Source organism: Corynebacterium efficiens YS-314, assembly GCF_000011305.1.
In the GTDB taxonomy this organism is placed as follows: Bacteria; Actinomycetota; Actinomycetes; order Mycobacteriales; family Mycobacteriaceae; genus Corynebacterium; species Corynebacterium efficiens.
This window is the reverse complement of sequence record NC_004369.1, coordinates 2,816,709-3,147,090: the sequence shown is the minus strand read 5'-3', so window position 1 is coordinate 3,147,090 and position 330,382 is coordinate 2,816,709. Positions and strand designations below refer to the sequence as shown.

At 63.1% G+C, this 330,382-nt stretch carries 271 protein-coding genes, 1 tRNA gene, 6 rRNA genes and 4 pseudogenes (2 of these 282 only partly in view); 156 read left to right on the top strand and 126 right to left on the bottom strand.

Features of this window, described 5'->3' with window-relative positions; translation table 11 throughout:
* Window positions 1-888 precede the first annotated feature (888 nt).
* The 8 genes from rpmH (at window position 889) to CE_RS14455 (ending at window position 6,520) form a co-directional block, all read left to right on the top strand.
* A complete protein-coding gene (rpmH, locus tag CE_RS15085) occupies window positions 889-1,032 on the top strand; it encodes a 50S ribosomal protein L34 (RefSeq protein ID WP_006768697.1) in 144 nt (47 codons plus the stop codon).
* 28 nt (window positions 1,033-1,060) lie between these two features.
* Complete coding sequence (gene rnpA / locus CE_RS14480; protein ID WP_011076159.1) at window positions 1,061-1,462, top strand: ribonuclease P protein component; 402 nt, start codon at window positions 1,061-1,063, stop codon at window positions 1,460-1,462.
* Window positions 1,443-1,742: a membrane protein insertion efficiency factor YidD gene (gene yidD, locus CE_RS15080; protein ID WP_011076158.1), complete on the top strand. Its 300-nt coding sequence runs from the start codon at window positions 1,443-1,445 to the stop codon at window positions 1,740-1,742. Before rnpA ends, yidD begins: the two co-directional genes overlap by 20 nt.
* An 88-nt stretch (window positions 1,743-1,830) precedes the next feature.
* Window positions 1,831-2,781, top strand: a complete 951-nt coding sequence (gene yidC / locus CE_RS14475) for a membrane protein insertase YidC (protein WP_006768700.1) — start codon at window positions 1,831-1,833, stop codon at window positions 2,779-2,781.
* A 131-nt stretch (window positions 2,782-2,912) separates the two neighbouring features.
* On the top strand, window positions 2,913-3,542 hold the full coding sequence (gene rsmG, locus CE_RS14470; RefSeq protein WP_006768701.1) for a 16S rRNA (guanine(527)-N(7))-methyltransferase RsmG: 630 nt from the start codon (window positions 2,913-2,915) through the stop codon (window positions 3,540-3,542).
* Between the two features lie 116 nt (window positions 3,543-3,658).
* Window positions 3,659-4,591: a ParA family protein gene (locus CE_RS14465; RefSeq protein ID WP_006768702.1), complete on the top strand. Its 933-nt coding sequence runs from the start codon at window positions 3,659-3,661 to the stop codon at window positions 4,589-4,591.
* A 54-nt stretch (window positions 4,592-4,645) separates the two neighbouring features.
* Window positions 4,646-5,818 carry a ParB/RepB/Spo0J family partition protein gene (locus tag CE_RS14460; protein WP_011076157.1) on the top strand — a complete coding sequence of 391 codons (1,173 nt, stop codon included), beginning with the start codon at window positions 4,646-4,648 and terminating at the stop codon, window positions 5,816-5,818.
* Between the two features lie 33 nt (window positions 5,819-5,851).
* Window positions 5,852-6,520, top strand: a complete 669-nt coding sequence (locus tag CE_RS14455) for a hypothetical protein (RefSeq protein WP_006768705.1) — start codon at window positions 5,852-5,854, stop codon at window positions 6,518-6,520.
* A gap of 24 nt (window positions 6,521-6,544) precedes the next feature.
* On the opposite strand, the gene CE_RS14450 is transcribed toward CE_RS14455, so the two are convergent.
* A complete protein-coding gene (locus CE_RS14450) occupies window positions 6,545-7,063 on the bottom strand; it encodes a hypothetical protein (RefSeq protein WP_143758485.1) in 519 nt (172 codons plus the stop codon).
* A 151-nt stretch (window positions 7,064-7,214) separates the two neighbouring features.
* Here CE_RS14450 and CE_RS14445 point away from each other — a divergent pair, with 151 nt between their 5' ends.
* On the top strand, window positions 7,215-8,468 hold the full coding sequence (locus tag CE_RS14445; protein ID WP_011076155.1) for an IS256 family transposase: 1,254 nt from the start codon (window positions 7,215-7,217) through the stop codon (window positions 8,466-8,468).
* Between the two features lie 40 nt (window positions 8,469-8,508).
* On the opposite strand, the gene CE_RS15075 is transcribed toward CE_RS14445, so the two are convergent.
* The 8 genes from CE_RS15075 to CE_RS14405 form a co-directional block, all read right to left on the bottom strand.
* On the bottom strand, window positions 8,509-8,883 hold the full coding sequence (locus CE_RS15075) for a Fic family protein (protein ID WP_006768707.1): 375 nt from the start codon (window positions 8,881-8,883) through the stop codon (window positions 8,509-8,511).
* Window positions 8,884-9,525: 642 nt separating this feature from the next.
* Window positions 9,526-10,713 (bottom strand): N-acetylmuramoyl-L-alanine amidase, encoded by a 1,188-nt coding sequence (locus CE_RS14435; RefSeq protein WP_193763631.1) that lies wholly within the window; start codon window positions 10,711-10,713, stop codon window positions 9,526-9,528.
* 98 nt (window positions 10,714-10,811) lie between these two features.
* Window positions 10,812-11,135 (bottom strand): thioredoxin, encoded by a 324-nt coding sequence (trxA, locus tag CE_RS14430; protein ID WP_006768710.1) that lies wholly within the window; start codon window positions 11,133-11,135, stop codon window positions 10,812-10,814.
* Window positions 11,136-11,365: 230 nt separating this feature from the next.
* Entirely contained in the window at window positions 11,366-12,307 is a 942-nt protein-coding gene (gene trxB / locus CE_RS14425) for a thioredoxin-disulfide reductase (RefSeq protein ID WP_006768711.1), read from the bottom strand.
* A gap of 203 nt (window positions 12,308-12,510) precedes the next feature.
* Window positions 12,511-13,176 (bottom strand): sigma-70 family RNA polymerase sigma factor, encoded by a 666-nt coding sequence (locus tag CE_RS14420; protein ID WP_006768713.1) that lies wholly within the window; start codon window positions 13,174-13,176, stop codon window positions 12,511-12,513.
* 375 nt (window positions 13,177-13,551) lie between these two features.
* Window positions 13,552-16,701 carry a murein biosynthesis integral membrane protein MurJ gene (locus tag CE_RS14415; protein WP_081447234.1) on the bottom strand — a complete coding sequence of 1,050 codons (3,150 nt, stop codon included), beginning with the start codon at window positions 16,699-16,701 and terminating at the stop codon, window positions 13,552-13,554.
* Between the two features lie 675 nt (window positions 16,702-17,376).
* Window positions 17,377-20,094 (bottom strand): hypothetical protein, encoded by a 2,718-nt coding sequence (locus CE_RS14410; protein ID WP_231295073.1) that lies wholly within the window; start codon window positions 20,092-20,094, stop codon window positions 17,377-17,379.
* A 98-nt stretch (window positions 20,095-20,192) separates the two neighbouring features.
* Window positions 20,193-21,155 carry an NUDIX hydrolase gene (locus tag CE_RS14405; protein WP_006768717.1) on the bottom strand — a complete coding sequence of 321 codons (963 nt, stop codon included), beginning with the start codon at window positions 21,153-21,155 and terminating at the stop codon, window positions 20,193-20,195.
* A 182-nt stretch (window positions 21,156-21,337) separates the two neighbouring features.
* On the opposite strand from CE_RS14405, the gene CE_RS14400 reads away from it, so the two are divergent.
* Genes CE_RS14400 through CE_RS14385 form a run of 4 tightly spaced genes read left to right on the top strand, consistent with a single transcriptional unit; the run spans window position 21,338 to window position 24,444 of the window.
* Complete coding sequence (locus CE_RS14400; RefSeq protein WP_231295094.1) at window positions 21,338-22,747, top strand: CCA tRNA nucleotidyltransferase; 1,410 nt, start codon at window positions 21,338-21,340, stop codon at window positions 22,745-22,747.
* Window positions 22,740-23,345, top strand: coding sequence for a YqgE/AlgH family protein (locus CE_RS14395; protein ID WP_006768719.1), 606 nt, complete (start codon window positions 22,740-22,742; stop codon window positions 23,343-23,345). Before CE_RS14400 ends, CE_RS14395 begins: the two co-directional genes overlap by 8 nt.
* 39 nt (window positions 23,346-23,384) lie before the next feature.
* The gene (locus CE_RS14390) at window positions 23,385-24,101 is read left to right on the top strand and encodes an AzlC family ABC transporter permease (protein WP_006768720.1); all 717 of its coding nucleotides are present in this window, start codon (window positions 23,385-23,387) and stop codon (window positions 24,099-24,101) included.
* A complete protein-coding gene (locus tag CE_RS14385) occupies window positions 24,094-24,444 on the top strand; it encodes a branched-chain amino acid transporter permease (RefSeq protein WP_006768721.1) in 351 nt (116 codons plus the stop codon). The genes CE_RS14390 and CE_RS14385 overlap by 8 nt, the downstream gene beginning before the upstream one ends.
* Before the next feature lie 21 nt (window positions 24,445-24,465).
* On the opposite strand, the gene CE_RS14380 is transcribed toward CE_RS14385, so the two are convergent.
* Complete coding sequence (locus CE_RS14380; RefSeq protein WP_006768722.1) at window positions 24,466-26,196, bottom strand: GNAT family N-acetyltransferase; 1,731 nt, start codon at window positions 26,194-26,196, stop codon at window positions 24,466-24,468.
* 59 nt (window positions 26,197-26,255) lie between these two features.
* On the opposite strand from CE_RS14380, the gene CE_RS14375 reads away from it, so the two are divergent.
* From CE_RS14375 to CE_RS14365, 3 genes are all read left to right on the top strand, one after another.
* On the top strand, window positions 26,256-27,047 hold the full coding sequence (locus CE_RS14375; RefSeq protein WP_006768723.1) for an alpha/beta fold hydrolase: 792 nt from the start codon (window positions 26,256-26,258) through the stop codon (window positions 27,045-27,047).
* 38 nt (window positions 27,048-27,085) lie between these two features.
* Entirely contained in the window at window positions 27,086-27,550 is a 465-nt protein-coding gene (locus CE_RS14370) for a hypothetical protein (RefSeq protein ID WP_006768724.1), read from the top strand.
* Window positions 27,551-28,011: 461 nt separating this feature from the next.
* The gene (locus tag CE_RS14365) at window positions 28,012-28,704 is read left to right on the top strand and encodes a hypothetical protein (protein WP_006768726.1); all 693 of its coding nucleotides are present in this window, start codon (window positions 28,012-28,014) and stop codon (window positions 28,702-28,704) included.
* Window positions 28,705-28,711: 7 nt separating this feature from the next.
* Here CE_RS14365 and CE_RS14360 read toward each other — a convergent pair whose 3' ends face one another.
* Window positions 28,712-29,056, bottom strand: a complete 345-nt coding sequence (locus CE_RS14360) for a hypothetical protein (RefSeq protein WP_006768727.1) — start codon at window positions 29,054-29,056, stop codon at window positions 28,712-28,714.
* Window positions 29,057-29,135: 79 nt separating this feature from the next.
* On the opposite strand from CE_RS14360, the gene thiD reads away from it, so the two are divergent.
* The 5 genes from thiD to CE_RS15065 all read left to right on the top strand — a co-directional run bounded on the left by thiD (window position 29,136) and on the right by CE_RS15065 (window position 32,446).
* Window positions 29,136-29,936 carry a bifunctional hydroxymethylpyrimidine kinase/phosphomethylpyrimidine kinase gene (gene thiD / locus CE_RS14355; protein WP_006768728.1) on the top strand — a complete coding sequence of 267 codons (801 nt, stop codon included), beginning with the start codon at window positions 29,136-29,138 and terminating at the stop codon, window positions 29,934-29,936.
* 258 nt (window positions 29,937-30,194) lie between these two features.
* A complete protein-coding gene (locus CE_RS14350; RefSeq protein WP_193763630.1) occupies window positions 30,195-30,500 on the top strand; it encodes a DUF6941 family protein in 306 nt (101 codons plus the stop codon).
* A gap of 46 nt (window positions 30,501-30,546) precedes the next feature.
* Window positions 30,547-31,733, top strand: a protein-coding gene (locus CE_RS14340; RefSeq protein ID WP_143758376.1) for an IS3 family transposase whose coding sequence is annotated in 2 segments (ribosomal slippage) — window positions 30,547-30,820 and window positions 30,820-31,733 — 1,188 coding nt in all. Because the reading frame shifts where the segments join, the coding sequence is not laid out codon by codon here.
* Between the two features lie 151 nt (window positions 31,734-31,884).
* Window positions 31,885-32,103, top strand: a complete 219-nt coding sequence (locus tag CE_RS15070) for a DUF4258 domain-containing protein (protein WP_006768730.1) — start codon at window positions 31,885-31,887, stop codon at window positions 32,101-32,103.
* A 10-nt stretch (window positions 32,104-32,113) separates the two neighbouring features.
* Entirely contained in the window at window positions 32,114-32,446 is a 333-nt protein-coding gene (locus tag CE_RS15065; RefSeq protein WP_143758484.1) for a DUF2283 domain-containing protein, read from the top strand.
* Between the two features lie 193 nt (window positions 32,447-32,639).
* Here the strand turns inward: CE_RS15065 and CE_RS14335 are convergent, their stop codons facing one another.
* Window positions 32,640-37,196: a lamin tail domain-containing protein gene (locus CE_RS14335; RefSeq protein WP_006768731.1), complete on the bottom strand. Its 4,557-nt coding sequence runs from the start codon at window positions 37,194-37,196 to the stop codon at window positions 32,640-32,642.
* 313 nt (window positions 37,197-37,509) lie between these two features.
* Between CE_RS14335 and CE_RS14330 the strand changes: the two genes are divergently transcribed.
* Window positions 37,510-38,070 (top strand): TetR/AcrR family transcriptional regulator, encoded by a 561-nt coding sequence (locus CE_RS14330; protein WP_006768732.1) that lies wholly within the window; start codon window positions 37,510-37,512, stop codon window positions 38,068-38,070.
* Window positions 38,071-38,083: 13 nt separating this feature from the next.
* Here the strand turns inward: CE_RS14330 and CE_RS14325 are convergent, their stop codons facing one another.
* Window positions 38,084-38,524: a MarR family winged helix-turn-helix transcriptional regulator gene (locus tag CE_RS14325; protein WP_006768733.1), complete on the bottom strand. Its 441-nt coding sequence runs from the start codon at window positions 38,522-38,524 to the stop codon at window positions 38,084-38,086.
* A gap of 110 nt (window positions 38,525-38,634) precedes the next feature.
* Here CE_RS14325 and CE_RS14320 point away from each other — a divergent pair, with 110 nt between their 5' ends.
* Window positions 38,635-39,054, top strand: coding sequence for an organic hydroperoxide resistance protein (locus CE_RS14320; protein WP_006768734.1), 420 nt, complete (start codon window positions 38,635-38,637; stop codon window positions 39,052-39,054).
* Window positions 39,055-39,133: 79 nt separating this feature from the next.
* On the opposite strand, the gene CE_RS15325 is transcribed toward CE_RS14320, so the two are convergent.
* Window positions 39,134-39,277 carry an SDR family NAD(P)-dependent oxidoreductase gene (locus tag CE_RS15325; protein WP_231295076.1) on the bottom strand — a complete coding sequence of 48 codons (144 nt, stop codon included), beginning with the start codon at window positions 39,275-39,277 and terminating at the stop codon, window positions 39,134-39,136.
* Window positions 39,278-39,496: 219 nt separating this feature from the next.
* Window positions 39,497-40,999: a CitMHS family transporter gene (locus CE_RS14315; protein WP_006768736.1), complete on the bottom strand. Its 1,503-nt coding sequence runs from the start codon at window positions 40,997-40,999 to the stop codon at window positions 39,497-39,499.
* Between the two features lie 195 nt (window positions 41,000-41,194).
* Here CE_RS14315 and CE_RS14310 point away from each other — a divergent pair, with 195 nt between their 5' ends.
* The 3 genes from CE_RS14310 (at window position 41,195) to CE_RS14300 (ending at window position 45,459) form a co-directional block, all read left to right on the top strand.
* Window positions 41,195-42,865, top strand: coding sequence for a sensor histidine kinase (locus tag CE_RS14310; protein ID WP_006768737.1), 1,671 nt, complete (start codon window positions 41,195-41,197; stop codon window positions 42,863-42,865).
* Window positions 42,862-43,518 (top strand): response regulator, encoded by a 657-nt coding sequence (locus tag CE_RS14305; protein ID WP_006768738.1) that lies wholly within the window; start codon window positions 42,862-42,864, stop codon window positions 43,516-43,518. The genes CE_RS14310 and CE_RS14305 overlap by 4 nt, the downstream gene beginning before the upstream one ends.
* A gap of 414 nt (window positions 43,519-43,932) precedes the next feature.
* A complete protein-coding gene (locus CE_RS14300) occupies window positions 43,933-45,459 on the top strand; it encodes a peptide MFS transporter (RefSeq protein WP_006768739.1) in 1,527 nt (508 codons plus the stop codon).
* Window positions 45,460-45,519: 60 nt separating this feature from the next.
* Here the strand turns inward: CE_RS14300 and CE_RS14295 are convergent, their stop codons facing one another.
* Complete coding sequence (locus CE_RS14295) at window positions 45,520-46,284, bottom strand: SDR family oxidoreductase (RefSeq protein WP_006768740.1); 765 nt, start codon at window positions 46,282-46,284, stop codon at window positions 45,520-45,522.
* Between the two features lie 68 nt (window positions 46,285-46,352).
* Between CE_RS14295 and CE_RS14290 the strand changes: the two genes are divergently transcribed.
* From CE_RS14290 to CE_RS14275, 4 genes are all read left to right on the top strand, one after another.
* Window positions 46,353-49,178, top strand: a complete 2,826-nt coding sequence (locus tag CE_RS14290) for a DEAD/DEAH box helicase (RefSeq protein ID WP_006768741.1) — start codon at window positions 46,353-46,355, stop codon at window positions 49,176-49,178.
* Window positions 49,179-49,267: 89 nt separating this feature from the next.
* Window positions 49,268-50,563, top strand: coding sequence for an AAA family ATPase (locus CE_RS14285; protein WP_011076137.1), 1,296 nt, complete (start codon window positions 49,268-49,270; stop codon window positions 50,561-50,563).
* A gap of 24 nt (window positions 50,564-50,587) precedes the next feature.
* Window positions 50,588-51,205 (top strand): RloB family protein, encoded by a 618-nt coding sequence (locus CE_RS14280; RefSeq protein ID WP_011076136.1) that lies wholly within the window; start codon window positions 50,588-50,590, stop codon window positions 51,203-51,205.
* A 64-nt stretch (window positions 51,206-51,269) separates the two neighbouring features.
* The gene (locus tag CE_RS14275) at window positions 51,270-55,844 is read left to right on the top strand and encodes an Eco57I restriction-modification methylase domain-containing protein (protein ID WP_006768744.1); all 4,575 of its coding nucleotides are present in this window, start codon (window positions 51,270-51,272) and stop codon (window positions 55,842-55,844) included.
* A 28-nt stretch (window positions 55,845-55,872) separates the two neighbouring features.
* On the opposite strand, the gene CE_RS14270 is transcribed toward CE_RS14275, so the two are convergent.
* Window positions 55,873-57,408, bottom strand: coding sequence for a hypothetical protein (locus CE_RS14270; RefSeq protein WP_011076135.1), 1,536 nt, complete (start codon window positions 57,406-57,408; stop codon window positions 55,873-55,875).
* Between the two features lie 689 nt (window positions 57,409-58,097).
* Between CE_RS14270 and CE_RS14265 the strand changes: the two genes are divergently transcribed.
* Both CE_RS14265 and CE_RS14260 read left to right on the top strand, forming a co-directional pair.
* The gene (locus CE_RS14265; RefSeq protein ID WP_006768747.1) at window positions 58,098-64,400 is read left to right on the top strand and encodes a DEAD/DEAH box helicase; all 6,303 of its coding nucleotides are present in this window, start codon (window positions 58,098-58,100) and stop codon (window positions 64,398-64,400) included.
* Window positions 64,401-64,404: 4 nt separating this feature from the next.
* Window positions 64,405-66,738 carry a 3'-5' exonuclease gene (locus CE_RS14260; protein ID WP_006768748.1) on the top strand — a complete coding sequence of 778 codons (2,334 nt, stop codon included), beginning with the start codon at window positions 64,405-64,407 and terminating at the stop codon, window positions 66,736-66,738.
* A 56-nt stretch (window positions 66,739-66,794) separates the two neighbouring features.
* Here CE_RS14260 and CE_RS14255 read toward each other — a convergent pair whose 3' ends face one another.
* From CE_RS14255 to CE_RS14230, 6 genes are all read right to left on the bottom strand, one after another.
* On the bottom strand, window positions 66,795-67,730 hold the full coding sequence (locus CE_RS14255) for an SDR family oxidoreductase (RefSeq protein WP_006768749.1): 936 nt from the start codon (window positions 67,728-67,730) through the stop codon (window positions 66,795-66,797).
* 301 nt (window positions 67,731-68,031) lie between these two features.
* Window positions 68,032-69,108, bottom strand: a complete 1,077-nt coding sequence (locus CE_RS14250; RefSeq protein WP_006768750.1) for a maleylacetate reductase — start codon at window positions 69,106-69,108, stop codon at window positions 68,032-68,034.
* Window positions 69,109-69,188: 80 nt separating this feature from the next.
* Window positions 69,189-70,433 carry an MFS transporter gene (locus tag CE_RS14245; protein WP_006768751.1) on the bottom strand — a complete coding sequence of 415 codons (1,245 nt, stop codon included), beginning with the start codon at window positions 70,431-70,433 and terminating at the stop codon, window positions 69,189-69,191.
* 198 nt (window positions 70,434-70,631) lie between these two features.
* A complete protein-coding gene (locus CE_RS14240) occupies window positions 70,632-71,240 on the bottom strand; it encodes a DUF3618 domain-containing protein (protein ID WP_006768752.1) in 609 nt (202 codons plus the stop codon).
* Window positions 71,237-71,743 (bottom strand): phage holin family protein, encoded by a 507-nt coding sequence (locus tag CE_RS14235; RefSeq protein ID WP_006768753.1) that lies wholly within the window; start codon window positions 71,741-71,743, stop codon window positions 71,237-71,239. Before CE_RS14235 ends, CE_RS14240 begins: the two co-directional genes overlap by 4 nt.
* Complete coding sequence (locus tag CE_RS14230) at window positions 71,740-72,564, bottom strand: hypothetical protein (RefSeq protein WP_006768754.1); 825 nt, start codon at window positions 72,562-72,564, stop codon at window positions 71,740-71,742. Before CE_RS14230 ends, CE_RS14235 begins: the two co-directional genes overlap by 4 nt.
* A 391-nt stretch (window positions 72,565-72,955) precedes the next feature.
* Between CE_RS14230 and CE_RS14225 the strand changes: the two genes are divergently transcribed.
* Window positions 72,956-74,479: an FAD-dependent oxidoreductase gene (locus tag CE_RS14225; RefSeq protein ID WP_231295077.1), complete on the top strand. Its 1,524-nt coding sequence runs from the start codon at window positions 72,956-72,958 to the stop codon at window positions 74,477-74,479.
* Window positions 74,480-74,492: 13 nt separating this feature from the next.
* Here CE_RS14225 and CE_RS14220 read toward each other — a convergent pair whose 3' ends face one another.
* Window positions 74,493-75,602 carry a glutamate--cysteine ligase 2 gene (locus tag CE_RS14220; protein ID WP_006768756.1) on the bottom strand — a complete coding sequence of 370 codons (1,110 nt, stop codon included), beginning with the start codon at window positions 75,600-75,602 and terminating at the stop codon, window positions 74,493-74,495.
* Between the two features lie 169 nt (window positions 75,603-75,771).
* Between CE_RS14220 and CE_RS14215 the strand changes: the two genes are divergently transcribed.
* Window positions 75,772-76,764: an NAD(P)/FAD-dependent oxidoreductase gene (locus CE_RS14215; protein WP_006768757.1), complete on the top strand. Its 993-nt coding sequence runs from the start codon at window positions 75,772-75,774 to the stop codon at window positions 76,762-76,764.
* 79 nt (window positions 76,765-76,843) lie between these two features.
* Here CE_RS14215 and CE_RS14210 read toward each other — a convergent pair whose 3' ends face one another.
* The 5 genes from CE_RS14210 to CE_RS14190 form a co-directional block, all read right to left on the bottom strand.
* Entirely contained in the window at window positions 76,844-77,437 is a 594-nt protein-coding gene (locus tag CE_RS14210) for a hypothetical protein (RefSeq protein ID WP_143758482.1), read from the bottom strand.
* 221 nt (window positions 77,438-77,658) lie between these two features.
* Window positions 77,659-78,570, bottom strand: a complete 912-nt coding sequence (locus CE_RS14205) for a hypothetical protein (RefSeq protein ID WP_006768759.1) — start codon at window positions 78,568-78,570, stop codon at window positions 77,659-77,661.
* Window positions 78,567-79,295 (bottom strand): hypothetical protein, encoded by a 729-nt coding sequence (locus tag CE_RS14535; protein WP_143758481.1) that lies wholly within the window; start codon window positions 79,293-79,295, stop codon window positions 78,567-78,569. The genes CE_RS14205 and CE_RS14535 overlap by 4 nt, the downstream gene beginning before the upstream one ends.
* A gap of 648 nt (window positions 79,296-79,943) precedes the next feature.
* A complete protein-coding gene (trpB, locus tag CE_RS14195; protein WP_006768763.1) occupies window positions 79,944-81,263 on the bottom strand; it encodes a tryptophan synthase subunit beta in 1,320 nt (439 codons plus the stop codon).
* Between the two features lie 233 nt (window positions 81,264-81,496).
* Window positions 81,497-82,477, bottom strand: a complete 981-nt coding sequence (locus CE_RS14190) for a bile acid:sodium symporter family protein (RefSeq protein ID WP_006768764.1) — start codon at window positions 82,475-82,477, stop codon at window positions 81,497-81,499.
* 591 nt (window positions 82,478-83,068) lie between these two features.
* Between CE_RS14190 and CE_RS14185 the strand changes: the two genes are divergently transcribed.
* A complete protein-coding gene (locus CE_RS14185; RefSeq protein ID WP_173362586.1) occupies window positions 83,069-84,172 on the top strand; it encodes an NADH:flavin oxidoreductase/NADH oxidase in 1,104 nt (367 codons plus the stop codon).
* A 72-nt stretch (window positions 84,173-84,244) separates the two neighbouring features.
* Here CE_RS14185 and CE_RS14180 read toward each other — a convergent pair whose 3' ends face one another.
* The 10 genes from CE_RS14180 to trpL form a co-directional block, all read right to left on the bottom strand.
* Entirely contained in the window at window positions 84,245-84,628 is a 384-nt protein-coding gene (locus tag CE_RS14180; protein WP_006768767.1) for a Rieske (2Fe-2S) protein, read from the bottom strand.
* A gap of 105 nt (window positions 84,629-84,733) precedes the next feature.
* Window positions 84,734-86,332: a hypothetical protein gene (locus CE_RS14175; RefSeq protein ID WP_006768768.1), complete on the bottom strand. Its 1,599-nt coding sequence runs from the start codon at window positions 86,330-86,332 to the stop codon at window positions 84,734-84,736.
* The gene (locus CE_RS14170) at window positions 86,329-87,213 is read right to left on the bottom strand and encodes an ABC transporter ATP-binding protein (protein WP_173362585.1); all 885 of its coding nucleotides are present in this window, start codon (window positions 87,211-87,213) and stop codon (window positions 86,329-86,331) included. Before CE_RS14170 ends, CE_RS14175 begins: the two co-directional genes overlap by 4 nt.
* A 157-nt stretch (window positions 87,214-87,370) precedes the next feature.
* Window positions 87,371-88,213: a tryptophan synthase subunit alpha gene (trpA, locus tag CE_RS14165; protein ID WP_006768770.1), complete on the bottom strand. Its 843-nt coding sequence runs from the start codon at window positions 88,211-88,213 to the stop codon at window positions 87,371-87,373.
* Window positions 88,213-89,469, bottom strand: coding sequence for a tryptophan synthase subunit beta (trpB, locus tag CE_RS14160; RefSeq protein ID WP_006768771.1), 1,257 nt, complete (start codon window positions 89,467-89,469; stop codon window positions 88,213-88,215). Before trpB (CE_RS14160) ends, trpA begins: the two co-directional genes overlap by 1 nt.
* 27 nt (window positions 89,470-89,496) lie before the next feature.
* Window positions 89,497-90,921, bottom strand: a complete 1,425-nt coding sequence (gene trpCF, locus CE_RS14155; RefSeq protein WP_035109209.1) for a bifunctional indole-3-glycerol-phosphate synthase TrpC/phosphoribosylanthranilate isomerase TrpF — start codon at window positions 90,919-90,921, stop codon at window positions 89,497-89,499.
* Entirely contained in the window at window positions 90,908-91,936 is a 1,029-nt protein-coding gene (gene trpD / locus CE_RS14150) for an anthranilate phosphoribosyltransferase (protein ID WP_006768773.1), read from the bottom strand. The genes trpCF and trpD overlap by 14 nt, the downstream gene beginning before the upstream one ends.
* Before the next feature lie 18 nt (window positions 91,937-91,954).
* Window positions 91,955-92,590, bottom strand: a complete 636-nt coding sequence (locus tag CE_RS14145; protein WP_006768774.1) for an anthranilate synthase component II — start codon at window positions 92,588-92,590, stop codon at window positions 91,955-91,957.
* Window positions 92,587-94,167: an anthranilate synthase component 1 gene (locus CE_RS14140; RefSeq protein ID WP_006768775.1), complete on the bottom strand. Its 1,581-nt coding sequence runs from the start codon at window positions 94,165-94,167 to the stop codon at window positions 92,587-92,589. The genes CE_RS14145 and CE_RS14140 overlap by 4 nt, the downstream gene beginning before the upstream one ends.
* 249 nt (window positions 94,168-94,416) lie before the next feature.
* Window positions 94,417-94,470: a trp operon leader peptide gene (gene trpL, locus CE_RS15505; protein WP_193763637.1), complete on the bottom strand. Its 54-nt coding sequence runs from the start codon at window positions 94,468-94,470 to the stop codon at window positions 94,417-94,419.
* Window positions 94,471-94,601: 131 nt separating this feature from the next.
* Here trpL and CE_RS14135 point away from each other — a divergent pair, with 131 nt between their 5' ends.
* The gene (locus tag CE_RS14135) at window positions 94,602-95,009 is read left to right on the top strand and encodes a hypothetical protein (protein ID WP_006768776.1); all 408 of its coding nucleotides are present in this window, start codon (window positions 94,602-94,604) and stop codon (window positions 95,007-95,009) included.
* 128 nt (window positions 95,010-95,137) lie between these two features.
* On the opposite strand, the gene CE_RS14130 is transcribed toward CE_RS14135, so the two are convergent.
* Complete coding sequence (locus CE_RS14130; protein WP_006768777.1) at window positions 95,138-95,695, bottom strand: SdpI family protein; 558 nt, start codon at window positions 95,693-95,695, stop codon at window positions 95,138-95,140.
* 384 nt (window positions 95,696-96,079) lie between these two features.
* Between CE_RS14130 and CE_RS14125 the strand changes: the two genes are divergently transcribed.
* Window positions 96,080-97,333: a dicarboxylate/amino acid:cation symporter gene (locus CE_RS14125; RefSeq protein WP_173362584.1), complete on the top strand. Its 1,254-nt coding sequence runs from the start codon at window positions 96,080-96,082 to the stop codon at window positions 97,331-97,333.
* A 76-nt stretch (window positions 97,334-97,409) separates the two neighbouring features.
* On the opposite strand, the gene CE_RS14120 is transcribed toward CE_RS14125, so the two are convergent.
* Window positions 97,410-98,753, bottom strand: coding sequence for an FAD-dependent monooxygenase (locus CE_RS14120; RefSeq protein WP_006768780.1), 1,344 nt, complete (start codon window positions 98,751-98,753; stop codon window positions 97,410-97,412).
* Window positions 98,754-99,002: 249 nt separating this feature from the next.
* Window positions 99,003-100,343 carry an MFS transporter gene (locus tag CE_RS14115; RefSeq protein WP_006768781.1) on the bottom strand — a complete coding sequence of 447 codons (1,341 nt, stop codon included), beginning with the start codon at window positions 100,341-100,343 and terminating at the stop codon, window positions 99,003-99,005.
* A 64-nt stretch (window positions 100,344-100,407) separates the two neighbouring features.
* Here CE_RS14115 and CE_RS14110 point away from each other — a divergent pair, with 64 nt between their 5' ends.
* From CE_RS14110 to CE_RS14060, 10 genes and pseudogenes are all read left to right on the top strand, one after another.
* Window positions 100,408-101,175 carry an IclR family transcriptional regulator gene (locus CE_RS14110; protein WP_035109157.1) on the top strand — a complete coding sequence of 256 codons (768 nt, stop codon included), beginning with the start codon at window positions 100,408-100,410 and terminating at the stop codon, window positions 101,173-101,175.
* A 324-nt stretch (window positions 101,176-101,499) separates the two neighbouring features.
* A complete protein-coding gene (locus CE_RS14105; protein WP_006768784.1) occupies window positions 101,500-102,627 on the top strand; it encodes a cupin domain-containing protein in 1,128 nt (375 codons plus the stop codon).
* Window positions 102,628-102,634: 7 nt separating this feature from the next.
* On the top strand, window positions 102,635-103,474 hold the full coding sequence (locus tag CE_RS14100; protein ID WP_006768785.1) for a fumarylacetoacetate hydrolase family protein: 840 nt from the start codon (window positions 102,635-102,637) through the stop codon (window positions 103,472-103,474).
* Window positions 103,474-104,208, top strand: a complete 735-nt coding sequence (locus CE_RS14095; protein WP_011076115.1) for a maleylpyruvate isomerase family mycothiol-dependent enzyme — start codon at window positions 103,474-103,476, stop codon at window positions 104,206-104,208. The genes CE_RS14100 and CE_RS14095 overlap by 1 nt, the downstream gene beginning before the upstream one ends.
* A gap of 175 nt (window positions 104,209-104,383) precedes the next feature.
* Window positions 104,384-104,976 (top strand): annotated as a pseudogene (locus CE_RS14090) (IS1380 family transposase); the annotation flags it as partial.
* A gap of 518 nt (window positions 104,977-105,494) precedes the next feature.
* Window positions 105,495-109,340 (top strand): GTPase, encoded by a 3,846-nt coding sequence (locus CE_RS14085; protein WP_006768789.1) that lies wholly within the window; start codon window positions 105,495-105,497, stop codon window positions 109,338-109,340.
* Complete coding sequence (locus CE_RS14080) at window positions 109,337-110,962, top strand: GTPase domain-containing protein (protein WP_006768790.1); 1,626 nt, start codon at window positions 109,337-109,339, stop codon at window positions 110,960-110,962. The genes CE_RS14085 and CE_RS14080 overlap by 4 nt, the downstream gene beginning before the upstream one ends.
* 486 nt (window positions 110,963-111,448) lie before the next feature.
* Window positions 111,449-111,948, top strand: a pseudogene (locus tag CE_RS15055) (IS1380 family transposase); the annotation flags it as partial.
* Between the two features lie 235 nt (window positions 111,949-112,183).
* Window positions 112,184-112,537 (top strand): non-heme iron oxygenase ferredoxin subunit, encoded by a 354-nt coding sequence (locus CE_RS14065; RefSeq protein WP_006768793.1) that lies wholly within the window; start codon window positions 112,184-112,186, stop codon window positions 112,535-112,537.
* A gap of 128 nt (window positions 112,538-112,665) precedes the next feature.
* Window positions 112,666-113,001, top strand: coding sequence for a HigA family addiction module antitoxin (locus tag CE_RS14060; protein WP_011076112.1), 336 nt, complete (start codon window positions 112,666-112,668; stop codon window positions 112,999-113,001).
* 139 nt (window positions 113,002-113,140) lie between these two features.
* Here the strand turns inward: CE_RS14060 and CE_RS14055 are convergent, their stop codons facing one another.
* The 3 genes from CE_RS14055 to CE_RS14045 form a co-directional block, all read right to left on the bottom strand.
* Window positions 113,141-113,563, bottom strand: coding sequence for a YbaN family protein (locus CE_RS14055; RefSeq protein ID WP_006768795.1), 423 nt, complete (start codon window positions 113,561-113,563; stop codon window positions 113,141-113,143).
* 55 nt (window positions 113,564-113,618) lie between these two features.
* Window positions 113,619-115,121, bottom strand: a complete 1,503-nt coding sequence (locus tag CE_RS14050; protein WP_006768796.1) for an MFS transporter — start codon at window positions 115,119-115,121, stop codon at window positions 113,619-113,621.
* A 100-nt stretch (window positions 115,122-115,221) separates the two neighbouring features.
* Window positions 115,222-116,499 carry an amidohydrolase family protein gene (locus CE_RS14045; RefSeq protein WP_006768797.1) on the bottom strand — a complete coding sequence of 426 codons (1,278 nt, stop codon included), beginning with the start codon at window positions 116,497-116,499 and terminating at the stop codon, window positions 115,222-115,224.
* A 179-nt stretch (window positions 116,500-116,678) separates the two neighbouring features.
* Between CE_RS14045 and leuS the strand changes: the two genes are divergently transcribed.
* A complete protein-coding gene (leuS, locus tag CE_RS14040) occupies window positions 116,679-119,552 on the top strand; it encodes a leucine--tRNA ligase (protein ID WP_006768798.1) in 2,874 nt (957 codons plus the stop codon).
* Between the two features lie 83 nt (window positions 119,553-119,635).
* On the opposite strand, the gene CE_RS14035 is transcribed toward leuS, so the two are convergent.
* Complete coding sequence (locus CE_RS14035; RefSeq protein ID WP_006768799.1) at window positions 119,636-120,253, bottom strand: malonic semialdehyde reductase; 618 nt, start codon at window positions 120,251-120,253, stop codon at window positions 119,636-119,638.
* 299 nt (window positions 120,254-120,552) lie between these two features.
* Here CE_RS14035 and CE_RS14030 point away from each other — a divergent pair, with 299 nt between their 5' ends.
* The 3 genes from CE_RS14030 (at window position 120,553) to CE_RS14020 (ending at window position 122,963) form a co-directional block, all read left to right on the top strand.
* A complete protein-coding gene (locus tag CE_RS14030; protein WP_231295084.1) occupies window positions 120,553-120,882 on the top strand; it encodes a hypothetical protein in 330 nt (109 codons plus the stop codon).
* Window positions 120,883-121,044: 162 nt separating this feature from the next.
* Window positions 121,045-122,268: an NAD(P)/FAD-dependent oxidoreductase gene (locus tag CE_RS14025; protein ID WP_006768801.1), complete on the top strand. Its 1,224-nt coding sequence runs from the start codon at window positions 121,045-121,047 to the stop codon at window positions 122,266-122,268.
* A 116-nt stretch (window positions 122,269-122,384) separates the two neighbouring features.
* A complete protein-coding gene (locus CE_RS14020; RefSeq protein WP_231295086.1) occupies window positions 122,385-122,963 on the top strand; it encodes a VanZ family protein in 579 nt (192 codons plus the stop codon).
* Between the two features lie 44 nt (window positions 122,964-123,007).
* On the opposite strand, the gene CE_RS14015 is transcribed toward CE_RS14020, so the two are convergent.
* Complete coding sequence (locus tag CE_RS14015) at window positions 123,008-123,421, bottom strand: hypothetical protein (RefSeq protein WP_143758480.1); 414 nt, start codon at window positions 123,419-123,421, stop codon at window positions 123,008-123,010.
* 416 nt (window positions 123,422-123,837) lie between these two features.
* Between CE_RS14015 and CE_RS14010 the strand changes: the two genes are divergently transcribed.
* Entirely contained in the window at window positions 123,838-124,374 is a 537-nt protein-coding gene (locus CE_RS14010) for a VanZ family protein (RefSeq protein ID WP_049783660.1), read from the top strand.
* A gap of 113 nt (window positions 124,375-124,487) precedes the next feature.
* Window positions 124,488-126,029 (top strand): gluconokinase, encoded by a 1,542-nt coding sequence (locus CE_RS14005; protein ID WP_011076105.1) that lies wholly within the window; start codon window positions 124,488-124,490, stop codon window positions 126,027-126,029.
* Window positions 126,030-126,033: 4 nt separating this feature from the next.
* On the opposite strand, the gene CE_RS14000 is transcribed toward CE_RS14005, so the two are convergent.
* Window positions 126,034-127,212 (bottom strand): NAD(P)-dependent malic enzyme, encoded by a 1,179-nt coding sequence (locus CE_RS14000; RefSeq protein ID WP_006768806.1) that lies wholly within the window; start codon window positions 127,210-127,212, stop codon window positions 126,034-126,036.
* 151 nt (window positions 127,213-127,363) lie between these two features.
* Here CE_RS14000 and CE_RS13995 point away from each other — a divergent pair, with 151 nt between their 5' ends.
* From CE_RS13995 to CE_RS13985, 3 genes are all read left to right on the top strand, one after another.
* Window positions 127,364-128,365, top strand: coding sequence for a zinc-binding alcohol dehydrogenase family protein (locus tag CE_RS13995; protein WP_006768807.1), 1,002 nt, complete (start codon window positions 127,364-127,366; stop codon window positions 128,363-128,365).
* A 5-nt stretch (window positions 128,366-128,370) separates the two neighbouring features.
* Window positions 128,371-128,865: a methylated-DNA--[protein]-cysteine S-methyltransferase gene (locus tag CE_RS13990; protein ID WP_006768808.1), complete on the top strand. Its 495-nt coding sequence runs from the start codon at window positions 128,371-128,373 to the stop codon at window positions 128,863-128,865.
* A 496-nt stretch (window positions 128,866-129,361) separates the two neighbouring features.
* Window positions 129,362-130,165 carry a DeoR/GlpR family DNA-binding transcription regulator gene (locus tag CE_RS13985; RefSeq protein ID WP_006768809.1) on the top strand — a complete coding sequence of 268 codons (804 nt, stop codon included), beginning with the start codon at window positions 129,362-129,364 and terminating at the stop codon, window positions 130,163-130,165.
* 16 nt (window positions 130,166-130,181) lie between these two features.
* Here the strand turns inward: CE_RS13985 and CE_RS13980 are convergent, their stop codons facing one another.
* Both CE_RS13980 and CE_RS13975 read right to left on the bottom strand, forming a co-directional pair.
* Window positions 130,182-131,336, bottom strand: a complete 1,155-nt coding sequence (locus CE_RS13980; RefSeq protein WP_006768810.1) for an RtcB family protein — start codon at window positions 131,334-131,336, stop codon at window positions 130,182-130,184.
* Between the two features lie 319 nt (window positions 131,337-131,655).
* Entirely contained in the window at window positions 131,656-132,477 is an 822-nt protein-coding gene (locus CE_RS13975; protein WP_006768811.1) for an Fpg/Nei family DNA glycosylase, read from the bottom strand.
* 213 nt (window positions 132,478-132,690) lie between these two features.
* On the opposite strand from CE_RS13975, the gene dps reads away from it, so the two are divergent.
* Window positions 132,691-133,188 (top strand): DNA starvation/stationary phase protection protein Dps, encoded by a 498-nt coding sequence (dps, locus tag CE_RS13970; RefSeq protein ID WP_035109215.1) that lies wholly within the window; start codon window positions 132,691-132,693, stop codon window positions 133,186-133,188.
* A gap of 213 nt (window positions 133,189-133,401) precedes the next feature.
* Window positions 133,402-134,889: a DUF1846 domain-containing protein gene (locus tag CE_RS13965; protein ID WP_006768813.1), complete on the top strand. Its 1,488-nt coding sequence runs from the start codon at window positions 133,402-133,404 to the stop codon at window positions 134,887-134,889.
* 6 nt (window positions 134,890-134,895) lie between these two features.
* On the opposite strand, the gene CE_RS13960 is transcribed toward CE_RS13965, so the two are convergent.
* A complete protein-coding gene (locus tag CE_RS13960; RefSeq protein ID WP_006768814.1) occupies window positions 134,896-135,984 on the bottom strand; it encodes an inositol-3-phosphate synthase in 1,089 nt (362 codons plus the stop codon).
* Window positions 135,985-136,209: 225 nt separating this feature from the next.
* On the opposite strand from CE_RS13960, the gene CE_RS13955 reads away from it, so the two are divergent.
* Together CE_RS13955 and CE_RS13950 are read left to right on the top strand one after the other, a co-directional pair.
* Window positions 136,210-137,148 (top strand): rhodanese-related sulfurtransferase, encoded by a 939-nt coding sequence (locus CE_RS13955; protein ID WP_006768815.1) that lies wholly within the window; start codon window positions 136,210-136,212, stop codon window positions 137,146-137,148.
* A gap of 49 nt (window positions 137,149-137,197) precedes the next feature.
* Window positions 137,198-137,536: an antibiotic biosynthesis monooxygenase family protein gene (locus CE_RS13950; protein ID WP_006768816.1), complete on the top strand. Its 339-nt coding sequence runs from the start codon at window positions 137,198-137,200 to the stop codon at window positions 137,534-137,536.
* A gap of 91 nt (window positions 137,537-137,627) precedes the next feature.
* Here the strand turns inward: CE_RS13950 and CE_RS13945 are convergent, their stop codons facing one another.
* From CE_RS13945 to CE_RS13935, 3 genes are all read right to left on the bottom strand, one after another.
* The gene (locus tag CE_RS13945) at window positions 137,628-138,119 is read right to left on the bottom strand and encodes a hypothetical protein (protein WP_006768817.1); all 492 of its coding nucleotides are present in this window, start codon (window positions 138,117-138,119) and stop codon (window positions 137,628-137,630) included.
* Window positions 138,120-138,181: 62 nt separating this feature from the next.
* Window positions 138,182-139,126 carry a universal stress protein gene (locus CE_RS13940; RefSeq protein ID WP_006768818.1) on the bottom strand — a complete coding sequence of 315 codons (945 nt, stop codon included), beginning with the start codon at window positions 139,124-139,126 and terminating at the stop codon, window positions 138,182-138,184.
* Window positions 139,127-139,154: 28 nt separating this feature from the next.
* On the bottom strand, window positions 139,155-139,616 hold the full coding sequence (locus CE_RS13935; protein ID WP_006768819.1) for a MarR family winged helix-turn-helix transcriptional regulator: 462 nt from the start codon (window positions 139,614-139,616) through the stop codon (window positions 139,155-139,157).
* Window positions 139,617-139,792: 176 nt separating this feature from the next.
* On the opposite strand from CE_RS13935, the gene CE_RS13930 reads away from it, so the two are divergent.
* The 11 genes from CE_RS13930 to CE_RS15045 all read left to right on the top strand — a co-directional run bounded on the left by CE_RS13930 (window position 139,793) and on the right by CE_RS15045 (window position 149,660).
* Entirely contained in the window at window positions 139,793-140,155 is a 363-nt protein-coding gene (locus tag CE_RS13930) for a DUF5318 family protein (RefSeq protein ID WP_035109217.1), read from the top strand.
* Window positions 140,156-140,246: 91 nt separating this feature from the next.
* Complete coding sequence (locus CE_RS13925; protein WP_006768821.1) at window positions 140,247-142,445, top strand: transglycosylase domain-containing protein; 2,199 nt, start codon at window positions 140,247-140,249, stop codon at window positions 142,443-142,445.
* Between the two features lie 64 nt (window positions 142,446-142,509).
* Window positions 142,510-143,991, top strand: coding sequence for a glycosyltransferase family 87 protein (locus CE_RS13920; RefSeq protein WP_006768822.1), 1,482 nt, complete (start codon window positions 142,510-142,512; stop codon window positions 143,989-143,991).
* Window positions 143,991-144,182 (top strand): hypothetical protein, encoded by a 192-nt coding sequence (locus tag CE_RS13915; protein ID WP_006768823.1) that lies wholly within the window; start codon window positions 143,991-143,993, stop codon window positions 144,180-144,182. The genes CE_RS13920 and CE_RS13915 overlap by 1 nt, the downstream gene beginning before the upstream one ends.
* Before the next feature lie 549 nt (window positions 144,183-144,731).
* Window positions 144,732-145,019 carry a 30S ribosomal protein S6 gene (rpsF, locus tag CE_RS13910; RefSeq protein ID WP_011076098.1) on the top strand — a complete coding sequence of 96 codons (288 nt, stop codon included), beginning with the start codon at window positions 144,732-144,734 and terminating at the stop codon, window positions 145,017-145,019.
* Between the two features lie 37 nt (window positions 145,020-145,056).
* Window positions 145,057-145,755, top strand: a complete 699-nt coding sequence (locus tag CE_RS13905) for a single-stranded DNA-binding protein (RefSeq protein ID WP_006768825.1) — start codon at window positions 145,057-145,059, stop codon at window positions 145,753-145,755.
* 52 nt (window positions 145,756-145,807) lie between these two features.
* Window positions 145,808-146,260 (top strand): 50S ribosomal protein L9, encoded by a 453-nt coding sequence (rplI, locus tag CE_RS13900; RefSeq protein ID WP_006768826.1) that lies wholly within the window; start codon window positions 145,808-145,810, stop codon window positions 146,258-146,260.
* Between the two features lie 754 nt (window positions 146,261-147,014).
* Entirely contained in the window at window positions 147,015-148,598 is a 1,584-nt protein-coding gene (gene dnaB / locus CE_RS13895) for a replicative DNA helicase (RefSeq protein ID WP_006768828.1), read from the top strand.
* A 330-nt stretch (window positions 148,599-148,928) separates the two neighbouring features.
* Window positions 148,929-149,081, top strand: coding sequence for a hypothetical protein (locus tag CE_RS15700; protein ID WP_231295088.1), 153 nt, complete (start codon window positions 148,929-148,931; stop codon window positions 149,079-149,081).
* Window positions 149,078-149,467: a PadR family transcriptional regulator gene (locus CE_RS13890; RefSeq protein ID WP_231295090.1), complete on the top strand. Its 390-nt coding sequence runs from the start codon at window positions 149,078-149,080 to the stop codon at window positions 149,465-149,467. Before CE_RS15700 ends, CE_RS13890 begins: the two co-directional genes overlap by 4 nt.
* Window positions 149,442-149,660 carry a hypothetical protein gene (locus tag CE_RS15045; protein WP_006768831.1) on the top strand — a complete coding sequence of 73 codons (219 nt, stop codon included), beginning with the start codon at window positions 149,442-149,444 and terminating at the stop codon, window positions 149,658-149,660. The genes CE_RS13890 and CE_RS15045 overlap by 26 nt, the downstream gene beginning before the upstream one ends.
* Here the strand turns inward: CE_RS15045 and CE_RS13885 are convergent.
* Window positions 149,620-150,939 (bottom strand): MFS transporter, encoded by a 1,320-nt coding sequence (locus CE_RS13885; RefSeq protein ID WP_006768832.1) that lies wholly within the window; start codon window positions 150,937-150,939, stop codon window positions 149,620-149,622. The genes CE_RS15045 and CE_RS13885 overlap by 41 nt on opposite strands.
* Before the next feature lie 193 nt (window positions 150,940-151,132).
* Window positions 151,133-151,342, bottom strand: coding sequence for a heavy-metal-associated domain-containing protein (locus CE_RS13880; protein WP_011076094.1), 210 nt, complete (start codon window positions 151,340-151,342; stop codon window positions 151,133-151,135).
* Between the two features lie 197 nt (window positions 151,343-151,539).
* On the opposite strand from CE_RS13880, the gene CE_RS13875 reads away from it, so the two are divergent.
* Both CE_RS13875 and CE_RS13870 read left to right on the top strand, forming a co-directional pair.
* Window positions 151,540-151,917 carry a thioredoxin family protein gene (locus tag CE_RS13875; protein WP_035109174.1) on the top strand — a complete coding sequence of 126 codons (378 nt, stop codon included), beginning with the start codon at window positions 151,540-151,542 and terminating at the stop codon, window positions 151,915-151,917.
* Between the two features lie 222 nt (window positions 151,918-152,139).
* Entirely contained in the window at window positions 152,140-153,000 is an 861-nt protein-coding gene (locus CE_RS13870) for a PspA/IM30 family protein (protein ID WP_006768835.1), read from the top strand.
* Window positions 153,001-153,072: 72 nt separating this feature from the next.
* On the opposite strand, the gene CE_RS13865 is transcribed toward CE_RS13870, so the two are convergent.
* On the bottom strand, window positions 153,073-154,341 hold the full coding sequence (locus tag CE_RS13865; RefSeq protein WP_006768836.1) for an NYN domain-containing protein: 1,269 nt from the start codon (window positions 154,339-154,341) through the stop codon (window positions 153,073-153,075).
* 218 nt (window positions 154,342-154,559) lie between these two features.
* Between CE_RS13865 and CE_RS13860 the strand changes: the two genes are divergently transcribed.
* The 5 genes and pseudogenes from CE_RS13860 (at window position 154,560) to CE_RS13840 (ending at window position 162,423) form a co-directional block, all read left to right on the top strand.
* Entirely contained in the window at window positions 154,560-154,934 is a 375-nt protein-coding gene (locus CE_RS13860; RefSeq protein WP_006768837.1) for a GntR family transcriptional regulator, read from the top strand.
* A 664-nt stretch (window positions 154,935-155,598) separates the two neighbouring features.
* Window positions 155,599-157,120, top strand: a 16S ribosomal RNA gene (locus CE_RS13855).
* A 367-nt stretch (window positions 157,121-157,487) separates the two neighbouring features.
* Window positions 157,488-160,571: ribosomal RNA gene (locus tag CE_RS13850) — 23S ribosomal RNA — on the top strand.
* A 127-nt stretch (window positions 160,572-160,698) separates the two neighbouring features.
* Window positions 160,699-160,815 (top strand): 5S ribosomal RNA (rrf, locus tag CE_RS13845).
* Together the 16S, 23S and 5S rRNA genes form the textbook arrangement of a ribosomal RNA operon.
* Before the next feature lie 438 nt (window positions 160,816-161,253).
* Window positions 161,254-162,423 (top strand): annotated as a pseudogene (locus tag CE_RS13840) (IS256 family transposase).
* Window positions 162,424-162,436: 13 nt separating this feature from the next.
* Here CE_RS13840 and CE_RS13835 read toward each other — a convergent pair.
* Genes CE_RS13835 through CE_RS15695 form a run of 3 tightly spaced genes read right to left on the bottom strand, consistent with a single transcriptional unit; the run spans window position 162,437 to window position 163,630 of the window.
* Complete coding sequence (locus CE_RS13835; protein ID WP_006770543.1) at window positions 162,437-162,814, bottom strand: Gfo/Idh/MocA family protein; 378 nt, start codon at window positions 162,812-162,814, stop codon at window positions 162,437-162,439.
* Between the two features lie 11 nt (window positions 162,815-162,825).
* Window positions 162,826-163,398, bottom strand: coding sequence for a sugar phosphate isomerase/epimerase family protein (locus CE_RS13830; protein WP_006770542.1), 573 nt, complete (start codon window positions 163,396-163,398; stop codon window positions 162,826-162,828).
* A 34-nt stretch (window positions 163,399-163,432) separates the two neighbouring features.
* The gene (locus CE_RS15695) at window positions 163,433-163,630 is read right to left on the bottom strand and encodes a hypothetical protein (protein WP_006770541.1); all 198 of its coding nucleotides are present in this window, start codon (window positions 163,628-163,630) and stop codon (window positions 163,433-163,435) included.
* Window positions 163,631-164,475: 845 nt separating this feature from the next.
* On the opposite strand from CE_RS15695, the gene CE_RS13825 reads away from it, so the two are divergent.
* The 3 genes from CE_RS13825 to rrf (CE_RS13815) all read left to right on the top strand — a co-directional run bounded on the left by CE_RS13825 (window position 164,476) and on the right by rrf (CE_RS13815) (window position 169,690).
* A 16S ribosomal RNA gene (locus tag CE_RS13825) occupies window positions 164,476-165,996 on the top strand.
* A gap of 367 nt (window positions 165,997-166,363) precedes the next feature.
* Window positions 166,364-169,446 (top strand): 23S ribosomal RNA (locus tag CE_RS13820).
* Window positions 169,447-169,573: 127 nt separating this feature from the next.
* A 5S ribosomal RNA gene (rrf, locus tag CE_RS13815) occupies window positions 169,574-169,690 on the top strand.
* Window positions 169,691-169,869: 179 nt separating this feature from the next.
* Here rrf (CE_RS13815) and CE_RS13810 read toward each other — a convergent pair.
* Window positions 169,870-170,871: a pseudouridine synthase gene (locus tag CE_RS13810; RefSeq protein ID WP_049783624.1), complete on the bottom strand. Its 1,002-nt coding sequence runs from the start codon at window positions 170,869-170,871 to the stop codon at window positions 169,870-169,872.
* On the opposite strand from CE_RS13810, the gene CE_RS15490 reads away from it, so the two are divergent.
* The 5 genes from CE_RS15490 to CE_RS13790 all read left to right on the top strand — a co-directional run bounded on the left by CE_RS15490 (window position 170,870) and on the right by CE_RS13790 (window position 174,493).
* On the top strand, window positions 170,870-171,007 hold the full coding sequence (locus tag CE_RS15490; protein WP_173362583.1) for a hypothetical protein: 138 nt from the start codon (window positions 170,870-170,872) through the stop codon (window positions 171,005-171,007). The two genes, CE_RS13810 and CE_RS15490, sit on opposite strands and share 2 nt — an antisense overlap.
* 35 nt (window positions 171,008-171,042) lie before the next feature.
* A complete protein-coding gene (locus CE_RS13805; RefSeq protein ID WP_006768840.1) occupies window positions 171,043-172,008 on the top strand; it encodes an LLM class flavin-dependent oxidoreductase in 966 nt (321 codons plus the stop codon).
* A 158-nt stretch (window positions 172,009-172,166) separates the two neighbouring features.
* A complete protein-coding gene (locus CE_RS13800) occupies window positions 172,167-173,057 on the top strand; it encodes a universal stress protein (protein WP_006768841.1) in 891 nt (296 codons plus the stop codon).
* Window positions 173,058-173,286: 229 nt separating this feature from the next.
* Entirely contained in the window at window positions 173,287-173,544 is a 258-nt protein-coding gene (locus CE_RS13795; RefSeq protein WP_006768842.1) for a GlsB/YeaQ/YmgE family stress response membrane protein, read from the top strand.
* Between the two features lie 310 nt (window positions 173,545-173,854).
* Window positions 173,855-174,493 carry a TetR/AcrR family transcriptional regulator gene (locus CE_RS13790; protein ID WP_006768843.1) on the top strand — a complete coding sequence of 213 codons (639 nt, stop codon included), beginning with the start codon at window positions 173,855-173,857 and terminating at the stop codon, window positions 174,491-174,493.
* A gap of 48 nt (window positions 174,494-174,541) precedes the next feature.
* On the opposite strand, the gene yidC (CE_RS13785) is transcribed toward CE_RS13790, so the two are convergent.
* Window positions 174,542-175,735, bottom strand: a complete 1,194-nt coding sequence (yidC, locus tag CE_RS13785; RefSeq protein ID WP_006768844.1) for a membrane protein insertase YidC — start codon at window positions 175,733-175,735, stop codon at window positions 174,542-174,544.
* A gap of 208 nt (window positions 175,736-175,943) precedes the next feature.
* On the opposite strand from yidC (CE_RS13785), the gene CE_RS13780 reads away from it, so the two are divergent.
* Both CE_RS13780 and CE_RS15485 read left to right on the top strand, forming a co-directional pair.
* The gene (locus CE_RS13780; RefSeq protein ID WP_011076082.1) at window positions 175,944-176,816 is read left to right on the top strand and encodes a class E sortase; all 873 of its coding nucleotides are present in this window, start codon (window positions 175,944-175,946) and stop codon (window positions 176,814-176,816) included.
* A 3-nt stretch (window positions 176,817-176,819) separates the two neighbouring features.
* Window positions 176,820-176,972 (top strand): hypothetical protein, encoded by a 153-nt coding sequence (locus tag CE_RS15485; RefSeq protein ID WP_006768846.1) that lies wholly within the window; start codon window positions 176,820-176,822, stop codon window positions 176,970-176,972.
* Between the two features lies 1 nt (window position 176,973).
* Here the strand turns inward: CE_RS15485 and CE_RS13770 are convergent, their stop codons facing one another.
* Window positions 176,974-177,582, bottom strand: a complete 609-nt coding sequence (locus CE_RS13770; RefSeq protein WP_006768847.1) for a DUF2020 domain-containing protein — start codon at window positions 177,580-177,582, stop codon at window positions 176,974-176,976.
* On the opposite strand from CE_RS13770, the gene CE_RS13765 reads away from it, so the two are divergent.
* From CE_RS13765 to CE_RS13720, 10 genes are all read left to right on the top strand, one after another.
* The gene (locus tag CE_RS13765; protein ID WP_006768848.1) at window positions 177,581-178,840 is read left to right on the top strand and encodes a sensor histidine kinase; all 1,260 of its coding nucleotides are present in this window, start codon (window positions 177,581-177,583) and stop codon (window positions 178,838-178,840) included. The genes CE_RS13770 and CE_RS13765 overlap by 2 nt on opposite strands.
* A gap of 97 nt (window positions 178,841-178,937) precedes the next feature.
* Window positions 178,938-179,576, top strand: a complete 639-nt coding sequence (locus CE_RS13760) for a LuxR C-terminal-related transcriptional regulator (RefSeq protein WP_006768849.1) — start codon at window positions 178,938-178,940, stop codon at window positions 179,574-179,576.
* Window positions 179,577-179,813: 237 nt separating this feature from the next.
* Entirely contained in the window at window positions 179,814-180,482 is a 669-nt protein-coding gene (locus tag CE_RS13755) for a TetR/AcrR family transcriptional regulator (protein ID WP_006768850.1), read from the top strand.
* A 45-nt stretch (window positions 180,483-180,527) separates the two neighbouring features.
* Window positions 180,528-181,322: an enoyl-CoA hydratase-related protein gene (locus CE_RS13750; protein ID WP_173362622.1), complete on the top strand. Its 795-nt coding sequence runs from the start codon at window positions 180,528-180,530 to the stop codon at window positions 181,320-181,322.
* 5 nt (window positions 181,323-181,327) lie between these two features.
* Window positions 181,328-182,470 carry an acyl-CoA dehydrogenase family protein gene (locus CE_RS13745; RefSeq protein ID WP_006768852.1) on the top strand — a complete coding sequence of 381 codons (1,143 nt, stop codon included), beginning with the start codon at window positions 181,328-181,330 and terminating at the stop codon, window positions 182,468-182,470.
* Between the two features lie 50 nt (window positions 182,471-182,520).
* A complete protein-coding gene (locus CE_RS13740; protein ID WP_006768853.1) occupies window positions 182,521-183,270 on the top strand; it encodes an SDR family NAD(P)-dependent oxidoreductase in 750 nt (249 codons plus the stop codon).
* An 87-nt stretch (window positions 183,271-183,357) separates the two neighbouring features.
* Window positions 183,358-186,300, top strand: a complete 2,943-nt coding sequence (locus CE_RS15795) for an AMP-binding protein (protein WP_006768854.1) — start codon at window positions 183,358-183,360, stop codon at window positions 186,298-186,300.
* Window positions 186,300-187,118, top strand: a complete 819-nt coding sequence (locus CE_RS13730; protein WP_006768855.1) for an enoyl-CoA hydratase/isomerase family protein — start codon at window positions 186,300-186,302, stop codon at window positions 187,116-187,118. Before CE_RS15795 ends, CE_RS13730 begins: the two co-directional genes overlap by 1 nt.
* Before the next feature lie 2 nt (window positions 187,119-187,120).
* On the top strand, window positions 187,121-187,981 hold the full coding sequence (locus CE_RS13725; RefSeq protein WP_006768856.1) for a 3-hydroxyacyl-CoA dehydrogenase family protein: 861 nt from the start codon (window positions 187,121-187,123) through the stop codon (window positions 187,979-187,981).
* Window positions 187,974-188,684: an SDR family NAD(P)-dependent oxidoreductase gene (locus CE_RS13720; RefSeq protein WP_006768857.1), complete on the top strand. Its 711-nt coding sequence runs from the start codon at window positions 187,974-187,976 to the stop codon at window positions 188,682-188,684. Before CE_RS13725 ends, CE_RS13720 begins: the two co-directional genes overlap by 8 nt.
* Window positions 188,685-188,691: 7 nt before the next feature.
* Here the strand turns inward: CE_RS13720 and CE_RS13715 are convergent, their stop codons facing one another.
* Complete coding sequence (locus tag CE_RS13715) at window positions 188,692-189,330, bottom strand: DUF6474 family protein (protein ID WP_006768858.1); 639 nt, start codon at window positions 189,328-189,330, stop codon at window positions 188,692-188,694.
* Between the two features lie 106 nt (window positions 189,331-189,436).
* On the opposite strand from CE_RS13715, the gene CE_RS13710 reads away from it, so the two are divergent.
* Window positions 189,437-190,957 carry a TM0106 family RecB-like putative nuclease gene (locus CE_RS13710; RefSeq protein ID WP_006768859.1) on the top strand — a complete coding sequence of 507 codons (1,521 nt, stop codon included), beginning with the start codon at window positions 189,437-189,439 and terminating at the stop codon, window positions 190,955-190,957.
* Here the strand turns inward: CE_RS13710 and CE_RS13705 are convergent.
* From CE_RS13705 to CE_RS13695, 3 genes are all read right to left on the bottom strand, one after another.
* Window positions 190,954-191,229: a hypothetical protein gene (locus tag CE_RS13705; RefSeq protein WP_006768860.1), complete on the bottom strand. Its 276-nt coding sequence runs from the start codon at window positions 191,227-191,229 to the stop codon at window positions 190,954-190,956. The two genes, CE_RS13710 and CE_RS13705, sit on opposite strands and share 4 nt — an antisense overlap.
* A gap of 215 nt (window positions 191,230-191,444) precedes the next feature.
* On the bottom strand, window positions 191,445-193,022 hold the full coding sequence (locus CE_RS13700; RefSeq protein ID WP_173362621.1) for a cupredoxin domain-containing protein: 1,578 nt from the start codon (window positions 193,020-193,022) through the stop codon (window positions 191,445-191,447).
* Between the two features lie 275 nt (window positions 193,023-193,297).
* Entirely contained in the window at window positions 193,298-194,539 is a 1,242-nt protein-coding gene (locus tag CE_RS13695) for an MFS transporter (RefSeq protein WP_006768862.1), read from the bottom strand.
* A gap of 83 nt (window positions 194,540-194,622) precedes the next feature.
* On the opposite strand from CE_RS13695, the gene CE_RS13690 reads away from it, so the two are divergent.
* Both CE_RS13690 and CE_RS13685 read left to right on the top strand, forming a co-directional pair.
* A complete protein-coding gene (locus tag CE_RS13690) occupies window positions 194,623-195,519 on the top strand; it encodes a LysR family transcriptional regulator (protein WP_006768863.1) in 897 nt (298 codons plus the stop codon).
* Window positions 195,520-195,617: 98 nt separating this feature from the next.
* On the top strand, window positions 195,618-197,510 hold the full coding sequence (locus CE_RS13685) for a BCCT family transporter (protein WP_006768864.1): 1,893 nt from the start codon (window positions 195,618-195,620) through the stop codon (window positions 197,508-197,510).
* Window positions 197,511-197,595: 85 nt separating this feature from the next.
* Here the strand turns inward: CE_RS13685 and CE_RS13680 are convergent, their stop codons facing one another.
* The gene (locus tag CE_RS13680; RefSeq protein WP_006768865.1) at window positions 197,596-198,198 is read right to left on the bottom strand and encodes a superoxide dismutase; all 603 of its coding nucleotides are present in this window, start codon (window positions 198,196-198,198) and stop codon (window positions 197,596-197,598) included.
* Window positions 198,199-198,450: 252 nt separating this feature from the next.
* Between CE_RS13680 and msrA the strand changes: the two genes are divergently transcribed.
* Entirely contained in the window at window positions 198,451-199,104 is a 654-nt protein-coding gene (msrA, locus tag CE_RS13675; RefSeq protein ID WP_143758479.1) for a peptide-methionine (S)-S-oxide reductase MsrA, read from the top strand.
* A 25-nt stretch (window positions 199,105-199,129) separates the two neighbouring features.
* Entirely contained in the window at window positions 199,130-199,681 is a 552-nt protein-coding gene (locus CE_RS13670; protein ID WP_006768867.1) for an LURP-one-related/scramblase family protein, read from the top strand.
* A 56-nt stretch (window positions 199,682-199,737) separates the two neighbouring features.
* Here CE_RS13670 and CE_RS13665 read toward each other — a convergent pair whose 3' ends face one another.
* Entirely contained in the window at window positions 199,738-200,991 is a 1,254-nt protein-coding gene (locus tag CE_RS13665) for an alpha-hydroxy acid oxidase (protein ID WP_006768868.1), read from the bottom strand.
* A 96-nt stretch (window positions 200,992-201,087) separates the two neighbouring features.
* A complete protein-coding gene (locus tag CE_RS13660; RefSeq protein ID WP_006768869.1) occupies window positions 201,088-202,485 on the bottom strand; it encodes an MFS transporter in 1,398 nt (465 codons plus the stop codon).
* Window positions 202,486-202,758: 273 nt separating this feature from the next.
* On the opposite strand from CE_RS13660, the gene CE_RS13655 reads away from it, so the two are divergent.
* Together CE_RS13655 and CE_RS13650 are read left to right on the top strand one after the other, a co-directional pair.
* Window positions 202,759-203,331 carry a hemerythrin domain-containing protein gene (locus tag CE_RS13655; protein ID WP_041628389.1) on the top strand — a complete coding sequence of 191 codons (573 nt, stop codon included), beginning with the start codon at window positions 202,759-202,761 and terminating at the stop codon, window positions 203,329-203,331.
* Between the two features lie 72 nt (window positions 203,332-203,403).
* Window positions 203,404-204,309, top strand: coding sequence for an IS982-like element ISCef3 family transposase (locus CE_RS13650; protein ID WP_011074985.1), 906 nt, complete (start codon window positions 203,404-203,406; stop codon window positions 204,307-204,309).
* Window positions 204,310-204,330: 21 nt separating this feature from the next.
* On the opposite strand, the gene CE_RS13645 is transcribed toward CE_RS13650, so the two are convergent.
* The 5 genes from CE_RS13645 to CE_RS13625 form a co-directional block, all read right to left on the bottom strand.
* Window positions 204,331-205,119 (bottom strand): metallophosphoesterase family protein, encoded by a 789-nt coding sequence (locus CE_RS13645; RefSeq protein ID WP_041628388.1) that lies wholly within the window; start codon window positions 205,117-205,119, stop codon window positions 204,331-204,333.
* 7 nt (window positions 205,120-205,126) lie between these two features.
* Entirely contained in the window at window positions 205,127-205,810 is a 684-nt protein-coding gene (locus CE_RS13640) for a FadR/GntR family transcriptional regulator (RefSeq protein WP_006768872.1), read from the bottom strand.
* 47 nt (window positions 205,811-205,857) lie between these two features.
* A complete protein-coding gene (locus CE_RS13635; RefSeq protein WP_035109244.1) occupies window positions 205,858-206,403 on the bottom strand; it encodes an NADPH-dependent FMN reductase in 546 nt (181 codons plus the stop codon).
* Window positions 206,404-206,481: 78 nt separating this feature from the next.
* Window positions 206,482-207,126 carry an HAD family hydrolase gene (locus tag CE_RS13630; protein ID WP_006768874.1) on the bottom strand — a complete coding sequence of 215 codons (645 nt, stop codon included), beginning with the start codon at window positions 207,124-207,126 and terminating at the stop codon, window positions 206,482-206,484.
* Between the two features lie 280 nt (window positions 207,127-207,406).
* The gene (locus tag CE_RS13625) at window positions 207,407-209,221 is read right to left on the bottom strand and encodes an alpha/beta-hydrolase family protein (RefSeq protein ID WP_011076070.1); all 1,815 of its coding nucleotides are present in this window, start codon (window positions 209,219-209,221) and stop codon (window positions 207,407-207,409) included.
* 194 nt (window positions 209,222-209,415) lie between these two features.
* Between CE_RS13625 and CE_RS13620 the strand changes: the two genes are divergently transcribed.
* Together CE_RS13620 and CE_RS13615 are read left to right on the top strand one after the other, a co-directional pair.
* Window positions 209,416-210,369, top strand: coding sequence for an L-lactate dehydrogenase (locus CE_RS13620; protein WP_035109376.1), 954 nt, complete (start codon window positions 209,416-209,418; stop codon window positions 210,367-210,369).
* A 102-nt stretch (window positions 210,370-210,471) separates the two neighbouring features.
* Window positions 210,472-212,364 carry a pyruvate kinase gene (locus tag CE_RS13615; protein ID WP_006768879.1) on the top strand — a complete coding sequence of 631 codons (1,893 nt, stop codon included), beginning with the start codon at window positions 210,472-210,474 and terminating at the stop codon, window positions 212,362-212,364.
* A 21-nt stretch (window positions 212,365-212,385) separates the two neighbouring features.
* Here CE_RS13615 and CE_RS13610 read toward each other — a convergent pair whose 3' ends face one another.
* A complete protein-coding gene (locus CE_RS13610; protein WP_006768880.1) occupies window positions 212,386-213,090 on the bottom strand; it encodes a hypothetical protein in 705 nt (234 codons plus the stop codon).
* 471 nt (window positions 213,091-213,561) lie between these two features.
* On the opposite strand from CE_RS13610, the gene CE_RS13605 reads away from it, so the two are divergent.
* Window positions 213,562-214,335 (top strand): glycerophosphodiester phosphodiesterase, encoded by a 774-nt coding sequence (locus CE_RS13605; protein WP_006768881.1) that lies wholly within the window; start codon window positions 213,562-213,564, stop codon window positions 214,333-214,335.
* Window positions 214,319-215,233 carry a DUF5926 family protein gene (locus CE_RS13600; protein WP_006768882.1) on the top strand — a complete coding sequence of 305 codons (915 nt, stop codon included), beginning with the start codon at window positions 214,319-214,321 and terminating at the stop codon, window positions 215,231-215,233. The genes CE_RS13605 and CE_RS13600 overlap by 17 nt, the downstream gene beginning before the upstream one ends.
* A 98-nt stretch (window positions 215,234-215,331) precedes the next feature.
* Here the strand turns inward: CE_RS13600 and CE_RS13595 are convergent, their stop codons facing one another.
* From CE_RS13595 to CE_RS13580, 4 genes are all read right to left on the bottom strand, one after another.
* Complete coding sequence (locus CE_RS13595; RefSeq protein WP_006768883.1) at window positions 215,332-215,640, bottom strand: addiction module antidote protein; 309 nt, start codon at window positions 215,638-215,640, stop codon at window positions 215,332-215,334.
* Window positions 215,637-215,951 (bottom strand): type II toxin-antitoxin system RelE/ParE family toxin, encoded by a 315-nt coding sequence (locus CE_RS13590; protein ID WP_006768884.1) that lies wholly within the window; start codon window positions 215,949-215,951, stop codon window positions 215,637-215,639. The genes CE_RS13595 and CE_RS13590 overlap by 4 nt, the downstream gene beginning before the upstream one ends.
* A 141-nt stretch (window positions 215,952-216,092) precedes the next feature.
* Window positions 216,093-217,346 carry an LCP family protein gene (locus tag CE_RS13585; RefSeq protein ID WP_011076067.1) on the bottom strand — a complete coding sequence of 418 codons (1,254 nt, stop codon included), beginning with the start codon at window positions 217,344-217,346 and terminating at the stop codon, window positions 216,093-216,095.
* Window positions 217,347-217,404: 58 nt separating this feature from the next.
* Window positions 217,405-218,364, bottom strand: a complete 960-nt coding sequence (locus tag CE_RS13580) for an Lrp/AsnC family transcriptional regulator (protein ID WP_231295102.1) — start codon at window positions 218,362-218,364, stop codon at window positions 217,405-217,407.
* Window positions 218,365-218,638: 274 nt separating this feature from the next.
* Here CE_RS13580 and CE_RS13575 point away from each other — a divergent pair, with 274 nt between their 5' ends.
* From CE_RS13575 to CE_RS13565, 3 genes are read left to right on the top strand one after another with little or no spacing between them, the layout of a single operon-like run.
* Window positions 218,639-219,397, top strand: a complete 759-nt coding sequence (locus CE_RS13575; protein ID WP_006768888.1) for a DUF5058 family protein — start codon at window positions 218,639-218,641, stop codon at window positions 219,395-219,397.
* Between the two features lie 47 nt (window positions 219,398-219,444).
* Window positions 219,445-220,221, top strand: a complete 777-nt coding sequence (locus CE_RS13570; protein WP_006768889.1) for a hypothetical protein — start codon at window positions 219,445-219,447, stop codon at window positions 220,219-220,221.
* A gap of 49 nt (window positions 220,222-220,270) precedes the next feature.
* Window positions 220,271-221,476 (top strand): amidohydrolase, encoded by a 1,206-nt coding sequence (locus CE_RS13565; protein ID WP_006768890.1) that lies wholly within the window; start codon window positions 220,271-220,273, stop codon window positions 221,474-221,476.
* Here CE_RS13565 and CE_RS13560 read toward each other — a convergent pair.
* The 7 genes from CE_RS13560 to CE_RS13530 form a co-directional block, all read right to left on the bottom strand.
* Complete coding sequence (locus CE_RS13560) at window positions 221,461-222,372, bottom strand: class C sortase (RefSeq protein ID WP_006768891.1); 912 nt, start codon at window positions 222,370-222,372, stop codon at window positions 221,461-221,463. The genes CE_RS13565 and CE_RS13560 overlap by 16 nt on opposite strands.
* Window positions 222,373-225,318 carry a choice-of-anchor G family protein gene (locus CE_RS13555; protein ID WP_011076066.1) on the bottom strand — a complete coding sequence of 982 codons (2,946 nt, stop codon included), beginning with the start codon at window positions 225,316-225,318 and terminating at the stop codon, window positions 222,373-222,375.
* Window positions 225,311-226,447 (bottom strand): isopeptide-forming domain-containing fimbrial protein, encoded by a 1,137-nt coding sequence (locus CE_RS13550; protein ID WP_011076065.1) that lies wholly within the window; start codon window positions 226,445-226,447, stop codon window positions 225,311-225,313. The genes CE_RS13555 and CE_RS13550 overlap by 8 nt, the downstream gene beginning before the upstream one ends.
* Entirely contained in the window at window positions 226,414-227,298 is an 885-nt protein-coding gene (locus tag CE_RS13545; RefSeq protein ID WP_011076064.1) for a class C sortase, read from the bottom strand. The genes CE_RS13550 and CE_RS13545 overlap by 34 nt, the downstream gene beginning before the upstream one ends.
* Window positions 227,299-227,388: 90 nt before the next feature.
* Window positions 227,389-228,942: a SpaH/EbpB family LPXTG-anchored major pilin gene (locus CE_RS13540; protein WP_006768895.1), complete on the bottom strand. Its 1,554-nt coding sequence runs from the start codon at window positions 228,940-228,942 to the stop codon at window positions 227,389-227,391.
* Window positions 228,943-229,577: 635 nt separating this feature from the next.
* Window positions 229,578-230,306: a CPBP family intramembrane glutamic endopeptidase gene (locus CE_RS13535; RefSeq protein ID WP_006768897.1), complete on the bottom strand. Its 729-nt coding sequence runs from the start codon at window positions 230,304-230,306 to the stop codon at window positions 229,578-229,580.
* Window positions 230,303-231,442: an amidase family protein gene (locus CE_RS13530; protein ID WP_035109251.1), complete on the bottom strand. Its 1,140-nt coding sequence runs from the start codon at window positions 231,440-231,442 to the stop codon at window positions 230,303-230,305. The genes CE_RS13535 and CE_RS13530 overlap by 4 nt, the downstream gene beginning before the upstream one ends.
* A 40-nt stretch (window positions 231,443-231,482) precedes the next feature.
* Between CE_RS13530 and pheA the strand changes: the two genes are divergently transcribed.
* From pheA to CE_RS13515, 3 genes are all read left to right on the top strand, one after another.
* Window positions 231,483-232,439 carry a prephenate dehydratase gene (pheA, locus tag CE_RS13525; protein ID WP_006768899.1) on the top strand — a complete coding sequence of 319 codons (957 nt, stop codon included), beginning with the start codon at window positions 231,483-231,485 and terminating at the stop codon, window positions 232,437-232,439.
* A 4-nt stretch (window positions 232,440-232,443) separates the two neighbouring features.
* Entirely contained in the window at window positions 232,444-233,124 is a 681-nt protein-coding gene (locus CE_RS13520) for a histidine phosphatase family protein (RefSeq protein WP_006768900.1), read from the top strand.
* A gap of 97 nt (window positions 233,125-233,221) precedes the next feature.
* Window positions 233,222-233,779, top strand: coding sequence for an NADPH-dependent FMN reductase (locus CE_RS13515; protein WP_006768901.1), 558 nt, complete (start codon window positions 233,222-233,224; stop codon window positions 233,777-233,779).
* A 240-nt stretch (window positions 233,780-234,019) separates the two neighbouring features.
* Here CE_RS13515 and CE_RS13510 read toward each other — a convergent pair whose 3' ends face one another.
* On the bottom strand, window positions 234,020-234,223 hold the full coding sequence (locus CE_RS13510; protein WP_006768902.1) for a cold-shock protein: 204 nt from the start codon (window positions 234,221-234,223) through the stop codon (window positions 234,020-234,022).
* Between the two features lie 679 nt (window positions 234,224-234,902).
* Between CE_RS13510 and CE_RS13500 the strand changes: the two genes are divergently transcribed.
* Window positions 234,903-236,363: a YeeE/YedE thiosulfate transporter family protein gene (locus CE_RS13500; protein ID WP_006768904.1), complete on the top strand. Its 1,461-nt coding sequence runs from the start codon at window positions 234,903-234,905 to the stop codon at window positions 236,361-236,363.
* Between the two features lie 129 nt (window positions 236,364-236,492).
* Here the strand turns inward: CE_RS13500 and CE_RS13495 are convergent, their stop codons facing one another.
* The 3 genes from CE_RS13495 to CE_RS13485 are packed head-to-tail and all read right to left on the bottom strand — an operon-like array spanning window position 236,493 to window position 238,736.
* Window positions 236,493-236,837, bottom strand: a complete 345-nt coding sequence (locus CE_RS13495; RefSeq protein ID WP_006768905.1) for a metallopeptidase family protein — start codon at window positions 236,835-236,837, stop codon at window positions 236,493-236,495.
* Window positions 236,838-236,871: 34 nt separating this feature from the next.
* Window positions 236,872-237,945, bottom strand: coding sequence for a septum formation family protein (locus CE_RS13490; RefSeq protein ID WP_035109256.1), 1,074 nt, complete (start codon window positions 237,943-237,945; stop codon window positions 236,872-236,874).
* A 20-nt stretch (window positions 237,946-237,965) separates the two neighbouring features.
* On the bottom strand, window positions 237,966-238,736 hold the full coding sequence (locus CE_RS13485) for a GntR family transcriptional regulator (protein ID WP_006768907.1): 771 nt from the start codon (window positions 238,734-238,736) through the stop codon (window positions 237,966-237,968).
* 148 nt (window positions 238,737-238,884) lie between these two features.
* Here CE_RS13485 and serS point away from each other — a divergent pair, with 148 nt between their 5' ends.
* From serS to glpK, 4 genes are all read left to right on the top strand, one after another.
* Window positions 238,885-240,144, top strand: coding sequence for a serine--tRNA ligase (serS, locus tag CE_RS13480; RefSeq protein WP_006768908.1), 1,260 nt, complete (start codon window positions 238,885-238,887; stop codon window positions 240,142-240,144).
* A gap of 20 nt (window positions 240,145-240,164) precedes the next feature.
* The gene (locus CE_RS13475) at window positions 240,165-241,082 is read left to right on the top strand and encodes a lysophospholipid acyltransferase family protein (protein ID WP_081447237.1); all 918 of its coding nucleotides are present in this window, start codon (window positions 240,165-240,167) and stop codon (window positions 241,080-241,082) included.
* 5 nt (window positions 241,083-241,087) lie between these two features.
* Window positions 241,088-241,927: a Cof-type HAD-IIB family hydrolase gene (locus CE_RS13470; RefSeq protein WP_006768910.1), complete on the top strand. Its 840-nt coding sequence runs from the start codon at window positions 241,088-241,090 to the stop codon at window positions 241,925-241,927.
* A gap of 245 nt (window positions 241,928-242,172) precedes the next feature.
* Window positions 242,173-243,699 carry a glycerol kinase GlpK gene (gene glpK / locus CE_RS13465; RefSeq protein WP_035109268.1) on the top strand — a complete coding sequence of 509 codons (1,527 nt, stop codon included), beginning with the start codon at window positions 242,173-242,175 and terminating at the stop codon, window positions 243,697-243,699.
* A 79-nt stretch (window positions 243,700-243,778) separates the two neighbouring features.
* Here glpK and CE_RS13460 read toward each other — a convergent pair whose 3' ends face one another.
* Complete coding sequence (locus CE_RS13460; protein WP_006768912.1) at window positions 243,779-245,887, bottom strand: N-acetylmuramoyl-L-alanine amidase; 2,109 nt, start codon at window positions 245,885-245,887, stop codon at window positions 243,779-243,781.
* 371 nt (window positions 245,888-246,258) lie between these two features.
* Here CE_RS13460 and glf point away from each other — a divergent pair, with 371 nt between their 5' ends.
* From glf to CE_RS13445, 3 genes are all read left to right on the top strand, one after another.
* Complete coding sequence (glf, locus tag CE_RS13455) at window positions 246,259-247,464, top strand: UDP-galactopyranose mutase (protein ID WP_006768914.1); 1,206 nt, start codon at window positions 246,259-246,261, stop codon at window positions 247,462-247,464.
* A gap of 75 nt (window positions 247,465-247,539) precedes the next feature.
* A complete protein-coding gene (locus CE_RS13450; protein WP_006768915.1) occupies window positions 247,540-248,109 on the top strand; it encodes a hypothetical protein in 570 nt (189 codons plus the stop codon).
* A complete protein-coding gene (locus CE_RS13445; protein ID WP_006768916.1) occupies window positions 248,106-248,624 on the top strand; it encodes a phosphatase PAP2 family protein in 519 nt (172 codons plus the stop codon). The genes CE_RS13450 and CE_RS13445 overlap by 4 nt, the downstream gene beginning before the upstream one ends.
* Here CE_RS13445 and CE_RS13440 read toward each other — a convergent pair.
* A complete protein-coding gene (locus tag CE_RS13440; RefSeq protein WP_006768917.1) occupies window positions 248,581-249,966 on the bottom strand; it encodes a DUF5129 domain-containing protein in 1,386 nt (461 codons plus the stop codon). The genes CE_RS13445 and CE_RS13440 overlap by 44 nt on opposite strands.
* Before the next feature lie 54 nt (window positions 249,967-250,020).
* Window positions 250,021-251,349 carry an MFS transporter gene (locus tag CE_RS13435; protein WP_006768918.1) on the bottom strand — a complete coding sequence of 443 codons (1,329 nt, stop codon included), beginning with the start codon at window positions 251,347-251,349 and terminating at the stop codon, window positions 250,021-250,023.
* 350 nt (window positions 251,350-251,699) lie between these two features.
* Here CE_RS13435 and CE_RS13430 point away from each other — a divergent pair, with 350 nt between their 5' ends.
* The 13 genes from CE_RS13430 to CE_RS13370 all read left to right on the top strand — a co-directional run bounded on the left by CE_RS13430 (window position 251,700) and on the right by CE_RS13370 (window position 274,521).
* Complete coding sequence (locus CE_RS13430; protein ID WP_006768919.1) at window positions 251,700-253,670, top strand: glycosyltransferase; 1,971 nt, start codon at window positions 251,700-251,702, stop codon at window positions 253,668-253,670.
* Window positions 253,660-254,166, top strand: coding sequence for a phosphatase PAP2 family protein (locus CE_RS13425; protein ID WP_006768920.1), 507 nt, complete (start codon window positions 253,660-253,662; stop codon window positions 254,164-254,166). Before CE_RS13430 ends, CE_RS13425 begins: the two co-directional genes overlap by 11 nt.
* The gene (locus CE_RS13420; protein WP_006768921.1) at window positions 254,163-255,188 is read left to right on the top strand and encodes a decaprenyl-phosphate phosphoribosyltransferase; all 1,026 of its coding nucleotides are present in this window, start codon (window positions 254,163-254,165) and stop codon (window positions 255,186-255,188) included. Before CE_RS13425 ends, CE_RS13420 begins: the two co-directional genes overlap by 4 nt.
* A gap of 454 nt (window positions 255,189-255,642) precedes the next feature.
* Window positions 255,643-257,640, top strand: coding sequence for a flagellar motor control protein ZomB (gene zomB / locus CE_RS13415; protein ID WP_006768922.1), 1,998 nt, complete (start codon window positions 255,643-255,645; stop codon window positions 257,638-257,640).
* 140 nt (window positions 257,641-257,780) lie between these two features.
* On the top strand, window positions 257,781-258,806 hold the full coding sequence (locus CE_RS13410) for an alpha/beta hydrolase (RefSeq protein WP_035109272.1): 1,026 nt from the start codon (window positions 257,781-257,783) through the stop codon (window positions 258,804-258,806).
* Between the two features lie 525 nt (window positions 258,807-259,331).
* Complete coding sequence (locus CE_RS13405) at window positions 259,332-261,302, top strand: alpha/beta hydrolase-fold protein (RefSeq protein WP_035109385.1); 1,971 nt, start codon at window positions 259,332-259,334, stop codon at window positions 261,300-261,302.
* A 2-nt stretch (window positions 261,303-261,304) separates the two neighbouring features.
* A complete protein-coding gene (locus CE_RS13400; protein WP_006768925.1) occupies window positions 261,305-261,832 on the top strand; it encodes a DUF732 domain-containing protein in 528 nt (175 codons plus the stop codon).
* A 3-nt stretch (window positions 261,833-261,835) separates the two neighbouring features.
* On the top strand, window positions 261,836-262,756 hold the full coding sequence (locus CE_RS13395) for a cutinase family protein (RefSeq protein WP_006768926.1): 921 nt from the start codon (window positions 261,836-261,838) through the stop codon (window positions 262,754-262,756).
* Between the two features lie 207 nt (window positions 262,757-262,963).
* Complete coding sequence (locus CE_RS13390; RefSeq protein ID WP_006768928.1) at window positions 262,964-264,817, top strand: FadD32-like long-chain-fatty-acid--AMP ligase; 1,854 nt, start codon at window positions 262,964-262,966, stop codon at window positions 264,815-264,817.
* Window positions 264,818-265,156: 339 nt separating this feature from the next.
* Window positions 265,157-270,121, top strand: a complete 4,965-nt coding sequence (gene pks13 / locus CE_RS13385) for a polyketide synthase Pks13 (protein WP_006768929.1) — start codon at window positions 265,157-265,159, stop codon at window positions 270,119-270,121.
* Window positions 270,122-270,138: 17 nt separating this feature from the next.
* Window positions 270,139-271,692 (top strand): acyl-CoA carboxylase subunit beta, encoded by a 1,554-nt coding sequence (locus CE_RS13380; RefSeq protein WP_006768930.1) that lies wholly within the window; start codon window positions 270,139-270,141, stop codon window positions 271,690-271,692.
* 400 nt (window positions 271,693-272,092) lie between these two features.
* Window positions 272,093-273,742, top strand: coding sequence for an IS21 family transposase (istA, locus tag CE_RS13375; RefSeq protein ID WP_011074949.1), 1,650 nt, complete (start codon window positions 272,093-272,095; stop codon window positions 273,740-273,742).
* A complete protein-coding gene (locus CE_RS13370; protein WP_011074950.1) occupies window positions 273,739-274,521 on the top strand; it encodes an ATP-binding protein in 783 nt (260 codons plus the stop codon). The genes istA and CE_RS13370 overlap by 4 nt, the downstream gene beginning before the upstream one ends.
* A 323-nt stretch (window positions 274,522-274,844) precedes the next feature.
* Here the strand turns inward: CE_RS13370 and CE_RS13365 are convergent, their stop codons facing one another.
* From CE_RS13365 to CE_RS13340, 6 genes are all read right to left on the bottom strand, one after another.
* Window positions 274,845-275,210, bottom strand: coding sequence for a DUF3054 domain-containing protein (locus CE_RS13365; RefSeq protein WP_006768933.1), 366 nt, complete (start codon window positions 275,208-275,210; stop codon window positions 274,845-274,847).
* Between the two features lie 13 nt (window positions 275,211-275,223).
* Window positions 275,224-276,354 carry a TIGR00374 family protein gene (locus CE_RS13360; RefSeq protein WP_049783659.1) on the bottom strand — a complete coding sequence of 377 codons (1,131 nt, stop codon included), beginning with the start codon at window positions 276,352-276,354 and terminating at the stop codon, window positions 275,224-275,226.
* Between the two features lie 16 nt (window positions 276,355-276,370).
* Window positions 276,371-278,695 (bottom strand): MMPL family transporter, encoded by a 2,325-nt coding sequence (locus tag CE_RS13355; RefSeq protein WP_006768935.1) that lies wholly within the window; start codon window positions 278,693-278,695, stop codon window positions 276,371-276,373.
* Window positions 278,696-278,701: 6 nt separating this feature from the next.
* Window positions 278,702-279,388, bottom strand: coding sequence for an NYN domain-containing protein (locus tag CE_RS13350; RefSeq protein ID WP_006768936.1), 687 nt, complete (start codon window positions 279,386-279,388; stop codon window positions 278,702-278,704).
* Window positions 279,388-280,152, bottom strand: coding sequence for a tRNA (guanosine(46)-N7)-methyltransferase TrmB (trmB, locus tag CE_RS13345; protein WP_006768937.1), 765 nt, complete (start codon window positions 280,150-280,152; stop codon window positions 279,388-279,390). Before trmB ends, CE_RS13350 begins: the two co-directional genes overlap by 1 nt.
* Before the next feature lie 136 nt (window positions 280,153-280,288).
* Window positions 280,289-281,464, bottom strand: a complete 1,176-nt coding sequence (locus tag CE_RS13340; protein ID WP_231295104.1) for a TDT family transporter — start codon at window positions 281,462-281,464, stop codon at window positions 280,289-280,291.
* 188 nt (window positions 281,465-281,652) lie between these two features.
* Here CE_RS13340 and CE_RS13335 point away from each other — a divergent pair, with 188 nt between their 5' ends.
* The 4 genes from CE_RS13335 (at window position 281,653) to CE_RS13315 (ending at window position 288,570) form a co-directional block, all read left to right on the top strand.
* Window positions 281,653-282,828: a hypothetical protein gene (locus CE_RS13335; protein ID WP_006768939.1), complete on the top strand. Its 1,176-nt coding sequence runs from the start codon at window positions 281,653-281,655 to the stop codon at window positions 282,826-282,828.
* A gap of 514 nt (window positions 282,829-283,342) precedes the next feature.
* Entirely contained in the window at window positions 283,343-285,181 is a 1,839-nt protein-coding gene (locus tag CE_RS13325) for a phosphoenolpyruvate carboxykinase (GTP) (protein ID WP_035109279.1), read from the top strand.
* A 515-nt stretch (window positions 285,182-285,696) separates the two neighbouring features.
* The gene (locus CE_RS13320) at window positions 285,697-286,569 is read left to right on the top strand and encodes a DUF2382 domain-containing protein (RefSeq protein WP_006768943.1); all 873 of its coding nucleotides are present in this window, start codon (window positions 285,697-285,699) and stop codon (window positions 286,567-286,569) included.
* A gap of 495 nt (window positions 286,570-287,064) precedes the next feature.
* Window positions 287,065-288,570, top strand: coding sequence for an MFS transporter (locus CE_RS13315; protein WP_006768944.1), 1,506 nt, complete (start codon window positions 287,065-287,067; stop codon window positions 288,568-288,570).
* A gap of 49 nt (window positions 288,571-288,619) precedes the next feature.
* Here the strand turns inward: CE_RS13315 and CE_RS13310 are convergent, their stop codons facing one another.
* The 3 genes from CE_RS13310 to CE_RS13300 are packed head-to-tail and all read right to left on the bottom strand — an operon-like array spanning window position 288,620 to window position 290,592.
* Window positions 288,620-289,393, bottom strand: coding sequence for a class I SAM-dependent methyltransferase (locus CE_RS13310; RefSeq protein WP_231295106.1), 774 nt, complete (start codon window positions 289,391-289,393; stop codon window positions 288,620-288,622).
* Window positions 289,390-290,016, bottom strand: coding sequence for a hypothetical protein (locus tag CE_RS13305; RefSeq protein WP_006768946.1), 627 nt, complete (start codon window positions 290,014-290,016; stop codon window positions 289,390-289,392). Before CE_RS13305 ends, CE_RS13310 begins: the two co-directional genes overlap by 4 nt.
* Before the next feature lie 57 nt (window positions 290,017-290,073).
* Window positions 290,074-290,592 carry a DUF421 domain-containing protein gene (locus CE_RS13300; RefSeq protein WP_006768947.1) on the bottom strand — a complete coding sequence of 173 codons (519 nt, stop codon included), beginning with the start codon at window positions 290,590-290,592 and terminating at the stop codon, window positions 290,074-290,076.
* A gap of 325 nt (window positions 290,593-290,917) precedes the next feature.
* On the opposite strand from CE_RS13300, the gene CE_RS13295 reads away from it, so the two are divergent.
* On the top strand, window positions 290,918-292,510 hold the full coding sequence (locus CE_RS13295) for an ATP-binding protein (protein ID WP_162096724.1): 1,593 nt from the start codon (window positions 290,918-290,920) through the stop codon (window positions 292,508-292,510).
* 67 nt (window positions 292,511-292,577) lie between these two features.
* Complete coding sequence (locus CE_RS13290; RefSeq protein WP_006768949.1) at window positions 292,578-293,705, top strand: glycosyltransferase family 4 protein; 1,128 nt, start codon at window positions 292,578-292,580, stop codon at window positions 293,703-293,705.
* Here the strand turns inward: CE_RS13290 and CE_RS13285 are convergent.
* Both CE_RS13285 and CE_RS13280 read right to left on the bottom strand, forming a co-directional pair.
* Window positions 293,658-295,094 carry a hypothetical protein gene (locus CE_RS13285; protein ID WP_011076040.1) on the bottom strand — a complete coding sequence of 479 codons (1,437 nt, stop codon included), beginning with the start codon at window positions 295,092-295,094 and terminating at the stop codon, window positions 293,658-293,660. The two genes, CE_RS13290 and CE_RS13285, sit on opposite strands and share 48 nt — an antisense overlap.
* 2 nt (window positions 295,095-295,096) lie before the next feature.
* Window positions 295,097-295,885 (bottom strand): porin PorA family protein, encoded by a 789-nt coding sequence (locus tag CE_RS13280; RefSeq protein WP_006768952.1) that lies wholly within the window; start codon window positions 295,883-295,885, stop codon window positions 295,097-295,099.
* 62 nt (window positions 295,886-295,947) lie between these two features.
* Here CE_RS13280 and CE_RS13275 point away from each other — a divergent pair, with 62 nt between their 5' ends.
* Together CE_RS13275 and CE_RS13270 are read left to right on the top strand one after the other, a co-directional pair.
* Window positions 295,948-297,051: an acyltransferase family protein gene (locus tag CE_RS13275; RefSeq protein ID WP_006768953.1), complete on the top strand. Its 1,104-nt coding sequence runs from the start codon at window positions 295,948-295,950 to the stop codon at window positions 297,049-297,051.
* A 91-nt stretch (window positions 297,052-297,142) separates the two neighbouring features.
* Entirely contained in the window at window positions 297,143-297,634 is a 492-nt protein-coding gene (locus tag CE_RS13270; RefSeq protein ID WP_006768954.1) for a Gmad2 immunoglobulin-like domain-containing protein, read from the top strand.
* On the opposite strand, the gene CE_RS13265 is transcribed toward CE_RS13270, so the two are convergent.
* Window positions 297,635-298,012, bottom strand: coding sequence for an ArsR/SmtB family transcription factor (locus CE_RS13265; protein ID WP_006768955.1), 378 nt, complete (start codon window positions 298,010-298,012; stop codon window positions 297,635-297,637).
* A gap of 15 nt (window positions 298,013-298,027) precedes the next feature.
* Between CE_RS13265 and CE_RS13260 the strand changes: the two genes are divergently transcribed.
* The 3 genes from CE_RS13260 to CE_RS13250 are packed head-to-tail and all read left to right on the top strand — an operon-like array spanning window position 298,028 to window position 300,906.
* Window positions 298,028-299,119 (top strand): FecCD family ABC transporter permease, encoded by a 1,092-nt coding sequence (locus CE_RS13260; protein WP_006768956.1) that lies wholly within the window; start codon window positions 298,028-298,030, stop codon window positions 299,117-299,119.
* A gap of 21 nt (window positions 299,120-299,140) precedes the next feature.
* The gene (locus CE_RS13255; RefSeq protein WP_006768957.1) at window positions 299,141-300,133 is read left to right on the top strand and encodes an ABC transporter substrate-binding protein; all 993 of its coding nucleotides are present in this window, start codon (window positions 299,141-299,143) and stop codon (window positions 300,131-300,133) included.
* A complete protein-coding gene (locus CE_RS13250) occupies window positions 300,130-300,906 on the top strand; it encodes an ABC transporter ATP-binding protein (RefSeq protein WP_006768958.1) in 777 nt (258 codons plus the stop codon). Before CE_RS13255 ends, CE_RS13250 begins: the two co-directional genes overlap by 4 nt.
* 3 nt (window positions 300,907-300,909) lie before the next feature.
* Here CE_RS13250 and CE_RS13245 read toward each other — a convergent pair whose 3' ends face one another.
* From CE_RS13245 to CE_RS13230, 4 genes and pseudogenes are all read right to left on the bottom strand, one after another.
* Window positions 300,910-301,404 carry a GNAT family N-acetyltransferase gene (locus CE_RS13245; RefSeq protein ID WP_006768959.1) on the bottom strand — a complete coding sequence of 165 codons (495 nt, stop codon included), beginning with the start codon at window positions 301,402-301,404 and terminating at the stop codon, window positions 300,910-300,912.
* Window positions 301,405-301,494: 90 nt separating this feature from the next.
* Entirely contained in the window at window positions 301,495-304,506 is a 3,012-nt protein-coding gene (locus CE_RS13240) for an alpha-(1->3)-arabinofuranosyltransferase domain-containing protein (protein WP_006768960.1), read from the bottom strand.
* A gap of 83 nt (window positions 304,507-304,589) precedes the next feature.
* Window positions 304,590-304,787, bottom strand: a pseudogene (locus CE_RS13235) (DUF2613 domain-containing protein); the annotation flags it as partial.
* Window positions 304,788-304,808: 21 nt separating this feature from the next.
* Window positions 304,809-305,276, bottom strand: coding sequence for a universal stress protein (locus CE_RS13230; protein ID WP_006768962.1), 468 nt, complete (start codon window positions 305,274-305,276; stop codon window positions 304,809-304,811).
* A gap of 127 nt (window positions 305,277-305,403) precedes the next feature.
* On the opposite strand from CE_RS13230, the gene CE_RS13225 reads away from it, so the two are divergent.
* Complete coding sequence (locus CE_RS13225; RefSeq protein WP_006768963.1) at window positions 305,404-306,594, top strand: glycoside hydrolase family 3 N-terminal domain-containing protein; 1,191 nt, start codon at window positions 305,404-305,406, stop codon at window positions 306,592-306,594.
* A gap of 13 nt (window positions 306,595-306,607) precedes the next feature.
* On the opposite strand, the gene CE_RS13220 is transcribed toward CE_RS13225, so the two are convergent.
* A complete protein-coding gene (locus tag CE_RS13220; RefSeq protein ID WP_006768964.1) occupies window positions 306,608-307,492 on the bottom strand; it encodes a hypothetical protein in 885 nt (294 codons plus the stop codon).
* A gap of 348 nt (window positions 307,493-307,840) precedes the next feature.
* Here CE_RS13220 and CE_RS13215 point away from each other — a divergent pair, with 348 nt between their 5' ends.
* The gene (locus CE_RS13215) at window positions 307,841-309,541 is read left to right on the top strand and encodes a VanW family protein (RefSeq protein ID WP_011076035.1); all 1,701 of its coding nucleotides are present in this window, start codon (window positions 307,841-307,843) and stop codon (window positions 309,539-309,541) included.
* Window positions 309,542-309,548: 7 nt separating this feature from the next.
* Here CE_RS13215 and CE_RS13210 read toward each other — a convergent pair whose 3' ends face one another.
* The 4 genes from CE_RS13210 to CE_RS13195 form a co-directional block, all read right to left on the bottom strand.
* On the bottom strand, window positions 309,549-310,538 hold the full coding sequence (locus tag CE_RS13210; RefSeq protein ID WP_011076034.1) for a cation diffusion facilitator family transporter: 990 nt from the start codon (window positions 310,536-310,538) through the stop codon (window positions 309,549-309,551).
* Window positions 310,535-311,017, bottom strand: a complete 483-nt coding sequence (locus CE_RS13205) for a substrate-binding periplasmic protein (RefSeq protein WP_049783658.1) — start codon at window positions 311,015-311,017, stop codon at window positions 310,535-310,537. Before CE_RS13205 ends, CE_RS13210 begins: the two co-directional genes overlap by 4 nt.
* A 108-nt stretch (window positions 311,018-311,125) precedes the next feature.
* Window positions 311,126-312,934, bottom strand: a complete 1,809-nt coding sequence (locus tag CE_RS13200; RefSeq protein ID WP_006768969.1) for a BCCT family transporter — start codon at window positions 312,932-312,934, stop codon at window positions 311,126-311,128.
* A 212-nt stretch (window positions 312,935-313,146) separates the two neighbouring features.
* Window positions 313,147-313,220: transfer RNA gene (locus CE_RS13195), tRNA-Gly, on the bottom strand.
* A 64-nt stretch (window positions 313,221-313,284) separates the two neighbouring features.
* Between CE_RS13195 and dcd the strand changes: the two genes are divergently transcribed.
* Together dcd and CE_RS13185 are read left to right on the top strand one after the other, a co-directional pair.
* Window positions 313,285-313,866, top strand: coding sequence for a dCTP deaminase (dcd, locus tag CE_RS13190; protein WP_011076032.1), 582 nt, complete (start codon window positions 313,285-313,287; stop codon window positions 313,864-313,866).
* An 84-nt stretch (window positions 313,867-313,950) separates the two neighbouring features.
* Window positions 313,951-315,264, top strand: coding sequence for a UDP-glucose dehydrogenase family protein (locus CE_RS13185; RefSeq protein ID WP_035109398.1), 1,314 nt, complete (start codon window positions 313,951-313,953; stop codon window positions 315,262-315,264).
* Window positions 315,265-315,323: 59 nt separating this feature from the next.
* Here CE_RS13185 and CE_RS13180 read toward each other — a convergent pair whose 3' ends face one another.
* From CE_RS13180 to CE_RS13170, 3 genes are all read right to left on the bottom strand, one after another.
* Entirely contained in the window at window positions 315,324-316,637 is a 1,314-nt protein-coding gene (locus tag CE_RS13180; protein WP_006768972.1) for a pyridoxal phosphate-dependent aminotransferase, read from the bottom strand.
* A gap of 91 nt (window positions 316,638-316,728) precedes the next feature.
* Window positions 316,729-317,376, bottom strand: a complete 648-nt coding sequence (locus CE_RS13175) for an NADPH-dependent F420 reductase (protein WP_173362581.1) — start codon at window positions 317,374-317,376, stop codon at window positions 316,729-316,731.
* A 107-nt stretch (window positions 317,377-317,483) separates the two neighbouring features.
* Window positions 317,484-318,077 carry a DUF1707 SHOCT-like domain-containing protein gene (locus CE_RS13170; RefSeq protein WP_006768974.1) on the bottom strand — a complete coding sequence of 198 codons (594 nt, stop codon included), beginning with the start codon at window positions 318,075-318,077 and terminating at the stop codon, window positions 317,484-317,486.
* Window positions 318,078-318,459: 382 nt separating this feature from the next.
* On the opposite strand from CE_RS13170, the gene CE_RS13165 reads away from it, so the two are divergent.
* Entirely contained in the window at window positions 318,460-319,620 is a 1,161-nt protein-coding gene (locus CE_RS13165) for a globin domain-containing protein (protein WP_006768975.1), read from the top strand.
* Window positions 319,621-319,856: 236 nt separating this feature from the next.
* On the opposite strand, the gene CE_RS13160 is transcribed toward CE_RS13165, so the two are convergent.
* From CE_RS13160 to CE_RS13135, 6 genes are all read right to left on the bottom strand, one after another.
* Window positions 319,857-320,447, bottom strand: coding sequence for a DNA-3-methyladenine glycosylase I (locus tag CE_RS13160; RefSeq protein ID WP_006768976.1), 591 nt, complete (start codon window positions 320,445-320,447; stop codon window positions 319,857-319,859).
* The gene (locus CE_RS13155; protein WP_006768977.1) at window positions 320,444-320,638 is read right to left on the bottom strand and encodes a hypothetical protein; all 195 of its coding nucleotides are present in this window, start codon (window positions 320,636-320,638) and stop codon (window positions 320,444-320,446) included. Before CE_RS13155 ends, CE_RS13160 begins: the two co-directional genes overlap by 4 nt.
* Before the next feature lie 4 nt (window positions 320,639-320,642).
* The gene (locus tag CE_RS13150) at window positions 320,643-321,638 is read right to left on the bottom strand and encodes an SPFH domain-containing protein (RefSeq protein ID WP_006768978.1); all 996 of its coding nucleotides are present in this window, start codon (window positions 321,636-321,638) and stop codon (window positions 320,643-320,645) included.
* A gap of 106 nt (window positions 321,639-321,744) precedes the next feature.
* Window positions 321,745-322,461, bottom strand: coding sequence for a VIT1/CCC1 transporter family protein (locus CE_RS13145; RefSeq protein ID WP_231295108.1), 717 nt, complete (start codon window positions 322,459-322,461; stop codon window positions 321,745-321,747).
* A 194-nt stretch (window positions 322,462-322,655) separates the two neighbouring features.
* On the bottom strand, window positions 322,656-323,810 hold the full coding sequence (locus CE_RS15425) for a cytochrome b/b6 domain-containing protein (protein WP_231844057.1): 1,155 nt from the start codon (window positions 323,808-323,810) through the stop codon (window positions 322,656-322,658).
* Between the two features lie 1,025 nt (window positions 323,811-324,835).
* Window positions 324,836-325,927 carry a GmrSD restriction endonuclease domain-containing protein gene (locus CE_RS13135; RefSeq protein ID WP_006768982.1) on the bottom strand — a complete coding sequence of 364 codons (1,092 nt, stop codon included), beginning with the start codon at window positions 325,925-325,927 and terminating at the stop codon, window positions 324,836-324,838.
* Between the two features lie 229 nt (window positions 325,928-326,156).
* Between CE_RS13135 and CE_RS13130 the strand changes: the two genes are divergently transcribed.
* Window positions 326,157-326,822 carry a YczE/YyaS/YitT family protein gene (locus CE_RS13130; RefSeq protein WP_006768983.1) on the top strand — a complete coding sequence of 222 codons (666 nt, stop codon included), beginning with the start codon at window positions 326,157-326,159 and terminating at the stop codon, window positions 326,820-326,822.
* Here CE_RS13130 and CE_RS13125 read toward each other — a convergent pair.
* Window positions 326,819-328,027, bottom strand: a complete 1,209-nt coding sequence (locus tag CE_RS13125; protein ID WP_049783623.1) for an MFS transporter — start codon at window positions 328,025-328,027, stop codon at window positions 326,819-326,821. The genes CE_RS13130 and CE_RS13125 overlap by 4 nt on opposite strands.
* Window positions 328,028-328,086: 59 nt before the next feature.
* Between CE_RS13125 and CE_RS13120 the strand changes: the two genes are divergently transcribed.
* The 3 genes from CE_RS13120 to CE_RS13110 form a co-directional block, all read left to right on the top strand.
* Entirely contained in the window at window positions 328,087-328,815 is a 729-nt protein-coding gene (locus CE_RS13120) for an AAA family ATPase (RefSeq protein ID WP_006768985.1), read from the top strand.
* Window positions 328,812-329,531 (top strand): AAA family ATPase, encoded by a 720-nt coding sequence (locus CE_RS13115; RefSeq protein WP_006768986.1) that lies wholly within the window; start codon window positions 328,812-328,814, stop codon window positions 329,529-329,531. The genes CE_RS13120 and CE_RS13115 overlap by 4 nt, the downstream gene beginning before the upstream one ends.
* 69 nt (window positions 329,532-329,600) lie before the next feature.
* Window positions 329,601-330,382, top strand: the 5' portion of a protein-coding gene (locus tag CE_RS13110; RefSeq protein ID WP_006768987.1) for an NADPH-dependent oxidoreductase. 46 nt of this gene lie beyond the right edge of the window; 782 of the gene's 828 nt are visible here — the first part of the coding sequence; the start codon lies at window positions 329,601-329,603; the stop codon falls past the right edge of the window.
* Window positions 330,367-330,382, bottom strand: the 3' end of a protein-coding gene (locus tag CE_RS13105; RefSeq protein ID WP_041628386.1) for a hypothetical protein. 443 nt of this gene lie beyond the right edge of the window; the window shows 16 of its 459 coding nt (coding positions 444-459); its start codon lies beyond the right edge, outside the window — the gene reads right to left on this strand; its stop codon occupies window positions 330,367-330,369. The two genes, CE_RS13110 and CE_RS13105, sit on opposite strands and share 62 nt — an antisense overlap.

The window sequence follows — 330,382 nt, the reverse complement described above, 5'->3', positions numbered from 1 at the left end:
TATTCTGGGTATCTCCTTTTGACGAAACGTTCAGTATTCACATCTTTCCGCCGGGTGCGGAGAGATTAATTTCAGGTGTTTGTGGGATGGCGGGTAAATGACAAAAGTTCAAACGTTGTCCACTGGGTGGGGTGGAGAGTTTCTACAGTCTCCTCCACACCCAGAAAACGGCCCTCACCATTGTTTCCACAATGTTGTCCACAGCTGTGGATAACTTTTCTGAAAATCACTTATCCACAGGATACTTGAGAACCTGTGGAAATAGTTCATCGCCCCGTAAACTGTTTCTACCTGCATTTTTGTTATTCCATTCCCCTGGTTACAACGGGGATTGAAAAGTTATCCACAGGTGGAGCATTTCACAAGGTGTTGATTCCAACCGGTTTCACTCTGCTGTTTTCATTGTTACCCGCAGGTCAATCGCTGTGTCCAACCCCTGTGGAAACTCCGGTCGGGCCCGCCCACCGCGATGGGTTGGCAGGGGTGCGTCGAAAAGCTCCCAGGCGGGCAATACACCCTCTCACCAGTGGTTAATGCCATGTTTGTAATTTCAGGGGCACCCGCGTTTTGTGGGCTAGGTCAATTTGTTTTTGCATGTCAAGTTGCCGTAAGCTGGCATAGTCTGTCGCATCGTATGGATGAGGTTATTAATCCCTAATGACCCCGCCATGACGCATGTGCTTTGAGAGCAGCACTTTCCATGAAGTGCAGCGGTGGCTCCCACCACGGGGACCACACCTCAATTCGAATCATCCAAACTCTGTTGGGTGATCGTTCCCCGGAATCGGGCTGTTGCGGAAGTCGTCACCACGGCTGTGTCCGCAAGGGAGGTCCGTCGTACCGGTGTGTCCGGTGACCTGACAAATAAAATTTTAGGAGTGTTTTAACGTGGCAAAGGGCAAGCGGACGTTCCAGCCGAACAACCGTCGTCGTGCACGTGTTCACGGCTTCCGTACTCGCATGCGCACCCGCGCCGGCCGTGCGATTGTTGCGGCTCGTCGTCGCAAGGGTCGCGAGAAGCTGACCGCGTAGTAGCGTCACCAATCCAGGTGTCATAACGTTGCTCCCCGCGCAGAATAAACTGACCTCATCCGTGCAATTCCGCACGACGATGAGGAAAGGCCGACGCGCGGGAAGCTCCACCGTTGTGGTGCACCTGTGGGATAGTGCCGAATCGCTGGACGGCACCGGGGAAAAAGGCGAAGTTGCCTCCTTCGGTGGTCCACGGTTCGGCCTCATCGTTTCCAAAGCCGTCGGGAATGCGGTGATCCGTCACCGCACCTCCCGACGGCTTCGCCATGTGTGCGCCCGCATCGCGGCGGATTCACCGGAGCTGCTAACCCCGACCCACCATGTGGTGATCCGGGCGTTGGCGGGTTCGGGGCAGGCATCATCGCAGGACCTGGAGCGCGATATCCGCCATGGTCTGAGGAAGGCCGGTCGTGTGCGAACCGATAAGTGATGACCCACAGGTCATTCCACAACCGAAAGGGCCCGCGGCGAAGGCGCTCGCGGGTGCGGTGCGCTTCTACCAAAAGTACCTGTCCGGCCTTAAGATGGGTTCGACCTGTCGCTTTGATCCTGTCTGCAGTACCTACGCGTTGAAGTCAGTGTCTGTGCACGGGGCCGTCAAGGGCACCGTGCTGGCTGCTGTCAGGTTGGCCAAGTGTGGGCCGTGGCATCCCGGGGGTTTCGACCCGGTGCCCAATCCCGGCTACTGGTCCACGGAAACGGTCAGGTAGACGCCCTGGCCCGCTTATCCCACCAGTGAGCGCATGGCGTCCTACAAGTACATACGTCTTATAAACAACCGAGGAGTTTCGACTCACAGTGCTCAACTTCATCTATTGGCCGATTTCGGCCATCCTGTGGTTCTGGCACCAGGTGTTCAGTCTCGTACTGAGCCCTGATGAGGGAATCACGTGGGCCCTGTCGATCATGTTCCTGACCTTCACCGTTCGTGTGGTCCTGGTCAAGCCCATGGTCAACACCATGCGTTCGCAGCGCAAGATGCAGGACATGGCTCCGCGCATGCAGGAGATCCGCGAAAAGTACAAGAACGACCAGCAGAAGATGATGGCGGAATCCCGCAAACTCCAGAAGGAGGTGGGGGTCAATCCCATCGCGGGCTGTCTGCCCATGCTGGTGCAGATCCCGGTGTTCCTGGGTCTGTTCCACGTGCTGCGGTCCTTCAACCGCACCGGTGAGGGCATCGGCCAGCTGGGGATGTCCATCGAGGAGAACCGCAACACCCCCAACTACATCTTCGATGTGGAACATGTGCAGTCTTTCCTGGCCGCGGATCTCTTCGGAGCCCCGCTGTCGGCCTACATCACCATGCCGGAGGAGGCCTTCGCGGCCTTCGACTTCGATGTCTCCCGCCTGAACATCGCGCTGGTTGCCGCACCGATGATCCTCATCATCGTGGTGGCCACCCACATGAACGCCCGTCTGTCGGTCAACCGCCAGGAGGAGCGTAAGCGCTCCGGTAAGCAGGTCGCACCGGCCAATGACCAGATGGCCATGCAGATGCAGATGATGAACAAGATGATGCTGTGGTTCATGCCGCTGACCATCCTGTTCACCGGTTTCATCTGGACCATCGGTCTGCTCATCTACATGATGTCCAACAACGTGTGGACCTTCTTCCAGCAGCGTTACATCTTCGCCAAGATGGACGCCGAGGAAGCCGCCGAGGACGAGCTGAAGAAGGCCGCCAAGCGTTCCACCGCCCCGAAGCCGGGTGCGAAGCCGGTCAACGCGAAGAAACGCAAGAAATAACACCTGTTCACCACCACAACAGCCACCAACCACTGGGTTGGTGGCTGTTGTCGTTATAGTTGATGGTTGATACAGCCCTGCACCCCATCCCAGGCAGGCGCACACCCCCGCACCCAAGGAGCACCCTTCCATTGACCACGCCACCAGCAGCCGCTGAACTGTTCGGGGACAACCTCGACAAAGCCATCGCCTACCACGAGTCCCTGGCCACCGACGGGTCCGTCCGGGGTTTCATCGGGCCCCGTGAGATCCCGCGCCTGTGGGATCGCCACATCCTCAACTGCGGGGTCATCGGTGAGGCCATGGAGGAGGGTATCTCCGTGGCGGATGTCGGATCAGGGGCGGGTCTGCCGGGTATCCCCCTGGCGATTGCCCGGCCGGATCTCAAGATCATCCTCATCGAGCCGCTGCTCAAGCGTTCGGTGTATCTGGGTGAGGTGATCGAGCAGCTCGGACTGGACAATGTCTCGGTCATCCGTGGCCGCGCGGAGGAGAAGGCGGTGCGCAAACAGGTCGGTCATGTCGATGTGGTCACCTCCCGTGCGGTCGCTCCCCTGGGCCGTCTGGCCAGCTGGTCACTGCCCCTGGCAAAGGTCGGGGGCAGGATGATCGCCATGAAGGGCGCCAGCGTCGCCGAGGAGATCGAACGCGACGCCAAGGCCATCCGCAACGCCGGCGGCGGCGAGGTCAAGGTGTTCACGGTCGGCGGGGAGCTTCTCGACGAACCGACCACCCTCATCTCCATCAGGCGCGAGAAATAGGGCACCACCTTCTTTGGTGTCATCCACAGCCGGACCAGCTGTGGTGGAATGGTAACGGTCCAACGCACTAATGTGGATGTGATGCCACGTAAATAGATAAGGGATGGTAGACGTCGATGGATGACAATACGTTTTGGGAAGACACACCTATTGCCCAGGCGGCACGCCGGGCTGCCCAGGTGATGACCCCCAACTCCCTTAACCTGCCGAAACCCCCGCAGCCGAGGCTCATCACCATCGCCAACCAGAAGGGTGGCGTGGGTAAGACCACCAGCACGGTCAACCTGGCGTCCTCCCTGGCCATCTACGGGCAGAAGGTGCTTGTGGTGGATCTGGATCCGCAGGGTAATGCCTCCACCGCGCTCGGTGTGGAGCACCGCTCCGGCACCCTGTCCTCCTATGAGCTGCTCATCGGTGAGTGCACCGCCGAGGAGGCCATGCAGCCCACCACCGCGCATGAGAACCTGTTCTGCATCCCGGCCACCCTGGACCTCGCCGGCGCGGAGATCGAGCTGGTCAGCCTGGTGCGCCGTGAGTACCGCCTGGCCGATGCGCTGGGCCTGGAGTTCATCACCGAGCACGGTTTCGACTATGTGCTCATCGACTGCCCGCCGTCCCTGGGCCTGCTCACCATCAACGCGATGACCGCGGTGACCGAGGTGCTCATCCCGATCCAGTGCGAGTACTACGCCCTGGAGGGCGTGGGCCAGCTGCTCAACAACATCACCATGCTGCGCCAGCACCTCAACCGTGAGCTGCACATCTCCGCGATCCTGCTGACCATGCACGATGCCCGCACCAACCTGGCGGAGCAGGTGGCCACCGAGGTCAATGAGCACTTCGGTGCGGTGGTGCTGCAGACCAAGATCCCCCGGTCGGTGAAGGTGTCCGAGGCGCCGGGTTATGGCCAGACGGTGATCAACTACGATCCGGGTTCCCGCGGTGCCATGGCCTACCTGGATGCGGCGAAGGAGCTGGCCACCCGTGGTGATTTCCTCCCGTCGGAGGAATCCGGTCCGATAGGCGTAAAACCTGCTGGTTCGCAGTAAACTTCTATGAATACCTACTTTGTGTTGTGCTGTATGAAAGGTGCGTCGTAAACGATGGCCCAGAACAAGGGTTCCGACAAGTCCCCGGCGGAGAAGCGTAAGGGCGGTCTGGGCCGCGGTCTGGCCGCACTGATCCCATCCGGTCCAACCGATTCACCGGGTCTCGGTGGTGGCGCCGCCGACATCATCCTCGGTGGTGCCGTCGGTGAACGCGCACGTCGTCGCCCCGATGCCGCGCCACGCCCGGGGCTGCCACCGATCCCCAAGCCCGACACCCCCGCCCGGCCTGAGGGCGGTGCGCCCAAGCCCGGTCCGGTGCGCACCCCGGAGCAGCAGGGCCACACCCCGTCGCCCACCCCGGCCCCGCAGCCCACCGCACCGGTGGCGGCAGAGGGTGCGGAGGATGCGTCGATAAGCGAGTTCGGCGCCTCCTACCAGGAGATCCCGATCGATTCGATCGTGCCCAACCCGCACCAGCCCAGGAGTGTCTTCGACACCGAGGCGCTGGATGAACTGGTGCACTCCATCCGCGAATTCGGGCTCATGCAGCCGATCGTGGTGCGCCCGTCTGGTGACGGTTTTGAACTCATCATGGGTGAGCGTCGTCTGCGTGCCTCGAGGCGCGCCGGCCTGGAGTTCATTCCCGCGATTGTCCGTGAAACCGACGATTCCGCGATGCTGCGCGACGCCCTGCTGGAGAACATCCACAGGGTGCAGCTCAACCCGCTGGAGGAGGCGGCCGCGTACCAGCAGCTGCTGGAGGAGTTCGGGGTCACCCAGGCGGAACTGGCTGACAAGCTGGGCCGGTCCCGCCCGGTGATCACCAACATGATCCGCCTGCTCAACCTGCCCGTCAATGTGCAGACCAAGGTCGCCGCCGGTGTGCTGTCCGCAGGTCACGCCCGCGCGATCCTCGGCCTCAAGGGCGGCGAGGAGGCCCAGGACGCCCTGGCCAGCCGCATCATCGCCGAGGGGCTGTCGGTGCGTGCCACCGAGGAACTCGTGCTGCTGTCTAACCGCGGTGAGGACGAGGAGAAGAAACCCCCACGCGAGAAGGCCCCGACACCGGAGGTGTTCACCCGGGCGGCGGAATACCTCGCCGACAACCTCGACACCAAGGTGTCGGTGACCATGGGCAAACGCAAGGGCCGACTCGTGGTGGAGTTCGGCGACCAGGATGACTTCGAGCGCATCATGGGCCTGATCCAGGGGCAGAAGGACTCCTAAGGGACAGGCCACGAGTAGAGAGGAAATACTGGCATGCAGGCGTCATTGTTTCCCATCACCCCGGACCAGCTGTCCCTGCTGCATCCGCAGGCCCGCCGGTCGGTGTTCTGGGAGCTGGAACCCGAGACGGCACAGCAGGTGCAGGACTCCGGCTACCCCGAGTTCGAGAAGGAGGCGTGGCTGACCACCACCCTCTATGAGCAGGAAACCTGCGGGTATTCCATCGGGTACCTCAACCCGGACCCCACCCCCTCCGCCCCGGCGATCGCCACGGTGATCTACTGCCGGCGCGAATTCGCCCCCGGGGCCACCGTCCTGCCCACCGCCCCGGTGTCCCACGACGCCGCCCTGATCACCAGCCTGTTCATCGAGGAGGTGTTCCGCGGGGTGGGCATGGAGGCGGTGCTTCTCGACGCAGCCCTCGTCGACCTCATCAAGATGGAGGTGCCGGCCGTCGAGGCGTTCGGCATCCGGGACATGAAGATCAACGGCTCGGTGGGCCTGGACCCCGTGGTCCGGGAGGTCGCCGCCAAACGCACCGACATCGGCCTGATCGAGGTGTCCGTCCTGGAATCCGCCGGCTTCGAGGTCGTGGAGGACCACCCCGTGCTGCCCCGCCTACGCCTGGAGATGCCACCCCAGGACCCGCTCATGACCGCCATGGAGGCCCAGCTGCTGCTGGCCGACGTGGAGGCACAGTAGGTAGATCCGGCCCGTCTGCGGGCCCTATGTGTCCCCGGCTGGGGATCTGGTGGGCGGGGCCACCGAGGTATCAAAACGGGTGCTCGCCAGGCGTCGCTCCGCAATCGTGATCACATCAAAGACATCGTGGGCCAGATAACCGGTTACTCCCCTGTCGATCGATTTCCTGGTGAGAACCCCGGCTGCCGTGAGGTTGTCCAGTGCCTGGGCTGCCGATGTCGTAGTTCCACCGAAGATCTCAGTGGCTGTCTTGACGGTGAGCAGGGGGTGATCGGGAAGCTGCCTGAGGATGCGGTATTCGATGGAATCCGCCCGCAGGGCTCTTCTCTTCCCGGACACCTGCCTGTAGTGGCTGACCCGGTTCTGCCATTCCTGTTGCAATCCACGGAGTTCTTCTGCCAACCGTGTGGCCTGCAGGGTGGCCTCACCAGTGGCTTCGAAGAAGATCTCCAACCAGTCGAGGACCCCTGTCGAGTCGGGTTGATCATCCCGGAACCTGGTGAGGCCGTGCACGTATCTGTCCGACCATGTTCCCAGAACCATACTGACGGGCAGGATCGGTGACCGTACCAGGTCGTGTCCATTAGCGTGGTGTATCTGTAACTGCCGGTGAGGGACCCCATGAACACATGAGGCGACCACCGCAGGTACCTTTCGACTCAACTCCTACATATCCTCGAAAGGACAACCCACGATGGCCGCTGGACCCTATTCTATCGACCCCACCACCTACCTTGACGAATTGCTCGCCCAAGCATCCCCCGATCTCATGCGAGAAATGCTTCAAGGCTTCATCAACCAGATCCTCTCCACCCAAGCCGACCAGGTGTGCGGCGCCGACTACGCCACCGTGTCTCAGGACCGGGTTAACACCCGCAACGGATACCGCCACCGCAACTTCGACACACGCGTGGGCACCATCGACGTCGCCGTGCCCAAACTCAGAACCGGGTCGTTTTTCCCCGACTGGCTGTTGGAACGTCGCACCCGGGCCGAACGAGCCTTGACCACCGTGATCGCCACCTGCTACCTCAAGGGTGTGTCCACCAGGAGGATGAACGACCTGGTCGCCACCCTGGGTATCAACAACCTGTCGAAATCCCAGGTGTCAGACATGGCCAAAGACCTTGATCAGATGGTCGAAGAGTTCCGCACCCGCCCTCTTGATACCGGACCCTACCTCTATGTTTCCTGCGACGCCCTGACCATGAAGGTGCGTGAAGGCGGGCGAGTGGTCAAGACTTCTGTCCTGTTGGCCACCGGTGTCAACGCCGAAGGGTATCGGGAGTTGTTGGGCATGCAGGTCGCCACAGCCGAGTCCGTGGCATCGTGGACCGGGTTCTTCCGGGACCTCAAAGCCCGCGGGCTCAACGAGGTCTATTTGGTGACCAGTGATGCCCACCTGGGAATTCAGCACGCGATTGGTGAGGTGTTGCCGAATGCCTCTTGGCAACGGTGTCGCACGCACTTTTCCAAGAACCTGTACGGGATGGTGTCGAAAACGCAATGGCCAACATTGTCGGCGATGTTCCACACCATCTTCCAGCAGCCGGATGCACAATCGGTGTGGGGTCAGGCCCGTGAGGTCGTGGCCTTTTGTGAGCAGAAGTTCCCGGATGTGGCCGATTACCTGGAAGAAGCCCTGGATGAGCTGCTGGCGTTCACGCAGTGCCCGAAGGCGGTGTGGACCAAGGTGTGGTCGAATAACCCGACCGAGAGGCTCAATCGTGAGATCCGCCGGCGCACCGATGTCGTCGGCATCTTCCCCAACCGTGATGCTGTCGTGCGCCTGGTCGGGGCGGTGCTGGCGGAACAGCATGATGATTGGATTCAGCAGAAGCGGTACATGTCGTTGACCAGTTTGGAGCAGACCAGGGCGATGATGACTGCGAACATCATCGATTCGGACGATATTACTTCTGAGATCATCCGGAAGGATGTGGCATGAGCCAGGGTCAGTATTTAGCTCGTGATGGTCCGTGAGGTCGTTACGCTGCTTGTTTTATCGAAAGGGCAGATACACCACTCCCGCGGACTTGACCCCGTACCAATCCACGCCGTTGGAGAACCGCGTGGATCAGGGCACGCCCCACCCTGCCGTTCCCGTCGGGGAACGGATGAATCGTCTCAAACTGGGCGTGAACCAGCGCGGCCTGGATGAGGGATCCGTGGGTGGCGCCATTGAGATAATCAACGAGGTCATCCATCAGACCCGGAACGTGGCGTGGCGGGGGCGGCACGAATTCTGCTTCGAGCGGTGAATGGATCGTCCCACCAATCCAGTTCTGGGTGGTTCGGAAACCACTGGCTGCCGGGTTTCCCAGAAGGAGATACTGGGCGGCGATGTTATCCTGCGCAGTCATTTCCCCTGCAGAACGCGGACATTATTTGCTACCAATTGGGCTAGTTTCTTACCGGGGGCGTCAGGGTCCAACCTGGTCAATTCAGCAATGGCCACCTTATCGGGTTGGGGTGCAATGCCCCCGATACGCGATGAGGAGATGGCTTCCGAGCGGAGTAGGAATCGTGCGATTCCCTCCAAACCGGTCCCTGAATCTCCCTCATTACCCATGGATATCGCCAGAATCTGTTGCTCTACGGAACTGGCCTTCCGCGCCAGGTCACTGGGAATGTGGATATGGCGTTCTACCAGGGGGGCCGGCACGTAGGCGTGGTAGACTCCCCCTGCCCGTGCCCGCCTGCTTCTCCCCGGGCCATCACCGGGACTCCCCGGGCCATCATCGGCAGTCCGGAACTGCTCAATCCACTGAACCATGGTGCTTATCCTTGCATCGATGGGGCCTGCATCCAAGGATAACTCTTATCCTTGGATGCGCCAGCCGGGGATAACAGGATAACTCTTATTCCTGCCCCGCCAATGACCCCACCACCGATGCCGCCACAGACACCCGCCCACACAACATTGCCGGGGTGGGATACCGCACCATGCGGTATCCCACCCCGGCAGTGGCAGTCGGCCTTCCAGGAAACGTCCCCGGCCGGGCCTATTCAGCTTCGGATTTGAGCAGTTGGCTGAACTTGAAGGTGCCGGTCTTGGGCTGTTCGTCCTCATCCAGCAGGTAGAGACGCTTGACGGCGACGACGATGGCCTCGGCGATGCGGTCCCGCATGGTCGGATCGGTCATCACTGCGAGGTCCTCGGGGTTGGTGAGGTACCCGGTGACGATCTCCACGGTGGGCATCCGGGTCATGCGCAGCATGTCCCAGGTGCGGGCGTGACTGCCGCAGTTGTTCAGCGGTGTGCGGGCGGCGATCTCCTTGACGATGTAGGACGACAGCGTCTCCCCCACCATGGAGCTGGCACCGTTGACCGAACCGAAGTAGAAGGTGGCCACGCCGTTGGCTTTCTCATTCGGGTAGGCATCGCACTGTAGCGTGAGCGTGAGGTCGGCGTCGAAGGCGTTGGCGATGGATGCGCGGTCCGCCACCGAGGGGTCATCCATGTGGGGACGGGAGAGGATCGTCTCCATGCCGGCGGCGATCATGCGGCCCTCGAGGCGGGTCGCCAGATCCCAGAGGATCTCGGATTCACTGATCGTGCCATAGGGGCCATCGACGACCTGTCCCCTGTTGGCGCCACCGAGCCAGGGGTCGATGACCACGCGTTTGCCCGCGAGACGCGGACCGGCGCTGCGCACACGTTCGCGCTCTTGGATCGCGTGGGCGGAACCACCGGTGATGCGCAGGCCCAGGCGGGACAGTGCGCGGATGGTGTCCGGGCCGCAGATGCCGTCGACCTGCAGACCGTAGTTGAGCTGGTAGTCCATGACGGCACTGTGGGTGTATTCGCCGAAGCGGCCGTCGATACGCTCGCGGTAGAACCCGAGTTCCTGCAGGTGGGTCTGCATCTCCACCACGTCATCACCGACCAGGTTGTTGCCCGGCTGGTAGGACAGGACACGGGCGCCCAGGGTGTAGGAGGCCTCGCGTAGTACGCGGAGGGTGAGGTCGTCGATGAAGCCCGTGGGGATGATCCCGCGGGCCTGCTGGAAGGCCTTGAGGTGTTCGCTCAACCCATCGTCGAAGTACGTATCCTCTTCACGGAACTTGCGGGACTCTGACCGTGTGGCCATGTCCCGGTCGTATCCTTCGATCACACCGAGGCGCGCAAGCGTATTGCGTACCTCGGCTACACGGGGGCTGCGATCACCAACCCTCAAGACGTCTGACACCCTGGTCCTCTCGCTGTTCACACCGCACCCCATTGGTGCTTCCGGATGTTCACTGGTTCGTCGAATCTATTTCTGAATTCTTACTAATAGACTATCAGTTAGAGGTGCTGTTCCAGCTTTGCCACGATCTCGGTCTTGGGGCGCAGACCCACGAATTCGTCCACCTTCTGGCCACCCTTGAAGATCAGCACAGATGGGATGGACATGATCTGAAACATTGCACCCAGGGTGCGCTCAGCATCGACATCGACGCTGGCCACAACGATTTTGTCCCCGTATTCACCGGCGATCTCCTCAATGATGGGGCTCAGCTTCTTGCAGGGCCCACACCACTCCGCCCAGAAGTCGACGAGGACCGGCTTGTCGGACTCGACGACGGTGGATTTGAAGGTCTGTTCGGTTACTGCGATTACATTGCTCATGGTTGTTCCTTTTAACTGATGGTGGTGGCGAAAACACCCGGACAGGGGCGTGCCGACGCGGGGAGTATCACGACCATGGTGTGCCGTTCCCCGTGCTCAGACGGTGCTTTTCGACGCATTCACCAAGGCTAATTGTTCTGGGGTGCGGGGGCCGATCTGCTTGGCCACGAAACGACAACAACTCGGATACGTTTCGACCCACGTCTAAAACTGCTGGTATTAATAATATCTTATATCTGGTTGGCCAGGTAGTTCTCCGCGTCGATGGCGGCGCGGCAACCGGAACCGGCGGCGGTGATGGCCTGCTGGTAGTGGCTGTCCACCAGGTCACCTGCGGCGAAGACGCCGGGGACGTTGGTGCGGGTGGAGGGGTGCTCGGCCACCACGTAGTTGGAGGAGTCCAGCTCCACCTGGCCCACGAGCATCTCGGAGCGCGGATCGTGGCCGATGGCCACGAACATGGCGGTGACATCCAGATCGGACAGCTCACCGGTGACGGTGTCCTTCAGCTTCAGGCCGGCAACCTTGCCGTCGTTCTCGATGACTTCTTCGACGGTCTTGTTGGTGACAAACCGGATCTTCTCATTCTTCTGCGCGCGCTCCAGCATGATGGCGCTGGCGCGGAACTCCTCACGGCGGTGCACGATGGTGACCGAGCGGGCGAACTTGGTCAGGAAGGTGGCCTCCTCCATGGCGGAGTCGCCGCCACCGATGACGGCGATGTCCTGGTCACGGAAGAAGAAGCCGTCGCAGGTCGCGCAGGCGGAGACGCCACGGCCGAGCAGCTCCTTCTCACCCGGTATTCCCAGGTAGCGGGGTGCGGAACCCATGGAGAGGATGACGGCGCGTGCCTGGTACTCATCATCACCGACCCAGATCTTCTTGATGTCACCGGTGAGGTCAACGCGGTCCACGAGTTCCATGCGCAGATCGGTGCCGAAGCGTTCGGCCTGGGCGCGCATGTTCTCCATGAGCTCCGGGCCCATGATGCCGTCCTGGAAACCGGGGAAGTTCTCCACATCGGTGGTTGTCATGAGGGAACCGCCGTATTCATAACCCTCGAACATGATCGGCTTGAGATCGGCACGCGCGGCGTAGATGGCCGCGGTGTATCCGGCGGGGCCGGAGCCGATGATGGCGACGTCGTGGATCTTGGACTGTTCTTCAGACATGGACTTCCTGGTTTCCTTCTACGCGGTTGTTCTTCCCACGGTGGCGACCCCACCGGGTGTGTGCTGGGTGCGTTAGCACATCATCATGAAGTGTAGGTGCCCGGGAACGGTCTCCCTATTTGGACACTGCTTCTCATTCAACGCATCTGCCCCGGATAAAGGTTCCTGATTGTTCCAATATCACAGGATGACCGTGGTGTTCACTACTTCACAACGCCTGCACCGGTGGGGGAAATTCCCCCGCCCTCCTCTATGACCGGGTCTGTCGTCCCTCCGGCGAAGAAATCCGCCTGCAGCAGTCCCCGCAGCTGTCGTTTGGCCCGGGCCCGACGGGACTTGATCGTTCCGGGTTTCACCCCCTCGAGCCGCGCCACATCCTCGATGCCGTATCCGCCGAGGTCCACCAGGAGCAGGGCGTTGCGCTGGTCGACGTGGAGCTGGTCCATGGCCTGGCGGATGGTCAGGGCCACATCGAGGTAACCCAGGGGGTCGACGGTCAGGCGGGGATCCTCCGCGGGTGTGGTCTCGGTGTCGTCGAGGATGGCCAGTTCCCTGCGGGTGCGGTGTTTGGCCCAGTCGAAACCGGAGTTGAGAACGAGTTTGTGAAGCCAGGTCGACAGGGCTGCCTCCGCGCGGTAGAGGTGCATGTTGCGGCTGGCTTTGAGGAGTGCCTCCTGGAGGATGTCGTGGGCGTCGTCCTCGTTGCGGCTGTATCTGCGTGCCGCCCATTTCAGGTGTCGTTCATGGCGGGTGATGATGGTGGCAAACGCCCGGGCATCTCCCCCGATGTAGGTGGCCACCAGTTCCGCGTCGGTGGGGTCATCACCCGGTGGGTGGTTGATGGTGGTGGCCTCCGGTGTGACTGTCACTGCTTTCCCCCGCTCAGTGGAACACTCCCCGGTGCCCCCTCCGCCGCTATCTGGTGCCCCCAGTATGTGGGTCGCCCTGCCCCGTGGCACGCGGGATTCCCATTCCAGTGGGCAGTGATGTCAAATGTGATGCCGGTGGTGAGCTGACACTCTGTCAAAGGTGATATGGCATATAAGACCCTGCCCACCCCGGTGAGCATGTCTTCTATGTTGAATTGCAGGGAGGTAACTCAGCATCTACACAGTTGGGTTTCAGCTCTTTGGTAGGGGGTTGTCCACTGATGCGATCTCCCACCCGATCAAACGGACACCGCGGGCCACCCGTGGGCACATGCCCGGGGTGACCCGCGGTGACGGGAATCGCCTATGGAGGGGTTACCAGCCCACCATCTCCACCTCGGCGATCTGCATGACCGGATCATCCTCCGAGGTGTCGGTGGAGGTGACCTCCTCCACCCAGATCACCACGGATTCCACATTGGCGGGCAGGTTGTCGGGCTGCTCGATGGTGTGGGTGATGCTGCGGGAGGCGAAGATGATCTCCCCGATCTCAATGCCGCTGGACAGGGAGCGGGGCGCGTCGGTGGTGAAGGCGAACAGCTTCACGGTGGAGGTGACGCTTGAGTCGGCGCCGGTACCCGGGGTGAGGATCACATGCGCGAGCTGGGTGGGATCCTCCAGTGTGATCAGCAGCCCCTCGGAACCGGTGGAGGTCCAGGCGGTGGAGGTGTCCCCGTCGGTCACCGTATCCACCTCGTCGCGCCTGCCCTCATCCCACTCATGGGCGGAGGAGAGGGAGCGGTACAGCGGTGGGCCAACGGGTTCGGCGATGTCGGTGTCCTCGGTGTCACCCGACCCGGCCGGGGAGGTCACCACTGTGTCGGCGGAGGCGAGCGGGGATTCCTCATTGTCGGCACTGATCAGACTGGTGAGGAAGGCGGTCACCACGGCCACCATGGACACCAGCAGGAACACCACGAGGGCGATCAGGGCCATCATCTTCACCGAGTACTCCGGTGCACCGAAACCGGAGCGCCTGGTCGGGCGCGGGGTGCGTTCGGTGTCCACCTGCAGCTGTGCGGGTTCCTCATCCCCGGTGTGCAGCCCGCAGGCACGCAGGGCGTCGGCCAGGCCGTGCAGGGTCTCCGGATCGACGGTCTCATCGGAGGTGTCGTCGGTTTTGGCGTTGTAGGCGCGCGCCTCGGAACACAGCACCGTGACGTCGGCGGGTGCGGAGGAGGCGTCGATAAGCATATCGAGCGCGGCGGCGAGGGAGGCGACATCGCGTTCGCGGCTGGCCTCGGGCAGCACCGCCGGGAACGCCAGGACGGCATGCCCGTCGGTGTTGATGCGGATGCGGGACTTGTTGTCCAGGCCGAGGGGGATGCCGGCGGCATGGGCGTCGGCCATCGCGTCGGTGAGGTCCGCCATGGCGTAGGAGGCGGCGCGGGGGTCGGCGCCGTCCTCGGCGACCCGGGCCAGGGAGCTGCCCGGGATCCAGTCGGCGACGATTAGGCAGCCGTTGCGGTAGGCGCGGGTGCGGATATTCGGCGCGATCGCCGGGCTGTTCAGGGCGGCGAGTTTCTTAGTGCGACGCTGCACCTCATAGGCCACACCGGCGGCGGCCGCAGGTGTCAACGGTGCGTAGGGGGCGTTGCCGGAGGTGTCGACGAAGATCAGTGCCACCTCGCGGCCGGTCTCGGCCTCGCGGGCCTGCCAGAACCGGGCACCCGGCACACCACCGTGATCGGCCAGCAGACGGAAGGCACCATCGGACACCGGTGCGCCCGGCACCAGACGCGGGCCACGGACGATACCCGCGGACATCGGCGGCGGAACCGGGGTGGAGGCGAACTCATTGGCCACGATGATCTGGGTGGACAGCTCCTGCTCGGAGACCTCGCCGACATCGAGGGACAGTTCCTCATTCGGGCGGATGAAACGACCCATGCCGGGGATGCGGGCCAGTGCCTTGCCCAGGTTCTGCACCTCGGGCAGGCGGGACCGGGACAGCACCGCACCGGTACCGATGAGGAACACCACGCCGATGACACCGAGGTAGATCAGGTAGCCGAAGGACCCCAGGGTGCCGAAGAGGAAATCACCCATGACGGCCTCGATACCCATGCCCAACAACCAGGCCACGCCGGCACCGACCAGGGCGGATCCCAGTGCCCACAGGGAGGTCTTCAGCACCGAGCGCATGCCCAGCAGTCCCAGCTTGCGGCGCAGCAGGTAGGCACCGATCACCGCACCGGCGACGAAACCGAAACCGTTGGCCGCACCGAGCAGCACCACCACCCGCTCCGGGGAGTTGGACAGCACCGGGGCGGCCAGCGACAACACGATCTTGGTGACGGTGATGCCCGCGATGATGAAGGTGGGGGTCCACGCCTCCTCACGGGCGTAGAACACACGCAGATGCAGCAGCACCAGCGCATAGGGCAGCAGCGTGAACGCGGAGAAGCTCAGGGTCCAACCCAGGATGTTCGCCGAGGCGGCATCGAACTCACCCCACTGGAACAGGGCATTGGCGATCGGCACACCGAAGACGGTGAAGAACACCACGATCGGGATCAGGGCGATGAAGGTCAGTTTGGACCCCAGGCCGAGATCGGCGACCACGGCGCGGTCATCACCGTCGGCGGCGTTGCGCGACAGACGCGGCATGATGGCGGTCAGCAGGGTCACGCCGATGATGCCGTAGGGCACCTGCAGCAGCAGCCAGTGCTGCTGGTAGATAAACGGCGCGGCCGCATCCGCCAGGGAGGCGATGCGGGTGGTGATCACATATCCCAGCTGCGAGATGGCCACGTAGACAACAATGGCCATGGCCATGCCACCGAACTGCTTGAGGCGGTCATCCAATCCCCACAGGGGGCGCAGATCAATGCCCGCCCGACGCAGGTACGGCACCATGATCAGGGTCTGCACCACCACACCCAGGGTGGTGCCCACACCCAGGAACACGATCTGCGGGTCGAACAGACCCACCTGCGCATCCTGAGCCAGGCGCCACGGCATCACCATGTAGGTGCCCAGCACGACCAGGGAGATGACATTGTTGACCACCGGCGCCCACGCACCGGGTTTGAAGATCTCCCGGGTGTTGAGCACCGCCATGAACAGCGAGAACAGGCCGTAGAAGAAGATCTGCGGCAACAGCCAGTAGGCGAACGCCGTGGACATGCCGACGTTGACCTCACCGTCGACATCCAGCATCATCCGCGTCAGCAGTGGCGCACCGATCACCGACAGCAGGGTGACACCACCGAGCAGCGTCACCGACAGGGTGAGCAGCCGTCGGAAGAACCCGGACCCCCGGTCCGCGTCCTCGCGTTCTGCGCGGGTGAGCACCGGCACCACCAGGGAGGTGAGCACGGCACCGAGGACGATCTCGGTGATGAGGTTGGGTAGCGTGTTGGCGGTGTTGAACGCCGATGCAATCGCCGGGGACAGCGCCGCACCGATCATGACGGTGCGCAGGAACCCGGTGATACGGCTCAACAGGGTGGCCACCGCCATGGATCCGGTGGAGCGCACCACATCCGCATCGGAGGTCTCCCGGCGCGCCGGGGGGTCCTCGCGGTCGTCGGTGGCCAGCGCGGTGCCACCACCACGGTGGTCATCACCGCCGTCGGTGGTGTCACCACCCGCGGACCCCGAGGCGTCGCGGGAGTCGGACTGGGCCGCGGACCGGGAGGCGGTTCCGGGCACGGCCTCGTTGACCGTGGCGGTGTTCTCGGCGGCGGCCTCGGCGGGTACAACCCCGGCGGGTGCGGCCGTGGTGCCCGACGTGGTGCGCGCCGGGGTGGATGCCGGGGTGGATGCCGGGGCCACCGCCTTCGCGGATGCCGCAGGGGCCGCCGGGGTCGCAGGTGCCGTCGGTGTCGCCGGGGTCACGGGAGCTGGCTGCTCCTGACGGGTCTGTCCCGCCTCCTTCGGCGCGGGTCGGTAGACCGCCCCGGTGGGCGCGCTCTTCAGGCTGGACCGGTCCTCGCCGGAGGGTGCCGGGTTGCGGGGTGGTTGTTTCTTACGGGTCTCCGGCACGGGGGCCGGAGGGGTCGGAGTAACAATCCGGGAGCGTTGTCCCTTGGGTTGCCCCGGATTCATCGGAGTGGAACTCACTGGTGACCATTCTGTTCGTGTGCCCACCCGTGGTGGGTGGGCACGTCGATGTGGACTGATTGAACGGATACGTTAGTGGGCGCCGGGGGGTTTCGGCGATCCGGAGCCGTCATCGGCGCAACCCCGGCCGCGGGGCACGTACCGGGTTGCCTGACGACGCCCCTCCCCCACGCTTCCCGGTTTCGTCGGCCGCACCACGCCGTGCGGTGCGGGACGCTCCCCGGTCCGGTGGCCATCGCCCGGGGATGCCGGGGGGCCGGGGGGTCCACCGTGGGACGCCCTCCCCTTCCGTTTCCTCATGCGCAGCACCCGGAACACCAGCAGTGCCCCGAGCACCAGGATGCCGAGGGCGACGATGCCGACGGTGCTGAGCACACTGGGGCGTGGCAGCACGGAGATCTCCACCGGATCACTGATGGTGGCACCATCCGGGGAGGCCAGCCACACCGTGAGATCGGTGCGCTGGTTGTCATCGGGGAGATCGGCGGTCATCTGCAGGGTGATCGATCCACTGGCCGGGATGCGGACCACACCGGGGGTGTGCACCCGCGCATTGTCGGGGCTGGTGTAGAGGATCTGGGCGGCGGCCGGCAGTGGCAGGCCGTTCTGCGCCACGATGATCAGCGGTGAGGATGCGGAGGTGCGGGTGTAGACGTTGCCCGGTGGCAGCAGTGCCACGGAGCTGCGCAGCTGCTGCAGCATGTCACGGTTCTGGTTGAGCAGGGCTTCGGCTGCGGCGGTGGCCTCGGTGTGGTCGGTGTAGGAGCGGCGGTGGGTCACCGTCATGGCGCGCAGGAGATCCTGGCGCAGCGGGGCGGTGAACCCATAACGGGTCAGGGCGATGCCCTGGTCGTTGAACATTAACCCGGTGAGGTCATCGATGTAGGTGGCCTGCTGGGTGGCGCGGAGGATCTCGGTGTCGGCAACCTGGGAGGGATCGGCAAAGGGCGCCCCGAAGGAGGTCTCGTCCGGCATGCCGTTGCTGGTGACCGACTCGGCCAGTTCGGCCTGCTGGCCGGCATCGGCGGTGAGGTAATCAGGCAGGGTCATGGGGCGGGCCACACCGGAATCGATGAGGTCCGCGGTGGTGTCCAGGAGCATCTTTGCATCCCCGCCCTCCAGGACCGCGGGGGGCATGACCAGCACCGGACTCTCATCCTCGTTGTTGCCCACCGTGAGCCGGAGGGCGCTCTGACCGCTCAGGGTGCGGGCGGTGGCGGAATCCAGGGTGACATCGAACCGGGCATCTGGGTTGGAGAAACCAGCCGTCTCCGGGGAGGACCCCAGGGTGGCCAGCGTGGCTGCCAGGGACCCCTGGTAGCTCACCGCCGTCACACCGGGGGCCAGCTGGTGGAACCGGTCCGCGGACGGGGTGCGCCACACGGTGTTGTCCGCCACCAGCACGGACACCGGGATCTCCGGTGGGGGTGCCGTGGTGTCGGTGGCGGGTAGTTCGGGGTTGTCCAGGGAGGCCTGGCCCGACGGTCCGGTGGCGGGGATCGGGGTCACCGACTCCACCTCCCACATCTGCTCCAGGCTCATCTCCCTGCTCAGGGTGTCGGCCAACCCGAGGTTGCCCGCGGTGGCCGGGGTGACATAACCGGTGCCCGGGATCACCACATTGCCCACCGGGGTGACACCGAGGATGTCCTCGATGACGGCACCACCGCGCTGGACGGCCTCCCGCAGGAGCCACTGGTTGCCGGTGGAGTTCACGGCATTGAGATCGGTGTTGGACCACGGCATCGCCACCGTGCAGTTGGTGGCCACCGCCTGACGGAGCTTGTCCAGGAACACCGTGGCATCGGCGGCACCCGTACCCGGGGTGCCGGTGGCCGGTTCATTCGTGGCGGTCCACAGGTCACGCAGGCGCTGGTTCTGGCGCACGGCACTCACCCGCTGGTCCGTGACGGTGTAACCACCGGTCATGCGGTGCACCACGCTGATCAGGGCGGGGTCGAGAGCCAGGCAGGAGGCTTCCTGGACGGGTGTGGGGGCGGAGAGGAAGGCGTCGACAAGCTCGGTGAGGCGACCCCCCGGGGCGAGCTCCCCGGCGAGCTCGTCGGACTCCAACAACAGTGGCGGCGTCTCGGGTGCCTCACCTGTCTCCCCGCCGAGGACATGGGTCTCGGCGGTGAAGGGGTACACCACGGTGGTCGGGGTCGGCGCGGGAGGCTCCTCCTCCCCGGTCACGGGCGCGGGTTCGGGTGCGGGCGTCACCACCGGCAGCAGGAACCGCTGGGAATCCAGATGGCTGGCCGTCCCGTCGAGCTGACCCGACAGGGCGATGCGCACCGGGTACGCGCCGGGCCCGGTGATGGCGAGGGTGACGGATTCAGCAACGTCGGTGGGCACCCGCATGGTCGTGGTGGCGGACTCCCCCGGTGCGATCTGTTCATCGAGCACCAGCTGCGTGCCGTAATAGGGGTAGGACCCGGACCCGTCGGAGGCGAGGGCCATGCGGGCGGTGGCGTTATCGGTGGCGGCGTTCCCGCGCTGGGCCAGCAGGGTCACCTGATCAAGCTCATCGGAGGTGTTGTTGCTGATCTTGAGTTCCAGGACCAGGTCATCACCGGCAGTCAGGGCCCCGGTGAGGGGGATATCGGTGATCTCCAGCTCGACATCATGGATCTGATCATCCGCGCGGGCGAAGGGGTTGATCCACTGGTCGGCCACGACGGGATCATCAGGTTCCAGGGGCAGCGGCAGGGCGTGGGCCGCGGGGAGTACGGTCCCCGCAGGCCCCAGGCCGATGAAGGCCGAGGCCCCCAACAATGTGGTTGCCGTCACAGTGGCGATGAGGTTGCGGGGGGCGGATGACCTGCCCCCGGAAGTGGGATTCCCGGGTGTCCGAACCGGTCGCATGGACAGGCCCATCTCCTTCCCGGTCACCGCGGGGTGGCCCTTCCCTCCGCCTTCTCCCGGCGGGCGAATTCAGGCAGCATGTCATGGGCCTGACGCGCGAGCTTGCGCTCATCGGCGAACGCCAGATGCTCGATCAGCTCATCGGCCGGGATCCAGGACACCTCGGTGACCTCCGGATCCTCATCATTGAGATCACCATCGACATAACGCAGCAGATGGTGGTGCACGGTCTTGTGGATACGCCTGCCCTCAGAAACGAACCAGTAATCAATGACACCCAGCTCGGCGAACACCTTGCCGTGGATGCCGGTCTCCTCCCACACCTCACGTTCGGCGGTGGCGGCCTTGTCCTCGCCCGGTTCCACATGACCCTTCGGCATCGACCACAGCAGACGCCCACGGCGGTCGAGCCGACCGATCAGCGCCACATAGATCTTCGACAGATCCACCTCGCCGTTGTCCATGACAGCCTCAGCCAGCCCGGACACCACGAGCCCGCCGGCGGAGGTCTCATTCGAGGTCTCCATCCGGGACTGCTGGTGGGCCTGGTGGACCCGCTGGTTGCCGCGGTGCGGGCGGCGGCGCTGCTGGGATGCTTTACGACGCCCCCCTGACCTGCCCTCACCCTTCTTCTCGGGGGGTGCGGTGGTGCCGGTGGCAGTGGTGGCTGAGCCTGTGCCGGACCGGTTCTGCTCGCCTGCGGCACCGGCTCCGCCTGCACCGCCTGAACCACCGCGCCCGCGGCGACGCGAACGCTTCCGGCGGTTGGGGTTGGTGGAACGCTGCTGCCCCGACTCCCCCTGCTGGGAGGTCTTGTCCTGGGGACCGGCGGACTGTGGCCCGGCCTGGGATTTCTGGGCCGTGGACTGGTTCTGCTCCTGCTGGACGCGGGGATTCTGGTTCTGACCTGAAGGGCGGCGAGAACGGCGGCGGCGCCTGCGTTTAGGCGCCCCGCTGGTAGTCCCCTCTGGCTTCAAGTCACTCATTTGTGTAATGGTATCGTGCAGGACCGCCAATCGGTATTAATGAACCGCTCTTCCACGGGGAGGGTGGTGCCGGCCGGACAGTATTATGTTTCCCCCGCGGGGCACTGGGTAGACTCAGAGCCGTGAATTCCCAGGATGCCCCAAACCAGGAGACGGACGCCACCACGGACCGTCTCGCCCTCATGGCGCGCGCGCACCAGGCCGTCGGGGAGCTGTCCCCCATCCTCACACCCCTGGCCGCCGCCTTCACCGAACAGGGACACTCCCTCTACCTCGTGGGTGGTTCCGTGCGTGATGCCTTCCTGGGCACCCTGGGCAATGACCTCGATTTCACCACCTCCGCTCCCCCGGAGATCACCCGCGCCATCCTGGACGACTACGCCGAAGTGGTGTGGGACACCGGCATCGCATTCGGCACCCTGTCCGCCGAGAAACACGGTCAGCAGATCGAGATCACCACCTTCCGCTCCGATGTCTATGACGGCACCTCCCGCAACCCGGAGGTCACTTTCGGTGACACCCTCGACGGTGATCTCATCCGCCGCGACTTCAAGGTCAACGCCATGGCCGTGGAGATCGCCGGGGACGGCACCCTGTCCTTCCACGACCCGGTCGGGGGCCTGGACGATCTGCTGCACCGTCGCCTGGACACCCCCGCCGCCCCGGAACAGTCCTTCAATGATGATCCCCTGCGGATGCTGCGCGCCGCCCGGTTCGTCTCCCAGCTGGGGTTCACCGTCGCCGACTGCGTGGTGACCGCCATGACGGAGATGGCCGGACAGATCAGCCGGATCACCGCTGAACGGGTGCAGGTGGAGCTGGACAAACTCATGCTGGGTGCCCACCCCGAGGAGGGTATCGACCTCATGGTCGACACCGGCATCGCCGAGGTGATCTTCCCCGAGATCCCCGCCATGCAGATGACCCAGGATGAACACATGCAGCACAAGGACGTCTACCGTCACTCCCTGCAGGTCATGCGCCAGTCCATCGACCAGGAGACCGAACCGGACTTGGTGCTGCGCTGGGCGGCACTGCTCCACGACTGCGGCAAACCCGACACCCGTGAGTTCAATGAGGACGGACGCGTCAGCTTCCACCAGCACGAGGTGGTCGGGGCCAAACTGGTGCGCCGCCGCATGCGCAAACTCAAGTACTCCAAGCAGATGGTGAACGACGTCTCCCAGCTGGTGTTCCTGCACATGCGATTCCACGGCTTCGGTGAGGGACAGTGGACGGACTCCGCCGTGCGTCGCTACGTTGCCGACGCCGGCGAGCTGCTGCCCCGCCTGCACAAACTCGTGCGTGCCGACTGCACCACCAGGAATAAAAGGAAAGCACAGCGACTCCAGGCCACCTACGATCATCTGGAGGAACGGATCGCCGACATCGCCGCCCGTGAGGATCTGGCCCGCGTGCGCCCGGACCTGGACGGCAATGAGATCATGGAGATCCTCAACATCCCTGCGGGACCCCAGGTGGGTAAGGCCTGGAGTTTCCTCAAGGAACTACGCCTCGAACGCGGACCGCTCGAGCGTGATGACGCCATCGCCGAACTCAAGGCATGGTGGGAAGGAGAAAAAGATGAGTGACTTCTACGCAGACCGACTCTTCAACGCCCTGGAACGCAATGAGGTCGCCCCGGGCTCCCTGCTGGTCGCCGCACCCGATCTGGCCTCCCCCGAGTTCAGCCGCAGCGTCATCCTCGTCATCGAGCATTCCCACGCCACCACCTTCGGGGTGAACCTGGCCTCCCGCAGTGATCTGGCGGTGGCCAATGTCCTGCCCGAGTGGACCGAACTCACCGCCAAACCCCAGGCCCTCTACATTGGTGGCCCCCTGAGTCAGCAGGCCGTGGTGGGGCTCGGTGTGACCAAGCCCGGGGTGGACATCGAGTCCTCCACCAAGTTCAACAAACTGGCCAACCGCCTGGTCCACGTGGATCTGCGCGTGACCCCGGACGAGGTCAGGGACGACCTGGAGGGCATGCGCTTTTTCGCCGGTTACGCCGAATGGGCACCCGGACAGCTCAATGACGAGATCGAACAAGGCGACTGGTATGTCGCCCCCGCCCTGCCCTCGGATGTGCTCGCGCCGGGCCGGGTGGATGTGTGGGGTGATGTCATGCGGCGTCAGCCGATGCCTCTGCCCCTGTACTCCACCCACCCCTCGGACCCCTCCGACAACTAGTCTCTTTCTGATTGCCGGGTTGAAGAAAGGTCGATACAGGTGAGTTCGGAAACGCTTCGGGAGATCGGCGGCGGGATCAGGGAGACCAGCGCCGTGGGCCTGGGCCTGGTGCCCCTCGGTCTGGCCTTCGGTCTGCTCATGGTCCAATCCGGGTACGCGTGGTGGTGGACCCCGATTTTCTCCATCGTGATCTATGCCGGTTCCATGGAATACCTGGCCATCGGCCTGATCGCCGCCGGCGTGGGGCCGTTCTCCGCGCTGGTCACCGGCTTCATGGTGAATTTCCGCCACATCTTCTACGGACTCACCTTCCCCCGCAACGCCATCCGGTCGAAGGTGGGGCGGGCGTACTCCACCTACGCGCTTACCGACGAGGCCTATGCCATCGCCTCCGCCCGCCCACCCGGGGAGATCAGCGGCACCCGCCTCCTGACCCTCCAGATCGTGTGCCAATCCCTATGGGTGTTCCCCGGCATCATCGGGGCCGTGGCCGGCCAGGCGCTTCCCGACGGGCTCAAGGGCATGGAATTCGCCCTCACCGCCCTGTTCGTGGTGCTGGCCTGGGAGGCGTTCACCAACAATAAGGACTGGTCACTGCCCCTGACCGCCGTGGTGCTGGCCCTGCTGGCCGGGTTCCTCGCCCCGGGGCAGATGCTGGTGCTCGCCCTGACCGCCTACTTTGTCATCCTCCTGTTCCGGTTCCGCCTCCCCGGGCTGGATCGCAGGATGGAGATGAGGGTTCCCGACCATGGGTGACTACGGACTCCCCGTCGGTGTGAGCCTGGGCCAGGTGGCGGCGGTGTTGATCCCCGTCGCCATCATCACCGTGCTGCTCCGCCTCTTCCCCTTCGTGGCCATGCGGGGCGTGAAGAACAACCAGCTCATGGGCGTGCTCAGCCGGACCATGCCGGTGGGTGTCATGAGCGTGCTGGTCATCTACACCCTGTTTACCTCCACCGGTGAACCCGGTGGCATCTGGGCCTCCCTGATCGCCGTGGGCATCACCGCCCTGCTGCACTGGTGGCGACGCTCCGCAGGCCTGTCCATCGTGGGTGGGACCGTGGCGTACATGGTGCTGGTCAACGTGGTGTTTCCTTAATCCGGCAGGTTTCTCGGGGTGTCACTGGGATAGCAGGCGCTGTCTGCCCTCCGTGCCGTGGGTGTACCCGGCCCGGTCTGCCAAGGGGCCGACCCGCTGTCCCGGGGCGTGCAGCTCGGCCAGGCCCGCACCCCGAGCCCGTCCATGTTCATGGGCCCAGTCCAGCATGGTGTCCGCCAATCCGGTGTTGCGCAGGGGTTCGATGACACGCAGGAAATCGATTAGTAGCTTCATCGTCCCACCCCCGGCCAACTGCGGGATGAAGGTCAGTTGCATCGCACCCACCACCGTGTTCGAGTCATCTCGAACCACCGCCAGGTAGTGCGAGGATTCGTGGGTGAGTACATCAAAGGCGGCTTCCAACCGGGTGAGCGCTGAGGGATCCAGGGGTGTGCCGTCAAGCATCTCGGTGATGGCGGGGACATCCTCACGCCGGGCCGGGGTGATGATGAAGGACCTGTTGAGGATGTGCACCTGGGTTCCAGAGGAGTGGGTACGCATCCTGCTGACCACGGCATCGAGCCAGTGGCCGACGCTGATGCGGGCGGTTGGGGTGTCCGGGTATCGGCAGCGCAGGTGGGCGCCGGAACGGTCCAGGATGAACCACAGCATCACACCATCGGTGTGGATCGCGGCGCTGACGTACTGGGCGTCGAGGCCGATATCGTCGATATGCACGGGCAGACGGCGCAGGTCCAACCAGGATACGGCGAACATACCGGGGGTCTCGGGCAGGCCACCCCAGGGGATGAGGATCTCCTCCAGGGGGTGGCTGCCCAACAGCACGGCTTCGCGTACCGCGGTGGCTGCCCCCTTGATGTCGGATTCTGTGACCTCGATGACGGAGTTGGTGATGAACCAGCCGCAGGAATCATGCCAGCGCTCATCAAAACGACTGTGTACAGGAAATACCGCACGCAACGGGACATTGGCCTGTTCGCGGGTCACCTCCGCCATGATCGAGGTGGTCAGTGCCAGCGTGCTCACGCCGACGGACCGTGCGTGGGAGGAATAGATGGCCAGATCATTCACACCGAAGATATCGCGCACCTCCACCCGCTCCGGCTGGGCAAGGGCATCACCCAGTGGCAAGGGAAACCGCGGCATCTTCCCCTCCCCTGCCGCAATGATCTCCCGCCAGCGTCGGTGGATGGAATCTGGAGCCGGGGGTCGGGACCGCAGTTCGACGGTGTGCTCCTCGAAGGCAGGTACGGGATCACTGATGTCCCCGCCCTCCAGTGCCTCGAGTAGATCTCGGGCGAGGATGAGCATGGACCACATGTCCACATGGGAATGGTCACTGGCGAGGATGATGACGGGCCCAGCGGCGGCCTCAACCACGCAGAGTCGGTGGGATGGGCGGGCATAGGGCGAGCAATGCCGGTTGAGTACGAGGTTTAAAGCATCGTTCATCGTTTCCCCCGGTGCAATGGGATGTTGGATCCAAGCGCCGGGGTGGACCTCAATACGGTGTGCCTGAACCTGTCCGGCCGAATCTGTGCTGAAAGCGGTGCGCAGGGTGCCGTGGCGGTCCACCACCTGTAGCCATGCGTGGGAGAGCTCATCATGGTCGACCCTGTCGTCCAGGCGGATACTCAGCGCCATCCAGCTGCCGGTGCGCTCACCCGCACCGACGTGTCTGTTCTGGTCGAAGGAGATGGGTACTGCGTCGCCGGGTGCGGACACGGTGGCCTGGTAGCTGTGCAATGTGCCGAAGGGAAGGAGTAACTGGTCCACATGAGTCAGTCTCATAGCGGTAGTATAACCCACATACCTATCGGTTAATAGATAAATGGCTATGGAGACCCAGCATGCTTGAGCACAGCACCTTCGAGGTTCCCGGATCGACGTTGTCCGTCTCCTATAGTGATGAAGGTGGCCAACCTGTCGTACAGCTCCATGGGCTGAGTTCATCCCGGAAGCGCGACCGGCTCCTGGACCTCGACCTCGGCCGTGGACTTTCTGGCACCCGCTTGCTTCGCTACGATGCCCGGGGGCACGGATATTCCACCGGCCGGGCGGTGGCGGGAGACTACACGTGGGAGTGTCTCAGTGCCGACCTGCTGGCACTGCTGGATGCCTACTTTCCCGACGAGCAGGTCCACGGGGTCGGGCCGTCTATGGGATGTGCGACCCTTCTCCATGCCGCGGTGCGGGATCCGGGGCGCTTCTGCGGTTTCACTTTCATGTTGCCACCGACCGGTTGGGAGACACGGGCCGCGCAGGCTGCCCACTATCTCTCCAGGGCTGATTTTATTGAATTGAACGGTATGGATGCCCTGCTCATCGCGGAATCAATGGGTGCGCATCCCCCGGCAGAAACCGGTGTGCCGGATACGGTGCCCGATATCGCCACCGGGTTGCTTCCCTGGGCCTATCGTGGCGCCGCCGCCAGCGATCTTCCCCCACGTGATGCCATCAGGGGGATCGCGGTCCCGACAACAATCCTCAGTTGGGTGGATGATCCCGGGCACCCGACGTCCACCGCGATTGAACTGACCAGGCTCCTGCCCGACGCACAACTGCGTATCGCCACGACCCCGGCTGAGGTAAGGCAATGGCCACGTCATCTTTGTGATGATGTGGCCCGGTACGGGACCTAGATGATTGATTCCGGGGGTTTAGTGGTCATAAGCAATCAATGACCGCAGCACCGGTTGCCCAGGCTTATGAATTAACCGTGGAGGGCGACGTCTGCACCATCACCTACACCCCGGCGGACACCCTGTTATTAGAACAGGCCATAAATGAGTCGGATGAACAGATAGCCTCTTCACTGCTGGCGGACCTACCAGGGGTGTCGATGGATGATCTATCTCTCCTTGTCAACCACGTCGGACAGAATCTACTTTTCAGTGAGGATCTAACCGTTGCTTCCTTCGCGGATTCCCCTGCTGCGGAAACTGTAGCACGGGTGAACGCCGGAGCGGTGGCTGCAGGATTCCACGACAATGAGCTATTTACTTCCCTGCAACTGGTGGGAGGGGTTTCCTTTGCTCTGATATTCGTGTGGGTTTATATGCCCTCGGAGGACAGGGGCTATGCAGCTGAGACGGTTGTGTACACCCAGGGGGAGGCCCGTAAGGCACTGGGGAAACGGATGTGACAACGTCTGGACTGTTTGACGAAGCCATGTCGCAGGCCAGTGAACCGGGTAGCGGACACATCCAGTGGACCATGGGAATGTTTGAACGCGCCATGATGATCTTCAGAGCACCTTTGCTGGAATGCGTCGGGGAGGATCCAGCCACTCCGGTGGACCCAGGTCCAGGGGATGAAGTCCCCACCCCGGGTGGAGATAATCGGGGTGGCTCCCTGTCTTACTTTGGCAGCAGCTAACCCATCGCCACCAACCGGTAACAGGTTTCCCATCCTCCACTGACCGATAAGCCTCACACGTGCAGTGGAAAGTTGGGGCGCCCACCGCACGGTGGCGGTAGCACCCTTAAGGTACGATGGGATGAGTTTTAATCCCCTCCTGCGCCAGCCGGGTGCGATCATCGGTCCGCCCGGTTGATTGAGTATGTCGGCAGCAGGGCCCTGCGTTGTGATTCTAGGATCTTCCACATGACTGTTCGCCGTCCCGCCACCGTCCTCGCCCTGGCCACCGCCCTGCTGGTCACCTCTGTTCAGGTGCCCGGGGCCAGCGCGCATGAACTGGCCGTGGATGAGGACGGCTGCACCATCACCTACACCGGGCATGACGCGGATAGGGTGAACCGGGGGTTGGACCAGGCGATCCTGGCATCCTATGACCAGATCAGCCGGTCGATTCCCATGAGCAGTGCCTATGACATTTCCCAGCTCACCAACTATGTCTTCGACAACTGGGGCAAACGGGACTTCTCCACCGTGGAGGCGTTCCGTGGCACCCCGGTCAATGGTGTGGCCACCCGCCTCAACCGACACGCGATCAATGCGGGCTACCGGGACAATGAGATCTTCGAGATCATCGCATTCCAATACGAGATGTCCCTCCGTGTGGTCACGGAACGGGAAGCGGTCATGGGGCAGACGCAACCGGTGACCATGAGCCATCAGGAAGCCCTCATCACCGCCAACAGCATCCGCACCACCGATCTCACCCCGCGTGGCCAGTTCAGCCGGGCGGGACAACGCAGCGTCGACTTCCTGGCCAGGCAGGGACATGGCCTGCTGGAGCGGATCTATGAACCGGTGTTCCGCTGCGCTGACGGGGACTCCGGCAATGGGCTCCCCGATCTGCCCGGGATGGTGTTCGGATCATCCGGCAGCAGCTAGAGCGGGGCTAACCCACCTGCGGGAACTTGGTCACCGCCTCCATCCACAGTCCCTCGAACTCCTCGGCGGTGATCAGGCGGGCGGTGATGTCGGGGAAATCCGCGTAGGAATCCGGGTGTGGCACCGTCTCGTTCGGTGTGGCAGCCAGACCCTCCTGGTTACCGCCGATCACCCCGGCGCCGGTGACGGTTTCGCCGGCGGTGGTACCGGCCAGTTCGATGATCCGCACCATGGTGCACATGGCCGGGGAGGTGGGGGTTGCGTCGACAAGCTCCCTCATCTCCGCGACGTGGATGGCCGACGGGTGGCCGGGGATCTCGATCTCGGTGCGCACGTGGATAATTCTGCTCATGGCCCACGAGTCTACGGGTGACATAAATCAACGGGGGCAATTATTCCCATTACGGGTGAAACCTCGTAAGTTTGTATAGGTGGTCAATTACGCATATGTCATTGCAGGTTCCGAGGCAACCGGCGGCGCCGGTATCCAGGTAGACCTGAAAACGTTCCAACAACTGGATGTCTACGGGCTCGGTGCCATCACGTGCATCGTCGCCTTCGACCCGAAGGACAACTGGAATCACCGTTTCGTGCCGGTGGATCCGCAGATCATCTCCAACCAGATCGAGGCCGCCACCGCCGCCCATGATCTCGAGGTGGTCAAGATCGGCATGCTGGGCACCCCCGCGACCATCGACACCGTCGCAGGCGCCCTGGAAGCCAACTCCTTCCGGCACGTTGTCCTCGACCCCGTCCTGATCTGCAAGGGCCAGGAGCCGGGAGCGGCCCTGGACACCGACACCGCCCTGCGCGACAAGGTCCTCCCGCAGGCCACCGTCATCACCCCCAACAACTTCGAGGCCACCACCCTGTCCGGCGTGGAAAAGCTTGAGACCATTGATGATCTCAAGGAGGCCGCCCGCCTTATCCACGAACAGGGCCCCCAGTACGTGGTGGTCAAGGGGGGCATGGACTTCCCCGGTGAGGACGCCGTGGATGTGCTTTTCGACGGTTCCGAGTACCACGTGTTCTCCGAGCGCAAGATCGGTGAGGACCGCGTCTCCGGCGCCGGCTGCACCTTCGCCGCCGTGATCACCGCCGAGCTGGCCAAGAACGCCTCCGTGGTTGATGCTGTGGCCACCGCCAAGCGCGTGGTCACCCAGGCCGTCCGCGATGCCGTTGCCTCCAACGCGCCGTTCACCTCCGTCTGGCTGAGCGCCAACAACAAGTAAACCGGAACTCACCTAACGCCCCGCCGGTACCCTGCCGGTGGGGTTTGTCGTGGGTGCTTGTCGACGCCGCCCCCTGCAGGCGCATGGTTCCTGTTGCCAGGCGGGGCGCTGTTGCGTGAGGATGACGGCGAGTGTTATCCCGCTGGGTATCTCTTGTTATTGCGGTGCATCGTTGAAAACCGGGTTGGTAGAAGTGTTGGTTTTCCCTCATCAATTGAGTTCTAGTCGCCTCCAACTCCCTCTGCTTAGATGGGTAGCATGACTGCGGAACTTGATTATGCTTTTCTCGCCGAATATGCGAAAACGGAAGCGGGGACTATCACAGCCATCGGTGCCAGCTTCACGGAAGTGCGAGTGCGTACCTTTCCCGCTGTAATGGATATCACGGTAGCCGGTCGTATTCGTCGGAAGGTTGAGGATGAGCCCCCAACTCTAAAGATCGAATTCACGGGAGTTGATGGAGCGCACCTGATTGCTGTGGAAGATGTCCTTGAGGTTCCCGACGATTCAGTAGAGTATGCAGGAAAGACTGCCTCAGTCTTGGACCTGACCCCCGTTTGGTAGACACCTAACATCCCAACATTCTGGGACAGAAAGGTAATCTGCCACCATGCCAAGCAAGACCTACACAGAGGAGTTCAAGCGCGACGCCGTCGCCTTGTATGAGAACTCCCCGGGGGCTTCGATTCAGACCATCGCCACTGACCTTGGGATCAATCGCGCCACGTTAGCGAACTGGGTAAAAAAATACGGCACCGCAACTCCCAGCGAAACGCCTTCACCAGCCTCGGTGACTGAGGCTGAGCGGATCCGCCAGCTGGAACGGGAAGTTAGCCGACTGAGAGAAGAGCGCGATATCCTGCGGAAGGCCGCTAAATATTTCGCGGAAGAGACGAACTGGTGATCCGCTTCCGGTTCGTTGATGACGCCCAGAAAAACCATTCGGTTAAGCGGTTATGCGAGGTGCTGAAACTCAACAGGTCCTCCTATTACAAATGGAAAAACAGCAGCTCAGCCCGGAGAAAACGACTTATCTCTGACGCCCTCCTCGGTGCCCGGGTCAAGACGGTCTTCACCGCCGAAAAGGGTTGTTATGGGGCCAAACGGATCACGGCCGAACTCAAGGACCAGGCCGATCAAACCCCCGTGAACCACAAGCGAGTTGCGCGGGTCATGCGTGAACTCAAACTGTTTGGCTACACCAAGAAGCGCAAGGTCACCACCACCGTGTCAGATCAGAAGAAACCAGTGTTCCCTGATCTGGTGGGCCGGAAGTTCACCGCCGACAAGCCTAACCAGCTCTATGTCGGGGACATTACCTACCTGCCGATCGCGGACGGGTCGAATATGTACCTGGCTACGGTCATTGACTGTTATTCCCGCAGGTTGGTGGGCTTTTCCATCGCAGATCATATGCGCACCAGCTTGGTCCAGGATGCACTGACCATGGCTAAGGGCCAGCGTGGAGACTTGAAGGGGGCGATCTTTCATTCGGATCACGGGAGCGTGTATACCTCTCATGCATTCCAGGGCGCCTGTAAAGACCTGGGGATCAGGCAGTCGATGGGATCAATTGGAACCAGTGCGGATAATGCTTTGGCCGAGTCCTTCAATGCCGCGATGAAGCGGGAAGTTCTTCAGGATTCCAAGACATTCATAAACCAGTTGATCTGCCGACGGGATGTTTTCCGCTGGTGTACTCGTTACAACACGGTACGCAGACATTCCTGGTGTAAATATCTCGCGCCTGCGGTGTTTGAAGAGCGCGGTCCTGCTATCCTGAAATCTGCTTCCTGATTAAATCCTCCGTGTCCACCATCCGGGGGTCGGGCCCCTTCGTCTATCGGGGGCCTATCCCCCTAGACTCAGCAGGTCTATACTGGTGCAATATTTACCTGGATGGTGGTTTGGTCAGGCGGCTCGCGTTCACCGTTGAGGCTTAAAGCCGATGGAATTGAGTATTTCTCCGCACGCCCGCGCGAGAATGGAGCAACGTGGTGTTACTGAACAGGAGATAGTGGAGACGCTGTCGAATCCCGATTTGACCCGTCCGGGCAATAAACCTGACCGCACAATATATGAGCGCAATATTGGTAAAATTGTTTGTGTCGTAACCGTCGACCAAACAAATCCACTAGTAATCGTTAGCGCGTGGAAGAAGAATTAGGGTGTTGACTATGAGTGCTTCTATCTCTGTAGATGCTGCTTTGGGGGTGGCGTACGTTCAACTCTCCGAGGGGAGGGTTACGCGGTCTGTTGAATCTGAGAATGGAATTGTGCTCGACTTGAATGAATTTGACGTGATTATTGGCGTTGAAATCCCTGATCTTTCTGTTGCCTATTCCACGGCTGATGTTAAAAGTATCGCTCATCTGAATTCTGCAGATGAAGAGCGTCTTGCTGCTTGTTTACAGGCTCTCAACCGGACGAGGTTCACGAGTGGCTCGCTGACGGATGAATCGAAAGTGCAGGTTAGGTCCCAGGGGGGTCAGACCTTAGAGTCCTGCTGAATCTGATGTTCAGGGGGAGGCAGTGTCCGACAGTCTGAGGTGCCGGGTAGTTCGCCTCGGGGTTGAGGCTAGATCGCAAAGCTAGGACAGATTTGTACCTGCTTTTTAGAGATGTTTCACGTGAAACGTCAGAAAAACTCCCCTCAGTTCCGTCGTGGACCTGAGGGGAGTTTTTCTTAAGGGTAGTTGTTTTCTACTTCCTGAATGTGCTCATCACCTGTTCCCACAGGTTCGGAATGAAGGCGAAGGCTGCGCCCGCGAGTGCCGCAGCGCCGGCGAAGAATCCGCCGATCGCGCCCAGGAAGCCGGCGCGGCCGGTGTCGGAGCTGCCCACCGAGCTGCCGTTGTCGCCACCGTCAGCTCCAGTCCCCTCCCCCGCGATGAAGGACTGGACCGCGGAGATCTCCACGCCGCCGAAAGGATCCTCGGTGCGCACATACCAGCTGTGGCGCCCCTCGGGAACGTCCTTCCAGACCATGGATCCGGTATCGCCGGAGGCGACGGCGGAGACGGAACCGATCTCCTCGGAGCTGAGGAAATCCACGCTGAAGGCATCGCTGGTCAGGGTGCGTCCCTCCGGTTCGATGCCCAGCTGTGCGTAGGGCAGGTCGAAGGACTGGTACATCCACGGATCCTCGGCCGGTCCCATGAGGGAGGGTTCATCGGAGTTGTACTGCTCCAGGGATGGTGAGTAGGTGCGCACCATCATCTTCTGACCCACGTTGTCGAAGTGGAGCAGGCGCAGGAAGCCCTGGCCGCCCTCGGGCAGGCCCTGGTAGTCGAACAGCATGGAGGTCACGGTGCGCTCGGCGATACCGTCGCCGTCATCGTCGAAGGAGTCGGTGCGCTGGTAGGCGTCGTGGTAGTGGCCGGACATGATCATGCGCACGTTGGGGTTGGTGGCGGCCACCTCGTCGAGGATGCGCTGCGGGATCGGTCCGAGACCACCGGTGGTGAGCATGAACTCATGCAGGTTGATGATGGCCACCCGTTCCGGGTGCTTGGCCAGCACCTCGTTCATCCATGCGATGGCGTCATCGCCCGGGGCCCAGCCCATGGCCACGTTGATGAAGTCGATACCACCGGCGGAGAAGAGGTCATAGTGGCCGCGGTTGTCGCGGAAGCTCTCCATGTACCACGGGTTGTCCTTGAAGCGGTCCTCGCCGAAGCGGCTGCTGAACTCGCTGAAGTCATCGTTGACGTAGTCCACGTCGTGGTTGCCGGCGAGGATGGAATACGGCAGACCGACCTCGTCCAGGCGGTCGTACTGTGGGACGGCGTTGGCCCACTGCTCCGGCTGGTCGTAGTTGTCCACCACGTCACCGGTGTGGAACAGGAACTGGATGTTCTTGTTCTTGTATTCCTCCAGCAGGTAGGTGTGGATGTTCTCCTGGTGCTGGGTGTACTGCTCGTTGTAGTACTGGGTGTCGGATTCCCACGCGAGGGTGAAGTCGTACTCGGAGCGGGGCACATCATCCGGGTGGGCGGGTGTCACCTCGGAATCACGGGTGGTGTGGTGGGGGCCGGAGAAACCCTCGGAGTGCTGCACGAGCACGGTGATGGTGCCGTTGTCTGCGAACTCGGCGGCGTTGACCAGGCCCTCGAGGGTGAAGTCCTCGGCTTCCGCGCCGGTGAGGTGGCGGTCCAGTTCCACCCACTCTGATCCCTTCAGTGCGTACAGGATGACCTGGGCGCGTCCGTCGGCGGAGCCTGCCCAGTTGACGCGCATCTGGGTGTCCACGGCCAGGTCGTCGGCGGCATCCACCTCGAACAGCTGGTACGGGAAGGCGGTGTCCGAGGCGACCTCGGTGCCCAGGCCGTCCAGGCCGGCGAGCTTGTCGACGTCCTCCCGGCTCAGGTTGGTGGCCTCGGCGCGGTCGGTGGTGGCGGCGTCGGCAACGGTGCCGGTGGCCATGCGCACCCGCCCGCTGTCGAGTGCCGGGGTGTCGGCCTCGAGGAAGGTCAGGTCCAGATCATCCCCGCTGGGGTCATTGGCGCGGGCGGTGAGGGTGACATCACCGGCGGCCACGGTGGCCCCGTTGGTCGGTGCGTAGTCACCACTGATGGGGTTTTCCTCCGGGGTGGTGAAGGTGATGGTCCGCTCGGTGCGGTTACCCACCTTGTCCTCGGCGCGGACGGTGATGGTGTGTTCCCCGGCCGGAAGGTCGAGGGACCCGGTGGTGAAGGGCAGCTCCACGCGTTCGCCGTCCAGCAGGGTTTCGATGCTTTCCACACCGGCACCCGTGTCGGTGGCGGTGGCGTTGATCTCCACCGCACCGCGCAGCTCGGCACCGTCGGTGACACCGGTGACGGTGAGTTCCGGGCCGGTATTGTCCACGCGCACGGTGCGGCTGATGGTCTCGCCATCCGCGCGGGTGACGGTGGCGGTGTGTTCGCCATCGGTCACACCGGTGGTGTCCCAGGCGTGTGCCACACCGGTGTAGGCATCCTCCGGCAGGGTGAAGGTGGCGTCGAAGAAGTCGAGCTTGCCGGCGCTGTCGCCCATCTTCAGCCACTCCTGTTGGTCGGTGATGCCGGCCGGGGTCAGGGTGCGGCCGTCGGGCAGGATGAGGCGCAGGTTGCGAATCTGGAAGTCGTCGTTGTTCTCATTGGGGTCGATGACCGGGGCTGCCTTGGTGCCGGCGTACACGCTGACGGTGACGGTACCGTCATCATTGATGTGGTACAGCGGCACCGCGGTGGAGACGGATTCGATGCGCTCATAGGTGCCCTCATCGAAGATGAGGAGCTCCTCTCCCCCGGCGAGGATGCCGTTGCGGAAGAACACGTCGGTCTGGGTGATCTCCATCGCGAACGTCGGCGCTGCCGGGAGGCTGGGGGACGTGGTGACGGGGGAACCGTCGATAAGCAGCTCGACGTCCTCCCCGAAGGTGTCGGACGCGCCGATGATGTCGGTGGTGCCGTTGACCCACTGCTCGTCGGTGAGGTTGAGGCGCACCGGGTCGGTGTTGGCTCCGTCGACACCCAGGCGGACGGGGTCGGTGGTGGTGGTGTTGGTGCCGTCGCTGGCGGTGACGGTGTACTCGAACCAGACCTTGCCTGTGATGTCCGCGGCCGGCAGCTGCCAGGAGTAATCCCCATCGGTGTCGGCGGTGAGGTTGATCTCCTGCGCCCCGGTGGAGATGTTGGAGCGCAGGTTCAGGGTCAGGGTGCGCACCAGGTCATTGTCGGTGGCCTTGAAGGAGAAGGTGAAGGGCTCGTCCGGGGTGATGGTGCCGGAGGTGGTGTCGGTGACCACCGGGGCCTGGGTGTCCGCGGTGACGGGCAGCAGCGGGTTCGGCAGCTGGGTGGGGTGTGCGGTGCCCGGGGTGGGGCTGGCGTTGCCGAGCAGGGTCTGCTTGAGCAGATCCCCGGCGTCGACGGCGTAGTTGAGCGAGCGGTTGAGCTCCACATCGGAGGCGTCGGCCATGTTGTAGTACCCGCGGTTGATGATGTGGCCGGTGTTGGTCTGGATCTGGATGCCACGGGCCGAACCGTTGGCCATGCCACCGGAGTTGATCTCCACCAGGTCCACACCCGCGGTGAGGTTGGTGCCGTAGACGGCGTTGAAATCAGCGGCGGTCAGGTCATTGTTGGGGCCGTTCTTGATCCAGAACACCAGTGAGGCACCCGGGGCGATGATGACATCACCCGGCTGGGAGGCCCACACCGCGGCATTGGTGTTGGTGAACTCATCCTGCGGGTAGAGGTAGTTGAGGGTGTAGTCGGAGAAATCCACCGGCTCAGCGGTGGTGTTGGTGATCTCGATGAACTCATAGGCATCGGAACCGCCGACATTGTCGGAGTTGGCCAGCAGCTCGGTGAGCACCAGCGGGGCCGCCGTGGTGGGCGGGGTGAGGCCGTCGAAGATGGCCAGGTCCAGGTCCGGGATCACCGGGTCCTCCGGGTCTGCGGGGAGTTCACCGGTGGCACCTCCCGGCAGCAGCTGATCCGCGGTGATAACCCCCGGGGTCGGGCCGGTCTGGGTGCGCACCGGCACCGCGGCGTACTCCCCTGCCACCGGGAGGGCGAAGTCGATGCCCAGCTGCACACCGGCGCTGCCTGAGGGGTAGTGCGACCAGCTGGAGACCTCACCGTTGTGGAGGATGCGGATGCCACGGTCACCACCGTTGGCCATGCCGTTCTGCCCGGTGGCACGGAAGATGCGTGCGGAATCATCCATTCCGTAGAAATCCCGGAACTCCTGCTCGGAGCGGGCGAAGGAATCGATGTTGGTGGCGGTGTAGTTCAACCAGATGACCACGGTCTCCCCAGGTGCCACGGTGACAGTCTCGCCCAGGTCGAGGGCGACATCGCGGGTGGTGTCGGCGGAATCGGTGTAGCTGTAGGCGAAGGTGTACTCCCCCTCCCCGATCGTTGCGGGTGCCGTGCCGGTGTTGTGCACCTCGAAGAACTCGAACTCATCATGTCCGGTGGTGTTGGGCAGGATCTCGGTGATCACCAGATCAGATGGGGTGCTGGCGGTGACCGCGGCGAGATCGGCGACAGCGGCGGTGAGATCACCCACCGCGTTATCTTGGGCGACCGCGATATGGCCGGTGGTGACGGCACACGCGGCGGTGGCTGCGATAGCCAGACGTAGACCGTTTCTACGGAGTTTCAAGGTGGTGTCCTTCTCGGGGTTGCGTTGTTGAGTTCTTAAACCAGCGCGGAGGCTCAACCCCCGGGTGGATGCGCGCTCCCCTGCCTTGTGGAACATGGTTTTGTGAAACACGGCGTTGTGGAACATGAAAAACACCCCGGTGCACAGGGCGGGGGTGTCGGAGAGGGAGGGTGGCGGATCTCTACCACGGGGCTGTCCGGCTGCTGAGAAGAACCTTAAAGTCGCCCGTTGAATAAGGTATGAACTATGGAATAATTGATGGTGTCATTCGGGTATCTCAGATGTGATGCTATCTTTTTCTGATCTCAGTGGTAGCCGGCTCATGCCCGGATGGTTGCCATCTGACCACTCCGCACAGTTGCTATACCGGTGACGTACCCTGGATCTGATTAACCCAGACCCCGGCAGCACCCTACAAACACCCCAGCGAGGCCCCACGATGAATCTCAAGGACAAGAAGGCCGCAGACACCCGACAGCGGTTTATCACCGCCGCCCGGGAGCTCTTTTTGGAACAGGGATTCGGCCGGACCTCGATGAACCAGGTGGCCCAGCGTGCGGGGGGCAGTCGTGCCAACCTCTACCTGCATTTCCGGAACAAGCCGGATCTCATGCTGGCGCTCATGCAGGAGGTCGAACCCGGGATCCGGGCACCGATCCGGGAGGTGTTCGACCTGCCGGAGTACACGATGGAGTCCATCCTGGGCTGGTTGGCGGACATGGCGACGCTGTGGCGTGAGCATTCCGTGGAGTTCTCCTCCATCGAACAGGCCATGGCCGAGGATGCCGCCGTGGCCGATGAGTGGCTGCAGATGATGCGTCGTCTGAGCAGCTCCATCCCCGAGCTGGAGGACAATGAGGAGCGCCGCTACCAGTTCATCATCAGCCTGATGAGCCTGGACCGGAATTTCTACTTCCTCTATGTGCATAACCAGGACACCAATGAGGAACTGGTCCACCGCTCCCTGGCCCGGCAGTGGCTGACCGTGTTCGAACTTTAGGTGAGCTCTCGGTCTAGTCCCCCGCCAGCAGGGCGGAGAGGTTGTCCAGTTCACGTTTGAGCAGGACCGGATCGATGCCGGAATCCCGGTACATGCAGGCGATCTTCGTGGGGATCTCTGCAGCCTGTTCCCGGAGGGCGCTGCCCTTGTCGGTGAGGGTGATGATCAGCCTGCGTTCATCCGCGGTGTCGCGCTGCCGGGTGAGCAGGCCCGCCTGCTCCAGTCGGCGACACACGGGGGTCAGGGTTCCGCTGTCCAGTCCGAGATCCCGGACCAGTTCATGCATGCCCCGGGGTCGGTCGTGTTCCCAGAGTGCGAGCATGGTGATGTACTGCGGGTAGGTCAGTCCCAGTTCCTTGAGAAGTGGCTGGTAGGCGCGGGTTACCGCCCGGCTGGCCCGGTACAGGGAGAAACACAGCTGGTTGTCCAGGGAGAGTTCGGGATGGCTGTCCATAGGTGAAAACCCTACCGCATCCCCATAAAAAGGTTGTGCACAATTTAATTGTGGTGCATGATGGGCGGTGTTCCCCGATCACTCCCCCGAATCACAAGGAGCCACCCCTCATGGACGCGTTGTACAGCACAGAAGCACTCGCCACCGGTGCCGGCCGCAACGGCCACGCCGCCACCGCCGATGGATCCCTGGAATTCTCCATGGCCATCCCGAAGGAGATGGGTGGCAGCGGCGAGGGTGCCAACCCCGAGCAGCTGTTCGCCCTCGGTTACGCCGCCTGCTTCCACTCCGCCCTGCAATCAGTCGCTCGCGCCGAGAAGAAGGATCTGGGTGACTCCTCCGTGGGGGCCCGGGTATCCATCGGCAAGCAGGGTGAGGGCTTCGGTCTGGCTGTGGACCTCGAGGTGGTCATCCCCGCGCTTGAGCAGGAGGAGGCCCAGGCCCTGGCGGATGCAGCCCACCAGGTCTGCCCGTATTCCAACGCCACCCGCGGCAACATCCCCGTGACCGTCACCGTCTCCCGGGACTAACCACTCCCCCGGTAGCTGACAAATGGCCGCCGCCCCCTGGACAACAAATCAGGGGGTGGCGGCCATCGGCACTTGGGGCCTAGCTCTTATCCAGCTGCAAAATCTTGTCGCCGGCGACCAGGGCGTAGACGGTGGCACCCTCACGGATGAAGGCCCGCACGGTGGCCAGTCCCATGCCGGAGCCGGCTCCCGTGACCACTGCGATCTTCCCGTTGAGACTCATCTCAACCCTCCCTGTCATTGTGTGTCGCTGTGCGCTTAACCACTTTTGTGATTGCGCATACTATGCCGGAATCACTGGACACCTGTCTAGCCATCCGGGTGTGGGTGTCGCCCGTGCAGGCTTTTCGACGAAAAAACCACCCCTGAATGGGGTGGTTTCAACGTGATTGGGTGTGTGATCCCCCGGGTCCGGGGCCGGGGTTGGTTGTGTTTGTGGCTGTTATGCTCCCGCGCTCAGTGGCACGACACCCACCACCACGGAGACCACCAGCATGACGATGGACACCACGCACGCGCGCCACAGCACCTTCTTGTGGTGGTCGCCCAGGTTGACGTTGGCCAGCGACACCAGCAGCAGGATCGCGGGTACCAGGGGGCTCTGCATGTGCACGGGCTGGCCGGTGATGGAAGCCCGGGCCATCTCGACGGGCTCCACACCGAAGTGGGAGGCACTTTCCGCCAGCACCGGCAGGATGCCGAAGTAGAAGGCGTCATTGGACAGGAAGAAGGTCATGGGGATCGACAGGATGCCGGTGATCACAGCCAGGTGTGGGCCCAGGACATCGGGGATGACGGTGGTGATCCAGGTGGCCATCGCCTCCACCATGCCGGTGCCGTTGAGCACACCCACCAGAACGGCTGCGGCCAGGACCATGGACACCACGCCGACGATGCTGGAGGAATGCGCCAGCATCTCCTCCGCCTGGTCCTTCACCTTCGGGAAGTTCACGGCCAGGGCCAGACCGGCACCCACCATGAAGATGTAGGCCAGGGGGAAGATATCAGCGATGAGTAGCACCATGACGGTGACGGTGAGCAGCGCGTTGAACCAGAACAGGCGGGGACGCAGAGTGGCGCGGTGCGGATCCAGCAGGGTGTCGGTGAGGTTCTCGCTGAGGGTCGGTTCATCCAGGTCGATCTGCTCGGTGCGCTCCTTCACCAGCACGCCCCCGGTCGGGCCGGTGGGCTTGGGCGTGCCGGAGCCACGAGCCCCTGCCGGGGTGCCACCGCCCAGGCCGGGACCACCGAAGCGGGAGGAATCAATCCTGCCCAGGCGCTTGCGCTCCGCCAGGCCCAGGAACCAGGCGAAGGCGATACACACGGCCACACCCGCGATGAGCGACGGGATCATGGGGACGAACACCTCGGCCGGATCCAGACCGAGGGCGGTGGCGGCACGGACGGTGGGGCCACCCCAGGGCAGGATGTTCATGGTGCCGTTGATCAGGCCGGCGACACAGGTCAGCACCACCGGGCTCATGCCCAGGCGCAGGTAGATCGGCAACATCGCGGAGGTGGTGATGATGAAGGTGGTCGAACCGTCGCCGTCGAGGGACACCACGCCCGCGAGGATCGCGGTGCCCAGGACGACCTTGGCGGGATCGTCGTGAAGCACCCGGGTGATGCCGCGGATCAGCGGATCAAAGAGACCGACATCGATCATGATGCCGAAGAACATGATGGCGAACATCAACAGTGCCGCGGTGGGCGCCATGTCCTTGACGGCGTCGAGCACCATCTCCCCCATGCCCAGCCCGGCGCCCGCGATGAGGCCGAAGATGGTGGGGACCAGGAGCATGGCCACCATGGGGGTCAGGCGACCCAGCATGATCAGTGTCATGAAGGTGAGGATCATGGTGAAACCCAGGACGACCAGCACACCATCGGAGGGTGTGTGGCTGACCGCGTAATCCGCGGCGAGGGTGAAAATGGAGCTGCTCATCGCAAGCCCTTCCTGATTGGCCGTGAGTGGTCTACATTGCTGACGGCAGTCTAAGGTGGCCTGGGTCACTGCCGGAAGTGTTGCGCGCATTGCGGTCACTACTGCGCATTTAAAGAATTAAGTGCATTTAGTTCACGGCCGAAACACCAGGCCAGGGCCGTATTCTGGTCACCAGCAGCTCCCCCAACAAGAAAGATGGCCATCATGCGTTTTGCCACCCGCATCCTGGTGATCCAGGTGCTCACCGTCGCGGTGGTCGTCGCCGTGTGCTCCGCGGTGTTCACGTTCCTGACGGTGGAGCAGCTCAAGGCGGAGGCCGAACAGTCCGCGCTGTCGATCAGCCGGGTGGTCGCCGCCGATCCCCAGGTGCGCGACGAGGTGGCGCGCGATACCTTCACCGGTGCGGAACCCACCGCCGCCGAGCTGGCCCGGGGACCGCTCCAGGAGTTCGCACACTCGGCGCAGGTGAGCACGGGGGCGTTGTTCATCGTCATCACCGACGGCAACGGCATCCGCCTGGCACACCCCGATCAGCAGCGGCTGGGCCAGGTGGTCAGCACGGGTTTCGACGCTGCCCTGCGCGGGGAGGAGACCATCGCCTGGGAGACGGGCACCCTCGGTGAATCGGCGCGGGCGAAGGTGCCGGTGTTCGCGCCGGGCACCACCACCCCGGTGGGTGGGGTCAGTGTGGGTTTTGAACGCGCCAGCGTCTTCGACCGCCTGCCTCCCCTGCTCATGACGGTGGCGGCCGGCGCGGTGCTCGCCCTGATCCTCGGTGCGGGCGTGGCGGTGGTGATGCGTCGCCGGTGGGAGGAGATCACCTTGGGCCTGCAACCGGAGGAGCTGGTGGAACTGCTCAAGAACCACACCGCGGTGCTCAACGGTGTGGAGGAGGGGGTGCTGGCGCTGCGCCCCGACGGCACCATCGATGTGCACAACCAGCAGGCCCGGGAGATCACCGGGATCGAGGCACTGGCGGGCCGGACGCTGCCGGAGCTCGGGATGGATGAGGGGATCGTCGACAAGCTCCTGCGCGGTGACCGGCCCGGGGCGGTCAGCCTCAACAACCGCATCCTCTACCTGGATTCCCACCCGGTCACGCGCGGGGATCAGGAACTCGGCCACGTGATCACCATCCGCGACCGCACCGACATGGTGGAACTGACCGAACGCCTGGATTCCGTGCGCACCATGACCCAGGCGCTGCGTGCCCAGCGGCATGAGTTTTCCAACCGCATCCACACTGCCACCGGGCTTATCGACGCCGGCCGCCCCCACGACGCCGCCGCGTTCCTCCGGTCGATCGGTGGGCACGGGGGCCAGGTGCACCCCCTGCTCGGTGCGGAGCTGCTGGAGGAGGCGTTCCTCAGCTCCTTCATCACCACCGCGGCGATCACCGCCTCGGAACGCGGGGTGGGGCTGCGCATCACCGATGACACGCTGATTCTCGGGGAGGTGGACAACGCCGAGGATATCGCCACCGTCCTGGGCAACCTGCTCACCAATGCCATCGACGCCGCCGCCCGGGGCGATGAACCCCGCCGGGTGGATCTCACCCTTCTGGACGACGGTGACACCCTGGTGATGACCGTGGCGGACACCGGCCCGGGCATCACCGGGGACGTGGATGTCTTCGCCGCCCCCCCGGTGGTGGATGATTGGACAGATGCGATCCACGGCCATGGCCTCGGATTGAAACTGAGCCGCGCCCTCGCGCGCTCCCTGGGAGGGGATGTGTGGATCATCGACCGCGGTGGCCAGCAACCGGGATCCGGTGCGGTGTTCGGTGCCAGCCTGCCCGGGGTGATGCGCTCTGGACAACCCTCCCCCGCACCGCTGACCCCCGAAGGAAAGGATGACCGATGAGTAGAACGCTGCAGGTGCTGGTGGTCGACGATGATTTCCGGGTGGCGGACCTTCACGCCGCGGCAGTGGAGGCGGCACCGGGTTTCACCGTTGTGGGCACCGCCCGTACCGTGGCCGAGGCGCGTGTCTTCCTCGCGGAGCACCCCGTGGATCTGCTGCTCGCCGATATCTACCTCCCCGACGGTGACGGCATCACCCTGGCACGGGCGAGTGACGTTGATGCCTTCATCCTCAGCGCCGCCGATGATGTACCCACCGTGCGCCGGGCACTGCGCGCCGGGGCGCTGGCCTACCTGGTCAAGCCCTTCCCCCAGCGGGTCCTCATCGATAGGCTGGACCGCTATGCCCGCTACCGCCATGTGCTCTCCGGATCCCAGGGACTGTCGCAGGAGAAGGTGGATCAGGCACTTGCCATCCTCAACGGGGCGCAGGCCCCCACCCCGGTGTCGCGCTCGGCCACCGAACAGCTGCTGCTCGATGCCCTGGGCGACGGGGAGCTGTCCGCCTCGGAGGCCGCCGAACTCGCCGGGGTATCCCGGGCCACCGCCCAACGACGACTTGCCGCGATGGCCAGTAGTGGCCTGGTGCAGGTGAGGCTGCGTTACGGCCAGTCGGGCAGGCCGGAACACCTATATTCCCGACCGGGTAGGTAGGTGTTTGTCCGGTGTTGTGATACCCGCTCCGGGGTGGTGGAACGGATAGATCGCACCTGATGTGATTTATTTCAATCTGTGAATTCTGCTGGTGGGAGGTCACTTTTGTCCCAGATCTGAGGTCATCTGGCCGGGGTGGGGTGCAGGGTTGAATGTTCTGTTACCTAAGTAGTGATCTAGGAGTGTTTGCCTGGCTCGTAATGGGGTGGGTGGTGCGAGGTTCCTGGCGAGCAGGTCACATGTAGCTGATTGGCTGTGGAGCGCAGTGGGGGCATTGGCCCGTCCCGCCCTATGGGATGGGAGTGTTTCACGTGAAACATTGTTTGTTCCACGGTGGCGGTCCTGTATGGGAAAGTCTGTAAAAGAGGTGGTCAGGATTGGTTTTGCATCCCTGCGTGCGGAACGATATTCAGAATGAACACCGACATCACCAACGACGGTGTGCCACCAGAACCTGCTGGCTCCTCAACTGGAGTAGCGGTTGCTGACGCTCACCGTGAAAAGAAATTCTTCGGCCAGCCCTGGGGTCTGGCCAACCTCTTCGGCGTGGAAATGTGGGAGCGGTTCAGCTTCTACGGCATGCAGTCCATCCTCGCCTTCTATCTGTACTACTCCGTCACCGACGGCGGACTGGGCATGGATCAGGCCGCCGCACTGTCCATCGTGGGTGCCTACGGCGGCTTCGTCTACATGACCTCCCTGGTCGCCTCCTTCCTCGCTGACCGCGTCTTCGGATCCGAGCGCACCCTCTTCTACTCGGCCATCATCGTCATGGCCGGCCACGTCGCACTGGCACTCATTCCCGGCTATGTGGGTCTGGCCATCGGTCTGGTCCTCATCGGCTTGGGTTCCGGTGGCGTCAAGACCGCCGCCCAGGTGGTCCTCGGCCAGCTGTACTCCCGAACCGACACCCGTCGTGATGCCGGTTTCTCCATCTTCTACATGGGTGTCAACATCGGTGGCCTGTTCGGTCCGCTGATCACCAACGCCGTGTGGGGTTGGGGTGGCTTCCACTGGGGCTTCGGCATCGCTGCCATCGGCATGGCCGCCGGCCTCATTCAGTACGTGGCCATGCGCAAGACCACCATCGGCGCCGCAGGTCATGACATCCCGAACCCGCTGCCCAAGTCGGAGTACCCGAAGTGGATCGGCGGCACCCTCGCCGTCGTGGCCATCGTGGTCACCCTCATCGCCACCGGCGTGATCAGGCTGGAATGGCTGTCCAACATCACCGCCGCGATCGCCCTGATCGCCGCCGTGGGACTGCTGGTGCAGATGTACGCCTCCCCGCTGACCATCGCAGCGGAGAAGTCCCGCCTGCTCGGCTTCATCCCGATGTTCATCGGCGGTGTGCTGTTCTTCGCCATCTTCCAGACCCAGTTCACCGTCCTGGCCGTCTACTCCGACGCCCGTCTGGACCGTAACTTCCTCGGCATTGAACTGCCCCCCGGACTGATCAACTCCTTCAACCCGATCTTCATCATCATCTTCTCCGGCATCTTCGCCACCCTGTGGACCAAGCTGGGCTCCAGGCAGTGGTCCACGGCCGTGAAGTTCGGTGTGGCCAACATCGTCATCGGTTGCGCCCTGTTCTTCTTCCTGCCGTTCGCCGGCGGGGAGGCCAACTCCACCCCGATGCTGCTGATCATCTGGGTCTACTTCCTGTTCACCATCGCCGAGCTGCTGCTCTCCCCCGTCGGCAACTCCCTGGCCACCAAGGTCGCCCCGCAGGCGTTCCAGTCCCGCATGTTCGCGGTCTGGCTCATGGCCGTGTCCATGGGTACCTCCCTGTCGGGCACCCTCGGCGGTTACTACGACCCGACCAACGCCGATGCGGAGAAAACCTTCTTCATCACCGTCGGTGTGGTCACCATCCTCATCGGACTTGTCATCATCGCCTCCAAGAACTGGGTGGCAAAGAAGTTCATCGACGTGCGCTAACTGATGCGGTTGCAGTAGACGTCGTAAAGCAAAAAGGGGGCTCCTCGGAGCCCCCTTTTCCTATCCCGCGATCACCCGGGTGAGCAGACGCGCGAGGCGGTCCGGCGCCAGCGACCGACCCAGGTAGAGCACCTTGTCCAGCGTGGACACCCCGTGGTGCACCCTGCCCCGCGCCCACCGGTTTCGGGGATGGAGTGCCTGCCACACCGTCTCGGCCACCTGCTCCGGGGTCAGCCGTACCCCCAGGCGACGCGTGGAACTGGCCGTGACATCCGCCAGTGGCGTCTTCGCCCACAACGGCCAGATATCGAGCACGCGGATATCATCACGCCGCCATTCCAGGCTGAGCGCCTCCGTCAACCCGGCCACATAGAACTTGGTCGCCGAATACACCGCGATCTGGGGCTGCCCGTAGATCGCGGAGGCCGACGCCATGTTCACCAGCTGCGCACCCGCGGTGCGCCGGAGGTAGGGGTGGGCCGCCCGGGCGCCGAGGGTGACGCCGGTGCAGTTGACCTCGATGAGCTTTGCGACGCCCGCCCCATCCGCATCCCGCAGGGGTCCGTCCATGATGATCCCGGCGTTGTTGTCCAGCACATCCAGGGTCCCGCCGGTGTGGGAGGTGAAGTCCTTCAACGCTGCATCCCAGTCCCCCGCGCTGGTCACGTCGAGGTGACCGGTGATGAGGGTTCTGGGTGTGCCGTCGGCGGTGTAGGTCACCGGGGCTATGTCATAGGCACCCACGGTCCACCCCTCCGCGAGGAAACGCTCGGCCACCGCCCTACCGATGCCCTGCGCGGCACCACTGATGAAAATACTTGGCATGGTGAATATTTTAGGGGGTTCCGTGGTGGGACTCCGAAGAGCGGGAAAAATCCTTATATCGTGGATCTATGTCCACCGAAACTGTCGCCAACCTCGCCCCCGGCCTGACCATTGAGGCCAGAGACGAAGCGTGGCTTATCACGCATGTCGCCCGCTCCACGGACGGTTATCGCCTCAAGGTGCGTGGCCTGTCCGATTATGTACGCGATCAGCCAGCCACCTTCTACACCGCGCTCGATGAGATCACGGTGCTGGACCCGGCCGACGTGGAGGTGGTGGCGGATGACTCCCCCGCCTACCGGCGCACCCGCCTGTGGCTGGAGACCGCCATGCGGCAGACCCCGGTCCCGCTGTACCAGGAGGAGCTGAGCGTCTCTGAGCAGATGCTGGCGGACCCGCTCAACTACCAGCTCACCGCGGTGAAGAAGGCACTGTCCCCGGAGAACCTGCGTCCGCGTGTGCTCATCGCCGATGCTGTCGGTCTGGGTAAGACCCTGGAGATGGGCATGATCCTCGCCGAGCTCATCCGCCGGGGCCGTGGTGAGCGCATCCTTGTGGTCACGCCACGTCACATCATGGAGCAGTTCCAGCAGGAAATGTGGACACGTTTCGCCATCCCACTGGTACGCCTGGACTCCACCGGTATCCAGCAGGTACGCCAGAAACTGCCAGCCTCGCGCAATCCGTTCACCTATTTCCCCCGGGTCATCGTGTCCATGGACACCCTGAAATCCCCGAAGTACCGCGCGCAGCTGGAGAAGGTGCGCTGGGATGCCGTGATCATCGATGAGGTGCACAACGCCACCAACGTGGGCACGCAGAACAATGAACTGGCCCGCACGCTGGCACCCACCACGGAGGCGCTCATCCTGGCCTCGGCGACCCCACACAACGGTAACTCCGATTCCTTCAAGGAGATCCTCCGCCTGCTGGATCCCACCAGTGTGCGCCCTGACGGCACCATCGATGAGGAGGCCGCCAAACGCCTGATCATCCGCCGTCACCGCAACAGTGACGAGGTCGCCTCCTTCGTCGGTGAGAAATGGGCCCAGCGCGCGGAACCGCGCAACATCCCCGTGGACGCCTCCGACAAGGAGGATGCCGTCGCCCGCGAACTCAACGACACCTGGCGTGCCCAGGGCAAGGCGAACCCGGCCGGTGATCCCCTCTTCCCGTGGACCCTGATCAAGGCCTTCCTCTCCTCCCCCGCCGCGCTCGGCGAGTCGGTGGCGGGTCGCCTCAAGCGCATCGGCACCGCCGACACCGCCGAGCGCAGGGCCCTGGAACGCCTTGCCGATCTCAATGAGCAGATCACCCCGTACCACTCCAACAAGTACAACGCGCTGGTCAACTACCTCACCGAGATCGGGGTCAAGAAGGGCTCGCCCACCCGCGTGGTTGTCTTCTCCGAGCGTGTGGCCACCCTGCACTGGCTGCGGGAGAACCTCATCAAGAACCTCAAGCTGCCCGCCGCAGCCGTCGAGGTCATGCACGGCGGCCTGCCGGACGAAAAGCAGATGCAGCTTGTCGACGACTTCAAGCGCACCGATTCTCCCCTGCGCATCCTGGTCACCGGTGACGTCGCCTCCGAGGGTGTCAACCTGCACACCCTCTGCCACCACCTGGTGCATTACGACATCCCATGGTCGCTGATCCGCATCCAGCAGCGTAACGGACGCATCGACCGTTACGGGCAGCGCAATAATCCGCAGATCACCACCCTGCTGCTTGAACCCTCCGACTCCGAGGGGATCGGTGAGATCAAGGTGCTCACCCGCCTGATGGAGCGCGAATATGAAGCCAACAAACTGCTCGGAGACGCCTCCTCCCTCATGGGCAAACATTCCGCGGCTCTTGAGGAGGACGCCATTCGCGATGTCCTGCGTGGTGCCCGTGACTTCGAGGACACCGTCGCCGACCCGCAGAATCTGGTCGACGGCACCGCTGATGGCCTTGACGAGATCGACAGCCTGCTCGCGATGATCAGCGCGGCGAAGGCGGAGACCACCCAGGATCAGCAGCAGCCGAGTGCCGTCACCGCCGCATCCGGTGGTCTGTATTCGAAGGAGATCGATTACCTCACCGACGCCCTCTCGGAGGGGTTCCACTCGGTCGCTGAATCCTCCCCGTCACGTGGCGGTGTCGGACTGACGCTGCACAACAATGACATCGCTGAGCTCATCCCACCGGTGGATCTCCAGGCCAGGTTGAAGTTTCTGCCCCAGGATTACCTCGCCGACCGTAAGGTCCTGGAGAAGGTCACCCTGGCCACCTCCTTCGCCCGTGGCCAGGAGCGGCTCGACGCCGCCCGCACCGGTGGCGACGGTTCCACCTGGCCCACCGCCCACTTCCTCGGTCCCCTGCACCCGGTGACCGAATGGGCCTCCGACCGTGCGCTATCCACCATGAGCCGCCGGGAGATCCCGGCCGCCACCGGTGACGTGCCGGCCCCAACCGTCCTGATCCTCGCCACCTTGTCCAACCGCCGTGGGCAGGTGGTCTCCCGTGCTTTTGTCACCGCGTCCAGCCGATTCGAGGCCGAGGTCCTCGATGACCCGGTTCGATGGCTCCATCAGGTCGGCCTGGGTGAAAAGGCCGTGAACATGGGCGCCACTGAGACTCCTGCCTACAGCGACGAGTTGATCAGCGATGCCCTTGCAGCAGCCCATGGCGCCACCCGCCCAATGATGATGGCAGCCGCCTCCCACGCCGAGAACCGCATCACCGACTGGCGCGAGCGCGCCGAACAGTGGGATGCCGGTAGCCAGGGCGTGCTGTCCACAAATCAACTCACCCGCACCAAGAAGCTTCTCGACGAGCAACGCAACCTCACCTATTCACTGGAACCCGACCGTGAGCTGCTGCGTCCACTAGCTATCATTCTGCCCCATTAAATTTTTACAAATGATGCGAGAAACTCGCATCATTTGTATGCTTAAGGCCGGATCCGTTGGAAAACGGGGTGAAAGGGTGGTGATTCCACGTGATTGTTGAGTTCTCTGTGGAGAATTTCAAGTCGATCAACGAACGGCAAAGCTTCAATATGTCGGCTACACGAGAACAGAAGTTCGGTGAACGCATACCCAGATTTCGGCCGGTATATCGGATGAGGCTGTCACCAGTCGCTTCGATTTACGGAGCAAATGCGTCTGGCAAAACGAACTTCGTTCGCGCCCTTGCTCACATGAAATCGCTTGTCATGCCGCCAGCGCATCCTGACAAAGCAATACCGTTCCATCCTTTCAAGCTGGATGCGAATTCACGTAAGTCTGACAGTGGATTCGAGCTGTACTTCATGTGGGATGAGGTGATGTACCGCTATATCATCAGCCACAACCGTGAGCGCATTTCGAATGAGGGGCTCTGGAAGGTGACCAGCGGTAACGATCAACTTATCTTCAGCAGGAATGACGAAGCCCGCGAGGTTGGTGGTGAGTCATCGCTCGCCTCGACCCTGCTAGACGGAGTTGCGGACAATATCTCCTTCGTCCGATTCCTGCAGGATTGGACCGGGAAAGGTGACAGCATCATCGAAACCACCCGGATAGTCAGTTACTGGTTCTCAAACCTGACAGTTCTTGGGACTGACAGTGGAAACCACATGATCCAGAATTTCACTGATGCACTTGCAGGTGCCACTGATTGGCTGCCACGACTCGGCGCGGGCTTAGATGGGATTGAGGTCAAACCAGTCAACGATGATGTATCAGCGCTCTCTGCATTTACAGATCGACTTGCCGAGGGGGAATCAATGTTTGCCAGCCGTGATGGTCAGCTCATTGAATTCAAGAGAGTAGATGGTGAGATTAAGGCAACGGAAGTAGCGCTTACCCATACGACAGACACCGGTGAATCGGTTGCACTTGATTGGTCGGAGGAGTCCGATGGTACCCGTCACCTCGTCGGCCTTCTACTGCCTATGTTCAAGGAGCTGGGCAAACCAGGGAGCAATAGGGTCGTCGTCATTGACGAGTTCGACCGGAGCCTTCACACGCATTTAGCCATTAGTCTGATTAGTTCGTTCCTCAACAGCGTGACAGAAGAGTCCCGATCTCAGCTGATACTGACTACGCATGATCTCATGCTGATGGACTTCTCGATCTTCCGCAAGGATGAGATCTGGGTTGTTGAAAAAGATGAAACCGGACAGTCTGCCATTATCGCACTTAGTGAGTATGACGGTCTCCGAAACGACAAAGACGTGCGTAAGAGCTATATGGAAGGTCGATTCGGAGGGATCCCCATCATACAAGACGACGTTCTTGGATCTAGTATCTAAGGAGTCACTTGTAGAGGGGGATACATGGCAAAGCCGGAGAAAAAAGCATCAGTACGTCGCTATCGACGCTTGTACATCATTGGCGTAGAGGGTCAGACAGAAGAAGCCTATTTCCGTAGGTTTATGAACCAACGGGCATCCGTAAAGGTCATTCCTAAAAAGGGTCGGTCGTCAAACCCATTATCCGTTTTGAACACCGTGGAGGAGAAATTAATCGAGCAGAAACGGTTGGGCCAATTAAAGCCCGGAGACCAGGCATGGGTTGTTATTGACCGTGACCAATGGGAGAGTGAACATCTCAATCAACTCTTCACATGGGCCAACGAAAGGAAGGACCGGGGAGTGGGACTTTCTTCTCCCAATTTCGAATACTGGGTCCTCCTGCACGCAGATGACTGTCGTACCGTAAAGGATAAGAACACGCTCGACGCTGCCTTGAAAAGAGTGCTGCCTGGTTATCAAAAGAACAACGCGAATACGATTCCGATTACACCAGACAGTTTGCGGGAAGCGACAAGCCGAGCCCGTCGCAACCTAACGGATATGCCCAACTCGTTAGAGCAGGCGGAAGAAGGACGCTCGGCTTTCACCACCGTGCATTTCCTCGTTGATAACCTCCTGCGCGATCTCACCCGAGATTAAGTCCCAATAGGAGCTCCTGTACCCGAGTGTTGGAGACACTTCATCGAACTGCATACTAGAATGCATGGCCACCTACGATTCCATTATCAACGTCGAGGAGTGGATCAGCGATCACTTCCTGACCACCGACGAGACCAAGGGCGAGTCCTACGGCAAACGAGTCGCTCAACGGGTCAAGGAGTGGAAGGACGATGAGGCCGACAGTGGTCACACTTCCCCACTGACCAGGTTCACTTCCCTCCGCCGCGAGTTGCAGAACGCTCTGGCCACTCTTGATGAGAACACCGTCGATGAGACCACCACCCTCATCCGTCGGGCACTGGGTTATGGCCAACCCACCCGCAGGACCTTCACCCGCGCGGGCACCACCACCGAGTTCGATGCCTGGGCTGGTGTCGCGGGTTCCGCGTTGTTGTTGGTGGCCGAACCGATCGCCACACTCGAGGACTTCCCCACCACGACCGTGCGCGGTGAGGTGCTTGTCGACGCCAAACCCTCCTCCCCCACTGCCTCCGCCCTGGTGGGTGACATCTTCCTTGCTGATACCCCACCCGAGTTCATCGTTGTCATCGCCGGTGGTTGGGTCATCCTTGCCGAGCGTGAATCCTGGCCCCTGGGACGCTATCTGGCCATCGACCTGGCACTGGTGGTCGAACGCAATGACATCAAGGCCAAGGGTGAGATGCAGCGGGTGGCCGTGGCCCTCGCGCGCGAGAACGTTGAACGCGCCGCCGATGGCGTGACCTGGTGGAACGAGACCATTGAGCAGTCCCGCGAGCATGCAATCAAGGTCTCCGGTGAGCTTCGCAACGCGGTGCGTGAATCCATTGAGCTGATCGGTAACGATGTACTCAACCGCTACCGCGATCAGGGTCTCAGCATCGATGACATTGATGGCAACGAGCTGGCCAAACAATCTCTCCGGTACCTCTATCGCATCCTCTTCCTGCTCTTTGCCGAGGCCTCCCCCGAGCTGGAGATCCTGCCCACGGGTACCCCGGAATACGACGAGGGTTATGGTCTGTCCCGCCTGCGTGAGCTGATTCTCACCCCGCCGGTCACCCAGAATGCCCGCTCTGGAACGCATCTCTATGATTCGCTGCAGATCCTCTTCCACCTCGTCGACCAGGGGAACGATCCCCGGGATTCACGCAATCCAGACTTCGACCCGGATGCGGGTGAGGAGGGCCTGCAGTTTCGTAACCTCTCCGCGGATCTGTTCCAGCCGAAGGCCACGAACATCATTGACACGGTCAAACTCTCCAATGAAGCGCTCAACACCGTCCTGGAGAACCTGCTGCTGTCGAAGGAGCAGTCGGGCAAGGAGCGCGGTTTCATCTCCTATGCCACCCTCGGCGTCACTGAACTGGGCCAGGTCTATGAGGGCCTAATGTCCTATACAGGCTTCATAGCAGAGGAGGATTTATTTGAAGTAGCAAAGAACGGCAACCCCGAGAAGGGCTCGTGGGTCCTGCCCGTGGCAAAGGCGGACACCGTCCCACAGGACAGCTTTGTCATGCAGGAGGTCGAGGCCAACGGTGGTGGCGTGGAGCGCCAGCGGCGTCGTCATGCGCAGGGCTCCTTTGTCTTCCGCCAATCCGGCCGTGACCGTGAGCGTTCTGCATCCTTCTACACCCCGCAGGTACTCACCGAATTCACTGTCAGCCAGGCCATCGAGGTGCTCCAGGAAACCGGTCGCATCAAGAAGGCAGAAGATGTTCTTGACCTGACCGTCTGCGAACCCGCGATGGGTTCCGGGGCCTTCGCGGTGGAAGCCGTGCGCCAGCTCGCAGAACTCTACGTCACCCTGCGTCAGGAAGAGCTCGGCGAGCAGATCCCAGCCGAGGACCGCACGAGGGAACTGCAGAAGATCAAGGCGCATATCGCCCTGCACCAGGTCTACGGCGTGGACCTCAACGCCACCGCTGTCGAGCTTGCCGAGATCTCCCTATGGCTCGACACCATGACCGCCGACCTCAAGGCCCCGTGGTTTGGCCTACACCTGCGTCGCGGTAACTCCTTGATTGGGGCGACGCGAAGCGTCTACTCCCCTCGTTTACTGTCCAAGAAGGCATGGCTCAAGGAGGTGCCGACGCGTCTGCCGCTTGTCGACGTAGCCGAATCCGTCGATTCCGGTTCCCCGGAGTCGTCCCTCTCCCCGGGTATCCACCATTTCTTGCTGCCATCAGCAGGATGGGGCGCAACTGCTGACGCGAAGGACGTCAAGGACATCGCCAGTGAGGAACAAAAGGTTCTCAAGGCCTGGCGCAGGTCGATTCAGGTTGTGCCCGATAAGAATCAGAAGAAGCTGCTTGAGGGCTTGTCGCGCCGCGTCGAAAAGTTGTGGCGTCTGGCACTCATTCGCTTGCGCATTGCCGAGGATCAGGCCCGCCGTGACATCGATGTATGGGGGCATGAAACACAGTTGAGCGACAGGGTAATCACCCGGGAGCAGATTGAACGTGACCTTTTCGACAATCCCAACAACGCATATAATCGCCTGCGACTGGCCATGGATGCGTGGTGTGCGTTGTGGTTCTGGCCGCTAGACCAGGTTCGTACCGAGGAACATCCGGACCGGCCCGAACTGCCCGACTTTGATGAATGGCTAGCGACTCTCCGGGATATTCTTGGCATCGAAACCTCGGTGGCGCAAGGCCAGTATGTGCTCGGGGCCGCCACCACCTGGGAAGAACTCAATGAGTTCGAAGAACAAGACGCTAAACTCAGCGGTGCACGTGACATAAAGTTTGTTAACGGCGTGACCTGGCTCACCACCGCCCGCGACGTAGCCACCACCCAAGGTTATTTCCACTGGGACCTCGACTTCGCCGCTGTTTTCGCCCGAGGCGGCTTCGACCTCCAGGTCGGCAACCCACCCTGGGTACGACCCGATGTCAAGGTAGACGATCTCCTTGCTGAAGTGGATCCGTGGTTTTGTCTTGCTAGCAAGCCCACTCAAGCGGATAAGAAGCTGCGCACCACCGAGGTTATGAAAAACCCAGGAAGTGTTTCGTTGTTACTGCGGGGAACAGGTGAAACGGTCGCGACAGCAGCGGTTCTCGGTTCCGTTCCCGACTATCCACACCTTAAAGACCAACGTCCAGATCTCTACCGTGGATTCATGGAGACAACGTGGTCCAATGCCTCCTCCACTGGTGTTGTCTCACTCATCCACCCCGAATCCCACTTCACCGAGAAGAAGGCGGCACCGCTGCGACGCGAGGTCTACCTGCGGTTGCGCCGCCACTGGCAGTTCATCAACGCATTGATGCTCTTCGACATCGATGACCACGTGGTTTATGGCGTGCATCTGTATTCCTCTAAGCAGGACAGCCCGCAGTTCCACAACGCGACTAAGATGTACCACCCAGAAACTGCCGCACAATCCGTTCATCACAACGGAGATGGGCCTCTCCCCGGCATCAAAGACGAAGACTATAACTGGGATCGACGTCCGCATCGTGACCGCATCCAGCATGTTGACGAGTCAGTGCTCAAGACATGGAAATCAGTGCTCGAAGACGACGACATCCCGTGGTTAGACACCCGCATGGTCTACACCGTCAACACTGAAGCCGCAGCAGTACTTGAGAAGCTTGCCGCAGCACCTCGGATGAAAGACCTCGATCTGCAGTTTTCCAGCGGATGGAATGAGACCACAGATAAGAAGAAGGGGTATTTCGATGTGGGGTGGGGCCACCCTGATTCTTGGGACGATGTCATTCTGCAGGGACCCCACCTGGGTGTCTCCACACCGATGATCAAACAACCCAATCCGACAATGAAACATAACCAAGACTGGACCGAAATCGACCTGGAGGCACTACCCGCAGATTTCATCCCCGCCACGGCCTATCAACCAAACTATGAGATGGCCTATAACGAAGAATATGCCAAATGGAAGATCGGCGATCAAAACGTTTCCTCCGCCAGCGTATACCGCATTGCTTGGCGAAAAATGGCAGCGACCACGGGGTTCCGAACCTTATACCCAACCATTATTCCCCCAGGTGCTACTCATGTCGATGGAATTATTAGTGGTGCGAGCACGGACATTTGGAAAACTATTGCTGTTGGGGCTACAGCTTCCTCTTTTCTTTCTGACTTCCTTATTCGGGCGATGGGAGTTCAGAACATTCACGGTGCAAAATTCGCGCTTCTTCCTATTGCTATAACGAGTAAATACATGGATTTAGCAATCGACCGTTACCTCAGCTTGAATTGCCTTACTTCTGCGTATGCAACCCTCTGGCGAGACATTGAAGGCGAGGAATGGACCGTTAAGATCCCAATACACAATGCAAAAGAGCGCTTCCATGCTCAGAACGAGATCGATGCACTTGTCGCGCTGTCACTTGGGATTACGGCCGACGAATTATGCATGATCTACCGGACCCAGTTCCCGGTCATGCGGCGTTACGACCAGGAAAATCGTTTTGATTCTCTGGGGAGAAAAATCTCTAAGGAAGTTCTTAAAAATCATCTGAACGCAGGGAAAGAAGAATCATTAACCACAATTGAACGCACGTGGGAACATCCACAATCTGGCGTCAGTTACACCTTTGAATATCCCTTCTCGACCTTAAATCGCGAAGCAGACCTTCGACGAGCGTACGCGGAGTTTTCAGCCACCTAGGAAAATCCACCCCGTCAGCATAATTTTCTTACTTCTCTATCCCATCTGCATGACGAGCGTATGCTGCTCGCAAGTCTTTCTCACGGTCTAGTGGAGTAAACGGGTATTCGAAGTAGTAACTAACCTGGGACTGTGGATGCGTCCACGTGCGCTTTTCCTCTGGAAGTTCTTCCCCTTCTCTTAGCTTCTTCTCCAACTTCATAATCTCCGGGGCGACCCTTCGGCCGTTGGCATCAAACAAATTCTCTTGGTCGTAGCGCCGCATGACGGGGAACTGGGTCCGGTAGATCGTGCATAGCTCATCAACGGAGATGTTCAAGGATAGCGCCACGGCTGCATCGATCTCGTTCTGGGCATGGAACCGTTTCTTGGCATTGCGGATTGGAGTGTTAAACGTCCAATCCTCGTCGGTGATCGCCTTCCATAGGGGCGCATATGCGGACGTAAGGCAGTTGAGACGCAAGTAGGAAATAGTTGCGATTCGGGTGAGTCTCGAATCCATAATCACGGGTGTTTTTTCGATAAGTGATGGCCATAGGTGGGTGCCTGCGCTGCGAATAACGAAGTCGGAGAGCAGAGAAGAAAGAAATGCCCCGGCTGCTAACATTGAGGTCTGGTCTTGAAGAGAAGATGCCATGCCGGCAGTTATCACACCATTTACGTGGGTTGTTCCAGGAGGAATCAACGCAGGATACATTGTCCTAAACCCAGTGGTTGCCGCCATTTGACGCCAGGCAACCCGGTAGAATTTGCGCGCTGATATCCAGTCGCCGTTCAGATCCATCCATTTGGCATATTCTTCGTTATAGGGCATCTCGTGATTGGGTTGATAGGCCGTGGCAGGGATGAAGTCGGCCGGTAGGGCTTCCAGATCGATTTCGATCCAGTCTTTATTACTGGTCATGGTCGGGTTGGGTTGTTTGATCATCGGTGTGGAGACACCCAGGTGGGGTCCCTGCAGGATGACATCGTCCCAGGAGTCGGGGTGACCCCACCCCACATCGAAATACCCTTTCTTCTTATCGATCGACTCATCCCACCCGCGAGAGAACTGCAGGTCGAGGTCTTTCATCCGGGGTGCTGCGGCAAGCTTCTCAAGGACTGCTGCGGCGTCGGTGTTGACGGTGTACACCATGCGGGTATCCAACCAGGGGGTATCGTCATTTTCGAGGACTGATTTCCAGGTCTTGAGCACTGACTCTTCAACATGCTGGATGCGGTCACGGTGCGGGCGGCGATCCCACTGACCCTCGTCATCTTTCAAACCTGGCAGCGGTCCGGAACCGTCATGACCCAATGAGTCAGTCGCAGTTTGCGGGTGATAGAGGGATGCCGCGCTGGTGAAGCTCGGGACATCTTGTGGGTGCGAATAGACATGAACTCCATATTGAACCAGGTTATGGACATCAAAGAGTCGAAGTTCGTTGATAAACTGCCAGTGTCGGCGTAACCGTAAGTAGGCCTGGCGCCGTAGCGGGGCGGCCTTTTTCTCAGTGAAGTGAGATTCGGGGTGGATGATGGAAACCACACCGGTCGGCGAGGCACTGGACCACGTTGTCTCCATGAATCCGCGGTAGAGATCCGGTTGTTGTCCCTGCAGGTACGGGTAGGTGGAGAGATGGCTGATGAATTCTGCCGTGGCAACTGTTTCCCCGACACCATTGGTCAGAGTTGAGGCAGTTGCAGGGTTGACGGTGATCGACTGTTCACGGCGTTGGTTTTTCTGTGCCTGCGTTGGTTTGTGTGCCAGGGAAAACCACGGGTCGGATTCCGATAGCAGTGCGTCGACATCGGTGCGGGGTCGTACCCAGGGTGGGTTGCCGAGTTGGAGGTCGAAGCCGCCTCGGGCGAAAACAGCGGCGAAGTCGAGGTCCCAGTGGAAAAAACCTTGGGTGGTGGCTACCTCACGGGCGGTGGTGAGCCAGGGCAGTCCGTCAACAAACTAATTGTCATCTAAGTCACAGAATTGAACTTGTGGGAGGTGGTCAGATAGACGAGTTTGTCTATTATTTCCGCACTCTTCCTACCATGCTCAGTCCACTGATCCGCGGTACATCAGGGGACATTGTGCTGCCCTTCTTTTTACCACCAGGAAACAATGAAGGCGCATCTGTGGCAGGAAAAATGCTACCCAGTGGAACGTAGTCGCCACCTCCGAGTAGAACATAGGGTCGGCTATCCCGAGGTGGGGGCACATGCCCTGCCTATGATGTAGACAGTCCCTGATTTACTAATGACCATCTGGAGAAGCCGTTGTCCACCCTCATCCCCGCCCATGCGGCCGGCAACATCCGCGAAGGTCTGACGGAGTACCTGACCACCAGCTTCTCCCTGGCGGACGCGGAAACCTCCACTGAGCTGGAACGCTTCCTCACCGACGCTGACGGTGGCATGTTCCATGGACCTTACGTCCGTTCGCGGCTGCCGTATGCGCAGGCCACGGACTGGGAGAACGTGCTCGGGTGGTTGCCTGACTGGTTCGTGCCCTACCACCACCAGGACCAGGCGTTCCGCCGGCTGCGTTCGGTGAATGAGAACGGCCCACGCCGCCCTGAGCCCACGTTGGTGGTCACCGGTACCGGTTCGGGCAAGACCGAGGCGTTCCTCATGCCCATCCTCGATCACGCCCGGCGCATGCGTGCCCGTGGTCAGACGGGTGTGAAGGCGCTGCTGCTCTACCCCATGAATGCGCTGGCCAATGACCAGGCCGAACGCCTGGTCACGCTGCTCAATGAGGAATCGGCTCTGTCAGGTGTCACCGCGGGTATCTACACCGGTGAGGCCAAGGGCCAGGCGACCAAGGTGTCCCCGACCTCGTTGATCAACAATCAGGAGGTGATGCAGCAGGACCCGCCGGATATCCTGCTGACCAACTACAAGATGCTTGACCAGCTGCTGCTGCGGCCCAGGGACCGCGAGATCTGGGAGCGTTCTGCGGAGTCGCTGACCTACCTGGTTCTCGATGAGTTCCACAGCTACGACGGCGCGCAGGGCACCGATGTTGCGCTGCTGCTGCGCCGCCTGGGCCTCATGCTCAAGCGCCACCAGTCCCCCGGCTTCCTCGACGCGGCCGACGCCACCCGACCGCTCGGCCAGGTCACCCCGGTCGCCACATCAGCCACCCTCGGTTCCGGTCGTGACACCACAGAGATCCGCGACTTCGCCCGCACCATCTTCGGTGAGGAGTTCTCCCCCGAGGCGGTCGTCACCGAACACACCCTGGCTCTCGGCCACTGGCAGCGGGAGATCGCCGCTTCCTTCGGCCCACCGACCCTGTCAGACGACCAGCACACGATCCCCGATGTCGAGGACGTTGCTGAGCTGCTGGAGCATCTCGCCACCGCCCCCGCCGGCATCGATCACGCCGAGCATGTCTACACCGTCTTCTGTGAGCGGGTTTGGCACTGCCCCACCGACACCCGCCAGGCGGTGCGCAACTACGCTGCACACCCGCTGACGGAGCTCATCCTCGAACACGCCGCCACACCTGTGCCGTTGAACCGGCGGGTGCAGGATGAGGTAGATACCCTTCCTGAGCTGGTGCTCGGTGAGACGATGGTCCGACAGCTGGGTCAGGAACGGTCCGCCGAGCTGATCACCCACGCGTTGACCGCCATGGCCTATCTGCGCGCCAACCTCGATGTGGCATCCTGGGCCCGCAAGCGCCTGCCCGGCATCGAGACGCATCTGTGGGTCCGTGAGCTCTCCCGCATCGACCGCGCCGTCACCGACGTCGGCCCTGAGGCCGGGTCCATCTTCCGCTGGTCGGACGATGGCCAGTCCGATGATGTCGACGAGTCCGCCGTCGTGTGGTTGCCCGCCTGCTTCTGCCGGGCGTGCGGACGCTCCGGTTGGATGACTGCGCTGGAACCCGGCACGGAGACCCCCGAGACCGAACCCTCCGTCATCCGCCGCGCCTCCATCGAGAACAGGGGACGCCAGCGCCCGCTTCTCGACGCCACCGCCGAGCAGCGCGCCGCTCTGAGTGCCGGCCGCCCGGTCGCCGGTCCCCGTGGCGGTGATGCGGATTCCGCGGTGCTGTGGTTGCACACCGACACCCGCGAGCTGTCCGTCCGCGAACCCACCGAGGCGGAGGCAGCCTCCGGCTCGTCGATCCCGGTGCTGACCCACTACGGACTTGATGCCGATGACCTGGCTGATGAGCAGACCTGCCCCTCCTGTGGCACCACCGACTCCATCCGCTACATCGGGTCCTCCATCGCCACCCTGCTGTCGGTGTCGCTGTCCAACCTGTTTGGCATGTCGGACCTGGACACCTCGGAGAAGAAGACCCTGGTGTTCACCGACTCGGTGCAGGACGCCGCCCACCGCGCCGGTTTTGTGCAGTCACGGTCCCGTGCCTTCGCCCTGCGTACCCTCACCCGGCGCGCTGTCACTGAGGACGGGATGACCCTGGCGCGGGTGCCGGACCGGTTGATGGAACTGGCTGCCGGCAATGCCCGCTCGCGCTATGAACTGCTGCCACCTGATCTGACGGATTATCCGCAGTTCAGAGGCTACTGGGATAAGGATGCCAGTGATGGGGAGCGTCGACAAGCAGGACGTCACGTCCGGCGTCGACTGGGGCTGGACCTTGCGCTCGAGTTCGGCCAGCGCGCCGACTTGGCGCGGTCCCTGTCCTTGACCGGGTCCCTGACCGTTGAGGTGGAGGTGGGTGATGAGCTCGCCCGTTCCGCCGCCGATGATGCCCTCGGCGCTGTCACTGCTCCAAGCCTGGACTCCGGCGATGCCAGCCGACGGTTGGCCTGGGTTCGTGGTGTGCTGGAGATGACCCGGGAACGTGGCGGCATCTACCACCACTGGTTTGAGCCCTATCTCAAGGATGACGGCAACGCCTACCTGCTCAACCGCAGGCAGGCCCGTGCCCAGGGCATCCCGGGATTCCCCCCGGGTGGTTCGCCGGAGTTTCCCCGCCTGGGCCAGGCGCTCAGCAATGCCCGGCGCGATTCCGGCGTGACCCCGCTGGGCAGTCCCCGGGGCCGCTTCGCACGGTGGACGGCCCGTCAGCTGGGTCTGAGCACCCACGATGCAGCGACGGCCGTGGCGCAGCTGTTCCGCGAACTAGCCAAACGCGAGGTGTTGATGACGGTGGACACCAACTCCGGTGGCACCATCTTCGCGCTCTCTCCCGAACAGATCCGCGTCAGCTGTGAAGATGATCCCGCACTGCTCGAGTGCGATGTCTGCCGGGCCCGCACCGGTGTGGCCGCAGAGGTGCGCCAGGTGTTGTCCGACAGCCCCTGCTTCACCCCCAGCTGCGCCGGCACCCTGCGCTCCGAACCCATCGACGACAACTACTACCGCACGCTGTACTCATCCGAACAGCCACGTACCGTCGTCGCCCGCGAGCACACCAGCCTGCTGGACACCCCGACCCGCGTGCAGCGGGAGAACGCCTTCCGTTCCGGTGATGAGAGCGCCGACTCCCCCAACGTCCTGGTGGCCACACCCACCCTGGAGATGGGTATTGATATCGGTGACCTGTCCACCGTCATGCTCGCCTCCCTGCCGACCTCGGTGGCCAGTTATGTCCAGCGGGTCGGTCGCGCTGGTCGTCTGACCGGCAACTCCCTGATCCTCGCGCTGGTGAAAGGGCGGGGGGCCACCCTGCCCAAACTGAACAAACCCCTGTCGGTGATCTCCGGTGCGGTGTCACCCCCGGTGGCCTTCCTCGCCGCCGTAGAGATCCTCAACCGCCAGTTCACGGCGTACCTCGTTGATTCCATCGACCTGGCCATGGAGATCCCCGACCTGAGTGACGCCGTCAGCGTGTTCAACGACGTACCCGGTGAACCCGCCCTGGTTGATGTGATCACCCGCCGGGTCCGGGCGGGTATCGACGACCTGCTCACCGAATTCATCACCACCCTCACCGGGCAGATCACCGAGGACTCCGCCGCCGAGCTGCGCCGTTGGGCCACCACCGAGGAGGCGGGTGGACTCATCGCCCGACTCGCCCAGTCCCGGAACCTGTGGCGCTCCGAGCGGGCTGAACTCACCGCCCGGCGCGAGCGGCTCTACGACCGCCGCGATGAGCTGGATAAGCGCTCCGATGAGGGCGACTCCGAGCTGGCGGAGGAGAAGCGCGGGGTGCGGGCCTCGCTGCGCCACGTCAACCAGCAACTCAGCGAGACCGTCAACGGCCAGCACTGGGTCGCGGCCATGGAGCGCTTCGGACTGCTGCCCAACTTCACGCTCATCGATGACTCCGTCGAACTGTCGGTCGCGGTATCCCACCTGAACACCGAGACCATGGAGTTCGAGACCGTCCCCTTCGAATACTCCCGGGGTGTCTCCCTCGCCCTCTTCGAGCTGGCACCCGGCGCGACCTTCTACGCCCAGGGGATTGCCGCCACCATCGACTCCGTCGAGATCGGCCACCAGGGTGCGGCCATCGAGCAGTGGCGCCTGTGCCCCGACTGCTCCCACTCACAGATCCTCATCCCGGATGCACCGCAGTCCATCTCCTGCCCGCAGTGTGGGTCCCCCACCTGGGCGGACAAGGGGCAGGTGCTCGATGTGGTGCAGCTGCGCAAGGTCTCCGCCGAGGTGGAGAAGACCAGACACACCATCACCGACACCCGCGATGACCGGTATATCTCACGCTTCCACTCCGCGGTCAGCTACACCGTTCCGGAACACGGCCGGGGGCGTAGCTGGTACCTCTCCGAGGGTTTCGGTGTGGAGCACCTGCGCCAGGTGGAGCTACGCTGGCTCAACCTGGGCAAGGGCAACGGTGAAAAGCGCCTGATCTCCGGGCGTGAACTGACGTCCCCGTTGTTCTCCGTGTGCCGCCACTGTGGCCACCTCGATTCCGAGATCGGTGATAACAACCGCCGGGATCACCGCCCCTGGTGCACCCACCGCACCGCCCGCGAGGAGGACACTGTCTCCTTCGCCCTGGGCCGTACCCTGCGCACCGAGGGTGTGCTCATGCTGCTGCCGGAGCTGTTCACCTCCGAGGCGGACCGCCTGACCGTCACCAGCCTCATCGCCGCGATCAAACTCGGCTTCAAGGAGGTCCTCGGCGGCGATCCGGACCACCTCGACGTGCTCACCGTGCAGGTCCCCCGCAGTACCGGCGGTTCCGTCGATGCGTTGATGTTGCACGATACCGTCCCCGGTGGCACCGGTTACCTCACGCAGTTCACCGAACCGGAGCAGGTCCGCGCACTCCTGCTCGGCGCGTGGGAACGGGTTTCTGCCTGTTCCTGCGCCGACGATGACCGTCTGGCCTGCCCCGACTGCCTCCTGCCCTATGCACGCGGACGCGACATCGAGACCACCTCCCGGGCCGCCGCCGAACGCGCCCTGGCCGCGTTGCTGCTCAATGAGAACCACCCCGAACCCGATGCAGACCCGCGTCAGGCCGGGTGGGATGTGCAGACGCAACGGGCGGAACCGTCGGAAAGCTCCCAGCTGGAGCTGCGGTTCCGTATCCTCATCCGCAAGGCACTCAAGGACCGTAATGCCGAGATCACCGACAAGATCGTCGCCGGCAGGCCGGTCCTGGAATTCACCCTCCCCGGGGGTCGACGCTGGCGCCTGGAGGAGCAACGCGTCTTCCCACACACCACGCCGGATCTGTACCTCGAGCCGATCAACGGGCCACACCGTCCGGTGGCGATCTACCTCGACGGCGCCGCGTACCACATCTCCCCGGCGGCCTTCCGCGTCCACGGGGACGTGCGCAAACGCGCCGGGTTGGCTGCTGATTCCATCATCCCGTGGTCGTTGACCAGCGCTGATCTTGACCGCTATGAACAACGCGCCGACACAGCCCCGGCGTGGACAACGGAGGTGGGTAACCAGCTGGCCAGCGCCAATCCGGTGCTTGACCCACTCACACTGGAACTGCTGACCTCCCCGGTCCAGCTGCTGCTGGCCTATCTGACGGAGCCGGAGAAGAAGGCCTGGGAGGAACTGGCCCATGCGGCGGCCGCGCATGCCATCACCCATGAAACCTCCCGCGAGGGTGATCTGATCCTCGGCCGGATCTTCGGTCGGATCACGCTCACCGCGTCGATGTCAGTCGGGCAGGTCCGGGCCCGCCACCTCACCCTCGACGCCGCGGACGCCGATGACCTGTCCAGGGACACGTGGAACACCTTCCTCACCCTGACCAACCTCATGTGGCTCTCCCCCGATCAGCTGACGGTGACCTCAGGTACGGGAGTGCAGACAAGCGCCATTGTGGAATCGGTGGTGGAGAAGCAGGTGGCCGAGGACGCGGTCGGCACCGAGATTCCAGCCGGGTGGCAGGAGATCTTCGCCGAGTACGAGGACGAGTCCGATGTGGAACGCGCACTCAACCTGCTGGTCGACGCCGGCGCCCGCCCCACCGATGTCATCGGTGAGGAGTACGCGAACTCCGTGGGTGTTATCGCCTGGCCCGCCCAGCAGGTTGTGCTCCTCTTCGACTCGGAGGCAGATGCCGCCGCCACCGAAGAACTGCAGTCGCAGGGGTGGACCGTGCTCCACGCCGACACCCTGACCGCCGAGACCGTCCCCGCCGAACTGATAGAAGAAAGCTGATCCCATGGCACCCGTGACCATCAGTATGCACAGGCTCGACATTGACGGCAGCCTGCGCAAGCAGACGATGGATTTCCTGACCAAGCTTGCCGACGACCCGACCTCCCCCGGCCTGCACGTCGAGCCGATCGCTGCCGCGGTGGACCCGCGGGTGCGCACCGGCCGCGTCAACCAGCAGTACCGGGCGGTGATGTTCGAGCTGACCGGCAAGGACATGCACCACTTTGTCATCGAGGGTGTCTACAACCACGATGATGCCTACAACCGGGCCGTCAAGATCCGCCTGGAGGTCAACCCGGTCAACGGCATCACCCGCCTGATCGAGGAGACCGCGCCGGAGCTCCCGACGGGTCAGGAGAAGTCGGACCGTGCCAAGGCCACGGCAGCCGCCCGCGAGGCCGCGGAACTGGCCGCACAACAGGAAGCTGAAACGGCAGCTGACCCCGTGGCGGTACCGGTGGGCCCCATCACCCCACCACCCGGTGACATCCTGCAGGAGAACGGTTACACCGCCACCGTCCTGGAGCAGGAACTCGGCATTGATCCCGCGGTCATCGACAGGGTGCTGACGCTGGACAGTGAGGATGGGCTTGAGGATGCCCTGATGATGAGCCCCTCCTGGGAACGCGATGCGCTGCTCGGACTCATCGCCGGGCTCACCCTGGAGGAGGTCCGGGAAAGCCTCGGCATCCCAGCCAGAACCGAGGAACCCGCACAGGCTGAGACCAGGACCGAGGACGAGCGGCTCCTGGAGGGACTCAAGACCCCGGCCGCCCAGATGGACTTCGCCTACCTGGATGAGGTCAACACCGAGGAGCTGCGCAAGGTCATCGACGCCCAGGACTTCGATGCCTGGCGGGTGTTCCTCCACCCCGACCAGCAGCAGATCATCGACCGCGACTACTCCGGTTCCGCCCGCGTCTTCGGTGGCGCCGGTACCGGCAAGACCGTTGTCGCCGTACACCGGGCCAACCGTCTGGTCACCTCCAACGGCCGGACCCCGACCCTGTCGGACAACCCACCCGCGGTCCTGCTCACCACCTTCACCCGTGGGCTGGCGGACAGCCTGAAATCACTGATGAACGTGCTCAACCCGGCATTCCCGGAGGCCGGCACCCCGGGTGAACCCGGCCTGTGGATCAGTGGCATCGACGCATTGATCTACCAGCTGTTGAAGAAGGCGAACCCCGCCGAGATCGAGAAGGCCAGCGAGGCCGTCCTGGGACGTGCGACCCGGCGCATCAAGCCCTTCACCGGGGATGAGGAACGCCAGTACTGGTTGGATGCGCTGATGAATTTCCGTGACGCCGATCTGCCACCTGAGCTGGGCAACACCACATTCATGGAGCAGGAATTCGAATCGGTTGTCCTGGCCAACCAGATCACCACGCAGCTGGCCTACCTGCGTGTTGCCCGCCCGGGCAGGGGTACCCCGCTCAACCGTGCGCAACGCAAGAAGGTCTGGCCGGTGCTCGAGGCGTTCATGAACGCCAGCGCCCGCGACGGCAAGGTGTCCTGGCCGGCCCAGGCCGCGGTGGCCGCCCGGCTGCTGGACAACCGGGGCGACTCCCTCTTCGATCATGTGCTTATCGACGAAGCCCAGGACTTCCACGCCGGACACTGGCGCTTTCTGCGTGCCAGCGTCGCCGAGGGCCCCAATGACATCTTCCTCGCCGAGGACTCCCACCAGCGCATCTACGGCCAGCACCATGTGCTCAGCCACTTCGGCATCTCGACGCGGGGTCGGGCGTCGACAAGGCTCACCGTCAACTACCGCACCACCCGCGAGAACCTCGGTTACGCGCTGCAGATTCTCGACGGCGAACAGGCCTGGCTCGATGCCGAGGGTGAGCAGGACTCGGAGAAGGGCTACCGTTCCCTGCGCTCCGGTCCACGCCCACAGCGGATGTCCTTTGCCACCGAGAACGAGGAGTTCGACGCTGTCGCAGAACTCATCCGCCAGTGGCAGGACGGACGCGAGGATGTCCGCATCGGCATCCTCACCCGCACCCGCCCCCTGATCAACCGGGCGGTGAACGCGCTCGCCGACCATGGCATCACTGCCGTCAAGACGCAGAACGCGGAACTCGCCTCCCATGAGGCCGTCAGCGTCATGACCATGCATGGGGCCAAGGGCATGGAGTTCACCCATGTCATCCTGCTGGGTATGGGAGAGGATGTGCTGCCGCTACAGCACCAGCTGGCCGGGCTCGGTGAGGCCGAACGTCAGGACGCCCTCCAGCGGGAGCGCGCCCTGCTCTATGTGGCCGCGACCCGTGCCCGTGATGAGCTGGTGGTCACCACCCACGGTCAACCTTCGGCGTTGCTGCCCGGGTAGGACGCGGAGCGGTACGGCTGGCCGGGGCGGGTGCAGTCGGCGTCGACAAGCATCTGCTACCCCAGCGCGCCGTACCCCGCCTCGAAGGTGGGATAGCGCAGCGAACCGAGCAGGCTGAGCAGCAGCTCACCGCTGAGGACGGTGCCGCCGGGCATCTCGGGTTCCATCGCCGGCGGTGGTGCCACCCCGAGTTGATCGGCGATGAAGGTGACCACCTCCCCCATGGTCGCGGGACGCTGATCCACCGCATGGAGCACTGCGGGCGGATTCTCCAGGGTGAGCATCACCTCCAGCGCGCGGGCCAGATCCACCTCATGGATACGGTTGGTGCGTTGCGCGTACTGGACCGGGGTGTGGTTGACCACCTTCCGCACCATCATCTCCCGGTCCGGACCGTAGATCCCGGCGGGGCGCACAATGTGGGCGTCGAAGAGGTCGATGGCCAGCAGCTCCGCATCCCGCAGCAGCCTGCCACGTGGGGTGATCGGGGCTGGCTCGTCCTGCTCGGTGAGCACCTGCTCCCCCGCCTTCCCCTCAAATACCCTGGTGGACGACACGAACACCACCCGCGGTGGGACCGCGGGCAGCGCCTGCGCGAGGTGGGTCAGCGCGTCGAGATAACCCATGGGATGCCAGGGTGACTGGGCCTGCTCCTGGGCGGGGATCTGGGTGGAAGCCTCCCCCATGCTGGGGCTGAGGGTGATCACCATCGCGTCCACATCCGGCAGTCGTTGTTCCAGCGGCTCCACCAGATCCACCGACAGCGGCTGGAACGACCTGGGCAGATTGCCGGTGCTTCGCCGCAGCGCCACCACCTCCCCGCCCGCAGCCACCAGGCTCTCCCCCAGACGCGTGGCGGTCCTGCCACAACCGGCCAGCAGGGTGCGGTGTGGGACCTGGGGATGGCCATCCTGTGGGGCTCCGGCGGTCTCTGCGGTCTCTGTGGGATCGGCGGGGTTGTGTCTGTCGCTCTTGTGCTCCGGGGAGTTCATGTATGTTCTATCGCTTCCTCTGGGGGGCGGATCACCGTCCGTGGGTGTGCGGCTGGGTGACCCTGATGGGTAACACTGAGATGGGTGATGCTGATGAGCCGCGCGGTGCGCGTTGTGGTGATCCCAGGCTAGTAGACATCAGGTATGATCAATGGCCGGGGTGTGGTTTCCCCAGGCCATGGTCGCGTCGAGTTGGATTCAAGGCACCTGTCCATCTGGTTACCCTTCGTGGTTTATCTAGGAGATGTTACTTTCCGATCCGGGCACACGACGCCCGGCACACGGCCTCGCCCCGGTGTGGTCAGAGTGCCTGCATGAGCAGGCGGGTCATGGCGTCTTCGGTGACGGGCACCGGATTGTCCTTGGGTGCGGCGGCGACGATGTGTTCGGTGGCCTCCGGGATGTTGTCCTTGGTGAACCCGATCTCCCCCAGGTGGCGGGGTGCATTGATGCGTTCATACAGCTCCTCGAGTCCGTCGACGGCGTCCTCCACCCCGAACACCTCGGCCAGGCGCCCCACATGGGCCGCATCACCGGCGGCTGCGTTGAACCGGAGGACATGCGGCAGGACAATCGCGTGGGTTTCCGCATGCGGCAGGTTGAAGGTGCCTCCGAGCACATGGCAGATCTTGTGGTGGAGACCGGCCCCGGCGGAGGAGAAACTCAAGGCCGCGAGATAACACCCGGCGAGGGTGAGTTCCCGGGATGCCACCTCCTGGGCAGCACCGACCTCATCTGCAGCGCCGTGAGCCGCAGATAATCCCACGAGTCCATCCCGGAGCAGCCGGGCCCCCTCCAGGGCGTGGGCCCGGTTGATGGGATCGGCCTTGGGAGCCCAGAGGGAATCCACGCAGTGGGCCAGGGCGTTCAGCCCCGAGGCGACGGTCATCCCGGTGGGCAGCGTGGACAGCAGGTCGGAATCGTAGACCACGACTCTGGGAAGCACCGCGGTATCGGTGCCGGTGGTTTTGGTGCGGTTCTCGGTCATGCCCCACACCGCGGTGGCCTCCGATCCCGCATAGGTGGTGGGCACGGCGATGATCGGCAGGCCACTCGTCAGCGCGACCGCCTTGGCCAGGCCTATTGTGGAACCCCCGCCGATGGCGATCAGTGCGTCGACATCCGCGTCGGCCGCCACCCGGCGCGCCCGCTCGGCCACCTCCCTGGGCACGTGCATGACCACGTCGGTGAACACCGCAGCCACCCCGGTTCCGTCGGTGATCCGCCTGGCCTGCGACTCCTCCCGGGCGGAGGTGATGAGCATGGGCCGATTGGCTCCCAGTGAGGTGACGGCCTGGCCGACATTGACGGCGGCGAGGCCGGTGCCGAACCTGACCTCCTGCGTGAGGAGCCGGTGGTTGAAGGTGAGGGGTGTCATTTTTCTCTCCCGTTGCGTGCGTTGGGGGGTGCGTCCCCGGTCATCGGTGGGCACCAGCGTAGCGACGCGCTTTTCGACGCCTACTTCGCCCGCAGCGAAATCCCCAGCCGCTTCTCAGAAAACAGCATGATCAGCGCGATACCGAGAGCACCCGCGGTGGCGGTGAGCCACCAGGATGTGTGCCATCCGCCGGCCTGCGCGGCCAGCCAGGCCAGCACCACCGGCCCGAGGAAGTTGCCGGTGTTCTGCATCTGGTTCATCAGGCCCACCACCGCCGGTGGTGAACCCCCGGGTGGGGCCAGATCCACGGCGATCCGGAACATGGATGTCGGGATCAGCGCGCCGACCATCGAGAAGATGCAGACCAGGATGAACTGGGTGATGAAGGTGCCGGGCAGTGTGGACCAGTCCACCGCATATACACCGATGGCGGTGATGCCCATGACTATGAAGGCGGTGACCACCAGCGAGCGGACGGGCAATCCGCGTTGCAGCAGGAATCCCGCCAGCACCGCACCCACCGCATTGACCCCGCCTGCGACCGCCGACAGGGCGCCACCGAGCACGGACCCGACCCCGTATTCCTGGTAGACGGTGGGCAGGAACCCGATCACCGCGGTCCACTGGATGGTGTAACAGGAGAACACCGCACCGGCGACCCACGGTTTCCAGCTATGCATGGTGATCCACACCCGTCGGAAGGCAGCTCCCACCCCACCCTCCCGCGGTGGATCCTGGGCTGTGTACCTCAGCAGCAGCGGAATCCCGATCGCGGTGATCACCGCCATCATCCAGTACCACATGCGCCAGTCGGTGACCTGGAGGAGGAGGGCGCTGCCCAACACCGCGATGAAGGTCGCCGTGCCCTGGAACCCGGCCCACGCCCCCATCGCGATGGTCAGCCGGTGGGTTGGTGTCCCCCGGCGGATGAGGGCGGGAGCTGTGACCGTGACCGAGAGATAACCGATGCCCTCCAGTGCGCGGGCCGCCATCATCACCCCGGAGGTGGTGGCCAGGGCGCTGATCACCGTGCCCGCCACCAGCAGCCCCAGGCCGAGTGCCATGGTGCGGCGCAGGCCGACACGCTCACTCACGACGGAGGCCGGGATCCCACCCAGCATTCCGGCCAACTGCACCAATCCCAACAGCAGACCGGCCTGCACCAGACTGATGCTGAGATCCCCCTGGACCTCGGTGAGGGCACTGGGTAGTTTCCAGATGTGCATCGCTGCGATGACACCACAGACCACCACGACGATCCAGGTGGCGTTCCCCTCACGCTGCCGGGTGCGCGTGGGGGCGGTCGACTGGGAGACAGTGGACATGCTGTGGGGCTCCTATCCTCCGGAGTTGCTATAGATAGGTGACCCTAGCCCAGTCCCACGGCTTTGATTCACGGATTAACGATTTAGTTGCCCCGTGGGTGCGCCCCCTGCTGCTTTGCGACGAAAAAAGCCGCCCGAGGGGGCAGTTCACCGAACTGCCCCCTCGGGCGGCGATGATGCATCGGTGACTATACGCACCTAGGAGTTCTGCGCTTCGTCCTTCACGTGCTGCGCGGCCTGCTGGGTGTCGTCCTTGAGGGTGGAGGCATGGTGCTTTCCCTCCTCCTGGACGTTCTGCACACTGGAACGACCGGTGTCCTGCAGGGTCTGGGCTGCTTCCTGTGCCTGTGGCTTGAGGTGCTCACCCATCTCCTGGGCGGTGCTCTTGGCCTCCTCGACGAGGGGCTCGGCCTTGTCCTTCAGCGTAGCCGCGGCTTCCTGCTCCGGCTTGCTGGCGGGCATCATGGAGCCGATGAGCCAGCCGGCGCCGAGGGCGATGAGTCCCGCGGCGAGCGGGTTGCCCCGGGTGCGCTGCTTGACCTGTGCGGGAGCGTCATGGACCACCTCACCTGCCCGGTCCTTGGCATCCTGCGCATAGGCCTTGGCATCATCGAGGGTGCGGTGATCGTCATCGGGGCTGCCCATTATCGATTCCTGGAAACCGCGAACCTTGTCACGGATCTTGTCGGTCTGACGGTCAACAACCTTATGGGGGTCGACCTTCTCCGCCAGGGCATCAACATCGCGGCTGAGCTCGTGGCGGGTACGGTCGATGTCGGCTCGGATCTGATCAGGATTGTCGCTCATGGTGTCTCCTTGTTCGGGTTCAATGTCGGTGGGATTTCCTGCACACTCTCCTGGGTTTGGGGAAGGCCTTTCACCTGCTCCAGGCGCTTCTTCCCCACGGCGCCGAGCACCGCGGCGATAATCGCCCAGAGAATGGCCACGATCAGCGCGGCCCAGCCCAGGTTCATCACATTTCCGAGGGCCCACGTCAGGGCCAGGGACAAAAACATCAGGACAAAGAATCCGCCCACGGCTGCACCGGCGAGCATTCCCGCCCCGGCACCGGCCTCCTTGGCGGACTCGGTTGCCTCCGCCTTGGCCAGTTTGATCTCCTGACGGATCAGGGTGGAGAGCCGTTCCGCCAGTCCGGAGAACATCTCGCCGAGGGATTCATTGCGGGCGCGGACCTCTGCCTCGGTGTCCGGTGCCCGGGTGGAACCCGCGATGGGTTCAGTCAGGTGCGGGTCGGGGTACGATCTCGCCGTTGGGGTGGCTCTGGTTGGATCCACTGGGCTGGAACTCATAGTCGACCTCCCCGGGTGTTTGGATCGGTGAGATCGTCAGGCAGTCCCCCACCGAGTGGGTCGGGACGTCCGGCAAGTGGGTCCGGGTGTCCACCGAGTGGCAGGTCGGGGTTGGTGCCAGCAGCCCCCGGAGTGCCCGGGGTGGTTCCGGGAACCGTACCCGGAACCGTGCCCGCAGCCGCGCCGGGTGCGGTACCCGGGTAGTCGGCGGGGGCAACACCGGACACGGGATCGACCAGACCCGGCTCTACCGGAGGCACTACCGTCTGGGTTGGATGAAGGCCGGTGTTGGAGATACCGGACTTGGGCTGGGACGGTGTGGTGGTCGGGGTATCATCGTCGCGGTCGGAGAGGCCACGGGTGAAACGGCCGGCGACAATGCCGATACCAGCGGCGATGGCCAGGAAGGTGCCGGGGCGGCGGGCGGCGAAACGACGGACGTCGTTAAGCAGCTCCTTCGGCTCCTTGTTCTCCAGCTGGGTGGTGAACTGCTGGGCGCGGTCGGCGGCCATGGAGATGAATTGGTTGACCATGTCCGACTCTGCGCGCTCCCCACGGGCCAGACGGGACAGATCATCGGTGATGGTGCGGGACTGCTCCGCAATGCGCTTCTGCTGGGTGGAGGCCTGGGTATTAACTTCCTCCAGTGCCGAATCCGTCAGAGAGCGAGCCTGCTTCATGGCCTCGTCCTTGACGTTGGCAGCTTCCTCCTTGGCGGTGCCAGCTACCTGTCCGGCGGCGTCGAAAGCCTTGTCCTTGACATTGGCGGCTTCATCTTTGGCAGCGCCGGCTGTGCGAGTGTTATCCGGGTTCGTTGTCATCGGGTCATCCTTACGATCATCAATCCTGGAAATCTTCTTGCCTGGCCGAGCGTATAGAAACTTCCGGGTGTGTGACACGACACAAATCCTGCGCTAGCCTGTGGATCGTGGTAGCTAATTTGAGGGAAAGCTGAGAGGGGCCATCCCCCTTGCAGGGCTCTGACCAGGGCTTTTCTTCGGAAGTGGCGGGCGCAGGTTCCGTCCCCCTGACATGAAAAAAATTATTGATATTCCCCCCGCCCGCCCCACTTAGTCCTGCATCTAAATGGCGCCAGGGTCATCCGGGGTGCCGCTTTACGCCTTTCGGAGCGCGGTCCTGCGGGGCCCGGCTGACTGTCGTGCCCTCTCTCACCCCCAGCATGTGACGGCCATCATAGGTAGCATCGGGCCCATGACTGCTCAAGCACATCAGGCCAGGCATGCATCCCTGTGGCAGGAGGACGCTGTCTCGCAGGACTTCCCGGCACTTGAAGGTGACCGTTCATTCGATGTGGCTGTGGTGGGAGGTGGGATCACCGGGATGACCACCGCCCTGCTGCTCGCCCGTGAGGGCAGGTCGGTGTGTCTGATCGATCAGAACAAGGTGGGTACCGGTACCACCGGGTACACCACCGGCAAGGTGACCAGCCAGCATCATCTGACCTATGCGCGCATCACCAAGACCCACGGCCATGATGGCGCCCGGGTCTATGCCCAGGCGATGGAGGCCGCCAAGGAGCAGGTCGCGGGTTTTGTCGATGAGGGCATTGACTGCGATTTCCGGCGCCGGTCCTCGATCATCTACGCCACCAACTCCGGTGAGCGGAAACAGCTGGAGGAAGAGACCAAGGCCGCGCAGCAGGCCGGTCTGCCTGCGTTCTTCGATGAGTCGGTGGCGCTGCCCTTCCGCACCCGCGGTGGCATGCGTTTTGATAACCAGGCTGAATTCCATGCGGGGCGCTATATGGATGGCCTCACCCGACTGGCCACCGAGGCCGGGGTGGAGATCTTCGAGAACACCCGTGGCACCGATGTCGACGAGTCCGGGGGCGGGTGCGTTGTGCACACCCCGAACGGTCTGATCCGGGCCGACCATGTTGTGGTGGCCACCCTCATGCCCTTCCTCGATCGTTCCCTCATGTTCGCCCGGGCGTACGCCTCCCGGTCCTATGTGGTCACCGCGCGTATCCACAACCCCCTCCCCGATGCCAGCTTCATGGCGGCCGGGGCACCGCAGTACTCCATCAGGTCGGTGCCCCACGACGGTGGTGAACTGCTCATGGTCCTGGGTGAGAGCCACAGCACGGGTTCGCCGAAGGCGCAGCCGGAACGCTATGACAAGCTGGGCGATTTTGTGAACCGGCACTGGAATGTCGAGTCCTTCGAGCACCGGTGGTCCTCCCAGGACTACATGCCGGATGACCACGTCCCCTATATCGGCCCGGTCAACGCCCGTTCCAGCCGGGTGTTCGTGGCCACCGGCTTCAAGAAGTGGGGTCTGACCGCCGGCACCCTCGCCGGGATGCTGCTTACCGACGCCATCTCCGGCCGCCCCAACCCCTGGGCGGATCTGTTCACCACCACCCGGGTCAAGGCGCTGGCCGCCGCACCGAAATTCCTCACAGCCAACACCCGTGTGGCGGTCCGCATGGTGGGTGACCGGGTCCTCAGCCTGAAACAACCGGATATCACCGAGCTCCAGCCGGGTGAGGGTGGGATCGTCAACTCCTGTGGCAAGAAGGTCGCCGGCTACCGCGATGAGGCGGGAAACCTCCATGCGGTGTCCAGCACCTGCACCCACCTCGGATGCCAGGTCGCCTGGAACGGTGCCGAACGGACCTGGGACTGCCCCTGCCACGCCTCACGGTTCACCGTCGACGGTGAGGTGCTCAACGGTCCGGCCACCCGGACCCTGCCGCCGCGTCGCACGCCCTGATCAGGGGGTGCGGTTATCTCCGGTGGGTGATGTCGAGGGCGGTGGTGATGACGTCGACAAGCCTGCCCCGCGCCGCGTACGCCGCGCGCTGACGGCGGGCACCGGTCCCCTCACGCAGGATGTCCGCCACCGTCGCCTCGACCACTTCCAGCTCCCCGTACTCGCTGAGCACCGGACGGAGATAACTGAGGAAGCCGGCGAGCACCTCCGCGGCGGGTGCGGGTTGGCCGGTGGCCTGATCGATCAGCTCCTCCTCCGTTCCGTACCGGCTGGCCCGCCATGACCAGAGTTGCAGCACCGAGGCGGGCACGTCAGGTGCGGGCATACCCGCCGCCCACTCCCGCGCCACCGTCTCCACCAGGGCGCGCACCAGCGTGGCGATCACCGCGGTGTGCTCGGCCTCCAGGCACACATCCGCCACGCGGATCTCGACGGTGGGATGATGTTCGCACACCCGGGCATCGAAGTAGAGCATGCCGGGATCCAGCGGGACCCCGGCGCTCAGGAGCGCAGCCCGGTGCTGTTCATAGGCATCCGCCGAACCGAACACATCGGTCGGTCCGGCGGTGGGCCACCGGTTCCACGCCTGATAACGGTAGGAGGCGAAATCAGTATCAAACCCCTGCCAGAACGGGGAATTCGCACTCAGAGCCAACACCACCGGCAACCACACCCGGACCCGGTCCAGCACCGCCACCGCCTCCGCCGGAGACTCCACCTGAACATGGATGTGGAAACCGCAGGTGAGCTGTTCCTTCACCGTGAACCCGAAGCGTTCACTGATCCGTTGATAACGGGGATTGGGCACCAGATGCGGGGAGATCGGACCCGGTGAGGTGGGCAGGGCAACCACGCGGCCCCCCACCCGGGAGGCGGCCGTGTCCGCCAGCGCCCGCCCGGCCCGGATCGTCTCCAGCTGGTCGGCGAGCGTGGTCTGGGGTGGGTAGGCCACCTCGAACTGCTCCTGCTGGAATTCCCTGGTGATCTCATATCCACCGGGATCGGTGCCCGTCGCTTCGTGGGCCTCGGTGTGCAACTGGACGGCCCTGTCCCCGGCGGGCAGCGGAGAAAAGGTCACTGCGTCCACCAGCAGCAGTTCTTCCTCAACTCCGAAAGTGCGCATAGACCCATCTTGCCTGTTGGTGCCAACCCACGGCAATGGTTTCAATATCTTTCCCTCCCCCTCCGGCCCAGGGGTGGCGCGGCGACGGCAGCAGGTCCGTTTCCGGTTGTGCCGTACAGTGGGGCCCCACGCCGAACCGCGAACCCCACCACCGTCTGGAGACCCCGTCATGAGCATTGACCTTCCCCCTGATGTGGATGTCCTCGTGGTCGGGGGTGGGCCCGCCGGGTTATCCGCCGCCACCTGGCTCGGCCGCTACCAACGCTCCACCCTGGTTGTCGATGCCGGGAATCAGCGCAACCTGCCCGCCCAGTATGCCCACGGCCTGCTGGGGCGTGATCCCACCACCGCCCGGGAACTCCTCGCCGACGCCCGCGCCGGATTGGAACAGTATCCACATGTGCTGCTGCGTCAGGGTACGGTCACCGGCCTCAGTCGTAGTGGGGACGGATTATTCCGCGCGGTGATCGAGGGGATGGACGCTGATGGGATGGTCGAGGTCAGCGCTCAGCGAATCGTCCTGGCCAGCGGGGTGCGGGACCGTTTCCCCAAGGTCGCCGGGTTCCATGACCACTATGGCCGGGATGTCTTCCACTGTCTGGCCTGTGATGGTCTCACGGCCCGGGGGCAGACGGCGATCGTGCTGGGTTCCGGGCCGCATGTGCCCGCTTATGCCGCGGAGGTGCTCGAATGGGCGGGCGCGGTCCGCATCATCGCCGAGAATGCGGAGGCTTTCACACAGGGGCAGCGGTCAATGCTGGGTTCCCATGGAATTGAGGTGGTGGACGGCCCCGCCGAGGCGTTCATCGGCAAACCCGGTGCGCTGGAGGGGGTGCGCCTTGCCGGTGGTGAGGTGGTTGAGGGCAGCACGGTGTTCTTCTCCTACGCCCACCACCCCGCCAATGACCTCGCCCGGCAGCTGGGGTGCAATCTTGATCATGAGGGCCAGCCGGTGATCAACGGGTACCAGCTCACCAGCGTGGAGGGTGTCTACGCTGCTGGCGATATCATCGCCGGGTGGCAGCTCATCCCGATCGCGATGGGTACGGGCACCGCGGCGGGTCTGGCCTGCGCCACCTCTCTGCGCGGGCATGCCACCGCCGCGATGGCGCCTGACCCAGCCCCGCCGACGGGTCTGTTCAAAGCCCACGAGTCTGCTTGACGACGCTCCCCTCCCGCACCTCTCCAGGTTACGTGCGGGAGGTGGGGGCAATGTTTCACGTGAAACATTGGGGAAGCCTTTAGTACATCACCCACGCGGAGGGGAAACTCTTCTGGGCGATGACTGCCCCACCCTGGGTGACCTCCACTCCACCACCGACAACCTCGATGATGGACGGGGAGGCGTTGACATAGAATTCGCCCGTCGCCGGATTGGAGCGCGCCGGGTCCACTGTTGCAGTGAGGGTGCCTCCGAAGATGTTGGAACGGTAGGTCATCTGCCCTCCGCCCTCGCACACGGTGATCCACGCGTCGCTGTCGCGGCCGGCGTAGATGAGGTTCTCATTTCCGCGACACCGCGTGGCGGAATTGTCGATCCAACCGGTCGCGGTCAGGCCCGCCTGCTGCGCGGCCGGGGGAATCACCGCGACCGGAGGTTGTGGGGTGGTGCTCCTCTCGACGGAGCGGGCGGAGGACTGAGATGTGGTGGGGGCTGCCGTCTCCAGGGTGCTGGGCGTCGGGGCCACAGTGACAGTACTGCGCTCGGTGGCGCTGGGTGCCTCCGGCTGAGTTGTCACGACCACCGTGACCGTGTCCGGGCTGGCGGTCTCCGCGACCGTGGAATCCCCCGGGCGTCCACCGATGAACAACCATGCAAGAACGGCGATGACCACGAGACTGAGAAGTATGATCAACCCGATGAGGAGCCCGCTGGTTTGGTTTTTTCCAGGGGGTGTCGTGGGCTGCGGATGTGCATCCTGGGGATTGTCCCATGGGTTCTGCATCCCGGGGGTGTGATGTTCATGGCCGGGTTGGTCGGGTGAACTATCCCAGGGGTTGGTCATGGTGCTTCTCGATCTCTCAGATGTGCTGTGGGTGAAGTGATGCGGGGAATCTAGCAGGCGGTGGTGGGTGCCTGTGCCAGCGCTGGCTGCACAGTGGATATTAGCGTGTCGGCCATGGCCTGAGCATCTGCGAAGGAGCCCGATCCGGGCCTGGCGATTATGGCCAGCGCTGTGGTCTGGCCACTTGCCGGGTCGGTGCTCAGCCCGAACTGGCGGATGCTGTAGGCCCCGTCGGGTTGCGGACCCCACCCACCCTTGAATCGCGCACCGGGGAGTCGCCCTATCCCCCACGACTGACCCGGCTCCACCATCGCCATGTGCTCCAGCACCGGTTCGCTCCCGCTGATGCACCCGAGGGTGGCGGCAAAACGCGCCTGATCAGTAGGGCTCCACATGGCCTGACCGAAAGAACTGAAACCATCCCGTGTGACTGCCGTGTTGACAGTGACATCGTTCCTGCCCTCCCGCAGGATGTCGGTTGTCGCCTGGCCAGCCTGTTCCGGGGTGCCCAGTGATGCCCACAGTGCTTCGGCGGCGTTGTTATCTGACCACTGGATCGCTGCGGTGACATTTGCGGTCTGGGCCGGATCCTGGCGCAGCGCTGCGATAGCGATGGGCACCTTGATTGTGGACCATGCAGCGGCGGCGCTCATATCACCGGCCGTCACTTCCGTGGATCCATCGGAGACGGCGATGCCTGCCGTCCCGCCGTGCACCGCGATCGTCTGATCAACCGCACCCTGCAGTGCCTGTGCCAGGGACTCCCCCTGCTGCGGTTCTTCCGCCGGCAGCATGGGCACCTCGGCGGCGGGTGGTGAGGTGGGGGTGCTGGTGATCGTCACCGTGGAGGTCGGTGGCCCCGAGCTCCCGGAGGTGTCGGTGGTGTCGATGGTGCAACCACTCAGCACCACTGAGGCAGTTAGTGCGGCCCCCCAGAACCGGAGCCGGGAACCGGGGATCATGAGATGTAGACAACCGCGTTGTTACCACCGGTGCAGGTGACATAGTCACCGTTGTCGGTGCAGTTCATGGAATAGGACAACCCCGTCACCGGGCTGTAGGCCGTGATCGTCCCGGTGGTCTGGCCGGTCGCCAGGTGATAATCGACGAAGGCGACCCGGACCTGCTGGGCGAATTCCTGACTGGTCACGCTGCTGCCGGTATACACATTGTCGAAATTGCCGTCCGGGTTCCCAGCACGGGCTGATGCGTTGGCTGCGAAGGCAGAGGCGGGCAGGGAGGCACGGGATGGTCGGGCCACCTCCTGCTCCACCGGCGCTGCTGGTGGTGCATCCACCCTCTCCTCCTCCGGGGCAACGACGATCTCGGTGACGATGACGGGTTCCCCGGTATCCGTGGCCCCGAAGGACAAGATCCCGGCCTGACGGGCAATGACCGCGCCGGCAGCGATGAGGGCAAGCAGGAGGGCAACGATGATCACGGGCAGTATCCACCCGTTGTTGCGTGTGGTCTGCGCCTGGTAGGAACCCGGTCCCTGGTACGAAGCATGAGCAGCGCCCTGCACATTCTGCCCGGCAACCGGCGGGAATGATGTCGTTTCCGGGTTGCTTTCCCAGGGATTACGGGGCGCGGAACCAGCAGACCACGGATTCGGCGCACCGGAGGAACCCTCCGCAGGGTCGGAGGGTTGGTTGGGGTCGGGTGCCCATGGGTTCTGTTGCGTCATCGCCCTATCCTTTAATCTCGAAGCCAGCCGTGTCAAAGGATTATCTCATCTGATATGAGGCGAACTCCACCCTATCCACTATATCGGGGTCGCTCCCCCGTGCAGGGTGAGTCGGGCGTCGACAAGCTCCCTGGGCAGCAGTCACGCCCCGTTTGCCCGGGAGGAGTACGCATTGTCCGCCAGTACCCGCGCGGGTCGACACCACGGCCGACCACGGCCCGGGATGGATACCCGGATTCTGTCGAGTGCCGGCACCATCTGAGGATCATTACTTGCCTGGCCAGGGGTGATCAGAAACGACCGCGCCCCACAGCCGACATCGATGCCCACATGGATCTTCGTCGACCACCCACCACAGGATCGTCCGAACCCATGATCAGCAGGCTCTCCTGGGTGCCGGGCAGGACTATCATTTCCTGCGCCAGCGGCATGAACGTTGCCCCGGGCGGCGGTGGAATCGACACTGACCTCCCAGAGAGTTGTCCCTGCTCCTGGGCGTGGGTAAGCAGCCGGGTGTGGACATCCTGCCACACCCCGCTAGCCCGGAGTCGGACGAAGAGATAGTAGGCCCGCCACCAGGGACCATAGCGCTGAGGGAACGTCCCGCCAGGGGCAGCCGGTGCGGATTCGCCAAGAAGACGCCGTTGACTAGGCCGTATCTGCCTGCGGGGTGAGCTCCTCCAGCACACCCAGGACATCAACCTCGGTGAGCACATCGGTGGCCGGGTCCAGGGCGGCGTGATCACCGAGGAGCTGGCGCACATAGGCGACATCCTTGTCGCCACGACCGGAGAGATTGACCAGGATGTTGATCGGTTCGGTGGCCTCGGCAGCCATCTTGAGGGCGTGGGCCAGCGCATGGCTGGATTCCAGGGCGGGGATGATGCCCTCATAACGGGAGAGCATGCGGAAAGCCTGCAGGGCCTCGGCGTCGGTGGCGCCCACGTACTCAGCGCGACCGGTGTCCTTGAGGTGGGCGTGCTCCGGGCCCACACCGGGGTAATCCAGACCGGCGGAGACAGAATGGGAGTTGCGGAGGTTACCGTCCTCATCGAGCAGGGCGTAGGAGTTTGATCCGTGCAGGTGCATGGTCCGACCCTCGTGGATGGGCGCGCCATTGAGGTCTGTATCCAAACCGTAGCCGGCAGGTTCCACACCGATGAGGCGGACCTTCTCATTGCCGGGCTGATCCTCCAGATATTGGGCGAACGCACCGATGGCGTTGGAACCACCACCCACGCAGGCGACCACGGCATCAGGCAGCGCACCGGTGCGCTCCAGCATCTGCTCACGGGACTCCCGGGAGATCACCGAGTGGAACTTCTTGACCAGGGTGGGGAACGGGTGCGGGCCCGCGGCGGTGCCCAGCAGGTAGTGGGTGTCCTCCAGGTTGTTCACCCAGTCGTTGATGGCCACATCGATTGCGGAGCTCAGGCCGTTGCCGGACTGCTCATCCACCGCGACCACCTCCGCACCCATCAGTCGCATGCGGTAGACATTCGGCTGCTGACGGGCGACATCCTTGGCACCCATGTAGACGGTGCACTTCATCCCGAACAGAGCTGCCACCATTGCGGTGGCGGTGCCATGCTGACCGGCGCCGGTCTCCGCGATGAGACGGGTCTTACCCAGGCGCTTGGCCAGCAGTGCCTGCCCGATGGTCTGGTTGCCCTTGTGCGCACCACCGTGGACCAGATCCTCCCGCTTGAGGAAGATCCGCGCGGTACCCCTCCCCTGCCCCTCGAGCGGCAGGTTGGCGCACTCGGTGATCGGGGTGGGGCGGCCGAGGTAATTGGTGTAGAGATCATCCAGTTCCTGCTGGAACGTGGGATCCTCCAGGGCCTCCACATAGGCCCGCTCCAACTCATCGAGCGCCGGGAGGAGAACCTCCGGGACGAACTGTCCACCATATTCACCGAAGTAGGCGTCAAGGAGGGTCTGGCGGGTAGGGGTTGCTGGCGTTGTCATGGTGTGGAGGCTTTCTGGGAAACAGTCACGGGAAACAATCATGGGGGGCAACTGGTGGGGTACACCTTCAGCAAAAACCGTAACACCAGGTGGTGGGTGAGGAGGAAAAACGGGGGGTGTCAGGCGTCGACAAGCTATGGGGACGAGCAAGGGGCGCGCAAACGCAGAAACGGCAACCCCCACGTGGGTCGTGGGTGTTGCCGTGTGGAAATGGTGGTCGTCCTGGGTGGAATCTATGCGGAGGCGTGGGCCTTCTGCTCCTGCGCATCGCGGCCATAACGCGCGGCCAGCCAGGCACAGATCATGAGCTGGATCTGGTGGAAGATCATCAGCGGCAGGATGAGCAGACCCACATTCGCCCCGCCGAAGATGACCGCAGCCATGGGCAGGCCGGTGGCCAGGGACTTCTTGGTGCCGCAGAACTGGATGGCGATGGAATCACCGCGGTTGAAGCCGAAGCGCGTGGCGATGAACATGGACAGCCACAGCATCGCCACCACCAGCGCAATGGAGAACACAATGAGGAAGACGATCTCCCACACGCTGATCGTGTACCAGACACCCGCGACCATGCCGGCGGAGAACGCCGAGTAGACCACCATGGCGATGGATCCGCGGTCGACGATCTTGGTGGCCTTGTTCGCGGCGAACCCCTTGACCCACCGCCGGGCCACCTGGCCCAGGATGAACGGCAGCAACAGCTGGATGGAGATGTCCACGAACACCTGCAGATCCACCCCCGCCCTCCCACCGGAGGTCATGAGCAGCATCACCAGCAGCGGGGTGAAGAACACACCCGCCAGGTTCGACAGTGATGCCGCCACGATGGAGCCGGCGATATTGCCCTTCGCGATCGAGGTGAACGCTACCGACGACTGCACGGTGGACGGCACCAGCGTGAGGAAGAGGATACCCATGTAGAGATCCTCGGAGATGAAGAACAGCAGCGGCTCCAGGCCCACACCGATCACCGGGAAGATGACAAAGGTGATGGCGAGGATGGTCAGGTGGAGTCGCCAGTGCTTCAGACCGTTGAGGGCCTCCTGCGTGGACAGGCGTGCTCCATAGAGGAAGAACAACAGGGCGATGGCGATCTTCACCGCCACATCGAACCATTCGGCGAATGTTCCCCTCGCCGGCACGATGATGGCAATGATGACCGCCAGAATGATCAGGACGATTAACGGATCCAACCGTTTCAGGCGTGCAAGCATGTGGTTTAGTGTACGGCCCCCGCTGGTGACCGGTGGAGTGCGGCTGAGGGCATCCGGGATCCTTGCAGAGGGGGTCGCCCAGGCTCCCCCGTCCGAAGGTGATCCGGGTGCGTCATGTAGTGTTCACTTCAGTGCGTCAGAGGATTTGTCTGTGCATGCATCCAGCAGTTTGCAGGGGGCTGGTGGGTGATGTCGTTGATCGCGTAGGGTGAGTCCCGGGCCCGTCGTGGAGTTGGCGGACATGCTGATGGCGCCAGAAGTTCGGTGTTTTTGGTGAGGAAACCAATTATTGGATTCCCCCACTAAAGTATGACCTGCGGCAATGCCGAACAGGCAGTTCCCATGATTGGGTTTACATTCTGCAGAGATTCCCATAATGGGGTCGACCCACTTTTTATCCAATGGATAATCTATTTTCCTATTGTTGGTTGATCATTCTCTGTAGCGTTTATTTACGTCACTGTGATGTTGTGTGTCCATACTCCGGGGTAGTTTGGAAACTGCGATCGCTGGACGATTTTCACCCATTTTCACCATTTTTCTGTGCTCCCTGCTTCCCGCTGGGAGATCCGGTGGACTATCGTCGACATCATGACTTCACTCTTCTCCCCTCTCCAGCTCCGTGGCCTCACCGTCCGCAACCGGGTGTGGATGGCGCCCATGTGCCAGTACCAGGTGACCACCGGGGACGGCGTGCCCAATGACTGGCACCTGGTGCACTACGGTGCCCGCGCGGCAGGAGGCTTCGGGCTCATCATCGCCGAGGCCACCGGAGTGAGCCCCGAGGGGCGGATCTCCCCCGCCTGCACCGGACTGTGGAATGACGAGCAGGTGCACGCCTGGAAGCGCATCACCGACTTCGCCCACACCCAGGGGGCGCCGATGGGTGTGCAGCTCAACCACGCCGGACGTAAGGCGGGCACCTACCCGTGGCTTCCAGGCAATCCGAGCGGAACCGTCCCGGTGGCGGAGGGTGGTTGGCGGATCCTCGGCCCCAGCGCCGTGGCGCAGAAGGGGCTGGACGTGCCCGAGGAAATGACCCTGGCGGATATCCGGAAGGTGGTTGAGGATTTCGCCGCTGCTTCGCGCCGTGCTGTGGAAGCCGGGTTCGATTCCATCGAGATCCACGGTGCCCACGGGTACCTCCTCCACCAGTTCCTCACTCCCCTGGCCAACAAGCGCACCGACGATTACGGTGGCTCCTTCGACAACCGCACCCGCCTCATCCGCGAGGTGGTCACGGCCGTGCGCGCGACCATCCCCGAGGAGATGCCCCTTGTGGTGCGTTTGTCCGCCACCGACTGGATCGACGATGAGCCGTCCTGGGATGCGGATCAGACGGTTCGTCTCGTGGAGATCCTCAAGGGTCTGGGCGTGGATGCCGTGGACATCTCCACCGGCGGTGCCGCACCCGCCCGCATCCCGGTGGGCCCGGGCTACCAGGTCGACTTCGCCGCCCGGGTCAAGCGCGAGGTAGGCATCCCGACCTCCGCGGTCGGTCTCATCACCGAGCCCGCCCAGGCGCAGGAGCTTCTCGACGACGGGCTCGCCGACATCATCAGCCTCGGCCGGGCCGTCCTCCGCGACCCATCCTGGCCTCTGCGCGCGGCCCATGAACTGGGCCTGCCCAACGAGGAGATCCCCTACCCCGCGTCCTATTGGCGTGGTGTGTGGCCGGAGAAGGTGACGGTCTAAAGCCTCCGGGGCAGCTAGAAAAGAGGGCGATGTTTCACGTGAAACATCGCCCTCTACTTATTGCGCGGAGAATCAGACCACCGAGGCGCTCAGGGTATCTCCCTCCTGCGTGAGGTTCGCCTCGCGCAGACCCGAGGTGGCCGGCCCCGAGATGAGGGAACCATCCATGATGGAGAACTTGGAGTTGTGCTTGGTGCACGTCACCACATCACCCTCCACCTTGGTGATGAACTGTCCCTGGTGGGGGCATGCGGAGGAATAGGCCACGAACTCACCTTCGGTGGGCTGGGCGATGATGACCGAACCGAGGATCACCGCACTGCCCACCGGGACCTCGGTGGCTTCAATCTCCTTGGGTGGGTTGCTACCACACGCGGCCAGGAATGCCCCGGCGAAGGTGGTGGCGGTGCCCAGGAGGAAGGTGCGACGACTGCATGCTGGGAGGGATGTATTCATGCTCCCAGTATCACCCGTGCCTGCGCCAAGAACCAAGAGAAGACCCCCGGATGTCTGCAACACCACACTGCAGCAACACACCGGGGGTCCGGAAGGGCGGGTGGGTCAGCGGATCTCCCGGCGCTGCGCCCCGATCAGGCCGAGGATGATCCCGAGAATCCCGAGGCCGGTGAAGACGGCGAGTGTGCCCAGATTCTCCCCCGACGGGGTCATGGTGTGGGATAGTGGTGACAGGTCGATCTGCTCCGGGGTGAGCTCGAACAGCGGGCCCAGGATGGAGACCACGCCGGCGGTCACCACCGGAAGCCAGGACAGGTGGATGGCCCGCGGGAACCATCCGGCCAGGGCGGTTGCGATGCCGGTGAAGATGATGGTCTGCAGGAACATGGACCCACCCGAGGCGAGAACCAAGGCGTGCCCGTCCACCACCTCCCCATCCTGGAGTCGCAGGGCGATGAAACCGCCGAGGATGCCCAGCACCACGCACGCCACCCCGCTCAGCAGTGCCGTTGCGACGGCTCCCCACAGGGGCGCCCACCGGGGCGTGCCGACCGCACGCATGGCGTCGACAAGCCTAATGCGCTCCTGCCCCACATAGGTCACCAGTGGCTGCACGACCGCCACGGACACCATCACCGCCACCATCTGGAAGATGTAGACGATGAACTCACTCTGCAGATCCTCCGTGGGCATCAGCTGCTGGAGCACATTGAGGGTGGGGTCATTCTGCTCAATCAGTGGGATCAGCGAATCCACCAGTGGCAGGATGCAGACGATGATGACACCGGTGGTGACCGACCACGCGAGCACCGCACCCCGGTGGGTCAACAGGTTGAGTGAGAGTAGACCCCGGATGCGTCGTGGTGCCCGCTCCCGGGAGGTGCGCTGCGGGATGAGTGAGGAGTTGAAACCACGGCGGGTGTCCAACCCCAGGGCGATGAGCGTCAACGCCACCGCGATGCCCGCCGCGATCGCCAGGGCCGACCAGTCATCATCGGTGAAGGGCATGATCTGCGCGCGCCACCCCAGTGGGGAGATCCAGTTGAACACCGTCGCCGAGACTGAATCGTAGGCATCGGCGAACATCCGCACGAGGAAGGACACCGCCACGGCGAGCAGCCCCAGACGCGCGAGGTTGATCGGGTTGCCCCACAGTGCCTGCAGGATACTGGTCAGGCCGATGAAGGCGGACATGATCATGGTGGTCATCAGGCCGTAGGTGACGGCACCCTCGATGGAGATCTCATCGGTGCTGAGGTAGTGCAGGGCGATGAGGATGAGGATGCTGACCACGCCGACCATGAGTGCCACGAGGTGGGAGGCCACCAGTGCCGCGAGGATGATCTTCGAGCGCGGCAGCCCGGCCGACTGGATGAGTTCGGCCTCCCCCTTCGCCTCCGCCCCGCGGTGCATCGCGGTGATGAGCAGGACGGCCATGGCCGCGGCGAGCACCATCATCCACGCACCTGTCTCCCAGGTGGTGAACTGGCCGATGGTGCCCGGTTCGGGAAAGATGCCGTACATCGCGCGGGTGCCCATGTTGTCGCGCATCCCGTCGACAAGCCCCTCGCGGTCGGCGAGGGTGGGATAGTAACGCAGATAGGCCGGTGGGGTGAGAGCCAGGAATGCCCACAGGCCCAGGCTCCACCAGATGATGGTGGTGCGGTTCAGCCGGAGATTCAATCGGATCAGCTGGGTGGTCATGAGGTCTCCTGTCCGTAGTGGCGCAGGAAGATCTCCTCGAGGGAGGCCGGGGTGCTGATGATGTCCTGTCCCCCACCGTCGATGATCACCCGGAGGATCTCCGGCACGGAGGCCGCCTCGGTGGTCAGGCTGAGATGCTGGCCGTCGAAGTCGAGTTCCGGGTGGTTGCCCAGTTCGGGTGGGACGGCGGGGATGGTCGCGGTGATCCGGTGGGCGGAGATATGTCGGAGATAGCTCACCTCATTGGAGGCCACCGACTGGCCATCCTTGATCACCGTCACGTAATCACACAGCGTTTCCACCTCGCTGAGGATGTGGCTGCTGAGCAGAACCGATCCACCCCGGTCGCGGTAGTCGCGCACCTCCTTCACGAAGACGTTCTCCATGAGCGGATCCAGCCCGGAGGTCGGCTCGTCCAGGATGAGCAGTTCCGGCTCGGGTGCGAACGCGGCGATGAGACCTACCTTCCGTCTGTTGCCGGTGGAGTATTCACGGACCTTCTTGTCGGCATCCAGATGGAACACCTCGATCAGCTCATCCTCCCGGTCACGGTCGACGGGCAGACCCCGCAGCGCCTCCAGCGCGCGGAAGACCTCCCGGCCGGTGAGATTCGGCCACAGGGCTGCATCACCGGGAACATAACCGATCCGTTTGAGCACCGACGGGTGCTTGAGAGGGTTCTCCCCGAGCACCTCCACGGTGCCGGAGGTTGGCGTCAGCACCCCGATGAGGGTACGGATGGTGGTGGATTTCCCGGACCCGTTGGGGCCGAGGAAACCGTGGATACTCCCCCGCTCCACCGTGAGCGAGAGACCATCCACGGCCGCGAAGCGTCCGAATTTCTTGACCAAGTTCTGTACCTGAATTGCAGGAGGGCTCATGCTCTCCATTCAACCTGTTCCCGACCACGCACGGGAGATGCGTGACGACGCCCCCCTCCCCCAGCAGCCGGGGTGGGTGCCGGGAGCGCGGGCGCGCGGTGGGAAAGAAAAACCGGCGATGTTTCACGTGAAACATCGCCGGTGCAGTCCGGGTGGGTTACTGCTTCTTCGTCGCTGCCTTCATGGCAGAGATGAACTCGGTCAGTTCCTTCCGCAGGCCCTCGGGGTCCGTGATGGTGGAGGGGTTCGGGTGTTCACCCTCGCAGTGGGAGGCGATGATCTTGGTGATCGCGGAGCCGGTGATGGCTCCCGCGGCACCCGCTGCGATCGCATCCGCCACGTGCTTCGGGGAGGAAATACCGAAGCCCAGGAGGATCGGTGCGCCACCGAAACGCTTGATGTTGTCCACCACGTCCGTCAGGCCGGTGGTGGAGGATTCGCGCTCGGTGCCGGTGACACCGTCACGGGAGATGGCGTAGATGTAACCCTTGGAGGCTGCGCTGACACCCTCCAGGGTGGTCTCCGAGGCCTGCGCCGGGGCGATGAAGATGGGGTCGATGCCCGCGCCCTCGGCGGCCTGGATGAAGGGTGCGCCCTCGCGGACGGGGACGTCGGGCAGCAGGATGGAATCCGCACCGGCCTCGGCGAACTCGCGGTAGAACTTGTCCAGTCCGCGGGTGAAGGGCACGTTGCCGTAGATGAGCATGCCGATGGGGATCTCCGGGTAGGCCTCACGCACACGGGCGATCAGCGCCAGGCAGGAATCCACGGTGGAGCCACCATCGAGTGCGCGCAGGTGTGACTCGGCCACGGTGGGGCCGTCCGCAACCGGATCGGAGAACGGCACGCCGAGCTCCAGGGCATCCGCACCGGCCTCGATTGCGGTGGAGATGATCTGGAAGGAATCTTCCGGACTGGGGTCATTGAGCATGATGAAGGGGACGAAGGCCCCCTCCCCCGCCTCATCGAGACGGGTGAACATGTCGGTGTAACGGCTCACTAGCGCTCCTCCTCCTTGAGGATCAGTTCCGGCTTTTCTTCCAGGGTTCTACGGATGTGGTCGACGTCCTTGTCGCCACGGCCGGACAGCGACACCAGGATGGTGATCTGCTTGCCCTCCTCCTCGGCGAGCTTTGCGCGCTTGAGCGCATAGGCCAGAGCGTGGGAGGACTCCAGGGCAGCGATGATGCCCTCATAGCGTGCCAGGTACTGGAACGCTATGAGCGCCTCGGCGTCGGTGATACCGACATAGGTGGCGCGACCGGTTGAGTGGAGGTGGGCGTGCTGCGGGCCCACCCCGGGATAGTCCAGCCCGGCGGAGATGGAATAGGACTCCTCCACCTGTCCGTCGGAACTGCGCATGAGGAAGGACCGGGTGCCGTGCAGGATGCCGATCTGTCCATTGGTGATTGTGGCTCCGTGCTTGCCGGAATCCAGGCCCTCCCCGGCGGGCTCGGCGCCGACCAGTTCCACGCCCTCCTCATCGATGAAGTCCGCGAACATGCCGATGGCATTGGAGCCACCGCCGACGCAGGCGACGACGACATCCGGCATCTTGCCGGTGCGCTCGAGCATCTGCGCCTTGGCCTCCTCGGAGATCACCTTGTGGAATTCGCGCACGATCGTCGGGAACGGGTGCGGTCCGGCGGCGGTGCCCAGGAGGTAGTGGGACTCGTGGAAGGTGGCGGTCCAGTCGCGCAGCGCCTCATTCACGGCGTCCTTGAGGGTGCCGGAACCGGACTCCACGGGGATCACCTTCGCGCCGTGCAGCTGCATGCGGTAGACGTTGGGCTGCTGGCGGGCGACGTCCTTGGCACCCATGTAGACCACGCACTCCAGGCCGAGGAGGGAGCACGCGAGAGCGGTGGCGGTGCCGTGCTGGCCGGCACCGGTCTCGGCGATGATGCGCGTCTTGCCCATGCGCTTGGCCAGCAGTGCCTGACCGATCACCTGGTTGGTCTTGTGGGCACCGCCGTGCACGAGATCCTCGCGCTTCAAGAAGATGCGCGCATAACCCCTCCCCTGCCCCGGCAGCGGCAGGTTGGAGCATTCGGTCAGCGGGGTCGGGCGACCGAGGTAGTCGCGGAGGTAGGCGGCGAGCTCCTGACGGAACTCAGGATGGTTGGTGGCATCGACGAAGGCCTTCTCCAACTGATCCAGCGCGGGCAGGAGTGACTCGGCGACGAACTGTCCACCGAACTCACCGAAGTAGGCGGGCAACAGCGTGCTGCCGCCGAGGTTCTTGTTGTCAGTCATGGTGTCTATTTAACCCTTAGTAGTGGCCTAGTAATGGAAGGTGCGGATGGTGGAGAAGATCTTGAGGATCGCGCCGGCGTCCTTGGCGCCCGCCCACTCCCCTGCCCCGGCCGGGTACTCCACACCGGAGTTGATGTCCAGACCGCCGCAGCCCACGGAGAGGGCATCGGCCGCATTGCCCGGGGAGATGCCGCCGGCCAGCAGAGCGGAGGAACGGACCTCGGGCGGGATGGTGGACCAGTCGAAGGACTCGCCGCTGCCACCCTGGTGCGCATCGAGCACGAGACGGTTGACCTTGTCGGTCAGAGCCACGGCGATCTCCGGGCCGAGTTCGGAGGTCATCGACACCGCACGCCAAACCTCAACCTCGGGGCCGACCTCGGCGCGGACGGCGTCCACGAGAGCGAGTTCCGCGTCGACGGAATCCTGCAGTGGCGCGTGGATCTGGACGGCGGCGATGCCGTCCTGGATCAGTTCGCCGTACCCGGAGGTCCGGCGGCTGACCGCCACATAACGCAGACCGGGTTCCGCGGCGATGATCTTGGCGGATGTTTCACGTGAAACATTGCGGGGTGAGGCTTCCTCGAAGATGAGCCCGCCGTGGGTCGCACCGGCTGCCCGGGCCGTCTGGGCGGCGGTCGGTGAGGTCAGCCCGCACACCTTATTGGTGCCGTAGACCAGTTCCCGCGCGGCCAGTTCCACATCGGGCTGACCGGTCAGCTGGGAGCCCACGAGGAAGCCATGGGAGTGGCCACCGAGCTGGCGCACGGTCTCATTGTCGCGCACACCGGACTCGGAGATGAGCACCGCGTCGGCCGGGATGAGCTTGGCCAGACGCCCCGAGCGGTCGAGATCGATGGAGAGGTCGTGGAGGTTTCGGTGGTTGACGCCGAAGATCTTCGCACCCAGTTTGATGGCACGCTCCACCTCCTCCTCGTCGATCACCTCGGTGAGCACATCCAGGCCGAAGCGCTCGGCCTCGGTGGCGAGTTCGGTGTAGGCGGCGTCGTCAAGCACGGACAGCATCAACAGGATCGCGTCCGCTCCGTAGTAGCGCGCGGCGTGCACCTGCACCTTGTCGATCACGAAATCCTTGCACAGCACCGGCAGGTGCGTCGACGCGGAAACGGTCGCCAGGTGGTCATAGTCGCCGCCGAAACGGTCCGGTTCGCACAGCACGGAGATGCCGCTGGCGAAGCGGGAGTAGATCCGCGCGATGTCACCCGGCTGGTAGTGCTCACGGATCATGCCGAGCGAGGGGGACGCGGACTTGCACTCCATGATGAAGCGGGCCCCTCCCCTACCCTGGTTCAGGGAGTCATACAGTGAACGGGTCGATGCGGGCAGCGCCTCCACATCCACATGGGCGATGCGGGCGCGGATCTCCTCGAGGTGTCCACGACGACCCTCGACGATGCTCTCCAGAACGGTGGGCATGTTAGCCACGGTAATCAATCTCCTCGTGAGTCTTGAGCCAGTCGGCGACGGTGCCGTCATTGATGAGTGACAGTGCGTGGGCGGTGCCCTCGCGCAGGGAGTCCGCCTGGGAGTTCAGGTAGAACATCGCGCCCGCGTTCACAGCCACGGCGTTGCGGTGCGCGGCCGGGCCGGTCCCGTCGAAGATGGCGCGCATGTGACGGGCGTTCTCCACGCCGTCACCACCGACCAGATCGGTCAGGTCGCAGCGTTCCACGCCGAGTTCTTCCGGGGTGATCTCATAGGAGATGATCTCCCCGTCCGCCTTCAGCTCCCACACCTGGGTGGTGCCGTGGACCGCGATCTCATCGGTACCGGCGCCGTGGACCACCAGCGCGCGGGTGCGGCCGAGTTCGCGGAAGACCTCGGTGAGCATCTGGCCATGACGGGGGTTGGCCACGCCCATGATCTGGAACTCGGGGCGCACCGGGGACAGCAGGGGCCCCAGGACGTTGAAGATGGTGGGCACCTTCAGTGCCTTGCGCACCGGCTGTGCGTGGGCGATCGCCGGGTTGTAGGCCGGGGCGAACAGGAAGGTGAAGTTGGAGGCCTCGAACCAGCGCTGGGCGCGCTCCGGATCCAGATCCAGGGGGATGTTCAGGGCCTCCAGGACATCGGCGGAACCGGACTTGGAGGACACGGAACGGTTGCCGTGCTTGACCACCTTGAGGCCACCCGCGGCGGCCACGAGGGAGGCGCCGGTGGTGATGTTGATGGTGTTGGCACCATCGCCACCGGTGCCCGCGGTGTCCAGCACCCCGGTGCCCGGGACGGGGAACGGCCGGCCGGCGTTGAGGAAGGCCTTGGCGGCACCGGCGATATCGGCGAAGGTCTCACCACGGGTGCGGATGGTGGCCAGCAGGGCCGCGATGTGGACATCGTCGTATTCACCGATGGTCATCGGGGTGAACACCTCCACCGCCTCCTCAACGGTGGGGTTGGGGTTGTCCAGGTACCTGATCAGTACGGCCAGGGTTTCATCAGAGGTCATATGGGAAAAATCCTTACACTATTTATTGTTGACGGAAAGCAGCTTGTCCACGCACCGGCCCAGGATGATCGGGCCCGTGGGGCTGAGCACCGACTCCGGGTGGAACTGCAGGCCGATGGCCATCTCATCGGTGGTCTCGGCGGCCATGATCACCTCCCCGATCTCGGAGGAACACGTGCACAGGGAGATCATCCCCTTCGGGGCCTCCACGCATCCGAGGGAGTGGTAACGCCCGATCGGGACACACCGACCCGGCAGCTCCGGCCGGTCCGGTTCCACATCGGTGGCCAGTCCGGCGAAGACGGAGTGGGTGACACCGGCGTTGGTGAGCACCATGTCGTCGGTGGTGCCGTGCACCGGGCCGCAGGGCTCCACCTTGCCACCGTGGTGTTCGATGAGCGCCTGGAAACCCAGGCAGATACCCAGCAGCGGGATCTCACCCAGCACCCGGTCCAGCAGCGCCATCATGTTGCCCGCATCCGCCGGGTAGCCGGGGCCGGGTGACAGGCAGATCAGATCCGGTTCGGCGGCGAGCACCGTCTCGATGTCGACGGTGTTGCGGAACACGGTGCAGCGGTACCCGGCGACGGCGAAGGCATCGACGAGGTTGTAGACGAAGGAATCATGATTATCGATGAGGACCACGTGTGTCATCGGACGACCTCCAGGGTGGAACCGGCGGCGAGTGCGATGGCATTGAGCACGGCATAGGCCTTGTGCAGTGTCTCATCGGCTTCGGACTGGGGATTGGAATCGCGCACAACACCGGCGCCGGCCTGCACGGCCGCCACCCCGTCCTGCACGAACGCGGAGCGGATGACAATGCAGTTATCCATGTCGCCATTGCCGCGCAGGTACCCCACGGCACCGCCGTAGGACCCACGGCGACGCTTCTCGACGCCCCGCAGCAACTCCATGGCGCGCAACTTCGGGGCACCCGTCAACGTCCCCATGTTCATGCACGCACGGTAGGCATCCAGGGCATCCAGCTCCGGATCCAGGGTGGCGGTGACCCGGGACACCAGGTGCATCACCCGGGAGTAGCGGTCGACCTGGAGCAGATCCGCCACGCGACGGGTCGCCGGTACCGACACCCGCGCCAGGTCATTGCGGGCGAGATCCACCAGCATGGTGTGCTCCGCAACCTCCTTGGCGTTGGTGCGCATATCCAGTTCATTACGGATATCCAACTCATCATTAATGGTGCCATCCGCATTCAACCCACGCGGGCGGGTGCCGGCGATCGGATACAGCTGCAGCTCGCCGGTGGCGGCGGTGAACTTCAGGTTGGACTCCGGGGAGGCGCCGAAGAGTTCATAGGGACGGTTGTTGTCCAGACCGCGCACATAGAACATGTACGGGCTCGGGTTGGTGGCCCGCAGCTGGAGATAGGCTGCGAAGGCATCCGGGCACGGTGCGGAGAAGGACCGCGCCGGCACCACCTGATAGATGTCACCGTTGTGGATATTGTCCTTGAGATCGGCGACCTGCTGGCGGAACTCCGCATCCGGGATGTCGGCGACCACGCGCAGGGTGTCGCCGGCGTGTGGGGTGACCTTGTAGGCGTGATCGGAGCCGGGCAGTGCGGCGTCGATAAGCCCGGCGAGCTGCGCGAGCTCCTCCCCCAGCGCGTCCGGGTCGCTGGACACACCGACCAGCTGGGCGGTCTGCTCCTGGTGGTTGATGTCCAGGATGATCTCCGCGACCAGGAACTGATAATCGGGGTAGGTGTTGATCCCCTCTCCCACCGCCGGCAGAGTCTCGAAGGTCTCCAGGTAGTCGAAGGCGAAACCGCCCATCAGCAACGGCAGCGCCGGGTGATCATAACCGGAATCGAACTGCAGCTTCCGCAGCACCTCGATCGTGCTGATGGAGGTGAGGCGCTCGCGCTCATCCACCGCATCCGAGACCGGGAACTCGAAGGTGACCGGGTTGCCATGCTCCGGCGACAGTGCGGAGATCCGGTACTCACCCAGCTCCTCCGCCAGGCGGGAGGCTACGATGCGCCCCGACTCGGTCAGAGGCTGCGCCGTGACCCGCTGGCCCTCGCAGGTGACCCGGACCGAACCCTTGAGCACAGCCAGGGAGGAGATGCCGTTCTTGGTGGTGATGTCCGCGCTCTCCAACAGCGCCGCATCATCGGCTACAGTCCCACCGAGGTGGGCGAACAGACTGGAGGCATCCTCGTGGTACCGCACCGTGCGGGATAGAACATGGGGGGCGGTGCTCATGGGGCACTCACCTGCCTGAGACTCAGGACGGGTGTCACAACTGACATGGGAACCGGGCCTTTCACTGGGACGAACGTTTAAGAACAACTCATTAATGGGGCTTTGAGCTTCGTTCGATCCCGGGGCGCGCCGGTTGTGGGTTATCCAGGTTTATCCTGTGAACCACAAAAGGCCCGCTGCTTCGTCGAACGAAGTACACGAGCCTTGAAATCTTCAGTGTGAAAACAACTTGGTGATCCGTGGGCCCGCTTATCTAGCGCGCCACCACCACTGGGTGCCCTGGGATTGACAGAAGTTGTTCACAACCCAGAACTTTATCACGGGGTGGGAAATTTGTCTCATTTATATGTGTACATGCCCAGTCTCCCTGGGTGATTCCGGATAATGGTAGGTTAACAATTATTTCTCTAGATATAGATTAAGGGATGTGTGGCATGGGTTCCCGTAGCAGAGTCATCCTCATCAGCGCCGTGGCCATGGTTCTCGGCTGGGTGGAGATCGCTGCCATCACCGATTTCGCCCACACCATTACCAGCGGTGCGCCCAGTCGCTTCTGGATTGCGGTGGCAATCGCCACGGTGATCACCGTGGTCTTCCCGCTCTGGCGTCTGAGCCGACCCTATAAGGGGCTCTGGCAGGAAATAGCTATCGGTTTCCTCGGGTTTTGGCTCATGGGTGGAATCACGGAATTGATCACCAGAGGCGCGGAGGGGGTTGGTTTACGGTGGTGGGTGGCACCCGTATTCCTCCTGGTGGTCTTCTGGGTGGCGCAGGAAGCCGATAAGCAGGAAGCCGATAAGCAGGAAGCCCCGCGGGTTGCCCCGCAGACAGTTGAGGAATAGGGCTGGGTTGCAGCGGTGTCAGCAACTGAACCTTTCGGATCTTTCCAGACAAACAGGAAACCGGCCTTCTCTCTGGAGAGAAGGCCGGTTGTGTCCCCGGTGCTACCGCGGGGCAGAAACAGGAGGCGCTAGTCCTGGCTTGCCCGGGTCTGTGCCTGGTTCTGTGCCTGGGCGGCCCTGCGCAGGGCGTCGAAGTCGATTGCGGGTGCGTTGACCGGGGTGTCATTCTCAACGGGCTCGTTGGCGGGAGCACACGTGTCGCCTGCGCCCTCTGCCGCGGAACCACAGCCACCCTCGCCGCAGGAGGAGCAACCGCCCGCATCCTCGCCCTGCGCCTTGCGCTTGGCGTCAACCATGGCAACGGTGTGGGCTCCCATGCCGGCACCCATGCCGAGGAAGACCAGACCACCGATGACACCGAGGCCGACCACGAGCCACATCCACCCGGTGGCGGCGAACGCCATCAGCGAGGCGATCGCCCAGGCGACACCGGACAGCACCCACAGGGGGCCCGCCACGCGGTGGGCCATGTCCCACAGTTCCTGCGACTTGCGGACCTCCGGGACACGGATGCCCAGAACAGGGTTGCCGGGGAGTTTCGCCTTCCAGGCGAGGACACCGGTTACGACGAGTAGGACTGCGAGAATGCCGAAGAGGCTGCCAAGGATAATGCCGATCACCGTCATATCAACCACTCTAACCCCAGGTTCATTCCTTTCCGTAATCCTTTCTGGCGGGTTTGGCACGGTCTGATAGGTGGCACAGGATGAGTTCTCCGGATAGGTCGTACCAGCGCTGTGCAGTAATCTGACAGGTGTCGCAGCTGGCTGGTTGCTCCACCACACAAAACCCAGTGCCCTTCGTAGCTCCCGCGGTACTTCCCACCGGGTGTCGGCAGGAACCTCATCCGGGTACGCGGTGACCACCCGACCCAGCGCGTGAACAACCTGAACAATTCGCCGCCTCCCCACGCGGATTGCCCCGGCCCACCCCTCCCCTACCGGAGTCTCAAGGGGCCGGTTCCCTCCCGGGAGGCGGATCACACGCCCCACAAACATGTAGGAACAACCATGGACTTCAAGAGCATCCGCTCGTCGCTGCTGTTCCGGGTGGTCATAGCGATCATCCTCGGAATCGTCTGCAGCCTCTTCTTCCCGGTGTGGCTCGCCCAGATCTTCACCACCTTCAACGGCCTGTTCGGCAACTTCCTGAACTTCTTCATCCCGGTTCTGATCTTCGCTCTCATCGCACCCGCCATCGCTGGTCTCGGCCGTGGTGCGGGCAAGTGGCTGGGGATCGTTGCCGGTATCGCCTACGCCTCCACCATCCTGTCCGGTCTGCTCGCCTACGCGGCGTCCCGTGCCCTGTACCCGTGGATGCTCGCCGACCACGCCAACATCAGCGAGATCGATCTGGATGCGGATGCACTGGTCCCCTATTTCTCTATCGAGATGCCACCACCCTTCGAGGTCATGACCGCCCTGCTGCTGGCGTTCTGCCTCGGCCTGGGTATGACGGTGGTCAAATCCGAGAACCTGTATAAGGTCACCCGTGAGCTCGAGCGTGTGGTGATGAAGGTGATCACCGCCTTCGTCATTCCGCTGCTGCCCCTGTTCATCTTCGGCATCTTCCTCGGTCTGGGCATGAACGGCGGGCTGGTGGAGATCATGTCCGCCTTCGGCAAGGTGCTCATCCTGGCTGTGGTGGGCACCCTGGTGTTTCTGACCATCCAGTTCATCACCGCCGGTGTCATCGCCGGCCGTAACCCGTGGACCCTGTTCAAGAACATGCTGCCCGCCTACTTCACCGCGCTGGGCACCTCCTCATCCGCGGCGACCATCCCGGTCACCTACCAGCAGACCCTGAAAAATGATGTCGACGTCAACGTCGCGGGCTTCGTGGTGCCACTGTGCGCCACCATCCACCTCGCCGGCTCCATGATGAAGATCGGTCTCTTCGCCTTCGCCGTGGTTTACATTTATGACATCCAGGTCAGCGTCGGTTTGGCCCTGGGCTTCCTGCTCATGCTCGGCATCACCATGATCGCGGCACCGGGTGTTCCGGGTGGCGCCATCATGGCGGCCACCGGCATGTTGGCCTCCATGCTCGGTTTCAACACCGAGCAGGTCGCCCTCATGATCGCCGCCTACATCGCCATCGACTCCTTCGGCACCGCAGCCAATGTCACCGGTGACGGTGCCATCGCGGTTATCGTGAACAAGCTGTCCAAGGGGCGTATCTCTGAGACCCACCAGGAGGACCTCCCCGAGGAGGACCGCGTGGAGTTCGGGATCACCCCCTCCGACATCGAGCACCGCGGTTAACGCCAGCCCCCTGGAAACCCGAAACGGCCGCCCCACGCTACTGCGTGGGGCGGCCGTTTTTCGTCGTCAAGCGCGCTTAGGCGTTGACTTCCTGGTTGTTCTCCAGCAGGGCGTAACGCCACTCCTGGATCTCCTTGGGCAGCTCACCCTTGGAGGGATCCTTCAGGTACTCGCGCTTGGAGGCGTCGTAGCCCCACAGCCAGTCCGCGTACTGGAACCAGCCGGAGCGGTCAGCCTGACGGAACAGCTCATTGCGGATCAGGCGGGCGGTACCCTCGAGGTGCCACAGCTCGCCCCAGAACCGGCCGGTGGTCTGGATACGGGCACAGCGTGGCGCACGCTCCGCGGAGACCTCCTCGAAGACCTGCTCCCAATCCAGGTTGCCGGCGTTGGCGGCATCGGAAGCGAAGATCGCGATGGCCTCAGCATCCTCCATCGCCATGACGGCACCGGAAGCCAGGTACTGCAGCGGTGGGTGTGCAGCATCGCCGACGAGGATCATGCGGCCGTGGTTCAGCTTCAGCAGTGGCTCACGGTCGGACATCTGCCACCAGTTGTGGGTCCACAGGGTGTCCAGACGATCCTGGATGAAATCGGAGCAGTGGGTGTAGGCCTGCTTGAGCTCCTCCGGGTTGCCCCAGTCCTCCGGGACGTCACCGGCCTCACGGCCCTCCAGGTAACGCTTGGACTCGAAGACAGCCACCTGGTTGAGCAGCTCGCCAGCGCGCAGCGGGTACTGGATGAAGTGGACGTGCGGTCCGATGTAACCGATGACGGACTTGAGGTCCTTCATGGCCTCATCCTCCTGCAGCTTGGAGGTGCCACGGTAGGCCACGTAGGCCGACGGGACAGGCGCATCCTCCACGAGGTGGTTGCGGTGACGGGAGTGGATGCCGTCGAACGCCAGGAAGGCATCAGCCTCGAAGGTGGCCGGGCCTTCCTTGCCCTCCCACTCCAGGTCAACCTCGATGCCGGCGTCGGTGCGACGGGACTCGCCGACGGTGGCACCATTGTGCAGGGTGGCACCGGCCTCACGGGCCGCGTCCACGAGGATGGACAGCAGATCAGAGCGGTGGATGACCAGGTAACGGCCACCGTAGTGCTTCTCGAACTCCTCATCGAAGTCCAGGGTCAGGATGGTCTCACGGGTGATCGCATCACGGAACTGCATATCTTGCGGCAGGTAACCGGCCGCGATGATGCGGTCGATGACACCCCAGCCCTCCAGCATGCGCCAACCGTGCGGGCCGATCTGCAGGCCGGCACCGACCTCCTTGAACTCCGGTGCACGCTCGAAGAGGGTGACGTCCGCGCCGCGCAGGGACAGCGCCAGGGCACCAGCCGCGCCACCGATGCCACCGCCAGAGATGACAATGCTCTGGCCCTTCAGTTCATCTGTCTTGTGAAGAGTGGAAACCATGATTGAAACTTCCTTACTTGAAAACTTCGGTGAAAGTGGTTGATAGTGGTTGGCCCCGGGGCCGATGCTGTGCACCGGCCCCGGGGGACGTGCAACCCGGGCTTGCACCCTGGGCTTCCGGCCTGGTCCTCCTGGCCTGGGTTCCTAGCCTGGGCTACCGGCCTGGGCTTCCGGCCTGGAGGGGGAATCTCGCTTAACTTCGGGGACCGAGCGGCCCCTTGGTTGTGCTCGCGATTTGAGCTGGCGCGGTTAGCCCTGAACGACGACCTGGTGGCGCACGCTGAACTTCTTCTGCAGGCGAAGCAGAATGGCCAGCGAGAGCGCCGAGAACACGGCCGCGGCGGCGAACATGATGAAGTTGGAGTCCACGCCGAGGTTCCAGGCCAGCAGCAGACCCGCGAGCTGCGGGGCGGCGACCGCACCGATGCGGCCGAGGCCGAGCGACCAGCCCAGAGCGGTGCCACGCAGGTTGCTCGGGTAGAAGTTGGCCACAGCGGCGATGATGAGGATCTGGGTGCCGTGGGTGCCCACGCCCGCCAGGATCAGGATGATGTAGACCGCCCAGACCGGTGGGTAGAGCAGCAGGGTGAACAGGGCGATACCCGCGATGCCGGCGGCGATCGCACCGGAGCGGATCGGTCCGAAGCGGTCACCGGCCCAGGCCGTGACGACGGAACCGATGATTGCACCGAGGTTGAGTGCCAGGGTGAACATCAGGGCGGCGCCGAAGTTGTAACCGGCCTGTTCCATGAGGCGTGGCAGCCAGGTGCCCAGACCGTACCAGGCCAGCAGGGTGAAGAAGGTGGCCACGGCGAACCAGATGGACACCCAGCGGAACCGGGAGTTCAGCAGGTCCTTGAAGCTTGCGGATTCCTCCGCACCCTCGCGGGCGATGTGGTCTGCGCGGATCGCATCATCGGAGGGAATCACCTTCAGTGCCAGCGGGAGGCCGACAACCAGCGGGATTAGTGCCAGCAGGAACATGATGCGCCAGCCCCACTCCTCGGAGGAGGTGACGATCGGGCCGGCCAGGACGGCGGCGATGGAGCCACCCAGGGGCACACCCGACATCATGACGGTGGCCCAGGCGGACATGGTCCGGCGGGGCACCAGGTCGGAGACCATCGCGTTGACGGATGGGACCAGTCCACCCAGACCCAGTCCCGCGACGAAGCGGAAGGCGCCGAACACCCAGGGGTTGGGTGCGAAGGTGCACAGGAAGGTGAACAGGGAGAGGATCACCACGGAGCCGATGACGGCTGCCTTGCGGCCGAGGCGGTCGGAGAGGCGTCCGATGAACACCGCGCCGATAGCCATGCCGAAGAATGCCATGGAGCCGATGGTGCCGAGCTGGGCGGAACCGAGGCCCCACTCGTTGGCGAGCGCCGACTGGACGGTGCCATAGACGATCAGGTCATACCCGTCGAAGACGACGAAGAACCAACCGAGGAGCACCGCTGCGAGACGTCGTCCACCGATGCCGAGAATGGTGAAGGAGTGCTGCTTGGATTCGAGAGTCTCTACCCCGGCGGTGGCCGGGCCGGAACCGCCTCTGGGGGCGCCCCCGTTCTCTGTTGCGTGTGATGTCATAGAAATATGTTCGAGGTGAGTTAGGTTACAATCAAAATGATTCCTCTATGTGGAAAGTAGAATAATGAGAAACATTTCCCCCACCCACGGCCCACCCCCGAAGTCATTTCTGAGCTCAGTGGACACCGCTCTGCAGCTGATTCTGCTGCTGCGCGATTCCGGTGCACTCACCATATCCGCGGCCGCGGAGGAGCTGAACGTGGGCCTGTCCACCGTGCACAGATCCATGGCCATGCTCGTCTACCGCGGGTTTGCGGTGCGCAGTGAATCCCGCACCTATCTGCCCGGTCCCGCCCTGGCCACCTCTGCACTCCAGCCAGGGCTCGGATCCGACCTGACCCGCCTGTGCCAACATCACATGGAGGCCATGGCGCGGGAGACCGGCGAGACCAGTCATCTCATCATCCTCCAGGGCGTGAACTGCCACTTCATCCACAGTGTGGAGGGCACCAATCCGGTGCGTGTGGGCAGTCGTCGCGGGCAGGTCATGCCCGCAACGCAGAACTCCGGAGGCCTGGTGATGTTGGCGGAGTTGTCCCAGCATGAGCTCAGATCCCTGTATTCAAATCTGGGGGATGAGGAGTTCGAGAACCTGCGAAAGCGGCTGCGGCGCACCCGTGACCGGGGGCATGGAACGAACTTCGGCTTCTTTGAGCAGGATGTAAGTGCCGTGGCGGAATGCCTGCTCAATGACGTGGGTGACGTTCTGGGTGCATTGTCGTTGGCGGTACCCTCCAGTCGCTTCCGTGAGGCGTACCCCCGTTGTGTGGAGGCGATGAACCGTCACATGAAGGATCTGAACCGCACTCTGGCCTCATATCGAATCCCCTAAAACTGCGTTCAAGGGGTGAAAAATTGAGCTTTTCCACCCCCGGAAAGCACAATTTCCGCATAGCGGAAACTCTTTGAGTCACCTTCCATAAGTCAATATGTTCGAGTTCACAAACAGTGAGAAGACCTAGCTGTTCGCCACAACTGTTAAACGGTGGGATCCCCCCTCCACGGCATGCACACCCACGGGATGACACACCCGGGAGCAACATCCCGGATCTGGAATCCGGCACCGGCCACCCCGCGGTGCAGGACCTCCGGACCATCCCGCAGCTGTCGCCGGAAGGATCGACGACACCGACATCACAACGAGGAGGAATCCGCGATGGGCGCCCCAAAGAACACCGATTACTCGACTGAGCACGTCAAGATGGAGGTCCCGCCACCCACCCCTGAGGAGCAGGCCGAGCTCGATGCCATGTACAAGCGCATGGACGAGATCCACCTGAAGCCACTGTGGAACCAGATCGGCGGCCTCATGCCGAACCACCCCGAGCCACGCGCAGTTGCCCACAAGTGGGACTGGGCTGAGCTGCTCAAGATGGCACAGCGCTCCGGTGAGCTCGTTCCCGTCGGACGTGGCGGCGAGCGTCGCGCCATCGGCCTGGCCAACCCGGGCCTGGACGGCAACACCTACATCTCCCCCACCCTGTGGGCTGCGATCCAGTACCTCGCACCGGGCGAGAACGCCCCGGAGCACCGCCACTCCCAGAACGCCTTCCGCTTCGTTATCGAGGGTGAGGGCGTCTGGACCGTGGTCAACGGTGACCCGGTTCCGATGCGTCGCGGTGACTTCCTCCTGACCCCGGGTTGGAACTACCACGGCCACCACAACATCGCGACCGAGCCGATGGCCTGGCTCGACGGCCTGGACATCCCGTTCGCGTACCAGATGGACACCGGATTCTTCGAGTACGGCACCGAGAAGCTCACCGATGAGTCCACTCCTGAGCTGTCCCGCTCCGAGCGTCTGTGGGCCCACCCGGGTCTGCGTCCAGTTGCCTTCCCGGGCAAGACCTCCTCCTCCACCATCGGCCGCTACGCATGGGAGCACACCGACGCTGCCCTCAACGATCAGCTGGCACTGGAGGAGGAAGGCCACCCGGGCACCGTGGCACCGGGCCACGCTGCCATCCGCTACACCAACCCCACCACCGGCGGGGACGTCATGACCACCATCCGTGCAGAGTTCCACCGTCTGCGCCCGGGTGCTGCGACCACCCCGATCCACGAGGTCGGAAACCGCTGCTTCCAGGTCTTCGAGGGTTCCGCCACCATCAACGTGGGTGAGAAGACCTTCGAGGCCAAGCATGGCGATATTGTGAATGTGCCATCCTGGCAGAAGTGGAACATCGAGGCTGGCGCCGAGGGCGTCGACCTGTTCTGCTTCTCCGATGCACCCATCTTCGAGGCCCTGAACCTTGCACGTACCTTTACCCCGGAAGGAATCTAGAACCGATATGCGTCTAGCAACAATTCGTACCAACGGCTCCACCATCGCCGCGCGCGTCGAGACCGAAACCACCGCAACCCCGATCGAGGGTTACGCCAACGTCGGCGAGCTGCTGCAGGAGAGCAACTGGCGCGACCTCGCCGAGAAGGCCTCCGGCGAGGAGATCACCTTCGACAAGAAGGACCTGGATGCAGTTGTTCCTGCTCCGAAGAAGATCGTGTGTGTTGGCCTGAACTACGCCAACCACATCAAGGAGATGGGTCGCAACCTGCCCACCGATCCGACCCTGTTCGTGAAGTACCCGGATGCCCTGGTTGGCCCCTACGACGATGTTGTTGTCCCCGAGTGGGCCAACAAGGCTCTCGACTGGGAGGGTGAGCTGGCGGTGGTCATCTCCAAGCGTGCACGTCGCGTCAAGGAGGCCGATGCCAAGGACTACATCGCCGGTTACGCCGTCATGAACGACTACACCATGCGTGACTTCCAGTACCGTGCGCCCGCCGCCTCCCCACAGTGGCACCAGGGCAAGTCCTTTGAGAAGTCCGCTGGTTTCGGTCCCTGGATGACCACCCCTGATTCCTTCGAGTTCGGTGGCGAGCTGGCCACCTACCTCGAGGGCGAGAAGGTTCAGTCCACCCCGACCAATGACCTGGTCTTCAGCCCCGAGAAGCTGATCGAGTACATCACCCACATCTACCCACTGGATGCAGGCGACGTCATCGTCACCGGCACCCCGGGTGGCGTCGGCCACGCCCGCGACCCGAAGCGTTACATCGGTGACGGCGAGACCGTGAAGGTTGAGATCGAGGGCCTGGGCAACGTCGAGAACAAGACGGTGTTCGAGTAATGAGCACTTTCCACGATCTCCCGCTTTCCGAGCGGCTGACCTTGGCAAGGCTGGGTACGTCCCACTACTCACGTCAGCTGTCCCTGATCGATAACGCTGACTTCGATGAGGACACCAACCTCGCCGGTTGGACCCGTTCCCACATCATCGCCCACGTCGCCTACAACGCGATCGCGCTGTGCAACCTCATGCACTGGGCGAACACCGGGGAGAAGACCCCGATGTACTCCTCCCCTCAGGCCCGCAACGAGGAGATCGCCTACGGCGCCACACTGATCCCGGACGCCCTGCGCAACCTCCACGAGCACTCCGTTGCCCGCCTGGATGTTGACTGGCGCGAGTCCTCCGAGGAGGCCTGGGATCACGAGGTGCTCACCGCGCAGGGACGCACCGTCCCGGCCAGTGAAACCCTGTGGATGCGTTCCCGCGAGGTGTGGATCCACGCCGTGGACCTCGGTGCCGTCGCCGGTTTCGGCGACATCCCCGAGATCATCCTCACCACGCTGGCCGCCGAGATCACCGCGAAGTGGGCCGGCCAGGGCGTTGGCGAGGGCCTGGTGCTTGTCGACGCAGCCACCGGTGACCGTTATGCGGCCGCCCCGGCTGCCGACGGTGGTGCGGAGGTTGAGGTGACCGGCAGCCTCGCCGGCATCGTCCGCTACGCCGCCGGCCGCGGCGCCGAGGGCGTCACCTCCTCCACCGGTGAGGTTCCGGAGCCACCACGCTGGCTCTAGGCAGCCCGCACGCTGTGACCCGTTAGACTGATGAGATCTTCTCCGCTCCCCGGGGAGAGGGTCTCTTCTTTCATCCCGACAGCTGTGAGGTTCACACATGCTCGAGATCTGTGTACTCATTGACTTCCCCGATGGCGACCGGCGTCTGATTCCTGCCGCGGATTCCGGTTATGAATGGGAAACAATGGAGTACACCGACGCACTCTTCGACGAGGACACCGGGCGCTGGATCTCCTCGGCGGAAGGCGCGGAAGTCCCCTTCGTTGCGTTTGCGTCGAAGCCGGAGGCCGATCAGGTTCCCGGACGTCAGGTGGTCCGCCGGATACCAGAGTTGAACAAGAAGAACGTGGACCAGCCGGGCCTGTTTGATCTGCACCGTTTCCATGCGGTGTTCACCACCGCCGACCCCGCACTGCTGGATACTGTGGCTGCGGATAAAACTCACCGCCGGCACGCGATCATTGAACAAGTCAACGCGGATCTGAAGAACAGTGCGTTGGCGCATATGCCTTCCGGTGTGTTCACCGCGTGGCTGGTGCTGGCGGTCATGACGTTCAACCTCACCCGCACGACCGGGGTCATTGCTGCGGGGTCGATGGCCCGGCCCACCACCGCGACGATCCGGCGTCAGGTCATCGCGGTTGCGGCCCGGGTGACGCATCGGTCCCGGCGGCTGGTGCTGCACTTGCCCGAGGACTGGACATGGGAAGCCCGTAGCGGAAACTGTTCGATCACGGTCACTCGCCACCGGCTGTTGTTTCTTCCTGACCATCTGAGCCGAAGTCCTTCGGCCCGAGACGATCTACCAATTCGTGGAACACCCAGACGACGTGATCTGGGGATCACTCCTGCCCGACATCCTTGGTGATGCCCGCCGCCGAGATCAACTGATCACCGAAGGACCATCGGCGGATCCAGGGTAAGACGCGCGTCCTCCCTGATGAGGTTCGCCGAGACAACAGAAACCGGGTGTACCCCGAGGGAGTGAGTCGGTTGCCGCTGCTACGATAGAAGGTGATTTAGTGGGTCCTGGCTGGATGGATCCTGAAGGAGCGCTCCGCAGTCGAATATGGCCCATGCCGGTTCGCGCGAGGAAGGGAGGCGAGAGTGTCACGGCTTACCGATTTGCTGCGGCAGGCGCGCAAGGCGGAACCGCCTCTCGGTGATGACCGGGCAGCGGAGATCATCGCATCCACCAGGTGTTGCAGAGCGTTCGCTGCTGTCGATGGGTCTCTGCAACGCTCTGGGATGCGCCCAGAAACTCGCTCCTGATGCTCGGCTGACAGATGAGTGCGGACGAAGATCTAGAGCGCGAGGGTGCCGGTGAGCACGCGTCAGGGGGTCTCCTTCCAGAAGCAGTCGCTGGGGCGATTCAGGTCGGCCTTGTTGAGTTGGCAAGGCTCGACGCGATCGTGGTCGAAGCGGAAGCACGCTTCGCAACTGCGCGCGATAAGTTGAGTTCTCGTGGGCGATTCGGGATTCGACGTGAGGACGGCTTCTCCAGAGTATTTGAAGGGGTAGTCGCTGATCTTAAGAATGGACTTGTCGAGAGCCGCCGCGTAGCAGACACGTTCAATATCGTCTTTTTCGGGAGAACAGGTGCAGGAAAGAGCACGCTGCTCTCCGCACTGGGTGGACTCAGTGGAGGACTGGTTTCAGATGGCCGCAGTGACTTCACGACCGACGTCCAGCCCCTGGATTGGCAAGGATGCCGCCTCTACGACACGCCCGGTATCAACGGATGGGGCCGCACACGCTCCCGCGCCGAGCTAGAGGAGGCAGCGCGGAAGGCCGTCGAGGTTGCTGACGTTGTCCTACTCTGTTTCGATAGTCAGAGCCAGCAGGCCTCTGAGTTTCGTAAGGTCGCAGATTGGGTCCGCGACTACCGGAAACCTGTGCTCGCTGTCCTAAACGTACGCAATGCCCTGTGGCGTCATCCAGCGAGGGTGGCGTCAATAGCCCAGCGGAAGGGGCTCTCCCGCACAGCCCAGCAGCACGCCGACAACATTGCCAGCGAACTTGAAGCGATCAACCTCACAGGTGTGCCTATCGTTGCTATCCAGTCAAAGCGGGCGCTGTTCGCCCGAGCTACGACGCCTTTCGCTGGCCCTGCCGCCAGAGAACTCGAGGCGGAGCGTTCCAGCTACGGGCAGGAGTATCTCAACCGCTGGTCCAATCTGCCGATGTTGGAGCAGTTGATTGCTTCGTGTATTGCAGAAGGCGCGGCTGACCTACGTCTCGCTGGACTCCGCGAAGGACTTCAAGCGGGTCTTCTGCAATGGGCGGACGAGATTGATAGGACAGTAGCCGAGCAACAGGATCGCGGCATTGCGGTCGAGAGAGTCGTTGCCGACTGGCTGACCGTCCTTGGTTACCCCGACGAGTCCTGGCGCGGCACTCTCCCGAAGGCGAGCGATGGAGGGGACCTTCTTGCCTACTTGGAAGAGGCCAGGGGTGAGCCATTCGGCGCGTCTGTTTCCGGCAGGCTTGAAGGCCATGTGCGTCATCTGTTGGAATCGCACTTATACCCGCTCCGCGTTATGGCACTTCGTACCGCTGAAGAGCTAGTCATTGATGCTTTTGACAACAACGAGAGGGTCGCGGACTCTGAGTTTGCGCGGCGCGTGTACGACGATCCGTCGATTGCGAAGACCATTGCCGAAGTCGCAAGTCAAGCAGGCGACTTCGTCACGGACGCACTGAAGCTGTCTGGGCTTAATGCTCAGATCGACATCGCCGAGATCGACCGGGCTGCGGCAGAAGTGGGCGGAAACACAGGGACCATACGACGTCGCTTGGCGACCGCGCTGAGGGCGAGTGGGGTCCTGGTGGGGTCAGCGAATGTAGTCTTGGCCGCCATTGCGCTCACGAACTTCTGGAACCCAGCTGGCTGGGTTGCAGCAGTGAACCTGTTGAGTTTAGGTGTCGGCAGCGCGGCTCTGAACTTTTTCGCTAAACGCACAAGAATCAGTGCCGAGGAGAAGCGTATCGGGGCGCGCGCAACGGCAGTGGCCAACGCACGTTCAGCAGTTCATGAATACTTCGACAAGTGCGAGACGGAACAACTCCATAAAATCCTCAGCGACGCCAGATCACTCGCCACCCCAGAACTGAAAAAACTGCTGAAAGAATCAATCCATACGCGGCGCGGGTGCAGGATCCTCACCGAGGAAGCCAACTGGCTTCGTGACCAAGCTGACCGGCAGCCTCCGACGGCGTCCCCAGGAGAGGTCATCCGGCGAGCCACTCAGCAGGTGCGCCTGCTAAGTGGCCCCATAACGGAGCCCAGCATGTCCGCATTGCTACTTGGCGAAGACTGGATCGTCGACGAGTCCGAGGACTGTGCACCTATCGTAAAACCAGCAGCAAGTCTAGAGATCCTGCTCCGAACTGCCAGCCAGAAGCGGAGTGCCTTCACGAAGTACCTGACAGAGTCAGTAGGGGACGCTATTCCAGCGGAGGTGGCGGAGTGGATCGACACAGTTCTCTCTTCTCAACATCTCGACCATGGGGGGCGAGCTAACATAGAAGCAGCGCGGGCGCTCATGACCGAGCGCCCTGAGGTCGTCGTGATGGGCGACTACAGTGCTGGCAAGACGAGCCTCATCAAGCGGTTGCTCGCTGAAGCCGGTGCACCAATTCCCCCCGACTTACACGTTGCAGCGGGGCCGGCAACTGGGGCCAGCCGCTCGTACACTTTCGGTCCCATCGAACTTGTCGACGTGCCAGGCTTCCAAAGCGGCCGCACCGAGCACGATGCTCGAGCGATTCGAGCAACACAGAACGCGGCGATGGTCATAGTGGTTCTACACGTCAACCTACTTATCGGTGACACCGCCGGGATCGATAGTCTTCTTCACGGAAACGAGCAGATCGTCGGCAAGGCACGCCGCATCATCTTCGTGATCGGGCGTATCGACGAAGCGGGAGCAGATCCGCACATCTCAGCACGAGACTTCGTCGTGCGTCGGCAGCGGAAAATCGAGGAACTCATCACGATCTTGCGGTCCAAGGGTATCCACGTCGATCCTGCCCAAGTCCTAGCGATTGCAGCAGACCCGAACGGTCTTGTAGGCGATCGCACGCCAGTATCTCGTGAGGACTACCCAAGTGATGCGCGGGACTGGGACGGAGTAGCAACGCTCTCCGAACCTCTCCTCTCGCTTGAGGGCGAGGGACTAACACGGCTCGGTGCGGCGGCCGCACTGGATCGAGCTCGCTCAAGCCTTGCATCTGAGACTCACCGACTGGCTTCGGAGATCGAAGATCTCGCGGCAGCCATGGCTATGGGCGCGCGGATGGAAAGACTTGTCGAGACATCGCTCGCAGAACTGCGGCTCATCCAGCTATCAATCGAAGGACGCACTAGGCAGGTGATCGAGGATCACGCCAACGAGGTCTTGGTCGAAGCCCTCGGCGCTCGCTTCACTGAAATGGAAGCGATGTCGCAGCGTTTGGCGACTTGGTGGGAAGACCCTCGCCTGGATAGCGCGTTGGAGGTTCTGTCCGAGGAGATCGGACGAGACCTAGACGAATGGTCGCGTAGACACGCATCGGAGTACGACCGGGAGCTCAAGCGGTTTGAGCACGAGTCCATCACGCCCCTCAAGAATGACACCAACATACTAGCCGGTGGCGTCCATGCCACTGCAATTGGAGTCAAATACGTCGGTAATGTCGTGCAGGCGTTGGGAAATCGCGACGCAGTATACGCGATCGTCAAAGCGTTTGGAGGGAAGTTCAAGCCCTGGGGTGCCGTGAAACTGGGCGCCAAGGTCGCGAAGGCCGGAGCTGTCCTCGGAGTGGTTGCCGTTAGCTTCGACGTAGTGGATTGGGCCATGGACGCGCGGAAGGAATCGAGGCGAGAAGAGAACCGCAAGACAGCAGCGGAGCACATTCTCTCGACAACTGATACCGTCGTCCGGGAAATTCTCGACGACGAGGACGGGCCAATGGCATACACGCAGGAGCAAGGGATCGCCTTCACCAACTATCTGCATGAGCTCGCTGAACAGCGTGAGCGCCAAAGGCAGGCGAAGATCAGCGCCGAGCATCGCCAAGATAGCATTATGGAGTTACAAGTGGCTGGCGAGAGGTTGGCCGAAACCTCAAGTGAAAGAGTGTCACGATGACGTCGGCATCAGCGGTGGAGTACCAGGCTTGGATTCGCGAAGTCTCCGGGGAGTCGGATTTCTCTCGACTCGCGAGCGAGTGGGGTGACTTTGCTGCGGAGAAGCAATCAGTCCTGACCCTGTTCGGAGCCTTTGATACCGGCAAGAGCTCAATCCTGCGGCGTCTACTCGTGGATGCTGGTCAGCCTCTTCCCGAGTGGTTGACCATCAGCGCTCGCCACGAGACCTTCGCTGAGAACGCAGTCAGGGTCAACGGGTGCCTCATTCGCGACACACCGGGTCTCTCACCGGAAGGATTGGATGCGCGATCGCTGAGTAACTCTGACATCGCACGTTCCGCGCTCGGCCGGACTGACGTTCTCCTCGTGACGTTGAATCCGCAGCTCTCGACGGGTGAGCACACCGAGCTTGTGAACGTGCTCTCACACGGCTGGCCGAAGAGCGACGTGTGGTTCCTCATCTCCCGCGCAGACGAGGGCGGCGTTGATCCCACGCTAGACCCAGAGGAGTTCGAGGCGTGGTCCGCACGGAAGCGTGAGGAGTTGAAGCAGTCGCTGAAGCTCGTCGATTCAGCTCGCATTTTTGTCCTGGTCCCAGACTTCGCAGGGCTTGGGGCTTACGAGTCAAACCCTACGCCAAGTCTATGGGATCCCTACCGAGACTGGGACGGAATGGCTGAACTGACTGCTGCGCTGGATGATCTCGCCGCCCAGGATCTGTCCCCCTACCGACACTCTGCCGAGCTGCGGTTCTGGAGGAAAGCTGTAATCAGTCGTATCGGTGACGTCCAGACCTCACTCGATGACCTACGCGTAGCCTGTGAAGTCGCAGATGTATCCCGTCAACGCCGGGATAGTTTCCTCAACCAAATCGACAGTTTGACCTCGGCAGCAGAGGCCTCGCTCGCGGGTGTAGTTGAGGACGCTATTCAACGCGCTGCGAGCAGGCCAGAGGTTGACGCAGACTCGATTCGGAGTGCCGTCGACCCGGTGCTTGACGAGTGGTGGCAGAGACAACAGGCTGGCTTAGCTCGCATCCGACAGGAAGCGATTCAGGGCCTGGAGCAACAGCGTGAAGGACAGGGATGGGCTCGCTTCGAGTCTGTGTATCTTAAATTCACACAGCCCGAAAGTCTGGACCCAGAGGGGAAGTCCAGTGTTGTTCCGAAGATCGAGGCGCTCAGCAATAAGGTTGCCAGTGCGCTTCACGGGGTTGACCGCGTGCTGAAGTCCGACCAGGCGGTCAAGAGCCCGAAGAAGTCCGCAGACCTCCTTGACGCGACGAAGAAGCAGTCGCTGTCGAAGCTCGCCTTGGCTGCTGGCATCGCTGAAGCCGCCCTCCCCGTCGTATTGGAACTCGCCGCAATGGTCGAGGAGAAGGTGCAAGCCGAACGTGATCGTGCTCTCCAGCGCGATCACCGGGAGAAAGTGCGCGCAGCCGTGTCGAACGTGGTCACTGACGTGGCTTGTGAAGCGATGCGGTCACTGGAGACCGAGATCGACGGCCTGCGTCATGAGGTCATCGCTCAGACGGTTGACGAAGCGGAGGTAGTGCGCCTCAACGAGGCTTCGAGCGAAGCTAGGAGTCTGCTAGAACGAGGCAAGAAGCTCATCTCGCAGTAGGTGGTCCGTACACCTGCCGAGCGTTTTCAGGTGCTCCGATGTCGTTGGGCTCTGTTCAGACTCTATTAATCCTCGCTCAGATCGTCACTGCGTCTTCGCCTACGCAATGCCCCGATGTACGCCGAACTGCCGAGCGAGCGCGGTCACACTGACGCCGTTTGCACCGGCTGCTCGTGTAGCGTCGACTTCCTCCTCTGTGAGCCGTGTTCGAGCTCGACTCCTTGGCTCTGCCACGCACCGACGAGCGGATCCTCGGACTCAGTGTCAGGCTCGTCTGTGCTTCCATACTGCTGATTCCACGCTGAAACAAGCCGGTTGACCCGCTGTCGCCTGTTCCCGTAGTAGTCGATAGGGTCTGCAATGTCACCCGTCTGGTTGCCTGGCGTACCTGGTGCGCAGACCCGATCGGATACTTTGTTGGCTCTTCCGGATTTGGAGTGCGTCGACCTTCCTCTGCAGCTGTCCGGAGTGGATCAGGCGCCTTAAGTCCACGGACACACCAAACAAGGCGCGGGCTTCGGCTACTCCGGGATCTGCGGGCTCAACCTGCTGGCCACGGTGACCACCCCGGATTCCGCTCCGGTGGTCGTGGCGCAGTTCCTGCGGTTCGGCGCGCAGGGTCGGCCGGTTGATCGCCGATGCCATCACCACCAGGCGCCCGCCCACCATGAAGGGCAGGAAAATACTGGTGCGTGCGGATTCCGCGTTCTACGGCCGTCCCGGCATCCACGCAGCATGCACCGCAGGGGTAGACATCTCGGTCACTGTACCGATGACCGGCATCACGAAACGTGCGATTGCCACCATCGCTGATGATGCGCGGACAACCATCCGCTACACCGACGCGATTTGACGAGGAGATCCAGGTCTGGGTGGCCTCGTCGTGGAGTGGAGAGACTCTGTGGCATCCGCACGCTCCTGTCCCGAACGCACGGGCCCTTTCCTGGCTGCAGCTGGTCGGGGAGGAGCGTCTCGTCATCCGCAGGGGAATGGGGTGCGGTACGACGTGCCGGTGGAGAAGTCATCCCTGAGTAGCGGCGGGGCGGTCCGCCGGTACGACGTCGTACGTCGCTCTGTACATCATCGGTACGGCGTACATTATCCCTGTTCGCGGTTAACCAGGCATTATAAGTTTCGACTTTATAAAATATGATAGTTAATTAAATTTCCTATTCTTCCGTTCTGGCCCAGCACCGTGCACGTCCCGTTACCCTGGTTGACATGGACAAGTTCACGATGGAAGAGGCCCTGTCCCACCGGGTCGGCCCCGATTTCCGGATCGCCGACGTGGATCCCACGTCGACCCCCGGGTTCGAACGGGACATCGTGATCTTCCGCGAGGGGGACCGGTTCTATGCCATCGATGATGCCTGCACGCATGTTGGTGCCAGTCATCTGAAGAGCAGGGTTGAGGACGGTGTGGTCGAGTGCTGGCTCCATAAGGGGAAGTTCTGCCTGGAGTCGGGCGAACCCGTCCGTTACCCCGCACGCATCGCGGCGCAGACCCATGCAGTGCAGGTGATCAACGGGGTGGTGACCCTCTTTCCCGGCGTGCACCCCCGCGACGCGTCATAGGGGGCTTTTGGCCCTGCGGGGTATGACGCAGCGCGTTATGATGCAGGACAAAGGCCTAAAGCACCATATTTCCTGAAGGCGAAGCTTGGTGGGCCCGTGTCACTGCGGAGGAAAGGACATCAACCATCATGGGTAAGAATCGTCCGATGAGGCCCGGCCAGATCCTGCTCGAGGAATTCATGGAGCCACTGGGTCTGTCCCAGAATGGCCTCGCCCGCGCGCTCGGCGTTCCCCCTCGCAGGATCAATGAGATCGTCCACGGCAAGCGCGCCATCACAGCCGACACCGCTCTGCGCCTGGCCGCCTATCTTGGCCCTGATCCGCAGTTCTGGATGACTCTACAGACCCACTATGATCTCTCCGTTACCTACCTGGACAACCGTGCGGTCCTGGAGGCGATCATTCCCTTCGACGGTGATGGAGGGACAACCTTACGGTTGAACCCGGTGCTCGAGCAGGAGTGACCAATTCCTGGACGTCATGACAATGAACGCACTGCTCATCCCGGAGTGATCTAATGATTCAATCATGAGAATGTTCCCTGTACTTTGATTGAATCAATTCAATCAATGAGTGAATACCGGCTCCCGGGCCGTGAGGTGATCAGCTGGTGGAGTCCACAACCGGGCGTGCATCATCGTGGAAGCCGTCTCCGGGCTCTGGGGCAGCCTCCGGGCGTGGTTTCAGGCGGATGATGTGGATGCTCACCAGGGTGGCGATGATCGGCAGGATAATCCAGGGGATCGTGGCGCCGATGAGGATGCAGGACACAATGATGCCGAACCAGAGCAACACCAGCGTGCGGACCTTATGGCGCGGTGTCATCGCGTGGTTGTAGTAGTTGGAGATGTACTCCCCGAACACTCGGTGGTTCACCAGGTACCGGTGTAGCCGGTCGGAACTGCGGGCGAAGCTGTAGGCAGCCAGCAGCATGAAGGGCGTGGTGGGGATGACGGGAAGAAAAATGCCCACTGCCCCCAGGGCCAGACTGAGCAGTCCGACGATGAGGAACAGGGGCTTGAGCATGGTTCTGAGTCTAGTTTCAGTGGCAGGTAGACACCAGACCAGGTGAATCTGGTGCTCAGCTGACCACCCGGGCACCCTGCGCGGTGGGTGCCGCATCGGGGGATGTGGCGTCACCACCGGGGAGTCCGTCAAAGTCCGGCCGGGTGGTCTTCCTGCCCGGCAGGAGCAGGAGCGCGGCGGCGAGCGCGAAGAGCGTGAAGGCGAGGTTGATGGCCAGGGCGAGCACCCCGGCGGAGGTGACGGAACCCTCCGACACGGTGGGATCCAGGGCAGCGGTGAACACGGAGGTGGAGATCGCGATGCCGAGGGCGGCACCCAGTGAGGACGACATCTTGAACATCCCCGCCCCGGCCCCCGCGCGGTCGTCGGGCAGGGTGTTCAGGGCGGTGTCCGTGATGGGTGTGGCGAACAGGCCGAGTCCGATTCCGAAGAGGGAGAAACCGAGCAGGGAGATGGCCACGTAGGTTTCCTGGGACACATTGGTGATCATCAGGAGCGTGATGGCCACGGCAACCAGGACGGAGGCGGTGACAACGGCCGCCCGGGGGCCTTTCATCTGCATGAACCGCTCCCCCACCCTGATGAACACCACGACGAAGACCGCGAAACCGATGCTGGTGAGTCCGGAGACGGTGGAGGACACACCCCAGGACATCTGCTGGATCCACATCACCACGGCCACCACGCCGCCGGTGGCGCTCATGAGGAAGTTCACCAGGGTGGCACCACTGAAGGTGCAGTTGATGAAGAGGGTGAGATCCAGAACCGGCCACCGGGACAACCGTTCGATGCGCAGGAATGCGACGAACAGGCCCAGGGACAGGGCCAGCAGGGCCCAGGGGATCCAGGTGCTCCACCCCAGCATCTCACCCTGGGTGATGAACACCTGGAGGGAGATCACCGCCAGTGCGAGGGTGGTGATCCCGGCCCAGTCCAGGCGCAGGCCGATGTGACGTGCCGGGGCAGATTCGGGGATGTGCCGGGTGAGCAGGATGGACACCATCGAGGTGATCGCACCGGCCACGAAGATTCCCCGCCACCCCAGGGGACTGGTGGTGATCAGGCCGGCAACCAGGGCGCAGAAGCCCATTCCTCCCCAGGACCCCATGGACCAGATCGACACGGCGCGTTGGCGCGACCGGCCGAGCCAGTATGTCTTGACCAGGGCGAGGGAGGCGGACATGATGCAGGCGGCTGCCAGTCCCTGGAGGATGCGGCCGAAGATCACCATCTCGGTGGCGAAACCCCCCATCGCGGTCGCAATGAGTACGGACCCGGTGATGTTGAGGAGGTTGCCGAGCATCATGACCCGGACACGGCCGAGAACATCCGCCATCCCGCCGGCGGCCACGATGAAGGTGCCGCAGAACAGTGCTGCCGCCACAAGGGCGATGTTCATTGTCGCAGGGGACATGCCGAGGTCGGTGGCCATCTCGGGGCCGATGTTGAGTGTGGATTGGGCGAAGAGCCAGAAGGTCAGCACGGCGAGCACGATGCCTGCCAGTGCCTTGTCCTCTCCCCTGTAGATGGTGGGGGAAATTGTGGTGGTCATGATCATTCCCTTTTCTATTGAGTGATAGAAACTTGATGGAACGATAATAGAACATAATTCTATTGATCTATAGAATTATGTTCTATCCCACAGTAGGTCGAGGTTATCAGGCGGGATCGTTCCCGGGTGTGCCATCCTCGATGGTCCATGTCGGGGCGCTGGGTTCCCGGCGTAGAACCTCGGTGCCACGGTGGATGCTCAATAGCACTGACGCCTTCGTCTGCACGGCCTCCCGGTCATCGGTGGCATCCAGGACGAGCAGGTTCGCTGCCCGTCCCTCGGCGATGTCGTGATCGGTCATCCCGAGATTCCCCGCCGGGTTGGAGGTGATGAAGTCCAGCGCCGTGGGCAGGTGCTGGGGGGTGAGCATATGGGACACATGCAGTCCGGAGTCCAGGATCCTCAGCAGGTCACCGTCCCCCATCGGGTAGAAGGGATCGCTCATGGAGTCCTGGCAGAAACTGACCGGGATGCCGTATTCGGTGAGGGTCTTCACCGGGGCGACCCCGCGCGGGACCGGACCGCTGAATCCGAGCCCCTGCAGGTGGAGGTTCTCATTGGGGCACACGGCGAAACGGACCTTGGCGGCGGCCAGTTTGGGCATGAGGCGGGCGATGTAGCCGGGCGAGTAGTACGCCATGGCGACCGAATGGGAGACCACCGTCTGCTCCCCCATGCTCCGTTTGGCGGCCTCTGCCGCCATGACCTCCACGAAGCGGGAGTGCGGATCATCGATCTCATCGGTGTGCACGTCAATGGGGGCGGAGTGTTTCTCGGCCAGGTCGAAAAGCCACGCCAGGGAGGCCACGCCCGCCTCGCGGGTCGGTTCCAGATGTGGGATGCCGCCAACCACATCGGCACCGGCGTCCATGGCACGCTCCATGAGCTTGTCACCGCCGGCGAAGGCGTAGATCCCATTCTGGGGGAAGGCGACGATCTGCAGGTCGCACCACGGCCTGATCTCATCGCGGAGTTCGGCGAGTGCCTCGAAACCCGCGAAGGAGGGGTCTGTCACGTCCACGTGGGTCCGGATGAAACCCACGCCGTGTTCGGCCGCCCGGCGTGCCGCGGCGAGTGCTTTCACCTTGATGTCCTCCTTGGTGTGCAGGCCCAGGCGTTTGCGCTCGCCCCAGATCTCGATGGCCTCGAAGAGGGTGCCGGATTCGTTCTCGCGGGGAACGCCCTCGGTGTTGGCGTAGTCCAGGTGGATGTGCGCCTCCACGAACTGTGGGGTGACCAGGCGGCCCGCCGCATCATAATCCCCGGGGCGTGGGGCATGTTCCCGGGTTTCGGGTACGGGCGTGATCCGGGCGATCCGCTCACCCTCGATCTCGATATCCACCAGTGTTGTCTCGCCGCGGAGGCGGGCGTTGAGAATGTGCATGATGTTCCTCTTCTTCCGTTGGTTCCGGGGTCTGCGGGTGCAGGCGCAACCCAACCTTATTCTATAGATCGATAGATATAGGTCGAGGGGACTGCCGCACGGGCTCCCCGCTCCACCCTGCCACAGGAAAAACTGCCCGGAATATCCCGTGTCCGGTCCCTCTACTACACTGTCTAACCATGACGAATCCGAGCGAGGGCACCTCTTCTTCCGCACAGTCACTGGCCTACCGGTACACCCCGGAGCTGGCGAATGCGATTGAGCGTGAGTGGCAGAATTACTGGACCGACAAGGGCACCTTCAACGCGCCGAACCCGGTGGGTGATCTGGCGCCGGAGGACGGTCGTGAGCTTCCCGGGGACAAGCTGTTTGTCCAGGATATGTTCCCCTACCCCTCCGGTGCCGGCCTGCATGTGGGCCACCCGCTGGGGTACATCGCCACGGATGTCTTCGCCCGCTACAACCGCATGCTGGGCAAGAACGTCCTGCACACCCTGGGCTATGACGCCTTCGGCCTGCCGGCGGAGCAGTACGCCATCCAGACCGGTACCCACCCGCGTACCACCACCATGGCCAATATCGAGAACATGAAGCGTCAGCTCGGTGCGCTCGGCCTGGGTCATGACCCGCGTCGCGCCGTCGCCTCCACCGACCCGGAGTTCTACAAGTGGACCCAGTGGATCTTCCTGCAGATCTTCAACTCCTGGTTCGATGAGGAGCAGCAGAAGGCACGCCCGATCTCGGAGCTGATCCCCCTGCTGGAATCCGGCGAGATCCCCACCAGGGACGGTGCTGATTACAACGGGCTGGATCGCGTCGCAAAGCAGAAGGCCATCGACGAGTTCCGCCTGGTCTACCGCTCCAACTCCACGGTGAACTGGTGCCCGGGTCTGGGCACCGTGCTGGCCAATGAGGAGGTCACCGCCGATGGCCGCTCGGAGCGCGGCAACTTCCCGGTGTTCCGCAAGAACCTCTCCCAGTGGATGATGCGCATCACCGCCTACTCCGACCGCCTCATCGATGATCTGGAGCTGCTCGACTGGCCGGAGAAGGTCAAATCCATGCAGCGCAACTGGATCGGCCGTTCCCGCGGTGCGGAGGTCGATTTCACCGCTGAGGGTGAGACCATCACCGTATTCACCACCCGCCCCGACACCCTCTTCGGTGCCACCTACATGGTGCTGGCACCCGAGCATGAGCTTGTCGACGTCCTCGTGTCCCGCGGCACCGGTTCCTATGACGGCGTCGACCCGCGCTGGACCAACGGCCAGGCCACCCCTGCTGAGGCCGTGGCCGCCTACCGCGCCTCCATCGCTGCAAAGTCCGACCTGGAACGCCAGGAGAACAAGGACAAGACCGGTGTGTTCCTCGGTGTGCACGCCACCAACCCGGTCAACGGTGAGCAGATCCCCGTCTTCATCGCCGACTACGTACTCACCGGGTACGGCACCGGCGCCATCATGGCCGTCCCCGCCCACGATGACCGTGACTACGAGTTCGCCACCGTCTTCGGCCTGCCGATCGTCGAGGTCGTCGCTGGCGGCAACATCGCCGAGGCCGCCTACACCGCCTCCGGTGAGTCCATCAACTCCGCCAATGACCAGGGCTTAGACATCAACGGCCTGGCCATGGTCGATGCGGTGGCACGCACCATCGAATGGCTGGAGGAGAAGCAGCTCGGTCGTGGCACCATCCAGTACAAGCTGCGTGACTGGCTGTTCGCCCGCCAGCGCTACTGGGGCGAGCCCTTCCCGGTGGTCTACGACGAGGACGGTGTGGCCTACGCCCTGCCCGAGTCGATGCTGCCCGTTGAGCTGCCCGAGGTCGAGGACTACAAGCCGGTCTCCTTCGACCCGGAGGACGCCGATTCCGAGCCCTCCCCGCCCCTGGCCAAGGCCCGCGAGTGGGTGGAGGTGGAACTCGACCTCGGTGACGGTGTAAAGAAGTACACCCGCGACACCAACGTCATGCCGCAGTGGGCCGGGTCCTCCTGGTACCAGCTGCGTTATATCGACCCCACCAATGATGACCAGTTCTGCAACCTGGAGAACGAGGCCTACTGGACCGGCCCCCGCCCGGATGTCCATGGCCCCAACGATCCCGGTGGCGTGGACCTCTATGTCGGTGGCGTCGAGCACGCCGTCCTGCACCTGCTGTACTCCCGTTTCTGGCACAAGGTCCTCTACGACCTGGGGTATGTCACCTCGAAGGAGCCCTACCGCCGCCTGTACAACCAGGGATACATCCAGGCCTTCGCCTACACCGACTCCCGTGGCGTGTACGTCCCGGCCGAGGAGGTCGAGGAGAAGGACGGCAAGTTCTTCTACCAGGGTGAGGAGGTCACCCAGGAGTACGGCAAGATGGGCAAGTCCCTGAAGAACGCCGTCGCACCGGATGACATCTGCAACAACTACGGCGCGGACACCCTGCGCGTGTACGAGATGTCCATGGGCCCACTCGACACCTCCCGCCCCTGGGCGACCAAGGACGTGGTGGGTGCGCAGCGCTTCCTGCAGCGTCTGTGGCGCCTGATCGTGGATGAGAACACCGGCGAGGTGCTCACCCGCGACGAGGCACTGACCGATGAGGACAACAAGCATCTGCACCGCACCATCGCCGGTGTGCGCGATGATTACGCCAACCTGCGCGTGAACACCGTGGTGGCCAAGCTCATCGAGTACGTCAACTACCTCACCAAGACCTACCCCGACACCATCCCGACCGGTGCCGTCCTGCCGCTGGTGGTCATGGTCTCCCCCGTCGCCCCGCACATCGCGGAGGAGCTGTGGAAGAAACTCGGCCACACCGACACCGTCACCTACGAGCCCTTCCCCACCTTCGAGGAGAAGTGGCTCACCGACGATGAGGTCGAACTGCCGGTCCAGATCAACGGCAAGGTGCGCAGCCGCATCACCGTCGCCGCCGACGCCTCCCAGGAGCAGATCATCGAGGTCGCGCTTGCCGACGAGAAGATCGCCCTCCAGATCGAAGGCAAGAACCTGATCAAGCAGATCGTCATCCCGGGCCGCATGGTCAACCTCGTGGTGAAATAACCCGGTTCACCACTGGACAGCACGACACCCCTGCTCCCTCAATGAGGGGCAGGGGTGTTGCGTTGTCCTATGGGGAAGTGAGACTAGAGGGTCTCCACGACCTCTTCGAAGGTCAGACGTGGAAGACGGTCGTACCAGGCGTTCTCGGCAGGCTTACCCATGTTGATGGCCACCATGACGCGGTGCTTGCCGTCGGGGAAGAACTCCTTGGAGATGGCGTCAGCGTCGAAACCGGTCATCGGGCCTGCGGCCAGGCCGGCTGCACGGATGCCGATGATGGCGTACCCGATCTGCAGGCCGGTGTTCAGCTTGGCGGCCTCTGCACGCATCTGGTCGTCGGAGGCGAACATGTCGCGGGCACCCTCGAAGTGCGGGAAGAGCTGCGGCATCTCCTCGTGGAAGTCGAGGTCGGCTGCCAGCAGGGCGACGGCCGGTGCCTTGGCGGTCTTCTCGCGGTTGCCCTCGGCCATGTGGGGCAGCAGGCGTGCCTTGGCCTCCTCGGAGCGGATGACCACCACGCGCAGTGGCTGGTTGTTCATGGAGGTCGGGGCCCACTTGACCAGGTCGAAGATGGCGTTGATCTGCTCGTCGGTCACCGGCTCATCGGTGAAGGCGTTGGCGGTGCGTGCCTCGCGGAAGAGGATGTTCTGGGCCTCCTCGTGGATGACGAGGGCGTCCTTGAGATTCTGGGTTTCAGTCATAGTCAGTTCAACTTTCGTCTGCGGGGGAAAAATCCCGATTTCACAGTGATGCTTGACACAGCAAGTTTCTTCCCAGCCTGGTGCCGGTCCGAGGCCATGGCCTGGCTCGAAATTTTATTGTCATATCAACAAAGTGTCAAACGGTGGGGCGGACGCCGGGAAGGTGCCCCCTAAAGGGCTTCACATCTCCGATATTCTGGGTTTCATGAAAGTAAGCTACGCTTTTCCTGATCCAGGGTGTTAGTATTGCCCGCGTATCACACATGATTCCAATGATTGACCAAAAGGACTTTTTACTCATGCGCAAGATCCGCACCTCCGCTGTTGCTCTCCTCGCCGCCGGCGCCCTCGCACTGTCCGCCACCCCGGCAGTTGCCCAGTCCTCCGCCACCTCCTCCGGCTCCTCCGCCTCCGCTGAGGTTGGAAACGCCCTGGACGCCACCGAGTACGAGCGCAACATCTTCGGCTCCTCCAAGGACTTCGACAACGTCTCCCCATTCGGTCAGGCATGGTACTTCTACACCCTCGCCGCCACCGCCACCGCTGTCGCCGGCGTTGTGTACGCAAACCTCGAGAACATCGAGAACGCTGCAGCCGCCGCAGGCATCCAGCTCCAGCTCCCCCGCTAGTCGGGCACCCCGCGCCTTGTCGCGCGGAACCACCACCCGGCGCGCGACACCCCACGGTGCCCGCGTGCCGGGTGTTGCTGTTCCCACCGTGCTTATCGACGCCCCACTCCCCCGCCCCCACTCCTTGGATATGGTGGGTGTCACACTTTTAAGGAGGGATTGATGAGCAGGGTCATTGTCATCGGTGCGGGCATGGTGGGACTGGCCACCGCCTGGCACCTGCAGGAACGTGGATACGAGGTGACCGTCCTCGACAGGGAGGGCGTGGCGGCGGGCTCCTCCTGGGGTAATGCGGGATGGCTGACACCAGCCAAGACCCTTCCCCTGGCAGACCCGGTGCTGTGGAAATACGGGCCACGCACCCTGTTCGATCCGGACTCCCCGCTGCATATGCCGTTCCGGGTGGATCCGAAGCTCTGGCTCTTCCTCGCCCGCTTCATGGCCAATGCCACCACCAACCGGTGGGATGATGCCCTCAGGGCCCTCACCCCGATCAGCATGGTCGCCCTCGAGGCCTTCGATGAGCTGGGCCAGGGTGGGGTGGACGGGTTGACCTACAAGAAGCCGTTCATCATCGGTTTTGAAAACGAGGACCAGTCCGCAGGCTTCCTCCGGGAGGTGGAGGCTGTGCGCAGGCACGGCCAGGACGTGGAGATGACGCGTCTGGACAACCCACAGGATTTTGCCCCCATGCTCAATGACCAGGTGCCCGTCGCCTACAGCATGGAGGGCCAGCGCTTCATCGAACCGGGCCCCTACATGGAGTCGCTGGCGCGGTCGGTGGAACAGCGCGGCGGGGAGATCCGCACCGGTGTGGAGGTCACCCGCGTGGCGGCCGGGGACCGTCCGGCGGTGTTGTTCCGGGATGGGTCGAGGCACGAGGCCGACAAGGTGGTCATCGCCACCGGTGCGTGGCTGCCGGCGCTCGCCCGGGACTACGGGGTGAAGACAATCGTCCAGGCCGGTCGTGGTTACTCCTTCTCGGTGGCCACCGAGCACCCCGCGGAACATTCCCTGTACCTGCCCCACCACCGCATGGCCTGCACCCCCTACCAGGGCCGTTTCCGTATCGCCGGCACCATGGAGTTCCGTGGCCCGGATGAACCGCTGGATCCGCACCGCATCCAGGCGATCGTCAACCAGGCCAGCCGCCTCATGCGGGGCATCGACTTCGATGACCGCCGGGATGAATGGGTGGGCTCGAGGCCGGTGAGCACCGATGGCAAACCCCTGGTCGGTCAGACCAACGCCCGCGATATCTACGTCGCCGGCGGTCATGGCATGTGGGGTATTGTGCTGGGGCCCGCCACGGGTAAATATCTCGCCGAGTTGATGGACACCGGTATCACCCACCCGGTGATCGCCCCGTTCGACCCGCTGCGGTAGGTGGCTGGGTGGGGCGTCGACAAGCATGCTGTGCAAGGTAACGTCACGCAACCCGCCACTGAATCTCCGGCATCGTGACAGTCGGTGCACAGGAGGGGTGCCTAATGTGGTTTCGCATGACTTCACTCAAGACCCGTGAGCCCGACGCCGTCGGGAACCTGACGAGCCAGGGTGACCGCGCACGCCGACGGCCCCTGTCACCGGTGGTTCCCGTGGCCTTCGGGATCTACGCCGTGCTGCTGATGGTGCTGACCCTGTTGAAGAACAGGCTCTCTTTCGGTGGCCTGTGGGACACCGCCGCCCACGACCAGCGCTCGCTGGATCTGGTGCTGTTCAACGGCTTCCAGGACCCGCCGATCTGGTGGGGTCCCTGGGTGAACACCTTCGGCAATATCGCCCTCTTCCTCCCCCTGGGCTTCTTCCTGTACGTCATCCTGCGCGCCCGGGGCACCCGCTTCCCGTGGGTGGAGGTGGTGGTGTTCTCCGCGGTGACCAGCCTGGCCATCGAATGCCTCCAGTGGGTCTTCGCCGTCGGCTACAGCGACGTGGATGACCTCCTGTTCAACACCATCGGTGGTGCCATCGGCGCCTCCCTCGCCGTGTGGACTCCCCGGAAGGCGGTGCCCTGGGCATCACTGGCACTCACCGCAGGTTTCCTGGCTGTGCTCGGGGTGATGGTGGCAACGAACCCGTGACCCCACCCCGGCCGGGTGAATGCGAACGACACCGCAGGAAACATCTAGTTTCCTGCGGTGTCGTCATTATTGCGGGTGGTCTCGTCATCACCCCGGTGTTGGGTCGAATCCGCAGACATCCGGAGATACCTGCTGTAGATCTGGATGGCCAGCGAAACACCCCACAACAGCGCCATCCCGATGAGATAGACCAGCACGATCTCCAACTCATCCCGGATCCAGGCGGTGTCCACGGCCCCGGCCACCCCTGCGGTATCCCCACTGGTCCCCGGCAGTTGTTCCAGGACTTCGAAGATGCCGTTGACCGCCCCGGCGAAACACAGCAGACCACCCACCACCACCAGGGGTTGGATGATGAAGATGAGCACCTTGGTCAGCGTGGAACCCTCGGGGTGACCGGAACCGCGGGAGTCACCGGTGCTGCTGGCACCGGGATGATCCGTGTAGTCCGTGGACATCATTCTCCTGGGTGGGACATGGGGGAGGCTTCTAGGGAGAAACTCTACGCGCAAATGCCCCCGCGGGCTCTGATGTGGATCTTTAAATGCGGGCACGGAAAAGCTCTCCACCGACCCGGCCCGTAGGCCCGCCAGCAGATATCCCCGAACCCCTGAGCCACACCCTGTTGTCCATCCCGACGCGCCCCGCGGGGAGCAGCTGCCACCGGAACTCCCGGTGGGACCGGGAATTGTCCATTACCATCCGCGGAATGGGAGAAACACAGAAGAACTCATCCACCGCGGCTGGCGCGACGCCGGATGGCGGCCCAGGAACCGGGTCGGGACCCCGTTCACGCCCCCGCCTACGCACCCGCACACGACGCCGGCCACCGCAGGCTCTCGTGCTGCTGGCTCTGCTGGTCTACTCGGCGGTGATGGTGTCCCTGACCATGCTCAAGGCATTCTTCGTCATCGGGTTGCTGTGGCGCACCGAGGCGCACCGCAACCGTTCCCTGGAGCTGGTGCCCTTCAATGAGTACGCGGAGACGGGCACCTGGTTCGCGCCGTTGTTCGGCTACGGGGGCAACTTCGCCTTCTTCGTGCCCTTCGGGGTGTTGCTCTATGTGCTGCTGCGTAACTCCCGACGCACTCCCCGGCGCAGGAACACGGTGGTCAGGGTGGTGGTGGCCGGGGCGCTGTTCAGTCTCGCCATCGAGATCTGCCAGTATGTGTTCGCCCTCGGTTATAGCGATATCGATGATCTCATCTTCAACACCCTGGGGGCGTTGACGGGTGCGGTGATCGCGAAACTCGCCGGTCCCCGTTTCCATCTGGTGTGGGTGTGGCTGGCGTTGGTGCTCGGGGTGGTGTTCGCCGTGCTGGTGGCTGCAGGTCCGCGTCTGGGGGATCCGGAGAAGGTAGTGGATATCTACGGGATATCCTGGGAGGAGCACACGGTGTCGGCGATCTGACATGCTTGATATTCCTGACACTCCCGACACCCACGATCCGGATGCTGTGATCCCCCAACCTGCGGGGTCACGCGCCGGGTCACCCACCCCTCAGGATCAGAAGAAGGTGCGCCATGGGAAGCAAATCCGCCAAACCCACCAAACCCGCCAGCCCCAGCATCCCCACCATGTCGATTCCACTGTCGGAGGCCACCGGCCCCTGTGTGGTGGGCCTGGACATCGGGTCGACCGCCTCACGCGGTGGCCTCTATGACAGCAGCGGTCGGCCCATCAAGGGATCCAAGCAGCGCGTGCCCCACATGTTCACCACCGGGGAGGAGGGTGCGTCCACCATCGACGCCGACCAGGTGGTGGATGAGGTCCGCGAGGTGATCGGCCACCTGCTGGCGTTTGCGGAAGCCAAGAACCTCACCGACCAAATCGGGGGTGTGATCCTGGATTCCTTCGCCTCCTCGCTCGTCCTCGTCGATGAGCACGACAACGCCGTCACCCCGTGTATCACCTACGCCGACAGCCGGTGTGCACCTTTCGTGGACCGGTTGCGCCAGCAGATCGATGAGGCCGACTACCACCAGCGCACCGGCGTGCGCCTGCACACCTCCTACCACCCCGCGCGTCTGCTGTGGCTGAAGGAGGAGCACCCGCAGCTGTTCGCCCGGGCCCACAGCGTGATGACGATCGGTGAGTACGTCTATCTCAAGCTCGCCTGCATCCGGGGTATCTCCACCTCGATGGCGGCGTGGAGCGGCATCCTCAACGTCCACACCGGGCATCTGGATCAGCCCATTTTCGAGCACATCGGTGTGTCCCCGGATCTCATCTCACCGGTGTTCGATCCGGATCAGCCCGCCACCCCGGTCAGGCTCATCGCGGAGGAACATGCGGCGCTGGCCCATGTGCCGTGGTTCCATGCCATCTCCGATGGCTGGTCCTCCAATGTCGGTCCCGGCGCGGTGGATGCCCGTACCGTCGCCGTGGCCGCCGCGACCTCCGGGGCGATGCGGGTGATCCTCCCGCAGGTGCCTGACCACATCCCGCCTGGACTGTGGTGCTACCGCCTGTCCGACACGCAGTGCATCGTCGGCGGTGCCCTCAATGATGTCGGTCGTGCCGTCGGATGGTTGGAGCGTACCGTCGCGCCGGTGGAGAACCTGCCGGAGGTGCTGGGTGGGCCACCGCTGGAGGCGACCCCGTCGGTGTTGCCGTTCTTCTCCGGGGAGCGCTCCACGGGGTGGGCCAGTGACGCCACCGCGGTGTTCACCAACGTCACCGACCAGACCGGGCCGGAGCAGATGTGGCGTGGGGTGTTCGAGGCGCTGGCCTTGTCGTATCAGCGGGCGTGGGCGGAGATGACCGGTGCCGGGGCGGCACCCGAGCGGGTCATCGCCTCAGGTCGGGTCACCACCGATCACCCCACCTGGTTGCAGCTGCTTTGCGACGCCCTGGACACCCCCGTCATCCCGCTGGAGATGAAACGCGCCACCCTGCGGGGCACCGCCCTGATCGCCCTGGAGGTCATCGACCCCGGTGGCACCCGTGCGACTCCCCCGCTGGGTGAACCGCTGGAACCCCGGTACCCGGAGCACTATGTGGCCGCGCGCCGGACGTTCGATGAGCTCTACGCCACCCTCATCGGCGAGGACACGCCCAGGTAGGCGGTCAGGCCCCCTCTGCCTCCGCGGCGGCCTGCACCGCCGCGCTGACCGCGGGGGCCACCCGGGGATCCAGCGGCGAGGGCACCACATGGCCCACGTCGAGGGTCTCGGCGGCGATATCTGCAATGGCCTGCGAGGCCGCCAGTTTCATCCCCGGGGTGATCGACCGCGCCCGGGCGGCGAGCGCCCCGTGGAAGATACCCGGGAAGGCCAGCACATTGTTGATCTGGTTCGGCAGGTCACTGCGCCCGGTGGCCACGATCGCCCCGTACCGGCCGGCCAGCTCCGGGTCGATCTCCGGTGAGGGGTTGGCCAGGCTGAACAGGATGGGCTGGTCCGCCATGAGCTGCAGCGCCTCCTCGGCGACGTGACCGCCGGAGACACCGATATACACATCCGCCCCGGTCAGGGCTTCGGCCATCCCGCCGGTGACACCACGGGGATTGGTGGTGGCCGCCAGGGCCTGCTTGACCGGGTTGAGGTCCTCCCGCCCGGCGTGGATGATACCCCGGGAATCCAGCACGACGACGTCCCGGGCACCCGCACCACGGAGCATCTCCACCGCGGCCACACCCGCGGCCCCCGCCCCGGAGACCACGATCCTGGCCTCCCCGATCTGACGATCCAGCAGCCGCAGGGCGTTGCGCAGGGCTGCCAGGATCACCACCGCGGTGCCGTGCTGATCATCGTGCATCACGGGGATGTCCAGGCGTTCGATGAGCTGGCGTTCCACCTCGAAACAGCGCGGTGCGGAGATGTCCTCCAGGTTGATGGCACCGAAGGACGGCGCCATGGCGGCGATGGTGTCCACCAGTTCATCCACACCGTGGACATCCAGGACGATCGGGATGGCATTGAGCCCGGCGAATGAACTGAACAGCTGGGCCTTGCCCTCCATGACGGGCAGGGCCGCCTCGGGGCCGATATCACCCAGGCCCAACACCGCGGTGCCGTCGGAGATGATCGCCACGGTCCGGCCCCGCCCGGTGTGGGTGCGCGCCACCGCCGGATCGGCGGCGATCGCCTCGCACACGGTTGCCACACCGGGGGTGTAGGCCAGGGACAGATCATGCATGTCCGCCAGTGGACGTGCGGAGGTGATGGACAGTTTGCCGCCCTCATGGGCCGCGAAGATCTCCTCACGGTTGAGCTGGAGGGGGTTGCCTGGGGTGCTGGGGGTCATGGGGTTCACCTGTGTGGGAGGGACGGGAAATCGTACTTATCGCATCTGAGTCTAACCAGGTCGGTGCACAGCCAGCGGGTTCCGGCGCAGCCTGTGGCGCGGGGCATAGTTCACACCCCGAAACAACAACAACCTGATTAGCATTTGCTATATGACTGAACTCCCCCACACCATGCCCGCGGTCGGGCTGGTTGATTCCCTGCCCACCGACCACCCGGATTTCCTCATCGACGTGGAGGTCCCCCGCCCCGATCCGGGACCCCGTGATCTATTGGTGGAGATCGCCGCGGTGTCCATCAACCCGGTGGACACGAAGGTACGCATGCGCGTCGGCAAGCAGGACACCCCGAAGATCCTGGGCTATGACGCCGCCGGAACCGTCGTCGCGGTCGGTTCCGGGGTCTCCCTCTTCCGCCCCGGTGACACCGTGTTCTATGCCGGATCCAATCAGCGCCAGGGCACCAACGCCCGGTTCCACCTCGTCGATGAGCGCCTCGTCGGCCACGCGCCGGGCAGCGTGGATGCCACCCACGCCGCCGCCCTGCCCCTGGTCTTCCTGACCGCCTGGGAGGCCCTGTTCGACCGGCTGCCGGTCACCCAGTCCACCACCGGCACCCTGCTGGTGCTGGGCGGTGCCGGAGGTGTGCCGTCTGCGCTCATCCAGCTGGCCCGGGCCCTGACCAACCTGCGGGTGGTGGCCACCGCCTCACGCCCGGAATCCACCCGCTGGGTGCGCGAGATGGGTGCCCACGATGTCATTGATCACCACCATGATCTGCGGGAGCAGATCAGCGGGGTGGACTTCGTCTTCAGTTCCTGGACCACCGGGCGCGAGGAGGAACTCACCGCGGTGATGTCACCGCAGTCGCACCTGGTGCTTATCGACGATCCCCTCAACCCCAACCTCGGTGCCTTCAAACAGAAATCCATCGCCGTGCACTGGGAGTTCATGTTCACCCGCGCCATGTTCGCCACCCCCGACATGGCGGTGCAGGGACAGATCCTCACCAAGATCGCCGACATGATCGACCGCGGACAGCTCCGCTCCATCACCGACCGGGTCCTCACCGGAATGACCGCCGAGACCCTCATGGAGGGCCACCGCCTCATCGAAGAGGGACACACCACCGGCAAGATCGTCGTGAAAGTGTAGACACTATGGCTCTGTGTCACACCCGATTCACCTCGCCTGTCGGTGAGCTGCTCCTCGTCGCCGATGACGCCGGATTGACCTATCTGGGCTTCGCCGGCGAGGACCACACCCGCCACAGCGCGGGCTCCACCGCCGCACACACCCCCATCCTGGACCGTGCCGTGGCGGAACTCGATCAGTACTTCGCCGGGGAACGGACGACCTTCACCGTGCCCCTGTCCCGGCCCGGTGACGGGGAGATGGGATTCCACGGCCGGGTGCAACGGCTGCTGGCCACCATCCCCTACGGGAGTTTCGTCACGTATAAGGAACTGGCCGGGAAGGCGGGGAACCCGGGTGCTGTGCGCGCGGTCGGCACCGCCTGCGCTACCAACCCCGTCCCCATCTTCTCCCCCTGCCACCGCGTTCTGCGCACCGATGGTGGCCTGGGAGGCTACCGCGGCGGCACCAAAGCGAAAGAACTGCTGCTTCGTTTGGAAAATATAGACTTTCGAAACTGAAGAAATATCGAAAACGCCGAACCGGTAAAATCGAAAGCTCAATTTAGGCTTTCGAAACGCATCCATTCACAACGTTCGTTTCGAAAGTATGAAAGGGATGGCTGCTTCTTTCGAACATGCCACACCTAGTCGCCGGCCACCTGTTTCCTCAGCACTCTGTGATAAAACCGTTTCACCTGCATCGATATATAATAGAAACGCCCATTTTGCCAGCAGGGCAACGCCACTCTTCGCTTTCGAACTACGCAAATGTAATTACGAAGTTGTCCTTTTCGAAAGACCCTTTCATTATGCTTTCGTTTGCGTTTCGAAGCCTGTTTCGATATCGAAACCGAAGGCTCGAATGGCCCACACAGTTTCGAAAGCATGGTGTTTCGATTTTGAATCCCATTCGAAAGCTCTAGAGGTCTGTTGATCCCCTCATCATGGGCCTGCGTCGGTGGGGCATGGGTTGGTCGCGGAGACTGTGGGCACCCGGTTGGGTAATGTCTGAGGAATGAACACCCAGCCAGCGAACGGAGCCAAACCCGACTCCGCGGAGGAACGACGCGCACGTATCGCCCAGGTCGTGCAGGAGCGTGGCAGTATCCGCGTCGTGGACCTGGTGGACCCTCTCGGGGTGTCGGAACCCACGCTGCGCAAGGACCTCACCATCCTGGAGAAGGAGGGGGTGTTGAAGCGCACCCATGGTGGTGCCATCGCCGTGGAGGGCGCGGTGCCTGAGGTGGCCGACCAGCCCACCTCCCCGGCACCACCGCAGCCGGCCACGCCGCAGGCGACGAAGGACGGGATCGCCCGCTACTGCCTGGACATGATCGAGGATGATTCCTCGGCGTTCTTCGACTCCGGGTCCACCATCGTCAGGATGGCCGAGCTCATGGACCAGCCCGCCAATATCCTCACCCACTCCATCCCCGTGATCCCCATCCTCGCGGAGAAGCCCCGCATCAGGCACACCCTGCTCGGCGGTCAGTACCGGCCACTCGGTGAATGCGTCACCGGGCCGATCACCATGATGGGTCTCCGACAGTTCACTGTCGACACCGCCTTCATCAGCGTCGTGGGGGTCACCGCCGATGGCGGGTATGTCACCGATGTCTCCGAGGCGGATATCAAGCGGGCCGCCATCGACACCGCCCGGCGCGTGGTCATCCCCCTCGAGGGGCGCAAGGTGGGCCGGGTGGGGTTCTGTCACCTCGTGGGTCTGGAGCGTGTCGACGACATCGTCACCGACACGGTCAACCCCGACCTGCAGAAGTGGTGCACCGACAACGGGGTGCGGCTGCACACCGTGCGGTGATCCCCGTACGGTGATCCTAGGTGCCCTTGACGTTGACGATCTGACGCAGTTTGTGCCGGATGCTCACCAGATCGGTGGCGTCGGCCATCACCTGGTCGATGTCCTTGTAGGCATCCGGGATCTCATCGATCCACTCCTTGCCCGGGCGGTAGACGATGCCGGACATCCGGTTGTCCAGGTCCTTCGCGGTGAAGGTTTTCTTGGCCTGGGTGCGGGACATGCGCCGGCCCGCGCCGTGGGGAGCGGAGCGCAGGGCCTCCCTGTTGCCCTTGCCCTCCACGACGTAGGAGGCGGTGCCCATGGAGCCGGGGATCAGTGCCATGGTTCCCTCGTCGGCAAGTACCGCGCCCTTCCGGGTCAGCCAGACGGTCTCCCCGTAGTGCTCCTCCTCCACCGTGTAGTTGTGGTGGCAGTTGATGCGTTCGATCTCTGAGACGGGTGTGCCCACGAACCGGCCCAGCTGCGTGGCGAAGCGGTCCATCATCTCCTCGCGGTTGAGGAAGGCGAAACGCTGCGCCCACTCCAGTTCGCGCAGGTAGTCGTTGAACTCCCGGGTGTCCTCGGTGAGGTAGGCCAGATCCCGATCGGGCAGGTCCTCCCCGGCGCAGGCGTCGCGGGCGATGCGGATGTGTTTCTGGGCGATCTTGTTGCCCACCCCGCGGGATCCGGAGTGGAGGAACATCCAGACTCGGTCCTCCTCATCCAGGCACAGCTCGATGAAGTGGTTGCCACCGCCGAGGGATCCCAGCTGCTGCTTCCACTTCGGGGAGTGGGACAGATCCACATCGTTCTTCTCCGCGAGTGTCTCCAGTTCCCCGATCTTCACCAGGGCGGAATCCTCCAGTGCGCCCTTGTTGTAGTTGCCCGGGGACAGGGGGATGGCGCGTTCCAGGGCATCCCGCAGTCGGGTCAGGTCGCGGCCCTCCAGGTCGGAGGCGGTGAACTGGGTGCGCACGCCGATCATGCCGCAGCCGATGTCCACCCCGACCGCGGCGGGGATGATCGCGCCCTTCGTGCCGAAGACGGTGCCCACCGAGGAACCCAGCCCGTAGTGGGCATCGGGCATGAGGGCGACATGCGGGTAGATGAACGGCATGGTGGCGGTGGCCTTCGCCTGGTTGAGTGCGGCATCCTCCAGGACGGAGGCGAAGGAGATGACATCTGTGGTCATGGGTGACACTGGTCCTTTCTCGGTGGAACACGGTAGACAAAGGCCCCCGCGGGTGGGTGCTGATCGGGCACGTACCTGCGGGGGCCTCGGGATGGGGCGTGGGGCGCTGGGGGGTTCTTACAACAACCCCCGGCGCGCGGGGAGGCGGGACGGTACGTGCCGACGTAATTGCTGAAGCAACTGATACGCACGCATCGTGTCTCCGTCCTCTCTACTGTTTCGCCAACCAACTGTGACCGCCATCATGGCATGGAACGGCGCAGAAAACCAGGGGTGGCAAGGGTGGGGCGGGGGTTGGGCGTCGATAAGCGGGTGCCACCTACCGCTGGCACTCCGGACACCAGAAGAGGTTGCGGCCCTCCATCACCTGATCCCGGATCGGGGTGCCACACAGGTAGCACGGCTGCCCGGTGCGGCGGTAGGTGTAGACCTCACCGCCGTGATCGTCCTTGCGGGGCGCGCGGCCCATGACCTCCGGGGTGTGTTCGTGGCGCACGGTGTCGATGCGTCCGGCGGTCACGCCCTCCTTCATCAGACCCACCAGGTCGGTCCAGATGGAGGTGAACTGCGCGTCGGTGATCTCCCGGCCGGGGGTGAATGGTGAGATGCCCAGGCGGAAGAGGGTCTCGGCGCGGTAGATGTTGCCCACCCCGGCGAAGAGTTTCTGGTCCATGAGCAGGGAGCCGATGCTGCGTCCCGAGCGCTGCACCCTGCGCCGGATGGGCTCCGGGTCGGCATCGTCACGGATGGGGTCGGCACCGAGTTTACCGATGGCGATATCACGTTCCTCATCGGTGATGAGGCGACACCACTGCGGGCCACGCAGGTTGGCGGCCACCGCGCCGTCGGAGATGTGCAGGCGGATCTGCCCGCGCGTCTCCCCCGCCGGTTCGAACTGGAGGGTGCCGATCAGGCCCAGGTGGATGTAGATGATGTGCTCGGGGTGATCCACGTCGAAGTCGATGAACAGATGCTTGCCGTGGGCATCGGCGCGCAGCAGCCGGCTCTGGTCCACGATCGCCGCTTCCCTGGCGAAGCGTCCCTGGGGGGAGGTAATGTCGAGCGCAGGCCCCAGGCCGGAGTTCCCGAACCTCTGGGTGAGCTCCCCGGCGAGACGGTGGATGACATGTCCTTCAGGCATGGATTCCACCCTATCCAGTGCCGATGCCCCCGGGAAAATGAGGGGGAATGAGGGGCCGTGGGGGGATGGTGGATACTGTCCCCGACGCTGGGTGCCCGGCACCGCTGCTGCGGTAGGCCGTGTGCGTCCCCGTCGAATCTAGCCCCACCTGTGATTAATTAGTTTAGGATAAGATTCAGTGACAATTTATAAATTCTTAGTATAATGGGTGGCATGAGTAACTACACAGTCCCAGGAATCAATGACACCGACGCCAAGCAGCTTATTGATGGACTGCAGGAGCGTCTCACCGATTACAACGATCTCCACCTCATCCTCAAGCACGTCCACTGGAATGTCGTCGGCCCCAACTTCATCGCCGTCCACGAGATGCTCGACCCCCAGGTTGACCTCGTCCGCGGATACGCCGATGAGGTCGCAGAGCGCATCTCCACCCTCGGTGGCGAGCCGATCGGCACCCCGGCCGGCCACGTGGACAACCGCACCCCGCTCCAGTACGAGATGAACCGCGGCACCACCCTCGACCACCTCGCGGCCCTGGACAAGGTGTACGTCCAGGTGCTCGAGCGTCTGCGCGAATCTCTCGCCCAGGCCGGTGACGTTGACCCCGTCACCGAGGACATCTACATCGCCCAGGCCGCCGAGCTGGAGAAGTTCCAGTGGTTCATGCGCGCACACCTCGATGACGGTTCCGGTGACATCACGCGGTAACCGCCTCCCCTGACGCCGGCAACGCCGATCCCCGCACGCTGGGGGTCGGCGTTTTTTCGTCGTCACGCTCCCTGCGCACCCCTGAGCGCACCACCGGACATCCTCCGGCACCTCATCCCGGCAGCTCCCGTGAGTGGATGTCCGTGTTGAGGGGCTCAGGGGTAAAGTCGAGGCGTCAAGATAACAAGCAGATCCAACTGGGGAGTAGACGCAATGCGCACCGGATTCGACCGTGACCTCTACGTCAGGATGCAGTCGCAGCACATCAACGAGAGGCGCGAGCAGATCGGTGGCAAGCTGTATCTGGAGATGGGCGGCAAGCTCTTCGATGACCTGCACGCCTCCCGGGTGCTGCCCGGTTTCACCCCGGACAACAAGATCGCCATGCTGGAGCAGCTCAAGGACGAGCTGGAGATCCTGGTGACCATCAACGCCAAGGACCTGCAGCGCAACAAGACCCGCGCGGACCTCGACATCTCCTACGAGGATGATGTCCTGCGGCTGATCGACGTCTTCCGCGAGGCCGGGTTCCTCACCGAACACGTTGTGCTCACCCAGCTGGAGGACGACAACTACCAGGCCATGCAGTTCATCCAGCGCCTGGAACGCCTGGGCATCAAGGTCGCCCGCCACCGCGTCATCCCCGGCTACCCCACCGATGCCCGCCGGATCGTCAGCGAGGAGGGTTTCGGCCGCAATGAGTATGTGGAGACCACCCGCAACCTCGTGGTGGTCACCGCGCCGGGCCCCGGTTCCGGCAAGCTCGCCACCTGCCTCAGCCAGATCTACGGCGATCACCAGCGTGGCATCTCCTCGGGCTATGCCAAGTTCGAGACCTTCCCCATCTGGGACCTGCCGCTCGAGCACCCGGTCAACCTCGCCTATGAGGCTGCCACCGCGGACCTCGACGACATCAACGTCATCGACCCCTTCCACCTCACCGCCTACGGGGAGAAGGCCACCAGCTACAACCGCGATGTCGAGGTCTTCCCGCTGCTGAAGACCATGCTGGAGATGCTCAGCGGCTCCTCCCCCTACCAGTCCCCCACCGACATGGGCGTCAACATGGTCGGCAGCGCCATCGCCGACGACGAGGTGTGCCGGGAGGCCGCCCGCCAGGAGATCGTGCGCCGTTATTTCAAGGCGCTTGTCGACGAGCGCCGCGACGAACTCGACGACACCGTCTCCTCGCGGATCGCCATCGTCATGAGCAAGGCCGGCTGCTCGGTCGAGGACCGCACCGTGGTGGCGCGCGCCCTCGAGCTGGAGTCGGAGACCGGTGCGCCCGCCTCGGCCATCCTGCTTGACGACGGCCGGATCGTCACCGGCAAGACCTCCGCCCTCCTGGGCTGCTCCGCAGCGATGCTGCTCAACGCCCTCAAGGAACTCGCCGGGATCGACCCCTCGATCGATCTGCTCTCACCGGAGTCCATCGAACCGATCCAGACCCTCAAGACCGAACACCTCGGCTCCCGCAATCCCCGACTGCACACCGATGAGGTGCTCATCGCCCTGTCGGTCTCCGCGGCGGCCTCCGACAATGCGCGCCGGGCACTGGATCAATTGAAAAATCTCCGGGGTTGCGATGTCCACACCACCACCATCCTGGGATCGGTGGATGAGGGGATCTTCCGCAACCTCGGAGTGCTGGTCACCTCGGAACCGAAGTACCAGCGTAAGGCGCTCTACCGTAAGCGCTGACGGGGCCTACCCCTGGATGAAGGTCTCCAGGCGGTCGCGGGCCTCATCGTCGTCAAGCTGCTCCGGCGGGGACTTCATCAGGTAGGACGACGCCGGCATGACCGGTCCGCCGATGCCACGGTCCAGGGCGATCTTGCAGGCGCGGATCGCGTCGATGATGATGCCTGCCGAGTTCGGGGAGTCCCACACCTCGAGTTTGTACTCCAGGTTCAGGGGTACACCACCGAAGGCGGTGCCCTCCAGGCGCACATAGGCCCACTTGCGGTCATCGAGCCACTCGACGTGGTCGGATGGGCCGATGTGGACGTTGCGGTCCTCCACCTTGCCCGCCAGCGGGCCCTCCTTCAGGTTGGAGGTCACGGCCTGGGTCTTGGAGATCTTCTTGGACTCCAGACGGTTGCGGTCGAGCATGTTCTTGAAGTCCATGTTGCCGCCCACGTTCAGCTGCATGGTGCGGTCGACGCGGACACCGCGCTCCTCGAAGAGACGGGCTAGCACACGGTGGGTGATGGTGGCACCGACCTGCGACTTGATGTCATCGCCGACGATGGGCAGACCGGCGTCGGTGAACTTCTGAGCCCACTCCGGATCGGAGGCGATGAAGACGGGCAGGGCGTTGACGAAACCACAGCCGGCATCCAGGGCCGCCTGGGCGTAGAACTTGTCCGCCTCCTCGGAACCGACCGGGAGGTAGGAGACCAGGACATCCACGCGGGCATCCTTGAGCACCTGGACGACATCGACAGGCTCGGCGGTGGATTCCTCGATGGTGGCACGGTAGTGCTCCCCCAGGCCATCCAGTGTCGGGCCGCGCTGGACGGTCACACCGGTGGTCGGGACATCAGCGATCTTGATGGTGCAGTTCTGGGATGCCTCGGTGGCGTCCGCGAGATCCACACCGACCTTCTCCGCATCGACATCGAAGGCTGCCACGAACTCGAGATCGCCGACGTGGTAGTCGCCGAACTGCACATGCATGAGGCCGGGGACCTTTTCATCCGCAGCGGCGTCACGGTAGTACTCCACACCCTGGATGAGGGAGGTCGCACAGTTGCCGACGCCGGCGATGGCGACCCGGATGGTGGAATCACTCATAGTCTTCAATTCTCCTTAAATCGAAAGGCGGCTATGGCCGCATAACCATCGACGCTACGTTCACATACCGCAGATGTGGGATCCGGGCGCGAACATTATCGATCAAGAGGTTCAGTTGATCGATCAAGTATTCCCCCGTTCGCGGGTGAGTGGCCCCGGCGCTCTCCCCGCCGTGGGATCCCGGCGTTTTCGTGGGAACTGCTACCGGGCAGTAGAATTTAACCCGTGTCTATCGGAAAAATTCTCCTCTACTACGCCTTCACCCCCCTGTCCGACCCGAAGGCGGTTCAGCTCTGGCAGCGTGATCTGTGCGAATCCCTGAACCTCCGCGGGCGCATCCTCATCTCTGAACACGGCATCAACGGCACCGTCGGTGGCGACATCAACGACTGCAAGGCCTACATCCGGAAAACCCGCGAATACCCCGGTTTCGCCAAGATGGAATTCAAGTGGTCCGAGGGCGGGGCGGAGGACTTCCCCAAGCTGTCCGTCAAGGTCCGCGATGAGATCGTGGCCTTCGGAGCGCCCAATGAGATCAAGGTGGATGAGAACGGCATCATCGGCGGCGGTGTCCACCTCAAGCCGGAGGAGGTGAACCAGCTCGTCGAGGAGCGCGGTGACGAGGTGGTCTTCTTCGATGGCCGAAACGCCATGGAGGCGCAGATCGGCAAGTTCCGTGATGCCGTGGTGCCCGACGTCAACACCACCCATGACTTCATCAAGGAGATCGAATCCGGCAAATATGACGATCTGAAGGACAAACCGGTGGTGACCTACTGCACCGGTGGCATCCGCTGTGAGATCCTCAGTTCCCTGATGATCAACCGTGGTTTCCAGGAGGTCTACCAGATCGATGGCGGCATCGTCCGCTACGGCGAGAAGTTCGGCAACCAGGGTCTGTGGGAGGGTTCCCTCTACGTCTTCGACAAGCGCATGCACATGGAGTTCGGCGAGGACTACAAACGCCTCGGCCACTGCATCCACTGCGATACCCCCACCAACAAATTCGAACACTGCGTCAACGAGGACGAGTGCCGTCAGCTCGTGCTCATGTGCCCGGACTGCTACGCCAATGTGGAAACCCGTCACTGCGGCCAGGATGACTGCGTCGAGATCGCCGCGGATCTCGCCGCCCGCGGGGTCGACCCACTGGTGACGCAGTAGTGGTGTGAAACCGGGGCTACGCGGCGCGGTTTCCGGTAGGTTACAGGGCATGAGCATCGTGAAGATCAATGCAATTTCCGTCCCCGAGGGAGCCGGCCCCGAGCTGGAGAAGCGCTTCGCCGCCCGTAAACAGGCGATCGATTCCCAGCCGGGTTTCGAGGGCTTCCAGCTGCTACGCCCCGTCGCCGGTGAAGACCGCTACTTCGTGGTCACCCGCTGGGCCGACGAGGAATCCTACAACGCCTGGCGCGATGCCGAGAAGGCCTCGGGTACGCACGGTGGGGGTGCCCACGGTTCGCACGGGGCTCACGGTGGCGAGCGCAAGCCCGTCGCCAGCGGCGCCACCCTGCTCGAGTTCGAGGTTGTGCTCGACTCCCTGGAGCCCTGACCCGCTGCACCGGTGGTGCGCATGACAAAGACCCGGGGGAATCCAACTGGATTCCCCCGGGTCTCTCTCTTACCTGTGGGTCAGGAGGGGGTTAGTCACCCAGGATCGCCATGGGCAGCACCGAGGTGGCCCACAGCATGCTGAAGGGGATCAGGACCCACAGCACACCCATCCAGGCACGCCACCGGATGTAGTTGCGGTACTTGTCATAGAGAATCCACGCGCAACCGAGCATGCCGCCGAAGGCGATCATGGTGGTGGAGATCGGCCACCACAGCTGGGCCGAGCGGGAACAGATCCACGCAGCCTCCCCGGCATCACACAGCGGCCCACCCATCATCCGTGACACCCACGCCAACAGGAAGGCGGAAACGAATGTCACGATCGGTACCGCCGCCAGGTAGATCAGGGCCTGTCGGGATGACTGCTCATTCTTGCGCTGCTGCTCGACGGGATCGGGGATCCTGTTCACATCCGAGAAGTCATTGGCAAAGGTGGGCCGGAGATTGGCGTAGTCAGCTTCCTCGCTGAACACATTCTCCGGGTGATCCGGGTTGAGCGGATTCTTCTTTTTCTTACTCATGGGGATGTCCTCCTGTTAGGACAAGACGTTAGTCCCAACTCCGCTGGCGGGCTAGTATCGCGTTACTGACCCGGGTAGATGATGGTGGGGACCGGGGAATTCCGGATGATCTCCATGGTCTCGGTGCCGACAAAGACCCGCGAGATGGTATCCGCCCGCCGCGAACCCAGACACAACAGATCACCCTTCTTCCATTTGAGGGCATTGATGGCGCCGTTCCATCCCCAGCCGGAACCGATCTCACTGGTCACCACCAGGGAGGAGTGGATGGACAGGACCTCATCGCGGGCACTGTCGAGCATGGCCAGGGAATGCTCCCGCCATTTACTGGATAACAGCGACGGCAGATCGAGACTGTCGGAGGCGGAACCGTCTGCGATACCCGCAGAGGAGAAGGACAGGATGCGCAGTGGCACACCCCAGTCGGAGGCCAGCTCCGCCGCGTACATCAGACCCCGGTCATGTGCATTCCCATTTTCGCTGGTGAAGGCGTAGTTGACGCGGGTGACACCCTTCTTGGACAACTTCACGCCCCGGGGGACCAGCCCGAGGGGCACCGGCGAGGAGTGCAGAAGCGCATCGGCGGTGGACCCGGCGAGGAAACGCCCCTTCGGGGCCGTGGCATCGGATCCGAGCAGAATCAGATCAGCGTTGAATTCCTCCGCGGCGTGGGTCAACAGCACCGACTCCGAGGGGCCGTCGGCGAAGGTCGACACCGTTGCATCCCAATGGGATTTATCCACATCGGCGCGTTTCAACGCCTTGATGGTGCGTGTTTCGTATCTGGATTCCAGATTCTGGAACCACTTCTTGTATTTGCCACCCAGCTTGCTGACAGACGATGACGGCCACGGGCGGGTGAATGTGGTTACGCCCCTGACCCTGATATCAGTGGTGCGTGACAGCCACGCGGCGAACTCGAAGACAGCGGCGTTTTGTTCACCGGGATTTCCATCAGGATCATTCTCCGGGCGGCAGGATACGAGTACACGCAGGGTGGTGTTCATTAACTTCCGGGGTTGGGTTGCAGAAACTTTAGGAGGAGCTGGCTGGCTCTCTCCAGTTACCGTACACCTCAGCGAGCTCGGTAATGATATCGACCAGCTCCCCGGTCCGCTCCAGCTTCTCCTGCGGTAGCAGCTTCAGCATCTCCGCCATCTGGGCATCACGTTCCTTGTTCACCCGTTCCAGTTCCCGGGCACCATGGTCGGTGAGCTGAACCTGGACACCACGACGGTCCTTTGTGTCACGGATGCGCTCGACGAGCTTGAGCTGCTCCAGGTGGTGGAGCGCATTGGAGGCCGTGGGCATACGGATGTCCTCCAATTCTGCGATCCTGCTGATGCGTGATGGCCCGTGTTCAGCCAGGCGACTGAGAATGGTCAGTTGCGGCCCGGACAGGTCGGAGTTTGCGGATCGACGGAAATAGAGGACATACAGCTTGGTCAGTGCAGGTCGCACTCGGGCGGCGAGCTCCTCGGGGGTAACGTCAGTCATGTTATGCAGCTTAGCGATTAACCGGATTCTTTTCTGTACCTAAAACTAACTGCATAAATTACAGTGCTGTAGTTTTCCCGGTATCTGTGCTGTGGGCCGGGCACACCCTCACGGATGATGATGGTCTGCCTCTCGTTCCTATTTCTTTCGACCCTGCCGGGTCTACACTTGCCCCTGTGGTGAATTATCGAAATGAGATCAGTCACCAGTGGGCCAGGAGGCATGTGCTCCGGCAGTTCCGGGAGGGACAGGTGTCCAGAGACGCAATCTGCGATGCCGATTTCCTCCTCGTCACTGCCGGTAACTACCACGGTGAGCCCGCGGATTACCCCTGCCCGGTCTGCGGGGGCGACAACCTGCGCATCGTGTTGTGGGTCTACGGCGAGCAGATCGGGAAAGCCTCCGGATCCGCCCGCAACGAAGAGGAAATAGGGAAATTGGTGGACAATGGGCGGGAATGCACCGTCCATACCGTCGAGGTGTGCCCGGACTGTAAATGGAATCACCTGCTCAAGGCGGAAACCGCCTCAGCCAGGTGATTCTCAGATTCCGGTGAACACCCGACAGGGCAGTATCCTCTACACCGACCCCCTCAGATAACCACTTGATCTGATTGAACGGACATATCAGTTGACGAACAACAACAAATCCCCGGCCAGGCCCGCCACCGGGAAACGACGGGCCAAGAACGGTCACACCCTGCGCAACAGCATCATCGGTGTTCTCATCGCGATGATCGCGATCCCGGCGCTGGTCTTCATGACCGCGTACATCGTGGTGGACGTGCCGGAGCCTGAGGAACTTGTCACTCCGCAGGTATCCCAGATCTACGCCGCCGACGGCGAAACCGAACTGGCGCGGATCGTCCCGCCCGAGGGCAACCGTCAGATGGTGAGTCTGGATGAGGTACCGGAATCGGTGCGTAACGCGGTCATGGCAGCAGAAGACCGGGAATTCTACACCAACCCGGGTTTCTCCATCACCGGCTACGCCCGTGCCGCACTGGGTGTGATCACCGGTGATTCCTCCGCCGGTGGTGGCTCCACCATCACCCAGCAGTATGTGAAGAAGGCGGTGGTCGGTGACGAGCGTTCCGTCATCCGCAAGGCCAAGGAACTGGTCTACTCCGCCAAGATGGCTAATGAGTGGTCCAAGGATGAGGTGCTGCAGGCCTACCTGAACACCGTATACTTCGGCCGCAACGCCTACGGAGTCCAGGCAGCCGCCCACGCCTACTTCGGCAAGCCCGTCAGCGAACTCTCCCCCGAGGAGGGTGCCGTTCTGGCTGCCAGCATCCAGCTGCCGAGTGCCCTGGAACCGTGGACCAACCGTGAGGCAGCTGAAGCACGCTGGAACTACGTCCTGGACGGCATGGTGGAAATCGGTGCCATCACGCCTGAGTACCGTGCGCAGGCGCAGTACCCGGAAACCACCGACCCCTCCCTCAACCGTGCCTACACCGAGGCCACCGGCACCAACGGACTGATCAAGAACAATGTGATGGCGGAACTGGCCTCGGTGGGTATCACCGAGCAGGACGTGCAAAACCGTGGCCTGCAGATCACCACCACCATCGACCCGGTGGCCCAGCAGGGTGCCGTCGACGCGGTGCACAAGCAGTATGAGACCCACGGCGAAGAGGTCCGCGCGGCGGTGGTCTCCATCGACCCGGACAACGGCGCCGTCCGTGCCTACTACGGTGGTGAAGACGCCGCAGGCTGGGATTACGCCAACTCCCCACTCCAGACCGGTTCCACCTTCAAGATCTTCGGTCTCGCCGCCGCACTGCAGCAGGGCATCCCACTGTCCCAGGGGTACAGCTCCGACCCGGTGACCTCCGGAAATGCGACCATCAGCAACGTCAACGGTTCCGGCTGTGGCTACTGCTCCATCGAGGAGGCACTGAAGCACTCCTACAACACCAGCTTCATCCGTCTGCAGCAGGATCTCGAGAACGGCCCACAGGACACCGCCGACATGGCTCACGCACTGGGTGTGGCCCGTTCCCTGCCGGGTATCCCGAAGACCCTCACGGAAAACGGTGAGACCCCCTACGAGGGCATCATCCTCGGGCAGTACTCCTCCCGCCCCATCGACATGGCATCCGCCATGGCCACCATCGCCAACGTGGGTATCTGGCACCGCCCGCACTTCGTGGAGAGGGTGGAGACCCGGTCAGGTGAGGTCCTGTACGAGGCTGAGAAGAGCGAAGGTGAGCGCCGGGCCTCCGAGAAGGTCATGACCAACCTCCTCGATGCCATGGCCCCGATCGCCGCCTACTCCAACTACAACAACCTTGCGGGTGGTCGTCCGTCGGCAGCCAAGACCGGCACCACCCAGCTGGGTGACACGGGGTACAACAAGGATGCCTGGATGGTCGGTGCGACCCCGCAGCTGGCCACCGCCGTCTGGGTGGGAACCGTGGAGAATACTCCCCTGTTCAACGAATGGGGCGGCAATATGTACGGTTCCCTCGCCCCGTCCGTGATCTGGAAGGACACCATGGACACCGCCCTGGAGGACGAGGACATCGAGGAGTTCCCCACCGCCCGTCCACTGGGCTACGGTAACGCCCCGTCCTACAATTACTGGGCCCCCTCCGCCCCATCCTCCGGCAGCGGAACAGGAACCGGCACGGGCACCGGTGGCACCGGTGATGGAACCGGCACCACCTCCCCTGCCACACCTGAGGGTTCTGACCAGGCACCCGCGACGGGGGATGCGCCGGCACCGGAGGCACCAGCCCCCGAGGCCCCAGCTGAGGACACCGGTGACATTGAGCTCGCGCCGGGCATCGTTATCCCGGGAGACCTGCTCAACCTGGGTTAGAATCGCAGGCAGACTCCGCCCACCCGGGGCCGGGAGTAACGCCACATACAAGGAGCCGACCTCGATGGACCAGAAGGTGATCACAGACCGGGTGTCACCGGCTGACACGGAAATCGTTGCCAACGATTTCATCAACGCCATCGGAGGTCGGCTCGGCCGTTTCGCGAAGGTGGGCACCCAGCGTTTCTGGACCCCACTCCGGGTGTTGATCACCACCTCCCTGGTCTTCCTGGCCGTGGGTTTCCTCACCAAGGCCAACTGCATCCAGGGCGGACGGGGAGACGATGGGACCCTCAGCCTGAACTGGTCCGGCAACCGCCAGTACACCTCCGCCTGTTACAACGACATCGTCCCCCTGTACGGCGCACGTGGACTGGATTCCCCCGGTTTCCCCTATGCCTACTCCTGGCAGGAGGGCGACCTCACCCGGTATATGGAATATCCGGTACTGGGAGGTATTTTCCAATGGATCGCCTCCATCATCACCCGGTTCCTCTACCCGCTTGTGGAGACCCTGCCCTTCAACTCCCTCCCCGAGGCCGCTTTCTACTTCATCATCTCCGCCCTGGGACTGGCGTTCTTCTGGGTGCTGGTCATCCGCATGATGGTGGAACTGACCGGCAACCGGGTGTGGGACACGGTCCTGGTGGCAGCCTCCCCCCTGGTCGCGGTCCACGCGTTCACCAACTGGGACACCCCCTCCATCGCCGCGGTCGTCGGCGCCTTGCTCGCGGTCAAACGCGGCAACCCGGTCTGGGCCGGAGTGCTCATCGGCCTGGGTACCGCCTTCAAACTGTGGCCCCTCTACCTGCTCGGCGCCTTCCTCGTGCTGGGTGTGCGCAGCGGGAAGCTCAGGGAGTTCTCCTCCATGCTCGGCGCTGCCGTGGTGACCTGGCTCGTGGTCAACATCCCCGTGATGATCGCCTACCCCTCCGCCTGGTACGAGTTCATCCGCCTCAACCAGACCCGTGGTGCGGAATGGACCACCATCTACCAGATCCTCGACCGTAATCTCCCGTTCCCGATCAACGATCCCGAGGGTCTCAACACCGTCAGTTTCCTGTTATTCGCGGCCGCCTGTCTGGCCATCGCCATCTTCGGCCTCAAGGTGCAGCGACGCCCCCGGGTGGCGGAACTCGCCTTCCTCATCGTCGCCGCCTTCCTACTCGTCAACAAGGTCTGGAGCCCCCAGTACTCCCTCTGGCTCGTGCCCCTGGCGGTGCTCGCACTCCCCCGCTGGCGACTCCTCTTCCCCTGGATGGTGGTGGATGCCATGGTATGGCCGATACTGATGTGGCACATGCTGGGTACCGAGAACATGGGGATCCCGAGCGGTCTGCTGGACATCGTCCTGATCACCCGCGACGGATTCATCATCGCCATGGTCGTCATGGTTATCCGCCAGATGATGGGACGCATCCCCGATCCTGTCCTGGATGCGCATGGCGGGAAGGACCCCCTCGTCGGGGTGTTCGGGGACACGGATACGTTCACGCTGGCCGGAAAGCGGCCGGCGGAGCGTCGAGAAGCGTTAAAGGAAAATTAGTGAACGACACCGTTCTGATCATCACCATGGCAAGCGTTTTTGTGGGTTTCCTGTTCTTCGGCGGGGCGTTCGCCAGTTTCATGTACAAAAAGCCCCAACGCCTGATCTGGACATTGTTCACCATCGCCATCGTGCTCATCACCGTCATCCCGGTGGGCATAGCCGTTTTCTGGGGCACCACACTGTCCTGAAGGCGCGCCGGGCCGTTGAGGGCATCGAGGTGGGCATCGAGACGGGCACCGATTGTGGGCATCGATTGGGGGCGTTGAATGAAATCGAGGGCTGCCCGGAACCGTCGGGAACCACGGCGCCGTTGTGGTCGTTGAGTGAGTAGGACCACATCGCAAGCGAATATGGCGAAAGGATAGGCCCACGTGAACACTTCATCCTCCTTCTCGGGAATCCTGGCGGTTTCTGCGCTGACACTCGCCGGTATGACCACCGGTGGCGTGCAGCATCCAGTCCAGGCCAAGTAACAGGCCAAGTGAGAGGCAGACTCCCTGAGGCAGTTCCCCGAGGGCGTCGGGCATGCCGGACCACTCGGTATCACGGGGTGCACAACGTCCCCCACCGGGATGGTCCCGGGTGTCGTGCAGGTCACCCGGATTTCCCATGATGGGGAATCGACATTCGGAGTGTGCTGGTGTACCTTGAATAGGTTGCTGACGCAACGACCCTCCTGCTACGCCACAAGGGCGTGGCCGAAAACAATTACTAGACCATAGGAGGTGATGAGGTCCGTGCGTCAATACGAACTCATGATCATTCTCGATCCTTCTCAGGATGAGCGCACCGTTGCCCCGTCCCTGGATAAGTTCCTCGAGGTTGTCCGCAAGGACAAGGGCGATGTTGTGAAGGTTGATGTCTGGGGCAAGCGCCGTCTGGCCTACCCGATCAACAAGAAGGAAGAGGGCATCTACGCCGTCATCGATCTCAAGTGCGAGTCTGCAACCGTGCTCGAGCTCGATCGTGTTCTGAACCTGAACGATGGTGTCCTGCGCACCAAGGTTCTGCGACTCGACAAGTAAAGAACGCTACAAAGCTCTAGAGAGGTAGTTGAAGGACATGGCACAGGGAGATACAAACATCACCGTCGTGGGCAACCTGGTTGCCGACCCGGAGTTGCGCTTCACCCCATCGGGTGCAGCAGTCGCTAACTTCCGTATCGCCTCCACCCCCAGGACGTTCAACCGGACGACCAACCAGTGGGAAGATGGAGAAGGCCTGTTCCTCACCTGCAATGTCTGGCGCGAAGCCGCTGAGAATGTGGCTGAATCACTGACGAAGGGCATGCGCGTCATCGTGCAGGGCCGTCTCCGTCAGCGCTCTTACGAAACCCGCGAGGGTGAGAAGCGCACCATCTTCGAGGTGGAGGTCGACGATGTCGGACCTTCCCTGAAGTACGCCAAGGCTGAGGTCACCCGTATTCCACGTGGTGGCGGTCAGGGCGGCTTCGGCGGCAACCAGGGTGGTGGCTTCGGAGGCCAGGGCGGCAACCAGGGTGGTAACCCCGGCGGCGGTCAGGGTGGATTCGGTCAGAACACCGGTGGTTTCGGCGGACAGCAGGGCAACCAGGGCGGTTTCGGTGGTGGCCAGGGTGGAAACCCCGGCGGCAACCAGGGTCAGTCCGGTAACAACTTCAACCAGGGTGGCTTCGGTGGTGGCGGCAATCAGGCTGCAGCCCCGGACAATGATCCCTGGAATTCCGCACCACCCGCCGGCAGCGGTGGATTCGGTGGCGCGGACGATGAGCCGCCGTTCTAAACTTTTCTTCTTTTCCAACATCACACTTTAAAAACCACGAAAGGCAGGGATCATGAAGCTGATCCTCACCGCCGCCGTTGAGAACCTCGGTGTCGCTGGCGACATCGTCGAGGTCAAGGACGGCTACGGACGTAACCTGCTGCTCCCGCGTGGCCTGGCCATTCCGGCTACCCCGGGCGCTGAGAAGCAGATCGAGGGCATCAAGCGTGCCCAGGAGGCTCGCGCAATCCGCGACCTCGACCACGCTCGCGAAGTCAAGGCTCAGCTGGAGGCCCTCGAGGGCGTCAAGGTTGCAGTCCGCACCTCCGAGAGCGGTAAGCTGTTCGGTTCTGTCAAGGCTGACGACATCGTCGACGCAGTCAAGGCAGCCGGCGGCCCGAACCTGGACAAGCGTGCCATCGTTCTCCCGAAGAACCTGGTCAAGACCACCGGCAAGTACCAGGTAGAAGCAAAGATTCACGAAGGCATCGTGTCCCGCGTGAAGTTTGAGGTCGTCGCCGCGTAACGACAACGCGCATGCGACGGCGGTGCCCCTCCCCTTGAGGTGAGCACCCAACGACAACAGCATTTTTCAGCCCCACACCAAACAGCAGGTGTGGGGCTGAAATCTTTCTACCGGCCGGCGCGGGGGTCGCCCGCCACGGATCGCTTGCCGGAGCTTGCCAGAGCTTGTCGACGCACCTTTGCCGCCCATGCAAATCCGCCTCCGCAGGCCTCTCACCGGGCCTTCCCGGCAGTCTTTCCGGCAGTCTTTCCGGAGACCCGGAACGAGGGTGTGACGACGTTATCCCGAGCCTGTGGATAACTGTAGACAATTGTGGATAGTTCACCCGTTGTTAGCGGATGTGAAAACCCCTGCACAGCCATGGTGAATGGGTTTTCGAACTCGGATAAGCGCAGGTAGAGGGAGTTATCCACTGCATCTCCCCACTTATCCACAGGGCGACACTCCGCACTGAGCTGCGGAAAGAGTGGTTTTCCTCACTCGTGACACGGAGTTGTCCACAAGTTATCCACAGGCTGGGTGGCTGAATGTGGGTAACTCGGGGAAATTGGGGAAAACTGGGGGAACGACAACCACCGTTAACCCGTTGTTTTGTGGATAAATCCTGTGGGAAACCGTGCAGCCGGTAGGTATCCGGGGTCCGGAGTGGTAGCTCACAAACACCAGCGGATGAGATTTCAACAGGGCTCCGGGGAAATGACTGGAGCTCCGAAAAACACTAAAGTTAAGCAGGCTAAGAGAAAGGGGATCAGCGATGTCAGCTGATGTATCAGCCAGTTTCGACGATGACTTTGTTCCCCCACCGGAGCCGGGTGATGATGTGGCACCGGAGAATACGGACTTTCCCACACCCGCCTTCGCGGATGTGGATTTCGCCACCATGCCCGGGGCGGGATCCGGCGGTGGTTTCAACCGGGGTAGTCGGGACGGTGGTGCCGGCCGAGATGGCAGGTCCTTCAACCGGGGCCCGGGCCGGGGGGGTCGGGACCGTGAGACCGGTTCGCGGGAGTACCGGGATTTCCGGTCCCCGCCCTATGACAATGATGCCGAGATGGGTGTGCTGGGCGCGATGCTGCTCAGTCCCAACACGGTCATTGACATCCTGGATGTCCTGACCCCGGATGATTTCTACCGCCCGGCGCACCAGCTGATCTTCCAGGCGATCATTGATCTGTTCAGTGATAACAAGGACATCGACCCGGTGATCGTCTCGGGCCGTCTGGATCGCACCAATGATCTGGAGCGTGTCGGTGGTGGTGCGTATCTGCACACCCTCATTCAGTCGGTGCCGACCGCGGCCAACGCCCGTTACTACGCGGAGATCGTCTCCGAGAAGGCGGTGCTGCGCCGGCTTGTTGATGCCGGGACGCGTGTGGTGCAGCTCGGTTATGAAGGTGATGACGGAGCAGAGATCGATGCGGTCATCGACCGTGCCCAGCAGGAGGTCTTCGCTGTCTCCCAGAAGAACCAGACCGAGGATTATGCGGTGCTGGCCGACATCCTGGGTGACACCATGGAGGAACTGGAGCAGCTGTCCACCGATGGAGGCCTGGCGGCGGGTATCCCGACCGGTTTCAAGGATCTGGATGACCTGACCAACGGTCTGCGTGGTGGCCAGATGGTCATCGTCGCGGCGCGTCCGGGTGTGGGTAAGTCCACGCTGGCCCTGGATTTCATGCGCTCGGCCTCGATCCGCAATGACATGGCCTCGGTCATCTTCTCCCTGGAGATGTCGAAGTCGGAGATCGTCATGCGTCTGCTGTCCGCGGAGACGGAGATCCGGCTGTCGGACATGCGTGGCGGCCGGATGGATGAGGAGGCGTGGGAGAAGATGGTCCAGCGCCTGGACAAGGTGGCCAAGGCACCGTTGTTCATCGATGATTCCGCGAACCTGACCATGATGGAGATCCGTTCCAAGGCCCGCAAGCTCAAGCAGAAGCATGACCTCAAGCTCATCGTGGTGGATTACCTTCAGCTGATGAGCTCGGGTAAGCGGGTGGAGTCGCGTCAGCAGGAGGTGTCGGAGTTCTCCCGTCAGCTCAAGCTGCTGGCGAAGGAGCTGGATGTGCCCCTGATCGCCATCTCCCAGCTCAACCGTGGGCCGGAGTCCCGTACGGATAAGCGCCCGCAGCTCGCCGATCTGCGTGAGTCGGGTTCCCTGGAGCAGGATGCCGATATCGTCATGTTGCTCTACCGTCCCGACTCCCAGGACAAGGATGATGAGCGTGCGGGCGAGGCGGATATCATCCTGGCGAAGCACCGCGGTGGTCCGATCGACACCGTGCAGGTGGCGCATCAGCTCCACTACTCGCGTTTTGTGGACATGGCACGCGGATAAGGCTTCACTAAGAAGTCCAGCTTATGAGAACGGTGACCGGTAACGGTCACCGTTTTCGCGTTCCCGGGGGTGTGCTTGTCGACGCCTGTGGCCCCGATTACTCCCTCCGGGCACGCCTGTTACGGTCACTAACCCTAGCCTAATCTATGTTTGGCAAGCCTTAGCGACCTAGCCTGACCAGCACATATCGCTTATTATGGCTGTATCGTTGACATAGCGATAAGTTGAGATATATCGTTAACTTCTCACTAGTCCGGTGGTCTCGCCGGGCCGGGGAAAGGGATACGGACATGCGCTTCCAGTCGCAGCTCAACACTTCACAATTCAATAGTGAAACCTATCGAGAGTGTCTACCCGGACGCCGGCATCCACGCCGTGACCATCAGGGTCACGGTTCCGGCACCCCGGGACGTCGTCCGGGCCGTGGCCGCGGTGGCCGTGCCGGCCGTGGGGATCTGCGCCATGCCATCCTGTGGCTGTTGAGCTCGGAACCCATGCACGGTTATCAGATCATCACGACCATCACCGAGCGCACCGACGGTAACTGGACCCCCAGCCCGGGGGCCATCTACCCGACCCTGTCCATGCTGGAGGATGAACAGCTGATCACCATCAGCACCGAATCCGGCAGGAAGATGGCCCGTCTGACCGGGCAGGGCGCACAACGCGTCGCCGAGAACGAAGCGACGTGGTCCGGCATTCTCGACGCATACCGCGACCCCGCGTCACGGGAATCCGGAATCCACAACATCCGGAGCGAGTACTACAAAATCAGGGAGCTGCTCAAGGCAGCTCCCGAAGGTAATGAAGAGAAGATCATCGAGATATTAAGGAAGGCAGCAGATGACATCAAGAGCATTCAACCCTGATACCGTGCAGCTGCGCGATGACATCGTGGTCGCCCGTAAGGGCGACGCCACGGTGATCGCGAACCTGCCGCGCAACATCGAGGATTTCGCCGCCCGCGAGAACCGCGGTGTGGTGGGCCAGCTGAAATCCTGGTGGCGCGACGTCACCTCCGCTAATCAGCCAGGGCTTTACCCTTCTGCTCAGGCAGCGTAAACGCCGCCACGGCAGCAAGCGCGAACGCTGAGGCGAACAGCGCGAACAGCAGCACCGGGCCACCCAGGCTGATCACGGGTGGGACAATCAACGGTGCGATGATGGACGCGATGCGTCCGAAACCTGCGGCAGCACCTGTGCCGGTGCCTCGCACATCCGTCGGATACAATTCCGGCCCGATGGCGTAGAGGGCACCCCATGCGCCCAGGTTGAAGAATGACAGAAGGCAGCCTGCAACGAGGATCTGCCATTCCGCATCAGCCATGCCGTACATGGCGGCGGATACCGCGGAACCGGCCAGGAAGGTCGAGAGCGTCGCCCTGCGACCCCACTTCTCAATGAGCCACGCGGCAGCCGCATAACCCGGTAACTGGGCCAGGGTGATGATCAGCGTGAACTGGAATGACCTGACCAGGGTGAAACCATCGGCTACCAGCAGTGACGGGATCCAGATGAAGGCCCCGTAGTACGACAGGTTGATGCAGAACCACACCACCCACAGTGCGGCCGTGCGCCTGCGCAGGTTCTTTGCCCAGATCGATTCCGATCCCTCGACCTCCACATCGCGGCTCTCCGGGAGGCTGTCCGTGAGAGGTTTGCCCTCCCGAACGGCCTGTTCCTCGAAGGAGACCACGATGGCCTCCGCCTCCTCGTGACGGCCCTTGCTCTCCAGGAAGCGGACCGATTCCGGCAGGCCGAGGCGGACATAGATGGCGTAGGCGGCGGGCACACAACCCAGGGCCAGTGCCCACCGCCATCCGTTCTCGCCGATGGTGACCACAAAGGTGCCGATGATCGCGGCCATGATCCACCCCAGTGCCCAGAAGGCCTCGAGGATGACCACCATGCGACCACGGATGCGGCGGGGGGAGAACTCGGAGATGAGCGTGGAGGCCACCGGGAGTTCCGCACCCAGGCCGAGCCCGACGACAAACCGCAGCGCCATGAGCATGACGAGGGAGACGGACAGTGCCGAGGCCCCGGTGGCCAGGCCGTAGACGAGCAGGGACAGGGCGAACACCTGCCGGCGTCCCACCTTGTCGGCGAGCAGACCGCCGAAGGTGGCGCCCAGGGCCATGCCGACGAAACCGATGGAGCCGAGGAGGGATGCCTCGGTGGGGGACAGATCCCAGTGGGTGACCAGCGCGGCCATGATGAAGGAGATCAGTCCCACGTCCATGGCGTCCAGCGCCCAGCCGATCCCTGAACCGCCGAGGAGCTTCCTGTGTTTTGAGGTGACAGGCAGACGATCCAGCCTGTCATTACGCGTTAGGTTCATATGCGGAAACACTACCCCGGTTGGGCGGGGGTATCCTGCGTCGATAAGCATCCCGGCGCACAAAACAACCCCGGTCCGACTCGGCGTGCGAGTCGGACCGGGGTGGGTTCTGCCACCAAACATGCCCCACCCCTTATATGGGGTGGCCGGCGGGCGCAGGACGGCTTGTGGATTCCTGCTTCAGGTGCGAAGGTCAGTGTTCCTGCTGGACCTTATAACCGGCGCGCTCGACGGCGGCGGCGATTGCGTCATCGCTGAAACCCTCACCGGTCACGACGAGACGACCGGACTCCAGCTCCACCTCCACACCCTGGGTGCCGGGAACCTCGGCGACTTCCTCCTGGACGGATGCGACGCAGTGTTCGCAGGTCATGCCCTCAACCGAATAATTCTTCGTGCTCACAGAAATCGTCCTTTCTCGATGTGGATCCCTCCGGAACCCGGACCGGCCACCATGCGCACTGTATGATGTCCTTTGAGTCGGATTCAGGCTCGGAGTCTCCCCGGGGGCGGGATCATGACCGCCCCGGGAATGCCCGGGACCTACATTTAGTTGATCTATATATACAGACCATACAAACTTTCAGAAGGAGTTATTACATGGCAACGATTGATGTAACCGAAGACACATTTGAGCAGACCGTCACCGGCGAGGGCATTGTCCTCGTTGATGCATGGGCTTCCTGGTGCGGTCCCTGCCGCCAGTTCGCCCCCACCTACGAGAAGGTCTCCGGTGATCACCCGGATGCGGTCTTCGCCAAGCTAGACACCGAGGCCAACCAGAGCCTCGCCGCCGCACTGGAGATCCAGTCCATCCCCACCCTGATGATCTTCCGCGACGGCATCATGGTCTTCCGCGAGGCCGGAACCATGCCGGCACCCGCCCTGGACGATCTGGTCAAGCAGGTCAAGCAGCTGGATATGGATGATGTCCGTCGTCAGATCGCCGAGCAGCAGGCTGCACAGGGCGACGCATAAGTCACCCCGGTAGTTCGTCCCGGCATTGAGCCTGGGATCAGCTCCTGTACTGATCCTCCTCCGCACGCCCCGTTTCCTCCCCACCGGCCCGCACGCACGGGTCCAGGATGGGGGAGGCGACGGGGCGTTGGTGTTGCCCGCCCGGCCGGTGGGGGCCTGCGAATTTACGTAGACTCGGTGCCACAACAACACACACGAACTACTCCTGGGAAGTGACTGACAATGGCTAATCCATTCAGCAAGGGCTGGAAGTATCTCATGGCTTCCTTTGACAACAAGATCGACGAGAATGCGGATCCCAAGGTCCAGATCCAGCAGGCCGTCGATGCCGCTAAACAGCAGCATAATCAGATCATGCAGCAGGCATCGCAGGTCATCGGCCAGCAGAAGCAGCTGGAGATGAAACTCGACCGCCTGGCCAAGGATCGGGATGCGCTGCAGGACAAGGCCCGTCAGGCCATCCAGCTTGCTGACAAGGCAGCCCAGGAGGGTGATGCCACCAAGGCCCAGGAGTTCAACAACACCGCTGAGGTGTTCGCCTCCCAGCTCGTGTCCGTGGAACAGCAGTTGGAGGAGACCACCGCGCTGCACAACCAGGCCAAGGCCGCCGCTGAGGATGCGACCAAGAAGTCCAAGGAATCCGAGATGCGTCTGAAGGAGCAGCTCTCCCAGATCGACGCTCTTCGTGCGCAGGCGGATCAGGCGCAGATGCAGGAGACTGTCACCCAGTCCATGGACAGCCTCAACCAGTTCGGCAAGAATGATGATTCCGTGCCCACCCTGGATGCGGTGCGTGAGAAGATCGAGCGTCGATACGCCGATGCCCTGGGTGCCCAGGAACTCACCCAGAATTCCGTCAACGACCGCATCGCCGAGATCCAGCAGACCGGATCCGACATGCGTGCCGCCGCCCGTCTCGAGCAGATCCGCGCGGAGGCCGGCCTGACCTCCGGGGCGACCGGTGAGCTGGAGAAGGGCACCGGGGAGCCGGTGGACGCCGAGGAGCTTGTCGACGACACCCCTGAGGCCGCCGACACTCCCGATGCTCCCGCGGACAGCGCGGAGAACACCGGGAAAAAGTAGACAGACACCAGAGGCCGTCACCCGATGTGGTTCATCGGGTGACGGCCTCTGTGCTGGGATCAGCCGGCGTGGTTAGTTGTCGTGCATGTTGAGCAGCACACCACGGATCCCGGAGTGGAAACCATCGCGCAGGCTCACACGCTGCGATTCCGTGAGCGTGTACTCATGGAGCGTCTCACATGCGAACTGCAACAGGGGACGATCGATCTCGGGGGGCAGACCGCCACCGGAGAGCAGATGCGCCTGGTCCCGTTGCTCCGGCGTGGCGGCATGCTCAAACCACCAGGACGCATACTGCTGCCCCACGTCATAGGGGGTCTGGAAACCCGCCGAGGCCCACACCTCATTGGGCAGGGGCACATAACGGGAGCGCAGTTTGCGCCGGGGAGCCATCATCGAGGGGTTCGGGATGGCCTTCGACTTGTCCTGGTCGACCTGCTCCTTGATCTCCTCCTCGACTGGTGAGGGGGCGTCATCCGCGGGAGGCAGCGGCGGTTCGGCCGGCACGACCGGGTCGGGGGTGCTTGTCGACGGACTCGGCCTGGGCGCGCCGGGAACAGGTCCGGGCACGGGACCTGGTTTGGGGGTTGAGGCGATGGTCGCCGGGGTGGGCTTGCCGGTCGGCTCAGCTGGCTCGGTTTGCTCCGCCTGTGAGCTGTCTTCTGCCGGGTCCGGGCTGGTGGGCGGTGCTGGCGGCATCTCGCCATTCGCATTGGGCACCGGGGTGAGACCGGGTTCTTCCAGTGGCTCCGCATCCCCGATGGGCTTGACCCGCACCGCCGGGGGCACCGGCCCCTCCAGGACCTGCAGCTGCATGCAGTCCGCGAAGTCCTCGCGGGGGTCCAGGATGGTGGTCGTGTCGCAGCAGTGGCGCAGCTGGGAGGACATGGAATCCCAGCCGAACCCATAGAGATGGACCCGGACACCGGCGTTGGTGGCCTCCTGGACGCCGGGGATCATGTCGGCATCACCGGAGACGAGCACGATATCCGAGCACTGGCCCCGCACGCCAGCCAGGACCAGGTCCGCCACGAGGCGGGTGTCCACGGCCTTCTGCGTACGACGCTCACCCCATTCGATCAGCTGGCCGGCCCGCAGCTGTACCCCGTCGCAGGTGCGCAGGGCGCGCTGATAACGGTGTGGTCCGGAATCCGGGATTCCGTCGTACCACATCTGCCTCTGTACAGGCTGTTTGAGTTGTTGTTCTATCATCCTTCCTAAAACCCCGACTACCTCGGGGAGGTCGATTTCTAATTGGGCGCGTGCGCCTGTCTCCCAAGAGTTGTAAAAGCTTGCGAGGAGGTACGACGTGTCCACGAATACCTGTGTGCGTTCAAGCATGGCTCCTAATTCCGATTCTGTTGAGTTATAAATCTGTTTACTTAAGCATGCCTTATTCAGTAAATTCGCGTCTATTTACAGTGGATAAACCGTGGTCGGGTTTTTCAAAGCACGTGAAAGCATGTCGCGCAGCGATCCCGGGGGCTTGTATGGGGCCGGAGACATATCTAGGGTTAGTTACCTGAGTAACTAACCAATGAGGGGGGTTGCGGTAGTCGATGAATGAGAACACTGCCCCGCTCTTCCGGCAGATTGCACTGTTATTGGAAGACACCATCGTGGACGGATCCCTGAAGGTGGGGGAGCGGGCCCCGTCCATGAATGAGTTGGCCAGCTTCCACCGGATCAACCCGGCGACCGCCCGCAGGGGACTGTCCCTCCTTATTGATACCGGGGTGCTGGAGAAGCGGCGGGGTGTTGGCATGTTTGTCACCGCAGGTGCGCGCGACATCATCCTCCAGCGACGCCAACGCGAATTTGCCGCAACATACGTGGTGCCGCTTGTCGACGAAGCCGCCAAGCTCGGCATCCCCCGGCAACGTGTGCAGACCCTGTTGGAACAGGTCGCGGAAAGTAGGGGGCTCTACAAATGATCACCAGGGGCCGCTGGGTCTTCATGGGGTGGTTGGTCTGTTTGGTGGTGTGAGCTGGGGGTTTGTGGGTTACCGGTGGGCTGTGTAGATTAATACCAGTCAGCGCGACCGACAACGCCCCGCCCAGTGAAGCACTGGAGTGTGCGGCGGTAGGACAACAGGTGCTGACCCCAACGAACACCACCACATCGACTGAGAAACAGCGTTTTGACTTCGATGATCACGGTGAGTAACGTTGATCAAGCTGCCAACGAGCACCAACCACCATACAACGGTTGCGGGTTCGGGGTGTGCGAATGTTGTTTGAGAACTCAATAGTGTGCCATTTATTTTATGTTTGTCGTACCCCGCCATACGTGGTGGGGTGGTCATGCCGGGTGGTGGGGGAGCATTACCTCCTACCACTGTAAATAATGGACCAGGCCCCATCGGGGTGTCTGGTTGATTGTGTGCATGGTTATATTTTTTTTACGACACACCGGTTCCCATGGTGCTTTTCCCCGTCGGGACAGGCGGGAACCGGGTTTTGTTTTAACTTTTTAACCATTATTTTTGGTTGAACAAGCCAGACCACCATGAACCTTGTCGGTTGTGGTGGTTGTTTGTTTGGCTGGGTTATCGGGCTTTTCACGCCCTGGCGCACACGTTTATGTGTGTGTCGTCTTTTGTGGAGAGTTTGATCCTGGCTCAGGACGAACGCTGGCGGCGTGCTTAACACATGCAAGTCGAACGATGAAGCCTAAGCTTGCTTGGGTGGATTAGTGGCGAACGGGTGAGTAACACGTGGGTGATCTGCCCCGCACTTCGGGATAAGCCTGGGAAACTGGGTCTAATACCGGATACGACCCCCTGGTAGGTCAGGGGGTGGAAAGATTTATCGGTGTGGGATGAGCCTGCGGCCTATCAGCTTGTTGGTGGGGTAATGGCCTACCAAGGCGTCGACGGGTAGCCGGCCTGAGAGGGTGATCGGCCACATTGGGACTGAGACACGGCCCAGACTCCTACGGGAGGCAGCAGTGGGGAATATTGCACAATGGGCGCAAGCCTGATGCAGCGACGCCGCGTGGGGGATGACGGCCTTCGGGTTGTAAACTCCTTTCGACAGGGACGAAGCTTTTGTGACGGTACCTGTAGAAGAAGCACCGGCTAACTACGTGCCAGCAGCCGCGGTAATACGTAGGGTGCGAGCGTTGTCCGGAATTACTGGGCGTAAAGAGCTCGTAGGTGGTTTGTCGCGTCGTCTGTGAAATCCCGGGGCTTAACTTCGGGCGTGCAGGCGATACGGGCATAACTTGAGTGCTGTAGGGGAGACTGGAATTCCTGGTGTAGCGGTGAAATGCGCAGATATCAGGAGGAACACCAATGGCGAAGGCAGGTCTCTGGGCAGTAACTGACGCTGAGGAGCGAAAGCATGGGTAGCGAACAGGATTAGATACCCTGGTAGTCCATGCCGTAAACGGTGGGCGCTAGGTGTAGGGGACTTCCACGTCTTCTGTGCCGCAGCTAACGCATTAAGCGCCCCGCCTGGGGAGTACGGCCGCAAGGCTAAAACTCAAAGGAATTGACGGGGGCCCGCACAAGCGGCGGAGCATGTGGATTAATTCGATGCAACGCGAAGAACCTTACCTGGGCTTGACATACACTAGATCGCTGCAGAGATGTAGCTTCCCTTGTGGCTGGTGTACAGGTGGTGCATGGTTGTCGTCAGCTCGTGTCGTGAGATGTTGGGTTAAGTCCCGCAACGAGCGCAACCCTTGTCTTATGTTGCCATCACGTGATGGTGGGCACTCATGAGAGACTGCCGGGGTTAACTCGGAGGAAGGTGGGGATGACGTCAAATCATCATGCCCCTTATGTCCAGGGCTTCACACATGCTACAATGGTCGGTACAGCGAGTTGCCACACCGTGAGGTGGAGCTAATCTCTCAAAGCCGGCCTCAGTTCGGATTGGGGTCTGCAACTCGACCCCATGAAGTCGGAGTCGCTAGTAATCGCAGATCAGCAACGCTGCGGTGAATACGTTCCCGGGCCTTGTACACACCGCCCGTCACGTCATGAAAGTTGGTAACACCCGAAGCCAGTGGCCCAACCCGCAAGGGAGGGAGCTGTCGAAGGTGGGATCGGCGATTGGGACGAAGTCGTAACAAGGTAGCCGTACCGGAAGGTGCGGCTGGATCACCTCCTTTCTAAGGAGCTTTAATAAACCCACCATGGACTGTGTTCATGTGGTGGGTTGTTGGTGTTGGAACCCGGATGTGGTTGCCACCAACACACAATAATCGGGTGGATCATGACCCATGAGATCGGCAAACACATCACCGAGATGGTGGTGATAAGTAGGTGGCATGCTGTTGGGTGTCTGGGATGACAAGTGTTATTCCAAGCCAGGCACTTATCATCGTTGATGCGCAACCTGTTGTGGTTGGGTGTTTTCTGGTGTGGGTGTTGTGTTGTGTGAGAACTGTATAGTGGACGCGAGCATCTTTATTTTATTGTGTGATTTTGCATAAGTAGTATCCGAACGCCACACCGACCTTTCGGGGTTGGTGTGGGAGTGTTTGTTTTAAGGGCACACGGTGGATGCCTTGGCATATCAAGCCGATGAAGGACGTGAGAGGCTGCGTTAAGCCTCGGGGAGTTGCCAACTAAGCGTTGATCCGAGGATGTCCGAATGGGGAAACCCAGCCGCAGTGATGTGTGGTTACCCGCCGGTGAATATATAGCCGGTGTGGGGGGTGACACGGGGAAGTGAAACATCTCAGTACCCGTAGGAGAAGAAAACAATTGTGATTCCGTTAGTAGTGGCGAGCGAACGCGGATGATGGCTAAAGCCTATGTGTGTGATACCCGGCAGGGGTTGCATGTAGGTGGTTGTGGGGCAATGACGGTTGTGTTCTGCCGGACACTGGCTCATCGCGCATTGATTAGTGGAAGTGGTGTGGAAACACCTACCGTAGAAGGTGATAGTCCTGTACATGAAGGTCAGTGTGGGTGGGTGGTTGTTGTACCCGAGTAGCAGCGGGCTCGTGAAATCTGCTGTGAATCTGCCGGGACCACTCGGTAAGCCTGAATACTTGATATGACCGATAGCGGATTAGTACCGTGAGGGAATGGTGAAAAGTACCCCGGGAGGGGAGTGAAATAGTACCTGAAACCGTGTGCTTACAATCCGTCAGAGCATCCTGTGGGGTGTGATGGCGTGCCTTTTGAAGAATGAGCCTGCGAGTCAGCGGCATGTCGCGAGGTTAACCCGTGTGGGGTAGCCGTAGGGAAACCGAATCCTAATCAGGGTGAATCAGTGGCATGTCTTGGACCCGAAGCGGAGTGATCTACCCATGGCCAGTGTGAAGCGATGGTAAGACGTCGTGGAGGCGCGAACCCACTTAGGTTGAAAACTGAGGGGATGAGTTGTGGGTAGGGGTGAAAGGCCAATCAAACTCCGTGATAGCTGGTTCTCCCCGAAATGCATTTAGGTGCAGCGTTGTGTGTTTCTTCCCGGAGGTAGAGCTACTGGATGGTTTAGCGGGACCAACATCTTAGCGACATCAGCCAAACTCCGAATGCCGGTGAAGTGATAGCACAGCAGTGAGACTGCGGGGGATAAGCTTCGTAGTCGAGAGGGAAACAGCCCAGATCGCCGGCTAAGGCCCCTAAGGGTGTGCTAAGTGGAAAAGGAGGTGGGGTCGCGAAGACAGCCAGGAGGTTGGCTTAGAAGCAGCCATCCTTGAAAGAGTGCGTAATAGCTCACTGGTCGAGTGATCCCGCGCCGACAATGTAGTGGGGCTTAAGTACACCGCCGAAGCCGCGGCAATGACATGTATGTGTTGTTGGGTAGGGGAGCGTCGTGCACGTGTTGAAGCAGCCTGGTGACGGTGTTGTGGAGTGTGTGCGAGTGAGAATGCAGGCATGAGTAACGATTGATGAGTGAGAAACTCATCCGCCGGATGACTAAGGGTTCCTGGGTCAAGTTAATCTTCCCAGGGTGAGTCGGGGCCTAAGGCGAGGCCGACAGGCGTAGTCGATGGATAACGGGTTGATATTCCCGTACCCGAGTGTGCGCGCCCATGGTGAATCAGTGATACTAACCACCCACAAGATCACGTGCCTTCCTTCGGGTTGGTGGTGGTGGCGTGCGTGGGACCTGATCTGGTAGTAGCTAAGTGATGGGGTGACGCAGTGAGGTAGCATGAGCCACTTAGTGGATTGTGGTGTAAGCGTGTGGAACGAGGTATTGGTAAATCCGTATCTCATTATGTTCGAGGCGTGATGCGTAGCCCTTAAAGGGGTGAATTCTGTGATCCTGTACTGTCGAGAAAAGCCTCTAGCGATGTGCATATTCGGCCCGTACCCCAAACCGACACAGGTAGTCAGGTAGAGAATACTAAGGCGTTCGGGTGAACTGTGGTTAAGGAACTCGGCAAAATGCCCCCGTAACTTCGGGAGAAGGGGGGCCTGCACTGGTGAAGGAATCTGCTTCTGGAGCTGGTGTGGGTCGCAGAGAATAGAGGGAAGCGACTGTTTACTAAAAACACAGGTCCGTGCGAAGACGTTATAAGTTGATGTATACGGACTGACGCCTGCCCGGTGCTGGAAGGTTAAGAGGACCGGTTAGCTGCGTTAAGCGGCGAAGCTGAGAATTTAAGCCCCAGTAAACGGCGGTGGTAACTATAACCATCCTAAGGTAGCGAAATTCCTTGTCGGGTAAGTTCCGACCTGCACGAATGGCGTAACGACTTCCCTGCTGTCTCAACCACAGGCCCGGTGAAATTGCAGTACGAGTAAAGATGCTCGTTACGCGCGGCAGGACGAAAAGACCCCGGGACCTTCACTATAGCTTGGTATTGGTGTTTGATTCGGTTTGTGTAGGATAGGTGGGAGACTATGATGCCATGACGCTAGTTGTGGTGGAGTCGTTGGTGAAATACCACTCTGATCGGATTGAATGTCTTAACCTTGGCCCATGATCTGGGTTGGGGACAGTGCCTGGTGGGTAGTTTAACTGGGGCGGTTGCCTCCTAAAATGTAACGGAGGCGCCCAAAGGTTTCCTCAGCCTGGTTGGTAATCAGGTGGTGAGTGTAAGTGCACAAGGGAGCTTGACTGTGAGAGTGACAGCTCGAGCAGGGACGAAAGTCGGGACTAGTGATCCGGCACCTACTTGTGGTTGTGGTGTCGCTCAACGGATAAAAGGTACCCCGGGGATAACAGGCTGATCTTCCCCAAGAGTCCATATCGACGGGATGGTTTGGCACCTCGATGTCGGCTCGTCGCATCCTGGGGCTGGAGTAGGTCCCAAGGGTTGGGCTGTTCGCCCATTAAAGCGGTACGCGAGCTGGGTTTAGAACGTCGTGAGACAGTTCGGTCTCTATCCGCCGCGCGCGTTGAAACTTAAGGAAGGCTGTCCCTAGTACGAGAGGACCGGGACGGACGTACCTCTGGTGTGCCAGTTGTTCCGCCAGGAGCAGGGCTGGTTGGCTACGTACGGAAGGGATAACCGCTGAAAGCATCTAAGCGGGAAGCCTGTTTCGAGATGAGGTTTCTGTTGAGGTTCCCTAGAGATTATGGGGTTGATAGGCCAGATCTGGAAGCATCGTAAGATGTGGAGGTGACTGGTACTAATTTACCGACACAAACACCCCACTAATGGTGTTGGGGTATGTTTTAGCGCTTATGTAACACACAATTTGAACACGTTGTTCGCGTCCACTATGCAGTGTCTGGCACAACACACCCAACATGGTTGGGTTGGTGCACCGTGATAGGTGTGTCGGTGGTGATAGTAGCAGGGAAACGCCCGGTCCCATTCCGAACCCGGAAGCTAAGCCTGGTTACGCTGATGGTACTGCACTCGGGAGGGTGTGGGAGAGTAGGTGACCGCCGACCAACAACTTAACAAGAAGAATATATGTGCACTGATGGTGCGGGGACACACATGGTGTGTCCCCGCACCATCAGTGCTTTTGTGTTTCTGTACTCCAGGGGGCTGGGGTGGGTAAGGAAAAGGATCATTCCCTTTTCCTTACCCACCCCAGCCCCTTTTTGTCGTTGTACTGAGACCGGGAGGGCCCGTGGACAAACGATAGATCTCCCTCCCCGTGTGGCCCTACTCCCTGTCCTTGGCCCGACTTTCGGAACTGGAACCATGCAGCGTCGAGATGACACCTCTTCACTGCCCTAGGTTGTTCTCTGCGGGAGAAGAGGTTACGTCTTCTAAAGTGGTGTACAGCTACCGCACGGTGAGCACCCTGATCAGCAACACAGGGAGGCCACCGCGGTACCTTTCGACTCAGTTACCACACATCCTCGAAAGGACAATCCACGATGGCCTCTGCGCCTCATTCTATCGACCCGACCGGCTACATTGACGACCTACTGGCCCAAGCCTCCCCGGACCTGATGCGGCAGATGCTTCAGGACACCATCAACCTGCTGCTTTCCGCCCAGGCCGACCAGGTCTGCGGAGCCGAGTACGGCGTCTACGCCAGGGTTCCTACTACCCCGACTGGCTGCTGGAACACCGCACTCGCGTCGAATCCGCACTCACCTCAGCGGTGGCCACCGCCTACCTGAAAGGCGTGTCGACCCGCCGGATGGATGACCTCGTGAAATCCCTCGGGATCACCGGCATGTCGAAATCTCAGGTATCAAATATGGCCAAAGACCTCGATCAGATGGTCGAAGACTTTAGGACTCGCCCGCTGGATGCTGGCCCGTATTTATACGTCTTTGCCGATGCGCTGACCATCAAGGTCCGCGAAGGCGCACGCGTCGTCAAATGCTCGGTGTTGCTGGCCACCGGGATCAATGCGGAAGGGTTTAGGGAGATGCTCGGCTTGCAGATCGCTACCGCCGAGTCGACCTCGTCCTGGACCGGGTTTTTCCGGGATCTCAAGGCCCGCGGACTGACTGCGGTCGGGTTGATCACCAGTGACGCCCATTGCGGGATTTCGCACGCCATCGGGGATGTGTTTCCCGACGCATCCTGGCAGCGGTGTCGGACCCATTCTGCAAAGAACCTATCCGACGTCGTGCCCCGGTCGGAGTGGAAGTGGGCGCGCACGATGTTTCCATCCATTTTTGACCAGGACACCCCAGATAAGACATGGGCCCAGGCCCGATGGGTCGTAGACATGCTGGAGCCGACGCTGCCGAAGGCCGCCGCCCACCTGGAAGAGGCGTTGGACGAGATCCTGAGCTTCACGTCGTTTCCGAAGGCTGCGTGGACCAAGGTGTGGTCGAATAACCTGACTGAGCGGTTGAACAAGGAAATCCGCCGGCGCACGAACGTGGTCGGGATCTTTCCTGACCGGGACTTAGTGGTTCGCCTGGTCGGGGCGGTGTTGGCAGTAGCCACATGAGGACTGGATCCAGCAGCGGCGTTATATGCAACTCGGCGTCCTGAAAGACACGGCCGCGATGCTGACCAAGGTGACTGCCGATGCGGTTGACGCTGATCTCTCCGCGAGCTTGAGGGAGGCGATCGTGGCGTAGAAACCGGTGGCCATCAGTCAGCTAATCCCCACTGAGTCGGGCTGACGGATACACCACTCAAATGGACGCTTGACCGGGCCTCGGCAACCTCATGGGCCAGGGGTTTCTCCAGGATGACATGGGCACCACTGGCCAGGGCCTCCGATGTCAGCTCAATATGCTGATCATGTGGGGTGGTGATGTGGACGACCTCAACCGTCCCTGCGGCCAGGAGCTCTGTCAGGCTTCCGTATGCCCGTGCCCCGGTCTGAGCGGAGAAGGCCCGGGCGGCCTCCGGATCGGAGTCAACCACCGCCACCAGGCGGATACCGAGCTCATCACCCAGCGCCTCGATGGCCTCCCAGTGCACGATTGCGACATCGCCACATCCCACAAGCGCAGCATTTCTCATATGCGTAACCCTCAGTTGTATCGGATATCGAGGTCATTGAGGATGGCGGTCAAGGCGTCATAGGCGCTGGTCCACAGATCGGGGCCACACAACCCACCGAACTCATCGAAGTTGCCGAGGTGCGGTTCGATGGAGAGGAAACCCTCGAAACCATTCCGGTGCAGCTCCGCGAGAAGCTCAGGATACTGGCCGGCGCCCTGGCCGGCGGTTTTGATGACGCCGATGGGGTGATCGGCCGACGGGACCGTGGCATCCTTGACATGGATGTAATCGACATAGTCCCTGACTACCGGCCAGGACTCATCGAAAGGCCTGAAGCCGGTCTGGACATAATTCGCGGCATCATAGATCGCGCGGTAGCGGGGGGAATCGATGCTGGCCATCAGATCCCTGACCCGCTGGGGGGAATCCCCATAGATACCCTTCTCATTCTCATGGAGGAGAGTGATGCCTCCTTCCTCCGCGAGAGCGACCACTGCACGGGTACGGGAGAGCACCTCGTCGCGGTAGTCATCCGGGTTGTCACCTTCAGGGATGAAGAAAGAAAACAGACGGATGTAGTCCGTGCCGAAGAACTTCGCCACCTCAATTGCATGACGAGCCCGTTCCAGGTGATCCTCAAAGGGGGTCGGTGATGTTGATCTTCCCCAGATCGGAACCCATCGCGGATAGTGAGATGCCGGCATCATCGAGCTTCGACTTGGCTGACTCCAGTTCCTCCCTGGAAAGATCCAGTACCTTTGTTCCCCATGCGCTGCGGAACTCAACGTGGGTGATGTTGAGCTTCTGGGAGCGCAATCTGTTCATCGAGATCATGGGCGATCTCATCGGCGAAACCAGTGATTGTAAACAATGTGTTCCTCAGTTTCTGTGACGTGCAGAATCTAGCCGGATAGCTGCGTTATGAATCACTCTACAGTCAAAAATGGCCAATTGGTAGGATCATTAATCGAGGCTCGGGGGTTGAATGTTACCCAGGCTCGTTGCCTTCGGGATGTCGCGTTGTGGGCGTGGGGCTTGTCGACGCCCGACTGCCCCGGCATTTGGTGGCGTGAGCTGGGGGTTTGTGGGTTACCGGTGGGCTGTGTAGATTAATACCAGTCAGCGCGACCGACAACGCCCCGCCCAGTGAAGCACTGGAGTCTGCGGCGGTAGGACAACAGGTGCTGACCCCAACGAACACCACCACATCGACTGAGAAACAGCGTTTTGACTTCGATGATCACGGTGAGTAACGTTGATCAAGCTGCCAACGAGCACCAACCACCATACAACGGTTGCGGGTTCGGGGTGTGCGAATGTTGTTTGAGAACTCAATAGTGTGCCATTTATTTTATGTTTGTCGTACCCCGCCATACGTGGTGGGGTGGTCATGCCGGGTGGTGGGGGAGCATTACCTCCTACCACTGTAAATAATGGACCAGGCCCCATCGGGGTGTCTGGTTGATTGTGTGCATGGTTATATTTTTTTTACGACACACCGGTTCCCATGGTGCTTTTCCCCGTCGGGACAGGCGGGAACCGGGTTTTGTTTTAACTTTTTAACCATTATTTTTGGTTGAACAAGCCAGACCACCATGAACCTTGTCGGTTGTGGTGGTTGTTTGTTTGGCTGGGTTATCGGGCTTTTCACGCCCTGACACACACATTGTGTGTCGTCTTTTGTGGAGAGTTTGATCCTGGCTCAGGACGAACGCTGGCGGCGTGCTTAACACATGCAAGTCGAACGATGAAGCCCTGCTTGCAGGGTGGATTAGTGGCGAACGGGTGAGTAACACGTGGGTGATCTGCCCCGCACTTCGGGATAAGCCTGGGAAACTGGGTCTAATACCGGATACGACCCCCTGGTAGGTCAGGGGGTGGAAAGATTTTATCGGTGTGGGATGAGCCTGCGGCCTATCAGCTTGTTGGTGGGGTAATGGCCTACCAAGGCGTCGACGGGTAGCCGGCCTGAGAGGGTGATCGGCCACATTGGGACTGAGACACGGCCCAGACTCCTACGGGAGGCAGCAGTGGGGAATATTGCACAATGGGCGCAAGCCTGATGCAGCGACGCCGCGTGGGGGATGACGGCCTTCGGGTTGTAAACTCCTTTCGACAGGGACGAAGCTTTTGTGACGGTACCTGTAGAAGAAGCACCGGCTAACTACGTGCCAGCAGCCGCGGTAATACGTAGGGTGCGAGCGTTGTCCGGAATTACTGGGCGTAAAGAGCTCGTAGGTGGTTTGTCGCGTCGTCTGTGAAATCCCGGGGCTTAACTTCGGGCGTGCAGGCGATACGGGCATAACTTGAGTGCTGTAGGGGAGACTGGAATTCCTGGTGTAGCGGTGAAATGCGCAGATATCAGGAGGAACACCAATGGCGAAGGCAGGTCTCTGGGCAGTAACTGACGCTGAGGAGCGAAAGCATGGGTAGCGAACAGGATTAGATACCCTGGTAGTCCATGCCGTAAACGGTGGGCGCTAGGTGTAGGGGACTTCCACGTCTTCTGTGCCGCAGCTAACGCATTAAGCGCCCCGCCTGGGGAGTACGGCCGCAAGGCTAAAACTCAAAGGAATTGACGGGGGCCCGCACAAGCGGCGGAGCATGTGGATTAATTCGATGCAACGCGAAGAACCTTACCTGGGCTTGACATACACTAGATCGCTGCAGAGATGTAGCTTCCCTTGTGGCTGGTGTACAGGTGGTGCATGGTTGTCGTCAGCTCGTGTCGTGAGATGTTGGGTTAAGTCCCGCAACGAGCGCAACCCTTGTCTTATGTTGCCATCACGTGATGGTGGGCACTCATGAGAGACTGCCGGGGTTAACTCGGAGGAAGGTGGGGATGACGTCAAATCATCATGCCCCTTATGTCCAGGGCTTCACACATGCTACAATGGTCGGTACAGCGAGTTGCCACACCGTGAGGTGGAGCTAATCTCTCAAAGCCGGCCTCAGTTCGGATTGGGGTCTGCAACTCGACCCCATGAAGTCGGAGTCGCTAGTAATCGCAGATCAGCAACGCTGCGGTGAATACGTTCCCGGGCCTTGTACACACCGCCCGTCACGTCATGAAAGTTGGTAACACCCGAAGCCAGTGGCCCAACCCGCAAGGGAGGGAGCTGTCGAAGGTGGGATCGGCGATTGGGACGAAGTCGTAACAAGGTAGCCGTACCGGAAGGTGCGGCTGGATCACCTCCTTTCTAAGGAGCTTTAATAAACCCACCATGGACTGTGTTCATGTGGTGGGTTGTTGGTGTTGGAACCCGGATGTGGTTGCCACCAACACACAATAATCGGGTGGATCATGACCCATGAGATCGGCAAACACATCACCGAGATGGTGGTGATAAGTAGGTGGCATGCTGTTGGGTGTCTGGGATGACAAGTGTTATTCCAAGCCAGGCACTTATCATCGTTGATGCGCAACCTGTTGTGGTTGGGTGTTTTCTGGTGTGGGTGTTGTGTTGTGTGAGAACTGTATAGTGGACGCGAGCATCTTTATTTTATTGTGTGATTTTGCATAAGTAGTATCCGAACGCCACACCGACCTTTCGGGGTTGGTGTGGGAGTGTTTGTTTTAAGGGCACACGGTGGATGCCTTGGCATATCAAGCCGATGAAGGACGTGAGAGGCTGCGTTAAGCCTCGGGGAGTTGCCAACTAAGCGTTGATCCGAGGATGTCCGAATGGGGAAACCCAGCCGCAGTGATGTGTGGTTACCCGCCGGTGAATATATAGCCGGTGTGGGGGGTGACACGGGGAAGTGAAACATCTCAGTACCCGTAGGAGAAGAAAACAATTGTGATTCCGTTAGTAGTGGCGAGCGAACGCGGATGATGGCTAAAGCCTATGTGTGTGATACCCGGCAGGGGTTGCATGTAGGTGGTTGTGGGGCAATGACGGTTGTGTTCTGCCGGACACTGGCTCATCGCGCATTGATTAGTGGAAGTGGTGTGGAAACACCTACCGTAGAAGGTGATAGTCCTGTACATGAAGGTCAGTGTGGGTGGGTGGTTGTTGTACCCGAGTAGCAGCGGGCTCGTGAAATCTGCTGTGAATCTGCCGGGACCACTCGGTAAGCCTGAATACTTGATATGACCGATAGCGGATTAGTACCGTGAGGGAATGGTGAAAAGTACCCCGGGAGGGGAGTGAAATAGTACCTGAAACCGTGTGCTTACAATCCGTCAGAGCATCCTGTGGGGTGTGATGGCGTGCCTTTTGAAGAATGAGCCTGCGAGTCAGCGGCATGTCGCGAGGTTAACCCGTGTGGGGTAGCCGTAGGGAAACCGAATCCTAATCAGGGTGAATCAGTGGCATGTCTTGGACCCGAAGCGGAGTGATCTACCCATGGCCAGTGTGAAGCGATGGTAAGACGTCGTGGAGGCGCGAACCCACTTAGGTTGAAAACTGAGGGGATGAGTTGTGGGTAGGGGTGAAAGGCCAATCAAACTCCGTGATAGCTGGTTCTCCCCGAAATGCATTTAGGTGCAGCGTTGTGTGTTTCTTCCCGGAGGTAGAGCTACTGGATGGTTTAGCGGGACCAACATCTTAGCGACATCAGCCAAACTCCGAATGCCGGTGAAGTGATAGCACAGCAGTGAGACTGCGGGGGATAAGCTTCGTAGTCGAGAGGGAAACAGCCCAGATCGCCGGCTAAGGCCCCTAAGGGTGTGCTAAGTGGAAAAGGAGGTGGGGTCGCGAAGACAGCCAGGAGGTTGGCTTAGAAGCAGCCATCCTTGAAAGAGTGCGTAATAGCTCACTGGTCGAGTGATCCCGCGCCGACAATGTAGTGGGGCTTAAGTACACCGCCGAAGCCGCGGCAATGACATGTATGTGTTGTTGGGTAGGGGAGCGTCGTGCACGTGTTGAAGCAGCCTGGTGACGGTGTTGTGGAGTGTGTGCGAGTGAGAATGCAGGCATGAGTAACGATTGATGAGTGAGAAACTCATCCGCCGGATGACTAAGGGTTCCTGGGTCAAGTTAATCTTCCCAGGGTGAGTCGGGGCCTAAGGCGAGGCCGACAGGCGTAGTCGATGGATAACGGGTTGATATTCCCGTACCCGAGTGTGCGCGCCCATGGTGAATCAGTGATACTAACCACCCACAAGATCACGTGCCTTCCTTCGGGTTGGTGGTGGTGGCGTGCGTGGGACCTGATCTGGTAGTAGCTAAGTGATGGGGTGACGCAGTGAGGTAGCATGAGCCACTTAGTGGATTGTGGTGTAAGCGTGTGGAACGAGGTATTGGTAAATCCGTATCTCATTATGTTCGAGGCGTGATGCGTAGCCCTTAAAGGGGTGAATTCTGTGATCCTGTACTGTCGAGAAAAGCCTCTAGCGATGTGCATATTCGGCCCGTACCCCAAACCGACACAGGTAGTCAGGTAGAGAATACTAAGGCGTTCGGGTGAACTGTGGTTAAGGAACTCGGCAAAATGCCCCCGTAACTTCGGGAGAAGGGGGGCCTGCACTGGTGAAGGAATCTGCTTCTGGAGCTGGTGTGGGTCGCAGAGAATAGAGGGAAGCGACTGTTTACTAAAAACACAGGTCCGTGCGAAGACGTTGAAGTTGATGTATACGGACTGACGCCTGCCCGGTGCTGGAAGGTTAAGAGGACCGGTTAGCTGCGTTAAGCGGCGAAGCTGAGAATTTAAGCCCCAGTAAACGGCGGTGGTAACTATAACCATCCTAAGGTAGCGAAATTCCTTGTCGGGTAAGTTCCGACCTGCACGAATGGCGTAACGACTTCCCTGCTGTCTCAACCACAGGCCCGGTGAAATTGCAGTACGAGTAAAGATGCTCGTTACGCGCGGCAGGACGAAAAGACCCCGGGACCTTCACTATAGCTTGGTATTGGTGTTTGATTCGGTTTGTGTAGGATAGGTGGGAGACTATGATGCCATGACGCTAGTTGTGGTGGAGTCGTTGGTGAAATACCACTCTGATCGGATTGAATGTCTTAACCTTGGCCCATGATCTGGGTTGGGGACAGTGCCTGGTGGGTAGTTTAACTGGGGCGGTTGCCTCCTAAAATGTAACGGAGGCGCCCAAAGGTTTCCTCAGCCTGGTTGGTAATCAGGTGGTGAGTGTAAGTGCACAAGGGAGCTTGACTGTGAGAGTGACAGCTCGAGCAGGGACGAAAGTCGGGACTAGTGATCCGGCACCTACTTGTGGTTGTGGTGTCGCTCAACGGATAAAAGGTACCCCGGGGATAACAGGCTGATCTTCCCCAAGAGTCCATATCGACGGGATGGTTTGGCACCTCGATGTCGGCTCGTCGCATCCTGGGGCTGGAGTAGGTCCCAAGGGTTGGGCTGTTCGCCCATTAAAGCGGTACGCGAGCTGGGTTTAGAACGTCGTGAGACAGTTCGGTCTCTATCCGCCGCGCGCGTTGAAACTTAAGGAAGGCTGTCCCTAGTACGAGAGGACCGGGACGGACGTACCTCTGGTGTGCCAGTTGTTCCGCCAGGAGCAGGGCTGGTTGGCTACGTACGGAAGGGATAACCGCTGAAAGCATCTAAGCGGGAAGCCTGTTTCGAGATGAGGTTTCTGTTGAGGTTCCCTAGAGATTATGGGGTTGATAGGCCAGATCTGGAAGCATCGTAAGATGTGGAGGTGACTGGTACTAATTTACCGACACAAACACCCCACTAATGGTGTTGGGGTATGTTAAAGCGCTTATGTAACACACAATTTGAACACGTTGTTCGCGTCCACTATGCAGTGTCTGGCACAACACGCCCAACATGGTTGGGTTGGTGCACCGTGATAGGTGTGTCGGTGGTGATAGTAGCAGGGAAACGCCCGGTCCCATTCCGAACCCGGAAGCTAAGCCTGGTTACGCTGATGGTACTGCACTCGGGAGGGTGTGGGAGAGTAGGTGACCGCCGACCAACAACTTAATGATTGATCAGGGGGTGGGGTTCGTGCCGTGTGGTGCGGGCCCCACCCCCTGCTTTGGCACGTCCACTATGCGGTTGTGGATGTTGAAGGGGTGGTTGCCCCAAGGAGTACAAACTCCTGGGACAACCACCCCTTTCGCATGCTCAAAACACGGGCCGATAATTCCTATTTACAGCGAACCCATCGACCGGGTCGAGGTGAAGGTGCGCTCCTCACCGCTCTGGGGGTCGATGAAGGTGAGCGTGCGGGCGATGAGATGCATCGGGGTGGTGTAGTCCTCATCGTCAACCGCATGGAGGACCGGGTAGAGGGGATCCCCCAGGATGGGGACGCCGGCATCACGCATGTGGATGCGCAGCTGATGGGTCTTACCGGTTTCCGGGGCCAGTACATAACGCCCCTGCCGCGGAAGATGACCGTGCAGGGCCTCCAGCTGGGCTTGTTCGTCGTCAGTCACGGGTGTCACGCTGACCACCCTGGTGCGGGTGTTCGGCTCCTCGTCAGTCACGTAGGCCTGCACCTGGCCCCGGACCTTCTCAATATGGGATTCCCAGATGAGGGGCTCATCCCCGGGGACCAGTTCAGGCCGGTAGTCACCGATGGCCTCATAGGTTTTGGTGGCCTCCCGCCGAGCAAACAGGGTCTGGTACATGCCACGCAGTTCGGGGCGTTTGACCATGACCAAGACACCTGAGGTCAGGCGGTCAAGGCGGTGGGCGGGGGTCAGCTCCTGATGCCCGGTGAGCACACGCATCTTCACCAGGGCGGTCTCGGTGATGTGGCGTCCCCGGGGCATGGTGGCCAGGTAAGGGGGCTTGTCGACGACCAGCAGATCCTCATCCTCGTGGATGATGAGGATCTCATAGGGGATGGGGCGTTCGGCGGCGGGCATGCGGTAGAACCAGATATCCTCACCCGGCTGCACAATGTCCGCCGGGGCATAGGGCCGGCCCCAGAGGTTGACCACCTCGCCGGCGTCGAAACGCTCCTGGAGAACCCGGGCGTTATCGAGCGGGTGGCGGTGCCGCTGGCTGCTGATCAGATGCTCCACGAAATCCCCGGCCGGGATGGGCTCGGCATCCCGGGGGAGGATCACCCGTGAGGGGTTCAACCCGCCGCGGATGGGCAGCGGCGGCGAAGCCTTCGCCTTTTGTACTACCCTGTGTGACATGGACTTCAACGTAATCATCAACCCAATTCTCGAATTTCTGGCCACCGACCTGGGCATGCTGTCCGCAGATATCGGCCGGGTCATCTTCGATCTGCTCTACCCGGCCAATGCCGATGCTCCTGTGATTGAGGCGTAACCGCCTCTCAAGCTGACTATATTTTACGGGCTGACATGGCAAAACCACGATTGAGCGTTCTCGACCTCGTTGCCCTCAGTGAGGGTATGACGGCGGGTGAGGCGATCGCGCATTCCGTGGAGGCGGCCCAAATCGCCGAGGCATCCGGGTATACCCGTTACTGGTTGGCGGAACACCACAACTCGGAGGCTCTGGCCTCCTCTGCGACCACCCTGCTCATGGGACATATCGCTGGTCGCACCTCCTCCATCAGGGTGGGCTCCGGGGGCATCATGCTTCCCAATCACTCCCCTCTCCATGTCGCGGAGGAACTCGGTACCCTTGATGCGATGTACCCGGGGCGGATCGAGGCGGGTCTGGGCCGGGCCCCGGGAACCGATCCGGCCACAGCGAGGGAACTCGGGCGGGGAAGTGCCCATGTCGGCGATGTCACGGCGTCGATAAGCGCTCTTATCCGGTACCTGGACGACCCGGAGGGGCGGCCGACGGTGATCGCCCACCCCGGCCGGGGATCGAAGGTGCCCCTCTACATGCTTGGTTCCTCCATCAACGGGGCTGCGATGGCGGCGGAGCTCGGGTTGCCGTTCGCCTTCGCCAGTCATTTCGCGCCGTTCCAGATGGGGCCGGCGATCGCCTCCTACCGTGAGCGCGCGGAGAATCCGTATGTCATGGCCGCGGCGAATGTCATGGTTGCCGATACTGAGGAGGAGGCACGTTTCCAGCTGTCCACCCTGCATCGGATGTTCGCGGGTATCGTCACCAACCAGCGTTCGGCTCTCGCCCCGCCCGAACATGGGCTGGAGGAGAAGCTCGGACCCATGGTGTGGAAACACATCACGGATTCCCTGGAGATCACTTTCGCCGGCACGGCCGAGCAGGTGGCCGCGGATCTGGAGGAATTCGCCCAGCGCTATGCCCTCGATGAGATCATCACTGTGACGTATTCCTTCGATCCCGCCGTTCGGAAGGCATCCATCGAGGCGCTCGGCCGGGTGTGGTGAAAACGCCGGGTGCGTACGAAAAATCACACCGTTTCACACCCGGAACTGGTTGTAACCGCCTATAAAACCGGACATACACGGTACAATCAGAAGTGACAATTATTTTGAATCGTGTGGAAAATGTAGCCCGCGGTTCGCAGGAGAAAGGTCGACCAAAGATGAGCGTAGAAGACATCGTCGTCGTCGCAGTAGATGGTTCGGAAGCTTCCAAGCAGGCCGTTCGATGGGCTGCGAACACCGCCAACAAGCGGGGCATCCCCCTCCGCCTCGCATCCAGCTACACCATGCCCCAGTTCCTCTATGCCGAGGGCATGGTTCCCCCGCAGGAGCTTTTTGATGACCTCCAGGCTGAGGCCCTGGAGAAGATCGATGAAGCCCGCGCCATCGCGCATGAGGTGGCTCCGGACATCAAGATCGGACACACCATCGCCGAGGGTAGCCCCATTGACATGCTCCTGGAGATGTCGAAATCTGTCACCATGATCGTCATGGGATCCCGCGGCCTGGGTGGACTCTCCGGCATGGTCATGGGCTCGGTCTCCGGTGCCGTGGTATCCCACGCACACTGCCCCGTGGTGGTTGTCCGCGAGGACAGCAGCGTCAATGAGGACAACAAGTACGGCCCCGTGGTTGTCGGTGTCGATGGTTCCGAGGTGTCCCAGCGCGCCACCGAGGTGGCCTTCGCCGAGGCCTCTGCCCGTGGTGCTGAACTCATCGCCGTCCACACCTGGATGGACATGCAGGTCCAGGCATCGCTTGCTGGTCTGGCGGCAGCTCAGCAGCAGTGGGATGAGGTGGAGCGTGAGCAGACCGAACTGCTCACCGAGCGCATCCAGCCCCTCGCTGACCAGTACCCCGACGTGCCGGTGAAGAAGGTCATCACCCGTGACCGCCCGGTCCGTGCACTGGCGGAGGCCTCCGAAGGTGCCCAGCTCCTGGTTGTCGGTTCCCATGGTCGTGGTGGATTCAAGGGCATGCTCCTGGGTTCCACCTCCCGTGCCCTGCTGCAGTCTGCCCCCTGCCCGATGATGGTGGTCCGCCCCGCATAGCAGCGTCAATGTCCAGGGCCTGAAAGCAGGCTCAGGCAACACCCCAGTTCCCACTCCCAGGAACTGGGGTGTTATTACTTTTCGGTTAATTTCCCATCACGATATCCTAATAAATATCATTTAGACGAGCTTTGTTGTACTAACCGCAACTACTGTCGGGGGCGATCCCGTGAATAACCCTGCACGGATCAGTGTCAGGAAAGGTTAGCCCAAACAAAGGATTGAAACCATGCTCGGACTGTCAATACTCGGTTGGATCATCATCGGCGGACTCGCTGGTTGGATCGCATCCAAGATCAAGGGAACCGATGCCCAGCAGGGTATCGGCCTCAATATCGTGGTAGGTATCGTCGGTGGTCTCCTCGGAGGCTTCCTCCTCAGCCTGATCGGTGTGGATGTTGAAGGCGGTGGCTGGATCTTCAGCTTCTTCACATGCCTCCTGGGTGCTGTGATTCTGCTCAGTATTGTGCGGGCCGTCAAGAAGTAGCCGAGCAACAATCTGGAAATAACAACGCACCGTTTATACCCCGCGACCCGTGGCCTCCCACGGGTCGTTTTTTCATCTCCCCCGGCCCGGGAACACCCCCGAAGACACGGGTGGCTCTTCCATAATCAGTGGAATGACCTGTAGATTGAATCTATACGAACCGGTTTGTCTATATTGAAGGTGTGTGGGTGGAAACGTCCCCGGGAAGCATCCGTGGGATGCCGCCTGGATCCATCGGACGTGGTTCCCCGGGACCATCTCGACCACACTGTTGCACCTCCAGAGTTAACCCGAAAGGACGTGGCCCGCCGTGGCTGTCAGCGCTTCAGGAAAGAGTAGGACCAGTACAGGGGGCAGGCGACGTGATCGCCCGAGCCCCCGGCAGCGTCTGCTCGACAGCGCAACGAATCTGTTCACCACCGAGGGCATCCGGGTCATCGGCATCGACCGTATCCTTCGTGAGGCGGATGTGGCCAAGGCCAGCCTGTACTCCCTCTTCGGTTCCAAGGATGCTCTGGTGATCGCCTACCTGGAAAATCTGGATCAGCAGTGGCGTGATGCGTGGCATGAGCGGACGGACCAGCTCAAGGACCCGGAGGATAAGATCATCGCCTTCTTCGACCAGTGCATCGAGGAGGAGCCGAAGAAGGGCTTCCGGGGGTCCCACTTCCAGAATGCGGCGAATGAGTATCCACGTCCGGAGACGGAATCCGAGAAGGGTATTGTCGCCGCGGTCATGGAGCACCGTCGTTGGTGTCATCAGACGCTGACCGATCTGCTCACGGAGAAGAATGGTTATCCCGGCACCACCCAGGCGAATCAGCTGCTGGTGTTCCTTGATGGTGGTCTGGCGGGGTCGAGGCTGGTTCAGAATATCGGCCCCTTGGAAACGGCCCGTGACCTGGCCCGGCAGTTGCTGTCCGCACCACCGGCGGATTACTCGATCTAGAGGGCAGGCAAAAGGGGGAACCACCGGTTGGTGGTTCCCCCTTGTTGTTCACTTCCCGGACGGGTCGGTGGCGTCCGTCTCCGGTTGCTCGCCGTTGCTCTTGTCCCCGGCGCGGCGTGCCTGTCGACGCCTCCTCGCCTCCTCCATCTTCTGCTGATTGATCTTTCTCTCCGCGGCCCGCCTCTTGGTGGCGATCTCCTTCTTCGTGGCCTTCTCCGCCCTGATGCGCTCGGTACGTTCCCGGGTCATCTCGGCATTCTGTGCATGCAGTTCGGCTGCGCGGTGGGGGGTGAGGATCATCATCAGGCGGTTCTTCCGGCGGGTCCACAGGAAAGCACGTTTTTTCCGCTGCTGTTCCCGGTAGGTGGCACGTTGGGCTGCGTGGTGTTCCTTGAATTCCTCGGTGAGCGGGTAGTTACGCTCGATGATGTAGTGCATGATGGCGGTCTGCCCGAAGGTCCACAGGTTGTTGGCCACCCAGTACAGCGCGATGGCGGTGGGGAAGGGGCCGGTGAGTCCGAGCACCAGGGGGAACAGTGGGGCCAGGACAGCCAGCCAGAGGAAAGCCTTGAACATCCCGTTGGAGATGTTGGAGGCGTAGTCATTGGTCTGGATGTTGCGGTAGGTGGACAACGCCATGTTGAAGGCGGTGAACACCGCGGCCACGATGAACAGCGGAAGGACGAAGGAGAGGACGTCCTCACGCGTGGTGCCCAGGAAGGTGAGCTGTTCGGCCGGCATGGTCACGTAGGCGGGCAGGGGGACATTGAACACCCGGCCCTGCAGGAAACTCTGGACCTCCTCGGCACTGAGGAAGCCGATGGAGCGGGGAACGGGGTTCTCCAGCCCGCCCTCGGGCCGTGCCATGAGGAGCAGCACCTGGTAGAGACCGAGGATGACGGGGATCTGGATGAGGGTGGGCACACAACCGGCAAAGGGGTTGATGCCGTATTCCTTGTTCAGGTCCTTATATTTCTGCTGCATCTCCCGGATGGAATCCTCGTCGTGCCGGCCTTTGAACTCCTCCGCGATGGCCACACGTTTCGGGCGGATCTGGGCGGTCAGGCGCCCGGATTTGTACATCTTCCAGGTGAAGGGGGCGATGATGGCCCGCACCGTGATCACCAGTCCGAAGAGGGAGATGAACCAGGCGAGCGAGTCATCAAGTCCGAGGCCATTGTGCAGCAGCAGATGCCAGAGCTTCATCACTCCGGACACCGGGTAGATCAGAAAATCGAGCACCGTGCTCTCCGCCCCTCCCAGGGTTGTTTTCGGGTATAGCTTTTTCTCTAACAGCGGTATGATCGGACAAGTGCGCGATCACACCAGTTCATGGTACGTGTCCGTGTCACCGGTGGCCTAAACCCGGATTGAGCACGGATGTGGGTTTTCCCGGGGGCCGGGATCCGGTGCGGTCGCACTCCGCGCCACACCAGAAGGAAGGTGAGTCATGCAGTCACTTGACACCAGGCATGGTGCCCGCGATCCGGATCGCGACCGGGGTGCATCCGCCGGTTCCCCCACCCGCGCCCGGAGACCCCGCCCGCGCCCCACATTCTCCCAGGTGCTGGGTGAGGTGTTCCTGACTGTCGGTGCGTTGGTGCTGGCGTTTGCGTTCTATGAGTCCTACTGGACCAATGTTGAGGCCGGGCGGCAGCAGGCGGCTGCCAATGAAGGGCTCGATGAGTTGTGGCAGTCCGAGGGGGAGCGGGTCAATCCGCGTGGGAGGTTCACACCGGAACTCGGTGAGGCCTTTGCCCGCATGTATATCCCCTCCTTCGGATCGGATTTCCACTTCGCCGTCATCGAGGGCACCGATGAGGAGGAACTGCTCGCCGGGCCGGGCCGTTATACCGACTCCCAGATGCCGGGTGAGGCCGGGAACTTCGCTGTGGCCGGACACCGCGTGGGCAAGGGTGCCCCGTTCAATGATCTGGGTAACCTCCGGTCCTGTGATGCGATCGTGGTGGAGACCTTTGCGTCCTGGAATGTCTACCGGGTGATGCCGATGTCGGGTGATCCCACCACCCGGCAGCAGGAGGCCGCCGCCTGTTTCACCGACACCCAGGTGCAGCGGATGGCTGGTGGTGAGTACGCGGGTGTGGTCGGTCGGCATATCACCACCCCCAACCACATCGAGATGATCAACCCGGTGCCGGGGGCCACCACCACGGAGGTCAGCGAGGGCGCAGAGGCGCTGATCACCCTGACCACGTGTCATCCACAGTTCTCCGCGGCCGAGCGCATGATCGTCCATGGCATGCTGGTGGAGCAGATCCCGAAAACCGGTGGTGAGCGTCCCGCCGTCCTGGAGGAGTCCTAAATTATGTATTCGCTGTTGTGGCACTACCTGCCGGGGCCGTGGCCGGTGAAACTCGTGACCGTGCTGGTCCTGGTGGTCGGCGTGTTCTTCCTGCTCATGGAGGTTGTCTTCCCCCTGATTTCACCGCTGATGCCGTACAACGACGTCGCTGTGTGAGCTAGAGCCCCAGGTTGGTGATCACCGTCTCCGCGACCAGCTGCGCCTTGAGCGACTGGTCCTGATTGGTGAACACCGCCACCGCCACCGTGTCCTTCTGTACCGCGTAGAGTGCCCCGGATTCATCCGTGCCGCCGCGTCGGCCGCCTGACCATCCCGCGGGTTCCTCCGCCAGTTCGGTGGTGTCGACCGGGGCGGCCCAGTCCACCACGGCGATGGCGTCGTCGATGGTGTCCATCTCGCGCACGATCACGGTGAGTTGTGGTTCCTCGGGGTAGGACCAGAATACACAGGCGGGCGTCGAGAAGCGTTCGTCGACGCCGACCCCGGTGACGCGCTGGCCGTTGGTGTCCGCGACCCACCGGGTATCCAGGTAGGGGCACTCCTGCCACGAGGTACGGCCACCGGGGACCTGCGGGGCCGCATCGACCGGGAGCTTGTCGACGGCCGGTTCCACCGGCTCAGCCACCGACTCCGGTGATGTGGTGGCCGTCGTCTGCTGCGCGGGCGGTGCCTCCGGTGACCCATCTGTGCACCCTGCCACTGCCAGGGCGATGGCACTGGTCAGGAGGATGGTCTTGAGGCCCCGAGTGGGTAATGTACGACGCATGCAGTCAAGCCTAGATCGCCAGCCTGATTCGATGCGCAATGAGCTGGACGTGGAGAACCTCGCACGTCGTGGGGGCCAGCCCGGTGCGATGAGTTACCGCAACAGCATCCACATCCTCACCGCGACCCTGCTGGTGGTGGGTCTGGGTGCGTCGGCACGTCTGCCGCTGCCCATGTTCGCCGTCTCCTGCGTCCTGCTGTTCGTGTGGGGGTTCCTCTACTTCTGGGGATCCTCCAGACGCGTGACCTTCGCGCACACCAAGCAGCTGGCGTGGTTGTTCGTGCTCACCCTGGTGTGGGTGCTCATGCTGCCGATCGTGCCGGTGAGCATCTATATCGTGTTCCCCTTGTTCTTCCTGTTCCTGCAGGTCATGCCGGATGTCCGTGGCATCATCGCGATCGTGGGCGCCACATCGGTGGCCATCGTGAGCCAGTACCCGGTGGGGTTGACCCTGGGTGGGGTGATGGGGCCGTCGGTGGCGGCGCTGGTGACCATCGCGATAGATTATGCGTTCCGCACCCTGTGGCGGGTGAACAATGAGAAGCAGGAACTGATCGACCAGCTGCTCGAGACACGCTCCCAGCTCGCGGAGACCGAACGCAACGCCGGCATCGCGGAGGAACGCCAACGCATCGCCCACGAGATCCACGACACCGTCGCCCAGGGACTGTCGTCGATCCAGATGTTGCTGCACGTGGCGGAACAGGAGATCCTCGCCCGCGGCCTGGGGGAGGATGACGCGGCCGGGTCGCCGCTGCACAAGATCCGCCTGGCCCGCACCACCGCCTCGGACAATCTCAGCGAGGCGCGGGCCATGATCGCCGCCCTGCAGCCGGCGGCGCTGTCCAAGACCTCCCTGGAGGGCGCGCTGCACCGGGTGACCGCCCCGCTGCTGGGGATCAACTTCGTCATCAACGTCGATGGGGATGAACGCCAGCTGCCGATGAAAACCGAGGCCACCCTGCTGCGCATCGCCCAGGGTGCCATCGGGAATGTGGCCAAGCACTCCGAGGCGAAGAACTGCCATGTCACCCTCACCTATGAGATGGACCAGGTGCGTCTCGATGTGGTCGATGACGGTGTGGGTTTCGAACCGGAACGGGTGAGGCAGCAGCCGGCCGGACTGGGGCACATCGGGTTGAACGCCATGCGGCAGCGCGCCCAGGAACTCAATGGGGAGGTCATCGTGGAATCCGCGCACGGGCAGGGCACTGCGGTGTCCGTCGCACTTCCGATCGAATTCTCAAACGGGGGTTGAGAAAGGTTAGACTGGGATAACTGTTGAGGCACACCCCGGCCCTGCAACCCATCCAGCCGTGCCGGGGGTGCGCCATGGGAAGGACCTAGTCACACATATGATCCGCGTGCTGCTCGCTGATGACCACGAGATCGTCAGGCTCGGACTCCGTGCCGTTCTGGAAAGCGCAGACGACATAGAAGTTGTCGGGGAGGTGTCCACCGCCGAGGCTGCCGTGCAGGCTGCCGCTGCGGGAGGTATCGATGTCATCCTCATGGATCTCCGCTTCGGACCCGGTGTCCAGGGCACCCAGGTGTCCACCGGTGCCGATGCCACCGCCGCCATCAAACGCAACATCGACAATCCCCCGAAGGTGCTCGTGGTGACCAACTACGACACCGACGCCGATATCCTCGGTGCCATCGAGGCCGGTGCCCTGGGGTACCTGCTCAAGGATGCCCCGCCGAATGAGCTGCTGGCTGCGGTGCGTTCCGCCGCGGAGGGGGATTCCACCCTCTCACCGATGGTGGCCAACCGCCTCATGACGCGGGTGCGCACCCCGAAGACCTCCCTCACCCCGCGTGAGCTGGAGGTGCTCAAGCTGGTCGCCGGTGGTTCCTCCAACCGGGAGATCGGACGCATCCTGTTCCTCTCCGAGGCGACGGTGAAGTCCCATCTGGTGCACATCTATGACAAGCTCGGTGTGCGCTCGCGGACCTCCGCTGTGGCCTCGGCCAGGGAGCAGGGGCTGCTCTAGGGGCTGGGTGATAGCCCGTCGACAGGCGGGCCCATATACGCGAAGGGCGGATCCACCGTGGTGGATCCGCCCTTTATTGCTGCCTGGGTATCGCTGTGATCCGCATTACGCAAATATTGCAGAAGTGATTACGGTCATATTGGGCGGTGTTTAGTGTTGCACGTAATGAATGAACGTTCATTCAATCTGAATAAGCGTTCATTCAGGACGTAACGGCAGTGAAAGGCCCTTGAGACAATGACCATCTCGCACCACCACTCGGCTGATGAAGTGGCAGCCACCGCGCGACAGGATGTGCGCACGCGCCAGATCCTCGACGCTGCCGCCACCGTCATGCAGCGACATGGTTCCCAGGCGGCCTCCATGAAATCAATCGCCGACGAGGCGCAGGTCTCCGTCGGGTTGATCTACCGCTACTACGAGAACAAGGAAGCACTGGTCCGGGCCGTCATCCTCGATGTGCTGGACCAGATGAACTACCAGATCCCCTTGGCGCTGGAACCCGTGGAGGACCCTGTCCGCAGGGTGGCTGCGGCCTTCACCGCCTATGCGGAGGTGGTCCGCGACAACCGTAAGGCTGTCCTGCTCACCTACCGCGAAACCGGCAACCTCAACCAGGAAAGTCAGGATCTGGTCAAGAACCTGGAACTGCAGACCGGGCAGTTCATGCTCCGGGCGGTCCAGGGTGCCATCGAGTCCGGATTCTTCCGGCACAACCTCAACCCGAGGCCCTACTCCTACAACCTCCTGCTCATCGCCCATTCCTGGGCGCTGAAGTACTGGTACTTCTCCGAGCGCATGAGTTTCGAGGAGTTTGTCTCGGTGCAGTTGTCCATCGTGCTCCACGGCGCCCTCAAACCGGAGTTCCACCCGGACTATCCGGATCTGCTCACCGAAGAACCCTGACAACCCCTACCGAAGATTAAGGAATCCACCATGTCTGCTCCCGTCATCACCACCTTCGAAGACATCCTCTACGAGCGCCGCAACTCCGCCGCGGTGATCACCATCAACCGCCCCCAGCGATACAACGCCTTCCGCGCCCAGACCGTGGAGGAACTGATCAAGGCCTTCAAGATGGCCTGGGCCGACAACGGTGTGCAGTCGGTCATCCTCACCGGCGCCGGCGAGAAGGCCTTCTGCTCCGGTGGCGATGTCAAGCAGCGCGCGGAGACCGGTGACTACGGTCCGAGCGAATCCGGCCTCTTCGAGATCGGCCTGCTCCACAAGACTATCCGCGACATCCCCAAGCCCGTCATCGCCGCGGTCAACGGCATAGCCATCGGTGGCGGCCATGTCCTCCACGTGCTCTGCGACCTGACCATCGCCGCCTCCACCGCACGCTTCGGCCAGTCCGGCCCGAAGGTCGGTTCCTTCGACGCCGGTTTCGGCAGCGCCTTCCTCGCCCGCATCGTCGGCGAGAAGCGCGCCCGCGAGATCTGGTACCTCTGCCGTCAGTACGACGCCCAGACCGCCAAGGAGTGGGGCCTGGTCAACGAGGTCGTCGAGCCCGAGAAGCTTCTCGACGAGGCACTCGCCTGGGCCGATGAGATCGGTGAGAAGTCCCCCACCGCCATCCGCTTCCTCAAGCAGTCCTTCAACGCCGACACCGATCACCAGGCCGGCCTGTCCAACCTGGCCATGTCCGCACTCGACCTCTACGGCGCGACCGCCGAGGGCATGGAGGGTGCTGCAGCTTTCGCCGAGAAGCGCCAGCCGGACTTCGCCTCCAAGGTAGGGAAGTAGAGACCATGGATTTCTCCATCGACGCAGAGATGCAGCGCTACATCGATGAGGCCCGCGCCTTCGGTGAGCAGATCGCCCCGGATTACCAGCAGCGTGAGATCGACCGCATCATCGACCCGGAACTCCGCAAAGAGATGGGCTCGCGTGGCCTGCTCGCCCCGGAGCTGCCCACCGAACTCGGTGGCCGCGGGGAACGCGCCCTGACCAGCGGCATGGTCATCGAGGAGGTCTCCCGCGGTGACATCAACGTCTCCTACCTGCAGGTGGTGGGGTCCCTGGTGGGCCAGGTGGTCGCCCGCAACGCACAGAAATCCGTCGCCGAGAAATGGGTTCCCAAGATCACCAGCGGTGAGGACATCGTGGCCATCGGCCTGTCCGAACCCTCCGGTGGTTCCGATGCCGGCAACCCCGACATGACCGCGCGCCGGGAGCGGGACGGCTGGGTGCTCAACGGCACCAAGTCCATGTCCTTCGCACTGCACGCCGGTGCCACCGTGGTCTTCGCCCGCACCGAGGAGGGACGCCGGGGACGTGGCATCAGCGCCTTCCTCGTCGAACTCGACCGCGAGGGGATCACCCGCACCGCCGCCAACGACATGGGCACCCTGTCCGTGGGTCGTGGATTCGTCGACTTCGACAATGTCTGGATCCCGGAGGAGAACCTCCTGGGTGCCGAGGGCAAGGCCTTCACCGAGGTCATGCAGGGTTTCGACTTCTCCCGCGCACTCATCGGCCTCCAGGTCATCGGCGCCGCCCAGGTCACCCTCGATGAGACCTGGGAGTACACCAGCACCCGCCAGGCCTTCGACCAGCCGATCTCCAAATTCCAGGGTGTGTCCTTCCCCCTGGCGGAGGCCGACACCTTCCTCACGGCCGCCCGAGTCATGTGCCAGAAGACGCTCTGGCTCAAGGACGCCGGCCAGCCCCACACCAGGGAAGCCGCCATGTGCAAATGGTGGGCACCCAAGGTCGCCTATGACGTGATCAACCAGTGCCTGCTCTCTCACGGCCAGTTCGGTTACCTCAAGGACTGCCCCATCGAACAGCGCATGCGTGATGTCCTCGGCCTCCAGATCGGTGATGGCACCGCACAGATCATGAAGCTGATCATCGCCCGCCAGAACCTCGGCCGCGAATTCGCCCCCTAAACCACCTTCTCCACGCACACATCCCTCCCACTGAAAAGGATTTCTCCCCCATGAACTCACTCAACGGACGCATCTGCATTGTCACCGGCGCGGCACAGGGAATCGGCAAGGGCATCGCCGAGCGCCTGGCCGCCGAGGGCGCCACCGTCGTGGTCGCCGACCTCAACGGCGAGGCCGCCAGCGCCACCGCCGCGGAACTGGGCAACGACTCCATCGGTGTCACCGTCGACATCTCCGACCGCACCGCCGTGGACGCGATGGTCGCCGAGGCGAAGGACAAGTACGGGCGTATCGACGTCCTGGTCAACAACGCCGGCTGGGACAAGATCGGTCCCTTCCTGGAGATCGAACCGGAGATCTGGGACCGCATCATCAACATCAACCTCTACGGCACCCTGCACTGCTCCCAGTCCGTGGCACGCATCATGGTGGAGCAGGAGGGTGGGGGAACCATCATCAACATCGGTTCCGATGCCGCCCGCGTGGGTTCCTCCGGTGAGGCCGTCTACTCCGCCTGCAAGGGTGGCGTGGTCTCCTTCACCAAGACGCTTGCCCGTGAACTCGCCCGTTATGGGGTCACCGCGAATGCCATCTGCCCCGGACCCGCGGATACCCCGCTGTTCGCCCAGATCTCCGAGGAGAACCCGAAGCTGCGCACCGCCCTGGAGAAGGCCATCCCGCTGCGTCGTCTGGCGCAGCCGGAGGACCTGGCCAACGCCGTCGCCTTCTTCGCCTCCCCTGAGTCCTCCTACATCACCGGTCAGACGCTGTCCGTCTCCGGTGGCCTGACCATGATCTAACAACCCCACGACTGCACAGGCCCCTACAATCCCGCGTCGTAAAGCACCTCCCTTGAGTACCTCCCCAGAGAAACGGATACCAAGACCATGACTGTCGCAACCACCTTCGACATCCTGCTCACCGATGAGGAAAAGCAGAAGCACACCGAGGCCGGGTTCTGGAAGAACCGCCTCCTCATCGATTACTTCGACCAGGCCGCAGCGGCCAACCCGGACAAGCTCTGCACTGTCGAGCAGAATGGTCGCCACACCTACAGGGAGCTTGCCGACGACGTCGAGATCGCCGCGCACGCCATGATCGAAGCCGGTGTGGAACCCGGCGACGTGGTGGGCATCCACCTGCCCAACTGGTACGAGTGGCTGATCATCCACCTGGCCGCCATGCGCGTTGGTGCGATCACCAACCCGCTCATCCCGATCTACCGCGACCGCGAGATCAGCCACATGGCACGAACCGCCAAGGTGTCGGTGCTGTTCATCGCCGAGACCTTCCGCCGCTTCAACTACATGGACATGGTCGACCGGCTCCGCGATGAGCTGCCCGACCTGAAGAAGACCATCGTGGTGCGCGGTCAGACCAGACGCAAGGGATTCGACCTCTTCGAGGATTTCCTCGAGACCGGACGCACGCGCCGGGAGGAGTCACCGGTTGACTTCACCGAGCTGCGCCCCGACCCCAACGACCTGGCCCTGATTATGTTCACCTCCGGCACCACCGGCAAGCCCAAGGGTGTCATGCACACCCACAACACCGTGCTCGCCGGTGCGCTGCCCTGGCCGGACAAGCTGGGGATGGATGAAAACGACGTCATCCACATGGCCTCCACCTTCGGTCACCTCACCGGTTATCTCTATGGCGTGAGCCTGCCGTTCATGCTCGGGGGCACCGCCGTCATCCAGGATGTCTGGAGCGTGGACTACTTCGTCTACCTGGTGGAGAAGTACCGCATCACCCATACCTCGGGTGCCGCCCCGTTCCTCCATGACCTGCTGCACGCGGAGAACCTGCACCACTACGACATGTCCAGCCTCAAGCGCTTCTGCTGCATGGGTGCGCCGATCCCACGTGTGTTCATCACCCAGGCCAAGGAGAAACTGCCGGAGATGAGTGTCTTCGGAGGTTGGGGCATGACGGAATGCTGCCTGACCACCATGGGCCATCCGGATTACCCGGAGGAGAAGATCGTCAACACCGACGGCCGTGCGCTGGCCGGCATGGAGACCCGCGTGGTCGACGAGGAGGGCAATGAGGTTCCACGTGGAACACAGGGCCGCCTCCAGGTGCGGGGTGCGTTCCTGTTCCGCGGTTACCTCGGCATGCTCGATGCCACCCTCGAGGAATATGAGGGGGACTGGTTCAACACCGGTGACCTGGCGGTCATGGATGATGAGGGGTTCATCTCCCTCTCGGGCCGCGACAAGGATGTCATCATCCGCGGTGGTGAGAACGTTCCCGTCGCCGATCTTGAGAACGCCCTGATCCAGCACCCGGACATCGCGGATGTGGCGGTGGTGGCGATGCCACACGACCGTCTGCAGGAGATCGCCGCTGCGGTGGTAGTCATGGAGCACGGCCGCGAGCCCATCACCATGGAGACCATGAAGGCGCATCTGGAATCCACCAACATCGCCAAGCCGTACTGGCCGGAGTACCTCGAGGTCACCGACACCCTGCCGCGCACCCCCTCGGGCAAGCCGCAGAAGTTCAAGCTGCGTGAGCACCTGGCCAAGGTGGCGGAGAAGCTCAAGCAGGATGATATCGACAACGGTGTCGTCGCCACCCCGGGGCAGATCACCGCCCCACCGGTGCTCACCAGCCCCCGCGGTTCCTGGTGGGGTCCGGTCGACATCACCCAGATGGACAGCTTGTTCTCCGTGGAGGAGAAATCCACCGCCCTGAAGGTCCGGCAGTTCGTGGACCGGGAGATCCGCCCCAACATCGCCGAATGGTACAACGCCGGTCACTTCCCCAGGGAGATCATCCCGGAGCTGGGCAAACTCGGCGTGCTGGGCATGTACCTCAAGGGCTTCGACTGCCCGGGCCGCTCCGCGGTGGAATACGGCCTGGCGGCACAGGAACTGGAGGCGGGTGACTCCGGTCTGCGCACCTTCGTCTCCGTCCAGGGCTCGCTGGCGATGGCGGCGATCCACAAGCACGGATCCCTGGATCAGAAACTCGAATGGCTGCCCCGCATGGCCAGGGGTGAGGCCGTGGGCTGCTTCGGTCTGACCGAACCCACCGCCGGGTCCAACCCCGCGGCGATGAAGACCTTCGCCCGCCAGGAGCCGGGTGGGGACTGGGTCCTCAACGGCACCAAGCGTTGGATCGGCCTGGCGAATATCGCCGATGTGGCCATCATCTGGGCGCAGACCGAGGAGTTCGGCGACGGCCGCGGGGTCCGCGGTTTCGTGGTCCCCACCGACACCCCGGGCTTCTCCGCCCAGGTCATCGAACCGAAACTGTCCATGCGCGCCTCCGTCCAGTGTGAGATCACCCTGGAGGATGTCCGCCTCCCCTACACCGCGATGCTGCCGAAGGACTCCGCCGTGGGTCTGCGCGGACCGTTCTCCTGCCTCAACGAGGCCCGCTACGGAATCGTGTGGGGTGTGCTCGGAGCCGCCCGCGACTCCTTCAACTCGGCACTGGAATACTCCCACCACCGCGAGCAGTTCGGCACCCCGCTGACCCACTTCCAGATCACCCAGACCAAACTGGCGGACATGGCCGTGGCCATCAACAAGGGTTACCACCTGGCCCACCACATCGGACGCCTCAAGGACACCACCGGTGTGACCCCGGAGATGATCTCCACCGGCAAGCTGGACAACACCCGCATCGCCATCCAGATCGCCCGCGATGCCCGCGCCATGCTCGGCGGCAACGGCATCTCCATGGACTACTCACCACTACGCCACGCCAACAACCTGGAATCGGTGCGCACCTATGAGGGCACCGACGAGGTCCACCAGCTCACCATCGGCCGGTTCATCACCGGCGTCGGCGCATTCACCGCAGAAGGAGCGAAATAATGACCAACTCCATCACCTCCATCACAGAGCAGGACACCGCTGTCGGTTTCGAGACCATCACCGCGGAGGCCACCGACCGCATCGGTGTCATCACCATCAACCGCCCGGAGAAGCGCAATGCGCTGTCCAAGACGGTGCTCGCGGAGATCGGCCGGGTCCTGGACACCTGGGAGGAGGACCCCGATGTGCAGGCGGTCATCTTCACCGGTGCCGGTGAGAAGGCGTTTGTGGCGGGTGCGGATATCTCCCAGCTGGCCCACTATGACCTCCACTATGGCCTGGCTGCCCATATGCAGAAGCTCTATGACCGGATCGAGGACTACCCCAAACCGACGATCGCGGCCATCAACGGTGTCGCACTCGGTGGCGGGCTGGAACTGGCCATGAGCTGTGACATCCGGATCGTCTCCGAGAACGCCAAGGTGGGTCTGCCGGAGGCCACCCTGGGTGTGCTGCCCGGTGCGGGTGGCCCCCAGCGACTGTCGCGCCTGGTGGGCAAGGGCCGTGCGGTGGAGATGATCCTCACCTCCCGCGTCCTGACCGCCCAGCAGGCACTGGACTACGGGCTGGCCACGGAGGTACACCCGCTGGCTGAGCTTGTCGACGCCGCCCGCACCACGGCCGGCACCATCCTGAGCAAGGGTCCACTGGCGGTGCAGCTGGCCAAACTGGTCATCGGCAACGGTGCGGAGACCGATCAGCGCACCGGTCTGCTGCTGGAGCGTCTCGCCCAGACCCTGCTGTACACCACCGAGGACAAGGCCGAGGGCGCGGATGCGTTCCTGAACAAGCGGACACCGGAATTCAAGGGGAATTAACTATGGTCGAGGTACACAAGATCGCGGTCATCGGCTCCGGCGCCATGGGCCGGCAGATCGGCATGGCGGCAGCCGTCGCCGGGTATGACGCGGTGGTCCAGGACATCTCCGCCGACGCCGTCGAGGCCGCGGAACAGGATATGAAGGCCTGGGCCGCCGGCCGGGTGAGCAAGGGACGCATGAGCCAGGAGGAGGTGGATGCGGCACTGGGCCGACTGCGTTTCACCACCGATCAGGCCGACGCGGTGGGCGATGCCGACCTGGTCATCGAGGCGGCCACCGAACGCCTGGACATCAAACGTCAGGTGTTCACCCAGATCGATGAGCTGGCCCCGGAGCATGCGATCCTGGCCACCAACTCCTCCACCTACGGGTCCTCCTCGGTGGCGGACGCGACCAGGCGCCCGGAGAAGGTCTGCAATATGCACTTCTTCAACCCGGCGCTGGTGATGAAGGCGGTGGAGGTGGTCCGGCATCCGGAGACCTCCGATGACACCGTCGACAGTGTCATCGCCGTGATCCAGAAGATGGGCAAGCACCCGGTGGTGCTGAACGCGGAGATCCCCGGGTTCATCGCCAACCGCCTCATGGGGGCGGTGCGCACCGAAGCCCTCAACCTGGTGGAGCAGGGTATCGCCTCCATCGAGGACATCGACACCGTCGCGAAATCCGCCCTGGGGCACCCCATGGGCCCGTTCGAGCTCATGGACCTGGTCGGTCTGGATGTCACCTACCTCATCCGCAAGGCCACCTTCGAGCTGACCGGGGATGAATCCGAGGCCCCGCACCCGCTCATCACCGCCAAGTATGAGGCCGGTGAGCTGGGCCGCAAGTCGGGCAAGGGTTGGTACACCTATGACTGACGGTCGCCGCGCGGTGGTGGTCGGTGCCGGTGGGATCGGCACGGCGGTGGTCAACCGCCTGCTTGTCGACGCCCCCGTCACCGTCGCCTACCACCGGAACCGCCCCACGGGGCTGGGCCCAGACGTGCCCGTGGTGCAGCTCGACGCCACCGACCCTGCGGAGGTGGACCGGGCATTCGGTGCGGTCGGGGAGTTCGACACCCTGGTGATCACCACCGGACACCGCCACGATCTGGAGTTCTTCACCCGCCAGGACCCGGCCGCGGCGGAGGAGATCATCGCGGTGGAACTGCTCGGGCCGATGAATCTGGTGCGCTCGGCGCTGAAGATATTCGGTGATTATGGGCGGATCGTCATCGTGGGATCGGATTCCGGCAAGGCCGGCACCCTGGGTGATGCGGCCTCCTCGGCGGCACGCGCCGGGCTCATGGGATTCGTGCGTTCCATCGCGCGGGAAACCGCACGCAGGGACATCACCATCAACATTGTCAGCCCAGGTCCCACCGACACCCCGCTGCTGACGGACATGCTGGACGGCGACGGACTCACCGCCAAGGTGATGGCCGGCACCGTCAAGGCGGTGCCCAAAGGCCGGACCGCCACACCCGAGGAGATCGCGGAGGCGGTGGCCTACTTCACCCACCCCCGGGCCGGGTTCACCACCGGCCAGGTGCTGTCGGTGTCCGGGGGTCTCACCATGTAGGGCAGGTCTACCGGTGGTCCAGCAAGCGGTCCTGGATCTGGTCGCTGACCTGCTGGAGATCGCGCTCGATGGACTGGTGTGCCCGGTTGCGCTGCTGCGGGGTCATGTACTCGGCGTTGTCCACCGCGGCATCGAGTTCCTTGAGGCGCTCATCCGCATCGCGGACGAAACCCTGCGGGAGGTCGGATTTGCGGGCCACCTCGCGCACACCGGCGATGCGCGCTTTCAGTGGGGCACCGTGACCCGGGTACTTCGCCAGCTGCGCCCCGGTCACACCGGAACGCTGCGCGCGGTTCTGCACGATCTGGTCGCGGATCTGGGTGGAGGCCCGGTAGACGAGCGGCAGCAGGATGGGGGTGAGCATGCGGGCGGTGCCACCCCACCGCTTGACCGTGTCGGAGTTGAACTTGCCGGCCTTCTTCTCGGCGAGGATCTGCTTGGCCATCTTCAATTCATGCTTGCGCCGCGCCTTGAGTCCCTCCTTCTCCGCCTTGAGCAGATTCCGCTCCTGCTGGGCGATGAGCTTCTCCCGCTTGAGATCCAACTTGGCCTTGTGCTTGGCCTCGGCCTTCACCTTGGCCTCGGCGGCTTTGATCTCCGCCTTGGTCTTCGCCCGGGAGGAACGGATCTTCTCGAAGATACCCATGTGCTTTCAACTCTTTCGTGTGCCGGATGATAATCCACTTTTCGATTCAACTTTACCTACGAATGTGCAATAAGCTCGTGGCATCACGGGAAGGTGATGGAGAAGAATGCGAAGTGAGAGACTCACCCCGGGGGACCTGGTGGGGTGCCGGTACCGGCAGGTGCAACGCCTGCGCTTCCCCGGCATCGGCCCCCTGGAGGCATCGGTGCAGCGTAAGGCACGTCGGGATGCCGGGGTGGCGGAGGTCTACTCCAGACTCCCCATCCCCCCGAAGAAGCGCGGCCGGGTGCCCTTTGAACGCCTGGACCTGGATCCGGATGAGGAACTGGCCGAATTCCACACCCTCGAGGCGATCGCAGCCGGGGCGAACCTGATCACCGGCGCGGTGTTCGCCGGGGACTGGGACGGGGTGGCCTGGGAGACGGTCGCCGACATCCTGGTCCGTAACCCGGACGGGACCTACCTGCCGGTGATGGTGAGCAACCACCGCGTGGCCAGGCCCTCACCCCACGGGCAGATGCAGGCGATCGCCACCGCGCGGCTGGGGCTCGGTGCGGCGGTGCCGGTCAAGGCGAATCTGCGCCACCACACCATTGACGGCTACCGCCTGGCGTTGGCGATCCGGGGGTTGGAGGAGGCGGGGGCGGTGGGCGTCGACAAGCACGGGGCGGTGATCGGGCAGGACCGTGACCGTGCCTACCTCGTTGATGTGACGCGCTACGCCCCGGCCGCGGAGCGGGCGCTGCTGGCACCGCCGCCGACCGATCCGCGTCGGGTCAAGGAATGCGCGAACTGCCGGTTCTGGGGCGAATGCGAACCCGAACTGCAGCGTATCGACGAGATCAGCCTCTTCCTCCCCGGCGACCGCGCGGCCCCCTACCGCGAGCGCGGCATCGCCACCACCCAGGCGCTTATCGACGCCCACCTCGGCGATATTTCCCACATCGCCGCAGCCTGGCGCGCCGACATCCCCGTCCTGCGCAGGGTGCGTGAGACGACCGCCCCGCGTTTCGACGTGGAGATCGACATCGATGTGGAGGCCTACCTCGACCTCGGCGCCTACCTGTGGGGCGCCTTCGACGGCCACGACTACCACCCGTTCGTGACCTGGTCCGGTCTGGGTGAGGCCGCGGAGGGAGTGAACTTTGCGACGTTCTGGCGCTGGCTCATGGCGCGCCGGGACAAGGCCCGCCAGCACGGACAGACCTTCGCGGCCTTCTGCTACGCCAGCAACGGCGAGAACCACTGGATGCTGTCATCGGCGCGACGTTTCCACGGCGTGGTCGACGGTGTCCCCGATGAAGAGGAAGTGCGCCGGTTCATCAGCTCCGACCAGTGGGTGGACATGTTCGCCGTGGCCCGCAGCCAACTCGTCGGCCCCGGCGGACTCGGCCTGAAACAACTCGCCCCCGCCGCCGGATTCCACTGGGAGGAGGAAGACTTCGCCGGCGAGGACAGCCTGCACGCCTTCCTGGTGGCGGCGACGGGTGCGGAGGGCGAGGCGGAGGCGGCTCGCGCTCAGCTGCTCAGCTACAACGGCGACGACTGCCGCGCCACCGCCGCCGTACGACACTGGCTGCGACAGGGCGCCAGATCAGCCCCGGTGCTGGGTTCCGGGGCGGTCTAGGAGTTCAGGTTGGCCAAGACCTCAGCTTCATAGTCGGCCAGGCTGGCATCCATCATCTGGTAACCCTCGCAGCCATCGGATGGGGTCTGGAAATCATTGGACAGCTCACGGATGCGGGCGAGCTTGCTCCTGACCTCATCCTGTTGTGGGGCCTGCAGCTGGTTGTTGACCTCATGGAACAGGGACTTCACCTCCGCGAGGTGCGGATGGTTCGGGCCATGGACGCGGGCAACCAGGTCAACCAACTTGGCGGTCTGGGTTGAGATACTCATGATATTTCCTTTCGGGTTGTGTTCTTTAACCCTCAACCTATGGGGGATTGCCCCGGTGCTCCTTGACCTGGGTCAAGGAACGGGGAACTGGGTGTGGTGTCTGGGGAATTCATGCCCTTAACCCCGAGATCCTGTTCCCAGAGACCACTCTGACTAACCCAGAGATCACTACTCCTTTCTGGGAACAGGATCTCTGGGTTAAGGCATCAGTCAGGTCAGCCCCCGGCCACCACCATCAGGTCCATGCCCTGGGCGCGGTGGCCGGCGATGGTGCACCACCCTTCCATATCCGCGGTGATCGGTCCGACCGTGATGGTGACCTCCTCGCCCGGGGCCACCCGCCCGGTCTGCACACCGTTGGCGAATTTCAGGTCGTGCACCATGTCATCGGTGTTAACCAGGGTGACCTCCAGCGACATCCCGGCAGGCACCTCGATGACATCGGGGACAAAAACCATGTCGCCCGCGTCAATGGTCACGGCGTGCACATCCCCGCTGGCCACCGGCACGCCCCCGCCGCCCCCGGTTGTGCCCAGCCCGCCGAATGCCGCCAGCACCAGGGCCAGCACCGCAATGCCGGCGGTGACCTGGTTGTATCTGGGCGCGGTGAGCGGTTCCACGGGGTCACGCTTCTTCATCAGCACCCCACGTTGTGCCTTCACTGCGCTGCGCATCAGCGGTACGAACACCACCAGCGAGCCTATGGACAGCAGCGATGCCACCACCCGCAGCCAGCTGTTGTCGGTGAGCAACCAGATCGCCAGACCACCGTTGAGAAGCGTCCACCGGAACAACCCCGCGCGCCCGAGTTCATAGGTGCCGGTGCGCACCGCGGCGGGACCACCGCCGATCGTCGACGGCAGCAGGTGACTCATCACGCCGATGAGCAGCTGCGCGCCGAAACCGATGAGCACCGCGGTCGTCGGCAGGCTGATCTGGAACAGCTCACCGTGATGCGCGACCGCCTCGGCGGCCAGGTACACCAGCGCCCCCAGCAGCCACAGTGGTGCGGTGCCCACCGTCGCTGCGCTGAAGCCGACGCGGTCACGGGGCTGGGCCAGCACGCTTATCGACGCCTTCCCCCACGCCCCCATGGGCACCACCCACGCCACCGCATACAGTCCAAGCCCGCCTGCGGCGACATACCCGTTGTCCGACAGGGCACCACCCAGGATCACCGGCAGCGCGATGATCATCAACCCCACTGAATACTTTGTGACATCAAAGGGCAGGCGGGTGCGCCACACCGCGGCGTAGAGCACGGACAGTGAACCCAGCGCCGCGAACCCCAGGAATCCCAGGATGTTGGCCACGGTGTGGGCCAGCAGAACCCGTTCCTGCCAGGTCCCGGGGAGTTCCGCGGCCAGGAACCCACCGGCCAGTGCGCCCAGTGGCAGGCAGCAGGCACTGGCCACATAGGCCACCACGGCAGGGGCATAGGGCTGACCGCGTTTCGCAGCCAGGAACTGCCTAGCCAGTGAGAACGCATGCCAGACCAGCGCGGCACTGACGATGCCCGCACCGATGCTGGTGATCACCCAGTGCCGGTCCCACACATCGGTGAGCAGCTGACCCAGGATCGTGATGATCACACCGGCGTTGAGCGCCCACACCTTGCGTAGCTGCCAGGGTCGTGTGGCATCGGGGACGCGGTGGTGGAGGAATTTCTCCGTGAAGTGCTGCGACCACACCACGATCGAGTTGGTGATCGCCCCCAGGGTGAACAGGTGGATGAGCACCCAGCGGTACTCGGGCAGAACGGGGTGGATGATGCCCGCCACGATCAGGGCGATGAACCAGTAGGTGACGGGTTTGCTGGCTCTGCGGTGCCAGGACCGGCTTGTCCACTTCTGGTCGGTGGTCTCACTCATGGCTCAAGACTAACCCCATTATTAGTACGGTCAAAGCCGTTCATAATCATGCCTATGGTCCACGCCCCACCAACTCTGGCATCAGTACTGATGTCGTGGTCGGGGAGCCCACACACATAACCCAGAGATCCTGTCCCCAGAAAGCAGTACTGATCTCTGGGTTAGTGAACGCGGTTTCTGGGAACAGGATCTCGGGGTTAAGTGGTGGCTGGAGCGGTGGCAGTGGTGGCGGGCGCGGAATGCTCCACCCGGGCCAGCCTCGCCAGCATCACAGTCATCACCAGCAATACCAACAGGCTCCCGGTCAGATAGCCGACAAACACCCACCAGCTGGCGTGGGTGAAGATGATGCCTGAGAACCAGCCCACCACGGAGGACCCCACGTAGTAACAGAACAGGTACATGCTGGAGGCCTCGGCGCGGTCGCGGGTGGCGATCAACCCGATCCACCCCGACGCGGAGGAGTGCAGGGCGAAGAAAGCTGCGGTGAAGGCGAACAGCGCCACCACGGTCACCCACAGGTTGTCTACGGCCATGACCAGCATGCTCACGATCATGGTGATGGCCAGGAAGATCACGGTGGGGCCGTTGCCGAGGCGCTGTCGCAAAGCCCCGGCCCGCGCGGAACTCCACGTCCCGGACAGGTACATCAGGAACACCGCGCCCACGAGTACCTCGCTGAGTCCGAACTGGTCGATCATGCGGAAGCCCAGGTAGTTGTACAGGGAGACGAAGGTGCCCATCGCCAGGAAGGCGGTGAGGAACAGCAGTGCCAGGCGGGGGTTGCGCCAGTGGCCGGCCATGGCGGCCAGCTCATAGCGCAGGGTGATCTTCTTCGGTTGGAACAGTTTCTGCTGCGGCAGCAGCGCCACCATGACCACGGTGAACACCAGCGTGGCCGCCGAGGCTCCGAACAGGGCGAACTGCCAGTGGGTGACTTCCAGCAGGCCGGCGGGGATGAGTCGCCCCATCAGTCCGCCGACGGTGTTGCCGGCGATGTAGATACCCATCGCATGGCCCAGGTCGCGGGGGTGGAGTTCCTCGCTCAGCCAGGTCATCGCCACCGCCGGGGCACCAGCGAGCATGGCGCCCTGCAGTCCGCGCAGGGCAATGAGCGTGGCGATGCCGGGGGCAAACGGGATGATCAGCCCCAGCACCGCCGCGAGTGCCAGGGAGGTGATCAGCACGCGTCCGCGTCCGAATTTCTCCGACAGGATCGATGCCGGGACGATGCACAGCGCCAGCATGCCGGTGGCCACGGAGACGGTCAGCGCGGATTCGGCGGGGGTGATGCCGAGGTCGGCGGTCATGGTGGGCAGCAGCGCCTGGGTGCAGTAGAGCGAGTTGAACGTGGCCAGGCCGGCGGCGAGCATGGCCAGCACGGCGCGCAGGTAGGTGCGGGATCCGCGTTCGATGCCCCGGTACTCGTCGGTGTCCATGGGACCATCTTCGGTGAGCGGCGGTGATTAGTAAAATGTCACAAACAGCTGTTTTCCATGCGTTTTCTGCATAAGCTGCCACCATGAGAATCGATGATCTCCGCCTTTTCATCGAGGTTGCCGAGTCCGGGCACCTGACGGAGACGGCGGATCGGCTCGGTATTGCGCAGCCGACACTGTCGCGCCGGATGGCGCGCGTCGAAAAGCACGTGGGTACGCCGCTGTTCGAGCGCGCCGGGCGCAGGCTCCACCTCAACCCCCGCGGGCAGGCGTTCCTGCCACACGCGCGGCGCATCACCGCCGAGCTGGACATGGCGGTCACGCAGGTCAAACGCCTGATGGACCCGGAGCTGGGCACGATCCGCCTGGATTTCATGCATTCGCTGGGCACGTGGATGGTCCCGGAGCTGATCCGTACCTTCCGCACCGACCACCCGCGCGTGGAGTTCGAGCTGCACCAGGGGCCGGCCAATGAGCTGGTTGCCCGCGTGCTTGACGACGCCGCCGACCTCGCCCTCGTGGGACCGAGACCCGCGGAGGTCGACGCTGGTCTGGGGTGGGCGCCCCTGCTGCGCCAGCGTCTCGCCCTGGCCGTGCCCGAGGGGCACCGCCTCGACGGTGAGGGACCGGTCGAGCTGCGGGAGGCTGCCGGGGAACCCTTCGTGGCGATGCTGCCCGGTTTCGGCACCCGCCTGCTTCTCGACGCCCTGGCCACCGCCTCCGGTATCACCCCCGACATCGTCTTCGAATCCATGGAACTGACCACCGTCTCCGGCCTGGTCAGCGCAGGTCTGGGCGTGGGCGTGCTGCCCATGGGCGATCCACACCTGCCCACCGTGGGCGTGAAACTGCGGCCCCTCGAACCTGCGACCCACCGCGAACTCGGCCTGGTGTGGCGGGCTGATTCCGGCCCCGCCCCGGCGGTGGAGGTGTTCCGGGATTTCGTGGCGCGGTCCCGGTTTGCTGTTTCACATCCCTGATCACGCTGCTAGGGTCTAACGGGAATGCCACAGGGGGGGACATCATCTAATGGGGGTCTTCCCCCGTGACAACCCCTGGATGCAGTGAGGACACCACCATGCCCGAAACCCCCCGTCAACCCACGGACAGCTTCACCCGGCGCCTGCGCAGAAGCAGGAAGACAACCGCCGTAGGCCTGTATCCCCATGATCTCCACCCCGGGCTGGTGCCCGGTATCAGCGTGGAGGAACAACGCCAGCGCTTCGGCCTGGACAAGATGGTGTTCTTCACCACCGCCACCATCATCATCGCCTTCATCATCTGGGGCGTGACCAATCCGGTTTCCGTCTCCACGGTGTCCTCCACCGCCTATTCCTGGGCGATGGGCAACGCCGCCTGGCTGCTCAACCTCGTCATGGGGCTCGGCCTGTTCGTCATGTTGTTCCTGGCGTTCTCCCGCTTCGGCCACATCCCCCTGGGTAAGGATGACGAGAAACCGGAGTTCTCCCGGTACTCGTGGGTCGCGATGATGTTCGGAGCCGGACTCGGCGTGGGCATCTTCTTCTTCGGCCCCTCCGAACCCCTCGCGCATTACCTCTCCCCACCACCGAACACCGTGGAGGCGGGCACCCCGGAGGCGCTGCACCAGGCCATGGCGCAATCCCACTTCCACTGGGGGCTGTCCATCTGGGCACTGTACGCACTGGTCGGAGGCGCGTTGGCCTACTCCACCTACCGGCGGGGACGGCCCTCCCTGATCAGCTCCGTTTTCCGTCCGCTGCTGGGCACCAGGCACGCTGAGGGGCCGGTGGCGCGGGTCATCGACATCCTGGCGATCATCGCCACGCTCTTCGGTACCGCCGCCACCCTGGGGTTGTCCGCACTGCAGATCGGCCGTGGTGTGGAGATCGTCTCCGGGGTCGGACCGCTGGCCAACAATGCGATCATCATGATCATCGGTCTGCTGGGCGTGGGGTTCATCATCAGCGCCGTTTCCGGTGTGGCCCGTGGCATCCGCTACCTGTCCAACATCAATATCACCCTGACCCTGGGTCTGATCGCCTTCGTCTTCATCTCCGGGCCCAGCCTCTTCCTGCTCAACCTCATCCCCTCGGGTGTGATGACCTACCTGGATGAGCTGCTGCCGATGATGGGTAAATCCCTGTCCTGGGGCGAGGACACCCTGGAGTTCCAGGGCTGGTGGACGGCCTTCTACTGGGCCTGGTGGATCGCCTGGACCCCGTTCGTGGGCATGTTCATCGCGCGGATCTCCCGTGGCCGTACCCTGCGGGAGTTCGCCCTGGTCACCATCGCGGTACCCAGTTTCATCCTCATTCTGGCGTTCACCATCTTCGGTGGTGCCGCGATCCACTTCCACCGTGAGGGGGTGCAGGACTTTGATGGAACGGCCGACAATGAGCAGGTGCTGTTCGCCCTGTTCGACCAGCTCCCACTGAACACCCTGACCCCGTTCCTGCTCATCGGTGTGCTGGCGATCTTCTTCATCACCTCCGCGGATTCGGCATCCGTGGTGATGGGCACGATGTCCTCCAAGGGGGATCCCGCCCCGAGCAAGGTGGTCGTGGTCTTCTGGGGACTGTGCATGATGGGCATCGCGGTGGTCATGCTGCTGGCAGGTGGTGAGACCACCCTGACCGCACTGCAGAACCTCACCATCCTCATCGCCCTGCCGTTCTCCATCGTGCTCATCCTCATGACGGTGGCCTTCCTGCGTGACCTCACCACCGACCCGGCGGCCATCCGCCGCACCTACGCCACCGCCGCCGTGCGCAGCGCCGTGGTCCGTGGTCTGGAGGAACACGGTGATGATTTCGAACTGGCGGTCTCCGCATCACCCGCGGGGCAGGGTGCCGGCGCCGGTTTCGATTCCACCGCCGACCGCGTGACCGAGTGGTATCAGCGCACCGATGAGGAGGGCAACAACATCGAGTACAACTACGCCACCGGTGAATGGGCCGATGGCTGGACCCCCGACCAGGAGAAGCGGTAGAACATGAAGGTGGGCCCCGGAGGAAATCCTCCGGGGCCCACCCGTTTTTCAAGCGTTGCGATCCCGGTTACCGGGATTCAGTGTCCTACTTGGAGGCAGCGTCGAAGCGCTGTGCAACGTCATCCCAGTTGAAGACGTTCCAGACTGCCTTGACGTAGTCAGCCTTCACGTTCTTGTACTGCAGGTAGAAGGCGTGCTCCCACATGTCGAGCATCAGCAGCGGGGTGATGTCGATGGAGATGTTGCCCTGCTGGTCGGTCAGCTGCTCGATGACGAGGCGGCCAGCGATGTGGTCGTAACCAAGGACCGCCCAGCCGGAGCCCTGCAGACCAAGTGCTGCGGAGTTGAAGTGGTCCTTGAACTTCTCGAAGGAACCGAAGTCGCGGTTGATGGCCTCAGCCAGCGCACCGGTAGGCTCGCCGCCACCGTTGGGGGAAAGGTTCTTCCAGAAGATGGAGTGGTTGGTGTGGCCACCCAGGTTGAAGGCAAGGTTCTTGGACAGTGCGCGGACCTGGTCAGGGTTGGTGCCCTCCTCGCGTGCCTTCTCCAGGGCCTCGAGAGCAGCGTTGGCGCCCGCAACGTAGGTTGCGTGGTGCTTGGAGTGGTGCAGCTCCATGATCTCAGCCGCGATGTGTGGCTCGAGAGCGTCGTATGCGTAATCAAGTTCCGGAAGTTCGTAAACAGCCATATTGTTTCCTTTCGTTGGGTTCGGCACCGAGCATATACAGATTTCGGCGACTCGTCAGCGAGTGCCCTCCACATGGGTGGTGCCGCTCCTCCCAATTATAGGCGGGTTTGTTGATAAAGCAACGACTTTTATGCAAATCCTATTATTGCGCCCCGATCCGGGGCATCATCCGTACTGGAATATCACAGCGGAGAACACGGTTGTGTCGGAGTAGAGTCGCAACAAAAGTCCCTTATGGAAGGAAACGTCACAATGGCATTTTTCTTCAGGCCTGAGCCGAAGATGGTGACACCCGAGGAAGCACTCAAGGGCGGTCGACATCCTGTTCTTGAATCCCCCCAGCCGCACACGGTGCTGGGCACCCCGATCACCGGCCCCTGGAAGGAGGGGCAGAAACGCGTCTGGATCGGACTGGGCTGTTTCTGGGGCGTGGAGCAGATGTATTGGAAGATGGACGGTGTGGAATCCACCTCGGTGGGTTACGCCGGTGGCTACACCCCGAACCCTACCTACCGTGAGGTCTGCTCGGGGCGCACCGGACACACCGAGATCGTCGAGGTAGTCTACGATCCGGAGAAGATCACCCTTGCGGAACTGGTGGCCCGGGGCCTGGAGGCCCACGACCCGACGCAGGGTTACCGCCAGGGCAATGATGTTGGCACCCAGTACCGCTCAGCCTTTTATGTGGAAACCGGTGAAGAGGCGGAAACCGTACGCCAGATTGTCTCCACCTATGGGGAGACCCTGAAATCCCACGGTTTCGGCGAGATCACCACTGAGGTCGATGTCATCACCCCGGCGGACTACTACCTCGCCGAGGACTACCATCAGCAGTATCTGCACAAGAACCCTGACGGGTACTGCCCGCACCACTCCACCGGCATCCCCTGCGGCGTGGAGGCCTAGAAGAGCCTAGGAGAAAGGTCTGCGCGTGTCCCTGCTGACTCACAACACCCTGCTGTTCCAGCAGGTCACCGCCCTGGTGACCAATGACTTCGCCATTCTCGATGGCGAGGGGCAGGTCGCGGGGCGTGTGGAGACGCACGGGTCGCTGGGATCCCTATTGGTCAAGGGAAGTCGCCATTTCACCGTGCGTGATGTGGATGACCAGCCGGTTCTCACCGTGCGCGATCCACTCAACCTTGTCCGCGACACCTTTGAATTACACCTTCCCGACGACAGCGCGTTCGGGCAGGTGCGCAGGCGGTTCGTGGCACTGACGACGCGTCTGGATATCTCCCTCGCGCCGGGCGCCCTGATCGAACTCAAGGGCAACCTCACCGGTTTGAAGTTCACCTTCACCACCCGGGGCCACGTGGTCGCCCGTGTCTCCCGAACCTGGCCCGGCCTGGCCAGGGGTTTGCTGGGGCGCAGCACCTATGCGCTGACCTTTGAGCCGGAAACCCCGGTGGAGATCCGTCGTGCGATCATCGGCACCATGGTGGTCCTCGACCTGGTCAGGCATAAGGACACCAACAACTGACCCCCGCCCCGGAGGTGGGGTGCGGGGAGGGGTCGGGCGTCGACAAGCGTTGAGCGTTAGACGTGGGTACGCGTGGTGTCGCTGATGGGCACCAGCGTGGTCAGCTGGGTGACGTGGCGCGGTTCGAGCTCGTCGAGTGTGGACACTCCTAGCAGCGCCATGGTGCGTGTGATCTCGGTGCGCAGGATCTCGATGGTGCGGTCCACGCCCTGGCGGCCGCCGGCCATGAGGCCGTAGAGGTAGGCACGCCCGATGAGGGTGAAATCGGCGCCGAGAGCGATGGCTGCGACGATGTCCGCGCCGTTCATGATGCCGGTGTCGATCATGATGGTCGGCTCGGAACCGACCTCCCGGCGTACCTGTGGCAGGAGATGGAACGGTACCGGCGCGCGGTCGAGCTGGCGGCCGCCGTGGTTGGACAGGATCAGGCCGTCGACGCCCCCCTCCAGGAGTTTCACCGCATCGGGAACGTTCTGCACGCCCTTGACCAGCAGTTTCCCGGGCCACATCTCGCGGATGACCTTGAGGTCCTCATAGGAGATGGTGGGGTCCATCGCGGAGTTGAGCAGATCACCGACGGTGCCGCCGGTGGAGGACAGGGACGCGAATTCCAGGGTCGGGGTGGTGAGGAAATCGATCCACCACCACGGTCGCGGGATGGCGTTGAGGACGGTGCCCGGGGTCAGCTGCGGTGGGATGGAGAAGCCGTTGCGGGTATCCCGGATGCGGTAACCCGCGATGGGGGTGTCGACGGTGAACATGAGGGTGTCGAAACCCGCCGCGGCCGCGCGCTCCACCAGACCGTAGGAGATCTCCCGGTCGCGCATGACGTAGAGCTGGAACCAGTTGCGGCCCTGCGGGTTGGTGGCCTTGACATCCTCGATGGAGGTGGTGCCCAGTGTCGACAGCGTGAAGGGAATTCCGGCTGCCCCCGCAGCTCCGGCCCCGGCGATCTCCCCCTCCGTCTGCATGAGGCGGGTGAAACCGGTGGGCGCGATACCGAACGGCAGGGCGGAGTGGCCGCCGAGGATCTGCGTGGACGGGTCCACATTCTCCGCAGGTTTGAGGATGTCCGGATGGAATTCGATGTTCTCGAACGCCTCGCGGGCGCGCTTGATGGACAGCTCGGCCTCGGCGGCACCGTCGGTGTAGTCGAAGGCGGCCGCCGGCGTGCGACGCTTCGCGATCTTCCGCAGATCATAGATCGTCAGCGCCGAATCCAGACGGCGCTTCTTCGCGTTGAGCTCCGGCTTCTTGAACTTCATCAGCTCAAGCATCTCGGACGGGTTGGGCAGCTGGCGCTTGACCATGGGGGAGGGTCCTTCCTTACAACAAAGGGGGTTATGGACGATGGTAATCAGACTCGGGCGGGCGTGGGAGCGGTTCGGGGCCGGTTCACGGCGGGTTCAGCTTTGCGACGCCACCGTCTCCGGCTCCCGGTGCGCGACCCGCCGGATGAAGAACGAGGCGACGATGGAGATGGAACAGCAGGCCACCACATAGAGGGCGATCGGCCACCACTGGCCACCGGACACCTCGAACATCCAGGCCGCGATGATCGGTGCGGTGCCGCCGAAGATCGCCGCACCGAGCTGGTATCCCAGGGAGGCGCCGGTGTAGCGGACCTCGGGGGCGAAGTTCTCCGCGATGACGGTGCCGAGGATGGCGTTCACGCTGCCCCACAACATTCCGAAGCCGATGACGGTGGCGACGAACAGTGCCCAGATATAACCGGTGTTGAGCACCAGGTAGTAGGGGACGATCAGGAGGATCGTCGCCGTGGCGGACCAGCGGTACAGCTTCGCGCGGGGGACCCGGTCGGAGAAGGCTCCGAACAGGGGCATCCAGATGGTGGCCACGAGGGCGGCGCAGGCCACCGCGAGCAGGACGATGTTGTCGCGGATGTTCAGGAAGTTGGTGGCGTAGGCGACGATGTAGGTGCCGAAGATGTAGAACGGTCCGGTCTCGGCGGCCTTCGCCCCGATGGAGACCAGCACCGCCGGCCAGTACTTGGTCACGACCTCCTTGATGGGCAGTTTCACCTGGTTGCCGGATTCACGCATGCGTCGGAATTCGGGGGTCTCGTCCAGGCCGTTGCGGATCCACAGGCCGATGAACACCAGGACGATGCTTCCCACGAACGGCACACGCCAACCCCAGGTGAGGAACTGCTCATCGGGCAGCAGGGTGAGCAGGGACACGACACCGGCCGCCAGCAGCATGCCCAGGGAGATGCCCATCTGGGGCACTGCGCCGTAGAGACCGCGCTGGTGTTTGGGGGCGTACTCGTAGGCGAGCAGCAGCGCCCCACCCCATTCGCCACCGATGCCGATGCCCTGCAGGATGCGCAGCAGCATCAGCAGGATCGGCGCCCAGATGCCGATCGCGTTGTAGTCCGGCAGCAGGCCGATGGCCACGGTTCCCCCGCCCATGAGCATGAGGGTGAGAAACAGGGTCTTCTTGCGGCCGATGCGGTCGCCGATGTGCGCGAAGATCACTCCGCCCAGGGGCCGGAAGAAGAAGGTCAGTGAGAAGGATGCATAGGCCAGCATCGTGGAGACGAACGCGTTGTCGTTGGGGAAGAACATCTTGTTGAACACGAGGGCAGCGACGGTTCCATAGACCAGGAAGTCGAACCATTCGATGACGCTGCCACTGAGGCTGCCGAACAGTACCCGTTTGTTCAGTTTCGTCGGGGGCTGCGTGGGGGCAGTCCTCGTGGAGGCGGTTGTGGTGATCAAGGTGACCTCATTTCGCAGGGGATTCCAGGGGGTGGCAGGGGATAGGCTGTGCAACCCGACCATGTGGTCAGGCCATGTGGTCAGACCACAAGAATGTAAGGCACGTCACCTCTTTGTGTCAATAGTGGGGACAGGGGCAGGGGTGCGCGTCCCGGCACTTTTGTCCGCAAAGGCAGTGCTCAGCGCCCCGATGTGGCACCCCCGCGCCGGGCCGGTCCGCGATGATGGGCGCACTCAGCCCCCAGTCCCATGGCCGCATCTTGTGATCATGGTTACACTCGGGGCCCACAGGAAAAATCACCCGGAAACATCAGCACCGCTGAAAGGATCCCGACCATGGCACACGCCGACCAGCCCGCCAGCAGCACCGATGTCACCGCCATCCTCACCGCCGACCACAAGGACATGCGTGACCTGCTCGCCCAGGTTCATCTGACCACCGATCCGGAGCAGCGTCGCAACCTGGTCGACACCGTCACTGCCGAGGTCATGCGCCACTCGGTGGCCGAGGAGATGTACGTCTACCCCGTCATGGAGGAACACCTGCCCAACGGCGCGGAAGAGGTCGAACACGACAAGAAGGAGCACGACGAACTGGTCACGGTGATGAAGGAACTGGAGGGCGTGGACGCCGCGCACCCCGATTTCATCGAACTGGTCAAGAAATTCGAGGAGATGCTCGCCCACCACGCCAAGGATGAGGAGGAGGATCAGTTCCCGAAGCTGCGCGCCCACCTTCCCCGGGAGCAGCTGGAGGAACTGGGGGAGAAGGTCGAACAGGCGAAGAAGCTGGCCCCCACCCGTCCGCACCCCAGTGCCCCGCACTCCGAGCTCTTCCACAAGACCGTCGGCGCCGGTGTCGGCATGGTCGACCGCCTACGCGACAAGCTCACCGGGCGCGCGACCTAGATGAGTAAGTCCTATTAGGACTCTCGCGCGCAGGTCTGTTCAACGAGGGCGGAGAGTGCTTGAGTTTTTGGTGTGAACAACAAACTAAACACTCTCCTGACCACACTCTACGTCACCCTGGTCGACCGTGTCCTGCCCGATCTGGACTACGACCGGACTCACCGCCCAGGGCGCCGACCAGCCCTCGATGACGCCGAACTGCTGTGCCTGGCCGTCGCCCAACACCTGCTGCACGGATCCTCCTCAGAATCCCGATGGGTGCGCTACGCCCGGGCACACCTGACCGGAATGTTCCCGGCGATGCCCCAACAATCGGGCTACAACAAGCGCATCCGGGCCGCCGGCCCGTTGATCAGCGCGGTGATCACCGCCCTGGCCAAAGACACCGCCTCCTGGCACGAGATCCTGCGACTACTCGACTCCACCCCGGTACCCTGCGGCACCTCAAGAGAGACAGTCAAACGCTCTGACCTGGTCGGGCATGCCGGCTACGGCTACTGCGCTTCGCATTCGAGGTTCTTCTGGGGTTTTCGCCTGTATCTGGTCTGCACCCCGGACGGGATGCCGGTGATCTGGGGGCTGGCCAACCCGAAGATCGGCGAGCGGGAAACCACCCAGGTCCTGCTTGATCATGACTGTCATCTGGTGCACGACGGGCAGGTCATCCTGGCGGACAAGGGCTTCGCCGGGAAAGAGTTCGAGGCGTTTGTCACCGACGAGCTTGGCGCCCACCTCGTCCGTCCCGACCGCAAGGATGAAAAGCCCCGGTTCGGGGCCCTCGGTGGTATCCGCCAGTGGGTCGAGTCCGTCTTCGACACGCTTAAAGGCCAACTCGGCCTCGAGCAGCACGGCGGGCGCACCGTCGAAGGCGTCTACGCCCGAGTCGCCGCGAAACTTTTGGCCCTGGCCGCCGGGATCTGGCACAACTGGCTCATCGACGCCCCCAACAAACGCTCCCTGATCGCCTATGACCACTAAAAATCAATAGGACTTACTCATCTAGTTGATCTGCATCACCGGGAACGGCCACGGCCGCGCGAGATGGGGCGGGTGCTGTTCGAAGGGGTAGCCGAGTGAGACCTCGACGTGGCTGATGCCGTCGACACGCGTTTCCACGGGGATGTGCAGGTGACCGTGGATGGCCATGACCGCGTGGTGTTTCACCGGCCAGTCGCGGGTGGCGGTGGTGCCGCACCACAGGGCGATGTCCCGCATCCGGAGTCGGTGTGTGGGTTCGATGACCAGGGGCCAGTGGTTGACCAGCACCTTCTCACCGCGGGTGGCCTTGAGTCGGTCCTCGGTGTACTCGACCCGCTCGGCGCACCATTTCTCGATGTCGACATAGGGGGCGATGGCGATCTCGTCGTCAAGCTTCACCGACGCGCGCGCCACCGCCTGCTGCGCGGTGAGCCCCGGCGGGCGGAAGGAGTAGTCGTAGAGGGTGAACAACGGGCAGACCGTCACCCGCCCGAACACCGGATAGGGGTCCTCCGGGGTGATCACACCGATCGCGCGCAGCTGCCCGACCAGCGCACGGTAACGTGCCCGGCCGGTGACGCGGTCGCTGCTGCGGTTGAACAGCTCATGGTTGCCCGGCACCCAGATCACCGTGTCGAACCGCTGCTTCAGCGCCCCGAGCGTGCGCACCACATCGGGGATACGCTCGGCGACGTCGCCGGCCACGATCAACCAGTCCCCGGGGTGCCGGGGAGCAAGCTTGTCGACGACCGCCTGATTCTCCGCGAACGTGACATGCAGATCGCTGACCGCCCAAAGCGTCCGAGGCATCAACCAGCTACCCCTGTGTCTCCTCGTAGTACCCGGTGATGTGCTCCCCGATGAGCCGCGCCGCCTCCTCGCCACGACCAGCCCGCATGGCCGCCAGGATCGCCCGGTGCTCCGCCTGCAGACGCACCGCGGTGGTCGGCCAGTCCGGCAGCGCCTGTGCCAACGCCACGGTGTGATCAGCCACCGAGGACCGCAGCGCATCCATGAGGGTGCTGATCAGCGGATTCGACGCCGACCGGGTCAGAATCACATGGAACTGCGCATCAAGGGTGAGAAACTCCTCCAAGGGGAGATCCGGGTCATCCATGACATCGAGAACCTTCTCCGCGGCATCCCAGTCACCACGATCCGGGGAGGAACGACGGGCAGCCCACCCCTCCAGGAGCAGACGGGTCTCATAGATATCGTGGTGCCCGACCTGGGAGGTGGCCAACTGCAGGGTCAGGGACAAGGCGAGCGCCTGCTCCGGGGCGGCGGTGATGATCGTGCCCGCCCGCGGCCCGGAACCTGTGGAACTGGAGATACTGCCGAGCGCCTCCAACACACGCAGAGCCTCCCGGAGTGAACTGCGGGACACCCCGAGAGTTTCGGCGAGTGCCCGTTCGCTGGGGAGGTGATCGCCGATACTGAGCCGGCCGCTCTGTAATTCCTCCGTCACCCAGTTCATGACGATCTCATGTGCTTTCATCATGTCCCAGTATCGCACGGAGCCGGTTGGAAAAGGTCATTGCCAGCGACTCAGCGCCTCCCCGCCTCCAGGAGGGCGTCCACAACCTTCGCGAACTCACCCGCACGACGCTCATTCGGGGTGAACACACCCTCCCTGCTCTCCGTGAACGTGGAGAAGGTCACCTGGGCACGGACATCGAACATGTTGAAATTACCCACGATCTGACGCCACTGCTCCACAGACCGCACCCCCTCGGCCGCACCATAGGAGACGAAACCCACCGGCTTGCCCCACCATTCCATCCCCAGCACATCAAAGGCATTCTTGAACGCCCCGGGCACACCATGGTTGTACTCGGGCGTGATGAACAGGAAGGCGTCACAGGCATCGATGGCCTGCGACCACCTGGTGACATTCGCATCCTCATACTGCTTATTGGCCGCACCGGGCACTGTCTCAGCCTCCAGGAGGGGGACATTGAACTCCTTGAGATCCAGGAGCTGGTACTCCACACCCTCATCGGCGCGGGCCTCAACCTGGCCCATGACCCAATCACCCACCCCCTGCCCGAACCGCCCCTTGCGGATACTTCCGATGATGACGCCGATCTTCATGCTGGACTCCTTCAGTAGATGATGTGCAGTACTCCCCGCCATCGTAGGTGCGTTCCGACCGGTATGTCATCCGTTTTGTCAGGCGAAGACGACCTGGTCCAGCGAGGTGACATCCACGCGCGGATCGGTACCCGGGCGGTTGATATACCAGGCCTTCCATCCCAGTTCACGAGGCTTTTCCACGTCATTGACCCAGTCATCACCCACGATGGTGGCGGTGGTGGCGCCGAGCCGGTCCAGGGCGCGTTCATACATCTCCGGACGTGGTTTCGCGGAATCCAGCGTGGTGGCCGCCAACATCACCACGCCGGGCAGGTTCAGGCCGGTGCGGTTGAGCTTGTCCTGCTGCATCTCCTCACTGCCGTTGGTGAGGATCCCCACCGGATCACCCGTGGCCAGGGCCCGTTCCAGGCAGGGAAGGGCATCATCGAAGGCGGTCCAGTGCTGCTCATAGGCGCGCAGGTAGCCTGTGTAGATCTCGTCGCAGGTGTCATCGTCCATCTCCCGGCCGGTGTAGGCGCGGATGCGATCACGACGCTGCCCCAGGTGGGTGGTCTCGCCCCGTTCGAAACGCCCGAAACCCCACTTGTCCAACTCCAGCCAGCGTTGGAAATCCGGCTCGATGCCGATGGTCGGGGACCATGCCCGCAATGCTGCATGGGAGGCACTGGTGTGATCCACGAGGGTGCCGTCGAGATCGAAGAGGATGGCGTGCCGGTTCATGGTTCTGATACTAGGTGGGTTGGTACCCGGGGGTTCGATTATTTCGACACACTGCCTGCCTGCAGCGCCCGTTGTGTCGGAAAAATCGCATTCCAGCAGCACCCGGGTTCGAATTTCTCGACACAACCCCTGTCTGCCGCGCCCGCTGTGTCGAAAAAGTCGAACTTCCACCCCGCGGGGCCCGAAAAACACCCACCCCAGATCGCCGTCTAAGCGCCCCGCAACCCACAGACCATACTCAGGCCCATCCGGCCCCCCACAGAGGCCTTAAAACGCCCCATTAGCGCCTGACCGAGTTTTCCCGGATCCAGGAGATCGCCTTCTGCTGGATCTCCGGGGTCAGCTGCACCGGAACCCCCGCCCGTGAACCCAACAGCGCCGCCCAGTAGGGCAGGAATTCACCGTGGTAGTTGTGTCCGTGACCTCCGGGGACATCCACGGACACCGTGAGGTCCAGAGCCAGCTGCCATCCGGTGACAAACGGCACCCACTGCAGTCGTTGGAACACATCCAGTTTCTGCGCATCCGGTGCTGTCACCCCGCGGGTGCCGGGTTCGCGCAGCCAGTCGGGGCGGCGGATAAACAGTGGCAGTTCCCACCAGACGATCGGGTCGGAGGCGTGCTGGGCGATGATCATCCGCGGGTGGGACCACTCGCATGCATAACCCTCGCCCTGGTAATCGCAGGTCAGGTGCGCGGGATCGGCGACAAACCGGATGTGTCGGCCGCCGTCGATGATGGGCAGGCGTTCCGGGCTGCCGGCATCACGCTGCGCGATGAGGTGCTGCATGGCCTCGCTGAAGCGTGGGGTGCCGGACAGCATGACCCCGTCGGCCCTGGTCAGCAGTTCGCGGACATCGCCGTAGGCGCCGGCGGTTCCATAGGCGCCGAGTGATTCGCCGGCCAGGTAGAGGCGGGGGCGGTGGTGTGGTGGGAGGGAGTGGTGGTGGGGGAGGATGGCGTCGATAAGCTCGCGGGCGGCGCGCACCGGGGCGTCGTTGTCGCGGTACCAGCTCAGCCAGCTGGGGAGGTAGCTGTACTGCATGGAGATGGTGGCGCAGTGGCCGCCGGTGAGGAACTCCACGGCGGCGACGGACCAGTCGGTGATCCAGCCGGTGCCGGTGGAGGTGGTGATGACGATGGTGTCGCGGCGGAAGGCGCCCGTGCGGTGCATCTCGCGGATGAGCAGGTCGATCTGCATGGCGCGGGTGCGCCCGGGCACCAGGCCGACGAAGAGGCGGATGGGTTCGTGCACACGGCTCGGATCAAGCCCGGTGACCTCTGTGATATCCCGCCTGCGTGGCCCGCCCGACAGCACCGCCCTGCCCTGCGACCCGACCGCACCCCAGTGTTCATGGGACCACGGGCTGCCGGAGCGTTCCGGTTCCCACGGTTGCCAGGTGCCGGGGAAGACCAGTCTGTTGAGGTGTTCGGCCTTGCGTGCGGCGGTGTTGAGCATGCGGCGTAGGACCACGCGGTCGGCAAGCAACATCACGGCCGTGCTCAGCGCGCACACTGACAAAGGCCAGCTCAGCCACCTGATCCAGCTGGGCAGCATCCGCACCGCCAGCGCCCGTAGCCGGTCCACCGCGCCCTGGATCAGCTCGCCCAGCACCAGCAGCGCACCATAACCGACGGTCCCGACCAGCACGCCGAGGGCGGTTTCCACCGGCCCGCGGTTCTTGATGCCCATAAGGTGGGACTGGTTGCGTTGCCGCTGCACACCCACCGCCACGGTGGCCAGCGTGATCGCCCCCACCGCGCTGTGGGTGATCTGCCCCAGGCCCGGCACCCGGGGCGCGAGTGTGGACACACCGGTGGCCACGCCATGCCCGACGGCCTGGCACACCGCGAGGTTGACCGCCGTGACCCACCACGGCCGGGGCAGCAGCGAGGGTGACAGTGCCCACCAGGTGGCCATCTCCGCACCGAGCAGGCCGGCGCCCATGCGGCGCGGCAGGATCCGGCGCGGGACGGCGGGCAGCAGCTCCAGGCCGGCGGCCAGTCCGCGGCCTAGCAGGCGTAATGCTTGTCGACGCCCACCTCCCACCCAGCGCACACACTCACGAACCACTAGTCTCGGGGCTGATGGCATAGATGCATGATGACAGAGCCCGGCGCGCTCCGCAGGGCGACGGCAGGGCGACAGTACTGCAGTGGTCCGGCCAGACAGCTTTTCCGGACAAAATCGGGCATAATTAAAAAGGTAGACACAGTTCCTGGGCACGCCACGGACACGCACCATCTCTTTGGCCGCCTGGGCTCAACACGGGAATGAGGATGGACAACATGCGTTTTGTGGGCAACCGGGTGGTTCTGATCGGGGCGGGCGATGTGGGGGTCGCCTATGCGTATGCGCTGGTCAACCAGGGCATCGCCGATGAGCTGTGCATCATCGACATCGATGAGAAGAAACTTGAAGGCAATGTCATGGACCTCAGCCACGGTGTGGTGTGGGCAGGCAAGCGCACCAAGGTGAGGAAGGGGACCTACTCCGATTGTGAGGATGCCGCGATGGTGGTCATCTGCGCCGGTGCCGCCCAGAAACCGGGTGAGACCCGTCTGCAGCTGGTGGACAAGAATGTGAACATCATGCACACCATCGTCGATGAGGTCATGGCCAATGGCTTCGATGGTCTGTTCCTGGTGGCCACCAACCCGGTGGACATCCTCACCTACGCGGTGTGGAAATTCTCCGGTCTGGACCACAGTCGCGTGATCGGGTCCGGCACCGTCCTGGACACCGCGCGCTTCCGGTACATGCTCGGTGAGCTCTATGATGTCTCGCCGAAGTCGATCCACGCCTACATCATCGGTGAGCACGGTGACACTGAGTTGCCCGTTCTGTCCTCCGCCACGATCGCGGGTGTGTCCATGCGCAAGATGCTGGAGAAGGATCCCGAGCTGGAGCCGCGCCTGGAGAAGATCTTCGAGGACACCCGCGATGCCGCGTACCGGATCATCGACGCCAAGGGGTCCACGTCCTACGGCATTGGCATGGGTCTGGCGCGCATCACCCGGGCGATCCTCAACAATCAGGATGTCGCCCTGCCGGTCAGCGCCTACCTGGAGGGGCAGTACGGCGAGGAGGATATCTACATCGGCACTCCCGCCATCATCGACCGCAGTGGCATCCACCGCGTGGTGGAGCTGGAGATCTCCGATCGTGAGATGAGCCGCTTCAAGCATTCCGCGCAGACGCTGCGTGCGATCAAGGATGAGATCTTCCCGGTGGGGGAATAGGGGGCGGGGGTTTTCGTCGATAAGCACTGTGTGGCGCGCGGGATCACCGCTGCGGGGGCACAATGGGACTGTTAGCGGTCCGAGGGTTTAAGGAGCAACGAGATGGGTACGTTTGATCACGATCATCTGCAGAAACTACGCCATGAGGTCGATGACCTGCTGACCGAGTTGGCACAGGTCACAGAGGCGAATAAGGCGGAGATCGACAAGGTGGCGCCGACGCACTACAACGGCGCGATCAACCTGCTCCACTACCTGCACCTGCGCACCCGGGATCTGCGTGATCTGCAGAGCGCCCTGGCCTCCATCGGATCGACCCGTCTGACCACCACCGAACCCAGCGTGAAGGCGCGCCTGAAATCCGCGCGCAATGTCATCGGCGCTTACCTGGGCGAGGGGCCCATCTATCCCGGCCGCGATGTCGCCGATGCCTTCTCCGATGCCGATGAGATCCTCGACGAGCACGCCGAGATCCTGCTTGGTGCGCCCCTCGAGGGCACCCCGTCTTGCATCATGGTCACCCTGCCGACCGAGGCGGCCACCGATCTGGAGATGGTCCGCGGGTTCGCCAAGAGTGGCATGGACCTGGCCCGCATCAACTGCGCCCACGATGATGAGACCGTGTGGAAGCAGATGATCGACAATGTCCACATCGTCGCCGAGGAGGCCGGCCGGGAGATCCGCGTGGCCATGGATCTGGGCGGCCCGAAGGTGCGCACCGGCGAGATCGCGCCGGGCCCCGAGGTCGGTCGTGCGCGTGTGACCCGCCTGGATACTGGCAAGGTGCTCACCCCCGCGAAGATCTGGATCACCCCGATCCCGGAGGAGGGCACCGAACCTGCGCCGGTTCCGGAGAATCTGCCCGGCCGCCCGGCGCTGGCGGTGCAGGTGGATCCCGACTGGTTCGATAAGCTCTCCACCGGCAGCGTCATCGGCCTGACCGACACCCGCGGCTCCCGCCGTTCCTTCACCGTCGTGCGCACCTTCGACGGCGCGGTGCTGGCTGAGGGGTACCAGAACGCCTACATCGCCAACGGCACGCTGCTCCAGCACGACTACGAGCGCACCCCGGTGCGTGGCATCCCGCCGGTGAGCCAGCGCATCAACCTCAAGGTGGGTAACCGCCTGTTCCTCACCTCCGAGGAGGTGGTCTACGACCCCTCGGCCGGCCACGGCCGCATCCCCAAGATCAGCTGCACCCTCCCGGAGGCGGTCGGGGCCATCAAGGTCGGTCACCGGGTGCTTTTCGACGACGGATCCATCGCCGCCGTCTGCATCGACCGCAGGGAACACGACGGCCACCACGTGGTCGAGCTGGAGGTCACCCGCGCCCGCCCGCAGGGCGTCAACCTGGCCGCCTACAAGGGCATCAACCTGCCCGATTCCGAACTGCCCCTGCCCAGCCTCACCGAGGAGGACCTCCGCCACCTGCGCTTCGTGGCCAAGCACGCCGATATTGTCAACGTCTCCTTCATCCGTGACACCGGTGATGTGGAGTATGTCCTCGACGCCCTCGCCCAGATCGCGGAGGAGACCGGTGAGCACGACAAGATTCGGGAGCTGGGCCTGGTGCTCAAGATCGAGACCATCCCCGGTTATGAGAACCTCGCCCAGATCATGCTCACCGGGATGCGGCACGAGAACTTCGGTGTGATGATCGCCCGCGGCGACCTCGCCGTGGAACTCGGTTTCGACCGCATGGCCGAGGTGCCGCAGCTGATCATGGCCCTGGCTGAAGCCGCCCACATTCCCACCATCTTCGCCACCCAGGTGCTGGAGAACATGGCCAAGAACGGCCTGCCGTCGCGCGCCGAGATCACCGACGCCACCCTGGCGCTGCGGTGTGAATGCGTCATGCTCAACAAGGGCCCACACATCAACGACGCCATCAAGGTGCTGTCCCGCATGAGCAAAAAACTCGGCGCCTCCCAGCGCAAGAGCCGCATGCTGCTGCGTCGCATCCGCAGCTGGGAGGAACCGGACCAGCAGGGTTAGTGGTTGCGTTCCTGGGACGGGTTATGTCACCCGGGCCCCGGAACGTCGGAACCAGATGGCCAGAAGTGGTCCAGCGATGAGTAGTACCACCCACACCAGGGTGATCACCGTGATCTCGAAGATGTCCCCGCGTTCCCTGCCCAGGAGCGCGGAAATGAGCATCAGGGATAACACCATCACCACAAACTGCAGGGCCAACAGGACACGCAGGGTCTTCGCCACCCTGCCGGGGCCTGTGACAACGGGGGCGACGGCCAGGAGCACCAGGCTCATCAGCATGTATCCCAGTTCCTCCAGGGCGATGAATATCCCCTGGGGGTTGTACTGGGTGAACAGTGCCCACCCGTCGAGCTGATCCTTCTCCAGGCTGATCGGCATCACGGTGAACTGGAGGTAGTAGTTGATCACCAACACGGTGGCCGCGGGGATTCCCATGCCCAACGCGATCAGACTGTAGATCCGTCGGTCCGGCCCGGCCTGCTCATGGAGTGCTGCGAGGACACCGACGAAGACCACCATGAGCAGCATGGCTGGGGGCATCCACAGATAGTCCCCCGGCCACTGCTCGACGATGACGTCCTGGTTGAACGGATAGGGAACCTTATTCGGCAGGGCAGTCAGAGCGAGAATGAAGGTGACCGCGGTCAGGACGGTGAGGGCCACCGCCATGATGACACCGATGCGCGCCGTGGTGTGGGAAGCAGACGATGATGTGTTGTCCGACATCGGGGGACACACTCCTTAGGGCAGTGGGCGGCTCGAACCCGCCGGCTCAGTTCTTCTCTTCCCGGCTCATAACATTGGTTGGGCTGGCATCACCACACCACGCTGGTGACCGCGGCGCATTTGTTTGTCACCCAGCAACGGTTGGCCGCCACCAACCCAAAAGCCCGGGAGGCGGGGTGAGTTTCTATGCTGTCCTCGCCGAACTTCAATCAATGGTCATTGAGTTGCTGGGGTGCTGCCCGTATTGCGGGCGAGTACCCACCTAACGAAGTACTACTAGTCATCTGTCCAGCATCCGGGATGGAAATCAGTGCTTTTGTTGACACCCCACCAAACCGCCGACCGGTTGTAGCCCGTTAATTCATCTGGTCTTCATTGATGGGTGGCGATAAGGCTGGGCAAAGTTCACCACCTGCGGGGATACTGGAAAAGGGTTACCGCCTTTGTCGCCGGCGTAGGAGAATGTGAGATATGAAGATCATCGCGCACCGGGGATTGTCCTCCCAGTACCCGGAGCTGACCGCCTCTGCCTTCCGCGCAGCTCTCGAGCTGCCCATCCATGGTGTGGAGACCGATGTCCGCCTCACCCGGTGCGGGGAGGTGGTGTGTATCCATGATCCGGTGATCAGCAGGGTCTCCGATGGTTTCGGCCGGGTGTCCGCGATGAGTCTGGAGCAGCTGCTGGAGTACAACTTCGGCACGAAGGATGCCCCGGAGAAGGTGCTCACCCTCAATAATCTGCTGGACATCATGGAGGACTACCCGGACCAGCACCTCTACATCGAGTCCAAGCACCCGATGCGGTATTCCATCATGCTGGAGGAGGAGATCGTCAAGATCCTGCGCTACCGCGGTCTCACCGAGGATCCCCGCATCCACTTCATCTCCTTCTCCCTGCCTGCCATCCACTGGATGGGCAAACTCGCCCCGCAGATCGATCGCATCCACCTGCGCCGGTCCTGGGAGCGGTGGCTCAACCCGACGGACCGTCGCCTCGGCAGTCCGACCGGTCTGGGCCTGTCCATCGAACGGGCGAAAATGAGCCCCGGGCTCATCGGCCGGCGCGGGTTGCCCACCTATCTGTTCACCGTGGACAGGGAGAAGGACTGGCAGTGGGCGTATGACCGCGGGGTGGAGATGCTCACCACCAACTTCCCCGGTGAGGCTGCGGAGTTTCTGGCGGAGTATCTGGGCGATGCGCCCGCCGCCGCCCTGTACGCTGATGTCCATGGCAAAGAAGAATAAGAAGAACGAACAACTGCCCGAGGGTATGAGCCGTCGTCAAGCAAAGATGGCTGCACGCGCCGCAGAGCGCGCCGCCCTGGAGGGTGAGCCCCGCCCGTTCGGGGGTCTGGCCATGGAGCCGCAGCTCGTTGCGCTGCAGGAATTCATTCCGTCGGCAACCGCACCGATCACTATCAAGGGCACCGACCGCGCGGTCACGCTGTGCACCGTTCTCCCGGGCGCCGTCGCCGCGCTGATCCGCGATGAGGAGCACGGCGCCGAGGCGTTCGTCGCCATGCAGCAGGGTACCCGCTCCACCACCCCGGGAAAGGACCTCGCGTTCGCGCTGAACTGGGTCTTAAGCGCCGCCCCCGGCCAGTCCCTGACCAGCGCGAAGCACGACGGTACGCAGCCGGCGCTCACCGAGCTTGTCGACGACAAGACCACCCTCGACATCACCCCGCACCAGGATTTCAACTGGTGGCTTGCTGACAATGATGACCTCTCCCCGGAGGTCACCCAGCACATGCAGATGGCCAATGAGTCCATCCTGCCGTCCTACCCCGTGGATGCCGAGATCCCCGGCACCGCCTGGTGGGTCAACCCCGGCGGCAAGGCCCACATCCGCTGGGTACGCACCGACGATGAGAACACCCTCCTCAACGCCCTCGCCCGCATCGCCGCACGCGGTGAACTGATCCTGGGTGAGGACACCAAGTTCGCCGGTGCCTTCCGCACCCACGGCATCACCGTCCCGGTCTGGGACCTCGACCCTGAGCGTCCCCACACCGATTACGCCACCGACCTGAAGGCTCTCGACGAGAAAATCGCGGGCGAGCTGGGCAACGATGCACAGCTCACCCCGGATGAGCGCCGTCAGCTGGAGAACATCAAGTCCCGCCAGGTGACCATCCGCTAGGTTCTGTCCTGTAGGTGTCATCGCAGCCACAGGATGATGGCGGCGATGGTGATCTGCGGCATGGCGTAGCCGCCCGTTTCGCAGAGCGGGCGGCTATGTCAGGCGGTGGCCTCGAAGCGCAGTCGAAGTCCCAGGGCGTGGGATACCTTAATAACGGTGGCCAAACTGGGGTTACCGTCGGCGGACAGTGCCTTGTAAAGACCTTCGCGGCTCATTCCAGCTTGTCGCGCGATTTGACTGAAGTTACGTGACCGGGCGATAGCTCCCAGTGCTTGGGCGATGACCGTCGAGTCATCGTCACTATCGCTGTCTTCAATGACTGCCTCCAGGTAGGCAGCGACATCTTCGACGGTATTCAGATGGTTCGCTGTATCGAAGGGGGCGAAGGTCTCGGTGTTGGTGTTCATTCATGCACTCCTTGGGTGCGACGCCAGATGTCTGCGATGGCGTGGGCGGCTTTGATGTCGGTTTCCTGGGTTGACTTGTCTCCTCCGGTCAGCAACAAGACCAGGCGGTCCCGTTCGCGCAAGAAGTACACGCGGCACCCGGGGCCGTAGTCGATCCGCAGCTCGGAGATGCCTCCGCCCACTGGTTTGACGTCTCCCGGGTTATTAGCCGCTAACCGGTCGATTCGAACGAGCGCGCGGGCAGCCGCGCGACGATTCTTGAGCTTTCGTAGCCACCGGTCGAATGTCGCTGATGCGACAATTTCAACCATGTGTCAACTGTAGCTGACAGTTGTGGACTGTCACAACCTCCTAAATCGCCCGCCAATCTTCGTAATTACACAAAATGCCCCAGCCCCGGACCTGTGATCCGGGGCTGGGGCATTTCTGCTGCTCAGAGGCTGTTCAGGGCGTTAACGCAGGGAGCTGAACAGCTCCTCGGCCGCGTAATCATCCCAAATGACAACATTTCCCACGTCATAATCCGCGAAGGTGGCGATGGGGACGGTCTCGGTCTGGGTGCCGCCGCGCATGGCCAGGGCCAGGCGCGCCAGGTGCCAGACATGATCGCCCTCGCCGACGGTGAAGGTGCCCACGGCGTCACCGATCATGGGAAAGACCCGGAAGGGGTTGAGCAGCGTGCCGGGGGAGGTGGCGGTGTTCAGCAGGGAAGAGAAGAACTCCCGCTGACGCACCACCCGGTCCAGGTCACCCATGGCGGTGGCGCGGGTGCGCACATAACCCAGCGCGGTCGCCCCGTCGAACTCCTGGCAGCCGGCCTGGATGTCCAGGTTTGCCAGCGGATCCTGGATGGGCTCAGCCGGGCACATCTCCACCCCGCCGACGGCATCGACCATGCTGGCCAACCCACCCATGCCGATCTCCGCGTAGTGGTCCACGCGCAGGCCGGTGGATTCCTCCACGGTCTGCGCCAGCAGCTCCGGGCCACCGACGGTGAAGGCCGCGTTGATCTTGTCCATGCCCCACCCGGGGATGTTGACATAGGAATCGCGCGGGATCGACAGCAGGGTCGGCTCGCCGCTGCGGGGGATGTGCAGGACCATGATGGTGTCGGTGCGTCCGACCCCGATATCGCCTCCGGTGCCCAGGCGGGCAATATCCTCCTCGCTCAGCCCCTGTCGTGAATCGGAGCCCACGAGCAGCCAGTTCGTCCCGGCGGTGTTGGACACGCGGGTCTCCGGGGTGGCATCCACGCGGTTGAGCTGCGAATCAGCCCACAGGGTCACCACACCGACCAGCACCAGGATGACCGCGAACATGGTGAACAGGGAACCCAGGCAACCCCGTGGGCGCAGGCGGATCCGCGGCAGAGCACGGCGTTGACGTGGCGGTGGTCCCTGGGTGTTGACCACCTGCGGCAGTTCCTGCGGAACGTGGCCGACATGACCCGGGTGCTGGTAGGCCTGCGGGCCGGGCTGGTTCTGGGGCCGCGGCGGCATCTGCTGGGGCGGAAACTGCTGACGCGGGGCCGCCGGTCCGGGTTGCGCCGGGAAGATGCGGGTGGAATCCGCCGGCGGGGAGGCGCGACGTGGCGGGGCCGGCCGTTGCGTTGCTTGTCGACGCGCCCGCACCGGCCTGCCATAGCGGTCGAGGATGGGCCGACCCTGGCTGTCACGGGCGAAATCGCCCTGTCCACGTGAATCCATGGGTTATAGAGTAGCCCTAGTGCCATCGGATCACTGAAGGGGAACTCGGGGGCGTGCCTCAGGAGATGTCGAAGAGCCGACCACCGCGTTTGCGGGCCCGGACCACCACCGCGGAACGGATCCGGGTGGCACCGGCATTCCACGCCTTGTTGGACAGGAAATCGTAGAGCGCCCGCTGATTGGGCAGGGTGACATCCACCAGCAGCTGGAAGTCACCGGCGATCGCGGCGCAGTAACGAACCTGGGGGAGACCGGCCAGCTGGTGTCCGATGGCCTCCACCGACTGTGGGGTGGTCTGCACCCACAGCTGGGCCTCCACCGGCAACCCCATGAGGCTGGGTTCCACCAGCGCGCGGATGGTCACGCGGGTGTGGCGGAGCAGCCAGTCCAGACGCCGGGACACCGAACTCTCACTCAGGCCCACCCGGCGCGCCATGGATTCCAGGCTGGCGCGACCGTCCTCCTTCAGCGCTGCGATGATCGCCCGGTCTGTTTCATCCACCTCGCCGTCATGGTCCCAGTAGGGCTGGTCGTCTCCATAGGGACTCGCAAGGGCGGCCATCTCTTCGTCGGCAAGCACCCCGGCCCGCCAGCCGCGGATGGTCTTGAAGTATTTCAGCACCGGGTAGGTGGCGTAATGCGAGGTGCCCGGCGTGGCGGGGAGCTGGTTGATGAGGATGTCGGTCGGATCGCCGTCGTAATGCAGCTCGGTGACCACGTCGGTGGGCCCGGTGGTCAGATAGGCGTAGGAGGTGTCGGGGCGTTGCGCCACGGCCTCGCACGCCATCCGGCTGGCACCGGGGGTGCAGGTGAAGGAGGTGATGATCGCGGCCTGACGGTTCTCGATGCCGGCCACCGTCACCCGGTTGGTGGCCAGGAGTTCGGTGCCGTGCCTGGCGACGGTGCGTTCTGCCTCCCCGAGCGCCCGGGCGATTTTCCGCCAGGGGGCCCGGGGATCCACCTGGAGGGCACCGATGATCCGGCGCTGCAGTGGATCCAGGGTGGGGGAGGGGGACATTTTCTCAAACCTCGTCTCTGCCCATAGAGGGTGCTCAGCTGATTCTTGCATTAATTGGCGTAGTCCTGGCGGAAACCGTCGCACTAGGGTATCTGATGTGTGCATGGATCGGGTTCTGGCCATATTTGTGGCAGATTTCCCACCTTATTGATTCTGATGTGATCCGTGATGGATAGTGGGCGAAGTGAGATTCATTTCACATGCGTCGGCCGGTTGGAACAGACGGTTCCGTCACCCGCTGAGATAGCTCCCCTCATCCCCTCAAGGAGGCATCATGCCTGACATGCCTGAAGCGACAATCCTGATCGCGCTCGGTGATCCGAACTCCACGGATATCTGGGCCCTGGCCAACACCCCGGTGCTGTGGCTCTGCGCCCTCGGGGTGTTCGCCATCATCTGTGTGCAGACCGTCCTGTATATCCGCGCCGCCCGGGTTGCCGCCCCGGCGGTGGGGATGCCCATCAGCGAACTCAAACAGTCCTTCCGTGCCGGTGCGGTCGCCTCGATCGGGCCGTCCCTGGCGGTGGTGCTGGTGGCCATCGCCCTGCTCGCACTGTTCGGCACCCCGGCGGTCCTGGTGCGCATCGGCCTGATCGGTTCCGCGCAGGCGGAGGTTGGTTCGGCCAGCGCCGCGGCGATGTCGATGGGGGCGGAACTCGGTAGTGGCAGCTACACCCAGCAGGTATTCGCCGTGGCCTTCATGGTGATGAGCCTGTCCGGGGCCATGTGGATGTTGTGCGCCCTGATCCTCACACCGATCCTCAAGCGCGGAGGGAAGACCCTGGCCACCAGGAGTCCGGTGGCCATGGCGCTGATCCCCGCCGCGGCACTCCTGGGTGCCTTCTCCGCGCTGGCGGTGGGGGAGATGCCCAAATCCTCAATCCACCTGATCCTGGTGGTCGTGTCGGGCGGGGTGATGGCCCTCTGTCTCCTGCTGGCCAGAAACTTCAACCTGACCTGGCTGCGGGAATGGGCGCTCGGCTTTGCGATCATCATCTCCCTCGTCGCCGCCTATTTCCTCCACACCACCTGACACCCCTGATAGAGCCTGATAGAACCTGATAGAGAAGGACAAACCCCATGGCTATTACCTCCGCCCCACCGGTGACCACCCCGGCCCCCACGGCGCAGTCGGTTGCCGCCGATGCCGCGATGTCCCGCTTTGAAACTCAGACCAGCCGCTATGGGTCACTGACCATGACCGCTGGCCTGATCCTGTCCCTGCTCGGCCCCGCCTATTTGGTGTTCTTCGCGGATCTCCAGATCACTGCAGGCATGGTCTGGGTCGCCTTCCTCGCGGTCGCCGCCATCTTCGGTGTGCTGTGGTTCGTGGAACCCCTGACATACTTCCCGATCCTCGGTTCGGCGGCGATGTACCAGGCCTTCATGATCGGAAACATCTCGAACAAACTGGTGCCCGCCGCCATCGTCGCGCAGTCCTCCATCGGAGCCAAGGCCGGCAGTAAGAGAGGTGATCTCGCGGCGGTGATGGCGATCGGTGGCGCGGCCACCATGCACCTGCTCAGCCTGTTGATCTTCGTCGGTTTCCTGGGCACTTGGCTGGTGTCCCTGGTTCCGGTCGAGGTCATCGAGGTGGCCAGGCTCTACATCATGCCGTCACTCATGGGGGCGGTGCTGGTTCAGGCGATCGTCTCCATGCGCAATGTCCGGGCCACGGTGGTGGCCCTCGGCCTGGCTGTGGTCATCCAGTTGCTGGTCGTCCCCGCGTTTCCGCAGCTGGGGATGTTCGCCACCGCGGTGGTGGTGATCTCCTCGATCATCATCAACTGGGTTGTCCGTGACCGCCGGGGCCAGGTGACCATACAGTCGGAGGCAGCACCTGAGCCCAACCAGTGACCCCCGGCCAGACCACTCACCATCCAGATAACAAGGAGCACTGATCACCATGATCCCCACCGCACTCCCGGACACCCACACCCGGGACCTGCTGGAGATGTACCGGCACCTCCACGCCCACCCCGAACTGTCCATGCAGGAGCATGAGACCGCCACCTTCATCGAGGCGGAGCTCACCGCACTCGGGATCGAGCACTTCCGTTGTGGCGGAACCGGGGTGGTGGGTATCGAACGCAATGGTGACGGCCCCGTTGTCGCCTTCCGTGCCGATACCGACGGACTGCCCATCAAGGAGGACACCGGAGCAGAGTACGCCTCCACAGCCACCGGGTTCCTCCCCGATGGGCAGGAGGTACCGGTGATGCACGGGTGCGGACATGACACTCATGTGGCCACCGCGCTGGCCGCAGCCCGTCGGTTCCACGAGGAACGCGATCACTGGTCGGGAACGATCGTCTGGATCTTCCAGCCCGGGGAGGAGACCGCCGCCGGCGCCCGGGCCATGGTTGATGACGGCCTCTGGGACCGGGCCCCACGCCCGGAGGTGGTGCTGGGGCAGCACGTCTTCCCCTTCCCGACGGGGACCGTTGCGATCACCCGGAATGCCGCCATGGCGGCTGCCGATTCCCTCCGCGTCATCCTGTTCGGTGCCCAGTCACATGGTTCCCAGCCGCAGGATTCGGTGGATCCCATCATCCTCGGGGCTCATATTCTCACCCGGCTGCAGACCATTGTGTCGCGGGAGGTGGCACCGCTGGATCCGGCGGTGGTCACGGTGGGCACCTTCCACGCCGGTTTGAAGGAGAACATCATCCCGGATAGAGCGGAGTTCACCCTCAATATCCGCACCCTGACCGGAAGGGTGCGCGAGCAGGTGCTGGCCGCCGTGGAGCGGATCGTCTATGGGGAGGCCCAGGTGTCCGGCGCGCCGAAGCCCCTGATCGAGGAGCTGTACACCTTCCCCCAGCTGATCAACGATGCGGAACACACCGAGCGGGTCATCGACGCACTCCGGGGCGAACTCGGTGAGGACAACGTCTCGCTGGTACCGCCGAAAATGGGTTCCGAGGACTTCGGCTGGCTGGGTGAGAGCATTGGGGTGCCCTCGGTGTTCTGGATGTTCGGCGGTGCAGATCCGGCGGATGAGAACCCCGCGAAGAACCACTCTCCCTTCTTCCTCCCCGTCCCCGAGCCGACCCTGGTCACCGGGGTACGGGCCATCATGAGCACCGTCGGATCCTATCTCGGCAGGTGAGAGGCGGCGGCCTCGCGGGCTTCCTCCTGTCGTCGCCGGTTGCGCCGGTTCCGCCAGGTCGCCCACAGCGCAATGGCAATGATCAGCGCGATGATCGCCAGATCCAGCTTCATCCACCACGACAACTGTGGCTGCCACCCGCCGGGTTCCTCCTCCGCGCCCAGGGGCGCGTGGTCGCGGACGGCGGTGACCAGCAGGCGGTCTGAGTTGATGCCGTACGGCGTGCAGGTGATGAGCACGAGCTTGTCGACGCCCTCCTCATAGGTCACCGCATCGTAGTCCTCCGGTTTCACAACCTCGGATCCGGTCATCCGGTACCGCAGGGTCTCACCGAGGACACTGATGTACACCGGCTGACTCTCCTCAAGCTTGTAGAGGTTGTCGAACATGCTGGCATTGACCATGCCGGTATGCGCCGTGATGGCGGCGGTGTTCCCCTCACCACCAATAGGGAGATCACTGCCGTACATATGACCCGCACCGCGGTAGAGGACGTTATCTCTGGTGCCGTGATAGATGGGCAGTTCCACGCCGATATCCGGGATGGAGATCCGCCCCAGCACCGTGCTGCGCTCTGAGGGCAGCAGCTGCGTCAGATAATCCTGATACACCGGGTCCGCTGGATCCTCCGGTCGGTAGTGGTGCCCGGAAGCATCGAGGTAGGAGTTGTAGTCCTCCGCCCTGCGCCGGATATCCGCGAGCGCATCCGGTGACTCAACCGACCCGACCTCCTCCTCATAGATCCGGGCGACCTGACTGTTCTGATAGTCATTCCACACCGTGGACACCACCGGGTACAGCAGGATCAACACACTGGCGATGAGCAACACCAAGGAGAGCAGGCGGTTCTTCCTGCCGGTGTCCTGCTCCCTGTCCTCCAGTCTGTGCAGCGCCATTTAGCGCCTCCGGCTGTATATGAAGAACGACAGGGCACCCAGCGCCAACAACAGGCCCATACCGAACACCCACACCAGCGATGTTCTACCGGTTGCAGGCAGCATCGCCTCAAAATCCACGTCCACCGGATATGCGTTGGTCACCGCGAGTGCCAGATCCGGGGTGCTTGCCGACACCGCCGTGATACCCAGACCAGCCTTAAACACGGCAGAGCGGGCATAGGTGCCATCATGTGGTTCGGGTGGAAGGTCGGTTCCATCCACAGCCCAGAACACCTCCGGACCTCCAGCCCCCGGAGCTGGTACCTCTTCACGGACCAGCACGGAGATCGGGGCAAGCGTTGTGGAATCGATCAGGGGAACACCTGCGATGGTGAATGATCCACCGGTACTGATCGCATCAGCTGGATCGGGGCCCCAGGTTGTCCCCCCGTCGAGCGAGTACTGGAAGTTATAGATCGCTCCCACATCAGCCGGCCCGTCAGTGCCCTTGGTGACCACGATGTCCCTGGTATCGATGTCATAGGCGTGCACGATGTTGACCGTGTGAGAGGTTGCATCATCTGGGATCACGAATGTGAAGGAACCGGTCTTCCATTCGTCACCCACGGTGGAGGCATCCACATACACCTGAGCATCGGCACCAACAATGACCCCGGCGGATTCCAGATTTGTTGGTGCACCTGCGGGGGTGACACCCGAAATCAGAGGTCCTACAGATGATTCAGCGAGGAAATAGGTATAGGGAGTTCGGGTGGGGGTATCTCCGGTGGGGCGAAGCGCTGCCTCTGCTGACAGAGGCGGATTTGTGGTTACGGTACAGACAGAACCCGGAAGCGCCCGGAGGGGTGTGGCCAAACCTGGGTCGGTGACCCCCGTGAGAGCAAGTTGAGTGGATGTGTAGGAGTAACCGGTACCGATATTCCCGGCGGCGTAGGAAACCCGGTCACCACCTGTGGCATCAATTCCCGTCCATTTATCAGCCTCGCACACCACATCGTAGGTGTATCCGTCGGAATGAAGACCCCGGCCAGAACCGACATTCGCCACATTGAGGTCAAGATCAATGAGGTCCCAGTGCTGGGCGAGGACGGCTGCGGTGGCAATGGGCAGGCCGATGAGGCGGTCTTCGCTCTGATTGGTCGTGGCGTTACCGGAGAGGGTCACAACATTCAGTTCGAGGGCCGTCACGGTGAACAGGTTGCCTTGATCGATCTGCTCTACCGTTTGTCTGTTGATAATTGCATTTGTCACAGGCTGTAGGACGGTCTTCAGCAGTGGGGAGAGACTGGTCACTAACAACGACACCACATCATTAGTGCCAAGTCGACCGATTAACGCACTAACAAGGGAATCAGGCCCGTCGAAGAGAAGTGCTTCAACTAGCGGACCGATACCTCCCACTAGTGTGGTAACCAGACTCCCCAGTAGGTCAACAGCTCCCAAGGTGCCGGTTCCGCTGAAAGTGAAACCAGAGTTGTTCAGAAGTTGCCCCAGTGTCCCATCGATCGTTAGCGTGCCACCGGCAAGTGTCAGATCGGGCAGAAGTGGCAGGGGGTTCGCCACTGTTAATCCATCGAGCAGTAAGGAGATGGACAATTCAGTGTCATAAAGACCGCCGGTATGCGTGACGTCATCTCCTTCAATAGTGTTTTGAAGTCGCGCCATGAGGCCTCTGGAGTTGTCAGCCTTTGAATCGGTCAGCAGACTGGTTACAGTCCCCGCGATTGCGTTGATATTGCTGGATGTCAGGAGAGGCGTATTCGGTGCAAGATTGCTCAGATCCCCTCCGTGCACTTTCTGCAGGTCAATTTCAATGGTTCCTGCGTCGAGATCAATCGCGACCAACCCGTTGGCATCGCTGAGGGGAGTGGCAACAATCGTCTCCACCACATCTGCAACCGGAACCTGTGCGGTGACACTCAGCTCCAGAGCGTCAAGCACAGTGATGCCTAATAGACCAAGAATCTCGTTGAGTAATGAGAGGGTCCCGGTAAGAATGGCTCCCACAGCCTGGAGGATAGAGTCAAGGGTGCCACCTGCGGCCAACGTAGAATTGAGTGCAGCCTCCAGCACTTGCAGTTCTGTTTCAATGGTGCCCATCAGATCTTTGACTACCGGGGCATCGATGATGATCTTTGCGTCTGCGATCCGGTAATCAGAGCAGAACCGCTTATCGTCCAGCCCGCTGGCTTCGAGGGCAGGGGTGACGGTGAAATACTGCTCGCCCAGAATGGGATGTGTGAGATCAGGGTGATGCAGATCGGAGTACACGACCTGGTTCATCCCTGTACACAGTGCTTCTGCAGCATCCCCGATATTGTGCCGTTCAGCTTTCGCACCCAGGACACCCAGTTGCAAGGATGCATCACTGATGAGGGTGCTGGTAAACAGTTCGCTTTGTTGGAGATTGAGAAGGCTCAGCAGATTGATTGAGGCGTAGGGATCGCCTTCACCTCCCCGGGTGAGGTCGACGGTTGAACCATCACTACCCACGAGGCCGACAGCGCCATAGGCTTCAGTGGGGGTTTTGGCGTTTGCAAATTCATGGACAGCCCCGAGGGTGGCTTCGTCCAGTGTGAATTCCAATAACCCGCCTGGGCCCACCAGAGGCAGGTCGATTGTGCCCAGATTGAGGTTGATGAGCTGCAGGGCTTCCAGATCAAGTTCTTGTTGTGCCTTGTCCTGCGGGTCGGGTGAATCACCATCGATCCAGGACTGCTCGGTGCCCTTGAGCTCAGCAATACTTAACCCGTCACCTGTGAGTAGGCCTTCCAACAACCGGAGATCCAGCTGCCCGCCGTAGCCGTAGGACAGCGCATTAAGGGGGATCTCATCAGCGTGCTGAGCTCCTGCATTAACCGGGGCGACCAGGCCACTGACCAGCAACACACTGAGAATGGTCGCCATGACACGGCGCAGTTTCTTGAACACGTTTTTACTCACGACGACCTCGCAGAATGATAGTCAGTCCGATGGCGGACAGGAGAAGCCCGACTGTGATGAACCCGAGGATGCTGGCACCGGTGGAGGCCAGCCCGGATGACCTGGTGGTGTTCTCCCGGGGAGTGGTGTCTGCAGGTGCGGTGACAGCACCTGTCGTGGGGGTGGGCGTTGCGGACCCTGCGGTGGGCGTTGCGGACCCTGCGGTGGACGTCGCGGTCGATGTCGGTGTGGTTGTTTTCCCTGCCGGGATGGTGGTCGGTGAGGGAGCTCCGGGTTGCACCACCCAGATCGAATGTTCATTGGAGCGGACCGAATCCCCACCGTTCTCTGGGTAACCATCCGGGTAGAGGGAGGCGATGTTGAGGATCTGGCTGCCCACCGGAAGGGAATCGGCTGCCTTGACGCTGAAGGTGAATCTGACAACAAGACCGGCATTGGCGGTGCGTTCCCGGGCGAGGAGGTCCAGGCCGGAATCGGTGAACACCGCCCGGACGACGGGATCATCCTGATGGCTCACGGTGTAATGCTCGCCGGCTCGCAGCCCAACCGATGCCCCGCGGCTCTCCAGCGATACCGACACCAAACCAGTGTCGGTTCGTGCCACCCCGTAGGGGAGCGCATCGCGGAGGATGTACCGGTGGAGCTGGCCGTTGATATCAGGCAGGGGGACCGTGCCGTCGAGCGTGTAGGTGAAGTCCCCACCGGGTTGAATGGAGGTCACATCCGCTGTTTTCAGCAGGGTCAGGGGTTGGGGTTTCGGGCCGATGATGACGTCGTAAAGCCCACCGCGGGGGATGGTGACCGTCGTGGGCGCGATGGAGAGCCGAGCCACATCGCCGACGTGCGTGGGGAGCTCGCGCACGGTGTAGATGCCCGGCGCGAGGTCGCTGAACCGGACCGTGTCGGTGTCGCTCCGGAGGACCACCGGGGCTGCCAGGGTGTCCCCGGTGAGCTCGAAGGCGACCGGGTGCATGCCCGGCGAGTCGAGCGTGGTGGGCAGTTTCTTCACGGTCAGCGACCCCACCTGCTCCTGCGCGTGGGTGGCCTGCGGGAAAGCCGCCACCACGATGGTGAGCAGGATGATCAGCAGTTTCTTCACCGGTTGTCCCTCCTTCGTCGTATCAACCACACCGTCAGGGTGAGGAGCAGCGTCAGCGCGCTCAGCGCCACTGCCCAGAACATCCACGGCTGCCAGGGGATCCCCGCAACCGGTTCGTCCACCGCGTCCAGCTCCACCCGTTCGCCGGTGACCAGTAGCCGGTGGGTGTTCACGCCGTAAGGGGTGCACGTGATCAGCGTCAACAGATCCGCATCCGCCCGGGCGCGCAATGCCCCGACCTCATGGGGCAGGACCACCCTGATCTGATCGACCCGGTAGGCCAGCGTGTCACCGAGCACATCCACCAGCACGAGATCACCGTCCACGACATCGACGAGGTTGTCGAAGAGTGTTGCCGTCGCGATCCCCGTGTGCCCAGTCAACACCGCATGTGTACCGGGCCCGCCAACCGGGAGCGCCGAACCGTAGAGATGCCCGACACCATGGGCCAGGGTCTGCTCCGATGTGCCGTGGTACACCGGAAGATCGATCTGCACCGACGGCACCCGGATGCGTGCCATCACCGGCGTGATGTTCAGTTCCTGCAGGTAGGAGAGGTAGTGGGGGTCGGCGTCGGGTTGCGGGTCCAGCCAGGGATCCCCCGTCGCCGGGGTGCTTATCGACGCATTCCACCGCCCCGCATTCTCCCACTGGGCCTGCAGCTCCGCCGCGTTGTGCTGCTGCATCTGCTCGGTATAGTCCCGGGCGGTCTGCGCCTGCTGGAGATTCTGATATTGGGTGCTCACCACCGGGGCCAGCATTATCCCGATTCCGAGAATGACCAGAAGCATGGGTGCGACCACAAAACGCAGCACATATCCCCGGCTCCGCCCATAGGCGGGGGCAGGCCTGGGAGGCGCGGGTTGCGTGTGGGCACCCATGATCAGTGACTTCTCTCTTCAGTTCCCCTGCCACGGGGAGTCCCACGCGGGGACGTCCCGTGGCAGGAGCGTTATCAGCGGTTGCGGTGATTACCTGCGGGCGCGGGTACCACCCCGGTTGCCACGCAGTGCCGCGAACCCACCGGCGATCGCCACGAGGACACCGGCGGCGATCATCGCCAGGGTGCCGCCACCACCGGTTGCGGGGAGCTGGCCGGTGATGCTGTCCTCGAGGTTGGTGACATCGGCGGTCATGACGAAATCATCGCCGCCTACCGTGGTGACCTCAGAAGGTTCAGGGTTTAACACATGGTCAGCTGGTGGGAGGGTCTGGACGACACAGAGATCCTCGTCGATCGGGGGAGTGGAAAAAGCGGGGGCACCGTTGTTTACCCAATTGGCCAGCTGAACACCGGTGACCGATGCAATACCCGAACCGTCGGATATGAAGGTGTCCATGGTTGTTGGAACGCCTCCGACTTCCTGGACGGCACTGATTGGCCCGTCGGACACTTCCCACTTATTCGAGTTGTTGAGGCTGCAACGCCATAGTTGGAACTCAGCTCCAGCAACGGTAAGCGGATCACCGTCCGCGTTGAGGTTGTTAATAATAAGGCTGCCCAAGCGCGTCTGGGCACCATCATTCGGATCATTCGGGTCATCTGTGCTGTAAGACAGTCCACCTGGCAGGTTGATTACGGCATGGTTTTCGATGATGCCGTTTGATGGGAGACTAAGGATATCCGCAGTGAAAGTGACCACCAGCTCCAAAGCGGGGTTCGTCAGGCGCATTCCCTGCAGCGCAGCAAGGTCAGTTGGCCCGAAATCAATGGTGAGCTGGTTGCCGTCACCATCGTCCAGAACTGGTGTGGTGTCGGTCAGGGGGAAAGCGACTGGAGTGGCTGTTGCGTCTACTTTGGTAGAAACAACAACTGTGGTTGCTGGTGTGAGCTCATCTGGGAGGTCATCCACGATGGAGAGGCTACTCAGATCACCGGCAGGCAGTGGTGCGGTGATTGTGTAGTTGAGGGTGGAGCCAAGGGTGGCACCTGGGTCACGCACATCCTTCTCAATCAGGATGTCAGCCTGGTTCTTGGGGTTAACGACCTGATGGTAGTTCCAGCCATCGGTTGTAGCGTCGGTGAAAGGCAGGGTGACGAGGAAAGGCTTAGCGACAGTATGTCCGGTTAGTGGGCTCTCCGTGACCAGATACACACCTGCGGTGAAGTCCGTGGTGTCGTCCGCATCAACGAGGACACTTCCGGTGATGGAATCTGTGGTTACTGTGAGGTCGCCGGTTCCATTGAAGGTAGCATCGGTGTTGACTGTTGCAGGGGTGAGATTGGCTACTTCCTGCCAGCCTGCCAGGGTGTCCAGTCCATTGGTGAGTACCACCTTTTCGATGGTGAACTCAGCAGCGAGTGGCGGTAGGTTGGTCAAATCTGCAGGGTCCGCAACCGGGAGGCCCTGGTACTTGTTGATCGTGAGACTGACTGGCGTGTTCAGGTTAACGGTGGATACCTGGCCTGCGCTGATGCTGGTTTGGGCGAGGGCGGTGGGGGTGAATACTGGTGCGCCGATGGTGGCGAAGCCCAGGGCGAGGCTGAGAACTGCTGCCGAGATGCGCTTATGCGTGGTGTGCATGATCTTCTTTCAGAAAAGTCAGGTGGAGCGCAGACATCTCGATTGAGGGTGTATCGCTCGGTGAACCTGTGAGCGCAGCAACCTGAGAAACCAATGTTATTTTATAGCTAAAACTCTAACAGCTTTCCGATATGATGCAATTTAGAATCAACCTACCCGTTATCTGATTGATATTTATCTTCTGAAAATAGGTATCTAGCTGCGAGAATTGCTGTGCTGCCGGAGGGGTGCGGGGTGGTTTTCGGGGGGTGAGAATGCTAATTCCAGAGTGAGGATTCTTCATCCATGTGGGAAATCAGGGGCCCCGTGGCAAGATTCCCTCAGTTTCGACCGCTTTGGAGGGGCTTCCATCCCCTCCATTCTGAAAATGGATCACTAGAACGCTGCAAATTAGGACTGGCGGGTCCCTCTATTGCTGAAGTTTTGCTGTGCATTCAATGGGGTCATTCACAGTAAGGCCCGCCTGGTAGGCCTGTTGATGTTGATCAGGTGAGGAAAGCCACGGTGTGTCACACCATCCTGGTCCGGCAGGGTGAGGTTGGAGAAATCTCCCCAGGGCACCGGGGCCAGGCAGCGCGGTCAACAGCGCAGCACCCCGCATGTCCGGAGTGGCAGCACCCGATGCTCTGTTCCCGTTACAACCCCAGCCAGCTCAGATCCCCACCCAGGGCGGTGTATCCCACAAACGCAACGGCATCGATGAGGAAGTGGGCGAACACCAGGGGCCACACCTTGCCGGTGCGGTGGTAGAACCAGGCGAAGATGACGCCCATGATGATGTTGCCGAAGCCAGCCGACACGCCCTGATACAGGTGATAGGAACCGCGCAGCACCGAGGAGGCGATGATCATCGCCGGCACGCTCCAACCCAGGCCACGCAGGCGGGTGAGCAGCCAGAACACCACCACGATCTCCTCGGCGAAGGCGTTCGCGCCGGACCACACCAGCAGGATCGGTATCTCCCACCAGGGGCTGTCCAGGGTGGTGGGGATGACTTGCTTGGACAAGCCCAGGTGAACGGCACTGGCGTAGAAGATGAGACCTGGCAGACCGATCAGCGCGGCCAGTCCCGCACCCCAGCCGAGATCACCCCACCGGATCCTCCCAAAGCGGAACCCGTCATCGGCGAGCAGATACAGTGCCAAGCCTCCCCAGGAGAACAGCACTCCGGCAGAGACCAGCTGCAGGGCCAGGTCCAGCCAGATGCCCTGGGCCTGCGGGGCGTTGAGGGAGACAGCCTGGTCGTTGAGGGCGGTGGGGGAGAGGAGGTCGTCGACAAGCCGGAGCAGGGAGCGCAGGCCGCTCGCGCCGAAGGTGACGGCCAGGACCACGAGGATCTCCACCCGGATGCGCGCACGCGTCATAACAGCTGCCCTCCCAGCCCGAGGATCTCGGCGTTGCCCACGCGCACCGCGCCCATGTGCACGCCCACCCCGTCCACCGGCACGCTCATCGCCGCGCCGCCGGTCATGTTGTAGGTGGTCGCCCACGGGGTCCACCGGGTCTGTTCCAGGAAATCCCCCTCGGGGCCCAGTGAGGAGAAATGACCGAGAGGCGGTGGTGGGAACGCGAGCGTGGGGCTGAGCACCACATCCACATCCCAGCTCTCCCGCACCGCATCGCCCACCGAGTCAAAGGCCGCCACCGCCCGGCCCCGCGCGACCGGCGACTGGCTCCGGCCCTGCTCACGCAACCACCCCACGATCGCGCTGGTGTCACCCGCGCCGGGGTCCTCTATGGAGCAGGAACGCATCGCCAGCACCGCAGCAAAGGCCTCGAATGCCCAACTACCATAGGGGCGACCCACCGGCACCACCTCGTGGCCGAGCTGCTCCAACCGCCGGGCCACCTTCTCCACCGTGTTCACAAAGTGGTCATCCACGGTCGTATCCGCATGCACCGGCTCCAGCAGCACACCGACGCGCAAGGGGCGCACCACCGGGGTGAGGGCGTGCAGGCGCGCCTGGGTGGGGATGTCGCGGGTGATGAAACCCTGCGTGGCGGGCATGCCGCCGCGGGAATCGTGGGCGGGTTTGAAGCCCACCACCTGGCACGCTGCGGCCGGAACCCGGATGGAGCCGCCGCCGTCGGAGGCGTGTGCCGCGTCGACAAGCATCCGTGCCACCGCCACGGCCGCACCCCCGGAGGACCCGCCGGTGGTGTGACCGGGCAGGACCGGGTTGTCCGGGGTGGGCAGACCGACGGGTTCGCAGTAGGCGGTCAGGCCGAGTTCGCTGGTCTGGGTCTTGCCGGCGATGATCGCGCCCCGGTCGATGAGTGCCTGCAGAAACGGGTCGGTTTCCGTGGCCTGCACCTGCCGCCCGGCGGACCCGAAGGCGGTGGGCATACCGGCCACATGGTGCAGATCCTTCGCCGGGATCACCATGCCCCGCAGGGGCCCGCGCCCATGCCCGACGGTCACCTCCGGATCGAACCAGGCGAAACCGTGTTCAGCGGGGGTCATCGTGGACAGGCGCGCGGACAGTGTGGCAACGGACATGAACAACCACAGTAGTGAACACCGGTTAAGCTGAGTAACCATGAGCAGCGAAGCCACCACACCCACCGTCGTGTCCTATCTGGGACCTGCAGGAACCTTCACCGAGGCCGCCCTGATCCGCTTCGCGGAGCGTGGGGAGTTCGGCGACGGGGAGATCACCCAGCTGCCGGTGAACTCCCCCCAGCAGGCCGTGGATGCCGTGCGTGAGGGGGCCGCGGATTTCGCGGTGGTGGCCATTGAGAACTTCGTCGACGGTTTTGTCACCCCCACCTACGATGCCCTGGATCAGGGCTCCGACGTGCAGATCTTCGCTGAGGAGGCCATCGAGGTCTCCTTCACCATCATGGCGCGCCCCGGCACCGAACTTGCCGATATCCGCACCCTGGCCACCCACCCGGTCGCCCACCAGCAGATCAAGAACTGGATGGCCGCCACCGTTCCGGACGCACGTTTCGTCTCGGCATCCTCCAACGCCGCCGCCGCGCAGCTCGTCGCCGAGAACGGTGCCGACGCCGCCGCCGCCCCCGAGCGTGCGGCCGACCTGTTTGGCCTGAGTAAGCTTGTCGACGATGTGGCTGACATCCGTGGCGCCCGCACCCGTTTCGTGGCTGTGCGCAGACGCATCGCCCCACCACCCCGCACCGGCCACGATCACACCGCCGTGGTCTTCGCCCTGCCCAATGTTCCCGGCAGCCTGGTGCGCGCCCTCAATGAATTCGCCCTGCGCGGGGTGGACCTGGCGCGCATCGAGTCCCGCCCGACGCGGAAGACCTTCGGCACCTACCGTTTCCACCTCGATTTCATCGGCCACATCGAGGACCTGCCTGTCCGGGAGGCCCTCCGCGCCCTGCACATGCAGGCCGAGGACCTGGTATTCCTGGGTTCGTGGCCCGCCCCGCGGGATAGCGATGACGAGAACACCTGGGCGGATGACATCGCCCGCCTGGAGAAGGCGGACGACTGGGTCCGCGCCGTACTGGAAGGCAGGGAGTACTAGAGCAATGGCTGGCAGGATCATTCTGGTCAGGCACGGACAGACCCACAACAATGTCCGGCATCTTCTGGACACCCGGCCCCCGGGCGCGGAACTCACCGATCAGGGCCGTCGACAGGCCCTCAAGGTCGGCCACGAACTCGCCGGCTACAGCGGTGACCGGCTCGCGCATGTGTACAGTTCCATCGTGCTGCGCGCCCAGCAGACCGCGGTGCTGGCTACCAACACCTTCGAGAAGGCCCGTGACCTGCAGGAGGGCACCGTGCCCCTCGACGTGGTCCACGGCATCCACGAGATTGATGCCGGCGACTTTGAGATGCGCGGTGATGAGGAGGCCCACATGACCTACTCCACCGCCCTCAACGGTTGGCTCCACGGCGATCCCACCGCGGCCCTGCCCGGTGGGGAAACCTACAAAGATGTACTGAACCGCTACCAGCCCACCCTGGACCGGATCATGGACAGCCACGACCTGGATGATGACCGTGATGTGGCAATCGTCAGCCACGGTGCCGTGATCCGGATCGTGGCCACGCATGCCTCCGGGGTGGACCCCAACTGGGCATTCAGGACCTACCTGGGCAACTGCCGGTACGTGGTCCTGGAACCCAACGGCCGCCGTTTCGGCGAGTGGGACGTGGTGCACTGGACCGGCAGTCCGCTGCCGTGGCAGGAGAACCAGCCCTGATCGTGGGCTGACTGCGGTCGCTGCGGGGGCCTCTGCAGTCCGGGGCGAGGCTGGCTATCGTGGGGCTTGTCACACACCTCAATGTTAGGAGTTAGACATGACCCGTATCGCAATCGTCGTCGGCAGCACCCGCCCCAACCGTAATGCAGCCAGCGTGGCTGAGTGGGTGTTCGACAACGCCCCCAAGGACTCCGGTGCAGAGTACGAACTCGTCGACATCGCAGACTTCAACCTCCCCCTCCTGGATGAACCCATGCCCCCGGCCATGGGGCAGTACTCCAAGGACCACACCAAGGCGTGGGCGGAGAAGGTAGCCTCCTTCGACGGCTTCATCTTCGTCACCCCCGAATACAACCACTCCGTCCCCGCGGCCCTGAAGAATGCGGTGGACTTCCTGTATGCGGAGTGGAACAACAAGGCCATCGGTTTTGTCAGCTATGGCAGCGCCGGCGGCACCCGTGCGGTTGAGGCCTGGCGCCTGATCGCCGCGGAGCTGCAGATGGCCGACGTCCGCGCGCAGGTGTTCCTCACCTTCGGCAATGACTTCGCCGACATGTCCACCTTCCAGCCCTCCGAGGGATCCACCGGTGCGCTGCAGGATCTCTTCTCACAGGTCACCGCCTGGTCCGAAGCACTCAAGACACTGCGCGGGTAATCACCGCCGGTTCCGGTAACAGCAATTCCCACCCGACGGGCCGTCACATAGTGGACGGCCCGTCGGGTGGTGTGTGTCTTGGGGTATTTCAGGATATTCCGGGATGTTTCAGGGGTGCTGGATGCCGGGGGAAATGGCGGTGCGAACGGCGGTGTGAACGGCGGTGTGAACGGCAGAAGATATGAAAAAACCGCCGTACCCGGGATGGGTAGGGCGGTAATTCTTTATGCAGCGAGAAGCCTACAGTGCGCGAACCTGCTGGGCCTGGGGGCCCTTGGCGCCCTCGCCGAGCTCGAACTCAACCTGCTGGTTCTCCTCCAGGTTACGGAAGCCGTTGCCCTGGATCTCGGAGTAGTGGACGAAGACGTCTGCGGATCCGTCGGAGGGGGCGATGAAGCCGAAGCCCTTCTCAGCGTTGAACCACTTCACAGTTCCCTGTGCCATATGAATTACCTTTATTTCTGATGAGGTGATGCTACGTTCGCCAGCATGATTCACTGACGTCCGGGTCGTTAAAACTCCTCGGTGACCATCAACCCCAGCAGTAACTGCTCTGGTGAAGAAAACCGGGCGCTCGCGTGTACATCTCCTGCGAGCGCCTAGACACTGCGCATAGAAACCGCGACCGTCGTCCAGTGTGCCATGAAATCCCTCCCAGCGATAGTCCCCCCTTGAGAAAAGTTCCCCTCGCGTCAAATCTCGGGGGCCGGTGCCGGTGGGGTTGGAGGTGTGGGTCTGGCATTTGCCACGGTGCAGGACCTCCGTATATCCGGTGAGGATCGGATTCACCGGGTGTGAGCAGGTGGTCCGGTGCGGATGTGGGGTGAGGGGGCTGCTGGTGCGGGGGAGGACCAGCTCGGCCCCGGACTGTGGGGCATATTGCCGGGGGAGGCGAGGGTGGTGTTCGTCGCAGTGGGGGAAGTTGGACAAGCCATGTGCGCAGGTTGCGTCAGGGGTGGGGCTGGTACTGGGTGGTGGCGGGGTGCCGTATTCCATCCGGTGGACCTACCCTGTTGGGCAATGATAGACCTCTCTGTCTATCAGGACTAGACAGAAATGTACTGACGGGTCTATATTCGGTGGGACTCAAACAAACCCCCGAACCATAGAAAGCTGGTTCAGTATGATCCTCACCGGACTCGCCGTCGGTATCGCACTGGGTATCGTCATGCAACGGGGAAGGTTCTGTGTCACCGGAATGCTGCGTGACATCTTCCTTCAGCGCTCCTGGCGCACCTTCGTTGGGCTCCTCATCGTCATCGCCGTCCATGCCGTGGGCCTGGCGGCGCTGACCTCCACGGGTGTGATCACCCCGACCTACAACAACTTCGCGCCGATGGCCGTGATTGTCGGTGGTTTCATCTTCGGCTTCGGCATCATCCTCTCCGGTGGTTGCGCCTCGGGCACGTGGTACCGCTCCGGTGAGGGGCTGGTCGGTTCCTGGATCGCCCTGGCCACCTATGCCATCTCCACTGCAGCCATGAAGGACGGTGCCCTCACCGGGTTCACCGACGTCATGTTCTCCTGGGAGACCGAGCTCACCACCCTGCCCGCCATGTTCGGCGTCTCCGTCTGGTGGTTTGTCATCCCGTTTGCAGCCCTGACCGCCTACCTGGTGCGTCGTTTCATGATCCTGGAGGCCCAGCGCCCCAAGATCGCCCGCCTGGGCAACCAGCCCGCCTGGAAGCGCCCTCTGCACGTCTACACCGCCGGCGCGCTCATCGGTCTGATCGGTGTCATCGCCTGGCCACTGTCCGCCGCCGCCGGCCGCAACTCCGGCCTGGGCATCACCACCCCGACCTCCCACACCCTGCAGTACGCAACCACCGGTGATGAGAGCTACCTCAACTGGGGTGTCATGCTGGTGCTGGGCATCCTGGTCGGTTCCTTCATTGCAGCCAAGGCCACCGGTGAGTTCCGTGTCCGCGTCGCCGATGCCACCACCTCCGTACGCGCTGTCGTCGGCGGCACCATGATGGGTGTCGGCGCCTCCCTCGCCGGCGGTTGCACCGTGGGCAACGGCATGGTCCAGACCAGCCTCTTCAGCTTCCAGGGCTGGATCGCCCTGCTGTTCATCGCCATCGGTGTCGGGGTGGCCGCCAAGATCTTCCTGAAGCCGGCCAGCGTCGCCAAGCGCGAGGCCGCCACCACCGAGACCTACTCCACCGAGGAGAGCCTCGCACACGCCACCCCGACCTCCGCCGAGGACCGCGTCCTGCCCCTGAACACCCAGGACACCCAGGACACCCAGGGCACTGGCACCGCCGCCACCCCGGCACCATTGGGTGGGGTGAAGGTCGCCACAAGCCTGGTTAGCCTCAAGCCGGCCGTCAGCGAGAAGCTACGCGATCTGGGCAGTGGTTACTACGCCCTGGATTCCCTCGGCGCGGTCTGCCCGTTCCCGCTCATCGAGGCCAAGGACGTCATGAAGACCCTGCAGTCCGGTGACCACCTGGTCATCGACTTCGACTGCACCCAGGCCACCGACGCCATCCCGCAGTGGTGCGCCACCGACGGCCACGAGGTCACCGATTTCAAGGAAACCGGTGAGGCCTCCTGGCAGATCACGGTGAAGAAGGGCTAACCCCCCCAGCACCGCCCGCACCCCGGTTCAGCAGAAAACCGGCAGGCCGGAAACAGTATCCATACTGTTTCCAACCTGCCGGTTTCTCCATTCCCGAAACCCGGTCAGCTCACCTGATGAAGGCCACCGTCACGCATATCCCAGGCGGTGCAGATCGTCCTCATCCAGGCCGAAATAGTGGCCCACCTCGTGGAGGACGGTCACGCGGACCTGTTCGGCCAGCTGCTCCTCGGAATGGCAGTGATCCTGCAGGGCGCTTTTATAGATGGTGATGGAGTCCGGCAGGCCACCGTGGCCGAAGACGCGGTTGGGGAGGGCGGTGCCGCTGTAGAGGCCGAGGATGTGGCGGGAGTCGGGGTTGTAGTCGTCGATGAGCACCACCACGTTGCGCATGTTGTCGAGGAATTTCTGCGGAACCTGGTCGAAGGCGTCGTCGACCATCTCCTCGAAACGTTCATCACTGACTTCATACATGGCATTCTCCCCGTGATCTCAAACTGGAATCAGGCTACAGCGGAACCGATGCGCCGGGACGCAGGGGCTCCCGTGGCGGCTGGGGTGGTGGGGCCTGGCCGTTGATGGTGAACCCGGTCTGTGCCGAACCGTTGAGGATGTTGAAGGTGGAATCCCCCTCGGTGGATGGCGACATGAGATAGCAGTTCACGCTGTGGGAACCACCGAGCCAGGAATTGGCGGTGATGGTGGGCCAGAAGGTCTGCAGGGTGGACTGGTAGAGCCTCTCCTCATCACCCATGTAGTCGATGGCGGCCTGGGTGCAGGTGCTGCCGAGGAACTCATTCTGCTCATCGGTGCTGGGCACACCCTGTGGGAACGGTACCCCGAGGTTGACGGTGGATATGGCCTCCAGGTGGTGGTCCTCGGCGCAGTCGACCTCCCGGAACTCCGCGGAGGATTCCACGCGGACACACGCACCGGTGGCGAATACGCGGGCCTGGTCGTTGGCGGCGACGGGCCCGATGGTGATCTGGGGGATGCCGTTGGAGTCGGTGGCCTGCAGGCCGCAGAGCATGGTGCGGTCGCCTGCGGCCCAGGCCTCCGCCGGCGGCAGGATGGGGGCGATGGTGTAGCGCCCGGCCGGGTCGAAACGGCCGTTGAGGTAGGCCAGGGTGGGGGCCTGGCACAGCTCCTCACGCAGCTGCGCCTGTCGCGTCAGGTTCGGTGGATCGGCGTCGGGGCCGAACTCGGAACTGGGATAGGTGGCCAGGTTCTCCCGCTTGGAGATCTCGAAGCGGTGTTCACCCTCGCAGCTGGTCTGCTCAAAACCGGAGACCTGGCCGTCATCGTTGACGTCCCAGGTCGCGCACATCCCGACGTCCGCCGTGGTGAACGGCGCCACCTGCTGGGCGGTGGTGACCGTGGTGGTGCTTGTCGACGTCTCCCCCGTAGCCATAGGCTCCGGGGTTTCCTCAGCGGAATTCACGCCGTAGGAATACATACCCACAGCAGCCGATGCCGCGAGCGCGGCAACGAGCATGGTTTGCACCGAGGCAGCGGAACGGAATCCTCTACGCCCCGTGCGTGACTGGGAATCGGTGGATGTACTCATGATTGTCCCTATCATGCCACGCCAGCGGTGGTTAGTCAGAGATCTTCGGAACGGGTGACCATAGTTTTCAGGGAGTAACGATCTGTCCGGTACACCGAGACACACCATTCGATGGGTTTCTCCCCCGACATGGACTGCCGCAGGATCCGCAGCAGTGGGGCGCCGGTCGGGACGTCGAGAAGCTTGGCGGTGTCCTCGTCCGCCGCGACGGCGGTGACCGTCTGCTCCGCGTGGGTCACGGGCACGTTGTACACGCGGTCCAGGATGGCGTAGACGGAGTTGTAGACATCATTTTCTAGCAGGTCAGGGGCATATACGGCGTTATACCATCCGTGGTCGATGGCATAGGGGCGGCCATTACCCAGACGCAGCCGGCGCAGGGTGATGTGCTGGGCGCCGCGCTCGGTGCCGAAGAACTCCGCGATCTCATCCGGTGCCGCGCCACGTGACGACGACAGGATGCGGCTGGTGGCCACCAGGTTCTGGGCGGCCATCTCCGCCGAGAAGGACGCCAGATGCAACCGGGAGACCAGTGGCGCATGTGCCACGAAGGTGCCCTTGCCACGGGCACGTTTGAGGCGACCGGACGCCACCAGATCCCCGATGGCACGACGCACGGTGATGCGGCTGACACCGTAGGTGTCCTCCAACACGCGTTCCCCGGGCAGCATGTCACCCGGTTGCAACTGGGTGGTGCACAGCTCCTCGAGGATCTCACGCAGCTGCTGGTGTTTTGGTTTGGGCCCATCAGTCAGAACCCGGTGGGGCAGGGTGGCGCCATCTTCCGTGCGCTCAGCAGCAGACATATCCACAACTCTAGCGCATCTGGTCATAACCAGGAGGTACTTTGATATGTGATGAGGGGCGGTGATGTGTGGTGTCCATGTGCCGGGGTGGGGGTTTAGTCTCCACCTAACGCCTCCCAGGCGGGGTTCGCACGGTACATTGAATTCCATGATTGATCTGAAATTCCTCCGTGACAATCCCGACGTTGTCCGCACCTCCCAGATCACCCGTGGGGAGGACCCCGCCCTGGTTGATGAGCTGCTCAGCGCCGATGAGGCGCGTCGCCAGGCGATCCAGGTGGCGGATGAGCTGCGTTCCGAGCAGAAGGCGTTCGGAAAGAAGATCGGTCAGGCCTCCCCCGAGGACCGTCCGGCCCTGCTCGAGGGGTCCAATGAACTCAAGGCCAAGGTCAAGGAGGCCGAAGCCGCCCAGGAAACCGCCGAGCAGCGCGTCCACGACCTCCAGATGAAGCTGTCCAACGTGGTGGAGGGTGCTCCCGCCGGTGGCGAGGATGACTTCGTTGTCCTGGAGCATGTCGGTGAGCCCCGCACCTTCGACTTCGAGCCCAAGGACCACCTGGAGCTCGGCGAGTCCCTCGGTCTCATCGATATGAAGCGTGGCACCAAGGTCTCCGGCGCCCGTTTCTACTACCTCACCGGTGACGGCGCCATGCTGCAGCTGGGCATGCTCACCCTGGCAGCGCAGAAGGCCACCGCCGCCGGATTCACCATGATGATCCCGCCCGTGCTCGTGCGCCCGGAGATCATGGCCGGCACCGGTTTCCTCGGTGATCACTCCGAGGAGATCTACTACCTCGAGCGCGATGACATGTACCTGGTGGGCACCTCCGAGGTGGCCCTGGCCGGTTACCACAAGGATGAGATCATCGACCTGAACAACGGCCCCGTGAAGTACGCCGGCTGGTCCTCCTGCTTCCGCCGCGAGGCCGGTTCCTACGGCAAGGACACCCGTGGCATCCTGCGCGTCCACCAGTTCGACAAGGTGGAGATGTTCGTCTACTGCAAGCCGGAGGAGGCCGAGGAACAGCACCGCAGGCTGCTGGAGATGGAAAAGGACATGCTCGCCGCCGTTGAGGTTCCCTACCGCATCATCGATGTCGCCGGTGGTGACCTGGGTGCCTCCGCCGCCCGCAAGTTCGACACCGAGGCCTGGGTCCCCACGCAGGGCACCTACCGTGAGCTGACCTCCACCTCCAACTGCACCACCTTCCAGGGCCGTCGTCTGCAGACCCGGTACCGCGACGAGAACGGCAAGCCGCAGATCGCCGCCACCCTCAACGGCACCCTGGCCACCACCCGGTGGCTCGTGGCCATCCTGGAGAACAACCAGCAGGCCGATGGTTCCGTCATCGTTCCGGAGGCGCTGCGCCCATTCGTGGGCAAGGACGTCCTCGAACCGGTCAAATAAGGCACGTGGCAATGGAAAACATGGTCAAGAAGCAGGGGTTCTGGGTGCCCAGGGGCACCCCGGATGTCTCCCCGCACCCGAAGGAATCGAAGGAGCTGCTGTACAACCGCATCATCATCCCGTTCATCAAGACGGTGATGAAGGCGCAGGATCTGCAGCTCCATGTCTTCGGTTCGGAGAACGTGCCCACCACCGGTGGTGCCCTCCTGGCGGTCAACCACACCGGGTACTACGACTTCATCCTCGGTGGTCTCCCCGCACATCTGCGTGGTCGCCGCCTGGTGCGGTTCATGGCCAAGAAGGAGATCTTCGACACCCCGGCCGTGGGTACGCTCATGAACGGCATGTCCCATATCCCGGTCAACCGCGCCAAGGGGGCGGGTTCCCTCGACCACGCCGTGGACAGGCTCCGGCGGGGGCAGCTGGTGGGGATCTTCCCCGAGGCCACCATCTCCCGCAGCTTCGAGATCAAGAACCTCAAGACCGGTGCCGTGCGCATCGCCGACACCGCCGATGTTCCCCTGCTGCCGGTGATCATCTGGGGTGGTCAGCGGATCATCACCAAGGACATCGACCGCGACCTCGGCCGCAGCCACATCCCCGTGTTCATCAGGGTCGGCGCGCCGGTCGACCCCAGCGGTTCCCCCGAGGAGGCCACCGAGCGCCTGTCGCAGGCGATGAAGGAGCTTCTCGACGAAGTGCGGACCGCCTACGAAGCCGAATTCGGCCCCTTCGAGGGTGGCGAACCGTGGCGTCCCGAATCCCTCGGTGGTGGTGCCCCGTCGATGGAGCGTGCATCCCTGATGGAGATGGCGGAGCGGGAGCGTCGACAAGCAAAACGCGAGGCGAAGAAGGCGGCGAAAGCCGAGAAGAAACCGTTACCCCGACGGTTGATGAACAAGGCCACCGGCCTTGTGAAGAAGATCATGCGAAAGTAGGAATAATGACCAGCCCCGGTCCCGCGCCGAAGCTTGTGGCCAGCGACGTCGATGGAACACTGATCGACAGCGCCGAACGCGTCCCCGCCCGACTGCGGGAGGTGATCACCCGCATGACGGCGCAGGGCACAGCCATGGCGCTGTCGACGGGGCGACCAGCCCGGTGGATCTACACCGTGCTGGAGCAACTGCCCGTGCGGCCGGTCTGCGTCTGTGCGAACGGCGCGGTCATCTACGATTCCGCCACCGACCGGATCCTCAAGGCCCACACCCTGGCACCTGAGACGATGGTGGAGGTGGTGGCGCTGGCACGCGCCGCCATGGCCGATCACGGGGGTGTGAGCTTCGCGGTGGAACGCGCCGGCCGCTCCGCCTTCGACAATGCTGATGAACTGTTCCTGGTGACCCCGGAGTACAGCCACGCCTGGCCCACCCTCGACGATCACGGCGTGGTGCCCCTGGACACCCTGATCTCCGCGCCCGCCACCAAGCTGCTGCTGCGCAGTGACTTCCTGGAATCCAAGGAGATGTTCGACATCATCCGGCCCGTCATCCCGGAGGAGGTCGGTCATGTGACCTTCTCCATGTCCGGTGGTCTGCTCGAGATCGCCGCCCCCGGTGTGACCAAGGCGCTGGGGGTGTCCTACCTGGCGGAGCTGCTCGGGGTGGCGCAGGAGGATGTGATCACCTTCGGCGACATGCCCAATGACATCGAGATGCTGCAGTGGGCGGGCCGTGGCGTGGCCATGGGCAATGCCCGCCCCGAGGTGAAGGCCGTGTCCGATTTCGTGACCGCCACCAATGACGAGGCGGGTGTGGCCGACGTTCTGGAATGGTGGTTCTAGGGTGTGAATGAAACTGGTGGGCCGGGGCGTCGGGCTGGCTAGAAATGGGACATAACCGGCTTGCTGTCCCATGTGGCGGTTGATTTGGGGGTATCCGGGGCATTTCGACCGCTTCGCCCCTGACCACCGCTTATATACACAGCGGGGGAACATGGTGTGGGTGCCGGGGGTGGTAAACGGACCTGGGGAACACCCTTTTCTTTTTGGGTATACCTCACTTGGGTCCGCATGCCAAAATGGGGGCCATGAGAGCATCGAAAGCCAATGCATATGTGGCAGCTATCGACCAGGGCACCACATCCACCCGCTGCATCATCATTGATGACACGGGCGCTGTGGTCTCGGTAGCCGCGAAGGAACACGAACAGATCCTCCCCCAGCAGGGATGGGTGGAACATGATCCCGTGGAAATCTGGGACAATGTCCGAGCCGTGGTCAGCCAGGCCATGGTCGCCATCGACATCACCCCGTACGAGATCTCCTCCGTCGGTGTGACCAACCAGCGCGAAACCACGGTGATCTGGGACCCCGCCACCGGGGAACCCGTCTACAACGCCATCGTCTGGCAGGACACCCGCACCAATGAGATCTGCCGGGAACTGGCCGGTGAGGAGGGACAGCAGAAGTGGCTGGACCGCACCGGCCTGCTCATCAACTCCTACCCGGCCGGACCGAAGATCAAGTGGATCCTGGACAATGTCGAGGGGGTGCGTGAACGCGCCGAGAAGGGGGAACTCTACTTCGGCACCATGGACACCTGGCTGCTGTGGAACCTCACCGGTGGTATCCGCGGTGATGACGGCGAGGAAGCTCTCCACGTCACCGACGTGACCAACGCATCGCGTACCCTCCTGATGGACATCCACACCCAGCAGTGGGACCCGGAGCTGTGCGAGGCACTGGATATCCCCATGTCCCTGCTCCCGGAGATCAAACCCTCCATAGGCGATTACCGCTCCGTGCGTCACCGTGGCATCCTTGCCGATGTGCCCATCACCGGAGTCCTCGGTGACCAGCAGGCCGCACTCTTCGGCCAGGGTGGTTTCAAAGAGGGTGACACCAAGAACACCTACGGCACCGGTCTCTTCCTGGTGATGAACACCGGCCCCGAACTGAAGATCTCCGAGCACGGCCTGCTGTCCACCATCGCCTACCAGATCGAGGGACAGGACCCGGTCTACGCTCTCGAGGGGTCTGTCTCCATGGGTGGCTCCCTGGTGCAGTGGCTGCGTGACTCCCTCCAGATGATCCCCACCGCCCCCGCCATCGAGGAGTTCGCCCGCCAGGTTCCCGACAACGGTGGAGTCCACATCGTCCCGGCGTTCTCCGGTCTGTTCGCACCACGCTGGCACCCTGAGGCACGCGGTGTGATCACGGGCCTGACCAGGTTCGCCAACCGCAACCACATCTGTCGTGCCGTCCTGGAGGCCACCGCCTTCCAGACCCGCGAGGTCGTGGACGCCATGGCCCGGGATGCCGGTAAGGAACTGGAATCCCTGCGCGTCGACGGTGCCATGGTCCAGAATGAACTGCTCATGCAGATGCAGGCCGATATCCTCGGCATCGATGTCATCCGCCCCGGTGATATCGAGACCACCGCCCTCGGTACGGCCTTCGCCGCGGGTCTGGGGTCCGGCTTCTTCAAGGACTTCGACCAGATCATCGAGCTGATCTCCATCCGCCAGACCTGGACGCCGGAGATGACCGAGGCGGAGCGCGAACGCGCCTACGATGCCTGGAATGAGGCCGTCACGCACGCCTACCCGCGTTAGTACCCATCCCGGGTGGGAACGTGGAAGGGCCCCGCAGCTTCAGGGAAAGCTGCGGGGCCCTTGCGTGTCTACCGGGTGCTTAGGTCAGCTGGAGGTCAACCTCACCGGTGTACGGATCGTAGGTGATGAAACCACCCTGGAAATCCACGCGCAGCACATTGCCGTCACGGTATTCGTGGTTGATCGGCAGGCCGAGGGGACCGAGGTCGGCTCCCTGCTTGGCCCAGGTGTCACCGATGACACCCCACAGGCCGTGGGTGCCGGCCTCGGGGGAGGAGACCATGATGCCGTTTTCAAACGCCATGTAGGAGACCTCCGAATTCGCCCCACTGGCGTACTGGACGGCTGTCGCCCCACCCGTTGCTGCGCCCAGAACCGGGCCGAGGGTGTTGTTGAGTGCGTTCCAGGTGCGGGAGAACTCATTGTCACCGGTCAGGTTAGCCACGGTATTGCCCACGGGGACGACATCGGCGAGGGAGACATCCTCCAGAACGGGCACACCATTGATGTTCCCGGTGTTGCCCAGCAGGGCACCCAGATCGCCACCGGCGGTGGTGAGACCGAGGATCACCGCGAGGATGGAACCGAGACCCACGAGCACCTGCTCGGAGTCGGCACCGTTGAGCAGATCGGAGCTGCCGATGGCGAGATCGGAGGAACCCATTGCTGGGTCCTCACCCGCCGCAGGCTCCGGGGTGACCGTGACGGTGACCTCTCCGTCGACAGGCGCCTGGGTGGTGGTTGCCGGGGTGGTCGGCGTGGTCGTGGTGGTTGTTGTCGTGGTGGCTGCCGTGGTGCCGGACTGGTCACCTGAACCCGAGAGGATCGAGGTGTACTTCGCCTGGGCGATGTCCCGGATGGCGCCCATCTGGGCATAACCGGAGTTGCCCGGGCAGGAGGTGGTGCCCACATCCCGGTGCGCGAAGATATTCGGCAGGGATACGGCCGCACCATAGGGGTAGAAGGTGTAGCTGGAGCCCTCGGAGTAGTGGGTGTCATAACCCTTGGGCTCGAACCCTGCGACCTTCGCGCGCCAGCCGGCCAGCTCACCGACAGCCTGGACGGTGGCTGCGGGTGGGGTGACGTTCTCGTAGTTGCCCATCATGGAGATGGCCCAGGTGTTCTCGTTGAAACCACCAGCGTGTGCCCCTCGGACCGCACGGTTCATGCCACCGGCACGGCCCTCGTAGATGGTGCCGTACTTGTCCACCAGCGCGTGGTACCCGATGTCACACCAGCCCAGGGTGTTGGCATGATAGTTGTGGTAACCACGCATACGGGCCGCACTTTCGGCCGGGGTGTAGTCATTGCTGCCGGCGGTGTGGTGAATGGTGATCGCGGAGACACCGCTGTCGATGGTTGTATTGCACTGGTTGGAGCTCGCACCCCAGCCGGCCCGGGAGATCACCCGTGGCATGCCGTCGGAGTCGGCGACCAGTTCCATGCCACCGACGCCTGCCTCTGCATTGCCGTCGATGAAGACAGCCTCCAGATCGCTGGCGACCTCAGCCACCGGCTGGATATCACCGTAGTTGGAGGGCAGCGGGGCGAGACCATCCTGGACGGTCGGAACTTCGGCTGGAGCTTCTGCTGGAGCTTCAGGCGCGGGGGACTCGGCGGGCTCCTCTGCAGGAACCGGTTCGGCTGCGTATTCGGCGGCGGGAATGACGTTTCCGTCATCATCGTTGGCCACGGCTCCGGCATCCGCACCGAAGAGGTCGACGTTGAGCGTGGACACCTGGATCCGGTTGGTGGTGCCGTGGAAGATGAGTTCGGTGCCGTGAGTGGCGTTGGGATCATTGTTGTCCACGGACAGGGGTTCCATGTCGAACCATTCCGTCCAGGAGCCGTCGTCCTTCTGGGCGCGGACGAAGGCGGTGACATCACGCTGACCGGTCCAGGTCAGGGCGAACATGGAGAAGGGTTCCTCGCGCTGGAACTCCTTGACGGTTCTGGGGCCGGTCTCCTCGCCCTGTGCGGTGATGGCCGGGTCATCGACCAGAACGTTTGCTCCGCTGTCGAAGCTGGTGGTTTCGTTCATGACCGGGACGGGGTCCATGGCGGTGCCCTGGGTGCGGATGTAGTCCGTGTTGGCTGCTGCAAAGCCGGAGGCCACGAGCGCCACAGCCAAGAGTATGGCGAGTGTCGGTTTGCTCCGGACGGCGTTGATGCGGCGTCGTTGCTGCACGATAGATTCTCCCTGATGATGTGGTGCGGCTGAGACTGGTTGAGTCTGGTTGCAACTAGTTGGGGCTCGCTGGGAATGCTGAGCCAAATAGAAACAACTGCGAAGCTTAGTCAACTTCTGGGGTTAATGGTACATATGTGACCATTGTTTCTCTCGTTAGGCGTGAGGCTTGAAAAAGCCTGTGAACACGTCAAATGAATCTGACCGGGATGTTCCGGGGTCGGGGTGGACCCCTTCTGCCGGTGTTCCCGCTGGTGGGTCGTGGCTACACATCTGCGGTTGCCTGCACGACGGAGCTTCCCCGGCAGTGTGGGGGTCAAAGCGGAGTGTTCACGATTCCCCGGGGGCGGTGGTGGGTTACTGTCGAAGCCATGATGGATTCGAAGAAATATGACCTCATTGTCGTGGGTTCCGGACTGTTCGGCCTCACCGTGGCGGAGCAGACAGCCTCCCAGCTGAATAAGCGGGTGCTCATCATTGAGCGGCGTGCACACCTCGGCGGCAACGCCTACTCCGAGGCGGAGCCCGAGACCGGCATCGAGGTCCACAAGTATGGTGCCCACCTCTTCCACACCTCCAACCAGCGGGTGTGGGACTACGTCAACCAGTTCACCGACTTCACCGACTACCAGCACCGTGTGTTTGCCATGCACGACGGCACCGCCTACCAGTTCCCGATGGGCCTGGGCCTGATCAACCAGTTCTTCGGCCGCTACTACAGCCCGGAGGAGGCCAGGAAACTCATCGCTGAGCAGGCCGCCGAGATCAAGACGGAGGATGCGACGAATCTGGAGGAGAAGGCGATCTCCCTGATCGGCCGCCCCCTCTACGAGGCGTTCATCCGCGATTACACCGCCAAGCAGTGGCAGACCGACCCGAAGAACCTGCCCGCCGGTAACATCACCCGCCTGCCGGTGCGCTACACCTTCAACAACCGCTACTTCAACGACACCTACGAGGGCCTGCCTGTCGACGGCTATGCGGCCTGGCTTGAGCGCATGGCCGAGCACGAGCTTATCGACGTCCAGCTCAACACCGACTGGTTCGATGTCCGGGAGCAGATCCGCGCCGAGAACCCCGATGCCCCCGTCGTCTACACCGGCCCGCTGGATCACTATTTCAACTACTCCGAAGGCAAACTCGGCTGGCGCACCCTCGACTTCGAGGCAGAGGTGCTGGAGATCGGTGACTTCCAGGGCACCCCGGTGATGAACTACAACGATGCGGACGTCCCCTACACCCGCATTCACGAGTTCCGTCACTTCCACCCGGAGCGTGAGGACCGCTACCCCAAGGACAAGACCGTCATCATGCGTGAGTTCTCCCGCTTTGCAGAGGAGGAGGACGAGCCGTACTACCCGATCAACACCCCGGATGACCGGGAGATGCTGAAGAAGTACCGCCAGTGTGCCGCGGCGGAGGCCCGTGAGAACAACGTCCTGTTCGGTGGCCGCCTGGGCACCTATCAGTACCTGGATATGCACATGGCCATCGGTTCCGCGCTGGTGCTTTTCGACAACAAGATCGCCCCCCACCTGACCCATGGAACCCCACTCGAGCAGGAGCGCGGGCACTAGGAAATGTTTCACGTGAAACCTTGGGGGCATACCTCCAGGTTTCATGCGTGCAGGATTCGTTTAGATTGATCAGTCGTGACTGCTGAACAACTCGCACGTGCAATCAGTGAGCTCTTTGCGCCCTGGATACTGAATATCGGTTTCTTTGTGGTGCTCGGGGTGTCGACAGGCTCGTGGGCTCCGGCGTTGACCGCGGCTGCCGGTACCGGCCTGGTGCCCATGCTGCTCATTGTGCTGTTGATGCGCATGGGGCGGGTGGGAAATCACCATATTACGGACCGGGGCCAGCGCAGCCTTGTTTATGTCGGGATCTTCCTATGCGTCCTCGCGCTCGTGGCGGCGCTCGCCTGGCTGGATGCCCCGCGCCTGATCTGGGTGGGTGTGTTCTCGGCGCTGGTGTTCCTGGCGGTCTTCGGGCTGGTCACGCTGAGAATCAAAGCCTCTGTGCATGTGGGTCTGTGGGTGTGTCTGATTGTCTTCCTGAGTCTGACCGTTAGTCCGTGGTGGTGGCTTGGACTGTTGTTCACACCGGTGACCGCGTGGGCGCGCATCAGGATCGACCACCACACCATGGCGGAGGTCATTGCCGGGATCGTGACCGGCGCGGTGGTTACCGTCGTGTGCTACCTGGCATTTCTCGCATGAGCGCTATCGATCAGGGCATCCTCGACTTCTTCATCCACCACCGCGTGGAGGTGCTGAACCCGGTGGTCGTCGTGTTCACAATCCTCACCGGCCCAACATTGGTGTGGATCTACTCCCTGATCACCGCCGTGGTCATGCGCACAGCCTTCCCGCCCCTGGCAGTCGGAGCTGCGAATCTGCTGAGCCATGTTCTGAAGAGGGTCATTGAACGCCCCCGGCCCGATGTCTCCATTCATCTGGTAGTCGAGACGAAATACTCCATGCCCTCCGGGCATGCCGTGGGGGCGGCGGCATTCGCCATAGCGATGACCCTGCTGATCCGCCAGTGGTGGGTGCTCATCCTGTGGCTGGTGGCCCTGCTCATCGGCGTGTCACGGTTGTATGTGGGTGTGCACTGGCCGAGTGATCTGCTGGTCGGGTGGGTGGTGGGTGTGGTGACCGTGTTGGTGGTACATCGGGTTTATGTCGGGGTCACCAGCTGGAGCCGCCGCCAGCGCCGGAGAAGCCACTGCTGAAGGTGGAGCTGGATGAGCCGGATGAGGATGAAGCGGCGGAGGCTGCGCTGACATCCGCCGCGTGCCAGGTGCTGATCATGTAGAAGGGTACGAATGAGTTGTAGCCGGTGCCGACCCGCCAGTCGTTGTCGTAGATGGTTGGGGTGGCGTGTTCGGTGCGTTTGACCTGCTCCATGTGGTTCTCCACACCGGTGAGGGCGGCTCCGTAGTCGCGGATCACGCGTGCGTACTCATCCATGAAGGTGGGTGATGCGGTGGACATGCCCTCGATGCGGGTGATCAGTTCACGCAGGGTGTCATCCAGGACGGAATCCTTGTCGTTGATCTCCAGTCGCGCCTCCTGGATGTCTTCCCGCAGGCGGGTCAGCTCACGTCGGCGGACCCCCTCATCGCCGTGTTCCATGTCGTAGAGGGTGTCGATGTTCTTCTGGGCGGTCTCCATCTGGGTGACCGTGGTGCTGACCTTCTCCAGTTCATCCGCGTGGGCGAGAAACGCCTTGTCATCGGAGGATGCGGACAGGTCCCCGAAGGATCCGAAGGAGTCATTGACCTCCAGGAAACGGGTGTGCACATCATCCCACTGGCGTCGTAGCTCATCATCGGCCAGGGGGGACGTGAGCGAATGGGCGCGGATATTGATGCCATCGAGCTGCTGCGCGGTCTGACCGTAGTGTTTCTGGGCGTAATCGAAATTCTCACGCGCCTTCTTCGCCTTGTTTTTCCGGCTGGCGGCCACGCCCACACCCACTGCTCCGGCCCCGGCGGCGGCGATGCCACCCACGACACCTCCGACAACCCACCAGTTGGTCTCCTCCGGTACGGTGACCACCGAGGTATCCGCGACGGACTGCGCACCGGTGTACATCGCCACCGCGGTCCGGCCCTCCTGCAGCACGGGACGCATGGCGTCGTTGATGCCGCTGTAGCGCTCCGGTTCGGCAACACCCAGTTCGGCGGCGACATCATTGCCAGCGTAGACACCCATGGTGTTGGGGTCGAAGCCCACCGCAATGATCACCTCACCCGGGGCGAAGGAATCCTCCTGGATCCAGTCCGGGTGCTCGGCACGCAACAGCTCCTCCAGGTCATCATTGATGCTGTCGGAGCCGCCCTCGAGGGTGATGTAGCGGACGTTTTGCACCACCTCGGGGAAGTCGATATCCGGGGTGGCGGTGATCAGCCACTGTTCATCCTCCGCCGAGATCTCCTCGGCATAGTCCATCACGGTGACATTGAGATCGGTGAGGGTGGTCTGGGCGTAGGCAAGGGAGGCAGCGGGGAGGAACAACAGGGTCCCGGCGGCCACACCGGCGGCGACCCGGGGGAGCAGGCGTGCAGTCATAATGCCAGATTAGGCCCGGTCAGCCCCGGTCACAATGGGGCTACCGGATTGTGATCATTTCTCCACCAGCGCGGGTTCAGCAATGACCACGGTGGTCTCCCGGTGCAGGGTGATGCCGCGCAGGGTGGTTGCGCCCAGGAGCATGATGCAGCCGACGGCGAGATAGATGTGGAGCGAGGAGATTCCGGCGTCGATAAGCACCCCGACGCCCAACGGTGCCAGGATCGCACCGACCCGCCCCACACCGAGCGCCACCCCCACGCCCGTGGTGCGCATGCCCGCGGGGTAGATCTGCGGCGCGATCGAGTACAGGCCCGCGATGCAACCGTTGAGCAGCATGCCGGTGAGCACGCCGAGGGTGAAGGCGAGCGCTGGCAGCGGAATGCTCGAGATGAACCCCACCAGCAGCACCGCCGAGCCGAGACTGAAGGCGATGAGCGTACCCTGTGCGCTGAACCTCGTGGTCAGCCACCCGTAGATGAGGGAGCCGAAGGAGCCACCCAGGGTGAGCAGCAGGCCACCCACGATGGACTGCTGGGCGGACATGCCCGCATCCTCCAGTAGTTTCGGGGTCCACGAGGAGGCCACCTGGAAACCGATGGTGATCAGCGCGAACGCGCCCCACAGCCGCAGGGTGTTGCGCAGGAGTGCCGGGCTGAGCACCGCCGGTAGGCCACGCCGGGGGAAGGCCGCAGATGCAGGGGCGCTCGGGAACGTGACCTCCTCCCTGATACCGAGGCGCACCGCGATCTGCCGGGCGCGGGGGAGATCGCCGCGGGTGCGGAGGTAGTCGAAGGATTCGGGGATGAACGCCCAGACCGCGGCGATACCGACGGCGCTGAGCGCGGCCCCGGCGAGGAAGACCCCACGCCAGCCGGTGGTGGGGATGAGCTGGGCGGCCAGTAAACCACCCAGGGTGGCACCCACGCCGTACCCGGCGGCGTAGATGCTGATCGCCATGCCGCGGTTGCGTTTGTTGGAGTATTCGCTGGTGATCACGGTGACCACGGTCAGCACCCCGCCCACGCCGATGCCGGTGAGCAGGCGGGCCAGGCCCAGTTCCGTGGCGGAACCGGCGACACCCGACCACAGCAGACCGATGCCGTCAAGGGTGAGCGCGGCCAGGAGGATCGGGCGTCGGCCCAGGCGGTCACCCAGGGGACCGAAGGAGAGGGAGCCGATGCCCATGCCGATGAAACCGAGACTGATCAGCAGACCGAGCTGGGCACCGCTCAATCCGAATTCAGTGGCCACGGAGTTGGCGGTGAAGGCCATGGCGAGGATGTCATACCCGTCCATGGCGTTGAGGAATGTGGCGATGGCGATGATGAACCACTGATACCGGGTCATCGCCCGGGTATCGATGAGTGTTCTGATATCCATGTGAATGCGTGCCTTTCAAACGGACTACCGCAGCGGGACTGCTGCAGTAAAAGGGGCACGCTTGCCTGCGATAAACCGGGGCTCCGGTAGTTGGAAGCGCAAGAAACCTGTGAGTTCAGGCTGGCTTCGAAGGTAACGCACACCACTCCGGGGCCCCAAAGACCACCTGAATTAAATTCACCCTAGCGGGGTGTCGCGCGCCCAGGCCACCCCGCCCCGACGGGGTGTTCCACGGCTCCTCCCATGGACTTTCCAGGATCGCTGCGGCGCGTAAGTTCTGTGAACCGGGGGAGTGGCTACTACGCTTAGAGCGGATAATTGTCAGTTCAATGAAGGGTGAAGATACATCAATGAGCACAACCAACCTGGCGGTTGAGCAGCTGCAGCGCGTGCTCCTGCCGAGGCGAGGCGAGCCAGCCGATGTCAGGTCCCTGTACCTGCTTGAAGCTGACATTAATAAGGAACGGCTGGAATGGGACGACCGTTTCAGTGTGTCCGTGCCCGCCGGTGCTGAGGTGTCTTTCCAGACCTACTTCAACGCATTCCCCGCAAGCTACTGGAGGCGCTGGTCACAGCTGGATTCGGTGGTCCTCAAACTGCAGATCACCGGTGAGGCCCGCGTGGATCTCTACCGCTCCAAGATCGACGGTGCCCGCATCGGCATCGACGGCGCGGTGATCAAGGATGACACCGTCGAATTCGAGATCTCGCTGGCGCCCTTCGAGGATGGCGGCTGGATCTGGTTCGATCTCACCGCCGAAACCGACGCGAAGATCGTGGAGGCCGGCTGGTACGCACCCTTCGCGCCCCGGGCGCAGATCATGCCCGACGGCAGCGAGGTCGGCCCCTTCGAACCGCGTGTCACCATCGGCATCCCCACCTTCAACCGCCCGGCCGACGCTGTCGCCGCACTGGAGGCACTTGCCTCCGACCCGGCCGTGGATGCCGTCATCGACGCGGTGCTCATGCCCGACCAGGGCAACAAGCATCCGGCCGATGAGCCCGGTTACCAGGCCGCCACGGAGGCCTTCGGCGACCGTTTCTTCGAGTTCCGCCAGGGCAACCTCGGTGGTTCCGGCGGTTATTCCCGCATCATGTTCGAGGCCCTCGGTGGCGTGGATGGCACGGGGGAGGCGGGCGCCAGCAAGAGTCCCTACATCCTCTACATGGATGATGACATCGCCATCGAGCCGGATTCCGTCCTGCGTGCCCTGCAGGCCGCCCGTTATGCCAAGTCGCCGATGCTCATCGGTGGTCAGATGCTCAACCTCCAGGAACGCAGCCACCTGCACTCCATGGGCGAGGTGGTCGGTCGCCATGACTTCATGTGGACCTCCGCCCCGCATGTGCACTATGACCATGACTTCTCCAAGCACCCGCTGTCCGACCGCGGCAACTACGACGACGACCCGGACGCCCCCAACTCCCGCGACCTGCACCGGCGTATCGACGTCGATTACAACGGCTGGTGGATGTGCATGATCCCCCGCGTGGTCGCCGAGAAGATCGGCCAGCCACTGCCACTGTTCATCAAATGGGACGACGCCGAATACGGCCTGCGCGCCGGGGCGGCAGGGTTCCCCACCGCCACCTGGCCCGGCATCGCCATCTGGCACATGGCCTGGTCCGACAAGGACGACGCCATCGACTGGCAGGCCTACTTCCACCTGCGTAACCGCCTCATCGTGGCTGCCATGAACCACGACGGCCCCGTCGACGGCATCATCCGCTCCATGCAGAAGGCCACCTTCAAGCACCTGCTGTGCCTGGAGTACTCCACCGTGGCCATCCAGAACGAGGCCATGAAGGACTTCCTCGCTGGCCCTGAGCAGCTCTTCGACATCCTCGAGACCTCCTTGCCGCGCATCGCCGCGATCCGCAAGACCTACCCCGATGCCGTCATGCTGCCCAGCGCCGCCGAGCTGCCCGGCCCCACCGGCGCGCCGGGTGTACCCACCAAGGACATCGGTGGCCGCCTGGCCCCTCTCAAGAAGGCTGTGTGGCTGGCCAAGGGGCTCAAGCACACCCTGTCCCGGGAGAACAAGGCCCACCACGAGGTGCCCCAGGCCAACTTCGCGCCGATCGAGGCCCGCTGGTTCAGCCTCTCGCGTGTCGACGGCGCCACCGTCACCACCGCCGACGGCCGCGGGGTGGTCTACCGCAAGCGCGACCGCGAACAGGCCAAGGAGCTGGGCAGGGAGGCCCTGCGCCTGCAGAAGCAGGTGGCAGAGCGTTTCGACGAACTGCGCACCCGCTACCGCCACGCACATCCCGGGCTGGTCAGCCGCGAATCATGGGGCAAGGTGTTCAATGAGCAGTAGAGAAGTAGAGATCCTGCTGGGGATCCAGAAGGCACTCCTGCCGGTGCCGGGTGTGGTCAAGACCGCCACAAGCCTGAGCCTGCTCGGTGAGCATGCCGCAGGGTGGCTGACGCTCGGGGCGGCGGGGGTGGTCGTCGACAAGCGTCGCCGTCGTTCCTGGGGCGGGTTGTTCGTCGCGGCGCTGACCAGTCACGCCGCCTCGGTGATCATCAAACGCATCGTGCGGCGCAAACGCCCCCACGACGCCCTGATCCAGATCGGGGTGGGCACCCCCTCGAAGCTGAGCTTCCCCTCCTCTCATGCCACCTCAACCACCGCGACGATGGTGTACCTGGCTCGCATCACCCGATCCCCCCTGCCTCTGTTGGGCATTCCTGTGATGGCGTTGTCGCGTATGGTTCTCGGTGTCCACTACCCAACTGATGTGCTCGCAGGCACGATTCTGGGCGCGGCCACCGCCGAAGCCGTCCACAAGATTGAAAGGGCAACCGCGTGAGTGACAAGATAACCGTCCCGGGTGGCAGTCATCCCGCCGAGCACCCGGAACGTCAACATGACTACCTGGGTTCCGAGCCGCACACCTCGGCACTGGTCACCGACGGCAAGAAACGACAGCCGCCGAAGAACCTCGCCGATGGCATGATCAAGGCGCTGCGCCCCAAGCAGTGGGTCAAGAACGTCCTCGTGCTCGCCGCGCCACTCGCCGCGGGTGCCGACGCCATCTTCAACCAGCGCACGCTTCTCGACGTCGCCCTCGCCTTCATCGTCTTCTGCTTCGCGGCCTCCTCCATCTACCTGGTCAACGACGCCCGTGACGTCGAAGCCGACCGCGCCCACCCCACCAAGCGCTTCCGCCCGATCGCCGCGGGTGTCCTGCCCATCGGCCTCGCCTACGCCATGGCCGTGGTCCTCATCATCGCCGCCCTTGGGCTGTCCCTCCTGGCTACCGACGGCACCGCCCTCGCCGCCGTGGTCGGTGTGTACATCGCACTGCAGCTGGGTTACTGCTTCGGCTGGAAACACCAGCCGGTCATCGACATCGCGCTGGTCTCCTCCGGTTTCATGCTCCGCGCCATGGCCGGCGGTGTCGCCGCGGGCATCGAACTGTCCCAGTGGTTCCTGCTGGTCGCGGCCTTCGGCTCCCTGTTCATGGCCTCCGGTAAGCGCTACTCCGAGATCCTCCTCGCGGAGCGCACCGGCGCCAAGATCCGCAAATCCCTCGAGAGCTACACTCCCACCTACCTGCGCTTCGTCTGGACCATGGCCGCGACCGCAGTGGTTATCTCCTACTCCCTGTGGGGTTTCGACCTCTCCCAGGCCTCCGACGACGCCGGCCCCTGGTACCAGATCTCCATGGTGCCGTTCACCGTGGCCATCCTCCGCTACGCCGCTGGTGTGGACACCGGCGACGGTGGCGCCCCCGACGAAGTCGCCCTCAGCGACCGTGTCCTGCAGATCCTCGCCGTTGCCTGGCTGGTCTGCATCGTGATCGCCGTCTACATCATGCCGATGCTGTAGTTGTTTCCTGCGGGAGTGCTTGTTGCGCCCCGGCTGCTGTCCTGTTGCGTGCAGGGTGGCGGCCGGGGCGTGTTGCTTTGGGGTGGGGGTGTTTGTTGGTGTGTGAGCAGGTGGGCGCTCCCAGGACAACATCTGGGGGGTTTCTGGGTGGTGGGATGGCGGTTTCGGGGTCATCTGTTGGGCTGTGGGCAGTCCCGCGCTCCCAGGACAACAGCTGTGGGGTGCTCGGCCGCCAGCACGGCGGTTTCGAGCCCATCTGTTGGTGTGTGAGCAGTCCCGCGCTCACAGGACAACAGCTGACCCCCGTCCAGGCCCTGGGCACCCATCCCGGTACACAAACACCCCCAGCGCGACCCGGAAACAGCCGAGGCCCCCGGAATACTGCCTGATAAGCGCCTCTGACCAGCATGTCCATTAACTGTTGAGGGTGGGGGCGGTGATAGCATGTGGCCTCATGACGTTAACCACCCCACGTCCGGAATCTGGTGCTTCGACGGGATCCACCAGAGCTCCGAGGCAGGCTCCCAACATCACTCTCGTCACGACGATCCTGGCCACGCTGACCGCGGGTGTCTTTGCGTTCTGGGCGGGGTGGACCCGCAGGTGGATCAGTGATGATGGCCTGATTGTGCTGCGGACTGTCCGCAATCTCCTGGCGGGCAACGGTCCGGTGTTCAATGCCGGTGAGCGTGTGGAGGCCAACACCTCCACCCTGTGGCAGTACCTCATCTATGTGTGGGCGCTGGTCTCTGACATGCGCCTGGAGGATATCGCCCTGTGGTTGGCGATCCTGTTCACCACGGGTGCGGCGATGATCGGTGTGCTGGGTACCGCGCATCTGCACCGCAACCGGATGGTTGTTCTGCTGCCGGCGGGTGTCATCGGGTATTTCAGTCTGTCGCCGGCGCGTGATTTCGCCACGTCGGGTCTGGAGTGGGGTCTGGCGCTGTTCTGGATCGCGGTGTGGTGGCTGCTGTTGGTGTTGTGGGCGACGTCGGGGCCGGCGTCGAAGGGGCGCCGGGCCACGGATCGTTTCCATGCCGGGGCGATCACGTATGTGCTGGCGTTCTGGGCGGGTCTGAGTTGGTTGATCCGCCCTGAGCTCGCGCTGTATGGCGGGCTCACCGGGGTCCTGTTGTTGGTGACTGCGCCGTCGTGGCGCGTGATGCTGGGGATCATCGCTGTCGCGTTGCCGGTGCCGGGTGGGTATCAGATCTTCCGCATGGGTTATTACGGCCTGCTCGTGCCGCATACCGCGGTGGCGAAGTCGGCGACGGATTCGATGTGGGGGACCGGTTGGGAGTATGTGCTCAACTTCACCGGCCCCTACAACCTCTGGCTGGGGCTGGTGTTGCTCATCGCGGCCGGGGTGGTCACGGTGTCGCGTCTGCAACGCACTGCTTTTCGACGCCCCACCCGCCTCGATTTGCGTACCCCCGCCGTGGTGATCGCCCTGGTTGTCCTCTGTGCGTTCCTCCACATCCTCTACGTCATCCGTGTGGGCGGCGACTTCATGCACGCCCGCATGCTCCTGCCACCGCTGTTCGCTCTGCTGCTGCCGATGGCGGTCATCCCCATCAGCGTGGTTGACCGCACCTGGAGGGACCTGGCGGCCGGTGCGCTCGTGGTGGCGGTGTGGATCTGGTCCACGGTGGTCTACATCAACGGCCATGACTGGGAGAACGATGGTGGTGACGTCGTGGATGAGCGTGAGTTCTGGATTGATTTCACCAACCGCGATGAGGACAACCCGCCGATGTACGCGGAGGACTTCCTCGGGGTGGAGTTCATGGAGAACTATGTGGAGGTGATGCAGACACAGACGCTAGTGAATCCGACGGGTCAGCAGCTGGCGATCAAGACCCCGGAGGGCGGCAACGACTGGATCACCACCCCGCGCATGGAGGGGGAGGAGGCCGGTGACCTCGCCTACCTCCCGCCGACCGTGTTCATGGTGAACCTGGGTATGACATCCATGAATGCCCCTCTTGATGTGCGTGTTACCGACCTGATCGGTCTGGCCACCCCGCTGGCGGCCCGCCAGCCCCGTATCGAGGGTGGACGAATCGGCCATGACAAACTCATGGACCTGGAGTGGCAGGTGGCTGAATCCGCCACCCCGCTGGCCAACACCCCGGGTTGGATCGACCCGGAGAAGACCGCCCAGGCCCGCCAGGCGCTGCGTCACCCGGATCTGGTGGAGCTGTTCGAGGCCTACCGCGAACCGATGTCCTTCCAACGTTTTGTGAGCAACATCAAACACGCCCTCACCGACGGGCGAACATTAGAAATTTCTGATGATCCGGCGGATCTTCTGAAAAATTCTGCAGAAACCCCGACCGCATCCCCGCAGGATCTCCCGACGATCGCCTGGCCAGTGGAAATACAGCTTGACGAGCCCCGTGGCGAACCCCTCTACGCTTCCCCCAAGGCAACGGAAAGGTCACGGTAGCAGTTCACAGACACCTCTTACGACTACCAAAGCAGATCACGCGTTGGTAACGTGTCGTCCGGTAACCAAGATAGGCATTAAAGATGACCGGCCCCCAAGCCGTGTCGGGCTTTCACATCTATTTCTGCCGGAGGAGAAACATGTCCGTATTTTCGCGTGCCGGCGCGGTGAGCCACAAGCTCCTCGCCCTGCTGGTAGCACTCGCAACCGCGGCTGGTCTCATGGTCGTTGGTACCGGTACCGCCCAGGCGGCCAACCGTGACTGGCTGCGCCCTGATTCCACAGGCCACTGCGACTGGGACGGTGTGGGCTACTGGGTGCAGCGCTGTGATGTCTACTCGCCCGCCATGGGCCGTAACATCGCGGTGCAGATCCAGCCCGCGCAGCGTGGTGGTAATGCCGGCCTCTACCTGCTGGACGGAATGCGTGCCACCACCTGGTCCAACGCCTGGCTGGTGGACACCAACGCGGCAGCCCTCTACGCCCCGCACAACATCACTCTCGTGATGCCGGTTGGTGGCGCCGGTTCCTTCTACGCGGACTGGAACCACCCGGCAACCCTGTCCTCCGCTGAACCGGTTGTCTACATGTGGGAGACCTTCCTCACCGCTGAGCTCCCGGCCTATCTCGAACAGCACTTCGGTGTGGCCCGGAACAACAATTCCGTCGCCGGTCTGTCCATGGGTGGCACCGCCGCGCTGAACCTGGCGGCCAAGCACCCGGGCCAGTTCCGCCAGGCCATGTCCTACTCCGGCTACCTCACCACCACGGCACCGGGCATGCAGACCATGCTCCGTCTGGCCATGCTGGACACTGGTGGGTTCAACGTCAACGCCATGTATGGCTCCGTGATCAACCCACGCCGCTTCGAAAACGATCCGTTCTGGAACATGGGTGGACTGCGCGGCAAGGACGTCTACGTCTCCGCGGCCTCCGGCCTGTGGGGCCCCCAGGACAACGGCACCCGGGTGGACCACCGCATCAACGGCTCCGTCCTGGAGGCAGTCTCCCTGGCCACCACCCGCGCGTGGGAGGCCAAGGCCCGGGCAGAGGGACTCAACGTCACCGCTGACTACCCCAACACCGGTATCCACTCCTGGGCCCAGTTCAGCTCACAGCTGCACAAGACCAGGGACCGCGTTCTCAACGTCATGAACGCCTGGTAGGGGCAAGAGTAGAAAGGTCCGGTTCCCCACTGGGGGCCGGACCTTTTGCGCTGCCGCAACCACCGGGGTGGGTGGGGCGTCGACAAGCGTGGTGGCCAACGCTGAGCCGGATGGCAACCGTGACCGGCCCGCGGGCTGCGCCGCCGGGGCGGTGTCATGTGGTGGCAGGCCCTGTACGGTGTGCTGCCCACCCGTCCGGGGGCCTTCCCATGTTGCCCTCAGCCATTGTCTGTTCGGGAAACAATCCGTATCCTGCGGTGTGTCACTGTAAAAACCCTCAAGTTGAACTTAAACTTGAGGGCACTCTGGAGTCCTGTGGCGGATGGACCCGGGTCGCACCTGGAGGTGTAACCCTTTATCCGCCGCGGACGACAAACAGTGAAGAACTGAACATCTCTATTAATAACAGGCAGTCCTACACCGATCGGGGGCCCTCCGGGAGCGGGGAACTCCCCAGGGGTCACCGTGAAGTAAGTTAGACAGTCTGTGATGGCATCCACCGAAAATAACGAGAAGGACAACTTCATGCGCGACACCGCATCACGTTCCAAGAAATCCAGGCGCCGTTCCCTCTGGATCGCAGCTGGCGCTGTGCCGACAGCAATCGCCCTCAGCCTCTCCCTGGCAAGTCCCGCGGCAGTGGCGCAGTCCTCCTTCGGATCATCCGACATCATCGACAGCGGGGTGCTCGACAGCATCACCCGCGGCCTCACCGATTACCTGACGCCCCGCGATGAGGCGCTGCCAGCGGGTGAGGTCACCTACCCTGCGATTGAGGGGCTGCCGGCAGGTGTCCGCGTCAATAGCGCCGAGTATGTCACCTCCCACCACGTTGTCCTGAGCATCCAGTCCGCCGCGATGCCGGAGCGCCCGATCAAGGTGCAGCTGCTGCTGCCCCGTGACTGGTACTCCTCCCCGGACCGGGACTTCCCGGAGATCTGGGCGCTGGATGGTCTGCGCGCCATTGAGAAGCAGTCCGGTTGGACCATCGAGACCAACATCGAGCAGTTCTTCGCGGACAAGAACGCCATCGTGGTGCTGCCGGTTGGTGGTGAGAGCTCCTTCTACACCGACTGGAATGAGCCCAACAACGGCAAGAACTACCAGTGGGAGACCTTCCTCACCGAGGAACTGGCACCCATCCTGGACAAGGGTTTCCGCTCCAACGGTGAGCGCGCCATCACCGGTATCTCCATGGGTGGTACCGCGGCGGTCAACATCGCCACCCACAACCCGGAGATGTTCAACTTCGTCGGCTCCTTCTCCGGTTACCTGGACACCACCTCCAACGGCATGCCCGCCGCCATCGGTGCAGCGCTTGCCGACGCCGGTGGCTACAACGTCAACGCCATGTGGGGCCCGGCCGGTTCCGAGCGCTGGCTGGAGAATGACCCCAAGCGCAACGTCGACCAGCTCCGCGGCAAGCAGGTGTATGTCTCCGCCGGTTCCGGTGCCGACGACTACGGCCAGGACGGTTCCGTTGCCACCGGCCCGGCCAACGCCGCCGGTGTCGGCCTGGAGCTCATCTCCCGGATGACCAGCCAGACCTTCGTCGACGCGGCCAATGGTGCAGGCGTCAACGTGATCGCCAACTTCCGCCCCTCGGGCGTGCACGCCTGGCCCTACTGGCAGTTCGAGATGACCCAGGCCTGGCCGTACATGGCCGACTCCCTCGGCATGTCCAGGGAGGACCGCGGCGCTGACTGCGTCGCCCTCGGTGCCATCGCGGACGCCACCGCTGACGGTTCCCTCGGGTCCTGCCTGAACAACGAGTACCTGGTGGCCAACGGTGTCGGCAGGGCCCAGGACTTCACCAACGGCCGTGCCTACTGGTCCCCCAATACCGGCGCCTTCGGCCTGTTTGGCCGCATCAACGCCCGCTACTCCGAGCTCGGTGGACCGGATTCCTGGCTGGGCTTCCCCAAGACCCGCGAACTGTCCACCCCGGACGGTCGTGGCCGCTACGTCCACTTCGAGAACGGTTCCATCTACTGGTCCGCAGCCACCGGCCCGTGGGAGATCCCCGGTGACATGTTCACCGCCTGGGGCACCCAGGGTTATGAGGCAGGTGGCCTCGGCTACCCCGTCGGCCCGGCCAAGGACTTCAACGGTGGTCTGGCACAGGAGTTCCAGGGCGGTTATGTCCTGCGCACCCCGCAGAACCGCGCCTACTGGGTCCGCGGTGCGATCTCCGCGAAGTACATGGAGCCCGGTGTCGCCACCACCCTCGGTTTCCCGACCGGCAATGAGCGCCTGATCCCGGGTGGTGCCTTCCAGGAGTTCACCAACGGCAACATCTACTGGTCCGCCTCCACCGGCGCGCACTACATCCTCCGCGGCGGCATCTTCGACGCGTGGGGTGCCAAGGGTTATGAGCAGGGCGAGTACGGCTGGCCGACCACCGACCAGACCAGCATCGCCGCCGGTGGTGAGACCATCACCTTCCAGAACGGCACCATCCGTCAGGTGAACGGTCGCATCGAGGAGAGCCGCTAGTTGTGAAGTTCCCCACCTCCCTCACACGGGCAGCCGGCATCCCCCTGGCGGTCCTGACGGCGACCGTCCTCACCGCATGCGGTGGCGTGACGGTCGAGGGCAACCCCTCATCCGCCGACACCGACTCAGGCACCGGCACCTCCATCGCGCGGGAAACCGCGACGGGGGAGGAGCGGTCGGGCACGGAGACGTCGACAAGCCCCACGTCCCGTGGCAACCAGGTGCAGCCGCAGGACCGGCCGGCCGCCGAGATGACCGAGCCGCCCACCACCGGGGTGGAACGCACACCGGAGGAGCTTGATCTGCTCGACGGCCTGCGTGAGGGCGGGATCGACGTTGAGGGGGTGGAGGAGCAGATGATCGCCACCGCCGGCACCGTCTGCCGCTCGCTGGAGGAGGGCACCGACAATGTCACCGTCGATGCCATCGCCGGGCAGCTGATCGTGCAGAACCGTGTGGATGTGCCGGAGGAACGCGCCGGCGAGGTGTCCGCCCTGATTCGGGAAACGGCCGAACGGACGTATTGTTAACCGATGAGGAAAATCCTTACCGTCATCGCTGTCCTGGTTGTTCTCACCCTGATCACCGTGGGCATCGTGCAGTATGTCACCACAACCGACGAAACCGATCTCGCGGATGAGCCCGGTACCACCGGAACCTCCGTCCCGCCGGAACAACCCGACTGGTGCCCGGCGGTGGAGTTCATCGCCGCGCCCGGAACCTGGGAATCGGCGCCCAATGACGATCCGATCAACCCCACGGCCAACCCGTGGTCCTTCATGCTCTCGGTCACCCAGCCCCTCCAGGAGCGCTACTATGCCGACACCGTGAAGGTGTGGACCCTGCCGTATACCGCGCAGTTCCGCAACATCAATTCCCAGAACGAGATGACCTACGACGAGTCCCGCTCCGAGGGTCTGTCCAAGATGACCAATGAGCTGGTGAGCATGCACAATGACTGCCCGCTCACCGAGTTCATCATCGCCGGTTTCTCCCAGGGTGCGGTGATCGCCGGGGATCTGGCTGCGCAGCTCGGCTCCGGCCAGGGTGCCATTCCGGCCGACCGCATCAGGGGTGTCGCCCTGGTGGCGGATGGTCGTCGTGAACCCGGCGTGGGTCAGACCGTGGGTAATCCCGTGGCCGGCGTGGGTGCCGAGGTCGCCCTGCAACCCCTCAACCTGCTGGTCCAGCCGATCGTCCCCGGGGCGACCATGCGTGGTCCCCGCGTCGGTGGCTTCGGTGAACTCAATGACCGCGTCTTTGACATCTGTGCGGCGAATGACTCCATCTGTGACGCCCCCCGCGACATCGGCAACGCGCTGGACCGGGCGCTGGCGATGGTGGCGGCCAACGGCATCCACGCCCAGTACGCCACCAACCCCGACGTGATCCCCGGGACCACCACCAACGCCTGGCTGGTCGACTGGGCCGTTGACCTCATCGAGAACGGTTAGCGCCGGGGTGCTTGTCGACGACAGGCCCCTCCTGCCCCTGCCGGAATCCGCCCCGCAGTTGGAGGCGACCTGCGAAACTCGACTAGTGTTATTTCCAAAAGTAATGAAATAGCAGTTCCGGACGATGGGGAAGGTGACCGTCAGTCTGCCGGGCCCCCACCGGGATGCGTCTGGGTGACCAGTGAAACGACAAGTTAAAGGGACATTATGGATCTGGATAAAGCGATCGGCTCATTCTTCGACGAGGATGGCGAACTGAACCTGCCGCCGTATATGACACTGGCCGCCATGGCAGAGTTCATGTACCAGGCGGATATCGCTGAGGGTGGTGCCGACAAGGTCCGCATGCGCTTCTGGGACTACACCGACTCCCGTGAGGGCAAGGTGGTGGAGTACACCCGCGAGCAGATCAACACCCGCATCAAGGCTGTCGCGGGACGTCTCCAGCAGGTGGCCACCATCGGTGACCGCGCCGCCATCCTGGCCAACAACAGCCCGGAGTACATCTTCAGCTTTCTGGGTGCGATCTACGCCGGTGTGGTCCCGGTGCCGCTGTACGATCCCACCGAGCCCGGACATGCCGATCACCTCACCGCGGTCTTCGCCGACTGCGAGCCGGTGGTCGTGCTCACCAACTCCCACTCCGCCGGTGCGGTGCGCAAGCACTTCTCCGCGCTGCCCGCGGCCGAGCGTCCCCGCATCCTCTCGGTGGATTCCCTCCCGGATTCCCTGGCGGACTCCTACGAGAACCCGATGATGACCGAGGCCGGCAAGCGCCTGTCCGCCATGCGTCAGGTCGCCCCGATCGACCTGACCGCCTTCCTGCAGTACACCTCCGGTTCCACCCGCACCCCGGCCGGTGTGGTCCTGACCAACCGGTCCATCCTCACCAACGTGCTGCAGATCTTCTCCGCGGTGAAGATCCAGACCCCGCTGCGCCTGGTGTTCTGGCTGCCGCTGCACCATGACATGGGCATCATCCTGGCGGCGTTCGTCACCATGCTGGGTCTGGACAACGAGTTCATGAGCCCCCGTGACTTCGTGCAGCAGCCCTCCCGCTGGATCAAGCAGCTCAACCGCCGTGAAGGTGACACCAACGTCTACACCGTGGTCCCGAACTTCGCCCTGGAGCTGGCCGCGCGCTACGCCAAGCCCGCCGAGGGCGAGGAGCTGGATCTCTCCGCCCTCGATGCGATCGTCATCGGTTCCGAGCCCGTCACCGAGAAGGCCGTGACCGCCTTCCGGGAGGCATTTGAGCCCTACGGCCTGCCGGTGCAGTCCCTGCGTCCTTCCTACGGACTGGCTGAGGCGTCCCTGCTGGTGACCACACCCCAGACCGAGAACCGTCCCCTGATCTCCTACTTCGACCGTGAGGCCCTCACCGAGAACCGTGTGGTCATGGTGGAGAAGGGGGATGAGAATGCCGTGGCGTTCATCTCCAACGGCCAGGTGGCCAGGCCGCAGCAGCTCGTCATCGTCGACCCGGAGACCGCCACCGAGCTGGAGGACGGTCAGATCGGTGAGATCTGGACCCACGGTGAGAACACCGCCGCCGGTTACCTCGATCGCGAGGAGGACACCGCCGAGACCTTCCGCAACCGTCTGAAGAACCGCCTGCCGGAGAACTCCCGCGCCGAGGGCGCCGAGGACGACAACTACTGGATGGCCACCGGTGACCTGGGTGTCATCGTCGACGGTGAGCTCTACATCACCGGACGTATCAAGGACCTCATCGTGGTGGCCGGCCGCAACCACTACCCACAGGACATCGAATACACCGTCCAGCAGGCCTCCCCGCATGTCCGCGCCGATTCCGTCGCCGCCTTCGCCATCCCCGGTGATGATGTGGAGAAGCTCATCATCCTGGCCGAGCGCGACAACAACGCCGATGAATCCGGTGATGACGCCGCCATCGAGGCCATCCGCGCCGCGGTGGGCAACGCCCACGGTGTGGTGCCGGAGGATATCCGCATCCTCGCACCGGATGAGATCGCACGGTCCTCCTCCGGCAAGATCGCCCGCCGGGTGAACCAGCGCAACTACCTCGCCGAAGGCAGGTAGTCCGATTCCCGGTCACGGTGTGATCTGAGAGGAGCCCCCGGTGGTGCGGTTGCTGAACGGAGAGGTCAGCTCCCGGATTTCCTATCGGGGGCTTTGGTATTGCTAAGCTTTAAGCTTTGTTGAATTCTGGATTCAAACGGTTCATGAACTGCGGATGAAACATTTGTGGCGCGTGGGGCGATAGAGTTCTGGATAAGCGTTTTCCAGGCCCCTGTCATGCGTAACCGCGCAGGTGGGGCAGGCACCGGCGGCAGGCAGTGTAAGAATGGTCTGCAACCGTGGACAATGGAAGAACATCAGTTTAAGAATCAATCGTTGTGAAAGGCTGAGGCCATCCATATGGGACAGAGCCAATCGTCGGATCAGAAGATGACCGCTGAACAGGTCCGCACCTGGCTTCGGGACTGGGTTGTCCGCACCACCGGGCTGCCCGCCGAGGAGGTGTCGGATGACAAGGCGATGGAGACCTTCGGTCTCTCATCCCGTGATGTCGTGGTCCTCTCCGGTGAGTTGGAGAACCTGCTGGATATCACCCTGGATGCCACCATCGCCTATGAGTACCCGACCATCCGCGGTCTGGCTCAGCGGCTCATCGATGGCGAGCCGGAGCGTTCCAATGTCAAGCGCGACCTCAACTACACCCCCCTGGGGTCCTCCCCCGGCAATCATGACATCGCCGTGGTGGGCATGGCGGCCCGTTTCCCGGGTGCCGGCAACACCGACGAGATGTGGAAACTGCTCGTGGAGGGCCGTGACGGCATCGGTGAGCTGCCCATCGGCCGCTGGTCCGAGTACGCCGGTGATGAGGTCATGTCCCGCAAGATGGAGGAGTTCTCCACCGTCGGTGGCTACCTGCAGGACATCGCCAGCTTCGACGCCGAGTTCTTCGGTCTGTCCCCGCTCGAGGCCGCCAACATGGATCCGCAGCAGCGCATCCTCCTGGAGCTGACCTGGGAGTCCCTGGAAAACGCCCGCATCGCGCCCAGTTCCCTGCGCGGTGAGTCCGTCGGTGTGTTCATCGGCTCCTCCAACAACGACTACGGCATGATGATCGCCGCGGACCCCGCCGAGGCGCACCCCTATGCACTGACCGGCACCTCGAGCGCGATCGTGGCCAACCGCATCAACTATGCCTTCGACTTCCGTGGGCCGTCCATCAACGTGGACACCGCCTGCTCCTCCTCCCTGGTGGCGGTCCACCAGGCGGTGCGGGCACTGCGCTCCGGTGAAGCCGACCACGCCATCGCCGGTGGCGTGAACATCCTGGCCTCCCCGTTTGTCACCACCGCCTTCGCTGAACTCGGTGTGATCAGCCCGACCGGCAAGATCCACGCCTTCTCCGATGACGCCGACGGCTTCGTGCGGTCCGACGGCGCCGGTGTGGTCGTGCTCAAGCGCGTCTCCGATGCCATCGCCGACGGGGATGAGATCCTCGCGGTGATCAAGGGTTCCGCGGTGAACTCCGATGGCCACTCCAACGGCCTGACCGCCCCCAACCCGGATGCCCAGATCGATGTGCTCCAGCGTGCCTACATGGATGCCCGCGTGGATCCCACCACCGTGGACTACGTGGAGGCCCACGGTACCGGCACCATCCTGGGTGATCCGATCGAGGCCACGGCCATCGGTGCGGTGCTCGGTCAGGGGCGTGACAGCGCCACCCCGACCCTGCTGGGTTCGGCCAAGACCAACTTCGGTCACACCGAATCCGCTGCGGGTATCGCCGGCATCATCAAGGTCGTCCTGGCGATGAAGAACAAGACCCTGCCGCCGTCGGTGAACTACGCAGGCCCCAACCGCTACATCGACTTCGATGCCGAACGCATCGAGGTTGTGGAGGATCCCCGCGAGTGGCCGCAGTACAGCGGCCGTGCCCTGGCCGGTGTGTCCGGTTTCGGTTTCGGTGGCACCAACGCCCACGTGGTGGTCTCCGAGTTCAACCCGGAGGACTACACCGCCGACCTGGAGGGGCGCAGGCCCCGGTCCGCGCAGCTCGCCGACGTCATGGTCGCGCTGCCGGTGTCGGGACACCTGCCGTCGCGCCGTCGACAGGCGGCAGCCGACCTGGCCGATTTCCTGGAGGGCCGTCGCGACGAGGATCTCACCCCCGTCGCCCGCGCCCTGGCACGACGCAACCACGGCCGCTCCCGCGCGGTGGTGCTCGCCAGCAGCATCGAGGAGGCCGTCAAGCGCCTGCGTCAGGTCGCCGAGGGAAAGGTCAGCGTGGGCATCTCCACCGCTGACGCCCCGGCCGCCAACGGCCCGGTGTTCGTCTACTCCGGTTTCGGATCCCAGCACCGCAAGATGATCAAGGATCTCTGCTCGCTGTCCCCGCAGTTCCGCGAACGCATCGAGGAACTCGATGAGATGGTCAAGTTCGAGTCCGGCTGGTCCATCATGGACATCGTCATCGATGATGAGCAGACCTATGACACCGAAACCGCGCAGGTCACCATCACCGCGATCCAGATCGCGCTGACCGACCTGCTCGCCAGCTTCGGTATCCGCCCGGCGGCCGTGATGGGCATGTCCATGGGTGAGATCGCCGCGGCCTACGCCGCCGGTGGCCTGTCCGACCGCGACACCATGCTCATCGCCAGCCACCGTTCCCGCCTCATGGGTGAGGGCGAGAAGTCCCTGCCCGAGGACCAGCTGGGTGCCATGGCCGTGGTGGAACTGTCCACCGAGGCACTCGAGGAGTTCAACGCCGGACACGCAGACCTACCCGACATTGAACCGGCCGTGTACGCCGCCCCCGGCATGACCACCGTCGGTGGTGACCGCCAGGCCGTGATCGCCCTGGTCGAGGAACTGGAGAAGGAGGGCAAATTCGCTCGTCTGCTCAACGTCAAGGGCGCCGGCCACACCAGCGCCGTCGAACCGCTGCTGGGTGAACTCGCCGGTGAGATCGCCGGTATCGAACCACAGCCCCTGCAGATCCCGCTGTTCAGCTCCGTGGACCAGGGCGTGACCTACCCGGTGGGCAGCGTCGTCCACGACGCCGACTACATGCTGCGCTGCACCCGCAACTCCGTGTACTTCCAGAGTGCAACCGAGGCCGCCTTCGCCGCGGGCCACAACACCCTGGTGGAGATCTCCCCGAACCCGGTCGCCCTCATGGGCATGATGAACACCGCATTCACCGTGGGCAAGCCCGACGCGCAGCTGTTGTTCACCCTCAAGCGTAAGGTGTCCGAGGCGGAGTCCCTGCGTGACCTGATGGCCAAGCTGTATGTCGCCGGTGCCCCGGTGGACTTCGGTCAGCTCTACGGCGAGGGCGAGTTCATCGACCCGCCGACCATCACCTGGAAGCACCAGCGTTTCTGGACCTCCGCCCGTCCCAGCAGCGGTGCCAGCGCCGACCTGCCGGGCACCCGCGTGACCCTGCCGAACAACAACGTCGCCTTCACCACCGTCGCCGAGCTGGCTCCGTCCGCCATCGCGATCATGGAGACCGCCGCCGACGCCGTGCTGCCGGGGTCCTCCCTGGTGGCTGTCGACGAACGCGATATGCTTCCCCCCAGCGGTGAGATCACCACGGTGGTCGCCCGGAACCTCGGTGGTCTGGGCCTGTCGGTGTACAAGGTCACCGGTGGCACCACCACCCTGGTCGCCGAGGGTTTCGCCGCCGCCCCGGGCTTCGACGTGACGTCCGAGCCGATCGAGTCGGAGCTGCCGGAACCACCAGCGCAGCTGTCCGACCTGCCCCTCGATTTCGAGGCCGTGCGCTGGGATCCCGCCACCGAGACGGTGGAGGAGCGCATGCGCGCGATCGTCTCCGAGGCGATGGGTTATGACGTCGATGACCTGCCCCGCGAGCTGCCCCTGATCGACCTCGGTCTGGATTCGCTGATGGGCATGCGCATCAAGAACCGCATCGAGAACGACTTCCAGATCCCGCCGCTGCAGGTGCAGGTGCTTCGCGACGCCTCCGTCGCCGACGCCGTCACCCTCGTCGAGGAGCTGGTGGCCGGCCGCACCAACGGGGACTCTGACAGTGCAGCCACCGGCGAGCCCGCCAACACCGTACTCACCGACGGACCGATCGGTGCGGTGACCAGCACCGATGTTGCCGGTGAGGTGGCCTCCGACGCCGCCACCGAGGTCTCCGAGGCACCCGCGGCACTCGCCGACCCGGCCGGTGCACTGGGCGGGTCCGCCCAGGTGACCGAGGCCCCCACCACCTCTGATGCTGCACCTAAGACCGGTGCCACCGGCGTGGGTGTCGCCCCGCGTGATGCCTCCGAGCGCATGGTGTTCGGAACCTGGGCCAGCCTGACCGGCAAGGCCGCCGCCGGTATCACCAGCGAACTGCCGGAGATCGACGTGGATACCGCCACCCGGATCGCCGAACGTCTCACCGAGCGCTCCGGCGTGGAGATCACCACCGAGCAGGTCCTGGCCGCGGAAACCCTGGAACCCCTGTCCGACATGGTCCGCGAGGGCCTGGAGACCGAGGTCGAGGGCAATATCCGCGTGCTGCGTGCCCGCGAGGAGGGATCCACCAAGCCCGCCGTGTTCATGTTCCACCCGGCCGGTGGTTCCTCCGTGGTCTACCAGCCACTGATGCGCCGCCTGCCCGCCGATGTCCCGGTCTACGGCGTGGAGCGCCTCGAGGGCAGCCTCGAGGAGCGCAGCGCGCAGTACATCGAGGACATCGTGAAATACTCCGATGGCCTGCCGGTGGTACTCGGTGGCTGGAGCTTCGGTGGTGCCCTCGCCTTCGAGGTCGCCCATAAGCTGCAGGACACCGATGTTGAGGTGGCCACCATCGCACTGTTGGACACCGTCCGCCCGTCCACCCCGATCCCGGACACCCCGGAGGAGACCCGGGCCCGGTGGGAGCGCTACTCCAACTTCGCGCGGAACACCTACGGCCTGGAATTCGACGTGCCCTATGAGCTTCTCGACATGGCCGGTGAGGATGGTCTGCTGAACATGCTGGGTGAGTTCCTGGCCACCACCGATGCCTCCGAGCACGGACTGTCCGCCGGTGTCCTCGAGCATCAGCGTGCCTCCTTCGTGGACAACCGCATCCTGGACAAGCTGGACTTCTCCCGCTGGGCCGAGGTTGATGTACCGGTGCTGTTGTTCCGTGCGGAGCGCATGCATGATGGAGCCATCGAGCTCGAGCCCAACTATGCCCATATTGATCCTGATGGTGGCTGGTCGGTTATCGTTGAGGATCTGGAGGTCATCCAGCTCAGCGGCGATCATCTGGCCATCGTCGATGAGCCGGTGATCGCTAAGGTCGGTGCTCATATGAGTCGCCGGATCGAAGAGATTTCCCGGAAGAAGAATTGACGGAGAGCTGACGGAAGTTGAGTAACAACACCACTGCAGAGAAGCTTGCGGACCTTCGCGCCCGGTTGGAGAAGGCCGAGGACCCGGGAAGCGAACGCGCCCGGAAGAAGCGCGACGAGGAGGGTCGTTCCACCCCCCGACAGCGCATCAACGCGCTTCTTGATGCCGGCTCCTTCGTGGAGATCGGCGCACTGGGTCGTACTCCCGACGAACCGGACGCCCCCTATTCCGACGGTGTGGTCACCGGTTACGGCCGCATCGAGGGCCGCCCGGTTGCCGTGTACGCCCACGACAAGACCGTCTACGGCGGCTCCGTGGGCCAGACCTTCGGCCGCAAGGTCAGTGAGGTCATGGACATGGCCATCCGCATCGGGTGTCCGGTCATCGGTATCCAGGACTCCGGGGGTGCCCGCATCCAGGATGCGGTGACCTCCCTGGCCATGTACTCCGAGATCGCCCGTCGTCAGCTGCCCCTGTCCGGCCGCAGCCCGCAGATCTCCATCATGCTCGGTAAATCCGCCGGTGGTGCTGTCTACGCCCCGGTGACCACCGACTTCGTCATCGCCGTGGAGGGCGAGACCGAGATGTATGTCACCGGCCCCGCGGTGATCAAGGAGGTCACCGGTGAGGTGATCACCTCCGCCGATCTGGGTGGCGCATCCCAGCAGATGCAGAACGGCAATGTCTCCTACATCGCCCAGGATGAGACCGAGGCCTTCAACCTGGTCAAGGACCTCCTCGACTACCTGCCCCTGACCTGTGATGACCCGGCCCCCGTCTACGCCGCCCCCACCGATGAGGAGATCGCATACGACGAATCCCTCAACACCTTCATGCCGGATGACACCAACCAGGGTTATGACATGCATGACCTGCTGTCGAAATTCTTCGATGATCCGGACCTGCTGGAGATCCAGGCCGAGTTCGCCCCCAACCTCATCACCGCCTTCGCCCGGATCGACGGCCGCAGCGTGGGTGTGGTGGCGAACCAGCCGATCGAGAAGGCCGGCTGCATCGACGCCGATGCCGCCGACAAGGGCGCCCGGTTCATCCGCATCTGCGATGCCTACAACATCCCCGTCATATTCGTTGTGGACACCCCGGGTTATCTGCCCGGTGTGGAGCAGGAGCGTGCCGGTCTCATCCACCGTGGAGCCAAGCTGGCTTTCGCCGTGGTGGAGGCGACCGTACCGAAGATCTCCCTCATCGTCCGCAAGGCCTACGGCGGCGCCTACGCGGTCATGGGTTCCAAGAACCTCACCGGCGACCTCAACTTCGCCTGGCCGACCGCCCAGATCGCCGTCATGGGTGCCGCGGCCGCTGTCGTGATGATCCAGGGCAAACAGCTGGAGGCCATTGAGGACCCCACCCAGCGGGCGTACATGAAGAAGGTCTTCATGGACTTCTACGATGAGAACATGACCAGCCCCTACGTCGCCGCCGAACGCGGTTATATCGATGCCATGATCGAGCCCGCCGAGACCCGCCTGATGCTGCGTCAGGCCGTACGCCAGCTGGCCACCAAGGATGTCAGGGATCTACCGAAGAAGCACACCATCCTGCCGATGTAGTGCAGGGATCCGCCTATAAGCGGATTGATCAGGGCCGGGCGCATCCCCGTGGAGGAACCACCGCGGGGGATGCGCCCGGTTTATCTGTCGCCGTGAGCTGCCGCATGAGGTGTCCCATGAGGTCTCCCGGCCATGCGTCTCGAGTTTTATGACTATCATCGGGCGCACCCGTTTTACCCATTTAGATGAGCGTGAAAACACACCATGCTGATCTGACAAGCAGCTCAAGGAGGCCGAACACCATGACAATTCTGTGCCAAATGGGGTTTTGGGGTACCGGGATTCCGGGGATCGTGGTACCCCATTCTGATCCAGTGGTACCGCAGGTAGAAATAAAGGTGGCGGCTACAGCACATCCGCTGATAGCCGTGACACGCCCCCTTACTTCCATGGAGGAACCATGGCTTCTACCCGGGACATCATCACCGCAGTCCTATTCGGTGATTCCTATACCACCATCAGCACCAGGCTGAAATGCTCGCGCAGAGACATCTCCGCAGCGCATAAGCTCATCGACGCCCATCAGATCACGCTGCACTCACTGAGCCAGATCACCGATGAGGAACTCGAGGAGTGGAAAAATCCCCTCCGTGGGCTGCCGCAAGAATCGAAGTACCTGGCACCAGACTTTGCCACCACCTTGCACCGGCTGAAAACCAATCCGCATCACACCCTCCTGCTGGACTGGCGCTACTACCTCGTCGAAGCAGGCAGTGCAGCTAAACAGCCCTATTCCTACTCGCATTACTGCCAGCGTTTCCATGCCTATGTCGACGCCCATGACCTCTACCGCACGCTGCATCACCAGCCAGGACGCACGATGCAGGTTGATTGGGCAGGCGATACCATCAAGATCACCGACCGGATCACCGGCCAGGCACGCAAGGTGCATTTCTTCACCGCGGTTTTGCCGTACTCATCGATGATGTATGTCCACCCCAGTTTCACCATGGATATCAAGGCCTGGCTGAATTGCCATATCGCTGCACTGCGCTACTTCGGCGGGGCCCCGTTTGTCCTGGTCCCTGACAATGACACCGCAGCGATCTACCGGCCGAAGAAAAACGACCCCGCCCGTGCCGTGAGTGCTGAGTATGAAGCATTGGCCAAGTTCTACAACACTGCCGTGATGCCGACTGATGTCCGAGCCCCGAAACAAAAGGCCGGGGTGGAACGATCCGTTCAAATCGCCTACAGCCGCATCCTGGGGGTGCTGGAAATGGAAGGCCCCTTCCACAGCATCGACCAGATTGAGGACATCGTTGCTGATCAGGTCCATGAGATCAACTACGACATCGTCCGGGTAGATGGGACACGCAGGAACGAGCAATTCCAGGCTGAAGAACGCCACCTGCTGATCCCACTGCCGGATCAGGACTACACCTCCTATGAGTGGAAGGAGCTAAAAGTCCAGCGCAACTACCATATTTCCTGCGATAAGCAGTACTACTCGGTGCCCTGGAAACTTGTGGGATCCACCGTCAAAGCCCGGTTATCCAACACCGACATCACGGTCTTTGCCGGAGATCAGGTTGTGGCTACGCACCGTCGACTCCATGGGCGCTTCGGGCAATATTCCACCCACGCCGATCATGTCCCACCAGCACACCTGGATACTGCAGAGTTGTGGAGTGACCAGTGGTTTATCAACCAGGCACGCCTGGTTGGTCCCGCGACCACCACGGTGATCGAGATGATGATCAATCGGCACGCCCATCATGCCCATGGCTGGTTGGACTGCCAAAACATCCTGAAAACGCTGGGCGGGAAAAGCCGCAGCGGGTTGGAACAGGCCTGCCAAGAGCTTCTTGATGCTGATCTGTACCCGACGTATTCGGTGATCAAAAAGCTGCAGTCATCGATTATCACCAACCGCGATACCCACAAACGCAGCGTTGCTGGATCTGCGCCGACGCCGGCTCCTGATCTGGTGAAACCACAACCAGTCCAGGATCTGGATACGGGTGTGTTTCTGCGCTCATCCAGCGCCTATGAGGTCGATGATATTCCGTCTTTGTCTTTTGATGATGAGCAGGAGGGCAACCAGTGACACTGTTTAATGATGATGATCACGCGTTGTTTCGCAGTCTGCGGGCCAGTAGCTTGGCTAGGGCCTTTGAAGAGATCGTCACCGCCAACATCGATGACGATAATCCTGATGTGCTAACCCCGGAGGAGGCGTTTCGGTTGGCTGGCCAGCAGGTGGCCAGGGATCGAGAGGCTAAACGTATTTCCGAGGCGATTAGGAAAGCGAGGTTTCCTATTATGGATGCCTCGATCGCGGAAATTCGCTATGAACAGGGTCGAAATCTTAATCCGATGACGATGAAGCGTCTGGGTAATCATGATTGGGGTGCAGATCCGACCAACTTGTTGATCTTGTCGCCGACGGGGTCCGGGAAGACGTATCTGACCTGTGCGGTGGGGATTTCTGCGTGCCATAACGGCTATTCGGTGGCGTATTGGCGCATGGATGATCTGGCTAGGCGTTTGGCGGTCACTCGGATCGACACGTTGGAACACGAGGACATGCTGGCAGGCTTGTTTGGTGTTGATGTGTTGATTCTGGATGATTTTCTCACCGTGGGTGTTGATGAACGCACTGCAAGTGACCTGTTTGCGATTCTAGCGAATCGGGAGAATATTCACGCAACGATCATCGGGTCGCAGTCGACTCCGGGGCATTGGTTGGATGTGTTACCGGATAAGAACTCCGGGGATTCCATTGTCAACCGTTTATCGAGATCGTCTCGCAAGATCACCTTAGGCACGGTGGATATGCGTGAGATCACCAGTCGGGAGCGGATCGCTGCCCACGATGGTCAGTAGCTAAAAGCACGGCCCTGTCCCTGATGCTGGCGGGTTTCCTGTTTTTGAGGGAGCCTGCCGGTACCACGGGATCAGAACGCAGTACCAGTGCTCCGGAATTGCAGTACCATTTCACCCCATTTGGCAATTCTGGCAGTTCTTTCCGGAATCGACATCCTCACCACATTCGTGGCCTATCTGCAGGGCCTGTTCAGTTAACAGACCCCCGACGAGAGAGTCCCCTTTATCCCCTCAATCCGCCTATGGAGCGGGCAGTGAGGGGGTAAAGGGGACTTTTGTGCTCTGCGGCCTAGACTGTGGCCCGGACTGCGGCCCGGGTCGGCCTATTTACGGATCACGCGGTGTAGGGCACGCCAGCCCAGGACCAGGATCGCGGAGGCGGTGGTGGCCACGACCATGAACGACCAGTGGGGGATCTCGCCATTGGTGATGCCCCAGAAGACCAGGCCGATGACCACGGCGAAGACCCATACGGACAGTCCGGCCGGCCGGATGAACTCGGCACGGGCCTTCAGCGGCAGGATGACCACCAGGTAGGCGAGGAACACACCGGCGAGGAAGGGGAGCATGGTGTTGAACCAGCCGGCGGCGGTGAGGGGCATCTCCTCGCTCTGGTGGGCGATGCGGGCGAACAGTGCGAAGAGTCCGATGGCGATCGCATCCAGGAGCAGGGCTAACCAACGGTTCACGTGAATTTACCTCTCAGGGGCTGGGGTCATGGGCGGCATCGGGGGCGGGCCGGTGCGCACCGGGTGGGTCTGTTTCCATGCTATCCCGTTTGGTTGATTCACTTTCCACGGCACGGTTGGCACGCAGTCCCCGGGGGGTGAAATACATAAAATAGATGACCCATCCGATCAGCGACATGAGGATGAAGGACAGTAACCGGTAGATGATGACCGCTCCCGCCGCATCCACGGCGGTCATTCCGGTGGCCACGAGCGTGGCGATGTAGGCGGCCTCCACGGGACCGACGCCACCGGGGGTCGCCTGGATGGAACCGACGATCTTCGCGGTGGTGTACGCCAGCACCACCCCGGCGAGTGAGGTGTTGTCCGGGCTCGCCTCGATCCAGGGGAGTTCCCCGGTGACGGCCCAGACGCAGAGCCAGAGGGATGCGGCGTCGAGAAGCCGGTTGAGCAGCGACCAGGTGGTGGCCGCGGCGAAGTTCCCGGCGCTGAGCGTCACGGTGCGCAGCTGGCTGATGTGTTCGACGAGCTTGTCGACGCCTGTTTCCACCGGCCTGCGCAACACCCGGTTGCTGCGGTGCAGTACGGCCCGACCGAGACTCTCCATCCGGTCGGGGTGGTTGGCACCCCAGTACACCAGGCCAGACAGGCCCACCATGAGCACGAAACTGGTCAGCAGGGACCACAGGTTGAGGGTGGCTCCCATGAAGAACACCGCCGATACCCCCAGGGCCACCAGCCACATGGTGGACAGGGCACTGGAGAGCACGAAGAACCAGGAACACAGGACTACGCTGGCACCCCAGGTGCGCTGCACCTGGAAGGTGAGGATCGCCGACAGGGCCGGCCCACCGGGGAAGGTGGCGGACCAGGAGTTGGAGGCGAAGGTCAGTGCGGTGGTGGCGGTGCGCGGTGGCCGGACACCCCCGGCCCGCAGGAGGATGCCCATCACCTCGGCCATGGCCACGAACGAGGCGATGAGCAGAAGCAGGGCGAGTCCCACGCTGAGTGGGTCGGCGTTCCGGATCTCACCGATGCCCCGGCGCAGGAACTCGAGATGATCCCGGAGGAAGAAGAGTATCGCACCGAGGATCAGCAGGGACAGGGCCCACCTGACCCAGGGGTTGCTGAACACTCCGCGCACGGTCACCGGGCCCCGCCTAGTCGCTGTCACCGGAGCGGCGTTTGTTCTCCAGGCGGGACATCAGTTCGGCGAAGGGCACCAGTTCCTCATCCTCGGCGGTGCTGCGCCCGCTGCGGGAGGCCACGGTCTCCTCCGCGGGCACGGCCTCGTGGATGGTGACCTCCTCACCCTCGTCGAGGGGACGGGTGGGGCCGGTGGGACCGGTTGTCTCCGGGCCGTCGGAGCCGTGACCCATGACTGCGTAGGCCTTCTTGATGAACCCGGGTGCCCACCAGTTGTCCTCGCGCAGCAGATGCATGACGGCGGGGACGAGCAGCATGCGGATGATGGTGGCATCGAGGATGAGGGCGGCGATCATGCCGAAGGCGATGTACTTCATCATCACGATCTCGGAGAACCCGAAGGCACCACAGACCACGATCATGATCAGGGCCGCCGCGGTGATGATGGAACCGGTGTGGGCGGTGCCGTAGCGGATCGCATCATCGGTGGAGGCCCCCTTGTCGCGGGCCTCCACCATCCGGGAGACCAGGAACACCTCATAGTCCGTGGACAGGCCGTAGATGATGGCCATGATCAGCACCAGCACCGGGCTCATCAGCGGGCCGGGGGAGAAGTTGAACAGGTCCGCGCCCACGCCGTCGACGAACATGAGGGTGAGGATGCCCAGGGTGGCACCCATGCCCAGGACGGTCATGATGATGGCCTTGGCCGGCAGGATCAGGGAACCGAACACCAGGGCCATGAGGATGAAGGTGGCCACCACGATGTAGAGCGCCATCCACGGCAGCTTCTCAAAGAGTGCCTCGATGGATTCGATCTCCATGGCGGGGGTGCCGCCGATGTAGACCTCAACACCCTCGGGCACGTCGATGGCCCGCAGCTGATCGATGACCGACTCATTCATGGACCGGTCGATGATGCCGGCGGAGAGCACGGTGGTGCCGTCGGTGGTGGCACCCGCACTGAACCTGTCGGTGAGGCCCTCGACCTCATTGGCCTGGACATAGATGTCGATGAGCTGGTTGTTGTCGGCGTTGGTGACCACCAGTTTCACCGGTTCGGTGCGGAAGGCGGCGAAGGAGTCATCGAAATCCTCCTGCGCCTGGCGGGTGTCATTGGTCGGTGGTAGGTAGGTTTCGTTGATGCCACCGAATTTCACCCCGACCAGGGGTACGGTCAGGCCGATGAGCACCAGCACGATGGCCGCGGTGACCAGTTTGGCGTTCTTCATCGCCCAGGACGGCACCTTGAACCAGATGGTGTCCTCCAGGCGTCGTGCGGTGCGCGACGTTCGGCGCAGACTCCACCTGTCGATGTTGGTGCCCAGCATGCCGAAGATCGACGGCAGGACCACCACGGACATCAGTGCGGCCAGACCCACCGCGGAGATGGCACCGAAGGCCACGGATTTCAGGAAGGCCTGGGGGAACACGAACAACCCCGACAGGGCCACGGCGACCATGGCGGCGGAGAACACCACCGTCTTGCCGGCGGTGGCCGTCGTGGTGGCTACCGCCTGGGGGATGGGGGAGCCCTTGTCCATCTCCTCGCGGAAACGCGAGACCATGAACAGGCCGTAGTCGATGGCCAGGCCCAGACCCAGAAGGGTGACCACGGACTGGGCGAAGACATTGACCTGGGTGATGTTCGCCAGGATCGACAGCACACCCAGGGAACCCAGGATGGAGAGCACACCGACGATCAGGGGCATGCCGGCGGCCACGACGGAACCGAAGACGAACAACAGCAGGATCGCCACGGCGGGCAGGGCGTAGACCTCGGCGCGGAGGATGTCGCCGGCCATGCCGTCGTCAAGCGCGTCGGCCACGGCGGTGGCACCCGCGACCTGGGTGGTCACACCACCCGGCAGCGACTCCGGCACGAGCTGATCCTCGATGGCGCGGAAATCCCTGAGGGTCTGCTCACCGTCACCCTCCAGACCGAGGGCGGCGAACGCCTGGGTGCCGTCCTCGCTGAGCAGGGAGGGGTTACGGGTGTCGAAGTAGCTGTTGATGTGGCTGACTTCGCCCGGATTATCCTCCCGCAGCCCCGTCAGGTGGTCGGAGACGGCGGAGAACACCTCCGGGTCGTCGAATGAGGTGCCCTCGGGGGCCGTGAACAGCAGGACCACATCACCGTTGTTGTCACGGCCGAAGGTCTCCATCTCGATCTGTGCCGCGGCGGTGGAGGAGGAGCCGGGGTCATCCCAGCCCTCCTGGCTCATCCGCTCACCCAGCTTGGTGCCGAACCCGAAGTAGAGAGCCAGAATGGCAGCGACGATGATCAGCGGGATGATACGCCTGTGGTTGTAGGCGAAGTGACCCCATCTCGAGAACACGGGTGGTTACTCCTGGGACTGGTTGCGGTTGGACAGAAGGGCGGTCAGTGGCCTGAACGGCTGCAGCCACGCACCGCCATCCGGCAGGTTGTCGAGGCTGACCCGTGGGAGCGGTTCGCGGAAGACACCGGCGATCTCCTCGAGATCGACGAATTCGATCGCCTCATGGGCCACGGCCCAGGAGGCGTGTTCGTGGAAACCGATGACGGTGGCGGGGATCCCGTCACCGGTCAGTTCCTCCAGGAGTTCACGGAAGTTCTGCCCGTCGGCGCTGGCGACCACCACGCCACGGAGGACACCCTCCTCGAAGCGGCGGCGGATGTGGGCGAGCATATCCTCATCCACATCGGAATCCTCGGTCAGCTTAGGCTTGGCGAACACCGCGAAACCGACATTGCGCAGGGCCTCGACCCAGGGGCGCACCACATCGGCACCGCCCGATGCGATGTTGGTGAACACGGTGGCCTCGGGCTCGATGCGCCGGCCTAGGTCATAGGCGAGGTCGTCGGCGCGGGCCAGCAGCCAGCGACCGATGGCGTCGAAACGCGGGCGGTACGCCGCGGTGGGGCGACCACCCAGGATCGCACCCAGTCCCATGTCCAGGTTGGGGGCGTCCCAGACGAGCAGGAGGTTCTCCGGGCCGGACTGGTCGGTGGGGGCGTAGCTGTGGACGGTGTCGTGTACGTCAGCCATTACTGCTTCTTCTGCCACAGGTACTCGTTGATGGTGTGATCCTTGTCCAGGCCCTTGCCTTCGAACTTGGTGATCACCTGACGGTCGGTAAGCTGCGGGCACTCCGGCCACGGCCATCCCTTGTACTCCAGCAGGGGTTCCACCTCGACGAGTTCATTGATCCACTCGGCGTAGTCGGCGTGATCGGTGGCCACATGCAGGACACCACCCGGCTTGAGCTTCTTCGCGATGAGGTTGAGCGGACCGGACTGGATGATGCGGCGCTTGTTGTGGCGTGCCTTGGGCCAGGGATCGGGGAAGAAGATACGCACCCCGTCGAGGGACCCATCGGCGAACATGCGGTTGAGCACCTCGATGCCGTCACCGCGCACCATGCGGATGTTGTCAATGCCACCGCGCACCACCGCACCCATGAGCTTGGCCAGACCGGGCTTGTACAGCTCGACGGCGATGATGTTGGTGTCAGCCTCCAGCGGGGCCATCGCGGCGGTGGAGGTTCCGGTGCCGGAACCGATCTCCACGATGGTCTTCGCACCGGTGCGACCGAACCAGGCATCGATGTCGATGAGTTCGTCCTCGAGGACCCGGCCTAGTTCAGGCCACTTCTCATTCCACATGGTCTGCTGGTTCTCGGTCAGGGTGCCACGGCGGAAGGTGACACTGCCCAGACGCGGGTAGTCGAGGTCGTCGTTGAATTCGGACTGGAGGGGACGGCCGGCCGGCAGTTCACCCAGTTCTTCTCGGGAATTATCAGAAATAGACATTGGTGATCATTTTTCCTGTTCAGTGGAGAAACTTCAATCTGCCACCTGTGTTGTTGAACAGGGGGACAGGCCGGGACACGCCGGGGGCAGAAGCGCGGTGGGTGTGTGGTGTGGAGCGGGGAAACGTCGACAAGCATCACCGACGGCGACCACCGGTCACCGCACGCAGCCTGCGGGCCATCCTGGCGATGATGGCCATCGTACCGCCGAGGGTGGCCACCCCGGCGTGGAAAAGAAGAATGACCAGGAGGAACACACTGATCTGGTCCAGCCACCCCAGGCCACTGGAGTCGGAGAGCCAGTGCACACCCAGGCACAGGGCACCCACGGGGAAGGTGCTGGCCCACCACGTCGGGCTGTAGCTGATCCCGCGCAGCGCGGCCTGGTAGTGGACCACCACCGCCGTCAGAGTGACCGGAATGGCCACCACGCACATGATGAATCCGTACGCGACCCCGGTACGCACCCATCCGGTGGCGGCCCCGAACAACTGCGCACAGGCCATCGACTGCCCCACGATGCCCAGCGGGATCCAGATCGTCGGTGCCGCCATCGGCTCCAGACGGTGGTGGCTGGCGCGCCGGGAACGGGGGCCGAGATAGTAGGCGTAAACCCGGGTGAAGACCACCGGGGCGGTCAGCAGGGTCAGGAGGAACGCGCCCATGGACAGCACCAGGATGAGGGTGGTCCATACCTCGTGTGCGCCGTCTGCCCCGGGTGCGCCGGAGACATCGGTGCCCACCAGCCAGTCATGGAACCGCATCCCCGCGGTGGCCGTCACCATCGGCGTGACCAGGGGCAGGCCCCAGGAGAAGGTGGGGGTCCCAGCCCGCCCGGTGATCAGCTGCCGCAGGTAGACCACGTAGGTGACCAGGCCCAGGACCCCACCGATCACGCAGCACCCGAAATGGAACCACCACACCGCGTCCCCGAGGGAGTCGGCCAGGATTGTCGAGGAGGCCGACCCCAGGGACACCAGTCCCAGGGAGACCATCGCCCACGCCGGCATGACCACGGGGGTGAACTTCGGGGAGCGATACACCAACCACCCGATGGTGATGATGATGGTGACGGCCCCCGCGATCAGCAACATCGCCCGCGCACCCGCTGCGAACCCGTGGATCTCCAGCAGTGCGGATGTCAGCGCCGTGCCCATGAGGGACCCCGCCCACGCCGGACCCGCCGGGGGCAGCACCGCGGTGTACCGGCGGCGGTTTTTCACATAACCGGGTACGCCACCGGGTACGCCCAGGGACTGCAGCGTGGACACCAGGGACGAGGACAGGGCAGACAGACGGGACGAAGTGGACACCCCCACAGATTAGGGGCCGTGCATAGCAGGAGGTAATAACGGTCCATCCCGTGGCAGCCGGGCGGCTGTCACCGGATCCGGTGACGACAGCCGCCCGGCATCCGTCCTGCAGCCGTTGCGCAGGTGGGAAAAGTGCGGTGTGATGGTGGCGGATCCGGGGTGTGGCCTGAGTCGTTGGGGGAAAGACCATGGTGGATGTGCCTGAGAACTTCCGGGCGGCCGCGGCATGGGCCGAGGGGCGTGCCTTCGGTGATATGGCCGGAATGGCCGTGCGTGAGGTGCTGAATGAATTGACCGGGCCTCCCCGCATCGGGGTGTGCACGGTGGATGCACCTGTCCGGGTGACGGTGCCCGGGGCGAGGATGGTGCACACCCACTGGCCCGCGGTGGGCTCCGGAACCGATGTGGTCCTGCTGATCCATGCCGGTGAGGTGCCCGGCCGGGTGCGTTCCCGCATGCGCGCCGGGCCCCAGGAATTCATACACATAGAAGATAAGGAACAGGCGGAGAATTACACGATCGGGGTTGCGCAGCTGCTGCGCATCCGGGAAAGGCTCCTGACCTGTGAACTCCGTGCCCTGGCGGTGAGGTTCCCGGAACTGTCGGGGCTGGCTGCGGATCCGGCGCTCCCGCCGGACCTGGGTGCACCCCGGGTGGTGGTGATCGGCCCGGATGCGGACCGGGTGGCGGAGGTCCGCGCCGTCCTGGCCGCGCAGGTGGAGGTGGTGACCTCGGCGGATGCGGACGTGGTGGTCGCGGTGCCGGGTGGGCGGGGTTTCCTGCTTGTCGACGCCCCGACCCTCCAGGACGCCTGGCGCCGCGTGGGGAGACTGGTCACCTTGTCGCCCCTGCCCGAGGGGGTATGCCCGCAGGCGGTGCCGGCGGGGTGGGATCTGGTGGACACCGTCCGTCGGGTGGCGCACCAGCCAGCCGGGTGGGACCTGCCTGCCGTCCCCGATGCCCGGTGGGCGCAGGCCGTGGAGAAAATGGAACGCAGGTGGCACCGGGAACGCCACCTGCAGGTGAGGGAGATGCGTCTGGCTGGTGACCGTCGCGGCATGCGGGAGTGGGCCACCCGCCACGGGTACGTACTGCCCGCGGAACCGGTCCTGACGGCCACGGATCTGGCGACGGGGTCCGGATGGATGCTGGGGATGTGCATCCTCCGGCCCGATGCCCTCCCCCTGGGCGTGGTGGCGCTGATTCTCTACCTGGTGCAGCGCCGCCGACGGATGGTGGCCAGGTGGTGGGACACCGTGCCCCATGCCCTGGAGCTGGATACAACCAGTGCGCGTCCGGGCACCGGCGGTGGGCCGGTGCGGTGGCTGCGGGGGCAGGTCAACCGGGCCGGATGGGGGAGGTGAGGGAGAGGTGGACATGTGGTGGTTTGGTGTCAGAGAGTTCCTCTCGGCGGTAACCGGGGTTCCGGGTGGGTTGGCACTTGAGATCGACGGGGAATTGGTGGAGATCGGGACTCCGGAGCAGGAGAGCGTGACCCACCCGCATGCTGCGGGATTGACCATCTACGCCGATCTGGATGGGGATGGGGTGGTTGATCATGTCACTGCGCATGATTACGCGGGAGGGTATGAGGTGTGGTCGCGTCAGTCCATGCCCGCTGACTGGGGATTACCTACCGACACTCCCGTCAACCCATCAAGTCTGTGGGGTCTGGAGTCCGAAGATACCCCTGTTCGGGGGCGAGGAATGACATCCAATGATCATATGATTGATGGGTGGATATGCATTGATAGGGGATAACGGCACTGGTCATGACAAATGTGGCCCGTGTCTCATTGAAGTTATTATCCTGTTCCCAGGCGGGCGGTTAATCTGATGGGCGAGTACTCAGTGAGTGACAAATTGTCTGGAGAAGTGATGACTACAGCTGCAATCCCGGGCCTGCAGGGCGAGGCACCTACGAATAATCAGGAACTGCTGAACTGGATCGCCGAGGCGGTCGAGCTGTTTCAGCCTGAGGCAGTTGTATTCGCTGACGGATCCCAAGAAGAGTGGGACCGCATGGCGGAGGAACTCGTCGAGGCAGGCACCCTCATCAGGCTGAATGAGGAGAAGCGCCCCAACAGCTTCCTTGCACGTTCCAACCCATCGGATGTCGCACGCGTCGAATCGCGTACCTTCATCTGCTCCGAGAACCAGGAGGATGCGGGCCCAACCAACAACTGGGCACCACCTCAGGCCATGAAGGAGGAGATGACCGAGGTCTACCGCGGTTCCATGAAGGGCCGCACCATGTACGTGGTTCCTTTCTGCATGGGTCCGATCACCGACCCGGAGCCCAAGCTCGGCGTTCAGCTGACCGACTCCGCCTACGTGGTCATGTCCATGCGCATCATGACCCGCATGGGTAAGGACGCCCTGGACAAGATCGGCGAGAACGGTTCCTTCGTCCGCTGTCTGCACTCCGTCGGCGCCCCCCTCGAGGAGGGCCAGGAGGACGTTGCATGGCCATGCAACGACACCAAGTACATCACCCAGTTCCCTGAGACCAAGGAGATCTGGTCCTACGGTTCCGGTTACGGCGGAAACGCCATCCTGGCCAAGAAGTGCTACGCCCTGCGTATCGCCTCCGTCATGGCACGGGAAGAGGGCTGGATGGCCGAGCACATGCTCATCCTCAAGCTCACCAACCCGGAGGGGCAGGCCTACCACATCGCCGCCGCGTTCCCGTCCGCCTGTGGCAAGACCAACCTCGCCATGATCACCCCGACCATCCCGGGCTGGAAGGCCGAGGTCGTCGGCGATGACATCGCATGGCTGAAGTTCCGCGAGGACGGCCACCTCTACGCCGTCAACCCGGAGAACGGCTTCTTCGGTGTCGCACCGGGCACCAACTACGCCTCCAACCCGATCGCCATGCAGACCATGGAACCGGGCAACACCCTGTTCACCAACGTCGCACTCACCGATGACGGTGACATCTGGTGGGAGGGCATGGACGGCGACGCTCCGGAGCACCTCATCGACTGGAAGGGCAACGACTGGACCCCCGAGTCCAACCAGCCCGCCGCACACCCGAACTCCCGCTACTGCGTGGCCATCGAGCAGTGCCCGACCGCCGCCCCCGAGTTCAACGACTGGAAGGGTGTCAAGGTCGACGCGATCCTCTTCGGTGGACGCCGCCCCGACACCGTTCCGCTGGTCACCCAGACCCACGACTGGGAGCACGGCACCATGGTCGGTGCCCTCCTGGCATCCGGTCAGACCGCAGCCTCCGCCGAGGCCAAGGTGGGCACCCTGCGCCACGACCCGATGGCCATGCTGCCCTTCATGGGTTACAACGCCGGTGAATACCTGCAGAACTGGATTGACATGGGCAACAAGGGCGGCGACAAGATGCCGTCCATCTTCCTGGTCAACTGGTTCCGCCGTGGCGAGGACGGCCGCTTCCTGTGGCCGGGCTTCGGCGAGAACTCCCGCGTGCTCAAGTGGGTCATCGACCGCATCGAGGGTCGCGTGGGCGCCGAGGAGACCGTGGTCGGCTACACCGCCCGCGCCGAGGACCTCGACCTGGAGGGCCTGGACACCCCGATCGAGGACATCCGCGAAGCCCTCACCGCACCCGCCGAGCAGTGGGCAGCCGATCTCGAGGACAATGCCGAGTACCTCACCTTCCTGGGCCCCAAGGTCCCAACCGAGGTCCACGAGCAGTTCGAGGCTCTGAAGAAGCGCATCCAGGCAGCACAGGCATCCTAATTACAGCCTGATTCGTCTTTTCCGTCACAACCCCATCCCCTCCCATAAGCGGAGCGGGTGGGGTTGTCGCGTTGTGCAGGGCACTGTCGGGGGGTATCCCACGGTGCCTCCCCCGGCCAAATACGACATCCCCCATGACCGGACGGGAAAAATATTCACCCTGGAAAATGCTGACAGCCCGAATGGGGGATCGGAAGGCGGATCTCTCCTACCCTGGGTATCCCCGCCGGCGTGGGGACGCGGAATGAGCAGCGCCTTCATATTGTTTCCCGCGCATGATTCCCGGGAGTCCCGGGGTTGTGTACGCCGGACTGGCTCTGCAATGCTCCTGAATGCTTCCTGTATAGGAAATGGGGGAAATCTTCGGATGTGGTGGGGGACATACACAGCTTGATGTTGGTCCCTACACTGGGCCCCGCAAGCATCCAGGCTGAGAGCCCAGAGGTTCGCGGACGACAGTCCACCAGTGACCTCATGGCCTGGGTGAATGAAACGAACACGAAAAGGAGCTTTTCATGGTTCAGCGCAACATTCACGATCTCGCCAATGCAACCGCCTACGACAGGAACGGCGACAAGCTGGGTTCCGTCAAGGAAGTTTATATCAATGATGCTAGCGGCCAGCCCGACTTCGTCGAGGTCGGTCACGGTCTCTTCGGCATGAGCTCCAGCGTGGTACCACTCCGTGGCCACCAGCTCGCCGGTGAGGAGCTGCGCCTGGCGTTCACCAAGGACCGCATCTCCGACGCGCCGGACTTCAACTCGGATGAGCACCTCTCCGAGAGTGACCAGCAGACCATCTACCGTCACTACGGACTTGAGAGCACCGACAATATCGAGACCTACGAATCCGATATCCGCGACCCCCAGCGTGATACTGCGGGTCTCGTTGGTGGTGGTGTCGGCGGTGGTGCCGGCGGTGCCGTTCATGACCGCGATCATGTCGATACCGTTGATGCCGCCGATGCCGTGACTCCCCACGCAGCCGATGGTGGCTCCATCACCCGCTCCGAGGAGCGACTCAACGTGGACAAGCAGCGTGTCGACGCCGGCCAGGTGCGTCTGCGCAAGTATGTCGTCCACGACACCGAGACTGTTGAGGTCCCGGTCCAGCGTGAAGAGGTTCGCGTGGAGCGCACCCCGATCGATGCCGACAGTGCGGCCGGGCACCGTGGCGGCGACCTCCACGATGAAGAGACCTCTGTGACCCTCTCTGAGGAGCGTGTCGTGGTCAACAAGGAGACTGTCCCGGTTGAGGAGGTTCGCCTCGAGAAGGAAACCGTCCGCGATACCGAGGTTGTCAGCGAGGATGTCGCCCGCGAGGAGATCGACGTCGATGGTGATGTCACCCGTGGCCGCGATGGGGATACCACCCTGCCCCCTCGCTAAAAAAACCGCTTCCCTCATTGAGGGCCCTGCCCGACCCGCCAAGTGGGTCGGGCAGGGCTCTTTTTGCATGCGGGTGGGAGGTGTAGAACCACCCCCTAAAGAGAGACTTCCGTACTAAGTGGTTCATGGAAGGGGGTAGATAGACGGCGCCCGAGTCCACCCCTTTCCCTTGCAGCCGGGCCCGCGAAAGAAGGCATCATTGCTCCCCTCTGAAGGGTTATTAAGTTGGTTTATCAAAATGTGACCTGATTCCCAGAATCCCAGCAAGGCAGTGTTATATCGCTGTGCGTCCAGCGGAGAAACAGGGTCATTGATTGGAAAAGGCTCATGAGGTGCACGTATGGTTTTCCGGGTCACTGCGGTTCGGGTGGGAGTCGGGGATTTACCCCGGAACCGGATCGCACAAGGGAAGGTAAGCACCAACAGGAATCCGTTTGGAAGAAGAGGTGATTCCTATGAATCACCTGCCGCGAACGACACGAGAGGCATTAGCTCGTGAGCCCCATAAAATTTCACAACAAAACTGAAAACAAACCCCGCCTGACTGTCGATGACGTCAACGTGGTACCCCCGAAGAAGCTGAAGCCCGCCATCGGCGGTTCCGTCGTCGGAAACTTCATGGAGTGGTATGACTTCGGTATCTACGGTTATCTCACCGTCACCATGACTGTCGTCTTCACCCAGGGACTGCCGACCGAATGGCAGCTTCTGGCGGTGATGTTCGGCTTCGCCGTCAGTTACCTGGTCCGCCCACTGGGAGGTTTTGTTCTCGGACCACTCGGCGACAAGATCGGCCGACAGAAGGTCCTCTACGTCACCATGGCGATGATGGCCATTGCCACCGCCCTGATCGGTCTGCTCCCCACCGCCGCCAGCATCGGCGGCTGGGCACTCATCCTGCTCTATGTGCTCAAACTCTTCCAGGGCTTTTCCACCGGTGGTGAATACGCCGGAGCCACCACCTACGTCTCCGAGTTCTCCCCGGACCGTCGCCGTGGCTACTACAGCTCCTTCCTCGACCTGGGGTCCTACACCGGTTTCGCCGCCGGAGCCACCGTCGTGGCCGTCACCACCTGGGTGACCACGCACTTCTGGGGTCCCACCGCCATGGAGGACTTCGGGTGGCGCATCCCCTTCCTCACCGCCATCCCCCTCGGCATCATCGCCGTCTACATCCGCACCCGCATCCCGGAGACCCCCGCCTTCGAGAACCAGGGCGAGGATGCCGATGGGCAGCCGGACAACCCGGAGGACCCGTACTCCCGTCTCAGCCTGCTCGGTGTGGTCCGCCACCACTGGCGCCCCCTGCTCATCGCCATCGCGATCGCCGCGGCCGCCAACACCGCCGGTTATGCACTGACCAGCTACATGCCGGTCTACCTGGAGACCCACATCGGAATGCACTCGGCATCCGCTGCCATGGTCACCGTTCCGGTGCTCATCATCATGGCGCTGTGTCTGCCGGCGGTGGGGAAGATCTCGGACCAGGTGGGCCGCAAACCGGTGTACTGGTTCGCCGTGGTGTTCACCCTCGTGATGATGGTGCCGGCCTTCATGATCATGAACACCGGCACCCTGTGGGGAGTCGTGATCGCGCTGTGCATCGTGGCGGTCTCAACCGGCACCTATGTCTCCCTGTCCGCCTCCGCGATCCCGGCGATGTTCCCCACCGCGTCGCGCTTTTCCGGGATGGGTATCTCCTACAACCTGGCGGTGTCGCTCTTCGGTGGCACCACCCCCCTGATCACCCAGTTCCTGCTGCAGCGCACCGGCCTGGATATCGTCCCGGCGCTCTACATCATGGCCTTCTCCGCTGTGGCGGCGATCGCCCTGCTGTTCATGCCGGAGACCGCCAAGCGCCCGCTGCCCGGTTCCTTCCCCACCGTGGAGACCAAGCAGGAGGCCAAGGAGATCGTGGCCAACCAGGATCGGGATCCCCTCATCGTCATCGAGCAGATGCCGTTCCCGGAGAACCGCGTTCCGGAACCCGCACGGGTCTGACCCCGAACAGTTGGAAAGCGCAGCACCTCCCGCAGGTCGCTGCGCTTTTCTATGTCTTCTCCAGCACCAGCACCAGGTTGCTCACCAGGAATTCCCGCAGGATCGGTACCTTCACCATCCACCATGCCCACCCCGGGTGGTAGCGGGGGAGGGCGGCGATCAGGCGGGCACCGTCCACCTCACGCCCCCAGGTGAGGCCCTCGGCGCAGGAGACATCGAACAGGGACTCCCCGAAGACATTCTTCGGTGGATGTCCGTGTTTACGCTCATAGCGTCGCCGGGCGAAGTGCCCGCCGACATAGTGCTCCCACAGTCCGGTTTCATGGCCGCCGAAGGGACCCAGCCAGATGGTGTAGCTCAGGATCACCACACCGCCGGGGCGGGTCACCCGCAGCATCTCCTCCCCCATGCGCCAGGGCTTGTCGACGTGTTCGGCCACGTTGCTGGAATACACCACATCGAAAATCGCATCCCCGAAGGGTAGGTCCATCCCGGATCCCCGCACCGACCCTGCGACATCGATGCCGGCGGCCGACATCTCACCCACATCCGGTTCCACGGACAGGTAGGTCGCGCCCCGCCTATGGAAGGCCTCGGCGAAGTACCCCGGGCCACCACCGACATCGAGGATCAGCTGGCCGTCGAGGGCTGATGTCCCGGAGGGGCCCCGGATGTCGGTGAGGAGAGCGTCGACAAGCTCGGCGGTGTCCGTGGCCACGTTGCCGTAGAAGATGTCGGGCCGCGTCTGCTCGAAGCGGAAATCACGCAGCAGACCGACGGCGCGCCGGAGGGTGGCGAAGCGGCGTGTGCGCGGCAGTTTCAACTGCGGGTCCAACCAAGGTCACTGATGTCCTCACCGTTCATCCAGCGCAGGATGGTGTTGATCGCCTGGTCAACATCGGCGACGATCGTCTTGTGCTCCGTGCCACCCTCGCCGTACTCCATGGTCCAGCCGTCGAGCTCGGTGAAGCTGCGGGCCTGGATGAAGTGGGATTCATCAGCCGGGTCCTCCAGGTCGAAGCGGGTGATGACGATGAAGTCCTCATCATCGCGCATGGCCTTCATCAGCGGTTCCAGGCCGAGGCGGGAGGCACCTATGCGGGCATCATCATCCCCGCGCATCTTGATGGTGAAGTCCACATCCTCATCACCGAACCTCAGGGTCTGATCCCCGTGGCGCATCCCCAGGCCCTCTGCAAGTGCCACATCATCGAGCCAGCCCAAGGCGTCATTGACCAGGTAGTCCTCAACGGTGACCGTGACATTTGCCGCCGTGGCGACGAAACCGGCGTCGATGTCGTCGAGGAACGTGATCTGGTCCTCCCGGGCCAGGTCCACCAGGGTGGCGCGCACCTGGGTGGGACTCAACCCGGTCGGGGAGAACAGGGTGATGGTGGTGGCGGGATTATCCGGTCGCGAGAACTTCTGGGAACCTGATGATGTCATGGTCCCTATTATGGCGCGGCGCCCCCACCGGGGACAGCACCAGGTCGCACCGCCAGTTCAGAGATCCTCACGGCCATGCACGTCCTGCAGGGCGGACCCGTTGCTGAACTGGCTGTCGGTGATCACACTGATCTTGCCGTTGGATTCCAACACCACCGCCCTGATCTGGGACAGGTCCCCGCCACCTGAGGCGCGGACAGCCTGTCTGATCTCGGATTCGGTCAGTCGGTTGCGGTGCATCGCCTCGTGCCTGATCTTGCCGTTGGCCAGCAACAACTCCGGATCACCGGTGATGATAGTGCGGGTTCCGGGCCACCGGGACGAGATGGAGGCCACACTGAACTGCAGGCCCCCCAACAATGCCAGCGCCGTGATGCCCTCGGCGAGGGAGAGAGTCGAATCGAGCAGCACCGAGGCCAGAATTGAACCCAGGGCGACGGTGACCACGAAGTCGAAGACATTGAGCTGACTCAGGGTGCGCTTGCCGGCGAGCCGGAGCAGGATGACCAGGGCGGTGTAGGACGCCGCTCCGACCAGGACAATGCGCACCACATCATCCCAGGAATCGAACCACATGTGAAGACCTCCTGGCTGGGGTAGTCGGATGGTGACACCAGGCTACCGTTGCCCCGGGCGTTGTGGGTACTGTCCGCCTCATATGAACCTCATATGCAAAATGTCGGCTTCATATGAAAGAAAAAAAGTTCATATGAAGCCGGAAACTTTCATATGAAGTGGAACCAGTCAGCAGTGAGAAGAATCCTCGATGAGATGCGCGATTTCGGCGATGATTTCACACTCATAGAGGTGAAGACCGCCCGTGACCAGGTTCCCCAGAACCTTCCCGAAACCACCTGCGCGTTCGCGAATATGCCCGATGGGGGGGACCATCATCCTGGGGGTGAATCAACATGCTGGTTTCGCTGTCACCGGAGTGACTGATCCCGCGGAGATGATACAGGCGGTGGTGGCACAAACACGCCAGGCCGTGGATCCTGCACCCGAGATCAACCCGTACACCATCGAGATTGACGGGAAGTCGGTGGTAGTCGCGGAGGTGGTGCCCCTGTTGCCCAACCTGAAACCCGCAACTTACCAGGGGCGGGCCTATCTGCGTCAGGCTGATGGTGACTATGTGATGAATGCCAACGATCTGCACATGGTGCAGGTTGCTGGACTGCACCATTCCCAGCATCACCGGTATGACCTGATACCGGTGGAGGGGACTGGTATCGGGGATCTGGATGACACCCTTGTGCAGCAATATCTCACCCGTGTGAGGGCGACCAGTAGCAGGTTGCGCTCCGTGGAAGATGATGCGGACCTGCTCCGTCTGACGGGCATCATCGACCACGATGGTGTGGCGACCGTGGCGGGGCTTTATGGGCTTGGCTTCTACCCACAGGGTCGGCTACCCGCCCTGGGCGTGACCGCCGCTGTCCGATTACCGCGGGATGGCAGTGGCGTGCGCACGCAGAACCTCGAGCACTTCGACGGTCCTCTTCCCGCTCTGCTGGAGTCCGTCGTGGAGTGGGTATCCAGGAATATCAGCATGAGCCAGGTGTACCGACCTGATGGAAATATGGAAAAGCGTCCAGAATTTCCCCTGAATGCGGTGCGTGAGATCGTAGCCAATGCACTGGTCCACCGGGATCTCGGCCCGGATTCCCTCGGTGTGGGAAAGAAGGTGGAGATCAGGCTCAGCCCTGAGGCCTTGGTGGTGGTGAACCCGGGGGGACTCCGAGGGGTGTCAGTCGACCAACTCACCAGCGCCGAGTTGTCCAAGGCCGCTGTGAATCAGCGACTCTATGAGGCCTCCAAGTTCCTGACAACGCAGGATGGCGCGAGCGTTATTGAGGGTGAGGGAATCCGCGAGACCCTGGCTTCCATGAGGGATGCGGATCTTCACCGGCCCCGCTTCATTGATACGGGTGTCCAATTCAAGGTGATCCTCCGGCGGGGACCAGTTTTCACCCCGGAGGACAGGGCACATCTGAACGCACTCGCCCAGGGTGAGGTGCTCACCCATATGCAGAAGGTGCTTGTTCTGGGGTTGGCGCGGGACGAGGAGTGGACGATCACCCGGATGTGTTCAGAATTTTCCCCGTTGACACGCAGTGAGGCTCTGGCTCAGGTGGATGGACTCACGGCACGAGGCCTGGTGAAAGTGGAATCTGACCATCTCACCTGGACCGGACGCAGAAGAACAGACAACCCCACCCCCAATCCGGATGAGCGTGGTCGGGAGAACCAGACACAGTTACGGGGTCTGCCCGGTTCCTCCCAGCGGAGCACGAGGGTCACCAAGAATGGCCCTGTCATTCTGGACGCCCTCCGCCACGCTGGGAACCAGACTGTGGGCGAACTGGTCTCCCGCACCGCGTTGACGGACGGACAGGTCCGCTATGCACTGGCGGTCCTGGTGGATGCCGGATCGGTGGTGATGCACGGCCAGCAGGGCAGCCACGCCACCACCTACTCCGTCCCCGACTGATCTAACCACCACCAGCCACCGTGCAGATTTCCCGCACCCCCACCACGGAACTAAGCTGGATAACCCTATGAAGATCCTTCTGCTGTGCTGGCGTGAATCCACCCATCCCCAGGGTGGCGGTAGTGAACGCTATCTGGAACGGGTGGGGGAGTATCTGGCCAGGCAGGGCCATGAGGTGGTCTACCGCACGGCGGGGCACACCGATGCGCCGCGGCGTACCATGCGCAACGGGGTGCGTTATTCCCTCAGTGGGGGGAAGTTCACGGTCTACCCGAAGGCGTGGGCGGCGATGATGCTGGGCCGGGTGGGCCTGGGGACCTTCCGTGGGGTGGATGTGGTGGTGGACACCCAGAACGGTATCCCGTTCTTCGGGCGGTTCTTCTCCGGGAGGCCGACGGTCCTGCTCACACACCATTGTCACCGGGAGCAGTGGCCGGTCGTCGGCAGGCTGCTGGCACCGGTGGGGTGGTTCCTGGAGAGCCGGGTGGCACCGCGGGCCTACCGCAATGCGCCGTATGTCACGGTGTCGGGGCCCAGCCGGGATGAGCTGGTGGAACTGGGGGTGGATGCCGGGCGGATCCATCTGATCCGCAATGGGCTGGATCCGGTCCCGGAGCATATTCCGCGCCTGGATGAGGGGGGTATCCATCTGGTCACCCTGTCGCGCCTGGTGCCCCATAAGCAGATCGAGCATGCGATGGATGTGGTGGCCGCGGTGGAGGGCATCCACCTGGATGTGGTGGGTAGTGGCTGGTGGGAGGATCAGTTGCGGGAGTATGCCCATGAGCTGGGTGTGGAGGACCGCATCACCTTCCACGGACAGGTCGCCGAGGATCATAAACATGCCCTGTTGCGCCGCGCGGTGATCCACCTCATGCCCTCACGGAAGGAGGGGTGGGGGCTGGCGGTGGTGGAGGCCGCTCAGCACGGCGTGCCCACCATCGGGTACCGCAGTTCCGGTGGCCTGCGCGATTCCATCATCGACGGCCGGACCGGGGTGCTGGTGGATTCCAAGGCCGAGCTGATCGCCGCGGTACGCCGCCTGCTTATCGACGCCCCCTTCCGCACCGACCTCGGCCGGCGCGCCGCCGAGCGGGCCGGTTCCTTCTCCTGGGACACCGCGGGTGAGCAGTTCGAGGAGCTGCTGTCAGCGCTGGCGCCTGCGGATAAAAACCAGTCCGAACGGCAGCAGTAACCAGAACACCGTCAGCCCCAGGCCGAGGTGGAAACGCCAGCCACGCTGGGGTCCGGCGCCGGTCTCCACCACGTTGTCCCCATCGATGACGACCCCGACCCCCAGCTCGCGCAGACGGTCGAGATCGTGGTGGGACCAGGCGTCGACAGCCGCGGTCCAGCGGGGGCTGGGTGGGTCGGTGATGATCCCGTCGACACGCAGCTCGCCGGACTCCACCAGTGACACGGCCTTGGCGCGGGGGTCGACCACGGGCAGGCCGTCGTCGCGAAGCACGAGGGTGGGTGCGCCGATGATGAGGACGTCGCGCCCGGCGGCGAGTTCAGCCAGCCCAGCGGTGTTGCCTGACGACGGCCGCAGCACCTGCACCTCCCGCGGCGCATCCGGGATCTGCAGCAGCGCGAGCACCACCGCCGCCCATTGCAGCGGTCTGTTGAGCCCGGCGGCCATGGACACATAGGCGGGGATGGCCAGCATGAGCAGCTTCTGGGAGTCGCGGAACAGACCCGCGCCGGGGACGTGGACGACCAGCCAGGAGGTGAATCCGGGCAGCGCCCAGGTGGCCAGACACGCGGCCAGCCCGATGGCACCGAGGCCGAGCAGCACCGGGGGACAGTTGCGCACACCGGCCAGCAGCACCACGAACAACACCACCCCGGCCACGGCGAAACCCGTCTCGCGCGAGGCGGGCACAGCCCCGGCGTTCCAGATCCCACCCAGACCCAGCACCGTGCCGATGGTGCCCACACCTGCCTCCGCGCGCACCGCAAAGGCCTGCGCACCACCCGAGGTGGGCGTGCTCAGCAGCGCCGGCACCAGCCACGGCAACCACGCCAGCAGTGCGAACACAGCCGTCAGGATGCGTCGGCGCGACGTGGCCACCGCCACCACAGCGGCGGCCACCGCACCGGTGGGTGTCAGCGACGCCGCCCACATGGCCACGATCTGGGCGCGTGGATGCGCCCGCAGCGCCACCACCAGCGGCAACAACCACGCCGCCAGCACCAGGGACCAGTGGCCCTGCAGCAGACGCTCCACCACGAACGGGTTGTAGAGGGCCACCGTCACCGCCGCGAACTGCGCCCGCCCCAGCTGCATCGCCCCCCATGCGCCGGCCAGGCCAGCGGCCACCAACAGGACACGAACCACCCAGCTCACGGGGATCAGACCGGGAAGTGCGAGCAGCGCCAACACCCCATCCTGCGGCGCATTGCGCGAGGGCAGATCACCGAACCCCAGCGCGCCGAGGGTGAGCGCGGGATCATCCACCACCGCCATGTCACGCAGCAGCAGTTCACCCGGCGCGGCCAGTGGCCACAACAGGGACCCCAGCAGCAGGCTCACCCATGCCCATAGGAGAATCTGCCTGGCGGTTTTCCTGGTTGGGGGCATGATTACCTGCGGATTCGGAAGATCCCGGTCCGGAACAGGCCGATGCCGATGAGCACGAGACCGGCGACCTTGGCGCCGAAGGCGAGCACGTCCGCCGCCAGCAGGGTGGTTTTCACCTCATCCGCGTACGCCATCAGGGTGTCGCGGGTGTCTTGGGTGTAGGTGAAGTCCACCTCGCGGTCGCCGTCCGGTTCGTGGAAGATCATCGACTCCTGCTTGCCGATGATGATCCCGGATTCCCGCTCCACCTCAATGGTGCGTTCCACCGAGTAGTTCAACTGGTCATCCACCGGCTGGAAACGCCGGTTCTGGTGGAAGGTGTAGATATCACCGTCACGCCCGACATAGTCCACCGGTTCGGCATCACCGAGGGTGATGTCGTAGAACTGGTAGGAGTTGCGCAGGGTGTTGGCGGGGAAGAAATAGTGCAGTCCCTCGCGGATCTCACCGGAATGATCCGCTGGTGACCCCGTCAGGGAGGCGGTGGGGTCGAGTACGGGGAAACGGGAGTGGCCGATGAGGGTGACCTGGTCCAGGATCTCAGCGACCACCTCGCCCTCCGGATCCTCAACGGTCTGTTCCACCCGCACGGCGATCTCATCCACCTCCGCGGTGGGTGCGGTGGTCAGGTGCTCGGTCCGGGTGTATCCCTGGGGACTGTCACTGACGATCACCACATCCAGGTCCGTGGGCAGGGTGCGTGCCTGTCCCTGCATATACGGTGGGACGGTGAAGGCGAACACGAGCAGCGCCACACCAATGACCATCAGGATGGCGGCTGATTTCCTCATCCGCAGACCCCTTGCAACCCCATCCGTTTCAACCCCATCCGCTAGGCTCACAACTTACAAACATGTCTCATCAATCCTACGCAGCCCCGTCGGCGACGGGCTTCATCAGTTCACTCGAGGGGCTGCGCGCCATCGCGGCCCTCGGGGTGTTGACCACCCATGTCGCCTTCCAGACGGGAATGGACCCCGCCGGGACGATCGGGAGTATCCTGGCGCGTTTCGATTTCTTCGTGGCTGTCTTCTTCGCCCTCTCCGCGTTCCTGTTGTGGCGCAGGCGGGGACACCAGCCGGCGGGCAGGTACTACCTCAAACGTGCAGCCAGGATCCTGCCGGCCTACTGGGTGACGGTGGTGTCGGTGCTGTTGTTCATCCCCACCGGCCCGTGGCTGGCCAACCTGACCATGACCCAGATCTATGTGGCGGGGGGCCTGATGACCGGCCTGACCCACCTGTGGTCCCTGTGCGTGGAGGTCGCGTTCTACCTGGTCCTGCCGTTGGTGGCGGTGGCGCTGGATCGTTTTGGCCGCCGTGCCCGCGTGCTCTGGATCATAGGCGCGGCGGTGCTGAGCCTGGGGTGGGCGTATCTGCCGGTGGTGGAGACCTCCCTCGACCAGGGTCTGCCCAACATGCAGATCTGGCCGCCGGCCTATGTGTGCTGGTTCGCGGTGGGCATGCTCGCCGCCGAGTTCGAGGGGGTGCGCTTTCCACGCGTGCCCACCGGGGTCTGGTGGGCCCTGAGCTTGACGACGGCCTGGATCGCCGGCCAGGAATGGTTCGGCCCGCTGGGCCTCACGCACCCCACCCCGGGTGAATTCGTGCTGCGCATCCTGGCGGGCACGGCCTTCGCCGCCTTCATTGTGGTGCCCTATGCCCTGGGTTCGCACTCCCGGCTGCTCAACACCGGATGGATGCGGGCGCTGGGTAAATGGTCCTACTCGATCTTCCTCTGGCACCTGCCGGTGCTCACCATCGTGTTCCCGCTGCTGGGGCTGGATCTGTTCAGTGGTGATTTCCTGCTGGTCCTTCTTGCCACCACCGTGATCACCCTGCCTGTCGCGGCGGTGAGTTACACGCTCATCGAGGAACCCGTGATGAGGTGGGTGGGCAGCTGGCCCGCACGGACCAGGACACAGCAGGCTCTAGTGACTGGCGCCACACCGGAGTAGCATATCCGTTAATAGGGATGGGCTCCGGCAGCTGCGGTGTGATGGCGGTGCTCTTCCCCTGGAGAGGTCACCCGATGAGGAGAAGCGTGTCATGAGCATCAGAATCCAACAACCCCAGCCCCATGACATCGTCTCCGATGTCATCCAGATCGCGGGCGTGGCGGGCGGGGCCTTCGAGGCCTCCTACAACTATGTGGTCACCGAGGGCCATGATGAGGTGCGCGGGCATTTCATGGCCGGTGACGGCGTGGGTGGGCACGGGCAGTTCCAGATCACCGCGGACGTGTCCGGGGCGGCCTTCAAACATGTGGTGGCCTATGTGGAGGTGTTCCACACCTCCGCCAGGGATGGCTCCCGCCTCGATCTCACCGTGGTTCCGGTGATCCTCGGTGATGCCATCGTGCCCGGTTATGCCGGGTACCTGGAGCACGCGGTGAGGAGCGGGGAGACCCTCTGGGCGATTGCCCGGCAGCACTACGGCAACGGCAGTCTCTACCACCGGCTGGTGGCCGCAAACCCGGCCATCACCAACCCGAATCTCATCCGCCCGGGTGATGTGATCAGGGTGCCGCGGGCGGAATGATCACCTGTGGTCGTGCACGTGCGTGCCGCCCAGGTGGTGCAGCAGGCTATGGGTGCGGGGATCGGTCAGGCTGTAGCGGACCTCCCGGCCGACCTTGGTGCGGGTGACCGTGCCGGCATCGGTGAGGTGGATCAACGCAGCTGACGCGGTGGGCACCCGCACGCCCGCGGCCTCGGCGAGTTCGGAGACCGTCGCCACGCCGGGGCCGCAGTAGTGCATGGCCAGGAGCAGGCGCAGGCGCGTCGGGTCGCCCAGGATCTTGAAGGCCGGGGCCCACTCATCCGCGAGGTGGACCGGGGGTTCATGGGTGGGGGTCACGACAGTGTCCTTCGCTTCTCGGGCTGTTCCATAGTCAAACGGGTGATTGAGTGTTAGCATCGAAACATGCTACCTATGTTACGGTCGCGCCCGGGGGAAACCAAGGGTGACCAGGATGCGCTCGGGTTCACCGCCAGGCGTCGACACGCTCTGGGGTGGTGTGCGGCACTGACCTGTGCGCTGGTGGGCACGATGGTCGCAGGCATCATCGCCGGGCCGGTGGCTATCTCGGTGACCGATTCGGTCCGGATCCTCGGCCACCACCTGCTGGGCATGGGGCTGGTTGATCAGACACAGGTGGCGCAGGATGCGATCGTCTGGGAGATCCGGGTGCCCCGCGTGCTGCTGGGCGCGGCAGTCGGGGCCGGATTGGCACTGGCCGGGGTGATCCTGCAGGCCCTGGTGCGCAACATGCTCGCCGACCCCTATGTCCTCGGCGTGAACTCCGGGGCCAGCGTCGGTGCCGCAGCAGCCGTCCTCTTCGGTGCGGGCGCCGGATTCGGCGACTACGCCCTGCAGGGCAGTGCCTTCTTCGGGGCGCTGGTCGCCTCCCTCCTCGTCTTCTTCATCGCCCGTGGCGCAGGCCGGTTGACCTCCACGAGGTTGCTCATGTCCGGTGTCGCGGTCGGGTACGCGCTCTCCGCGGCCACCAGTTTCCTGGTCTTCGCCTCCGACTCGGCGGAAGGCGCACGTTCCGTGATGTTCTGGCTGCTCGGCTCACTGGGCCTGGCCACCTGGAACGGCCCACTGGCGGTCATCATCGTGGTGGTCAGCTCGGTTGCTGCGATGCTGATGATCTGGGGTCGGCATCTCGACGCCCTGGCCGCGGGGGATGAGACGGCCCTGACCCTGGGCATCAACCCGGACCGCTTCCGACTGGTTCTCCTCGTGATGTCCTGCCTGCTGGTCGGGGTCATCGTGGCCATGGCCGGATCCATCGGCTTCATCGGCCTGGTGGTTCCGCACCTGGCGCGCCGGATCGTCGGTGGTGCCCACCGTGCGGTACTGCCCGTCGCCGCGCTGCTCGGTTCCATCCTCCTGATATGGGCGGATATCCTCGCCCGCACCGTCCTCGCCCCCCAGGAGATGCCCATCGGCATCATCACCGCCCTGGTGGGAGCCCCCTTCCTGCTCATCCTGGTCCGGCGCATGCGGACCTCGGCATAACACCTCTGGAGACGATCACCCATGACCAACCATATCCGCCTGGCCACAGCTCTCGGGGCGATCACGGTCCTGCTGTCCGTCACCGGCTGCTCAACCGCCGGGGATGCTGAGGTGCAACCCACGAATACAGCCGACACCATCAGTGTGGACAACTGTGGGGATACCGTCACCTTCGCCGGAGTCCCCCAACGGGTGACCCTGCTGGACAACCCCGCGGTGTCCACCCTGGCGGCGCTGGGGGTGCTTGACCGGGTCACCGCCAAGGCGGGGTTGTACCCCACCGAGTACTACAGGGAGGAGGTGGCCACCCAACTGGATCAGATCCCCACCCTCACCGACCAGGTGGATGCCACCGGCCACCTGCAGATCGCGCGGGAAACAGTCGTGGCCACCACCCCGGACCTGGTCATCGGTTCCTCCGATACCGTCAACCGCCAGACCCTCAGGCCCAATGGCATCCCCCTGCTGGACGAACCGGCCTTCTGCGGGTCCCTCGACGGCGAGGTCACCTTTGATGATGCCTGGGACCAGGTGGAGCTCTATGGCACGGTCTTCGGGAAGGAGGATGTCGCAGCCGGGTACATCGCTGAGTTGGAAGACCGCGTCGAGGCGGTGATGAAGGCGGTGCCGGGTGATGAGGAGCGTACCGTCGCCGTGTTATTCCCCACCCCGGGTTCCCCGGCCACCTACGCCTATGGCACCGGTTCCATGTCCCATCCGCTGGTCACGGCCGCGGGCCTGGAGAATGTCTTCGCCGATGAAACCGAGCGTGTCTTCGAGGTCACCGCGGAGGAACTCATCAGCCGCAACCCTGATGTCATCATCGCCCTGCACACCGACAGCAAAGTCGACGCCATCCGCACAGCCGCCCGGGAGCTGCCCGGCGCGGAGGCCCTCACCGCGGTGCGTGACGACGCCATCCTCCCCATGCTGCTCAGCTACGCCGAACCACCGGGCCCGCTGGCGGTCGATGGCCTGGAGCAGCTGGCGGGTTACCTCGAGGAGACCCGATGATCCACGGTGACAGGGTCAGCTTCTCCTACGGCCGCACCGTGGTGGTGGATGGGGTGAGCATCTCGATCCCCGACCAGGGCACGGTGGGACTGGTCGGCCCCAACGGCAGTGGCAAAACCACCCTGTTGCGCACCCTCTATGGTTCCCTGCAACCGGGCGGGGGAGCAGTCACGGTGAACAACACTCCCCTTCACAAGGTGCCCCGCAAGAAGCTGGCACGCACCCTGGCCGTGGTGGCCCAGGAGCATGTCTCGGACCTGCCGATGGTGGTGGCTGACCTGGTCATGCTCGGCCGGATGCCACACCAGGGCCTGGCCTCACGGGCTTCTCTGCAGGATGAATGCCTGGTTGCCGACGCCCTGGCGCAGGTGGGCGTGGCGCACCTGGCGGGGCGGAACTTCACGGACCTGTCCGGCGGTGAACGGCAACGCGTCCTCATCGCCCGCGCACTGGTGCAGGACGCCACCCATATCCTGCTGGATGAACCCACCAACCACCTGGACATCCGTTACCAACATGAGGTGCTCGGTTTCCTGGCGGAACTGCCCACCAGCTGTGTCGTGGTCCTCCATGATCTCAACCTGGCCGCCCACTACTGCGACCACGTCCTCATCCTGCAGGACGGGAAGGTGGTTGCCCAGGGCCCTCCCGCCGAGGTGTTCACCCCGGAGATCCTCGAACCCGTCTATCGGATTCCGGTGCGACGCATCGACCTCGACGGGCAGATGCATCTGATCTTCCGGCCCGCCTCCCGGATGGCCCCGACCCCCTGATGTTCACGGATGCGGTTCGAGATCCTTCAGGTACCACGCATCCATGGCGGAGTGCTCTGACCCGGGTAGCGGTTCCGGCAGCAACCGGAAGCCGTATTTCTCATACAGAATGCACGCGGTGCGCAGTGAGTGGGTGGTCTCCAGATAGCACTGCCCATAGTGGCAGGCCGCGAAGGACAGGGCCTCGTCCATAAGCAGACGGGACAGACCGCGCCCCTGCACCTCGGGACGCAGATAGAGTTTCTGCAGCTCGCAGATGGCGGTGCCGAAGGGGGCGATGCCGAAGGGGGCGATGCCGACACCACCCATCACACGGCCCTCCACCTCCACCACCCAGTAACCGGCGTGCGGAAGACTGTCATAGAACTGGGCGAGCTCACCGAGCTGGGGATCGAAATACGCCGAACCGGGGATGGCGAGCCCATGTGATTCCAGCGACTCACGGATGATCTCCCGCACCGCCGCATTATCCCGCTGCTCGATGGGGCGAGTAATCATCGGTGGATCCTCCGGTGTTCTAGGGGGCGTGGATGGGGATATCGTACCGAGGCTGCTTCGACAGCTGTTGTCCTGTGAGCGCGGGGTTGCTCACAGGACAACATCTGCCGCACCGGCCCGCCTCCAGCGCCCCACTGGCGCATACACCGCCACCACCGAGATGCCAGCCAGGAGGGTGAGGGCCGGGGAATCCCCGGGGTAGGTCGCAGAGGGCCACGGGGCCTGGGCCAACCACAGGCCAGCGATGGTCAGTGGCACCGAGGCCATGACCCAGCGGGGGATGAGCGTGACGCGGGGGATCAGCCACGCGGCCACAGCGGGGATGAACCACCAGCCCAGGACGGGGATCAGCAACAACACCGCGGCGGGGGCGTTGTCCGGGTCCTGCCAGAACTCGCGGCGATGGGGGCGTCGGATGGTTGCCAGGCACCCCAGGAGAACACACAAGGCCAGGCCAGCGCCGGCGAACAAACTGATGCGGTAGGGGCGTTCACCTGCGAAGGAGAAGGTCACCTCCCCGGAGCTGCCTGCGGGGATGATGAAGGCCTGGGCTGCGGCGTCGATGGTGGTGGGGGTGAGGGGTTGGTCGTCGAGAAGCGCACGCGAGCCCGGGTTGGAGGCGCGCGAGGTGAGTAGCAACCTGTCCACCGGGGAGGCCCCGATGGTGGTGCCGGTGGGCACCGCGGTGGCGGCGGGGGCGGTGTCGGTGAGGGTCACCCACTGCGAGGTGGTGCGCAGGAGGTACTCGCCACGGGGCAGGTCGAGGGGGCCACAGTCGATCCACTCGTCGTTGAGCTGGATGTTGTGGCAGGACTCGGCGGCGACGGTGACGGTCATGTCCCGTGGCACGGTGAATGCGCGGTCCAGGTGCGGGGTGGGCACGGTGAGACGTTGGAACACGAACTGCTGCACACCGGGGGAGGTGTCTGGGACGGTGATGGTGCGCGACAGCCCGTCCATGGTGATCTCGGCTATCCCGGCGTAGCGGTCGAGCTCGATGCGTGCCGACGCCTCCGGCAGCACGAAGGTGGCCGGTTCGCGTCGCTTGAGTTCCCGCACGATCACGGACTCGCCGGACCGGACCGTCACGGTGACATCATCGGCCGGGATGAGCTCCACCCCGGTGCCGGAACCGGTGATCTCCACCCAGGGGTTGAGATCCCCCGGGGTGGGATACCAGCTGGTGGCGACACGGCCATCCACCAGCGCATTGGGGGATCTGCCCGGGTTCGATCCCCCGAAACTTGTCGCATCGGAGGCCGAGGAGGACACGCTTATGGAGCCCTGCGTCTCCACCTTCGTCATCGGCCCGGCGGAAGGGTAGTCCACGATGCGGTTGCGCACCTCGGTCTCGGACTGATCCGCCAGCGCGGCGGAGGAATCCCCGTTGCCGTAGTTGGTGCCCACCAGCTGTGGGGTGTCGGTGACGATCAGCGCATCGGACTCCACCAGCCGGCGCGGTGAGTGGCCGCCGAGAGTGTCCAGCAGCGACAGGATCTCCCCGCCGCCGGCCACCGTGGGCGTATCGACGTCACTGAGCCACATGTCTCGTTCAGTATCCAGCAGATACACATCCACCTCACCGAAGGTGTGCTTCTCCGCATCGAGCTCGGGGGTGTCCGGATCGGCCAGGAGATCATGGCGCACAATCACCGCGCCGATACCGAGGCGTTTGAGTGCCTCATCGGAGAGGGAGTCCTCCAGGCCGTCCAGCCCACGGATCGCCTCCGGGGGAACCAGTGGGATCGCATCGCGGACAGCCCACGGCACCTCGAGCAGGGGTTGGGCGGGTTCATCGCGGGTCCATCCCCAGTCCTGTCGGGCGAAGGGGGAACCGGGCAGGATGAGGGTGCGGGTCCCGGAGGCGTGGTCATTGATGAAGTCTGTGGCCTCGTACCAGTAGGACGGCACCTCATCCCAGGTGCCCACGGGGAGCAGACGCCCGGACCACGCGGGTGCCACCGACCCCAGCGCCACCAGCACCACCATGATGCCGACTGCTTCTCGACGCCCCGGGTGCAGCGTCCGCGGCACGCCCACGTGGGTGCCCAGCGCCGCCACACCCACCATCAACGGCATCCGCACCAGCAGATCGAATTTGTGGATATTGCGCAGCGCCGCGCCGGGGCCGTCGAGGAAGTCACGGACCGGTTCCAGCTGGGCGGCACCCAGGATGAGCAGGCCCACGGCCAGCATGAACACCCAGAGGCCGCGGCGTCTCATCAGCGCCAGACCAGCCAGCCCGAGCGCCGCAACGATCACGGTGAGCATGACAAACAGCGGATCGTTGACCAGCAGATACCCGGCCTGGCGTTCGGTGTCCACAAATGGCGTCCAGCTGGTGGTGCCCCGTAGGATCTCCACCGGGTTCAACCAGTTGGTGGTCACGGCGGCGCTCTCGATGAACTCGGTGAACGGCGGGGCATACCGGCCCAGCACCAGCAGCGGGCCGATCCACCAGCTGTTGACAGCCAGGACACCCAGGGACCAGAGCACGGCGGGGAGCCACTGGCGTCGATAAGCGAGGATGAGCGCCGCGGGGATGAGGGCGGCGAGGGTGGCGGTGGCGTTGACCGCGCCGATCATCGCGACCGGGATGAGGGAGAGGGCGATGGAGCGGGCGTCGATACGCCTATGGAGCAGCGGGAGGCAGATCCACGGAGCCACCATCGCCGGCCAGGTCTCCGAGGAGATCGCGGTCAGGGTGGTCAGGGTGCGCGGGGAGAGCGCGTAGAGGGTGGCGGCGATGACGCGCAGGGGAACTGAGCCTATCCCCAGACACGAAACCAGCAGGTAGAAGCCGGAAAAGCCCACGCCGAGGGTGAGCCACCACCACAACCGCTGTGCAACCCAGTCGGGCAGCGGATCGGCGAGGAGGAAGAACAGACCCTGCGGGAAGAGGTACCCATAGGCCTGGTTCTGCAGCTGCCCGAGGGTGAAATCATCGGTCCAGGCGTGCAGGGCACCAGCGAGGAACCCGGCGGGGTTGAGGGTGAGATCCAGTTTGGTGTCCGCGGCGACCTGCCCGACGGGTTGCAGGAAGACCAGCAGACCCAGCATCAGCCAGGCGGGAACGTGGACACCGGCGATCAGCCGTTTCATGGACCAGCCTCGACCAGGGTGGATCAGTCGAACTGGCCGGAGGCGGCAGACTCGCCGTCCTGGGTTGCCTCGCCGACCTGAGCCGCCTGGCGGGAACCGTATTCGGGACCACCGAGCAGGGCATCATCGGCGGTCACCGCATTGGAGGAGGGGACGGTGTCCTGCCCCGCGAGCACGGACACACCGGCTACGGCGACAGCGCCGAGGGCAATGCCCACCACCGCACTGGCGACCGCGGGACCGATCGTGCGACGGTTTAGTGAATCAGTTTCATAAGCCATGACGAGTGTCGAGACTACCAGCTAGTCCCCGTCGGTAGCCAATGGTGGAACAACGAAAACGGGGATGCCGGCATGGTGCACCACATTGTCGGCCGTGGAGGACTGCCACAGGGATTTCCACCCCGTGATGCCCCGGGTACCGGTGACAATCACATCGGGGCGCAGCTCCACCGCCGCATCCACGATGGCGCTCCAGATCGCGGTGGCGGATTCCACCATGTGGGCGCGGGCCTGCAGTCCGAGGGATTCCGCCAGGGCCACGCCCTCGCGGCAGTGATCGCGTGCGGTCAGGTAGGCGGGGTCCTCATCATCGGCGCTGACCTGGGTCAGGGTGATCGCACGGGCAACCTGACGGTGCAGCGGTTCCCACGCGGTGAGGATCTCCACCTTCCGGGGCCGCAGCAGGCGGGCCGCGTATTCCAGCGCCCGACGGGCCTCGGCGGACCCGTCATAGGCGATGAGCATGGTGGTCTCGGGGCTCTCCGGCATGATGCGTTCCTCCGCGGTCTCTGTGCTGGTGCTCGGTGCTGGTACTCGAGGACAGTGCGATCCAGCTTAGCCCGGTCGCGGGAAAGGATTAAGAAAAACTCATGTTCTGTTCCTATAGTGGGTAACCGTGCTGAAGCAACCCCTCGCCATTGTCCTCCTCGCCTGCCTGTTCCTGGCGGGTTGTTCTGACGGGAGCTTGTCGACGCCTACCTCCCAGCCCTCCAGCGAGACCGGTTCGGCAGCGGCCCCGGAGGCCCCGGCACCATCCTCCTCCACGACCACCTCGAGTGAGCCTCCCGCGCCCACGCGTGAGGACCTCGCCCGGGCCCAGCTACCCACCGACCAGCGTGCTCAGGTGGCATCCCTGATGATGGTCGGGGTGGGCAATTTCGATCAGGCACTCGAGGCCCTCAACCAGGGGGCGGGCGGGATCTTCATCGGATCCTGGACCGATGAGAATCTGCTCACCGAACCGGGGCGGAACATCGTGGCATTGCGTGAGATCGTCGGCCGGGATTTCTCGGTCAGCATCGACTTCGAGGGCGGCCGTGTCCAGCGTGCCACCCACCTGCTCGGGGATTTCCCCGCGCCCCGGGTGATGGCCCAGACCATGACCCCGGAACAGGTGGAGGACCTCGCGGAGATCCTCGGCACCGGTCTGGCCGCCCATGGGATCAACGTCAACTTCGCGCCTGTGGTGGATGTGGATGCCTGGGGGCTGCCCGTGGTGGGGGACCGGTCCTTCTCCGACAACCCGGAGATCGCCGCTACCTATGCCACCGCCTTCGCCCGGGGCCTGGAGAACGCCGGGATCATCCCGGTGTTCAAGCATTTCCCCGGCCACGGGCGTGCCAGCGGTGACAGTCACACCCAGGATGTGGTCACCCCGCACCTGGATGAGATGAAGACCTATGACCTCATCCCCTATGGGGCGGCCCTGGAACAGACGGATGGGGCAGTCATGGTCGGGCACATGGTTGTCCCCGGGCTGGGGACCGACGGTGTGCCCTCCACCCTGGACCCCGCGACCTATGAGCTGCTGCGCACCGGTGATTATCCCGGTGGGGTTCCCTATGACGGGGTGGTGTACACCGACGACCTGTCCGGTATGAGTGCGATCGCGGCCACCCACAGCCCCGCGGAGGCGGTGCTGGCCTCCCTCCGGGCGGGCGCGGATCAGGCGTTGTGGATAGATTTCTTCTCCCTGTCGGCCGCCATCGACCGTGTCGATGCCGCCGTGACCAGCGGGGAGTATCCCCGTGAGCAGATGCTGGAGTCCGCGCTCAGGGTGCAGATGCAGCACATCCCGGAGCAGTAGGCGCTGCGGACGGTCAGTAGGGGGTGCGTCCCCAGTTATCGGCGCCCTCATTGGCCCAGGCTGCGTAGTACACCTCGGTGACCTCGACAGTCCGGGGTGGGGGCAGGGAATCACCCGGCAGACCCAGTTCACCCACCTTCACGGTCCACCGGTCACGACTGACATCGAAGATCTCGGGCGTTTCCCCGTGGGAGAGCACCACCTCGGGGCCGATGCCGTTGCAGGAGTAGGCACCCCGGTGGCCGTCGGCACGCACACCCCAGTCACCGCCCTGGCCGGCCACGCAGCGTCGACCGTCCTCCAGCACCACACCCCAGGGGTGTGGATCCCTGCTCGGTATCTCCCGGGTGGGGCCGGTGAACGTGGCGGTCACATACTGGGTGGTGAAGGGACTGATCGCGCAGTAGGACTGGCCCCTGCTGACGGAGGGGAAACAGACCTGTGTCTCCGGGGAAGGTTCCCCACAGGTGTAGACATCATCGTGGATGCTCACCTCCGCGGTGTGGCACCCGACGTTCTGCACCCCGAGGTCATCGATGCGTCGCCACCCCGGTTGGACGGTGCCGGCGCGGTCGAGCGGAGAGACATAACGGATCACCGTGGGGCCGTTGGGCACAGGGGCCTGGCCATCCGGGGTCTGTGGGGGAGCGGTGTCCATCTCGTCGGCGACGGTCCCGGGTTCGGGGACGGGGGCCGGGACCGGGCCGGTGGGTGCATCCCGGGTGGTGGCCGGGTCACCGGTATAGAGGGTGGATATCCCGGAGTCCGGTGAGTCCGTACGGTTGGGGTCCGCGCTCCTCATGACCATCACGGTGATACCCACGGTCACCAGGACGATGAGGATCAGGACGGTGGTGACGATACCGGGGAGAGACGATTTCCCGGATGAGGTGGGCATGGGATGTCCTTGGTCGGAGGGAAGAGATATCAACGAAGTGAACAACGTCATATTTCTTTGTGGAAACAATAATAGTGATTCAGATCTCTAACGGGGGCGGTCCGGGACTATTTCTATCGCTGCATAGCCCCGGTTGGCCCCCGGGAAACCCCCGGATGACCCAGATGTGGGCCCCCGGTTGACCCTGAACGGGGTGGAGGTGGAGGCCGGGCTGCCCTCCCGGTGCTCCGGGGGTCGATGGCGTGGTGAGGAGCAGCGGCAGGGGGACGCAGGGGTCCTCCCCCGGAGCCTGCCGGTATCCCCACCCTTTGAGTAGGAAAATCGGTAGCACGGCGATAGCCTTGGTTTGTGAAAGTTTCCGGTAATCATGGTTCAGGTCGGGCGCGTAACCGGACCGGTGGCATCGTCGTTGGTGTGCTGCTCGGTCTGGTGTTGATCGCTGCCCTGGTGTACCTCGCTGATGTCATGCTGTCCAAGGACCGCATTCCGCGGGGCACCACCGTCGGTGGCGTGAACATCTCCAACATGACCCATGAGGAAGCACGCCAGACCCTGGAGACGGAGCTGCACTCGGTGTACACCGAACCGGTCACCGTGATCGCGGGGGAGGCGACCACCCAGTTCGATCCGGCGACCTCCGGCCTGGGCATCGACTGGGAGGCGACCGCCGCCGGTGTTCCCGAGCAGTCCTGGAACCCGATTGCCCGTATCACAGGGTTGTTCACGGAGACCGAGGCCCCGATCGTCAGCATCGTGGATCCGGTGCTGTTCGGCCCCACCCTCGACCGCATGATGGGCGAGCTCTACCGCGAACCGGTGACCGGCAATGTGGCCATCGACAATGGTGCGGTTGTCTCCAACCCCTCACTCGAGGGACAGGCGGTTGACCGTGCGGTTCTGGAGGACAGGGTCACCGATTACTGGCTCGACCCGGAGGGTGTGGAGGTCGAACCCGTGGCGGTACCCGCCCCCATCAGCCAGGACCGCATCGAGGAGCTTGTCGACGGCCCCGCCGCCCGCGCGGTGTCAGGTCCCTTCGTCGTGCGCGGTGATGAGGGCGTACAGGGTGTCCTGCCTGTTGAACGAATGGGGGAGATCGTCACCTTCCCCGCGATCGACGGTGATATCCGGGTGGAGGTCAACCGGGAGTTGGCGCAGGAGATCCTCGCCGAGCCCCTGGCCGAGACGGAGACGGAGCCGAAGAACGCGCAGATCAGTTTCACCTCCGGCTCCCGCGTGGTGACACCGGAGGTTGATGGTCATGAGATCGACTGGGACCAGACCCTGGCGGATCTGGAGGCGGGCCTGGTGTGGGATGGCCCCCGTGAGGTCGATGCGGTCTATGTGGACACCGTGGCAACCTTCACCGCCGCCGATGCCCAGGCAGCCACCTTCAACGAGGTGATGGGGGAGTTCACCACCACTGGTTTCTCCCCGGCCTCCGGCACCAACATCCGGCTTACCGCGGAGATGGTCAACGGTGCGGTGGTGTCGCCGGGGGATGTCTTCTCCCTCAACAACTTCACCGGGCCACGTGGGGCAGCCCAGGGGTTTGTTGATTCCGGCATCATTTTCGAGGGCCGTTCCGGCACCGCCATCGGTGGCGGCATCAGCCAGTTCGCCACCACCTTGTACAACGCCTATTATTTCGCCGGCCTGGAGGACATCACCCACACCCCGCACAGTTACTACATCTCCCGGTATCCGGCGGGCCGTGAGGCCACCATCTATGACGGTGCCATCGACCTGCAGTTCCGCAATGACACCCCGTACCCCGTCATGATCGAAGCGGAGATGGGGGACAACAGCGTCACGGTCAGGATCAAGGGTGTGAACATCCGTGAGGTGCAGTCCATCAACAACGGCCGCTGGGCCCCCACCCAGCCGTCAACGCTCCGCGTCTCGGATGATGAGTGCATCCCGTCCTCCGGTGCACCGGGTTTCACCACCTCGGATACCCGGGTCATCCGGGACCTGGCGGGCAATGAGATCACCCGGGAGACCGTCACCACCGTCTACGATCCCCAGCCGAATGTGATCTGTTCCTAGATGCTGATCACCGCGGGACCTGGTGCGGGTCGAGGTGACTGACCGGCACCACGACCACGTCCTGGAATTTCCAGTCCAGGCCCTCGATGAGATGGCGCACGGCCAGCAGTTCCTCCAGCGTCGGGTGATGTCCCGGCCGGGGGACCACGAACATCTCCGTGTGGAAGACATGTCCCTGGTCCCGGACCCGGGCGCGGGCGACCTCCACCCAGTCCATCCCATCCCGGACCAGGTCCTCGACCTCCCCGACCAGTGGATGTGGATGCCTGCCGTCATAGCTGGTGGCGCGCGCATCACTCAGATCCAGCACCGCCGTCCTGATGTTGGAGACACCGTCCTTGAGGATGGACAGGGAAATCACCAGCGCGGCGACGGCATCTGCCCACCACAGGCCCACACCGATGCCCGCGACACCGATGATGGTCGCCAGGGCGGTTCCCCAGTCGGCCTTCGCCATGTCCGCATCGGCGTAGAGCACCTTGTCATGCAGTTCCCTGGCCAGTTTGATCTTGATATGGCCGAGAATGACAGGTGGTATGGCGCTGAGGGCCATGACCACGATCATCAGCCACCCGGACCAGAAGTCGATACCGAACAGCACCATTACGCCGATGGGTGGCTTCTCGCCCGATAGCAGCGCGGGAACGGATTCGTACACCAGGAAGGATCCCATGGTGAACAATGCCACACCCGCCACCAGGTGGGCGACCGCGATGGCGCGGTGTGGCCCATAGGGATAGTTACGTGTGGGTACCCGGTGGATGATGCGGGTGGCCACCAGGAAGGCGATGGGTGGGACCAGGGAGATGATGTCCTCCGACCAGGCACTCTTCATCGCCTGGGACTGACCGGCCACCAGCCCGACCATGATGACGATGATGATCATCGATCCGATGGTGATCCACTCATATCGGACCGCCTTGCGCAGTATTTCCTGCTGCTGCGCGGGAAGTCGCCCCACACCGGATCCGGGCCCGGGGCTTCGTGATGCTCTCATTGTGTCTCCCCCAATTCTTCGGCCAGGTAGCGCTCGAGCTCCACCAGGAAGGCGTTTTCCCCGAGTGGGGTGCCCATGACCATCTTCTCCCCGTCGATCTCCGCATAGGGACGGGTCAGGGCCATATGGGAGGACCACGGTGAGGAATCGGTCAGCCCCCCGATCACCACGTCCACCTCACTGTTCTTGATGCGTTCGGCGAGGACTGATTCAGGGCCCTGCTGCCATTCGATCTCGGCGTTGACGTGTTCGGCGAACCCCCGGATGAGATCAACCTCGGAGCCTGAATATTCTCCTTGGTCGGAGACTTCGGTCCAGGGGGGATGTTCGGAGACACCGACCACCAGGGTGCCGTCCTCGACCCGGGACAGGGTCCCTGCCGAATCCGCTGGGATATTCGCAGAGATGGTGGAGCAGGAACTCAACAACACGGTAGCTGCGCCCAGCAAAGCTGCCTTTACCAGCAACAGACGAGTCATGCGACCCAGCATAGGCCAGCAGCTCAGCAGTGAGGAGAGGGCTGAGAACAGCAAGACCGATATGTGCCGGCAAGGAACTGTTTTCTTACAGGTTAGGTGCTGTCCGGGTTATCTGTCCTGGTCCTTGTCATCCTCCGGTACCCGCGGGCTGGAGATCTCAACATACTTCACACGGTTGTCGTAATCATCCTCATCACCATGCTGGATCTGCTCAAGCACCGCGCCGATGACCGCCGGGTTGACGGGATCCTCGACATCTCTATCGGGGATGTGGTGGATGGGGCCGATGGGTTCAGGAGAGGCCACAGCCTCATTCTTCTCCCAAGCCTCAGGGTCGGTAGCGGGCTCCCATTGCCGGGTGACCACCGGGACGGCGACACCGGCGTCGTTCTTCAGTGCCACCCACAGGCTGTACATCTGGATGAAGCCCATGACAAAGAACGGCAGGCCGACCACGATGATGGTCTGCTGCAGTGCGGTGAGTCCACCCGCGCCGGTGGCGACCAGCAGCACCGCCGCCACCGTGCCCATGAGGACGGTCCAGATGAGTTTCTGATGGGTGGGGGCAAAACGCGGTTCCTGGCCGGAGGCGATCATGTCGGTGACCATCGCCGCGGAGTCCACCGAGGTGGTGAAGAAGATGATGACGATGAGGATTGCCACGCCAGAGACGAAGGTGGCCGCCGGGTAGTTGGAGAGGAACTCGAAGAGTGCACCCGGGATGTCCCCCTCGGTGACCACGCGGTTGACCAGACCACCCTCACCATTGCGCTCGATGTTGAATGCGGCGGTGCCGAAGGCGCCGAACCACAGCAGGGAGAACATCACCGGCAGGCCGAGGACACCTGCGACGAATTCGCGGATGGTGCGGCCACGGCTGATGCGGGCGATGAAGATGCCCACGAAAGGCGACCAGGTGATGGTCCACGCCCAGTAGAACACCGTCCAGGTGTTCTGCCAGGTCTCATTCTCGGGGCTGTTGGGAATGGTGTTGTTCCAGAATGCCAGCTCAGGCAGCCAGCGCAGGTAGGTGCCCACTGATTCGAAGGTGCCCTTGAGGATGAGCACGGTTGGCCCGGCCAGGATGACGAAGATCAGCAGGGCGATGGCCATGAGGATGTTGATGTTGGACAGGACCTTGATGCCACGGTCCAGGCCGAGTGCCACCGAGACCGACGCGACCGAGGTAACTGCCACGATGATGACGAGCTGAGCCATGGGTGAGACCTCGACGTCGAAAAGCTCACCCAGACCGGCGTTGATCTGCAGGGTGCCCAGGCCCACGGAGGTGGCCACACCGAAGACGGTACCGATCAGGGCCACCACGTCGATGGTCTTGCCGATCGGCCCGTACACCTTCGAACCCAGCAGCGGGGAGAAGATGGAACTGACCCGCGGGGGCATCTTGCGCTTGTAGATGAAGTAGGCGAAACACAGCGCAGGCAGGGCGAAGATCGTCCAGGTGTGCAATGCGAAGTGGTAATGGGTCAGCGCGATCGCCTGGTTGGCGGCCTCCACGGACTCCGGTTCGGTGTTGCCGATCGGCGGGTTGGCGAAGTGGGAGATCGGTTCCGCGACACCCCAGAACATCAGGATCGTGCCGATACCCGCGGCGAACAGCATGGAAAACCATACGGGTGTGGAGTATTCGGGGCGTTCATCATCCGCGCCCAGGCGCACGTGACCGAAACGGCTGACGGCGATGAGAACCAGGAAGATGAGGAAGACGGTGACACCCAGAACGTAGAACCACCCCAGGTTGGTGAGGAGCCAGTCGGAGGCGGTGCCGAAGACATCCGAGACGGTATCACCGGCGACGATGGTGATGATCACGAACGCGACCATGATGCCCACCGAGGAGAAAAACACCGCCGGGTCAGTCTTCAGACGAAGTGCTTGGGCCAGACGTGTCAGCATGGGGGATCCTCACGTGATTCGGTTATTGGACGTTTCATCCATCTGTACCGACTTCATATGGGAGTGTCACCCGCCCCCGGGCATAAAAATAGGAAAAAACCCGGCAGAAGCTGGGCTTTTCCTGTGTATAACGATTGTCTAAAGAATGCTTTTCGACGAAAAACCATCCCTGATCCCACCTCGCTGGGATCAGGGGCAACCGTATTGATACGTGGAGCCGGTGACGGGAATCGAACCCGCGCCGCCTGCTTGGGAAGCAGGGGTTCTACCATTGAACTACACCGGCACTGGTCTTGCGACCACCTGATTACTATAGCAGGTCGGTGCCGGGGGTGACGTACACTGGTCACGTGCTTCTTTCAGATCGTGATATTCGTAAGTCAATTGACTCCGGTGACCTGGGGATTGATCCATTTGATCCCCTGCTGATCCAGCCGTCGAGCATTGATGTCCGCATGGATCGGTACTTCCGTGTCTTCAACAACTCGAAGTACACCCACATCGATCCCAAGCTGAACCAGGATGAGCTGACCAGCCTGGTGGAGGTGGCCGACGGGGACCCGTTCGTCCTGCACCCGGGCGAGTTTGTCCTGGCTGCCACCCTGGAGAAGTTCACCCTCCCGCATCACCTCGCCGGCCGTCTGGAAGGCAAGTCCTCCCTGGGTCGACTGGGGTTACTCACGCACTCCACCGCAGGTTTCATCGACCCGGGCTTCAGCGGTCACATCACCCTGGAGCTGTCCAATGTGGCGAACCTGCCCATCACCCTGTGGCCGGGGATGAAGGTCGGTCAGCTGGCCCTGTTCATGATGAGCTCACCCGCTGAGACCCCCTACGGTTCCGGTTCCCTCGGTTCCAAGTACCAGGGGCAGCGCGGTCCAACCCCGTCCAAGGGGTACCTCAACTTCTCCAGTGAGCAGGACTCCGACTAGGGGGCGTTTCAGGTCGCGGACCTGCCATAAACATGTTGAGATGAACGTTATTCTTGACTCTTGAAAGGAAGCGCTCACATGCGGATGACAGTGATTGGTACCGGTTACCTCGGCGCGACCCATGCGGCGTGCATGGCGGAGCTGGGCCATGAGGTGATCGGGGTGGATGTTGATGAGGCGAAGATCGCCTCGCTGCGTGACGGGGAGGTCCCCTTCTTCGAGCCCGGTCTGCCGGAGGTTCTCGAGTGCAACCTCGACAACGGGCGGTTGTCCTTCTCCACCTCCTACGGGGATGCGGCCGCATTCGCTCATGTCCACTTCCTCGCTGTCGGCACCCCGCAGAAGAGGGGATCGTTCGCCGCCGATCTGAGCTATGTCCGTCAGGTGATCACCTCCCTGGTTCCCCTGCTGGAGGGCGAGCACATCATCTTCGGCAAATCCACCGTGCCGGTGGGCACCGCCGCCGAATTACAGGAACTGGCTGATTCCCTCAGCCACCCCGGGACCTCCGTGGAAATCGCCTGGAACCCGGAGTTCCTCCGCGAGGGATACGCGGTCAAGGACACCATCACCCCGGACCGCATCGTGGTGGGCATCCGCGAGGGTTCCACCGCCGATGAGGTGGCCCGCGAGGTCTACGCCACGGCCATCGAGGGCGGCACCCCGTTCCTGGTCACGGACCTGGCCACCTCGGAGCTGGTGAAGGTCTCCGCCAATGCCTTCCTGGCCACCAAGATCTCCTTCATCAACGCCGTCGCCGAGATCTGCGAGGCCACCGGTGCCGATGTGGTGCAGCTTGCCGACGCGATCGGCCACGACGACCGCATCGGCCGGAAATTCCTCGGCGCCGGCCTCGGCTTCGGCGGAGGCTGCCTGCCCAAGGACATCCGTGCCTTCATGGCGCGTGCCGGTGAACTGGGCACCGACCAGGCACTGACCTTCCTCCGGGAGGTGGATTCCATCAACATGCGCCGTCGTGACCGGATGGTCCAGCTGGCCCGTGAGGTCTGTGGCGGATCCCTGCTGGGCAAGCGGGTCACCGTCCTGGGTGCCGCCTTCAAACCGAACTCCGATGATGTCCGTGACTCCCCGGCGCTGTCGGTGGCCGGTTCCCTGTCCCTGCAGGGTGCGGCCGTGTCGGTCTATGACCCGCAGGCCATGGACAATGCACGCAAGGTGTTCCCGACCCTCGGGTACGTCGACAGTGTCCAGGAGGCCCTCGAGGATGCCGATGTGGTGGTGCTGGCCACCGAATGGCAGGAATTCCGCGACCTGGATCCCGTGGCATCCGCTGCGCTTGTTGCGCAACCGGTGATTCTCGACGGCCGTAACGTTCTGGATGTCCAGGCGTGGAAGGACGCCGGCTGGACGATCCACGCGCTGGGCCGCAACGTCTAGATCCCGCAGCACAAAGGCCCCGCCGGTTTCGGCGGGGCCTTGTCACTATGTGGGGTGTTCTACTGTTTGTAGCTGACCAGGAAGTTGCCCAGTCGCTCGATGGCGTTTTCCAACTGGGATGCCCACGGCAGGGTGACCACGCGGAAGTGGTCATGGTGGGGCCAGTTGAAGCCGGTGCCCTGCACCAGGAGGATCTTCTCTGAACGCAGGATATCGAGCATCAGCTGGGTGTCGTCGTGGATCTCATAGACATTCGGATCCAGGCGCGGGAAGGCGTAGAGCGCACCCATCGGCTTGTAGCAGCTGACACCGGGGATCTCGTTGAGTTTCTGCCAGGCGACATTACGCTGGTTGAGCAGGCGTCCGCCTTCACCGGTGAGCCCGTAGATGGACTGCCGGCCACCGAGGGCCACCTGGATGCCGTGCTGCGCCGGGACATTCGGGCACAGGCGGGTGCCGGCGAGCAGCTCCAGGCCGTCGATGAAGCCCTTGGCATAACGCTTGGGGCCAGTGATGATCATCCAGCCGGCGCGGTAGCCTGCGACACGGTAGGCCTTGGACAGGCCGTTGTAGGTGATGCACATCAGGTCCGGGCACAGGGTGGCCATGTTGATGTGCTGGGCATCGTCGTAGAGAATGCGGTCGTAGATCTCATCGGCGAGCACCAGCAGATCGTATTCGCGGGCGATGTCCGCGATCTCCTGCAGAACCTTGCGGGAGTAGACAGCCCCGGTCGGGTTGTTGGGGTTGATCACCACGATGGCCTTGGTCTTCTCGGTGATCTTGGAGCGGATGTCCTCGATGGAGGGGTTCCACTCATTGTCCTCATCACAGAGGTAGTGCACCGGTTTGCCACCGGACAGGGAGGTCGCGGCGGTCCACAGCGGGTAGTCCGGTGCCGGGATGAGAACCTCATCGCCGTCGTTGAGCAGTGCCTGCATGGTCATGGTGATCAACTCGGAGACACCATTGCCCAGGAAGACATCATCGACGTCGAAGTTGGGGAAGTCCGGGATGACCTCATAGCGGGTCACCACGGCACGACGTGCGGGGATGATGCCCTTGGAGGTCGAATACCCCTGGGAGGTGGGCAGGGCGGCGATCATGTCACGCATGATCACATCGGGGGCATCGAACCCGAAGACGGCCGGGTTGCCGGTGTTGAGCTTGAGGATATTGTGCCCATCAAGCTCCATGCGTTCCGCCTCCGCGGCCACCGGGCCACGGATCTCGTACAGCACGTCCTTCATCTTCTCCGACTGATCGAAGATGCGGCGGGTGGTCCGCCGAACCGGACGCGCTGCCTGATCCGCGCCCACTGCCTTCGGGGCGGTGTCGGTGGTCTCTGAGGTGTTGCGCTTTTTGGTAGTCACCCGGTATATGTTGCCACTTTGTTGCAGCAGTTGAAAGTAAACCGCTGATCACCCACCCCGTTGGTGTCGGGGAGGGCGTCGACAAGCATCTTTAACGTCGGCTCATGGCGAGCTCACGGAGGTCGGCGGCGGTGAGCCACACCCCGAACGCCTCCTGGCCGGGTTCGAGGATGCGACCATTGGCCAGGGGGCCGATGTTGACCGGGTCGAAACCGATGCGGTCGATGAACTCCGCGACCACCCCACCGGCCTCCTCATCATCGGTGGCGTACCCCAGTGCCCGACGCTCACCCTCGTGGGCGGCGTCCTGCTCAAGCTCGTGATAACCGATGTGGTTGAGGGATTTCACCAGACGTGCACCCTGGAAATGCTCCGCGATGACCTCGGAGGTGGAACGTTCATCACTGTCGAGCTCCTCCATCGGGCCATTGACCGGGACCCAGTGGTTCATGGTGTCAATGACCACCTTCCCGCGCAGCGAGCCCGCATCAACCGACGGGTACTTGTGCAGGGGCACCGCCAGAATGACAAGATCCGCGCCCTCCACCGCATCCGCGGCGGTCATCGGGGTGGCGCCGGGCATGAGGATCTCCGCGGTGAGGGCGATCTTGTCCACGGGTCCGGAACCTGCCACCCGCACCATGTAACCTGCGGCAACAGCTGCCCGGGCCACGGAGGAACCAACGCGACCTGCGCCGAGGACAGCGACCGTCTGGGTTTTGATCTGGGGCTGCGTCATCGAGAAGAACACCTTTTCGTCTTTGTTGGGGAATTGTGCGTGGCCCCCGGGGTCCGCTGGGACCCCCGGGCCAGTTTGTTTATAGATCAACAAAGAGGGTGGTGGTTTTATTTCCGCCTGTTGTTCAGCGCATCCTCCGCGGCCTTGAGCGCGCGGTTGGTGATCTTGCCGGTCAGCTCCTTGCGCTGGGCACGCAGTTCAGCGGCGCGGATCTTCTCCTCCTTGCGCAGCTCCGCCAGGCGTTCGCGTTCCAGCTGGCGGGCGCTCGGTGCATACCACTCGGCCGGGCCGACCTTCATCACGTAGAGGAGGATGAACACGATGGGGATGAGGGCGAGGAGCACCGCGGCGAACGGGGTGGTGCTGGCCAGTGCGGCGGTGCCGGTGATGGCCCCGACGGTTGTGAGTCCGAGGATGCCGGCGCGGGGGCGGGCACCCTTCCGGTGCAGCTCATTGACCTCACTGGCGGTGTAGGTCATCTCCTGTCCGGCAGCCACCGCGATCTCCCGCTGGGGGAGATCGATGAAGAGTTTGTTCAGGTCCTCGCGGGTTGTGGCCGCTGCGACCGCGGAGCAGCGTTCATCCGTCTCCTCCATGGACAGGCGCCCCTCTGCATAGAACTGACCCAGGGCTGCAAGAGCCGCCGAACGCTCACTGTCGCTGACACGGACATGCGGATCTCCCGGAAACTGTCTACCCATGTCCCCAACACTAGTGCGATGGGTGGACATTCGGAATCGGGAACTTCCCCGAGATTGTCTGCGATGACCTGTGGTGCCCGTGCGGATCGGGGTCGGGGCCGTGTTGGTTTTCGGGATTGGGGAGGTGTGTTGGTGCCGATTGGGGTGTGGGGAGCGGGGGTGGTGATGGGCATCCGTGGTTATTCATGCCATCAGGCGTATTTGACCCGGATATTTCGGGTTTTAAAAAATAGATTAAATCGGCCTGGCGGGAAAGCCTGTAGTCATCCGAAAGTTGTAGTTGTTCCCCGGGGGCGGGGTTAATTAGTTAGAGTTTGGCCGTAGTTAATTGATCGGGGTTTCCCGCCCCACTCCCCAGAATTCCTACCCCGGAGGTTCCACCGTGATCGTCTCGACCAAGCCCTTGACCGACCGCAGCAGGCTGTCCGAAGCCCACGCCGAGATGATCAAGGCGACCCTGCCCCTGGTCGGCAGCAAGATCAACGACATCACCCCCGTCTTCTACAACCGGATGTTCACCGCGCACCCGGAACTGCTCCGCAGCACCTTCAACCGCGCCAACCAGAAGCAGGGTGATCAGCAGAAGGCACTGGCCGCCTCCATCGCAACCTTCGCCACCATGCTTGTTGATCCAGAGGCACCGGACCCCGTGGACATGCTCGCCCGCATCGGCCACAAGCACGTCTCCCTCGGCATCACCGCCGACCAGTACAACATCGTCCATGAGCACCTGTTCGGCGCCATCGTCGAGGTGCTCGGCGCAGACGTGGTCACCCCACCGGTCGCCGAGGCCTGGGATGCCGTCTACTGGCTCATGGCCAACGTCCTCATCGACCTGGAGAGCGACCTCTATGCCTCCAACGACCTCGCCCCGGGTGATGTGTTCCGCCACGTCACCGTCACTGGTAAGAAGCAGCTCAGCGACAAGGTCTGGGAGTACACCTTCGAAGGCGACCTCGTCACCCCGGCGCCGGGCCAGTACACCTCCATCGGCGTAAAGCTTCCCGACGGCGCACGCCAACTCCGCCAGTACTCACTGCTCAGCGGCACCGACAGCCAGTACCGCATCGCCGTGGAGGACAACGGTGAGGTCTCCACCTTCCTGCGGGACAACGTGGAGGTCGGCGACACCATCGAGGCCAGCGTCGCCGCCGGTGACCTGGTCATGAACGATGATGTCAACCCGGTGGTCCTCATCTCCCAGGGCATCGGCTCCACCCCGATGGTGGGCATGCTCAACCAGGTCGCCGCCGACCGCCACGTCACCGTCCTGCACGCCGACCAGTCCGAGAAGGATCACGCCCAGCGTGAGGAGATGGTCGCGCTGGTCGGGGGCCTGGCCAACGGTGCCCTCTACACCTTCTACCGCGATGCCGACCAGTGGCTCAACGTTGCCGGCCACATCCCCTCCGATGCCTCCGTCTACCTCTGCGGTGGCAACGAATTCCTGCAGAATGTCCGCGGCCAGCTGGAAAACCTGGAGGAGCAGCCCCGAGAGATCCGCTTCGAGCTCTTCTCCCCGAATGACTGGCTGATCTCGTAGATCTGATAGCTGGACGGGGGAATCTGTTGGCCTGTGAGCACGATGGCGCTCACAGGCCAACAGCTGTGTGGGTTCGGGCGGGGTGGGGGCTGTTTTCTGGTGCAGTTGTTGGTCTCAGTGCAACCTCGTGCGCACAGGCCAACAGCTGAGGGGTTTTACCTGGGCTGAGTGCGGTTTTTGGGTGCAGTTGTTGGTCACAGTGCAACCTCGTGCGTACAGGCCAACAACTACACCACTCACCCCGGCCAGGCCCCGGAACTGCCCCGGCGGTGGCTGGACAGCAGGTGGGTGTCCACCATCCCGATGGCCTCCATGAGTGCGAACATGGTGGTGGGTCCCACGAAAGTGAACCCCTCCCGCTTCAGGGCCGCCGCCAGTGCCCGGGATTCGGCGGATTGGGTGGGTACCTCCTCCATGCTCCGGGGCCGTGGGGTCTCGGATGGTTGGAAAGCCCAGACGAAATCGACCAGGCCACCCTTGTCGCGCAGGCGGAGGGTGGCCTGCGCATTGGTGATGGTGGCGCGGATCTTGCGCTCGTTGCGGATGATGCTCGGGTCGTCGAGAAGCTTCTCGACGCGAGCCTCACCGAACCCGGCCACCTCCTCCGGGTCGAAATCGCAGAAGGCGGCGCGGAAGGCGGGGCGCTTGCGCAGGATTGTCGCCCAGGACAGGCCGGACTGGAAGGCCTCCAGGGAGAGCCGTTCGAAGAGTCCCTGTTCATCACGGACGGGCATGCCCCATTCGGTGTCGTAATAGTCCCGGAGCAGGGGATCGGTGGCCGCCCAGGGTGGGCGTGCCAGCCCGTCCGCGCCGGTGACGGTGCTCATGGCTGCTCCTTCGGCCGACCCGGTTTCGGGATCTCGCCGATGTTCTTCGGGAGCCGACCTGCGCGGCGCAGCTGATCCCGGAGCATCATTTCAATCTGGGCATTGGTGCTGCGGGCCTCGTCGCCGGCCCAGCGTGCGATCGCCTCATAGACCGCGGGGTCGAGGCGCAGCGGCACCTGTTTGCGGGCCATGGCCTTAGTGGTACAGGCTGCCGGCGTTGACGATCGGCTGCGCATTGGTGTCGGAGCACAGCACCACCAGCAGGTTGGAGACCATGGCCGCGCGGCGCTCGGGATCCAGGTCCACGATGTCGCGCTGCTGCAGCTGGTCGAGGGCGGACTCGACCATGGTGACGGCGCCTTCGACGATGGTTTCGCGGGCGTCGACAATCGCTGATGCCTGCTGGCGCTGCAGCATGGCCTGGGCGATTTCCGGGGCGTAGCTGAGGGAGGAGATGCGGGCCTCGATGATCTCGATGCCGGCGACTGCGGCGCGTTCGGCGACCGCGTCGGCAAGCTCGCGGGAGACCTCCTCGGTGGAGCCGCGCAGGGAGATACGGCCGTCGACAGGCGCGTCGTAGGGGTGCTGCGTTGCGACGTGGCGCAGCGCCGACTCCGCCTGCTGGGTGAGGAACTGCTCGTAGTCCTCGACGGCGAAGCTGGCCTGGGAGGTGTCGGCGACCTGCCACACGATGGTGGCGGCGATGTTGATGGGGTTGCCGTTGTAGTCGTTGACCTTGGCCTCATCGGTTTCGAAGTTGCGCACGCGGATGGACACGCGCTTCGCCACGGTCAGCGGCGGGATGAAGGACAGGCCCGTGCGACGCAGCGTGCCGATGTAACGGCCGAAGAACTGCGTGGTCAGGGTGTGTCCGGGGCTGACCACCTTGATGGATGTGGCCAGGACGATGGTGGCGATGAGGAAGATGACGACCGAGACGATCAGGCCGGGCAGGCCCTCTGTGCTGGCGGTGGCATCCAGGGTGTTGATGGCGTTGATGCCGGTGATGACCGTAACGATCACCACGGCGATCAGGAGGATGAGTGCGACCGCGGCCGGGCCTGCACCCAGCGACCATACGGGCCGTTCCTTGATGCGGACGCGGGTCCCCTCGTTGCCCACCGGTTCGGTGGCAACGGCGACGGGGGTTGTCTCTTCGGGGTTGTCGGGGAGATTCTGTTCCTGCTTCATGGTGTCGATCCCTTCGGGTGGTAATCGGGAAGCGCGCTGGGGTGGAAGATTAATCTGATATCAGAATACAGGAAAGTGATATCACATTTCAAGGATTCGCCACGGTTCAGGCCGTGATGTCGAACAACGCACCCACGCCGTAGGTCAGCGCCAACCCCAGGGCGCCTCCGATCACCAACCGGGCACAGGCACGCGGCACCGAGGTGCCGGCCAGGCGCGCGGAGAGCGCCCCCGTCAGCGCCAGGGTGATGAGCGTGACGACGAAAACCACCACCGCCGTCCACCCTTCAGGAGCGATGAATACCGACAGCAGGGGCAGCAGTGCGCCCAGGAGGAATGCAATGGCTGACGATGCCGCCGCCGCCATGGGTTTGGTGGGCTCACTGTCATCAATGCCCAATTCCAGCTGGAGATGCGCAGCCAACGGATTCGTGCTGGAGATCTCGGTGGCTGCCCGGTGGGCTGTCTCATCCGAGATCCCGTAGGACTGCAGGATCCCGGCGAGTTCCGCATGCTCCGCCTTCGGATCCTCCGCCAGCTCGCGCCGTTCCTTCTCGATGAGGACCTTCTCGGTGTCCTTCTGGGACGAGACCGACACGTATTCACCCAACGCCATCGACACCGCACCCGCAATGGTGGAGGCGATGCCGGCGCCGAAGATCACAACGTCACTGGCACCCGTGGCGATCACGCCGAGTAACAACGCCGCCACGGACACAATGCCGTCATTGGCGCCCAGGACCCCGGCACGCAGCGTATTCATCCGATTGTGGTGACTGGAATCATGGGGTTCGGGCAGGGGGTGGGCAACAGCGGCAGACATGGTCATCAGCTCCGGAAAGAGGTGGAAAGGCGGGGACGCGCTATAACACCAAGCCTATGCCTGAGCAGGAAATACCGACAGCAAGGACAGGCAATGCATGCTGCTTCCCGCCGGTGGGTTTTACGGCTGAGAAAGATCAAAAGCCGTGGCCGGAACCTCGAGGGGTCCAGCCACGGCCAGTGATTGAGTTGAGGTCAGCGTGCGGTGACGGTGCCGAAACGCTTTGCGATCGGCGCGACGATCGACGGCCGCGCCGCCACCAGACCCGCCGCGATGACCACCAGGGATGCGACGAAGAGCCAGAACCCCGTCCAGTTGGTGGCATCCTGCCCGGCATACATGTGGTTCAGATTCCGCAACGCGCCCGTGGCGAACACCAGGAACACATGGATGACGGTGAACACGATGTAGAAGATCATCACCGGCATGTGGATGGCGCGGGCCACCCCGATCGGCAGAATCCTATTGAGCACCTTGTTGTCCTTCGGCCAGTAGGCGGACATCCGCACACCGGAGACGATCGACAGCGGTGCGGCCACAAACACGACGGCGAAATACGCCAGCTCCTGGAGACTGTTGTAATTGACCCACCCGGTTTCCGTCGGCCAGTCCAGGGAGAGGTACTGCAATCCCGCGCTGACGGCATTGGGGATGAACTCCCAGCTGGTCGGCACAATGCGCATCCACTGACCCGTGCTGAACAGCAATACATAGAACACCACTCCGTTGAGCACCCACAACAGATCGAGCGACAGGTGCAGCCACAGGGTCAGTGATATCTTCTTGCCACCGCGCTTCGGTGTCCAATAACCCTTCGGTCGTCTCGTCTGATTGATCTGGATACCGGTCCGGATGATCAGCACCAGGAAGAACATGTTCAGGAAATGCTGCCATGCCAACCAACCAGGAATGCCCACCGGGGCACCCTCCGGATTGTCGTACTTACCCGGGTACCGTGCGATGAAGTCCTGGGCCACCTCGGTGGAGAGGAACCACTTCGCCGCGACCACCGCTATCGCGGCAACCACCACTGCGGCGAGGAGGAACATGCCGACCGTTCCGGACCACTGCTTCCTGGTCAGGGGTTTGAGCAGGTTATAGCGGAGTGAGAACTGCTTCTTCAGTTCCTCGACCCTCAGCGCCGTCGAACCCTTGGGCCGGGTGTCAGTGTCGGCAGCGACGGGTGCGGCAGACCTGGGTACTGAGGTCGGCGCGGGGGCTGCTGCTGAACCCGGAGCGCCGGGGGCAGCCGGAATACCGGGGGCTCCTGGCGCGCCGGGGGGGCCGGGAGCAGGGAGGCCTGGGGGTGGGGCGGCCCCCGGGGCGCTGATCGCACCGGGCGTGGGCACTGCTGAACCTGGGGCAACTGCACCTGGGATGGCGGCACCCGGCGCAGGAGTTCTCGGAGCTGCCGCGCCGGGAGCTGCTGGAGCCCCCGGCGCTGCCGGAGCTCCACCGGGTGCGGGCACTGCTGAACCCGGAATGGTGGCACCCGGAGCAGCTGCGCCAGGGGCGGGGGTTGCTGTGCCCGGAGTGGGCATGGCGGCACCCGGAGTCGGGATCGACGCGCCGGGCGCGGAGGGGGTCGCCACACCCGGTGCAGGTACAGCGGCACCGGGCGTGGGAATCGCAGAACCCGGCGTCGGCACGGCCGTCGGGGTAGCTGCGCCTGGAGCGGGGATTGCGCTACCTGGGGCGGCTGGAGGGGTGGGAGTTGCTGGTGCCGGGACTGCTGCGCCTGGTGTCGGCACGGCGGTCGGGGTGACCGCACCCGGGGCGGGGATTGCGCTACCTGGGGCCGCTGGAGGGATGGGAGTTGCTGGTGCCGGGACTGCTGCGCCCGGGGCCGGAGGGGCCTGAGGTGTAGGTCCGTTTGTCACGGTAGGTGGCACCGCTCCGCCCGGTGCGGGAACGGCACTTCCGGGCGGAGGCGGGGAAGTGGTGGGGTTCGGAGGTTGGTTACCATCCATATGGGGTGTCATCTCTTGGTGCGGATCCGTCGAAGTTCGGGTTGTCGTGGTCATGTCTAAGCCAAGCTATCGTCTCGTGTTCAGGGTAGTGCCCGGGAATGGAAATTCCATATCAGCGGGCCATTCGACGGGCTGGGGATGCCCGAAGCGGGCTGGTGCCGGTCGGAATGGGTAGGACATCAACTATGAAAATTGCAGACAGAATTGTCTATTAGAAACGAACTTACATGTCTATATCAAGGGCGTGGAAGTTTAGAATCACAAAAATTCATATCCGGCACGGGATACGGGGTGTTCCGGGGGCCTGGCTATCGACGAAACAATCTGGCCGGCCCGCAGATTTGATCGAGCCCTCCGTCACTATGCAGAACTAGGAAGAGCCACCTCAATGAGGTGGCTCAATGTCAGCGTTCGCAGTTGATGCCGTCGCCGTCACCGTCGCGGTACCAGTTGTATTCGGGATTAACACCCTGGATGTAGTTGCCATAACCGGCGGCGATGGCCTCTTTACAGTTGGGGAACCGGGGGTCGGTGCCTATGGCTTCAACCGGGGCCACTGGTGCTGGCGGCACAACAGCAGGCTGTACTGGGGCTGGGGCGGGGGCCTCCGGAGCAGGCGCAGGAGCTTCCGGTGCCGGCGCTACCGCCGCCGGGGCCACCGCGGGCTGTTCCACCGTGGTCGTGCTGGTGACGTTGATGGTATAGACCGTGTCATCGGTGGGCACCTCCTGGCCGGGGCAGGTGTCGAGAACGCGTGCCATGGCGTCCTTTTCCGCGGCAGTCACCCATAGATCATAGCGGTGTTTCACCGCGATCTGGCGGGAGACATAGTCGCAGCGGAATGACCTGTTGGCGGGTAGCCAGGAGGCTGCGTCGCTGTCACCTTTCTGCTGGTTGGCAGGTCCGTCCACCGCGAGCAGGTTCAACGGATCATTGGAAAACACCCTGCGCTGGTCGGCGGTGAGCTGCTGCGCACCCTTCTGCCAGGCATCCGACAGGGCTACGACGTGATCGATCTGCACTGCGGTGGAGGTGTCCTGCCCCCGCTGGAAGTTGATCTGCGTTGCGGTGTACGGATCATTGAGCACACCGGTGAGCACCACGCAGTCCTGGGTGTTGTCCCGGTAGGTCACCTGCTCCAGGTCACGGTTGAGGATGTCATTGCGGGTGTCGCAACCATTGTGGTCCACATCCGCCCAGGCGGGACCGAACTCATCGCGGCTGTATCCGGTCTTCGGGGCACGGCCCTTGACCTCCAGGACGTTGAGGACATCGACTGCCAGAGTGCTGTCAGGGTCCGTAGCAACCGTGGTGGAGGTCGTGGCGGTGGTTGATGATGCGGAGCTCCCAGTCTGCTCCGATGCGGTGACCGACGTGGTCGTCGAGGTGCTCACCGGGGTGCTGGTGGTCTGCTCCGACTCCGGGGCCTGACAGCCGGTGAGGGCGATCAGAAGGGTCAGGGCAGATCCGGCAATAGCCAGGCGGGTAGTCCGCATGGGGGCACCTCTTCTTCAAAGCAGTGAAACAGCTGTTGTTTCCTAACGCTACAGGTGTTGTTCACGATTCTGTTATCTAACTGTGTGTCACGGACACCACACACCGGTCGCAGGGGGCTCTTCGCTCAATACGGTCCGTTCCGGGCCTCACATGTCAATTCTTATGTCAGGACTATGATCATCAAAGATACATATAGCTAAATTTGATAAGGATCGGTTGCCCGCGCATATGAGTTCCAGGAATGTTGTTCACACCATCAGGCGGGCTGTGTTGTTCACCCTCGGCATGTTCATCATGGCGTTCGGTATCGCCATCTCCATCCGGGCGAATCTGGGTACCGGGCCGGTGATCTCCCTTCCCACGGTGTTGTCCTTCGCCCTGCCGTTGTCGGTGGGCACCCTGTCGATCATCTTCAACCTGGTGATGATGGCGTTGTCTCTCCTCATCAGTCTCATCGCACGGAAACGCTTCCCACTTTTTCAGCTGATGCAGATCCCGGCGGCAGTCCTCTTCGGCTTCTTCATTGATTTCTCCATGTCGTTGACCACCTGGGTGGCTCCGGGGAACTACCTGATGCAGTGGGTGTATGTGGTGATCAGCGTGGTCATCATCGCGCTCGGTGTGCACATCGAGATGAAGCCGAGGTTCACCTACATCCCCGCTGATGGTGTGGTGGCTCTGCTGGCGATGGTGACCCCCGTGAGGGTGAGCACCCTCAAGATGATCTTCGACTGGAGCCTGGTGATCATCTCAACGGTGCTGTCCCTGGTCCTGCTCGGGGGATTGGAGGGAGTCCGCGAGGGCACTGTATTTGCTGCTTTCGGTGTGGGATTCACCATGAAGATCATCGCCAACATCGAACAGCAGTTCCGCGTGGATCGACGCTATGACTAGCTCCGATTGACGCGACGGGGACGCACCAGAAACGACTGCACCAACACCACGATCAGCACCAGCCCGGCGAGATACGGCATGCCCGCCGCGCCGACGATAATGCCTCCCAGCAGGCCACCGGCCGCGCCGGCGAGGTTCATGGTCAGGTCGGAACGTCCCTGGGCACGGGCACGGTGGTGGGCGGGGGTTGCGTCGTTAAGCATGGCGGAGGAACCGACCAGCGCCGAGTTCCAGCCCAGGCCGAGCAGCACCAGGGAGGCGATCACCGACCACTGCGGTTCCGGCCAGATCACCAGCAGCAGCGCGGAGGCGGCGAGCATGCCGAAACCCAGCCCGATGGTGACACCACGCCCGGCACGGTCGGTGAGGATGCCGAACAACGGCGACAGGGCGTACATGCCCGCCACGTGGAGGCTGATGGTGAAACCGATGATGGTCAGTCCCGCGCCGTGTCCCTGCATGTGCACGGCGGTCATGGACATGATGCCCACCATGGAGAAATGCGCCACGGCCACCGACGCGATTGCGCGCCGGGCCATCGGGGTGAGCGTGGCGGGACTGTCATCCGGTGCGGTGCTCACACCCGGTTTCAGGCCCTTGGGCAGGGTGAACAACCAGACGGCGATGGCGATGAGCTGGCCGATGAGGCTGAGCACATACGCACCGGCGTGCACCTCCAGGCCGACCATCTCGCTGAACCGGGCGCTGGGGGTGAACAGGTTCGGGCCGACAATCGCACCGATCGTGGTGGACCACACCACCAGCGACAGATCGCGCCCACGTGTCGATTCCGCAGAGACATCGGTGGCCACGAACCGCGCCTGCAGATTCACCGCGCTCATCGCGCCGAGGAACACGAACGCGATCAGCACGACGGGGAACAGCCCGAACTGGGCGCCGATCACCGCGAGCACGGCACCCACCGCCCCCAGCAGCATCCCGGTGCTTAGCGACGTCCGCCTGTCATACCTGCTCACCATCCTCGCGAGCGGAACCGCCCAGATGGCGGCACCGATCGTGGTCAGGGTTGCAGCCGACCCACCCCAGGCCACACCCGCCATGGAGGCGGCCAGCAGACTGCCCATAGACAGGGTGATGCCGTTGGACAGGCCGATCATGATCTGGGCGAACATCAACCCGGCGAGCACCTTCCTACGTGCCGGGTGCGCTGCGGCCTGGGTGGTTTCTGTGGTCCCTGCGGTCATGGACGTAACCATAAACCAGCGGGTGGACACCATTACCCCCACGGGGGAGGATCGGGGTTATGTTCCTCACCGCAGCACGCCTTGATGATGACCCGGACTCCCTGGACCCGTACCTGCGGGACCTCGGTGTGGTGCAGGCCCTGAGGTCCTCACCACTGCGTTTCCAGGCCCCGGTCACCGTCATCACCGGGGAGAACGGGGTGGGGAAATCCACGCTCATCGAGGCCCTGGCGGTGGGGATGCGCGCGAACCCCGAGGGCGGGTCGAGGCACGCCCGGTTCCAGACCGTGGGGGAATCCGTCTCGCCGCTGGGCTCCGTCCTGACACTGTCCCGCCAGGAGAACCCGCGCGATGTGTTCTTCCTGCGTGGGGAGTCCTATCTCAACGTCGCCAGGTACTACGAAAACCTGGATCCTGCGCCCCCGGGCAGCTCCCGGATGGATGACCTGCTGGAGATGAGCCACGGGCAGGGACTCATGGCGCTGATTGAACGGCGATTCCACGACAATGGTCTGTTCCTCCTCGATGAGCCGGAGGCGGGATTGTCGGTGCTGCGTCAACTGGAGCTGCTGGGCAGGTTGTACCACCTGGCCAGACGCGGTTCGCAGATCATCATGGCCACCCACTCGCCGGTGCTGCTGGCCATCCCGGAGGCCCGGATCTGGGAGGTCACCGCAGGTGGTGTGGAGACCGTGGCCTTCGACGCCACCGAATCCGTCCGAGCTGCGCGCGAGTTCGTCGCCGATCCCCGCGGCACCGCCCGGTTCATGATCGGGGAGGGTGCATGACCGGCTTCCTCCGCCGTTATTATGCCTTTGACCAGCCCGTCGGTGATGTGGACGGGTGGGTGTATGCGGTTCCGGCGTTCCGGGCACTCCGCGCTGCCGGATCCCTTGATTTCCGTGCGCCCATCACCATCATCACCGGTGAGAACGGGGTGGGTAAATCCACACTGCTGGAAGGTATCGCCGTCAGTTGTGGCTTCAATGACCAGGGCGGTCCCTTCGGCGCACCGCCGACGGGACGCAACAACCCCCTGCGCGCTGTCGCCGGGGTGACCAGGGGCCCACGTGCCATGGAAGGGTATTTCCTGCGCGCCGAATCCCACTTCAATGTGGCCAGCGAATACGGCAACAACGCGCCGGGGGTGACCAACCTGCACCGGATGTCCCACGGGGAATCCGTCATGCACATCGTCCGGGAGGCGTTCGCCGGCAATGGGCTCTACCTGCTCGACGAGCCCGAAAGCGGCTTGTCGACGATCCACCAACTCACCCTGCTCGCCGAACTCCACCTGTGTGCACAGGCCGGGGCACAGGTTGTCGTCGCAACGCACTCGCCGATCCTGGTGGCGATCCCCGGCGCGGAGATCTGGGAATTCACCGCCGACGGCGGCTTCCACCGCGGACTGGACGTGGAGGACACCACGGCGTTCCGGGCGCTGCGGGACTTCCTGGAGGATCCGGAGGAGATCGCGCGGTTCATGGTGGAGGTGACCGGTTGATCCACGGGGTGGGCAACTCCCATCGGTAGCCTGGATGGGCAGACCAACAACCGGAAAGGACCATCCGCCATGACCGGCAGAGACAACCCGCGGGAACTTCTCAACGCGAGGTATGGAACCGAGATCGACTGGGAACCGGGGGAGCGGAATGACACCCTCGACGTGATCCTCAGCCACCGGTCGGTGCGCAGATGGCTCGATGAAACTGTCAGCGAGGAGCAGATCCGGACCATCGTGGCGGCCGCGCAGTCCGCGCCGAGTTCCTCCAACAAGCAGACCGTTTCCGTGGTGGCGGTGCAGGATGCGGGGATCAAGAAGGAACTGCAGGTCGTCGGACGGCAGATGTTCAACCACATCGAGACCGCACCGGTGGTGCTGATCTGGTGCATCGATCATTCCATCGCGCGGCTGCTTGCGGAGCGCGACGGCAAGGAACTCGGTGCCCTGGAGTATTTCGACGAGGCTGGCCTGGGTTTCCTGGATGCCGGCATCATGGCGCAGAACGCGGCGATCGCGGCGGAGTCGATGGGCCTGGGCACGGTCTATCTGGGGTCGATGCGCAATGACATGGAGCGCGTCCAGGAACTTCTCCACCTGCCCACACACGTCGTGCCGGTGGTCGGCCTGGCCATCGGCCACCCCGATCCCACCGAGCGCGCCGGTATCCAACCCCGCCTGCCGCAGGAGGCGGTCCTGCACTGGGACGTTTACGGGGCGCCGCGCCCGGAGCTTGTCGACGCCTATGACACCGCCCTGAACACGTACTATTCCCGGTATGGCCAGCACCAGCTGTGGTCACACCAGTTTGTCTCCCGCCTCGGCGCGGAGATCATCATTAAAACCAGTCGTCG

Excerpts from the sequence above, each read along its gene's own strand:
- CE_RS14465 (WP_006768702.1), top strand. The coding sequence starts at position 3,659 with ATGGATGACAATACGTTTTGGGAAGACACACCTATTGCCCAGGCGGCA.
- CE_RS14460 (WP_011076157.1), top strand. The coding sequence starts at position 4,646 with ATGGCCCAGAACAAGGGTTCCGACAAGTCCCCGGCGGAGAAGCGTAAG.
- CE_RS14455 (WP_006768705.1), top strand. The coding sequence starts at position 5,852 with ATGCAGGCGTCATTGTTTCCCATCACCCCGGACCAGCTGTCCCTGCTG.
- CE_RS14450 (WP_143758485.1), bottom strand. The coding sequence starts at position 7,063 with ATGGTTCTGGGAACATGGTCGGACAGATACGTGCACGGCCTCACCAGG.
- CE_RS14445 (WP_011076155.1), top strand. The coding sequence starts at position 7,215 with ATGGCCGCTGGACCCTATTCTATCGACCCCACCACCTACCTTGACGAA.
- CE_RS15075 (WP_006768707.1), bottom strand. The coding sequence starts at position 8,883 with ATGACTGCGCAGGATAACATCGCCGCCCAGTATCTCCTTCTGGGAAAC.
- trxA (WP_006768710.1), bottom strand. The coding sequence starts at position 11,135 with ATGAGCAATGTAATCGCAGTAACCGAACAGACCTTCAAATCCACCGTC.
- trxB (WP_006768711.1), bottom strand. The coding sequence starts at position 12,307 with ATGTCTGAAGAACAGTCCAAGATCCACGACGTCGCCATCATCGGCTCC.
- CE_RS14415 (WP_081447234.1), bottom strand. The coding sequence starts at position 16,701 with ATGGCGGTGGCCACCCTGTTGAGCCGTATCACCGGGTTCCTGCGCACC.
- CE_RS14405 (WP_006768717.1), bottom strand. The coding sequence starts at position 21,155 with ATGAGTGACTTGAAGCCAGAGGGGACTACCAGCGGGGCGCCTAAACGC.
- CE_RS14400 (WP_231295094.1), top strand. The coding sequence starts at position 21,338 with ATGGCGCGCGCGCACCAGGCCGTCGGGGAGCTGTCCCCCATCCTCACA.
- CE_RS14395 (WP_006768719.1), top strand. The coding sequence starts at position 22,740 with ATGAGTGACTTCTACGCAGACCGACTCTTCAACGCCCTGGAACGCAAT.
- CE_RS14385 (WP_006768721.1), top strand. The coding sequence starts at position 24,094 with ATGGGTGACTACGGACTCCCCGTCGGTGTGAGCCTGGGCCAGGTGGCG.
- CE_RS14380 (WP_006768722.1), bottom strand. The coding sequence starts at position 26,196 with ATGAGACTGACTCATGTGGACCAGTTACTCCTTCCCTTCGGCACATTG.
- CE_RS14375 (WP_006768723.1), top strand. The coding sequence starts at position 26,256 with ATGCTTGAGCACAGCACCTTCGAGGTTCCCGGATCGACGTTGTCCGTC.
- CE_RS14370 (WP_006768724.1), top strand. The coding sequence starts at position 27,086 with ATGACCGCAGCACCGGTTGCCCAGGCTTATGAATTAACCGTGGAGGGC.
- CE_RS14365 (WP_006768726.1), top strand. The coding sequence starts at position 28,012 with ATGACTGTTCGCCGTCCCGCCACCGTCCTCGCCCTGGCCACCGCCCTG.
- CE_RS14360 (WP_006768727.1), bottom strand. The coding sequence starts at position 29,056 with ATGAGCAGAATTATCCACGTGCGCACCGAGATCGAGATCCCCGGCCAC.
- CE_RS14350 (WP_193763630.1), top strand. The coding sequence starts at position 30,195 with ATGACTGCGGAACTTGATTATGCTTTTCTCGCCGAATATGCGAAAACG.
- CE_RS15070 (WP_006768730.1), top strand. The coding sequence starts at position 31,885 with ATGGAATTGAGTATTTCTCCGCACGCCCGCGCGAGAATGGAGCAACGT.
- CE_RS15065 (WP_143758484.1), top strand. The coding sequence starts at position 32,114 with ATGAGTGCTTCTATCTCTGTAGATGCTGCTTTGGGGGTGGCGTACGTT.
- CE_RS14335 (WP_006768731.1), bottom strand. The coding sequence starts at position 37,196 with ATGTTCCACAACGCCGTGTTTCACAAAACCATGTTCCACAAGGCAGGG.
- CE_RS14330 (WP_006768732.1), top strand. The coding sequence starts at position 37,510 with ATGAATCTCAAGGACAAGAAGGCCGCAGACACCCGACAGCGGTTTATC.
- CE_RS14325 (WP_006768733.1), bottom strand. The coding sequence starts at position 38,524 with ATGGACAGCCATCCCGAACTCTCCCTGGACAACCAGCTGTGTTTCTCC.
- CE_RS14320 (WP_006768734.1), top strand. The coding sequence starts at position 38,635 with ATGGACGCGTTGTACAGCACAGAAGCACTCGCCACCGGTGCCGGCCGC.
- CE_RS15325 (WP_231295076.1), bottom strand. The coding sequence starts at position 39,277 with ATGAGTCTCAACGGGAAGATCGCAGTGGTCACGGGAGCCGGCTCCGGC.
- CE_RS14315 (WP_006768736.1), bottom strand. The coding sequence starts at position 40,999 with ATGAGCAGCTCCATTTTCACCCTCGCCGCGGATTACGCGGTCAGCCAC.
- CE_RS14310 (WP_006768737.1), top strand. The coding sequence starts at position 41,195 with ATGGCCATCATGCGTTTTGCCACCCGCATCCTGGTGATCCAGGTGCTC.
- CE_RS14305 (WP_006768738.1), top strand. The coding sequence starts at position 42,862 with ATGAGTAGAACGCTGCAGGTGCTGGTGGTCGACGATGATTTCCGGGTG.
- CE_RS14300 (WP_006768739.1), top strand. The coding sequence starts at position 43,933 with ATGAACACCGACATCACCAACGACGGTGTGCCACCAGAACCTGCTGGC.
- CE_RS14295 (WP_006768740.1), bottom strand. The coding sequence starts at position 46,284 with ATGCCAAGTATTTTCATCAGTGGTGCCGCGCAGGGCATCGGTAGGGCG.
- CE_RS14290 (WP_006768741.1), top strand. The coding sequence starts at position 46,353 with ATGTCCACCGAAACTGTCGCCAACCTCGCCCCCGGCCTGACCATTGAG.
- CE_RS14280 (WP_011076136.1), top strand. The coding sequence starts at position 50,588 with ATGGCAAAGCCGGAGAAAAAAGCATCAGTACGTCGCTATCGACGCTTG.
- CE_RS14275 (WP_006768744.1), top strand. The coding sequence starts at position 51,270 with ATGGCCACCTACGATTCCATTATCAACGTCGAGGAGTGGATCAGCGAT.
- CE_RS14270 (WP_011076135.1), bottom strand. The coding sequence starts at position 57,408 with ATGGAGACAACGTGGTCCAGTGCCTCGCCGACCGGTGTGGTTTCCATC.
- CE_RS14260 (WP_006768748.1), top strand. The coding sequence starts at position 64,405 with ATGGCACCCGTGACCATCAGTATGCACAGGCTCGACATTGACGGCAGC.
- CE_RS14255 (WP_006768749.1), bottom strand. The coding sequence starts at position 67,730 with ATGAACTCCCCGGAGCACAAGAGCGACAGACACAACCCCGCCGATCCC.
- CE_RS14250 (WP_006768750.1), bottom strand. The coding sequence starts at position 69,108 with ATGACACCCCTCACCTTCAACCACCGGCTCCTCACGCAGGAGGTCAGG.
- CE_RS14245 (WP_006768751.1), bottom strand. The coding sequence starts at position 70,433 with ATGTCCACTGTCTCCCAGTCGACCGCCCCCACGCGCACCCGGCAGCGT.
- CE_RS14240 (WP_006768752.1), bottom strand. The coding sequence starts at position 71,240 with ATGAGCGACAATCCTGATCAGATCCGAGCCGACATCGACCGTACCCGC.
- CE_RS14235 (WP_006768753.1), bottom strand. The coding sequence starts at position 71,743 with ATGAGTTCCAGCCCAGTGGATCCAACCAGAGCCACCCCAACGGCGAGA.
- CE_RS14230 (WP_006768754.1), bottom strand. The coding sequence starts at position 72,564 with ATGACAACGAACCCGGATAACACTCGCACAGCCGGCGCTGCCAAAGAT.
- CE_RS14225 (WP_231295077.1), top strand. The coding sequence starts at position 72,956 with ATGACTGCTCAAGCACATCAGGCCAGGCATGCATCCCTGTGGCAGGAG.
- CE_RS14220 (WP_006768756.1), bottom strand. The coding sequence starts at position 75,602 with ATGCGCACTTTCGGAGTTGAGGAAGAACTGCTGCTGGTGGACGCAGTG.
- CE_RS14215 (WP_006768757.1), top strand. The coding sequence starts at position 75,772 with ATGAGCATTGACCTTCCCCCTGATGTGGATGTCCTCGTGGTCGGGGGT.
- CE_RS14205 (WP_006768759.1), bottom strand. The coding sequence starts at position 78,570 with ATGATCCCCGGTTCCCGGCTCCGGTTCTGGGGGGCCGCACTAACTGCC.
- CE_RS14535 (WP_143758481.1), bottom strand. The coding sequence starts at position 79,295 with ATGACGCAACAGAACCCATGGGCACCCGACCCCAACCAACCCTCCGAC.
- trpB (WP_006768763.1), bottom strand. The coding sequence starts at position 81,263 with ATGACAACGCCAGCAACCCCTACCCGCCAGACCCTCCTTGACGCCTAC.
- CE_RS14190 (WP_006768764.1), bottom strand. The coding sequence starts at position 82,477 with ATGCTTGCACGCCTGAAACGGTTGGATCCGTTAATCGTCCTGATCATT.
- CE_RS14185 (WP_173362586.1), top strand. The coding sequence starts at position 83,069 with ATGACTTCACTCTTCTCCCCTCTCCAGCTCCGTGGCCTCACCGTCCGC.
- CE_RS14180 (WP_006768767.1), bottom strand. The coding sequence starts at position 84,628 with ATGAATACATCCCTCCCAGCATGCAGTCGTCGCACCTTCCTCCTGGGC.
- CE_RS14175 (WP_006768768.1), bottom strand. The coding sequence starts at position 86,332 with ATGACCACCCAGCTGATCCGATTGAATCTCCGGCTGAACCGCACCACC.
- CE_RS14170 (WP_173362585.1), bottom strand. The coding sequence starts at position 87,213 with ATGAGCCCTCCTGCAATTCAGGTACAGAACTTGGTCAAGAAATTCGGA.
- trpB (WP_006768771.1), bottom strand. The coding sequence starts at position 89,469 with ATGACTGACAACAAGAACCTCGGCGGCAGCACGCTGTTGCCCGCCTAC.
- trpD (WP_006768773.1), bottom strand. The coding sequence starts at position 91,936 with ATGACCTCTGATGAAACCCTGGCCGTACTGATCAGGTACCTGGACAAC.
- CE_RS14145 (WP_006768774.1), bottom strand. The coding sequence starts at position 92,590 with ATGACACACGTGGTCCTCATCGATAATCATGATTCCTTCGTCTACAAC.
- CE_RS14140 (WP_006768775.1), bottom strand. The coding sequence starts at position 94,167 with ATGAGCACCGCCCCCCATGTTCTATCCCGCACGGTGCGGTACCACGAG.
- CE_RS14135 (WP_006768776.1), top strand. The coding sequence starts at position 94,602 with ATGGGTTCCCGTAGCAGAGTCATCCTCATCAGCGCCGTGGCCATGGTT.
- CE_RS14130 (WP_006768777.1), bottom strand. The coding sequence starts at position 95,695 with ATGACGGTGATCGGCATTATCCTTGGCAGCCTCTTCGGCATTCTCGCA.
- CE_RS14125 (WP_173362584.1), top strand. The coding sequence starts at position 96,080 with ATGGACTTCAAGAGCATCCGCTCGTCGCTGCTGTTCCGGGTGGTCATA.
- CE_RS14120 (WP_006768780.1), bottom strand. The coding sequence starts at position 98,753 with ATGGTTTCCACTCTTCACAAGACAGATGAACTGAAGGGCCAGAGCATT.
- CE_RS14115 (WP_006768781.1), bottom strand. The coding sequence starts at position 100,343 with ATGACATCACACGCAACAGAGAACGGGGGCGCCCCCAGAGGCGGTTCC.
- CE_RS14110 (WP_035109157.1), top strand. The coding sequence starts at position 100,408 with ATGAGAAACATTTCCCCCACCCACGGCCCACCCCCGAAGTCATTTCTG.
- CE_RS14105 (WP_006768784.1), top strand. The coding sequence starts at position 101,500 with ATGGGCGCCCCAAAGAACACCGATTACTCGACTGAGCACGTCAAGATG.
- CE_RS14100 (WP_006768785.1), top strand. The coding sequence starts at position 102,635 with ATGCGTCTAGCAACAATTCGTACCAACGGCTCCACCATCGCCGCGCGC.
- CE_RS14095 (WP_011076115.1), top strand. The coding sequence starts at position 103,474 with ATGAGCACTTTCCACGATCTCCCGCTTTCCGAGCGGCTGACCTTGGCA.
- CE_RS14085 (WP_006768789.1), top strand. The coding sequence starts at position 105,495 with ATGAGTGCGGACGAAGATCTAGAGCGCGAGGGTGCCGGTGAGCACGCG.
- CE_RS14080 (WP_006768790.1), top strand. The coding sequence starts at position 109,337 with ATGACGTCGGCATCAGCGGTGGAGTACCAGGCTTGGATTCGCGAAGTC.
- CE_RS14065 (WP_006768793.1), top strand. The coding sequence starts at position 112,184 with ATGGACAAGTTCACGATGGAAGAGGCCCTGTCCCACCGGGTCGGCCCC.
- CE_RS14060 (WP_011076112.1), top strand. The coding sequence starts at position 112,666 with ATGGGTAAGAATCGTCCGATGAGGCCCGGCCAGATCCTGCTCGAGGAA.
- CE_RS14055 (WP_006768795.1), bottom strand. The coding sequence starts at position 113,563 with ATGCTCAAGCCCCTGTTCCTCATCGTCGGACTGCTCAGTCTGGCCCTG.
- CE_RS14050 (WP_006768796.1), bottom strand. The coding sequence starts at position 115,121 with ATGATCATGACCACCACAATTTCCCCCACCATCTACAGGGGAGAGGAC.
- CE_RS14045 (WP_006768797.1), bottom strand. The coding sequence starts at position 116,499 with ATGCACATTCTCAACGCCCGCCTCCGCGGCGAGACAACACTGGTGGAT.
- leuS (WP_006768798.1), top strand. The coding sequence starts at position 116,679 with ATGACGAATCCGAGCGAGGGCACCTCTTCTTCCGCACAGTCACTGGCC.
- CE_RS14035 (WP_006768799.1), bottom strand. The coding sequence starts at position 120,253 with ATGACTGAAACCCAGAATCTCAAGGACGCCCTCGTCATCCACGAGGAG.
- CE_RS14030 (WP_231295084.1), top strand. The coding sequence starts at position 120,553 with ATGCGCAAGATCCGCACCTCCGCTGTTGCTCTCCTCGCCGCCGGCGCC.
- CE_RS14025 (WP_006768801.1), top strand. The coding sequence starts at position 121,045 with ATGAGCAGGGTCATTGTCATCGGTGCGGGCATGGTGGGACTGGCCACC.
- CE_RS14020 (WP_231295086.1), top strand. The coding sequence starts at position 122,385 with ATGACTTCACTCAAGACCCGTGAGCCCGACGCCGTCGGGAACCTGACG.
- CE_RS14015 (WP_143758480.1), bottom strand. The coding sequence starts at position 123,421 with ATGTCCACGGACTACACGGATCATCCCGGTGCCAGCAGCACCGGTGAC.
- CE_RS14010 (WP_049783660.1), top strand. The coding sequence starts at position 123,838 with ATGGTGTCCCTGACCATGCTCAAGGCATTCTTCGTCATCGGGTTGCTG.
- CE_RS14005 (WP_011076105.1), top strand. The coding sequence starts at position 124,488 with ATGGGAAGCAAATCCGCCAAACCCACCAAACCCGCCAGCCCCAGCATC.
- CE_RS14000 (WP_006768806.1), bottom strand. The coding sequence starts at position 127,212 with ATGACCCCCAGCACCCCAGGCAACCCCCTCCAGCTCAACCGTGAGGAG.
- CE_RS13995 (WP_006768807.1), top strand. The coding sequence starts at position 127,364 with ATGACTGAACTCCCCCACACCATGCCCGCGGTCGGGCTGGTTGATTCC.
- CE_RS13990 (WP_006768808.1), top strand. The coding sequence starts at position 128,371 with ATGGCTCTGTGTCACACCCGATTCACCTCGCCTGTCGGTGAGCTGCTC.
- CE_RS13985 (WP_006768809.1), top strand. The coding sequence starts at position 129,362 with ATGAACACCCAGCCAGCGAACGGAGCCAAACCCGACTCCGCGGAGGAA.
- CE_RS13980 (WP_006768810.1), bottom strand. The coding sequence starts at position 131,336 with ATGACCACAGATGTCATCTCCTTCGCCTCCGTCCTGGAGGATGCCGCA.
- CE_RS13975 (WP_006768811.1), bottom strand. The coding sequence starts at position 132,477 with ATGCCTGAAGGACATGTCATCCACCGTCTCGCCGGGGAGCTCACCCAG.
- dps (WP_035109215.1), top strand. The coding sequence starts at position 132,691 with ATGAGTAACTACACAGTCCCAGGAATCAATGACACCGACGCCAAGCAG.
- CE_RS13965 (WP_006768813.1), top strand. The coding sequence starts at position 133,402 with ATGCGCACCGGATTCGACCGTGACCTCTACGTCAGGATGCAGTCGCAG.
- CE_RS13960 (WP_006768814.1), bottom strand. The coding sequence starts at position 135,984 with ATGAGTGATTCCACCATCCGGGTCGCCATCGCCGGCGTCGGCAACTGT.
- CE_RS13950 (WP_006768816.1), top strand. The coding sequence starts at position 137,198 with ATGAGCATCGTGAAGATCAATGCAATTTCCGTCCCCGAGGGAGCCGGC.
- CE_RS13945 (WP_006768817.1), bottom strand. The coding sequence starts at position 138,119 with ATGAGTAAGAAAAAGAAGAATCCGCTCAACCCGGATCACCCGGAGAAT.
- CE_RS13940 (WP_006768818.1), bottom strand. The coding sequence starts at position 139,126 with ATGAACACCACCCTGCGTGTACTCGTATCCTGCCGCCCGGAGAATGAT.
- CE_RS13935 (WP_006768819.1), bottom strand. The coding sequence starts at position 139,616 with ATGACTGACGTTACCCCCGAGGAGCTCGCCGCCCGAGTGCGACCTGCA.
- CE_RS13920 (WP_006768822.1), top strand. The coding sequence starts at position 142,510 with ATGGACCAGAAGGTGATCACAGACCGGGTGTCACCGGCTGACACGGAA.
- CE_RS13905 (WP_006768825.1), top strand. The coding sequence starts at position 145,057 with ATGGCACAGGGAGATACAAACATCACCGTCGTGGGCAACCTGGTTGCC.
- rplI (WP_006768826.1), top strand. The coding sequence starts at position 145,808 with ATGAAGCTGATCCTCACCGCCGCCGTTGAGAACCTCGGTGTCGCTGGC.
- dnaB (WP_006768828.1), top strand. The coding sequence starts at position 147,015 with ATGTCAGCTGATGTATCAGCCAGTTTCGACGATGACTTTGTTCCCCCA.
- CE_RS15045 (WP_006768831.1), top strand. The coding sequence starts at position 149,442 with ATGACATCAAGAGCATTCAACCCTGATACCGTGCAGCTGCGCGATGAC.
- CE_RS13885 (WP_006768832.1), bottom strand. The coding sequence starts at position 150,939 with ATGAACCTAACGCGTAATGACAGGCTGGATCGTCTGCCTGTCACCTCA.
- CE_RS13875 (WP_035109174.1), top strand. The coding sequence starts at position 151,540 with ATGGCAACGATTGATGTAACCGAAGACACATTTGAGCAGACCGTCACC.
- CE_RS13870 (WP_006768835.1), top strand. The coding sequence starts at position 152,140 with ATGGCTAATCCATTCAGCAAGGGCTGGAAGTATCTCATGGCTTCCTTT.
- CE_RS13865 (WP_006768836.1), bottom strand. The coding sequence starts at position 154,341 with ATGCTTGAACGCACACAGGTATTCGTGGACACGTCGTACCTCCTCGCA.
- CE_RS13860 (WP_006768837.1), top strand. The coding sequence starts at position 154,560 with ATGAATGAGAACACTGCCCCGCTCTTCCGGCAGATTGCACTGTTATTG.
- CE_RS13835 (WP_006770543.1), bottom strand. The coding sequence starts at position 162,814 with ATGAGAAATGCTGCGCTTGTGGGATGTGGCGATGTCGCAATCGTGCAC.
- CE_RS15695 (WP_006770541.1), bottom strand. The coding sequence starts at position 163,630 with ATGATCTCGATGAACAGATTGCGCTCCCAGAAGCTCAACATCACCCAC.
- CE_RS15490 (WP_173362583.1), top strand. The coding sequence starts at position 170,870 with ATGGACTTCAACGTAATCATCAACCCAATTCTCGAATTTCTGGCCACC.
- CE_RS13810 (WP_049783624.1), bottom strand. The coding sequence starts at position 170,871 with ATGTCACACAGGGTAGTACAAAAGGCGAAGGCTTCGCCGCCGCTGCCC.
- CE_RS13805 (WP_006768840.1), top strand. The coding sequence starts at position 171,043 with ATGGCAAAACCACGATTGAGCGTTCTCGACCTCGTTGCCCTCAGTGAG.
- CE_RS13800 (WP_006768841.1), top strand. The coding sequence starts at position 172,167 with ATGAGCGTAGAAGACATCGTCGTCGTCGCAGTAGATGGTTCGGAAGCT.
- CE_RS13795 (WP_006768842.1), top strand. The coding sequence starts at position 173,287 with ATGCTCGGACTGTCAATACTCGGTTGGATCATCATCGGCGGACTCGCT.
- CE_RS13780 (WP_011076082.1), top strand. The coding sequence starts at position 175,944 with ATGCAGTCACTTGACACCAGGCATGGTGCCCGCGATCCGGATCGCGAC.
- CE_RS15485 (WP_006768846.1), top strand. The coding sequence starts at position 176,820 with ATGTATTCGCTGTTGTGGCACTACCTGCCGGGGCCGTGGCCGGTGAAA.
- CE_RS13765 (WP_006768848.1), top strand. The coding sequence starts at position 177,581 with ATGCAGTCAAGCCTAGATCGCCAGCCTGATTCGATGCGCAATGAGCTG.
- CE_RS13770 (WP_006768847.1), bottom strand. The coding sequence starts at position 177,582 with ATGCGTCGTACATTACCCACTCGGGGCCTCAAGACCATCCTCCTGACC.
- CE_RS13760 (WP_006768849.1), top strand. The coding sequence starts at position 178,938 with ATGATCCGCGTGCTGCTCGCTGATGACCACGAGATCGTCAGGCTCGGA.
- CE_RS13755 (WP_006768850.1), top strand. The coding sequence starts at position 179,814 with ATGACCATCTCGCACCACCACTCGGCTGATGAAGTGGCAGCCACCGCG.
- CE_RS13745 (WP_006768852.1), top strand. The coding sequence starts at position 181,328 with ATGGATTTCTCCATCGACGCAGAGATGCAGCGCTACATCGATGAGGCC.
- CE_RS13740 (WP_006768853.1), top strand. The coding sequence starts at position 182,521 with ATGAACTCACTCAACGGACGCATCTGCATTGTCACCGGCGCGGCACAG.
- CE_RS15795 (WP_006768854.1), top strand. The coding sequence starts at position 183,358 with ATGACTGTCGCAACCACCTTCGACATCCTGCTCACCGATGAGGAAAAG.
- CE_RS13730 (WP_006768855.1), top strand. The coding sequence starts at position 186,300 with ATGACCAACTCCATCACCTCCATCACAGAGCAGGACACCGCTGTCGGT.
- CE_RS13725 (WP_006768856.1), top strand. The coding sequence starts at position 187,121 with ATGGTCGAGGTACACAAGATCGCGGTCATCGGCTCCGGCGCCATGGGC.
- CE_RS13720 (WP_006768857.1), top strand. The coding sequence starts at position 187,974 with ATGACTGACGGTCGCCGCGCGGTGGTGGTCGGTGCCGGTGGGATCGGC.
- CE_RS13715 (WP_006768858.1), bottom strand. The coding sequence starts at position 189,330 with ATGGGTATCTTCGAGAAGATCCGTTCCTCCCGGGCGAAGACCAAGGCG.
- CE_RS13710 (WP_006768859.1), top strand. The coding sequence starts at position 189,437 with ATGCGAAGTGAGAGACTCACCCCGGGGGACCTGGTGGGGTGCCGGTAC.
- CE_RS13705 (WP_006768860.1), bottom strand. The coding sequence starts at position 191,229 with ATGAGTATCTCAACCCAGACCGCCAAGTTGGTTGACCTGGTTGCCCGC.
- CE_RS13695 (WP_006768862.1), bottom strand. The coding sequence starts at position 194,539 with ATGGACACCGACGAGTACCGGGGCATCGAACGCGGATCCCGCACCTAC.
- CE_RS13690 (WP_006768863.1), top strand. The coding sequence starts at position 194,623 with ATGAGAATCGATGATCTCCGCCTTTTCATCGAGGTTGCCGAGTCCGGG.
- CE_RS13685 (WP_006768864.1), top strand. The coding sequence starts at position 195,618 with ATGCCCGAAACCCCCCGTCAACCCACGGACAGCTTCACCCGGCGCCTG.
- CE_RS13680 (WP_006768865.1), bottom strand. The coding sequence starts at position 198,198 with ATGGCTGTTTACGAACTTCCGGAACTTGATTACGCATACGACGCTCTC.
- msrA (WP_143758479.1), top strand. The coding sequence starts at position 198,451 with ATGGCATTTTTCTTCAGGCCTGAGCCGAAGATGGTGACACCCGAGGAA.
- CE_RS13665 (WP_006768868.1), bottom strand. The coding sequence starts at position 200,991 with ATGGTCAAGCGCCAGCTGCCCAACCCGTCCGAGATGCTTGAGCTGATG.
- CE_RS13660 (WP_006768869.1), bottom strand. The coding sequence starts at position 202,485 with ATGGTCGGGTTGCACAGCCTATCCCCTGCCACCCCCTGGAATCCCCTG.
- CE_RS13655 (WP_041628389.1), top strand. The coding sequence starts at position 202,759 with ATGGCACACGCCGACCAGCCCGCCAGCAGCACCGATGTCACCGCCATC.
- CE_RS13645 (WP_041628388.1), bottom strand. The coding sequence starts at position 205,119 with ATGCCTCGGACGCTTTGGGCGGTCAGCGATCTGCATGTCACGTTCGCG.
- CE_RS13640 (WP_006768872.1), bottom strand. The coding sequence starts at position 205,810 with ATGATGAAAGCACATGAGATCGTCATGAACTGGGTGACGGAGGAATTA.
- CE_RS13635 (WP_035109244.1), bottom strand. The coding sequence starts at position 206,403 with ATGAAGATCGGCGTCATCATCGGAAGTATCCGCAAGGGGCGGTTCGGG.
- CE_RS13630 (WP_006768874.1), bottom strand. The coding sequence starts at position 207,126 with ATGAACCGGCACGCCATCCTCTTCGATCTCGACGGCACCCTCGTGGAT.
- CE_RS13625 (WP_011076070.1), bottom strand. The coding sequence starts at position 209,221 with ATGCCATCAGCCCCGAGACTAGTGGTTCGTGAGTGTGTGCGCTGGGTG.
- CE_RS13620 (WP_035109376.1), top strand. The coding sequence starts at position 209,416 with ATGCGTTTTGTGGGCAACCGGGTGGTTCTGATCGGGGCGGGCGATGTG.
- CE_RS13615 (WP_006768879.1), top strand. The coding sequence starts at position 210,472 with ATGGGTACGTTTGATCACGATCATCTGCAGAAACTACGCCATGAGGTC.
- CE_RS13610 (WP_006768880.1), bottom strand. The coding sequence starts at position 213,090 with ATGTCGGACAACACATCATCGTCTGCTTCCCACACCACGGCGCGCATC.
- CE_RS13605 (WP_006768881.1), top strand. The coding sequence starts at position 213,562 with ATGAAGATCATCGCGCACCGGGGATTGTCCTCCCAGTACCCGGAGCTG.
- CE_RS13600 (WP_006768882.1), top strand. The coding sequence starts at position 214,319 with ATGGCAAAGAAGAATAAGAAGAACGAACAACTGCCCGAGGGTATGAGC.
- CE_RS13595 (WP_006768883.1), bottom strand. The coding sequence starts at position 215,640 with ATGAACACCAACACCGAGACCTTCGCCCCCTTCGATACAGCGAACCAT.
- CE_RS13590 (WP_006768884.1), bottom strand. The coding sequence starts at position 215,951 with ATGGTTGAAATTGTCGCATCAGCGACATTCGACCGGTGGCTACGAAAG.
- CE_RS13585 (WP_011076067.1), bottom strand. The coding sequence starts at position 217,346 with ATGGATTCACGTGGACAGGGCGATTTCGCCCGTGACAGCCAGGGTCGG.
- CE_RS13580 (WP_231295102.1), bottom strand. The coding sequence starts at position 218,364 with ATGTCCCCCTCCCCCACCCTGGATCCACTGCAGCGCCGGATCATCGGT.
- CE_RS13575 (WP_006768888.1), top strand. The coding sequence starts at position 218,639 with ATGCCTGACATGCCTGAAGCGACAATCCTGATCGCGCTCGGTGATCCG.
- CE_RS13570 (WP_006768889.1), top strand. The coding sequence starts at position 219,445 with ATGGCTATTACCTCCGCCCCACCGGTGACCACCCCGGCCCCCACGGCG.
- CE_RS13565 (WP_006768890.1), top strand. The coding sequence starts at position 220,271 with ATGATCCCCACCGCACTCCCGGACACCCACACCCGGGACCTGCTGGAG.
- CE_RS13560 (WP_006768891.1), bottom strand. The coding sequence starts at position 222,372 with ATGGCGCTGCACAGACTGGAGGACAGGGAGCAGGACACCGGCAGGAAG.
- CE_RS13545 (WP_011076064.1), bottom strand. The coding sequence starts at position 227,298 with ATGGGTGCCCACACGCAACCCGCGCCTCCCAGGCCTGCCCCCGCCTAT.
- CE_RS13540 (WP_006768895.1), bottom strand. The coding sequence starts at position 228,942 with ATGCACACCACGCATAAGCGCATCTCGGCAGCAGTTCTCAGCCTCGCC.
- CE_RS13535 (WP_006768897.1), bottom strand. The coding sequence starts at position 230,306 with ATGACGCGTGCGCGCATCCGGGTGGAGATCCTCGTGGTCCTGGCCGTC.
- CE_RS13530 (WP_035109251.1), bottom strand. The coding sequence starts at position 231,442 with ATGTCCGTTGCCACACTGTCCGCGCGCCTGTCCACGATGACCCCCGCT.
- pheA (WP_006768899.1), top strand. The coding sequence starts at position 231,483 with ATGAGCAGCGAAGCCACCACACCCACCGTCGTGTCCTATCTGGGACCT.
- CE_RS13520 (WP_006768900.1), top strand. The coding sequence starts at position 232,444 with ATGGCTGGCAGGATCATTCTGGTCAGGCACGGACAGACCCACAACAAT.
- CE_RS13515 (WP_006768901.1), top strand. The coding sequence starts at position 233,222 with ATGACCCGTATCGCAATCGTCGTCGGCAGCACCCGCCCCAACCGTAAT.
- CE_RS13510 (WP_006768902.1), bottom strand. The coding sequence starts at position 234,223 with ATGGCACAGGGAACTGTGAAGTGGTTCAACGCTGAGAAGGGCTTCGGC.
- CE_RS13500 (WP_006768904.1), top strand. The coding sequence starts at position 234,903 with ATGATCCTCACCGGACTCGCCGTCGGTATCGCACTGGGTATCGTCATG.
- CE_RS13495 (WP_006768905.1), bottom strand. The coding sequence starts at position 236,837 with ATGTATGAAGTCAGTGATGAACGTTTCGAGGAGATGGTCGACGACGCC.
- CE_RS13490 (WP_035109256.1), bottom strand. The coding sequence starts at position 237,945 with ATGATAGGGACAATCATGAGTACATCCACCGATTCCCAGTCACGCACG.
- CE_RS13485 (WP_006768907.1), bottom strand. The coding sequence starts at position 238,736 with ATGTCTGCTGCTGAGCGCACGGAAGATGGCGCCACCCTGCCCCACCGG.
- serS (WP_006768908.1), top strand. The coding sequence starts at position 238,885 with ATGATTGATCTGAAATTCCTCCGTGACAATCCCGACGTTGTCCGCACC.
- CE_RS13475 (WP_081447237.1), top strand. The coding sequence starts at position 240,165 with ATGGTCAAGAAGCAGGGGTTCTGGGTGCCCAGGGGCACCCCGGATGTC.
- CE_RS13470 (WP_006768910.1), top strand. The coding sequence starts at position 241,088 with ATGACCAGCCCCGGTCCCGCGCCGAAGCTTGTGGCCAGCGACGTCGAT.
- glpK (WP_035109268.1), top strand. The coding sequence starts at position 242,173 with ATGAGAGCATCGAAAGCCAATGCATATGTGGCAGCTATCGACCAGGGC.
- glf (WP_006768914.1), top strand. The coding sequence starts at position 246,259 with ATGATGGATTCGAAGAAATATGACCTCATTGTCGTGGGTTCCGGACTG.
- CE_RS13445 (WP_006768916.1), top strand. The coding sequence starts at position 248,106 with ATGAGCGCTATCGATCAGGGCATCCTCGACTTCTTCATCCACCACCGC.
- CE_RS13440 (WP_006768917.1), bottom strand. The coding sequence starts at position 249,966 with ATGACTGCACGCCTGCTCCCCCGGGTCGCCGCCGGTGTGGCCGCCGGG.
- CE_RS13435 (WP_006768918.1), bottom strand. The coding sequence starts at position 251,349 with ATGGATATCAGAACACTCATCGATACCCGGGCGATGACCCGGTATCAG.
- CE_RS13430 (WP_006768919.1), top strand. The coding sequence starts at position 251,700 with ATGAGCACAACCAACCTGGCGGTTGAGCAGCTGCAGCGCGTGCTCCTG.
- CE_RS13425 (WP_006768920.1), top strand. The coding sequence starts at position 253,660 with ATGAGCAGTAGAGAAGTAGAGATCCTGCTGGGGATCCAGAAGGCACTC.
- zomB (WP_006768922.1), top strand. The coding sequence starts at position 255,643 with ATGACGTTAACCACCCCACGTCCGGAATCTGGTGCTTCGACGGGATCC.
- CE_RS13410 (WP_035109272.1), top strand. The coding sequence starts at position 257,781 with ATGTCCGTATTTTCGCGTGCCGGCGCGGTGAGCCACAAGCTCCTCGCC.
- CE_RS13405 (WP_035109385.1), top strand. The coding sequence starts at position 259,332 with ATGCGCGACACCGCATCACGTTCCAAGAAATCCAGGCGCCGTTCCCTC.
- CE_RS13395 (WP_006768926.1), top strand. The coding sequence starts at position 261,836 with ATGAGGAAAATCCTTACCGTCATCGCTGTCCTGGTTGTTCTCACCCTG.
- CE_RS13390 (WP_006768928.1), top strand. The coding sequence starts at position 262,964 with ATGGATCTGGATAAAGCGATCGGCTCATTCTTCGACGAGGATGGCGAA.
- pks13 (WP_006768929.1), top strand. The coding sequence starts at position 265,157 with ATGGGACAGAGCCAATCGTCGGATCAGAAGATGACCGCTGAACAGGTC.
- istA (WP_011074949.1), top strand. The coding sequence starts at position 272,093 with ATGGCTTCTACCCGGGACATCATCACCGCAGTCCTATTCGGTGATTCC.
- CE_RS13350 (WP_006768936.1), bottom strand. The coding sequence starts at position 279,388 with ATGGCTGACGTACACGACACCGTCCACAGCTACGCCCCCACCGACCAG.
- trmB (WP_006768937.1), bottom strand. The coding sequence starts at position 280,152 with ATGTCTATTTCTGATAATTCCCGAGAAGAACTGGGTGAACTGCCGGCC.
- CE_RS13335 (WP_006768939.1), top strand. The coding sequence starts at position 281,653 with ATGGTGGATGTGCCTGAGAACTTCCGGGCGGCCGCGGCATGGGCCGAG.
- CE_RS13325 (WP_035109279.1), top strand. The coding sequence starts at position 283,343 with ATGACTACAGCTGCAATCCCGGGCCTGCAGGGCGAGGCACCTACGAAT.
- CE_RS13320 (WP_006768943.1), top strand. The coding sequence starts at position 285,697 with ATGGTTCAGCGCAACATTCACGATCTCGCCAATGCAACCGCCTACGAC.
- CE_RS13305 (WP_006768946.1), bottom strand. The coding sequence starts at position 290,016 with ATGACATCATCAGGTTCCCAGAAGTTCTCGCGACCGGATAATCCCGCC.
- CE_RS13300 (WP_006768947.1), bottom strand. The coding sequence starts at position 290,592 with ATGTGGTTCGATTCCTGGGATGATGTGGTGCGCATTGTCCTGGTCGGA.
- CE_RS13290 (WP_006768949.1), top strand. The coding sequence starts at position 292,578 with ATGAAGATCCTTCTGCTGTGCTGGCGTGAATCCACCCATCCCCAGGGT.
- CE_RS13285 (WP_011076040.1), bottom strand. The coding sequence starts at position 295,094 with ATGCCCCCAACCAGGAAAACCGCCAGGCAGATTCTCCTATGGGCATGG.
- CE_RS13280 (WP_006768952.1), bottom strand. The coding sequence starts at position 295,885 with ATGAGGAAATCAGCCGCCATCCTGATGGTCATTGGTGTGGCGCTGCTC.
- CE_RS13275 (WP_006768953.1), top strand. The coding sequence starts at position 295,948 with ATGTCTCATCAATCCTACGCAGCCCCGTCGGCGACGGGCTTCATCAGT.
- CE_RS13270 (WP_006768954.1), top strand. The coding sequence starts at position 297,143 with ATGAGCATCAGAATCCAACAACCCCAGCCCCATGACATCGTCTCCGAT.
- CE_RS13265 (WP_006768955.1), bottom strand. The coding sequence starts at position 298,012 with ATGCTAACACTCAATCACCCGTTTGACTATGGAACAGCCCGAGAAGCG.
- CE_RS13260 (WP_006768956.1), top strand. The coding sequence starts at position 298,028 with ATGTTACGGTCGCGCCCGGGGGAAACCAAGGGTGACCAGGATGCGCTC.
- CE_RS13255 (WP_006768957.1), top strand. The coding sequence starts at position 299,141 with ATGACCAACCATATCCGCCTGGCCACAGCTCTCGGGGCGATCACGGTC.
- CE_RS13250 (WP_006768958.1), top strand. The coding sequence starts at position 300,130 with ATGATCCACGGTGACAGGGTCAGCTTCTCCTACGGCCGCACCGTGGTG.
- CE_RS13245 (WP_006768959.1), bottom strand. The coding sequence starts at position 301,404 with ATGATTACTCGCCCCATCGAGCAGCGGGATAATGCGGCGGTGCGGGAG.
- CE_RS13240 (WP_006768960.1), bottom strand. The coding sequence starts at position 304,506 with ATGAAACGGCTGATCGCCGGTGTCCACGTTCCCGCCTGGCTGATGCTG.
- CE_RS13230 (WP_006768962.1), bottom strand. The coding sequence starts at position 305,276 with ATGCCGGAGAGCCCCGAGACCACCATGCTCATCGCCTATGACGGGTCC.
- CE_RS13220 (WP_006768964.1), bottom strand. The coding sequence starts at position 307,492 with ATGCCCACCTCATCCGGGAAATCGTCTCTCCCCGGTATCGTCACCACC.
- CE_RS13210 (WP_011076034.1), bottom strand. The coding sequence starts at position 310,538 with ATGAGAGCATCACGAAGCCCCGGGCCCGGATCCGGTGTGGGGCGACTT.
- CE_RS13205 (WP_049783658.1), bottom strand. The coding sequence starts at position 311,017 with ATGACTCGTCTGTTGCTGGTAAAGGCAGCTTTGCTGGGCGCAGCTACC.
- CE_RS13200 (WP_006768969.1), bottom strand. The coding sequence starts at position 312,934 with ATGCTGACACGTCTGGCCCAAGCACTTCGTCTGAAGACTGACCCGGCG.
- CE_RS13185 (WP_035109398.1), top strand. The coding sequence starts at position 313,951 with ATGACAGTGATTGGTACCGGTTACCTCGGCGCGACCCATGCGGCGTGC.
- CE_RS13175 (WP_173362581.1), bottom strand. The coding sequence starts at position 317,376 with ATGACGCAGCCCCAGATCAAAACCCAGACGGTCGCTGTCCTCGGCGCA.
- CE_RS13170 (WP_006768974.1), bottom strand. The coding sequence starts at position 318,077 with ATGGGTAGACAGTTTCCGGGAGATCCGCATGTCCGTGTCAGCGACAGT.
- CE_RS13160 (WP_006768976.1), bottom strand. The coding sequence starts at position 320,447 with ATGAGCACCGTCACCGGCGCGGACGGGCTGGCACGCCCACCCTGGGCG.
- CE_RS13155 (WP_006768977.1), bottom strand. The coding sequence starts at position 320,638 with ATGGCCCGCAAACAGGTGCCGCTGCGCCTCGACCCCGCGGTCTATGAG.
- CE_RS13150 (WP_006768978.1), bottom strand. The coding sequence starts at position 321,638 with ATGAAGCAGGAACAGAATCTCCCCGACAACCCCGAAGAGACAACCCCC.
- CE_RS13145 (WP_231295108.1), bottom strand. The coding sequence starts at position 322,461 with ATGTCTGCCGCTGTTGCCCACCCCCTGCCCGAACCCCATGATTCCAGT.
- CE_RS13135 (WP_006768982.1), bottom strand. The coding sequence starts at position 325,927 with ATGCGGACTACCCGCCTGGCTATTGCCGGATCTGCCCTGACCCTTCTG.
- CE_RS13130 (WP_006768983.1), top strand. The coding sequence starts at position 326,157 with ATGAGTTCCAGGAATGTTGTTCACACCATCAGGCGGGCTGTGTTGTTC.
- CE_RS13125 (WP_049783623.1), bottom strand. The coding sequence starts at position 328,027 with ATGACCGCAGGGACCACAGAAACCACCCAGGCCGCAGCGCACCCGGCA.
- CE_RS13120 (WP_006768985.1), top strand. The coding sequence starts at position 328,087 with ATGTTCCTCACCGCAGCACGCCTTGATGATGACCCGGACTCCCTGGAC.
- CE_RS13115 (WP_006768986.1), top strand. The coding sequence starts at position 328,812 with ATGACCGGCTTCCTCCGCCGTTATTATGCCTTTGACCAGCCCGTCGGT.